Annotated in this window: 435 protein-coding genes, 4 tRNA genes, 1 other RNA gene, 3 pseudogenes and 2 riboswitches (2 of these 445 cut by a window edge); of the genes and pseudogenes, 245 read left to right on the plus strand and 198 right to left on the minus strand. The window is 68.7% G+C overall.

All coding sequences use genetic code 11. The features are described 5' to 3' along the window. A protein-coding gene (locus tag FKO37_RS03980; RefSeq protein ID WP_238603749.1) for a MaoC/PaaZ C-terminal domain-containing protein crosses the window boundary here: on the plus strand, positions 1-193 show its final stretch. Its footprint begins 647 nt before the window's first position; only the last 193 of its 840 coding nucleotides appear in the window; the start codon falls outside the window, past its left edge; its stop codon occupies positions 191-193. A 227-nt stretch (positions 194-420) separates the two neighbouring features. Here the strand turns inward: FKO37_RS03980 and FKO37_RS03985 are convergent, their stop codons facing one another. Then, positions 421-1,077 carry a TetR/AcrR family transcriptional regulator gene (locus FKO37_RS03985; protein ID WP_134664251.1) on the minus strand — a complete coding sequence of 219 codons (657 nt, stop codon included), beginning with the start codon at positions 1,075-1,077 and terminating at the stop codon, positions 421-423. A 121-nt stretch (positions 1,078-1,198) separates the two neighbouring features. On the opposite strand from FKO37_RS03985, the gene FKO37_RS03990 reads away from it, so the two are divergent. Beyond that, positions 1,199-1,843, plus strand: a complete 645-nt coding sequence (locus FKO37_RS03990) for an SCP2 sterol-binding domain-containing protein (RefSeq protein ID WP_037808997.1) — start codon at positions 1,199-1,201, stop codon at positions 1,841-1,843. A 29-nt stretch (positions 1,844-1,872) separates the two neighbouring features. Beyond that, positions 1,873-2,451 carry an alkyl sulfatase C-terminal domain-containing protein gene (locus FKO37_RS03995; protein ID WP_205673037.1) on the plus strand — a complete coding sequence of 193 codons (579 nt, stop codon included), beginning with the start codon at positions 1,873-1,875 and terminating at the stop codon, positions 2,449-2,451. On the opposite strand, the gene FKO37_RS04000 is transcribed toward FKO37_RS03995, so the two are convergent. The 12 genes from FKO37_RS04000 to pdhA form a co-directional block, all read right to left on the minus strand. After that, positions 2,448-3,563: a DNA cytosine methyltransferase gene (locus FKO37_RS04000; protein ID WP_238603750.1), complete on the minus strand. Its 1,116-nt coding sequence runs from the start codon at positions 3,561-3,563 to the stop codon at positions 2,448-2,450. The genes FKO37_RS03995 and FKO37_RS04000 overlap by 4 nt on opposite strands. A 10-nt stretch (positions 3,564-3,573) precedes the next feature. Continuing rightward, positions 3,574-4,002, minus strand: a complete 429-nt coding sequence (locus FKO37_RS04005) for a very short patch repair endonuclease (RefSeq protein ID WP_107050910.1) — start codon at positions 4,000-4,002, stop codon at positions 3,574-3,576. Positions 4,003-4,015: 13 nt separating this feature from the next. Next, on the minus strand, positions 4,016-4,483 hold the full coding sequence (locus tag FKO37_RS04010) for an FxsA family protein (RefSeq protein WP_037808993.1): 468 nt from the start codon (positions 4,481-4,483) through the stop codon (positions 4,016-4,018). 54 nt (positions 4,484-4,537) lie between these two features. Continuing rightward, on the minus strand, positions 4,538-5,449 hold the full coding sequence (locus FKO37_RS04015) for an SEC-C metal-binding domain-containing protein (protein WP_238603751.1): 912 nt from the start codon (positions 5,447-5,449) through the stop codon (positions 4,538-4,540). A 33-nt stretch (positions 5,450-5,482) separates the two neighbouring features. Continuing rightward, positions 5,483-5,983: a DNA topology modulation protein FlaR gene (locus tag FKO37_RS04020; RefSeq protein WP_037808990.1), complete on the minus strand. Its 501-nt coding sequence runs from the start codon at positions 5,981-5,983 to the stop codon at positions 5,483-5,485. 11 nt (positions 5,984-5,994) lie between these two features. Beyond that, positions 5,995-7,182, minus strand: a complete 1,188-nt coding sequence (locus tag FKO37_RS04025) for a hypothetical protein (RefSeq protein WP_238603752.1) — start codon at positions 7,180-7,182, stop codon at positions 5,995-5,997. Next, the gene (locus FKO37_RS04030; protein WP_238603753.1) at positions 7,179-7,784 is read right to left on the minus strand and encodes an ATP-binding cassette domain-containing protein; all 606 of its coding nucleotides are present in this window, start codon (positions 7,782-7,784) and stop codon (positions 7,179-7,181) included. The genes FKO37_RS04025 and FKO37_RS04030 overlap by 4 nt, the downstream gene beginning before the upstream one ends. A 10-nt stretch (positions 7,785-7,794) precedes the next feature. Next, a complete protein-coding gene (locus FKO37_RS04035; protein WP_308196580.1) occupies positions 7,795-9,729 on the minus strand; it encodes an ABC transporter ATP-binding protein in 1,935 nt (644 codons plus the stop codon). A 20-nt stretch (positions 9,730-9,749) separates the two neighbouring features. After that, the gene (locus FKO37_RS04040; protein ID WP_238608212.1) at positions 9,750-10,322 is read right to left on the minus strand and encodes a TetR/AcrR family transcriptional regulator; all 573 of its coding nucleotides are present in this window, start codon (positions 10,320-10,322) and stop codon (positions 9,750-9,752) included. Positions 10,323-10,428: 106 nt separating this feature from the next. Continuing rightward, complete coding sequence (locus FKO37_RS04045) at positions 10,429-11,751, minus strand: dihydrolipoamide acetyltransferase family protein (protein ID WP_238603754.1); 1,323 nt, start codon at positions 11,749-11,751, stop codon at positions 10,429-10,431. 16 nt (positions 11,752-11,767) lie between these two features. Beyond that, complete coding sequence (locus tag FKO37_RS04050; RefSeq protein ID WP_037808984.1) at positions 11,768-12,760, minus strand: alpha-ketoacid dehydrogenase subunit beta; 993 nt, start codon at positions 12,758-12,760, stop codon at positions 11,768-11,770. Then, complete coding sequence (gene pdhA, locus FKO37_RS04055; RefSeq protein WP_037808983.1) at positions 12,760-13,965, minus strand: pyruvate dehydrogenase (acetyl-transferring) E1 component subunit alpha; 1,206 nt, start codon at positions 13,963-13,965, stop codon at positions 12,760-12,762. The genes FKO37_RS04050 and pdhA overlap by 1 nt, the downstream gene beginning before the upstream one ends. A 360-nt stretch (positions 13,966-14,325) precedes the next feature. Here pdhA and FKO37_RS04060 point away from each other — a divergent pair, with 360 nt between their 5' ends. Then, positions 14,326-15,747, plus strand: a complete 1,422-nt coding sequence (locus FKO37_RS04060; RefSeq protein ID WP_238603755.1) for a M20/M25/M40 family metallo-hydrolase — start codon at positions 14,326-14,328, stop codon at positions 15,745-15,747. 52 nt (positions 15,748-15,799) lie between these two features. Here the strand turns inward: FKO37_RS04060 and FKO37_RS04065 are convergent, their stop codons facing one another. Then, the gene (locus tag FKO37_RS04065; RefSeq protein ID WP_238603756.1) at positions 15,800-16,813 is read right to left on the minus strand and encodes an ABC transporter substrate-binding protein; all 1,014 of its coding nucleotides are present in this window, start codon (positions 16,811-16,813) and stop codon (positions 15,800-15,802) included. A 62-nt stretch (positions 16,814-16,875) separates the two neighbouring features. Between FKO37_RS04065 and FKO37_RS04070 the strand changes: the two genes are divergently transcribed. Then, entirely contained in the window at positions 16,876-17,892 is a 1,017-nt protein-coding gene (locus FKO37_RS04070) for an iron ABC transporter permease (RefSeq protein ID WP_037809425.1), read from the plus strand. After that, a complete protein-coding gene (locus FKO37_RS04075) occupies positions 17,889-18,869 on the plus strand; it encodes an iron chelate uptake ABC transporter family permease subunit (protein WP_238603757.1) in 981 nt (326 codons plus the stop codon). The genes FKO37_RS04070 and FKO37_RS04075 overlap by 4 nt, the downstream gene beginning before the upstream one ends. Here FKO37_RS04075 and FKO37_RS04080 read toward each other — a convergent pair whose 3' ends face one another. Genes FKO37_RS04080 through FKO37_RS04090 form a run of 3 tightly spaced genes read right to left on the minus strand, consistent with a single transcriptional unit; the run spans position 18,870 to position 22,333 of the window. Further along, positions 18,870-19,712: a transglutaminase family protein gene (locus FKO37_RS04080; protein WP_037808975.1), complete on the minus strand. Its 843-nt coding sequence runs from the start codon at positions 19,710-19,712 to the stop codon at positions 18,870-18,872. It lies immediately after the preceding gene. After that, the gene (locus FKO37_RS04085; RefSeq protein WP_009085091.1) at positions 19,709-20,656 is read right to left on the minus strand and encodes an alpha-E domain-containing protein; all 948 of its coding nucleotides are present in this window, start codon (positions 20,654-20,656) and stop codon (positions 19,709-19,711) included. Before FKO37_RS04085 ends, FKO37_RS04080 begins: the two co-directional genes overlap by 4 nt. Before the next feature lie 15 nt (positions 20,657-20,671). After that, positions 20,672-22,333 (minus strand): circularly permuted type 2 ATP-grasp protein, encoded by a 1,662-nt coding sequence (locus FKO37_RS04090; RefSeq protein ID WP_037808973.1) that lies wholly within the window; start codon positions 22,331-22,333, stop codon positions 20,672-20,674. 166 nt (positions 22,334-22,499) lie between these two features. Here FKO37_RS04090 and FKO37_RS04095 point away from each other — a divergent pair, with 166 nt between their 5' ends. The 3 genes from FKO37_RS04095 to FKO37_RS04105 are packed head-to-tail and all read left to right on the plus strand — an operon-like array spanning position 22,500 to position 25,167. After that, positions 22,500-23,414, plus strand: coding sequence for an ABC transporter substrate-binding protein (locus FKO37_RS04095; RefSeq protein ID WP_238603758.1), 915 nt, complete (start codon positions 22,500-22,502; stop codon positions 23,412-23,414). Between the two features lie 23 nt (positions 23,415-23,437). Beyond that, positions 23,438-24,397, plus strand: a complete 960-nt coding sequence (locus FKO37_RS04100; RefSeq protein WP_037808969.1) for an amino acid ABC transporter permease — start codon at positions 23,438-23,440, stop codon at positions 24,395-24,397. Beyond that, complete coding sequence (locus FKO37_RS04105) at positions 24,394-25,167, plus strand: amino acid ABC transporter ATP-binding protein (protein WP_037808968.1); 774 nt, start codon at positions 24,394-24,396, stop codon at positions 25,165-25,167. Before FKO37_RS04100 ends, FKO37_RS04105 begins: the two co-directional genes overlap by 4 nt. Before the next feature lie 126 nt (positions 25,168-25,293). Here the strand turns inward: FKO37_RS04105 and FKO37_RS04110 are convergent, their stop codons facing one another. The 4 genes from FKO37_RS04110 to FKO37_RS04125 are packed head-to-tail and all read right to left on the minus strand — an operon-like array spanning position 25,294 to position 28,672. After that, complete coding sequence (locus FKO37_RS04110; protein ID WP_037808967.1) at positions 25,294-26,043, minus strand: ESX secretion-associated protein EspG; 750 nt, start codon at positions 26,041-26,043, stop codon at positions 25,294-25,296. Between the two features lie 27 nt (positions 26,044-26,070). Further along, positions 26,071-27,300, minus strand: a complete 1,230-nt coding sequence (locus FKO37_RS47095; RefSeq protein ID WP_255806946.1) for a hypothetical protein — start codon at positions 27,298-27,300, stop codon at positions 26,071-26,073. Between the two features lies 1 nt (position 27,301). Continuing rightward, positions 27,302-27,883, minus strand: a complete 582-nt coding sequence (locus FKO37_RS04120) for a DUF3558 domain-containing protein (protein ID WP_238603759.1) — start codon at positions 27,881-27,883, stop codon at positions 27,302-27,304. A 27-nt stretch (positions 27,884-27,910) separates the two neighbouring features. After that, entirely contained in the window at positions 27,911-28,672 is a 762-nt protein-coding gene (locus tag FKO37_RS04125) for a hypothetical protein (protein WP_238603760.1), read from the minus strand. 117 nt (positions 28,673-28,789) lie between these two features. Between FKO37_RS04125 and FKO37_RS04130 the strand changes: the two genes are divergently transcribed. Next, a complete protein-coding gene (locus FKO37_RS04130) occupies positions 28,790-31,093 on the plus strand; it encodes a hypothetical protein (protein WP_037808961.1) in 2,304 nt (767 codons plus the stop codon). 17 nt (positions 31,094-31,110) lie between these two features. Further along, positions 31,111-31,566 carry an SRPBCC family protein gene (locus FKO37_RS04135; RefSeq protein WP_037808960.1) on the plus strand — a complete coding sequence of 152 codons (456 nt, stop codon included), beginning with the start codon at positions 31,111-31,113 and terminating at the stop codon, positions 31,564-31,566. Between the two features lie 3 nt (positions 31,567-31,569). Here the strand turns inward: FKO37_RS04135 and FKO37_RS04140 are convergent, their stop codons facing one another. Further along, positions 31,570-32,142, minus strand: coding sequence for a hypothetical protein (locus tag FKO37_RS04140; RefSeq protein WP_043831743.1), 573 nt, complete (start codon positions 32,140-32,142; stop codon positions 31,570-31,572). 169 nt (positions 32,143-32,311) lie between these two features. Between FKO37_RS04140 and FKO37_RS04145 the strand changes: the two genes are divergently transcribed. The 3 genes from FKO37_RS04145 to FKO37_RS04155 are packed head-to-tail and all read left to right on the plus strand — an operon-like array spanning position 32,312 to position 36,338. Further along, on the plus strand, positions 32,312-34,141 hold the full coding sequence (locus tag FKO37_RS04145) for a thioredoxin-like domain-containing protein (RefSeq protein ID WP_134727766.1): 1,830 nt from the start codon (positions 32,312-32,314) through the stop codon (positions 34,139-34,141). Between the two features lies 1 nt (position 34,142). Beyond that, complete coding sequence (locus tag FKO37_RS04150; RefSeq protein WP_037808959.1) at positions 34,143-34,475, plus strand: co-chaperone GroES; 333 nt, start codon at positions 34,143-34,145, stop codon at positions 34,473-34,475. 24 nt (positions 34,476-34,499) lie between these two features. Beyond that, positions 34,500-36,338 carry a VanW family protein gene (locus FKO37_RS04155; RefSeq protein ID WP_238603761.1) on the plus strand — a complete coding sequence of 613 codons (1,839 nt, stop codon included), beginning with the start codon at positions 34,500-34,502 and terminating at the stop codon, positions 36,336-36,338. Here the strand turns inward: FKO37_RS04155 and FKO37_RS04160 are convergent. Continuing rightward, complete coding sequence (locus tag FKO37_RS04160) at positions 36,328-36,669, minus strand: MmcQ/YjbR family DNA-binding protein (protein ID WP_374204189.1); 342 nt, start codon at positions 36,667-36,669, stop codon at positions 36,328-36,330. The two genes, FKO37_RS04155 and FKO37_RS04160, sit on opposite strands and share 11 nt — an antisense overlap. Positions 36,670-36,752: 83 nt before the next feature. Further along, positions 36,753-38,441, minus strand: a complete 1,689-nt coding sequence (locus tag FKO37_RS04165) for a bifunctional UDP-sugar hydrolase/5'-nucleotidase (protein WP_238603762.1) — start codon at positions 38,439-38,441, stop codon at positions 36,753-36,755. 104 nt (positions 38,442-38,545) lie between these two features. Between FKO37_RS04165 and FKO37_RS04170 the strand changes: the two genes are divergently transcribed. Both FKO37_RS04170 and FKO37_RS04175 read left to right on the plus strand, forming a co-directional pair. Continuing rightward, positions 38,546-38,737 carry a hypothetical protein gene (locus FKO37_RS04170; protein WP_238603763.1) on the plus strand — a complete coding sequence of 64 codons (192 nt, stop codon included), beginning with the start codon at positions 38,546-38,548 and terminating at the stop codon, positions 38,735-38,737. Positions 38,738-38,840: 103 nt separating this feature from the next. After that, positions 38,841-39,482, plus strand: coding sequence for a VanZ family protein (locus tag FKO37_RS04175; protein WP_238603764.1), 642 nt, complete (start codon positions 38,841-38,843; stop codon positions 39,480-39,482). 183 nt (positions 39,483-39,665) lie between these two features. Here the strand turns inward: FKO37_RS04175 and FKO37_RS04180 are convergent, their stop codons facing one another. After that, positions 39,666-40,304 (minus strand): class I SAM-dependent methyltransferase, encoded by a 639-nt coding sequence (locus FKO37_RS04180; protein ID WP_238603765.1) that lies wholly within the window; start codon positions 40,302-40,304, stop codon positions 39,666-39,668. Positions 40,305-40,333: 29 nt separating this feature from the next. Here FKO37_RS04180 and mug point away from each other — a divergent pair, with 29 nt between their 5' ends. The 4 genes from mug to FKO37_RS04200 all read left to right on the plus strand — a co-directional run bounded on the left by mug (position 40,334) and on the right by FKO37_RS04200 (position 44,385). Next, positions 40,334-40,912, plus strand: a complete 579-nt coding sequence (gene mug, locus FKO37_RS04185; protein ID WP_238603766.1) for a G/U mismatch-specific DNA glycosylase — start codon at positions 40,334-40,336, stop codon at positions 40,910-40,912. 246 nt (positions 40,913-41,158) lie between these two features. Then, the gene (locus FKO37_RS04190) at positions 41,159-41,947 is read left to right on the plus strand and encodes a response regulator transcription factor (protein ID WP_051728643.1); all 789 of its coding nucleotides are present in this window, start codon (positions 41,159-41,161) and stop codon (positions 41,945-41,947) included. A 159-nt stretch (positions 41,948-42,106) separates the two neighbouring features. Then, positions 42,107-43,951: an acyl-CoA dehydrogenase gene (locus FKO37_RS04195; protein ID WP_134727712.1), complete on the plus strand. Its 1,845-nt coding sequence runs from the start codon at positions 42,107-42,109 to the stop codon at positions 43,949-43,951. Positions 43,952-44,109: 158 nt separating this feature from the next. Continuing rightward, positions 44,110-44,385 carry a GlsB/YeaQ/YmgE family stress response membrane protein gene (locus tag FKO37_RS04200; RefSeq protein ID WP_037808945.1) on the plus strand — a complete coding sequence of 92 codons (276 nt, stop codon included), beginning with the start codon at positions 44,110-44,112 and terminating at the stop codon, positions 44,383-44,385. A gap of 1 nt (position 44,386) precedes the next feature. Here FKO37_RS04200 and FKO37_RS04205 read toward each other — a convergent pair whose 3' ends face one another. Together FKO37_RS04205 and FKO37_RS04210 are read right to left on the minus strand one after the other, a co-directional pair. Next, positions 44,387-44,917, minus strand: coding sequence for a GNAT family N-acetyltransferase (locus FKO37_RS04205; protein ID WP_238603768.1), 531 nt, complete (start codon positions 44,915-44,917; stop codon positions 44,387-44,389). A 12-nt stretch (positions 44,918-44,929) separates the two neighbouring features. Then, a complete protein-coding gene (locus FKO37_RS04210) occupies positions 44,930-45,307 on the minus strand; it encodes a nitroreductase family deazaflavin-dependent oxidoreductase (protein ID WP_037808940.1) in 378 nt (125 codons plus the stop codon). A gap of 114 nt (positions 45,308-45,421) precedes the next feature. Between FKO37_RS04210 and FKO37_RS04215 the strand changes: the two genes are divergently transcribed. From FKO37_RS04215 to FKO37_RS04230, 4 genes are all read left to right on the plus strand, one after another. Continuing rightward, positions 45,422-46,090: a hypothetical protein gene (locus FKO37_RS04215; RefSeq protein ID WP_199817328.1), complete on the plus strand. Its 669-nt coding sequence runs from the start codon at positions 45,422-45,424 to the stop codon at positions 46,088-46,090. A 2-nt stretch (positions 46,091-46,092) separates the two neighbouring features. After that, positions 46,093-46,743, plus strand: coding sequence for a hypothetical protein (locus FKO37_RS04220; RefSeq protein WP_238603769.1), 651 nt, complete (start codon positions 46,093-46,095; stop codon positions 46,741-46,743). Positions 46,744-46,871: 128 nt separating this feature from the next. After that, positions 46,872-48,254, plus strand: coding sequence for an amino acid permease (locus FKO37_RS04225; protein WP_238603770.1), 1,383 nt, complete (start codon positions 46,872-46,874; stop codon positions 48,252-48,254). A gap of 40 nt (positions 48,255-48,294) precedes the next feature. Further along, positions 48,295-48,762, plus strand: a complete 468-nt coding sequence (locus FKO37_RS04230) for a hypothetical protein (RefSeq protein WP_238603771.1) — start codon at positions 48,295-48,297, stop codon at positions 48,760-48,762. Positions 48,763-49,176: 414 nt separating this feature from the next. Here the strand turns inward: FKO37_RS04230 and FKO37_RS04235 are convergent, their stop codons facing one another. Next, a complete protein-coding gene (locus tag FKO37_RS04235) occupies positions 49,177-49,482 on the minus strand; it encodes a hypothetical protein (protein ID WP_238603772.1) in 306 nt (101 codons plus the stop codon). Between the two features lie 225 nt (positions 49,483-49,707). Continuing rightward, positions 49,708-51,531: a DUF262 domain-containing protein gene (locus FKO37_RS04240; protein WP_238603773.1), complete on the minus strand. Its 1,824-nt coding sequence runs from the start codon at positions 51,529-51,531 to the stop codon at positions 49,708-49,710. Between the two features lie 312 nt (positions 51,532-51,843). Here FKO37_RS04240 and FKO37_RS04245 point away from each other — a divergent pair, with 312 nt between their 5' ends. Next, positions 51,844-52,251, plus strand: coding sequence for a tyrosine-type recombinase/integrase (locus FKO37_RS04245; RefSeq protein WP_238603774.1), 408 nt, complete (start codon positions 51,844-51,846; stop codon positions 52,249-52,251). A gap of 98 nt (positions 52,252-52,349) precedes the next feature. On the opposite strand, the gene FKO37_RS04250 is transcribed toward FKO37_RS04245, so the two are convergent. Further along, a tRNA-Gly gene (locus tag FKO37_RS04250) sits at positions 52,350-52,420 on the minus strand. Positions 52,421-52,536: 116 nt separating this feature from the next. On the opposite strand from FKO37_RS04250, the gene FKO37_RS04255 reads away from it, so the two are divergent. Both FKO37_RS04255 and dcd read left to right on the plus strand, forming a co-directional pair. Next, positions 52,537-53,745, plus strand: coding sequence for an oxygenase MpaB family protein (locus FKO37_RS04255; protein WP_238603775.1), 1,209 nt, complete (start codon positions 52,537-52,539; stop codon positions 53,743-53,745). Continuing rightward, positions 53,732-54,313 (plus strand): dCTP deaminase, encoded by a 582-nt coding sequence (dcd, locus tag FKO37_RS04260; RefSeq protein WP_037354328.1) that lies wholly within the window; start codon positions 53,732-53,734, stop codon positions 54,311-54,313. Before FKO37_RS04255 ends, dcd begins: the two co-directional genes overlap by 14 nt. Here dcd and FKO37_RS04265 read toward each other — a convergent pair. After that, the gene (locus FKO37_RS04265; protein ID WP_037808930.1) at positions 54,310-55,506 is read right to left on the minus strand and encodes an NAD(P)/FAD-dependent oxidoreductase; all 1,197 of its coding nucleotides are present in this window, start codon (positions 55,504-55,506) and stop codon (positions 54,310-54,312) included. The two genes, dcd and FKO37_RS04265, sit on opposite strands and share 4 nt — an antisense overlap. A gap of 71 nt (positions 55,507-55,577) precedes the next feature. On the opposite strand from FKO37_RS04265, the gene FKO37_RS04270 reads away from it, so the two are divergent. The 4 genes from FKO37_RS04270 (at position 55,578) to FKO37_RS04285 (ending at position 63,662) form a co-directional block, all read left to right on the plus strand. Then, complete coding sequence (locus tag FKO37_RS04270; RefSeq protein ID WP_238603776.1) at positions 55,578-56,048, plus strand: MarR family winged helix-turn-helix transcriptional regulator; 471 nt, start codon at positions 55,578-55,580, stop codon at positions 56,046-56,048. A 63-nt stretch (positions 56,049-56,111) separates the two neighbouring features. Then, complete coding sequence (locus FKO37_RS04275; RefSeq protein ID WP_238603777.1) at positions 56,112-60,098, plus strand: hypothetical protein; 3,987 nt, start codon at positions 56,112-56,114, stop codon at positions 60,096-60,098. A gap of 173 nt (positions 60,099-60,271) precedes the next feature. Then, positions 60,272-62,863 (plus strand): rifamycin-inactivating phosphotransferase, encoded by a 2,592-nt coding sequence (gene rph / locus FKO37_RS04280; RefSeq protein WP_238603778.1) that lies wholly within the window; start codon positions 60,272-60,274, stop codon positions 62,861-62,863. Between the two features lie 103 nt (positions 62,864-62,966). Beyond that, entirely contained in the window at positions 62,967-63,662 is a 696-nt protein-coding gene (locus FKO37_RS04285) for a CAP domain-containing protein (protein WP_238603779.1), read from the plus strand. Here the strand turns inward: FKO37_RS04285 and FKO37_RS04290 are convergent. Further along, positions 63,656-64,648 carry a cation diffusion facilitator family transporter gene (locus tag FKO37_RS04290; RefSeq protein WP_134727704.1) on the minus strand — a complete coding sequence of 331 codons (993 nt, stop codon included), beginning with the start codon at positions 64,646-64,648 and terminating at the stop codon, positions 63,656-63,658. The two genes, FKO37_RS04285 and FKO37_RS04290, sit on opposite strands and share 7 nt — an antisense overlap. A 208-nt stretch (positions 64,649-64,856) precedes the next feature. Next, positions 64,857-67,147, minus strand: a pseudogene (locus tag FKO37_RS04295) ((Fe-S)-binding protein). Between the two features lie 169 nt (positions 67,148-67,316). Between FKO37_RS04295 and FKO37_RS04300 the strand changes: the two are divergent. The 3 genes from FKO37_RS04300 to FKO37_RS04310 are packed head-to-tail and all read left to right on the plus strand — an operon-like array spanning position 67,317 to position 68,684. Then, positions 67,317-67,643 (plus strand): multidrug efflux SMR transporter, encoded by a 327-nt coding sequence (locus FKO37_RS04300; RefSeq protein WP_037808919.1) that lies wholly within the window; start codon positions 67,317-67,319, stop codon positions 67,641-67,643. Beyond that, positions 67,640-68,200, plus strand: a complete 561-nt coding sequence (locus FKO37_RS04305; protein WP_009085017.1) for a TetR/AcrR family transcriptional regulator — start codon at positions 67,640-67,642, stop codon at positions 68,198-68,200. The genes FKO37_RS04300 and FKO37_RS04305 overlap by 4 nt, the downstream gene beginning before the upstream one ends. A gap of 43 nt (positions 68,201-68,243) precedes the next feature. Continuing rightward, positions 68,244-68,684: a GNAT family N-acetyltransferase gene (locus FKO37_RS04310; RefSeq protein WP_238603780.1), complete on the plus strand. Its 441-nt coding sequence runs from the start codon at positions 68,244-68,246 to the stop codon at positions 68,682-68,684. On the opposite strand, the gene FKO37_RS04315 is transcribed toward FKO37_RS04310, so the two are convergent. Both FKO37_RS04315 and FKO37_RS04320 read right to left on the minus strand, forming a co-directional pair. Beyond that, the gene (locus tag FKO37_RS04315; protein ID WP_238603781.1) at positions 68,662-69,159 is read right to left on the minus strand and encodes an NUDIX hydrolase; all 498 of its coding nucleotides are present in this window, start codon (positions 69,157-69,159) and stop codon (positions 68,662-68,664) included. The two genes, FKO37_RS04310 and FKO37_RS04315, sit on opposite strands and share 23 nt — an antisense overlap. An 8-nt stretch (positions 69,160-69,167) precedes the next feature. Continuing rightward, complete coding sequence (locus FKO37_RS04320; RefSeq protein ID WP_238603782.1) at positions 69,168-69,707, minus strand: YbhB/YbcL family Raf kinase inhibitor-like protein; 540 nt, start codon at positions 69,705-69,707, stop codon at positions 69,168-69,170. A 162-nt stretch (positions 69,708-69,869) separates the two neighbouring features. Between FKO37_RS04320 and FKO37_RS04325 the strand changes: the two genes are divergently transcribed. From FKO37_RS04325 to FKO37_RS04355, 7 genes are all read left to right on the plus strand, one after another. After that, positions 69,870-70,646, plus strand: a complete 777-nt coding sequence (locus tag FKO37_RS04325) for a DUF4097 family beta strand repeat-containing protein (RefSeq protein ID WP_238603783.1) — start codon at positions 69,870-69,872, stop codon at positions 70,644-70,646. A 19-nt stretch (positions 70,647-70,665) separates the two neighbouring features. Then, complete coding sequence (locus tag FKO37_RS04330; protein WP_037808913.1) at positions 70,666-70,884, plus strand: hypothetical protein; 219 nt, start codon at positions 70,666-70,668, stop codon at positions 70,882-70,884. Continuing rightward, positions 70,881-72,287, plus strand: a complete 1,407-nt coding sequence (locus FKO37_RS04335; protein WP_238603784.1) for an alpha/beta hydrolase — start codon at positions 70,881-70,883, stop codon at positions 72,285-72,287. Before FKO37_RS04330 ends, FKO37_RS04335 begins: the two co-directional genes overlap by 4 nt. Positions 72,288-72,474: 187 nt before the next feature. After that, on the plus strand, positions 72,475-74,340 hold the full coding sequence (gene dnaK / locus FKO37_RS04340; RefSeq protein WP_037808908.1) for a molecular chaperone DnaK: 1,866 nt from the start codon (positions 72,475-72,477) through the stop codon (positions 74,338-74,340). After that, positions 74,337-75,044: a nucleotide exchange factor GrpE gene (gene grpE, locus FKO37_RS04345; RefSeq protein WP_037808905.1), complete on the plus strand. Its 708-nt coding sequence runs from the start codon at positions 74,337-74,339 to the stop codon at positions 75,042-75,044. Before dnaK ends, grpE begins: the two co-directional genes overlap by 4 nt. Before the next feature lie 33 nt (positions 75,045-75,077). Continuing rightward, positions 75,078-76,262: a molecular chaperone DnaJ gene (gene dnaJ, locus FKO37_RS04350; RefSeq protein ID WP_037808903.1), complete on the plus strand. Its 1,185-nt coding sequence runs from the start codon at positions 75,078-75,080 to the stop codon at positions 76,260-76,262. 5 nt (positions 76,263-76,267) lie between these two features. Continuing rightward, the gene (locus FKO37_RS04355; protein WP_037808901.1) at positions 76,268-76,702 is read left to right on the plus strand and encodes a heat shock protein transcriptional repressor HspR; all 435 of its coding nucleotides are present in this window, start codon (positions 76,268-76,270) and stop codon (positions 76,700-76,702) included. A gap of 42 nt (positions 76,703-76,744) precedes the next feature. Here the strand turns inward: FKO37_RS04355 and FKO37_RS04360 are convergent, their stop codons facing one another. Then, entirely contained in the window at positions 76,745-77,317 is a 573-nt protein-coding gene (locus FKO37_RS04360) for a TetR family transcriptional regulator (protein WP_037808899.1), read from the minus strand. Between the two features lie 100 nt (positions 77,318-77,417). Between FKO37_RS04360 and FKO37_RS04365 the strand changes: the two genes are divergently transcribed. Next, on the plus strand, positions 77,418-78,350 hold the full coding sequence (locus tag FKO37_RS04365; RefSeq protein ID WP_238603785.1) for an SDR family oxidoreductase: 933 nt from the start codon (positions 77,418-77,420) through the stop codon (positions 78,348-78,350). On the opposite strand, the gene FKO37_RS04370 is transcribed toward FKO37_RS04365, so the two are convergent. Both FKO37_RS04370 and FKO37_RS46860 read right to left on the minus strand, forming a co-directional pair. Then, entirely contained in the window at positions 78,347-79,006 is a 660-nt protein-coding gene (locus FKO37_RS04370; protein WP_238603786.1) for a response regulator transcription factor, read from the minus strand. The two genes, FKO37_RS04365 and FKO37_RS04370, sit on opposite strands and share 4 nt — an antisense overlap. Beyond that, on the minus strand, positions 78,999-80,042 hold the full coding sequence (locus FKO37_RS46860) for a sensor histidine kinase (protein ID WP_238603787.1): 1,044 nt from the start codon (positions 80,040-80,042) through the stop codon (positions 78,999-79,001). Before FKO37_RS46860 ends, FKO37_RS04370 begins: the two co-directional genes overlap by 8 nt. 250 nt (positions 80,043-80,292) lie before the next feature. Between FKO37_RS46860 and FKO37_RS04380 the strand changes: the two genes are divergently transcribed. Continuing rightward, positions 80,293-80,991, plus strand: coding sequence for a hypothetical protein (locus tag FKO37_RS04380; protein ID WP_134664325.1), 699 nt, complete (start codon positions 80,293-80,295; stop codon positions 80,989-80,991). Here the strand turns inward: FKO37_RS04380 and FKO37_RS04385 are convergent, their stop codons facing one another. Then, positions 80,992-81,684, minus strand: a complete 693-nt coding sequence (locus FKO37_RS04385; protein WP_238603788.1) for a dienelactone hydrolase family protein — start codon at positions 81,682-81,684, stop codon at positions 80,992-80,994. Between the two features lie 4 nt (positions 81,685-81,688). After that, on the minus strand, positions 81,689-82,867 hold the full coding sequence (locus tag FKO37_RS04390) for a globin domain-containing protein (protein ID WP_199817392.1): 1,179 nt from the start codon (positions 82,865-82,867) through the stop codon (positions 81,689-81,691). Between the two features lie 344 nt (positions 82,868-83,211). On the opposite strand from FKO37_RS04390, the gene FKO37_RS04395 reads away from it, so the two are divergent. The 4 genes from FKO37_RS04395 (at position 83,212) to clpB (ending at position 89,870) form a co-directional block, all read left to right on the plus strand. Further along, complete coding sequence (locus FKO37_RS04395) at positions 83,212-83,697, plus strand: MarR family winged helix-turn-helix transcriptional regulator (RefSeq protein ID WP_037808892.1); 486 nt, start codon at positions 83,212-83,214, stop codon at positions 83,695-83,697. Between the two features lie 38 nt (positions 83,698-83,735). Then, positions 83,736-85,856 (plus strand): MFS transporter, encoded by a 2,121-nt coding sequence (locus tag FKO37_RS04400; protein ID WP_238608213.1) that lies wholly within the window; start codon positions 83,736-83,738, stop codon positions 85,854-85,856. Positions 85,857-85,994: 138 nt separating this feature from the next. Next, positions 85,995-87,182 (plus strand): MFS transporter, encoded by a 1,188-nt coding sequence (locus tag FKO37_RS04405; RefSeq protein ID WP_037808891.1) that lies wholly within the window; start codon positions 85,995-85,997, stop codon positions 87,180-87,182. A 93-nt stretch (positions 87,183-87,275) separates the two neighbouring features. Then, positions 87,276-89,870, plus strand: a complete 2,595-nt coding sequence (clpB, locus tag FKO37_RS04410) for an ATP-dependent chaperone ClpB (RefSeq protein WP_037808889.1) — start codon at positions 87,276-87,278, stop codon at positions 89,868-89,870. A gap of 46 nt (positions 89,871-89,916) precedes the next feature. Here the strand turns inward: clpB and FKO37_RS04415 are convergent, their stop codons facing one another. Together FKO37_RS04415 and FKO37_RS04420 are read right to left on the minus strand one after the other, a co-directional pair. After that, positions 89,917-90,384: a hypothetical protein gene (locus tag FKO37_RS04415; protein ID WP_238603789.1), complete on the minus strand. Its 468-nt coding sequence runs from the start codon at positions 90,382-90,384 to the stop codon at positions 89,917-89,919. Between the two features lie 325 nt (positions 90,385-90,709). After that, positions 90,710-91,357 (minus strand): annotated as a pseudogene (locus FKO37_RS04420) (hypothetical protein); the annotation flags it as partial. A gap of 281 nt (positions 91,358-91,638) precedes the next feature. Between FKO37_RS04420 and FKO37_RS04425 the strand changes: the two are divergent. Beyond that, a complete protein-coding gene (locus FKO37_RS04425) occupies positions 91,639-92,787 on the plus strand; it encodes a glycoside hydrolase family 105 protein (RefSeq protein ID WP_238603791.1) in 1,149 nt (382 codons plus the stop codon). Positions 92,788-92,841: 54 nt separating this feature from the next. Here the strand turns inward: FKO37_RS04425 and FKO37_RS04430 are convergent, their stop codons facing one another. Both FKO37_RS04430 and FKO37_RS04435 read right to left on the minus strand, forming a co-directional pair. Next, entirely contained in the window at positions 92,842-96,036 is a 3,195-nt protein-coding gene (locus tag FKO37_RS04430; RefSeq protein ID WP_238603792.1) for an arabinosyltransferase domain-containing protein, read from the minus strand. Positions 96,037-96,276: 240 nt separating this feature from the next. Then, positions 96,277-97,146 carry a hypothetical protein gene (locus FKO37_RS04435; protein WP_238603793.1) on the minus strand — a complete coding sequence of 290 codons (870 nt, stop codon included), beginning with the start codon at positions 97,144-97,146 and terminating at the stop codon, positions 96,277-96,279. Between the two features lie 61 nt (positions 97,147-97,207). On the opposite strand from FKO37_RS04435, the gene FKO37_RS04440 reads away from it, so the two are divergent. From FKO37_RS04440 to FKO37_RS04495, 12 genes are all read left to right on the plus strand, one after another. Then, entirely contained in the window at positions 97,208-97,975 is a 768-nt protein-coding gene (locus tag FKO37_RS04440; protein WP_238603794.1) for an SDR family oxidoreductase, read from the plus strand. A gap of 77 nt (positions 97,976-98,052) precedes the next feature. Further along, positions 98,053-98,799: an ABC transporter ATP-binding protein gene (locus tag FKO37_RS04445; protein WP_238603795.1), complete on the plus strand. Its 747-nt coding sequence runs from the start codon at positions 98,053-98,055 to the stop codon at positions 98,797-98,799. Between the two features lie 14 nt (positions 98,800-98,813). Further along, complete coding sequence (locus tag FKO37_RS04450; protein WP_374204193.1) at positions 98,814-101,237, plus strand: ABC transporter permease; 2,424 nt, start codon at positions 98,814-98,816, stop codon at positions 101,235-101,237. Positions 101,238-101,277: 40 nt separating this feature from the next. Beyond that, entirely contained in the window at positions 101,278-101,841 is a 564-nt protein-coding gene (pyrE, locus tag FKO37_RS04455) for an orotate phosphoribosyltransferase (RefSeq protein WP_037808870.1), read from the plus strand. A 92-nt stretch (positions 101,842-101,933) separates the two neighbouring features. Then, a complete protein-coding gene (locus FKO37_RS04460; protein ID WP_037808869.1) occupies positions 101,934-102,488 on the plus strand; it encodes an RNA polymerase sigma factor in 555 nt (184 codons plus the stop codon). Further along, positions 102,479-103,036, plus strand: a complete 558-nt coding sequence (locus FKO37_RS04465) for a hypothetical protein (RefSeq protein WP_043831552.1) — start codon at positions 102,479-102,481, stop codon at positions 103,034-103,036. Before FKO37_RS04460 ends, FKO37_RS04465 begins: the two co-directional genes overlap by 10 nt. After that, a complete protein-coding gene (locus tag FKO37_RS04470) occupies positions 103,033-103,395 on the plus strand; it encodes an Asp23/Gls24 family envelope stress response protein (RefSeq protein ID WP_037808867.1) in 363 nt (120 codons plus the stop codon). Before FKO37_RS04465 ends, FKO37_RS04470 begins: the two co-directional genes overlap by 4 nt. After that, complete coding sequence (locus tag FKO37_RS04475) at positions 103,392-103,694, plus strand: hypothetical protein (protein ID WP_238603797.1); 303 nt, start codon at positions 103,392-103,394, stop codon at positions 103,692-103,694. The genes FKO37_RS04470 and FKO37_RS04475 overlap by 4 nt, the downstream gene beginning before the upstream one ends. 48 nt (positions 103,695-103,742) lie before the next feature. Continuing rightward, on the plus strand, positions 103,743-104,015 hold the full coding sequence (locus FKO37_RS04480) for a hypothetical protein (protein ID WP_238603798.1): 273 nt from the start codon (positions 103,743-103,745) through the stop codon (positions 104,013-104,015). 266 nt (positions 104,016-104,281) lie between these two features. Further along, complete coding sequence (locus tag FKO37_RS04485) at positions 104,282-104,680, plus strand: DUF2784 domain-containing protein (RefSeq protein ID WP_037808862.1); 399 nt, start codon at positions 104,282-104,284, stop codon at positions 104,678-104,680. A 16-nt stretch (positions 104,681-104,696) separates the two neighbouring features. Then, a complete protein-coding gene (locus tag FKO37_RS04490; RefSeq protein ID WP_238603799.1) occupies positions 104,697-105,356 on the plus strand; it encodes an RNA methyltransferase in 660 nt (219 codons plus the stop codon). 874 nt (positions 105,357-106,230) lie between these two features. Continuing rightward, positions 106,231-107,130: a glycoside hydrolase family 76 protein gene (locus FKO37_RS04495; RefSeq protein WP_238603800.1), complete on the plus strand. Its 900-nt coding sequence runs from the start codon at positions 106,231-106,233 to the stop codon at positions 107,128-107,130. Between the two features lie 3 nt (positions 107,131-107,133). Here FKO37_RS04495 and FKO37_RS04500 read toward each other — a convergent pair whose 3' ends face one another. Continuing rightward, entirely contained in the window at positions 107,134-108,000 is an 867-nt protein-coding gene (locus FKO37_RS04500) for a LacI family DNA-binding transcriptional regulator (RefSeq protein ID WP_238603801.1), read from the minus strand. Positions 108,001-108,134: 134 nt separating this feature from the next. Next, complete coding sequence (locus FKO37_RS04505) at positions 108,135-109,157, minus strand: LacI family DNA-binding transcriptional regulator (protein WP_037808855.1); 1,023 nt, start codon at positions 109,155-109,157, stop codon at positions 108,135-108,137. A gap of 131 nt (positions 109,158-109,288) precedes the next feature. Between FKO37_RS04505 and FKO37_RS04510 the strand changes: the two genes are divergently transcribed. From FKO37_RS04510 to FKO37_RS04545, 8 genes are all read left to right on the plus strand, one after another. After that, on the plus strand, positions 109,289-110,308 hold the full coding sequence (locus tag FKO37_RS04510) for a substrate-binding domain-containing protein (RefSeq protein ID WP_037808854.1): 1,020 nt from the start codon (positions 109,289-109,291) through the stop codon (positions 110,306-110,308). Continuing rightward, the gene (locus FKO37_RS04515; protein ID WP_009084957.1) at positions 110,305-111,294 is read left to right on the plus strand and encodes an ABC transporter permease; all 990 of its coding nucleotides are present in this window, start codon (positions 110,305-110,307) and stop codon (positions 111,292-111,294) included. The genes FKO37_RS04510 and FKO37_RS04515 overlap by 4 nt, the downstream gene beginning before the upstream one ends. Continuing rightward, positions 111,291-112,115 carry an ATP-binding cassette domain-containing protein gene (locus tag FKO37_RS04520; RefSeq protein WP_037808853.1) on the plus strand — a complete coding sequence of 275 codons (825 nt, stop codon included), beginning with the start codon at positions 111,291-111,293 and terminating at the stop codon, positions 112,113-112,115. The genes FKO37_RS04515 and FKO37_RS04520 overlap by 4 nt, the downstream gene beginning before the upstream one ends. Before the next feature lie 7 nt (positions 112,116-112,122). Continuing rightward, complete coding sequence (locus FKO37_RS04525) at positions 112,123-112,989, plus strand: PfkB family carbohydrate kinase (RefSeq protein ID WP_238608214.1); 867 nt, start codon at positions 112,123-112,125, stop codon at positions 112,987-112,989. Then, complete coding sequence (locus tag FKO37_RS04530) at positions 112,986-113,621, plus strand: nucleoside/nucleotide kinase family protein (RefSeq protein WP_009084950.1); 636 nt, start codon at positions 112,986-112,988, stop codon at positions 113,619-113,621. Before FKO37_RS04525 ends, FKO37_RS04530 begins: the two co-directional genes overlap by 4 nt. Positions 113,622-113,628: 7 nt before the next feature. Then, the gene (locus tag FKO37_RS04535) at positions 113,629-114,150 is read left to right on the plus strand and encodes a hypothetical protein (RefSeq protein ID WP_037808850.1); all 522 of its coding nucleotides are present in this window, start codon (positions 113,629-113,631) and stop codon (positions 114,148-114,150) included. Between the two features lie 10 nt (positions 114,151-114,160). Further along, positions 114,161-114,904 carry an SDR family oxidoreductase gene (locus FKO37_RS04540; protein ID WP_238603802.1) on the plus strand — a complete coding sequence of 248 codons (744 nt, stop codon included), beginning with the start codon at positions 114,161-114,163 and terminating at the stop codon, positions 114,902-114,904. Positions 114,905-115,036: 132 nt separating this feature from the next. Continuing rightward, a complete protein-coding gene (locus FKO37_RS04545) occupies positions 115,037-115,447 on the plus strand; it encodes a VOC family protein (RefSeq protein WP_043834805.1) in 411 nt (136 codons plus the stop codon). Between the two features lie 4 nt (positions 115,448-115,451). Here FKO37_RS04545 and FKO37_RS04550 read toward each other — a convergent pair whose 3' ends face one another. The 4 genes from FKO37_RS04550 to FKO37_RS04565 all read right to left on the minus strand — a co-directional run bounded on the left by FKO37_RS04550 (position 115,452) and on the right by FKO37_RS04565 (position 120,267). Beyond that, positions 115,452-116,129 (minus strand): DedA family protein, encoded by a 678-nt coding sequence (locus tag FKO37_RS04550; protein ID WP_037808846.1) that lies wholly within the window; start codon positions 116,127-116,129, stop codon positions 115,452-115,454. 165 nt (positions 116,130-116,294) lie between these two features. Further along, entirely contained in the window at positions 116,295-117,119 is an 825-nt protein-coding gene (locus FKO37_RS04555) for a YceI family protein (protein WP_037808843.1), read from the minus strand. Beyond that, entirely contained in the window at positions 117,116-119,743 is a 2,628-nt protein-coding gene (locus tag FKO37_RS04560; protein ID WP_238603803.1) for an MFS transporter, read from the minus strand. The genes FKO37_RS04555 and FKO37_RS04560 overlap by 4 nt, the downstream gene beginning before the upstream one ends. After that, positions 119,740-120,267: a MarR family winged helix-turn-helix transcriptional regulator gene (locus FKO37_RS04565; protein WP_037808841.1), complete on the minus strand. Its 528-nt coding sequence runs from the start codon at positions 120,265-120,267 to the stop codon at positions 119,740-119,742. The genes FKO37_RS04560 and FKO37_RS04565 overlap by 4 nt, the downstream gene beginning before the upstream one ends. A gap of 252 nt (positions 120,268-120,519) precedes the next feature. On the opposite strand from FKO37_RS04565, the gene FKO37_RS04570 reads away from it, so the two are divergent. Continuing rightward, positions 120,520-120,945 carry a PPOX class F420-dependent oxidoreductase gene (locus tag FKO37_RS04570; RefSeq protein WP_037808840.1) on the plus strand — a complete coding sequence of 142 codons (426 nt, stop codon included), beginning with the start codon at positions 120,520-120,522 and terminating at the stop codon, positions 120,943-120,945. A 75-nt stretch (positions 120,946-121,020) separates the two neighbouring features. Here the strand turns inward: FKO37_RS04570 and FKO37_RS04575 are convergent, their stop codons facing one another. Beyond that, the gene (locus tag FKO37_RS04575; protein ID WP_238603804.1) at positions 121,021-121,593 is read right to left on the minus strand and encodes a TetR/AcrR family transcriptional regulator; all 573 of its coding nucleotides are present in this window, start codon (positions 121,591-121,593) and stop codon (positions 121,021-121,023) included. An 89-nt stretch (positions 121,594-121,682) separates the two neighbouring features. On the opposite strand from FKO37_RS04575, the gene FKO37_RS04580 reads away from it, so the two are divergent. Continuing rightward, positions 121,683-123,197, plus strand: coding sequence for an MFS transporter (locus tag FKO37_RS04580; protein WP_238603805.1), 1,515 nt, complete (start codon positions 121,683-121,685; stop codon positions 123,195-123,197). Positions 123,198-123,835: 638 nt separating this feature from the next. Here the strand turns inward: FKO37_RS04580 and FKO37_RS04585 are convergent. Further along, entirely contained in the window at positions 123,836-124,411 is a 576-nt protein-coding gene (locus FKO37_RS04585; protein ID WP_238603806.1) for a TetR/AcrR family transcriptional regulator, read from the minus strand. Positions 124,412-124,499: 88 nt separating this feature from the next. Between FKO37_RS04585 and FKO37_RS04590 the strand changes: the two genes are divergently transcribed. The 3 genes from FKO37_RS04590 (at position 124,500) to FKO37_RS04600 (ending at position 127,482) form a co-directional block, all read left to right on the plus strand. Beyond that, a complete protein-coding gene (locus tag FKO37_RS04590; RefSeq protein WP_037808832.1) occupies positions 124,500-125,381 on the plus strand; it encodes an SDR family oxidoreductase in 882 nt (293 codons plus the stop codon). 74 nt (positions 125,382-125,455) lie between these two features. Then, positions 125,456-126,037 (plus strand): bifunctional 2-polyprenyl-6-hydroxyphenol methylase/3-demethylubiquinol 3-O-methyltransferase UbiG, encoded by a 582-nt coding sequence (locus FKO37_RS04595; protein WP_037808830.1) that lies wholly within the window; start codon positions 125,456-125,458, stop codon positions 126,035-126,037. A 50-nt stretch (positions 126,038-126,087) separates the two neighbouring features. Further along, positions 126,088-127,482, plus strand: a complete 1,395-nt coding sequence (locus FKO37_RS04600) for an FAD-binding oxidoreductase (protein ID WP_134727679.1) — start codon at positions 126,088-126,090, stop codon at positions 127,480-127,482. A gap of 63 nt (positions 127,483-127,545) precedes the next feature. On the opposite strand, the gene FKO37_RS04605 is transcribed toward FKO37_RS04600, so the two are convergent. The 4 genes from FKO37_RS04605 to FKO37_RS04620 form a co-directional block, all read right to left on the minus strand. Continuing rightward, positions 127,546-128,250 (minus strand): DedA family protein, encoded by a 705-nt coding sequence (locus tag FKO37_RS04605; protein ID WP_037808826.1) that lies wholly within the window; start codon positions 128,248-128,250, stop codon positions 127,546-127,548. 141 nt (positions 128,251-128,391) lie between these two features. Continuing rightward, the gene (locus tag FKO37_RS04610) at positions 128,392-128,949 is read right to left on the minus strand and encodes a hypothetical protein (protein ID WP_037808824.1); all 558 of its coding nucleotides are present in this window, start codon (positions 128,947-128,949) and stop codon (positions 128,392-128,394) included. A gap of 32 nt (positions 128,950-128,981) precedes the next feature. Continuing rightward, positions 128,982-130,172, minus strand: coding sequence for an N-acetylglucosamine-6-phosphate deacetylase (nagA, locus tag FKO37_RS04615; RefSeq protein WP_037808822.1), 1,191 nt, complete (start codon positions 130,170-130,172; stop codon positions 128,982-128,984). Positions 130,173-130,224: 52 nt separating this feature from the next. Next, positions 130,225-130,800 carry a SigE family RNA polymerase sigma factor gene (locus FKO37_RS04620; RefSeq protein ID WP_051172562.1) on the minus strand — a complete coding sequence of 192 codons (576 nt, stop codon included), beginning with the start codon at positions 130,798-130,800 and terminating at the stop codon, positions 130,225-130,227. Positions 130,801-130,997: 197 nt separating this feature from the next. Between FKO37_RS04620 and FKO37_RS04625 the strand changes: the two genes are divergently transcribed. Continuing rightward, complete coding sequence (locus tag FKO37_RS04625; RefSeq protein WP_037808820.1) at positions 130,998-131,282, plus strand: YciI family protein; 285 nt, start codon at positions 130,998-131,000, stop codon at positions 131,280-131,282. Here FKO37_RS04625 and FKO37_RS04630 read toward each other — a convergent pair. The 4 genes from FKO37_RS04630 to FKO37_RS04645 form a co-directional block, all read right to left on the minus strand. Continuing rightward, positions 131,279-132,277 (minus strand): PDR/VanB family oxidoreductase, encoded by a 999-nt coding sequence (locus tag FKO37_RS04630; protein ID WP_037808818.1) that lies wholly within the window; start codon positions 132,275-132,277, stop codon positions 131,279-131,281. The two genes, FKO37_RS04625 and FKO37_RS04630, sit on opposite strands and share 4 nt — an antisense overlap. After that, positions 132,274-133,134: a metal-dependent hydrolase gene (locus FKO37_RS04635; RefSeq protein WP_238603807.1), complete on the minus strand. Its 861-nt coding sequence runs from the start codon at positions 133,132-133,134 to the stop codon at positions 132,274-132,276. The genes FKO37_RS04630 and FKO37_RS04635 overlap by 4 nt, the downstream gene beginning before the upstream one ends. Beyond that, on the minus strand, positions 133,131-134,600 hold the full coding sequence (locus FKO37_RS04640; protein ID WP_037808815.1) for an NAD(P)/FAD-dependent oxidoreductase: 1,470 nt from the start codon (positions 134,598-134,600) through the stop codon (positions 133,131-133,133). The genes FKO37_RS04635 and FKO37_RS04640 overlap by 4 nt, the downstream gene beginning before the upstream one ends. A gap of 75 nt (positions 134,601-134,675) precedes the next feature. Then, positions 134,676-135,443, minus strand: coding sequence for a helix-turn-helix transcriptional regulator (locus FKO37_RS04645; RefSeq protein WP_238603808.1), 768 nt, complete (start codon positions 135,441-135,443; stop codon positions 134,676-134,678). Positions 135,444-135,512: 69 nt separating this feature from the next. On the opposite strand from FKO37_RS04645, the gene FKO37_RS04650 reads away from it, so the two are divergent. Continuing rightward, complete coding sequence (locus FKO37_RS04650; RefSeq protein WP_238603809.1) at positions 135,513-136,556, plus strand: zinc-binding dehydrogenase; 1,044 nt, start codon at positions 135,513-135,515, stop codon at positions 136,554-136,556. Here FKO37_RS04650 and FKO37_RS04655 read toward each other — a convergent pair. The 3 genes from FKO37_RS04655 to FKO37_RS04665 form a co-directional block, all read right to left on the minus strand. Next, positions 136,553-137,026 carry a pyridoxamine 5'-phosphate oxidase family protein gene (locus FKO37_RS04655; protein WP_037808811.1) on the minus strand — a complete coding sequence of 158 codons (474 nt, stop codon included), beginning with the start codon at positions 137,024-137,026 and terminating at the stop codon, positions 136,553-136,555. The two genes, FKO37_RS04650 and FKO37_RS04655, sit on opposite strands and share 4 nt — an antisense overlap. Before the next feature lie 8 nt (positions 137,027-137,034). Next, on the minus strand, positions 137,035-137,925 hold the full coding sequence (locus FKO37_RS04660) for an SDR family oxidoreductase (RefSeq protein WP_238603810.1): 891 nt from the start codon (positions 137,923-137,925) through the stop codon (positions 137,035-137,037). Positions 137,926-138,006: 81 nt separating this feature from the next. Next, complete coding sequence (locus FKO37_RS04665; RefSeq protein ID WP_037808808.1) at positions 138,007-138,921, minus strand: aldo/keto reductase; 915 nt, start codon at positions 138,919-138,921, stop codon at positions 138,007-138,009. Between the two features lie 62 nt (positions 138,922-138,983). Between FKO37_RS04665 and FKO37_RS04670 the strand changes: the two genes are divergently transcribed. Further along, entirely contained in the window at positions 138,984-139,805 is an 822-nt protein-coding gene (locus tag FKO37_RS04670) for an LLM class F420-dependent oxidoreductase (protein WP_043834768.1), read from the plus strand. A gap of 104 nt (positions 139,806-139,909) precedes the next feature. Continuing rightward, on the plus strand, positions 139,910-140,941 hold the full coding sequence (gene fbaA, locus FKO37_RS04675; RefSeq protein ID WP_037808805.1) for a class II fructose-bisphosphate aldolase: 1,032 nt from the start codon (positions 139,910-139,912) through the stop codon (positions 140,939-140,941). A 99-nt stretch (positions 140,942-141,040) separates the two neighbouring features. Here fbaA and FKO37_RS04680 read toward each other — a convergent pair whose 3' ends face one another. The 3 genes from FKO37_RS04680 to FKO37_RS04690 all read right to left on the minus strand — a co-directional run bounded on the left by FKO37_RS04680 (position 141,041) and on the right by FKO37_RS04690 (position 145,100). Next, on the minus strand, positions 141,041-142,042 hold the full coding sequence (locus FKO37_RS04680; protein WP_037808803.1) for a hypothetical protein: 1,002 nt from the start codon (positions 142,040-142,042) through the stop codon (positions 141,041-141,043). A 266-nt stretch (positions 142,043-142,308) separates the two neighbouring features. Beyond that, the gene (locus tag FKO37_RS04685; RefSeq protein ID WP_238603811.1) at positions 142,309-143,571 is read right to left on the minus strand and encodes an ATP-binding protein; all 1,263 of its coding nucleotides are present in this window, start codon (positions 143,569-143,571) and stop codon (positions 142,309-142,311) included. A 116-nt stretch (positions 143,572-143,687) separates the two neighbouring features. Continuing rightward, positions 143,688-145,100, minus strand: coding sequence for an alpha-L-fucosidase (locus tag FKO37_RS04690; protein ID WP_051728640.1), 1,413 nt, complete (start codon positions 145,098-145,100; stop codon positions 143,688-143,690). Between the two features lie 202 nt (positions 145,101-145,302). Between FKO37_RS04690 and FKO37_RS04695 the strand changes: the two genes are divergently transcribed. Then, positions 145,303-147,069 carry a hypothetical protein gene (locus tag FKO37_RS04695; protein WP_238603812.1) on the plus strand — a complete coding sequence of 589 codons (1,767 nt, stop codon included), beginning with the start codon at positions 145,303-145,305 and terminating at the stop codon, positions 147,067-147,069. On the opposite strand, the gene FKO37_RS04700 is transcribed toward FKO37_RS04695, so the two are convergent. Together FKO37_RS04700 and FKO37_RS04705 are read right to left on the minus strand one after the other, a co-directional pair. Next, entirely contained in the window at positions 147,066-148,994 is a 1,929-nt protein-coding gene (locus tag FKO37_RS04700; protein WP_238603813.1) for a UvrD-helicase domain-containing protein, read from the minus strand. The two genes, FKO37_RS04695 and FKO37_RS04700, sit on opposite strands and share 4 nt — an antisense overlap. Before the next feature lie 12 nt (positions 148,995-149,006). After that, positions 149,007-150,176, minus strand: coding sequence for a hypothetical protein (locus tag FKO37_RS04705; protein ID WP_238603814.1), 1,170 nt, complete (start codon positions 150,174-150,176; stop codon positions 149,007-149,009). A 234-nt stretch (positions 150,177-150,410) separates the two neighbouring features. Here FKO37_RS04705 and FKO37_RS04710 point away from each other — a divergent pair, with 234 nt between their 5' ends. Next, positions 150,411-150,821 carry a DUF3151 domain-containing protein gene (locus FKO37_RS04710; protein ID WP_037808797.1) on the plus strand — a complete coding sequence of 137 codons (411 nt, stop codon included), beginning with the start codon at positions 150,411-150,413 and terminating at the stop codon, positions 150,819-150,821. Positions 150,822-150,944: 123 nt separating this feature from the next. Further along, complete coding sequence (locus FKO37_RS04715) at positions 150,945-151,838, plus strand: Scr1 family TA system antitoxin-like transcriptional regulator (RefSeq protein ID WP_167753954.1); 894 nt, start codon at positions 150,945-150,947, stop codon at positions 151,836-151,838. Here FKO37_RS04715 and FKO37_RS04720 read toward each other — a convergent pair. The 3 genes from FKO37_RS04720 to FKO37_RS04730 form a co-directional block, all read right to left on the minus strand. Then, positions 151,819-152,325: a GNAT family N-acetyltransferase gene (locus FKO37_RS04720; protein ID WP_037808794.1), complete on the minus strand. Its 507-nt coding sequence runs from the start codon at positions 152,323-152,325 to the stop codon at positions 151,819-151,821. The genes FKO37_RS04715 and FKO37_RS04720 overlap by 20 nt on opposite strands. 72 nt (positions 152,326-152,397) lie before the next feature. Next, entirely contained in the window at positions 152,398-153,582 is a 1,185-nt protein-coding gene (locus tag FKO37_RS04725) for a GGDEF domain-containing protein (protein ID WP_051728675.1), read from the minus strand. 323 nt (positions 153,583-153,905) lie between these two features. Then, positions 153,906-155,165: an MFS transporter gene (locus tag FKO37_RS04730; RefSeq protein WP_037808792.1), complete on the minus strand. Its 1,260-nt coding sequence runs from the start codon at positions 155,163-155,165 to the stop codon at positions 153,906-153,908. A gap of 317 nt (positions 155,166-155,482) precedes the next feature. Between FKO37_RS04730 and FKO37_RS04735 the strand changes: the two genes are divergently transcribed. Then, entirely contained in the window at positions 155,483-157,360 is a 1,878-nt protein-coding gene (locus tag FKO37_RS04735) for an FAD/NAD(P)-binding protein (RefSeq protein ID WP_238603815.1), read from the plus strand. On the opposite strand, the gene FKO37_RS04740 is transcribed toward FKO37_RS04735, so the two are convergent. From FKO37_RS04740 to FKO37_RS04750, 3 genes are all read right to left on the minus strand, one after another. Next, positions 157,350-158,249, minus strand: a complete 900-nt coding sequence (locus FKO37_RS04740) for a glycosyl hydrolase family 18 protein (RefSeq protein WP_238603816.1) — start codon at positions 158,247-158,249, stop codon at positions 157,350-157,352. The genes FKO37_RS04735 and FKO37_RS04740 overlap by 11 nt on opposite strands. A gap of 49 nt (positions 158,250-158,298) precedes the next feature. Continuing rightward, positions 158,299-158,937, minus strand: coding sequence for an HNH endonuclease family protein (locus FKO37_RS04745; protein ID WP_043834747.1), 639 nt, complete (start codon positions 158,935-158,937; stop codon positions 158,299-158,301). A 152-nt stretch (positions 158,938-159,089) separates the two neighbouring features. Further along, positions 159,090-159,761 (minus strand): hypothetical protein, encoded by a 672-nt coding sequence (locus tag FKO37_RS04750; RefSeq protein ID WP_238603817.1) that lies wholly within the window; start codon positions 159,759-159,761, stop codon positions 159,090-159,092. A 76-nt stretch (positions 159,762-159,837) separates the two neighbouring features. On the opposite strand from FKO37_RS04750, the gene FKO37_RS04755 reads away from it, so the two are divergent. After that, positions 159,838-161,124: an adenylosuccinate synthase gene (locus FKO37_RS04755; protein ID WP_037808782.1), complete on the plus strand. Its 1,287-nt coding sequence runs from the start codon at positions 159,838-159,840 to the stop codon at positions 161,122-161,124. 51 nt (positions 161,125-161,175) lie between these two features. Here FKO37_RS04755 and FKO37_RS04760 read toward each other — a convergent pair whose 3' ends face one another. Then, complete coding sequence (locus FKO37_RS04760) at positions 161,176-161,673, minus strand: OsmC family protein (protein ID WP_238603818.1); 498 nt, start codon at positions 161,671-161,673, stop codon at positions 161,176-161,178. Positions 161,674-161,823: 150 nt separating this feature from the next. On the opposite strand from FKO37_RS04760, the gene FKO37_RS04765 reads away from it, so the two are divergent. Further along, positions 161,824-162,726: a TIGR03564 family F420-dependent LLM class oxidoreductase gene (locus FKO37_RS04765; protein ID WP_238603819.1), complete on the plus strand. Its 903-nt coding sequence runs from the start codon at positions 161,824-161,826 to the stop codon at positions 162,724-162,726. On the opposite strand, the gene FKO37_RS04770 is transcribed toward FKO37_RS04765, so the two are convergent. After that, positions 162,707-164,344, minus strand: coding sequence for a Na+/H+ antiporter (locus tag FKO37_RS04770; RefSeq protein ID WP_238603820.1), 1,638 nt, complete (start codon positions 164,342-164,344; stop codon positions 162,707-162,709). The genes FKO37_RS04765 and FKO37_RS04770 overlap by 20 nt on opposite strands. A gap of 402 nt (positions 164,345-164,746) precedes the next feature. Between FKO37_RS04770 and FKO37_RS04775 the strand changes: the two genes are divergently transcribed. After that, the gene (locus FKO37_RS04775; RefSeq protein WP_238603821.1) at positions 164,747-165,004 is read left to right on the plus strand and encodes a hypothetical protein; all 258 of its coding nucleotides are present in this window, start codon (positions 164,747-164,749) and stop codon (positions 165,002-165,004) included. Between the two features lie 420 nt (positions 165,005-165,424). On the opposite strand, the gene FKO37_RS04780 is transcribed toward FKO37_RS04775, so the two are convergent. Next, entirely contained in the window at positions 165,425-166,960 is a 1,536-nt protein-coding gene (locus FKO37_RS04780; RefSeq protein ID WP_037808775.1) for an amino acid permease, read from the minus strand. A gap of 237 nt (positions 166,961-167,197) precedes the next feature. On the opposite strand from FKO37_RS04780, the gene FKO37_RS04785 reads away from it, so the two are divergent. Further along, complete coding sequence (locus tag FKO37_RS04785) at positions 167,198-167,581, plus strand: hypothetical protein (RefSeq protein ID WP_238603822.1); 384 nt, start codon at positions 167,198-167,200, stop codon at positions 167,579-167,581. A 66-nt stretch (positions 167,582-167,647) separates the two neighbouring features. Here the strand turns inward: FKO37_RS04785 and FKO37_RS04790 are convergent, their stop codons facing one another. Further along, positions 167,648-168,784 carry a glycerophosphodiester phosphodiesterase gene (locus FKO37_RS04790; protein WP_134727661.1) on the minus strand — a complete coding sequence of 379 codons (1,137 nt, stop codon included), beginning with the start codon at positions 168,782-168,784 and terminating at the stop codon, positions 167,648-167,650. A gap of 241 nt (positions 168,785-169,025) precedes the next feature. Between FKO37_RS04790 and purD the strand changes: the two genes are divergently transcribed. From purD to FKO37_RS04835, 9 genes are all read left to right on the plus strand, one after another. Continuing rightward, positions 169,026-170,285: a phosphoribosylamine--glycine ligase gene (gene purD, locus FKO37_RS04795; protein ID WP_037808770.1), complete on the plus strand. Its 1,260-nt coding sequence runs from the start codon at positions 169,026-169,028 to the stop codon at positions 170,283-170,285. A 99-nt stretch (positions 170,286-170,384) separates the two neighbouring features. Beyond that, positions 170,385-170,774: a PE domain-containing protein gene (locus FKO37_RS04800; protein ID WP_037354127.1), complete on the plus strand. Its 390-nt coding sequence runs from the start codon at positions 170,385-170,387 to the stop codon at positions 170,772-170,774. Beyond that, a complete protein-coding gene (locus FKO37_RS04805; protein WP_037808769.1) occupies positions 170,755-171,357 on the plus strand; it encodes a DUF3558 domain-containing protein in 603 nt (200 codons plus the stop codon). Before FKO37_RS04800 ends, FKO37_RS04805 begins: the two co-directional genes overlap by 20 nt. A 9-nt stretch (positions 171,358-171,366) precedes the next feature. After that, positions 171,367-172,983 (plus strand): PPE domain-containing protein, encoded by a 1,617-nt coding sequence (locus FKO37_RS04810; RefSeq protein ID WP_037808768.1) that lies wholly within the window; start codon positions 171,367-171,369, stop codon positions 172,981-172,983. Beyond that, a complete protein-coding gene (locus FKO37_RS04815; RefSeq protein ID WP_037808765.1) occupies positions 172,980-173,738 on the plus strand; it encodes an ESX secretion-associated protein EspG in 759 nt (252 codons plus the stop codon). The genes FKO37_RS04810 and FKO37_RS04815 overlap by 4 nt, the downstream gene beginning before the upstream one ends. A gap of 188 nt (positions 173,739-173,926) precedes the next feature. Further along, entirely contained in the window at positions 173,927-174,238 is a 312-nt protein-coding gene (locus FKO37_RS04820) for a hypothetical protein (protein WP_037808762.1), read from the plus strand. 22 nt (positions 174,239-174,260) lie between these two features. Then, positions 174,261-175,403, plus strand: coding sequence for a transglycosylase SLT domain-containing protein (locus FKO37_RS04825; protein ID WP_238603823.1), 1,143 nt, complete (start codon positions 174,261-174,263; stop codon positions 175,401-175,403). 41 nt (positions 175,404-175,444) lie between these two features. Then, complete coding sequence (locus tag FKO37_RS04830) at positions 175,445-176,611, plus strand: pyridoxal phosphate-dependent aminotransferase (RefSeq protein ID WP_238603824.1); 1,167 nt, start codon at positions 175,445-175,447, stop codon at positions 176,609-176,611. Positions 176,612-176,734: 123 nt separating this feature from the next. Continuing rightward, positions 176,735-176,920: a hypothetical protein gene (locus tag FKO37_RS04835; RefSeq protein ID WP_043834731.1), complete on the plus strand. Its 186-nt coding sequence runs from the start codon at positions 176,735-176,737 to the stop codon at positions 176,918-176,920. A gap of 69 nt (positions 176,921-176,989) precedes the next feature. On the opposite strand, the gene FKO37_RS04840 is transcribed toward FKO37_RS04835, so the two are convergent. Both FKO37_RS04840 and FKO37_RS04845 read right to left on the minus strand, forming a co-directional pair. Continuing rightward, the gene (locus FKO37_RS04840; protein ID WP_238603825.1) at positions 176,990-177,571 is read right to left on the minus strand and encodes an HAD family phosphatase; all 582 of its coding nucleotides are present in this window, start codon (positions 177,569-177,571) and stop codon (positions 176,990-176,992) included. A gap of 17 nt (positions 177,572-177,588) precedes the next feature. After that, positions 177,589-178,605, minus strand: coding sequence for a low specificity L-threonine aldolase (locus FKO37_RS04845; protein ID WP_238603826.1), 1,017 nt, complete (start codon positions 178,603-178,605; stop codon positions 177,589-177,591). A 141-nt stretch (positions 178,606-178,746) separates the two neighbouring features. On the opposite strand from FKO37_RS04845, the gene FKO37_RS04850 reads away from it, so the two are divergent. The 3 genes from FKO37_RS04850 to FKO37_RS04860 are packed head-to-tail and all read left to right on the plus strand — an operon-like array spanning position 178,747 to position 180,581. After that, positions 178,747-179,256 carry a SigE family RNA polymerase sigma factor gene (locus FKO37_RS04850; protein ID WP_037808752.1) on the plus strand — a complete coding sequence of 170 codons (510 nt, stop codon included), beginning with the start codon at positions 178,747-178,749 and terminating at the stop codon, positions 179,254-179,256. After that, on the plus strand, positions 179,249-179,938 hold the full coding sequence (locus FKO37_RS04855; RefSeq protein ID WP_238603827.1) for a hypothetical protein: 690 nt from the start codon (positions 179,249-179,251) through the stop codon (positions 179,936-179,938). The genes FKO37_RS04850 and FKO37_RS04855 overlap by 8 nt, the downstream gene beginning before the upstream one ends. 37 nt (positions 179,939-179,975) lie before the next feature. Further along, the gene (locus tag FKO37_RS04860) at positions 179,976-180,581 is read left to right on the plus strand and encodes a TetR/AcrR family transcriptional regulator (RefSeq protein ID WP_134670276.1); all 606 of its coding nucleotides are present in this window, start codon (positions 179,976-179,978) and stop codon (positions 180,579-180,581) included. Positions 180,582-180,587: 6 nt separating this feature from the next. Here the strand turns inward: FKO37_RS04860 and FKO37_RS04865 are convergent, their stop codons facing one another. Beyond that, positions 180,588-181,001, minus strand: coding sequence for a RidA family protein (locus tag FKO37_RS04865; RefSeq protein ID WP_238603828.1), 414 nt, complete (start codon positions 180,999-181,001; stop codon positions 180,588-180,590). 14 nt (positions 181,002-181,015) lie between these two features. Continuing rightward, the gene (locus FKO37_RS04870) at positions 181,016-181,672 is read right to left on the minus strand and encodes an HD domain-containing protein (protein ID WP_238603829.1); all 657 of its coding nucleotides are present in this window, start codon (positions 181,670-181,672) and stop codon (positions 181,016-181,018) included. Between the two features lie 72 nt (positions 181,673-181,744). Here FKO37_RS04870 and FKO37_RS04875 point away from each other — a divergent pair, with 72 nt between their 5' ends. Next, positions 181,745-182,677, plus strand: a complete 933-nt coding sequence (locus FKO37_RS04875) for a GlxA family transcriptional regulator (RefSeq protein WP_238603830.1) — start codon at positions 181,745-181,747, stop codon at positions 182,675-182,677. Here FKO37_RS04875 and FKO37_RS04880 read toward each other — a convergent pair. The 3 genes from FKO37_RS04880 to FKO37_RS04890 are packed head-to-tail and all read right to left on the minus strand — an operon-like array spanning position 182,653 to position 184,957. Beyond that, a complete protein-coding gene (locus FKO37_RS04880) occupies positions 182,653-183,363 on the minus strand; it encodes a FadR/GntR family transcriptional regulator (protein ID WP_238603831.1) in 711 nt (236 codons plus the stop codon). The genes FKO37_RS04875 and FKO37_RS04880 overlap by 25 nt on opposite strands. Beyond that, complete coding sequence (locus FKO37_RS04885) at positions 183,360-184,346, minus strand: beta-propeller fold lactonase family protein (RefSeq protein WP_238603832.1); 987 nt, start codon at positions 184,344-184,346, stop codon at positions 183,360-183,362. The genes FKO37_RS04880 and FKO37_RS04885 overlap by 4 nt, the downstream gene beginning before the upstream one ends. Then, entirely contained in the window at positions 184,343-184,957 is a 615-nt protein-coding gene (locus FKO37_RS04890) for a bifunctional 4-hydroxy-2-oxoglutarate aldolase/2-dehydro-3-deoxy-phosphogluconate aldolase (protein ID WP_238603833.1), read from the minus strand. The genes FKO37_RS04885 and FKO37_RS04890 overlap by 4 nt, the downstream gene beginning before the upstream one ends. An 80-nt stretch (positions 184,958-185,037) precedes the next feature. On the opposite strand from FKO37_RS04890, the gene FKO37_RS04895 reads away from it, so the two are divergent. From FKO37_RS04895 to FKO37_RS04935, 9 genes are all read left to right on the plus strand, one after another. Then, positions 185,038-185,718 carry an SDR family NAD(P)-dependent oxidoreductase gene (locus FKO37_RS04895; protein WP_037808737.1) on the plus strand — a complete coding sequence of 227 codons (681 nt, stop codon included), beginning with the start codon at positions 185,038-185,040 and terminating at the stop codon, positions 185,716-185,718. A gap of 8 nt (positions 185,719-185,726) precedes the next feature. Further along, positions 185,727-186,875: a galactonate dehydratase gene (dgoD, locus tag FKO37_RS04900; protein ID WP_238603834.1), complete on the plus strand. Its 1,149-nt coding sequence runs from the start codon at positions 185,727-185,729 to the stop codon at positions 186,873-186,875. Between the two features lie 27 nt (positions 186,876-186,902). Next, complete coding sequence (locus FKO37_RS04905) at positions 186,903-187,148, plus strand: hypothetical protein (protein WP_037808734.1); 246 nt, start codon at positions 186,903-186,905, stop codon at positions 187,146-187,148. A 34-nt stretch (positions 187,149-187,182) separates the two neighbouring features. Further along, complete coding sequence (gene purB, locus FKO37_RS04910; protein WP_043834707.1) at positions 187,183-188,610, plus strand: adenylosuccinate lyase; 1,428 nt, start codon at positions 187,183-187,185, stop codon at positions 188,608-188,610. Between the two features lie 145 nt (positions 188,611-188,755). Continuing rightward, positions 188,756-189,559, plus strand: coding sequence for an ABC transporter substrate-binding protein (locus FKO37_RS04915; protein WP_134662151.1), 804 nt, complete (start codon positions 188,756-188,758; stop codon positions 189,557-189,559). 20 nt (positions 189,560-189,579) lie between these two features. Then, a complete protein-coding gene (locus FKO37_RS04920) occupies positions 189,580-190,341 on the plus strand; it encodes an ABC transporter substrate-binding protein (protein WP_238603835.1) in 762 nt (253 codons plus the stop codon). A gap of 4 nt (positions 190,342-190,345) precedes the next feature. Beyond that, positions 190,346-191,086, plus strand: a complete 741-nt coding sequence (locus FKO37_RS04925) for an amino acid ABC transporter permease (RefSeq protein ID WP_037808725.1) — start codon at positions 190,346-190,348, stop codon at positions 191,084-191,086. Continuing rightward, positions 191,083-191,823 carry an amino acid ABC transporter ATP-binding protein gene (locus FKO37_RS04930; protein WP_238603836.1) on the plus strand — a complete coding sequence of 247 codons (741 nt, stop codon included), beginning with the start codon at positions 191,083-191,085 and terminating at the stop codon, positions 191,821-191,823. Before FKO37_RS04925 ends, FKO37_RS04930 begins: the two co-directional genes overlap by 4 nt. A gap of 385 nt (positions 191,824-192,208) precedes the next feature. Then, positions 192,209-193,096: an MOSC domain-containing protein gene (locus FKO37_RS04935; protein WP_238603837.1), complete on the plus strand. Its 888-nt coding sequence runs from the start codon at positions 192,209-192,211 to the stop codon at positions 193,094-193,096. Here FKO37_RS04935 and FKO37_RS04940 read toward each other — a convergent pair. Next, a complete protein-coding gene (locus FKO37_RS04940; protein ID WP_081684958.1) occupies positions 192,979-193,773 on the minus strand; it encodes an S-adenosyl-l-methionine hydroxide adenosyltransferase family protein in 795 nt (264 codons plus the stop codon). The two genes, FKO37_RS04935 and FKO37_RS04940, sit on opposite strands and share 118 nt — an antisense overlap. 47 nt (positions 193,774-193,820) lie before the next feature. Here FKO37_RS04940 and FKO37_RS04945 point away from each other — a divergent pair, with 47 nt between their 5' ends. The 6 genes from FKO37_RS04945 (at position 193,821) to FKO37_RS04970 (ending at position 199,785) form a co-directional block, all read left to right on the plus strand. Further along, complete coding sequence (locus tag FKO37_RS04945; protein WP_037808718.1) at positions 193,821-194,702, plus strand: phosphoribosylaminoimidazolesuccinocarboxamide synthase; 882 nt, start codon at positions 193,821-193,823, stop codon at positions 194,700-194,702. A 71-nt stretch (positions 194,703-194,773) separates the two neighbouring features. After that, positions 194,774-195,595 carry a helix-turn-helix transcriptional regulator gene (locus tag FKO37_RS04950; protein WP_238603838.1) on the plus strand — a complete coding sequence of 274 codons (822 nt, stop codon included), beginning with the start codon at positions 194,774-194,776 and terminating at the stop codon, positions 195,593-195,595. 30 nt (positions 195,596-195,625) lie between these two features. Then, complete coding sequence (locus tag FKO37_RS04955; RefSeq protein ID WP_238603839.1) at positions 195,626-196,462, plus strand: patatin-like phospholipase family protein; 837 nt, start codon at positions 195,626-195,628, stop codon at positions 196,460-196,462. A gap of 714 nt (positions 196,463-197,176) precedes the next feature. After that, a complete protein-coding gene (locus FKO37_RS04960) occupies positions 197,177-197,701 on the plus strand; it encodes an NADPH-dependent FMN reductase (RefSeq protein WP_374204452.1) in 525 nt (174 codons plus the stop codon). Positions 197,702-198,137: 436 nt separating this feature from the next. Further along, a complete protein-coding gene (locus FKO37_RS04965) occupies positions 198,138-198,998 on the plus strand; it encodes a class I SAM-dependent methyltransferase (protein ID WP_238603841.1) in 861 nt (286 codons plus the stop codon). A gap of 88 nt (positions 198,999-199,086) precedes the next feature. Next, a complete protein-coding gene (locus FKO37_RS04970; protein WP_238603842.1) occupies positions 199,087-199,785 on the plus strand; it encodes a DUF2334 domain-containing protein in 699 nt (232 codons plus the stop codon). Between the two features lie 2 nt (positions 199,786-199,787). Here FKO37_RS04970 and FKO37_RS04975 read toward each other — a convergent pair whose 3' ends face one another. Next, positions 199,788-200,429, minus strand: coding sequence for an MBL fold metallo-hydrolase (locus FKO37_RS04975; RefSeq protein ID WP_037808710.1), 642 nt, complete (start codon positions 200,427-200,429; stop codon positions 199,788-199,790). A 199-nt stretch (positions 200,430-200,628) separates the two neighbouring features. On the opposite strand from FKO37_RS04975, the gene FKO37_RS04980 reads away from it, so the two are divergent. Continuing rightward, positions 200,629-202,125, plus strand: a complete 1,497-nt coding sequence (locus tag FKO37_RS04980) for an aldehyde dehydrogenase family protein (RefSeq protein WP_238603843.1) — start codon at positions 200,629-200,631, stop codon at positions 202,123-202,125. Between the two features lie 9 nt (positions 202,126-202,134). Continuing rightward, positions 202,135-203,298, plus strand: coding sequence for a lactate 2-monooxygenase (locus FKO37_RS04985; RefSeq protein ID WP_238603844.1), 1,164 nt, complete (start codon positions 202,135-202,137; stop codon positions 203,296-203,298). Between the two features lie 4 nt (positions 203,299-203,302). Here FKO37_RS04985 and FKO37_RS04990 read toward each other — a convergent pair whose 3' ends face one another. After that, on the minus strand, positions 203,303-203,638 hold the full coding sequence (locus FKO37_RS04990) for a hypothetical protein (RefSeq protein WP_037808705.1): 336 nt from the start codon (positions 203,636-203,638) through the stop codon (positions 203,303-203,305). A 94-nt stretch (positions 203,639-203,732) separates the two neighbouring features. Here FKO37_RS04990 and FKO37_RS04995 point away from each other — a divergent pair, with 94 nt between their 5' ends. Further along, positions 203,733-204,917: a glycosyltransferase 87 family protein gene (locus tag FKO37_RS04995; protein ID WP_238603845.1), complete on the plus strand. Its 1,185-nt coding sequence runs from the start codon at positions 203,733-203,735 to the stop codon at positions 204,915-204,917. Here the strand turns inward: FKO37_RS04995 and FKO37_RS05000 are convergent. From FKO37_RS05000 to FKO37_RS05010, 3 genes are all read right to left on the minus strand, one after another. Further along, positions 204,914-205,726 (minus strand): bifunctional 2-polyprenyl-6-hydroxyphenol methylase/3-demethylubiquinol 3-O-methyltransferase UbiG, encoded by an 813-nt coding sequence (locus FKO37_RS05000; RefSeq protein WP_238603846.1) that lies wholly within the window; start codon positions 205,724-205,726, stop codon positions 204,914-204,916. The genes FKO37_RS04995 and FKO37_RS05000 overlap by 4 nt on opposite strands. Beyond that, positions 205,723-207,303: a GMC family oxidoreductase gene (locus FKO37_RS05005; protein ID WP_238603847.1), complete on the minus strand. Its 1,581-nt coding sequence runs from the start codon at positions 207,301-207,303 to the stop codon at positions 205,723-205,725. Before FKO37_RS05005 ends, FKO37_RS05000 begins: the two co-directional genes overlap by 4 nt. Positions 207,304-207,385: 82 nt before the next feature. Beyond that, positions 207,386-208,048 (minus strand): hypothetical protein, encoded by a 663-nt coding sequence (locus FKO37_RS05010; RefSeq protein WP_051728637.1) that lies wholly within the window; start codon positions 208,046-208,048, stop codon positions 207,386-207,388. A gap of 190 nt (positions 208,049-208,238) precedes the next feature. Between FKO37_RS05010 and purS the strand changes: the two genes are divergently transcribed. Continuing rightward, positions 208,239-208,478: a phosphoribosylformylglycinamidine synthase subunit PurS gene (purS, locus tag FKO37_RS05015; RefSeq protein ID WP_037808692.1), complete on the plus strand. Its 240-nt coding sequence runs from the start codon at positions 208,239-208,241 to the stop codon at positions 208,476-208,478. Further along, entirely contained in the window at positions 208,475-209,152 is a 678-nt protein-coding gene (purQ, locus tag FKO37_RS05020; RefSeq protein WP_037808690.1) for a phosphoribosylformylglycinamidine synthase subunit PurQ, read from the plus strand. The genes purS and purQ overlap by 4 nt, the downstream gene beginning before the upstream one ends. Before the next feature lie 51 nt (positions 209,153-209,203). Here purQ and FKO37_RS05025 read toward each other — a convergent pair whose 3' ends face one another. The 4 genes from FKO37_RS05025 to FKO37_RS05040 all read right to left on the minus strand — a co-directional run bounded on the left by FKO37_RS05025 (position 209,204) and on the right by FKO37_RS05040 (position 214,556). Further along, positions 209,204-209,623: a pyridoxamine 5'-phosphate oxidase family protein gene (locus FKO37_RS05025; RefSeq protein ID WP_037808689.1), complete on the minus strand. Its 420-nt coding sequence runs from the start codon at positions 209,621-209,623 to the stop codon at positions 209,204-209,206. A gap of 102 nt (positions 209,624-209,725) precedes the next feature. Continuing rightward, entirely contained in the window at positions 209,726-211,075 is a 1,350-nt protein-coding gene (locus FKO37_RS05030) for a PQQ-binding-like beta-propeller repeat protein (protein ID WP_238603848.1), read from the minus strand. Positions 211,076-211,182: 107 nt separating this feature from the next. Further along, positions 211,183-212,925, minus strand: coding sequence for an ABC transporter ATP-binding protein (locus FKO37_RS05035; protein ID WP_238603849.1), 1,743 nt, complete (start codon positions 212,923-212,925; stop codon positions 211,183-211,185). Continuing rightward, a complete protein-coding gene (locus tag FKO37_RS05040; RefSeq protein WP_238603850.1) occupies positions 212,922-214,556 on the minus strand; it encodes an ABC transporter ATP-binding protein in 1,635 nt (544 codons plus the stop codon). Before FKO37_RS05040 ends, FKO37_RS05035 begins: the two co-directional genes overlap by 4 nt. Positions 214,557-214,665: 109 nt before the next feature. Between FKO37_RS05040 and purL the strand changes: the two genes are divergently transcribed. Continuing rightward, on the plus strand, positions 214,666-216,972 hold the full coding sequence (purL, locus tag FKO37_RS05045) for a phosphoribosylformylglycinamidine synthase subunit PurL (protein WP_037808684.1): 2,307 nt from the start codon (positions 214,666-214,668) through the stop codon (positions 216,970-216,972). 36 nt (positions 216,973-217,008) lie between these two features. On the opposite strand, the gene FKO37_RS05050 is transcribed toward purL, so the two are convergent. The 4 genes from FKO37_RS05050 to FKO37_RS05065 all read right to left on the minus strand — a co-directional run bounded on the left by FKO37_RS05050 (position 217,009) and on the right by FKO37_RS05065 (position 220,550). Then, positions 217,009-217,671 (minus strand): nitroreductase, encoded by a 663-nt coding sequence (locus FKO37_RS05050; protein ID WP_238603851.1) that lies wholly within the window; start codon positions 217,669-217,671, stop codon positions 217,009-217,011. A 16-nt stretch (positions 217,672-217,687) separates the two neighbouring features. Then, positions 217,688-218,629 (minus strand): pentapeptide repeat-containing protein, encoded by a 942-nt coding sequence (locus FKO37_RS05055; RefSeq protein WP_238603852.1) that lies wholly within the window; start codon positions 218,627-218,629, stop codon positions 217,688-217,690. A 4-nt stretch (positions 218,630-218,633) separates the two neighbouring features. Beyond that, positions 218,634-219,470, minus strand: a complete 837-nt coding sequence (locus tag FKO37_RS05060; protein WP_037808676.1) for a hypothetical protein — start codon at positions 219,468-219,470, stop codon at positions 218,634-218,636. Positions 219,471-219,659: 189 nt separating this feature from the next. Then, on the minus strand, positions 219,660-220,550 hold the full coding sequence (locus FKO37_RS05065; protein ID WP_238603853.1) for a lysozyme: 891 nt from the start codon (positions 220,548-220,550) through the stop codon (positions 219,660-219,662). Between FKO37_RS05065 and FKO37_RS47100 the strand changes: the two genes are divergently transcribed. Next, positions 220,543-220,677, plus strand: a complete 135-nt coding sequence (locus tag FKO37_RS47100; RefSeq protein WP_255443103.1) for a hypothetical protein — start codon at positions 220,543-220,545, stop codon at positions 220,675-220,677. The genes FKO37_RS05065 and FKO37_RS47100 overlap by 8 nt on opposite strands. A gap of 46 nt (positions 220,678-220,723) precedes the next feature. On the opposite strand, the gene FKO37_RS05070 is transcribed toward FKO37_RS47100, so the two are convergent. Together FKO37_RS05070 and FKO37_RS05075 are read right to left on the minus strand one after the other, a co-directional pair. Further along, the gene (locus FKO37_RS05070) at positions 220,724-221,512 is read right to left on the minus strand and encodes a lysozyme (RefSeq protein WP_240014529.1); all 789 of its coding nucleotides are present in this window, start codon (positions 221,510-221,512) and stop codon (positions 220,724-220,726) included. 119 nt (positions 221,513-221,631) lie between these two features. After that, a complete protein-coding gene (locus tag FKO37_RS05075) occupies positions 221,632-222,285 on the minus strand; it encodes a type VII secretion system-associated protein (protein ID WP_037808668.1) in 654 nt (217 codons plus the stop codon). Positions 222,286-222,344: 59 nt separating this feature from the next. On the opposite strand from FKO37_RS05075, the gene FKO37_RS05080 reads away from it, so the two are divergent. From FKO37_RS05080 to FKO37_RS05095, 4 genes are all read left to right on the plus strand, one after another. Further along, complete coding sequence (locus FKO37_RS05080; protein WP_238603854.1) at positions 222,345-222,725, plus strand: sterol carrier family protein; 381 nt, start codon at positions 222,345-222,347, stop codon at positions 222,723-222,725. 168 nt (positions 222,726-222,893) lie between these two features. Then, on the plus strand, positions 222,894-223,772 hold the full coding sequence (locus FKO37_RS05085) for a helix-turn-helix transcriptional regulator (protein WP_238603855.1): 879 nt from the start codon (positions 222,894-222,896) through the stop codon (positions 223,770-223,772). A 486-nt stretch (positions 223,773-224,258) separates the two neighbouring features. Then, entirely contained in the window at positions 224,259-224,498 is a 240-nt protein-coding gene (locus FKO37_RS05090) for a DUF397 domain-containing protein (RefSeq protein ID WP_020664000.1), read from the plus strand. Further along, on the plus strand, positions 224,485-224,877 hold the full coding sequence (locus tag FKO37_RS05095; protein ID WP_037808664.1) for a hypothetical protein: 393 nt from the start codon (positions 224,485-224,487) through the stop codon (positions 224,875-224,877). Before FKO37_RS05090 ends, FKO37_RS05095 begins: the two co-directional genes overlap by 14 nt. A gap of 108 nt (positions 224,878-224,985) precedes the next feature. On the opposite strand, the gene FKO37_RS05100 is transcribed toward FKO37_RS05095, so the two are convergent. Beyond that, positions 224,986-225,279, minus strand: coding sequence for a DUF1330 domain-containing protein (locus FKO37_RS05100; RefSeq protein WP_037808663.1), 294 nt, complete (start codon positions 225,277-225,279; stop codon positions 224,986-224,988). An 81-nt stretch (positions 225,280-225,360) separates the two neighbouring features. Here FKO37_RS05100 and FKO37_RS05105 point away from each other — a divergent pair, with 81 nt between their 5' ends. The 4 genes from FKO37_RS05105 to arfB all read left to right on the plus strand — a co-directional run bounded on the left by FKO37_RS05105 (position 225,361) and on the right by arfB (position 229,066). Further along, a complete protein-coding gene (locus FKO37_RS05105) occupies positions 225,361-225,843 on the plus strand; it encodes a MarR family winged helix-turn-helix transcriptional regulator (protein ID WP_078870268.1) in 483 nt (160 codons plus the stop codon). Between the two features lie 120 nt (positions 225,844-225,963). Beyond that, on the plus strand, positions 225,964-227,502 hold the full coding sequence (gene purF, locus FKO37_RS05110; RefSeq protein WP_037808661.1) for an amidophosphoribosyltransferase: 1,539 nt from the start codon (positions 225,964-225,966) through the stop codon (positions 227,500-227,502). Between the two features lie 31 nt (positions 227,503-227,533). Then, positions 227,534-228,604, plus strand: coding sequence for a phosphoribosylformylglycinamidine cyclo-ligase (purM, locus tag FKO37_RS05115; protein WP_037808659.1), 1,071 nt, complete (start codon positions 227,534-227,536; stop codon positions 228,602-228,604). Between the two features lie 33 nt (positions 228,605-228,637). Then, on the plus strand, positions 228,638-229,066 hold the full coding sequence (gene arfB / locus FKO37_RS05120; protein WP_238603856.1) for an alternative ribosome rescue aminoacyl-tRNA hydrolase ArfB: 429 nt from the start codon (positions 228,638-228,640) through the stop codon (positions 229,064-229,066). On the opposite strand, the gene FKO37_RS05125 is transcribed toward arfB, so the two are convergent. Both FKO37_RS05125 and FKO37_RS05130 read right to left on the minus strand, forming a co-directional pair. After that, positions 229,063-229,794, minus strand: a complete 732-nt coding sequence (locus FKO37_RS05125) for a GNAT family N-acetyltransferase (RefSeq protein ID WP_238603857.1) — start codon at positions 229,792-229,794, stop codon at positions 229,063-229,065. The genes arfB and FKO37_RS05125 overlap by 4 nt on opposite strands. A gap of 182 nt (positions 229,795-229,976) precedes the next feature. Beyond that, positions 229,977-230,873 (minus strand): Gfo/Idh/MocA family protein, encoded by an 897-nt coding sequence (locus tag FKO37_RS05130; RefSeq protein ID WP_238603858.1) that lies wholly within the window; start codon positions 230,871-230,873, stop codon positions 229,977-229,979. Between the two features lie 47 nt (positions 230,874-230,920). Then, positions 230,921-231,051: riboswitch (cobalamin riboswitch) on the plus strand. A 12-nt stretch (positions 231,052-231,063) separates the two neighbouring features. Between FKO37_RS05130 and FKO37_RS05135 the strand changes: the two genes are divergently transcribed. The 4 genes from FKO37_RS05135 to FKO37_RS05150 are packed head-to-tail and all read left to right on the plus strand — an operon-like array spanning position 231,064 to position 235,217. Continuing rightward, positions 231,064-231,714: a hypothetical protein gene (locus tag FKO37_RS05135; protein WP_238603859.1), complete on the plus strand. Its 651-nt coding sequence runs from the start codon at positions 231,064-231,066 to the stop codon at positions 231,712-231,714. Then, positions 231,701-232,780 (plus strand): CbiQ family ECF transporter T component, encoded by a 1,080-nt coding sequence (locus FKO37_RS05140; protein ID WP_106961381.1) that lies wholly within the window; start codon positions 231,701-231,703, stop codon positions 232,778-232,780. Before FKO37_RS05135 ends, FKO37_RS05140 begins: the two co-directional genes overlap by 14 nt. Beyond that, positions 232,777-234,435 carry an ABC transporter ATP-binding protein gene (locus tag FKO37_RS05145; protein ID WP_238603860.1) on the plus strand — a complete coding sequence of 553 codons (1,659 nt, stop codon included), beginning with the start codon at positions 232,777-232,779 and terminating at the stop codon, positions 234,433-234,435. Before FKO37_RS05140 ends, FKO37_RS05145 begins: the two co-directional genes overlap by 4 nt. After that, a complete protein-coding gene (locus tag FKO37_RS05150) occupies positions 234,432-235,217 on the plus strand; it encodes an ECF transporter S component (protein ID WP_238603861.1) in 786 nt (261 codons plus the stop codon). Before FKO37_RS05145 ends, FKO37_RS05150 begins: the two co-directional genes overlap by 4 nt. On the opposite strand, the gene FKO37_RS05155 is transcribed toward FKO37_RS05150, so the two are convergent. From FKO37_RS05155 to FKO37_RS05165, 3 genes are all read right to left on the minus strand, one after another. Then, positions 235,210-236,043 carry an alpha/beta fold hydrolase gene (locus FKO37_RS05155; RefSeq protein WP_238603862.1) on the minus strand — a complete coding sequence of 278 codons (834 nt, stop codon included), beginning with the start codon at positions 236,041-236,043 and terminating at the stop codon, positions 235,210-235,212. The genes FKO37_RS05150 and FKO37_RS05155 overlap by 8 nt on opposite strands. Positions 236,044-236,111: 68 nt before the next feature. Then, entirely contained in the window at positions 236,112-236,972 is an 861-nt protein-coding gene (locus tag FKO37_RS05160) for a 3-hydroxybutyryl-CoA dehydrogenase (protein WP_078870267.1), read from the minus strand. Positions 236,973-237,082: 110 nt separating this feature from the next. Further along, on the minus strand, positions 237,083-237,265 hold the full coding sequence (locus FKO37_RS05165; RefSeq protein WP_037716129.1) for a DUF3073 domain-containing protein: 183 nt from the start codon (positions 237,263-237,265) through the stop codon (positions 237,083-237,085). Between the two features lie 207 nt (positions 237,266-237,472). Here FKO37_RS05165 and FKO37_RS05170 point away from each other — a divergent pair, with 207 nt between their 5' ends. Continuing rightward, positions 237,473-238,369, plus strand: a complete 897-nt coding sequence (locus tag FKO37_RS05170) for a hypothetical protein (RefSeq protein ID WP_238603863.1) — start codon at positions 237,473-237,475, stop codon at positions 238,367-238,369. On the opposite strand, the gene FKO37_RS05175 is transcribed toward FKO37_RS05170, so the two are convergent. From FKO37_RS05175 to FKO37_RS05185, 3 genes are read right to left on the minus strand one after another with little or no spacing between them, the layout of a single operon-like run. Continuing rightward, positions 238,350-239,294: an asparaginase gene (locus FKO37_RS05175; protein WP_134727620.1), complete on the minus strand. Its 945-nt coding sequence runs from the start codon at positions 239,292-239,294 to the stop codon at positions 238,350-238,352. The genes FKO37_RS05170 and FKO37_RS05175 overlap by 20 nt on opposite strands. Beyond that, a complete protein-coding gene (locus tag FKO37_RS05180; protein ID WP_037809370.1) occupies positions 239,291-239,854 on the minus strand; it encodes a hypothetical protein in 564 nt (187 codons plus the stop codon). The genes FKO37_RS05175 and FKO37_RS05180 overlap by 4 nt, the downstream gene beginning before the upstream one ends. A 49-nt stretch (positions 239,855-239,903) precedes the next feature. Next, a complete protein-coding gene (locus FKO37_RS05185) occupies positions 239,904-241,025 on the minus strand; it encodes a folate-binding protein YgfZ (protein WP_037808630.1) in 1,122 nt (373 codons plus the stop codon). Between the two features lie 31 nt (positions 241,026-241,056). Here FKO37_RS05185 and FKO37_RS05190 point away from each other — a divergent pair, with 31 nt between their 5' ends. Continuing rightward, on the plus strand, positions 241,057-241,902 hold the full coding sequence (locus FKO37_RS05190) for an aminodeoxychorismate lyase (protein ID WP_037808628.1): 846 nt from the start codon (positions 241,057-241,059) through the stop codon (positions 241,900-241,902). A 45-nt stretch (positions 241,903-241,947) separates the two neighbouring features. Here FKO37_RS05190 and FKO37_RS05195 read toward each other — a convergent pair whose 3' ends face one another. The 10 genes from FKO37_RS05195 to FKO37_RS05240 form a co-directional block, all read right to left on the minus strand. Then, a complete protein-coding gene (locus FKO37_RS05195) occupies positions 241,948-242,349 on the minus strand; it encodes a hypothetical protein (RefSeq protein WP_037808627.1) in 402 nt (133 codons plus the stop codon). Between the two features lie 2 nt (positions 242,350-242,351). Then, the gene (locus FKO37_RS05200) at positions 242,352-243,203 is read right to left on the minus strand and encodes a biotin-dependent carboxyltransferase family protein (RefSeq protein WP_238603864.1); all 852 of its coding nucleotides are present in this window, start codon (positions 243,201-243,203) and stop codon (positions 242,352-242,354) included. Then, on the minus strand, positions 243,203-243,805 hold the full coding sequence (locus tag FKO37_RS05205) for an allophanate hydrolase subunit 1 (RefSeq protein ID WP_037808624.1): 603 nt from the start codon (positions 243,803-243,805) through the stop codon (positions 243,203-243,205). Before FKO37_RS05205 ends, FKO37_RS05200 begins: the two co-directional genes overlap by 1 nt. Before the next feature lie 16 nt (positions 243,806-243,821). Beyond that, the gene (locus FKO37_RS05210; protein WP_037808622.1) at positions 243,822-244,433 is read right to left on the minus strand and encodes an FABP family protein; all 612 of its coding nucleotides are present in this window, start codon (positions 244,431-244,433) and stop codon (positions 243,822-243,824) included. 129 nt (positions 244,434-244,562) lie between these two features. Continuing rightward, the gene (locus FKO37_RS05215) at positions 244,563-245,897 is read right to left on the minus strand and encodes an MFS transporter (RefSeq protein ID WP_238603865.1); all 1,335 of its coding nucleotides are present in this window, start codon (positions 245,895-245,897) and stop codon (positions 244,563-244,565) included. A 100-nt stretch (positions 245,898-245,997) separates the two neighbouring features. After that, positions 245,998-246,303 carry a DUF1416 domain-containing protein gene (locus FKO37_RS05220; RefSeq protein ID WP_037808620.1) on the minus strand — a complete coding sequence of 102 codons (306 nt, stop codon included), beginning with the start codon at positions 246,301-246,303 and terminating at the stop codon, positions 245,998-246,000. Beyond that, positions 246,303-247,139, minus strand: a complete 837-nt coding sequence (locus FKO37_RS05225; RefSeq protein WP_134662112.1) for a sulfurtransferase — start codon at positions 247,137-247,139, stop codon at positions 246,303-246,305. The genes FKO37_RS05220 and FKO37_RS05225 overlap by 1 nt, the downstream gene beginning before the upstream one ends. A gap of 28 nt (positions 247,140-247,167) precedes the next feature. Further along, positions 247,168-247,602, minus strand: a complete 435-nt coding sequence (locus FKO37_RS05230) for a DUF4395 domain-containing protein (RefSeq protein ID WP_037808616.1) — start codon at positions 247,600-247,602, stop codon at positions 247,168-247,170. A 558-nt stretch (positions 247,603-248,160) separates the two neighbouring features. Beyond that, complete coding sequence (locus tag FKO37_RS05235; protein ID WP_238603866.1) at positions 248,161-248,595, minus strand: thioredoxin family protein; 435 nt, start codon at positions 248,593-248,595, stop codon at positions 248,161-248,163. A 5-nt stretch (positions 248,596-248,600) separates the two neighbouring features. Continuing rightward, positions 248,601-249,503 carry a DUF2993 domain-containing protein gene (locus tag FKO37_RS05240; protein WP_158691452.1) on the minus strand — a complete coding sequence of 301 codons (903 nt, stop codon included), beginning with the start codon at positions 249,501-249,503 and terminating at the stop codon, positions 248,601-248,603. A 174-nt stretch (positions 249,504-249,677) separates the two neighbouring features. Here FKO37_RS05240 and FKO37_RS05245 point away from each other — a divergent pair, with 174 nt between their 5' ends. The 6 genes from FKO37_RS05245 (at position 249,678) to pstB (ending at position 255,507) form a co-directional block, all read left to right on the plus strand. Beyond that, positions 249,678-250,409, plus strand: a complete 732-nt coding sequence (locus FKO37_RS05245; RefSeq protein ID WP_037809366.1) for a response regulator transcription factor — start codon at positions 249,678-249,680, stop codon at positions 250,407-250,409. A gap of 22 nt (positions 250,410-250,431) precedes the next feature. Beyond that, a complete protein-coding gene (gene mshD, locus FKO37_RS05250; RefSeq protein WP_238603867.1) occupies positions 250,432-251,331 on the plus strand; it encodes a mycothiol synthase in 900 nt (299 codons plus the stop codon). A 239-nt stretch (positions 251,332-251,570) separates the two neighbouring features. Next, positions 251,571-252,701 carry a phosphate ABC transporter substrate-binding protein PstS gene (gene pstS, locus FKO37_RS05255; protein ID WP_037808611.1) on the plus strand — a complete coding sequence of 377 codons (1,131 nt, stop codon included), beginning with the start codon at positions 251,571-251,573 and terminating at the stop codon, positions 252,699-252,701. 188 nt (positions 252,702-252,889) lie between these two features. Then, a complete protein-coding gene (gene pstC / locus FKO37_RS05260; RefSeq protein ID WP_037808608.1) occupies positions 252,890-253,810 on the plus strand; it encodes a phosphate ABC transporter permease subunit PstC in 921 nt (306 codons plus the stop codon). Between the two features lie 2 nt (positions 253,811-253,812). Further along, positions 253,813-254,727 (plus strand): phosphate ABC transporter permease PstA, encoded by a 915-nt coding sequence (gene pstA, locus FKO37_RS05265; protein ID WP_037808607.1) that lies wholly within the window; start codon positions 253,813-253,815, stop codon positions 254,725-254,727. Positions 254,728-254,730: 3 nt separating this feature from the next. Continuing rightward, positions 254,731-255,507 carry a phosphate ABC transporter ATP-binding protein PstB gene (gene pstB, locus FKO37_RS05270; protein ID WP_009084706.1) on the plus strand — a complete coding sequence of 259 codons (777 nt, stop codon included), beginning with the start codon at positions 254,731-254,733 and terminating at the stop codon, positions 255,505-255,507. 114 nt (positions 255,508-255,621) lie between these two features. On the opposite strand, the gene phoU is transcribed toward pstB, so the two are convergent. The 5 genes from phoU to FKO37_RS05295 all read right to left on the minus strand — a co-directional run bounded on the left by phoU (position 255,622) and on the right by FKO37_RS05295 (position 263,548). After that, a complete protein-coding gene (gene phoU / locus FKO37_RS05275) occupies positions 255,622-256,296 on the minus strand; it encodes a phosphate signaling complex protein PhoU (RefSeq protein ID WP_037808604.1) in 675 nt (224 codons plus the stop codon). Positions 256,297-256,380: 84 nt separating this feature from the next. Further along, positions 256,381-257,766 carry an LCP family protein gene (locus FKO37_RS47710; RefSeq protein WP_037808602.1) on the minus strand — a complete coding sequence of 462 codons (1,386 nt, stop codon included), beginning with the start codon at positions 257,764-257,766 and terminating at the stop codon, positions 256,381-256,383. A 3,462-nt stretch (positions 257,767-261,228) separates the two neighbouring features. Beyond that, positions 261,229-261,888, minus strand: coding sequence for a GGDEF domain-containing protein (locus FKO37_RS05285; RefSeq protein WP_051172550.1), 660 nt, complete (start codon positions 261,886-261,888; stop codon positions 261,229-261,231). A gap of 114 nt (positions 261,889-262,002) precedes the next feature. Beyond that, the gene (idi, locus tag FKO37_RS05290) at positions 262,003-262,566 is read right to left on the minus strand and encodes an isopentenyl-diphosphate Delta-isomerase (protein ID WP_037808596.1); all 564 of its coding nucleotides are present in this window, start codon (positions 262,564-262,566) and stop codon (positions 262,003-262,005) included. A 148-nt stretch (positions 262,567-262,714) separates the two neighbouring features. Beyond that, positions 262,715-263,548 carry an alpha/beta fold hydrolase gene (locus tag FKO37_RS05295; protein ID WP_238603869.1) on the minus strand — a complete coding sequence of 278 codons (834 nt, stop codon included), beginning with the start codon at positions 263,546-263,548 and terminating at the stop codon, positions 262,715-262,717. Positions 263,549-263,713: 165 nt separating this feature from the next. On the opposite strand from FKO37_RS05295, the gene FKO37_RS05300 reads away from it, so the two are divergent. Further along, positions 263,714-264,133 (plus strand): Hsp20/alpha crystallin family protein, encoded by a 420-nt coding sequence (locus FKO37_RS05300; protein ID WP_238603870.1) that lies wholly within the window; start codon positions 263,714-263,716, stop codon positions 264,131-264,133. 220 nt (positions 264,134-264,353) lie between these two features. Here FKO37_RS05300 and dusB read toward each other — a convergent pair whose 3' ends face one another. Next, complete coding sequence (gene dusB / locus FKO37_RS05305) at positions 264,354-265,526, minus strand: tRNA dihydrouridine synthase DusB (protein WP_374204200.1); 1,173 nt, start codon at positions 265,524-265,526, stop codon at positions 264,354-264,356. An 833-nt stretch (positions 265,527-266,359) separates the two neighbouring features. On the opposite strand from dusB, the gene FKO37_RS05310 reads away from it, so the two are divergent. Further along, positions 266,360-268,051: a DUF2339 domain-containing protein gene (locus tag FKO37_RS05310; RefSeq protein ID WP_238608215.1), complete on the plus strand. Its 1,692-nt coding sequence runs from the start codon at positions 266,360-266,362 to the stop codon at positions 268,049-268,051. 181 nt (positions 268,052-268,232) lie between these two features. After that, positions 268,233-268,634 (plus strand): TIGR03667 family PPOX class F420-dependent oxidoreductase, encoded by a 402-nt coding sequence (locus FKO37_RS05315; protein ID WP_037808590.1) that lies wholly within the window; start codon positions 268,233-268,235, stop codon positions 268,632-268,634. A 14-nt stretch (positions 268,635-268,648) separates the two neighbouring features. Here FKO37_RS05315 and FKO37_RS05320 read toward each other — a convergent pair whose 3' ends face one another. Continuing rightward, complete coding sequence (locus tag FKO37_RS05320; RefSeq protein WP_037808587.1) at positions 268,649-269,236, minus strand: superoxide dismutase; 588 nt, start codon at positions 269,234-269,236, stop codon at positions 268,649-268,651. 972 nt (positions 269,237-270,208) lie between these two features. Between FKO37_RS05320 and FKO37_RS05325 the strand changes: the two genes are divergently transcribed. Both FKO37_RS05325 and FKO37_RS05330 read left to right on the plus strand, forming a co-directional pair. After that, complete coding sequence (locus FKO37_RS05325) at positions 270,209-270,748, plus strand: DUF6328 family protein (protein ID WP_275292953.1); 540 nt, start codon at positions 270,209-270,211, stop codon at positions 270,746-270,748. Between the two features lie 124 nt (positions 270,749-270,872). Further along, positions 270,873-272,702: a LamG-like jellyroll fold domain-containing protein gene (locus FKO37_RS05330; RefSeq protein ID WP_238603871.1), complete on the plus strand. Its 1,830-nt coding sequence runs from the start codon at positions 270,873-270,875 to the stop codon at positions 272,700-272,702. A gap of 1,294 nt (positions 272,703-273,996) precedes the next feature. Here FKO37_RS05330 and FKO37_RS05335 read toward each other — a convergent pair. After that, on the minus strand, positions 273,997-274,494 hold the full coding sequence (locus tag FKO37_RS05335) for an Lrp/AsnC family transcriptional regulator (protein WP_009084674.1): 498 nt from the start codon (positions 274,492-274,494) through the stop codon (positions 273,997-273,999). Positions 274,495-274,674: 180 nt separating this feature from the next. Here FKO37_RS05335 and FKO37_RS05340 point away from each other — a divergent pair, with 180 nt between their 5' ends. After that, positions 274,675-276,201: an APC family permease gene (locus tag FKO37_RS05340; protein ID WP_238603872.1), complete on the plus strand. Its 1,527-nt coding sequence runs from the start codon at positions 274,675-274,677 to the stop codon at positions 276,199-276,201. Here the strand turns inward: FKO37_RS05340 and lysA are convergent. After that, on the minus strand, positions 276,198-277,532 hold the full coding sequence (gene lysA, locus FKO37_RS05345) for a diaminopimelate decarboxylase (protein WP_238603873.1): 1,335 nt from the start codon (positions 277,530-277,532) through the stop codon (positions 276,198-276,200). The genes FKO37_RS05340 and lysA overlap by 4 nt on opposite strands. Before the next feature lie 210 nt (positions 277,533-277,742). Here lysA and FKO37_RS05350 point away from each other — a divergent pair, with 210 nt between their 5' ends. After that, complete coding sequence (locus tag FKO37_RS05350; protein ID WP_238603874.1) at positions 277,743-278,708, plus strand: RNA polymerase subunit sigma-70; 966 nt, start codon at positions 277,743-277,745, stop codon at positions 278,706-278,708. Positions 278,709-278,712: 4 nt separating this feature from the next. Here the strand turns inward: FKO37_RS05350 and FKO37_RS05355 are convergent, their stop codons facing one another. Beyond that, positions 278,713-279,615, minus strand: a complete 903-nt coding sequence (locus FKO37_RS05355; protein WP_037808572.1) for a dihydrodipicolinate synthase family protein — start codon at positions 279,613-279,615, stop codon at positions 278,713-278,715. A 373-nt stretch (positions 279,616-279,988) separates the two neighbouring features. Further along, positions 279,989-281,218 (minus strand): M20 family metallopeptidase, encoded by a 1,230-nt coding sequence (locus tag FKO37_RS05360; RefSeq protein ID WP_238603875.1) that lies wholly within the window; start codon positions 281,216-281,218, stop codon positions 279,989-279,991. Between the two features lie 76 nt (positions 281,219-281,294). Here FKO37_RS05360 and FKO37_RS05365 point away from each other — a divergent pair, with 76 nt between their 5' ends. The 5 genes from FKO37_RS05365 to FKO37_RS05385 all read left to right on the plus strand — a co-directional run bounded on the left by FKO37_RS05365 (position 281,295) and on the right by FKO37_RS05385 (position 283,589). Beyond that, on the plus strand, positions 281,295-281,777 hold the full coding sequence (locus FKO37_RS05365) for a tRNA adenosine deaminase-associated protein (RefSeq protein ID WP_037354362.1): 483 nt from the start codon (positions 281,295-281,297) through the stop codon (positions 281,775-281,777). A gap of 23 nt (positions 281,778-281,800) precedes the next feature. Continuing rightward, on the plus strand, positions 281,801-282,241 hold the full coding sequence (locus FKO37_RS05370) for a nucleoside deaminase (RefSeq protein WP_037716091.1): 441 nt from the start codon (positions 281,801-281,803) through the stop codon (positions 282,239-282,241). Positions 282,242-282,284: 43 nt separating this feature from the next. Continuing rightward, positions 282,285-282,371, plus strand: a tRNA-Ser gene (locus tag FKO37_RS05375). 90 nt (positions 282,372-282,461) lie between these two features. Continuing rightward, on the plus strand, positions 282,462-282,785 hold the full coding sequence (locus FKO37_RS05380; protein ID WP_238603876.1) for a hypothetical protein: 324 nt from the start codon (positions 282,462-282,464) through the stop codon (positions 282,783-282,785). A gap of 9 nt (positions 282,786-282,794) precedes the next feature. Beyond that, positions 282,795-283,589 (plus strand): SAM-dependent methyltransferase, encoded by a 795-nt coding sequence (locus FKO37_RS05385; RefSeq protein ID WP_238603877.1) that lies wholly within the window; start codon positions 282,795-282,797, stop codon positions 283,587-283,589. Here the strand turns inward: FKO37_RS05385 and FKO37_RS05390 are convergent. Beyond that, positions 283,586-284,155 (minus strand): hypothetical protein, encoded by a 570-nt coding sequence (locus FKO37_RS05390; RefSeq protein WP_037808561.1) that lies wholly within the window; start codon positions 284,153-284,155, stop codon positions 283,586-283,588. The two genes, FKO37_RS05385 and FKO37_RS05390, sit on opposite strands and share 4 nt — an antisense overlap. Then, complete coding sequence (locus tag FKO37_RS05395) at positions 284,155-284,448, minus strand: hypothetical protein (protein ID WP_037808560.1); 294 nt, start codon at positions 284,446-284,448, stop codon at positions 284,155-284,157. The genes FKO37_RS05390 and FKO37_RS05395 overlap by 1 nt, the downstream gene beginning before the upstream one ends. 325 nt (positions 284,449-284,773) lie before the next feature. Between FKO37_RS05395 and FKO37_RS05400 the strand changes: the two genes are divergently transcribed. Further along, complete coding sequence (locus FKO37_RS05400; protein ID WP_238603878.1) at positions 284,774-285,700, plus strand: TauD/TfdA family dioxygenase; 927 nt, start codon at positions 284,774-284,776, stop codon at positions 285,698-285,700. Positions 285,701-285,704: 4 nt separating this feature from the next. Here the strand turns inward: FKO37_RS05400 and FKO37_RS05405 are convergent, their stop codons facing one another. Next, positions 285,705-286,268 (minus strand): TetR/AcrR family transcriptional regulator, encoded by a 564-nt coding sequence (locus FKO37_RS05405; protein ID WP_238603879.1) that lies wholly within the window; start codon positions 286,266-286,268, stop codon positions 285,705-285,707. Positions 286,269-286,362: 94 nt separating this feature from the next. Between FKO37_RS05405 and FKO37_RS05410 the strand changes: the two genes are divergently transcribed. Next, the gene (locus FKO37_RS05410) at positions 286,363-287,070 is read left to right on the plus strand and encodes an alpha/beta fold hydrolase (protein ID WP_238603880.1); all 708 of its coding nucleotides are present in this window, start codon (positions 286,363-286,365) and stop codon (positions 287,068-287,070) included. 377 nt (positions 287,071-287,447) lie between these two features. On the opposite strand, the gene FKO37_RS05415 is transcribed toward FKO37_RS05410, so the two are convergent. Then, complete coding sequence (locus FKO37_RS05415; RefSeq protein ID WP_134662093.1) at positions 287,448-288,464, minus strand: CapA family protein; 1,017 nt, start codon at positions 288,462-288,464, stop codon at positions 287,448-287,450. A gap of 125 nt (positions 288,465-288,589) precedes the next feature. Between FKO37_RS05415 and FKO37_RS05420 the strand changes: the two genes are divergently transcribed. Then, positions 288,590-291,091 (plus strand): endonuclease/exonuclease/phosphatase family protein, encoded by a 2,502-nt coding sequence (locus FKO37_RS05420; protein WP_308196513.1) that lies wholly within the window; start codon positions 288,590-288,592, stop codon positions 291,089-291,091. Positions 291,092-291,462: 371 nt separating this feature from the next. Here FKO37_RS05420 and FKO37_RS05425 read toward each other — a convergent pair whose 3' ends face one another. The 6 genes from FKO37_RS05425 to FKO37_RS05450 form a co-directional block, all read right to left on the minus strand. Continuing rightward, a complete protein-coding gene (locus FKO37_RS05425) occupies positions 291,463-291,834 on the minus strand; it encodes a hypothetical protein (RefSeq protein ID WP_037808549.1) in 372 nt (123 codons plus the stop codon). Continuing rightward, positions 291,831-294,581: an FtsK/SpoIIIE domain-containing protein gene (locus FKO37_RS05430; RefSeq protein ID WP_238603881.1), complete on the minus strand. Its 2,751-nt coding sequence runs from the start codon at positions 294,579-294,581 to the stop codon at positions 291,831-291,833. The genes FKO37_RS05425 and FKO37_RS05430 overlap by 4 nt, the downstream gene beginning before the upstream one ends. A 7-nt stretch (positions 294,582-294,588) precedes the next feature. Then, positions 294,589-294,837, minus strand: coding sequence for a hypothetical protein (locus FKO37_RS05435; protein ID WP_043834588.1), 249 nt, complete (start codon positions 294,835-294,837; stop codon positions 294,589-294,591). Between the two features lie 5 nt (positions 294,838-294,842). After that, entirely contained in the window at positions 294,843-295,103 is a 261-nt protein-coding gene (locus tag FKO37_RS05440; protein WP_009084635.1) for a hypothetical protein, read from the minus strand. Positions 295,104-295,474: 371 nt separating this feature from the next. Next, positions 295,475-295,852: a nuclear transport factor 2 family protein gene (locus FKO37_RS05445; protein WP_037808544.1), complete on the minus strand. Its 378-nt coding sequence runs from the start codon at positions 295,850-295,852 to the stop codon at positions 295,475-295,477. A 42-nt stretch (positions 295,853-295,894) separates the two neighbouring features. Then, positions 295,895-296,653 carry a TetR/AcrR family transcriptional regulator gene (locus tag FKO37_RS05450; protein WP_238603882.1) on the minus strand — a complete coding sequence of 253 codons (759 nt, stop codon included), beginning with the start codon at positions 296,651-296,653 and terminating at the stop codon, positions 295,895-295,897. 128 nt (positions 296,654-296,781) lie between these two features. Between FKO37_RS05450 and FKO37_RS05455 the strand changes: the two genes are divergently transcribed. Continuing rightward, a complete protein-coding gene (locus FKO37_RS05455; protein WP_238603883.1) occupies positions 296,782-298,224 on the plus strand; it encodes an MFS transporter in 1,443 nt (480 codons plus the stop codon). A gap of 50 nt (positions 298,225-298,274) precedes the next feature. Here the strand turns inward: FKO37_RS05455 and FKO37_RS05460 are convergent. Together FKO37_RS05460 and FKO37_RS05465 are read right to left on the minus strand one after the other, a co-directional pair. Further along, positions 298,275-298,359, minus strand: a tRNA-Ser gene (locus FKO37_RS05460). A gap of 63 nt (positions 298,360-298,422) precedes the next feature. After that, positions 298,423-299,172 (minus strand): PP2C family serine/threonine-protein phosphatase, encoded by a 750-nt coding sequence (locus FKO37_RS05465; protein WP_037808538.1) that lies wholly within the window; start codon positions 299,170-299,172, stop codon positions 298,423-298,425. A gap of 77 nt (positions 299,173-299,249) precedes the next feature. Here FKO37_RS05465 and FKO37_RS05470 point away from each other — a divergent pair, with 77 nt between their 5' ends. Then, positions 299,250-300,992, plus strand: a complete 1,743-nt coding sequence (locus FKO37_RS05470; protein ID WP_238603884.1) for a class I SAM-dependent DNA methyltransferase — start codon at positions 299,250-299,252, stop codon at positions 300,990-300,992. A gap of 17 nt (positions 300,993-301,009) precedes the next feature. Then, a complete protein-coding gene (locus FKO37_RS05475; RefSeq protein WP_037808537.1) occupies positions 301,010-301,903 on the plus strand; it encodes a serine/threonine-protein kinase in 894 nt (297 codons plus the stop codon). Here the strand turns inward: FKO37_RS05475 and FKO37_RS05480 are convergent. After that, the gene (locus tag FKO37_RS05480) at positions 301,887-302,405 is read right to left on the minus strand and encodes a hypothetical protein (protein WP_037808535.1); all 519 of its coding nucleotides are present in this window, start codon (positions 302,403-302,405) and stop codon (positions 301,887-301,889) included. The two genes, FKO37_RS05475 and FKO37_RS05480, sit on opposite strands and share 17 nt — an antisense overlap. Further along, the gene (locus tag FKO37_RS47490; RefSeq protein ID WP_199817307.1) at positions 302,402-302,920 is read right to left on the minus strand and encodes a hypothetical protein; all 519 of its coding nucleotides are present in this window, start codon (positions 302,918-302,920) and stop codon (positions 302,402-302,404) included. The genes FKO37_RS05480 and FKO37_RS47490 overlap by 4 nt, the downstream gene beginning before the upstream one ends. Here FKO37_RS47490 and FKO37_RS47495 point away from each other — a divergent pair. The 4 genes from FKO37_RS47495 (at position 302,913) to FKO37_RS05500 (ending at position 308,485) form a co-directional block, all read left to right on the plus strand. Beyond that, a complete protein-coding gene (locus tag FKO37_RS47495) occupies positions 302,913-303,230 on the plus strand; it encodes a L,D-transpeptidase (protein WP_199817306.1) in 318 nt (105 codons plus the stop codon). The two genes, FKO37_RS47490 and FKO37_RS47495, sit on opposite strands and share 8 nt — an antisense overlap. Positions 303,231-303,322: 92 nt before the next feature. After that, on the plus strand, positions 303,323-306,466 hold the full coding sequence (locus FKO37_RS05490) for a PQQ-dependent sugar dehydrogenase (RefSeq protein WP_238603885.1): 3,144 nt from the start codon (positions 303,323-303,325) through the stop codon (positions 306,464-306,466). An 80-nt stretch (positions 306,467-306,546) separates the two neighbouring features. After that, positions 306,547-306,637: riboswitch (ZMP/ZTP riboswitch) on the plus strand. A 25-nt stretch (positions 306,638-306,662) separates the two neighbouring features. After that, entirely contained in the window at positions 306,663-307,514 is an 852-nt protein-coding gene (folP, locus tag FKO37_RS05495) for a dihydropteroate synthase (RefSeq protein ID WP_238603886.1), read from the plus strand. Beyond that, entirely contained in the window at positions 307,511-308,485 is a 975-nt protein-coding gene (locus tag FKO37_RS05500; protein WP_238603887.1) for a threonine/serine dehydratase, read from the plus strand. The genes folP and FKO37_RS05500 overlap by 4 nt, the downstream gene beginning before the upstream one ends. Positions 308,486-308,898: 413 nt before the next feature. Here the strand turns inward: FKO37_RS05500 and FKO37_RS05505 are convergent, their stop codons facing one another. Further along, complete coding sequence (locus tag FKO37_RS05505; protein ID WP_238603888.1) at positions 308,899-310,416, minus strand: 3-hydroxyacyl-CoA dehydrogenase; 1,518 nt, start codon at positions 310,414-310,416, stop codon at positions 308,899-308,901. A 46-nt stretch (positions 310,417-310,462) separates the two neighbouring features. Continuing rightward, positions 310,463-311,143 (minus strand): TetR/AcrR family transcriptional regulator, encoded by a 681-nt coding sequence (locus tag FKO37_RS05510; RefSeq protein WP_238603889.1) that lies wholly within the window; start codon positions 311,141-311,143, stop codon positions 310,463-310,465. 125 nt (positions 311,144-311,268) lie between these two features. Here FKO37_RS05510 and FKO37_RS05515 point away from each other — a divergent pair, with 125 nt between their 5' ends. Further along, a complete protein-coding gene (locus FKO37_RS05515; RefSeq protein ID WP_238603890.1) occupies positions 311,269-311,715 on the plus strand; it encodes a nitroreductase family deazaflavin-dependent oxidoreductase in 447 nt (148 codons plus the stop codon). Here FKO37_RS05515 and FKO37_RS05520 read toward each other — a convergent pair whose 3' ends face one another. Both FKO37_RS05520 and FKO37_RS05525 read right to left on the minus strand, forming a co-directional pair. Then, the gene (locus FKO37_RS05520) at positions 311,716-311,910 is read right to left on the minus strand and encodes a hypothetical protein (protein WP_037809354.1); all 195 of its coding nucleotides are present in this window, start codon (positions 311,908-311,910) and stop codon (positions 311,716-311,718) included. It abuts the gene before it with no gap. A 408-nt stretch (positions 311,911-312,318) separates the two neighbouring features. After that, entirely contained in the window at positions 312,319-312,879 is a 561-nt protein-coding gene (locus tag FKO37_RS05525) for a hypothetical protein (protein WP_037808519.1), read from the minus strand. Positions 312,880-313,049: 170 nt separating this feature from the next. Between FKO37_RS05525 and FKO37_RS05530 the strand changes: the two genes are divergently transcribed. Genes FKO37_RS05530 through FKO37_RS05540 form a run of 3 tightly spaced genes read left to right on the plus strand, consistent with a single transcriptional unit; the run spans position 313,050 to position 317,103 of the window. Then, a complete protein-coding gene (locus FKO37_RS05530) occupies positions 313,050-313,802 on the plus strand; it encodes a response regulator transcription factor (RefSeq protein WP_043834561.1) in 753 nt (250 codons plus the stop codon). Continuing rightward, positions 313,777-315,261 carry a cell wall metabolism sensor histidine kinase WalK gene (locus FKO37_RS05535; RefSeq protein WP_238603891.1) on the plus strand — a complete coding sequence of 495 codons (1,485 nt, stop codon included), beginning with the start codon at positions 313,777-313,779 and terminating at the stop codon, positions 315,259-315,261. The genes FKO37_RS05530 and FKO37_RS05535 overlap by 26 nt, the downstream gene beginning before the upstream one ends. Positions 315,262-315,309: 48 nt before the next feature. Beyond that, complete coding sequence (locus tag FKO37_RS05540) at positions 315,310-317,103, plus strand: glycosyltransferase family 39 protein (RefSeq protein WP_238603892.1); 1,794 nt, start codon at positions 315,310-315,312, stop codon at positions 317,101-317,103. On the opposite strand, the gene FKO37_RS05545 is transcribed toward FKO37_RS05540, so the two are convergent. Next, positions 317,090-317,995, minus strand: a complete 906-nt coding sequence (locus FKO37_RS05545; protein WP_238603893.1) for a serine/threonine dehydratase — start codon at positions 317,993-317,995, stop codon at positions 317,090-317,092. The two genes, FKO37_RS05540 and FKO37_RS05545, sit on opposite strands and share 14 nt — an antisense overlap. Before the next feature lie 261 nt (positions 317,996-318,256). On the opposite strand from FKO37_RS05545, the gene FKO37_RS05550 reads away from it, so the two are divergent. From FKO37_RS05550 to ffs, 4 genes are all read left to right on the plus strand, one after another. Continuing rightward, entirely contained in the window at positions 318,257-320,575 is a 2,319-nt protein-coding gene (locus FKO37_RS05550) for a sensor histidine kinase (RefSeq protein ID WP_238603894.1), read from the plus strand. Beyond that, positions 320,572-320,991 (plus strand): roadblock/LC7 domain-containing protein, encoded by a 420-nt coding sequence (locus tag FKO37_RS05555; protein WP_009084595.1) that lies wholly within the window; start codon positions 320,572-320,574, stop codon positions 320,989-320,991. The genes FKO37_RS05550 and FKO37_RS05555 overlap by 4 nt, the downstream gene beginning before the upstream one ends. Before the next feature lie 3 nt (positions 320,992-320,994). Next, positions 320,995-321,489: an ATP/GTP-binding protein gene (locus FKO37_RS05560; RefSeq protein WP_037808510.1), complete on the plus strand. Its 495-nt coding sequence runs from the start codon at positions 320,995-320,997 to the stop codon at positions 321,487-321,489. A gap of 5 nt (positions 321,490-321,494) precedes the next feature. Beyond that, positions 321,495-321,594: signal recognition particle sRNA small type (gene ffs, locus FKO37_RS05565), an RNA gene on the plus strand. Positions 321,595-321,600: 6 nt separating this feature from the next. On the opposite strand, the gene FKO37_RS05570 is transcribed toward ffs, so the two are convergent. After that, positions 321,601-322,410 carry a spermidine synthase gene (locus FKO37_RS05570; RefSeq protein WP_238608217.1) on the minus strand — a complete coding sequence of 270 codons (810 nt, stop codon included), beginning with the start codon at positions 322,408-322,410 and terminating at the stop codon, positions 321,601-321,603. An 87-nt stretch (positions 322,411-322,497) separates the two neighbouring features. Here FKO37_RS05570 and FKO37_RS05575 point away from each other — a divergent pair, with 87 nt between their 5' ends. Continuing rightward, positions 322,498-324,555, plus strand: a complete 2,058-nt coding sequence (locus tag FKO37_RS05575) for a DNA polymerase III subunit gamma and tau (RefSeq protein WP_238603895.1) — start codon at positions 322,498-322,500, stop codon at positions 324,553-324,555. On the opposite strand, the gene FKO37_RS05580 is transcribed toward FKO37_RS05575, so the two are convergent. Then, positions 324,552-327,656, minus strand: coding sequence for a TIM-barrel domain-containing protein (locus FKO37_RS05580; RefSeq protein WP_238603896.1), 3,105 nt, complete (start codon positions 327,654-327,656; stop codon positions 324,552-324,554). The genes FKO37_RS05575 and FKO37_RS05580 overlap by 4 nt on opposite strands. 105 nt (positions 327,657-327,761) lie before the next feature. Further along, positions 327,762-328,619: an N-acetylmuramoyl-L-alanine amidase gene (locus FKO37_RS05585; RefSeq protein ID WP_374204204.1), complete on the minus strand. Its 858-nt coding sequence runs from the start codon at positions 328,617-328,619 to the stop codon at positions 327,762-327,764. A 103-nt stretch (positions 328,620-328,722) separates the two neighbouring features. Between FKO37_RS05585 and FKO37_RS05590 the strand changes: the two genes are divergently transcribed. From FKO37_RS05590 to FKO37_RS05600, 3 genes are all read left to right on the plus strand, one after another. Continuing rightward, entirely contained in the window at positions 328,723-329,079 is a 357-nt protein-coding gene (locus FKO37_RS05590) for a YbaB/EbfC family nucleoid-associated protein (RefSeq protein WP_037808500.1), read from the plus strand. Positions 329,080-329,082: 3 nt separating this feature from the next. Next, the gene (gene recR / locus FKO37_RS05595; RefSeq protein ID WP_037808499.1) at positions 329,083-329,679 is read left to right on the plus strand and encodes a recombination mediator RecR; all 597 of its coding nucleotides are present in this window, start codon (positions 329,083-329,085) and stop codon (positions 329,677-329,679) included. Between the two features lie 62 nt (positions 329,680-329,741). Further along, the gene (locus tag FKO37_RS05600; RefSeq protein ID WP_238603897.1) at positions 329,742-330,200 is read left to right on the plus strand and encodes a hypothetical protein; all 459 of its coding nucleotides are present in this window, start codon (positions 329,742-329,744) and stop codon (positions 330,198-330,200) included. On the opposite strand, the gene FKO37_RS05605 is transcribed toward FKO37_RS05600, so the two are convergent. Then, positions 330,191-331,288, minus strand: a complete 1,098-nt coding sequence (locus FKO37_RS05605) for a UDP-N-acetylglucosamine 2-epimerase (RefSeq protein ID WP_238603898.1) — start codon at positions 331,286-331,288, stop codon at positions 330,191-330,193. The two genes, FKO37_RS05600 and FKO37_RS05605, sit on opposite strands and share 10 nt — an antisense overlap. Positions 331,289-331,374: 86 nt before the next feature. On the opposite strand from FKO37_RS05605, the gene FKO37_RS05610 reads away from it, so the two are divergent. From FKO37_RS05610 to FKO37_RS05660, 11 genes are all read left to right on the plus strand, one after another. Next, positions 331,375-332,394, plus strand: coding sequence for a glycosyltransferase family 2 protein (locus FKO37_RS05610; RefSeq protein ID WP_238603899.1), 1,020 nt, complete (start codon positions 331,375-331,377; stop codon positions 332,392-332,394). Continuing rightward, a complete protein-coding gene (locus FKO37_RS05615; RefSeq protein WP_238603900.1) occupies positions 332,391-333,689 on the plus strand; it encodes a hypothetical protein in 1,299 nt (432 codons plus the stop codon). The genes FKO37_RS05610 and FKO37_RS05615 overlap by 4 nt, the downstream gene beginning before the upstream one ends. Positions 333,690-333,772: 83 nt before the next feature. Next, positions 333,773-335,728: a DUF6541 family protein gene (locus FKO37_RS05620; protein ID WP_238603901.1), complete on the plus strand. Its 1,956-nt coding sequence runs from the start codon at positions 333,773-333,775 to the stop codon at positions 335,726-335,728. 6 nt (positions 335,729-335,734) lie between these two features. Further along, positions 335,735-336,490: a glycosyltransferase family 2 protein gene (locus FKO37_RS05625; RefSeq protein ID WP_051728631.1), complete on the plus strand. Its 756-nt coding sequence runs from the start codon at positions 335,735-335,737 to the stop codon at positions 336,488-336,490. An 11-nt stretch (positions 336,491-336,501) separates the two neighbouring features. Next, positions 336,502-336,939, plus strand: a complete 438-nt coding sequence (locus tag FKO37_RS05630; RefSeq protein ID WP_037808489.1) for a DUF2304 domain-containing protein — start codon at positions 336,502-336,504, stop codon at positions 336,937-336,939. A 44-nt stretch (positions 336,940-336,983) separates the two neighbouring features. Continuing rightward, the gene (locus FKO37_RS05635) at positions 336,984-337,460 is read left to right on the plus strand and encodes a uridine kinase (protein WP_238603902.1); all 477 of its coding nucleotides are present in this window, start codon (positions 336,984-336,986) and stop codon (positions 337,458-337,460) included. Positions 337,461-337,885: 425 nt separating this feature from the next. Further along, positions 337,886-339,577: an ABC transporter substrate-binding protein gene (locus FKO37_RS05640; protein ID WP_051728630.1), complete on the plus strand. Its 1,692-nt coding sequence runs from the start codon at positions 337,886-337,888 to the stop codon at positions 339,575-339,577. An 87-nt stretch (positions 339,578-339,664) separates the two neighbouring features. Then, complete coding sequence (locus tag FKO37_RS05645) at positions 339,665-340,666, plus strand: ABC transporter permease (RefSeq protein WP_037808486.1); 1,002 nt, start codon at positions 339,665-339,667, stop codon at positions 340,664-340,666. Beyond that, complete coding sequence (locus tag FKO37_RS05650; protein WP_037808484.1) at positions 340,663-341,598, plus strand: ABC transporter permease; 936 nt, start codon at positions 340,663-340,665, stop codon at positions 341,596-341,598. The genes FKO37_RS05645 and FKO37_RS05650 overlap by 4 nt, the downstream gene beginning before the upstream one ends. 4 nt (positions 341,599-341,602) lie before the next feature. Then, positions 341,603-342,598, plus strand: coding sequence for an ABC transporter ATP-binding protein (locus tag FKO37_RS05655; RefSeq protein ID WP_037808482.1), 996 nt, complete (start codon positions 341,603-341,605; stop codon positions 342,596-342,598). Further along, positions 342,595-343,707 (plus strand): ABC transporter ATP-binding protein, encoded by a 1,113-nt coding sequence (locus FKO37_RS05660; protein WP_037808479.1) that lies wholly within the window; start codon positions 342,595-342,597, stop codon positions 343,705-343,707. The genes FKO37_RS05655 and FKO37_RS05660 overlap by 4 nt, the downstream gene beginning before the upstream one ends. Positions 343,708-343,775: 68 nt before the next feature. Here the strand turns inward: FKO37_RS05660 and FKO37_RS05665 are convergent, their stop codons facing one another. Further along, positions 343,776-344,198: a nuclear transport factor 2 family protein gene (locus tag FKO37_RS05665; RefSeq protein WP_238603903.1), complete on the minus strand. Its 423-nt coding sequence runs from the start codon at positions 344,196-344,198 to the stop codon at positions 343,776-343,778. Between the two features lie 102 nt (positions 344,199-344,300). Here FKO37_RS05665 and FKO37_RS05670 point away from each other — a divergent pair, with 102 nt between their 5' ends. The 5 genes from FKO37_RS05670 (at position 344,301) to FKO37_RS05690 (ending at position 349,880) form a co-directional block, all read left to right on the plus strand. Continuing rightward, entirely contained in the window at positions 344,301-344,681 is a 381-nt protein-coding gene (locus FKO37_RS05670) for a YciI family protein (RefSeq protein ID WP_037808470.1), read from the plus strand. Then, positions 344,678-345,874 carry an RNA polymerase sigma factor gene (locus FKO37_RS05675; protein ID WP_238603904.1) on the plus strand — a complete coding sequence of 399 codons (1,197 nt, stop codon included), beginning with the start codon at positions 344,678-344,680 and terminating at the stop codon, positions 345,872-345,874. Before FKO37_RS05670 ends, FKO37_RS05675 begins: the two co-directional genes overlap by 4 nt. A gap of 109 nt (positions 345,875-345,983) precedes the next feature. Then, complete coding sequence (locus FKO37_RS05680) at positions 345,984-346,640, plus strand: DedA family protein (RefSeq protein ID WP_037808466.1); 657 nt, start codon at positions 345,984-345,986, stop codon at positions 346,638-346,640. 430 nt (positions 346,641-347,070) lie between these two features. Then, positions 347,071-347,664, plus strand: a complete 594-nt coding sequence (locus tag FKO37_RS05685; protein ID WP_238603905.1) for a hypothetical protein — start codon at positions 347,071-347,073, stop codon at positions 347,662-347,664. Next, on the plus strand, positions 347,661-349,880 hold the full coding sequence (locus FKO37_RS05690) for an N-6 DNA methylase (protein ID WP_238603906.1): 2,220 nt from the start codon (positions 347,661-347,663) through the stop codon (positions 349,878-349,880). Before FKO37_RS05685 ends, FKO37_RS05690 begins: the two co-directional genes overlap by 4 nt. Before the next feature lie 3 nt (positions 349,881-349,883). Here FKO37_RS05690 and FKO37_RS05695 read toward each other — a convergent pair whose 3' ends face one another. Continuing rightward, positions 349,884-350,783, minus strand: a complete 900-nt coding sequence (locus FKO37_RS05695) for an EamA family transporter (RefSeq protein WP_238603907.1) — start codon at positions 350,781-350,783, stop codon at positions 349,884-349,886. Between the two features lie 86 nt (positions 350,784-350,869). On the opposite strand from FKO37_RS05695, the gene FKO37_RS05700 reads away from it, so the two are divergent. Beyond that, positions 350,870-351,775, plus strand: a complete 906-nt coding sequence (locus tag FKO37_RS05700; RefSeq protein ID WP_238603908.1) for a LysR family transcriptional regulator — start codon at positions 350,870-350,872, stop codon at positions 351,773-351,775. Here FKO37_RS05700 and FKO37_RS05705 read toward each other — a convergent pair. After that, complete coding sequence (locus FKO37_RS05705) at positions 351,772-352,326, minus strand: TetR family transcriptional regulator (protein WP_134728533.1); 555 nt, start codon at positions 352,324-352,326, stop codon at positions 351,772-351,774. The genes FKO37_RS05700 and FKO37_RS05705 overlap by 4 nt on opposite strands. A 64-nt stretch (positions 352,327-352,390) precedes the next feature. Between FKO37_RS05705 and FKO37_RS05710 the strand changes: the two genes are divergently transcribed. Beyond that, entirely contained in the window at positions 352,391-353,500 is a 1,110-nt protein-coding gene (locus FKO37_RS05710; RefSeq protein ID WP_238603909.1) for a serine hydrolase, read from the plus strand. On the opposite strand, the gene FKO37_RS05715 is transcribed toward FKO37_RS05710, so the two are convergent. Beyond that, complete coding sequence (locus FKO37_RS05715) at positions 353,457-354,017, minus strand: DedA family protein (protein ID WP_238603910.1); 561 nt, start codon at positions 354,015-354,017, stop codon at positions 353,457-353,459. The genes FKO37_RS05710 and FKO37_RS05715 overlap by 44 nt on opposite strands. 155 nt (positions 354,018-354,172) lie before the next feature. Here FKO37_RS05715 and FKO37_RS05720 point away from each other — a divergent pair, with 155 nt between their 5' ends. Beyond that, a complete protein-coding gene (locus tag FKO37_RS05720; RefSeq protein WP_238603911.1) occupies positions 354,173-355,090 on the plus strand; it encodes an SDR family oxidoreductase in 918 nt (305 codons plus the stop codon). On the opposite strand, the gene FKO37_RS05725 is transcribed toward FKO37_RS05720, so the two are convergent. Together FKO37_RS05725 and leuA are read right to left on the minus strand one after the other, a co-directional pair. Continuing rightward, positions 355,081-356,055 (minus strand): YafY family protein, encoded by a 975-nt coding sequence (locus FKO37_RS05725; RefSeq protein WP_238603912.1) that lies wholly within the window; start codon positions 356,053-356,055, stop codon positions 355,081-355,083. The genes FKO37_RS05720 and FKO37_RS05725 overlap by 10 nt on opposite strands. A gap of 117 nt (positions 356,056-356,172) precedes the next feature. Continuing rightward, positions 356,173-357,957, minus strand: coding sequence for a 2-isopropylmalate synthase (gene leuA, locus FKO37_RS05730; protein WP_238603913.1), 1,785 nt, complete (start codon positions 357,955-357,957; stop codon positions 356,173-356,175). 244 nt (positions 357,958-358,201) lie between these two features. On the opposite strand from leuA, the gene FKO37_RS05735 reads away from it, so the two are divergent. After that, positions 358,202-358,579, plus strand: coding sequence for a hypothetical protein (locus FKO37_RS05735; RefSeq protein ID WP_037808446.1), 378 nt, complete (start codon positions 358,202-358,204; stop codon positions 358,577-358,579). Positions 358,580-358,586: 7 nt separating this feature from the next. Here the strand turns inward: FKO37_RS05735 and FKO37_RS05740 are convergent, their stop codons facing one another. The 3 genes from FKO37_RS05740 to FKO37_RS05750 form a co-directional block, all read right to left on the minus strand. Next, positions 358,587-359,237, minus strand: coding sequence for a hypothetical protein (locus FKO37_RS05740; RefSeq protein WP_238603914.1), 651 nt, complete (start codon positions 359,235-359,237; stop codon positions 358,587-358,589). Between the two features lie 70 nt (positions 359,238-359,307). Further along, positions 359,308-359,964 carry a hypothetical protein gene (locus FKO37_RS05745; RefSeq protein WP_238603915.1) on the minus strand — a complete coding sequence of 219 codons (657 nt, stop codon included), beginning with the start codon at positions 359,962-359,964 and terminating at the stop codon, positions 359,308-359,310. Positions 359,965-360,071: 107 nt separating this feature from the next. Next, a complete protein-coding gene (locus FKO37_RS05750) occupies positions 360,072-360,662 on the minus strand; it encodes a nitroreductase family protein (RefSeq protein WP_037808439.1) in 591 nt (196 codons plus the stop codon). A 236-nt stretch (positions 360,663-360,898) separates the two neighbouring features. Between FKO37_RS05750 and FKO37_RS05755 the strand changes: the two genes are divergently transcribed. Both FKO37_RS05755 and FKO37_RS05760 read left to right on the plus strand, forming a co-directional pair. Further along, positions 360,899-362,164 carry an aspartate kinase gene (locus FKO37_RS05755; RefSeq protein ID WP_037808437.1) on the plus strand — a complete coding sequence of 422 codons (1,266 nt, stop codon included), beginning with the start codon at positions 360,899-360,901 and terminating at the stop codon, positions 362,162-362,164. Continuing rightward, on the plus strand, positions 362,164-363,204 hold the full coding sequence (locus FKO37_RS05760; RefSeq protein WP_037808435.1) for an aspartate-semialdehyde dehydrogenase: 1,041 nt from the start codon (positions 362,164-362,166) through the stop codon (positions 363,202-363,204). The genes FKO37_RS05755 and FKO37_RS05760 overlap by 1 nt, the downstream gene beginning before the upstream one ends. Before the next feature lie 48 nt (positions 363,205-363,252). Here the strand turns inward: FKO37_RS05760 and FKO37_RS05765 are convergent, their stop codons facing one another. Together FKO37_RS05765 and FKO37_RS05770 are read right to left on the minus strand one after the other, a co-directional pair. Next, the gene (locus FKO37_RS05765; protein ID WP_238603916.1) at positions 363,253-363,927 is read right to left on the minus strand and encodes a hypothetical protein; all 675 of its coding nucleotides are present in this window, start codon (positions 363,925-363,927) and stop codon (positions 363,253-363,255) included. A 262-nt stretch (positions 363,928-364,189) separates the two neighbouring features. Further along, entirely contained in the window at positions 364,190-365,635 is a 1,446-nt protein-coding gene (locus tag FKO37_RS05770; protein WP_238603917.1) for a M48 family metalloprotease, read from the minus strand. Between the two features lie 175 nt (positions 365,636-365,810). Here FKO37_RS05770 and FKO37_RS05775 point away from each other — a divergent pair. The 3 genes and pseudogenes from FKO37_RS05775 to FKO37_RS05785 all read left to right on the plus strand — a co-directional run. Then, a pseudogene (locus tag FKO37_RS05775) lies at positions 365,811-366,611 on the plus strand (RtcB family protein); the annotation flags it as partial. Between the two features lie 816 nt (positions 366,612-367,427). Continuing rightward, the gene (locus FKO37_RS05780; protein WP_238608219.1) at positions 367,428-368,027 is read left to right on the plus strand and encodes an RtcB family protein; all 600 of its coding nucleotides are present in this window, start codon (positions 367,428-367,430) and stop codon (positions 368,025-368,027) included. Positions 368,028-368,084: 57 nt separating this feature from the next. Next, the gene (locus FKO37_RS05785; RefSeq protein WP_037808429.1) at positions 368,085-368,462 is read left to right on the plus strand and encodes a hypothetical protein; all 378 of its coding nucleotides are present in this window, start codon (positions 368,085-368,087) and stop codon (positions 368,460-368,462) included. Between the two features lie 72 nt (positions 368,463-368,534). Here the strand turns inward: FKO37_RS05785 and FKO37_RS05790 are convergent, their stop codons facing one another. Then, on the minus strand, positions 368,535-369,683 hold the full coding sequence (locus tag FKO37_RS05790; RefSeq protein ID WP_374204453.1) for an MFS transporter: 1,149 nt from the start codon (positions 369,681-369,683) through the stop codon (positions 368,535-368,537). Between the two features lie 671 nt (positions 369,684-370,354). Between FKO37_RS05790 and FKO37_RS05795 the strand changes: the two genes are divergently transcribed. Further along, positions 370,355-370,912, plus strand: coding sequence for a hypothetical protein (locus tag FKO37_RS05795; RefSeq protein WP_037808428.1), 558 nt, complete (start codon positions 370,355-370,357; stop codon positions 370,910-370,912). A 382-nt stretch (positions 370,913-371,294) separates the two neighbouring features. On the opposite strand, the gene FKO37_RS05800 is transcribed toward FKO37_RS05795, so the two are convergent. Continuing rightward, positions 371,295-372,347 (minus strand): alpha/beta hydrolase, encoded by a 1,053-nt coding sequence (locus FKO37_RS05800; RefSeq protein WP_134728525.1) that lies wholly within the window; start codon positions 372,345-372,347, stop codon positions 371,295-371,297. A 185-nt stretch (positions 372,348-372,532) separates the two neighbouring features. On the opposite strand from FKO37_RS05800, the gene FKO37_RS05805 reads away from it, so the two are divergent. From FKO37_RS05805 to FKO37_RS05825, 5 genes are all read left to right on the plus strand, one after another. Beyond that, complete coding sequence (locus FKO37_RS05805) at positions 372,533-373,105, plus strand: NADPH-dependent FMN reductase (protein ID WP_238603918.1); 573 nt, start codon at positions 372,533-372,535, stop codon at positions 373,103-373,105. Between the two features lie 132 nt (positions 373,106-373,237). Next, on the plus strand, positions 373,238-373,660 hold the full coding sequence (locus FKO37_RS05810) for an organic hydroperoxide resistance protein (RefSeq protein WP_009084505.1): 423 nt from the start codon (positions 373,238-373,240) through the stop codon (positions 373,658-373,660). Between the two features lie 26 nt (positions 373,661-373,686). Beyond that, positions 373,687-374,163 carry a DNA starvation/stationary phase protection protein Dps gene (dps, locus tag FKO37_RS05815; RefSeq protein ID WP_037808424.1) on the plus strand — a complete coding sequence of 159 codons (477 nt, stop codon included), beginning with the start codon at positions 373,687-373,689 and terminating at the stop codon, positions 374,161-374,163. 95 nt (positions 374,164-374,258) lie between these two features. Then, positions 374,259-375,650 carry a glutamate decarboxylase gene (locus FKO37_RS05820; RefSeq protein ID WP_238603919.1) on the plus strand — a complete coding sequence of 464 codons (1,392 nt, stop codon included), beginning with the start codon at positions 374,259-374,261 and terminating at the stop codon, positions 375,648-375,650. A 27-nt stretch (positions 375,651-375,677) separates the two neighbouring features. Next, complete coding sequence (locus tag FKO37_RS05825) at positions 375,678-376,304, plus strand: TIGR03085 family metal-binding protein (RefSeq protein WP_037808421.1); 627 nt, start codon at positions 375,678-375,680, stop codon at positions 376,302-376,304. A gap of 37 nt (positions 376,305-376,341) precedes the next feature. Here FKO37_RS05825 and FKO37_RS05830 read toward each other — a convergent pair whose 3' ends face one another. Continuing rightward, positions 376,342-378,189, minus strand: a complete 1,848-nt coding sequence (locus FKO37_RS05830; protein ID WP_238603920.1) for a prolyl oligopeptidase family serine peptidase — start codon at positions 378,187-378,189, stop codon at positions 376,342-376,344. A gap of 39 nt (positions 378,190-378,228) precedes the next feature. On the opposite strand from FKO37_RS05830, the gene FKO37_RS05835 reads away from it, so the two are divergent. Further along, positions 378,229-378,972, plus strand: a complete 744-nt coding sequence (locus tag FKO37_RS05835) for a methyltransferase domain-containing protein (protein ID WP_037808415.1) — start codon at positions 378,229-378,231, stop codon at positions 378,970-378,972. Between the two features lie 406 nt (positions 378,973-379,378). Here the strand turns inward: FKO37_RS05835 and FKO37_RS05840 are convergent. From FKO37_RS05840 to FKO37_RS05850, 3 genes are all read right to left on the minus strand, one after another. Further along, a tRNA-Pro gene (locus tag FKO37_RS05840) sits at positions 379,379-379,452 on the minus strand. A 29-nt stretch (positions 379,453-379,481) separates the two neighbouring features. After that, entirely contained in the window at positions 379,482-380,462 is a 981-nt protein-coding gene (locus tag FKO37_RS05845) for a metallophosphoesterase (protein ID WP_051728629.1), read from the minus strand. Positions 380,463-380,690: 228 nt separating this feature from the next. Beyond that, on the minus strand, positions 380,691-382,841 hold the full coding sequence (locus tag FKO37_RS05850) for a transglycosylase domain-containing protein (protein ID WP_238603921.1): 2,151 nt from the start codon (positions 382,839-382,841) through the stop codon (positions 380,691-380,693). 337 nt (positions 382,842-383,178) lie between these two features. Here FKO37_RS05850 and FKO37_RS05855 point away from each other — a divergent pair, with 337 nt between their 5' ends. Continuing rightward, positions 383,179-383,472, plus strand: coding sequence for a WhiB family transcriptional regulator (locus FKO37_RS05855; RefSeq protein ID WP_020664154.1), 294 nt, complete (start codon positions 383,179-383,181; stop codon positions 383,470-383,472). 37 nt (positions 383,473-383,509) lie between these two features. Here FKO37_RS05855 and FKO37_RS05860 read toward each other — a convergent pair whose 3' ends face one another. The 3 genes from FKO37_RS05860 to FKO37_RS05870 are packed head-to-tail and all read right to left on the minus strand — an operon-like array spanning position 383,510 to position 385,903. Then, positions 383,510-384,628 carry an ArsA family ATPase gene (locus FKO37_RS05860; RefSeq protein ID WP_037808406.1) on the minus strand — a complete coding sequence of 373 codons (1,119 nt, stop codon included), beginning with the start codon at positions 384,626-384,628 and terminating at the stop codon, positions 383,510-383,512. Continuing rightward, the gene (locus FKO37_RS05865; protein ID WP_037808405.1) at positions 384,628-385,632 is read right to left on the minus strand and encodes an ArsA-related P-loop ATPase; all 1,005 of its coding nucleotides are present in this window, start codon (positions 385,630-385,632) and stop codon (positions 384,628-384,630) included. Before FKO37_RS05865 ends, FKO37_RS05860 begins: the two co-directional genes overlap by 1 nt. Before the next feature lie 22 nt (positions 385,633-385,654). Continuing rightward, positions 385,655-385,903, minus strand: coding sequence for a hypothetical protein (locus FKO37_RS05870; RefSeq protein ID WP_238603922.1), 249 nt, complete (start codon positions 385,901-385,903; stop codon positions 385,655-385,657). Between the two features lie 140 nt (positions 385,904-386,043). Here FKO37_RS05870 and FKO37_RS05875 point away from each other — a divergent pair, with 140 nt between their 5' ends. The 7 genes from FKO37_RS05875 to FKO37_RS05905 all read left to right on the plus strand — a co-directional run bounded on the left by FKO37_RS05875 (position 386,044) and on the right by FKO37_RS05905 (position 390,596). Next, entirely contained in the window at positions 386,044-386,205 is a 162-nt protein-coding gene (locus FKO37_RS05875) for a DUF4177 domain-containing protein (RefSeq protein ID WP_020664158.1), read from the plus strand. A gap of 10 nt (positions 386,206-386,215) precedes the next feature. Next, positions 386,216-386,671 carry a RidA family protein gene (locus FKO37_RS05880; RefSeq protein WP_037808400.1) on the plus strand — a complete coding sequence of 152 codons (456 nt, stop codon included), beginning with the start codon at positions 386,216-386,218 and terminating at the stop codon, positions 386,669-386,671. Next, positions 386,671-387,300, plus strand: coding sequence for a hypothetical protein (locus FKO37_RS05885; RefSeq protein ID WP_238603923.1), 630 nt, complete (start codon positions 386,671-386,673; stop codon positions 387,298-387,300). Before FKO37_RS05880 ends, FKO37_RS05885 begins: the two co-directional genes overlap by 1 nt. A 38-nt stretch (positions 387,301-387,338) precedes the next feature. Then, positions 387,339-388,526 carry a hypothetical protein gene (locus FKO37_RS05890; protein ID WP_037808398.1) on the plus strand — a complete coding sequence of 396 codons (1,188 nt, stop codon included), beginning with the start codon at positions 387,339-387,341 and terminating at the stop codon, positions 388,524-388,526. Positions 388,527-388,743: 217 nt separating this feature from the next. Continuing rightward, complete coding sequence (locus FKO37_RS05895) at positions 388,744-389,568, plus strand: NUDIX domain-containing protein (protein WP_238603924.1); 825 nt, start codon at positions 388,744-388,746, stop codon at positions 389,566-389,568. After that, positions 389,569-390,345, plus strand: a complete 777-nt coding sequence (locus FKO37_RS05900) for an MBL fold metallo-hydrolase (protein WP_238603925.1) — start codon at positions 389,569-389,571, stop codon at positions 390,343-390,345. After that, a complete protein-coding gene (locus FKO37_RS05905; RefSeq protein WP_037808395.1) occupies positions 390,342-390,596 on the plus strand; it encodes a glutaredoxin domain-containing protein in 255 nt (84 codons plus the stop codon). The genes FKO37_RS05900 and FKO37_RS05905 overlap by 4 nt, the downstream gene beginning before the upstream one ends. Before the next feature lie 788 nt (positions 390,597-391,384). On the opposite strand, the gene FKO37_RS05910 is transcribed toward FKO37_RS05905, so the two are convergent. Continuing rightward, entirely contained in the window at positions 391,385-392,458 is a 1,074-nt protein-coding gene (locus tag FKO37_RS05910) for a DNA polymerase III subunit beta (protein WP_238603926.1), read from the minus strand. A 466-nt stretch (positions 392,459-392,924) separates the two neighbouring features. Further along, positions 392,925-394,184, minus strand: a complete 1,260-nt coding sequence (locus FKO37_RS05915; RefSeq protein ID WP_238603927.1) for an MFS transporter — start codon at positions 394,182-394,184, stop codon at positions 392,925-392,927. A 92-nt stretch (positions 394,185-394,276) separates the two neighbouring features. On the opposite strand from FKO37_RS05915, the gene FKO37_RS05920 reads away from it, so the two are divergent. Continuing rightward, positions 394,277-395,434 carry a glycosyltransferase gene (locus tag FKO37_RS05920; protein ID WP_037808388.1) on the plus strand — a complete coding sequence of 386 codons (1,158 nt, stop codon included), beginning with the start codon at positions 394,277-394,279 and terminating at the stop codon, positions 395,432-395,434. A gap of 421 nt (positions 395,435-395,855) precedes the next feature. On the opposite strand, the gene FKO37_RS05925 is transcribed toward FKO37_RS05920, so the two are convergent. Further along, positions 395,856-396,530, minus strand: coding sequence for a Crp/Fnr family transcriptional regulator (locus FKO37_RS05925; RefSeq protein WP_009084463.1), 675 nt, complete (start codon positions 396,528-396,530; stop codon positions 395,856-395,858). Between the two features lie 159 nt (positions 396,531-396,689). Next, a complete protein-coding gene (locus tag FKO37_RS05930) occupies positions 396,690-396,941 on the minus strand; it encodes a hypothetical protein (protein ID WP_037369289.1) in 252 nt (83 codons plus the stop codon). A 237-nt stretch (positions 396,942-397,178) separates the two neighbouring features. Here FKO37_RS05930 and nth point away from each other — a divergent pair, with 237 nt between their 5' ends. Genes nth through FKO37_RS05950 form a run of 4 tightly spaced genes read left to right on the plus strand, consistent with a single transcriptional unit; the run spans position 397,179 to position 400,366 of the window. Then, positions 397,179-397,862 carry an endonuclease III gene (nth, locus tag FKO37_RS05935; protein WP_238608221.1) on the plus strand — a complete coding sequence of 228 codons (684 nt, stop codon included), beginning with the start codon at positions 397,179-397,181 and terminating at the stop codon, positions 397,860-397,862. Then, positions 397,859-398,461, plus strand: coding sequence for a TlpA disulfide reductase family protein (locus FKO37_RS05940; protein ID WP_037808386.1), 603 nt, complete (start codon positions 397,859-397,861; stop codon positions 398,459-398,461). Before nth ends, FKO37_RS05940 begins: the two co-directional genes overlap by 4 nt. Beyond that, a complete protein-coding gene (locus FKO37_RS05945) occupies positions 398,458-399,174 on the plus strand; it encodes a CoA pyrophosphatase (RefSeq protein ID WP_037808385.1) in 717 nt (238 codons plus the stop codon). Before FKO37_RS05940 ends, FKO37_RS05945 begins: the two co-directional genes overlap by 4 nt. A gap of 7 nt (positions 399,175-399,181) precedes the next feature. Beyond that, complete coding sequence (locus tag FKO37_RS05950; RefSeq protein ID WP_037808384.1) at positions 399,182-400,366, plus strand: MarP family serine protease; 1,185 nt, start codon at positions 399,182-399,184, stop codon at positions 400,364-400,366. Between the two features lie 216 nt (positions 400,367-400,582). On the opposite strand, the gene FKO37_RS05955 is transcribed toward FKO37_RS05950, so the two are convergent. From FKO37_RS05955 to nhaA, 3 genes are read right to left on the minus strand one after another with little or no spacing between them, the layout of a single operon-like run. Further along, positions 400,583-401,500, minus strand: a complete 918-nt coding sequence (locus FKO37_RS05955; protein WP_238608222.1) for an alpha/beta fold hydrolase — start codon at positions 401,498-401,500, stop codon at positions 400,583-400,585. Between the two features lie 20 nt (positions 401,501-401,520). Continuing rightward, on the minus strand, positions 401,521-402,018 hold the full coding sequence (locus FKO37_RS05960; RefSeq protein ID WP_134728516.1) for a phage holin family protein: 498 nt from the start codon (positions 402,016-402,018) through the stop codon (positions 401,521-401,523). Between the two features lie 59 nt (positions 402,019-402,077). Next, a complete protein-coding gene (gene nhaA / locus FKO37_RS05965; RefSeq protein ID WP_238603928.1) occupies positions 402,078-403,262 on the minus strand; it encodes a Na+/H+ antiporter NhaA in 1,185 nt (394 codons plus the stop codon). A gap of 288 nt (positions 403,263-403,550) precedes the next feature. Between nhaA and FKO37_RS05970 the strand changes: the two genes are divergently transcribed. Next, positions 403,551-405,008 carry a peptide MFS transporter gene (locus FKO37_RS05970; protein WP_037808380.1) on the plus strand — a complete coding sequence of 486 codons (1,458 nt, stop codon included), beginning with the start codon at positions 403,551-403,553 and terminating at the stop codon, positions 405,006-405,008. Here FKO37_RS05970 and FKO37_RS05975 read toward each other — a convergent pair. Then, positions 405,005-405,727 carry a VIT family protein gene (locus FKO37_RS05975; protein ID WP_037808379.1) on the minus strand — a complete coding sequence of 241 codons (723 nt, stop codon included), beginning with the start codon at positions 405,725-405,727 and terminating at the stop codon, positions 405,005-405,007. The two genes, FKO37_RS05970 and FKO37_RS05975, sit on opposite strands and share 4 nt — an antisense overlap. Before the next feature lie 121 nt (positions 405,728-405,848). Between FKO37_RS05975 and FKO37_RS05980 the strand changes: the two genes are divergently transcribed. After that, positions 405,849-406,187 (plus strand): cupin domain-containing protein, encoded by a 339-nt coding sequence (locus tag FKO37_RS05980; RefSeq protein WP_238603929.1) that lies wholly within the window; start codon positions 405,849-405,851, stop codon positions 406,185-406,187. Positions 406,188-406,250: 63 nt separating this feature from the next. Here the strand turns inward: FKO37_RS05980 and FKO37_RS05985 are convergent, their stop codons facing one another. The 3 genes from FKO37_RS05985 to FKO37_RS05995 form a co-directional block, all read right to left on the minus strand. Then, positions 406,251-406,766, minus strand: coding sequence for a DUF6319 family protein (locus FKO37_RS05985; protein WP_043827095.1), 516 nt, complete (start codon positions 406,764-406,766; stop codon positions 406,251-406,253). 137 nt (positions 406,767-406,903) lie between these two features. Further along, positions 406,904-408,883, minus strand: a complete 1,980-nt coding sequence (gene acs / locus FKO37_RS05990) for an acetate--CoA ligase (RefSeq protein ID WP_037808375.1) — start codon at positions 408,881-408,883, stop codon at positions 406,904-406,906. Positions 408,884-409,001: 118 nt separating this feature from the next. Further along, positions 409,002-409,580, minus strand: coding sequence for a GNAT family N-acetyltransferase (locus FKO37_RS05995; RefSeq protein ID WP_134728513.1), 579 nt, complete (start codon positions 409,578-409,580; stop codon positions 409,002-409,004). Between the two features lie 113 nt (positions 409,581-409,693). Between FKO37_RS05995 and FKO37_RS06000 the strand changes: the two genes are divergently transcribed. The 6 genes from FKO37_RS06000 (at position 409,694) to FKO37_RS06025 (ending at position 415,169) form a co-directional block, all read left to right on the plus strand. Continuing rightward, positions 409,694-410,191, plus strand: a complete 498-nt coding sequence (locus FKO37_RS06000) for a phosphoribosyltransferase (protein ID WP_037808373.1) — start codon at positions 409,694-409,696, stop codon at positions 410,189-410,191. Further along, positions 410,188-410,910 carry an oxidoreductase gene (locus FKO37_RS06005; protein WP_134728512.1) on the plus strand — a complete coding sequence of 241 codons (723 nt, stop codon included), beginning with the start codon at positions 410,188-410,190 and terminating at the stop codon, positions 410,908-410,910. The genes FKO37_RS06000 and FKO37_RS06005 overlap by 4 nt, the downstream gene beginning before the upstream one ends. 29 nt (positions 410,911-410,939) lie before the next feature. After that, a complete protein-coding gene (locus FKO37_RS06010; protein ID WP_134662040.1) occupies positions 410,940-411,167 on the plus strand; it encodes a hypothetical protein in 228 nt (75 codons plus the stop codon). A gap of 93 nt (positions 411,168-411,260) precedes the next feature. Further along, positions 411,261-412,010, plus strand: coding sequence for a 3-hydroxybutyrate dehydrogenase (locus tag FKO37_RS06015; RefSeq protein ID WP_238603930.1), 750 nt, complete (start codon positions 411,261-411,263; stop codon positions 412,008-412,010). Between the two features lie 34 nt (positions 412,011-412,044). Next, on the plus strand, positions 412,045-413,352 hold the full coding sequence (locus tag FKO37_RS06020) for an MFS transporter (protein ID WP_134728510.1): 1,308 nt from the start codon (positions 412,045-412,047) through the stop codon (positions 413,350-413,352). After that, a complete protein-coding gene (locus tag FKO37_RS06025) occupies positions 413,349-415,169 on the plus strand; it encodes a GAF domain-containing protein (RefSeq protein WP_238603931.1) in 1,821 nt (606 codons plus the stop codon). The genes FKO37_RS06020 and FKO37_RS06025 overlap by 4 nt, the downstream gene beginning before the upstream one ends. On the opposite strand, the gene FKO37_RS06030 is transcribed toward FKO37_RS06025, so the two are convergent. Continuing rightward, positions 415,154-415,723: a TetR/AcrR family transcriptional regulator gene (locus FKO37_RS06030; protein ID WP_238603932.1), complete on the minus strand. Its 570-nt coding sequence runs from the start codon at positions 415,721-415,723 to the stop codon at positions 415,154-415,156. The genes FKO37_RS06025 and FKO37_RS06030 overlap by 16 nt on opposite strands. Before the next feature lie 88 nt (positions 415,724-415,811). Here FKO37_RS06030 and FKO37_RS06035 point away from each other — a divergent pair, with 88 nt between their 5' ends. Beyond that, complete coding sequence (locus tag FKO37_RS06035) at positions 415,812-416,687, plus strand: aldo/keto reductase (RefSeq protein WP_037808367.1); 876 nt, start codon at positions 415,812-415,814, stop codon at positions 416,685-416,687. Positions 416,688-416,689: 2 nt separating this feature from the next. Here the strand turns inward: FKO37_RS06035 and FKO37_RS06040 are convergent, their stop codons facing one another. Beyond that, the gene (locus tag FKO37_RS06040) at positions 416,690-417,568 is read right to left on the minus strand and encodes a sigma-70 family RNA polymerase sigma factor (RefSeq protein WP_238603933.1); all 879 of its coding nucleotides are present in this window, start codon (positions 417,566-417,568) and stop codon (positions 416,690-416,692) included. An 83-nt stretch (positions 417,569-417,651) separates the two neighbouring features. Here FKO37_RS06040 and FKO37_RS06045 point away from each other — a divergent pair, with 83 nt between their 5' ends. After that, positions 417,652-418,092 carry a carboxymuconolactone decarboxylase family protein gene (locus FKO37_RS06045; RefSeq protein ID WP_238603934.1) on the plus strand — a complete coding sequence of 147 codons (441 nt, stop codon included), beginning with the start codon at positions 417,652-417,654 and terminating at the stop codon, positions 418,090-418,092. A gap of 69 nt (positions 418,093-418,161) precedes the next feature. On the opposite strand, the gene FKO37_RS06050 is transcribed toward FKO37_RS06045, so the two are convergent. The 8 genes from FKO37_RS06050 to FKO37_RS06085 all read right to left on the minus strand — a co-directional run bounded on the left by FKO37_RS06050 (position 418,162) and on the right by FKO37_RS06085 (position 428,382). After that, positions 418,162-418,740 carry a hypothetical protein gene (locus tag FKO37_RS06050; protein WP_238603935.1) on the minus strand — a complete coding sequence of 193 codons (579 nt, stop codon included), beginning with the start codon at positions 418,738-418,740 and terminating at the stop codon, positions 418,162-418,164. Between the two features lie 16 nt (positions 418,741-418,756). After that, positions 418,757-419,833: a HoxN/HupN/NixA family nickel/cobalt transporter gene (locus tag FKO37_RS06055; protein ID WP_238603936.1), complete on the minus strand. Its 1,077-nt coding sequence runs from the start codon at positions 419,831-419,833 to the stop codon at positions 418,757-418,759. A 91-nt stretch (positions 419,834-419,924) separates the two neighbouring features. Then, complete coding sequence (locus FKO37_RS06060; RefSeq protein ID WP_238608223.1) at positions 419,925-420,854, minus strand: N-acetylmuramic acid 6-phosphate etherase; 930 nt, start codon at positions 420,852-420,854, stop codon at positions 419,925-419,927. Positions 420,855-420,870: 16 nt separating this feature from the next. After that, complete coding sequence (locus tag FKO37_RS06065) at positions 420,871-421,872, minus strand: MurR/RpiR family transcriptional regulator (RefSeq protein WP_037808359.1); 1,002 nt, start codon at positions 421,870-421,872, stop codon at positions 420,871-420,873. A gap of 211 nt (positions 421,873-422,083) precedes the next feature. Further along, positions 422,084-423,838, minus strand: coding sequence for a serine hydrolase domain-containing protein (locus tag FKO37_RS06070; protein ID WP_238603937.1), 1,755 nt, complete (start codon positions 423,836-423,838; stop codon positions 422,084-422,086). A gap of 11 nt (positions 423,839-423,849) precedes the next feature. Continuing rightward, the gene (locus FKO37_RS06075; RefSeq protein WP_238603938.1) at positions 423,850-425,130 is read right to left on the minus strand and encodes an exo-beta-N-acetylmuramidase NamZ domain-containing protein; all 1,281 of its coding nucleotides are present in this window, start codon (positions 425,128-425,130) and stop codon (positions 423,850-423,852) included. Next, a complete protein-coding gene (locus FKO37_RS06080) occupies positions 425,127-426,929 on the minus strand; it encodes a glycoside hydrolase family 3 protein (protein WP_238608224.1) in 1,803 nt (600 codons plus the stop codon). Before FKO37_RS06080 ends, FKO37_RS06075 begins: the two co-directional genes overlap by 4 nt. Before the next feature lie 631 nt (positions 426,930-427,560). After that, positions 427,561-428,382, minus strand: coding sequence for an HAD family phosphatase (locus FKO37_RS06085; protein ID WP_238603939.1), 822 nt, complete (start codon positions 428,380-428,382; stop codon positions 427,561-427,563). A 692-nt stretch (positions 428,383-429,074) separates the two neighbouring features. On the opposite strand from FKO37_RS06085, the gene ssd reads away from it, so the two are divergent. The 8 genes from ssd to FKO37_RS06125 all read left to right on the plus strand — a co-directional run bounded on the left by ssd (position 429,075) and on the right by FKO37_RS06125 (position 435,319). After that, positions 429,075-430,133 (plus strand): septum site-determining protein Ssd, encoded by a 1,059-nt coding sequence (gene ssd / locus FKO37_RS06090; protein WP_238603940.1) that lies wholly within the window; start codon positions 429,075-429,077, stop codon positions 430,131-430,133. Beyond that, positions 430,134-431,285 (plus strand): TadA family conjugal transfer-associated ATPase, encoded by a 1,152-nt coding sequence (locus FKO37_RS06095; protein ID WP_037808352.1) that lies wholly within the window; start codon positions 430,134-430,136, stop codon positions 431,283-431,285. 31 nt (positions 431,286-431,316) lie between these two features. After that, positions 431,317-432,069 (plus strand): type II secretion system F family protein, encoded by a 753-nt coding sequence (locus tag FKO37_RS06100; protein ID WP_037808351.1) that lies wholly within the window; start codon positions 431,317-431,319, stop codon positions 432,067-432,069. 143 nt (positions 432,070-432,212) lie between these two features. Then, the gene (locus tag FKO37_RS06105; protein WP_374204209.1) at positions 432,213-432,761 is read left to right on the plus strand and encodes a type II secretion system F family protein; all 549 of its coding nucleotides are present in this window, start codon (positions 432,213-432,215) and stop codon (positions 432,759-432,761) included. Positions 432,762-432,791: 30 nt separating this feature from the next. Further along, positions 432,792-432,956 (plus strand): DUF4244 domain-containing protein, encoded by a 165-nt coding sequence (locus FKO37_RS06110; RefSeq protein WP_078561018.1) that lies wholly within the window; start codon positions 432,792-432,794, stop codon positions 432,954-432,956. After that, complete coding sequence (locus FKO37_RS06115) at positions 432,956-433,294, plus strand: TadE family type IV pilus minor pilin (RefSeq protein ID WP_037808349.1); 339 nt, start codon at positions 432,956-432,958, stop codon at positions 433,292-433,294. Before FKO37_RS06110 ends, FKO37_RS06115 begins: the two co-directional genes overlap by 1 nt. Next, on the plus strand, positions 433,291-433,653 hold the full coding sequence (locus FKO37_RS06120; RefSeq protein WP_238603941.1) for an Rv3654c family TadE-like protein: 363 nt from the start codon (positions 433,291-433,293) through the stop codon (positions 433,651-433,653). Before FKO37_RS06115 ends, FKO37_RS06120 begins: the two co-directional genes overlap by 4 nt. 1,045 nt (positions 433,654-434,698) lie before the next feature. Beyond that, positions 434,699-435,319, plus strand: a complete 621-nt coding sequence (locus tag FKO37_RS06125; protein ID WP_238603942.1) for a bifunctional DNA primase/polymerase — start codon at positions 434,699-434,701, stop codon at positions 435,317-435,319. Between the two features lie 48 nt (positions 435,320-435,367). Here the strand turns inward: FKO37_RS06125 and FKO37_RS06130 are convergent, their stop codons facing one another. Continuing rightward, positions 435,368-438,433 (minus strand): DEAD/DEAH box helicase, encoded by a 3,066-nt coding sequence (locus tag FKO37_RS06130; RefSeq protein WP_238603943.1) that lies wholly within the window; start codon positions 438,431-438,433, stop codon positions 435,368-435,370. 276 nt (positions 438,434-438,709) lie between these two features. Between FKO37_RS06130 and FKO37_RS06135 the strand changes: the two genes are divergently transcribed. Both FKO37_RS06135 and FKO37_RS06140 read left to right on the plus strand, forming a co-directional pair. After that, positions 438,710-440,995 carry a sodium-translocating pyrophosphatase gene (locus tag FKO37_RS06135; protein ID WP_037808341.1) on the plus strand — a complete coding sequence of 762 codons (2,286 nt, stop codon included), beginning with the start codon at positions 438,710-438,712 and terminating at the stop codon, positions 440,993-440,995. 137 nt (positions 440,996-441,132) lie between these two features. Continuing rightward, complete coding sequence (locus FKO37_RS06140) at positions 441,133-441,720, plus strand: hypothetical protein (RefSeq protein ID WP_238603944.1); 588 nt, start codon at positions 441,133-441,135, stop codon at positions 441,718-441,720. Here FKO37_RS06140 and FKO37_RS06145 read toward each other — a convergent pair. Beyond that, the gene (locus FKO37_RS06145; protein WP_238603945.1) at positions 441,687-442,466 is read right to left on the minus strand and encodes a nucleotidyltransferase domain-containing protein; all 780 of its coding nucleotides are present in this window, start codon (positions 442,464-442,466) and stop codon (positions 441,687-441,689) included. The two genes, FKO37_RS06140 and FKO37_RS06145, sit on opposite strands and share 34 nt — an antisense overlap. Positions 442,467-442,559: 93 nt before the next feature. Between FKO37_RS06145 and FKO37_RS06150 the strand changes: the two genes are divergently transcribed. After that, positions 442,560-443,261: a hypothetical protein gene (locus FKO37_RS06150; protein ID WP_238603946.1), complete on the plus strand. Its 702-nt coding sequence runs from the start codon at positions 442,560-442,562 to the stop codon at positions 443,259-443,261. A gap of 65 nt (positions 443,262-443,326) precedes the next feature. Here FKO37_RS06150 and FKO37_RS06155 read toward each other — a convergent pair whose 3' ends face one another. Then, a complete protein-coding gene (locus FKO37_RS06155) occupies positions 443,327-444,142 on the minus strand; it encodes a serine protease (RefSeq protein ID WP_238603947.1) in 816 nt (271 codons plus the stop codon). Between the two features lie 306 nt (positions 444,143-444,448). On the opposite strand from FKO37_RS06155, the gene topA reads away from it, so the two are divergent. From topA to FKO37_RS06180, 5 genes are all read left to right on the plus strand, one after another. Then, positions 444,449-447,310 carry a type I DNA topoisomerase gene (gene topA / locus FKO37_RS06160; RefSeq protein ID WP_238603948.1) on the plus strand — a complete coding sequence of 954 codons (2,862 nt, stop codon included), beginning with the start codon at positions 444,449-444,451 and terminating at the stop codon, positions 447,308-447,310. 61 nt (positions 447,311-447,371) lie between these two features. Beyond that, on the plus strand, positions 447,372-448,520 hold the full coding sequence (locus tag FKO37_RS06165) for an MFS transporter (protein WP_238603949.1): 1,149 nt from the start codon (positions 447,372-447,374) through the stop codon (positions 448,518-448,520). Between the two features lie 63 nt (positions 448,521-448,583). Beyond that, positions 448,584-449,438: an ESX secretion-associated protein EspG gene (locus tag FKO37_RS06170; protein WP_043827118.1), complete on the plus strand. Its 855-nt coding sequence runs from the start codon at positions 448,584-448,586 to the stop codon at positions 449,436-449,438. 1,087 nt (positions 449,439-450,525) lie between these two features. Continuing rightward, the gene (locus tag FKO37_RS06175; protein WP_238603950.1) at positions 450,526-451,116 is read left to right on the plus strand and encodes a hypothetical protein; all 591 of its coding nucleotides are present in this window, start codon (positions 450,526-450,528) and stop codon (positions 451,114-451,116) included. Positions 451,117-451,264: 148 nt separating this feature from the next. After that, positions 451,265-453,100 carry the 5' portion of a dTMP kinase gene (locus FKO37_RS06180; protein WP_238603951.1) on the plus strand. 306 nt of this gene lie beyond the right edge of the window, so 1,836 of the gene's 2,142 nt are visible here — the first part of the coding sequence; it begins with the start codon at positions 451,265-451,267; the stop codon falls past the right edge of the window.

Below are 453,100 nucleotides of genomic sequence, written 5' to 3' on the forward strand. Positions count from 1 at the left end.
GGCGCACGCGCTGGCGTCCTTCGAGGGCAGGCTGCCGGACGCGTACAGCGTCGCGGTGCGGTTCAAGCAGCCGGTGCTGCTGCCTGGCCGCGCGGCGTTCACGACCTGGCAGACGGACGACGGATGGGCCTTCGAGCTGTGGCACGCCCGGAAGCCGAAACCGCATCTGGACGGGGTGATCTCAGCCCTCTGAGGGCTTCTCGTTCTTCCAGCACCACGCCGCGGAGATCTCGAACAACAATCGGCAGCGCACCAGTGTGGTGGAGAACCAGCGGGATGAGCACCGACTGCCGCCGTCTGGGCCGGAGGCCAAGGTGTGCGGCCGGGAAGGTCTTCAGCCGACCCGGTCGCGCGTTGAGCACCAGAACGAGAAGACCGTGAACACCAACGCACAGATCGAGACGGGCAGAGCCGCGCCGCTCACTCTGAGGGCTTCCAGACCTGCCCTTCGACCAGGTCGTTGAACCCGAGCCACACCAGGTTCATCAGCCAGGACGCGAGCACGCCGTCGGAGATCTCCGGGTGGTCCAGTGCCCAGTCGGCCAGCGATTCCGCCGCGCCGACCAGCGCCGCGGCCAAGCCGGGGCCGGAGAACTCCGTCTGCTCGCCGAGGCCCTTGCGGGTGCCCGCGGCCACCACGAGCGCCGCGACCAGTTCGATCGCGCGCGTGCGCATCGCGGTGATCTCCGCCGCGAAGCCGCCGCCGACTGTCAATGCCTGGCGGTGCAGCACTGTCCAGGACTCGCGGTATTCGGCGACGAAGCGGTAGAACGAGCGCAGGCCGTGCCACAGCTGCATGTCCGGCGGCAGATCGGGCTGCACGCCGGCTTGGATGGCTTCGAGCAGGCGGGTCGCCTCGCGCTGGATGCTCTTGCCGAAGAGGTCTTCCTTCGAGCCGAGGTAGGTGTAGATCATCGGTTTGGAGACGCCCGCGACCTCGGAGATCTCGTCCATCGACGCCGAGTGGTAGCCGTGCTGGGAGAACACCTGCACCGCGGCGTCCAGGATCTGGCGTTCACGGACCGCCCTCGGGAGCCGCCTCGCTCGCTCGGGTGGGCGCTGATCTTCGTCGGACACGGTGACTGTTCCCTCCCTCTCGCTGGCACGGACGGTACCCGTCCCCAGGTCGGCGGCGTTGCTTGCCGCGCTACCTACTCACCGGTAGCCTTACGGCGGAAAGTTCCGGAAGGGGTGGAAGATGGCCGACAACCCGGAGGCGACCAGCTCTGACCTGGCCGGCCTGCGCGGGGTCGCGCTGCTGGACGCGCTGGACCGCACCGAAGCCGTCGACGCGAGCGCGCTCGACGTCAACGCGGTCGCGGACGCCATCGACCCCCGCGAACTGGGCCGCTCCGACATGAACCGGCTGCTGGCGGCGCTGATGCGGCTGTCGGAACAGGTGCCGGCGTTCTCGCTGGACAAGGTCGACCCGACGAAGTTCGCCACGCTGGTCGCGCGGGCGTCGAGGGCGCAACTGGAAGCCGTGGTCGCCGAACGTCCGCTGCGCGAGCGGGTGCTGGACGAGATCTTCGCGCGCATGGGAGCGCACATCCGTGCGAAGTCACTGCGCGCGGTGGTGCACTGGCGGCTGTCCGGCGGCACCGGCGAGGGTGGCTACGACCGCTACGAGACGGTGCTTTCCGACGGAACCTGCACGGTGTCCCGCGAAATGCGCGAGAAAGCCCGCGTGACGATTACGCTTTCGCCCGTGGACTTCTTCCGCATCATCACCCACCAGGCAACGCCCGCGGTGCTGTTCGTGACCGGAAAACTGAAGGTCAAGGGCGACCTGGCCTTCGCAGCCGGGCTGGTCGGCCACTTCGACCTGCCCCGACCGGCCTGAGCCGCTCCGTGTCCCGCTGGCGTTCGCGCATGCGTGCCGCGCACTCACCCGGTGAGCACGCGGTGAACGGTTTCGCCCGCTCTCTCGAGGTGGGCAAACTGACCCCGGAGCAGTTCGTGCAGGTCCTGGAGACGTTGCACATGCTCGGCACCGCCGGAGCCGGCATCGAAATCGCTTCGCTGACCACACAGTCGTTGGTCGACGTCGTCGCGGCGGCTTCGCGGGAGCAGCTCAAAGGCATCGCCGACCACGACGAACTGCGCGCGGTCTTCCTGGACGAGATCTTCCGCCGGATGTCCGAACACTTCCGCCCAGACCGAGCCCGGCACGTGGACGTCGTGGTCTCCTGGCGCTTCCCCGCCGGGGACGATTTCGACCGCTACCAAACAGTCATCGAGGACGGCCTGTGCGTGTCGAGCACCGACCTGGCCCGCACCCCGGACACGACGATCACGGTGGCGGTTGAGGACTTCATCCGCATGGCGACCGGGAACGCGGCGGTGGCGGCGATGTTCGTGACGGGGAAGGTAAAGGTCAAGGGCGAGTACGCGCCGGCGGTGCGGTTGTCGGGGTATTTCGACATCCCCAAGCCGACTGGGGCGGACTAGCCCGCGGCTTCGAGGCTCATTTCCCCACGAGCCAACGGCATCAGGTAATTCTCCGACAACCACCGCACCACCGGCACGCACACCGCGTCCCCGAAGCCGAACAGGGCCTGGTTGTTCCGCAGCCCATCCAGCGCGTACTTCCCCGCCCCCATCAGCCGCGCGTACTCGCGCGGCGTCATCCACCGCACCCGCACCGAGCCGCGGCCAGCTTGTACGACGGCCTGTTTGGACGATCCGCCGCGGGCGGTGCGCAGGCAGCCCGAGATGTCGTCCGGCCGGACTTCCCACACTGGTTTTCCGTTGCGGGTGCGCCGGTAGGCCGTCCGGTACACCAGCTTCCTCCCTGCCTTGAGCTGCGACAATCGCTCCAACTGGAGCGGCGACAGCGACCCGATGAACGCGTCAGCGCGCGGTGCGGTCCACCAGCGCTCGTCATCGGCGGGGAGGCGTTCGACGGCGGCGGACAGCCCGGTGACCAGCAGCGGGGGCGGTGCGGGCAAGGCGGCGCGATGTGTCCGCAACGCCGGGTCTAGCGCGAGCCAAGGCGGGCGGAGCGGCGACGGCGCGGGCGAGTCCGAGGGCGGGTTTTGCGCGCCGACGATGAACAACCTGGGCCGGGACTGCGGGACGAACCGCCGGGCGTCCAGGGTGAGGACATCGGCGGAGTAGCCGAGGCGGTTGAGTTCTCCGATCGCCGCGCGGAGGTCGTCGCCGCCGTGGCTGGTCGCCAGGCCGACCACGTTTTCCAGCGCGACTACCGGCGGACGGTCTTGGCCCAGTTCGTCGAGAATGCGGGTGAATTGCCAGAACGTCGACGAGTGCGAGCCCGCCAGGCCGCGGCGCCAGCCGGCCAGCGAGAGGTCTGTGCAGGGGAACGACGCCCAGGCCAGGCTGAGGCCGGCGGGCAGATCGGCGCCGCGGAGGGCGGCGACATCGCCTAGTACGTACTCGTGTGCGCCCTGGTCGTTGAAGTGTGCCTCGTACATGGCCTGCTTCGCCGGTTCGATGTCGTTGGACCACGCGACGTCGAAGCCGGCCGGTTCGAGGCCTAGGCGCACGAGACCGATGCCGGCGAAGAACTCCGCGGCGGTGGGCTGACCCGGTTGAGGCATGGTGCCAACATTAATGGGGACGGCGTTCCTTCACGGTCTCGATCACCCGCGACGCGGCGACATCGGTCGCCTCGTGTTCCCAGATTCGCACCGACAGCCAGCCCGCTTCGTGCAGCAGTGCGTCGGTATTCGCGTCCCGGCGGCGGTTGGTTTCGATCTTGGTCCGCCAATAATCGGCATTGTTCTTCGGCCACGTGCCGTGTTCCGGGCAGCCGTGCCAGAAGCAGCCGTCCACGAAAACCGCTACTCGCGCGGGGCCGAACACCAGGTCAGCCTCGCGGCGGACGCCTTTCACCGGACGGCGGTGCACTCGGTAGCGGTACCCGGCGGCGTGCAGGATCTTGCGCAACGCCATTTCGATCCCAGTGTTGCGCGACTTCTGTTTGCTCATGCGGGCGCTCACCGCGGAAGTCGTTTCCAGCCGCTCCACGGGAGCCATTGTGGCGCGCGGTTCAGCCCTCGACGATCCGGCCTTCGATCACCGGGTGGTTCTTCGCCTGCCGCGGTTCCTCCGCGACGACCTCGCTGTCCACCACCATCACCGGACCGCGGCGCTGGTTGGCGTACCGGATGGCGCGCTTCTCCGCGCGGCGCAGCCAGAACCGCCGGGCGATCGAGCGGGTGGGCGGCAGCAGGAACAGCAGGCCCAGCACGTCGCTGACGAAGCCGGGGACCATGATCAGCACGCCGCCGAGCGCGACGAGCATCCCGTCGGTCAGCTCTTTCTCCGGATTGCGGCCGGACTGCGCGGTCGCCATGAAGGCGCGCATCGCCTTGCCGCCCTCGCGACGCGCCAGCCACGAACCCACGAACGCGCCCGCGATCAGCAGACCGATCGTGCCGAGCACACCGACGACCGAGCCGACCGCCCAGATGGCGGCGACTTCAGCGATGACGTAGAGCAGGAACACGACAGCCATACCCAGTGAACGAACGAGTGCCGCGATTTGCTCCCGAGGAGGGATAACCGCAGGTCAGATGCTTACGGGACGGCCGCAGCATTTCTTGTACTTCCCGCCCGAGCCGCACCAGCAGCGCTCGTTGCGCGCCGGTGGCCAGTCGATCGCGCCGCCTTCCTCGAAGATCTCGTTCATGCAGGCCAGCCGGGTGTCTTCGGCGGCCGGGTCGCTACCGGTGCGGGTCGCGAACTCCTGGAGCTTCGCGGTGGTCAACGGGACCAGCACGATGCGCGCGATGCCCGACTCGGACAGTTCCCGGTTGGCGGCCTCGCGGTCGGCGATGGCGGTGTCCGCATCGGCGTGCTGGACCAGGTTTGGCCAGGCCTCGTGCGCGCGGGGGATCTCGGCGCGGGGCCAGAACAACACTCGCACTTCCCCTGGCGGCGCTGGCTGGGCGAGAGCAGGGGCATCATCCGAAGGGCTCTGGACTGACTCGTCCTGCTCGTCCGGAGGCAATCCCAGTGCGCGGCGCACCCGTCGGCGAGCAGTCAAGATGTGGTTCGCGTGGGTGAAGAACCCGAACTCCGCGTTCCCGCCGGTCGGCTCCGGCGCGGACAGCCGGGCTGCGGCCAGGTCGAACCAGGTCAGTGCCTGCTGGAGCTCGCCGCGGTGTTCCAGCAGCTCAGCGGCCAGGTAATACGGCACCGGTGAGGACAGTGGCTCGTTCCGCAACTCGTCAAGGCAGGTCTGGGCCTCCTCGGCCCGGTCGAGGTCGAACAGCACCTCGGCGAGTTCGACCCGGGCGTTGCCTCCGTCCTCGCCGCCCGCAGCGACAGCCTGGGTCAGCAATGCGATGGCGCGGTCGTCGTCACCGGCCTGACGCCACGCCTGTGCCGCCTCGAGCAGGATCTCTCCCCGCTCCTCGGGATACTTCTCCAGCTCGGCTTCCAGTTGTGTGGCGGTCTCCGCGGCCGTTCCCGTCTTCATGCGCGGCACTGTATTCCCGGTCCCGCAAGGCGATCACCGCAGGCGCTGTAGGAACGCCGACACCTCGCGCGGCGACCGCAGCAGCACCTGCCGCGCGGTCGGGGCTCCCTCGGCGATCCGCTGCAGCATCAGCGGGCGCCGGGTCGGCCACTTCCAGATCCACTGGACCAGTTCGGCGTCGATCTTCGACACGCATCCGGCGGCCTGCGTCTCTTGGCCCCATTCGCGCAGCTGCCGCCGCACGGCCCGGAACAGGCAGGTGTAGCGGGACGCGTCCAGCAGCACGACGGTGTCGGCGAACGGCAGGCGCAGGTCGAAGGTCTTGCTGTAGTTGCCGTCGATCACCCAGCTGTCCGTGCTGGCGGCTTCGGCGACCGCGGCGCGGAACTCCGCCGGCGGGGCCGGGACCCAGCCGGGTCGCCAGTACAGCCGGTCCAGATGGGTGACCGGAATGTCCAACGCCGCGCCGATCTGCCTGGCCAGCGTGGATTTTCCGGCCCCGGAGCATCCGGTGACCATGATGCGTCTCCCCATGAGCGGGGAGCCTAGGGCCAGACCGGGAGGAAGCTCGCGGCAATTAATCCCAGCACGAGGAGCTCCGGCCCCCGGACCAGCTGCCGTACCAGGCCGGCGGGGATCAGGACTCCCTCGTACAGCACCATGCCCATCGAGCTGAAGTCCAGCGGGCCGCGGGTCACCGAGCGCACGGCGGACAGCGCCGCGATCAGGGCCGCCGCGAGCGCGCCGATCGACGCCGGGATGCCGAGCAGCAGGACGACGCCGGTCCAGAGCAGGGCGAGGACGCAGAGAAAAGCGCAGGTCACGGCGTGCAGGTGCAGGGCGGACGCGGCCAGCCAGCGCCGCAGTCCGGGTACCCGGTGCAGCTGCGCGATCGGGGCGGTGAACGGCAATAAACCCAGGTAGCCGCCGATGCCGATCAGCCAGACCGATGTGACGGCCGGGAAGGTCGCGTGGGTCGCGACGACGGCGAGTGCCAAGAAGGCCGGCAGGCCGAGTGCGGAGCGCCGGGCGAGGACTCCGGTGAGGACGTATCGGGTGACGACGAACCGGCTCGCGAGCGCATTCCGCCACGGAACCGGTCGGCCCGCCGGGAGAAGCGCCCAGACGTCCAGGAAGGCGGCGGATGTCCGGCGCACCATGCGCTCGGTGTAGTGCCGGATCAAGGTGTCTCGAGAAGCCGTGTGCGGCAAGGGAGAGGATCGGAGCAAGGCGATCGCGGCGAGACCGGCGGCGACCACGTAAGTCCACAGTGGAATGACCAGCGGCAGCGCGAGGGTAAGCGGGAGAAGGGATTCGCCGGGAAACGAACGTCGGCGGCCCAGCACCAACGCCAGTGCGGCGACCACGAAGAGCGCGATCGGGCCGACCAGCGAGCTGGGAAAGCCGATGAGCATCCCGGACACCGCGAAGAAATAAGCCGCCACGGCGAACCGGGCGGCCCAGTCCAGTACGAGCCGTCGGGTGAGCACGGCGGGACGCTGGCCGTCGAAATCGTCCCAGGTCAGCGTGGCCGGATGGGCCCAGACGTACCCGCGTCGCAGCGTCGCCCGCCAGGCAAGGGCGAGGCCGGTGCACAGCACGAGCACGCTGCCGAGCGCACCCACCGGAGCACCGCCGATCAGCTGGCTGCGCACCAGTTCGGTGTTGTAGAACGGCGATCCCAGCAGGCCGGCCGCGATGACCAGCGCCAGGACCAGGTCAGGGCGTTTCACAGGTCCACCACGTAGTCCGCGACCTCGTCCGCGAGCGGCGGGTGATGGCTCGCCACCACGACCGCCGCGCCGCGCTGCGTGCTGGTGGTGACCAGGGTGGACAGCCAGGCCCGGCCCTCGGCGTCCAGGGCGCGTTCCGGTTCGTCCAGCAGCAGGACCTCGTGCGGACGCGCGATCGCGGCGTGCAGCAGGAGCCGACGGCGTTGTCCGGCGGAGAGCTCCGACGCGGGCACATCGGGAGCCGGGACCGGGCCTTCGGCCAGTTCGCCGCCGAAGGACTTGCGCAGCAGATCGAGATGCTGGCGCGGGGTGAGTTCGTCGAAGAGCGCCGAATCGTCGAAAAGCACGGAAACCCGGCGACGGAAAGCGGCGGACCGCTCGTCCGGCGGCCCGCCGCAGACGGACACGGAACCGGACGTCGGCGCCTGATTCCCGTAAAGACAGCGCAGCAACGTCGATTTGCCCGCTCCGTTGGCACCGCGGACGACCAGGCATTCGCCGGCGTCGACGGCCAGGTCGAGACCGCTGAACAGCGCTGTCTCGCCCGCGGTGACCCCCAGGTCTTGAGTGGTGATGAGCACGAAACCCCCTCGGCTGATCACCCCAAGATAGTCACTTCAAGTACGCCTCCGCTTGCAGCGTGAACAATTCCGCGTACCCGGCGTCGGCCGCCATCAGCGCTTCGTGCGTGCCGTATTCCGCGACCTTCCCGTGGTCCAGCAGCAGAATGCGCTCGGCTTGGCGGACCGTCGAGAACCGGTGCGAGATGTACAGCGTCGTCCGTCCGCGAGACAACGTGTGCAGCCGGTCGAACAGGTCGTGCTCGGCCTGCGCGTCCAGTGCCGACGTCGGCTCGTCCAGGATCAGGATCGGGGCCTCGCGCTGGAAAGCCCTGGCCAGCGCGATTTTCTGCCATTCCCCGCCGGACAGCGACACGCCCTGGTCGAACCACCGGCCGAGCGGGCTGTCGTACCCGGTCGGCAGCCGGGCGATGCGCTCGTCGGCTCCGGCGCGGCGGGCGGAGTCCTCGATGTGCTCGCGATCGGTGAGCCGGTTCAGGTCGCCGAGGCCGATGTTCTCCGCCGCGGTTCCCTGGTACGTCACGTAATCCTGGAACATCGCGCTGATCTTGGTGCGCAGTTCCGCCGGGTTATACTCGCGGATGTCCACGCCGTCCAGCAGGATCCGGCCCGCGGTCGGGTCGTAGAGCCGGCACAGCAGTTTGAACAGCGTCGATTTGCCCGCGCCGTTGCGGCCCACCACCGCGACGGTTTCGCCGGGACGGATCTCGAAACTCACCCCGTGCAGCGCCGGTTCGTCCGCGCCCGGATAACTGAAGCTCACCGACTCGAACTGGATGTGTCCATCCACAGTGGACGGAAGCGGGCGCGGTTTCGCCGGCGCGGTGATTTCCGGTTTGGTGTCGAGGAATTTGTACAGTGTGTCGAGGTAGAGGTTGTTCTCGTACATCCCGGAAAACGCGGTGAACAACCCGGTCACCGAACTTTGCACGGACGTCGCGGCGGCCGTGTACAACGCCAGATCGCCCAGCGTGAGCCGTCCGCCGACCGCTTCCAGCGCGATGTACAACGCGATCGCCGAGCCGACCAGCGTGCTCAGCAAACCCCACGACGTCGAGCTGACATTCCGTTTCACCGTCAGCTTCCGCTGCCGTTCGTAAGCCACCACACCGAGCTTCCGGAACCGGTCCACGAAGTACGGGCCGAGGCCGAACAGCTTGGTCTCCTTGGCATACGTGTCCGTCGTGACCAAAGAGGACAGATAGTCCATCCGCCGTTTGATCGGCGACATCATGAACGTGAGCCAGAACGCTCGCGAACCGTACTTCGACTGCGAGATGAACGCCGGGATCGGGGCCAGCAAAGCGACCAGCGCGAGCAGCGGGCTGATCGACACCAGCAACGCGATCATGCTGGCGAAGGTGATCAGCGTCCGGATCAGGCCGAGCGCCGAGGTCATCATCGACAACGGCCGCGTCGGCGCTTCCTGCGCGGCCTGGCGCAGCATGTCGTACGACGCCGAACCCTCGAAGTACGCCAGGTGCAGGTCGCTCGCGTGCCGCATGACCTGGTGCCGGATGGTGAGCGTCATCCGTTCCTGCAGCAGGGATTGCGCGATCGTGGTGAGCGAGCTGCTGATCGCGGTCGCCGCCAGCACGCCGAACTGGAACAGCGTGATGCGCACGATGTCCGCGGTCGACCCGCGGTGCTGGATCGCCGCGACCACCGAATCGAGCAGGATTTTCGCGATATACGCGGTGACCGTCGGCAACAGGCCGGAGGCCAGCGTGATCACCGCGAGCACGATCGTCAGCGTCGGGCTGGCCTGCCAGGTCAGCTTCGCGACCTTCGGCAGGCCGCGGACGGTGCCCGCCACCGAGGTACGCATCCGCGAAAGGCGCGCCCGCACGCCTTTCGGTTGTTCCGGCTGCTCCGGTTCCGGGATGTCGACCGGCCCGGTGAGTCCGCTGTCCGGCACGGATTGCGCCATCCTGCGGCGACCGCGGCGGCCGAGGGCCATCTCGATCCCGCCCCCACCGCCGGGGATCACGCCAGCACCGAACCGTGCAGGAAGACGTCGATGACCTCGTCAGTTGTCGGGGAACCGGGCATCGGGCGGGATTGCGTGAACAGCAGCGCCAGGAACAGCGAAGCGGCCTTGTCGACCGGCAGCCGCAGCCGGGCGGCGTCCGGGACGAACAGTTCCCGCACCGCGCGCTGCATCGCTTCGAGCGACTCGCGGCGGCTGTCCCCGGTCACCGACTTGCGGTTGCGCGCCTCCTCCGCCGCCGCGCGCGGCCGTCCCTTCATTGTCGCGGCCATCACCGCGCCCATGCGCTGGAGGTGCGCGTTCATCGCCTCGGCGGCCTCCGCCAGCCGCTTCTCCAGCGGCAGCTCAGCCGGGATCTCCCCGATCATCTCCAGTGCCTCCGCCGGATCGAGCGCGGCTTCCACGCACGCGTCGAACAGTTCGTCCTTGTCCTGGAAAACCCGGAAGATGGTGCCCTCGCCGATCCCGGCGGCGCGGGCGATCTGCGCGGTCGTGACCCCGCGGCCGTGCTCGACGACCAGCGGAAGCACCGCGCGGACGATCATCCGCCGCCGGTCGTCCGGCGCCATCCCGGGCGCTCTTTTTCTTGTCTCCATGCGCTCCACGGTACGGAGTGAGTGCTCACTCCGTCAACGGGATAAAACGAAGGGGCCGTGCGCACACGGCCCCTTCGGCTCAGTACGTGATCGCGACCGCCGGATCGGCGAGCAGCGCACCGACGTCGGCGAGGAACTCCGACCCCTGCTGCCCGTCGACCACCCGGTGGTCGAAGCTCAGCGACAACTGCATCACCTTGCGCACCTTGATCTCGCCGTCGACCACCCACGGGGTGTCGCGGATGGCCCCGACCGCCAGGATCGCCGACTCGCCCGGGTTGATGATGGGCGTGCCGGTGTCGACGCCGAACACGCCGACGTTGGTGATCGTGAACGTGCCGCCCAGCATCGCCGCCGGCGTCGTCTTGCCCTCGCGCGCGACATCGGTCAGCTCGGTGAGCGCGACCGCGAGTTCCTTGAGCGACAAGGAATCCGCGTCCCGGATCTTCGGCACCACGAGACCGCGCGGGGTCGCCGCCGCGATGCCGAGGTGCACGTAGTCCTTGTAGACGATCTCCTGCGCCGCCTCGTCCCACACCGCGTTGACGTCCGGCGTGCGCTTCGCCGCGAGGCACACCGCCTTCGCCGCGAACGCCAGCGGAGTGAGCTTGACGCCGCTGAATTCGCGCGACTTCTTGAGCTTCTCGCGCAGTTCCATCATCGGCGTGACGTCGATGGTGAGGAACTCCGTGACGTGCGGAGCGGTGTACGCGCTCTGCACCATCGCGGCCGCGGTCGCCTTGCGGACCCCCTTGATCGGCACGCGCCGTTCGCGGGTCGCCGGGTCGTAGCCGGAATCCACAGTGGACACCGCGGGAGCGGCGGAACCGTTGGCGGCCCGGTGGACGTCGTCGCGGGTGATCACGCCGCCGTCCGCGCTGCCGGTGAGCGAGTGCAGGTCGACGCCGAGGTCCTTGGCCAGCTTGCGGACCGGCGGTTTGGCCAGCGGGACGTAACCGCCACGCGGGGTTTCGGCCACCGGTGCGGGAGCCGCCGCGACGGCAGCGGGAGCGGGAGCCGGGGTGGCTCCCTTGCGCGCCCGCCGGGTAGTCCCGGCCGCCTTGGAGCCGTAGCCGACCAGCGGCTTCATCTCCTCCTCGGCCGGAGCGGCGGGCTCGGCGGAAGCGGCGGCGGGAGCCGGAGCGGCTTTCCCGTCCGGATCCACGTCCATGGTCAGGATCGGCGTCCCGACCTCCACCGTCTGCCCCGGCTCCACGTGCAGCTCGGTGACCACGCCGGCCCACGGGATCGGCAATTCGACGGCGGCCTTCGCGGTCTCGACCTCGACCACGATCTGGTTGACCGTGACCGTGTCGCCCGGCTTCACGCGCCAGGCGAGGATGTCGGCCTCGGTGAGCCCCTCCGCCGTGTCCGACAAGGGGAATTGTTTGTACTCAGGCATTTCTGCGGGAACCCCCTTACCAGGCGAGCGAACGGTCGACAGCGTGCAGGACCCGGTCGAGGTCGGGGAGGTAATGCTCCTCGAGCTTCGCAGGCGGGTACGGCGTGTCGAATCCGGTCACGCGCAGGACGGGGGACTCAAGGGAGTAGAAGCATTCCTGCTGGACCCGGGCCGCGATCTCCGAGGTCAGCGAGGATTCCGACGGCGCTTCGCTGACCGCGATGAGCCGTCCGGTCTTGCGGACCGATTCGAACACCGGTCCGAGGTCGAGCGGCGAGAGCGTGCGCAGGTCGATGACCTCCAGCGACTTGCCCTCGGACTCAGCGGCCGTAGCGGCTTCGAGCGCCACCTTCACCGACGGGCCGTACGCGACCACCGTGGCGTCCGTGCCCGCGCGCACCACCTGCGACGCGAACACCTTCGACGGCGCCGTCGAGGTGTCGACCTCCATCTTCAACGCGCCCGAGTGGTACAGCTTCTTGGGCTCGAAGAAGAGAATCGGGTCGTCCGAACGGATCGCCTCCTGGATGCCCCAGTAAGCGTCCACCGCGTTCGAAATCGACACCACCTTGAGGCCGGCGATGTGCGAGAACAGCGATTCCGGCGATTCCGAGTGGTGCTCCACCGCGCCGATCCCGCCGCCGAAGGGCACCCGGATCACGACGGGCATCTTGACCTTGCCCTGCGTGCGGTAGTGCAGTTTCGCCAGCTGCGAGGAGATCTGGTCGAAGCCGGGGAAGATGAAGCCTTCGAACTGGATTTCGCACACCGGCCGGAAACCGCGCACGGCGAGGCCGACCGCGGTGCCGATGATGCCCGATTCGGCCAGCGGCGTGTCCAGCACGCGCTGCTCGCCGAAGTCCTTCTGCAGCCCGTCGGTGATCCGGAAGACGCCGCCGAGCTTGCCGACGTCCTCCCCCATGATCAGGACCTTCGGGTCCTCCTCCATCGCGCGCCGGAGACCGAGGTTGAGCGCCTTGCCGATCGTGAGCTTCTGCAAGTCAGTCATCAGTGCTCACCTGCCGCGGCGAAACCGTCGAGATAGGACAGATACTCTTCGCGCTGCGCTTCCAGCACCGGCGAGGGTTCTGCGTACACCTGGGAAAACACCCGGTCCGGCGGCGGTTCCGGCATGTTGAACGTGTAGTCGCGCAGGTCCGCGGCGAACTGGTCCGCCTCGGCCTGGACGCTGTCGAAGAAGGCCTGGTCGGCGTGCCCGTTCCGAGCCAGGAACGCGCGCACGCGCTCGATCGGGTCCTTGAGCTTCCACTCCTCCAGCTCGTCCGAGAGCCGGTAGCGGGTGGGGTCGTCGGTCGTGGTGTGCGCGTCCATCCGGTAGGTGAACGCCTCGATCAGCACCGGACCGTTGCCGTGCCGGCATTCCTCCAGCGCCCACCGGGTGACGGCGAGGCAGGCGAGGACGTCGTTGCCGTCCACGCGGATGCCGGGGAAGCCGTAACCGCGAGCGCGCTGGTACAGCGGCAGCCGCGACTGGCGTTCGGTCGGCTCGGAAATCGCCCACTGGTTGTTCTGGCAGAAGAAGACCAGCGGCGCGTCGTACACCGCGGCCCACACGAAACCTTCGTGGACGTCGCCCTGCGAAGTCGCGCCGTCACCGAAGTAACAGATGGTGGCCTCGCCACCCTCGTCGCCGACCTTGCCCTCGAACTTCTGGCCCATCGCGTAACCAGCCGCGTTGAGCACCTGGTTGCCGATGACGATCGTGTACGGGTGGAACCGGTGGGCCTGGTAGTCCCAGCCGCTGTGGTCAGTGCACCGGAAAATGCCGATCAGGTCGCGCATGTCGACGCCGCGCGTGTACGCGACGCCGTGCTCGCGGTAGCTCGGGAACGCCATGTCCCGCGGCTGCAGCGCGCGGCCGGACCCGACCTGCGCGGCTTCCTGGCCGAGCAGCGGCACCCAGATGCCCAGCTGCCCCTGCCGCTGCATCGCGTTGGCCTCGCGGTCCGCGCGGCGCACCAGCACCATGTCGCGGTAGAGGTTCTTCAGCGTTTCGTCGTCGACGTCCTCGACGTAGCGGTCGAACCGCTCGGACGGGACCCGCTGGCCCTCGGGGGTGAGCAGCTGAGTGAGCTCAGCGCCACCTTCGCTTGTCGCTCGCAAACCGGCGATCACCTGTTCGGGGGAAGGCTGGGCCGCTACGGCGGCCGGCCCGTCTCCAGGTTCCGGGTGCGTCCACTGTTCGGACGGCATGAGCTGTTCTCCTCGGTGTCGGCGCCGCGAGCGGCCGCTTGTGGCGGCCACAGCGACTGCACCGGCGGGGACCGGCTCCTCGGGTCCGAGGCTCCCGGCCACCGTCGGCGTTGACGGTTCGTGGCCACATCCTGGCACGAGAATTGCTCCGATGGAGAGCGGCAGTTGCTGATTTGTTGCTGAGAAAACCTCGCTGAACAGGGGAAACGCTTGGAAGCCCGAGTATGGGAGAGGCGATGGTCGGGCGGCCATCCCGCGTCCTACCTGCCCTCGCGGGCGACGGCGGCTCGGCTAAGCGGACTGAGCACTCGAGACGTTCACTCGTGCCGGTGACGTCGGTCACCGTGGCAAGATGGCGCTGTGGAACAAAAATCCGTACGCGAATCCGTGGTCTCGACGTGGATCAACGACGTCACGCCGAGCCTGTCCGGTCTGGTCGCGATCCCCGCGCTGTCCCCGGCGTTCGACGCGGACTGGGCGTCGACCGGGCATCTCGCCGCCGCCGTCCAGCACGTCAAGACCTACCTCGAGGGGCGTGACCTGCCGGGCGCGCGGATCGAGGTCGTCGAGCTGGAAGGCCGTTCCCCGCTGCTGTTCGTCGACGTGCCGGCCACCCCGGGCGCGACGAACAAGGGCACCGTCCTGATGTACGGCCACTTGGACAAGCAGCCCCCGGTCGGCGGCTGGTCCGAGGGCCTCGACCCGTGGACGCCGGTGATCCGTGACGGACGGCTGTACGGCCGCGGTTCGGTGGACGACGGCTACTCCGGGTACGCGGCCAGTGCCGCGCTGGAAGCAGTGCACGCGGCCGGCGGCGAACACGCGCGCATCGCGCTGCTGCTGGAAACCGGCGAGGAATCCGGCAGCCCGGACCTGCCCGCTTACCTGGAGCACCTGAGCGCGCGGCTCGGCGAAGTCAGCCTCGTCGTGTGCCTCGACGCGGGCGGCATGGACTACGAGCGGTTGTGGCTCACGACGAGCCTGCGCGGCATGGTGCACCTGACGGTCAACGTCCAGCTGCTCGCCACCGCGCAGCACTCCGGCCTGGCCAGCGGCGTCGTCGCCAGCTCGTTCCGCGTGCTGCGGCAGCTGCTGGAGCGCATCGAGAACTCGGAAACCGGCGAGATCAAGCTGTCCGAGCTGAACGTCGAGGTGCCGGCCAGCCGCCGCGCCGAGATCGAGGCGGTCGCGGAGGTGGCCCCGGACGCGCTGCGCACCGCGTTCCCGTTGGTGAGCGGCGGAAAGACGGTGTCCGAGGACGCGCTTGAGCTGCTGCTGAACAACTACTGGCGGCCGACGCTGTCGATCATCGGCGGCGAAGGGCTCCCGCTGCCCGCCGAAGCGGGCAACGTGCTGCGGCAGAGCACCACCCTCACGCTCAGCTTCCGCTTGCCGCCCACGGCGGTCGCGGACGACGCGCTGGCGGCGATCAAGCGGGTGCTGACCACGGATGTTCCGTACGGCGCGAAGGTCACCATCGCCGAGGACCAGCAGGCGGAGAACGGCTGGAACGCGCCGGAGGAAGCCGCGTGGCTCACCGACGCGCTGCGCCGGGTCGACGACGAGGTGTTCGGCCGTCCGCACCGCGCCGCGGGCATGGGCGGGTCGATCCCGTTCATGGGCCTGCTCGGCGAGAAGTATCCGGAGGCGCAGTTCCTGGTCACCGGCGCGTGCGGGGCGGACTCGAACATCCACGTGCCCGACGAGTGGCTCAACCTGGACTACGCCCAGCAGGTCACCGAAGCGGTGGCGCACCTCCTGGACGCGCACGCCCGCAGCTGACGGTTCGCGTGAATGCCTGCGCCGGTTTCGCTCCGGCGCAGGCATTCGCACGTCAGGCGAACTTGGCCAGCGCGTCGGCGACCCGGGTCTGCTCGGGTGCGAACCGCTGGTACGAGAACGGCGTCTCGTTGTTCCACGGGATCAGCTTGCCCGCCTTCACCGCGGGCAGCTGCTGCCAGGTCGGGACGCCGCCGAGGCCGTCCGGGCCGAGCGACAGCGAACCGCCGCGCGAGTCGTACATGATCACGTCGGCTGAGTACTTGCCGACGTTCTCCCAGCTCACCTGCTCGTAGTAGCCGCCCTGGCTCTCGTCGGGCTTCTCCGGCAGGACGAAGTGCATTCCCTTGTCCTGGTAGTGCTTCGAGGTCGCGAACTTCGAAGGGTTGGCCACGTACACCGTGTCCTTCTGCGCGGACAGCAGCACGACCTTCAGCCCGGCCGTCTTCTTGACCGCTTCGGCGAACTTGGCGTCCGCGGCCTCGTACTTCTCCTTCGCCTGCTGGATTTCCGGCGTCGCGACGTTCGCGCCGAGGGCTTTCGCGAGCGCCTCGAACTTCGCGATCCCTTGCGGCATCGCGATGTCCTGCAGTCCGATGCCGACACTCGGCGCGGCCTTGTCCACCTTGTCCGCCAAGGTGTCCGGCACGTACCACATCTGCTGCTTCAGGTACATCACGCTGACCAGCAGTTGCGGGTTCAGCGACACGAACTTGTCGAAGTTGAACTCGTTCCAGACGTTGCCCAGCGAGGTCACCGACGTCAGGTCGACGCCGCCCGCTTGCGGATCGGTCTTGCCGTCCGGCAGCTTCGACGGGCCGAAGATCCCCACCGATTTCACGCCGAAGTCCCAGAGCGCGGCCGCGGCGGTCACCTGTGCGACGATCCGCTGTGGACGTTCGCCGCTGAGCTTGCGGCCGCGGTCGTCGGTGAAGGACCACGTCGCGCCGCCGCCGGCAGCGGGCTGGTCGTCTTTGTACCCGCAGGCGCTCAGCAGGCCGAGGGCGCCCGCGGCGGCGGTGCCGGCGAGAAAACCGCGGCGGGACAGCCGCGCCGGTGAGAGGGTCATCGGAACTCCGGAGGATCGGGTGAGGTACCGCCTGAGGTTAGCCTTGCCTTAGGGTGAACGCCATGGTCCTGCTTGGGGAGCGCGTCACATCCCGGCGCTGGGGCGTCCGCGCGACAGTCCTGGTCGCGGCGCTCGTCGCCCTCGTCGCGGTCGTGGTGCTGTCCATCGCCTTCGGCTCCAACCGGTTGCCGCTCGGCAGCGTCTGGCACGCCTTGTTCTCCTACAGCGGCACGTTCGAGGACGTGGTGATCCGCGACGACCGGCTGCCGCGGACGCTGCTCGGGCTGGCCGTCGGCGTCGGGCTCGGGCTGGCCGGCGCGCTGCTGCAGGCGATCACGCGCAACCCGGTCGCCGACCCCGGCCTGCTCGGCATCAACCACGGCGCGGCGGTCGCGATCGTGCTGGGCGGCGCGGTGTTCTCGGTGTCTTCGCCGCAGCAGCTGGTGTGGTTCGCCTTCTTCGGCGCGCTGGCCGGAACGGTCCTGGTCACGGTGATCGGCGGCTCGGTGAGCCCGCTGCGGCTGGTGCTCGCGGGCGTCGCGGTGCAGGCCGTGTTCGTCGGGATCAACCAGGGCATGCAGATGATCAACACGCACAGCCTCGACCAGATGCGGTACTGGCTCGTCGGCTCGCTGGTGAACCGGAACCTCGACAGCCTCGCCGGGCTGCTGCCGTTCTTCCTGGCCGCCCTGGTGGTCGCGGGAGTGCTCGCCCGGCCGCTCAACGCGGTCGCGCTCGGGGACGACAGCGCACGCGGGCTCGGCGCGAATCCGGTGCTGACCCGCGCGGTCGGCATGATCGCGGTCGGCCTGCTTTCCGCGACCGCGACCGCGGCGTGCGGTCCCATCGCGTTTGTCGGGCTGATGATCCCGCACGTCGTGCGCGCGCTGGTCGGCCAGGACGAACGGTGGGTGCTTCCGTTGTCCGCGCTGCTCGGGCCGGTACTGCTGCTCGGCTGCGACGTGCTCGGCCGGCTGCTCGGCGGCAACGGCGAAATCCAGGTGGGCCTGATGACGGACGTGATCGGCGGCATCGCCTTCGTGATCGTGGCGCGGCGGTTGAAGGCGGTGCGGCGATGAGGACGTGGGTGGTCGTCGGACTGCTGACGCTGGTGGCGGCGGTGCTTCTGGTACTCGCCGTGGGCACCGGCGATTACGAGATGTCGCCGCTCGAAGTGCTGAAGACGCTCGCCGGATCCGGCACGAAGGCGCAGTACCTGGTCGTCACCGGTCGGTTGCCGCGCGCGTTGGTGGCGATCTTCGTCGGCGTCGCGCTCGCGCTGGCCGGCACGGTCTTCCAGACCGTGACCCGGAATCCGCTCGGCAGCCCGGACATCATCGGCTTCACCACCGGCTCGGCGACCGGCGGGATCATGATGATCCTGCTGTTCGGCGCGGGCCCCGGTCTGGTGTCGGTCGGCGCGGTCGCGGGCGGCCTGCTCACCGCGTTGCTGGTCACCGCGCTGTGCGCGCCGCACGGTTTGCTCAGCTCACGGCTGGTGCTGCTGGGCATCGCGGTGAGCGCGGTGCTGGCCGGGGTGAACGGTTACCTGCTGGTGCAAGCGAAACTCGAAGCCGCGGCGCAGGCGGTCGGCTGGCTGACCGGCGATCTCGCCGGTCGTGACTGGAACTACTTCATCCCGCTGTGCCTGGCCGTCGTGGTGCTCGCGCCGTTCATCTTCGTGCACCAGCCCGCGCTGCGAATGCTGGAAATGGGCGACGACGCCGCTGTTGCAGTGGGCGTCGCAGTGCCGCGAGTGCGTGCGGTGGTGCTGCTGGCGGCGGTCGCGTTGGCCGCTTCCGCGACCGCGGCGGCCGGGCCGATCCCGTTCGTCGCCCTTGCCGCGCCGCAACTCGCCCGCCGCCTGACCCGTCGACCGGGACCGAACCTGCTCGCCTCCGCGGCGATGGGCGCGGTGCTGGTGCTGGCGGCGGACTTCGTGGGCCAGCGGGTCCTGGACGCTTCGCTGTTGCCGGTGGGCGTCGTCGCGGCGGCGCTGGGCGGCGGGTATCTGTTGTGGCTGTTGACCGTTTCCCGGCGCCGCCAGACCGCGTGATCAAGCCATCCTGGTCAGTTCCACCGAGACATCCAAAGTGGACTGGCTGGCCCCGGTGAAGATCCCCTTCAACGGAGCCACGTCCGCGTAATCGCGGCCGGTCGCGACCCACACGTGCCGCGGCCCGACCGGGATCGCGTTCGTTGGGTCGTGCGCCCACCAGCCGCCGGTCCACACGTCGACCCAGGCGTGGCTTTCGCCCTCCACCTTCTCGCCGAGCTTGGCCTCCGGCTTGGTGTGCAGGTAGCCCGAGCAGTACCGCGCCGGGATGCCTATCGCGCGCAGCATCACCAGCGAGACGTGCGCGAAGTCCTGGCACACACCCTCGCGCGCCCGCCACGAATCGGTCGCCGTGCTGTGCACGCCGGTGGTGCCGGGCTGGTATTTCAGCTGCTCGTTCACCCAGCCGCAGATCGCGAGCACCGCGTCCGCCGGGTCCAATCCCTTGCGCAGCGCTCGGGCCTGTTTGGACAGTTCCTGGTCGTTCGGGGTGTACGGCGTCGGCGTCAAATACTCCGTGCGCTGATCGCGGACGGTCTCGCTCTGCAGTTCCTTCCACGTCGCCGAACGCACGGGTTCCGCCTCGTCCGCGGTCTCCACGACCGACGTGGCGAGCACGGTGAACTCGGTGTGCGGCGCGTGCAGGTCGAACGAGGTGACGTCGGTGCCCCAGTAATCGGTGTAGCGGTAGGCCCGGGTGGCCGGGGAGGTTTCGATGCGAGTGGCCAACGTGGTCTGCCGCCGGTCGGAGCGCGGGGTGAGCCGAGCTTCGTTGTACGACTGGGTGGCCGGGGTCGCGTACCGATAGCCGGTCCGGTGCGTCACCCGCAATTGCCAGCTCACAGGGACACCTCCGCACCGCTCCACGCCACCCACGGCGACGTGTGGAAGTACTGAATGGACACTGCTTCCCCGACTTCCTTGATCGCTTCCTGCAATCCGCGCAGCCGCCGGGGCAGGTCGTCCAGCAGTGCCGCGGGGTGGAGGAATTCCAGCTCGCTGCGGGCGCGGCCGAGCAGCCGGACGGCCTCGGACTTTTCGTTGCCCCGGGCGTTGATTCCCGGATCGAGCTGGCGTAAACAATCCTCCGCCTGGCGCAGCGCGTGGAATACCGAACGCGGGAACAACGTGTCCCTGAGCAGGAATTGGACCACGCGAGCCGCGTCGAGTGCGCCGCGGTTGGTGCGCAAGTACGTGTCCTGCGCGCCCGCTGAGCGAAGCACGGTCATCCACCCCGGCGACGACGCGCGGTCGGAAACGCGCGAAAGCAGCAGCCGCACCACCATGTCCGCGCGTTCGACCGATCGGCCGAGCACGAGGAACAGCCAGCCGTCGTCGCGGCTCATCGTGGAATCGGCGAGCCCGGCGAACATCGCCGCCCGTTCCTCCACAAAGGACAGAAAGGCGTGCGGTCCGGCGCGGCGGGCGTAACGCTGCCGGTCCGGCACCGCGTTCCAGGTCGCGTTCAGGCATTCCCACAGCTCGGTCGAAACGACCTCCCGCGCGCCGCGGGTGTTCTCTCGCGCGGAGTTGATCGAACCGACAATGGAGGAGGGATTGTCCTTCGCGTAGGCGACCAGTTCGGTCAGCTTCCACACGTCGAGCGCGTCGCCCGCGTCGAACGGGATGCCGAGCACGGCGAGCAGTTGCCGGCTGACGTGGTCCGGATCGACGCTCGCGTCTTCCAGCAGCTGATGCACCGAGACGTTCAGGATGCGGGAGGTGTCGTCGGCGCGTTCGACGTAACGGCCGATCCAGTACAGCGACTCCGCGTTGCGGGCCAGCATCATGTTTTCCCTCCCTCAGCTCTGTTGCTGCTGTTGTTGCTGCTGCGACGTGGACAGTTCCGGGCCCTGTTCCGCGGCGACACCGTCCACAACGGACACGTCGCCGAGCGCGGGACGGTCGAGTTCCTGCTCCGACGTCGAGGACCGCGAAGCGAGCACCCAGGTGTCCTTCGAACCGCCGCCCTGCGACGAGTTCACCACCAGACTGCCCTCGGGCAGCGCGACCCGGGTGAGCCCGCCGGGAAGAACGAAGATTTCCTTGCCGTCGTTGACCGCGAACGGCCGCAGGTCCACGTGCCGCGGCGCGAGCCGGTCGTCCACCTTGGACGGAACGGTCGACAGCTGCACCACCGGCTGCGCGATCCAGCCGCGCCGGTTCGCGCGCACCTTGCGGCGCAACGCGTCCAGCTCCTTTTTGGACGCGTCCGGTCCGAAGACGATGCCGTATCCGCCGGAACCTTCGACCGGTTTGATCACCAATTCGTCGGCGTGCTGCATGACGTGGTCGAACTCGTCGGGCAGCCAGCAGCGGAAAGTGTCCACATTGGGCAGAATGGGTTTCTCGTTCAGGTAGTAGCGCACCATTTCCGGCACGTAGGTGTAGACGAGCTTGTCGTCCCCGACGCCGTTGCCGACCGCGTTCGCCACCACTACGTTGCCCGCGCGGGCCGCGTTGAGGATGCCCGCGACGCCGAGCACCGAATCCGGCCGGTGGTGCACCGGGTCGAGAAATTCGTCGTCGATCCGCCGGTAGATCACGTCGACCTGGCGTTCGCCCTCGGTGGTGCGGAGGTAGACCACGTTGTCGCGGCAGAACATGTCGCGGCCCTCGACGAGCTCCACGCCCATCAGCCGGGCGAGCAGCGAATGCTCGAAGTAGGCCGAGTTGTAGACGCCGGGGGTGAGCACGACGACCATCGGGTCGGCGACGTTCGGCGCGGCCGCCGCTCGCAGTGCGCGAAGCAGGTGTGACGCATAGTCACCGACCGGCCGGACCCGGTGTCGCGCGAACAGGTCCGGGAACACGCGCGCCATCGTGCGCCGGTTCTCCATCACGTAGGACACGCCGGACGGGTTGCGGAGATTGTCCTCCAGGACCCGGAAAGTGCCCTCCTCGTCGCGGACGAGGTCGACGCCGGAGACGTGGATCCGCACGCCGTTGGGCGGTTTGATCCCGTAGGCCTCGCGGTGGAAGTGCTCGCACGAGGTGATCAGCCTGCGCGGCAGGACGCCGTCGCGCAGGATCTGCCGGTCGCCGTAGACGTCGGCGAGGAACGCCTCCAGCGCCCGGACACGCTGGGTCACGCCGCGTTCGAGCCGGGACCATTCGGTCGCCTGGATGACGCGGGGCACGAGGTCGAGCGGAAACGGCCGTTCCTGGCCGGAGAGCGAGAACGTGATCCCCTGGTCCACCATCGCCCGGTCGAGGGCCTGCGAGCGGTTGGTGAGGTCGCTGGCGTCGAGGGCGGCGATCGAGCCGTACAGCGCTCGGTACGGCCCGCGGACCGTGCCGTCGGGCGCGAACATCTCGTCGTACGCGCCGGCGTGCGGCCGCTCCGGGGCGAGGTATCCGTCGAACTGCGCGCCGGGCCGGGCCGCGCGGCGGCCTTTCACCGTTCGCGCACGTCGTCCGGCTGGCGGCAGCCGGGGACCGGGGTTGCTGTTCATGGGAGACATCCTGACTTACCGCGCCGGACGGCCGTGACACCCGTCTTCCGGCAAGTCCTGTGCGAAACTTCCCCGTGACGCAGCAGTGCTGTGCATACCCGCTTCCGGGTGGCAATATGCCAGCTCTCAGCCCTTGAGAACTACGAGGAGTGACGAAGTGGCCCGAGGACAGCAAATGAAGGCGCTCGCCCTTCTCCCCGCTTTCGCGCTGGTCGGCATGACGATGGCGTGCGGCGCGGGCGGCAACGGAGCCGGCGGCACCGACGCCGGCGCCAGCCAGGCTCCCGGCGGCGACGCGGCGCCGGCCGCGCAGAAGGACGCGGCGCTGGCCGGGATGGTGCCCGCCGACATCAAGGCCGACGGCAAGATCGTGATCGGGCAGGACCAGACCTACCCGCCGAACGAATTCGTCGAGAACGGCAAGGCGACCGGCTTCGACGTCGACCTCGCCACCGCGGTCGGCCAGGTGCTCGGCGTGCAGACGGAGTTCCAGAACTCGGCGTTCGACGGCATCATTCCCGGTATTTCGGCGAAGAAGTACGAAATGGGCATCTCGTCGTTCACGATCAACGCCGAGCGGATGCAGACCGTCGACATGATCTCGTACTACAGCGCCGGCACCTCGCTCGCGGTGCTCAAGGGCAATCCGGACAAGCTGTCGGTGGACGACCTGTGCGGTAAGAATGTGGCCGTGCAGAAGGGCACCACGCAGGTCGACGATCTCGGCAAGCGCAACACCGCGTGCACCAAGGCGGGCAAGCAGCCGATCAACATCACCCAGTTCCAGGCGCAGACCGACGTGAACCTGGCGCTGACCGCGAAGCGCGTGCAGGCCGAGCTGGCCGACTCGCCGGTGATCGACTACGCGGTGAAGCAGACCGGCGGCCAGCTCGAGTCCGCGGGCGCGCCGTACGACACCGCGCCGTACGGGATCGTGCTGCCGAAGGGCAGCGGCGAGTTCGGCAAGGCGATCCAGGGCGCCGTGCAGAAGCTGATCGACAGCGGAATCTACAAGAAGATCCTCGACAAGTGGGGCTTGTCGGGTTCCGGTGCCATCACCAAGTCGGAGATCAACCCGTCCGCTTCCTGACGAAACTGAGGACTTAGTTACTCGTGTCCACTCCCCCCGGCCCCGCCGATTCCTGGCAGGAGGTCGACACCACCCCGATCAAGGCGGTCCCGGTCCGGCATTACGGACGCTGGATCGCCGGCGTGATCATCGTGTTCGTCGCGTTCATCGTGATCCGCAGTGTTGTCACGAATTCCGCGTTGCAGTGGCCGGTCGTCGGCGAGTACCTCTTCGACGGCCGGATTATCAATGGCCTGCGGAACACGTTGCTGCTCACGGTGCTCTCGATGCTCATCGGCATTGTCGGCGGCGTACTGCTCGCGGTGATGCGACTGTCGCCGAACCTGCTGATGTCGGGCGCGGCGTCGATTTACATCTGGTTGTTCCGCGGCACGCCGTTGATCGCTCAGCTGGTGATCTGGAACTTCCTGGCGCTGGCGTACCCGAAGATCGGACTCGGCATTCCGTTCGGGCCGACCTTCATCAGCTGGGACACGAACACCCTGATCAACCAGTTCGTCGCCTCGTTGCTGGGCCTCGGCCTGAACGAGGCGGCGTACATGGCGGAAATCGTCCGCGGCGGCCTCCAGTCCGTCGACAGCGGTCAGCTGGAAGCGTCGTCCGCACTGGGCATGAGCCGGGGCAAGACCTTGCGCCGGATCATCCTGCCGCAGGCGATGCGGGTGATCATCCCGCCCACCGGCAACGAGACCATCTCGATGTTGAAGACCACGTCGCTGGTCGTCGTCATCGGATACTTCGAGCTGTTCGTGTCGGCGCAGACGATTTATTCGCAGAACTACAAGACAGTCCCGCTGCTGATCGTCGCGGCGACGTGGTATTTGTTCATGACGTCGGTGCTGACGATCGTGCAGCTTTACATCGAGCGGTATTTCGCCCGCGGCACTTCACGGGCGACCGCACAGCGGAACAAGTGGGGGTCGCGAATGCTGGGCTTCCGCTTCGGCAGCGGCGGCAGCGGAAGCGGAGGTAGCGTCCAGTGACTCCCGTCGTTTCCGCGCAAAAGGTGTGCAAGAGCTTCGGCTCCCTGGACGTGCTCAAGGGCATCGACCTGGAAGTGCACGACCGAGAGGTGCTCTGCCTGATCGGCCCGTCCGGTTCCGGCAAGTCCACCCTGCTCCGCTGCATCAACCACCTGGAGAAAATCGACGCGGGCAGACTGTATGTCGACGGAGTGCTAGTCGGCTACCGCGAACGCGGCGGCCGGTTGCACGAGCTGCGTGACAAGGAAATCGCGGCGCAGCGCAAGAACATCGGCATGGTTTTCCAGCGGTTTAATCTGTTCCCGCACATGACAGCGCTGGAAAACGTCATGGAGGCCCCGGTCCAGGTCCGCCGGGAACCGAAGGCGCAGGTCCGGGAGCGGGCCTTGGAACTGCTGGACCGAGTCGGCCTGGCAGACAAGGCCCGTTCCTACCCCGGCCAGCTTTCGGGCGGCCAGCAGCAACGGGTCGCCATCGCACGCGCGCTGGCGATGCAACCGAAGCTGATGCTCTTCGACGAGCCAACGTCCGCTTTGGACCCAGAACTGGTGGGCGACGTCCTAGGCGTCATGCGCCAACTTGCGAAGGACGGCATGACGATGGTCGTGGTGACCCACGAAATGCAGTTCGCCCGCGAGGTAGCCGACAAGGTCTTCTTCATGGACGGTGGGGTTGTCGTGGAGTCCGGTTCTCCGGATGAGGTGATCGGGGATCCGAAGCATGAACGGACGAAGTCGTTCTTGGCTCGGGTGTTGAATCCGAACGCTTGAGGCTTGTGGAGGCCGCCCGGAGATTATCCGGGCGGCCTTTTTTATGAGCGGTGTGTGGACTTCAGGTGGCGGATTTCCGGTGTCCGTCCGGGCAACGTAGAGAAGCTGTTAGCGGTGACGGGCAGCTCACCGTCCAGAACGCAGCTCATTCTCCAACTGCTGCACCTTCTTAGCCATCTCCTGCGGCCCAGCCCCGGCCAAGCTGATCCATCCGGATTTGTCCACCCCGAACAGGATCCGCCCCTCTTCCATATCCGCCCACCCCGGCGGATTCTCGTTGCGCCGCCGCTTCCCGCGACTGTCCCGGACCGCGACGTACAGCCGCCCAAAGTACGTATGCGGCTTATCTAGCCACTGCAATACCTGCTTGGCGTCCCGAACACTCGGACTCGTCCGCCCAGACGGCTGGCTGCCGCTCTTGACCAGGTTGAGGTCCTCGTCGGAACAGTTAAGCGAGAGAACCCGCGCAGCCGGAGCCTCCGGCAGCAGCGCGATGAACTCCCGAACCAACGTATCCGCCGAACACGGCGCGATATACAACTTCTGGTTCACCGCAACAACAGTCGCCGCGTCCCGACCGCTCGCGGCGGCGCGCACCGTCCGCTCGCCACGCTCCGATTTCACCCACGAGTAGTACTCGACACCCGGCCGCTGCAGCAGATGCATCGTCTCGACGAACTCGTCGCTGAGCCGTCCACGCTGCATCAGACCGACATTGTGCAGCTCGCGGTCAGTGTCAGCAGCCAGTTGCCGCCTTTCCTCCGGCGAGTACCACAGAGCGCCGCGGACCAGCGTCGGGTGGATGTCGCCGAGGTTCAGGCGTTCCAGCAGCACTTCGAAGGTTTGCAGGCTCAGCTCAACGGGCTTGCGCAGCACCGACTTTCCCTCCCCCTTGCCATTCCGCTAAGCCCCGATCACCGGCGGCGTAGGCCGATTGCCGTCGTAACCCCCGAAAATCGAATCCGGGTCTTCTTCGGCCAGCAGGATCTTGCGCTGGTGTTCCTCGTCCTCGGGGCCTTTGCCGCCCTTGCCGCCGCCACCCATGCCGCCCATCCCGGGCTGCCCTTTCGCTCCGGCCGCGCCAGCACCGCCCGCACCCGGCCGAGCTGCCCCTGCACCCTCGCCGAGCGCCCCCGCACCGGTACCGCCTCCGACACCCCGCGGTCCGGCGCTGCTACCCGCGCCACCGGAACCGGACCCACCGGGCCCGAAGCCACCACTGCCACTCCCGCCAGCGGTCGGCCCGAAGCCACCGCCGAACCCGCTGACCGGACCGAAACCGCCGTTCAACCCGCCAGTCCCAGGATTCCCACCGCCCGGCAGCGAGGACGGCGGCTGCCAGGTGGGAGGCGTGGACGGAGGCGGCGTGGGATCAGCCCAAGCCGCCCTGGTGCTGTCATTCGGTGGTGTCGTAACGGGCGGAGTCACGACCCCGCTATGCCCGGGCGGCGGAGGCGCCTGCATGCCAGCCGCGCCGGGAGGAGCGGAGTAGGTGCTGGGGCCGCTGCTGTAGCCACCGCCGTAGTTGTGCGACGAACCACCACCGGACGAATGATGACCGATCCCGGAGCCGATCCGCCCGGTCGCGGTTCCAGGCGTCGAGGGATCCGGAGTGATGCCGGTCGCCGACACATTGGGATCATGCGCGGCCGGATAATCCGGAGCCAACGTGCTCTTGCGTGGCTGCGTGCTCTGGTAATAAGGCTCGTACAGTTCGACGTTGAACTTGGTGTCCGAATCGAACTGCGCCGCAGCCTTCTCGTCGTCGCTGGCACCGATCGAGACATAGTCAGACAGCTTCTGGTCGTCCGGCCGATCCTTGGCGACCTGCCGGGCATTTTGCTTGACGTACCTGAACGCGTCGGACTGTTCCTGCATGGAGCGGTGCGCCCGGTCCATGTTTTCCGCGGCGATCTGCGAACTCTGGATCAACGGCGTCAGCCCGGCGGCACCGGTCTCCGCGGCCTGTCCCTTCCAGAACGCGTTGAGCTTCGCCTGGCTCTCGGTCAGAGTCCGGACGACGTTTTCGTGGATGGTCTTGAGCCCGCTGGACGCGTCACGAGCACCGTCCAGAGTCGAAGTGTCGCCCGGTTCATGAGTCTTGGTGTAAATTTCCCATCCGCTGTAGGTCATGTCATTGACCCTTCAGATGCGTGATGGCGGCAGAGGCGATCTTGGTCGCCATGCCGCAGGAATCGCTGTAAACGGGACTATCGTGGCGAAGCTGAGCGATAACCGTGTACGTCACGTCGTCTCGGATGCCGACCGCGAGGTTGCAGGACCCCTCGGTTTCTCCGCCGTTGGCATAGACCACGGCGGGGTAGCCCAAGATCGGTGGCTGCGGTTTGAAAGTGGTGAGGCCGCCCCGGGAGTTCTGGATGTAGAGGGCGTTGACGCCTTGCTTGTTCGCGGTCACCACGCCGGCGCTGACGTTCCCGCCGCTGTTTTCGAAGATCCAGACGCAGGTGTTGCCGAGATTCGAGGTGTTGGTCCGGGAGTTCTTGACTTTGCTGGCGGCGCTTTCGACGGTGGCGGTGCTGACCGCGGAGCACGGATCGGTCTCGACTCCAGCGGTGTTGCTGATCGGCTGGTCGACCTTGGGAGCGAGATTCGCCGAGGAAGCGGGAGCGGTATCTGAAGGCGACGACGGTGCCGCGGTGCCGTTAGTCGGCCCGCCGCACGCTGTGATCGACGCGAGGGCGCCTGCGGTGATCATCGCTGCCAGGGAATTGCGGGGGCGCATTTAGTCAACCTTTCCAGCAGCACGGAGCTGGTCCTTGGCGTTCTGGTCGTTGTTCTGGTAAGCGGTGCGGATCTGCTTCAAGGTGTCCACATACGCTTGGATGTACTTGACCGCCCCGGTCAGAAAGTTGCTGTACGCCACTCCTGACTTGTTCGCCACGTCGGCATAGCCTTGACTTCCGACTTCTGCTCCTGGCGGGATGATCTGCGTCAGCATGCTGGCTTTTTCACTGGCGATCTGATGGTCGCCATCAAGGCTGTCTTCCAGGCTCTTGATGACCTCGTCGATCGCGGCCGGGTCGAATTCCCAGCCCTGGTTGCCGGACGCGGCGGCGAAGTCGGCCGAGGCCTGTTTCTTGCCCAGCGCCTCGTAGTCCGGCGGCGGAGGCGGCGGCGCGGCCGCGTTGGCTCCCGGGATAAACCCTGATCCGGGCGGAGGAGCGGTCGGGGCTGTCGAGATGATCTGGTTCTGGACGCCCTGCAGTCCGCTGTTCGTTCCGTCTGGCATGTCGTGCCTCCCCGCACGGGCCGCGGTTTCCTGGGTGCGGCCTACCCTCTGTTTCTGGTCAGCTTCGGGAAGTGACTCTAGCAGGCACGAACCGCTCAGGAAGGGGGTTCGGGCAAGATCGACCGATGCGGGCACCCGCTTGCCGAATAGGACCTCGACCTGGGCAATCAGCCTGAGGGGCAGGAAAGAGCCCTCTCCCTGGCGGATGAGCCCGACAGAGTGGACCACACCGCAGTGGATCAATTCAGTAGTCATCCGCAAGCAGTCAGTGACCGCCAAGAAGGACGACCGGGCACTACTCCGCCCGGCCCCTTGCCCATCCGCCGTTGATCCGATTCCCTGAGGGCCGACGATCGTGGGGAGAAGGGGCTCGTGCCGACCGATACGACCTTGCCGCCGCTTGATCCGTTTGCCGGGGTTCCCGACAAGCGGTACGAGGTGAAGGCCGCGGACCTGCTGAAACCTGGCAGCAGCGGCATCCTTCGCTGGAGACGGCAGGCCACCAACGCGCCGATCGTGCTGGTCGAGGACGCCTACATCACCGGCACACTCGATCTTCGCGCCGCCGATCTCAATTTTCTCTTCCAATTCGAACGCTGCCGGTTCGAGCATCCGCCGGACGTGCGGGAGGCGACGCTTCTCGGGCTCGTTTTCCGGAAATGCTGGCTTCCCGGGCTACGCGCGCGTAATTTGCGCAGCCGGAATGATGTGCGGCTCATTCGCAGCACCGTGGAAATCGCGGCGGACGAATTCGAGGTGGAGACGACCACCGTGCAGCGCGGGGACGATCGCGAGCGCGGGATGCCCAATGCCGCGGTCAATCTCACCGACGCGGTGATCGACGGGTCGGTCGTGCTCACCCGGACCACGATCAGCCATCCGCACGGCAAGGCGATCCAGGGCGACCGCCTGGTGATTACCGGGGCCCTGCTGGCTTATCGCATGGTCGCCAAGGGCGAGGTTCGGCTGCCGGGCATGCGGACCGGCGGTAACGTGAACTTTTCCGGGGCGACGTTCGACAATCCGGACGGCTTCGCGTTCAACGGGAACGGGCTGCATATTGGCGGCAGTCTGCTGTGCGAGGTCGACAATTACGGTCCGGCGAGTGAGCGGAAAAGGTTCTCCGCCAAGGGAGTCCTCTATCTGCCGAGCGCCACTGTGGACAGTGACATCGTCCTGCGCGAGGCGCGGCTTGAGGTCGACCAACGAGGCCCGATCGTGATGGACGCGTGGAAGTCCGGGGATCCGTACCTCGATCCGCGGCCGGCGTTGGTCGCGGATCGGCTGAAGGTCGACGGAAATCTCGAGTTGTCCGACGGGCTCCGGGCATTTGGCACCCTGAGGATGGTCAACGCGCGCATCGGCGGGTCATTGAGGCTCGCGGGCGCGGAGATCACCATGGTGCGCGGCCGTGCGACGCCGTACTACGACCGCGCGCTCCACCTCGACGGGTCCACCATCGGCGGCGACATCGAGGCGACCAATCTCCGCGTGCCGATCGGGCAGTTGCGGCTCGCGGACATCACGGTCGGCGGCAACTTCCTCGCCTGGAATTCGATGTTCCTGCACCCGGGACGAGATGCGTTTTCCGCGCGCAGGGCCAAAATCTCCGGGAATTTCCAGCTGACGGACGCCACCGTGAAGGGCACACTGCGGCTCCAGGGCGCGGAAGTCGGCGGCAGCGTGAATATGTTCGGCACGTTGCTCACCGAGCCAGGGCAACGGAAATCGAGCAGTTTCTCCCTCGACATCCGTACCGCGCGGATCGGCCGCGACCTGGTGCTCACCGAGGACAAAGACCGCCCGTTCCTCGCTGAGGGCGGCGTGAACCTCGACGGCGCGCAGATCGCGCGAAGGCTCGACATGAACGGTGCGAAGCTCGGATCTCTTGCCCCGCACGACATCGCGCTCGACGCCAGCGACGTCACCGCGGACGAGTTCATCCTCTCTCCCGCCGAGCCGCCGACCGGTTCGGTGCGGTTGCGCAGGGCGCATTGCGGTGCGCTCGCCGACAACGAGGAGATCTGGAACGCCACCGACGGTCTCGAACTCGATGATTTCCGTTACGACGCCTTGAAACACGGCATCGCCCTCGATGACGACAAAGCGCTGGACCACCGGATCGAGTTGCTGCGCAAGGCAATGCGCGGCTACCGACCAGGCCCCTACGACCAGCTCGCCGCGACCCTGCGCGCGGCCGGAAACGAAGAGCACGCCTCGACGGTCGCCCTGCGAAAGCAGCAGTTCCGCTACGAAGCGCTCGCCAAGGGCTTCAAGTTCTTCGGACCCGGCGTCCGCGCGTGGAGCTGGCTGCAACGGTCGATGGTCGGCTACGGCTTCCGCCCGGTGCGCGCGCTCGGCTGGCTGTTCACGCTGCTGGTCCTCGGCAGCCTGTGGTTCGGCCTCGGCAAGGACGACTGCGTCAATGACCACACCGGCCGCTACATGACCAGCGGCCCGCGCTGCCTGGTCAACCAGCAGGACTCCGGCCTGCAGTGGAACCCGGTCATCTACACCGCCGACCTGCTGGTGCCGATCGTCGACTTCGGCAACAAGTCGCGCTGGTACATGCACGGCGCGGACAACTGGGTGGCGGCCGGGTTCACCGCGTCCGGCTGGATCCTCGCGACGACGGTCGCGGCGGGCGTCAGCCGGATGCTGCGTCGGGAGTCCTGATCGCATACTCTGGGTATGTGAGTCCTGATGCGACGGGTCAGATCGAGGTCAGCGCCGCTCCGGCGAAGGTGTACGCGCTGGTCAGCGACCCGGGCGCGCTCGCGGGGGCGGCCACCGAGTACTGCGGGCACCGCTGGCTCGGCGGCGCGACCAGCCCGGCCGTCGGCGCGAAATTCCGCGGCAGCAACCGGCGCGGGGTGCGCCGGTGGTCCACGACGGTCGTCATCACGGCCGCGGACGCGGGACGCCGGTTCGCCTTCGACGTCAAGCTCGGGCCGATCCCGGTCTCCCGCTGGGAGTACGTGATCGAACCCGCCGGCGACGGCTGCGTTGTCACCGAGAGCATGTGGGACCAGCGGCCCGGCTGGTTCACGCCGTTGACCGTGGTGGCCACCGGGGTCAAGGACCGTTCGGTGACCAACCGCGTCAACATCGAGGAGACGCTCGCGCGGCTCAAGAGCGCGGTCGAGTAGCGCTCACTCCACGAACCGGGACCAGAACTCCACGACCTTGACGTTCGCGGGTTCCTCCCCCAGCGGCTCCCCGCCGAACTCGTGCCGCAGGTAACTGCGCAGGTCCCAGCCGTAATAGACCACGTCGGTCTGGTACACCGAGAGCACCGGATACCCGGATTCCCCTGCCGTCGCGGGCAGATACCGATGCCCGCACACTGGCACGAGCTGCGGCACCGTCGCCAGGTGCCGTCGCGCGACCGCCAGCGCGTTGCACATCGACCGCGGCCGGGCGCCCCATTCGGGCAGCCACAGGTCGTTGTTCTCCACGTCGTACAGGACGCCGTCGACCGGCCAGTCCAGGCGTTTGCGCAGCTGGTCCGGGTCGCCGTGGCGCCAATCGGGCCAGCGGTCGCCCACTGGCACCCCGGCGGTGAGGAAAATCCGGTGGTCGTCGGAAAAGGTGAACCCGAACTGGTCCTCGACGTCGCTCAGTTCGGCGGGCGTGAGGCCAGGCCGCAAGGGCTCGCCGAGATTCTGCTGCAGGATGCGGGCCTCCTCCACGGTGAAGGCTTCGGCCGGCTGAACGTGTGTCATGCCCGAAGCGTACGTAGCGCCGGCCCGCGTCCGCGCGCCCTTTTTCGCCGGAATGAGCTCCCTCGCCGGGGTGAGGTTCTTCTCTCCAGCCGTGGTTGACGGAACACTGAGTGACCGGATGTAGTTCACTCCTCCCGTGACTTCCTCACCGCAAGCCCGGCAAGCCCGCGTGCGCGCGCCCGAGCTGACCGGCGACGTCTGGCTCAACACCGGCGGCCACCGGCTGACTCTGGCGCAACTGCGCGGACGCGTAGTGCTGCTGGACTTCTGGACCAGCGGCTGCATCAACTGCCTGCACGTACTGGACGAACTCCGTCCGCTGGAACAGGAATTCGCCGACGTCCTGGTCACCGTCGGGGTGCACTCGCCGAAGTTCAGCCGCGAGGGCGAGCGCACGTCGATCGAGGCCGCGGTGCGCCGGTACGAGGTGCACCATCCGGTGGTCAACGACCCGAAGATGGAGCTGTGGTCGCAGTACGCCGTACGGGCCTGGCCGACGCTGGTCGTCGTCGACCCCGAGGGCTACGTCGTGCACGTCGCGGCGGGCGAAGGCCACGGCGAGGCGCTACGCCGCGTGATCGCCGACCTCGTCGCCAAGCACGAGGCGAAGGGCACGCTCCGGCGCGGCGGCAGCCCGTACGTGCCGGTCGAGGAGCAGCGCACGGAACTGCGTTTCCCCAGCAAGGCCGTGGTCACCGCAGGCGGGCGGATTCTGGTCGCGGACACCGGACATCACTCCATCGTCGAGTTCGCTTCGGACGGCGAGACCGTCATCCGCCGCTTCGGCAGCGGCGTGCGCGGGACGCAGGACGGGCCGTTCGACCTGGCCCAGTTCGCCGAACCGTCCGGAATCGCCTTGCTGCCCAACGAAGTCGCCGAGCGCGCCGGGTACCACGCGATCGTCGCCGACACCGCCGGACACCGCCTACGCGGCCTCGACCTCAACACCGGCGAGGTGAAAACCGTTGCCGGAACCGGGAAACAGTGGCGCGACGGCACCGACACCGGCAAGGCGCTGGACATCGACCTCACCAGCCCGTGGGACGTCACGTGGTGGGCCCCGGCGGGCGGCGTGGTCGTCGCGATGGCCGGCAACCACACGCTGAGCGTCTTCGACCCGGTCTCCGGCGCCATCCGCCGGTTCGCCGGCACCACCGTCGAGGGCCTGCGCGACGGCGATGTGCACGAGGCGTTCTTCGCGCAGACGTCCGGATTCGCCGTGGACGGCCAGAAACTGTGGCTCGTCGACGCGGAAACCTCGGCCCTGCGCTGGATCGAACCGGCGGGCGAGTCGTTCGCCGTGCACACCGCGGTCGGCACGGACCTGTTCACCTTCGGCCACGCCGACGGCCCGTCCGACCAGGCGCTGCTGCAGCATCCGCTCGGCCTCGCCGTGCTGCCCGACGGCCGGGTCGCGATCGCCGACACCTACAACGGCGCGATCCGCCGCTACGACCCGTTCACCCGCGACGTCACGACGCTCGCGACCGGGTTCGCCGAACCGCAGGGCCTGGTGCGCCACGACGGCGAGCTGTACGTCGTGGAGTCGGCGGGCAACCGGGTTACCCCGCTCGGGGGCAATGGCCAGGCGACCGCTGTCGCCGGCACGCGGCAAGCCGTGCGCCGACCGCCGACCGTGCTCGCACCCGGCGAGATCGAGTTCTCCGTCGTCTTCGCCCCGCCGCCGGGCGAGAAGCTGGACGAGCGTTACGGGCCTTCGACGCGGCTGGAGATCACCGCGTCGCCGCCGGAACTGCTCGCCGACGGGGCCGGGGTCGGAACTGATCTCGTTCGGCGGATCAAGTTCGCCGAAGGCGCGACCGAAGGTGTCTTGCAGGTAGTGGCGCAGGCCGCGAGCTGCGACGACGGCGGCGAGCACCCGGCGTGCCGGATCACCCGGCAGGACTGGGGCGTTCCGGTGCGGTTCGAGAACGGAGGGGGGAAGTCGCTGAGCCTGATGATGGCGGGCGAGCCCAAGGCTCCGGCAACCGGTCAGTAGCATGGCTGGCGTGCCGGACACGCCCAAGCTCGAGATCCAGATGCTGCACGACCGCGTCCTCGTGCGGTTGTCGCAGGAGGAAGGCGAGCGCCGCAGCAGCGGCGGCATCGTGATTCCCGCCACCGCGCAAGTCGCGCGCAGGCTGGTGTGGGGTGATGTACTGGGTGTCGGCAACAGCGTGCGGAACGTCAAGCAGGGAGACCGGGTTCTGTTCAACCCGGAGGACCAGCTCGAGGTCGAGATCCAGGGCGAAGGCCATCTGGTGATGCGCGAGCGCGACATCCACGCGGTGGCCACGGAGCGGACCGAACACGGCACGGGGCTTTACCTGTAGCTCCCGTACCAGGGGAGGCAGGCGTTGCGTGAAGAAGACCGTTCGTCGGCTTTCGCCGACGACCCGCTGAGCGACGAACTGCTGAACGACCCCGCCCTGGTCAGCGAAGCCGATCTGGCCACGGAGATCTTCGCGGTCGCCGACGCGCCCCCGCCGCCGGACACGCCGTTCCGCCGGTTCCGCAAACGCGTCGGCCGCACGTTCATGATCGTCGGCTGTCTGCTCGGATTGTTCGTGCTGCTCTACACCGTCGACCTGATGACCAGCGCCGGCGACGTGCCGCGCGGCGTGCAGGTGGTCGGGATCGACGTCGGCGGCCTGTCCTATGCCGAGGCGGAAGCCAAGCTGCACACCGAACTCCAGCCCCGGCTGACCCGTCCGGTGGCGGTGCACGCCGGGGACGTCACCGGGACGCTCGTTCCCGCGGATTCCGGGCTCGGCCTCGACTGGCCGGGCACGCTCGCCCAGGCCGGGCACCAGCCGTGGAGCCCGCTCACCCGGCTGCTGTCGTTCTTCACCACCCGCGAGGTGGGCGTCGTGACGCGCAGCGACCAGCTCGAGGTGACCGACGCGGTCCAGCAGCTCGCCGGCAAGCAGCTCAACCATCCGCTGGTCGAGGGCAGCATCGGGTTCACGCCGAAGGAAAACAACGGGGTCACCGCGTATGCGGTCGAGCCGCGCCAGGGCCAGGAGCTGTCCGACGTCCCGGCCGCGGTGCAAGCCGTGGTCGCGGACTGGCTTTCGCCGCGCGGGGTCACGGTGAAGATGGCGGTGACCCCGCCCCAAACCACCTCCGCTGACGTGCACCGGTTGCTGGACACCGTGGTCGCGCCCGCGGTCGCCGCGCCGGTCGTGCTGCACGGCGAGGGCAAGGACAGCACGCTGGAGCCGTCCGCGATCGCGTCGTCGTTCCAGTTCCAGCCCAACGGGGGCGGCGGTCTCGAACTGCGGATCGACCAGGAGAAGCTGCGCGCGGCCGTCCAGCCGGACCTGGCGTCCACCGAGGCGAAGAGCAAGGACGCGCAGATCACCCTCGACTCCGGCGTCCCGGCCGTCACCCCGTCCGAGGACGGCCGAAAGATCAACTGGGCCAACACTTTCAAGACCCTCACCGCGGTGCTCGCCAAGCCGGCCGGCCGCGATCTGCCGGTCGCCTACGACCAGAAACACCCGACCCTGACCACCGACGGCGCGAACGCGCTGGGAGTCAAGGAGGTCATCGGCGAGTACACCACCGGCGGGCTCAGCGGTCCGGCCGCGGACAACGTCGCCACGCTCGCCGGACGCATCAACGGCGTCCTCGTGAAGCCGGGAGAGTCGTTCAGCCTCAACGACTATCGCGGCGGCGGGTACGCCTCCGCGCCGGTCGACGAGGACGGCACCGGGCCGTCGGTGACCGGCGGCGGGCTGTCGCAGCTTTCGTCCACTTTGTACAACGCGGCTTACCTGGCCGGGCTCGGCGACGGCGGCCACGCGGCGCACGACCACTTCATCGACCGCTACCCAGCGGGTCGCGACGCGGCGGCTGTGGACAGTTCCGGCAATGCCGTGGACCTCAAGCTGGCCAACAACGATCCGACCGGTTTCGTGATCCAGGCGAGCGCAAGCGGCGGTTCGGTGACGGTGAAGATCTGGGGCACCAAGCACTTCCGCGTCGAAGGCCGCAGCGGCGCGCCGTCGAACCAGGTGCCGCCGCCGGTGCAGTTGGGACCTGGTCCGGACGGTCAGTGCCACGCGTCGCCGGGCGCGTCCGGGTTCACCGTCAGCGACACCCGGGTGTTCTACGACCTGGCCAGCGGCGGCGAGGTCCGCGAGGAAAGCCGCAGCACGACGTACTCGCCGCAGCCGATCGTCATTTGCTGAGCCGCGCCGGGGCTTTCGACCGCCAGGACTCGGTGAGCAGCTCGCGCAGCTGCTGTGGGTCGACGCGGTCGAGGTGCACGAGGATCGAGCCGTGCCCGTCGTAGTGCGGCGTGGTGAAGAAGGCCGGATCGCCGGACGCGAGCAACGCGGCCTTCTCGTCGAGCCCGACGAACAGCACCAGCCCGCCCTCGGCCTCGGTGCGCAGCCGTGCGTAACCCTTGCCCGCCACCTTGAGCGCGGGCGTGCGGTACCAGGTCGCGACCTCGGTTTCCGGCAGCTCCTCCTGCGCCCACGCGGTCACGTCGTCCCAGGTCATCGTCATGCCCACCATCGTGGCCCGGCAGCGGCGAGTTGTCTTGGAGAAACGAGAGGAGCCCCCGCCCGGGTGGGCGAGGGCTCCTGGAGTGCCGCGGGTTACGGAGTCGCGGTGATCCGGTCCGCGGGCGGCGGAGCGATGCCCGGGTGCGCGCCGAGGTAGGCGATGAACGCGTCCAGGTCCACCGGCCCGCCCGCGAGGTCCGTGCCCTTGGTGAACTCGGTGAACCCGTCCCCGCCCGCGGCGAGGAAGTTGTTCACCGACACCCGGTACTTGGCTGCCGGGTCGACCGGCGTGCCGTTGACCGTGATGTTCGAGACCCGCGAGCCGACCGGAGCGGCCGCCGAATACGTGTAGTGCAGCGACTTCGAGATCTGCAGGATCTTGGTGCCGCCGGACTGGCCCCACTGCTGTTCCAGCACGTTCTTCAGGTTCGCGCCGGTGAGCGTGATCGTCTGCATGATGTTCGAGAACGGCTGCACGGTGAACGCCTCGCCGTAGGTGACGACGCCGTCGCCTTCGCCTGCCGACGACGACTTGTACGTCAGGTCGGCGCGGATGCCGCCCGGGTTCGTCATCGCGATCACGGCGTTGTTGGACTTGGTGCCTTCGAGCTGGGCGTCGGCGATCACGTCGCCGAGCGGCGATTCGCCGGACGGCCCGCCCGCCGCGGGCAGGTCCGCGGTGATGGTGCCGACCTGCTTGTTCGCGATCGGCGCGGCCTTCGTCTTGGCCTCGTCGACGAGCTTCGTCACGGCCGGGTCCGGCGTGACGTCGCGGGTGACGATCTCGTTGTGCGCCTTGGTCTGCGACCGGACCACGTCGCGCGTGCGGCGGTCGATCTTCAGGTCGACGACCGACAGCAGCCGACCGAACGACGCGCCCTGGATCACCGGACGCGGCTGGCCCGCCGGGTCGTTGATGACGCAGTTGTACTGCTGGTGGCTGTGCGCGGTGAAGATCGCGTCGACCTTCGGCGTCACGTTCTTCGCGATGGCCGAGGCGTCGCCGTCCGGCTGCACCTTGCAGTCGTTCGGGCCCGCGCCCGGCAGCGCCTCGTCGCCCTGGTGCAGCAGCACGACCTGGGCTTTCACACCGAGCCGGTCGAGGATGTTCGCGGTGCGGTTGATCGCCTCGACCTCGTCGCCGAACTTGAGGCCCTTGATGGCTTCCGGCGTCACGACCGACGGCAGGTCCTTGAGCGTCGCGCCGATGACGCCGACCGGGACGCCGCCGGAGTACTGGATGCTGAACGGCAGCAGCGCGGGCAGCCCGTTGTCGAAGTACACATTGGACCCGAGCAGCGGGAAGCGCGCGCCGTCGTAGGTCTTGCGGAACTGGCAGCCGTCGGTCTTGTTGCAGCCGCCGAACTGCATGCGCAGCAGTTCCTGGTAGCCCTCGTCGAACTCGTGGTTGCCCACCACGGACGCCTTCACGCCGAGTTCGTTGAGGAAGTCCATGGTCGGTTCGTCGTGGAACAGCGCCGAGATCACCGGCGACGCGCCGATGTTGTCGCCCGAGGACAGCACCATCGAATTGCGCACCTGCGCCTCGAGCTGCTTGACGTGCGTCGAGAGGTAGGCCGCGCCGCCCGCGTCCACCTTGCTCCCGTCCGGGAGCGTGATCTTCCCGCTCGACCCGGACGGCGGTTCGAGGTTCCCATGCAGGTCGTTGAACGCGATGATCCGGACGTCGGCGGTCTGCGCGGCCTCGGCGGGCGCGCTCGTGACGGCCACGGTGGCCAGTGCGGCCGCGGCGGTGGCCGCGAGCCGGGTGAAGAGCTTCATGTTTCCTCCGGTGTTCGCGCCCGCCTGACCCCTGATGCGGACGCCCGGCGAAGCAGTCTGCCCAAATCGGACGGTCCTGACCAGGGCGGAACGGCCGGTACCGGGTGAAAGTTTCGGTAACGTTCGCCCGCGCCGCGCCGATCAGTGCGTTGGGTGCCGAGGGGGACAAAATGGAACTGCAGCTCGTCGTGCTGACGCTCGCCGTTGTGCTCTTGCTGATCGCCGGCACCGTCTTCGCGGCCTGGCGCTCGGAGCGCGTGGACCAGGAGGACGAACCGCCTTCGGGCGAGCGCTGACCGATCGGTCGGCGCGCACTCGGCCATCTGGCCGATCCGTGGTCCAGACCCTCCGGCTCTTCGACCGAAGTGCCGCGGCGGCAAGATCAATAGCGTTCTCGGTATGACGAACGCACAGGTCACCGCCCTGCAGTACGGGTTCATCGGGTTCCTCGCGGTATGGGCGACGATCCTGGTCCCGCAGCTCGTGCTCCAGTTCGCGCGCCACGGCCGCCCGCGGTTGCGCGGCCTGGCGACCACAGCGGCGGTCGTGTTCTACGCGTGCATGGCGCTGGCGGTCGTCTTCCTGCCGCTGCCCGGCCCGCACAGCAGGCGGATCGAGCAGACGGTGCAGCTGGAGCCGTTCCAGTGGATCGCGGACATCCACACCGAGCTGGTGAAACACGGTCTGTCGGCAGCGGACTGGTTCACCACGCAGACATTCCAGCAAGCCGCGATGAACGTGCTGTTGTTCGTCCCGCTCGGCTTCTTCGCCCGGGTGCTGTGGCGCCGCGGCCTGGTCGGCGCGCTGGCGATCGGTTTCGCGGCCTCACTGGCCGTCGAGATCACCCAGCTCACGGCGAACTTCGGGACCGCGCCGTTCGTCTACCGGATTTTCGACGTCGACGACCTCATGACCAACACCTTCGGCTCCGGTCTCGGCTGGCTGGCCGGCGCGCTGCTGCTCGCGCTCCGGCCGATCTCTTCAACCCTCCGCGTGGAGCCTGCCCGGAGCGAGCGGATCGACCTCGCCGAGACGCGCTAACCGGGCTCGTCTCGCGATCGCGGCTTGGCGTGCGGCGCGGCGGTCTTCCAGGATCACGATCAACGAGGCGATGGCGATGATCAGTGCTACCAGGCCGAGCACTAGCCACAGTTGCATGTGCTCTCCTCATCGACGCCGTTGTGCGAGAGATCACACAGGCTACCGAGCCCGGCGCCGGGTTGGCTACCCCGCGTTCGAAGGTCGTGCGGAGAACCAATCCCGCTCAGCGGTGACCCAGCGCCCGAACTTCAGCCCGGCTTGTCCGAGCGCTGGTTCGAGAGGGAAGTTTTCGCAGGTGAAAGGCTGTTTCCAGGTTCGGTCGCCGAGGGAGTACGCGACGGTGGCGGAGAGCCGGTCGCCGTCGCGGCGGACGTCTTCGAGGGCGATGCGCACGTCGCCCAGCTGCCCGCCCGAGCCGTCGGCGACCTGATCGAACCAGGCGGGCGGATGCCATTCGACCAGCAACTGCCCGTCCGGAGCCAGATGCCGCCGTGCCGCCGCCAGCAGCGCCTGCCGATCCGGCCCGTTGACCAGGTGGCTGCCGAGCACGACGACCGGGAACCGCCGGTCCAGCTGAAGCTCATCGATGCGCGCGCGGACGGTCTCCGCACCCGCGACGTGCGCGAGCATCTCCGCCGATTCGTCGACCGCGACCACCGGATGTCCGAGCGAGAGCAGCGGATGCGTCACGCGGCCTGTTCCACAGCCGAGCTCAAGCACCGCGGCACCCGCCGGGATCGCGCCGTGAATCACCTCCGGCTCGCCAGCGGCGGGCAGCTCCAGATACAGGTCGACCGGGCAGCCGTCAGGCGTCACGCTCATGCCGTCCAGCTTGCCGGGAAACTGGACCCATGCCCGCCAAACCCACCAAGGCCGAACAAGCCGCCGCGCACGGGACCACCATCCCGGACGTCCTGGCCCCGAACCTGAACGTGCTGTTCTGCGGCATCAACCCCGGCCTCTACTCCGGCGCGCTCGGCCTGCACTTCGCCCGTCCCGGCAACCGCTTCTGGCCCGCGCTGCACGCCAGCGGGTTCACCCCGCGCCTGCTGGACCCGAGCGAACAGGACGAACTCCTCGCTCTCGGTCTCGGCATCACCAACGTCGTGGCCCGGACCACCGCTCGCGCCGACGAGCTGACCGACGACGAACTCCGCGAGGGCGGGCAGATCCTGACCGAGAAGGTCGAGAGGTACCGTCCGCGCTGGCTGGCTGTGGTGGGAATCACCGCCTACCGCGTCGCGTTCGGCGATCGGCGCGCCGCGGTCGGGCCGCAAGACCGGACAATCGGGACAACGTGGGTGTGGTTGCTGCCCAACCCGAGCGGTCTGAACGCCCATTGGACCCCGAAAACGCTCGCCGGGGAGTTCGGCCGGCTGCGCGCACAGGCGGTCATCGGAGATTCACCCGAGCAGGTAAACCCTCAGTAGAGCTAACCCAGTCGGGCGGACCCTCGCTGCGCCGTTCCCCCGCATTTCCCGGCCGATTTTCTACTCAGAGTTTGCCGCGACCAGCCGTTACGGCCATGAGGGGGAAACCGCGTCACAAGCTGCTCTCGGCGGAGTCGAACCAGGGACAAGGTGTCGTTCCCGGCCGGTTCCGGCAGGGGGGACCGGCGGGCACGCCGAGGGGGCGTGCCGGTCACCGGGAGCGACCGAGATGGACGGAGGCCCGAGATGCGTGGCATCGAGCCCCACCGAACGCCCATGTCGGCCGGTCAGCCAGCCGGCGGTCGAAGCCTGGGAGTCGCGGTCGTCGACCCGATCCCGATTTTCCGCGAGGGCATCGCGGCGATGGTGCACCGCACGCTGGGCCTGCACTGGTCCGGCCAGGCGGCGAGCCACCACGCGGCGATGCAGTTGTGCGAGCAGGTCCGCCCGGACGTCGTGATCCTCGACTCCGCGCTGGACCCCAACTGCCATCTCGCGAAGCTGCTCAACGCGGGCGACCCGGCACTCGTGCTGGTCACCCTCGTGCGCGACACGAACCGCACCCAGCAGTACCTCGCCGCCGCCATCGGGGCGGGCGCGCACGCCATCGTTCCGCGTGCGGTCGATTCCCGGCGGCTCGCCGAGGCGGTCCGGCGCGCGCACCACGACCGGCGCTACATCGACCCGGCGCTGTCCGCGCTCACCGCGCGGCCCAAGCGCGAGCCGTCGCCAAGAGCCGCTCCGGTCGACGGGCACCTCGTGCAGCCCAAGGGCGCCATGCCGTTGTCCCGGCGCGAGTACCAGGTTTTGCAGCTCGTCGCCGAAGGGCTGGAGAACTCGGGGATCGCGAAGCTGCTCTTCCTGTCCGTGGAAACCGTGCGGACCCACGTGAAGAGCATTCTGCGCAAGCTTTCCGCCCGCGACCGGACACACGCGGTGACCATCGCGTTCCGCAGCGGCATCCTGGTCCCCCAGCTCGACGACAGCGCCGGGCCGCCGGCCGTGCAGGAGGCCGTGGCGCGCGGCACGCGGTGAGCCCGGGCCCCTGGTCGACCTGTCATTCCGAGCGAATATCCACCCCCTGGAAGGGCGGATTCGCTTGCTCTGGTTACTGGTAGGTAATATCCTGATGTTACCGGCGAGTAAGGGAGCCAGTGCCCGGCCGGAAAGCCGAACACGACACGGAGTGACGACATGGGCCACTACAAGAGCAACGTCCGAGACCTGGAGTTCAACCTCTTCGAGGTACTCGGCGTGCAGGAACGGCTCGGGAAGGGCGTGCTCGCCGAATCGGACGAGGAGACCGCCCGCGGCGTGCTGTCGGAGCTGAACAACCTCGCCACCGGCCCGCTCGCCGAGTCCTACGCCGACGCGGACCGCAACCCGCCGGTGTACGACCCCAAGACGTTCAGCGTGACGATCCCCGACTCGTTCAAAAAGAGCTACAAGGCGCTCGTCGACGGCGAATGGTGGCGGCTCGGCCTCACCAACGAGCTGGGCGGCTTTGGCCTGCCCCCGACGGTGCAGTGGGCCGCGGCCGAGCTGATTCTCGGCGCGAACGCCCCGCTGTTCATGTACCTGGCGGGTCCGAACTTCGCCATGATCGTGGACAAGAACGGCACCGAAGAGCAGAAGCACTGGGCTCAGCTGATGATCGACCGCGGCTGGGGAGCCACCATGGTGCTCACCGAGCCGGACGCCGGTTCGGACGTCGGCGCCGGCCGCACCAAGGCGGTCAAGCAGGAGGACGGCTCCTGGCACATCGACGGCGTGAAGCGGTTCATCACCTCGGCCGAGAACGACATGGTCGAGAACATCATGCACCTGGTGCTGGCCCGTCCCGAGGGTCCCGGCATCGAGACCAAGCCGGGCACCAAGGGCCTGTCGCTGTTCCTGGTCCCGAAGTTCCACTTCGACTCCAAGACCGGCGAGCTGGGTGAGCGCAACGGCGCCTTCGTCACCAACATCGAGCACAAGATGGGCATCAAGGTGTCCACCACGTGCGAGCTGACCTTCGGCCAGCACGGCACCCCGGCGAAGGGCTGGCTGCTCGGCGAGGTGCACGACGGCATCGCGCAGATGTTCCAGGTCATCGAGTACGCCCGGATGATGGTCGGCACCAAGGCGATCGCCACGCTGTCCACCGGTTACCTGAACGCGCTCGAGTACGCCAAGGAGCGCGTGCAGGGCGCTGACCTGCCGAACATGCTGAACAAGGCCGCGCCGCGCGTCACGATCACGCACCACCCCGACGTGCGTCGTTCGCTGATGCTGCAGAAGGCGTACGCCGAGGGCCTGCGCGCGATCTACCTGTACACCGCGTCGTTCCAGGACCAGCTGTGGACCGGCGAGGGCGACGAGGCCGCGCTGAAGCTGGCGCACGGCGTCAACGACCTGCTGCTGCCGATCGTCAAGGGCGTCGGCTCCGAGCGCGCCACCGAGCAGCTCGTGCAGTCGCTGCAGACGCTGGGCGGTTCCGGCTTCCTCCAGGACTACCCGATCGAGCAGTACATCCGCGACGCGAAGATCGACTCGCTGTACGAGGGCACCACGGCGATCCAGTCGCTGGACTTCTTCTTCCGCAAGATCGTCCGCGACAAGGGCCAGGCGCTCGCGTTCGTCGCGGGCGAGATCACCAAGTTCATCGAGTCCGAGGCGGGCAACGGCCGGCTCAAGAACGAGCGCGCGCTGCTCAAGCAGGCGCTCGAGGACACCCAGGGCATGCTGGGCTCGCTGATCGGCTACCTGACCTCGTCGCAGGAAGACCCGCAGAACATCAACAAGGTCGGCCAGCACACCGTGCGGCTGCTGATGTCGGTCGGCGACCTGCTGGTCGGCTGGAAGCTGCTGCAGGGTGCCGAGGTCGCGCTGGCCAAGCTCGACAACGGCGCGTCGGCCAAGGACAAGCCGTTCTACGAGGGCAAGCTGGCGGTGGCGTCGTTCTTCGCGAAGAGCGTGCTGCCGGAGCTGACTTCGCGCCGCGCCATCGTGGAGGCCGCGGACAACGCGCTCATGGAGATCGACGAAGCCGCGTTCTGATCGCACTGGCTGGAAAAATGCCCCGCTCCGCACCCGGACCGGGGCATTTTTCGTGCTTCCGGTGGCGGTGGCCCCATGCGGGCGGTAAGCCGGGTTTGAACCCACGGGTTCCGGGCTAAACCGGTCGGGCCCGGTCCTCTCGGCAGAAGGAGTTCGGCATGGCGGTTTCCGGCATCATCAGCGCGGTCGTGATCGGCCTGATCCTCGGCCTGCTCGGCAAGCTGGTCGCACCTGGCAAACAATCCATCCCGATCTGGTTGACGATCATCGTCGGCATCGTGGCCGCGTTCGTCGGCACCGCGATCGCGCGCGGCATCGGCTACGCGGACACCAAGGGCATCGACTGGCTGGAAATCATCACCCAGGTCGTGCTCGCCGCGATCGGCGTGACGCTCGCCGCGAGCCTGTGGGGCAAGCGGCAGGTCAAGAGCTAGCTCAGTCGTTCAGTTCCGGCTCGAGCAGGCTCATCAGATACATGTCGTGGTACCGGCCGTCGGGCCCGCGATGGCATTCGCGGTGCCTGCCGTCCTCCACGAACCCGACCTTGCGGTAGACGTGCCGGGCGCGCTCGTTCTCGGCGACGACCCAGAGCGCGATCAGGTGCAGCCGCATCACGTTGAACCCGTAGCGGCACATGAGTTTCAACGCCTCGGTGCCGTACCCGCCGTCCCAGTGGTCGGTCTCGCCGATGTAGATGTCCAGCTCGGCGCGGCCGACCTCTGGGCTGGCGTCGCGCAGGTCGACGACGCCGATCAGCTTGCCCGACTCGATCGATTCGATGCCGAGCACGACGTTCTCGTACGTGTTCACCGGGCGGTCCTCGCCCCGTTTGCGCAACTGCGCGAGGGAACGCGGGTAATCGGCGGTCATGTACCGGCCGATCTCGGGGTCGTGGATCCAGCGGTAGATCGATTCGGCGTCCGAAGGTTCGATCGCCCGCAGCCGGACCAGCTTCCCCGTGAGCATCCGCGCTCCCCCTCATTCTCGTTTCAGCACAAGGAAATCCGTGACGCCGACCAGTCCGAGGAACTGCCGCACCCCGGGCGGCATCGGCCGGCGCGATTCATCATGCACGAGTTCCGGATCGCGCACGCGGTATTTACGGCCGCGCGTGATCAGCTCCGCCTCGCCCGCGGCGCGGACGTTGCGGACCCAGTCCGCGTCCGGTCCGTAGGTGAGCGCGACGACGAATCCGTCGTCGGTGCGGAAGACGTTGAGCGGGGTGCGGAATTCGCGGCCGGACTTGCGGCCGCGGTGCACGATCACCCCGAATCCGGGCAGTTTGTCGGCGAAGGGTTTCGTGACCCGGTTGGTGACCACGCGGTTGAACCGGGCGAGACGTTCGGGCAGCACCATGCCGCCGAGCCTAATCCAACGTGCGTGGAATTTCCTGCCGGAGACGCGCTGTGCACCTGAGCGGGCGGGTCTGGTGGGATGGGCGCGCACGTGGACACGAGGTGGGGAGCGGGTATGTCCGAGGACTGGCCGATGGGGCAGGAACCGCATGCGGCGGTGCTCGTCGCGCGCGGGCTGATCGAGCATCCGGAGCAGCTCGATCATGTGCTGCTCGACGACGAGGAAGGCTGGTTCGTCAGCGACGGCACGGAGTTCGGCGAGGATCCGGAGCTGGACGAGGAACAGTTCGCCACGATGTGCCTGCACGACGTCGTGGAGCTGCTGCCGCAGCTGTCGGCGCTGGGGAAGCTGCCCGCAGGGATGGGCGCGGAGTGGGACGCCGGCAACGCGTCCTGGGTGCTGATTTCGCCGCTCGTGCCGAGCGATGACGACGAGGCCCGCGCGTACCGGGAGGCTCGCGCCGCGGCTTGGCCGCACGCCGGGTCGCCGATGGACGAGGTGAACCTCAGCCTGGGGTTGATGGAGATCAGCACCGCGCCGGACGCACCCGCGCGCGGCGTGCGGTACGTCAGCAGGGAAGAAGACGGCACGTGGATGTTCGTCGGCTTCGAGGTGCCGGATCCCGACGAGCAGACCGAGGTCGAGGTTGACACCCTGGAGCTCGGGCACGTGGCGCAGCTGTACCCGGAGGTGGTCGAACTGCTGGACGCGGAACCGGGCGAGGTGTTCTTCCGCGAGGCTCCGGATGCCGAGTGGCTGCACGTAATCGACGACGGGGAGTGAGCATGTGCGAGCAATGGCCGCTGCGACAGGACCCGGAATCCCCGGTGATCATCGCGCACGACCTGGTGGATCACCCGGAGAACCTGGCCTTTGTCGTCCTGGACGATGACGACGACTGGTTCATCAGCGACGGCGCCGAGTTCGAAGAGGACATGGAGGTCAACCGCCAGCTGTTCGGCGCGACGGCCCTGCGCGCGGCGGTGACCCTGTTGCCGCACCTGGTCGCGCTGGCCGACGTGCCGCCCGGGATGGCCGCGGACTGGGACCCGGACCGCCGTACCTGGCTGCTCAGCTCGGTGTCGGACTCCGACGACGTGGACGAGGATCTCGTGCACCAGGAGGCCCGGATCGCCGCCTGGACGCACCCCGGTTCGCCGCTGGAAGAAGTCCAGCTGAGCACCGGGTTGACCGAAATCGGCACGACCGCCGACGCGCCGGCGCGGGCAGTCCGCCAGGTCGTGCGCGAGCAGGACGGCACGTGGCTGTTCGTCGGCTTCGAGGTTCCTGAGGCGGAGGATTTCGAGGTGGAGGGCCTGGAACTGGAACACGTCGTGCAGCTGTACCCGGACGTCGTGCCGGCCTTGCTCGCCGCGCCGGGCCAGGTGTTCGACCGCGCGGAGCCGGGCGCGCCGTGGGAATTGGTGGAAGGCTGACGTCCTTTGTGGACTGTCTGAAATCGCAGACGCTTTCCGGGAGTCGTCGGTTGGGCGGTCCGGGCCGGATCAGTTCTACTGTGCCGACCCGCTCGCACGCGGGCCACTGATTTCGGGAGGTTCCGTCGATGACGACGAAGTCCGGGGACGGGTTGAGCCGCCGGTTGAACGGCAGGCACATCCGGTTCATCGCCCTAGGTTCGGCGATCGGCACCGGATTGTTCTACGGCTCCTCGGACACGATCGCCAAGGCCGGACCGTCGGTGCTGCTCGCGTACCTCATTGGCGGCGCGGCGATTTTCTTCGTGCTGCGCGCTTTGGGCGAAATGGCCGTCAACGATCCCGCGCCCGGTTCTTTCGGCGAATACGCACGGAAGCACCTGGGTCCCTTGGCTGGTTTCCTGACCGGCTGGACGTACGCGTTCGAGATGGTGATCGTCTGCGTCGCCGATGTCACGGCTTTGGCTGTGTACATGGGATTCTGGTTCCCCGATGTGCCGCGGTGGATCTGGGTGGTGCTGACGATCTTGGTCATCGCCGCCGCGAACCTGGTGAGCGTACGGGTTTACGGTGAACTGGAGTTCTGGTTCACGCTGGTCAAGGTAGTCGCCATCGTCGCGATGATCCTCGGCGGCGCGGCAATCCTGATCTTCGGCCTGGGTTCGAGTTCCGGCAGCGTCACCAACCTCTGGTCCCACGGCGGCTGGTTCCCCAATGGGGTAAGCGGTTTCATCGCTTCGTTCGCCTTGGTGATGTTCGCCTTCGGCGGCACGGAGATTTTGGGCCTCACCGCCGCCGAATCCGAAGACCCGCGTACGGCCATGCCGAAAGCGGTCAATACCGTCCCTGTCCGGGTTTTGCTTTTCTATGTGGCGACCCTGGCGATCATCATGATGCTGAACCCGTGGAACACGATCAGCACTTCGGGAAGCCCCTTCGTCCAAATCTTCGCCGGTCTGGGATTGCACTCCGCCGCAACGGTTTTGAACATCGTCGTGGTGACCGCGGCGTTGTCCGCGATCAACAGCGACATCTTCGGTGCCGGCCGAATGATCTATGGCCTGGCTCGACGTGGCCATGCCCCTGCTGTGATGGCGCGGGTTACGCGTAATGGCATCCCGTGGATGACCGTCCTGGTCGTTGCTGCTGCGCTGAGTTTGGCTGTTGTCTTGAATTACCTGTTGCCGGACAGTGCTTTCCTGCTGATCGCTTCGGTGGGCACCTTCGCGACGGTGTGGGTTTGGTTCATGATCCTGCTGACGCACTACCGTTCACGGCGCCGCTCGTCTGCCGCTGATCTGGAGTTCCCGGTGCCATTTTGGCCGGTGGGCCAGGTTTTGACGATGGTGTTCATGGTGTTCATCTTCGTGGTGATGGCGTTCGCCGAGGACACCCGCCTGGCACTGCTCGTCGGGGTGGTGTGGCTGGCGGTGTTGTGCGGGCTGTTTTGGTTCCACCGCAGGGCAACGCCGTCGGAGCCGAAGGAAGACGCGATGTCCGAGGCCGGATAACGCGACGGAATTGTCGGTGTGGTCTGGTTGAATCGAGTTCATGCCCGAGCAGGACCCGAAGCTCAGACTCGACCAGCCGGTGCTGCTTGTCGAAGGCGACAAGCAGCACCAGGCGTGGCTGCGCTGCTGGACCAACGCGTACGACAGGTCAGACGGTTACCGGCTCGAGTTGACGATGGGGCCGGAGACCGAACCCGTTGTCGCGACCGGCCCGGACGCGTTCGAGGCTCTCGTGCGGGTGCGCCGCCAAATCGAGCCCAGGGGCCTGCGCATCGCGGTCCAAGGCTCCAGGCTGGACACGTACCCCAGCGGCATGGCCCGCGACATGGGCGGTGGCTGGCGAATCTACGTTATGCGCCAAGGGCAAGGCGCTGGGTTCGCCGATCTCGTGGACACCTTTGACGAAGCACCAGTCGATCAACTGGCGACAGTCGAGGAACAGGAGGCTTACTGGGAGGCCTGGCTCAACCAGCGGGCTGCCCCGCCTAATGTCCATGATGGACTTTAGTTCCCTGCCGGGAGGCCTGGCACGCGGCGGTCCTGCCCCGCTCGTGAGTGATGTGGACGTGCAGGCTGCTTCACAGCTCGGACCTCAGTGCCGGACCACGAACTCCGGCAACGGGCGGACGCTGTCTGAAAACAAGAACCCCAGGTCTAAAGTGGACAACCACTGACCTGGGGTTTCTCTACGAGAGCGGATGACGGGAATAAAACCCGCGTATTTGCTGGGATGTTGCTGGCGCGAGGGTGGCCTTGGGCCTAACCCGCTCCTGTCCCTTCATCCCGATACGAAGCCAGCACGCGGCCGGTCTCGCCGGGGCAAGGCACGCTTTCCCGCCTTGACGCGGTGTCGCCGGCCGTTGTCACGATCCGGCTTCGGGGTGGAGGGGCCTGGCGACCTTCGTACGCAAAGCGCGCGGCTCTACCGCTCACCGAGCTTGCGGCCGAGGGCGTCCATAGAGTTGGCAAGGTCCGCGGCACCCCTGAGGGTGATGGAGTCTTCTTGCATGTACTTGAGCTGGTGGAAGACGGCCAACAGCGCCTCAGCGGTCGCTAGGCCGATCGGGTCGGCGATGCTCCTGCCCTGGTCGAGGGCTTCGCGTGCGGCTGTGGCGTGGGCTTCTGCGATGGCGCGGTCGGACGTTGGCATGAGGTCGACCTTGCCAGTGGGCCTGCTCGGCGTAACTAGGCCAATGAGCCGATCGTCGTCGGAGGTGGTGCGTTGCACGGTGGTGACTCGGCGGCGGGCCGCCCGGCGACCGGCGGCCGAAGCGGAGCGGCGGGCCGTCCGTGTCGCAGCCGGGCGAGCCCGCCGTGCGCTTGGTGACCCTGCGCGCCGCCGCTGGCGGCGCCTTGATCCCATATAGTCAAGTTCGGCAGTAGACGAAGGACTGCGAAGAGACTGGGAGGTTGGACGGTGATCAGGCGACACCGAGCCGAGCGCGCACTTGACCTAGAGACTCCAGACTCGTTCGAGCGCGTCCGCTGCTAACTGGTCCGAACGCTTCCTTATCTGCTCGTCAGAAGGAACGTGCACTCGACTTTCCGCCCATGACTGCAATTCGGGGTCTAAGTACACGTGCGCCTTTTGCAGAGTCGCGATTTTATCTATCAGACTGGAACTTCCGAGCGCGCCGTTGAGTTCTCTTGTTAATAGAATAAGATTTCCGATCGAGTAAACTGGGTCATCGCTTCCGTTTAAAGCCATAGCTTGCGGTTTGATATGTTCGATCGACCAAGAATGGAGATTCTGGCCTGCCGGCACCAACTTTTCAGCCTTCGCGAAAGCCATCAGGATATAAGCGATGAATATTTTGCGAGCGCGCAGCTTTTGCGCTTGATTGAGCTGAAGATCGGGAGCATAGAAGAGTCTTTTGAAGGCTGCTTCAGCACGTTCGCGCGCAGGTAGGCTTGCACGCAATCGAGCCTTTAGGTCTGCGATGGCTTCGGCCACTTGCGCTTTAGTGCTAGCGGCCTCAAGGCGTACGGCGAATCGATTATAACGACCCCGGGTTCCACCGGTCGATCCACTGTTCGTCAAAGCCGTAAACTGAAAATGGAAGTTTTCGACAAGGCGCATAACCTCAATAAGTTGTGCTTCCTTTACGATCTGACTTTCTTGATATTTTCGAGCGATGGCCAGCACGGTTGAGTTTGCTACTGAAACGTTGAAGATGGACAATGCGCGAACGCTATCGACAAATTCGGCTACCGAGAAGGCGTTGCGGACATTATTTACTTTCGGCTGAACTTGGATGTCCTCATACTCCAGCCACTCGTACGTGCTCGTGTCCATTTCGAGCTCTTTCAAGTACGAGATATGCTTGCGGGATTCCGATCCGAGCCGGTTGCTGATTTCCTTAAATAATTCAGGCTCTTTTACTGCGGTTCGCCGGGAGTTCCATGATTGCCAGATAAAACGATCAACGACATCTGAGCTGACTCGGCCATCTTGAACCTTGTCGACGAGGCGGTCCCATCTGTCAGCTACGGCCTTCCGGTCGGGGGAATTTTTTGCACCCCGTCTAATCAAAAGGTTTTTAACAAGGTCTGATATTCGCAGATCTGCTCCGCGGGTATTCAGAGTCTCGAAGATGAGAAACCCGTCTTCTTCTGATGTTAATTCAACTTGAATAACACGCGCCTTAAGCACGTTGGCTCGAATAGACTTCAATCGCTCAATCTGACTAGCTAAGGGAAGTCTACTTAGCTCTTGTTTCACGCGATCTTCGAAGAAGGTTCTGGCGTCGCCAATTCTTTCAGCGCTGCGATTCCACTTTACGCCCGAAGGGATTGCGCTCGGATTCTGGATAACTTCGTAAAACATTTCTTCCTGCCGCCGGATGACGGGGTACGCGGTGCCGTCATCGTCTGTGGCTATCAGGTATTTCTGTGTTGCATTTCCTTGGGTTTTTGCCGCGTTGATCGACTCCGAATTGTCAGTATCATCAGCGGTTTCCGATATTTCAAGAAAAAAGTCGCGAACGACTGATAGAATGATCGCGCTCGTTGTTAGGCGTTGTTGGCCGTCAATTACTGAGTAAGTATCGTTAAATAGATCCCGCTTTTCGCTAACCCACGTCACAGTGGATCCGAAGAAAAAGTCCCCTTGCGCGAGTACGACATCGTTCCAAAAATCCTCCAGCTGGTCGGCCGACCAGCTATATGGGCGCTGGAAGTTTGGGACTTCATATAAGCATTGCCGGAAGCAGGTTTGGATAGTTCGAGTCTCGCTCTTGATTGGAATCAGATCAACGCTGGCGGCTGCTTCGGTCATATTTTTTCCCTGCTGTCCGGGTGTGACTTTGGTCGAGTGCATTTTAGCGTAATTTCTTTGCCGTGTCCTTGGCTTGCGACGTTCTTGCCATCGTGTCTCTGCGAGGTCCAGGATGGCGGCGCATTGGCAACGGGCACCCATATGCTGAGTCGTTCGGTGTCAAATTTTCGGCAAAGTGGTGCTGCTCGGCGTCTTAGCTCGGCTGCTGTGCCGAGAACGCCAGTACGGTCCGCGTGACCCGAGCGTTCGTTGATGTGCCGGGCAAAGGGCTGTCGACCTGCCTCCCCGAAGTCGCCGGCGGGCGTCCGGACGGTGACGGTGCCGCACGCGGTTCGGCCGCTGCTGTTGAAACACCTGGCGTTGTTCGTGAAGCCGGACGACGACGCGTTGTTGTTCACGGGCAAGAAGGGCAACCCATTGCGGCGGCTGAACTTCGCGCAGCTGCCGAAGTGGACGGAAGTCGTGGCGGACCTCGGGTTGAAGGGTCTGCACTTTCACGACTTGCGACACACGGGCAACGTGTGGGCGTCCAAAGCAGGGATGTCGACCAAGGACCTGATGGCGCGGGTGGGTCATGACGACATGCGAGCGGCCCTGATCTACCAGCGTGCGACGGACGAAGCGGGCGAGCGGATCGCCGAGACACTGTCGAAGCTCATCGAGGAGCACCGGCGGACCGAGCGTCCGAAGGGAAAGCGCGAAAATGGAGCCGCCGAGTGATGTTGCTGGGATGTTGTTGGAACAGTCTGTAGAAAGCCAGAAGGGGCGCTTCCTGAAATTGGGAAGCGCCCCTTCTGAGCTGCTAAAACAGCCATCTGAGCGGATGACGGGAATCGAACCCGCGTATTCAGCTTGGGAAGCTGATGTTCTACCATTGAACTACATCCGCAGTGCTCCGCCAGCATACACAACCACGGCACCCCCATGTCCAGCGGGGGCCACGCCTTGACGCTCCCCCGCCAAAGTGACAACACTTGTTGTCGACCCACGGTGCGGAGGTGCGCGATGGACGACCCCGAGATGTCTCCTGAGATGTTCCGGCAAGGCGGGTTCCGGCTGGCCGCCCGGAGCCGGGGTGCCACCGCCGACGAAGCGCAGCTCAAGCGGCTCCGTACTTTCGCGCAGCAGGAAGACGCCCTGGCCGACGCCGTCGTCGAGTGGCTGCACCGGGAGCCTCACCAGCAAAGCCGCGTCGACCAGGCGTTGGCGGGGGAACAAGTTCACCCGGAGCTGAAAGCCTTCATCGACCAGGTCGAGGCCACCCCGTACTGGGTCGACCAGCAAAGGCTCGTCCGCGGCGCGAAGGCCATCACCCGCGCCGGGCTGCTCGGGCTTTTCCCGCTTGGCGACATGTCGCTCATGGGCGGCTACCTGGCCTCACGCGCGACGAAATCCCTGGTCGGGACCGGGGAAATCGAGCATCGGGCACCGCGGCGGTTGGTGGAGACCGCCGCGTGGTGGATTGACGTCACGACTCCGGGCGCGCTCCAAAAGCACCGCACGGGGTATCAGGCCGCGCTCAAGATCCGGCTGGTGCACGCGCACGTCCGGCGCGCGATGAACAACCGGCCGGATTGGGATTACGACCGGTGGGACCGGCCGGTCAATCAGGTCCAGACCGCGGGCACGCTCCTGCTCTTCTCGCTCGTCTACGTCTTCGGCACCCAGCTGCTCGGCCTCCGCTACACCGCCCGCGAGAAGGCCGACATCCTGCATCTTTGGCGCTACGTCGGCTGGCTGATGGGCGTCGCCGACGAGCTGCTGCCCGCCGATGAAGACGACGCCTGGCGGTTGCTCTGGATGCTCGCCGCCACCGAGTTCATTCCCGACGACGACTCCGTCCGGCTCGCCCGCGCCCTCGTCGACACGCACGCGGCGATCGGCGAGGGGCGCGGGGCGGCCGGGAAGGTGCTCGCGCAGGTAAACGTCGGCGTGCATTCCGCGATCAGCCGGCTCGTGCTCGGGCGGGACAACGCCGACTTTCTCGGGCTGCCGGACAACCCGGTCGCGCAGGCCGCGGTGCTCGCCGCAGCGGGGGTGAATTACGCGGCGGAGACCGTGCGGCAGCTGGTGCCCGGTGCGACTGCGCTGCAGGAAGCGCTCGGCGCGTTCGGGCGCCGGCGGTACCTCAAGCGGATGGACGCGGTGTTCGGACGGAGGGGTGCCCCGGCCGCGCCTGCCCGCCCGATAGGCTGCATCCGTGCTGCTCAGTGACCGTGACCTCCGCAAAGAGCTCGACGCCGACCGCCTCGGCATCGACCCCTTCGACCCTGCCATGGTCCAGCCGTCCAGCATCGACGTCCGGCTCGACCGGTACTTCCGGGTCTTCGACAACAGCAAGTACACCCACATCGACCCGCAGCTGCAGCAGGACGAGCTGACCTCGCTGGTCGAAAAAGAGGGCGACGAGCCGTTCGTGCTGCACCCCGGCGAGTTCGTGCTCGGGTCCACGTTCGAGCAGGTCCGGCTCGCCGACGACCTCGCCGGACGGCTCGAGGGCAAATCCTCCCTCGGCCGCCTCGGGCTGCTCACTCACTCCACCGCGGGCTTCATCGACCCCGGCTTCTCCGGGCACATCACGCTCGAGCTGTCGAACGTCGCGAACCTGCCGATCACGCTGTGGCCCGGGATGAAAATCGGCCAGCTGTGCATTTTCCGCCTGTCCAGCTCGGCGGAATTCCCGTACGGCTCCAGCGAGGCCGGCTCCCGCTACCAGGGGCAGCGCGGGCCGACGCCGAGCCGCGCGTACAAGAACTTCCACCGCGTCGACACCTGGCGCTAAGCCGCCTTCACCGGGGCGGCCCAGTCGATCCGGTGCTCCCACATGAACCGGTTCGGGTCGTCGGTGGCCGGTTTGCGCATCGCGCGCGTGATGAAGAAGTCCCGGAGCACCCGGCCGATCGGGCCCGGGGCTTTGGCGTCGCCGTTGCGTTTGCCTTGGGCCACAACGGCTTCCACCCGCTCGCGGCGCAGCGTTTCGAAGGTGGTCAACGCGGCCGCCGGGTCGGCGACGTCGCGCAGGCACATCGCGAGCGTCACCGCGTCCTCGATCGCCATCGCCGCACCCTGCCCGGCCGCCGGTGACGTCGCGTGCGCGGCGTCGCCGATGAGGCCGATCCGGCCGCGATGCCACACCGGGACCGTCGGGAAGTCGTACGTCGCCCACGGTTCGTAGATGTTTTCGCTCGCCTCGATGATCGCCGCGGCCGGAGTGCGGTCCGCGCGGACCAGGTCGAGCAGTCGCTTCCGCCAGCCGGGGCCGCGCATCCCGGCGAGGTCGGATTCGGTCGGTTCGCTGGCGTGCGGCACGTTCGCGAACCACCAGACCGCGCCGTCCGGGGCGAGTACGTGCGCGAAGAACGCCTTGCGGCCGAACACCATGTGCATGATGCCGGGCTCGTCGTCGAGGTCGAGGCCGCGGGCGAAACCGCCGGTGTTGAGCAGCGGCACGTACCGCGGCGACGGGGCGGAGGGATCCAGGATCCGGCGGACTGTCGACCTCAGCCCGTCCGCGCCGATCAGCAGGTCGCCGTGGGTTTTCGTGCCATCGGCGAAGACCGCGGTGACGCCGTCCGCCGACTGTTCGGCACCGGTCAGCCGCTTGCCGAACTCCGTGCGCACGCCGCGTCTGACCGCTTCGTCGCGCAGCGCCACGTAGAGATCGGAGCGCAGGACGGTCTGGCTCACCGTGCCGTCCGGCAGCGCGCCGCCGAGCGGGAACTCGCTGAGCCGGCGGCCGTTGCCGAGCCCGAGCGTCATCCGCGGCGTGTCGAAACCCAGGTCTTTGACCAGCGGTTTCAGCCCTAACGGCGTCAGCGCGTCGAGGCCGTTCACGGCGAGCGTCAGGAACGCGCCGACTCCCTCCGCGCTGCGGTCGTACGCCTCGTACAGGACCGGTTCGTGCCCCACCTCGTGCAGCGCGATCGCGGTGATCGCCCCCGCGATGCCCCCGCCCGCGATCAAGATCCGTGCCATGATTCGCCCCTTCGAATATCTTGGAAAGTAATTCGTTCTATCGAACTAAATAGTCCGCTAGACTCCGGGGCATGTCAAGCGAACGCGAGGATCTGGTCGCTGAGCTGCTGCTTCGTGCCCGGGTGCTGTCGACCGAGACGGTCATGTTCCACACCGCGCTCGCCGAGCAGAACGGTCTTTCGCCGGTCGAGAGCAAGGTCACCGACTACCTCGCCCGGCTCGGTCCGCTCACGCCGAAGGAACTGGCCGAGTACGCCGGGCTCGCGCCCGCGTCGGTCACCGCGCTGGTCGACCGGCTCGAGCGCAAGGGCGTCGTCAACCGGATGCCGCATCCGGACGACCGGCGGAAGGTCCTCGTCCGGGTCGACCCGGCGAACGTCGAGCGCGTCGCGCCGCTGTGGGACTACATCGTCGCCGCGACGAAGTCGATCGCGGCCGGCTACTCCGACGAGCAACTCCAAACGGTGATCGGTTTCCTCGATCAGGCGGCGGCGATCACCCACGAGTCAACCGTGCGTCTCACTCATCGCTCAGCGGAGTGAGGTAATCCCACTGCCGGGTAAGAAATCGCCGCGGCGTCACCGGATGGTGGAAAACTTGCCCGCATGGTTTCGGCCGGGAAACGTCTGCTCTTAGTCCTCGGCCTGGTGGCCACTCTGCTGACCCCCGCGGCGTATGCGGCGCCCCGGCCGGCGCAGGAATTGCAGGTCACGGCGGTCGCCGAACCGCATCGGGTGCACGCGGGCGACCAGGTGACGTTCACGGTCAGCGTGACGAATCCGGCTTCCGTCCCGGTGTCCGATGTGGACGTCGTGGACGAGCGGAACCCGCAGTGCGGCAAGAAGATCGGCACCCTTGCGCCGGGGGCCAGCGCGCGTTATCAATGCACGTTCGCCGCGCCGGAGAAGGGGTTTGTCGCCACGGTCAAGGCGACTGGCGTGGGCTCCGGCGGGAAGCAGGTGTCGGCTTCAGCGGGCAGCAACGTCGATGTCCTCCGCCCGGCCCTGAAGTTGAGTCAACAGGTCGACAAGCCGGCTTACCGCGCCGGCGATCAGGCGACCTTCACGCTCAAGACCATCAACACCGGCGACGTTCCGCTGCACGACGTGACCATCGCCGACCCAGCGGTCCCCTCGTGCGCACGCGCCATCGGAGCCCTTGCGCCGGGCCAATCGGTGGTGGGCACCTGCACGGCAACCGTGCCGCTGCCGAACGGAGCTCGCGCGGCCGTGAAGGGCATCGACCCGCTCGGCAAAGTTGTCAGCTCGACCGCGGACGCGAAAGTCCCCCTCATCACGCCCGCGATCTCCGTTTCCAAGGAAGCCGTCCCGCCGGTGGTGCACGGCGGGGATCAGGTCGCCTGGAAGGTCACCGTGCGCAACACCGGTGACAGTCCGCTCAACCCGGTCGACGTCACCGATGATCTGACTCCGGAGTGCTCGCGGTCCTTCGGCGTACTGACGCCGGGCACCCAGCAGACCTACTCGTGCACCGCGAAACCCGCGCTCACCACCACAAACAGCGTTACCGCCACGGGTACGGACGCCACCGGCCGACCGGTCACGGCCAAGTCCTCGGCCACTGTCACGGTGATCCATCCGGCCCTCGCGGTCACCGCTGCCGCCTCCCCCGCGCAGGTGCGCGAAGGGGACCGCGTCACTTTCGCTGTCACCGTGCGCAACGCCGGGGACGTGCCGCTCGACGACGTCGCGGTGGCCGACGACAGCGTGCCCGGTTGTGTCCGCAAGTTCGGCACGTTGGCGCCCAATGCGGTCGAGACGTATAAGTGCGAACAGTTAGCTCCGGCGGACGACGTGACGAATACCGTTGTCGCGACTGGCAAAGACCAGCTCGGAACGACACAGCGCGCGACCGCGGAGGCGCGGATCGATGTGGTTCACCCGACGTTGGAAGCTTCCGTCGCCGCCGCGCCCGCGCAGGTGCGCGAGGGGGGCCGTGTCACCTTTACTGTCACGGTAAGCAACGCTGGCGACGCCGAGTTCCACGACGTCACCGTGGCAGACGACCGGGTCGCCGAATGCGCGCGAACCCTCGGAACTGTTGCCGCACAAGGAAAGCAGACTTTCACCTGCACCACGGTCGCCGGAACGCAGGGCTTCACGAACGACCTGACCGTCACCGGCACCGATCCAACCGGCCGTCCGGTCACCGCAAAGGCGAGCGCGTCGTTCACCGTGCAGCATCCGGCAGTCACCTTGACCGCGACTGTCCAAGGTGGACCGTTCCGCGAAAACGACTCCATCGCAATTCATGTCGTCGTGGCGAACACCGGCGACGTGCCGCTCACCGGACTGGCCGTCACGACAATGGCCCGTGCCGATGGCTGCGCACAACAGCACGACACCCTCGCCCCCGGAGCTAACTGGGCGTTCGACTGCACCACTACCGCACCGGGTGCCGACGTGACAGAAGCACTGCAGGTCACCGCGAAACCGCCGGTCGGAACGCCGGTGACGGCGGCGACGGAGGCAGCAATCGACGTGATCCACCCGCTCGTCACGCTCGCGCAGAGCGTGACGCCGACCGTCGTGCGCCCGGGTGGGCCCGCGACGTTCACCCTGACCGTCACAAACGCCGGCGACACCGAACTCCGCGACACCCAGGTCGCTGACCCGAGTGTCCCGGAATGCGCGAAGCGGCTGGGAACCCTTGCCCCGCAGGCAAAGCAGACCTACACCTGCACCCGGCCCGCGACTGACGATCTCACCAGCGACGCGACGGTCACCGGCACCGACCCGTCCGGCCGCCCCGTCACCGCGAACGCGAGCGCACACGTCGACGTCATCCACCCCGCCGTCCAGTTCACCCAAACTGTCGCGCCGACGCAGGTGCGCGAGGGGGACGAAGTCACCTTCACCATCACCGTGCGCAACAGCGGAGACGTGCCACTGGCCAAGGTGTCCATTGTGGACGAAAAGACCCCCGGCTGCACCCGCGACTTCCCCACCCTGGCCGCTGGCGAAGAACAGCACTACACCTGCACCACGAAAGCCGGGCATGACGGTTACTCGAACACCGCGAAGGTGACCGCCGCAGACCCGATCGGCGGCACGGTAACCGCCACCGCTGACGCTGCGTTCACCGTCGTGCACCCGGGATTGTCGTTGACGAAGACCGTCCACGGCGGCCCCTTCCGCGCCGGTGACCCGGTCACCTTCACCATCACCGCGACCAACACCGGCGACGCCCCGCTGACCGCCGTCAAGGTCACCGACCAGGGCCCGTGCGCGAAAGCCCTCGACACCCTCGCCCCGAAAGCGAACAAAACCTACGACTGCACCATCCCCGCCCCCGCTGACGACGCGGTCAGCACCGCGCACATCACCGGCACCCCGCCGGTCGGCCCGCCGCTCACCGCGTCCGCCGACGCGCACATCGACGTGATCCATCCCGCGCTCACCGTGCTGACCTCGGCGAACCCGACCGTCGCGCGGGTCGGCGACACTCTCACCGTGACGGTCTCCGTCACCAACACCGGCGACGTCCCGCTCACCGCGGTGACCAGCACTGATCCCGCGTGCCCGAAGAAGTTCGACCGCCTCGAACCCGGTGCCGCACAGAGCTACCAGTGCACGGTGAACGCCAAACCGGACGACTTCGCCGTCCTCGCCACCCTCTCCGGAACCGACCCCACGAACCGCCCGGTCACCGCGTCCGGCTCGGCGAAGATCGACGTCATCCACCCGGAACTCGCGATCATGAAGGACGCCCAGCCGTACGAGGTGCGCCAGGGCGACAAGGTCACGTTCTCGCTGCTGGTCCGCAACGTCGGCGACGTTCCGCTGACCGCGGTGTCCGTTGTGGACGATCGCACCCCGGCCTGCGCGCACCAGATCCCGAGCCTGGCCCCGGACGCGCAGATCGAGTACCAGTGCTCGATCACCGCGGGCGCGGCCGGGTTCACGAACACCGCGAAGGTGACCGGCACCGACCCGACGCAGCGAACGGTCAACGCTTCCGCCCAGGCGTCGTTCAAGGTGAAGAAGCCCGCGCTGTCCGTCGCCCAACACGCCCCGGGCAGCGCGTATCGAGCCGACGACGCGGTGCCGTTCGAGGTCGTGGTGACCAACACCGGCGACCAGCCGCTGCACGACGTCCGGGTGGCCGGCGACCCTGCTTGTGCGCACGCCTTCGCCGAACTGGCGGTCGGCGGAACCCAGCGCTACCAGTGCGTGGCACCGGCAAGCGCCGCCCCGCTCACCGCGACCGCGGCCGCCCCGTGGGGCCCGCCGGTGACCGCGACCGGGAAAGCCGACTTCGCGGTGCTTCACCCGGCGTTGGACCTGCGCCGCGATCACCTGGACCAGCCGATCCGGCCGGGTGACCCGGTGACCTACGTGAGCACCCTCCGCAATACCGGCGACGCGCTTTTGCACGACGTGACCGTTCGCGCCGCGGACCCGGCCTGCTCGTTCACTGTCACCCAGCTGGCCCCTGGCGAACAGGTCACCCGCGCCTGCACGCTTTCGGCTCGCGCGGACGTCACCACGACGACCACCGCGACCGCGACCGATCAGACCGGACGCCCGGTGACCAAGGAAGCCACCACGACGACGAAGGTGAGCCCTTGAAGCGGGCAAAAGAAAAGGCAGCGAAGAATATCTCTCCCTGCCGTATTTAACTTATAACGCATCGGGGGGCTTGCCGCAAGACCCGGGTGGTACCGCAGAATCTCCAGCCGACCCGGCTTCCGCTCGACAGGCAGCGACAGCCGGGAACGACCACAGACGGGGGAAACGAACGAATGGGTAGCTACGTGCTCGGTCTCGGGCAGATCGACCGGGAGCAGGTCGCGATCGTCGGGGGCAAGGGCGCGCATCTGGGCGAACTCGCGCGGATCGACGGGGTCCGCGTGCCGCCCGGTTTTTGCGTGACGACCGAAGCGTTCGAGCGGATCATCGAGAACGCGCCGGAACTGGCCGGGCCGCTGGACCGGTTGGCGAACCTGAACCCGGACGACCGGGACGCGATCAGCGAGGGCAGCGCGGAGATCCGACAAGCGCTGGAAGCGATCGCGATCCCGGACGATCTGGCGAAGGAGATCACCGACGCGCTGGTGGACGGACGCGCCTACGCGGTCCGGTCGAGCGCGACCGCGGAGGACCTTCCGGGCGCGTCCTTCGCCGGGCAGCAGGACACCTACCTCAATGTCCTTGGCGCGGAGGCGGTCCTGCGGCACATCAGCCGGTGCTGGGCGTCGCTGTTCACCGAACGCGCGGTGACCTACCGGCTGCGCAACGGCTTTGACCACCGGAAAGTCCACATGGCCGTGGTCGTGCAGCAGATGGTGTTCCCGCAGGCGGCCGGGGTGCTCTTCACCGCCGACCCGGTGACGTCCAATCGGAAGACCGCCGTCGTGGAGGCCAGCTTCGGGCTCGGCGAGGCGCTGGTTTCCGGTCTGGTCAACGCCGACAACTACCAGGTGCGCGACGGCGCGATCGTCGACAAGGCGATCTCCGCCAAGCAACGCGCCATCCTGGCCGTCGAGGGCGGCGGCACCGAAGAGCAGGTGATCGACGCGGACCAGCAGGAACAGGCCGCGCTGACCGACGACCAGGTCCTGCGACTGGTGGAACTCGGCCGCACGATCGAGGCGCATTTCGGCCGCCCGCAGGACATCGAATGGTGCCTGGCCGACGACGAGTTCCAGATCGTGCAGAGCCGCCCGATCACCACGCTGTTCCCGCTCCCGGCGGCCGCCGACGAGGGAAACCACGTCTACCTTTCCGTCGGCCACCAGCAGATGATGACCGACGCGATGAAGCCGCTGGGCCTGTCGGTCTGGCAGTTGACGACCCCGCGTCCGATGGCCGAGGCGGGCGGGCGGCTGTTCGCGGACGCCACCGCGTTGCTGTCGGTGCCCAAGAGCCGCGCCAGTTTCCTCGCGGTGGTAGGGAAATCCGATCCGCTGATGGCGGACGCGCTGGAGACCGTCCTTTCCCGCGAGGGCTTCCTCCCGCTGTCCGACGACGACGGACCCGGCGAGCAGATCCCCGGCGCCGCACCGGCCACCATCGAAACCGATCCGGCCGTCGTCACCGAGCTGATCCAGCACAGCGAGGCCTCCATCGCCAAGCTGCAGCGAGAAATCGCTGCGAAGTCCGGCAGCGAACTGCTCGACTTCATTTTCGAGGACGTCGAGGAAATGCGCCGGATCCTCTTCGACCGGCGCAGCCACCAGGTGTTCACCGCGGCGATGCAGGCGACCTGGTGGCTGAATGACCACCTCCAAGAGTGGCTTGGCGAAAAGAATGTCGCCGACACGCTCACCCAGTCCGTCCCGCACAACGTCACCGCGGAGATGGGGCTGGCGCTCCTCGATGTCGCCGACGTGCTCCGCGCCCATCCCGAGGTCGTCGCGTTCCTTCAGGACGTCGAGGACAACGGCTTCCTGGACGAACTGCCGAAGCTGGCCGGCGGGGAGGAATCGCGCGCCGCGATCCAGGGGTACCTCGACAAGTACGGGATGCGCTGCGTCGGCGAGATCGACATTACCCGGCCGCGGTGGAGCGAACAGCCGGTCGCGCTGGTGCCGATGTTGTTGTCCAACATCAAAAACTTCGAGCCGGGGGCCGGGCAGCGCCGCTTCGAACAGGGCCGTCAGGAAGCGCTGGACAAGGCGCAGGAGGTCCTGGAACGGTTGCGTGCCTTGCCGGACGGCGCGGCGAAGGCCGAGGAAACCGAGCGGATGATCGAGCGCGTCCGCACGTTCACCGGGTACCGCGAGTATCCGAAGTACGGCATGATCAGCCGCTATTTCGTATACAAGGAAGCTCTGCTGGGCGAGGCCGAGCGGCTGGTGCGGGCTGGCGTGCTCGACGAGCCGGAGGACCTCTTTTTCTTGCGCCTGCAGGAATTCCAGGAGGTCGTGCGGACGAGCGAGGTCGACCGCGAGCTGATCCAGCAGCGCAAGGAAGCGTTCCGGTCCTATGAATCGATGACGCCGCCCCGCGTGCTCACCTCGGACGGCGAGGCCGTTTCCGGCAGCTACCGCCGCGACGACCTGCCCGAAGGCGCGTTAGGCGGGCTGCCGGTGTCCGCCGGGACGATCGAGGGCCGCGCCCGCGTCATCCTGGATCTCGGTGACGCCGATCTCGAACCGGGCGACATCCTCGTCACGGCGTACACGGATCCGAGCTGGTCCCCGCTGTTCGTGGCGATCACCGGCCTGGTGACCGAGGTCGGCGGCCAGATGACGCACGGTGCGGTGATCGCGCGGGAGTACGGCCTGCCCGCGGTCGTCGGGGTGCAGAACGCCACGAAGCTGATCAAGGACGGACAACGGATCCGCGTCAACGGGACGGACGGGTACGTCGAGGTTCTCGACGCTGGGTAGTGGGTCTCCGGCCGCTGCGCCATTTGGAGGTAACCATCGTAATCAGTTCGTGATAGTTTCCGCGGCTGTGTCCTCCATTAGTGTGCGCGTCCGGGTCGTAAGCGTGACTCTCAGTGTTCTCTTTGGGGGGCTCGGAGCAGCTGGCGGGACGTTCGCACTGCGCTCCGGGCACCTCGACACACTGAGCGTCGCTGTCCCGGAAACGCGCGACGGCGGGTTGTCCTCGGGTGCGCTGCGACCGTTCGCGGTGTCGCCAGCGTCTTCAACGTCGGCGACACCGAGCAGCACCGCGCCCGCGACTACGGCGCCGCCATCGACCTCGGCCACTCCCGCGCCGCCCCCGCCGTCGCCGTCGCCGTCGACTGAAGAGTCCAAAGAGGACACTCCGACGAGCAGCAGCGCGAAGCCGGCACCCAAGCCGCGCAGCGCGCCGACGCTGGCGGGCCAGGTCCTCGCACTGGTCAACGACGAGCGGGACAAGGCGGGCTGCGATCCGGTGGCCGAGGAATCCCATCTCGACCAGGCGGCGCAGGGACACAGCGACGACATGTCGCAGCGCGATTACTTCTCCCACGACACCCCGGAAGGCGAGAGCTTCGCCGACCGCATCACCGCCGCGGGATATCCCAAACCGGGCGCGGAGAACATCGCGAAGGGCGCGACCAGCGCGGACCAGGTGATGCGGATGTGGATGAACTCCAGCGGGCACCGCAAGAACATCCTCAACTGCTCGCTGAAGAAGCTCGGCGTCGGCGTCACGACCGACGGCTGGTACTGGACGCAGGACTTCGGCTACTGATTCGGTCGCGGCGGCACGCCGTACCGGGCCAGCACCGTCGCGCGCAGCTTCGGATCCGTCCGCGGCACGGGTTCGATGAACACCTCCGCGACGTCCGGGAACCGCTCGCTCAACTCGTCGGCCATCCGCACGCACGCGCGTTCCAGGTCGGCAGCGCCGAGTGCGTCGTCGAAGTCCACGCGGGCGCACACCAGGACGTGGTCGGTGCCCATCAGCATGGTCTGCAGATCCACCAGCGCGTCGATTTCCGGCGCAGCTCCGAGGTGATCCCGGATGCCGCGGACCAGGCGCGGATCCGCCTGCCTGCCGACCAGCAGACCGCGGTTCGTGCTGCCGAGCAGGTACGCGACGCACGCGAGCAGCACGCCGATGAGGATCGACGCGATGCCGTCCCACACGTCCGAGCCGGTCAGTTGGTGCAACCCGATCCCGGCGAACGCGAGCAGCAGACCGACCAGCGCCGCCGAGTCCTCGAAGAGCACGGTCTTGGGTGCCGGGTCGTCGATCATCCGCAGGTAGGCGAAGAACGGCCGCTGCTCGGCTTTCGCGTCGCGTCGGACCTGGCGGACGGCCTGTGCCCACGACACCGATTCGAGCGCGAAAGCCAGCGCCAGCACGATGTAGCCGACGATCGGTTTCGTCTGCTCCGCGCCTTCTCCGAAAACGGTGGTGAATCCTTCGTACAGCGCGAAAACCGCACCGGAAGCGAAGATCGACACCGCGGCCAGCAGCGACCAGAAATACCGCTCCTTGCCGTACCCGAACGGATGGCGGCGATCAGCCGGTCGCTCGGACCGTTTCAACGCGGTGAGCAGCAGCACCTCGGTGATGGTGTCGGCGACCGAATGCGCGGCCTCGGACAGCATCGCGCCCGATCCGGTGATGATGCCCGCGACGAGCTTCAGCACCGCGATCGCCAGGTTCACCCCACCGGCCAGCACCACGGTAAGAGTGCTTTCGCCGCCGCCCTCCGATTCGTCGCTCACGCCGGAAAGACTAACGGCACCGCGGGGTACGCCGCCTGCTGCAAGCAGCCACGACGAGGGCGAGCGCGCCCACGACCAGTACCGACTGGTCGACCGTCGCGGCGAAGCCCGCTTTGACGGCGGGCAGCAACCCGACTCAGCAGTACGTCCCGGCAACGAAACGGCCCCTGACATCCGCGGATGCCAGGGGCCGTTTTCAGCGAGAACCTCAGTCGTCGCCCTCGGGCAACGGTGTTCCGGTCGGCTTCTCGTCGGTCGGGACGTCCGGCTTGGCGGACAGTTCCGCGTCCGATTCGTCCAGCGACGGCGCGCCCGAGGCGACCAGCGCCGGCTCCGGCTTGCGCTTCACCGCGGTGAGCAGCAGCTGCGCGACGTCCACGACCTCGACCTTTTCGCTCGCCATGCCGTCGCTCTGGCGCGAGGTGACGCCGTCGGTGAGCATCACGCGGCAGAACGGGCAGCCGGTGGCGATCTTCGACGGAGCGGTGCCGAGCGCCTCGTCCACGCGCTCGACGTTGATCCGCTTGCCGATCTTCTCTTCCATCCACATCCGCGCGCCGCCCGCGCCGCAGCACATCGAGCGGTCGCCGTGCCGCGGCATTTCGCGCAGCTGCGCGCCGGACGCGCCGACGAGCTCGCGGGGAGCGTCGTAGACCTTGTTGTGCCGGCCCAGGTAGCAGGGGTCGTGGTAGGTGACGTCCTCGGCGACCGGCGCGACCGGCGTCAGGTGCTTCTCCCGCACCAGGCGGTTCAGCAACTGCGTGTGGTGCACGACGTCGAACTGGCCGCCCAGCTCCGGGTACTCGTTGGCGAGGGTGTTGAAGCAGTGCGCACAGGTGACGACCACCTTGCGCGCCTTGCGTTCCCGTCCCTCGAACACCGAGTTCAGCACCTCGACGTTCTGCTGCGCCAGCATCTGGAACAGGAACTCGTTGCCCGCGCGGCGAGCCGGGTCACCGGTGCAGGACTCCTCCGAGCCGAGCACGGTGTACTTGACGCCCGCGATGTGCAGCAGTTCCGCGACGGCACGCGTGGTCTTCTTCGCGCGGTCCTCGAACGCACCGGCGCAGCCGACCCAGAACAGGTACTCGGCGTCGCCGAGGTCGCCGTCGAAGACCGGGACCTCGAAGTCGAGGTCTTCCGTCCACTGCAGGCGGTCCTTGGCGTTCTGGCCCCACGGGTTGCCCTTGTTCTCCAGGTTCTTGAACATGCCGTTCAGCTCCGTGGGGAACGACGACTCGATCATCACCTGGTAGCGGCGCATGTCCACGATGTGGTCGACGTGCTCGATGTCGACCGGGCACTGCTCGACGCAGGCACCGCAGGAAGTGCAGGACCACAGGACGTCCGGGTCAATTACGCCGCCGTCGTCGCCGACGAGCGCCTTCTGCGACTCAGCGATCGCGAGGACGTCGATGCCCGCGTACATGTTGTCGCCGGACAGGCCGACCTCGTCACCGGCCATGTCGCGCTTGCCGCCCGCGAGCAGGTAGGGTGCCTTCGCGTAGGCGTGGTCGCGAAGCTGCGTGATGAGCAGCTTCGGCGACAGCGGCTTGCCGGTGTTCCACGCCGGGCACTGCGACTGGCAACGGCCGCATTCGGTGCAGGTGGAGAAGTCCAGCCAGCCCTTCCAGCTGAAGTCCTCGATCGCGCCGACGCCGAAGGTGTCCTCGTCCGGGTCCGCCTCTTCGAGGTCGAGCACCTTGCCCTTGCTCATCATCGGCTTGACCTTGCCGAGTGCGACGCCGCCGTCCGCCTCGCGCTTGAAGTAGATGTTGAAGAACGCGCTGAACCGGTGCCAGGCGATGCCCATGGTCATCGTGCGGGCCACGACGATCAGCCAGACCGTGGCGCTCATCAGCTTGATGAAGGCGAACACCGACACCAGCGCCGCGCTCGAGGGCAGCAGCTCGCTGAGCGGGTTCGAGACGAAAGCGGCCCAGGTCGGCGTCTCGTGGACGTGCATCGCGGCCTTGCCGGCGCGCACGCCGATGATGCCGATGCCCTCGACGATCACCACGGCCTCGACGAAGTAGGCCCACTTGAAGTTCGAGCCGGCGAAGCGCGACAGCCGATCGGCCCGGCGCGGGTGGTTCAGCTGCCGGATGATCGCGAGCGCGACGCCGCCGACGACCGTGCCGACGCCGAGCAGCTCCATCAGGAGGCTCCACAGCGACCAGTCCTCGAGGATCGGCCAGCCCCAGGTCGGGACGAACACCTCGCCGTAGGCCTCGAAGAGCGCGAGCGACCCGATCAGGAAGCCCCACATGACCAGCCAGTGCCACGGCGCGACCTGGCGGAACTTCGCCATGCGGGTGTGCGCCGCGAACTCCTTGACCAGGGTCATCAAGCGCGCCATGAACGGGCCGTTGCGGGTGGCGTCCGGCTGGCCGAGCTTGATCACCCGCACGAAGCGGGCAATGGTCGCGATGAACATTCCCCAGGCGACGATGCCCAGGAGGACGGAAATCCCCCGAGCGTCAGCTGTACAGCGCCCATCGTCGGGTGCCTTTCGTCCGGTGTGGTGGTGCCGCCGCGCGAGCGCGCCGGTGCCGAGCAGGGTAACGCTTCTTACTGATGGGTAACCGGTCCGACGGTCCCAAGTCCCACCGATGTGGTGCACGCCTCGCTAGCAAGTGGGACGATCGTTCAGGTACTTTATTGTGCTATGGGTGCTTACTTGTACCTCGCTTTGGCCATCGCCGCAGAAGTGACCGCCACGATTTCGCTCAAACTCTCCGAGGGCTTTTCCAAGGTGACGCCGTCGATCCTGGTGGTCGTCGGGTACGGGCTGGCGTTCTTCGCGCTGTCGCGGGTGCTGAAGCTCGGGCTGCCGATCGGGGTGGCCTACGCGATCTGGGCCGCGGCGGGCGTGGCGCTGGTCGCGCTGGTCGGCGTGCTGTTTTTGAAGGAGCCGATCAACCTCGCGGTGATCTCCGGGCTGGTGCTCGTGGTCGGCGGGGTGGTGCTCATCGAGGTCGGGAGCCAATCGTGAAAATCCAGACCGACGGCCGCAAGGCGCGCGGCGAGAAGCGCCGGACGGAGATCATCGAGGCGACCCTGCGAGTGATCGAACGCGACGGCGTCGCCGGGGTCACGCACCGCACGGTCGCCGCCGAAGCGGGCGTGCCGACGACGTCCACGACCTATCACTTCTCCTCTCTGGACGACCTGCTCGTAGCGACGCTCATCTCGTGCGCGCGCGACATGGCGACCGAGGTGTACTGGATGATCGACCGCGCCCGGTCACGCGGCAGCCGCGGTGCGGAAGAGGTGGCTGGCCTGCTCGCGGAGGCGCTCGGGCCGCGGCGTGGGCGCACGATGGCGGAGTACGAGCTGTACCTGCTGGCCGCGCGCAAACCCGAGCTGCGCCCGGCGGCGCGGCGGTGGCTGGATGTGTTGACGTCGATGGTCCGGCATGACGACGAGGTCGCGTTCCGGGTGTTTCTCGCGGGTATCGACGGGCTGCTGATCCAGGGGCTGATCGACGACGAGCCGCCGTCCGCGGAGGAGTTGCGTCCGGTGGTGGACTACCTGCTCAAGCCCGCCTGAATTCGGTGGAGTTTCCCGGAGCCGGTCGGCTAGCTTGCCGGGCATGAGGGTCGTGGGTGAATACGAGGTCGACGACCGGCGGGAGCGGCTCGACCTCGACGTGCTGTGGGACTTCCTTTCCACCGAGGCCTATTGGGGCCGATGGCGGACGCGAGAACAGGTGGAAGCGGCGATCGCCGGATCGTGGCGGGTCGTCGGGGCCTACTCGCGCGTGGACGGACGACAGGTCGGCTTCGCCCGAGCCTTCTCCGACGGAGTGACCTCGGCGTATCTCGGCGACGTGTTCGTGGTCGAGTCCGCTCGCGGGAGCGGATTGGGCAAGGAACTCGTGCGCGAGATGATCGACCACGGGCCGGGAGCAGGCTTCCGCTGGATGCTGCACACCGCGGACGCGCACGGGTTGTACCGGCAGTTCGGGTTCGAGGAGCACACGAAGGGCCGGTTCCTCGAACGCGAGGGGGTCAACCGGGAGTCGCTCCGGTAGGTCCATTGTGGACGGAGAGGGCGGCGGCCACGACGTCCCGGATCAAGGTGTCGCCGGGTGCGCAGTTCACCAGCAGCCGGTCCAGGTCTTCCTTGCCGAACCACGCGCTGTGCGGGTGCTTGTCCCGTTCCAGGACCGGGCGGGCCAGGTCGCCCTCGACCTCGATCAGGTAGAAGTCGCCGACCTCTTCGCCGTCGTCGAGCGGCCAGCGGTGGCGGCCGAGGTTCCCGACCACGCGGCGCAGCCGCCAGCCGGTTTCCTCGAAGACCTCGCGGGCGAGCGCTCCCAGCGTCGTCTCGCCCGGTTCGAGGTGGCCGCTCACGACGTCCCACGTGCTCGGATACCGCGGCCGGTCCGGGCTCCGGAACTGCACGAACGCGCGTCCGTCGGCGCCGAGGACCACTCCGCCCGCGGTGTCGGGCAGAGGTTGCGGAAAGACCACGCCGTCCGCAACCTCCACCGTCGGCTCCGCCACGAAAAACCTCAGCCCTTGTTCTCGTAAACCGGCACCAACGTGGCCCGCCCGAGCGTGTGCCCGAACATGTTGAACCCCAGGAACGCGGGGGTAGCGTCCTCCGGCACCTCCAACGTCTCCACGTCCAGCGCGTGCACCACGAAGAAGTACCGGTGCGGCCCGTGTCCGGGAGGCGGCGCGGCGCCCAGGTACTGCCGAACCCCGCCGTCACCCTTAAGCGTGACCGCCGAATCGGGCAGTCCCGACCCAGCGGAGTCGCCCGCGCCAGCCTCCAGCGAGGTCACCGAAGCCGGGAGGTTGAACACGGCCCAGTGCCAGAACCCGCTGGCAGTCGGGGCGTCCGGGTCGTACACCGTCACCGCGAAGCTGCGGGTGCCTTCCGGGAAGCCTTCCCACGCCAGCTGCGGCGAGCGGTCCTCGCCGCCGGCGCCGAAGATGCCCGAGAGGTGCGGCTGGGCCAGGGTCTCGCCGTCGGCGATGTCCGTGCTGCGCAGCGTGAACGAGGGAACCGACGGCAGGTAGTCGTACGGATTGGGCGGCTGGGGCATGGGTTCCTCCTGATCAACGGGGCTCTCCGGCCGCCAGGTTAGGACCCTGGCCCTCCGGTCGCCGCCTCAGGGATGTTTCGGGGGGTTTACCGGATGTCCCCGGGGCCCCGCACCTTCTAACGTCTCTCCAGACAGCCGAGAGTGGTACTGAGGGGAACTGACATGGCACGCCCGCTTCTGGCAGTGGCCGGCATCGCGGTGATCGGCGTTGGGGTGGCGATCGGATTCGGCGGGTGGGGGTTCGGTTCCACGGTTTCGCGGGACGCGACGCTGACGCAGGAGATCCGCGGGGTGAAACTGGAGAACGGCTCCGGCGACGTGCGCATCCGCACGGCTCCCGGCGCGGCTCGCGTGCACCAGACCCTTCGCTACCACTTCAGCGGCGCGCCCGGCGACGCCTACCGCGTCGAGGGAGACCAGCTCGTCATCGTCGACTGCGGCCGCAACTGCACCGCCGACATGGAGCTGATCGTCCCGCCCGGCATTCCGGTCACGGGCAACTCCGATTCCGGCACGCTGGACTTCGCGGGCGTCGGCAGCGTCGACGTCACCGCCGATTCCGGGCAGGCGCGGATGCAGGACGTTCCGGGGCTGGTCAAGCTCCAGCTGGACAGCGGTTCGACGGAACTGCACAACGTCGGCGAGGTGCGGGTGCACAGCCAGTCCGGCCGGATCGAGGGCGACGGCCTGCGCGGGCCGGTCGACGTCTCGGCGGGCAGCGGGCGGATCGAGCTCACGCTGACCCAGCCCAACAACGTCAAGGCGCAGGCCGACTCCGGCCGCGTCGAGGTGTCCGTGCCGCGCTCCGGGTCCTACCAGGTCACGGGCAACAGCGAGAGCGGTCACCGCAGCATCGAGATTCCGCAGAACTCAGGTCCGGACGCGAAGACGCTCGAGCTGAACACCGACAGCGGCAGCGTCACCGTCAAGGCCGTCTGAAGGGGAGAACAGACACATCATGCGCAAACTCGAAACGCGGCTGCTCGCCGCGGTGCTGGCGGGCGCGGTGGGGGCGTTCGCGATCACCGCGGCGGTCGGCCACTCGCCTGAACCGCAGGCCACCACGCCGGTCGCGGTGGTGGAAATCCCGGTGCAGCAAGGGGTCGTCCGGAACGCGGAGACAGTCGTGCTCCGCACCGCGGCCGACGACGGGACGGCGCGGGTGCGCCGGGCATGAACCTGGCCGCCGCCGTGCTGACCCTGCTTCCGCTGGTCAGCGCACCGACCCCGGCGTTGACCTGGACGCCGTGCGGGACCGAGCAGGAGCCGACCGCGCAATGCAGCCAGGTCGAAGTGCCCATCGACCGCGCCCATCCGGAAACCGGCACGGCGCACATCCCGCTCACCCGACTGCCCGCGGCGGACCAGCAGCACCGGATCGGATCGCTGCTGGTCAACCCTGGCGGGCCGGGCGGATCCGGGGTCGGCTTCGTGCGCTTCGGCGGACTCGACCCCAAGGTCATTGGCTCGGCGCGGAAACCGCTGCGGGACCGCTTCGACATCATCGGCTTCGACCCGCGCGGCGTGTGGTTCAGCGATCCGAAGATCAGCTGTGACCCGGCGAAGCTGCACGACCCGAAGATCGGTCTCTTCCCGGCCACCAAGCAGCAGTACGACGCCTTCGTCGCGCACAACCGCGCGGCCGGCGAGGACTGTCTCGCCAAGACCGGTCCGATGCTCGGGCACGTCGACACCCAAAGCGCCGCCGAGGACATCGACGCGATCCGCGGCGCGCTCGGCGAGCAGAAGATCTCCTGGCTCGGCGTCTCGTACGGCACCGAACTGGGCGCGGTCTACGCGTCGAAGCATCCGGACCGGGTGCGCACGATGGTGCTCGACGGCGCGATCGACCATGCCCGGCCGATGCGGCAGGCGATGGTCGAGGAGGCCGCTGCCACCGAGGACGCCTTGCGGCGGTTCGCCGGGTGGTGCGACCGTTCGACGGGCTGCGCGCTGCACGGAAAGAACGCGCTCGCCCGCTACGACGACCTCGTTGCCCACGGCGCGTACGCGAAAGCGTTGGGCCGCAAGGCAACCGGCGAGGAACTGGCCTCCGGCGCGTACGGCTACCTCTATCTCCCCGCCGAGTGGCCCGAGCTGAGCCGCGCCCTGGCGGACCCGGACGCGAGCACGCTCGCCCAGCACGCGTCGTTCGCGAGCGAGACCTACGGCGCGTACCGCTCGATCGGCTGCCAGGACTTCCCGTCGCCGTTCACCGGATTGGCGGACCTGCGCGCGACAGCCGGGGTGATCCGCGCGGTCGCCCCGCACAGCTGGCGCTACAGCGAGTACTGGGACCTCTCCGCGGGCTGCACCGGCTGGCCGCTTCCCGCGCAGAACCCGCCGCAGCCGCATCCGGTGCGCGGAGCCCCGCCGATCCTCGTCGTGGGCGGTGCGCACGACCCGGCGACGCCGTTGCCGTGGGCCCGCGGGCTCGCCGCGAGCATCGACGGATCGGCGCTGCTCACGTACCTCGGCGACGGCCACACCGGGCTGCTCAACTCCGAGTGCGTGCGGCGGGCCGAGGCCAGGTACCTGGTGAGTGGCGTCACACCGCCGCGGGGCGAATTCTGCGGGTGAACCCGGGAACAAGACCGGGGGGTCCGCCGTTATCCTGATAGCAAGGTTGAGCGCAGTCGGCTCAAGTCTGGAAAACCGGGCCGTGCGCGAGACCTCGAGAACCTGCTAAGAAGGTACTCAAGAGTGCCTCGAAACCGCAGGTCACGAACATAGCAGCAACCCAGTCCAGAACACGAGAGGAAGCACCATGGCGCGAGCGGTCGGCATCGACCTCGGCACGACCAACTCGGTCGTCGCCGTCCTTGAGGGCGGCGAGCCGACGGTCATCGCCAACTCGGAAGGCTCCCGTACCACCCCGTCCATCGTCGCCTTCGCCAAGAACGGCGAAGTGCTCACCGGCCAGCCGGCGAAGAACCAGGCCGTCACGAACGTCGACCGCACGATCCGGTCCGTGAAGCGGCACATCGGCACCGACTGGAAGACCGAGATCGACGGCAAGGCCTACACGCCGCAGGAGATCAGCGCGCGCGTGCTGATGAAGCTCAAGCGCGACGCGGAGGCGTACCTGGGCGAGGAGATCACCGACGCGGTGATCACCGTCCCGGCCTACTTCGAGGACGCGCAGCGGCAGGCCACCAAGGAGGCCGGCCAGATCGCGGGCCTGAACGTGCTCCGGATCGTGAACGAGCCGACCGCGGCCGCGCTGGCCTACGGCCTGGACAAGGGCGAGAAGGAACAGACCATCCTGGTCTTCGACCTCGGCGGCGGCACGTTCGACGTGTCCCTGCTGGAGATCGGCGAGGGCGTCGTCGAGGTCCGCGCGACCTCCGGTGACAACCACCTCGGCGGCGACGACTGGGACGAGCGCATCGTCACCTGGCTGGTCGACAAGTTCAAGGCCGCCAACGGCATTGACCTGACCAAGGACAAGATGGCGCTGCAGCGCATCCGCGAGGCGGCCGAGAAGGCGAAGATCGAGCTGTCCAGCTCCAACTCCGCCAGCATCAACCTGCCCTACATCACGGTGGACGCGGACAAGAACCCGCTGTTCCTCGACGAGACGCTGTCGCGCGCCGAGTTCCAGAAGATCACCTCGGACCTGCTGGAGCGCACCCGTCAGCCGTTCAACAACGTCATCCGGGACGCGGGCATCGCGGTCGGCGACATCGACCACGTGGTCCTCGTCGGCGGTTCCACCCGCATGCCGGCGGTGTCCGAGCTGGTCAAGGAGCTGACCGGCGGCCGCGAGCCGAACAAGGGCGTGAACCCGGACGAGGTCGTCGCCGTGGGCGCCGCGCTGCAGGCGGGCGTGCTCAAGGGCGAGGTCAAGGACGTCCTGCTGCTCGACGTGACCCCGCTGTCGCTGGGCATCGAGACCAAGGGCGGCGTCTTCACCAAGCTGATCGAGCGCAACACCACGATCCCGACCAAGCGGTCCGAGATCTTCTCGACGGCGGACGACAACCAGCCGTCGGTGCAGATCCAGGTGTTCCAGGGCGAGCGCGAAATCGCCGCGGCGAACAAGAAGCTCGGCATGTTCGAGCTGACCGGTCTCCCGCCGGCCCCGCGCGGCGTGCCGCAGATCGAGGTCACCTTCGACATCGACGCCAACGGCATCGTGCACGTGACCGCGAAGGACCTCGGCACGAACAAGGAGCAGTCGATGACGATCACCGGCGGCTCCGCGCTGCCGAAGGACGACATCGAGCGCATGGTCAAGGACGCCGAGGCGCACGCCGAGGAAGACAAGAAGCGCCGCGAGGAAGCGGAGACCCGCAACCAGGCGGAGACGCTGGTCTACCAGACCGAGAAGTTCGTCAAGGACAACGACGACAAGCTGCCCGAGGACCTCAAGGGCAAGGTCAAGACCGCGATCGACGAGGCGAACGAGGCGCTCAAGGGCACCGACTCGGCCAAGATCCGCGAGTCCATCGAGAAGCTGAACACCGCTTCGCAGGAGATGGGCAGCGCGCTGTACGCGAACGCGGGCGCGGCCGGCGCCGAGGGCGCTCCGGGTGCTGAGGGCGCGGCCGGTGCCGCGGGCGACGCTCCGAAGTCGAAGGCGGACGACGTGGTCGACGCCGAGATCGTGGAAGAGGACGAGAAGAAGTGACCCCCCGCCACTCCGAGACCGAGGGCACTGGCCCCGAGGAACCGGTAGTCGTGCGGGATCGGCGACGGGTGGACCCGCAGACCGGCGAGGTCCGCCCGCCCGCCGCGGAGGAGACTCCGGCCGGTGAGGAGCCCGCGCAGCACGCGGGCCCCTCGCTGGGCGATTCCGTGGACGAAGCGGTTTCGGCCACCTCGGATGTCGAAAAGCAACTGTCCGAGCGCACTGCCGACCTGCAGCGTTTGCAGGCGGAGTACGCGAACTACCGCAAGCGGGTCGACCGCGACCGCGAGGCCGTGGTGCAGAGCGCGAAGGCGTCCGTGGTCGGCGATCTGCTGCCGCTGCTGGACGACCTCCAGCGTGCGGAGCAGCACGGCGACCTCACCGGCGCGTTCAAGGCGGTGGCCGACAAGCTGGTCTCCAGCCTGGAGCGGTCCGGCCTGGAAGCGTTCGGGGCCGAGGGCGAAGAGTTCGACCCGAGCATCCACGAGGCCGTGCAGCACACGACGTCCCCGGACGTGAAGGGCCCGACGGTCACCCTGGTGATGCGTCGCGGCTACCGCTTCGGCGAGCGGGTGCTGCGCGCGGCTCTGGTCGGCGTGACCGACCACGAGCCCGGCGAAGCCCCGGCGGGGCAGCCGGTCGATCCGCCGGTCGGCGGCGAACTGCCGCTCGACGGTTCGGTCGATGAGTCCGGCCAGCAGTAACAATCGGTTTGCAGCGAAAGGAGGAGACACCCGATGAGTGCTCGGGAGTGGATCGGCAAGGACTTCTACAAAGAGCTGGGTGTCTCCTCCGACGCGACCGCGGACGAGATCAAGAAGGCCTACCGCAAGCTGGCCAAGGAAAACCACCCGGACGCCAACGCGGGCAACACCGCGGCCGAGAACAAGTTCAAGGCCGTGTCCGAGGCGTACGGCGTGCTGTCCGACCCGGCCAAGCGCAAGGAGTATGACGAGGCGCGCACGCTCTTCGGCTCCGGCGGCGCGGGCGGATTCGGCGGCTTCCCCGGTGGCGGCGGCGCCGGCGGGTTCGACATGAGCGACCTGTTCAACCAGGCGGGCGCGCAGGGTCAGCAGGGCGGTTTCGGCGGGCTCGGCGACATCCTGGGCGGCATTTTCGGCCGCGGCCGGGGCGGAGCCGCCGGTGCCACGGCGAACCGGCCGCAGCGCGGCGCGGACGTCGAGACCGACGTGCGGATCGATTTCCTCGAGTCGGTCAAGGGCGCGACGCTGCCGTTGCGGCTGTCGAGCCCGGCCACCTGTTCCACCTGCGGCGGCAACGGCGCGAAGCCGGGCACCTCGCCGCGGGTCTGCCCGACCTGCAGCGGGTCCGGGCTGGTCAGCCGGAGCCAGGGCGCGTTCGCGTTCTCCGAGCCGTGCCAGGACTGCCGCGGCCGGGGCAAGATCATCGACGACCCGTGCCCGGAGTGCGGCGGCGAGGGTGTCAGCACCCGCACCCGCACGCTCACCGTGCGCATCCCGCCGGGCGTGAAGGACGACCAGCGGATCCGGCTGGCAGGCCAGGGCGAACCCGGCCGGGGCGGCGCGCAGGCGGGCGACCTGTACGTGCGCGTGCACGTGGCCCCGCACAAGCTGTTCGGGCGCAAGGACCTCAACCTCACGCTCACCGTGCCGGTGGACTTCACCGAACTCGCGCTGGGCACCACGGTCACGGTGCCGACGCTCGAAGGCAAGGTGTCGCTCAAGGTGCCCGCGGGTACCGCGAGCGGACGAGTGTTGCGAGTGCGCGGAAAGGGCATTCAGAAGCGGGACGGTGCGCAAGGCGACCTGCTGGTCACCCTGGAGGCGGCGGTCCCGGCGAAGCTCGACGACGCGGCGCGGTCGGCACTCGAGGCCTACGCCGAGGCGATGAAGGGCCACGACCCGCGGCCTGAGATCACCGAGTTGCTCGAAGGCAGGTGAGGGTGATGTTCGGCGGTAATCCGGGACTCCCGCACGGCGCGGACGAGGACACCCCGGTGTTCGTGATTTCGGTGGCGGCCCAGCTTTCCGGGCTGCACGCGCAGACGCTGCGCTCCTACGACCGGCACGGCCTGGTCTCGCCGGGCCGCACCGCCGGCGGCGGGCGGCGCTACTCGCTGCGCGACATCGCCCTGCTGCGCGAGGTCCAGCGCCTTTCGCAGGAGGACGGGGTCAACCTGTCCGGCATCAAGCGCATCATCGAACTGGAGAACCAGGTCGACGCGCTGCAGTCCCGGGTGCACGAGTTGACCGAAGAACTCGCCGCCGCGTACGCGGCCGCCGAACAAGCCGCCGCCGCGGTGCACGCGTCCTATCGCAAGGATTTGGTGCCGCTGCGGCAAACCACCTCGCTGGTGGTCTGGAAACCCAAGCGCCGCTGAGCATTTCTTCACGGCCCTCCCGCCTGGTGCGGGAGGGCCGTTTTACTGTCCTGAGTGGACTTCCGCGAGCGTGTGCAGGTCAGCGAACGCCTCCGCCAGATAGTCGTCGAGACTCCTTGAGGGATCGCTGATCCACGCCTGCGTGGCGTGATGGAACGTCGCCCATCCGGCATGTGCCGCCAGCCGCGCCAGCCGGTCTTCGACTCCGCGCTGCCGCAAGGCTTCCGCGAGTGCTTCTGCGATGGTCGCCGCCTTGGCCAGATTGCGTTCGCGCAGCGTCGGCGTCTCGGCGATCAAATCGCGGCGCGGCTCGGCGAACGGCAGGTTGCGCTCCATGATCCGCCCGGCCTTCGTGAAGGCGCGCAGCAGGATTTCCAGCGGCGCGAGGCCTTCTGGGGCATCGGCGACCGACTGGGTGAGGTCCTCGCGCAGGTCGGCTTCGCCGTCGAAGAGCACCTCGCGTTTGTCCGGGAAGTGCCGGAAGAACGTGCGCTCGGTGACGCCTGCCCGGGCGGCGATCTCCGCGGTGGTCGTCTTGTCGAACCCGTTTTCCCGGTACAGCTCCAGCGCCGCCTGTTTGAGGCGGCTGCGCGCTTCTGCTCCGCTCCGTGGCACGTCCCGAGCCTACCCGGCTTTTGCGGCAGTGACTGACGCCACATTGCGTCAGTCACTGTCGCTACGCGTAGAGTCAGTGACTGACACTAAGGAGCCTTTCATGCATGTCTTCGTCACGGGCGGCTCGGGCCAGACCGGTCCCGCCGTCGTCGCCGAGCTGGTCCGGGCCGGACACTCGGTCACCGGGCTGGCTCGTTCGGACGCCTCCGCCGCGCGGCTGGAATCGCTCGGCGCGACACCGCACCGGGGGTCGCTCGACGACCTCGACAGCCTGCGCCGCGGTGCCGAAGCCGCCGACGGCGTGCTGCACATGGCCCAGGGCGGCAGCTACGCCGATCCCGACGACCTCATCCGCCGCGACTGCGAGGCGATCGATGCGCTGGGCCAGGCCCTGGTCGGCACCGGAAAACCGTTCGTCAGCACGTCGGGCACCCTGGTGCTGAAGGCCGACCAAGTCAGCACCGAACTCGACCCGGCCGATCCGAATTCGGTCGCCTACTTCCGCATCCCCGGCGAGCAAACGTGTCTCGGATTCGCCGACCGTGGCGTCCGGGCCAGCGTGGTGCGGCTCGCGCCGACTGTGCACGGACCGCGCGACCACGGCTTCATCCCGGCACTCATCGCAGGCGCGCGTCGAGCAGGCGTTTCGGCATACATCGGCGATGGCACGAACCGCTGGCCCGCCGTCCATCGCGAGGACGCGGCGGTGCTTTTCCGGCTGGCGCTGGAGAAAGCGCCTGCCGGGAGCATGTTGCACGGGGTCGGGGAAACCGTCGAGATCAAGAGCGTCGCGGAGAAGATCGCGCAGTTGCTGGATATCCCCACGGCATCCTTGACTCTCGAAGAAGCCGCCGAACACCTCGGCAACCCGTTCCTGGCAAGGTTCTTCTCGCTCGACGTGCCCGCCTCCAGCGCGCACACCCAGGAGCTGCTGGGCTGGACGCCGAACCACGCGACGTTGCTGGAAGACCTGGAGGCCGGCGACTACTTCACCCCCGAGGCCAGCGACCGCGCCGAGGCGGTGTGGCGCTAGTTCCGGGCGCGCACCAAACCGGATTCGTACGCCACGATCACCAGCTGCGCGCGATCCCGGGCGTCGAGTTTCGCCAGCAGCCGTCCGATGTAGGTCTTCACCGTCGCCATCGACAGCTGCATCCGCTCGGTAATCTCCACATTGGACAGTCCGCTCGCCACCAGCGTAAGCACCTCGCGTTCCCGCGGGGCCAAGGCAGCGACGTCCGCGCGCGGCGGAGCGTCCGGGATCCGCGCGAACTGCGCGACCAGCCGCCGGGTGATGGACGGGCCGAGCAACGCGTCCCCGGCGGCCACCACGCGCACCGCCGTGCACAAGTCGGCCGGCCGGGTGTCCTTGAGCAGGAATCCGGTCGCTCCGGCGCGCAGTGCGGCGAAGACGTGCTCGTCCAGGTCGAACATGGTCAGCACCAGCACCCGCACGTCCGGCGCGCGCTCGCCGATCAGCCGGGTCGCTTCGATGCCGTCCATCACCGGCATCCGGACGTCCATCAGCACCACGTCCGGTTCTTCCGTCACCGCCAGCTCGACGGCCTCGGCCCCGGTCGCGGCTTCGCCGATTACGGTGAAGTCCGGTTCGCTGTCGAGCAGCAGCCGGAAACTTCCGCGCAGCAAGGCTTGGTCGTCCGCGACGACGACCCGGATCTGGTCATTCATCGGCGCACCGCAGCGTGGCGGCGACGCGGAACCCGCCGTCCTGGCCAGGTCCGGCGACCAGTTCGCCGCCGTAGAGGGTGACGCGTTCGCGCATGCCGGTCAGTCCGTGCCCGAGCCGCAGTTCGCCGATCGGGGCCGTGCCGTCGTCGGTGACCTGGATCCGGACCTCTTCCGCGGCGACCGCCACGACCACCCGGCACCGGGCCGGCGCGGCATGCTTCACGACGTTCGTCAACGCTTCCTGCACGATCCGGTACGCGGCCAGCGCGACCGGTTCCGGCACTTGCGCGGTACCGAGCACGGACAACTCGACGTCGACCCCGGCTTGCCGCGCGCGTTCGGCGAGCTGCGGCAACGCGGCGAGCGGATCGGCCGGGGTTTCGTCGGTCTCGTCGCGCAACACCTGCAGCAACCGCCGCATCTCGCCGAGCGCCGCGCGGCTGGTCTGCTCGATCACCCGCAACGCGTCGCGCGCTTCCTCCGGGCGGCTGTCCGCGACGTGGTTGGCGACCCCCGCCTTCACCGCGATCAAGCCCATCCCGTGGGTGACGACGTCGTGCAGTTCGCGCGCGATCCGGACGCGTTCGTCGACCAGGATCCGGTGTTCGCGTTGCCGTTCCTGCCGCGCCGTTTGCGCGCGCCGGGACCGCACCGCTTCGGCGAGCCCCCAGGTGAGCAACGCCAGCGGGACACCGAACGCGTACCACCACTGCCCCACGACCGCGGTAGCCGCCGACATCGCCGCGACCCCGCCCGCGGCTGGCAAAGTCCGCGGCGGACGTACGAGGTACAGCACGGCGGCCGCACCGACGAACGGATCCCACAGCAGCTCGAAAGCCCCGGCAGCCGCGGAAACGACCACGGTGCCGATCAACAGCGGAACCGGAGCCCGCCGCCGCAGCAGGACCGCGGCGGCGATGAGCGTCGCGATCACCGCGGACACGGGCAGCCGCCAGGGCTCCTCGCCGATCAGCAGGTTTCCGGCAAGCCCCACATCCACGACGAGCAGGCCGGCCGCCAGCGCGACGTCGCTCACTCGCAGAGGGGACATAGTCTGCCGATCGTTGCTGATCCGGCCGCCGCCACGGCCGAATGACTTCGCTGCGAAGGTTACGTGCCGCTTCAGGTCGGCCTGCTTTCGGTCGGATGGGCAACCCCACGTTAGCCAGTGCGGCGGGCGCGCACATCGTGCTGTGGTGGGTCATCCCCTGGGCTGATTCCGCGGCGGGGAACTGTCCGCCCCGGACCGATGTGCGCGGGGCGCCCGGCCGGGCACGGTGAGCGGCATGTCGACCTTTCCCGGCCCTCGCCTCGGCGGAGCGGCGCTCGTCCTCGGCCCGGTGCTCGTGCTCGCCGGCGTGCTGCTGCGCCTGCCGTATCCGTTCTTCTTCCCGCACCAGCTAGCCGCTTCGGTGCAGCATCCAGCCCAGATGACCGCGGCTGCGACCTGTTTCGTGGCCGGTCAGGTGGTTCTGCTCTTCGCAGTGTCCACAGTGGTCCGGCAGATCGCGATGCGGAAGCCGCGCTGGGCGGCGTGGTCCGGTGCTCTGGTGCTGATCGGTCTGGCGGAGCGGGTCTTCCATGGCGGATTCGACCAGGCCGCAACGGATCTCGCGCGGCACCGCGGAGCGGATTACGCGACCGCGTTCGTCGCGGACGCCTACGGCGACCTGCACCTGTTCAGCTTCTTGTCGTTCACGATCATGTTCGGCTGGCCGCTGCTGGCTTTCGCCGCCTATCGCGCCGGAGTGCTCGGGCGGGTGCGCGCAGTAGCACTCGCCGCGGCGATGCTCATGCCGCTCGGTGTCCTCAAAGGAACGACACCGTGGTCGATCGTCGCCGCGGCCGGGCTGTGCGTTGCGCTGGTGCCTCCCGGCGTCCAACTGCTGAAACAAGCCGAACGCCCGGACCGACGCACGTTCGGCCTCGCCTGCCTCGGCGCGGTCGCGGTCGGCGCGCTCGGCTACGTGAGCACGCTGGGCTGACTACTTCAGGTGCTCGCCGAAGAACGCCATCACGCGTCGCCAGGCGTCGGAATCCGAGGGCTCGTGGTAGCCCATTCCGGCGACCCGGGCGACCGCGGCCAGCGGTGCGGGCCGGTAGTGGTTCGCGAAACCGTGCCCGGCGTCCGGATATTCCTTGACATCGTGCGGGATTCCGCGTTCGGTGAGCGCGGCGTCGAGCTTGGCCGCGGCACCGCGCAGCGAGAGGTCCTTGCCGCCGAAGCTGCCGACGATCGGACAGGCACCGTCCAAAATAGACAGATCTTTCGGCAGTGCGCCGTAGTACGGAGCGGAAGCGTCGAACTCCCGCGAGGCAGCCACCAACGCGAACCCGCCGCCCATGCAGAACCCGACGACGCCGACCTTGCCGGTCGCGTCGTCCCGTCCGGCGACGAGCACCCGCGCCGCCTCGATGTCCGCGAACGCCCGGCCCTCGCGGGCGAGCATCTCCTGGAAGGTCCGCTTGACGCACCGGATCATGCCGCCGCGCGAGTACAGATCGGGGCTCAGCGCGAGATATCCCGCGGCGGCGTACCGGTCGGTGATCTCGCGCGCGTCCTGGTTGAGCCCGAAAATGTCGTGGATCAGCACGACCGCCGGGAACGGGCCGTCGCCGGACGGCACCGCCAGATAACCGTCGATTTCCCCGTCGGCCACCGGAATCCGGATGTCCATCGCCTCAGTCCGCCGTGAACGGGTCGTATTGGATCTGGTCCAGCGCGCTGCCCGCGACCAGCATCCGCGACACCGTCGCGCGGATCATCGCCGGCGAACCGGACACCAGGATGTCGTGGTCCGGCCACGCGCCGTACCGCGTGACCGCCTCGGCGAGCGTGCCGTGTTCGCACCCGGGCAGATGGTCGCCGCGTTCGACGACCGGGGTGATGGTGAGCCACGGGTTGGTCGCGGCGAGCGCACGCAGTTCTTCCAGGTCGTAGAGGTCTTCACGGGTCGGGCCGCCGTAGAACAGCCGGGTCTTCGGGTTCTCGCCCCACAGTGCGAGGTGGTCGAGAATCGCGCGCAGCGGCGCGACCCCGGTGCCGCCCGCGACCATCAGCACCCCGCGCGACTGCTCGCGGTTGACGGTCATCCGGCCCAGCGGCGGACCGAGCCGCCAGACGTCGCCCGCCTGCGTGTGGCTCACGATCGCCCGCGACACCCAGCCGCCGTCGACCGCGCGCACGTGGAATTCGATGCCGCCGTCCTCGCGCGGCGCGTTCGCCGGCGACAGATACCGCCACAACCGCGGCCGCTGCGGCACCTCGACGCTCATGTACTGACCGGGCGAATACGGCACCGGCTGGTCCGGGATCACCCGCACCAGCGCGAGATCCCAGGTGAGCCGCCGGTGCTCGACCACGGTCGCCGACCACGACGCCGGGTTCTCGTCCGCCGCCGCGGCCTCCTGCATCGCGCGCGCGACGATGGTGAACGCCTCCGCCCACGCGCGCTCGACCTCCGGCGTCCAGTCCGGGCCGAGGTGGTTTTTCAACGCGGCCAGCAGCGCGGTCCCGACGGCCTCGTAATGCTTGGGCGCGACGCCGAACTTGCGGTGGTCGCGGCCGAGCTGGCGCAGGAACGGCAGCAGGTCGTCCGGCCGGTCCACCATCTGCACGACGCGGGCCAGCGCGCGGATGATGCGCCCGCCCTGCACTTCCATGTTGATCGGGAAGAAATCGCGCGTGGCGGGCGCGAGGGTGAACAGCATCCCGTAGAAGAACTGCGAGATCTCCGGCGCGTACGGCTCCGATTTGGCCCAGGTGTCGCGGATGAGCTGCACCATCGCGACGACGGCGGCGGGCGCCTGCCGGGGCGCGGCTGAGGTCCGCGGGAGCGGGCTGATCGAATCGGCTGTCATCGGGCTGTCGTCGTTCATGGGTCGGGACCGGAGGCCGGGGGGTTGGGAGGGAAGGGTCACGAGAGCAGGGCGGCCGAGGTTGTCGGATTCGGCTCGCGCCGCCGCGCGGGGGAATTCGCCACTCCTGCTCCTCGTTGTCCACGACGTGCTCGCCGCGTCGGCATCGCGGGGCGTCTGGTCCGCAGAGTAGCCGCACTGAGGCGGAAAGCCCGCATCGTTGCTCCGGTCGGGTTACCGGCCAGTCAGGACGTGGGGCAGCTCACCGATTAGATAGTTGTCCTACGCAACCTTCGGCAGCTAAACTTGTAGAATACAAGCAAGTGGGCACAGGCCCGGGAGGAACGATGAGCCCAGCTGACGACGTGCGGCTCGAACTGCTGCGGGAACTGAAGGCGTCCGCCCAGCTCCAGCACCTGTGGATCATGCAGGCGTGGCAGAACGAGCCAGGGCTGCACCCGGCCTCGGCGATGCTGCTGTCCGACCTCGCCAAGCACGGCGAGGCCCGTCCGTCCGAGGTCGCGAAGCGCAGGCTCGTCGACCTGTCGGTGATCAGCAGGCAGATCGCCCAGTTGCAGGCCGCCGGTCTGATCGAGCGCCGCCCCGCCCCCGAGGACGGGCGCGCGTCGCTGATCAGCGTGTCCGAGGCCGGCCTCGCCCGGCTCGAACTCTGGCGCAAGCAGTACCTCGAGTTCTTCGAGACGGCACTGGGCGGCTGGGACGAGGACCGGATCTCCGGCCTCACGTCGCAGCTCGCCGAATTGAACGAAGGTCTGCGCGCGACGCTCGGCCCGTCCGGGTACTGCGCCGGCGCGCCGCAGTCGGGAAAGTGAAGTAGCGAAAAGTGGAAACCACCGCATCCGGGCAGCCGATGACGCACCGGGAAATCCTCAAGGCCTTCACCGGCCTTTTGCTGGCCCTGCTCGTGGCGTTGCTGTCGTCGACCATCGTGTCCAACGCGCTGCCGACGATCCTCGCCGACCTGCACGGTTCGCAGAGCGAGTACACCTGGGTCGTCACCGCGACGCTGTTGACGTCGACCGCGACCACCCCGATCTGGGGCAAACTCTCCGACCTGTTCAGCAAGAAACTGCTGTACCAAATCGCGATCGTCGTCTTCACCGTCGGATCGGCACTGGGCGGCATCGCGCAGTCGATGCCCGAACTCATCACCTACCGCGCGCTGCAGGGCATCGGGCTCGGCGGGCTGCAGGCGCTGATCCAGGTCGTCATCGCGGCGATGATCGCGCCGCGCGACCGCGGCCGCTACACCGGTTACACCGGCGCGGTGTTCGCCGTCGCGACCGTGTCCGGCCCGTTGATCGGCGGGCTGATCGTGGACTCGCCGCTCGGCTGGCGCTGGTGCTTCTGGGTGTGCGTGCCGCTGGCCGTCGTCGCGTTCATCGTGCTCGGCCGGACGCTGAAGCTGCCGGTGCTCAAGCGCAAGGTGCGGATCGACTGGCTGGGCGCGACCCTGCTGGTCGGCGGCGTCGCGCTGCTGCTGATCTGGGTTTCGCTGGCGGGCGGCAGCTTCGGCTGGGTTTCGTGGTCGAGCGCCGCGTACGTCGGCGGTGCGATCGTCGCGCTGGCGCTGGCGGTTCTCGTCGAATCCCGGGTCGCGGAGCCGGTGGTTCCGCTGCGGCTCTTCCGCAACCGCACCTTCACGCTGTCCGTGCTCGCCTCGCTGGCGGTCGGCACCGCGATGTTCGGCGGTTCGGTGTTCCTCGGCCAGTACTACCAAATCGCGCGCGGTTTCTCGCCGACGCACGCCGGCCTGATGACGCTGCCGATGGTGCTGGGGCTTGCCGTCGCCTCCACCGGCGCGGGGCAGGTCATTTCCCGCACCGGGCGCACCAAGCCGTTCATGGTCGCGGGCGGGGTTTCGCTGCTGGCCGGGCTGTTCCTGCTCTCGACAGTGGACCACGCGACGAACCTGACGCTGATGGGCGTCTACCTCGCGCTGGTCGGCCTCGGACTGGGCTTCCTGATGCAGAACCTGGTTTTGGTAGTCCAAAACACGGTCGCGATGAATGACATCGGTTCGTCGTCCTCGGTCGTCACGTTCTTCCGGTCGCTCGGCGGCGCGGCGGGCGTGTCCGCGCTCGGTGCGGTGCTCGCCGCCCGGGTGGCCACGAACATCGCGAACTCCCTGTCGCAGATGGGTATTCACTCGGGCGGCGCAGTGTCCGGCGGTGGCGGCACGTTCGCCATCTCGTCGCTCCCGCCGGCGCTGCAGCCGGTGGTGCGCGGGGCCTTCGGCGACGCGACCGGCACGGTGTTCTTCGTCGCGGGCTGCATCGCCGTGGTCACCTTCCTCGCGGTGCTGTTCATCAAGGAGGTGCCGCTGCGCCGGACGCTCGACGCGGACGCGCCGGCACCGGCTCCGGCGGCGGTTTCGGTCGAGGCCGTCTCGGTGGTCGAAGCTCCGGTCGAGATGACCTCCGTGCTGCGCGGCCGGGTTCTCGACGCAGGCGGTCGACCGGTATCGGGTGTCGTGCTCACGCTCACCGACATGACCGGGCGTCAGGTCGACGTCGGCCGTACGGGACGTACGGGCGCGTACGAGTTGTCGGCGGACACTGTGGGCGAGCACGTCCTTCTGGCGACAGCTGGTTCGACGCGGCCCGCGGTGTCGACCGTGCGGCTTAACGGCAACGCGCGTTGGCACGACTTGCTGTTGGACAGCCAGGGCGCCATCTCTGGTCGCGTACGCGCGGCCGGTCGCCACGCTGCGGTCGCAGGCGCGGTCCTGACACTTACGGACCGGCTGGGCATTGTCACCGCAACGCACATCGCGGGCGGCGACGGCGCGTACCGCTTCACGGGAATCGAACCGGGCGCCTACACGCTCACTGTGTCCGCACACGGATACACGCCGCACGCCGAGACGATGACGGTCGGCGACGGTGCGGCGGCACAGCACGATGTCGAACTGAGCGAGGCTGTTGAACGAGAGTTCGTTAGGCACCAAGGAACACTCAGCGTCGACTAAAGGAGCTCGTGAGTGTTTGTCGCGGTTCTCGCCGCGGTAGACACTCACGAGCTTTCTACTGGGAGTGGCATTTGCCGCCAAGCGATGCGCCCTCCCGGCCCTGCCTCGTCCCCCTCTCCCGGAGGTAGCGTCGAATATGTGACGCGAAGCAGGGTCGCGATGTTGCTGGCAATGGGGATCGACAACTTCGGTTCCGGACTTTTCCTTCCGCTCGCACTGCTTTACGTGACGCGGGTGATCGGAATCCCGCTCGTCGAAGCGGGCACCGCGGTCACTTTGGGCACCACGGCGGGGCTTCTCATGCCGCCGCTGGCCGGGCGGCTGGTGGATCGCGCTGGGCCGAGAGCCGGAGTTCTTGCCTCGCAACTGTTGCAGGCCGCCGGAATCAGCGCGTATTTGTTCGCGCACGACATCGGCGGAGTTGTGGTGGCCGCCATCCTTCTTGGTGCCGGGCAACAATTGTTCTTCAGCTGTCTGTTCGCGCTCGTCGCCGCGGTCGCCGGGGACGTGCCGAAGGACCGGCCGTTCGCCGAGGTCGGAATGGTGCGCGCGGGCGGGTTCGGGCTCGGCGGGCTGATGTCGTCGGCGCTGCTCACCTGGTTCGGCGACAGTGGTTACCCCATCGCGCTCTTCGTGGACGTGCTGACTTTCCTCGCGGCGGCGGGCCTCGTCGCGGTGTTCATCCCGCCCGGCCGCCGGTTCGCGCCCGCGGCGCGCGTGCGCAGCGGGGTGTGGCGCAACCGCCCGTACCTGACTCTGATCTTGCTGAGCGGGCTGTTCGGGCTGTCGCTCGACTTCTTCCTCATCGGCACCCCGGTGTTCGTGCTCGACCGATTGCACGCGCCCACCTGGCTGCCCGGCGCGATCCTGTTCCTGCTGACCGTGCTGACCAGTGCCGGCGGCACGGTCGCGCTGCGGCTCACCCGGGGCCTCAGCCGGATCAGCGCGATGCGCGCCGGGTCCGCGCTGTTCGCCGCGTGGTGCCTGACGAGCGTCGGCGTGCTGCTGGTTCCGCGAAGCTGGCAGGTGCCGTACCTGCTGGCCGCCACGCTCGTGTTCGCCGCCGGCGACCTGGTGTTCGGGCCGCGCTCCGGCGCGCTCGCCGAGGCCGCCGCGCCGCCCGAAGCGAAGGGCCGTTACCTCGCCGCGTTCCAATACGCGTTCACTGTGGCTCAGGTGCTCGCTCCAGCGATCGTGTCGTTGTTTTCCGTGGCGGCTTGGTTACCCTGGGTGCTGGTCGGGGGTTGCGCTTGCCTTGCCGCGCTCGGGCTCGGCAGGCTGGGACCGAGGCTGCCCGCGGCCGCGGTGGCACCAATTCAGAGTTGAGCGGAACAGACTCAACTTTGCTGACGTTATACCTGTCGACGGGCCTTGGTCGGGCCTGTCACCAGGTATTTCCACAAACGCATGAGGTGAGGGATGGACGCTTTCAACCCGACCACGAAGACCCAGCAGGCGATCTCGTCCGCGGCGCAGGCGGCCACCGTGGCCGGCAACCCGCACGTGTCGGCCGCCCATTTGCTGGGCGCCCTGCTGGCGCAGGGTGACGGGACCACCGCACCGCTGCTGACCGCGGTCGGGGCGGACCCGGAGACGGTGCACAAGGAGCTCGAGCCGATCATCAACGGACTGCCGTCGGCGACCGGCGCGACCGTGTCGACGCCGCAGTTCGACGCGCCCGCGGTCAAGTCGCTCTCGCAGGCGCAGAAGCTCGCCACCGAACTCGGTGACGAGTACGTGTCGACCGAGCACCTGCTCGTCGGCCTCGCCACCGAAGGAGCCCAGGTCGCGGACCTGCTCAAGCGGCACGGCGCCACGCCGGACGCGCTGCGCGAAGCGTTCGCGAAGGTGCGCGGGTCGGCCCGGATCACCAGCGCGGATCCCGAAAGCACGTTCAAGGCGCTGGAGAAGTACGGCGTCGACCTGACCGAGCGGGCCCGTTCCGGGGAACTCGACCCGGTCATCGGCCGCGACACCGAGATCCGCCGCGTCGTGCAGGTGCTTTCCCGGCGCACCAAGAACAACCCGGTGCTGATCGGCGAACCGGGCGTCGGCAAGACGGCGATCGTCGAGGGCCTCGCCCAGCGGATCGTCGCGGGCGACGTGCCGGAATCGTTGCGCGGCAAGCGAGTCGTCGCACTCGACCTCGGGTCGATGGTGGCCGGAGCCAAGTTCCGCGGCGAGTTCGAGGAGCGGTTGAAGGCTGTCCTCAAGGAGATCACCGACTCCGCGGGCGAGGTCATCACGTTCATCGACGAGCTGCACACCATCGTCGGCGCGGGTGCGACCGGCGAGGGCGCGATGGACGCGGGCAACATGATCAAGCCGATGCTCGCCCGCGGCGAGCTGCGGATGGTCGGCGCGACCACGCTCGACGAGTACCGCCAGCACATCGAGAAGGACCCGGCGCTGGAGCGCCGTTTCCAGCAGGTGCTGGTCGGCGAGCCGTCGCCGGAGGACACCATCGCGATCCTGCGCGGGTTGAAGGAGCGCTACGAGGTGCACCACGGGGTCCGGATCACGGACGCCGCGCTGGTCGCCGCCGCGACGCTGTCGGACCGCTACATCACCGCGCGGTTCCTGCCGGACAAGGCGATCGACCTGGTCGACGAGGCCGCCTCGAAGATCCGCATGGAGATCGACTCGCGTCCGGTGGAGATCGACGAGGTCGAACGGGCCGTGCGGCGCATGGAGATCGAAGAGATGGCACTGTCCAAAGAGGACGACGCCGCCTCTCTCGAACGGCTCACCGCGCTGCGCGCCGAACTGGCCGAGAAGCGCGAGGAACTCACCGCGCTGACCGCCCGTTGGCAGAACGAGAAGGGCTCGATCGAGACCGTCCGTGAGCTGAAGGAGCAACTGGAGCAACTGCGCGGCGAATCGGAACGCGCCGAACGCGACGGCGACCTCGGCAAGGCCGCCGAGCTGCGGTACGGCCGGATTCCGGTGCTGGAGAAGGAGTTCGAGGCCGCGATGGCCGCGAACGAGGCCAGCAAGCAGAACGTCATGCTGAAGGAAGAGGTGGGCGCGGACGACGTCGCGGACGTGGTCAGCGCGTGGACCGGCATTCCCGCCGGACGGCTGCTGGAAGGCGAGACGGGCAAGCTGCTCCGGATGGAGGAGGAGCTGAACCGCCGCGTCATCGGCCAGGACCAGGCGGTCCAGGTCGTCGCGGACGCCGTGCGGCGCGCACGGGCGGGCGTTGCCGACCCGGACCGGCCGACCGGCTCGTTCCTGTTCCTCGGCCCGACCGGCGTCGGCAAGACCGAGCTGGCGAAGGCGCTGGCGGAGTTCCTGTTCGACGACGAGCGCGCGATGCAGCGCATCGACATGAGCGAGTACTCCGAGAAGCACTCGGTGGCCCGCCTGGTCGGTGCTCCCCCGGGTTACGTCGGCTACGACCAGGGCGGCCAGCTGACCGAAGCCGTCCGGCGCCGCCCGTACACGGTGGTGCTGCTGGACGAGGTCGAAAAGGCGCACCCGGACGTGTTCGACGTGCTCCTGCAGGTCCTCGACGACGGCAGGCTCACCGACGGACAGGGACGGACGGTGGACTTCCGGAACACCATCCTGATCCTGACGTCGAACCTCGGCTCGCAAGCGATCGCGGACCCGGCACTCGACGAACGCCAGCGCCGCGACGCGGTGATGGAGGTCGTGCAACGGCAGTTCAAGCCGGAATTCCTGAACCGGCTGGACGACATCGTGGTGTTCCACGCGCTCGGCACCGAGCAACTGACGTCCATTGTGGACATCCAGGTCGCCCGGCTCGCCAAGCGGCTCGCCCAGCGCCGTTTGCACCTCGAGGTGACCGACGGCGCCCGGGAATGGCTGGCGTTGAACGGCTTCGACCCGATCTACGGCGCCCGCCCGCTGCGCCGCCTGGTGCAGTCGGCGATCGGAGACCAGCTGGCCAAGCAACTGCTCGCCGGCGAAGTCCGGGACGGGGACACGGTGCGGGTGGACCTGCCGGAACTGGAAACCGGTGACACGCTGACGGTGTCGCGGGTCTGAGTGTGGTTGGTGAGGGCCTCCTCGCGGAGTTATCGCGGGGAGGCCCTCACTGCGTCTTGCCAAGGTCGGCGGTCCAGACGCGGACTGCGAAGTGCGTTTCCGCGGCGTGGTCGTCCGGTCCCGGACGAAGGCAGTCCCACGGCACCAGGCCTGGAGATTCATCGTTCAGGAACTCTTCGGCGATGGCGGCCAGCGGGACGTCGAGTTCGACCCGCGCCCCGAAGGGCAATTCATCGCTCGGCCGCGAGGTGGTCGAGCACCTCAACTGCCCGGCCTGCCGGTCGTGCCAGACATAGAACGTCACGGGCCCGTCGCAGCCCAGCGAAAGGACCCGCTCGCGCAGGATCGAGGCGCACTCCTCGAACGCGGCCACGATCTCCTGAGCCGACAACGAACCGCGTTCCTCGTCCGACGTCGAGAGCGACCAAGTGTTCTCCCGGTCCTCGAGGTTTCTCGCGGCCGGGTCGATGAGCAACGGCTCGTCCGCGACCTCGCGGATCCATCTCAGCAGCACCGCGTCACCCTGGCAGAACCCCTGCCGAACAAAAAACCGCCCGGCCGCTGAAGCGCGACCGGGCGGTTCCCGTGTCTCAGGAGGTGGCGTCTTCGCCGCGCTCCGATTCCACCGGCCGAGGCGGCGGAACTTCGCCCCTGCCCGGCGGAGTCCTCGGCGCGGGCGGAGACGGCTGCCGCTCCGTCATCCGGGTGTCCGCCGGCGACGGCGCCGACGTCTCCACTGCGCGGGTATCGACCGGCCGCGTCGCCTGCGTGTCCGCCGGAGAAGGAGCGCTGGTCGGAGGCGCAGCCGGAGTCCCCGCAGACGGCGTCCACGTGCGGTTCGAGTCGTAGTCCTCGTCGAACGGGTCCACGATGTCCGCGATCTCGCCCAGATCGCGCAGCAGCCGCTCAAGCCGCGACGGCCCAGCCCCGGGCACGACGCTCGCCAGCACCCACTCGTTCTCCAGCCACGCCACGCCGACGTCGCCGCCCAGCTGGTCGGCCGCGTCCACCAGGTCCTGGGTGATGACCTGGCGCGCCCCCTCGGAGTCGTCCGCGAAGGCGTAGCGCTGGCCGATCGGGCCGAGCATCTCCGGCATGTTCTCGCGCTGGAACGGCACGCTCGACAGCCACATCTCGACCGGCACCCGGTGCGTCTTGTTACAGCGCACGGCCACGACCACCGCGGGCACCTGGCCTTGGGACTCGATGTCGAAGATGAACACCGGACGGCGGCCGTCGGAGGTGAAGGTGGAGCCCGCGACGACGTTCACCGCCGCGTCGGCTCCGAAGTAGCCGATCGCGCCTCCCGACCACTGCCGGGGCAGCCGTTCGTCCTCTTCCACGAACTGCCAGCCGCGCAACTGGGCCCAGCGCTGCCGCTCACGGTTGCGCGAGCCCTCCCTGGCCCGGTCCGCGAAGAGCAGGCCAAGCCCCGCCACCAGCGCGACGGCGGCGATGACGAACCAGATCCACGCCGAGATACCCACGCCGGTCAGGGTATCGCTGCCGAGCCCTCCTACCGGGACGGCCGCACCGTGTCGGCGCGCCCCGTTTGGCCGGAACCCGCCAGGTCGCGTCGACAAATCGGCTAATCGCCCGGCTCGGGTGTCCATTGCGGACGGGTTCCCGCTGACCGGACGCCCCGCTGCGCCTATCCAGCGATCGCGCCGGACATCCCGGACAGGAACCTTGCCGGACCGCTCCCGCGCCGGGTAGAGGTCGTTCGACAGCCTTTCCCGCCGCCGCCGACAGCAGGAAGGACACCCCCATGTCCCTCTCGAGAAGATCGGTACTGACCGGGACCGCGGCGGCGCTCGGCTCGCTCGCGCTGCCCGGGGTCGCGGCGGCCGCGGGCGCGCGCGACTGGTCCCGCGCCGTCATCGACTCCACCATGAAGCGCTACACCCCGGCGTCCATCGGCGGCTGGAGCTATCCGCTCGGCCTCTACTTCTACGGCCAGTACCTCTTCTACCGGCGGACCAAGGAGCGCAAGTACCTCGACTACCTCGTCGCCTGGTACGACCGGTTCATCACCGACGACGGCATCTCCAACAGCTTCAGCAGCCTCGACTCGATGCGTGCCTGCCAGATGCTTCCGTTGCTGTACAACGAAACCGGCAACGCCAAGTACCGCAAGGCCGCCGATCAGCTGCGCAAACGCTTCGAAACCTATCCGCGCACGAGCGACGGCGGGATGTGGCACGCGGTCAGCCGACAGCACCAGCTGTGGGGCGACGGCGTGTACATGGCGCAACCGTTCCTCGCCTTGTACGGCAAGGTTTTCCACGACCCGACGTACTGCTACGAGGAGTCCGCCAAGAACCTGTCCGTCTACTTCGGACACCTCAAGGAACCCGCGAAGGGCCTGATCTACCACGCCTACGACGAAAGCGGCGCCCAGCCGTGGGCGACCGGGCCCGGCAAGCACTCCAGCTTCCACTGGGCCCGCGCGATCGGCTGGTTCGGGATGGCCGCGATCGACATCCTCGAGGTGCTGCCCGCCGACCATCCCCGCAGGCCGGAGCTGGTCGGGATCGTCCAGTTCCTCGCCGACGGATACCGCCGGTTCCAGGATCCGCGGACCGGCCGGTGGTACCAGGTCGTCGACCACGGCGGGGACGACGGGAACTGGCTGGAGACGTCCGCGTCCTCGATGTACGCGTTCACCGTCTCCCGGGGCATCGAGCGCGGATATCTGCCCGCTTCTTACGCCTCGGTCGCCCAGCGCGGCTACGCGGGAGTGCTGCAGAAGGTGTCGATCGGGTCGGACGGGCTGACGAACATCGCCGACATCTGCGAGGGGACGAACGTCGGGGACCTGAAGTTCTACTTCGCGCGGAAGCGGCTGACGAACGACTTCCACGGGCTCGGCGCGTTTCTGATCATGAACGAGCAGTTCACCCGATACCGCTGCTGAAAAGCGCGAAGGGCCCCTTGAGCGGCTCAAGGGGCCCTTCGCGGCACAGCCGGTTTACGTCTCGCCGGTCGGGTTGGCGGGTTTGGCCAGCGGTCCAGGCGACCACAGTCCGGAGTGCGTCACCGACTGCTGATGCAGCGCCGCCGAAGCCGGGAGCGCGTTCGCGACGTCGGGCGTCACCTCGTACAACGTCCCCCAGTCACGGTCGACGTCGCCTTCCAGGTACGTCGGCAACGCCTCCATCTGGACGCTCGCGTTCATCCACACGAACGGTCCGCCGCCCGCGGGCGAAGACCAGTACCGGCCGACCGTGCGCAGGTCGTCGCCCGCGCTGATCCGGTACTTCGGCATCTCGGCGATCCCGTTGTGGATCGAGGACGGGCGCAGGCACGGGTGCTGCGCGGCGGCGGCCCACTCCAGGAACACCGGGTCCTTCCCGACCACGTCGGTCATCTTCGCGATCTTCGGCGCCCGCGGCGCGCTGAACGCGACCCAGCCCTCGCTGCCGAGCCCGCGGCCCTTCGCCACGATCCGCACCTGGTCGGCGCCTTCGGGCACGCTGACCCGCGCGTCCCGCCAGTCGGTGTCCTTCTTCTTCGCGTCGAGCTTCTCGCGGCTGAGCACCTCGAACCCGGCGGGGGTGTTCTTGCCGAATTCGGCGGTCAGTCCGTTCGGGTCCTCGGTCTTGCCGGCGAGCGCGACCACGATCGGCACCGAGCCGTCGCGCGCGCGTTCCGGGATCGAGTACCACTGGGTGCGCAGGTCGCCCGCGCCGTCGCCGGACTCGTGGTAGCTGCCCCAGATCGGCGCGGCGTCCTTGCCGAAGCCGTGCGGCGGCTTCCACTTGTCGTCCGTGGGCAGCCCGCCGTTGGTGACGAAGCCCTTCTGGGTGCTGGTCAGCCATTCCTGCGGCGTGGTCCCGCGGTCGGCGCCGGCGGGCACCTGCCAGCCGGGCGCGGCGTTCTGCGGCTGCTGCGGCGCGGCTTCGAGAATGCCGGCCTTCGGATCGCGCTCGACCTTGATGTAGTCGGACAGCCCGCAGCTCTTCCCGGCGAGCTGGCGGATGTTGTCGGCACCCATGTTGTAGGTGTCCCAGCGCTTCTGGATGCCCTTGGCGATGCTGCCGATCTCGAACAGCACGAGAATCGCGCATACCGTCGACAGCGGCGCGAGCCCGAGCCGCAGCGCCCGGCCGCGGTTTTCCAGGTCGGATCGCGGCACCGGCGCGGGCGGCACGAACGGTTCGTGCTCGTTGTGCTTCATGTGTTCGATCGCCGCGATCGCCAGCGCGACCGCGGCCGCCACGAGCGCCATCGTGCTCAGCTTGATGCCGAACACCTGCGGCGGGAGGTCGAACCACGGCACGCCCCACGCGGAGACGTACCACCAGGCGTTCGGCCCGGTCGAAGCGAGCGCGACGATCACCATCAGCCCGGCGAAGAACGCCGCGCGGTTGCGGCGCGACAGCAGCACGGTCGTGCTCGTCGACAACGCGGTGAGCGCGGCGAGCGGACCGCCGACCGCGACCAGCATGCCGAAGTGGTGCGAGTGCTTGGTCGGGGCGAGCGCGAGGACCACAAAGGACAGTGCGCTGATGCCGAGCAGCCTGCGGCTCGGGCCGAGCGCGGCACCGCGGATGTTGCCGCGCCGCAGCAGCACGACTGCGCAGGTCGCCAGGCAGAGGAAGATCAACAGCACCGGGAACCGGCGCGTCATCGAGCCGTCCGGGCCGTTGCTGAACAGCATTGTGTAGCGGTCCAGCTCGTTGTACCAGGCCCCGGTCGGCCCGAGCGAGGACCGCAGCCGCACCGATTCGAGCGCGCCGCTCAGCGTCTGGTCGCAGAAGATGAGCGCGAGGATCACCAGTCCGGCCGCGGCGACCGGCGCGAGCACCGGCACCCAGCCGAACTGGCGGGCGTGCCGGAGCACGATCTTCGCCAGCGGTTTCAGCCCGACCACGAACGGCAGCACGGCCATCAGCCCGTGCGGGTTGACCGAAACGCACAGCGCCGCGACGGTCAGCCCGACCGCCGCCGGGCCGAGCCGCCGGGTCGCCACCGCGCGTTCGACGGCGCAGATGGTGATCAGCGACAGCAGCGCGACCAGGTTTTCCGGGCGCAGGCCGTTGTCGTAGGGCAGCCAGAACGCGAGGAAGACCGCGCCCGCCGCCCAGCCGGCCGCGCTGCTGATCCGCACCTGCCTGCCGAGCCGGGGCAGCACGCCCCGGCTGATCAGCATCCAGCAGGCGACGCCCATCAACAGCGACGGCAGCCGCATCCACGGCGTCAGCGAACTGACCTTGGTCATGGCCGCGTAGATGTCGACGAACCACGCCATCGGCGCGTCCGGCGCGGCGAACCACCGGTAGTACTCGCCGATGTACCCGGCGTCGCCGCGGACGCGCGCCATGGTCGTGAAGTAGCCGTCGTCGGCGGTCATCGCGCCGATCAGCCACCAGACGCCGAGCGTGCCGAGGACGGCTATGTCGAGGAATTTCAGCTTCCACCAGCCGCGCTTGGCCAGCCGGGGCGCGCGCCGGCCGGAGAGCCGGTCGAGGCGGTACAGCGCGAGCACCGCGCCGATGAAGCAGAGCACCGACAGCACGATGGCGGCCAGTTTGATGCCGGTCGCGGTGCTGGCCCAGCGGTTGTCGACCTGCGCGGAAACCGAGAGGCCGTGCGTGTCGTCCTGGTTGTTGAGGTCGGAGAAGAAGCCGGTGAGCTGCGGCCGGTGGTCGTCGCTGACGTCCGCCAGGTGGGTGCCGCCGACGGACGCGGTCGTGTGCTTCGGGTCGGAATGCACCGTGATCGTGCAGTCGCCCTCGCCGATCGGGGCCGCGCCGAGCTGCTGGCCCTGTGAGGAAAGCGTGAGCTGACCGTCGCCGACCTGCAAGGCCATCCCGGTGACGGTGCCGATGCTGGAGTTCGGCGGATTGGTGCTGAACAGCACGGCGTTGCCGTCGGTGCGCGCGTCGAGCGCCCGCGCGGTCGCGCACGAGACCTTCGCGTCGAGCGAGATCGGCGCCTGCGCGGTCAGCGGGGCGGACACCGCCCTGGTGCCGCCCTGTGCGGTCGGCCAGTCGAGGGTGGTTTGCTCGAGCGTGACGGGCAGGAACGGGATCGCGATCGCGAGAATCGCGCCGGCGATTCCGAAAACCGCAGCGAGCAGCCGCGCCCGACGCCCGGCTTTGCTCTTGCCGGCAGCTGTCGGAGACGCCGATTCGGCGGCAGCGGATTCGAGGTCGACCACGCCCCGCAGGCTATCCAAGCGGATGCGGGCCTCCCGCTGGGGACTCTCCAGGTGGCGGCGCCACCTGGTCGAGCCCGGATTCGCGCGCCGAACCGCCACGGTGGGTAAAGGAAGCGCAGCCTTCGTTACGGCGAACGGGTGACGTCCCGCAGCTCACGACGGCTTCGGCCGAGGGCCGTTTCACGATCCGGAAACGGTCCGGACTCGGTTGCCGAAAGCGGACCCGGCCTGGTGGTGAACTCAGCCGGGCGAGAAAGTGAACGGCGGCCCGGAAACTGTCCATCCGTTGTCGATGACCGGATTTCCGAGCACCTCGGCGCCCACGTGCTGGCTCCGGGTAACCGGGACACCCACGGTAGAAGCGGTGCTCGCCCGCGCCGCCGCGATGTCCGCGGCCGACAGTTCGCCGTGGAACCGCTCGGTGCGCTCGGCGGTCGACTGGCTCGTCGCGGCCAGCGTGTGCACCGGGCCGAGGTCGCCGGACACGCTGTGCCGCTCGGTGGACTCCAGCCGCGCGACGTCGAGCTTGCCGGTGAACTGGCCGAGGACGCTTTCGTCGGAGTTCGCGACCACCGAGCCCGCCGGGCCGAGGTCGACGGCGTCCGCGGAGGTGCGTTCGACGCGGCTGCCGCTCATCAGGTCGCCGGAGAACCGGCCGGCCAGACCGGATTCGGCGCCGGTCTTGCTGCTGGAGAGCGCTTCGACGCCTTGCGGCAGCCGGACGCCGTGTCGCATGGACTGGTCCAGACCGGCTACGTGCGCACCGTCGAACGGCTGTGTGTGGTGCGCGCCGAGGTCGTTGCCGGTGAACGCGCGGCCTGCCTCGCCGAGACGCAGGTCGTGCGTCTGGGACTGGCCGGCGGCGTCCGGAGCGAGCGCCTGGTGCAGGTTCGACGCGGCGGACGCGGGCAGATCGCGCGTCGTGACCGTCTCGTCGCGGGTGAACTGGAGGTCGGAGGAGGAACCGTGCTGGTGCAGGTCGAGCGGCAGTTCCCCGCGCGGGGTGTCCGCCAGCGCCGCAGCCGGGCCGGCGAGCAACAGAGCGAGGGGCGCCGCACCGGCGGCCATCCGGGGCAGATATCCGGGCGTCCGCTTGGAGTGCTTGCCCATGTGCCGGACCATACTGCGCCACCAGCGCAAACGCAGCTGAAAAACGGGTAGCTTCACCCACATGACCACCAGTTCTGTGATCACGGGAGCCACCGCGGGCATCGGCGCGGAATTCGCGCGCCGGCTCGCCGCGGAGAAGCACGACCTCGTCCTCGTCGCCAGGGACGAGGAGCGGCTGACCGCGCTGGCCGAGAAGCTGCGCGCGGAGCACGGCGTCGAGGTGACCGTGCTGTCCGCCGATCTGTCCGAAGTGGACGGTCGCGGCCGGGTCGCTGAGCTGCTCGGAACCCGGCCGGTCGACCTGCTGGTCAACAACGCGGGGTTCGGGCTGAGCGGCGAGTTCTGGGAGATCCCGGCCGAGGACCTGCAGCGTCAGCTCGACGTGAACGTGACCGCCGTGCTGCAGCTGACCCGGGCGGCGCTGCCGGGCATGGTCGAGCGCGGCCGCGGCGACATCATCAACGTCAGCAGCGTCGCGGGCTTCTTCTCCGGTCGCGGTTCGACGTATACCGCCAGCAAGAACTGGGTCACGTCGTTCACCGAGGGCATCGCGATGTCGCTGCCGAAGGGCGTGCGGATGATGGCGCTGTGCCCCGGTTTCACCCACACCGAGTTCCACGAGCGCGCCGGGCTGAAGCGGGAGGGGCCGAAGGCGTTCTGGCTCGACGTGGCCCAGGTCGTCGACGAAGCCCTCGCTGACCTGCGCCGCGGCAAGGTGATCTCGGTGCCGAGCCTGCAGTACAAGGCCCTGGTCGGGATCGGCGGACTGCTGCCGCGTCCGGTGCTGCGCAAGCTCGCCGGCGGGTTCGGCAACCGCCGCCGCACCTAGCGGTAGGGACAGCCCTACCCCGTCCCGGCGTGTGCGCCCCAGGGTGTTTTCCCCCGGCAGGCCATAGCGTTTTCCCCATGGCGACTGGGGAAGCGGTGCGGCTCGAATCCGTCCGCAAGGAATACGGCCGGGTCACGGCACTGGACGGGGTGAGCCTGTCCTTCCCGCGCGGCGGGTTCACCGCGGTGATGGGTCCGTCGGGCTCGGGCAAGAGCACGTTCCTGCACTGCGCGGCCGGACTCGACCGGCCGACGAGCGGTTCGGTCCTGCTCGACGACCAGGAACTGGGCAAGCTCTCCGAAACGCGGCTCACGAAGCTGCGCCGGGACAAGGTCGGGTTCGTCTTCCAGGCGTTCAACCTGCTGCCCGCGCTGACCGTCGAGCAGAACGTCGTGCTACCGCTGCGGCTGGCCGGTCGCCGTCCGGACCGCCGCCGCGTCGCCGAGATGCTCGGGCACGTCGGGCTGGGCGACCGGCGCAAGCACCTGCCGGGTCAGTTGTCCGGTGGTCAACAGCAGCGGGTGGCGATCGCCCGCGCGCTGGTCAGCCGCCCGGCCGTGCTGTTCGCCGACGAGCCGACGGGCGCGCTGGACACCCGTACCGCGAGTGAAATCCTCGGCCTGCTCTCGGAATCGGTGCGCGGCGGGCTGACCGTCGTGATGGTGACGCACGACCCGGTCGCGGCCTCCTACGCGGATCGCGTCGTATTCCTCGCGGACGGCCGCGTCGCCGGCGAGCTGCACCGGCCGACCGCGACGGCGGTCGCCGAACGCATGACGCACCTCGGCGCCTGGGCCGACCGGACGCCGGTGGGCGGCTTCTGATGTTCAGTCTTGCCTTGCGCACCTTGCGTTTCCGCACCGGCGGGTTCATCGCCGCGTTCGTGGCCGCCTTCCTCGGCGCGGTGATCGTGTCCGCCTGCGCCGGTCTGATGGAGACCGGGATCCGGTCCGCCACGCCGCCGCACCGGCTGGCTTGGGCGACGGCAGTTGTTACCGGACAACAGGATTTCGAGCTGCAGAAGCACTCCGACAAGCCCAAGACGCAGTCGGTCGCGCTCTCCGAGCGGGTTCGGCTGGACCGATCGCTGGCGGAGACGATCCGCGCGACGCCTGGTGTGTCCACTGTGGTTGGTGAGGTGAATTTCCCGGTATCGCTGGGTAAACAGCCTCTCGTCGCGCACGGCTGGGAGTCCGCTCGGCTGCCCGGACCCGCGCCGCGAGACGGCGAAGTGGTGCTGCCCGCCGCCAGCGGTGCGTCGGCTGGCGCGACGGTCGACCTTGCGGTGCAAGGGAAGATCAATCACTACCGTGTCGCTCGGACGGTTGATGGTTCCGACGCGTTCTTCGCCGACGACGTGGCCGATCAGCTCTCCGGCCACCCCGGCAAGGTCGACTACTTCGGCGTCGTCACTGACAATCCGGCCGCGTTGCACCTCGGGTCGGGGGTGTCCGTGCTGACTGGGGATGAGCGCGGCCTCGCTGAATTCCCGGAGGCGCAAACGAGCGGCGCACGGCTGATTCCGTTGGCCGGTGTCGCGGGCGGACTGTCGATTTCGGTCGCGGTGTTCGTCATCGCCAGCACGTTGATGCTGTCGGTGCGCCAACGGCAGCGGGAATTGGCTCTGCTGCGCGCGATCGGCACGACGCCGCGGCAGTTGCGGCGCATGGTTCTCGGCGAAGCGCTGGTCATCGGCGTGCTCGCGACCGGAGTCGCGGCCGCGCTGGGTCCGGTCTTCGGCCGATGGCTGTTCGAACAGTTCACTTCGGGTGGGTTCATCCCGCCCGAGGTGCAGTTCCACCAGGGCTGGATCCCGATGATCATCGCGGCGGGCGCGACGATGCTCGCCGTCGGGATTTCCGCGCTGGTCGCCGGATTCCGGGTCGGTCGCATCCGGCCGACCGAGGCGCTCGCCGAGGCCTCCGTGCCGCGGAGCTGGCTGACTCCGGTGCGGCTGATCGTCGCGCTGCTGTGCTTCGGCGGCGGGACCGCGCTGGGCATCGTCACGCTCGCAGTGATGACGGGACCCATCGCGGCGAGCACGGCGGGTCCAGCGGTGATGCTGTGGGCGATCGGCGTCGCGATGATCAGCCCGGGCGTCACGAAGCTGACCGCGATCCTGTTGCAGGGCCCGATGCGGCTGATCAGCGGCGTCACCGGCTGGCTGGCGATCACCAACACGCGCAACGCGGCCACCCGGGTGGCCGGCGCGGTCACGCCGATCATGCTCGCCGTCGGCATCGCGACCGCCAACATCTATCTGCAGACCACGACCACCGCCGCTTCCGCACATGCCTTCGCCGAAGACCTCCGCGCCGACGCGGTCGTCGCGGGCCCCACTGGAATTTCTCCGGAGGCTCTCGACCGGGTCCGGCACGCGGACGGCGTCGCGGCGGTCTCGTCGTACGTCAGCAGTCGCGCGTTCATCACCGCGCCGTTCGACGAGAACCAGACCAAGAAGGGCTACCCAGCGCTCGGCCTCACCGACGCGACGATCAACGCGGCCACGGTCGTGCAAGGCAATCTCGCCGACCTCAAGGGCGACACGATCGCGTTGCCCGACGCCGCCGAAGTCTCCCGGTCCGTCGGCGATTCCGTCACGCTCCGTCTCGGCGACGGGACCGACCGGACCCTTCGCATCGTCGCGATCGTGCATCAGCGAGACGGTGCCGAACAGCTTCTCCTGCCCGCCGACCTGCTCGCCGCGCACACTGCCGCGGGTCTCCCCCGGCAGGTGCTCGTCCGCGCCGAACCCGGCGTCGACCAGGCCCGGCTGACGCACAGCCTGACCGCCGCGACCGCCGGTCTCCCGGTGTCCGTCGGCGACCGGAGCACGCTGGCCGCCGCGAACGCCAAGAACGACGAGACCGGCGCGTGGGTGAACTACCTGCTGGTCGGCATGATCGTCGGCTACACGGTGATCTCCGTGGTGAACACCCTGGTCATGGCCACCTCACGGCGTCGGCGGGAGTTCGGGCTGCAGCGCCTCGGCGGTTTCACCCGCGGCCAGGTGCTGCGGATGGCCGCCAGCGAGGGCGGCCTGATCGCCGCGATCGGCATCCTGCTGGGCACCGTGGTGTCGGCGGGCGCGATCGTGCCGTTCTGCCTCGTCGCGACCGGACGGGTGCTGCCGGACGGGCCGATCTCCATCTACCTGGTGATCATCGCGACCGCGATCGTGCTCGCGCTGACCGCCGCCGTCCTGCCCGCTTGGGTGGCGACGCGGACGCGCCCGGTGACGGCCGTCGCGACCGGGGAGTGACGCGCGGAAGTTGTCGGTGCCGTGTGTAAGACTCTCGGCCGTGGCGTACCCCGGGTTGGATCAAACTGCGAAACTCGAACTGGCCAGGCTGGTCAGCGAACTGGCCGTCGTGCACGGCAAGGTCACCTTGGCCTCGGGCAAGGAAGCCGATTACTACGTCGACCTCCGGCGGGCGACGCTGCAGCACGCGGCCGCCCCGCTCATCGGCAAGCTGCTGCGGCAGCTCACCGCTGACTGGGACTACGTCGCGACCGGCGGGCTCACCCTCGGCGCGGACCCGGTGGCGCTGGCGATGCTGCACTCCGCCGCCGCCGAGGGCGTGGTGCTCGACGCGTTCGTCGTCCGCAAGGCGATCAAGGAACACGGGATGCAGCGCCGGATCGAGGGCGTGGAGGTGCGCGGGCAGCGGGTGCTGGCCGTCGAGGACACCTCCACCACCGGCGGCAGCGTGCTCACCGCGGTCGAGGCGCTGCGCGAAGGCGGGGCCACCGTGGTCGGCGTCGCGACGGTCGTCGACCGCGACACCGGCGCGCGGGAAGCCATCGAGAAGGCCGGGCTCGAGTACCGGTACCTGCTGAGCAAGGACGACCTCGGGCTCAGCTGAGGAGTCAACCGAGCGGAAGTGAGCACAGTCACCCACAATGCGTGCGTGACGAATGCCCGCCACGCGGTGTCCCCCTGACGGAAGGGGGTGCCGTGACCACGACCAGTGTCCCGCTCGACGACGCCACCCTCGTCGGCCGTGCGCGAGACGGCGACGTGCGCGCGTACGAACAGCTCGTGCAGCGTTATCAGGGCCCGATGTTCCGGCTTGCCCTGAAAATGCTGCATCACCGCGGCGACGCCGAGGACGTAGTGCAGGAAGCGTTCCTCGGCGCGTGGCGGAAGCTGGCGCAGCTGAACGACGACAACGCGTTCGTCGGCTGGCTGTACCGCGGAACGACCAACCGCTGTCTCAACGTGATCCGGGCGCGCCGCCCGCAAGCTGACGTCGATCTCGACCTGGCCGAATCGCCGCGCCGCGACACGCAGCCGGAGCACGCGGTGCAGGTCAGCGGCCAGCTCGCGGCGCTCGACGAGGCGCTTCAGACGCTCACCCCGCAGCAACGGGCGTGCTGGCTGTTGCGTGAAGTGCACGGCCGGTCGTACGACGAGATCAGCGAGATCGTCGGCGCGAACCCCACCGCGGTCCGGGGGCGCATCGCCCGGGCCCGTGCGCAGCTGGCGGAGGTGATGAAGCCGTGGAGGTGAACCAGGACTACGAACTGCCGTGCGGCCGGGAACTGGAAACGCTCTGGGAGAACCTGGACGAGTCCGACGACCACCAGGCGGAGTGCGTCCACTGCCGCACCGCGCGGGAAAGCCTGCTGGCCCTGCGCTCGGCGACGCAGGAGCTGATCGACGAGCCCGACCCGACCCCGCCGGACCTGTTCGGCCGGATCATGTCGGCCGTCCGCGCCGAAGTGCGCCGCGGTCAGATGCTGGATCTCGCCGCCGCCGAACCGGGTTCGGTCGAAGTGAGCGAACAAGCCGTCGCGGTCGTGCTCCGCTATGCGGCCGATTCCGCCGGCGACGTCCGCGCCCGCCGGGTGCGGGTGCGAAAGGTCGGCGTCGATTCGTCCGGCGCGGCTCAGGTCGAGGTAGAACTCACCCTCGCGGCGCGCCTGGGGAACACCAGCGGCGCTGACACGTTGGCCCGCGTACGAGAACTGGTGTCCGCTGCCGCGACCTCGCGGGTGGGTATTTCGTTGGTCAGCCTGGATCTGCTGGTGGAAGACGTGTACGAGGACGGGGAATGACCGCCGAATACGTGATCGCCGCCCCGGTGATCGCGAGCGTTGCCGCCCGCGCGGCCGCCGAAACCGCCGGAGTCGTGCGCCTGGAACCCGGCCTGCGCGGGTTGGCGACCGCGTGGGCCCGCGAAGCCAGGCAACGCTGGAAGGGCCTGGAACCGGCCCCTGCGGACGGCGTCCGGGTCCGCGCCCACGAGGACAGCCTGACGGTCGAGGTCGACGTGGTCATCTCGGGTGCGGACCAGGCCGCCGCCGTGGGCCGCGCGGTGCAGCGCGCGGTGTTCCGGGAAGTCCTCGCGCAGACCGGCCGCTCCGTGGACGCCGTTCGAGTGTCCATTTTGGACATCGAAGTGGGGCGGAAGTGACCGATCCGCGTTCGCTGACCGGAAGACTCGCCGACGCCCTGTCGGCCGTCGACGGCCTCCGCCCCGCGACGAGCGTGGCCGCGGAAATCAGCTGGCTGCCGACCGATCCCGCTGGTGGGGCAGTGGATCTGACCGCGGAATCGGTGGAGATCCGGGTGGTCGCACTGCGATTGCCGCTGCCGCCCTTGCTGTCGGCCGCCGAAGCCCAGGTGCGCAAGGTACTCGACGGGACCGAGTGGGCGGACGCAACCATCCGCCTCGTCGTGACGGACATCGACGGAGCAGCGTTCGCTGGCTGAACGCCCTTTTCCGCGTATCGTCGGCATCGACCCACGGGAGGGGCGCGGATGATCCGGATCCAGGTGACCAACAACGACGACAAGCCCCGGACCTGGAACGTCGAACCCTATGGCGACGAAGTCGTGCTCAGCGTCGACGACGTGCTCTCGATCGAGTACGCGCACCCCGCTGACGTGGGCTTCGTGGTGACTCTCTACCCCGACTCCGAGGTCGTCTGGACGACGGCGGACGGGGGCCGCGACGGCCAACTGCCCAACGACCTCAAGCTCAATGGGGTCACCCTATGGCCGGGTTTCGGCGGCACCGGCTCGCCGGCCTGAGGTCCTTCTTCCGCGTTCGTCAACCCGCTTTTCCCCCGTTTTCTCCGGCGATTCGCGTGCACGGAACGAAGTCATTTACGGCGCGTCGGGTCCCTTCGTGCCGGGTGTTCCGCCCCGTCTCCTACCCGGAGTGATCCCTCCGTTACCTGCCGGGTGAACTCGTTGCTCCGGTGGGTCGAACATCACATCAGGTCCCCCTATTTCCCGCTCTCTGGACGGGTAATCGGAGTAACGTCGCTGGTAGGTGCACTGGGAAGGGGGCGAAGGTGGACACGACGGTCGCGCATGTTCTGGCCGATGTCACCGTGGCGGTGCACATCCTCGCCCTGCTCTTCATCGGCTTCGGCGGCTTCCTCGCGTGGCGGTGGCCGAAGGTCGTTTTCGTGCACATTTTCTTCGCGGTGTGGGGCGTGCTGGTCAATGTCACGCCGATTCCGTGCCCGCTCACCGCGCTGGAAGATTTCTTCCGGCATCAGCAGGGTCTCGGCGACCTGCCCGGCGGGTTCAACGCGTATTACCTCTACGGCACGGTGATCCCGCGCTCGCTGCTGCCAGTGGTGGTCGTGGTGGCCCTGGCGGTGCTGGTGATCTCGTACCTGGGCGCCTACCTGAGGTGGCGCCACCGCCACGACGACAGTCCGGCGCACGGCGTCAGCCTCGGCTGAGCGAGAATCGTCCTTCGTGACGACGGAACAACCCGAAGCGGGCCCCACCGAGTGGGTGAACCGCGAGGAGGTAGGCGTAGGCCCCTGGCCAGGCACCTGGCCGGACGACCCGCGCTACGACCCCGAACTCCTGGCCAACGGCGACCGCCGCAACGTGGTCGACGCCTACCGCTACTGGCGCCGCGAAGCAATCGTGTCCGATGTGGACACCCGACGGCACCCGTTCCACGTCGCGATCGAGAACTTCCAGCACGACCACAACATCGGCACCGTCGTCCGCACCGCGAACGCCTTCGCCGCCGCGGAAGTGCACATAGTGGGCCGCCGCCGCTGGAACCGCCGAGGCGCGATGGTGACGGACCGCTACCAGCGCCTCCGCCACCACGAGAACGTCGCGACGCTGCTGGAATTCGCCACCGCGGAGGGTTTGACGGTGGTAGCGGTGGACAACACGCCCGGCGCCGAGCCGGTGGAAACCGCCGAACTGCCCCGGAAGTGCCTGCTGCTGTTCGGCCAGGAAGGCCCTGGTCTGTCCGAAGCCGCACAGACGGACTCGGCGAAAGTGGTCTCCATCGCCCAGTTCGGCACGACAAGGTCTATCAACGCGGGGGTTGCGGCCGGAATCGTGATGCACGCGTGGATACGACAGCATGCGGACCTCTCCAAAGCTTGGTGACTTCGCCGCTTTGCCGCCGATGGGGTGCTTCGTGAGTGGCTGCGCCGGTTAGAACCGGGGCCGCTCACGAGAACCCAGGCCTAGCGCCGATCACGCGGTTCGGGAGGGCGCGTAGAGAGGCAAGTTCTCCGCAGCGCAGGCAGAATCAAGTCATGACCGCCGACTCGTCCGACCCCGCCAATCCCGCTGCACGCGGCGATGCGCCCGGCCCTACCGCATCGCCCTCGGACGACTCTGCCAGTCGCACGACGAATGCGGCTGCGGGTGCGGCGAATCCCGCTGAGCGTGCGGCACCGCCGAGCGCACAGTCGGCCAAGCCAATGACGCAATCGACCCGGCCGAGCGCACCGCGGCGGCGGTGGCTGAGGGTGCACCGGTCGAGCTCCCCGTCGCAGACGAGCATGCCGCAGCAGCCGATTGCCCTGCAGCAGACGAGCGTGCCGCAGCGTCCGGGCACCCCGCCGCCGGGCACCCCGCACCGGCCGAGAGCCTCGCAGCGACCGAGCGCGCCGCTGCAGCTGCGCGCGCGACGGCAGCCGAGCCCCCTGCAGCGGCCGAGCGCACTGCAACAGCCGAGCACCCCGCCGCAGTCGGGCGCCCTGCGGCGGCCGAGAGCACCGCAGTGAGCGAGCATCCCACTGCACCCGAGCCTGCCGTCGCAGCCGAGCGTCCCGCAGCGGACGCGAGCCCTGCAGCGGTCGAGCGTCCCGTTGCAGCTGCGAGCCCTGCAGCAGCCGAGCATCCCGTCTCAGCCGAGCGCGCCGCAGCAATCGAACGCGCCGCAGAAGCCGAACAGGCGGTCTGCGCCCGACACCTCCGCCGCCTATGGGCCCTCCCCGGCACCGTCCTCGGTCGGAGTGGGTGGCCGCCCACCATGAGCCAGCGGTTGCACTGGCACTGGAACTACTGGTGGCAGGCCCACCTCCTCGACAGTCTCGTCGATGCGCAGCTCCGTCAACCCACCGACGAACGCGCGCGGCTGATCGACCGCTTCATCGCGACGGTGCACCGGCGCAATTTCGGTTCCTGGGTCAACGACTACTACGACGACATAGCCTGGCTAGGGCTCGCGTTGCAGCGAGTGCGTCAACTCCAACTATCCACAGTGGACGAACCAATCGAGGCGATCAGCAAACGGCTGCACGAAGGCTGGACAGAAGACCTTGGCGGGGGAATTTGGTGGCGGCGCGGCGACTCCTTCAAGAATACCCCCGCGAACGGGCCCGCCGCTATCTTTCATGCCCGGACGGGTGATCAACAACGCGCCGGCGCCATGACGCAATGGCTCACCGACACCCTCGTAGACCCGGAGACCGGCTTGGTCTGGGACGGGATCCGGGCGGACACCGGCGAAGTGGTCAAGCATATTTTCTCGTACTGCCAAGGGGTTTACCTCGGCGCATGCCTGGAGCAGTCCCGCTGGGACGACGCGGCACGCACGATCCTCGCGATAGAGAAACACCTGGCACCACAAGGGATTCTCCCGGGGTCAGAGGGAGGCGACGGTGGGCTCTTCTCGGCGATCGCCGCCCGTTACCTCGCGCTCGCGGCCAACAAGGCCAACAAACTGCCCAGGCCGGAAGCAGAAGCAGCGAAAAGGCTGGTCCAAAACTCAGCGGAAGCGTGCTGGAACGGTGCGGCACAAGAGAAAACCGGACCGTTGTTCAGCGCGTACTGGGATAAACCAGCCCCGAACCCGCCGGGCAAGGCGGAGCGGGATCTGTCTGTCCAAATTGGAGGGTGGATGCTGCTGGAGGCCGCGGCGACGCTATAAAACTCAGCAGCCGCACGAAGCGCGGTGCAAGAACCGCGGCGCGAGGCGGACGGACTCCGGTCGGCGCTCCGGCTCGCGGCAGCGCGCCAGCAGCAACTGCACTGCCCGGCGGCCGATTTCCGAGATGGGTTGTGCCATCGTCGTCACGCCGGGGGAAACCGTGCGCGCCCAGTCCATGTCGCCGTATCCGACGACCGCCAGTTCCGATCCGATCCGGATGCCGCGGCGGTGCGCTTCCCACTGCACGCCGATCAGCATCGCCTCACCAGCGACCACCAAGGCAGTCGGCGAGGGCCAGCCGTCCAGGAGTTTGGCGGCAGCTCGGGCCGCGCCGCCTGCGGTGGATTGGCCGGACGCCACCAGCTCCGGGTTGTAGCGCAGCCCGGCGCGGCCAAGACCGAGGCGGTAACCGAGGGCGCGTTCTTCGCTGACGGTGGTGCCTTCGGTGCCGGTGATCAACGCGATCCGCCGGTGCCGTCGCGCGGCCAGGTGTTCGACCAGCGCGGACATGGCCTGGAAGTTCTCCGAACCGACCTGGTCGACGTCGTTGCGGCCGGCGATCCGGTCGACCAGGACCGTCGGCACACCAGTCCGCACGAGACCGTTCACGACCGCCTCGTCACCGAGCGCGGGCACCAGAAGGACGCCATCGATCCGGTCCGCCTGCAGTGCGCGCAGCACTTCGGCTTCCGCGCGCGGACAGTCGCTGGTGTCGGCCAGCAGCAGGTCGCAACCCGCCCGCGCGGCAGCGCCGCGGATGGCACGCAGCAGCTGGTCGTGGTACGGGCTGGCGTGCCTCCCCAATGCCACCCCGAACCGATGGGTGACCGGCAGGTCCCAGTGGGGGACCTCCGGCGCCAGAACGGTCATTTTTCATGGCCCTCGTCGTCGATACCTACCCAACAGTAGCCACTGTCGGGCCGCACCAGAGAGGGTCCGAGACGATCGGGTCCCGAGAATCACTGAGGTGAGTGAACGGGCGCGTGCCTGGTTACGCGGGGCAGTCACGACGCGCACCCGCACGAAGCCCGGTGCCGCAAGGTCGGCGGCAACCGCACAGTCTCGGCCGGTCGGCCGGGATCCGCCAGTCGAGCGAGCAGCAATTGCACCGCCCGGCGGCCGATTTCGTCGATCGGCTGGGCCATCGTCGTCAGCGGCGGGTCCACGAGGTCGGCCCATTCGACGTCGTCGTACACCACCACCGGCAGGTCCTGGCCGATCCGCAAACCCCGTCGCCGCGCCTCGTGCAGGACGCCGACCATCATGCTGTCGTTGGCCACCACCAGCGCGGTCGGCGGGTCCGGCAGCGCCAGCAGCGTGCTCAACGCCAAGCCGCCGCCGTCGCGGGAGGACTGTCCGCACGCCACCAGGTCAGGCGACCAGCTCAATCCTGACCGGCCGAGGCCGAGCCGGTAGCCCAGCACGCGTTCGTCGCTCGTCGTCAGCCCGGGCGCGCCGGAGATCATCCCGATCCGGCGGTGGCCCAGCGACGCCAGATGCGCGGTCAGCGCCGACGTCGCCTGGATGTTCTCCGCGCCGACCTGGTCGATGTCGGTCCGGGTGGTGAGCCGGTCCATCAGCACGGTCGGCACGTCCAGCGACACCAGTTCGCCCAGCACCGACCCGTCGCCGGGCGCGGGCGTGATCAGCAGTCCGTCGACCCGGCGCGACCGCAGCGCGCGCACCACGTCCCGTTCGGTGCCCGCGGTGTCGTGCGTGTCCGCCAGCAGCACGGTGTATCCGTTTGCCGACGCCTCCCGCTCGATCGCGTGCATCAGCGCCGCGAAGTACGGGTTCGCGACCAGCGAGATCGCCATCCCGATCGACCGCGTACCCCCGGTGACCAGCGAGCGCGCGATCGCGTCGCCGGTGTACCCGGTGGTCTCGATCGCGCGCAGCACCGCGGCTTTCGTCTCCTCGGCCACCGCCCGCGTGCCGTTGACGACGTGCGAGACCGTCGTGATCGACACGCCCGCCATTTCGGCGATGTCGCGCTGGGTCGGGCGGGCGGAGCGGGGTCGCGGCATGTCTGTCCTTTATCGAGAGAGCGAAACCAGGAGCGTTGGCAAGCGTTTGCGCAAACGCTTGCGTCATGGCATGAGTCTGTCTACCTTCCCGTCCATCGGCAAGCTCGCACCTCGATTCGGAGGGCATCTCCATGAGACACCGGAGTCTCACCGCACTCGCCTTGGCGGCCGCTGTCGCGGTCTCCACCGCCGGGTGCACCGTCGAACGCCACTGGGGCGGCAGCTCCAAAACCGGCGGCAGCGGCAAGGCCAAGGTCGGCCTCGTCACGAAGACCGACACCAACCCGTACTTCGTCGAACTGCGCAGCGCCGCGGCCGCCGCGGCCAAGGCCAACGGCGCTGACTTCAGCGCGCTCGCCGGGCAGTTCGACGGCGACAACGACGGTCAGGTGCGCGCCATCGAGAACCTGATGCAGCAGGGCGTGAACACCATCCTGATCACGCCGAGCTCGTCCACCGGCGTGCTCAAGGCCATCAAGGACGCCCGCGACGCCGGCATCCTGGTGATCGCCCTCGACACCGCCACCGAACCGCCGGACGCGGTCGACGCCACCTTCGCCACCGACAACTTCGCGGCGGGCGAGCAGCAGGGCGCGTACGTCAAGGCGGCGCTGAAGGGCGCGGACCCGAAGCTCCTGATGGTCGACGGCACCGCGGGCAGTTCGGTCGACACCCAGCGGCACGGCGGGTTCCTCAAGGGCATCGGGCTCAAGGACGGCGCGCCGGAGATCAAGGGCCACACCAACGCCAACGGCGACCAGAGCCTCGCCCAGCAGGGCATGGAGAACCTCCTCCAGCGCACCACCGACCTCAACGCGGTGTACACGATGAACGAGCCGATGGGCCGCGGCGCGTACGCGGCTCTCAAAGCGCGCGGCCTCACCAACCAGCTCACCGTCGGTTCGATCGACGGCGGCTGCGAGGGCGTGCAGAACGTCAAGAACGGCCAGTTCGCCGTCACCGTGATGCAGTTCCCGCGGAAGATGGCCGAACAGGGCGTGCTCGCGGCGGTCGAGTACGCGAAGACCGGCAAGAAGCCGAGCGGGTTCGTCAACACCGGCTCGACCGCGATCACCGACCACCCGATGCCGGGGGTGCCGAGCAAGGACACCGCCTGGGGTCTGCAGAACTGCTGGGGAGGCGGGAAATGACGACCGCGACGGTCAACAACCGCGAGCGCGAGACGCTCGGCGAGTTCTTCCTGCGCGCCCCCGCGGTCGGTCCCGCGCTGGCGCTGGTCGTGGCGGTCCTGGTGTTTTCCTTTGCCACGGACACCTTTTTCGACCTGGACAATCTGTCCACAGTGGTCCAGCAGTCGCTGGTGGTCGGCACGCTCGCGCTCGGCCAGACGCTGATCATCCTGATCGCGGGCATCGACCTTTCCAACGCGTCGTCGATGGTCGTGGCGACGCTGGTGATGGCGAAACTGGCCGCGGTCACGAACGTTTTCTTCGCGCTGCTGGCCGGCGTCGCGCTGACCGTCGTGGTCGGCCTGTTCATCGGCACGCTGGCGACGCGGATCAAGCTGCCCGCCTTCATCATCACGCTCGGCACGTTCACCGGCCTGACCGCGGTGGCGAAGCTGATCGCGGGCGGCCAGGCGGTTCCGGTGTCCGACGGACTGCTCACCTGGCTCGGCACGAAGCGGTACCTCTTCGGCGGCATCCCGATCACCTACGGCATGACGCTCGCGCTGCTCATGTTCCTCGCCGTCTGGTACGCGCTCACGAAAACCGCGTGGGGCAAGCACGTTTACGCCGTCGGCAACGCGCCGGAATCCGCGCGGCTGTCCGGGATCAAGGTCAACCGCACCGTGCTGTCGGTCTACCTCGTCGCCGGGCTGTGCTTCGGCATCGCCGCGTGGCAGGCGCTCGGCCGCACGCCGAACGCCGACCCGAACCAGTTCCAGCTCGGCAACCTCGACTCGATCACCGCGGTGGTGCTGGGCGGCACGAGCCTGTTCGGCGGACGCGGTTCGGTGCTGGGCACGCTGTTCGGCGCGCTGGTCGTCGCCGTGCTGCGTTCGGGGCTGACGCAGATGGGCGTGGACGGCAACTACCAGGACCTGGCGACCGGCGCGTTGCTGATCGCCGCCGTGGTCGTGGACCGGATCGCACGGAGGCAGCAGCAGTCATGACTTCCTCGAACGAGCAGCAGCCGACCCTTTCCGCGCGCGGCCTGGTGAAACGCTACGGCCGGGTCACCGCCATCGACGGCGCCGATTTCGACCTCTACCCCGGCGAAGTGCTCGCCGTCGTCGGCGACAACGGGGCCGGGAAATCCAGTCTCATCAAGGCGTTGTCCGGTGCGGTGGTGCCGGACGCCGGTGAGATCAAAGTGGACGGCAAGACGGTCCACTTCAAGTCCCCATTGGACGCGAGGCACTACGGAATCGAGACGGTGTACCAGGATCTGGCCGTCGCGCCGGCGCTGGACATCGCGTCGAACATGTTCCTGGGCCGGGAAAAGCGGCTGAAGGGACCGTTCGGCATCGGGTTGCGCAAGCTCGACAGCGCGACCATGCGCACCGAGGCGCAGCGGATCCTGGACGACCTCGGCATCAAGGTCAAATCCATTACCCAGCTGGTGGAAACGCTGTCCGGCGGGCAGCGGCAAGGCGTCGCGGTGGCGCGCGCGGCGGCGTTCGGCACCAAAGCGGTGATCATGGACGAGCCGACGGCCGCGCTGGGCGTCGCGGAATCCGCGAAGGTGCTGGAACTGATCGGCCGGATCCGCGACCGCGGCCTGCCGGTGGTGCTGATCAGCCACAACATGCCGCACGTCTTCGAAATCGCCGACCGGATCCACGTGCACCGGCTCGGCAAGCGCGTCGCCGTGGTGACGCCGAAGACGCACAGCATGAACCAGGTGGTCGGCCTGCTCACCGGTGCGTTAAAGCTCGACGACAACGGCGAAGTCGTCGAGGTCGCGTCCACCACGCACGCCGGGTTGACCTGACGTGCGAGTGCTGCTGGCGGGGTTGTGCACCGTCGATGTCGTACAGCGGGTCGCGGAATTTCCGGAGCCGAGCGAAAAAGTGCAGTCGCTGCAGGTGGATGTCGCGGCCGGTGGGCCGGCGACGAACGCCGCGGTGACCGTCGCGGCGCTCGGGGCCGAAGCGACTCTTGTGACGGCTCTAGGTGCGCACCCGCTGGCCGCGCTCGCCCGGGCTGACCTCGAAGCCTGCGGCGTCGATCTGGTCGACCTCGCTCCGGAACGCGCGCAGGCGCCGCCGGTCAGCGCGGTCGTGGTGCGGGACGGCGACGGCGAACGCACCGTCGTCTCCCGTAACGCCGCCTCCGACGAGCCACTGGAACTGCCTGACCTCACCCAGATTTTCGAGCGCGTAGACGCGGTCCTCGTCGACGGGCATCATCCCGAGCTAGCGCTTGCTGTCGCCAAGGAAGCCCGCGCCCGCGAAGTGCCGGTCGTCCTCGACGCGGGCAGCTGGAAACCGGTACTGGACCAGCTGCTGCCACTGGTCCACGTGGCAGCCTGTTCCGCGCGGTTCCGTGCTCCCGCACCGAGTTTGGCCGAACGCGGAGTGTCAGTGACGATCACGACGGCGGGCCCGGAGCCGGTCGCCTGGAGCACTACGGAAGACTCTGGGCAGGTCCCCGTGCCGCTCGTCGAAGCGCGGGACACCCTGGGGGCCGGAGACGTGTGGCACGGTGCGCTCGCGTACGCGGTTGCGACGCGGGAAGGCGCGGTCGCCGACTGGATCGGATACGCGAACGCGGTGGCAGCGGAACGGGTCCGGCATGTCGGTCCGCGTTCGTGGACGGGGCCGGTCGGGGAACTGGCGAAGAGCAGAGAAGAGGGAGTGCGATGACGGCGTTCGAGGATCTGCTGGCGCGGGCTGAGAAGCTGGCCAAACCGCGGGAACGGCACGTGCTCGGCATCATCGGCGCGCCCGCCTCCGGAAAAACCACGCTGGCCTGGGCGATCGCCAACGCGCTCGGTTCGCGGGCCGCGGTCGTCGGGATGGACGGCTTCCACCTGGCCCAGGTCGAACTGCAGCGGCTCGGGCGCACCGACCGCAAGGGCGCGCCGGACACCTTCGACGCGGCCGGCTACGTGCACCTGATCCGCCGGCTCGCCGAGGGCCGCGAGACGGTGTACGCGCCGGAGTTCCGCCGCGAGATCGAGGAGCCGATCGCCGGCGCCGTCCCGGTCGCGCCCGAGGTGCAGCTGGTCATCACCGAGGGCAACTACCTGCTGCTTCCGGACGACCCGTGGAGCGGCGTGCGACAGTACCTCACCGAAGCGTGGTTCCTCGCGCCGGACGAGCCGGAGCGGATCGAGCGGCTGGTGTCCCGGCACCGGCGCTACGGCCGTTCGCTGGTCGAGGCCCGGCAGCGCGCGCTCGGTTCCGACCAGCGCAACGCGGACCTGATCGCGAACACCCGCGACCGCGCCGACCTGGTGCTCGAGAACCTGCCGCTGACGAATTTCGCCCTCTGAGCAGGTGATGTTCGACGATCCGGCGACGACGGATCCCTACGCCGGCGCGGTCACCTGGGACCGGGCCGGCGAAGCCCGGATCGCCGTGCTGTACCCGCCGTATGTCCCGCTCGTGCGCACACACCTGAACGGGCTGCGGACGCTGGTCGACCGGCGGTTGTCCGAACCCGCTGGTCAGGGGCCGGATCCGAGGCTGGCGCTGCTGGTCGAGCGGATGCGCGAGACCACCAGCGAACCGCAGCTCGAACCGGAGGTGCTCAGCGAGGTCCGGACCCGGCTGGACTGGGCGTTGTCGGTGCTGCCGGAACACGGCGGCGTCCTCGAGCTGCACACCCCGATGCACCAATGGTGGTGGGGACGCGCGCTGCTCGACGTGTGCACGGCCATCACCGCGCTGCTGGGAGCATGGCTGCGGGGCGAAGCGGTCGACGGGCAGCACTGTCCGGACGACGCGACGTGGTGGATGTGGATGGCGCAGATGCGCTGGCTCGACGCCCAGTTCGTCGAGCCGCTCAAGCCTCGTTCGTAAGGAGTGACCCGTGGGGGTTTTGGTCGTCACCGGCGGCAGCCGGGGCATCGGCGCGGCGATCTGCGAACTGGCCGCGACCCGCGGTTACGACGTGGTGGTGAACTTCTCCGGCGACCCGGCCCCGGCCGAGGAAATCGCCGAACGGGTGCGGTCCCATGGTGCGCAAGCGCTTGCGCACCGCGCCGATGTGTCCGACGAACAGCAGGTCAGCGACCTTTTTTCGGCGGCGGCCGAGCTGGGCCCGCTCGTCGGCTTGGTGAACAACGCGGGCGTCACCGGCAACACGCCCGGCAGGCTGGACGAGCAGAGCGTCGAGACCGTCCGCCGGGTGCTGGACATCAACGTCACCGGCGTTTTCCTGTGCTGCCGCGAGGCGGTGCGACGGCTGTCGACGCGCTACGGCGGGTCCGGCGGAGCGATCGTGAACGTCTCGTCCACGGCGTCGCGGAACGGGTCGGCGGGCGAATGGGTGCACTACGCGGCGTCCAAAGCGGCGGTCAACACGCTCAGCCTCGGCCTGGCACGAGAGGTCGCCGACGAGGGAATCCGGGTCAACGTCGTGTCGCCCGGCCTGGTCGAGACCGGGTTGCACGCCGCCGCGGGAATGCCGGACCGGGTCGAGCGACTCAGTTCGGTCATCCCGCTCGGGCGCGCCGGCCAGCCGGAAGAGATCGCCGCGGCCGTGCTGTGGCTGCTGTCCCCGGAGGCGTCCTTCACCGTCGGCGCGGTGCTCGAGGTCGGCGGCGGCCGCTGATCCATCTCGGACAGTGAGACGCCCGGCGACGGGCAGATCACGATTGACCCCGGAACTCGGTGAACTCGCCCGTAGCGGTTGTCCCGGTGTGCGAGTCTGGAACGAGGGGTGGAAAGGACGGCCGCGAAAGTCATGCCCAAGCTCACGTCTGTGCACCATCTGGCGCTCACCGTGACCGATGTGGACCGAAGTGTTCCCTGGTACGTCCGGGTGCTCGACCTCGAGGAAAGCCATCGGCGCGAAGACCCGGAAACCGGGGTGCGCAAAGTAGTTCTGCGTTCGGCAGGAGACGGATTCTCCGTGGTGCTTGTCCAGCATCCGGACACCGAACGGCCCGCGTTCGACGAAAGACGCACTGGTCTGGACCACGTCGCGTTCTCGGTGTCGTCCCGGGCCGAGGTCGCCGAATGGGAGGACCGCCTGCGCGAATACGGCGTTTCCTACCTGCCCGCGACGGAATCGCAGACCTTCGCGGGTTCCGCGGTGATCGTGTTCCGCGATCCGGACGGCATCCAGCTGGAAGTCTGGTCCGACCCGGCCTGAAAAATCAGGCGTGCGCGTCGTCGGGTTCGTCGACCGGACGCCGCATTTCCTGGCGGTAGCGCAGCACGCCGTACGCGGTGCCGAACACGAAGAACGCGATGCTCACCCACAGCGCCGCGGTCTTGACCCACGGGATGGCGTCGAGCAGACCTGCGCCGTAGTAGCCGAGCAGCACCAGCGTCGGCACCCACAGCAGGCCGCCGACGGTGGTGGCGAGCAGGAACCGCCGCGAATCCATCCGCGCGGCGCCCGCGATGAGCGGGGCCAGCGTGCGGATCCACGGGATCCACCGTGCCGCGACGATCGCGAAGAAACCCTTGCGGTCCAGGAAAGCTTGCGCGCGTTCGAGGTTGTGCCGGTTGAGCATCCGCCCGCCGCGCCGGGCGATCAGCGTGGTGCCCGCGCCGCGGCCGATGTAGTAGCCGATCTGGTTGCCGACCACGGCGGTGAGCAACGCGGCCGCGGACAGCAGCCACGCGTTGAGGTCCGAGCCGTGCTGGGCGAGCACCACGCCCGCGCCGAACAGCAGCGAATCGCCGGGAAGGAACAGCCCGATGATGAGCGCGCATTCGATGAGCACGAACGACAGCACGATGACCCAGACGAGCACCGGGCCGGCGGTGTCCAGCCAGCTCAGGCCGATTCCCGCGGCGTGCGCGGGCTGGGCGGCGTCGAGGTTCACGCGAAGAGCCTACGTGGCTGGGACCGGCCGCAGTACGCAACCATCGAATCCTCCGCATTCGGTGACTTTGGGTATTCCTGGGGTAACCAGACTGTTCACCCTTTTCGCCCAGGACAACGAACAGGCCGCCCGGGACAGTTCCCGGGCGGCCTGTCGCGGTTTTCTCTAGAACTGCGGCAGGGACTCGCCCTGCACCGCCTCGATGTCCAGCTCCACCTTGACGGTCGTGCCGATCGCGGCCACGCCCGCCCGCACCATCGCGCTGTAGTTGATCGCGAAATCGTTGCGGTGCAATTGCGTTTCGGCGTGGAACGCGGCACGCACGCCGCCCCACGGGTCCGGGCCGTGCCCGGTGTAGCGCAGGTCGAGCGTGACGTCGCGGCGTTCGCCGTGCAGCGTCAGCACGCCGCGCAGCGCCCAGTTGTCCGTGCCGAGCTGGGAAAGCCCGGTGCTTTCGAACGTGATGAGCGGATACGCGTCGACGTCGAGGAATTCGGCCGAACGCAGGTGGTCGTCCCGCATCTTTATGCCGCTTTCGATGCTGCCCGCCTTGATCTCGGCGCGCACGCTCGACCGCTCGACCGGCCGGGCGACCTCGATCCGCCCCGCCACGTCCGGGAACCGCACCTTGATGCTCGCGATGCCCATGTGCCGCGCGGTGGCGACCACCGACGAGTGCATCGGGTCGATCGTCCACGGACCCTCCGGCGGCAGCTCGACCGCGCCGGAAACCGGCACGAGCGCGATGTCGCCGAGCAGCCCGGCCCCGTCGGAGCCGATCTGCACGGTACGGGCCAGCGGCGTGTACCCCGGCGCGGTGATCACGGCGGTGTAGACGCCAGGGGGCAGCGGGTCGGTGACCACCGCCCCCTTCGCGTCCGTGACCTGCCGCGCGACCTGGCGCCCGTTCAAGTCGGTGACCGTGAGCACCGCGTTCTCGACCGGCCATCCGCCGTTCGAGCGCAGCTGTGCGCGCAGGCCCCCGCTCATGACCGGTCGACCAGCTCGTCGAGCGCCTGGTCGTAGCTCAGCCGCACGTCGTGCTGGGCCTCGCCGTCGTCCAGCGTCACCTGGCTGGTGGCGGGCGGGTATCCGCTCGCCACGACCGTGTAGGAGCCGATCGGCAGGTCGCTGACCACGTAGCGGCCCTCGCTGTCGGTGCGGGCCACCGCCGCGACGTTGCCGTTCGCGTCGAGCACGGTGATCCGCGCGTCCGGCACGATCCGGTCGCCCTCGGTGCGCGCGACGCCCTGGAGCAGCACCGCGCCGGCGAGTTCGACGTCGTGGCGCAGCACGCCGCTGTCCGGCACCGTCAGCGTGACCGCGACCGGGCGGTAGTGCGGGCCGCTCGCGACCAGCGTGTACTGCCCGGCGCCGACGCCGCTGAAGGTGTAGACGCCGTCCTCGGCGGTGATGAACGCGCCGTTGACCTCGCCGCGCGAGTCGGTCAGCGTGACCGTCGCGTTCGCCAGCGGGGTCGCGGTGCCGATCGAACGGACCACGCCGGTCAGCTCGCCGGAACCGGTGAGCGTGACGTCCAGGTTCGCCGGGTGCCCGCCGACCACCACGCTGGAGGCCTGCGGCTGGTGCCCGGGAGCGGACACGATCAGCACGTACGTTCCCGGACCCTGGGTCGGGATCGAGTAGCTGCCGTCGCCGTTGCCGGTCGCCCGCGCCACCTGACGGCCCTGCTGGTCGATCAGGGTCAGCGCGGCCGCGCTCACGTGGCTGCCGTCCTGGCGGCGCACGTGGCCGGTGACCGGGACGCCGCCCGAGCCGGTGGCCGTGCCGAATTCCGCGTCGGCCACCGAGTTGGTGATCGGCATCGGACGGGCGTCAGCCACCGCCTGCGCGTCGCCGTGGCCGTTGGTCAGGGCGTGCCTGCCGCCGGCTCCGACGAGCACCGGCTCCTTCGGGGCCTCCTCGAACAGCGAACCCGCCGTCTTCAGCTCAGCGGTCTCTTCCTGGGCCGGGACCGGCTCGTCCAGGTCTTCCAGCAGCGCTTCGCCGCCTTCGACCGCGGCCGCCGCCGGGTTCATGCCCGCCAGCGGGATCTCCTTCATGAACAGCAGCACCAGCGTGGCCAGCAGCGCGACGCCGCCGGCGACCCAGAACACCGTGGTGATGGACTCGGTGAAGCCGATCAGGATCGGCGTGCGCACCGCTTCCGGCAGCGTCTGGATGACGCTCGTGTTGCTCGACAGGTCGCCGAGGTTGGCGCCCCCGCCCGGAGGCAGGTGGCCGCCGAACGCCTTGGTGATGTTGCCCGGCAGCACGTTGAACAGAATCGTCAGGAACACCGCGACCCCCGCGGTACCGCCGATCTGCCGGAAGAACGTCGCCGACGCGGTCGACACGCCCATGTCCTTGCGCGGGCCCGCGTTCTGCACCGCGATGATCAGCGTCTGCATGCACTGGCCGAGGCCGAGGCCGATGATCAGCGCGGCGACCAGCGGGTGCCAGATCGGGGTGTCGTACTTGACCATGGCGAAGAAGAACGCGCCCGCCGCGATCAGGATCGTGCCGACGACCGGGAAGATCTTGTAGCGCCCGGTCTTCGACGTGATCTTGCCGGAGATGATCGAGCTGGACATGATGCCGACCATCAGCGGCAGCATCAGCAGACCCGATTCGGTCGGCGTGTAGCCCTGCACGACCTGCAGGTACTGCGGGATCATCGTGATCGCGCCGAACATCGCCACGCCGACGATCACGCCGCCGATGATGGCCACGGTGAAGGTCGAGTTCTTGAACAGCCGCAACGGGATCAGCGCGGCGTCCTTCATCAGCTTCTCGACGACGATGAACAACACGATGCCGACGCCGCCGATGATGTACATCCAGATCGACTTCTGGTCGCCCCAGCCCCACTTCTGGCCCTGTTCGGCGACGATCAGGAACGGCACCACGGCGATGACCATGGTCAGCGCGCCCCACCAGTCGATCTTGTGGTCGTGGCGGTTGTGCGGGACGTTCAGCACCTTCGCGACGACGAACAGCGCGACGATGCCGATCGGCACGTTGATCAGGAAGACCCAGCGCCAGCCGTGCAGGCCGCCGAGGGTGTCGAAGCCGGCGAAGAAGCCGCCGAGCACCGGGCCGAGCACGGTGGAAGTACCGAACACGGCGAGGAAGTAGCCCTGGTAGCGAGCGCGTTCCCGAGGCGGGACCACGTCGCCGATGATCGTCATGGCCAGCGACATCAGACCGCCGGCGCCGAGACCCTGCACCGCGCGGAACGCGGCCAGTTCGTACATCGAGGTCGAGAACGACGCGGCGGCCGAACCGGCGACGAAGATCGCGATCGCGGCGAGGTAGAACGGCTTGCGGCCGTAGATGTCGGAAAGCTTGCCGTAGATCGGCGTCGCGATCGTCGACGTGATCAGGTACGCCGTGGTCGCCCACGCCTGCAGGTCGAAGCCGTGCAGGTCGTTGGCGATCCGGACGATCGAGGTGCCCACGATCGTCTGGTCGAGCGCGGCGAGGAACATGCCGCACATCAGGCCGCTGATGATCGTGACGATTTGGCGGTGAGTCAGCCGCGGACCGCCCTCGCTGTCTTCAGCGGGCGCTCCCCCTCGCGACTGAGGTTGTTTTTCAACGGTGGACGTCATGCGTTCGAGGCCCCCTTGGCCTGTGCCGTCGCCGCGGTGTCGGACAGCGACGGATTGTTCTTTTCGATACCTGTGTTGAGCCGCGCGAGAAGCTCGTTGAGCGTCTCGCGCTCCTCCTGGCTCCAGTCGCCGAGTACGTCGGCGAGCCACCGGGCGCGGTGCTTGCGGTTTTCGTCGAAGACGCGAAGGCCTTCGGCGGTCGGGGCGAGCAAGCAGGCGCGGCCGTCCTCGGGGTCGGCCTGCCGTTCGACGAGTCCGTGCTGCACGAGCGAGCTGGACTGCCTGCTGATCGTGGAGATCTCGGAGTGCAGGAACTCGGCCAGCTTGCTGGTGCGTTGCGGGCCTTCGTGGACGAGGCAGAAGAGGATCGCGTACGCGGCCCTCTCGATCCCGTCCGGCCCGTGTTTGGCGACCTGGGACTTCGCCTTGGTGATCAAGCGCATGAACCGGACCAGCTCGTGCCCGAGCTGGTCGGCAAGGTCGAGGTCGGCCTCTGGCCTGACGGCGGAGTTCTGAGGTGCCATGTGGGTCTTCCTTGGGGTGGAGCAAACCATTGGTTGGCGACTGCAACTAGTTGCCTTAAGCAAGAGTGTGCCCGTACGGCGTATTTCGCAAGCGGCCGGCCCATGGTTGTGTCACAAGACACTTTAGTTGTCGCATGCAAGCAGATTTCAACCGGAGGGGTATCGTCCGGTTTCTCCCGGTATGCGGACGCCGCTGGTCACTAGGGGTTTGAGGGCGGGAACAGATCCTTCTCGCCGGGGTTTCATAGGGGTATGACTGACGACACAGCGCTCTACGACCTCATCGCGGCGGGCAAGCAAGGCGTCCTGGCGACCCTGAAACGAGACGGCCGCCCGCAGCTGTCGACGGTGTCGCATTACTTCGACCGCGACGCCCGCCAGCTGCAGGTGTCGATCACGGACACGCGCGCGAAGACGAAGAACATGCGCCGGGATCCGCGGGTGAGCTACCACGTGGCGTCGTCGAACGGCTGGTCATACGCGGTGGCGGAGGGGCGGGCGGTGCTGTCCCCGGTCGCTTCGGCTCCGGACGACGAGGCGGTGGAGGCGTTGATCGCGCTGTACCGCAAGGTGGCGGGCGAGCATCCGGACTGGGACGAGTACCGAGCGGCGATGGTGGCGGATCGGCGGCTGGTGCTGACGGTGGAGATCGAGCGGGTTTACGGGCTGGCTCGCTGAGTTGGTCGTCCGTGAGTGATGCCTGAGGGAGTTCTCCTCGCGGACTTGAAGTCAGGCGCCTGGCGGTCCCTCGGCTCAGCCCTTCCGCCGCCCCGCCGCGAGCGTCGCCTGGACCGGCGCCCCGGCCTCGATCCGGTCCGCGATGTCCTCGATTTGCTCCAGCAGGCTGTCGGTCACCTCTTCGCCCAGTGCCGCGCGCATGTAGAGGCCCTCGCCGACCAGCATCACCAGCTCCGCCGTCACCGGGTCCTCGACGTGCTCCAGCATCAGCTCGCGGGTGCGCTCGGTGCAGCGCCGCGACACCTCCGCCGCGATCGGGTCGTTGAGGACCAGGCGGAGCGCGGCCATCGTCGTGCGGTGCAGCGCCAGGTCGCGCGTGACGTCGGTGATCGACGAGCGCAGGTAGTGGCGGACCACGCCTTCCGGGGCGCTCCGCGCGCGTTCGAGGTCCTCGTCGGTGAGCCGCTCGAGGCGTTCGAGCAGGCCGTCGCGCAGGGCGTCCTTCGAACCGAAGTGGTAGAGCAGCCCGCCCTTGGACACCCCGGCGTGCGCCGCGACGGCGTCGAGTGTGATCTCGGCGGGGCCGCGGTCGGCGAGGATGACCTCGTACGAACCGAGGATGCGTTCTCGTGCTGAAGGTTTAGCCATCACCTTGACTATACCGTCCAGACGGTTTACCTTCTACCTCAGGAACGAAACTGTACCGTCTGGACGGTACAAGGAAGGAAGAGTGCGCCATGGTGCGGCGCGGAGGCCAGTGGTGGGCTTTGGCGGTTCTGGTGCTGCCGGTCCTGTTGATCAGCGTGGACACGACAGTCCTGGGGTTCGCCCTGCCCTATCTCAGCGAGGATCTGGCGCCCACGGGTGCGGAGCAGCTGTGGATCGTCGACGTCTACTCGTTCGTCCTGGCCGGATTGCTGGTTTTCATGGGCACGCTGGGAGACCGGATCGGCAGGCGGCGGCTGCTGCTCATCGGCGGTGCCGCGTTCGGTGCGGCCTCGGTGCTGGCGGCGTTCGCGACGTCGCCGCTGATGCTGATCGTCGCGCGGGCGCTGCTGGGCGTCGGCGGCGCGACGCTGATGCCGTCCACGCTGTCGCTGATCCGCAGCATCTTCACCGAGGACCGCACGCGGCGCACCGCGGTCGCGATCTGGAGCGCGGCGTTCTCCGGCGGGATGGCGGTCGGCCCGGTCGTCGGCGGCTGGCTGCTTGAGCACTTCTGGTGGGGTTCGGTCTTCCTGATCAATGTGCCGGTGATGGTGCTGCTGCTCGTCGCGGGCCCGTTGCTGCTGCCGGAGTTCCGCGATCCGAACCCGGGCCGCTTCGACCCGTGGTCGGCGCTGCTGTCGCTCGGCACCATGCTGCCGGTCGTCTACGGCGTGAAGATCGCCGCGACGGAAGGGATCAGCTGGTCGGCCGGTGCCGCGATGGTGCTCGGACTCGCGCTGGGAGCGGCGTTCGTGCGCCGGCAGCGACGGCTTGACCAGCCGATGCTGGACCTCGGCCTGTTCGCCAACCGCAAGTTCGCCGGATCGGTGATCACGAACCTGCTGGGCGTGTTCGCGCTGGTCGGGCTGCTGTTCCTGCTGCCGCAGTACCTGCAGCTGGTGCTCGGCCTGAAGCCACTGGCCGCGGCACTGTGGATGCTGCCCGCCACGGTCGCCGGCGTCGTCGGCGCCCTGGCAGCCGCCTGGCTCGCCCGCCGAGTCCGGGTGCCGGTCCTGGTCAGCCTGGGCCTGCTCCTCGGCGCGGCCGGCTTCCTGGTCCTGACCACCATCGGAGCCGACGCCGGACTGGCCGCGGTCGTAGTGGCGTTCGTCCTGGTCGGCGGCGGGGTGGCCCTCTCGGAAACCCTGACGAACGACCTCGTGATCTCCGCCGCCCCGGTCAACCGCGCCGGCGCCGCGTCGGCGATCTCGGAAACAGGCTACGAACTGGGCGGCGCCCTCGGCACCGCCCTGCTGGGCAGCCTCGCCACGGCGGTCTACCAGTCCGGCCTGCCCGCCACCGCCCCCGCCGCAGCCCACGACACCCTCGGCGGCGCGGTAGCCACCGCACACTCCCTGCCCGCCACCGAGGGAGCGGAGCTGCTGACCACCGCCCGCGAGGCGTTCGTGACGGCACTGCACACGAGTGCGTGGGTGGGCGCCGCGATCCTCGTGTACACGGCACTGCAGGCGTACTTCCTGTTGGGCCGTCGGCGAAACCGCCCGCAGGACTCCAAGCCGGAGGAGCCAGCGATGTGCGCATGATTCGGCCCCCGTCAGGCAGGCGAACACCACCCGCCTGCCTGACGGGCAGCGCAGTTTCGGTTGCCGGATAAGGGAAATACTTCAGGCCGGACGGCTGTCCCCCAACAGGGCACAGCCCCGGCCGAAGAGGCGCTAGGGCCTCCGGAGCGGGCGGACGCCTGGCACTACTCGGATCCCGCCGGTTCAGCTCGGTGAAGCGCTTGCCGTGCAGGGCTCTTGCAGATACTCCGCTGGGTCGGCGTTCGTCTCCGCGGTCGCTTTCCGAGTCCTCGGGATGGCCGCGTTCGGCGTTCCCGTTGGTGAGGGCGGCAGTCGTTTGTCCGGCGCGGACCCGTTCTGTGCCAAGGCGTGCGGAAGCCGTCCGTTCGGGCTAGTGAAGTGCTTGCTGTGCAAGGTTTTTCCGGATGCTCCGCTGGGTTGGCGTCCGTCCCCGCGGTCGCTCTCCGAGTCTTCGGGATGGCCGCGTTCGACGTCGCCTCTCCGGCGCGGACCCGTCCGGCGCTAATGCGCGCGGGAGTGGGCAGGCACCGTCCGTGCAGCCCAGCGAAGCACTCGTCGAAGCTTCTTCCAGTGCTGCCACCAAAACTCCACCGATTCGGCGTCCGGGCTCCCAGGCAAGAGCCGCCGGAAGCGTGCCGTCACCCCAGCGAAGCGCTCGCCGCCCGAAGCTCCTCCAACGCCGCCACCAAAAACTCCGCCGGATCAGCATCCCCGCGATCGCTCTCCGACCACGCGAAGTACCCCCGCTTAAAAGCCAACACCCCCAACTCACTAGCGAGCGCGGCAGTCGCCTCGGGTAGGCCTCGGGCGGTCAGGGCCGTAGTCATCGCCGCGGCTAGGCCGACGCTTTTCAGCGCGTCCCGTTCCTGAAGTTCCGTGCTGGCCGCGACCGCGGCCTTCAACCTAGGGGCGAGTTCCCGGTTCATCGGGCCCATGGCCGTCGCGGCGCGGCGCAGGCCGGCTGCCACTGCTTCCAGGGGGCTGGCGTCGGCGGGGGCGTCGGCGATTCCCTCCGCGAGCAGCTTGCTCAGCGTTTCCTGTCCGGCCACCAGCAACTCCCGCTTGTCCGGGAAATGCCGGAAGAACGTGCTCTTCGTGACGCCGGCGCGCTCAGCGATCTGCGCGACCGTCGTGGCGTCGTAGCCCTGTTCGGCGAACAGGTCGACGGCCGCTACGACCAGCCGTTCGCGTGCTCCGGGTTCCCATCGGGCCATGAAGCCATCCTATGTGACGAGACCTTTGTCCCGTCACTCTGGTAGCGTCTGACGGGACAAGAGTCCCATCACTCTGAGGGAGAAATCCATGCGCGTGTTCGTCACCGGAGCGACCGGGTTGGTCGGCTCCGCGGTCGTCGCCGAGCTGCTGGGCAGCGGGCATTCCGTCGTCGCGCTCGCTCGATCCGACGACTCTGCTGCTGCGGCCCAGAAGGCGGGTGCTGAGCCGGTGCGGGGTGCGCTGGCTGATCTGGACGTCATTCGCGAGGCTGCGGCCAAAGCCGACGGGGTGATTCACCTCGCCTTCGCCAATGCGTTCAACAGCGCCGAAGCCCTCGCGCACGCGGTCGCCGAGGAAACGGCGGCGCTCAAGGCACAGGCTGAGGTGCTCGTCGGAAGCGACCGGCCGTTGGTCACGGTTTCCGGGACGCCGTATGTGCCAGGGCGCGCGTCGACCGAGTCCGATCCGCATTCGACTGACGGGCCCGTCGGCGGGAGGGGGCGCACGGTCACCGAGGTGTTGGGGTTCGCGGATCGTGGGGTCCGGACGTCCGCGATCCGGCTGCCGCGCACGGTGCACAACGACGGGAAAGGCGGGTTCGCCGGTCTGTTGACCACCATCGCCCGGCAAACGGGAGTGTCCGGTTATCCGGGCGACGGCACGCAGCGGTGGCCTGCGGTGCACGCGCTCGACGCGGCGGTTCTTTTCCGGCTCGCGTTGGAGAAGGCTGAACCGGGAACGGCCTGGCACGCGGTCGCCGACGAAGGGGTTGCGGTCGCTGGCATCGCGGAAGTGATCGGACGGCGGCTGGGGCTTCCGGTCGAATCGGTGCCGGAGGAAACTTACGGCACGCTCGGTCCGCTGTTCGCGATCGATCAGCCAGCGTCCAGCACGCACACGCAGCAAGCACTTGGCTGGGTTCCGACGCATCCCAGTCTGCTGGCGGACCTGGAGAACATCCGGAGCTGATTTGCGGTTCCGGCAAAGAACCTTGTCGTTCAGCGCGGTCAGCGGAATCGTGAACGGCGGAGGTGGCAACGAAAATGGTTCCGTCCGGGGAGACCGCGCAGTTCTGGGAAGACCTCTACCGCAGCCGTGAGCAGGTGTTCAGCGGCGAGCCCAACGGGGTGCTCGTCACCGAGGTCGAGGGGCTGCCGCCGGGGCAGGCGTTGGACGTCGGGTGCGGCGAAGGGGCTGATGCGCGGTGGCTGGCCGCGCGCGGATGGCAGGTGACGGCGCTCGACATCTCGCGCACCGCGTTGCAGCGGGCGGCCGCGGCTAACGCCGGGATCGCTTGGGTGTGTTCGGATCTGGCCGCGAGTCCGGTTCCGGCGAGGGCGTTCGACCTGGTCAGCGTCCAGTATTTCCCGCTCCGCCAGGACGACGGGGTGCTGCGGAAACTGCTCGACGCCGTCGCGCCCGGCGGGACTTTTCTCTTCGCCAGTCACGATCCGCGCGATCTGTCGCCGGAGCACGCCGGTTACTGCCAGCCGGACGACATCGCGCGGGCTCTCGGGGACGAGTGGACCGTCCTCGTCAACGAGAGCCGGCCGCGGGTGAAGCCCGCTCCGCCGGGCACCGCGCACACCCGTGACACCGTGCTCCGCGCGCAGCGGACCAGCTAATATCGGAATTAATATTCCGCACTGCGGAGATCCCGGTTTACCATGCGGAGATGAGCAACGACGCCCTCCTCCAGCGGCTTCGGGACGACCTCGGCCCGGCCGCGGTGCTCACCGACGCTGACGTCACCGACGCCTACGCGCGCGACATGATGCCGCTCGCTCCCTCGGGAAAACCGTTGGCGGTAGTGCTTCCGGCGGATACCGCGGGAGTGCAGGCGACGGTCCGTGCCTGTGCCGAAGCGAGAGTCCCCATCGTGCCGCGCGGGGCGGGCAGCGGGCTTTCCGGCGCGGCCAACGCGATCGACGGCTGTGTCGTGCTTTCGCTGATGAAACTGAACGAGATCGTCGAGGTCGACGCGGGCAACCGGCTCGCCGTCGTGCAGCCGGGCGTCGTCAACCTCGACTTCCGGTCCGCCGTCGAGAAGCACGGCCTGTTCTATCCGCCCGACCCGTCCAGCTACGACTGGTGCACCATCGGCGGCAACCTCTCCACCAACGCCGGCGGCCTCTGCTGCGTGAAATACGGCGTGACCACCGATTCGGTGCTCGGCCTCGAGGTGGTGCTCGCGGACGGATCGCTGCTGAAAACCGGCCGCCGCACGGTCAAGGGCGTCGCGGGCTACGACCTCACCAAGCTGTTCATCGGCAGCGAAGGCACGCTCGGCGTCATCACCCAGGCGACCGTTTCGCTGCGGCCGCTTCCGCAGGCCCCGGCCACTTTTGTCGCCGGGTTCAACACCACCGAGGCGGCCGGCGAAGCGGTCGCGCGGGCGGTGCGCGAGGGGCTGGTGCCGTCGCTGCTGGAGATCATGGACGCGGCGTCGATCAAGGCGTCCGAGACCTACCTCAACACCGACCTCGGCGCGGGCTCGGACTGTCAGGCCCTGCTGCTCGGCCAGTCCGACGCGGGCGGCGAGGCGGCCCGCCGCGAACTGGCGCTGCTCGAGCAGATCTGCACCGACTGCGGCGCGGACCTGGTCTACGCCACGGACGACCTCGAAGAGGGCAAGATGCTGCTGCAGGCCCGCCGCGTCGTGCTGACCGCGCTGGAGACCTACGGCGTCTGGCTCACCGACGACGTCAGCGTGCCCCGCACCCGGATCGCCGAGCTGATCCGCGGCTGCGAACGGATCAGCGAGAAGGTCGGGCTCAAGATCGCCGTCGTCGGCCACGCCGGGGACGGGAACATGCACCCGACCATCGTGTACGCGCCCGATTCCGCGGACGAGTTCGCGCGCGCCCAGCAGGCGTTCGACGAGATCCTCGAAGTCGGCCTGTCGCTCGGCGGCACGGTGACCGGCGAACACGGCGTCGGCAAGATCAAGCGCGAATGGCTCGCCCGCGAAATCGGCCCGGTCGGGATCCGCGTGCACCGGCAGATCAAACAGGCCCTCGACCCGGAGAACCTCTTCAACCCGGGCTCGATGTTCTCGATGACCGACTGAACCCCGAAACAGCGAAGCGGCGTCCGGGAAAGTCCGGACGCCGCTTCGTCGTAGAACCAGGAATCAGTCGCGCACGCGCGGGATCTGCTGCGTGACGTCGGCCGAACCGTCGGCCGGGCGGGCCTTCTTCTCGCGGCGGCTCTTCAGGTACTCGATGGCGATCGGCACCACCGACACCAGCACGATGAGGACGAAGATCGCGTCGACGTTGTCCCGGATGAAGCCGATGTTGCCCAGCAGCGACCCCAGCACGGTGATGCCTGCGGCCCACAGGATGCCGCCGATGACCGTGTACGTGAAGTAGCGCTTCGGGTCCATCCGGCCGATGCCGGCGATCCAGGTGATGAACGTCCGCACGAACGGCACGAACCGGGCCAGCACGACGGCCTTCGGACCGTGTTTCTCCAGGAACGTGTGCGTCTTGTCGACGTACTCCTGCTTGAAGAACTTCGAGTCCGGCCTGCTGAACAGCTTCGGCCCGACGAAGTAGCCGAGGTAGTACCCGACGACGTTGCCCAGCAGCGCGGCGACCGTGACCAGCACGCACACCAGCCACAGCGGAGCCTTCAGCGTGCCGTTCGCGATGAACAGGCCCGCGGTGAAGAGCAGCGAGTCGCCGGGAAGGACCGGGAAGATGCTGCTCTCGATGAAGATGATCAAGCACAGCACGGCGATCACGGGGGCCGTCAGCCCGTTCAGCAGATGCTGCGGGTCCAGCCACGACGGCAGCAGGGACATGGTGGTCACTGTGTTCTGGGCGAGAATCACACCGAAAACGGTACAGGGTGACTCAGGGTGGCCTCATCGGGCAAGGAATCGCAGGTCATCGGTGTGGGATCGGGGTTAAGAACTTGGCCCGCGAGTGCCCCGCGGCAGTGGCCGTCCGGGCAACCGAGGGCGCGGCAGGGCTCAGATCAGCGTCAGCAGGCCGATGACGGACCCGGCGGCGAGACCGAGCAGCACCGCCAGCAGCAGGACCCAGTGCGCGGGCAGCGGGCCGTTCTGCGCTGCCTGGGCGGGGCGCCGGACAGTCGCGTCGGCGGACCCGACCGGCGGGATCGAGCCGGTGGTGCCGGGCGAGGTGTCGGCCGCGTCGAGGGCGGCGCGTTCGCGGGCGAGCGAGTCGGCGCCCGCGCCGGACAGCAGGCCGTAGTTGGGCGGCAGTTCGGTGGTCGGGCCGGTCTGCGACGGCGCGCCGGTCTGGGCCGAGGCGCCGAACGAACCGGTGCCGGATGCCGGAGCGGCACCGAACGAACCGGTTCCGGCGGTACCGGGGCCGGAGATGCCGGGACCGCCTGCCGCGCTGAATGAGCCCGTGCCGGAAGCACCGGGCTGGACCGAGCCGGTGCCCGAAGCTTCCGAAACGGCCTGGTCTTCCGCTGGATTCGGCAGGACGTGCGGAGCGAAGACAGCTTGTGCACGCAGCGCGTCGGCCAGTAACCGTTCCGGGTCTTTCGGCTCGCTCATCCGCTCCGTCCGCCTGTCGAAGTGCTAGCTCGTCACGTACTCAAGGTAGCCCGGCCCGCCTCGGCCACCCATTCGCCCCGGTGCAGTACCCGGGACGGGCGCAGGTCGTCGTCCAGGATCACCGCGTCCGCGGCGAGGCCGGGGCGCAGTGCGCCGGTGCGGTTGGCGATGCCGAGCAGTTCGGCCGGTCGCGCCGACGTCGCCCGGACGGCGTCCAGTACGTCGAGTTTCGCACCCTTCACCAGGTTGCGGAAGGCATTGTCCATGGTCAGCGTGCTTCCGGCGAGCGAACCGTTGTCCAGGGTGGCGACGCCGTCGTGGACGTCGACCTCCAGCCTGCCCAGTGTGTAGCGGCCGTCGGCGGCGTCGGTGGCCGACATGGCGTCGGTGATCAGCACCGTCCGGCCGCGGCCCGCGTGCTGCGCGGCCAGCCGCACGACCGTCGGGTGCAGGTGGACCAGGTCGCAGATCAGCTCGACCGTCACGCGCTCGTCGTCGAGCAGCACGCCGACCGGACCCGGCTCGCGGTGGTGCAGCGGGCGCATGCCGTTGAACAGGTGGGTGGCGACCGTCGCGCCGGCGTCGATGGCCGGAACCAGCTGGTCGGCGACCCCGTCGGTGTGGCCGATCGCGGCGATCACGCCGGATTCGGCGAGCTGCCGGACCGCCTTGACGCCGCCGTGCAGCTCGGGCGCGAGCGTGACCATCCGGATGGCGCCGTGCCCGGCGCGCAGCAGCTTCTCGACGGTCCCGGTGTCCGGTTCACGCAGAGTGTCCGGATCGTGGGCGCCGCAGCGGGCGCGCGAGATGAACGGGCCCTCCAGGTGGATGCCCGCGAGGTCGCCCTCCTGCACGAGTTCGCGCAGCGCGGCGATCTGTTCGGTGAGCAGGTCGATCGGGTCGGAGACCAGGCTCGCGAGCATGGTGGTGGTGCCGTGCCGCCGGTGCGCGCGGACCGCGGTGCGGATCTCGTCCGGGTCGAGCGTCGAGAACGACGCGCCGCCGCCGCCGTGGCAATGGGTGTCCACGAAACCGGGCACGACCAGCGCCCCGGCGACGTCGACCGTGGCGGCGTCCGGGCTGCTCGGGGGCGTTCCGGTGCCTACCGCGGCGATCTGTCCGCCGGACACGGCGAGCCAGCCGTCGTCGAGTACGCGGTCCGGGGCCACGACGCGGCCGCCCGTGATGACGAAGTCTCCGGGGTGCTTCACGCGGTCCAGCATATATTGGTCTGGACCAAGGAGGGTCGACCAGCGCGAGATTGGTCCGCCCAGGTCACTGAGGCGGCTGCATTGCCTTCTGCAACGCTTCCAGCGCCCGGCTGGCGGTTGACTTCACGGTGCCCTTCGAAATGCCCGCGGCTTCCGAAATCTCCGCTTCGCTCAGCCCGCCGTAGTAGCGCAGCACGAGCACCTCGCGCTGGCGCGGCGGAAGCTTCGACAGGGCGTTGACCACGGCTTGGTGCTCGCTGGAGAGCATCGCGAGGCTTTCCGCGGACCGGGCGTTCACCGCGTGCGGGGGCACGTACTCGCGGGCGGTCTTGCGCCGGCGCAGCACGCTGCGCGATCCGTTGACCACCGCGGTGCGCAGGTAGCCGACGGCCGCGGCGGCGTCGCGCAGCCTGCCCCAGTTGCGGTGCAGGCCGGTGAACGCCTCCTGCACGACGTCCTCGGCCGTGGCCGGCTCGTCGACCAGCAGGATGGCCAGCCGGACCAGCCGCATCCGGTGCTGCCGGTAGAGGTCTTCCAGGTTCAACGGGGCGGTCGGCGGCTGCGCCGGGACCGGCCCGTCCATGGTCCGCAGGTGGCCGAGGGTCGCCTCGACGCTGCGTTCCGCGTTCCCCTCCAGCATGTATCCCCGCCTGTCCTCGACGTGTCCGCTCCGCAGGCCCCAACGCGTGCGCGATAGGCACAGCGTGCACACAGGTTCCGCCCGCGCCTAGCCTATCGGGTTGGCCTCCCGCTGCCACCGCTCGCATGGTGCGTCCGCCCGGCTGTCACCGGTAGCGTCTGCGGCGTCACTGTCGTGCTCACCCCAGGAGTAAGCGCATGGCCTGGTACCTCGTCGAAATCCGCTATGTCCAGGAGAAGCTGGCCGACGTCCGGCCGCGGCACCGGGACTACCTGAAAGAGCACGTCGAGGCAGGCCGCGTCGCGGTGGCCGGTCCGCTCGCCGACAACTCCGGCGGGCTGGTGCTCTGGCAGGCCGAGGACGAGGCGGCGCTGGCCGAGCTGATCGACAACGACCCGTACGCGCTCGAAGGCGTCGTGGCCGAGCGCAGCGTCCGCGAGTTCAAGCCGCTGCTCGGCGACTGGGTTCCGCCGCAGAACTAAAGCTCCAGGACGGCGGGCCCGCGGTCGACGCAGATCCGCACGCGCCCGCCGTCTTCGGCCGCCACCTCGCAGGTGCCGCAGAAGCCCTGGCGACACGAGTACGGCACGTCCGGCAGCACCTCACGCACCACGTCGAGCGTGGAGCGGTCGGCAGGCACGTCGAGGGTGCGGCCGCTGCGCCGCAGCACCACGCGGAACGGTTCGCCGTCCACGATCGGCGGCGGCGAGAACCGTTCGAAGTAGACCGCGGTCGCGCCCGTGCGGGCCAGGTCGACGCGGACGCCGGTGATCATCGGCACCGGGCCGCAGCAGTACACCGACGCGCCCTCGGGCATTTCCTCCAGCAGTTCCGCGCCGGACGCCGGGATGCCGAACTCCGTGTCCGGCCGGATCCGCACTCGCTCGGCGGGAAGCTCGTCGAGGAATGGCATCGACTCACGAGAACGGCCGGTGTAGACCAGCCGCCAATCCGCGCCGATCTCCTGCGCGCGGCGCACCATCGGCAGGATCGGCGTGATCCCGATTCCGCCCGCCACGAAGTGATACGCGGGTGCGGCGACGAACGGAAACGCATTGCGCGGCCCGCGCGCGGTAACGCGGGTTCCGGCGGTGAGCGCGTGCACCTCGGCGGACGCGGAACCGATGTGCCGTACGGCAATCCGGTAGTGCGACAGGTCCGAAGGCGAACCGCACAGCGAATACTGCCGCACCGTTCCGGAAGGCAGGATGAGATCGATATGCGCGCCGGGACGCCACGCGGGCAGCGATGTCGAGTCCGGCCGCACGAGCCGAAGACTCACCACGCCGTCGGCTTCGGCGCGCACGGCGTCGACGACCAACGGCAGCCGACGGTCGACCTCTTGCACCGGCGGACGCCGTCGGCCGGAAACCTCGGCCAGCTTTCGATAAGCCGCGCCGACCGCGACCAAAGTGGACATCAGCCGGTCGCGCCTGCCGCTGCCGTCGAGTCTGGGCGGGAACTGCGGTGCGGTCATCGCGGAGCGTCGGCGGCCTTGGCCGCGGGCGAACTCGCCAGGTACGCCACCGCCTGGTCCGTGTTGCCGGTTTCGGTGGGGTGATACGACTTCCGGAAGTACGGGCGGATCTCGTGCAGCAGTTCGCGCGGTCCGGGCAAGAAGCCTTGCCGGGCGGCGCGCCGGTAGGCCCGCCAGCTGGTGCGGCCGGGACGCGTCGGGTCGTTCTTCATCAGGAACCGGGTGCCGCGCAGGAAAACCCACGCCAGCACCGGCGTCACCACGAGCATCGAACGCACTCGACGACCGTAGCGGCCGTCGAGGTGGCAGAAGAGGTCGTAAGCCACCGACCGGTGCTCGACCTCCTCCGCGCCGTGCCAGCGAAGGAGATCCAGCATCGTCTCGTCCGCGCCGGCCGCGTCGAGTTCCTTCGCGTCGAGGATCCACTGGCCGAGAAACGCCGTGTAGTGCTCGATCGCCGCGACCAGCGCGAGCCGTTCGATCAGCCATTCCCGGCTCGATCCGGGCCGGTCGCCGAGCAGCCGCCGGAACATCCACTCCATCTGCGCGATGTAGGGCCGCACGGAAACCCCGGCGGACTCCAGGTGTTCGGCCGCGCCGTCGTGCGCGACGGCGTGCATCGCCTCCTGGCCGATGAACCCGAGCACGTCCTCCTTGAGCCGCTCGTCGCGGATCAGCGGGACGGCCTGCTTGAACACCTCGACGAACCAGCGTTCGCCCTCGGGCAGGGCCAGGTGCAGCACGTTGATGCTGTGCGTGGCCTGCGGCTGCCCGGGAATCCAGTGCATCGGCAGTTTCGACCAGTCGAACTCCACGTCGCGCGCGTGGAGCACGATCTGTTCGTGGTCGGCACTCATGACCGGCCGCTCAGCTCGTAATCGCTCGGCTCGACGCGCCGCGTCTCCAGCCAGTACCGCCAGGTGAAGCCGGGCCAGATGGTCCGGTTGACGCCCTTCGCGTCGAGGTACCAGCTCTTGCAGCCGCCCTGGGTCCACACGCCCTTGACGAGCTTGTCCTGGATCTGTTCCTGGAATTCGTCCTGCACCGACGGCCGCACGTCGAGTGCCGCCGCGCCGCGGGAATCGGCCAGCCGGATCGCGTCGACCACGTAGCGGGACTGCGATTCGATCATGAACACCACGGAGTTGTGGCCGAGCGCGGTGTTCGGGCCGAGCAGGAAGAACAGGTTGGGGAACCCGGAGACGGTGATCCCCTTGTGCGTCTGGATCCCTTCGGTGGCCCAGGTTTTCGCGAGATCGCGGCCGCCGACGCCGGTGATGTCGAGGTACTCCAGCGCGTCGGTCACCTTGAAGCCGGTGCCGTAGATGATCGCGTCGACCTCGTGCTCGACCCCGGCGGTGTCGACGATGCTGTGCGCACGGACCTCGGCGACACCGTCGGTGACGACATCGACATTCGGCCGGTCCAATGCGGGGAAGTAGTCATTCGACAGCAGGACGCGTTTGCAGCCCATCGTGTAGTCAGGCGTGACTTTCCGGCGCAGCGCGGGGTTTTTGATGCCCTTCGCGATGTGCCTGCGCGCGAGGATTTCGGCGGCCTGCATGAGTTTCGGGTGCCCATTGAACCCGATCGCGCGGGATTCGAGCATCCAGTACAACGCGTTGCGGTACAGCCGCTGCGTGCCCGGAACGCGCTTGAACAACTGCCGTGCCCAGCCCGGCATCGCGTGGTCCGGCTTCGGCATGATCCACGGCGGCGTGCGCTGGAACAGCGTCAATTCGCCGACCTCGGGCGCGATCTTCGGCACGAACTGCACCGCGCTCGCGCCGGTGCCGATCACCGCGACCCGCTTGCCCGCCAGGTCGAACTCGTGGTTCCACTGCGCCGAATGCCAGGTCTGGCCCTTGAACTTGGCGATGCCCGGCAGTTTCGGGATCTGCGGGATGTGCAGTCCGCCGACGCCGGCGACGAGGAACTGCGCGGAAAACTCGGTGCCGCCCTTGGTTTCCACTGTCCAGCGGCGTTCGCCCTCGTCCCAGTGCGCGCCGGTGATCTCGGTGCCGAACCGGATCTTGTCCCGCAGCCGGTACTTGTCGGCGATGCCCTTGAGGTAGTCGAAGATCTCCGGCTGCGGCGAGAACGACCGGCTCCAGTCAGGGTTCTGCGCGTAGGAGAACGAGTACATGTGCGACTGCACGTCGCACGCGCAGCCCGGGTACGAGTTGTCCCGCCAGGTGCCGCCGACCTCGTCGGCCTTCTCCAGGATCACGTAGTCCCGGATGCCCGCTTTTTCGAGCTGGATCGCCTGGCCGAGCCCGGAAAACCCGGTGCCCACGATCACGACCTTGAACCGCTCGGTCATCTTGTCGGCCTCCGCTGCGCTGGGGGTCTGGCAGCGTTTATGTTACCTCAGGTAACAGTTACTTCAAAGTACTTCCTACTCGCCAGTACCACTCGGCAGCCGATAGACCACCAGCGTCTGCTCCGGACGCTCGGCCACGTGGAAGGCGGCGTGCGTCGCCGTCACCACGCCGAGCCTTGGGTGCCGAAAGCGCTTCTGACCTGCGTGGCTGAACTGGATTTCGTAGTGCGGCCACCACTCGCGCACCTCGGGGCTCGCCTCGGTCAACTCGGCCACCAGCCGGGTCACGCGCGGGTGGTCGGGATGCCGTCCGGCGATCGCGCGCAGCCGGGCCAGGATGTTGCGTGCCTCCTGCTCCCAGTCGACCAGGACCTCCCGGGCGGCGGGCTCGGTGAACATCCAGCGGACGACGTTCGCGCCCGGCTCGATGTTCCGGAACAGCTCCGCGGCGGCGTCGTTGTACGCGAGCAGGTCGTAGCAGATGCCGGTGACGTACGCGGGGTTGTCGCCCAGCATCGCCGGGACGCCCGCGACCTCGGGCGCGGCTTCCTCGGGCGCGTCCTCGGCAGTGGCTCCGCCATCGGCGAGCCGGCGCAGGTGCTCCTGTTCGGCGCTGGTCAGCCGCAGCGCCCGAGCCAGGGCGTCAAGCACCTGGTCGGACGGGCGGACGTCGCGGCCCTGTTCGAGATAGGTGAGCCAGGTGGCGCTGATTCCGGCCAGCAGAGCCAGTTCTTCGCGGCGCAATCCGGGCGTGCGGCGGCGTCCGGTGACCGGCAGGCCCGCGTCGGCCGGGGCGATCCGCTCGCGGCGGCTGCGCAGGAAGGTGCCCAGTTCGACGCTCACCCTAGAACCTCCAGTACCAGAATAACGCGATTCTGGATACCAGCTTAACGGCGCGCGAGGCTGGGTCGTATGCGAGCTTGGAATGTCGACGCGCAAGGCCTGCGTCTCTCTGAACTGCCGGAACCCGCTCTCCAGGGCGGTGGCGCCGTCGTGAAGGTGCTCGCCGCGCACGTCCCGGCCTACACGAAAGCGGTGGTGACGGGCGGGCGCGGCGGCCTGCCGGTTCCGCTGGTCCTCGGCCCCTCGTGCATCGGACGCGTGACCGACGTCGCGCCGGACGTCTTCCACGTCGCGCCGGGCGACATCGTGCTGGACACAGCGCTGCTCAACGCGGGCGACGGCGACGAGATCCTGGTCGGCTGGGTCGGCCTCGGCGCGTCTGGCCGCAACGAGCGCACGGACCGCATGCACGAGGTGTGGCATGACGGGACCTTCGCGGAGAAAGCGTTGTGCGCCAAGGAAACGATGATCAAGCTGCCCGGTGCCGAGAATTACCCGGACCCGGCGCGGCTGGCGTTTCTGCCGTGGCTCTGCGTTGCCGCCGCTGGCCTGCACACCGCTGGTCCGCTGGCTGGCCGCGACGTTGCGGTGATTGGTGCGACCGGTCAGATGGGCGGCGCGGCCGTGCTGCTGGCGCTGGCGGAAGGCGCGGCGACGGTGACGGCGGTGGGCCGCAACAAAGTGGCGCTCGACCGCTTGGCTGAACTCGATCCGCGCGTGCGCACCCACCAGCTGACCGGCGATCGGGCGACGGACGCAGCGGCGATCGGCCCGGTGGACGTAGCCCTCGACGCTCTCGGCGCCACCCCGACGGCGGACGCGACGATGGCCGCCTACGACTGCCTGCGGGTGCGCGGCACCCTGGTGCTCGTCGGCGGCGTACGTCAGGACCTGACCATTCCGTACGGCGAATTCATGCACCGCAGGCTCACCCTGCGCGGCTCCTGGATGAGCGACGACGAGACGGTGCGGACGGTGTGGAACCTCGTCCGCTCAGGCGCGCTGGACCTCTCCGTCGTCGAACTCCTGAAGGTGGGCATCGACGATCCGGAATCCGCTCTCGACCTGGCGGAAGGCACTTCCGGACTGAGCTTCGTCGCCCTCGTGCCCTAGTAGACGCCGCCGAGTTTCGAGTGGTCCCAGCTCGCGATCTTCGTCGGACGCAGGATCAGCCCGACCCGCTTGGGCGCCTGCCGTTCGATGAAGGTCCGCAGCTCGTCGGGCACCGGTGCGCCCGGTTCAGCGCCGGAGTAGCGCATCATCAGCGCGATCCCCATCGCCGTGACCTGCTCGGTGTCCTCGACGAACTCGACGTCCGCCTCGAAGGAGAGCCCGCGCAGCTGGTCGTACGAATCGCCGCTTTCGATCAGCACGGTCGCCTCGGGCAGCCGGCGCAGGTTCTTCGCCTTCTGCGAGGTGCCGTAAGTCCACGTCGCGACCCCGCCCTCGTGCGGGTAGTACCAGAGGGCGGTGAGGTGCGGCCTGCCGTTCGGGCCGACCGAGGCCACGTTGATGACCTTCTGCTCGGCCAGGTAGGCCTGCACCTCGTCCGGCTTCATCCGGATCTGGTCGCGACGGGACATGACGCTCCTCAGCTGCGCTTGGTGGCCGCGCGTCCGCCGTGGCCGGTGACCGACGACTCGAACGCGCCGCGCTCCTCGACGTCCTTCAGTGCGGCCCGGTCCGCCGCCGGCACCCGCGTCCGCGCGCCGAGTTCGACGATCGGCGGCAGGAACGAGCGCAGCAGCTTCAGGCCGCCGACCCAGCGTGGCACGTGGATCGTCCGGGCGCGGCGCAGAATCCCGGCCTCCAGGTCGTCGAGCGCGACGTCCAGCGGGTAGGTCTTGCCGAGCAAGCCCGGCATCCCGGCGCGCAGCTTGCCGAACACCGGGTGCGCGTCGGCGCTTTCGACCAGGTCGGTGCGGATCCAGGTGGGGTGCGCGACGCCGACCTTCACGCCGAGGTGCGCGACCTCCGCGCGGAGGCTGTTGCAGAACGCTTCGACGCCCGCCTTCGCGGCGGCGTAGTTCGCCATGCCCGGCGCGTGCGTGATCGCGGCGAGCGAGGAGATGCCGAGCAGGTAGCCGCGGCGTTCGATGACGTGCGGCATCGTCACCCGGAACGTGCGCCACACGCCGAGCAGGTCGACCTCGATCACCCGCTCGAACGCGGTGCGGTCCACCGAGCGCACGAATCCGGCGGTCGCGATGCCCGCGTTGGCGATGACGATGTCGATGCCGCCGAAGTGCTCGACCACACCTTCGGTGACGCGCTCGAGGTCGTCCCAGCTGGTCACGTCGGCTTCCCAGGACTTCGCGTTCGGTCCGATCCGCTTGGCGACCGCTTCCTGTTCGTCGGCCTCGAGCCCGACGAGCGCGACCTTGGCTCCGCGCGCGGCGAGCCGCTCGGCCAGGCCGGCTCCGATCCCGCGAGCGGCTCCGGTGATGAGCACGACCTTGCCGTCGACCTGCTTCTGAGCCACGGTGCCCTCCTGAGCCGGTTTTGCCTGTCCGGAGGGCACCGTACAACAACCTACCCGCAGTAAGCTACTGTTCGGTAAGTATCAGTTCGACGCTTCGCCCAAAGCGGTGAGTTCGGCGTCGGTCAGGGTCAGCTCGACCGAAGCGAGCAGGTCAACGAGCTGCTCCGGGGTCCGCGCGCTGGCGATCGGCGCGGCGACGGTCGGCTGCTGGCGGAGCCACGCGAGCGAGACGCTGGCGACCGAGGCCTGGTGCGCGGCGGCCACCTCGTCCAGCGCGGCGAGCACTCGTTCGCCCCGGGCGTCGAGGTAGGCCAGCGCCCGCGGGGCACGCGGCGAGTCGCCCGGTTCGTCCTTCGAACGGTACTTTCCGGTGAGGAATCCCTTGGCCAGTCCGAAATACGGGAGCGTCGCCAGGTTCTCCTTGGCGACGAGCGGGGCCAGCTCCCGTTCGTAGTCGCGCTCGACCAGGTTGTAATGCGGTTGCAGGGCAACGTATCGGGCGAGCCCGTTCTGGTCCGAAATGGACAATGCGGAGGCGAGCCGGTCCGGCTCGTAGTTGGAGGCCGCGATGTAGCGGACCTTGCCGTCGCGGACGAGCTGGTCGAACGCGCCGAGGGTTTCTTCCTGCGGGGTGTCGAGGTCGTCGATGTGCGCGTAGTACAGGTCGATGTGGTCGGTTCGGAGGCGCTGCAACGATTCGTCGACTGCCGCGGCGATGTTCTTCGCGGAGAGGCCGGGCCGCTGGTCTCCCCCGCCGACCTTGGTGGCGATGACGATGTCGTCGCGGCGGCCGCGCTTGGCGAGCCAGTTGCCGATGATCGTTTCGGAACCGCCCCCGCCGCCGTAGATGTTGGCGGTGTCGAGGAAGTTGCCGCCGGCCGCGGTGTACGCGTCGAGAACAGCGAATGACGTGGGTTCGTCCGCGGTGTTGCCGAAGACGTTGCAGCCGAGGTTGAGGCCGTGGATGTCCAATTCCGTGGTGCCGAGCTTCGTCATGCTTTCGAACCTAATCCGGCCGGTACGGGAGGAAAACCGGGTTCTCGCGCGTTGGGCGGGACATGGCTATCGAACTGGGCAAGCTAGGTGTGTGGCGGATGTCGACCGCGGTGGACAGCGCGTTCGCCGCCGAGGTGGAGAAACTGGGCTACGGCACGATCTGGCTCGGCGGGTCTCCCGGCGGCGACCTGGCGATCGTCGACGAACTGCTGGCCGCGACCGAGGGGATCAAGATCGCCACCGGGATCGTCAACATCTGGGCCGACGCGCCCGAGGACATCGCGCGGGCGTTCCATCGCATCGAGGGCAAGCACCCGGGACGGTTCCTGCTCGGCGTCGGCGCGGGCCACCGCGAGCACACGCAGGAGTACAAGAAGCCGTACGCGGCGCTGGTCGACTACCTCGACGCGCTCGACGCGGCCGGGGTGCCCACGCAGTCGCGCGCGCTGGCCGCACTCGGCCCGAAGGTGCTCGAACTCGCCCGCGACCGCACCGCGGCCGCGCATCCGTACCTGACCACCCCGGAGCACACCCGGGCGGCGCGGGAGCTCCTCGGTGCTGGAGCCGTGCTCGCCCCCGAGCAGAAGGTCGTCTTCGACACCGATCCGGAGCGGGCGCGCGAGACCGGCCGCAAGACGGTGCAGTTCTATCTCGGCCTGTCCAACTACACCGCGAACCTGCTCAAGCACGGCTTCTCCGAGGAGGACATCGCGGGGAAGGGCAGCGACCGGCTGATCGACGCGCTGGCCGTCCACGGCGACGGAAAAGCGCTGGCCAAGGGCCTGCAGGCGCACCTCGACGCGGGGGCTGAGCACGTCAGCGTGCAGTCGCTGGACGACGATCCGTTCCCTGCCTACCGGGCAATCGCGGCGGAGCTGCTCTGAATCGCTCCAGTCGGTTTCGTCTCGTGTGAGGTAGGACCGGTCGCCCCGGCCGGTCCACCTCGTACGATGCCGCTGTAGAAGCCAGTCGTCTCGAGGAGGAACCGATGCCCATCGCCACCCCCGAGGTGTACGCGGAGATGCTCGACCGGGCGAAGAAGGACGAATTCGCCTTCCCGGCCATCAACGTGACCTCGTCGGAAACCGTGAACGCCGCGATCCGCGGGTTCGCCGAGGCGGAGAGCGACGGGATCATCCAGTTCTCCACCGGCGGCGCGGAGTTCGCGTCCGGGCAGAAGGTGAAGGACATGGTTGTCGGCGCGACCGCGCTGGCCGAGTTCGCTCAGGTGGTGGCGGCGAAGTACGACGTCAACGTCGCGCTGCACACCGACCACTGCCCCAAGGACAAGCTGGACGGCTTCGTCCGCCCGCTGATCGAGATCTCCGCCGAACGCGTCCGGGCGGGCGGCCTGCCGCTGTTCCAGTCCCACATGTGGGACGGTTCGGCCATCGACCTGGACGAGAACCTGCAGATCGCGCAGGAACTGCTCGCCAAGGCCGCGGCGGCGAACATCATCCTCGAGGTCGAGATCGGCGTCGTCGGCGGCGAGGAAGACGGCGTCGAGGCGGAGATCAACGAGAAGCTGTACACCGCCGAGGGCGACTTCCTGAAGACGATCGACGCGCTGGGCGCGGGCGAAAAGGGCCGCTACCTGCTGGCCGCGACGTTCGGCAACGTGCACGGCGTGTACAAGCCGGGCAACGTGAAGCTCCGCCCGGACGTCCTCAAGGGCGGCCAGGAAGCGGCGGCGAAGAAGCTCGGCCTCGACGCCGGCTCGAAGCCCTTCGAACTGGTCTTCCACGGCGGCTCGGGCTCGCTCCCGGAGGAAATCCGCGAGGCGGTGTCCTACGGCGTGGTGAAGATGAACGTGGACACCGACACGCAGTACGCGTTCACCCGCCCGATCGCGGACCACTTCTTCAAGAACTACGACGGCGTGCTGAAGATCGACGGCGAGGTCGGCAACAAGAAGGTGTACGACCCGCGCAGCTACCTGAAGGCCGCCGAAGCGGGCATGGCGACCCGGGTGGTCGAGGCCACGCAGGCGCTTGGCTCGGCTGGCAAGAAGCTGGGCTGACGGATTTCCTGGCGGGAGGCCGTCTCGACGTGCTGTCGGGGCGGCCTCCCGGCTTTTTTGACTGCCGAGTGAACGAGCGAGCGTGGCGGGCTGGGGTGGTCAGTTCTCGTATCGTTTCGTCACGATGAAGGTTGTTCCAGCGAGAGGTTCTCCGACGACGGTCTTCGCCCAGGTGGCCAGCACCTCGGACTGTCCATTGCTGCGGTTCAGCAGATCGACGAGTTCCGAGACGGTTGGCGGTTCAGTTCGAACGCAATCGAGCACCACCTTGTTTATTGAGCTACTTCCGACATCCGGTTGCGGGTTTTCCGGCACCCATCGGCCTACCTCAATGTTCCATTCGGTCCTATTCCATTCCTTGTTCGGCATAGGCGCTTGGATATTCATAAAGTAGCAGCCGGCGTCTTCATCGTACGGATCGTCGCTTATTTCGAAACTATCAACGAGCAGCTCCGCATTGTCGTTTGCGCACCGCCGGTGCGCGTCCAGAAGCAAGCGCAGATCAGCGACGGCCTGTTCGCGCTGCGCTTGGTTCAGTCCTTCTTCCAGCTCATTCAAGGCCTCTCGACCCTGCTGGTCAAGCCCGGAATCGAACTTGTCGAAAACCACCAGGGCAATGCGGGAATTTCGAAAAATACGCATAAAAGATTCTGCGGGTTTGAGCTGGTCGTTGTCCTCGGTAAATTCCTCTCGGATCCTGCGGGCTTCCGTTTCCAGCTCCGCGATGATCGCTGTCTTCACGGGTGCGGGTGCGTTGGCGACCACGGTGATCAGGTCGTGCAGGGCGCGATGGAGGAGGGTCATGGCCTGCTCGTACCAGAGACTATGGGTACCGTCGCGCAGATCCGACCAGGAATTTTGGTCAGGCAGTACCCTCAGGTGATCTGTCGGGTAGCCGGCGTAGCGGTTGTCTCTCTCATCCGGCAGGCTAACCGGCACCGTGGAGTACGCGGAAATCCGATTCAGCGCATCGACGATTCGCGCGGCGAGTGCCGTGTCGTCGACACTTGTGACAGTGGACGACACGACGCCGACCGGCCCGTGGTGGGTGGCCAGAATTTGCACTTTTCCGCGATTGGCATGCTGTGAATAGATGGTCACGGGCGTACTCCTTCAACCGACGTCACGGCAAGTGGTCGGCGGGTGGCGAGGAAGTCAGTCGATGAGGTGGTGGCGCAGGCGCAGTCCAACGCTCCATGCCTCAGAAGAATCAGCGGTGGCTCAGGTCCGATCCCAAGCTCCTTGCGTCGTAGCTCACACTACAGAGGGTCCAGTCAAGGTCGCAATCATCAGTTCGCGTCAGCGACTCATTCGATGTCGCGTGCCCTGAGCTCGAAGCTCGGTCAGCCGCGCCAGCCGTGACTCGATCAACTGTCCGATCGCCAGAGCGCGGAGATGGGGACAGCCCAGATGCGGTCGCCCAACGGCAAAGTCTGGGAACCGGTGTGAACGACCAGCCCGGTGATGAAGCGGCTGCCCAGCTTGTCCCGCAGCATCATCAGGTGTTTGGCGTGCCGAGCTGTCGGCGTGCTGGTCAGCTTGATTTCCAGGCCGGCCAGTTCTCCGGTCCGCCGGTCCTCCACGATCAGGTCCACCTCGGCTCCGTCACGGTCGCGGAAGTAGGACAGGTCGACGCTTCGCTCGCTCCACGTCGCCTGCTTGAGGACCTCGGTAATGACGAAGGTTTCGAACAGCGACCCTGCCGCTGTGCCGTCCGCGGTCGGGCTGAAGGTTTGCTCGCCAAGCCCGCAGAGGTCGGCCGCGAGCCCCGTGTCCGTGACCACGATTTTGGGACGTCGCTTCGCCCGGTTCGTGATGTTGGTAGACCACGCGGGCAGCAACGTCACCAGGTGGAGGGCTTCGAGCAGCGCGACGTAATTCGACGCGGTTTCTCGGCCGACTTCGGCGTCGCCGGCGATGCCCGAGACGACGAGTTCCTGGCCTGTTCGAGCAGCCAGAAGGCGCAGCAGCCTGCGCAGTTCCGCCTCCAGCCGGACCTCGGCGACGGGGCGGAGCGCCTCCCGTGAAACGACGTCGTGAACGTAGGCTTCGAACCAGTTCCGGCGTTGCCGTCCCGACAAACCCTCGGTGACGATCTCGGGATAACCGCCTTCCAGCAGCGTCCGGATCAGATCCGCGCGGGGCAGGGTTTCGGTTTTTCCCGGCCAGCTGGCCGGCTCGAACAGCAAGTCCAGAAAGGCCTCTCGGACGCCGAGCCGCTCGCCCATCGACAGCGGCCACAGCACCAGCCGTCCGGCTCGGCCGGCCAGCGTCTCCGACAGGCCTCGATCAGCGAGATAGTTGGTCGACCCGGTCAGCAGCAACTGCCCGCGGGTGCGATCTTGGTCGGCTGCCTGCTTCACCGCGAGAAGGAACCCTCGTCCCGCTCTCTGGAACTCGTCGACGGCTGCTGGTCGCGGCAAGGCCTCGACGAACCCGACCGGATCGTCTGATGCCCGAGCCAGAACGGCCTCGTCGTCAAAGCTGAACCACGCATGGCCTGGCAGGTCGAGCAGGTCTCGCACCAGCGTGGTCTTCCCCGTCTGCCGCGCCCCGCCGAGCAGCACGACACGGAAGGACGAAAGCAGCTCGGTCACCCTGGGAGCTGCGTTGCGCTGTACGAGGCTCATCACAGAGGCAGTCTAACCGACAAAACGCGGAACTTCTAACCGACAAAACGCGCTACTGGTAGGCCGCAGAACGCGGCACCTCGGGCGGACGACCGGATGCCGCTTCGGCTGCGCACCTACCAATCCGTCACCGAAAGCACCGCCGGGAACTCCTCCGTGAAGTCATCCGTCCGGTGCCTGGGCAACTCGATCGCGATCCCGTCCGTCGTGCGGGTCCACGGCAGTGGCCGGGAATGCCCGCCCAGCAAGCGGATTCGCGACCGGGGGCCGATCGGCACATCCCCTGGCACGAGGAGCCGGCCGTCTGGCCAATGGAGTGGGATCAGGTTGAACGCGCCGTGCGTCCGGGTGTAGCAGAGGTCGCCGTCCATGGCTCGGGTCCACGGCGTGGAACCGTAGATCGCGCGGCCGTTGATTCGCAGCCAGTGGCCCATGTCCAGCAGGCGCGAGCTCATCCAATCCGCGATCGTGCCGTCCTCGCGGGGGCCGATGTTGAGCAGCAGGTTTCCGTTCTTGCTGACCACTTCGGCGAGCAGCCGCAGCAACTGTACCGAGGATTTGATCTTCGTCGGGTCCTCGTTTTCGTTGTAACCCCACGACTTTCCGATGTTCAGGCAGGCTTCCCACGGATCCGGGCGCAGGACGTACTTCTTGTTGTCGCCCTCGACGGTCGCGAAATCCGCGTGCGAAGCTTCGAAACGGTCGTTCGCCAGTACGCTCTTCGGCCAACGGCGATCGGCGGCGTTGCGGTAGTAGTAGGACAGGATTTCGTCGCTGCGCCAGTCCCACGTCTTCGGCCGGAAGATCGGGCCGCCGCCGAATTCGTGGTAGCCCTGGCCGTCTGCCCACAGGATATCCGGATCGTAGTGGTCGATCAGGGTTTTCAGGTGTACGTGCTCGTATTGGGTCACGTAGTCGGCGACTGGACGGTATCCGGTGTAGGGGGTTTCCGCGCCGGTGTAAGGGTTTCTGGGGGCGGTGCCGAGCGCGGGGCTGTAGAACTCGCCCAGTGAGTAGTAGAGGCCTCGTTTGAGTCGGGTGTGCGCGGCGGCCGAGAAGAGTTCGCCGACCAGGTCGCGGCCGGGGCCCAGGCGGACGGAATTGCGGTCGGACGCGGTGTTGCGGAACAACTGGAAACCGTCGTGGTGCTTGGAAGTCAGCACGAAATACCGGGCTCCGGCTTGTTCGAACAGGCGTACCCAGGAGTGCGGGTTGTAGCGGCGGGCGGTGAAGCGCGGGATGAACTGGTCGTACGCGAAATCCGCGCCGTAGGTTTTCAGGTGGTGGTCACGAGTTCCGGTGCCACGCGCGGGATCCGTGACGTTCATGGCGTACAGGTACCACTCGGCGGCGTGTCTGGCGTCGCCCCAGGCCGCGGCTGAATAAGCGCCCCAGTGGATGAAGATGCCGAATTTTGCCGACGGGTACCAAGGCGTGGCCGCGGGGGTGGCTTGCGCCGGTGTCGCGGTGAGTCCGAGCAAACCCGCGGCGGCGAGCACGCTGCGGCGGCTGATTCCTGCCTGGTCCATGAACGCATCCACTCCCGTCAGCGGCGGCGGTCATCAGATGTCTTGGCCTTTCAGGGGTACCAGCTCGGCGAACGACCGGCAAGCATCCTGTCTGGTCGAGACAGCTGTTCACAAGCATGAACGCGACGGTTGGCCGATTGACGCGGTCGAATGCCGTTCTTATGGTCAGGTGAATACATCAGATCTATTGAGGGTGGCCGCAATGGGTGCAGCGTGGGAAACCAGTCGGCGGACGGCGTTGCGCGGCGGGGTCGCCCTTGCGGCTCTCGCTGCCACCGCGGGGACCGCGTTCGCCGATCCGAGGCCGGGGCGACGGCTTCCGTTCCTGCTCGACATGGTCCAGAACAACCCGGGCGAACCGCTGTTTTCCAGTCGCTTCAACGATCCCGCGACATTGAAGAGCTACGGCTACGACGGTCAGGTGATCAACGAGTTCACCCCGCCGCAAACCGCGATCACCTTCGAGACGTTCGACGATCGCATTTTCCCCGCTGGCTCACCGGGTCGCGCCTGGGTCGAGGCCACCGCGAAGAAGATCGACGCACACATCGCGCGAGCGCACGCGGCGGGCATCGCGGCGTATTTCTTCACCGACATCATCGTACTGCCGAAACGTCTGGTCGAACTGTATGGCGACCAAATCCTCGACAGTCAAGGCAGAATCAGTTTCGACCGCCCGCTCACTCAGCAGATCCACCGGCTGATGCTGCGCGAGATCTGCGCGCGTTTCCCCGGCCTGGACGGAATTGTCGTGCGCACCGGCGAGACGTACGTGCAGAACGTGCCGTTCCACACCGGAAACAACCCGATCACCAACGGTGCCACGAGCCACCTGACCCTGCTCGGCATCCTCCGCGACGAGTTGTGCGTACGGGCTGGCAAGCGGGTCTTCTACCGCACTTGGTCGACCGGCAGCGACAAGCTGACCAGTGACCCCGACTTCTACCGGCAGGTCACCGACCAGGTCGAGACGCACGAAAACCTGGTCTTCTCGATCAAGCACACCGCGAAGGACTTCTGGCGGACCATTCCGTTCAACCGCACCATCGGCGTCGGCAAGCACCGGCAGATCATCGAAGTGGAATGCCAACGCGAGTACGAGGGTAAAGGCGCGTTCCCGAATTACGTGATCGACGGCGTGGTCAACGGTTTCGAAGAATTCCGTACGCAACCGCGCAGCGGTCCGATCGGACTCGCCGAGGTGGCCGACAACCCGATCATCGCCGGAATCTGGACCTGGTCCCGAGGCGGCGGCTGGCGCGGACCGTATCTGCAGAACGAACTGTGGTGCGACCTCAACACCTGGGTGATCGCCCGTTGGACCCGCGACACCGGCCTCGGCGAGGAAGGCGCGTTCACCGAATACGCGACGACGCGCCTCGGCCTGCACGGCGACCAAGTCCGCCGCTTCCGTCGGCTCGCGTTGCTCTCGGCGGCCGCCGTACTGCGCGGGCACTACAGCGTGGTGCACCCGATGACCAGGCTGATGTGGACCCGCGACCAGTTCCTCGGCGGCTCCGACAAGGATCTGACCAGCGATTACGCCGCGATCGTCGCCGCTGGCCGGGTCGAACCGGTGCTCGCCGAGAAGGCCCAGGCGGCCCGGATGTGCGACGAAATCGTCGCGCTGTCCGGCACGCTCCCGCTGCGCAATCACGCCGACCGGACGTACCTGCGAGTGTCCGCGCGCTACGGCCAATCCTGGCATCGCGTCGTGCACCACGGCTGGGAAGTCATGCTGCGCGGTTACGCCGGCGCACACGACAAAGCCGCGATGCGCTACCACCTAGCCCGCTACGACGCGGAATGGCAACGCTGGCAACGACTTGCGAAGACCGAACCCTCCTGCGCGACGCTGTACCAGCCGTACAGCTTCGGCCCGAAAGGTCCAGACGGCCTCTACAACGCCGACCCAAACCACGGCATCAAACCGGCCACCGACTATTACCGTCGCCTTCTGTCCAGTTAGGACTGAACGACGCCCCACCACAGAAAGTCCCGCGCCCGGGTAGCCGCGACCAGCCGTTGCCTGCTGAGCAGCTCACGCTGTTCCTCTTGCTCAGCAGGGTCTTCCGGCGCAGGACGCGGCAGTTGGACGACCAGCACCGCGCGGAAGTCGAGCCCCTTCGCCCGGTGCACAGTCCCGACGTGCAGCCGATCTTCCGCCGCTCCGACGTAGCGTTCGAGCGCACGCGTCGGCACGCCAGCGGACTCCAGGAACCGTCGGCACTGATCGGCATCCGCATTGCTGAAGGTGATCAGCGCCGTCTCGCCGAGCGGAATTTCCAGCGCACGGACCGTCCCAGCCAACGCATCCGGAAGTTCGGCGGGCGTCCCGGTCCACGACTGCACGACGCCGCCCTCGTTGACTGAATCCGCGTCCCGCAGCGCAACGCCCGCCGCACCGTCCAGGTCGTCGACCGCGTTGATCCGCCGGGCGAAGTCGAGAATGCTCGCGCGGTTGCGGTAGTTGACCTTGAGCACCTCGCCGCGGCCCTGGATCGGGATCCCCGCGTCGGACAACCGCCAGCCACCGGGATAGACCTGCTGCTGTCCGTCGCCGACGAGCAGCAGCTGGTTCGGTCCGTCGCCAGCGATCGTGCGCAACAGCCGGAGGCCGGTCAGCGTCATGTCCTGCGCTTCGTCGACCACCACGGCCGCATAAGGTTCTTCGAGCGGCTGCCGTTCGAGTTCAGTGCTCGCCCGCGACAGCAGGTCATTGAAGTCGTGCAATCCGTTCGCGGCCAGATTCTCCTCGTACATCGTGTACAGCTGCCAGACCTTCTCGCGCTGGCCGCGATCGAGCCGAAGCCCGCGCCGGGCCCGGTGAATGGACTGGTACTTCTCCAGCGTCCGGATGCCCTGGCCCTTGATGATGCGCTGGACCTCGGTCTCCCAGTAGTCGTAGTTCGGACCCAGCCGCTCCAGGGGTTCGCGGTGCTCCTTCCAAGCGCGCCCGAAAGCGGCCTTGGTCAGCCGCGAATGGGTGTTCAGCTCGATCCCGCGGCGCTTGAGGAACTCCCGTGCCCACGCGTGCAGGCTGATGAACTGCGCCCGGTCCGCCAGCTCCGGAGCGAGCCGCCGGAACGTCGTCTCATTGACCGGCGGCAGCGTGCGCACGAAGGTCGTGAACAGCAGCGGACCGGTGCTTCGTCGGCCGACGTGCCGCATCCGGTGCAGCGCGACCACCGTCTTCCCGGTCCCGGCCGGACCGCTGATCCGTGCCGGGCCGGAGTAGTTCCGCGCCGCCAGCGCTGCCTGGTCGGGATGCAGGAACGTCATCCACGTTTCGAACGGCCGCTCCACCGCCGCGATCAGCTGGTCGTCCGCGACGCTCTCCGCCGAGAGCAGCTCGAACGACCCGGCTTCCTTCTCCGGCGCCGAGACCGTGAGCCACTCGTAGCCACGCAGCCGCGCAGCGAGCCCGTCGGCGATTTTGGCGGCTTGCCGAACGGTCAGATGCACGGTGTCACGCCGGAAAAGCTGGTCCAGTTTGGCCGCGGGCAACACCCAGAACGGCCCGGCGTTGCGCGGTCCCCGCGGAGACTGCGCGCCGACGATCGCGACCAGGGTCACCGCGCTCCGGGCGATGCGCTGTCCGCCCGGGCCGGGCAGCCCGGCGAACCGCTCTTCCGCGTCCCGCGCCACCTCTCGCATCGTCGCTTCGTCCGGCGGCGGATCGGTGACAACAACTGCAAACACCCCGGCGCGGCCGATCAGGAAGGCGTCGGCGGTCCCCGGATCGCCGGTGCGCACCGCGAGGTGCCAGCCTTCGGCGGTCCGCTCCAGCAACCCGGTCAACGCGTTGCGCCGCAAGGGATCCCGGAACCGCTCCGCGATCAGGTGCGTGGCTTGCCGCTGGACCTGCCTGCGGGCATGCGCGCTGAGTGCCACGGAGCCCCCGCGTTACGCCGCGACCGCGCGCCGCGAAGCCCACCACTCCTTCGCCGGACCGACCCCAGCCCACAACGCGAACACGGCCACCACAGCGACCAACGCCGTCCAATATGCCACCGGCGGCGCGGATTCCGTCTGCTGTTCCCCGAGCAGCCAAGGCCGCATCTGCGACTGCACCCAGAACGCGCCATACCCGAGCGCAGTCACCAACACCGCGCCCGCCACCGCTGGTCGCGGCAGGAGGAAGGCCAGGTCCACCGCGAGCCCGACGGCCAGCAGATAGAACGGCACCGTCGACACCGGGAAGCCCAGCGCCAGCAGCAGCGGCCACATCACGCACCGGTACGCGACGTACGCGCCGGCCACGGTCAGCCCGGCCCAGCGCTTTCCGACGGTCTGGCGAGCGAGCACCAGGATCAGCGCCGAAACCCCGATGCCCCACAGCGGGTACACCCACTCCGGGATCGGCATCGTGAAGTGCACCACCGCGGCCCGGTCGACCGGGTGGCCGATCTGGTTGGCGGCGAAGGAAAGCAGCGTCGGCTCCGCCTCGGGCGTGCCGCGTTCCCAGGCGCGCAGGCCGAGGATGCCGTACTCCTGCTGCCCGTTCGGGAAGAAGGTGTTCTCCAGGAAGAACGCCCACAGCGCGAGCAGCACCCCGGTGCGGAAGCGGCCCGGCGGGGACAGCCGCAGCCAGCCGAGCAGCACGCCTGCCTGCATGATGCCGGTGCCGAGGTACAGCATCATGTGCGACGGGCTCCACGCGGTCAGGTCGAGGCCGTTCACGCGGTGGTTGATCACGTCGAGCGGCGCGGCGACCAGGAACACGATCAGCCCGGCCTGCATGAGCCGCAGCGAGCGCCGGTCGCAGCCGAGACCGGTGTAGCTGTGGATCGCCACCAGCACGACGATGATCACCGTGCCGACGGTGTTGATCAGGTGCGGCGGGGCGAGGTCGTCGCGCAGCCACTTGAAGTGCCACGACATGTCCCACGACGACCCGACGAGCTTGAACGCGAACGCGGTCAGCCACATGCCGTAACAGAACCGCAGCACCCACGCCGGCGTCGGTGCCCCGGGTGCGCCGCGGTGCCAGTGCGTCGCGAAGAAAAGCCTGGTCTTGCCCACTGGTCCGCGCGGGACCGCGGGGCCGGCGACGTCTTCAACCGCCTTCGTCATAGGCGCCATCATTCCCTGCCGCAAGGGGACGCGGCGGGAGAAGGGGCAAAAACCGGGGTTCACCCCTACGGGTGGCGGATTTGCCCTCGCGCCGCCCGGCACGGCAGGGTGTCGGCCCATGATGCCGAAACGAGCTGTCGCCGCCGTGCTGATCGCAGCACTCGTTCTGGCTGGCGGAGGCGTGCTGACCAGCCTGTTCCTCTGAGCCGGGAGCATCGTGGGCACAATGGCGGCATGACGCACAACCTGCTGGGCCCCGAGCCCACGCTGCTGCCCGAGCACACCGAAGCGCAGGCCGCGCTCGACTCCGGGACGGACCCGTCCTCCGTGGCCGCCGAGCACCCCGACTACAGCGAGGCCTGGGCCACGCTCGCCGAACGCGCGCTCGCCGACGGCGAGACCGTCGCCGCCTACGCGTACGCCCGCACCGGCTACCACCGCGGCCTCGACCAGCTCCGCCGCGCCGGCTGGAAGGGCTTCGGCCCGGTGCCGTGGGCGCACCGGCCGAACCAGGGTTTCCTGCGCGCGCTCGCGGTGCTCGGCACCGCGGCGGGCCGGATCGGCGAGTCCGAGGAGTACGAGCGCTGCAAGACCTTCCTCGCCGACTCCGACCCGGCCGCGGCCGAGGCGACCGGCCTGAAGTGACCGGCCTGAAGTGACCCCGCGCCGGTCGCGCCCCGGCGAAAACCCGGGCGCGACCGGGCCGGCTGCCCACCTTCGGGTGACAGCTAGAGGTGTTCGCATTTGGTGACACCTACAAAGACGGCCATGCGAGGCACGGCCATGCTCACCCCCCGGATCCGCACCCTCGGCACCGCGCTGCGCGAGGCCCGGATCGACGCCCGTTTCGGACTGCGCGAACTCGCCCGGCGAGTCGGCACCAACCCCGCGTTGGTGTCGAACTGGGAGCTGGGACAACGGGTTCCCGCGCTCGAGGACGTCGCGGGCATCCTCGGCGCGCTCGGCGTCGTGGGTGCGGAGAAACAACGGATCCTGCAACTGGCGCGCGGCACCGCCGAACCGGGCTGGGTCGCCCGCGGCAAGCAGTCCGACCCGGACCACCTCGGCGGGCTGCTCGCCTGCGAACGCGCCGCGACGTCGGTCGTCGAATGGCAGCCGATGCTCGTGCCGGGACTGCTGCAGATCCCGGATTACGCGCGGGCGCTGTTCCTCGCCGACGGACTGCCGGTGCAGGACGCGGAACGCCAGGCGGAGATCCGGATGATGCGCCGTCCGCTCGTGGTCGGTCCCGGCGCGATCCGGTGTGAGGTGTTGCTGGGCGAGGCAGCATTGCGCAATCCGGTCGGCGGACCCGCGACGATGGCCCGGCAGCTGCGTTTCCTCGCCGATCTCATGGCGACGTCGGCGAAGCTGTCGGTCCGCGTCGTGCCCGCGGGCATCGGCGGGCATCCGGGTCTGGCCGGCCGGTTTTGCGTGTACCACGTGGAGGTCGGCGACCCGATCGTCTATTTCGAGCACCAGCACGCGGGTGCCTTCCTCCTCGACGAGGGGACCGAGACGTACTGCGAGGTCGCGGACCGGGTCCGCGAAATCTCCCTGGACTCCCGCGCGTCGGCGGCGTTCGTGCAGCGCACCGCGCAGGAGTTCAGGGAGATCGCGCAGCGGCAAAAGGCGGAGGGGCCTAGGAATATGCTCGGTTAGCCGGAACGTCGACGGCGATCCGCAGTTCGGCTTGCAGCAGGTTCTTTGACACCGAAAACCCGTGCCGCAGGTAGGCCGCGATCGCGCGATCCGAGGAATGCACGGTCACCCGCTCCAGTCCGAATTCCGCGGCCAGTCGCAGTGTCGCCTCGATCAGGAGCCCGCCGACGCCGCTGTCGCGTGCTTCCGGCACGACGTAGACGCATTGCACGTCGCCGCAGATCCGCGAAAAGTCTTGGGGTGTCGGCACTCTGGGGGTCAGCGCGAGGAACGCCATGCCGAGCACGTGCTCGTCCCGCACCGCGACCAGACAGCGATGCGTTTCGGCGTGCGCACGGGCCCAGGCGGCGAACTCGCGGACGAAATCGTCCTGATCCCGGGGCAGCGGACCGCTCTGGTCGGCGACCCACCGCCAGCGCAACGCGGCGACGGCGGCGAGTTCGTCGTCGCGGGCCGGGCGGATCTCGGTGAGCGGCACAGGTTCCATATCGGAAATCCCGGAGCTGACGAAGGATGGACCCGGCCGGCCGGGGGAGGGTGCCGGCCGGGTCCGAGGTCGTCAGGCGACTGCCGCGAGTTCCCGGGTCGGGGTTACCGAGCCGACGACCCGGTTGCGGCCGCTGTTCTTCGCCGCATACACCGCCGCGTCCGCCGCGGCCATCACTTCCTCGATGCTCGTCCCGTCCAGCGGGAACGCGGCTACCCCGATCGACGCGGTCCGGTTCTCGATCGAGACCGACTCGCCTTCGTTCGTCTGCGTCGGAATCACCAGTTCGCTGATCCGCTGCCGGATCCGCTCCGCCGTCACGATCGCGTCTTCCTTCGACGTCGACGGCAGCAGCGCCACGAACTCCTCGCCGCCGAACCGGCCGACGAGGTCGTGTGCCCTCGTCTCCTGTTTCACCACGGCGGCAACGGCTTTGAGCACGTCATCGCCCGCCAGGTGGCCGAACGTGTCGTTGATCCGCTTGAAGTGGTCGAGGTCGATCATCAGCGCGCCGAAGCTGCCGTTCTCGCGCTCGGCACGGGAAATCTCGCGCTGCGCGCCGTCCTGCCAAGTGGTGGCGTTGAGCAGCTGGGTCTTCTGGTCCGTGGTCGCGAGTTCCTCGAGCCGCTTGATCAGCATCGAGCGCTGCAGCACGTACAGCGGCAGGATCACCAGCACCGACAGCAGCGGTTCGTGGCTCAGCACCATCACGAGCAGCCCGCCGACGCACAGGGTCGCCAGTTCCAGCAGGTTGTCGTCCATCGTGCCGAGGCACGATTCGGCCGTCGCCTTCGCCGGGTCGGTCAGGAACAGGCCAAGGCCGGTCAGCGCGGTGTTGACCAGGAAGTATCCGAGCGCGCCCGCCACCACGGTGGTGACGCTGTGGCCGTCCGCGAGGTGTCCGGCCAGCGCGGCGCCGAAGCCGGACAGGATCATCGTGGTCGCGTTGGCCGCGACGCGGTGCGCCTCACCGGGGCGCGTGCCGTTCCAGCTGCGGAACGCCAGGTAGACGTAGATGATCACGCCCAGCGCGGCCACCAGCTGCGGCGGCACCAGCAGCGCCGCCGGAAGCAGCCACACCGAAGTCACCGTGATGTGCGGGCCCTGGCTCAGCATCCGGCGCTGCCGCTCGATCTGCCGCGTGACCTCGGTCTGCGCGATCGCGAGTCCGGCGAGCATGCCGAGGATGCCGATCTGGCTCAGGCTGACCGGGAACACCAGCGCGCTGACCACGGTGAGCACCACCGTGACGGCCATGCTCGTCAGCGTGACCGCGACCCACTGCCGCGGCCGGGACCAGAGCGACCACCGGGAAACCGCATCGCGCAGCCCCAGACCAGAAAATTCCCCCAATGTGACCATTCTTCCCCCCGGGTCTTGCGCGGATCTCCAGTGACACTCGCCTTACTCACAGTTTCAGACCGTTTGCCGCCTGTCCACAAGGGCCTTAGGTGTGTACATTTTTCCCGAACACGCCGGATGAAGGGTGACCAGCGATGCGCAGCAAGGAACAGTGACCGCGTAGCAGCACCGCAAGGTCGCGCAGGTCAGAGCCTCACGCGCGGGGCATGTCGGGGTATTCAGGCATGTTCGGCGCGTGTGGCTTCCTTCGCTGACCCGTCTTCGGCCTGCCTGGAAAAGGTGCGCTGCCACGCGATGGCGAGCGGAATCGTGATCAGCAGGCCGGCCAATCCGAAGATCCCGACCGTCGTCTGGGCGCTCACGTGGTCCGCGATGACCCCGCCGATCAGCGGAGTCACGCCCATCGTCGTGGTCAATCCGGTGTTCGACAGCCCCATCGTCTGCGCCCGGCTCTCGTCCGGGACCGCGACCGTCAGCGACGCCGTCGCCTGCAGCAGCGCGATCGTGCCGAAGCCGCCGGAGATCACGAACAGGACCACCGACACGATCGGACCCGGCTGCAGGAAGCAGAGCAGCAGCGGGATCGCGGCGAGCGCGGTCATCGGGCCGATCAGCTTCGGCCGGATCGCCGCGGGCACCCAGCGCGTGTAGATGAACGTGAAGATCACGCTGCCCACCGGGTCGGCGGCAAGCAGGAAACCGATCATCTCGGACCCGCCGCCCGACGAAGCGACGTACGGCGCGGCGATGCCCTCGTACACCGGCATCAGCCCGGCGAGCCAGGTGAAGACCATCAAGGAACGCAACGCCGTGGTCGCGAAGGCGACGCGGCCGCCCGCGCTCAGCGAGGAGAAGAACGGCTTGCGCTTTTCGCCGCTGGCCGCGGCCGGGCGGGCCTTCAGTCCGAAGCGGAGGAAGAGCGCGGAGAGCACGAAGGTGCCCGCGTCGAGCACCAGGGCGAGGCGGGCGTCCATCGCGAGCAGCAGCGCGCCGCCGCCGGCGAAACCGAGCAGCTGCGCGGATTGGACGGTCATGCTCCGGATGCCCATGCCGACCACGAACCGGTCGCCTTCGAGCACCTGCGGGAGCAACGCCAGCTGAGACGCCTTGAACGGCGGATTCAGCAGCGAAACACAGCCGACGAGCACGCATAGTGCCCAGAACGGCAGTCCGGGAATGGCTACGCACAGAATCAGCACCGCGCGCGTGAGGTCGACGGTGACCATGACCGCCCGGCGCGGGAAGCGGTCGGCGAATCCGGTGAGGAAGATGCCGCCCAGCAGCGACGGGAAGAACGTCAGCGCGTAGGTGAGGCCGGTCAGCGTCGCCGAACCGGTGTTGGCGTAGACGAGGACGGACAACGCGACCCTGGCCAGCTGGTCACCGGCGATCGACAGCAGTTCGCCGAACCACATCGCGCGGAACTCGGCGACTCCGAACACCTCGCGGAACGTGACCCGGTGTGGTGCTGTCGTCATGCGTGTTCTCCCCGCTGCTGTGTGCGGACTGTGCCGCACTAGTGACCAACGGGTGACCCTAGATCCTCCTGGTCACGGGCCGGTCACACGAAGTGAGTTGTCAAGCTCAGTGTCTCGTGACTGTTGGTGATTCTCTAGGTTCTTTCGCCGGTATCCGACAGGTCACGGTCAGTTCGCCACGTGTCCAGACGATAGCGCTCCGCACTCTCCGCCGGGGACGCTTCGATCTTTGTGGTTTGTGACACATCCTTTCGGGTGGTCCGTCCGCAGTGTGGAACGGCCGCCACGGAGGTGCCCAGCCGCGTAGCTTCGCCCGAGTGACGGCTCTCCCGACGTTCACGCTCGCCATCGTGGGCGCCGGACCTCGCGGGGTCGGCGTCCTCGAACGGCTGTCCGCGAGCGCCGCCGGCCTGCTCGGCGACCGGCGGATCGAAGTCCACCTCATCGACCCGTTCCCGCCCGGACCTGGCCGGGTGTGGCGGTACGAGCAGTCGCCGCTGCTGCGGATGAACTCGATGCCCGAGGACGTCACCGTGTTCACCGACGACTCCGTCCGGATCGACGGTCCGGTGCGGCCGGGCCCGTCGCTGATCGAGTGGGTGCGGCAGGTGCGCGCGGGGACCCTCGACTACCCGGTGCCGGACGACGTCCGCGCCGAGTTCGAATCCCTCGCCTCCACGGATTTTCCGACCCGGCGGCTGCAGAGCCGGTACCTGGAGTGGTTCTACCGCAAGGTGGTGGCCGAATTGCCGCCCGGCATCACGGTGGTCGAGCATCTCGCCACGGCGGAGAGCATTGACGACGACGAGACCGTGCGGCTTTCCGACGGCACGACCGTGTCCGCCGACGCGGTGGTGCTGACTGTCGGCCACCTCGACGCGGTTCCCGACTCTCGCGAACGTGAACTGGAGGCATTCGCCGAGCAGCACGAACTGTCCTACTACCCCGCTGGCTACACCGCGGACGTCGACTACTCCGCGGTGCCTGCCGGAGAACCGGTGCTAGTACGCGGTTTTGGCCTCGCGTTCGTGGATCTGATGCTGTTGCTCACGGAGGGGCGCGGTGGCCGGTTCGAGGAGCTGCCGTGCGGCGGACTGCGCTATCACCCGAGCGGTGGCGAACCGGTATTGCACGTCGGTTCCCGGCGCGGGGTGCCGTATCACGCGAAGACCGGCTACCGGTTGCGCGGGAAACCGTTGCAGCTGCCCAGGTTCTTCGACAAGCGAGCCATCGACGGGTTGGCCGGCCCGCTCGACTTCCGCGCGGACGTGTGGCCGCTCATCGCGAAAGAACTCGCCTGGGCGTATTACACCGAGCTGTTCACCGGACATCCGGATCGCGTGCGCACGGATTTCGCCGTGTTCGCGGACAAATTCGCCGACCTGCCGTGGTTGTCGTCCGAAATGGACACCCTGATCGCGGACGCGGTGCCCGCGCTGGAAGATCGGCTCGACCTGGAGCGGCTGGACCGTCCGTTCGCGGGCCGCCGGTTCGATTCCGGCGAGGAATTCGGGAAAGCGGTGCGGAAATACATCGAGTCCGACCTCGCGCGCCGGGCCGACGTGCACCACAGTGCGGACCTCGGCGCGTTCCTGGCCCTGCTGTCAGTCGTCAGTCAATTGCCCACGCTGCTCGCGACCGGACGGCTGACCGCCGCGTCTCAAGTGTCCGATATGGACGGCTGGTTCCACGGCTTCTTCTCTTACTACGCAAGCGGTCCGCCGCCGCGTCGGCTCGAAGAGCTGCTCGCCCTCGAAGACGCTGGCGTCGTGTCGTTCCTCGGTGCGGACATCTCGATCGCCGCCGACGAGACGACCGGGACGTTCGTCGCGTCGAGCGTCAGCCATCCGGACACCGTCACCGCATGCACGTTGATCGAGGCGCGCCTGCCGGACGCGAGCGTGCCGCGAGTGTCCGACCCGCTGTTGCGCAACCTTCGGGACTCTGGCGCGCTGGTCGAGGAAACCGTGCCGGATGTCGACGGTGCGACCTTGCCGTCCGGACGGATCGCCACGACACTCAACGACTTCCGACTGGTCACTGTGGACGGAGGGGTGCATCCGCGACGGTTCGCGGTGGGTCCGCACACGAGCGTCCGTTCGGCGGGAGCCTTCACTCGGCCGCGCACGAACGCGATCTCGTTCCGGCAGAACGACGCGTTGGCAAGGGAAATCCTGCGGCTGGCTAACCCTTGACCGTCGGCGCGATCTGCTGCGCCCATTCCCACGGTGCGGCGGTGTCGCCGGGCAGCGAGTTGAAGTACTCCCAGCCGTCGATGCCGCCGAAGTCCGAGTACTTCTGGACGAGACTGCCGACGGTGTTCTTCAGCGTCGGCATGTCGACGTAACCGTTGCAGTTAGCGGGGTTCGTGACCGTTCCGGCGACCACCTTGCTTGCCGGGACGACGCCGTGATTGATGATCTGGTCGTAGCCCGAGGTGTCCGCCAGCGAACCCCAGCCGCAGTAGAACTGGGTGTTGAACCAGGAGATCTGGTCGCCGCGCTCGCGGTAGAGCCGGTCGTAGTCGAGGCCGGAAAGACCGCCTCCGCCGCTGAGTTCGGTCGCGACCGGCGCGAGGGTGATCAGGAAGTCCGGGCCGAAGTCGCCTCGCAGCGCGTCGATCACCCGGTTCAGCGCGTCGTTCGACATCTGTTCTTCGACGTCGAGATCGATGCCGGACAGCGAATGGTCGCGGATCAGGTTGCGCAGCAACGGGTAGTAGGTGTCGAAGTCCTGCTCCAGGCGCTGGAAGCTGCCCTTCGCCGCGCCGCCGACGAAGGCGAGTGCGTGCACGCCTTTGCTTTGCATCGTGGCGAGATCAGCCCACATCTGCGTGAACTTGGCGTCCGATGGCGGGTCGTCGTTGAGCGTCATGGTTCCGCCGTCGTTGAGGTGCACGGCTCCGACGATCACGTCAGTGACGCCAGCGTCGTGGTCGGTGAGCCCCAGCGGGGAGATGTACGACCCGTTTTGGTGCGTTGTTTGGTAGTACACAACGACTCTGCGTCCGATCGCCGCCGTCGCCGGGGCTGCTCCGCAGAGCACCAGGAACACCGCCAGCACCGCCGCCGTGATCTTCCGCATAGGTTCGGACCATAGGACGGCAGCGGTGCCCGCGGTAGGGCCGATCGAGTCAGCAGCGGCCCAGCATGTCCGTCAGCGCAGACTTCTCCGCCGAATTCACGGTGAGCTTGAACTTGTACTTGACCGTCACCCACATCTTGGCGTAGGTGCACCAGTAGCCGGTGGACGGCGGCTTCCACTGGTCCGGCGACTTGTCGCCCTTTTCCTGGTTCACGTTGTCGGTCACCGCGATCAGCTGCGGGTCGGACAGGTCGTTGGCGTAGGCCTGGCGCTGATCCTGGGTCCAGGACGAGGCTCCGGTGCGCCACGCGTCGGCGAGCGGCACCACGTGGTCGATGTCCACATCGGACGGAGAGCTCCAGGTCGCCCCGTCGTACGGCGAGGTCCATTTCCCGGACGTCGGGTAGCAGTCGGAGCCGACCTGGACGTTCGTGCCGTCGCGCTTGAGCACCATCTCGCGCGTGTTGCAGCTGTTGCCCTGGTCGATCCAGTGCGGGAACTTGTCGCGGCTGTAGCCGTCCTGCGAGCCGTCCGGCTTCACCGTGAGACCGGCGAGCTGGCTCTTCGCGGTGTCCGCCGACGGGATGCCCGGCGGGGTGGCGTCGGCGACGCCGACCGTGACCGAGCCGAGCAGCGCGACGCCGGCCAGGACGGTCAAGGAGTTGCGAACTGTACGTGTGGTCGGCATATTGCTGCCTTCCTGGTCAGATGCGGGACTGATTCACCTTTGACCACGAAAGTGGCGTGCGCAACACCGTCAGGTGACGGCTAACCGACCTTCTGTAAACGGAAAGTCACCGAGCGTCCCAGTTCGCTTGAACCCTGTCCGGCTCGGGCGGGTCAGCCGCGGACCGCCCGAAGATCGACTGTGTGCCGGTACCAGGTCCGCCGGGTGACCTCGCGCTCCTGCGGTACACCGTCGATGACCAGCGAAGACGTCGGCAGGCAGCCGAGCTGGAAGGCGCGGCCGTGAAACGTCGAGGACCGTTTGACGAGCTTGCCGCGGGTGATTCGGGCGGTCACCCCTGAGTCGTCCGGTGCGACCTCGATGCCGGAAACCGCACCGTCGAAAGCCACCTGTTCGTCGCAATACGCCTGGCCCTTGACATCGCGCAGGATCGCGTGTCCGAGGAGTACGCCGCCGGTGTCGTCGCGCACGAGGGAGGTTTCGGCGTCCTCACCCTTCCAGGCGAGCGCGAACGCCTCGTCCGGGTCCGCGGGCAGCCGCCAGTGCGCGGCGACGCGAGAGCCGGACTCCGTGGCCACGAAACCGACGGACACGCCCGGGAGGACTTCGCGGCGCATGAGACGCACCACCACGGCGGCGAGGTCGGCGTCGGAGCCCAGCACGACGAGCCGGTCGTGTTCCCCCAGCAAGGGGTCGATTTCCGCCTTGCCGGGACGGTGCCCGGCGTGCACCAGCGGGACGTCGCCGAGCCGCGCGGGGAGATCCGCCGCGGCGCCGCAGGCCACCACTATTCCGCGCACTCCGGCGTCCTCCGTTAAAGTCATGCACCGGCATTTACCAGCGCCACCCGTGTCCCCGTCCGGGGTCACTATTCCTATTGCCGAACACCTGGAGTGTCACATGCCGGCCATCGTGCTGATCGGTGCCCAGTGGGGGGACGAGGGCAAGGGCAAGGCCACCGACCTGCTCGGCGACCGCGTCCAGTGGGTCGTCCGCTACCAGGGCGGCAACAACGCGGGCCACACGGTCGTGCTGCCGAACGGCGAGAACTTCGCGCTGCACCTCATCCCGTCGGGGATCCTGACGCCGGGCGTGACGAACGTCATCGGCAACGGCGTGGTCATCGACCCCGGCGTCCTGCTGGACGAGCTGGCGGGTCTCGAGGAGCGCGACGTCGACACCAGCAAGCTGCTGATCTCGGCCGACGCGCACTTGATCATGCCGTACCACGTGGCGATCGACAAAGTCACCGAGCGCTACCTCGGCAGCCGCAAGATCGGCACCACCGGCCGCGGCATCGGGCCGTGCTACCAGGACAAGATCGCCCGCGTCGGCGTCCGCGTGCAGGACCTGCTCGACGAGAAGATCTTCCGCCAGAAGGTCGAGGCGGCACTGGAGTTCAAGAACCAGGTGCTGGTCAAGGTCTACAACCGCAAGGCGCTCGACGCCGACCAGGTCGCCGACGAGGTCCTCGCGGCGGGCGAGAAGTTCGCGCACCGCATCGCCGACACGCGGCTGCAGCTGAACCAGGCCCTGGAGCGCGGCGAGACGGTGCTGCTGGAGGGCTCGCAGGGCACGCTGCTCGACGTGGACCACGGCACGTACCCGTTCGTCACGTCGTCGAACCCGACGTCCGGCGGCGCGAGCGCGGGCTCGGGCATCGGCCCGGGCCGCATCACGACCGTGCTGGGCATCCTGAAGGCGTACACGACCCGCGTCGGCTCCGGCCCGTTCCCGACCGAACTGGACGACGAGTCCGGCGAGTACCTGCGCAAGCAGGGCGGCGAGTTCGGCGTCACCACCGGCCGGTCCCGGCGCACCGGTTGGTTCGACGCGGTGATCGCCCGCTACGCGGTGCGGGTCAACGGCATCACCGACTACTTCCTGACCAAGCTGGACGTGCTGTCCGGCCTGGAGAAGGTCCCGGTGTGCGTCGGCTACGAGGTGGACGGCTTCCGCACCTCGGACATGCCGATGACCCAGACCGACGTACACCACGCGGTCCCGATCTACGAAGAGCTGCCGGGCTGGTTCGAGGACATCTCGAACTGCCGCACGTACGACGAGCTGCCCGCCAACGCGCGGGCTTACGTCGAGCGGATCGAGGAACTGTCGGGCGCGCGGGTCTCGGCGATCGGCGTCGGCCCCGGGCGGGAGCAGACGATCGTGCGGCACGAGTTCGCCTGATCTTTTCGGTGGAGCGGCCAGGCTGGTTTCGTACCGGCCTGGCCGCTGTGCTTAGCGAACCGTTGTGGTGACTGGGGTTTGATTGCGGAACAGGTCGAGTACCGGGCAGTGCTCGTCCACCGCGCGACGGAGTCGTTCGTAGGCCTCGGGTCCGGCCGGACCGTCGAGTTCCACGGACACCCGTACGTCGCTGAAGCCGGGGCGGGTCGATTCGTCGAAGCCGAAGAAGCCATGCAGGTCGAGGTCGCCGTCCACTTTGACGCGCACCGCGTCGAGCGGAACGCCGAGGCGCGCGGCCCAGAACTGGTACGTGATCACCTGGCAGGACCCGAGCGCGGCCAGCGCGTACTCGACCGGGTTCGCCGCCTGGTCGGTGCCGCCGAGCGCGGGCGGTTCGTCGACGGTGAACGCGTGGTCGCGCACCCGGACGTCCACCACGGTCGCGGTGTTCGCGGCCAGCGCGTGGTCGACGCTGAACGACACCGCCGCGTTGTGCCGGTCCGTCTGCACGGCCTGGCGGGTGCCGTCGATGACGTCGGTCAGTGACATCGGTCCTCCTGGAGTCGTCGGGCGTCCAGGGTGCGGGTCGGCCCGGTCGACGGGCAGGGGCTCTCGTCGGCTGAGAATCCGGCTGGCACAAAGCCGCGCGGTTGTTTCGGTTGGTGAGAAACCGGTGGTGCGCCTGAATAATTTGAAGGCATGAGCGTCGGACTGACTTTGCCCGCCCTTCCGCGGGAAAACATCACCGTGACCGAAGTGCTGGACCAGGCGCGGGAGGCGGAGGAGGCAGGCGCGGCGTCGATCTGGTTCGCCCAATTGCCCTGGGGTCCCGACGCGCTGGCGGTGGCCGCGCTGGCGGGCCAGGTGACGTCGCGAGTCGAGATCGGCACCTCCGTCGTGCCGATCTATCCGCGGCACCCGCTGGTCTTGGCGGCCGCCGCACGCACCGCGAGCGAGGCGTCCGGCGGGCGGTTCACGCTAGGCATCGGCCTTGGCGCGAAGAACTTCCTCGAACCCGTCTACGGCACGCCGTATCCGCCGCCGGTGCGGCACCTGCGCGAATACCTGACCGTCTTGCGGGCGCTGTTCGCCGGAGAACAGGTCGACTTCACCGGCTCGACGGTGGAGGCGCACCTGCCGGAGCCGGCGTCAGCCACCCCGGTGTCGGTGCTCGTCGCCGCGATGGGCCCGCAGGCGTTGCGCGTCACCGGGGAACTGGCCGACGGCACGCTGCCGTACCTGGCCAGCCCGCGGGCTATCGCGAACCTGATCGTGCCCGGGATCGGCCCGGGCAAGCGGGTGATCGCGGCTGTCCCGGCCGTGGTGACCAGCGACGTCGACACGGTGCGCGAAATCGCGGCACAGCAACTCGGGTTCTACGGCTCGATTCCGTCGTACCAGCGCATCCTGAAGGAGGGCGGCGTCGAAAACGCGGCGGAGTTGGTGCTGATCGGCGACGAGGAGACGGTCGCCGCCGGGGTGCAGCGCTACTTCGATGCCGGCGCGACCGACGTGCTGCTCACCCAGACCGCCCTGCACACCGACGAAGACCGGCTGCGCACTTGGCGGCTGACGGGCGAGCTCAACTCATCCGGTTCGTAAGGGTTGTCGTTACGGACATTTCCTCCAGATCGAGTTCGCGCAGGACCTTCTGCAGAACGTCGTCGTCAAGGCGTCCGGCGCGGTTCTCTTCGATCATCGCCGCCCGCTGGGTGATGAGGAGTTCCCGCCGCGCCTTGGCGAACTGCGCCTGCGGACTGTCACGACGCTCCTCCCCAGACAGCGTGATCGCGGCCTGCGCGAACCGGTAACGGGTGTCCACCACGCGTTCCAGCCGTTGCTCGAGCCGCTTCATCTTCTCTGGCTCAATGTCCAAAGTAGACAGTTGGTCGCGAGCAAGCTCGCGCAACCGCTCGTGCGCGGCCTTCTGCGCGACCTTGCGCGCGGCCAGCTCCTCGGCCTGGTCGCGGGCGTCCTCGTCCGGATCCTGAACTTTGAGCAGCCGAATCAACGGCGGCAGCGTGAGCCCTTGGATCAGCACAGTCCCGACCGCGACGGCGAACGCGAACAGCTGAATCTCCGCGCGACCAGGCGTATCCGCAGGCACCCCGGACGCGGCGGCGATGGTGACGACGCCGCGCATGCCGGTCCAGGAGATCACCGCGAGCGACCGCCAAGCGGGCGGATCGTGCCGAGTGCGTCTGAGCAGTTGCAGCGACCGCGGCAGATAGCTGGACAGGAAGACAGCCGGAATCCGCACGAACATCGTGGCGAGCAACACGACGATCGCCGACAACGCGAGCGTCCCGTTGTCCCGCGCAGCATGCTGCGCCCCGTCAAGCACGAACGGCAGTTGCAGCGCCATCAACGCGAACACCAGCGCCTCGAGCATGACGTCGATCGAGGCCCAGACAGACCGGTCCTGCACCCGCGTCGCCGGCGACGCCCGCAGCGACCGATGCCCGAGGAACAACCCGGCCGTGACGACCGCCAGCACCCCGGACCCGCTGAACTCGGCCCCGAACGGATGCAGGTGTTCCGCGGTGACATACGCCGCGAACGGCACCACGATCCCGAACGCCGATTCGAGCAGCGGATCGTCCAGCCTCGTGCGGATCACCTCGACGACCCCGCCCGCGACCAGCCCGACCAGAATGCCGACCACCGTCGCGACGGCGAAAACCGCGAACCCGTGCCCGAGCGACCCGGCCGTCCCGACCACCGCCGCGAGCGCGACCTTGTACAGCGTGAGCGCCGCCGCGTCGTTGACGAGACTCTCGCCGGTGAGCACCGTCATCACCCCGCGCGGCAGCCCCAGCCGCCGCCCGATCGCGACGGCGGTCACGGCATCCGGCGGAGACACAACCGCCCCGAGCACCAGCGCCGACGCCCACGGCAAATCAGGCAGCAGCAGGTGCACGACGAACGCGATCACGAACGCGGTGGCCACCACGAGCAGCACGCCGAGCGTGATGATCGGCCGCAGGTTCGCACGAAAGTGGGAGATCGAACTCTCCAGCGACGTCGAGTACAGCAACGGCGGCAACACGACGGTCAGGATCAGCTCGGGCTCCAGCTCGGCCCGCGGAACGCCGGGAATCAACGCGATCCCCAGCCCGACCACCACGATGAGCAGCGGCGCGGACAGGTTGAACCGCCGAGCGACCGCGGTCAGCCCCAGCGACCCGGCGAGCACGCCGACCAGCGTCAAGGTCTCCATGCTTCGCATCTTGACTCATGGATCAGGCGAGGCGCGGATGGTGTGGGTTCGTGTCGGACTCCCTTCGGGGTGAGGCGGATGGGTGGGTGGTGGGCGGCTTGTTTGGTGGGCCGCGTGGAGCGTTGGTGAGTGGGATAGGCATGGCGCTTTCCGGTGCGGCGGTGCCGGGTTCGGCGGTGATCGGTGGCGGGTGCCGGGCTTGCTGCTTGGAGGGCAGCGCCCACGGGTTAGTCAGCGGGTGGCCGCGGCGGTTGGGGGCGGCGATGGTTGGACAGCGGGGTGCCTCCGGAAGGGTCGTGGGCTCGGACTTGCCGCCTGGCGTTGCCGCGGAGGCAAGTGGCCAGGGTCGGCGGTCGGTAGGCGGTGCGGAGGTCGGGCAGCGGCGGGCGAGGTCGCCTGACGGTGCCGCGTGAATGGCGGACGTGCGTCACCGAGGAAGCCGGGCTGACGGACGCTGTGACGTGGTGGCGGCGGTTCACCTCGCCGCGGGACGGGCTCGTGGTCAGTGCGCGATGGTTCGGCGAACGGCTGGTCCTGCTCGCGGACTCCGGTCAGGTGCTCGCCGGTGAAGCGATGCGGGACCAACTCCGCCGGGTGGAGTGGTGCCGGACGGCGGTGGAGCATTGGCGAACGCACCGCCGCCGAACGCACCGCCGCTGAATGGCGAGATGCAGAACCAAGCGCTGTCGGGTGGCGCGGCATCGGACGACCGCGCAGCCGACCTCGGAGTGTTGTCGAGCGGAGCGGTGCCGGACGAACGTGGAGCACCGCCGAACAGAGCATCGCCGAACGGAACCCTGCCGATGGGAGCGCCTCCGAAGGGAGTCGTGCCGATGGGAGCGTCGCCGAAGGGAGCCCTGCCGAACAGAGCATCGTCGAAGGGAGCGCTGCCGAAGGGTGCCCCGCCGAACGGAGCGCTGCCGAAGGGCGCGCCGCCGAACAGAGCACCGCCGAACAGAGCCCTGCCGGAGGGAGTGTCGCCGAAGGCAGTCCTGCCGAACGGAGCGCCGCCGAAGTGAGCCGCGTCGGACGGGACGGCGCCGGGTGGAGAGCGGTCGTCCGTCCCGAGAGCCCTCCGGATTAGCCGAGTTCCTTCAGTTCCTTTTCCACCGCAGCCAATTCCTCCGCCGAACCTTGCACCTTCGGGCCGGTGAACCACTTCCGTGCCGACAACACCCACCACAGGGCCGCTCCGCCAAGGACTACCAGGAAGGCGATCGGCGTGTAGTTGAATGTGTCGACCGTGATCGGGCTTGCTTGGGGCAGCATGAAGAGCACGAAGATCACCACGACCCACACCGTCGCGACGATGCCGATGGGCTTGCCCCAGCGGCCCAGGTTCCATGGGCCCTTCTCGAAGCTGTCGCCGCGGCGGACGCGGAGGAAGACCGGGATCACGTACGCGACGTACAGGCCCACCGTTGCGATCGAGGTGACTGCTGCGTAAGCCGTCGCGCTCCACAGGTACGGCAGCGCTAGCACCAATGCACCGCCCGCTGCTAGCCATACTGCGTTGGTCGGGGTTTGGGTTCGTTTGTTGATGTTGTGCCAGATCTTCGAACCCGGGATCGCGCCGTCGCGGGCGAAGGCGTAGATCATGCGGGAGTTCGCGGTCACGGAGGCCATGCCGCAGAACAGTTGGGCGCCGATGCAGATCAGGAGCAGGAATTTGCCGGTCACCGCGCCGGTCGCGTCGATGAAGATCTGGGCTGGCGGGACGCCGGTCGCCGAGTTGACGGCTCCGTCGTAGTCCTGGATCGCGAACGTCAGGCCGATCAGCAGGATCCAGCCCGCGACCAGTGACACGAGGATCGAGTTGATGATTCCGCGCGGGCCCGCTTTCGCGGCGTTCTTGGTTTCCTCCGTCATGTGTGCCGAGGCGTCGTAGCCGGTCAAGGTGTACTGCGCCAGCAGCAAGCCGAGCAAGAACACGTATGGCGCGGAACCCCAGCCGGTTTGGTTCACGAAGCTGCCGAAGACGAACGACGCTTCCTGATGCTTCGCCGGCACGAACACGAGTACGCCCACGATCACCAGCACGCCAACCAGATGCCACCACACGCTGACGCTGTTCAGCACCGCCACCACTCGCACGCCGAAGGTGTTCAGCACCCCGTGCACGACAAGAATGATGGCCAGCAACAGAATCGTGTGGCCCGGCGTCGCGCTGAAGCCCCACTGCAGATCGAGGAACGCGTTGAGGAAGAGCGCGGCTCCGAAGTCGATGCCCGCGGTGACCGCGATCTGCCCGATCAGGTTGAACCAGCCGGTGAACCACGACCACGCCGGGCCGTTGCGGGTCGCCAGTTTCGCGGCCCAGTAATACAGTCCGCCCGCGGTCGGGTAGCTCGAGCACACCTCCGCCATGCCCAGCCCGACCAGTACCACGAACAGCCCGACCAGCGGCCAGCCCCAGATCATCGCCGCCGGGCCGCCGGTTTTCATGCCGAAGCCGTACAGCGTGAGGCAGCCGGACAGGATCGAGATGATCGTGAACGACACGGCGAAGTTCGAGAACGCCGACATCGTGCGTTTGAGTTCCTGCGCGTAGCCGAGCGCGTGCAGGCGAGCGCTGTCTTCGTCGGGTTGTCCGGTCTGCTGGTCGGAGACATCCATCGGGCACCCACCTGAAAGGTATGCGGACAGACCATTGAGAGTGCGCAGAAGTTAGCCCTCTCCGTTCGCGGGTGTCAAGGTTTCGCTGGTCGCTGGGCGGAAGCTCCTCCGAACGGCGCAGGGCTGCTCGGGTCTGAGTGATCAACATGGGACCAGTATCTCGAACAATTGTTCGAGATCGCATCACTCGAACCGGTCGTCTCTGGGGTGACTGATTGCGCAGGCCATGATCAGCGAGTGAACGCCGAAGAGCTGGTCTCGATCGAGCTGGCCGACGAAGAACGCGAAGTGCTGCGTCGCGGACTGAATGAGTGGCGTGGGCCAGCACATTGCACTGAGGCGCTCGCCGTGGCGATGGGCTTCCGGAACGTGGCTGATCTGCACGAAGAAGGAAATCGTCTGCATGCGGCGCTCACCGCTGGCGATCCGCTCAGCACTCGGGACTGGCGGCGGGTGTTGGTGGCGACCGAAATCGTCTTCGCCAGCGACGTGTTCGGCTCAGGCTGCGATTGGTCAATCACGACCGGCTACTCGGACGAGGACACGATCAAGATCCTGCGGCGGTTGCAGCGAACCATCGCTCGCGAACTTCGCGGCGCACTCCACCGTCGCGATGATTGAACAACCGCGAAAAAGCCCGCCGGAGACACGAACGTCCCCGGCGGGCTGGGAGAAACGAAGAAAAACTCAGCGACCAGCGAAGTCCCGCACCGATTCCAGCGCGGTATCCGGCTGGTCGGCGAAGAATCCGTCGACTCCGGCCTTCAGGAACGCCGCTTCCTCCGCGAATACGTTGCCGAACGCGCTCGGGCTCGCCGAGGAGCGCAGGTTTGCCGGAAGGAACGGGTTTTCGTTGCGGAAGGTGTAGGGCTGCACCTCAAGGCCAGCGCGGTGCGCGTCGGCGATCAGGGTGGTCGGCTTGCCGAGGTTGTCCTGCGCGTCGCGCGGGATGATCTGGCCCTTCTCCGGGCCGAGGTACTTCGCGTACTTCGCGATCTCGCGCAGGCCGGCGGGCGTGATCAGGTCGGCGTACGTGCGCTTGTCGCCCTTCGCGACGAAGTCGGCGGGAGCGCCCTTCGCCTCGGTCAGCTGCAGCAGCGGCACCCGCACCTGCTTGTGCAGCTCCTGGAGGTTCGACACCTCGAACGACTGGATGATCACCGGCGCGTTCGGCCGGTTCAGGCCGTTGCGGTTGAGGATCGACACCAGCTTCGGTTCGGTCGGGTTGCCGATCGAGCTGAAGTACGTCGAGTGCTTGACCTCCGGGTAGGTGCCCAGCGTCCGGTGCAGTTCGCGGCCGAGCCGCCGGGTCAGGTCGAGCACCTCCTGGTAGGTGGCGATCCGGTAGCGGCCGTCGTAGAGCTGGTTGTTCGGCCGGTTCTGCGGGATCCGCTCCTTCGCGTAGAGCGTCTTCAGCTCGGCGAGGGTGAAGTCCTCGGTGAACCAGCCGGTCATCTTTGTTCCGTCGATGACCTTCGTGGTCTTGCGCGAGGCGAACTCCGGGTGGGCCGCGACGTCGGTGGTGCCGCCGATCTCCGGCTCGTGCCGGGCGACGAGCTGGCCGTCCTTGGTCGGCACCAGGTCGACGTCGACGTAGTCCACGCCCATCCGGTAGGCGAGTTCGTACGACGCGAGCGTGTGCTCCGGGCGGTAGCCGGGCGCGCCCCGGTGTCCGACGATCACCGGGCCATCGTGCCGGGGACCGTGCGCGGCCGCACCCGCGGCCGTCTCCTCGCTCGCGGAGGCCGGGCCGATCGCGAGACCCGCGACGCCGAGCAGGGCCAGACCGGACAGGGCGAGCACGCCGAGGCGTTTGCGCTTCATGGGGGGACCTTTCTCTACCGGGCGATCCGCAGCTCGCCACGACTACCGCGTCACCCTCACCGCCGCAAGCGTCGGGCGCGCGGCACCAGCCGGACGGGCGGTTGACAACCGGGTAAACGGTGGATGGCGGGTGAATCCGGACACCGGCCGACCGGCACCGGACCAGTCGCGCACCTGGTCCGGGCCGGGGTCGCGGACGGCGCGCTGCCGCGGCGCGACACGCACCGTTACGCTGTCCGGCGTGCGCGTACTGGTAATCGGCTCCGGCGCCCGGGAGCATGCACTCGTCCTCGCGGTGGCAGGCGACCCCGCGGTCACGGCGCTCGCTTGCGCCCCCGGCAATGCCGGCACGACTGCGGTCGCGGAGCAGCTCGGGGTCGAGCTCGCCGAGCCGGAGGCCGTCGCTGCCCTGGCCAAGGAATGGAAGGCCGATCTCGTCGTGATCGGGCCGGAGGTGCCGCTCGTCGCGGGCGTCGCCGACGCGGTGCGCGACGCTGGCATCGCCTGCTTCGGACCGTCTGCCGCGGCTGCGCGCATCGAGGGGTCGAAGGCGTTCGCGAAGGACGTCATGGCGGCCGCGAAGGTGCCGACAGCCCGCAGTGAGGTCGTCGACACTCCCGCGCGCCTCGACGCCGCGCTTCAGCGCTTCGGGCCCACCTGGGTCGTGAAGGACGACGGTCTCGCCGCTGGCAAGGGCGTGGTCGTGACCCAGGACGTCGAGGTCGCGCGCAAGCACGCGCTGATGCTGCTCGACGGCGGGCACCCGGTCCTCCTGGAGTCCTTTTTGGACGGCCCGGAGGCCTCGCTGTTCTGCTTCGTCGACGGTCGCACCGTGGTGCCGATGCTGCCCGCGCAGGACTTCAAGCGCGTCGGCGACGGCGACACCGGCCCGAATACCGGCGGCATGGGTGCGTACGCGCCGCTGCCGTGGGCACCGGCGGACCTGGTGGACGACGTCGTCGCGCGGGTTGTGCAGCCGGTGGTGGACGAGCTCGCCGACCGGGGCAGCCCCTTCTCCGGCCTGCTCTACGCCGGTCTCGCGCTCACCTCGGAAGGCCCGCAGGTGATCGAGTTCAACTGCCGCTTCGGCGACCCCGAGACCCAGGTTGTGCTGGCGCTGCTGCGTACGTCGCTGGCGACCGTGCTGAACGCGACGGCCACCGGGAAGCTGGCTGAGCTGCCGCCGCTGGAGTGGTCGGGAGGGGCCGCGGTCACCGTCGTGATCGCTGCCGACGGGTACCCGGGCAAGCCGCGCACTGGTGACGTCATCACCGGCGGTGAGATCGAAGGCGTGCTTCACGCGGGTACGCGGCGTCGCGACGACGGTGCGGTGATCTCGGCTGGCGGACGCGTGCTGTCCGTCGTCGGCACTGGTAAGACGCTTAAGGCGGCGCGTAAGCACGCGTACGAGACTGTCGAGCGCGTACACCTCGCTGGCTCGCACCATCGCACCGATATCGCACTGCGCGCGGCCAACGGGGAAGTAAGCGCTCCCGTCTAAGCAGCTTCTCCACGAAGTTCGCCTCGGGTTCACGCGCCGGTTGGTAGCCTCGAAACGGGTCCGTACGGTCACTGTCCGTATCACGGGAGGGGTTAGCGCATGCCGGGAAGCACACCGCTCACCGACCTGGCTTCGTCGGTTCCGGCAGCGCCGGGCGTGGCGGACATCGTGGTCGAGCCGGCGAAGCTGCTCGAGGTCGCGCGAGTGGTCGACGAGCAGGTCAGCGCGCTCGAAGACAAGCTCCTCACGCGGCTGGGCGAGTTGCGCGTCGACACTCCTTCGTCGGACACGGTGAGCGTCAACGCGATGGCTGCGTGGAACACCGTCGTCGCCGAAGGTGATCAGTCGTACGCCGCACAGGTGCGCGCGTACGTCGCCAACCTGCACAAGCTTGTCGGACAGCTGCGCGAAGCAGCGAAGACGTACGAGGCCAGCGACGCGGACAAGGCTGCGGCGTTCGGGGACCGCGGTGCGCACGGCATCCACTAAGCCGCTCCTCGTCGTCGTCGCGGTGCTCGGGGTCGCGGGCTGCTCGTCAGGCGAGCAAGGCACCGCGTACCCCGTACAGCCCGCGATGAGTTCCCTGGCGCAACAGACCAAAGCGGCCGCACTGCCGCCGCGGCCGTCGGACTTGCCGATCGCCGGTACCGATCCGTGCGACCTGCTGGGCCAGGCGCAGCTCGACCTGCTGAAGGTCACGAGCGTGCCGCGCAAGGCCGCCGACCCGAAGGACGGGCCCACCTGCGTGTTCGATTCGGACAAGACCGAGCCGTTCCACGCGCTGCACCTGCGGATCGTCAACGCGGACGTGCAGGAGTGGCTCACCGGATCGCGGCGCAAGAACAGCATGACCACCGCGGCGACCAGCGTCGAGGGCTATCCGGCGATCACGAACTACCGCGCGGCGGGCACCCCCGCTGACTGCGAGGTGCTCGTCGGCGTCGCCGCGGGACAGACCATGGTGGCACAGGAGTTCGCGGTCACCGCGGGCGCGTTCAGCCAGCCGCAGTTGTGCGACATCGCCACCCAGGCCGCCGGCCTGGCCGTGCAGGGCCTGAAGAACCGGACCTAGGGAGGGCGCGTGGAGATCTCCGAACTCGCGGGCAGGATCCGCGACCACCGTTTCGACGGGTGGACCGACACCGCCATCGCCGACGAGATCGAGAAGTTCGGCACCGGCGACGGCATCGCCAGCATCGCCACCGCGGTCGAGGCGCTGCGGGAAATCGCGACCGCGCTCGCGAGCACCGACCACACGCTGCGCGACCAGCTGGCGAAGCTCGGCGTCGAATGGCAGAGCCAGGCGGGCGGACAGGCCGGCCAGGTGCTGTCGGACCAGGCTGGCTTCTCGCAGGACGCGATGCAGAAGGTCACGCACACCGCGGAAATGCTTTTCGCGCAAGGGGAAGCGTTCAACCGCACCAAGTACAAGCTGCCCGACCCGGCCGCGGTGCGCAAAGGCGCGGAGAGCCTCACGCTCGTCGATTCGGTGGCGAGCTTCCTCGGGTTCGAGACTGATCACGCGGCTCAGGTGCAGGCGGCGGACAACGCGCGCGGCCAGGCGGTCGAGGCGTTGAACGCTTACGCCCAGCAGAGCGGTGAAAACCTGCTGTCCACCGAACCGTTGAGCCAGCCGCAGTCGCTCGCGATGGTCCAGCCTGGCAGCGGTCCGAGCCCGGTCGACCGCGCGGCCGCGGCGGTCGAAGTGACGCCGGACGGTCAGGTGCAGCCCGCGGCGGCGTCGGTGAAATCGCAGTACGTTCCCCCGCCGCCACCTCCGGCCCCGCCGGTCGTGGATCCGCCGACGCCCGCGTACGGCACGGCTTCGCAGGCACCGGCTCCTCGGCCGGTCGCGCCGGTGGTCGCGGCCAGCTACGTGCCGCCGTCCTCGCCGCCTCCTGCGGGCTGGGAGACAGGACCGGCGCCGCACGGCAATCCGCCGCGCTCGGTCGGTTCGACCAACGGGCCGGGAATCCCCAGCGCGCCAAGCACTTCGGGTGGTTCAGGCGGGACGCGGGTTCCGGGCGGGCCCGGGCAGTCCGGCACATTCCTGCCGACTGGCCCGCGTGGGACGAGCAGCGGATCCGAGAGCGGTCCGGTTAGCCGCGGAACCGTGGGCAGTTCCGAAAGTCTCGGCGGCACAAGCGGATCCGGTCGTTCGTCGGTCGGTGGCCAGGGAGGAAACCTCGGCGGTGCCGCGGGCGGCAGCTATCCCGCTGGCGGGCAGGAATACCAAGCGCTGCAACGAGGTCGTCTGGTCGGCAGCGTCCCACAGGCACCGGTGCCGCCCGTCGCCGAAACCCCCGGCAACGCCCCGGCTCCGCGCGCAGGTGGCGCGTCTGCCGGTGAAATCGGGGCAGGCGCCGCTGCTTTGGGCGCGGGAGTGGCCGGTGGCGCGCTTTCCGGCGACCGCGAACGGCAAGGCCGCGGGCAAGACGGTCAGCCGAAGGGCCCGGTCCGGCCGTTGCCGGTGGACGAGCTTCCCGAGGAAGAAGCCGTCGCACTGCGGAAAGCCGAGCAGATCGCGCCGAAGTCGGGCGGCGGCGACGCCAAGTACCTCTCCGAAGCCGCGCCGCAGGAAAGCGACGACGAGCACGTGCGCCGCTTCGGCGTCGACGACAAGGACCTGTTCGCCGACGGCCGGATGGTGACGCGCGACGTCCTCGGCGACGGCACGGGAGACGTGCGCCGGCCGTGAACCTGGTACTGACCGCCCTCGAATTCGATGTGCTGTGGGAATCGCTGGACCTGGGCGGGCGTCCGGCCGCGCTCGCGGTTCCGTCGCCCGGGCGCACGCACACCGAACGGGCCGAGCTGATCGAGTCCGTCTGGGATTCGCTCGCGCAGCGACGACTGGCGCGTGGCCGCCGTCCTTCCGGGACGGTGCTCGACCAACTGCATTTGCTGGCGCGTCCGCGGGAAGCTCTGGACGTGTGGGTGTGGGCGGACCGCGAGATCCGCGGCCGCGCGGTGAGCCGGGGGAGCCAAGCCGTGCTCGCGGTGGTCGACCGGGACGAGGTGTGGCTGATCCCCGCCGACGCCAGCGCGCTGGCCGACGCCGCGGTGACGGTGGCCGGATCGCTCGACCCGGGCGTCGGCCAGTCGGTCTCGGTACCGCACAGCACGCTCGTCGCCGCCGACGCGGCTGCCGCAGGTGATCCGAAAGCGCTGGTCACGGCCTTGGAAGACCGGGGTGTGGCGTTGTGGGAAGCGCAGGAACTGGCGGGCATGCTGATGGGACAGGCAGCCCGCGGCCAGTTCTGCGCGGAACGGGTCCTGCGGGACGGCACGGTGCGCCGCTCGCCGCACGTGGCGGCGTTCTACGACACCGATTCCGGGCGGTATCTATTCCAGTTGACCGACGATTCGGACGGGCACACCTGGGCGACGGTGAGCCCGGCGGACAACGCGGTGCTGGCGGAGCGGGTGCGGGAGTTGCAAGCCGCGATTTGACGCTTTCGGCTGACCGTTTTCTCCCGTTTCGACCACGTGCTAACCCGGTTCGGGGGTTCGCGGCCCGAAGTCGGACAGAACTGCACACGGCACGCGTCCGAAGTCTTAGAGTAAACAGGGGAACCGACCTGGTGAGCGGAGCGTCCGAACTGGTCGGGAAGCGAGTGTCGCGAAGGGGATGACGAACGGTGCCTGTCTACGACCCGGATTCCATGGCCATTGCCGCCAGGAACGTGGAGAAGCTGAAGGACGAGTTCGAAAAGTCCAAGAAGCACCTCACCGGCGTTGACGACGAGCCGGAAAGCCCGTTCGGCACGATGGGCGGCTCCAAGGACGTGCACGGCGCGGTCGGCACGTTCAAACAGGGCGTGCACAGCGAGTTCGACGCGGCCGGGAAGCTGATGGAGGCGACCAGCTTCATCATCAAGAAGGCCGCGGGGCTGATCCAGGAGACCGATCAGGTCCACAAGACCGACCTGACCGTCCACGAAGACCGCTGAGCAGGCACGAGGGGGCAAGAGCATGGCGCTGATCGACTACCCGCCGAACTGGAACGGCGTGGTCGAAAAAGCACAGAAGGTCGACAAGATCAACCCGGACGCGATCAGCAAAGCCGGGCAGCAGTTCAGCGACGCCGCGAAGCGTGCGGGCGATCACGGCCAAGAATTGACGAATACGACGAAGTCGTTGGCAGGCGGCGTGTGGGAGGGTCCGGCCGCGGACGCCTTCCTCGACTACGTCACGCAGATCACCAAAGCGGGCGACAAGGTGCAGGGGCATCTTGACGAGGTCGGCAAGGACCTCACCCAGCTGTCGAGCGACCTCGGCGGGATCAAGAGCAAGGTCACCGAGGCCTTCAACACCGCCAAGTCGAACATCGACAAACGCATCAAGGAAGAGTCGGACAAAGCGCAGAAGGCGCAGGCCGCCGAGGCCGAGTACGCCAAGTCGGACAAGAAGGGCCCGGCGCCCAGTCCGACGTCGCAGTCGATCATCGACAAGGCGAACCAGGACAACCAAACCGACGCCACCAATGCCGAGCAGACCATCGACCCCCTGCTGAAGCAGGCCGACGACATGGTCAAGAAGTCCCAAGACCTGATGAAGACGCAGATCGAGGGCGGCTACTCGAAGGTCCCGCTCCCCAACTCGGACGGCACCGTTCCGCAGAGCACCGGCGGTCTGCACACCGGACACGGCGGCGGCGGTGGCGGCGGGGGCGGTCACCACGGCGGCGGTGGCGGTGGTGCCAGCGGTGGCGGCGGCGGTCTCGGCCCGAGCGGCGGTCCGCCCTCCTCGCCTCCGCCCGGCAACGTTCAGCAGTGGATCCAGGAAGCGATCAAGGCACTGCAGGCCGCGGGTGTGAACGTGACCGACGCGGACATCAAGAACATCTGGGCGATCATTCAGCACGAGTCCGGCGGCAATCCGAACGCGATCAACAACTGGGACTCGAACGCCGCGGCCGGGCATCCGTCCAAGGGGCTGATGCAGTGCATCGACTCGACGTTCAACGCGCACAAGCTGCCCGGGCACGACAACATCTACAACCCGGTCGACAACATCATCGCCGGCGTGCGGTACTCGCTCGACCGGTACGGCTCGATGTCCAACGTCCCGGGCATCGCGGCGATGGCGCACGGCGGCGCGTACCGCGGTTACTGACGGCACACCCCGCACGCGGTTCCGCCGGTTAGCCTGGCCGCATGGTCGACATCGGTGCTTTCGGCGGGCCCGCGTTGCGGGCAGGCGTGCCTCCTTTCCACGTGATGGACGTGCTGTCCGCGGCCCAGGCCCGGCAGCGCAGCCACGGCGACCTGATCTCGCTGGCCGCCGGGCAGCCGTCCGTGCCCGCTCCGGCCGCGGTGCTGCGGGCGGCGCAGGAAGCGCTGGGCAAGCACACCCTCGGCTATACCGAGCAGCTCGGCATTCCTGAGCTGCGCGAGGCCGTCGCCGGGCATTACCGGCGCACCTACGACATCGACGTGTCCGCCTCCGACGTCGTGATGACCACCGGTTCGTCCGGCGGGTTCCTCCTGTCGTTCCTCAGCGCGTTCGACCCCGGCGCGCGGGTCGCGATGGCCCGTCCTGGCTACCCGGCGTACCGGAATCTGCTGAACGTCCTCGGCTGCGAGGTCGTCGAGTTCGCGACCACGGCCGAGACGAATTTCCAGCCGACCGTCGAGCAGCTGGACCGGCTCGGGCCGATCGACGGGCTCATCGTCGCGAGTCCCAGCAACCCCACCGGGACCGTGCTGCCGTCGGGCGAGCTGGCCGCGATCTCCGGCTGGTGCGCTTCGCACGGCGTGCAGTTGATCAGCGACGAGATCTACCACGGCATCTCGTACGGCAAGCAGCTCGATTGCGCCTGGCAGTACGGCCGGGAAGCGCTGGTGCTCGGGTCGTTCTCGAAGTACTTCGCGATGACCGGCTGGCGGCTCGGCTGGATGCTGGTGCCGCAGCGCCTGCACCGCGCGGTCGACGTCCTCACCGGCAACTTCACCATCTGCCCACCGGCGGTTTCGCAGTACGCGGCCGTCGCGGCGTTCACGCCGGAGTCGTACGCTGAGGCGGACGCGCACGTCGAGCACTACCGGCGCAACCGCGACCTGCTGTTCGCCGGGCTCCGCGAGATCGGTCTCGACAAGCTTGCCCCGGCCGACGGCGCGTTCTACGCCTACGCCGACGTCTCCGACCACACCACCGACAGCCTGAGCTGGTGCCAGCGGCTGCTCGCCGACACCGGCCTCGCGATCACCCCGGGGATCGACTTCGACCCGGTGGACGGCGGCCGCTACGTGCGGTTTTCCTTCGCGGGCGCGACCGAGGACGTGACCGAGGGGCTGCGCCGGCTCGGCGGCTGGCTGGGGTGAATCCGGTCAGGGGAACCCGGAGATGTCCCTGAACGTTGGGCCAGCGTAGAGAGTTTCCGTCGCACGGATGGCACGCTGGAGGGCACCGGGCCGACGTGGCGCGGAAACGGCATCGGAGGAGCCATGTTCTGGAAGATCGTCGGAGCGCTCGTCGTGGCCTGGATTGCCTTCATGGTGATCGGGTCCGTGATCGGCTTCCTGTTCAAGGCCGTGCTGTGGATCGGCATCATCGGCGGGGTGCTGTTCCTGGGCACCGCGGCCTACGGGGCGATCACCGGGAAGAAGCAGTCGAAGCGCATCAGCCGCTGACCGGCGCCGAACCATACTGAGCAGACGAGACGGCTCCCGCGCCGAGACGGTGCGGGAGCCGTTCGCCGTTCAGGCCAGTGCGGCTCGGGCGGCCTCGGCGCCGTCCCACAGGTGTGCGCGGATTCCGACCGCACGGGCGCCGTCGATGTTGACCTGGCGGTCGTCGAAGAACAGGCACTCGTCCGGTTGGGCACCCAGTTTGTCCAGCAGCAGCTGGAAAATCTCGGCGTCCGGCTTGGCGACCTTCACGTCGCCGGAGAACAGCGTGTGCTTGAACAGCTTCGACCACTCCTGCTCGCGCACCCAGACGCCGAACGCCGACGGCGCGTTCGAGAGCAGCGCGAGCGAGGCGCCGGCGTCGGACAGCGACTGCAAGAGGTCAAGCGATCCCGGCGCGAGCTGTCCCCAGCCCGCCACGTCGAGCGCGGTCAGCTCGGCCGACAGCGCGTCGTCCACCTTCGCGCCCAGCTGGTCGCCGATCGACGTCCAGTACTCCAGGTCGGGGCAGCCGCGGTCGTACGGGTCGCGCACGCTCCAGTACACCGGCTCGAACGTCTCGAGCGAGACGCCCATCGCGGCGGCCAGCTTCGGTATCGCGGCGGTGCGGTGGCTGAGCACCTCGCCGTAGTCGAACACGATCCAGTTGGTCACCCGAGTCCCCCAGGGTTTCAGGCGCCGGCTTTGATCCGGCGCAGTGCTTCGGCGATGTCGGCGGACGACAGGTCGCGGTGCGTCACGAACCGGACCTTGCCCGCCATGGGCAGGGCCTGGATGCCGAGCGAACCGAGCCAGTTCAGCGCGGTCGGCACGTCCGGCACCCCGGCGAGAACGATATTGGTGTCCGGAGCCGGCACGTCCCAGCCGTGTTCGGAGAGGCCGTCGGCCAGCCGTTTCGCGAACTCGTGCGTCTCGGCCAGCTCGTCGACGCGGTCCAGCGCGACCAGGCACGCCGCGGCGAGCACCCCGCCCTGACGCACGCCGCCGCCGAGCATCTGCCGCATCCGGCGGGCCTGCTCGACGAACTCGACGCTGCCCGCGACGACCGAGCCGACCGGCGCGCCGAGGCCCTTGCTGAAGCACGCCGACACCGAGTCCACGCCGACCGTCAGCGCGGCGGGCGGCACCTGCAACGCGACCGCCGCGTGCCAGATCCGCGCGCCGTCGAGGTGCACGGTGAGCCCGGCCTGCTTCGCGACCGACAGCAGTTGCGCGTGCTCGTCGGGCGGAGTGACCGCGCCGCCGGCCGCGTTGTGCGTGTTCTCCAGGCACAACAGCGTGGTGCGGAGCGTGAAGTACGGACCGGGGTTGCCGATCGCCGCTTCCAGCGTTTCCGGCAGGCACCGGCCAGGGCCCGCGTCGTGTTCGAGGATGTCCGGCATGCCGCCGGCCAGCCACGCGGCCGAGCCGAGTTCGTTGGTGAGCACGTGCGCGCCGCGGGTGGCGAGGAACCGGTCGCCGCGCCGCAGGTGGACGCTCAGCGCGATGAGGTTCGCCATCGTCCCGCTCGGCGTCCACAGCGCCGCGGGCATCCCGAGCGTCTGCGCGGCCCGGCGTTCGAGTTCGGCGATGGTCGGGTCGGTGCCGATGACGTTGTCGTCGACCTCGGCCTCGGCCATGGCCGCGCGCATGATCGCGTCCGGGCGGGTGACGGTGTCGGAACGGAAGTCGATCAGCTGCCCAGTCATGGTCACAGTCCGATCACATCACACAGGTGGGCGCGGCATCAATGCGGCGGGGGGTGGAACGTTTCCGGCCGGACGTGCAACCGTGGACGCCCCCGGATCCGTCCCTTCACCGGACATGGCCAGAGCGGAGCTGCAAAGCGCGTGGACCAGCGCGACGAACAGGAGTTCGCGGAGTACTTCGCCGCGAGGAGGGACGCCGTGCGCCGGACTGCCTATTTGATGTGCGGCGATTGGCACAAGGCCGACGACCTCGCGCAGACGGCGTTCGTCGCGTTGCACCGGAGGTGGAAGAAGATCAGAGACCGCGCGGCGACCGACGCGTACGTGCGCAAGACGCTCGTGCGCGCGGTCATCGACGAATCCCGCCGTCCGTGGCGGCGGGAGCGGCAGACCGAGGTGCTGCCCGAACCTGTCGACGACAGTCCCGGGCTGGCCGAACGCGTCGCGACTCGCGAGGACCTGCTCGCGGCGCTGAAGGAAGTGCCGCCGAAGCAACGGGCGGTGCTGGTGTTGCGGTTCTTCGACGGACTGGACGTCGGGGCCGCGGCCACGGCGCTGGGCTGCAGCGAAGGCAACGTGAAGAGTCAGACGGCGCGCGGGCTGGCGAATCTGCGCCAGGTGCTGGAACGGGAGGTGGAGACCAATGGATGAGCGGGAAGCCGAGACGTTGTTCTCCGCCGGTCCCGGCGAGGTGCCGCCTCCGACGTTCTCGGTGGACGACGTGGTGCGCCGTTCGAAGCGCGAGACGCTGCGCCGGCGCAACCGGATCACCGTCGGCGCGGCGGCCGTGGTCGTGGCCGCCGGGTTCGGCACCTGGGGAATTGTGGGAGTTTCGAGCGAGAAGTCCGATTCCAGCGCGAATTCCGTCGCCGCGCCGGTGCAACCCGGTGGGTCGGCGGCGCGTCCTTTCAGCAATGGGGATGACTTCCCGGGTCAGCCGTCTCGGCAGGGAGCCGGCGAAACCGGGAGGACCGGCCCTCGGGTCGAAGGCACCTCCGGGTGCGGACGGGTGGACTGGGAGCTCGCCACTGCCCTCGCTGGCGAGCTCCCAGGCCACTTGAATGCCGCGCAGGCTTCCCCAGGCAGCGTTTGTACGACGTCGTCGCGCGGTGCCGGGTTCCCGCTTCCGGGCGGGACGATCGGCGCAGCGGTGTTCGCTCGCGGCGCCGCGGTGAACGTGCCCACGCAACCGGCCGGAGCCGTCACCGTGCGTCAGCAAACCGGCAGCGGCGGAACTCTCGTGCTGGTCAGCGTGCCGGGGACTTCCGGGCATTCGGCACCGTACGCAACCGACCTCGCGCGCGTCGCCGCTTCGCTGGCCGCCCGGTTCTGATCGGCGGTCGCCGGAGCGGCTGGCAGAATAACCGGACATGACGGCAGCAGCCACCACTCCCAAGGGCGAGCGACGACGGGCCGCGCTCGTCGAAGCCGCCGCTGAGCTGCTGGTCGAGGGCGGTTTCGACGCGGTCCGGCACCGTGCGGTCGCCGAGCGGGCGGGCCTGCCGCTGGCGTCCACGACGTACTACTTCGACTCGCTGGAAGAGCTCGTCACCGCCGCGGTGGAGCACCACGGGCAGACCGAGCTGGCGAACGGGCGACGGCAGCTCGAGGACCTGACGACCCGGAACCGGGGCGTGCAGGCGACCGTGGAACTCGTGCTGGACATGCTGCTCGGCCCGCAGAGCGGCGATCCGGAAGCCGACGCCGAGGCGGTCCTGCTGCGCTACGAACGCCTGGTCGCGACCGGGCGGCGGCCGTATCTGCGCCCGTTGATGCGGACGCTGTCCCAGCAGCTCAACGAACTGCTGACGGAGATCCTGGCCCGTTCCGGGACGCCGGTGGCCAAGGACGAACTGGACCGGCTGGTCGCGCTGGTCGACGGGGCCGTGGTCAACGCGCTGATCGCGGTCGACCCGGCTCCGCGCGCCGCGGCCGGGCGGATGCTGCGGACCGCGCTCGCGGAGACTGTCCACTGAGGACAGTTACTCCGGATAGGCCGCCGTGGCGCGGATTTCGATCAGCAGTCCCGGGCTGGCGAGCCCGCTGACGCCGATCATCGACCACGCCGGGTAGGGCTCGGCGGTCACGAGGCGCTTCCTGGCTTCCAGGAAACCAGGCAGGTGCTGGTGGATGTCGACATGGTAGCTCGTGATGTCGACCAGCGCGGAGAGTCCGAGTCCTTCCAGGCGAAGGATTTCCTCGATCCGGCGGAGTGCGATCTCGGTCTGTTCCTCGATGGTTTCCGCGATCTCTCCGTCCGGGCGACGGCCGATCGTCCCCGCGATGAAGAGGTGGTTGCCCGCGCGGACGGCGGCTGAGTAACCGAAGCGGGTAAAGGCTGATGCCCCGGACGGGCCGAAAACCTCGGAGTCCTCGGGGATTTTGACGGCGTACATGGTGGATCCCTTTCTCAGATGCCCCAGCGCGACGTGCGCGAGGCGCGTTCCAGCCGGGTTTCGCCATCGGCCTCGCGTTCCCGCAGGAAATCAGCGGGGACGGACGGGACTGGCGCGTTCTTCGGATTCTTCGCGGCCTGCGCGACGATCGCGTCGGTGAGCGAGCGGACCATCTCGAGCCGCGGGTAAGCGGCGTGGATCGCCACGCCCTCCTCGTCTGTGACGGCCGAGAGGTACTCGGCGCCGACCGGGCCGCCGAAGTCGACGGACACCCCGGCGCGGACGAGCACGCACAGCGGACCACGGCGTTCCGCGATGCCCGCGGTGGTGTGCAAGGCGATGGCTTGCCAGACCTCGTCGGCGTCCGCGGTGGAAATCCCTTGTTTTGCCAGGAAACCAGCCGCTCGGTCGGCACCTTCGACCTCGAAGCGTTCCACGTGCGGACCGTCCGGTGCGACGCCGATGTCGTGCATCACGCACGCGGCGAACAGCAGGTCGTCGGCATAGCCGGATACCGCCAACCGGTCGGCGACCAGCCGCGCGAACAGGTAGGAGCGGACGCTGTGGTTGAACACCGACTGCGATTCCACCGGGCGGACGACCTCGAGGACGGCGTCCGCCAGCGGAGTCGCGGGCAGCGCGACCACCGGGTCCGAAAGGAGTTCGGTCATGCCTTCAAGCCTGGCCCGCACGGCTCTGACCTGGTGAGTGGCAAGTTTGCCGTACTTCGATAGAATCTTGCCATGACGGTGCATCGGGTCGCGGTGCTGGCGCTCGACGGGGTCCTTCCGCTGGACCTGGCGATTCCGGCGCAGGTGTTCCAGGTCCGGCCGCAAACGCACTACGAGATGTCGCTGTGCGCGCTCGGTCCGACGGTCGCGACCAGCGCCGGGTTCGAGCTGGCCGCGGAAGGCGGGATCGAGGAGCTGCGCGCGGCGGACACGGTGATCGTGCCGGGGTACGACCCGATCCGCGAGACGCCGGAAGCGGCGGTCGAGCTGCTGGCCGAGGCGCGCGATCGGGAACGGCGGGTGGTGTCCATCTGCACCGGTGCGTTCGCGCTGGCCGCCGCGGGAGTGCTGGACGGCCTGCACGCCACGACGCATTGGGAATATATCGACGAATTTGAGCGGGCGTACCCTTCGGTCCAGGTCGACCGGGATGTGCTTTACGTCGACGAGGGCGACGTGCTCACCTCAGCGGGGGTGTGTTGCGGCATCGATCTGTGCCTGCACATCGTGCGCCGCGACTTGGGTGCCGCGGTCGCCAATCGGATCGCGCGCGGTCTCGTCGCCGCTCCGCATCGCGAAGGCGGGCAGGCCCAGTACGTGCCCGCGCCGCTCGCGGACGCTGGCGACGCTTCGCTGTCCGCCACGCGCGAATGGGCGTTGCAGCGACTGGACGAATCGCTCAGCATCCGCCTGCTCGCCCGGCACGCGGAGATGTCGCAGCGGACGTTCCTGCGCAGGTTCGCCGAGGAAACCGGGACCACGCCGTTGCAGTGGCTGCTCAACGCCCGGCTCGGCAAAGCGCGGGAACTGCTGGAAACCACGGACTATTCGGTGGACCGGGTCGCGCGGGACTGCGGTCTCGGCACTCCGGCCAACCTGCGGCTGCATTTCCGGCGGACCCTCGGGACCACGCCGACGGCCTATCGTCGGGCGTTCACTTCCTGACCCGACCGCTTCGCGTCGGCGGCGGATTTCACCAGCAGCTCCAGCATCGCGGTCTCCGCGCCGACCGCGTCATGCGCGGCGATGGCGTCGAGCACCCGGCGGTGGCTCGGTACCGGATCGTCGGTGGGACCGGCGCTGTGGACGAGTTTGTCCCGCTCCGCCAAGCCGATCGCGATGACGCGTTCGATCTGGAGCAGGAAGTTGTTGTGCGCGGCGGTCAACAGGCTGCGGTGGAACGCGAGATCCGCCTCGACGCTCGCTTCCGGATCCGGTGCTTCGACCATCGCGTCGAGGGCGGATTCAAGCGCGGCAAGGTCTTCGGCGGTCGCACGTTCGGCAGCCATCCGCGCCGCCGCGGGCTCGACCACGGCGCGGACTTCGGCCAATTCGTCCAGCAGGCCAGCGTTTCCGCGTGCGGTGGTTTGCCAACGCATGACGTCGGCGTCGAGCAACTGCCAGCTCTCGCGCGGTTGCACGTAAGTGCCGTGCTTCTGCCGCGCGCCGATCAATCCCTTTGCTGCCAATACCTTCAGCGCTTCCCGCAGTGCGGTGAGGCTGATGTCGAGCTCCTCGCGCAGCGCGGGAAGGTCCAGCACCATGCCCTCGGGCCATTCGCCGGACAGAATGCGCGCGGCGAGCGTTTCCACGGTCTGTCCGTGCAGTCCGCGAGGGCGTTGGTCGGTCACCGGAGCGGGAGTACGCACGTCGGGGAACCGGTCGGATACTTCCGGACTGTCGCGTTTCCCAATTCCTTCAACGGGAAAACGGAAACGACGTCGTCCTTGAAAGCGGCGGTGTAGCAGGTTCCGTCCGCTACCGCGAAGTTCCACGGGAACGAACCGCACGGCTGATCGGCCGTCGCGCGCAGCGGGGCCCCGGCGAACGACGTGATGCATTCCGGTCCGCGATTCGACAGGTAGATCCCGGAGTCGAGCACTTCCAGGTGCGCCACGAGGGATTCGCCGCCGGCCGCCGTCGCCGGGGTCGCCGCGACGAACTCGAACGCTCCCGGCGAAGTCTCGCGCATCGTGATCAGCTCGCCGGACAATTCCCCGGCCACGTAAGCGATTCCGTCCGCGCCGCGCACGAGCTGTCGCGGGCCCGTGCCCGGAGGGAGCGACGAGACGGCCAGCGGAGTCAGTTTTCCTTCAGGAGACAACGTGTAGCTGCGGATTTCGTCGGTGCCCAGATCGACGGCGCTCACCACCGAACTGTCCGCCGACGACACGGCCATGTGGACGTGCGGGCCTTCCTGCCGGTCGGCGCGCGGTCCGCTTCCGGTGTGCTGCACCAGGTCCGTGCGTCCGTCGATCCGGCCGTCCTCGCGCAGGGCGAACACCGCGAGGCTGCCGCCGCCGTAGTTGGCGCACAACAGAAACCGGCCGTCCGGCGTCACCGCGAGATGGCACGGGCTGGCCCCGCCGGATTCGACCACGTCGAGCGCGACTAGGCCGTCGGCGACCGAAACGGAGGTGATCTCGCCGTAGCTCGTCTCGTTGGTCGCGTACACCATCGGCAGCGCGGGATGCTGGGTCAGCCAGGTCGGCGACACCATCGGCAACGTCGAATCCGCGGTCAATTCGTCGCCGGAGCGCCGGAAAACCGCGATTCCCGTGCCGTTCCCGCCGGTTTCGGCGGTACGGCAGCCGACGAGTACGACGTCGCTCACGAGCTCTCCCTCACCAGTGCGGCCACTCGGGCCCGGATGTCCTCAGCGGATCCACGGGTCAGCGCCGACCCGATCCCGCAGGCGACGGCGCCCGCGTCGAGCCAGCGTGGCACGTCCTCGGGAGCGATTCCACCCGTCGGCACGAGCGGGGCTTGCGGAAGCGCGGCGCGCACGTCCTTGATCCACTGCGGGCCGAGTGCGGACGCGGGGAAAACCTTTACGGCATCAGCACCTTCCTCCATCGCGCGCACGATTTCGGTGACCGAACCGGTGCCGGGCAGCGCCACGACGCCGTACCGATGAGCGGTACGCAAGACCTCGGTGTGCAGCGACGGGGAGACGAGAAACCGGGCCCCTGCCCGGATCGCGGCCGTCGCGGACGACTCGTCGAGCACCGTGCCGGCCCCGATGGTGGCGTCCGGATACGCGGCGCTCAGCTCCTCGATCGCGACGAGCGCGCCCGCGTTGGTGAGCGGGACTTCGACCGACTTCAACCCGGCGTCGAGCACTGCCCGCGCGGCGGCGACGGCCGAGGCGGCGTCCGCCGTCCGCACGATTCCGACGACGCCCTGACGCACCGCTTCGCGCGTGATCTCCCACCGGTATCCCATGGCGGCCAGCCTAGCAGGCAAATTATAAATTACTAATTATTCTTGACTGTGGCTCGAGCGCCCCGGCATGCTTGCGAACCATGCGCACTGCCGTGGTGACCGGCGCGGCGTCCGGAATCGGAGCCGCGACCGCCCGTCAGCTCGAAGCCGACGGTTACCGGGTGATCGGCGTCGACCTCGCTCCCGTGCCCGGCGGCGTGCAAGGCGACGTGACGGATGACGAGACGTGGCAACGAGTTCTCGATCTGGCGGGCGAAGTCGACGCCGTGGTCAGCAACGCGTACCTGCCGACTTTGGGCCCACTGCACGAAACCGACCGCGCGCAATGGCAACGGCAGCTCGACGTGAACCTCACCGCGTCGTACCTGGCCGTCCGGGCCTGCCTGCCCTCGCTGCGCTCTCGGCGCGGCTCGGTGGTGCTGGTTTCCTCGGTGCACGCCCGATTCGGGCTTCCCGGACATCCGGCGTACGCGGCCAGCAAAGGCGCATTGGTGTCTCTGGCGCGGCAATTGGCCGTGGAGTACGCGCCGGAGGTCCGGGTGAATTCGGTGCTTCCCGGTCCGGTCGAGACCGAGGCCTGGGACCGGATCAGCGCGGAAGACCGCGAACGCAGCACCCGCGCGACACCGGCCGGACGGCTGGGCGACCCGGCCGAAGTCGCCGCGGTGATCGCGTTCCTGCTCTCGCCCGCGGCTTCGTTCGTGACGGGGGCGGATCTGACCGTCGACGGCGGCTGGTCGGCCGCGAAAGACTCTGCTTAGGAGACAAGGTGCAGATCACCGGGATCGAAACGTTCCTCGTCGCGCCGCGCTGGTTGTTCCTCAAGATCAGCACCGACGAGGGCATCGCCGGCTGGGGCGAACCGGTCGTGGAAGGCCGCGCCGGGACCGTGCGCGCGGCCGTGCACGAGCTGGCCGAGCTGCTCGTCGGGAAGGATCCGCTGCGCATCGAGGACCACTGGCAGGTGCTGCGCCGAGGCGGCTTCTACCGGGGCGGTCCAGTGCTCTCCAGCGCGCTCGCCGGGTTCGACCAGGCGCTGTGGGACATCGCGGGCAAGGCCCGGAACGCGCCGGTGCACGAGCTGCTCGGCGGTCCGGTGCGCGACCGCGTGCGGGTGTATTCGTGGGTCGGCGGCGACCGTCCGTCGGGGATCTTCGACGCGGTGTCCGCGCAGGTCGAGCGGGGTTTCACCGCGGTGAAGATGAACGTCGCCGGCCCGCTCGGGCCGATCGCCACGCCCGCCGAGGCTCAGGCGGCGCTGGCCCGCGCGAGGGAGGCCAGGGAAGCGCTCGGACCCGACCGGGACCTGGCGATCGACTTCCACGGCCGCGTCTCGCCCGCGATGGCGCGGCGGCTGGTGAAGATGCTCGAAGAAGTACAGCCGATGTTCGTCGAGGAGCCGGTGCTGCCGGAACTGCCCGCCGACGTGGTGGCGTCGGTGGTCGAGGCCTCGACGGTGCCGATCGCGCTCGGGGAACGGCTGTTCTCGCGCTGGGAGTTCAAACCGGTGCTGGACGCGGGCGTCGCCGTGGTGCAGCCGGACCCGTCGCACGCGGGCGGCATCTCGGAGCTGCGCCGGATCGCCGCGCTGGCCGAGGTGTACGGCGCGAACCTGGCCCCGCACTGCCCGCTCGGCCCGATCTCGCTGGCCGCCGCGATGCAGGTCGCGTTCGCGACGCCGAACTTCCTCATCCAGGAGCAAAGCCTCGGAATGCACTACCACGACGGTCGCGAGCCGGTCGCCTATCTCGCCGACGACGCGCTGTTCCGCTTCGTCGACGGCTACGCCGCACGCCCGACCGCGCCCGGGCTCGGCATCGAGGTGGACGAGGAGGCCGTCCGCCGCGCGGACGAGACCGGACACGCGTGGCGGTCGCCGGTGTGGCGGCTGCCCGACGGCAGCTTCACGGAGTGGTGAGGTGTCGGCGGTGTCGCTTCCGATCGCGTGCGCGTTCAGGAAGTCGCCGACACCGGCCGGTGGGCGTGGTGGCTGAGACCTCCGCGATACGCGAGCGGTGACGAGCAGGTCGTGTTGTCGATGCCGGTGCAAGACCCGCGTCGACGGTTACGCCACGCCCCCGGGCTCGGCATCGAGGTGGACGAGGCCGCCGTCCGCCGCGCGGACGAGACCGGACACGCCTGGCGGTCCCCAGTGTGGCGGCTGCCCGACGGCAGCTTCACGGAGTGGTGACCGCCCCGCTGACCTGCGCAGGTATCGTGGCCGCGTGACGGACAAGCCCCGCATTCCGAACGTGCTCGCCGCCCGCTACGCCTCGCCTGAGCTGGTGGCGCTCTGGTCGCCCGAACGCAAGGTCGTGCTCGAGCGGCGGCTGTGGCTCGCCGTGCTGCGGGCCCAGGCCGAACTGGGCGTCGAGGTGCCCGACGGCGTCCTCGACGACTACGAGCGCGTGGTCGAGCAGGTCGACCTCGACTCGATCGCCGCGCGCGAACGCGTCACCCGGCACGACGTGAAGGCCCGGATCGAGGAGTTCAACGCCCTCGCCGGGCACGAGCACGTGCACAAGGGCATGACCTCGCGCGACCTCACCGAGAACGTCGAGCAGCTGCAGCAGCTGCGGTCGCTGGAACTGGTCCGCGGCCGCGTCGCCGCGGTGCTGTCCCGGCTGGCCGCGCTGGCTGTCGAGCACTCCGACCTGGTGATGGCCGGCCGCTCGCACAACGTCGCCGCGCAGGCGACCACCCTCGGCAAGCGCTTCGCGACCGCCGCCGACGAGCTGCTCGTCGCGTTCTCCCGGCTGGACAACCTGATCGAGCGCTACCCGCTGCGCGGCATCAAGGGCCCGGTCGGCACCGCGCAGGACATGCTCGACCTGCTCGGCGACGAGTCCACTTTGGACCAGCTGGAATCCCGGATCGCCGAGCACCTCGGCTTCGGCAACCGGTTCGTCAGCGTCGGCCAGGTGTACCCGCGTTCGCTCGACTTCGACGTGCTGTCCACTGTGGTCCAGCTCGCCGCCGCGCCGTCCAGCCTCGCCAAGACGATCCGGCTGATGGCCGGGCACGAGCTGGTCACCGAGGGCTTCAAGCCGGGCCAGGTCGGGTCGTCGGCCATGCCGCACAAGATGAACACCCGCTCGTGCGAGCGCGTGAACGGGCTCGCCGTGGTGCTGCGCGGCTACCTGTCGATGATCGGCGAACTGGCAGGCGACCAGTGGAACGAGGGCGACGTCTCGGATTCCGTGGTGCGCCGCGTCGCGCTGCCGGACGCGTTCTTCGCGCTCGACGGCCTGCTCGAAACCTTCCTCACCGTGCTCGGCGAGTTCGGTGCGTTCCCGGCCGTGGTCGAGCGTGAGCTTGATCGCTATCTCCCGTTCCTCGCGACCACGAAGGTGCTCATGGCGTCGGTGCGCCGGGGCGTCGGGCGTGAGACGGCTCACGAGGCCATCAAGGAGAACGCCGTCGGGGTCGCGCTCGCGATGCGCGAACGCGGCGCGGAGAACGACCTCCTCGACCGGCTCGCGGCCGACGAACGCCTCCCGCTCGACCGCGCTGACCTGGACGAACTCCTCGCCGACCGGATCTCGTTCACCGGCGTGGCCCCGCGTCAGGTCGAAGAAGTCGCGGCGCGCGTCGAGGACGTGCTCAAGCGGTTCCCGGACGCCGCGGCGTACGCGCCGCAGCCGATTCTGTGAGTGCGCGCACGTCGTCCACGTGCTGAGACGGCATTACTCGATCGGGCGAAGCTTTTAGTCTTCGTGCCGAACCCGGAAGCGCCAGGCCGCCACCCCGCGGCCCGGCGCTTCTTGTCTGCGCACGCCGGATATTCAGGAAGAAGTCATGAGAAAGATCCTCAGCACGCTCGCCGTCGTTGTCGCCGCCACCGCGGGCCTCACGGCGTGCGGATCCTCGGACGCTTCCGGGGAAACCCTGCGCGTCGGCACCCTCACCGACGCCCCGCCCAGCATCTACCTCGAAAACGGCCAGTTCACCGGGTACGACAACGAACTGCTGCGGGACATCGCCAAGCGCGAGGGCTTCCAGGTCGAGTTCGTCGGCACCGAGTTCTCCGGCCTGCTCGCCAAGGTCGCCGGCGGCCAGCTCGACATCGGCAGCTCGACGATCTCCGCGACCGCCGCGCGCAAGAAGACGGTGGCGTTCAGCAACGGCTACGACACCAGCTACACCACCGTCGTCAGCAAGAAGGGCGCCGCGCTGCCCGCCGCGAACTCATTCGCGGGCAAGCGGGTCGGCGTCGTGCAGGGTTCGGTGCAGGACGAGTTCGCGGGCAAGCTCGCCGGTGCGCAGGTTGTCCGTTTCCCGGACTACAACGCCGGTTTCGCGCAGCTGAAGACCGGCGGTCTCGACGGCTGGGTCGTGCCGAAGGACATCGGCCAGAAGTACATCGACCAGAACCCGGCGATTCCGCTCGAATTCGGCTACACCGTCGCGGACAAGGACACCCCGTCCGCCTTCGCGGTCGCCAAGTCGAACCCGGAGCTGCTGAAGAAGATCAACGACGGTCTCGCCAAGGCGATCGCCGACGGCACCGCGGCCCGGCTGCACGCGCAGTTCTTCAAGCAGGCTCCGGTCGCGAAGGAGCTGGAGAAGGGCGGCCCCGGCCTCCCGGTGGCGAACTCCTGATGCCCGGGCACACTGGTGGCATGAAGAAACTGATCGTCACCGCCTTCGCGGCGGCACTGGTCGCCGGTCTCACCGCGTGCGGTGGCGACGCGGGCGAGACCCTGCGAGTCGGCACGCTGAGCGATTCCCGGCCCAACGCCTACCAGGAGAACGGCCAATTCACCGGCTTCGACAACGAGCTGCTGAAGGATATCGCCGCGAAAGAAGGCCTGAAGCTGGAATTCGTAGCGACCGATTTCTCGGCGCTGCTCGGCAGCGTCGCGAACGGCCGGTTCGACATCGGCAGTTCGGCGATCGCGCAGACCGACGAGCGCAAGAAGACGGTGGCGTTCAGCGATCCGTACAACTACCAGTCGCTCGGCATCGAGGCGAAGGCGACCGCGGGCATCACCGACGAGAACTCGTTGACCGGCAAGCGGATCGGCGTGGTGCAGGGCACGGTGTCGGACACCTGGCTTGCCGCGAACGCGCCGAAGGCACAGGCGGTCCGGTTCCCGAACGACGCGGCGGCGCTGAGCGCGTTGAAGTCGGCGGCGATCGACGGCGCGGTGTTCGACCAGGTGTCCGCGGAGGATTACGCGAGCAAGAACCCCGAGCTGAAGGTCACGAAGGCGATCACGACCAGCATCCCGCACGGATACGCGGTGCGGAAGGGCAACACCGAACTGCTGGGCAAGCTGAACGACGGCATCAAGAAGGCCGTCGCGGACGGCACCTGGGCGAAGGTGCACCAGCAGTTCGAGCCGAGCATTCCGGTTCCCGCGGATTTCAAGACGAAGTAGCCTGATGGACCAGTTTTTCGACACTTTCCTCAACTGGCAGTACATCTGGGAGGTTTTCCCGGACCTGCTCAAGACCGGCCTGCTGAACACCCTGATCCTGTCGGTGGCGGCGGCTATTATCGGGACCCTGCTCGGCATGGTGCTCGCGGTGATGGGCCTGTCCACCAAACGCTGGCTGCGCTGGCCCGCGCGGGTGTACACGGACATTTTCCGTGGCCTGCCCGCGATCCTGACGATCCTCGTGATCGGCCAGGGCGTCGGCCTGCTCGCTCGCGGCCTGGTGGGCAACAACCCGTACCCGCTGGGCATCGCCGCGCTGAGCCTGATCGCCGCCGCGTACATCGGCGAGATCTTCCGGGCGGGCATCCAGAGCGTCGACAAGGGACAGCTGGAGGCGAGCCGCGCGCTCGGCATGAGCTACACCAAGGCGATGCTGCTGGTGGTGATCCCGCAGGGCGTGCGGCGAGTGCTGCCCGCGCTGGTGAACCAGTTCATCGCGCTGGTGAAGGACTCGACCCTGGTGTACTTCCTCGGTTTCCTTACCTCGCAACGGGAACTGTTCCGCATCGGCCAGGACCTCGCGGCCAACACCGGCAACCTGTCGCCCCTGGTCGCGGCGGGCGTGGTCTACCTGGTGATCACGGTTCCGTTGACCCACCTGGTGAACTACATCGACAAGCGGCTGCAGACCGGTCGAAAGGTGACCACGGAGACCAAGGAAATGATCGCGGGCGGGACGGTATGAGTACAGCGATTCGTTCGTCCTCGGTGGAACTGAAGGACATCCACGTCCGATTCGGGACGCTGGAAGTCCTGCGCGGAGTGAACCTGAAGGTGCCGAGCGGCAGCACCACGTGCGTCATCGGCCCGTCCGGCTCTGGTAAGTCCACTCTGCTGCGCTGCGTGAACCGCTTGCAGGAGCCGGACAGCGGCGACCTGCTGCTGGACGGGGAAAGCGTCATCTCCTCGGATCCCGATGCGCTGCGCCAGCGGGTGGGGATGGTGTTCCAGCACTTCAACCTGTTCGGACATCGTTCGGTGCTCGACAACATCGTGCTCCCCCTGCGCAGTGTTCGGGGTCTGTCCAAAGAGGACGCTGTAGGGGTCGCCCGGGCGCGACTGGCGGAAGTCGGGCTCGCGGACAAGGCCCCGTACCGCCCGGCGGCGTTGTCCGGAGGCCAGCAACAGCGGGTGGCGATCGCCCGTGCGCTGGCGATGGAACCGGAAGTGATGCTCTTCGACGAGGCCACGAGTGCGCTGGACCCGGAGTTGGTGAAGGGCGTCCTGGACCTGATGGCTGGGCTGGCTTCGCGGGGCCTCACGTTGATCGTGGTGACGCACGAGATGGGCTTCGCCCGCAGCGTGGCCGACGAGGTCGCGTTCATGGACGCTGGGCGGATCGTGGAGCAGGGGACGCCGCAGCAGATGTTCGAGGCACCGGCTAGTCCTCGGTTGCAGCAGTTCTTGTCGCAGGTTTTGTGACGGGACGGCCGTCCTCGCAGACGCTGTCGCTGGTCCGCGTGGCTTCCCGGGAGTCCTGGAGCCGCCGGGCCAGCGACGGTGCCACTCGCTGCACTGCCTGGTCGATCGGCAGCAGATGGACGGCCCGGATCTCCGGTCGGTGAGGGGTAGCCGGGCGGCTTCCGAGGTGGAGATCCGCCCGCCGTCGAAGATGAACGCGAGCCCTTCCGGCATCCGGCCGTCGTCCGGCGCGTAGTCGAGAACCAGCAGCGGGCTCGACGAGCAGGACGCGTCCGGTTTCGTCGCGGAGCAGGGTGCCAGCCGACATTCGCGTACCGGCGCAGCGGCGGTCCGTGCGGGATCGTGCGCCCCAATCCCCTCCGGGCCACCAGGTACCGTGAACCCCATGGGGACGATCTCGCGGCTCACGTATTACCCGGTCAAGGGCTGTGCCGGCACGACCGTCCAGTCCGCCGACGTGACGCCCGCCGGTCTCGCGCACGACCGCGAGTTCATCGTCACCGCGGCTGACGGCGACTTCCGCAGCCAGCGCCGCTTCCCCGTCATGGCCGCCATCCGGCCGCGCCTCCTGGACGGCGGCGCCCGCCTCGCCCTGTCCGCTCCCGGCGTCGAAGACCTGACCATCGAGGTCCAGAAGGACGGCCGACGGCACCCCGCGGCCACCTTCAACTGGACCGGCGAGGGCGTCCACCAGGGTGCCGACGCCGCGGAGTGGTTCTCCACCGTGGTGGGTCAGCCGTCCGTGCTGCTCGGCGTCACCCCGGAGCATGACCGCGTCACGAGCGGTGAGACTCCCGGCACCGCGCGGTTCGCCGACGGGCACGCGATCCTCGTGATCTCCGAGTCCTCTTTGGACCACCTGAACGAACGGATCGCGGAGCGCGGCGGCGAACCGGTGCCGATGGACCGGTTCCGGCCCAATCTCGTGATCCGCGGCTGGGCGGAACCGCACGCGGAGGATTCGGTGCGCCGGATGGAAGCCGGCGGGGCCGAGTTCGCCTACGCGAAACTGTGCGTGCGCTGCGCGGTGCCGATGGTCGATCAGGAAACCGGCAAGCGCTCCGGTCCGGAGCCGATCCGCTCGCTGGCGGCGTACCACCGCGACCCGGACGGCGGCGTCCTCTTCGGCATGAAGGCGGCGGTGACCCGGCCCGGTCAGCTGGCGGTCGGCGACGCGGTGATGGTGCATTCCTCGGTCGGCCCGATCCGCAGCACCGAAGCCGCCGAACCGCCGTTGACCGCGACGGCCAGCTTGCCCGCCGAGTCGGTGTAGACGAGGTTCGCGCCGCGCGGCACGTCGGCGAAGGTCCGGCCGATCGTGGCGGACACCGCGACGTGCTCGCTGTGCACAGTTACCTCACCGGTCAAGCCGGTTAGTTCGAGGTCGGCGGGGGCGGCGGCGAGTTGGACGTTGCCGAAGTGGTCGACGGTCAGCACGTCCGACACGAGCTTGCCCGGAAACGCCGCGATCAGCGGCTCTGGCAGGCGCACCAGGTCGCGGATGGCGGGGCCGAAAGAGCCAGGGTGTGCACCGAGCGCGAGCTTCGCCGCGACAGGGGCGAAGATGTCTCGGCCGTGAAAGGTCGCGGACGTCGGCGTTCGCACGTCGATCACGTACGCCGCGTACACGCCGCCTAGCGCCTCTGCGGCAGGTAGAAGCAGACCGTTGTCCGGGCCGACGAGGATGCCGTGCGTCGCGACCACCACGATGCCGCGGCGCTCAGTACCGACGCCTGGGTCGACGACAGCGAGGTGTACGGCCTTAGGCAGCGACGGCACGGTCTGCGCGAGCACTGCCGCGCCTGAGCGCACCTGCTGCGGCGGGACGAGGTGCGTCACGTCGAGAACGCGTACGTCGGGCGCGATGCCCGCGATGACCCCGTGGCAGGCGGCCACGAAGCCGTCGTGCAGCCCGTAGTCGGAGGTGAACGAAATCCAGCGGTAGGCCATGACCTGCATCATCCTCGCTGTAGCGGTGCTCGGGTTAGGGTGCAGCAGTGACGACGCTCGCCGATTACCCGAAGATCGCCGCCGGAAAAGTCCGGGACCTGTACGCGGTCGGGGACGACCACCTGCTGCTGGTCACCTCGGACCGCATCTCCGCTTACGACTTCATCCTGGACACGCCCATCCCCGACAAGGGCCGCGTGCTCACGGCGATGAGCGTGTTCTGGTTCGAGCAGCTGTCGGACCTGATCCCGAACCACCTTGTCGCGTACGACGACCCGCGCATCCCCGCCGAGGTACGCGGGCGCGCGCTGCTCGTACGCCGTCTCGACATGCTTCCGGTCGAAGCTGTCGCGCGCGGGTACCTCACGGGGTCCGGCTACTCGGACTATCAGCGTACGGGCGCAGTGTGCGGCGTAGAGCTGCCTGAAGGGCTCGTGGAGGCATCGAAGCTGCCGTCGCCGATCTTCACGCCCGCGACGAAGGCGGCGTTCGGCGAGCACGACGAGAACGTTTCGTTCGACGCAGTGGTCGCGACTATCGGCGCGAAGCGCGCGGAGGAGCTACGCGAGGCGACGCTCGCGGTGTACCGCCGTGGCGCGGAAGTGGCGGCGAAGCGCGGAATCCTGCTGGCGGACACGAAGTTCGAGTTCGGAGTGGACGAGACGGGCGCGCTGGTGCTGGCGGACGAAGTGCTGACGCCGGATTCGTCGCGGTACTGGCCGGCGGAGGGGTACGAGCCGGGAAGGGTGCAGCCGTCGTTCGACAAGCAGTACGTGCGCAATTGGCTGACGGGGCCGGAGTCGGGTTGGGAGAGGGCGTCGAACGTACAGCCGCCGCCGTTGCCGAGTGAAGTGGTGGAGGCGACGAGGGGAAGGTACGTGGAGGCGTACGAGAGGCTGACGGGGTTGTCGCTGGAGGACTGGCTGTAGGCCGGGGAAGCAGCAGAGGGCCCAGGGAGAGAACCCCGAAAACTGTCGGCACCCCCTGACACACTGCAACCATGACCACACCGTACGCAACACCGCGCGCGAGGGCATTGGGCCTGGAGTTACGCGCGGCGCGGGAGAGAAGAAGACTGGGTGTAAGAGAGTTGGCCCGGTTGCTGGGGATGACGCCTGGTTTCGTGACGAACTGGGAAAGAGGACTGCGGCTGCCGAAGCCGGAGGACATCGGAGCGGTACTGGCGCACTGCAGGGTGATCGGGCCGGATCGCAGGCGAATAGTGGAGATGGCGCGAGGAGCGCGAGAGCAGGACTGGATAGACGGCGGCGGAGAAGAGCCGTACCTGGAGTGGGAACGCACGGCGGAGGCAGTGTTCGGCTGGGAGCCGGAAGTGGTGCCGCCGCTGTTGCAGACGAGCGGGTACGCACGAGCGCTGTTGTCGAGCACTGCGGGCGTTGCGGCGGACGAAGTGGACGCGCGCGTAGCCGAGAGGCTGTCGCGGCGCGCGGTGCTCGATTCGGGCGCGCGGTGTGTGCTGGTGCTGGGGGAAAGGGCGCTGCACAAGAGGATCGGCGACGCGGACGCGATGGCGGAGCAGCTGTGGCATCTGCGCGAACGGTTGGCGGAAGGCAGGGCCGAGGTGCGAGTGGTCCCGGCGGACCGCCGTCCCGATCTGGGCAGGGCGTTCACGATTTTTGATTTCGCGGACCTGCCCTCGATCGTCCACGAACGGTTGCTGCGGGAAAGCGCCAGCAGCTCGAGTCCGGCGCGGGTGGCGAAATACCGCGAGGTGGCGGAAACCCTGCTGGAGCTGGCCCTGCCGAAACCTGAGACGGACGCCCTGCTGGAGTCCGCGCTGCGGAAATTGTCGGTGCCGTAGGGCAGAGTGGGTGCCGGTGAAAGGAGCGGCATGAGCCGAGCGTTGGTGTTGGGCGGCGGTGGCGTCGCCGGGATCGCGTGGGCGACCGGATTGCTGACCGGGCTGGCGGAAGCGGGCCAGGACGTAACCGATGTCGACATGCTGATCGGCACGTCAGCAGGCGCGGCGGTGGCGGCACAGCTGGGCAGCGGATTGCCGCTGCCGCAGTTGTACGCGCGGCAAACCGATCCGGCCTTGCAAGCGGCGGAGATCGCGGCCGAGTTCGACCCGGAAAAGTTCGGCGAGGAGTTCGCCGCGGTGCTGGCCGACGGCGGCACCGCGGCGGAAACCCGCCGGGCGATGGGAAAGTATGCGCTGGCCGCGGAAACCGTCCCGGAACCGCGACGCCGCGCGGTGATCGAATCCCGCCTGCCGTCCCACGAGTGGCCCGAGCGCGCGGTAAAAATCGTTGCGGTGGAAGCGGAAACCGGCGAACCAGCGGTGTTCGACAGCTCGTCCGGCGTCTCGCTGATCGCCGCGGTGGCGGCCAGCTGCGCAGTGCCCGGAATCTGGCCAGCAGTACCGATCAACGGCGGTTGGTACGTCGACGGCGGCGTCCGCTCCGCCTCGAATGCCGACTACGCAACAGGTTTCGCCCAGGTGGCAGTGGTCGTCCCCATGGGCGCGGCGGAGCCGTTCCCGACGGAGCGGCCGTTCGACCAGGTACTGGCGGACCTGCGCTCGGCAGGAGCGAAGGTAGCGGTACTGGAACCAGACGAGGCTTCCGTCGCGGCGATCGGCCCGAACCCACTGGACCCGGCAACCCGATCAACAGCGGCGGCGGCTGGGTTGGCACAGGGACGACGAGGAGGGGTGGTGTGGGAGTGAGGCCACTCCGCTACGTGACAGCTGGCTGCTGACCTCGGCGAGCCGCTTCCCGGCCCAGGCCGGTTGCTGCCGGTTGAGAGGTGGGGCGGAGCCTGAGCTGCGCTGGCTCTCGGCGGGTTTCCGGTCTGGCGCGGGTTGGTTCGCTGCGCGTTTGCGGCGGGCGCGGAGCCTGCGCAGGGTGGGCTTTGCCCGCGGGTTGCCGGTTCTGCGGGTTGGTAGCTGCAGGGTCGAGGTAGGTACGGAGCTTGAGCTGAGCGCGCTGCCTACGGTGCCGCTTTCGCGAGGGCCCGTTGCAGTCGGTTTCGGGCGGGCGCGGAATCTGAGCTCGGTTGACTCTCGGTTCGGTGCGGGTTGGTTGCTGCGGGTTCCAGGTCGGCGCGGAGCCTGGGCCTTCCGAGCTGCCCGTTCCGGCCCGGCTGGTCGTGGCCAGTTCCAGGTCGGCACGGAGGCCGCACTCGGCTGGCTTTCATCGAGCCGTGCCAGCGCGAAGCAGCTTCGTCCGCTCCAGCCCGCTCCGGAATCCGCACTCCGCGAGGGCGGTCCGATTCGCCATCGATCGTTCACCGCCAAGCTTGGCGCACCTCGGAAGCGTGTCCGGGGTCAGGCAGCCGGGTAGCGATTGCGTTCGCGCGGTAGCAGTGGGTGAAAGTCAGGCGCGCCCCGAAAAGCCAACCCCGCGAACGCCCCCGTCCTGGCACACTGGGGTTCGTGCTTCTGCTCATCAGCGGCAGCCTGCGGGCCGGTTCGGTCAATGCGGCTGTCATCGCTACCGCGGCTGGGTTTACGGCGTCCACTGTGTACGGTGGTCTCTCTGGGCTGCCGCATTTCAATCCGGATTTTGACCGGGATCCGTTGCCTGGCGAGGTCGTCGCGTTGCGGGAGGCGATCGGGGCGGCGGACGGTGTCCTGTTTTGCACCCCGGAGTACGCCGGTGGCCTGCCGGGTTCCTTCAAGAATCTGCTCGACTGGACGATCGGCGGCGGGGAGATGTACGGCAAACCGGTCGCGTGGATCAACGCGTCTTCGGTCGCCGCGCCGACTGGGGGTGCGGACGCGCATGACTCTCTCCGCAAAACCCTCACCTACGCGGGCACTCGCATCGTCGACGACGCTTGTGCTCGGATTCCGATTCCCCGCCAAGCTGTCGAGAACGGATCCCTCATTGATCCCGACCTGCGGGGGCGGGTCGCGGTCGCGGTGCGGCGGCTCGTGGAGGCGGCCAAACCGGTCAATCCGTGAGTCGCTGAGCCCAATCGAGGAAACTGTCCCGTTCGGCACCGGTCAGTACTGCGGCGGGCGGGGTGTTCGGAAGGGCTAGCACTACGGCGTCTTTCGGCAGGTCGCGAACCTGTTCTTCGGCAAGGGAAGTCGGTGCCGCCGCCGACGCGCGGAACAGGAAGGCCAGTGGGCCGGGGCCTAAGGACTCCACGATTTCGACGCGGCCGCGGCCGAAATCTCGTAGTTCCCTGGGTAGGACAGACGCCCGTACGGGGCCTGCGGACAGGATGATTGCTGGTCGCGGTTTTCCTGGGAGGGTGCCTGGTTCGGCGCGTAATTCGCTGCCTGCCCAGGGGGTTGCTGGAACAACAGGTTTTCGTCGCCACAGGGCCATGGCGTGCAGGCTAACGCGAAAATCGGTGGCACTGCGGCATTTGCCCGGTTAGCGTCCGCAGGCGTGAGTTACGAGCATCCTCTCGCTTACCTCATCGGGATCGAAGGAGCGGCGTTGCTCCGCGCGTTCATCGGCGAGCACGATCGCGAGTTTGTCGAAGCGCGGTTGGCCGAGATTCGCGCGCTGCTGGCTGACGACGACCTGGCCCACGGCGTCGAGGTAACCCAGCTCGCGCCTAGAGATGGTTACGCTCGCTGGGCTGCCGCGTATGACTCTGGCGAGAACGCTGCGTTCGCTGACGAGCCCCACGTCGCGGCGATCCTTGACGCGATTCCGCCGGGTCGGGCGCTTGATGCTGCCTGCGGCACGGGGCGGCTCACCCGGCTGTTGGTCGAGCGCGGTCACCACGTGGTCGCCGTCGACGGTTCGCCGGAGATGCTCAGCCACGCCAAAGCCGCCTCGACTTTCGTTGCTGACCTGCATGAACTTCCGGTCGATGACGGTTCGCAGGACGTCGTGCTCTGCGGTCTCGCGTTGTCGCACGTACCGGACCTGGCACTGGTGATCGCGGAGTTCGCTCGCGTCCTCGCCCCGGGTGGGCATCTCGTCCTTTCCGACGTGCATCCCGAGCAAGTCCAGCGCGGATCGATCCCGTCCGTGCGTACGGCCGACGGCGACCCGGCTCGGGTGCGGACGAGTCATCATCGCGTCGGTGATTACTTGCGTGCATTCTTCGCCGCCGGTCTCGCGCCGGTGAACTGTGCGGAGCCGACGCCCGCACCGACCGAACCGCTCCACGTACCTGGTGGTGGGCCGTGGGATCTCTGGCCGTGGTCGTTGAACGGCCTGGTGCCGGAAGCGTTGGCCGCGGCGGCGAAGGGCGTGCCGTCGATGCTCGTCTGGCACTGCCGCAAGGCCGCATAACCTAGCGGTGACTGTCCGCCGCGTAAGTCTCACTCGCAGTTCACGGAGCGGTCAGGCGGTCGCCACACGGCTGCGGCGCAATGGTGGCGTGGATGCTCGCCTGCTGGTCTCGCTGTCCGGGGTCACCACGCGCACGCTGCACCGTTGTGCGCATCTGGCGGCCGAACTCGAACGTCGGCATGTTCCGCTGTCGATCCTGCATGTCGCGCGCACCGAGGACGGGCCCGTGACGGCTTGGGTCCGTACGCGCGCCGCAGCGGGTGACTCGGTGCTGCTTAACGGCTACGACCACCGCATCCCGCCGACGCATCGCGCCGTGCACCTGGGGCGTAAGGCCGAGTTCGCCGTGCTCCCCGCGCACGAAGCGCGGCTCCGGCTCATCGCTGCGAAGGCCGCCCTCGACGCGACCGGCGTGACTGTTGACGGCTTTGCGCCGCCGCGATGGCTGGCGTCGGCTGGCACTGTGCAGGCGTTGCAGGAGCACGGCTTCACGTTGTGCGCTGACCAGAACGCCGTACGGGACCTGGTGACCGGCGAGATTCGGCGCGCGCGAGTGCAGGACTTCACGACTCAGTCGCACCGTACGGAGACTGTCCGCTGCTTCGCGCTCGTACTGGCCTCCGCGCGGGCCGCGCGCCGAGGCGGGCTGGTGCGGCTCGGCATTGACGCCGCTGACCTCAGCCGCCCCGGTTTGCGGCAGGCGTTGCTGGACGCGGTGGACGTGGCCCTCGAAAACCGGGCCTTCGGGAGCACCTACGGCTCCCTGCGCCACATCGCGCCCGCGTAGCCCTAGACCTCCGTCGCGACGCCTCGTTCCAGCGCCTTCACCTCGGTGCCTTCCGGGGCGAGGTTCTGGAACAGCCCGTAGTGCATGTTCGCCGCCGCGTTGGCCAGCACCGCCTCGTGGATCGGCACCGAACGGCGCGGCGCGACCGCACGCAGGAAGTCCACCGCTTCGCCGGCCTTCAGCCACGGGGCCCCGGTGGGCAGGCCGAGCACGTCGACCTTCTGCTCGGGCACGAAGAGCGAGTCGCCCGGGTGGTAGAAGGCGCCGTGGTCGACCAGGTAGCCGATGTTCGGGATCACCGGGATGTCGGCGTGGATCACCGCGTGCTCGCCGCCGGTGACCGACACCGAGGTGCCGCCGATCTCGAACGCGTCGCCGGGCTTGGCGACCTCGAACTCCAGGTGCAGCTTCTCGACGGCCTCGGCCGAGCCAGGGTCGACGATCAGCTTCGCGCCCGGGTTCGCCTTGAGCAGGCCGGGCAGCCGTTCGACGTCGAGGTGGTCGAAGTGCTGGTGGGTGATCAGCACCGCGGACAGTTCGCGCTCGTTCTCGAAGCCGGTGGAGAACGTGCCAGGATCGAGCAGAATCCGCTCCGCGGCGGTCTCGAGCAGTACGCAGGAATGTCCGAAATGGACGATCCGCATCAGGTTTTCTCCTTACCAAGATCGGTCGGTTCAACCCTACGCTCGTGGCCTGGTCCGCGAGGGCGTCCAGCGAGGGCTCCCGGTCGGAGGACTTTCCGCGCCAGTTCCGGGATGCCATGCTGGCGGGAAGCCCGGGCAACTGTTGGCAGAGTGTCAGCAACCTCGTAGCCTGGGGGTTCACCGAGACGGGGAGACGCCGATGACCGCGGTCCAGCCGAAGCCGACGCCCGTCGGCGAGACGTTCGATTCGCTCAGCCCGGCCACCGACGAGGTCGTCGGCACCTACCCGGTGCACACGGCCGACGAGGTCAGCGCCGCCGTCGAGCGGGCGAGGGCGGCCGCGCGCTGGTGGGACGGCCTCGGCTTCGCCGGGCGCGCGGAGCGGCTGCAGCGCTGGAAGGGCGTGCTCACCCGGCGGCTGCCGCAGCTGTGCCAGGTCGTGCGCGACGAGACCGGCAAGCCGATCGCGGACGCCCAGCTCGAGAGCGTGCTGGCGATCGAGCACATCGCGTGGGCGGCGAAGAACGCCCGCAAGGTGCTCGGCAAGCACCGCCGCTCGTCCGGTCTCCTGATGGCCAACCAGGCCGCGACCGTCGAGTACCTCCCGCTCGGCGTCGTCGGCGTGATCGGGCCCTGGAACTACCCGGTGTTCACCCCGCTCGGCTCGATCGCATACGCGCTGGCCGCGGGCAACGCGGTGGTCTTCAAGCCGAGCGAGTACACCCCGGGTGTGGGTAAGTGGCTGGTGGACGCGTTCGCCGAGATCGTGCCCGAGCAGCCGGTGCTGCAGCTGATCACCGGATTCGGCGAGACCGGGGCCGCGCTGGTCGGCTCCGGCGTGGACAAGATCGCGTTCACCGGCTCCGCGGCCACCGGCAAGAAGATCATGGCGGCCGCCGCGAACACGCTGACCCCGGTGGTGATCGAGGCGGGCGGCAAGGACGCGCTGCTGGTCGACACGGACGCGGACCTCGAGGCGGCGGCTGACGCCACCGTGTGGGGCGCGTTCTCCAACTCCGGCCAGACCTGCATCGGTGTCGAGCGCGTCTACGTGCACGAACGGGTGGCCGACGAGTTCGTCGCCAAGGTGGTGGAGAAGGCGAAGAACGTGCGCGCCGGCTCGGACGAGGACGCGCAGTACGGGCCGATCACCATGCCCTCGCAGCTGTCGGTGATCCGCGGTCACATCGAGGACGCGCTGAAGCGCGGCGGGAAAGCGCTGGTCGGCGGCGTGGAGAGCGTCGGCGACCGCTACGTGCAGCCGACCGTGCTGGTCGACGTCCCGGAGGACTCCGAAGCGGTGCGCGAGGAGACGTTCGGCCCGACCGTCACCATCGCCAAGGTCCGCGACATGGACGAGGCGGTAGAGAAAGCCAACGCGACCAAGTACGGCCTCGGTTCCACGGTGTTCTCCCGGGCGCGCGGCGCCGAGCTGGCGTCGCGGCTGCGTGCGGGGATGACCGCGGTGAACGCGCCGCTGTCGTTCGCCGGGATCGCGTCGCTGCCCTTCGGCGGCGTCGGCGACTCCGGGTTCGGCCGGATCCACGGCCCGGAAGGGCTGCGCGAGTTCGCCCGCCCGAAGGCGGTGGCCCGGCAGCGGTTCACTGCGCCGCTCACGCTCACGTCCTTCTCCCGCAAGGAATCCACGGACGCGCTGGTCGCCAAGCTGGTGACCGTCCTGCACGGCAAGCGTTAAGGAGCACTGTTGCCCGGCTTCGGCGATTTCCAGCACGAGATCTACTTCGCCGGATTGTCCGGCCGCGTCCCGGACCTGCCGATGTCGTACGCGGAACTGGAAACGCGTGCGGCTCAGGCGCTTCCGCCGTCCGTACTGTCCTATGTGGCCGGTGGGGCCGGCGACGAGCGGACCCAGCGCGGGAACGTCGAGGCATTCGAGCGCTGGGGCCTGGTCCCGCGGATGTTCGTGGGCGCGAAGGAACGCGACCTGTCGGTGGACCTGTACGGGATGAAGCTGCCGTCGCCGCTGTTCCTCGCGCCGGTCGGCGTGATCGGCCTGTGCGCGCAGGACGGCCACGGCGACCTCGCGACCGTTCGGGCCAGCGCCCGAACGGGCGTGCCGATGGTCGCTTCGACACTGAGCGTCGACCCGATGGAAACGCTCGTCCCGGAACTGGGCGACACTCCGGGCTTCTTCCAGCTGTACACGCCGACTGACCGTGACGTCGCCGCCTCGCTCGTGCAACGCGCCGAGGCGGCGGGCTTCCGCGGCATCGTGGTCACGCTCGACACCTGGGTGACCGGCTGGCGGCCGCGCGACCTGTCGACGGCGAACTTCCCGCAGCTGCGCGGGCATTGCCTGGCCAACTACTTCACCGACCCGGTGTTCCGGAAACGGCTCGGCAAGGCTCCGGAGGACGACCCGGCGGCCGCCGTCGGACTGTGGGCCCAGCTGTTCGGCAACCCGCTGACCTGGGATGACCTGCCCTGGCTGCGCTCGCTGACCAAGCTTCCGCTGCTGGTGAAAGGCATCCAGCATCCCGACGACGCCCGCCGCGCCATCGACGGCGGGGTCGACGGGATCTACTGCTCCAACCACGGCGGACGGCAGGCCAACGGCGGTCTCCCGGCGCTGGACTGCCTTGCCGAAGTGGTCGATGCCTCCGGCAGCACACCGGTGCTGTTCGACTCCGGTGTGCGCTCCGGAGCCGACGTGGTCAAGGCGCTGGCCTTGGGCGCGACGGCGGTGGGCGTCGGCCGCCCGTACGCCTGGGGGTTGTCGTTGGCTGGTGAGGACGGCGTTGTCCATGTGCTGCGTACCTTGCTCGCTGAAGCTGACTTGATCATGGCTGTGGACGGCTATCCGACTCTGGCCGACCTCACCCGCGAAGCGCTGCGGCGAGTCGGCTAGACGCTTACGCGGGCAGGAAGTACCCCTCGCTCTCGTCCCACGGGATTTCGAAATCGTCGAGGTGTACGTGCCACTGCGCGTCCGGAAGGGTACGGCGCAACTCGGTCACCGAGCCCAGCACGTGTTCGAGGATCGGCATGACCCGGTCGAGATCGAGCGGCATCTTGGTGGACCCGGCCACGATCGCGTCCGGCTCGCCTTCCTCATACAGGAAGAGAGATTCCTCGTCCGGGTAAGGAAAAGACGACTGGCGTGTGGTGACGACGCCTTCGACAGCGGCGGTCTCGGCAGCGGTGAGCGCGGTCGCCCGGCTCGCGTTGTAGTAGAGGGAAGTGCTCATGGGCCCGACTGTAACGACGGGGTCCGACAATTCCGGGAAAACAGTCATCCGGAACAGCCCGCCCGTCGAGCAGGCAGCTACAATCGCCGCCCGTATGTGGTTTCAAGGAAAGTCCGGGCGGATCCTCGCCTGGTTGTCCGCACTCGGCGCGGTAGCCCTCGTCGCGGGCATCGCGGCCGTCATCAGCAGCTTCAACTCGGTTGACCTGCAGGTCTACCGCTTCGGTGCGGACGCGGTCGTCCAAGGCGGCGACCTTTACGGCCCGCTCCCGACCACCACAGCCGGGTCGATGCTGCCGTTCATCTACCCGCCGTTCGCCGCGATGCTCTTCTCGGCCCTGGCGCTCCCGCCGCTCTCGATCGCGTCGGTTCTGCTCGACGTCCTCTCCGCCGCGTCGCTCTGGGTCGTCTTGTACACCACGGTCCGCCACCTGTGGCGCGACTGGAATCGCCAATCCACGGCCGTCGCCGCGTCCGCGCTCACCGTTGCGGCGCTTGCCTTCGAGCCCGTGCGCTCCACCATCGGTTTTGGACAGATCAACCTCGTCCTGATGGCCCTGGTCGCCGTGGATTGCCTGGCACCCAACCCCCGCTGGCCGCGCGGAATCCTCGTCGGCCTGGCCGCCGCGATCAAGGTGACGCCCGCTGGTTTCCTCCTTTTCTTCCTGCTCGCCAAGGATTTCCGCGCCGCCCGCAACGCATTGCTCACCGGTGCCGGAGCGACCTTGCTCGGCTTCCTGATCGCCCCGCGCGCGTCCGCCGAGTACTTCTTCGGCGGCGGCCTCACCGGTGCCGACGGCTTCAGCGGCTCGCCCTACGCGACCAACCAGACCATCCAAGGCGCCCTCAACCGCCTCGCCCTGCTGCCGCCGGCCCACGACCTGCTGTGGCTGGCGTTGTCCGCGTTCGTCCTGGTCGCCGCCGTACTTGTCATGCGGCGCGTCGACAGTTCGCTCGGCTTCGTCGTCAACGCGGCCGCGGTGCTCGTCCTGTCCCCGATTTCCTGGTCGCACCACTGGGTTTGGGTGGTGCCCGCGACCCTCATCCTGGCCGCCCGGGTCCGCACGCTTCGCGCCGCCGCCGCGTTGGCCGCGGGCGCGTCGGTTTTCATCGCCGCGCCGCACACCTTCGTGCCCTCCAGCGGGATGCGGGAACTCGCGTGGGAACCGTGGCAGCACCTCGTCGGCGACGCCTATGTCCTTCTCGGCTTGGGTTTCCTTGCCTGGCAACTGTTCGCGGTGCAGTTCGCCCGGGTTCCCGAACTCGAACGGGTCGGTTAGGCGGAACCGGGCCAAACCAGCGTCACCAGATCCCGGCCGGACGACCCGAGATCTGGTGGCATCTCCGGATCGATCCCCATCTCCAGCAAGGCCCGCTCGACCTCGCCGGCCGCGTCGGCAGGCAAGCACAACCGCCGCCGTACGACGTCCACTGTGGATGCGAACTCCGCGTACTCCGGCTCCGGCGGCCGCCGCCATTCCACGACTTCCGGCTCGATCCCCACTTCCGCGAGCGCCGCGAGACAGTCCCCGGCAGTCGGTCCAGCCGGTCGCTCGATGCCATGAAATCGTTGCCACAGCGGATTAAGCTCAGTCAGCGGATGCCGCGCGGCCGTCTCGACCACCACCCGCCACCTCGCCGCCGCGGTGAGCGCCGCGGCGAACGGAGCCAGGTCGGGGACGTTGTAAACCACGTTCCCGCACACGACAACGTCCGCCACGTCGGCTTCGTCGGCGAGATCGGGCCACCGGCCGGACAACAGCCGATGCTCCACGCCCGCGGCCCGCTCGGCAAACGCCGCGAGCAGTTCGTCGTCGGTGTCCAACGCCGTCACCGCTGTGACGTTCGACCGGCCGACCAGGGGCAGGCTCGCCGCCCCGGCCGCCGCGCCGATGTCGAGCACCGTGCCTGGCTCCTGCAACGCTTCGGCGGCCAGTTGATAGGTCGCCCCGATCGGCGCGGCGATCTGCTGATCGGCTCGCCGGAGGAACACCTCGCGCGGCAGGACCCACGGCGATTCCGGAGGGTGCACGGTGTCCGGAATCGCCCAGGAGGCAAGGAGATCCCGCCAGGTTGACAGAGCGGTCATCGAGCCCGAATCAGATCAGCCGCCTTTTCCGCCACCATGATCGTCGGCGCGTTCGTGTTTCCGCGCGGCACCACGGGCATCACCGAAGCGTCCACCACCCGCAGCCCCGTAACCCCGCGCACCTTCAGATCCGGGTCGACCACCGCGTGCTCGCCGCTGCCCATCGCGCACGTGCCGACTGGGTGGTACAGCGTCTGCGTGTTCTGCCGGACATGCTCGGTCAACGCCTCGTCCGACAGCTCATGCGTCGCCGGCAGGAACGGCCGGTCCAGGAACTTCGCCAGCGGACCCGACCGTCCGATCTCGATCAGCGACCGAAGAGCGGACTTCACCGATTCCAGATCGATCGACTCCGCGTAGTAAGCCGGGTCGATTTCCGGCTTCCACACCGGATTCGCCGACTTCAGCCGCAGCCGCCCGCGGCTCGCGACGTCGACCAGCGTGGCCGCCGACGTGAAGCCCGGACACGTGGGCTCGCGCATTCCGTTGTCGTAGAACAACGTCGGGGCCACGTGGATCTGCATGTCCGGCGCGGCCAGCCCGTCGCGGGTCGAGTAAAACGCGCCCGCCTCGCCGATGTTCGACGCGAGCGGGCCGCGTTTGGTCAGCTGGTAGCGCACCAATCCGGCGGGTGTCGCGGAGTCCGCGATGTCGGTCGTGCCCTTCGTCGACCAGATCACGCCGACCGCCGGGTGGTCGTGCAGGTTGTCGCCGACGCCGGGCAGCGCGGCGACCACGTCGATGCCCAGTTCGCGCAGATGCTCGGCCGGACCGACGCCGGACAGCATCAGCAACTGCGGCGAGTTGATCGCCCCGCCCGACAGCAGCACTTCGGCGTCCGCCCGGACCGTCGTCGGCACGCCCTTGTCGAGATAGGACACCCCGACCGCTCGGGTGCCCTCGAAAACCACCCGCGTGACCTGCGCGTTCGTCCGCACGGTCAGGTTCGGCCGCGACAACGCGGGCCGCAGGTAAGCGTCCGCGGTGGACCAGCGGCGGCCGCGCTTGCAGGTGACCTGGTAGAGCCCGGCTCCCTCCTGCGACTCGCCGTTGAAGTCGTCGGTGTGCTTGAGCCCCCACGCGACCGCGCTGTCCACCCACGCGTGCGACAGCTCGTGGGTGAACCGCCGGTCCTCGACGTGCAGCGGGCCGTCCGTGCCGTGCAGCGGGCCGCCGAGGCGCTGGTTGCCCTCGGCGCGCTTGAAGTACGGCAGCACGTCGTCCCAGCCCCAGCCGGTGGCTCCGTGCGCATCGCGCCAGCCGTCGTAGTCGGCGCGGTTGCCGCGGATGTAGATCATCGCGTTGATCGACGAGCAGCCGCCGAGCATCCGGCCGCGCGGCCAGTACTCCTTCTTGCCGGTGTGCTTCTGCTCGACGGTCTCGTAGTTCCAGTCCCACTTCGTCTTGAACAGCGACGCGAACGCCGCCGGGATCCGGACCTCGTCCGCGGTGTCCTCGCCGCCGGCCTCGAGCAGCAGCACCCGCGCGGACGGGTCCTCGCTCAGCCGGTTCGCCAGCACGCAGCCCGCGCTGCCCGCGCCGACGATCACGTAGTCGAAGGAGTCCTGCTCTGGCACGCTGCCTCCCGGTGGTGTTGACACCCTGTCAACGACACATCATGGCGCAGGTCACGCTACGCGCAAGTCGCCGGAAAACCGATCAGTCAGAAGTGGCATCGAAGACGGTGACGCACACGCCGTCCGCCGCATCGTCGTCGGTCTCCACCCGGCCCTCTCCGGTCACGTCGTCCACCTTGGTGTCGAGGTGCACGATGGTCCGGCCCGCGGAGGTCAGCACGTCCGTCTTGCGCGGGGTGAGCTTGGTTTCGCCGTAGATCCACTGCTGGGTGCCGTTGCGAGTGGTGTCCTGGCACATGACCGACAGCGCCGCCGGGATGTCTCGCGCGTTGACCGCGTCGATGAACCTGGTCGCGGCGTCCGTGCCGTTCTTCACCGGGGGCCGCGGCTTCGGATCCGTCGACAGGCTGGCCAGCGGAGCCGGTTCGCCACCCGATTTGGTGTCGCGCACACACCAGCCTTTGTCGCTGGGGATGATCGCGATCCCGTAGGTGAGGTCGCCGGCGGTGATCGTCGCCGCGCGCTCCTGCTGGCCGGTCAGATGCACCGCGTTGCTGATCTTCGCGTCGCCCTTCGCGCTCCGGAAGGTCTGCTCGGCGGTGTAGGACCGCTTCGACCGGATCCTGCACCACAGCTCATTCAGCCCGGTCTGCTCGGTGATCGAGTTGGCGACCGACTGGGCCAGCTGCTCCGGCGTTCCCTGCGACGTCGTGTCCAGCTTCTCCTTGAAGAAGCCCGGCGTCACCCAGCTGCTGAAACTGCCCAGGCGGCGGCCCCTGCTGCGGTCCGCGCGGCGGATAAGGGCCCTGCTGCGGATACGGGCCTTGCGGCGGGTGGTTCACGTCTCCCCCTCGATACCGGTCTGTCTGCCGATCAGGCTAGTGAAGTACGCTTCCAGTGCACCCACGACCTGCAGAAATAAGGAGCAGCCAGCCGTGGCTCGAGTCGTTGTCGACGTCATGCCCAAACCCGAGATCCTCGACCCGCAGGGCCAGGCGGTGGCGCGTGCGCTGCCGCGGCTCGGCTTCTCCGGGGTCGCCGACGTGCGCCAGGGGCGGCACTTCGAACTCGAGGTCGACGACGACGTCGATGACGAGACGCTGGCCAAGATGGCCGAGGGCTTCCTCGCCAACCCGGTGATCGAGCAGTGGACCATCCGGCGGGTGGAGGCGTGAGCGCCCGCATCGGCGTCATCACCTTCCCCGGCACGCTCGACGACGGCGACGCCGCCCGCGCGGTCCGCTACGCCGACGCCGAGGCGGTTTCGCTCTGGCACGCCGACGACGACCTCAAGGGCGTCGACGCGGTCGTCGTCCCCGGCGGCTTCTCCTACGGCGACTACCTGCGCGCCGGTGTGATCGCCCGCTACGCGCCGGTGATGTCCTCGGTCATCGACGCCGCGCACAAGGGCATGCCGGTGCTCGGCATCTGCAACGGCTTCCAGATCCTGTGCGAGGCCGGCCTGCTTCCCGGCGCGATGATCCGCAACGTCGGCCTGCACTTCGTGTGCCGCGACCAGTGGCTGCGCGTGGACAACAACGCCACCGCGTGGACCACGCGCTACGAGGCGGGCGCGGAGATCCTGATCCCGCTCAAGAACAACGACGGCTGCTACGTCGCCGACCAGTCCACTGTGGACATGCTGGAGGCGGAGGGCCGGGTCGCGTTCCGCTACGTCGGCGGCAACCCGAACGGCTCCCGCAACGACATCGCGGGCGTCACCAGCGAGAACGGCCGCGTGGTCGGTCTCATGCCGCACCCGGAGCACGCGATCGACGCGCTCACCGGCCCGTCCGACGACGGCCTCGGCATGTTCTACAGCGCGGTCGACGCGCTCGTGAAAGCCTGAGCCAAGCACCGCAAAAGGGGCCCCGGAAACTTCCCGGGGCCCCTTTTCGCGTTACTTGCTGTGGTCGCTGGAGAGCCAGCGCTCGGTGCGCACCCGCACCAGCACCGAGTTCTCCGTCAGCGAGCCCTCGACGAACTTCCGCGCCTCGGCCTCGGGCGCGTACCGCGAGGCGATGGCGAGCGCCTGCTCCTCCGTCGGAGCCGAGGACCGGTCCACTACCGGACCGGACACCGTCACGTACTTGTACGGCTGGGTTTCCTGCTGCACCGTGAGGCTCAGCTTGCCCGCCGCCTCGATCGCACGGTCCTTCGCCGACCCGCGGTCCATCCAGATCAGCAGTTCGCCGCCGGGCTCGTAGTCGTACCAAACCGGCACGGCGAGCGGGGCCGCGCCTTCCCGGCCGATCGACAGCACGCCCACTCGCTGCTCCGCGAGGAACTTCTCTCGTTCGTCCACCGTCATGACCGCCATCCGGCGTCACCCCCAGGCTAGGAAGATCAGGATCCGCTTGAGGCCAACGCCGGACGCCTGGCGGACATTCCGGTCTCGGGGCTCGGGCCGGGACGGCCGTGCTCAGCCGAGCCGGAAGACCAGTGCCGTGGACTGTGCGGTGTAGATCGCGCGGACTCCGTAAACGACCCCGTCTGCCCAGAACAAGCGGCAGAACCACGGTGCCAAGCTGCGATTGCCGGGACCCGTGAGCGAGACCGTGCGCACGGGTGTCACAGCTCCGGTGTCCAGGGAGAACTTGACGATGTGCTGCTCAGGACCGTCCTGGCCGGCGGAGACCACGGCGATCACCTGCCCGTTGTCCACCGCGAGCGGCGCCGCGACAATGCCGCCGCCGGGCGCCGGGACTTCCCAGCGTTTGGCGCCGGTGCGGAGGTCGAACGCGGCGAGGCGGTTGGGCTTCTGCGGGCTGGTCAGCGCGATCATCGTGGTGCCCGTGACGAGTGCTCGCGAACGTCGATGTGACGTGCCATTGGAGGCCCCGCTCAGGCTGTAGCCGAATCCGTCGTCGCCCATGAAGCCGTTCAACGCGTCTCCGGCATCGATGGTGGAAACCGGTTCGAGCGAGTCGTCGAGAGTTGCGTACATCCCTTTCGATGCGTCGCTGACGTAGGCGACCAGCGGCGACGCGCTCACCCACGCCATCGTGAGGTAGGACTTGCTCTTCACGAACTCGTTGTGCTGCTTGGTTTTCCCGGTCGCGGGATCGACGGCAACGGCGACGTACAAGCTGTCGCCGGCGTCCTTGGCGCTGCAGTGGGACAGCAGCACGAAGTCCGCGCTCCGCGGCAGCCCGTCCGACGGGATGCAGTTCGAGTACACCTTCTCGTCGGTCGGTGGCGTGACCTCGGACCAGCGGACGGCGCCGGTGGCCGCGTCCAGCCCGAGCAGTTGCTGGTAGTGCACGACCACGACCGAACCGCCGACGATCTCCAGCACTGCGTGCTCGTCGAGTTTCGCCTGCGACGGGCTCCCCGACGAGGTGATGGGCATCGCCCGCTGCCACAGCAGCTTTCCCGCGTTGACATCCAGTACAGCCGCGCTCGAACAGAGATCCCCATAACCGACGGCGATGTGATTGTCGACGACAGAGGTGCTCGCCCCGCAGAAATGGCCGGCGGGGGAGGGGATCCGCCAACGTTCCTTTCCGTCGCTCCGTGCGTACGCGACCGCATAGGTGTCGTTCACCAGCACCAGATCGTCGCCCACGACCCAGGAATCGATGCCGTTGTCGTACGGCGGGACCCGGTCCGCTCCCAGCTGCCACGGACCTGGCTGGGACACCGCGATCGCGTGACCGGACACCGTGTCGCTGTTGAGCGCGAGCGGTACCACGATCGCCGCGATCACCACGGCTGCCAGAAATGCCGAGATTCCGAGGAAGGCCCGCCGGCCACCCTTTTTGTCAGTCACTACCCGCTCCCCCCTTAGATGCGGGTAGTGTATTTGGGGAAATCTGATTCCCCCAAAGTTCCGCCACGGTTTTCACCGCTTCGGATTTGTCGACCGGGAATCGCGCTTCAGCTCGCCGCCGCGACCAGTCGCGAGTACGGGCCGCCCGCCGCGATCAGGTCCTGGTGCGGGCCGAGTTCGGTGATGGTGCCGCCCTCGACCACCGCGACCCGGTCCGCCGCCGCGGCCGTGTGCAGCCGGTGCGCGATCGCGATCACCGTGCGGCCTTCGAGCACCGCGTTCAGCGACCGTTCCAGCTCGCGCGCCGAACCGGTGTCCAGCAGCGACGTCGCCTCGTCCAGCACCAGCGTGTGCGGGTCGGCCAGGACGACCCTGGCCAGCGCCAGTTGCTGCGCGAGACCGGCCGGAACCGCGTACGCGCCCGAGCCGAGCTTGGTGTCCAGCCCGTCCGGCAGTCCGGCCGCCCACTCCTCGGCGCCGGCGGACGCGAGCGCGTCCAGCAGTTCCTCGTCGGTCCAGTCCCCGCCGCCGCGCCGGGCCGGCAGGGCCAGGTTTTCCCGCAGCGTCCCGGAAAACGTGTGGTGTTCCTGCGTCAGCAGCAGCACCTCGCCGCGCAGCACGTCGTCCGCGAGCGTCGACACCTCGGTGCCGCCGACCCGGATCGAACCCGCGGTCGGCGCCGAGATCCCGGCCAGCAGCCTGCCCAGCGTCGACTTGCCCGCACCGGACGGTCCGACGATCGCCAGCCGTTCCCCTCGCGGAACGCTCAGGCTGATGCCGTGCAGCACCTCGCGGTCTGAGGTGTAGCCGAACCGGACTTCGCGCACCTCGATGTCGCGCCCGCGCGGCACGTCGGCGACCTTGTCCGCCGATTCGGCTGGCTGCACGCCGATGATCCGGCGCGTCGCGGCTATCGCGACCTGCAAATCCTCCAGCCAGAACAGCGCCTCGCTGAGCGGAGCGGTCATCGCCTGCGCGTACGCCAGCATCGTCGTGATCGTGCCGAGCCCGGCCCAGCCCTGGCTGTAGGCGAACAAGCCCAGCAGCAGGAGCGCCGCGATCGGCAGCACGTAGCTGATTTCGAGCGACGGCAGCCAGCGCATCTGCAGCGCCCGCATCCGGCGTTCGCCGAGCGTCGCCTGGTCGAGTGCGTGGTACCCGGCGCGGACCCGCCGTTCGGTGAGGCTGAGCGCCTCCGAGGTCCGCGCGCCCTCCACGGTCTCGTGGGTGGTCGATTGCAGGTCGCCCCAGCGGTCGAGCATCCACGCGAACGCGCTCGGGATCTTCCGCTGGTACCAGATGTTCACCGGCACCAGGATCGGGATCGCCACCAGCAGGGCCAGCGCGAGCAGCGGCGACGTCACGATCATCGCGATGGTGGTGAACAGCACCGTCACCGCGGCGATCAGGATTTCCGGCGCGGCGAACCGCACCGCGACGTCCAGCCGGTTGATGTCGCTGGTCGCCCGGCTGAGCAGGTCGCCGGTGCCGGCCGCCTCGACGGTGCCCAGCGGAAGGCCGAGCGCGTTCGTGACGAACCGTTCGCGGGTCTGCGCGAGCACCCGTTCGCCGAACATCCGGCCGCGCAGCCGCGCCGCCTTCCTCGCCCACGCCTGCAGCACGAGCACCGCCACGAACGCGACGGCCAGCAGATCGACCCGCAGCGTCGTGCCGTGCTCGACGACGCCGTCCACGAGCCTGCCGAGCAGTTGCGGCCCGGCCAGCCCGACCACGGTGGCCAGGCAGAACAGCCCGAGCATCACGGAAAACTCGCGCCGGTGCTCGACCGCCACGCGTTTCGCCCAGCGCCGCACTTCGCGTTTCGACGCCAGCGGGAGCCGCGTCGTCATACCGTCACTGCCTTTCCGTGCACGACCTCGTCGGCCACGTTCCTCCACAGTGGACTCTGGCTGAACACCACCGTGGTCCTGCCGGTCCGCAATTCCTTGGCGCGCTGGGTGATCCGGGCTTCGGTGTGCGCGTCGACCGCCGACGTCGGCTCGTCGAGCAGCAGCACGTCAGGGTCGATCGCCAGCGCGCGGGCCAGGCTCAGCCGCTGTCGTTGCCCGCCGGACACCTCGCGGCCGCGTTCGCCGATCAGCTCGTCAACGCCACGCGGCAGGGCCTCGATGATGTCCTCGGCGTCCGCCGCGTGCAGCGCCGCGAAGATGTCGACCCCGCGCGGGTGCTCCGGGGTCAGCTGATCGCGCAGCACCCCGGAAAACCACAGGTCCTGGTTGTGCGCGTACACCACGCGCCTGCGCAGTTCGGCGAGCGCGACGCGATCCGCGGGCACCCCGCTGACCAGCACCTGTTCGCCCTCGTCCGCGTCGGCGAACCGGCTCATCCGCGCGGCGATCGCCTCCGCCTCGGCACCAAGATCGACCACGGTCAGCTTGCCCGGCGCGATCCGGATGCCGCTGGCGGTGTCCACCAGCTCCAGCGGACCGTCCGGCAGCGGCAGCGGCGACACCGGCTCGGCGAGCTTCGGCCGCAGGGCCAGCAGCCCGCACACCTTGCGCGCCGCGACCAGGCCCGAGCTGAGCGAGCTGACCTGTTCGGTCGCCGTGGCGACCGGCACTACCAGGAACGCCGAGAGACCGTAGAACGCCACCAGTTCGCCGACGCTGATCGTGCCGTCGAGCGCGAGCCGCGCGCCCAGCCAGGTGATCGCCACCGTGACCAGCCCCGGCAGCAGGACCTCCGCGCCTGCCAGCCAGGATTCGCTGCGCCCGACCTCGACGCCGGAGCGCCGCACCAGCTGGCTCGCGTCGCGGAACCGGGCGAGGAATCGCCGTTCGCCGCCGACGCCGCGCAGGATCCGCAGCCCGGACACGATGTCCGCGCCGAGTGCGTTCACCTCGCTCAGGTTCTCCCGCTGCGCGGTTTTCCGCTTCTGCAGCGGCGCGAGCAGCGGACCGATGCCGAGCACCGCGAGCGGGACGCCGACCAGCGCGACCGTGCCCAGCACCGGCGAGGTGCCGAGCATCGCGATCCCGATGACCACGAACGCCACGATCGAACCGAACGTGCGGCCGATGACCTCGAACGCGTTGCCGACCCAGTTCATGTCCGACGACGTGACCGCGACGACGTTGCCGGTGGTGGTGGCGTCGCGCAGGGACGCGCCGAGCCGGGTCGTGTGGTCGGTGACCAGGCGCTGGGTGGAGCCCGCCCCGTGGATCCACATGCCGTACGACGCGAAGTGCAGCCCGGTGCCGAGCAGCGCCTGCGTCACGCCGAGCACGCCCGCGAGCAGCGCCCAGCGCCACAGCGCGGACGAGTCGCCGTCGGCGATCGCCCCGACGCCCCGGCCGATCACCAGCGGCAGCAGGGCGCTCGGCAGCGACCAGCCGGCCCCGGTGACGATCGCGGCGAGGACGAGCCCCGGCCGTGCGCGCAGGACCGCCAGCAGATACCGGACCGGCGTCGGACGTTCCGGGAGCCGGATGTCGGGGAAGCGGTACGTGGCGGAAAGCACGATCATTGACGCTAAGCCGCCGGGAGGCTCCGGCGCGACTCATTTATGCCCCGCGCGAGCAGGCCGGGCGGCTGTGGGTGTGACCCGGCCGACACGTAGTCTTAAGGCCGTGGCGAACCCTGACACGGATACCGTGACCAGCACAGTTGACACCACCGCAGTGGCCGCGGCGACCCCGGAAACGAGCCAGCCGTACGTCGAACTCGGCCTCGCCGAAGACGAGTACGCGCGGATCCGGGAAATCCTCGGCCGCCGGCCCACCGACGCCGAGCTCGCGATGTACTCGGTGATGTGGAGCGAGCACTGCTCCTACAAGTCCTCGAAGAAGCATCTGCGCTACTTCGGCGAAACCGCCACCGACGAGATGAAGGCCAAGATGCTGGCCGGCATCGGCGAGAACGCGGGCGTGGTCGACATCGGCGACGGCTGGGCGGTCACCTTCAAGGTGGAAAGCCACAACCATCCGTCCTATGTGGAGCCGTACCAGGGCGCGGCCACCGGCGTCGGCGGCATCGTGCGCGACATCATGGCGATGGGCGCGCGGCCGCTCGCGGTGCAGGACGCGCTGCGCTTCGGCCCGGCCGACGCGCCGGACACCAAGCGCGTGCTCCCCGGCGTGGTCGCGGGCGTCGGCGGCTACGGCAACTGCCTCGGCCTGCCGAACATCGGCGGCGAGCTGGTCTTCGACCCCTCCTACGCGGGGAACCCGCTGGTCAACGCGCTGTGCGTCGGGGCGATGCGCACCGAGGACCTGCACCTGGCGTTCGCCTCCGGTTCGGGCAACAAGATCATCCTGTTCGGCGCGCGCACCGGTCTCGACGGCATCGGCGGCGTGTCCGTGCTCGCCAGCGACACCTTCTCCGGCGACGAATCCGCGTCCGGCCGGCGGAAGCTGCCCAGCGTGCAGGTTGGCGACCCGTTCACCGAGAAGGTGCTCATCGAGTGCTGTCTCGACCTGTTCCGCGAGAAGCTGGTCGTCGGCATCCAGGACCTCGGCGGGGCCGGGCTGTCGTGCGCGACGTCCGAGCTGGCCGCGGCCGGTGACGGCGGCATGCACATCTACCTCGACCGGGTTCCGTTGCGCGCCACCGGGATGACGCCCGCCGAGGTGCTCTCCAGCGAATCGCAGGAGCGCATGTGCGCGGTCGTCGCGCCGGAGAACGTCGAGGCGTTCATGGCGGTCTGCGCCAAGTGGGACGTCATCGCCACCGACATCGGCGAGGTCACCGACGGCGAGCACCTCGTCATCACCTGGAACGACGAGATCGTGGTCGACGTGCCCGCGCACACCGTCGCGCACCAGGGCCCGGTGTACGACCGCCCGATCGAGCGCCCGGCGTTCCAGGACGGCCTCGTCGCCGACACCTCCGCGAAGCTCCCGCGCCCGTCGACGCCCGAGGAACTGCGCGCGGACTTCCTGAAGCTCATCGCGTCGCCGAACCAGGCGTCGAAGGAATGGGTGACCGCGCAGTACGACCGCTACGTGCGCGGCAATTCGGTGCTGTCCCAGCCGTCCGACTCCGGCATGATCCGGATCGACGAGGAGAGCAACCGCGGCGTCTCGGTGGCCACCGACTGCAACGCGAAGTTCGTCTACCTCGACCCGTACCGCGGCGCGCAGCTCGCGCTGGCCGAGGCGTACCGGAACGTCGCCACCGGCGGCGCGACCCCGGTCGCGGTGTCCGACTGCCTCAACTTCGGCGCCCCGACCGACCCGGGCGTGATGTGGCAGTTCGAGCAGGCCGTGCACGGTCTCGCCGACGCGTGCGTCGAGCTGGGCATCCCGGTCACCGGCGGCAACGTCAGCTTCTTCAACCAGACCGGCGACACGGCGATCCTGCCGACCCCGGTGATCGCGGTGCTCGGCGTGATCGACGACGTCACCCGCCGCATCCCCACCGGCATCGGCGCGGAAGCGGGCGAGACGCTGCTGCTGCTCGGCGACACCCACGACGAGCTGGACGGTTCGGCCTGGGCCCGCGAACTGCACGGGCACCTCGGCGGCGTTCCGCCCCGGGTGGACCTGGCCCGCGAAAAGCTGCTGGCCGACGTCCTGGTCGCCGGTTCGCGCGACGGCATGATCTCCGCCGCGCACGACCTCGCCGACGGCGGTCTGGCACAGGCGCTCACCGAGACTGTCCTCATTGGACAGTGCGGGGCCCGGGTGTTCCTCGACCGCGACCAGGACCCGTTCGTGCAGCTGTTCTCCGAGTCGTCCGGCCGCGTGCTGGTGGCGGTCCCGCGCACGGAAGAGCTGCGGTTCACCGAAATGTGCACCGCGCGCGGCCTGCCGTGGCGCAAGACCGGTGTCGTCGACCCGGATTCCGGAACGCTGGAGATCCAGGGCGTCACCGAGTTCTCCCTTGAAGAACTGCGCGAGACCTGGGAGAAGACCCTTCCGGCGCTGTTCGACTGAGCCCTCGTGAGTGCCGGTGCGGACCGGCGCCGGCACTCACGAGCGGAAGGTGACCACCTCCGCCAGCTCTGCCCGCGGAATCGCCGGCCGGGGCTCGTCGGGATCCGCGTACCCGATCGACATGCCGCAGCCGAGGACGTATCCGGGCGGCGGCTCCGCGATCTCCGTGACGCTCCGGTGGTACCGGCCCCACGCGATCTGCGCGCAGCTGTCGAGCCCTTCCTTGCGCAGCAGCAGCATCACGGTCTGCAGGAACATCCCCGCGTCCAGCCATTGCGGCGGAAGCATCTGCTCGTTCAGGTAGCAGAAAAGCGCGACCGGAGCACCGAAGCAGTCCCAATTCCGGACCCGGATCCGCTCCCGGCCCGCGTAATCCTCCCGCGCGACCCCGACTGCGCCGTAGCGCAGCGCGCCCAGCTCCTCGATCCGCCGCGCGTACTGCTCGGGCAACACTTGCGGATAGGGCAGCACCTGGGGCGGATCGCCGGTGTCGCCGTCCGCGATGCGCTGCCCGACCAGGTATTTCAGCTCGGCCAGCTTCGCGCCGGTCAAGACGTAAATCCGCCACGGCTGTAGATTTCCCCCAGAAGGGGCGCGCAAGGCCGTGGCGAGGACTCGAGTCAGGACTTCGCCGGGTACTGGCTTGCCGAGGAAGCCGCGGACAGACCGCCGGGAACGCACCGCTTCGTAGACGTCCACGGTTTCTTGATGCTACTCAGATCGGCACCGCGACATAGCCGCCATTCTGCGGATCCAGCTTCCAGCCGTCCGGCAGCGCTGCCTCCACCGGACCGGAGAACGCCGCCCCGTCGAAAAGGACTTCCTTCGCGAAGGTCGCGCCCTTGAAGGTGGTCGGACCGGCGAACGTGGTGTGGGAGAAATTGGCCCGTTCGGAGAATTCGGTACCGGAGAACCAGGCCCGGTCGAGAAAAGTCGCGTTGCGGCAACGGAAAACGCCCACCAGGCGGCCAGGGCCCGTACCTGCGGCGGTGAAATAAGCCTGCCCGGTGAAGACGGAGCCGCTGAGATTCGTGCTGCTGTACAGCGAAGCGTGCCGCAGCAGCAGGCCGCCGATCCGGCGGCGGGAAAGGTCGAAGTACTCCAGGACCGCGCCGGTCAGATCGAGGTCCGGACCCGGTCCGTCCACATCGGACGGTGGCAGCAGATCCCGGATCAGCCGTTGCGCGGTGAGCCGCACCTGCAGCTCGCGCTCCTCTTCCGGAGCGCCGCTCTTTTCAGGACTGTCATAGCGGCCATGCGTGAACGGCCGCCGCAGATAAGAACACAGCACGTCCAGCACGGTCTGCCGATACTCCGGCCGCGTCCGCGCCAGCCCGGCCAGCGCGTGCAACGCGCCGACCCGCACCTGATCGGCCTCGTGGCCCAGCAATTCGACCGACTTGGCGAACCGCTCGTCGGAGATCCGCTCGCGGTCGACGTCGTGCCGCTGCTGCTCGATCACCTGCCGCGCCTCCTCGACGCGGCGGCGGCGATCGTTGAGCCACAACGCGTACAGCGCCACGACCGCGCCACCGGCGAGACCGGCCGTTTTCAACGCTTCACTGCGGCTTGTCGCGGGGTCGGCGAGCAACCAGCCGCCGACCCCGCACAGCAGTGCCACGGACGCGATCAACGTCCACAGCAGCGGCGAGCGCACCGGGTCAGAACGCGAGGATCAGGTACAGCCCCACACAGTAGCCGCCACTGCGGTTCATGATGACCATCGTGCCGCTGGCGTCCTTGCCCGACAGCTTGCCGGTGATCCGGGCGCTCGTCGTGGCGCTGCCCGCGGTGACCTTGCTCAGCGTGAGCTGCGGGTCGCCGCTGGTGGTCTCGTCGATGCTGCGCTTCGACATGCTCTCGGTGCCCTGGCAGGCCATCGCGGTCGCGCCCGCCGCGTCCTTGGCGTTGAGCTTCGCGAGGAAGTCGTCGATGACCTGCTTCGCCTCGCCCGACGCGCCGCCCGAATCGGGGTCGTCGCTCGAATCCGTGGACGGCGACGACGAGTCGCTCGGCAGCGGAGCCTCCGACGACTGCGACGGGGCCGGGGCGGGCGGCTGCGCCTGTGTGGTGCCCTTGTCGTCCTTGCTGAGGAAGAACCCCGGCGCGACGAACCCGGTGATGCCGAGCGCGACCACCACGACGACCGCGACGGCGATGCCGATCCACAGGCCGGTCTTGTTGTTCTTCGGCGGCTCGCCGCCCGGTCCGCCCGGGTATTGCCCCTGGTCCCAGCCCTGCTGCGGGAACTGCTGGGTGCCGCCGTAGGGCTGCTGCTGGTACCCCGGGTACTGCTGCTGAGCGTTCGGGTCCCAACCCTGCTGCTGCTGGGCGTTCGGGTCCCAGGCGGGCTGCTGCTGGGGGTTCGGGTATCCGCCCGGCTGCTGGGCCTGGTTGGGGTCCCACCCCGGCTGCTGCGGCACCCCGCCCGAGCCGGGCTGCTGCCAGCCCTGGCCGTAGGGGTCCCCGCCCTGTCCGGGCTGCGGTGGGTAAGTCATGTCCGGTTCCGCCTTCCTGCTGCACCGACTCGCGCCGCGGTCTGACGCCCCGCCGGCCCAGGCGGTTCCGTCTCCGCCCCAGGTCTGCATTGTGCAAGGCGGGCAAAGCTCGCACAAAAGCGGCTCCCGGCCGCCCCGCCCGGCAGGAGGAGGGGAGAACCGGGAGCCGCGTCCGTGCGCGCCCTCAGGTCAGCCGTTGGCGAGTGCCTGCAGCCGGTCGTAGGCGCCGTTGAACGTGTCCTGGTCCAGCGGGCTCGAGGTGTACTGCCACACGGTGTAGTAGCCCCAGTTGTACGGAAGCGTTCCGGCCGAGGACGCGTACCGCGCGATCCACAGCGGCGCGGTGCTGGAGAAATCGCCGCTGACGCACTGGTTCCACCAGTTCGTCGACGTGTAGATCACCGGCCAGCGGCCCGTTTTCGCGTGATAGGTGTCGTGGAAGTCCTTGATCCACGCCGTCATCGACGCCTTGCTCAGTCCGTAACAGGTCGCGCCGTAGGGGTTGTACTCCATGTCCAGCGCGCCGGGCAGCGTCTTGCCGTCCCCTGACCAGCCGCCGCCGTGCGCGACGAAGTAGGTCGCCTGTGCCGCTCCGCTCGAGGTGTTCGGGGTGGCGAAGTGGTAGGCGCCGCGGATGAAGCCCTGGTTGTAGGAACCGTTGTACTGCTGGGCGAAGTACGGGTTCGTGTAGTTCGTGCTCTCGGTCGCCTTGGTCCAGACGAATCGCTTGCCCTGGCCCCACCAGTTGGCCCAGTTGACGTTGCCCTGGTAGCTGGCGACGTCCATGCCCGCGACGGTGGCCGCTACCTGGTTCGGCAACGCGGCGGCGGGTTGCGGTTGCTGTGCGGCGGCTTTCGTCTCGGGAGTGGAGTGATCCCCCTCGACGCGCCGGATCTGCGATCCCATGGTGTGGTTGTTCGCCTGGATGTCGGCGTTGACGGAGTTGATCTCCCGCGCCGAAAGCGGGGAAGCCGCCGGGGCGGCCGTCGCCTCGGTCGAAGCGCCGAGCAGGAGCGCGACTACCGGGACGGTCAGAGCGGAAAGCAGCGCGCCGCGCCGCCCTCTTCGGGAAGTGGACATCGTCGATCCCTTCACAGATACCCTCGCGGAGGGCGGCTATGTGCAGGTAGCCGCCACGGGGGAGATTCTTGAGGACGAATCGTCGTTTGTCATCAAGTTCCGTGAAGATGAATGGGCGAGTGGGTGATTTTCATCGAGCGGTGATGACTAATTCGTGACCGCGTCACGAACGTTCACCCGAATGCCAGATTGCGCAGGGCTGACTGGGTTCCGTTGAGCCAGTTCTGGTCGCCGGGCAGGGCGCCGCTGTTCGAGAACTGCCAGATGGCGTGCTGTCCCCAGCCCGCGGGGAGTTCGCCGATGAAGGAGTTGTAGCGCGCGATCCAGAGCGGATTCCCTCCGAAAGAAGGGTTGTTTCCGGTGCAGCGTTTCCACCAGCTGGTCGACGTATAGATCGTCGGCAGCCGTCCGGTGCGGGCGCGATAGGTGTCGGAGAACGCGCGGACCCACGCGACCATCCCGTTCGCGTCCTTGCCGTAACACGTTTCGCCGTAGGGGTTGTATTCCATGTCGAGTGCGCCGGGCAGCGTCTTGCCGTCGGCCGACCAGCCGCCGCCGTGCGCGAGGAAGTAGTTGGCCTGCGCGGCGCCGTCGGACACGTCCGGGCGCGCGAAGTGGTAGGCGCCGCGGACGATCCCGGCTTGGTAGGAACCGTTGTACTGCTGGGCGAACTGCCCGCTGACGAACCCGGTGCCCTCGGTCGCTTTCACGTACACGAACTTCGCGCCCGCTCCCGCCGCGGCGGGCCAGTCGACCGGGCCCTGGTGTCCGCTGACGTCGTGGCCGAGGTACTGGTCTTGTGTCGTGTACGAGATGTTCGGCGCTCCCAGAACGCCTTCGTGCTTCGCGATTTGCGAACCGGCGTAGTTGTCCGCGGCCCCGGCGTAGCTCGGTGCCGCCTGCGCCGTTTCGCACAGGGACGTGCCGGTGATCCCGGCGAAGAGAACCGCGCTCCAGCGCAGCAGCAGATGACGCTTCACCCAGGGCTCCTCACCGGACGCGTGTACTCCTACTGCGTCACGATGCCCGGGCGAGCGGGTTTCGGCGAATCATGATCACTCGGCAGTGTGGTCTGCCCAGGTCAGCGCCGTTCTTCGGCCAGCGCCTTCATCAGGTGCTCGGCCGGCACGACGGCGGTGATCAGGTCGTGCGGGTTGACCGCGAGCGGATGTCCGGCGAGCAGCCCGACGATGTCGCGGCCGAGCACCGCGCGGGCGTGCGGCCATTCGCGCGGCACCAGCGACTTCGACGTGTACGCCGGGACCATGACCCGTCCGTCGGCGTTGTGGAAGCCGATCACCGTGCGCTGCACCGGGGACAGGGCGTAGACCAGCAGCGTCGAATCGAGGATGACGCGCGGCAGGTCCTCGGCGGGCCGGTGTTCGGTCCGGACCATTTGCAGCAGCCGCTCGAGTTCGTTGCGCGGCTCGGGAAAACCGAGCGCCTTCGGCGAGGGCCGGTACCGGTCGTTGGGGTGGAAGTCCTCGACGACCTCTCCCGTCCCGTTCACCGGATACGCGCCGACGACCGCCCACGACGGCACCGGACCGCGGGCGTCGAAGGCCTCGTCGATGACATACAGCCAGCTGTTCGGGTTCGTCCGCGCGTTGGCCCGCATCTCGGGAGTGATCTCGGGTTTTCCCTGCGGCCCGCGGCGGGGGTACGCGTTCCGGCGCGCGCGTTTGCCCGCCGGGGTCCGGGAAACCATCCGATCTGCCTCGTCCCGCTGCGCCATCGCCGTCCCTCGGTGCCGGGTGCCTGAAAGTCCGTCCGCGGCCACTCTACTGTTGTCGCATGGCCTCTTCGCGTTCGGTCGATCCCGCTCAGTTACGAGCGGCGGTGCTGGCCGTTTCGGACTGGTTGCGTGGTTCCGGGCCGGATCCGGCCCGCGCCGAGCTCGCCGCCGCGGTGCGCGCGACCCTGCGGACGCTCGCGCAGGACGCGCCGGGGCACACGGTCGAGGTCCGGGTGCCGCCGTACGCCGCGGTGCAGTGCATCGAGGGCCCGAGGCACACCCGCGGCACGCCGCCCAACGTCGTCGAGACCGACCCGCGGACGTGGCTCGAACTGGCCACCGGCCTCCTGGACTGGGACGACGCGCTCGGCGCCGCCCGGGTGACGGCCTCGGGCAGCCGCGCGGACCTCGCGCACTGGCTCCCGGTCGTGCGAATCTGATTTTCCGCGGCAATTGTTCTCTCAGGAGTGTCTTCTGAGGCACACACTCCGTAGAATCCCCTGAGCCGAGGCCTGTGCCACGCTGTCCGGGGCAGTGCCTTGCGTGTACTTTGGGTAGTCGGATTTCGATTCCCGTGACGAACGAGCGGCGATGGAAGGGCCCTGGTCATGAACGCGGTAGGCGTGTCCGCCGGCGAGCAGAGCCTCGGCCCGACAGCGCGCCGGATGATCCTCGGCTCGCAGCTTCGCCGGTTGCGCGAGGAAGCCGGGATCACGCGCCAGCAGGCGGGCTACAACATTCGCGGTTCGGAATCCAAGATCTCCCGGCTGGAACTCGGCCGCGTCGGCTTCAAGGAACGCGACGTCGCCGACCTGCTCACCATGTACGGCGTCTCCGACGAGGAGGAGCGCAAAGCGTTCCTCGACATGGTCAAGCAGTCGAACGAAGCGGGCTGGTGGCGCAAGTTCGGGGAGACGGTGCCCGGCTGGTTCACCGATCTCGTCGGCCTTGAGGAAGCGGCGTCCCGGATCCAGATCCGGGAGCCGCTGTTCGTGTCGGGCCTGCTGCAGATCGAGCCCTACGCGCGAGCGATCTTCAGCCACGGCCGCCCGGAAATGGCCGACGAACGCGTCGATCAGCTGGTGGCCCTGCGCATGCGGCGGCAGAAGATGCTGGCCCGCCCGGACGCGCCGCGCATCTGGGCGGTGCTCGACGAATCGGTGCTGTACCGGCCGATCGGCGGACCGAAGGTGTTCCGGCAGCAGCTGGAGTACCTGCTCGAGGTCACCACGCTGCCGCACGTGTCGGTGCAGATCCTGCCGTACTGCCGAAGCGGTTTGTCGGCCGAGCACGCGTTCTCGCTGCTGCGCTTCGCCGAGGCGGAACTGCCGAACATCGTCTACGTCGAGTACCTGACCGGCGCGCACTACCTCGACAAGCGCGACGAGATCGAGAAGTACGGCCGCGCATTGGACCTGCTGGCCGTCGACGCGGAGACCCCGGAACGCAGCCGGGCCCGCATCGCCAAGCGCAAGGCCGAGATCTAAGCACCCTGCTCTTCCTCACGCCGGGGGATTGCCTCGGCGAAATTCTCTCTGCCGAGAATTCCGTCCCGCCCATCCGAGGCAGGGGTAGTCGAATAGAGAACGCCCCCACCCCATTCTCCTCACCGAGCGTGCATAAGTCCGGAAACTGCCTTCCACTGACCCGGTCGCACTCTTCCTATCGCCGCTCCGGTCGTCACGGTAAGTGTTCCGTATTCACCCGCTGCACCCGGCGGCGGCGAGTCACGAACGCGGTGCGTTATCAGGCTGCCAATATCGTGACCCGGGGTAATAATTAGCCCGTTCGGGTAGTGCTCGAATCACCTATCTGGGAACTTCTACTGAACCGTGTCGTCACGCAGTGAGAAATTTGCAGAAAATTCTGCACGTGCATTTACCGCTGCATGCGCGCGTGCTAGCGTCGAAGTCACAGGCAGATGCACATGCAGATTCCTGAGCTTTTCATCGTCCTTCCCGGAAGGTGGCATCATGGCTGAGCGGTTCGAGAACGGTATTCCGGCCGACCGTCTGACCGGCGCCCAGTGGCGCAAGGCGAGCTACAGCGGTGCGGTGGGCAACTGCGTCGAAGTAGCCCCGCTGACCTCGGGCGAGATCGCGATGCGGAACTCCCGTTTCCCGGAGGGCCCGGCGCTCGTCTACACGCGCGCGGAGATGGCCGCCTTCCTCGCCGGCGCGAAGGACGGCGAATTCGACGATGTCCTCGGCTGAGGCCGCCGTCGTGGGCTCCGCCTTCGACATCGAGCAGGGCCTGCAGCGACTTATCGCCCGCGGTTACCAGTTCGTCCACCCGACGGACGGAGCGGGCGAAGTGCAGGCCGTGGTCGGAGTGCGAGTGCACGACAATGTGGTGGACGTCGTCCGGCTGAACGCCGAAGACGACGTCGAGGCCACGCGCCTCCCTGGCAGCGAGCAGAACATCTTCGCCCCGGCGTCCACCCTGTGGCGCTCGCGCGGCGAAGCAAGCCAGGTGCTGGGCGAAGTACTGGCCCTCCCCGAGCGCCAGCCGGCCCCCGCCGCCGCAGCCTCCGCGAACGGCTGCTGGGTCCCGGGCCGAGGCGGCCGCTCGAAGTGGCTGGCCGCCCGCTGATCCACCCTCCGCGCTGTCCCCATCGGTGCCCCTGATTTCAGGCCCCGTACGAAGTGGCCCAATCCACTTCGTGCGGGGCCTGGCTCATTTCTGGCCCGTGCTGGTCGGTCAGACGCCTTCGATGATCCGGAAGTCGCGCTCGACGGCGTCGGCGAGGGTCGCCAGCGCTTCCCGGTACGCCTCGCTCTCGTAGGCCGCGACGGCTTCTTCGAAGCTGTCGAACTCGATCAGCACGACCCGTTCCGGGATTCCGGACTCGTGGACGACGACTCGGCTGCCGCCGCGGGAGAGCACCCGACCGCCCGCGGCCTGGACCGCGGCGGCGGCCAGCTTGTTGTACGCGGCCAGCCTCTCCGGATCGGAAATGACGCGGTAGACGCTGACCCAGTAGCCCTTGGCCACGGAAACCTCCTGTGTTCGGCCGGACGCGTCCGGCCGGTGGGGATGCATAAATGATTAATATAAATAGTCTATGCTTCTCGCATGAGCCGTCAAGCCGCGACTCGCGGCGCTGCGATCGGGTCGGCCCTCTACGAGCTGGCCACCAGGGCTGCGAGACGCCTTCCGCGCGACCTCAGCGTCACGTCCGCCGCCACCCTGGCCACCCTGCACCGGTGCGGTCCGCGCCGGATCACCGATCTGGCCGTGGCCGAGGGCGTCACCCAGCCCGCGATGACCGTCCTGGTCCGGGCGATGGAGGAGTCCGGGCTGGTCGAGCGGAGGCGCGACGCGTCCGACAAGCGGGTCACGCTGGTGTCGCTGACCAAGGCTGGCGAGTCCTACGTCCAAACGCGTCGTCAAGCGGGCGTCGACGCGTACGCGCGGTTGATCGACGAACTCGCCGACGACGAGGTCGAGGCCCTGACGGCGGCGCTTCCGGCGCTGGCGCACCTGGCAGAGCTCGAAAGCCGGAGCCGAGAAGGGTCGAAGCGTCCACTCCGGTCCAAGACCACTGGCCTGAACTGAGAGCACCGCTCCGGAAATCCTCCCCCGTAGTGGGCAGAACCACGCCGCGGACCGGCCCCCCACCTCATCCACCCCTTACACTTGGACTCGGCCCGCCCACGTCTTCCTGGGAGCTTCCCGGTGGTTTCCGACCCCTCCGCCAGTACTGATCGACCCGAAGATCAACCCGAACCGGAACCCCGTGAGGAGTGCGGCGTCTTCGGCGTCTGGGCTCCCGGGGAAGAAGTCGCCAAGCTCACCTACTACGGCCTCTACGCCCTGCAGCACCGCGGGCAGGAGGCAGCGGGCATCTCCGTCTCGGACGGCTCGCAGATCGTCGTCTTCAAGGACCTCGGGCTCGTCAGCCAGGTCTTCGACGAGCAGGTCCTGCAGTCCCTGCAGGGGCACATCGCCGTCGGGCACTGCCGGTACTCCACGACCGGGGCCACGATCTGGGAGAACGCCCAGCCGATCTTCCGCACCACGGACACCGGCAGCGGCCTGTCCTTCGCGCACAACGGCAACCTGGTCAACACCGCCGAACTGCGCGATCGCACCGTCGCCGCGGGGCTGAAGCCGCACGCCGGGCTCACCGGGTCCTCCAGCGACTCCGACCTCGTCTGCGGGCTGCTCGCCGCGAACGCCGCGGACAAGGGCATCGAGGCCGCCGCGCTGGACCTGCTGCCGACTCTCAAGGGCGCGTTCTGCCTGGTCTTCGCCGACGAGAACACCCTGTACGCGGCCCGCGACCCGCACGGCGTGCACCCGCTGGTGCTCGGTCGGCTGGAGCGCGGCTGGGTCGTGGCGAGCGAGACCGCCGCGCTCGACATCTGCGGCGCGTCGTTCGTGCGCGAGGTCGAGCCGGGCGAGCTGATCGCCATCGACGCCGAGGGGCTGCGTTCGTCGCGGTTCGCGAACCCGGAGCCCAAGGGCTGCGTCTTCGAGTACGTCTACCTCGCCCGTCCGGACACCTCGATCGCCGGCCGCAGCGTGCACGCCACGCGCGTCGAGATCGGCCGCAAGCTGGCCGCCGAGCATCCGGTCGACGCCGACCTCGTGATGCCGGTGCCGGAGTCCGGCACCCCGGCCGCGATCGGGTACGCGCAGGGCTCCGGCCTGCCGTACGGCACCGGTCTGGTCAAGAACGCCTACGTCGGGCGCACCTTCATCCAGCCGTCGCAGACCATCCGGCAGCTCGGCATCCGGCTGAAGCTGAACCCGCTGCGCGACGTCATCCGCGGCAAGCGCCTGGTCGTGGTGGACGACTCGATCGTCCGCGGCAACACCCAGCGCGCGCTCGTGCGGATGCTGCGCGAGGCAGGCGCGCTCGAGGTGCACGTGCGGATCGCGTCGCCGCCGGTGCGGTGGCCGTGCTTCTACGGCATCGACTTCGCGTCGCGGGCCGAACTCGTCGCCAACGGCGTCGACCTCGACGGCATCCGCCGTTCGATCGGAGCCGATTCGCTCGGCTACATTTCGCTGGACGGCCTGGTCGCGGCGTCGGAGCAGCCGAAGTCGCGGCTGTGCACGGCCTGCTTCTCCGGCGAGTACCCGATTCCGCTGCCCGAGGACGCGCTCATCGGCAAGCACCTGCTCGAGAGCATGGACGCCGCCGGTGGCGCGGCGACTCCCGTCAGCGCCGCCGGGTACGGTGCCGAAGACGCCGTCCGGCGTCCGTGAACCAAGCATGTCCAGTAGGGAGTCCGCTTCCGTGAGCGAGTCCACGAGCGCCACGTACGCAGCCGCCGGGGTCAGCATCGACGCCGGTGACCAGGCCGTCGAGCTGCTCAAGCCACACGCTGAGCGGGCGACGAGGCCCGAGGTGCGCGGCGGGGTCGGCGGTTTCGCCGGGCTCTTCTCGCTCAAGCTCGACAAGTGGAAAGAGCCGATCCTCGCGTCGTCGACCGACGGCGTCGGCACCAAGATCGCGGTCGCGCAGGCGCTCGACAAGCACGACACGGTCGGCATCGACCTGGTCGCGATGGTCGTCGACGACCTGGTCGTCACCGGGGCCGAGCCGCTGTTCCTCCAGGATTACATCGCGGTCGGCAAGGTCGTGCCGGAGAAGATCGCGGCGCTGGTCGGCGGCATCGCCGAGGGCTGTGTCCAGGCGGGCTGCGCGCTGCTCGGCGGCGAGACGGCCGAGCACCCCGGGCTGATGGGCGAGCACGACTACGACCTGTCGGCCACCGGCGTCGGCGCGGTCGAGGCGTCCGCGCTGCTGTCGCCGGAGAAGGTCCGCCCCGGCGACGTCGTCATCGCGATGGGCTCGTCCGGCCTGCACTCCAACGGCTACTCGCTGGCCCGGCACGTGCTGCTGGACATCGCGCGGATGCCGCTGGACGGGCACGTCGAGGAGTTCGGCCGCACGCTCGGCGAGGAGCTGCTCGAGCCCACCAAGATCTACGCGAAGGACTGCCTCGCGCTGGTCGCCGAGACCGAGGTGCGCACGTTCGCGCACATCACCGGCGGCGGCCTGGAGGCCAACCTCGCGCGCGTGATGCCGCGCGGCCTCGTCGCCAAGCTCGAACGCGGCACGTGGACGCCCGCTCCGGTGTTCGCACTGATCGGGCAGCGCGGCAAGGTCGAGCGCGCGGAGCTGGAGAAGACGTTCAACATGGGCGTCGGCATGGTCGCGATCGTGTCCGCCGAGGACGTCGACCGGGCGCTGGCGGTGCTCACCGCGCGGCACGTGCCCGCGTGGATCCTCGGCGACATCCAGCCCGCCGAAGACCCGGACGGCCCGCGCGCGGTGCTGTCCGGCGACCACCCGCGGTTCTGAAAGCCGCTTGCCTCGTCTTGAGACACTGAGGACATGGCGGAGGACGTACGCGTCGGCGCCCGGTTCGTGATCCCGGGCGCCGAACTGCGAGAGCGCTTCTCCCGATCCTCGGGACCGGGCGGACAAGGCGTGAACACGACGGACTCGCGCGTCGAGCTGTCGTTCGACGTCGCGGGCTCCGCCGTGATCCCGCCCGCGCTGAAGGAACGCATCACGGCCCGCCTCGGCACCCGCCTGGTCGGCGGAGTGCTCACCATCGCGGCCAGCGAGTACCGCTCCCAGCTGATGAACCGCGACGCGGCCCGGGAGCGGCTCGCCGATGTGCTGGCGAAGGCATCCGCGCCGCCGCCGGCCAAACGGCGTCCCACCAAGCCGTCGCGAGGCTCGAAGGAACGCCGTCTGGCCGCGAAGAAACGCCGCAGCGACGTAAAACGCGGCCGCGGCGGGCGGTACGACGACTAGCTCAGCGACAGGTGCACGCACTCACCGGCGACCTGGTAACCAGCACGCCGGTACACCGTCCCGATCCCCACATCGCCCGGCGTGAGGAACGCCGTCCGCGCACCGCGTTCGTGGGCTAAGCGCGTGAGGTGCGCGGTGATCGCCGCCGCGATGCCTTGGCCGCGGTGTTCTGCGGAGACGGCGATGCCGACGATTTCCGTTGCGCCGGAGACGATATCCAGCGCGATTCCGCCGCCCACAATGGTTTCGCCGTGTTCGGCCAGGACGGTCAGGTAGTCGCGGTTGCGTTCGACATCGGCGTCCGACACGTCGGGCGACTCGCCGAAGGCGACGTTCTGCACGGACCGCAGGCGGCGGAATTCGTCGTCGGACGACGGTTCGCGCAGCTGAATGTGTTCTGGCGCAACACAATCGACGAGGTCCTCGGTGGCGCAGGTCATCACCGGCACGCGTCGTTCCAGCGTGAACCCCTCGGTGACGAGCGCTGCCTCGACATCGGGAGCCGCGTCGGTGAAGAACTCCAGCCGGGGCAGGAGATTTCGTTGCCGGTAAGCGGAAATCAGGAGAGCGATCTCGGCGGACGAAGGGTTCGCGCCATCGTCGGGGATGGCGTAGTTCGCCATCGGATGAGAGCTGTCCTTGGCGAAAGTCGCCAGGAACGGGCCGATTCGCTCGGTTTCGCGGCCGATCGGTGCGGTCGCGCGGACGTATGCCTGAAGGGCGGACATCTCTGGTGGAAGCCTTTCGCGAAGAAGGAATGCGCGGGCAGCACAACAACTGGCAACCCCACGCCGGGCGCGCAGGCCGAACAGCTCAGGCCAGGCGGCCGGGGCGGGCCGTGGCGGAGCACATAGGCATTCCTTCGTCCGAAACGAACTTCCCATTCATCGTCTCAGACCCGGCAAGCGAATTAACGGTTCAGCGCGGCGCGGGCCTGGTCCACGATCTGGGCCAGGTGCACGCCCCGGCGGACATCGCAGGGATGCGTGGTCGTTCCGCACGACACCATCGCGGCGAAATCGTCCAGCAGCGCGGTGTACGCGTCGTTCGCCGTGCCGGTGCGGCCCAGCGTGCGGAGGCCGTGTTCGCCGAAAACCGAATACTCGACCACCGTCGGCTGGACCGGCAGGCGCAGGCTGAGCGTTGCGGTGCTCGTGATGCCGCCCTCGTGTTCGAGCAGCAGTTGCCACAGGTCTTCGGGACCGCGGTGGGCGGCAAGGACGTCGGTGATCGGGCCGAGGGCGGCATCGAGCAGGTCGAACGCGTGCGGGCCGATGTCGGCGAGCGCGCCGCCGGCCGGATCCTGCCGCCAGGCCGAGGTCGCGTATTTGCCGCTGAGCAGTGCGCCCGACAGCCAGTGCACGCTGCCGCCTCGCCAGCCGCCAGCCGCGGTGACGCCGTCCAGCCAATCGCGCGTTTGCTGCGCGAACCGCAGCGTCAGCATCACCAGCGAAGCGACGCCAGCGGACGTCACGGCGTCCGCGAGACGCTGCGCCGTGGCCAGGTCGGGGGCGATCGGTTTCTCCAGGATCAGGTGCTTGCCCGCCTCCGCGGCCCGGGTCGCCAGTTCGGCCTGCACGGTCGGCGGCACGGCGAACGCGAGCGCGTCGACCTGCTCGAACAGCTCGTCCAGATCGCTGGTGGGCACGGCGTCGTAGGCCTGCGCCAGCGCGGTGGCGGCCTCCGGCCTTCGGCTCCACACAGCACTGAGCACGGTCCCCGGATGGTCCGCGAGCCCGGGGGCGTGCACCGTGGTGGCCCACGGTCCGGTTCCTACGAGGCCGACGCGCAGCTGGTCCTGTCCCACGCCCGGAAGTGTAGGTGTGTCCGCGGTCGCTTCCGGCGCGGCCTGCGGTGCGTTAACGTCGACAAGTTCTTCGCCACGAACGGGGGAAGCCGGTGGGAATCCGGCGCTGGCCCGCAACCGTGAGCGGCCCCGCGAGGGACCGCGAGCCGGATCGCCCGTCGTGGTCCGATCGATGCGAGGTACATCTGACATGCGGTTCGTGCACGCGCGGCACTGGGGGCGAGTCCTCGCCGGCTGCGCTCTTCTCGTCGCTACCGGTCTCGGCGGTGCTTCTTCCGCCTCGGCCACCACGCCCGGCAAGGGCACCGACGGCTACTGCCAGGACGACAACGGCGTCACGGTGATCGTCGATTTCCAGGGGCTTGGCGGGGAAACCCTCATCCGGTGCGCGCCGGGCAAGCAGGAAAACGGCGTCACCGCACTGCAAAACGCCGGCTTCGAACTCACCGGCGCGGGCAAATACGGCCTGGCCGTGATGTGCAAGATCGAGAGCAAGCCCGCGGATCAGACCTGCACCGGCATGCCGCCGGAGAAGGCGTCGTGGAGCTTCTGGACCGCCACCAACGGCGGCAAATGGCAGTCGGCGCAGGTCGGCGCGCAGAGCTGGAAGCCGCCCGCCGGAGCATTCGAGGGCTGGTCGTTCGCGATCGGCAAGTCCTACACCGAGTATCCGCCGCCGCGCACCGAACCGGTGCGCAAGGCCAACGCGCCCGCGCAGGCTCCGGCGTCCACTTCGGACAGCGGGTTCTCGTGGGGACTGGTGATCGGCATCGTGGTCGTCGTGCTGCTCGTGGCGGCCGGGACGGTCGTCGCGGTGCGCCGCAGGCGTGCTGGGCAGTAGTCCGCGAGCGCTCCATCCCGGCGCGTGGTGGGTGTGGGCGCTCGCGCTCGCCGTCGCCGCGAGCCGGACCACGAACCCGGTGCTGCTCGCTTTGGTGATCGCGGTGGCCGGGTTCGTCGTGGTGCTCCGCCGCGGCGACGCGCCGTGGGCGCTGGCGTTCCGGATGTACGCCTGGATCGCCGCGGTGATCCTGGCATCGCGCGTGCTGTTCCGGATCCTGATCGGCGGCGAGGACGGCGGCCACATCCTGTTCACGCTGCCGACCATCCCGTTGCCGAGCGTCGCGGCCGGCATCCAGCTCCTCGGCCCCACCTCGGCCGAGGAGCTGCTCGGCGGGCTTTACGACGGGCTCCGGCTGGCGACGATCGTGCTCTGCGTCGGTGCCGCGAACGCGTTGGCGAACCCGAAACGCCTGCTCAAGGCGGTACCCGGGGCGCTGTATGAGGTGGGGACGGCGGTGACCGTCGCGCTGTCGGTGGCCCCGCAGCTGGTCGAGAGCGTGCAGCGGGTGCGTCGGGCGCGGCGGCTGCGCTCCGGGAAGACGCGTGGCTTCCGGTTCGTGAAGGGGATTTTCGTGCCGGTGCTCGCCGACGCCATGGACCGGTCGCTGCAACTCGCGGCGGCCATGGATTCCCGCGGCTACGGGCGGCGCGGCTACCTCTCCCCGCGCGTCCGGATGCTGATCGCGACCTGCGTGCTGGCCGGTTTGGTCGGCGTCGCGGTCGGGGTTTACGGCGTCCTCGACGGGTCCGCGTCGTGGCTTGGCGTGCCGATGCTCATCGCCGGGCTGGTGCTGGCCGCCGCCGGATTCGTGCTCGGCGGACGGCAGATCCGCCGCACGACCTACCGGCCCGATCCGTGGCGGCTGCCGGAAACGCTGGTCGCGCTGTGCGGCGTCGCGACCGCGGTGCTCGTGCTGCTCGCCGACCCGGTTTCGCTCACCACCCCGGCCAGCCCGCTGACCTGGCCGGAGCTGCCGCTGCTGCCGGCCGTCGCGGTGCTGATCAGTGTGCTGCCCGCTTGGTTCGCGCCGCGTCCGGCGCTGGTGTCGGAGGTCGCCCGATGATCGAGTTTTCGCACGTCAGCGTCACGTACGACGGGGCGGACCGGCCGGTGCTCCGGGACGTCGACCTCACGATCGAGGAGGGCGAACTCTGCCTCGTCGCCGGCCGTACCGGGGTCGGCAAGTCGACATTGCTCGGCGCGATCAATGGCTTGGTCCCGCATTTCACCGGCGGCACGCTGGCCGGTCGGGTCAAGGTCGGCGGGCTCGACACCGCGACGCATCCGCCGCGCGAGCTGGCGTCGGTCGTCGGCGTGGTCGGACAGGATCCGCTGGCCGGTTTCGTCACCGACACCGTCGAGGAAGAACTCGCGTACGCGATGGAGCAGCTCGCCGTCGCGCCGGACGTGATGCGCAAACGCGTCGAGGAAACCCTTGATCTGCTGGGCATCGCCGAACTCCGCGACCGTCCACTTCGGACACTCTCCGGCGGGCAGCAGCAACGCGTCGCGATCGGCGCGGTGCTCACGGCACACCCCAGCGTGCTGGTGCTGGACGAACCGACGTCAGCGCTCGACCCGACCGCGGCCGAAGAAGTCCTGGCCGCGATCACGCGTCTGGTGCACGACCTGGGCACGACGGTCGTCGTCGCCGAGCACCGGATGGAACGCGTCGCGCAGTACGCCGACCGCCTGCTCTACCTGCCCGGCGACGGCACCGTCGTGTCCGGTCAGCCCGCGGAGGTGTTCGTCGAGACCGATGTCGCGCCGCCGATCGTCGAACTGGGCCGGCTCGCGGGTTGGTCGCCGCTGCCGCTGTCGGTTCGCGACGCGCGTCGGCTCGCCCGCCCGCTGAGGGAACGCCTGGCCGAGCGTCGCCCCAATGTGGCATTGGGTGCGTCAGATGCACCGAATGCCACATTGGGTGCATCGCATGCACCCAGTGCCACATTGGGGCGCTCTGCGGAGGCGGTGCTCAAGGCGAAGGGGGTGCGGGTTCGGTACGGCAACGTGAACGCGGTGCGGGGCGTTGACCTGCGGCTGGACCGCGGCGAGGTCGTCGCGCTGATGGGTCGGAACGGCTCCGGCAAGTCCTCGCTGCTGTGGGCGTTGCAGGGCAGCGGACCCCGCTCCGACGGCACGGTCGACGTCCTCGGCGCGGACCCGAAGACCCTCCGGTCGCGGGCCGCCCGAACGCGCGTCGGTCTGGTCCCGCAAACCCCGTCTGACCTGCTGTATCTCGATTCGGTCGGAGCGGAATGCCGCCAAGCTGACGTCGAATCGGAGGTCACCGCGGGCACCGCGCGGAAGCTCCTCGACCGCCTCGTTCCGGGCATCGAAGACGACACCAACCCGCGTGACCTGTCGGAAGGCCAGCGACTCGCCCTGGTCCTGGCTGTTCAGCTCGCCGCCGCCCCGCCGGTCGTGCTGCTGGACGAGCCGACCCGCGGCCTGGACTACCCGGCGAAACGGCACTTCGCGACCATCCTCGCCGACCTGGCCGCTGAGGGACACGCGGTGCTGCTGGCCACCCACGACGTCGAGTTCGTCGCCTCCGCCGCGCACCGCGTCGTGGTCCTCGCCGAGGGCGAAGTGGTCGCCGACGGCCCGACCGCGGACGTCGTCGTGGCCTCGCCCGCGTTCGCGCCGCAGGTGGCGAAGATCCTCGCGCCGGAGCCGTGGCTGACCGTGGACGCGGTGGCGAAGGCGCTGGCGTGACCGATTTCCTGGGCCCAGCCGTCCGCATCCGGCACCGTACGGCGCTGGTGCTGACGGCGGCCGTCGTGATCGGACTGGCGATGTTCTGCTGGCCGCTGCTGGCCCGCAGCACCGTCGGCACCTCCGCGCACGTGACCGACGCGCCGTTCGTCTTCCTCGTGACGCTGCCGGTGTTGATCCTGATCGTGCTGGCGGAACTGTCCAGCGGCGGACTCGACGCGAAGGCGCTCGCGCTGCTCGGCGTGCTGTCCGCAGTGAACGCCGCGCTGCGTCCGCTCGGCGCGGGCACCGGCGGGATCGAGCTGGTGTTCTTCCTGCTCGTGCTGGCCGGGCGGGTGTTCGGGCCGGGCTTCGGATTCGTCCTCGGCTCGACATCGCTGTTCGCGTCGGCGCTGCTCACCGGCGGCGTCGGGCCGTGGCTGCCGTTCCAGATGCTGGCGTCGTCGCTGGTCGGGCTGGGTGCGGGGCTGCTGCCGCGCCGGGTGAAGGGCCGGTGGGAGATCGCGCTGCTGGCGCTCTACGGAGTGGTCGCCGCGTACTTCTACGGCCTCGCGATGAGCCTGTTCACCTGGCCGTTCCTGGCGAGCCACACCGCGCTGGACTTCGTCCCGGGCGGACCGCTCGGCGAGAACCTGCACCGGTTCCTGGTGTTCACCGTGCTGACGTCCACGTTGGGCTGGGACACCGGCCGCGCGCTCACGAACCTGGTCGCGATCCTCGTGCTGGGCCCGGCGATCCTGACCGTGCTGCGCCGGGCCGCACGACGAGCGGCGTTCAGCTGAGCCGCTGGCCGACCTTGTCCAGGACCTCGACGAGCTGAGCCATCCCGGCCGCGTTGGGGAAGTGCGAGGTGTCGATGTCGTGGACCTCGAACTGATTGCCGGGAGTGCGCGCGTCGGCCTCGGCGATCATCCGGTCCTGGAGGGCGAGCGGCACCAGGTGGTCTTGGAGATGCCGGACGTAAAACCGCGGAACGCGGCCCCACCGCTCCGGCGTGCCACGAGAGTCGGTGGCACCGCGGCCGATGATGTCGTCCGGAGCCATCGCGTTGAGCAGGGCGTAGAACTCGCCGTCGGTGGCGTCCGCGCACAGCGCCGCCTTCGCCGCCGTCAGCGCCTCCGCGGAGGAAGAACGCCAGTTGAAGCGCATTGCGCCGATCACCGCCGGATCGGCCGCGATGAACCCGAGCATCGCCCCGACCTGCGACGTCGCGGCTTCAGGAGTGGCCAGATACTCCTCCGGCGTCGGCAGCTCGACGCAGCAGAACGCGGCGTCGTAGACCAGCGCCGACACCAGCTCCGGAACCTCTTCGGCGACGAGCGTGACCAGCGCGCCGCCGATGCTCGACCCGACCAGCACGACCGGGCCCAGCTGCGCCGCCCGGCGGACAACGTCCACAGTGGTCGCGACCTGGTCGGCCACGGTCACGCCGGCCAGCGCCGACGGTTCGGTGGCGAACGCGCCGAGATCCTGCGGTGCCTGGTACGACAGCCGGAACTGCTGCTCGGGCTGCGGCACCCCCACCCCGCGATACCCGCGCAGCACGAGTTCCGGCGGCGCGGCGGACACGCCGTTGGCACCGGCGGCGAAGACGAACGTCGAAGTCATGCCGCACAGTCAAGCGATCCGCCCCGCCGCGCACAGCGGGGAAAAGGTGATCAGGCCCGCAACTAAAGTCAGGAGTACGAGTAGAACCCGCGGCCGGTCTTCTTGCCGAGCAGCCCGGCGTCGACCATGCGCAGCAGCAGCGGCGGCGACGAGTACAGCGGCTCCTTGAACTCCGCGTACATCGAGTCCGCAATGGCCTTGATGGTGTCGAGGCCGATCAGGTCGGACAGCCGCAGCGGACCCATCGGGTGCGCCGTGCCCAGCTCCATGCCGCGGTCGATGTCCTCGGCCGAGGCGAAGCCCGATTCGATCATCCGGATCGCCGACAGCAGATACGGCACGAGCAGCGAGTTCACGATGAACCCGGCCCGGTCCTGCGACCGGATCACCGTCTTGCCCAGCGCGCCGGTGGCGTGCTCCTCGGCCCGGCGAGCGGTCTCCTCGCTGGTCAGCAGCGACGGGACCAGTTCGACCAGCGGCAGCACCGGCACCGGGTTGAAGAAGTGGATGCCGACGACCTGCTGCGGACGGCCGGTGGCCATGCCGAGCTTCATGATCGGGATCGACGACGTGTTGGACGCGAACACCGCGTCCTCGCGCTCGACGATCTTGTCCAGTGCCCGGAACACGTCGACCTTGGCCTGCTCCTGTTCCAGGATGGCCTCGACGACGAGATCGCGGTCGGCGAACTCGGCGATGTCCGTGGTGAAGCGCAGCCGCCCGAGCGCCGCCTCGGCGTCCTCGGCGGCCAGCTTGCCGTTGCGGACGCCGCGCTGCAGCGACTTCTCGATGCGCGCCTTGCCCGCGTCGAGGGCCGGCTGGTTCACCTCGGTGACCAGCACGTCCAACCCGGACCTGGCGTGCACCTCGGCGATGCCGGAGCCCATGAGCCCGGCCCCGACCACACCTACTCGTGCGATGTCGCTCACCCGTCCCACTCCTTCACCTCATCGGCGTGCCGAGAAAACGGGCAGCACACAACGCACGAGGGCGTCTCGGACCTTGGTCCGATTCCGCCCTCGCGTGTCGTGTGCCTGCGTCAACGGCGGTACTCGTCGTACCCGTCGTCGTACGGGTCCTCGTACCGCTTGTCGTCCTCGTGGTTGTCCGAGGAACTACTCGACAGCTCGCGCTGCAAAGCATCGAAGTCGGTTTCGTGGGAGCTGTATTTGAGCTCGCGCGCCACCTTCGTCTGCTTGGCCTTAGCCCGGCCGCGCCCCATGGCTCGACCCCCTCGCACAGGGGCGGGGCGGCCGGGGGAATCGGCGGCCCCGCATCGTCTCGACAGTTCTTTCCTGCTGACACCGTACCGTGTCCCGGGGGTTGGATGCGACGTGGCACGGTGTGCTCGTCGCGACAGTGTCCGCCGGACGCCGGTTACCGGCACGTCGATGCCGATCGGTGCTGGTCGGCGTGCCACGATGCTCGGGTGCTCCGACCCTTCGTGGCCTATCTGCGGGTGTACGAACCTCTGCGCGCGCTGGGCGATCCCCCCGCGCAACAGCTGGTCGAGGCCGTTTCCGCAGGCGGGCTCAGCCGGATCGGGATCGGCGAACGCGAACAGCGGATGTGGCTCAAGTCACAGGCGGCCGCGCCGGTTCGGCTGCTGCCCGCGCAGCTGCGCGACGGACGGCCCGCGCCGAGCCTCGTCACCGACGTGCTCGTGCTCGACCCGGCCGACGTCCCCGCCGGCCACACCGCCGAGGGCCCGTTCGCGTGCCCGCTCGAACTGCGCGCCCGCTCCGCCGCGGCGTTGAGCACCTTCCTCGCCGACGCCGAGCCCGCGTTGCGGATCGCGGTCCTCGACGCGGGCGGCGTCACCGCGGACAAGGCCCGCGCGCAGACCAAGGCCGCGATGACCGACCTCACCGCCACCGCCGCGCACACCCTCACCACCACCTGGACCGTCCCGCTGCCCTGGTTCTCGCTGGTCGATCCGGACGAACGCAAGCTCGTGCTCGGCAGCGGCCCGGACGACCCGGTGCGGGAGGCGTCCTGGCGCACCCCGATGTCCGCCGCGCTCCGCCGGGCGTCCGAGGCGGGCGAGCTGATCGAGACGACCTTCGGCGACTCCGGCCCCGGCCGGGTGCTGTCGCAGACCCGGCAGTGGCTGGAGAGCTTCGACCCGGACTCGGTCGTCGAACTGGACTACGGCGGTCTCGTGCAACTGTTCGCCGACTCGCTGCTCGACGCCGACTCCACCGCGGAGGAGGTCCACGACATCCTCGACGCGCTGCGCACCGGGAACGTCGAGGAGCTGGCCGAGCTGTTTTCGCAGCTGCGCGAGTTCTGGGGCGACCTCGCGGCTAAGGAACACTCCAACTGACCCGCAGCTCGCCCTGAGGTGTGCCGCCGCCGAGCACCGGCGGGTGAGCCAGATCGGACAGCTCGTCCGGGGTCTCGATGCCCAGGCGCGCGAGCACGGCCATGGCCAGCGGCGCCAACGCCCGCTTGTTGCCGTCCGCGATCTTGATCGCGCACGCGGTGCCGTCGCCCAGCGTGAACGCCAGGACACCTTCCGCGCCGCTCTTCGACAGCAGCCCAGGCACGGCCTGCATCAGCCGGGTGTCCTCCCGCCCGGTGCCCGCGACCAGCCACGGGTGCGCACGCATCGCGTCCGCGACTCGGCGTTCGTCGGTACCCGGTTCGGCCTGCGCGAGCCGGCCGAACGACCGCGCGAGGCCGGTCGGCGAGAACGCGAACAGCGGCGCGCTGCAGCCGTCGACGCCGACCGCGGCGATGGCTTCGCCGGTCAGCTCCTCGACCGTCTTCGCGAGCTGGACCTGCAACGGATGGTCCGGCAGCTGGTAGCCCTCGGTCGGCCAGCCGTTCGCGACGCAGGTGGCGAGCATCGCGGCGTGCTTGCCGGAGCAGTTCATGGTGATCTTCCGCGGCTCGTCGGCCGCGCGCCGGGCGTCCTCGCCGATCGGCAGCTCGGCCGGGCAGGCCAGCGCCGCCGGATCGAGCCCGGCGCCGGACAGCATCGCGGCGACGCGCTCGACATGTCCGGTTTCGCCGGAATGCGAGGCGCAGCCCAGCGCCAGGTCCGCGCCGTCGTAGCCGAGACCGGCGCGGAGCATCCCGACGCCCTGCAGTGGCTTGTTCGCCGACCGGGGGAAGAACGGGCTGGTCACGTCGCCCGCGGAGAACCGGACGGTGCCGTCGGGCGCGGTGACGACGAGACATCCGTGGTGAACGCTCTCGACGAAACCGTTCCGGACGACCTCGACGAGAATCGGCTGGCCGGTCATTCCTCGACGCGCCCCAGTTCGCTGTCCAGCAACTGGTCCACAGTGGCCGCTCCGCTGCTGTAGCGCCCGGCGATCTCGGCGTTGAGCGTGTCCATCACGCCCTGGACCTGGCGGCGGAAGGAGGACACGGAGGCTTCCTCGGCCGCGTACGTGTCCAGCGCGGCGGCGAGCTTGTCGTCCGACAGCGAGCCGACGTCGGTGAGCCCGGTGTCGCCGATCAGCGCCTCCGCGTGCCTGCGGTGCTCGCCCGCGCGGGACGGTTCGAGCTGCTGGTGCCTGCCGGAACCGGCGGCCGGGCCGAGCGCGTTGTCGGCGAGGATGGACGCGAGCCGGTCGACGATGCTTTCCCCGCCGGACGAGCGACGCTCCTGTTCGGCGCGCACGATGTCGATGCGGGCGTGCAGGAGCCGGCGCAGGTAGGACAGGTCTGTCTCTTCCTGCGCGGCCTCGTCGCGCCGCTCGCGCAGCACCGGGAGCGGCAAGTCGCCTAATCCGGTGAGATATCCCGGGCCGAGGACGCGGTCGATCCGTCGCCGCCCGCCGGGACGCACTTCGATCACGGGCACATCCTGCTCCACATTCGGCGACGACGCTACCGTCGAGTTCACTTCAGCCCCGCAGTCTCTGCGCTGCTTCCCGTCCGGGCGCCGCGTGCTCGCCCGGCACCGAGTCCGGATCGACAGTGGCCTGGACCACTCGGTCCTCGTCGCCTGCCAGCAGCTCCGCCCCGCCCGGCACCGAGCGTTTGACCAGCGCCAGCGCGATCGGCCCGAGTTCGTGGTGCTGCGCGACCGTGCCGATCCGGCCGACGACGCGCTCGCCGAGCTTCACCGGGTCGCCGGTCTCCGGCGTGATCTCCGGCGAACCGTCGAGGTGCAGCAGCGCGAGATACCGCGGCGGGCGGCCGACGTTGTGCACCTTCGAGACGGTTTCCTGGCCGCGGTAGCAGCCCTTCGCGACGTGCGCGGCCGAGCCGATCCAGCCGACCTCGTGCGGGATCGTCCGTTCGTCGGTGTCGACACCGAGCCGCGGATGCCGCGATTCCACGCGCAGCGCGTCGAACGTCCAGGAGCCAGCAGGACGCGCGCCCGCGTCGGTGAGCCGTTGCCACCATTGAGTGAGCTGAGCGCGCGGCACCACGAGATCCGCGCCCGCTCGCGTCGGCCACGGCATCCGGCGGGCGAAACCGCCTTCGGGCAACGCGGCCACCGAATACGGCTCGGTGCCGAGCTCGATGCCGAGCACGCTGTCGGTCTCCGGGCCGAGCACGGAAAGAACGGCGAGTTCTTCGGTCACGTCGCGAATCTCGACCTTGGACCAGAATTTCATCGCTTCGAGGTACTCGCGCAGGGTTTGCTTGCCGCCCTTGGGCAACGCGCTCGTGACGAGTGGGCCGGGGTCGCTGTCGAGGTACACCGTCTCGCCGGCGTGCGCGAGCACGAAATGGGTGTCGACGTGGCCCTGGCTGTCGAGGACGAGCGCTTCGGTGCCGGTGTTCGCGGCGAGTTCGGTGACGTGTTGCGAGATCACCAAATGCAGCCAGGACAAGCGTTCCTCGCCGGTGACAGCGAGGATTTCTCGGTGCGAGCGGTCGATGACGACTACTCCTCGGGCGGCGGTGCGCTGCTCGGCGAACGGATCGCCCCAGTGCCACGGAACTCCGGCTTCCGGGTGGCCCTCGGGCGCGGCGACCGCGCGGGGGATTTCGAGCAGCGGCGAGCTGTACGGCATAGCCCTAAGGGTAAGTGAGTACCTTGAGGGGATGCGCGTTCTCGCCTTCCTCGACGGTTCACTGGCCGACCCCGAAGCCGCTCACCTCCGGGTGGACGACCTCGGCCTGCTGCGCGGAGACGGGGTGTTCGAAACGATCCTCGTGGCAGTGAAAAAGCCGCGGGAAATGCGTCCGCACCTCGACCGGCTCGCCCGTTCCGCGGCGATGCTGGACCTGCCTGCACCGGACCTCGAAGGCTTCGCCCGAGCCGCGCAGGCAGTCGTCGACGCGTGGCAGGGCGGCCCGGAGATCGCACTGAAACTCGTGTACACGCGGGGTGTCGACGGCGATCCGGAAGGCAAGCCGACAGCGTTCGCGATGGGCCTGGAGGTCGAGGAGAAGGTCCTGCGGGCGCGCACCGAAGGCGTTTCGGTAGTGACCCTGGAACGCGGTTTCGGCCCCGAACTAGCCGAGCGCGCCCCGTGGCTTTTGCTCGGCGCGAAAACGGTTTCCTACGCGATGAACATGGCCGCCCTGCGCGAGGCGACCCGTCGCGGAGCCCAAGATGTGATCTTCACCGCTACCGACGATTCGGTGCTCGAAGGCCCGACGTCGACGGTCGTCCTGGCGAAGGAGCGGACGCTCTACACCCCGCCGTCCACTGTTGGCATCCTGCCAGGAACGACGCAGTACGCGTTGTTCCGCGGCGCGGAGAAGGCGGGCTGGTCGGTGAAGGTGGAGCCGCTGTCGGTGGAGGACTTGCTGCGAGGGGACGGCGTGTTCCTCACGTCGTCGGTGCGGAAGGTGACCCGGGTGCACACGCTGAACGGGACGGTGTTGCCGGATTCGACGGCGCTGCACGGGGAGCTGGTGGCGGCTTACGAGAGCGAGTACTGAGAGCGCTGGTGAGCGGCTGTGCCGGTGCCTAGCTGGCACAGCCATTCACGACCCGCTGATCAGCACCACGGACGGCGTGACCCCCTCCGCTCGATATGCGCTGATCTTGTGGTGCCCGTCCACCAGCAATGGCCGCGTACCGGACAAAACCACCGCCACCGGTCGGTGTCCCGCGCGGATTGCCGTGCGGTAGTACGTGACCCGGGCATCGTCGTCGGCCGGCCAGTCGTTTGCCGGGATCAGATCCACCGCCTCGAAGCGTTGCGGGCCGCTGACCCGGTACTGGCCGTCGACGAGCAACGCCAGCAGTTCGCGGAGGGTTTCCGCCAGCGGGAGGCGCACCTGACCGGTCGCGAGCGCGATGCGCAGCGACTGCGGCAGCTCCGCCCGTCCTCCGGTGTTCAGCTCCAGGAAACCCGCGCCGCCGGTGATCGTTACCCGTTCCACGCTCACAAGGACGCTTGGAACCGCACCAAGGTTCCGGGGCGTGCTTGCGCGAGTGCTCCGAGTGACTCCCGTCTCACGACCGCGATCACCGGATAACCGCCCGTGGTCGGGTGATCGGCGAGGAAGACCAGCGGCAATCCGTTCGGCGGGACCTGAATCGCGCCGGTCAGCACGCCCTCGCTCGGCAACTCCGAAGTGGACACTCGACGTAGCGGCGGCCCGTCCAGGCGGACCCCCACTCGGTTGGATTCCTCAGTAACCGTCCACTGTGCGTTGAGTGCGCTCGCCGCGTCGGCGAACCAGTCGTCGCGCGGGCCAAGCAAAACTCGCACCGCCAAGTCGGGCGGCGCGGGCGAGGCGGCGACCACGTCGGTACCGGATGGGACACCGGTGACAGGGCCGAGCGGGACCGTAGTGCCAGCTTCCAATGGCGACGGGCCGAGTCCAGATAGGACATCAGTCGACCGGCTTCCCAACACCGGCGCCACCGCGATGCCGCCGGACACCGTCAGGTAGCAGCGCAGGCCAGTCGCAGGTCGGCCGATCGTCAGTTCTTGGCCTGGCCGCAACGGAATCGGCGTGTGCGAGCCGGTTTCCCGTCCGTCCACGGACACCTCGACCGGCGGTCCGGTCACCGCGGCGGTGCACGAAGCGGTCCCCCGGACGGTGAGCCCGCCCAGCAGGGTCTCGATCCCGGCGGTGTCCTCGGGATTGCCGACCAGCCGGTTGCCGAGCCGTAGCGCGGCGACGTCAAGAGCACCCGACGGTGGGACGCCCAGATGTGCGTAACCGGGACGGCCGAGGTCTTGCACCAAAGCCAGCGAACCGGGCGAGACGATCTCCAGCGCGCGCATCACACGCTCCGGAACCGCACCCGGAGACCGGGCGTGAACAGCGCCGGTTGCTCGGCGGAAGGATCGAAAAGCGTCGCCTCGGTGTGCCCGATCAACCGCCAGCCACCAGGGGATTCCCGCGGGTAGACGCCGGTGTACTCGTCAGCGATAGCCACCGAACCGGCGGGGACGCGGGTGCGCGGCGAACTGAGCCGCGGCTGCTGGAGTTCAGCGGGAAGCCCGGCGAGATAACCGAAACCGGGCGCGAAACCCGTGAACGCGACCGTGTAGACCGCGCTGGTGTGGAGAGCGATGGCCTCGTCCACACTGAGGCCCGCGTCCGCAGCGACCAGGGAGAGGTCCTCGCCGGAGTACCGCACGTCCAAAACGACTTCGCGGCCGTCCCCGGCAGGCGGATGGTCCAGATCGGCCGAAGCCAGCAAGGAACGCGCGGCTTCCAGGGCACTCGTGGACGCGACCACGAGCAGGGTGCGCGCCCCGGGCACGATCTCCTCGACGCCGTCGAGCGCGGCTTCGGTGAGGGTCGCCCGGGCCGCGCTCATCTCCTCGAGCGAGGCGCAGTCGAGCAGGGCGGCGTGTTCGCCGTACCGCCGCCAGCGCACGGCGTCTCCCGGAGCCTCAGCCCACCACGCGGCGCAGCAGCGCGGAGGCGTGCGGCTGCATTTCCTGGCCGACCATCGCGCGCTCCTCGACGTACCCGAGGTCGCCGTTCACCAGGCCGTACAGCCGCTGCGCACCGGTGACCTCCTTGGCCGTCGCGGTGCGGATGACCGCGTCGGTGCCGAGCTCCCAGGACGTCTGGCTGCGCGGTTTGCCGTAGTACAGCTCGACGATGCCGGAGCTGTGCGTGAGCAGCAGCTCGATGGTGTCGTCCTCCTGCGGCCGCCAGAACCCGGTTTCGCGGGCGGCGGGCCGCAGCACGCTGCCGTCCTCGTTCAGCAGCCACGAGCGCGCCTCGTGGAACAGGAACGGGCGGCCGTCGTGGGAGACGGTCAGCTGCTGGGCGAACTTGATCGGCCCGTCGATCGTCGGGTAGTCGATCTCGCCCTCGCCGCGCCAGACGCCGACGAGCGGCAGCAGAGCGAGGCACGCGTCGTTCAGGTTCGGGCCCTCGCGCAGGTTCGCCGTGTCGTTCGGGATCGGCAGGTCGTCCCACAACGGCAGGTTGCGGTCCCGCGTGCTGGCGGCCCGCTCCTCGGCTGCTGCGATGGCTTCGTCGCCACTCGTCATGCTGATCAGCGCTGGTCGGCGTACAGCCGGTAGACGACGTAGACCGCGAACCACACGGTGGCGATGCCCGCGATGATCAACAGGGTCGTAAACAAGGTCTCCACAGCGAGGACAATAGTCCGCCCCGGCTCATCTAGCGCTGCGCAGGGTCGCGGCGGTGAGGACGGTCACCGCCAGCAGCGCCGAGCCAGCCACCGCCATCGCGGTCCGCAGCCCGGTCGTGAGCGTGCTCCCGTGATCGAGCAGCGCCCCGAGCGCGGCCACGCCGAGCGCCATCCCGACCTGTCGCGCGGCGTTCACCGTGCCGGCCGCGGTGCCCGTGCGTTGCACCGGAAGCCCGGCGAGGCCGACGACGTTGGTCGGGGTGATGCTCAGGCCGAGCCCGACGCCGGACAGCGTCAGCGGGACGCTGAGCAGCCAATACGGGCTCGTCGGGGCAACCAGCAGGAAGGCGAAACTTCCCGCCGCGGTGATGGCGAGACCGATCGGCAGCACGCGTTCCGCGGTGAACCGGCCGGCGAGCCGTCCGGAGAAGAACGCGAGAACAGCGTTGGCGACGACGTACGGCAGCATCTGCACCCCGGTCGTCGAGGCGGTGCTGCCCCACGCCTGCTGCAGGTACACGGCGATCAGCACCGGCAGCGGGTAGCAGGCAAAACCGAGGACGAACGAGGTGAAGATCGAGGCGGAGAACCGGAACTTGCCGAACAGCCGGATCGGCAGCATCGGATGCAGGGCGCGCAGTTCCACGACGATGAACGCGACCAGTCCCAGCGCGCCGACCATCGCGACCACCGCGTCGGACGCGATCACGGCGTAGGTGAACGCCCCGATCCACAACGCGCCGAGCAGTTGTCCGAGCAGATCCAGCGCGCCGTGCGCCGGATCGGACGATTCGTCGAGACCCCGGCGACCGGCGAGCACTGCGACGATCCCGATCGGCAGGTTGATCAGGAAGATCGTGGGCCAGCCGAGCGCGTCGGTGATCGGGCCGCCGATAAGCGGGCCGATGACCAGCGCGCATCCGGCCACTCCGCCCCAGGCCCCCAGCATTCGGGCCCGTTCGCGCGGCTCTGGATACGCGTACGCCAGGAGCGCGATGCCGCCCGGGATAACCGCCGCTGCCGCCGCGCCTTGCACGACGCGCGCGGCGATGAGAAGCGTAAGAGTCGGGGCGAGGCCGCAGCCCAGCGAGGCGAGCGTGAACACGGCGAGCCCGCCGAGGTAGATCCGCTTGCGGCCGTACCGGTCGCCGAGCGTGCCGCCGGTGAGCATCAACGCGGCGAGCGCGACGGTGTACCCGTCCACAATCCATTGCAGGTCAGTGAATTCAGCGTGCAGCTCGCGCTGAATGGTCGGCAGCGCGACACTCACGACGCTCGCGTCGAGCAACGCCATGAAGCTGCCGAGGAACACGGCGGCGGCCAGCAGCGGGCTCCGCGTAATGGTTTTCGTTTCGGACACGCTCGCGAGCTTGGGTCCTCAAGCCGACTTGAGGTCAAGCGTCCCGGACACGAGGAAGGGCCCCTCGGAAACCGAGGGGCCCTCCTGTGAAAAAGCGTTGTCAGGCAACCGAAATGGCCAGCTGGTGCAGACCAGGGCCTTCCGCGGTGACGTTGGCCTCGCCGTTGCCCGTGCGGTGCAGTGCGCGCACCGTCCAGGAACCCTCGGCCGCGTAAAACCGGAAGTCGCCGTCCGCCGAGGACACGACCTCGCCGGCGAAGTCGCCGCCGCCGTCGAGCAGCCGGACGAACGCGCCGCCGACCGGTCCCTCGGTGCCGGTGACCTTGCCCGCCAGCACGACCTGACCGTTGGTGTCGAAGTCCGCCGGGGTCGCGACCTGTGCCGGTGCGCTGCAGCCGTCTGCCATCACTTAGCTCCCAACTCGACCGGAACGCCGACCAGCGAACCGTATTCCGTCCACGAACCGTCGTAGTTCTTCACGTCTTCCTGGCCGAGCAGCTCGTGCAGGGCGAACCAGGCGATCGACGAACGCTCGCCGATGCGGCAGTACGCGATGGTCGGCTTGCCCTCGTCGTAGCCCGCCTCGGCGTAGAGGTCCTTGATCTCCTGCTCGGACTTGAAGGTGCCGTCCTCGTTGGCGACCTTCGCCCACGGCACGTTCAGCGCGCCCGGGATGTGGCCCGGCACCTGCGACTGCTCCTGCGGCAGGTGCGCCGGGGCGAGCAGCTTGCCGGAGAACTCGTCCGGCGAGCGCACGTCGATGTAGTTCTTCGAGCCGATCGACTGGACGACCTCGTCGCGGAACGCGCGCAGCGACAGGTCCTGCTCCTTGGCCTTGTAGTTGGTGGCCTCGCGCTTGACCTCGTCGGAGTTCAGCTCGCGGCCGTCGAGCTCCCACTTCTTGCGGCCGCCGTCGAGCAGCTGCACGTTCTCGTGGCCGTAGAGCTTGAAGTACCAGTACGCGTATGCGGCGAACCAGTTGTTGTTGCCGCCGTAGAGGATCACGCGGTCGTCGTTCGAGATGCCCTTCTCCGACAGGAGCTTCTCGAAGCCCTCCTTGTTGACGAAGTCGCGGCGGACGCCGTCCTGGAGGTCGTTGCGCCAGTCGAGCTTCACCGCGCCGCGGATGTGCCCGTTGTCGTAGGCGGTCGTGTCCTCGTCGACCTCGGCGAACACCACGCCCGGGGTGTCCAGGTTTTCCTCGGCCCACTGGGTGGTGACCAGGACGTCTTCTCGGCTCATGGAAGCTGGCTCTCTTTCTTGGTTGGGTTTACGAGGACGCCCGCGCGGGGCTGAAACGCTTGATCAGCAGGTACATCTGGCACCCGAGGCAGTAGTTGAACGCCGCGTTGAGGAACGCGGCGAAGAGCGCGAACGCGGTCGCGACGACGCCGAGCGGCGTTACTCCGGCCGCGAAGCCGATCGTGCCGACGAGCGCGAACACGAACCCGACCGCCTGCGCGAACCGCAGCGGGGCGGCGTCCTCGCGTTCGGTCGGCGGCCCGAGCCGCGGCGCGATCGCGAGCCGGTACAGCACCGAGTACGGCGCGGGCTTGAGCCCGACGAACGCACCGATCGCGAAGACCACGGTCTGCAGTGCGAGCAACGGCCACCACTGCGTGATCAGCACGACGGCGAGCACCACCGTGGTCACGATCGCGGCGAACCTGGGACCTCGCGGGTCTACGGCCGGTCCGGCGGACATGGGTTCCTCCTGCTCAGTGCGAGGGGAAGGGCGTGCGAGCGCACGCGGCGAAGACGGGCAGAGCTGCGAGACGGCGCGAGACGTGCTTCAGCGCCGACCGGAAAACGGCAGACACAAGCTGCTGCGCACGCGGCAGAAATCGACCGCGCGGCGCTGCGTCAGGAGGGTGATGGGCAGCTCGTCCACAGGGGGAGGGTACCCAGGCTCGCTCGCTCCCGGAACCATGTTCATTCCTTGGGACGAGGTCCGGATCCTGAGAATCAACCGCCGCGGACCGCGAGGTCGGGCGCTTCCCCAATGTGGCATTGGGTGCGTCAGATGCACCGAATGCCACATTGGGTGCGTGGGACGCACCGAACGCCACATTGGTTGCGCTGGACGGGCCGAACGCCACTTTGGGTGCGCTGGACGCACCGAACGCCACATTGGGTGCGTTGAATGAGCCAGCGGCGCGCAGCGTCTCCGTTGAGGGCGGCGGCGGGGGCATGGATGGAGCACCCAATGCCGCATTGGGGCGGTTCAGCGATGCGGGAGCGCGGCGCGGCAGCCAGGCGGAGGTCAGCGCGTAGCGGCGGCGAGGTGCGGGCGGAGCGCTTCCAGCAGCTCCGGGCCCTTGGGCACGCCGCTCACGCGCAGCAGTTCCCGGCCTTCCGGGTCCAGCGCGAGCGTGGTCGGCGTGCTGAGCACCGACAATGCCTGCGCGACCTCGGGACGTACGGTGACGTCCAGGTCGACGTGGTGCAGGCCGTCGGTCTTCTCCGCGAGCGACGAGAGAATCGCCCGCGTGTGCCGGCACGGGGTGCAGAACGTGGTGGAGATCTGCACCAGGGTGACGGCGGATTGCGGATCAAGGGCCTCGGAGACCGGAGCCGGGAGCGTCCGGGTCTGCGCCGCCGGTTTGGCCGCGCGGATCCGGCCGTTGCGGGCGCGCAGGACCAGGCCAGCGGCCGTCGCGACGACCAGCGTCGCCAGCAGCACCCACACTCCGGTCACCGGGATCAGCCTCCGTGGTTGGTGGACAGGTCGGCGAAGTTCACGTCGTGCGCTTCGCCCTTGATGGTCACCGAACCGCTGTCCACGCGGACCGCGGTCGGGGTGACCGACAGCGGCAGCCGGGTCGTCGAAATGCTGGCCCGGAAGTTCGGCAGCAGAGCTTTCTGCACAGCTTCCGGAACGATCGTGGTGCTCTGGTCATTCCCGAACTGCAACCGGTAAGGCACGATCGAGATCGTCTTCTCCTTGAGCTGGATCAGCGCGAAGCAGAAGATCTCCACCTTCTGACCGGCCACCTGCACGTCGCCGGAGATCCGCACGCCCGCGCTGGTGCCGTCGGCCGGTTCGCCGTCGGCGTTGGTCGGCGTCGGGTCCGGCTGCTTGCCCTGTTCGGTGTCGCCGTACTTCACGTACGCCTGGGTCGACTGCTCGATCTTCAGGTTCTGGATCTTGTTCAGCGGCGAGACCCGGGCGAGGTCGGACGCCTTGATCGTCACCGCGCCGGTGAGCTTGCCGATCTTCACCGCCTTGGTGTTGCCGGACGTGAGGTCCGATAGCGGCGCGATGACGTCCTCGAGTTCGGCGCTCACGCGCAGGTCGCGCAGTTCGCTGCCGACCGGCACGCCGTCCGCGGAAACGGTGATGTGACTGTAGTCACCGGAGAGCGCCTGCACGGTGAACGGGAAGCCGTGGATGGTGACCGACGGATCGTCGCTCAGCCCGAGCTGTGCGCGGGCCTTCTGCGAGATCGTGTGCTCGGCGAAGGCCGCCGCTCCGAAATCCGCACCGACCAGCAGGAGCACCAGCACTCCCAGCACGATGAGCCACCGCCGCACGCGCCTGCCGCGGCGGCCGCCGCCGGGGTTAGGGGCCGGTCGGTCGTCCCGGGTCACGGGCCTGCTCGCCATCGCCTCGGTTCTCCTGTTCGGGTGGATTTCGTCGTGGTGCGGGTCACGCCCCGGCCGTTAGACCAGGTGTGATCGATCCAGCACGAGCTAGGTGCCGGGGTGTTCACCCGCTATTCTCACTTAGCACCGACCGACGCCACGTTCGAGGCGACGAATCTGAAGGCGGTGCGGATCATGAGCTTGGACCTGCTGGTGCTGACGGGGGAACTCGACGCTACCTCCGTACTACCTGCGCTGGACCTGCTGCCGCACACCGTACGCGTACGCGAGCCGGAAGTGACGGCCCTTCTCGACGCGGGTCACCGGGACGTCATCCTTCTCGACGCGCGCAGCGACCTCGCGTCCGCGAAGAGCCTGTGCCGTCTGTTGAAGGGCGCGGAGGACGAATCGGGCACGCCGGTCATCGCGGTCGTCGGCGAAGGCGGTCTGGTCGCGGTCAACGCCGAATGGCGCACGGACGACATCCTGCTGCCCACCGCTGGTCCCGCGGAGGTCGACGCACGGCTGCGGCTGGCTACCACTCGCGACGGCATCGGCCTGCAGGCAGACGCCGAACTGCGCGTAGGCGACCTTGTCATTGACGAAGCGACGTACACGGCGAAGCTGCGCCGTCGCACGCTTGAGCTGACGTACAAGGAGTTCGAGCTCCTTAAGTACCTCGCCCAGCACGCTGGTCGCGTGTTCACTCGCGCGCAGCTGCTGCAGGAAGTGTGGGGTTACGACTTCTTCGGCGGCACGCGCACGGTCGATGTCCACGTACGGCGGCTTCGCGCGAAGCTCGGCCCCGAGCACGAGCAGATGATCGGCACTGTGCGAAACGTCGGCTACAAGTTCGAGCGGCCGGCGAAGGGCGCGAAGCCGGTTGTCGCGGTTCCGGCCGACGCTTCGGAGCTGACCTCCCGCTGACATTCGCCGGTAAGGTCGGTTTGTGGCTATCGACCTTGGCGACTGGACGACCGATCCCGACGACGCGGTGCGCGAAGTGCTGCTCGCGGCCAAAGCGACTGACGGACGTCCTGAGGTCGACCCGGCCGGACCGTTGCCGCGCGAATTCGAAGGCGGGGTGCATCTCCTCGCCCGCTTCGACGGCGCGCCCGCGGGATACGTCCACCTTGACACCGAAGGCGATTCCCACGGCCATCAGGTCGCGGAGCTTTTCGTGCACCCGGATTTCCGGCGTCGTGGCGTCGGCACCGCGCTCGCGCAGGCGGTAGTCGAGCGCGCCGACAAGGGTTTGCGCGTGTGGGCGCACGGGGATCACCCTGGTGCGGCGGCGATCGCGGCGAAACTCGGCCTCGGCAGGCAGCGCGAGTTGCTGATTCTGCACGTCGACGTTGCCGACGCGGACTGGCCGGAACCGGTGCTGCGCAACGGTTTCCGGCTGCGCACCTTCGTTCCCGGACAGGACGAGGACGCGATGGTCGCGGTCAACGCGCGCGCGTTCGACTGGCATCCGGAACAGGGCGCGCTGACCGCCGCCGAGGTGCGCGCCGAGGAACTCCAGGCCTGGTTCGACCCGGCGGGCTTCTTCCTCGCGGAGAACGAGAACGGCGAGATCGCCGGCTTCCACTGGACGAAGGTGCACGACCCGGTGCCCGGCCGGTTCGACGGAGACCCGGTCGGGGAGGTCTACGTGGTCGGCGTCGATCCTGCTACTCAGGGTAGTGGGCTCGGCAAGGCGCTGACCTTGGCCGGACTCCGCTACCTGCGCTCTCGGGGACTACCGAGGGTGATCCTCTACGTCGAGGGCGACAACGCCGCGGCTTTGGCTGTGTACAACAAGCTGGGGTTCCAGCGTTTCGAGACCGACGTTCAGTACGGTGAGTGATCACGGTCAACCCGACCGGTGACCCGTGTTACTTTCTGCGTACTGGCAGGTCACGAGCAGGCCACGGCACCCGTTCGGGGTAGTAGTCCTGCTCACAAACGGTGACTTGTTCACCTCCCGTTCATGCAACCAAGGACGCCCGTCCACCGAGGCTGCCTAGTGTCCGGTTCCGGTGCGGCTCACTCGCCGCCAATCCCGACCGGATTCAAAAAGGCACATCTCCGAGTGGAGGAAATGCAGTGAAGATCATGCGGCCCCTGGGTGCCGTCGGCATCGTGGCGAGCGCCGCGCTCGTCCTCGCCGCTTGTGGCTCCGACCCTTCGGCGTCGAGCAGCGGCTCGGGCTCGAACTCCGCCGCTCCCGCCGCCACCGGAACCGCCCAGGTCGACTGCGGGGGCAAGAGCCCGCTTTCCGCTGAGGGCTCGACGGCCCAGAAGAACGCCATCGAGGTGTTCAACCAGGCCTACAACAAGAAGTGCAACGGCCAGAAGGTGAACTACAACGGCACCGGCTCCGGCGCGGGCGTCAAGCAGTTCAACGCCAACCAGGTCGACTTCGGCGGTTCGGACTCGCCGATCAAGGACGCCGACCTCGAGGCCGCCACCAAGCGCTGCGGTTCGCCCGCGCTGAACATCCCGCTGGTCGTCGGCCCGATCGCGGTCGGCTACCACCTGTCCGGCGTGGACAACCTGACGCTGACCCCGCAGGTCATCGCCAAGATCTTCAACGGCGGCATCAAGAACTGGAACGACCCGGCCATCAAGGCGGTCAAGGGCAACGAGAGCCTGAACCTGCCGGACAAGCCGATCCAGGTCGTCTCCCGCTCGGAGGAGTCGGGCACCACCGACAACTTCCAGAAGTACCTCGGCGCGGCTGCCAAGGACGTCTGGACCCAGGGCGCCGGCAAGAAGTTCAACGGCGGCGTCGGCAACGGTGCGCAGGGCTCGAACGGTGTCGCGAGCACCGTCAAGGGCGCCGACGGCTCGATCACCTACGTGGAGAGCGCGTTCGCCAAGGACGGCGTCACCCCGGCCAAGATCGACAGCGGCTCCGGCGGCGTCGAACTGAACGCGCAGAACGTGGCCAAGTCGCTGGACGCCGCGAAGTTCTACCACCCGGGCACCAACGACCTGGCGATGGACCTCAACGGCATCTACTCCAGCAACGTGCCGGGCGCCTACCCGCTGCTGCTGACCACGTACGAGATCGTGTGCTCCAAGTACTCGAACCCGGACGTCGCGAAGGCCGTCAAGGCGTTCCTGACGGTGGCCGCCACCGAGGGCCAGCAGCCGCTGTCGGCCAAGGGCTACGTGCCGATCCCGCAGAGCCTCCAGGACAAGGTGCTGAAGGCCGTCAAGGAAATTTCCTGAGCGACTACCTAGCTGGTACGAAGGCTGACTAGAGACTGTCGATGAGCGACCAATCCTCGACGCGAACGCCCACCGGCGACCCCGGTGGGCGTTCGTCGTCCGCCCGAGCGTTCCCGGAGGACCCGATTTCGGACAAGCCACCCGCGCCGGCGCCGGAAGCGCCGCCCGCGCGGAAGAAGCCGACGAAGGTGCGAGCCGGTGACCGCATCTTCCAGAACCTGACCACCGGGGCCGGGATCTTCGTCGTCGCCCTGATCGCCTTGATCGGGATTTTCCTGGTCGTCCAGGCGATTCCGGCGCTGAAGGCGGACAAGGTCAACTTCCTGTTCAACCACGGGTGGTCGACGAACGACCCGGCGAACATGGCGTTCGGCATCGCCGACCTCGCCGAGGTCACCGTGGCGACCTCGCTGGTGGCGCTGATCATCGCGATGCCGATCTCGCTGGGCATCGCGCTGTTCCTCACCCAGTACGCGCCCGCGAAGCTGGCCCGGCCGTTCGCCTACGTCGTGGATCTGCTCGCCGCGGTGCCGTCGATCATTTTCGGCCTGTGGGGCATTCTCGTGTTCGCGCCCGCGATCGAACCGTTTTCCGAGTGGGTCAACAGCACCTTCTCGTGGATTCCGATTTTCGCGCCGGGCAACATCGCGCCGAACGTGCGCGGCACCATTTTCACCGCCGGAATCGTGCTGGCGGTGATGATCCTGCCGATCATCACGTCGCTGACTCGCGAGGTTTTCGAGCGCACGCCGACCGCGCAGGTCGAGGGCGCGCTCGCGCTCGGGGCCACGCGCTGGGAGGTCATCCGCACCACGGTGCTGCCGTTCGGCAAGGCCGGTTTCGTCGGCGCGTCGATGCTCGGTCTCGGCCGCGCGCTCGGTGAAACCATTGCGCTGGCGGTGATTCTGCTGATCCCGCAGGGGCGCAACTTCGACTGGAGCCTCTTCGACGGCGGCGCGACGTTCGCGTCGAAGATCGCCCAGAACTACAGCGAGTTCAACAACCCGACCTCGGCCGGCGCCTACATCGCGGCCGGCCTGGTGCTGTTCGTGCTGACGTTCCTGGTCAACTTCGCCGCCCGCTCGATCGTCGGCAAGAAGGGGGAGTGACCGTGTCGACCACCCTCGAACGACCCGCGACGACACCGGCTTTCCAGCAGGTGAGCGCGGTCCGCAAGGTCAAGAACGGCGTGGCCACCGTGCTGGTGTGGCTGTCGTTCCTGATCGCCGTGATCCCGCTGGTGTGGGTGCTGTACACGGTGATCGCCAACGGGATCAAGCGGATCCCGTACACCAACTGGTGGGGCCAGGACTTCGGTTCGGTGCTCGGCGACGAGGTCGGCGGCGGCGTGCTGCACGCGATCATCGGCACCCTGCTGCAGGGTCTCGTGTGCGCGGTCATCTCGGTGCCGATCGGCCTGCTGGTCGCGATTTACCTCGTCGAGTACGGCCGCGGCAAGCTGGCCAAGGCCACCACGTTCATGGTGGACATCCTCTCCGGTGTTCCGTCCATTGTGGCCGCGCTGTTCATTTACGCGCTGTGGGTCACCACGCTCGGCCTGCCGCGCAGCGGGTTCGCGGTGTCGCTTGCCTTGGTGCTGCTGATGATTCCGGTGGTCGTGCGCTCCGCGGAGGAAATGCTGCGGATCGTGCCGGACGACCTGCGCGAGGCCTCTTACGCGCTGGGCGTTCCGAAGTGGAAGACGATCATGAAGATCGTGCTTCCGACCGCGCTGTCGGGCATTCTCGGCGGCATCATGATGGCGCTCGCCCGCGTGATGGGCGAAACCGCGCCGCTGCTGGTGCTCGTCGGGTACACGTCCTACGTCAACTGGAACATCTTCAGCGGGGAGCAGGCGTCGCTTCCGTTGGTGATGAACAACGAACGCGCCACCAACTCGATGGACCCCGGCAGCGTCGGCTTCGACCGGATCTGGGGAGCCGCGCTCACCCTGGTGCTCATCATCGCCGTGATCAACCTGCTCGCCACGGTCCTTTCCCGCATCGTCGCCCCGAAGAAGAAGTGAGTCATGGCCAAGCGAATCGACGTCAAAGACCTGGACATCTACTACGGCAAGTTCCACGCGGTGGACAGCGTCACGCTGAACGTCCCGCCGCGGAACGTGACCGCGTTCATCGGGCCGTCGGGTTGCGGCAAGTCGACCGTGCTGCGCACGCTGAACCGGATGCACGAGGTCATTCCCGGCGCGCGCGTCGACGGCCAGGTGCTGCTGGACGGGGAGGACATCTACGCGTCGGCGGTGGACCCGGTGCAGGTGCGCCGCACCATCGGCATGGTGTTCCAGCGGCCGAACCCGTTCCCCACGATGTCCATTAAGGACAATGTGGTGGCCGGGCTCCGCCTCGGCGGGGTGAAGAGCCGCAAGCAGCTCGACGAGGTCGCCGAGCGCGCGCTGCGCGGCGCGAACCTGTGGAACGAGGTCAAGGACCGGTTGAACAAGCCGGGCGGCGGCCTTTCCGGCGGTCAGCAGCAGCGGCTCTGCATCGCGCGGGCGATCGCGGTGCAGCCGGACGTGCTGCTGATGGACGAGCCGTGTTCGGCGCTGGACCCGATCTCGACGCTCGCGATCGAGGATCTGATCGGCGAGCTGAAGAAGGACTACACGATCGTCATCGTGACGCACAACATGCAGCAGGCGGCGCGGGTTTCGGACCAGACCGCGTTCTTCAACCTGGCCGGTGTCGGCCAGCCCGGCCGGCTGATCGAGCTGAACGACACGGAGAAGATCTTCTCCAACCCGGACGAGAAGGCCACCGAGGACTACATCTCGGGCCGCTTCGGCTGATTCCACTGTGGACGGCCGCCCTGGTTTTCCGGCCAGGGCGGCCATTTTGTTTTCCGCGCACTAAAAAACCGCCGCCCCGCTTGTACGGCCGGGCGGCGGTTTCGCTGTGCTGGCTCAGATGGTCAGGTCTTCGTCGTCGGTGCCGTAGCCGGGCATCCGGCCGGTGACCACGAAAATCATCCGCTTGGCGACGGACACCGCGTGGTCGGCGTAGCGCTCGTAGAAGCGGCCGAGCAGCGTGACGTCGACCGCTGAGGCGACGCCGTGCGGCCATTCGCGGTCCATCAGCACGGTGAACAGGTGCCGGTGCAGGTCGTCGACCTGGTCGTCCTCAGCCTCGAGGTCCTTGGCCGCGGACACGTCCTTGGTCTTGATGATCGCCTCGACCTGGCGGGCGAGCTTCACCGCGGCCCGGCCCATCTCGGCGAAGTAGGGCTTGACCGCCTCCGGCAGCACCGGGTCTGGGTGGCGGCGGCGGGCGGCCTTGGCGACGTGCAGGGCGAGATCTCCCATGCGCTCCAGGCTTTCCGCCGCGTGGATGGCGGCGAGCACGGTGCGCAGATCGGTCGCGACCGGGGCCTGCAGCGCCAGCAGCGCGTACGCCTGCTCCTCGCATTCGGCGCGCGCGTCGTCCACCTTCGCGTCGTCGCTGATCACCTGCTCGGCGAGGCCGAGGTCGACCTCCAGCAGTGCTTTGGTGGCCCGCTCCATGGCGTCGGCAACCTGGACCGACATCGCGGCCAGGTTTTCGGCGAGCTGATCGAGTTCGACATGGTAGGCCTCACGCATGACCACACCCTACGACGTGGACCGTCCGAATACCGCATCGCTGGGTGAACCGCGTATGAACCCCGTCTAACGAATCCGGAGTGCTCAGCCGGTGTTGGCGGTTTTGCCGGAACCGGCGTTCGCGGGCGGCGCGCTGGCCGCGGTTCCGGCGGGCTGGTTGCCCGGCAGCGGAGTGTTGTCGCGCAACGCGTCGAAGAGGCTCTTGGTCTTTTCCTGCACCAGAACTTCGTTGCCGCGCTTGTTGGGCAGGCCAACGGTGGGCACGGTCAGGAAGTTGATGTTGGCCGGGTCGAGCCCGCGCATCGATTGCGCGAGTGTCATCATCTGCTGCACGCCGAGGTTGTCGCCGAACGTGGCGTGCGCGAACGCGGTGATGAATCCGGACAGTTTCCCGGGATCCAGCACGACATCCGAAGACATGACCTTCTTCAGCAGCGCCCCGATGAACGCCTGCTGCCGCTTGATCCGGCCGTAGTCGGAGGTCGGGTCGCCGACGACGTGCCGGGCACGCACGTAACTCAGCGCCTGGTCGCCGGTAATGGTCACGTCGCCGGTTTCGAGCAGCACCTTGCCGAGCGTGGTGTCGACGATCGGTTTCTCGTTGTGCACGGTCACCCCGTGCACCGCGTCGACCATTTCCTTGAACCCGTTGAAATCGATGCCGACGAAGTGGTTGATCCGCAGCCCGGTGATTTTCTGGATCACCTTCGTCATGCATTGCGGGCCGCCGACCGCGTAGGCAGTGTTGAGCTTGGCGATCTTCTGCTCGCGCACGACCTCGTCGGTAGTCTGCGATTTCGCCGGATCCCACCGGTTGCAATCCGGCCGGTCGATTTCCAGGTCTCGCGGGAACGAAACGACCACGACCCGCTTCCGGTCCGCGGGAACGTGCGCCACCATCACCGTGTCCGACCGCGCGCCCGGGATATTGGACGCGTCCCCGACATTTTCTTCAGACGATGCGCCGTCGCGGGAATCGGAGCCGACCATGAGGAAGTTCTCGTCGTTGGCCTGCGCGTCGGCGTTCTGGATGTCTGAGGAGTTTTCGTCCAGCGCGGACACCTGAGCGAATTTGGCGTCAAACCAGGTAACCGCACCCCACGCGACGCCCGTGCCAATGAAGATGAGCGCGACAACCACGATCAACGCAATCCGCCCGATCCGGACGTTGCGCGCGGTATGCCGCTGTTTCTTCTCCTGCAGCCGAGTCTGCTCCGGCTTTTCGGCAGGCTGCTCTTCTTCCTCTTCCTTGTCGAGCAATACCACCCGCTGCAACGCAGTCCGAGTCTGCTCGAACAAAGCCATCGACCGGGTAGTGAGCCGCTCCCGCCGCTCCCGACGCTTCGCTTCCTCAGCGGCGGCGTCATCATGCGCGGCGGAGAACCGAGCGAGACTGTGATCGATCTTGCGACGGTACTGAGTCGCCTCGTCGATCGCCTCCATCTCGTCGGTCATGGTGAGCGGATCCATCTCCGCCCGAACCGCCGCGGCCGGCCGAGCCGGGGTCCGCCGAGGCCGCTTGCCATTCGGCCCCTCGACGGCCTGACTCAGCTGAGTACGCTCCGGATCAACGGCGGGCTTGGCCGCCGGACTGAGCTGCGTCTGCTCGGCGTCCTCGGCCGCTACGGTGCCGAGCCCGATCCCCTTTACCGGGGTGAACTGCGTCCGATCCGCTGCGAGCGGCTGCTTTCCGTCCAGCGCTGGGCTGAGCTGGGTCCGCTCGGCTTCCGGACCACCCTGCGGCCGACCATTCGGCACGGGTCGGCGACGGGGACGGCCGCGCTGCGGGCGTTCGCTGTCCAGGTCACCGTCGAGGGCTGGGCTGAGTTGGGTTCGTTCGGGGTCTTGGGCCTTGCTTCGGACGCCATCTTGCTGGGGGCCTTGTGCTCCTGCGCCGCGACCCTCGCGGGCCGGGTTGAGCTGGGGCCGTTCCGGGCCTTGGGCTGTGCTGCGGCCACCGTCCAGCGCGGGGTTGAGTTGGGTTCGTTCCGGGCCCTGTGCTGCGTTCCGGCCACCCTCTAGCGCTGCGACGCGGCCGCCGTCCAGGGCGGGGCTGAGCTGAGTCCGCTCAAGACCTTGTGCCGCGTTCCGGCCACCATCCGGCCCGGGGCCGATCGGGGTCTGTTCGGGCCCCTGAGCCGCGTTCCGGCGGCCGTCCAGCGTTGCACCGCGGCCCCCGTCCAGCGCGGGGCTGAGCTGAGTCCGCTCAAGACCCTGCGCTGCGTTCCGACCACCATCCGGCACCGGGCCGAGCTGAGTCCGCTCAGCCCCCTGAGCCGCGCTCCGACCACCATCCGGCGCAGGCCCGCGCCGCGGACGTTCCGGTCGACGCGAACGTCCGGAACCGGCGTCGTCACCGTCCAGCGCAGGGCTGATCTGGGTCTGCTCAAGCCCCTGAGCCGCAGCCAGCCCCGGCCCATCCGGCGCGCCACCTCGCCCACGCCGCGGAGCCTGCCCGTTGCGCCCATGCTCAACCTGCTTGCCCCGCACCCGATCCGGCTCAAGCGCCGGACTCAGTTGCGTCCGCTCAAATTCGTCCTCGGGTTCCGCCCCGCCAGGCACGCCGTCGAGGTCGGGTCGCCGCCCGGCCGGTCCAGGACCCGCCACCCGTCGACGAGGTGTGTTCGGCCCCGGTACTCGGTGCCCACCGGAGTCCTGCCCAGCCGCGCGCGGCCCGTCAGGCTCGATCGGCAGCGCCGCCTCAGGCCCAGCCATCGGCAGCCCGGCAACTTCCGGTCCAGCCGCCCGTCGCCTCGGCGGACCAGGCCTTCGCGGCCCGCCCGATTCCGGCCCAGGTACCCGATGGCCGCCAGAGTCCTGCCCCGGCGCTCGCTGCACGTCGGGTTCGATCGGAAGCGCCGCCGAATCAGTTATCCGCCGCCCTTGCTCGGCGGACCTCCGCTGCGCTGCAGGCCCCGCGGAATCGGGCCCGCCCAATTCCAGCCCAGGCGCGTCCGCTTCAGCCCGTCCAGGAGCACTCTCCGCACCGTGCGGACGCCGAGGCCCAGGCGGCTCCGGCGAAACCGGAACGCCGCCCCCTTGCCGAGGCCGAGGCGGAAGCCCATCCGCCCGCCGACGCCGCGGCCGCGCCTCCAGCTCCGGAGAGACACCCTCGGCACTCCCAGGCTGCCCGCCTACCGGTCCCTGCCCAGACTCGACCGCACGACGCCCCCGCGGTTCGCCCGCCCCACCGTGCGATTCCACCGACGAAGCTTCAGACCCACCAGCCCCCATCACCGGAGACCCGCCGGGCCCCCCGCGACGCCCAGCTACGTCCTCGGCCTGCAGTCCACCGCGACGACCAGGCCGAGAGTCACCAAGCTCAGAATCCGGCGCGGCATGCCGGGTCTCCCCGCGGCCGTCGACTGGTCGAGCCCGCCGACCACCAGGTGCCGGGTAGCCACTTTCGCCAAGCCCTTCCCCCGACTCGACCTGCTCCCGCCGCCTGCCAGAACCATCCGGGTCGCCGACGCCGTCCGGCACCGCTCCGCCAAAAAGCGCCCGCCCACCCACTCGCGCAGGCCCGGCACCGCTATCGACGTCCGAACCGCCCCGACGTCCGCCAGAAAGACCAGCGTCGCCACTGCGCCGGTCGCCACTTCCGTTCGGGCTCCCCAGCGCGGATACGTCATCTGCCGGTCCGCCAACTCCGCTGCGCTCGGGACCGTCAGCTACCTCTCGGCTGTGCCGATTGCCGACACCACCGAGACCATTGACCCGCCCATTTCCGCCAGCCGATCCGGCATCGTCTTCTACTGCCCCGCCACGTCGGCTGCCGCGTCCGTTCGCGCGCCTGCCGACTGAATCAATGTCGTCCCCGACAGGCTCACCGTGCCTGCTGCCCACTTCGCTGGCGTGTCTGTTCGCCCATCCGCCAGTTGGCGCGATGTCGCCGTCCGCAGGTCCTGTTCCGTTGGCGTGCCCGTTCCTCCGCCCGCCAGTTGATGCGACGTCGCCATCCGCAGGTTCGCTATGCCGATGGCCGACCCCGTTGGCCCATCCGGCAGTTGATGCGGCGTCGTCGGCAGGCTCACCGTGCCGCCCACCGATTCCGTTGACGTGCCCGTTCGCACGTCCGTCAACTGGCGCGTCGTCCGCGGGCTCGCTGTGCCGCTTGGCCCGCCTGCCGATCGAGCCGGTTTCTCCGCCAACCGCCTCACCGTGGCGGTTGCCAACCCCGTTGACGTGCCCGTTCGTTCGTCCACCGGCTGACGCAGCGTCGCCTTCCGCGGGGTCGCCGCGCCTTCCTCCAACCCCATTGACCTGGCCATTCGCCAGGCCACCCAGATCCGAGCCGTCTCCCGGCCCAGCATGCCTGCTGCCGACCCCGTTGACGTGCCCATTCGCCCGCCGTCGACCCGGCTCGGCGGGCAACCCAGCGCGGCCGTTCGTCCCCGGAAAACCGGCGTCCGGCTCCGCTCGTCGACGCCCTGGCTCAGGGCGCTCAGCGTCCGCTCGGCGACGGCCGGGCTCTGCGCGGCGGGTGCCCGGTTCCGCGAGCCGGTTCACCGGTTCCGCATGCCGTGTTCCGGGGTCCTCGGTGAAGGCGGGTCGTTCGCCGGTGTGCCGCGCGACCACATCCGACACGCTGATGCCGCCGTGAGTGTCCATCGAACGGCGGCGTCCGCCGCGGGGGCGAGCCGTGGTGTCGGAATGGCGACCGGTGCCGGGGGTGTTGCGCTCGTCGGGCACTCGGTCTCCTCTCGCACGTCAGGCGCCAGGCTGGGGCGGCTTACCTTTGAACACCCGGCGGCTTCGCCGGGTCTCCCAGGACTCGTCGTACCGGGGGAGCTTTTCGTTATCGTACGGATACCCGCCGTTCGTGACGACACCCTCCCGCGAATTTCTTCACCATGCGTCGCCCTAAGGCGCACTGAAGCGGACGAACAGGTGAAGATCGGGTTCAGTGAATGGAGTAATCGCAGACGTGCGTTACTCAGAGTGCGTAATTACCTGCGCGGTCTCGCGGTCGTGGAAAGCGACCTTGTTGCGTCCTGCCCGCTTCGCGGCGTAAAGGAGATTGTCGGCTCGGTGGAGCTGACGCGGCCCGGATTCGGTGCCGTGTGCGAGGCCGACGCTGATCGTAACCCGCAGGCCTGGCCGGAGTTCTGACCAGGGGTGACGGGCGACCCGACGGCGCGCGGCGTCGGCGACCCGGACGGCGCCCCGGTGATCGATTCCCGGCAGGACGAGAGCGAATTCCTCGCCGCCGTACCGTGCGCAGAACGCATCGGCGGGCAGTCCCTCTTGCAGGAGATCGGCGACCCGGCAGAGGACGCGGTCGCCGAGAAGGTGACCGTACGTATCGTTCACGGACTTGAACCGGTCGAGGTCGACCAGTGCGACGGCCACCGCCGCGGGCAGTTCAGGCAGTCGCTGGTCGAGGTACCGGCGGTTGTAGCTCGAGGTGAGCGGATCGCGCAGGCTGCCCGCCCGCGCGATGTCGAGCGCGGAGCGCAGGTGCCGGTAGGCCCGCCGCCAGTCGCCGCGCGTCGCGAACAGGTCCGCGATGGACTCGTGCAACGTGAGCAAGTCGGGCGCGGTCTCCCCCGTTCCGAGCTCGTCGTCCGCCGACACTCTGACCTCCGCCACTCCATCGTTTTCGTCGTAAAGGAGCGGTGGCTTGAGTCATCGGTACGTTCGAAGGTGAATTTCGCTCAAGTGGACGACGGACTTCCGCTGATGTCACGCAGCGCAGTTCTTCGCTCAGAGCGCGGAGAAGGGCTTTTTGTCCTTGAGCTGCGCGAATTGATCACGTGCCCAGTAACTCGCGTCAGTCGTCGGATCCGTGATCCACTGTGTGTAATCGGCCCAGGAAATCCATCGCCAACCGCCCACTTCTTCCGGATTCGGCCGCGGATCGACGTCCGTCCAGGCGGCGAACACCGGACAGAACTCGTTCTCCACGATCCCCTGGAAGGGCGGCGTGCGGTAGCGGTACGTGGGCAGCACGCACTCGAGGTCGTCGAGCTCGGGGAGTCCGAGCTCGTACGAAGCCCGCCGGCGTACGGCGCTCTCCAGCGCTTCGGCGGGAGCCGGGTGACCGCACACGCTGTTGGTCCACACACCAGGCCACACCTTCTTGTGCAGCGCTCGCTGGGTGATCAGCAGTGCGTTGTCCGATCGGCGCAGGACGTAGCAGGAGAACGCGAGGTGCAGCCGCGTCTCCGCATGGTGACTGGCGAGCTTCGGCCCGGTCTCCCCGGTCGGCACGCCGTCCTCGGTCACGAAGACGACGCGTTCGGTTTCGGCTTCAGTGCTGGTGTCCACTCCGGATACTGAACACCACGCACGAACCGGCCGATACCGCGAGCCGGGTGGCCGTTTCGCCCGATTCGAGTGTCAGGCCTTCACAGACCGCTCGAATCTCCCGCCCATCGGACACCCCACCGAACGGCGACGCAGGCGAAACCCGGTGTCACCGGCTGTCGAGATGCTCGACGATCAGCGAGGTCAATGCCTCCGGCGCTTCCTCCGCTACCCAGTGCGACACCTCCTCCAGCATCTCGAACCGGTACGGCCCGGTGCACCAATTCGCGGTGTCGAGCGCGGCAGTGGAACCGAAGGCGACGTCCTCTGTGGACCACACGTACATCGCCGGCACCGAGACCTTGCCGATCTTCCCGCCTGGACGGCCCGCTCGATACCAGTTCAGCGCCGCGGTGAGCGCGCCTGGCTCGGACAGTCGCTGCACGTACTCGTCGATCTTGCTCGGCGGGATGCGCCGGTCGAAGATGTCGCGCAGCGCCTTGGCGTTGTCGGCCAGCATGCGGCGCTCGGTCGCGGGCGTCTGGCGCCATTCCGTCATGTAGGCCGACCGCAGGTGCTGGTCCTCGTCCGTCCGCATCGCCTCGGCGAGCGCGCCCGGGTGCGGAGTGGACACCACGGTGACGCTGCGCAGGCGCTCTGGGTGCTCGTCGGCCGTCCACCAAGCGACCGCGCCACCCCAGTCGTGGCCGACCAGGTCGAACTTGCTCCAGCCGAGCGTGTCGGCCATGGCGACGACATCGGACACCAGCGTCGTGATGCCGTATTCCTCCGGGCGCTCGGGCCGCACGTCCGGCGAATACCCGCGCTGATCCGGCGCGATCGCGCGGTAGCCGAGCACGCCGAGTGTCGCCACCTGGTGCTCCCACTCCACGGCGGCCTGGGGAAAGCCGTGCAGCAGCAGTACCGGGCGGCCGTCTTCAGGGCCGGCGGCGATGGCGTCGAAGGATCCCGCGTCGGTCGGGATGGTCAGCTGGTCGATCACGAGACGCACTCTACGGACCGGCACCGACAGTTTTGGCCGGTCTCGCGCCAGCTCTGTGATGTGAGCTACACGGGAACAAATAAGTTGAGTCGCGCGTTGGCAACTTTGCAAGGCTTGGTCAGCGCCCCAGCAGCTGGCCGCAGTTGTCCGAAAGGGGATTCGACAATGCTGATCCGCACCGACCCGTTCGCCCAGTTCGACCGTCTGACCCAGCAGTTCTTCGGCGGTCAGGGCACCGCGCCGCGCTCCGTCCCGATGGACGCCTACCGCGCCGGCGACGAGTACGTCATCCAGTTCGACCTCCCGGGGATCGCCCGCGATTCCATCGACGTGAGCGTCGAGCGCAACGCGCTTACGGTCCGCGCCGAGCGCACGCCCGTCGCGGTCGAGGACGCGCAGGTCCAGGTATCCGAGCGGCCGCGCGGCAAGTTCTCGCGCCAGCTGTTCCTCGGCGACACGCTCGACACCACGCGGATCGCCGCCGACTACGTCGACGGCGTGCTGACGCTGCGCATTCCGGTCGCCGAGAAGGCTCAGCCGCGCAAGATCACTGTTGGCGGCGCGCCGCAGGAGATCGACGCCTGAGTCGGCTGTACCCAAGTTGTCCTCAGGTTGTCCACAGTGGGTTGTGGATAACCTGGGGACACTTGCTATCTATGCAGGTCAGCGGTGGGTTTTCGGCTCGGCTGGCTGCCGTTTGCGTGCACGAAGTACTCCGCGCCGAGCGCGCACACCCGTGGTTGAGCCCCAAGCGCTCGTCGGGTAGATGTCGGCAAAGCTCAGCGTCGTTCTGGCCAGGCTGTGATCAGCCGCCGGAGTGCATGTCTTCGGCCTCGGGGACGCAATCGTCGTCCGGGTCGTCGAGCCAGCCGTGCGGGAGCGTCACCTTGCCCGGCGAGCCCTGCCGCCCGCGCGGTCCGGTCGCGGCGCTCGGGAACGGGGCGTCGTGGTCCAGCTGCGCGATCAGGTCGTCGAGCTGGTTCAGGCTCGTCACCATCGCGAAGCCGCGGCGGAGTTCGGAGCCGACCGGGAAGCCCATCAGGTACCAGGCCATGTGCTTGCGGATGTCGCGCATGGCCTTGTCCGGGCCGTCGTGCTCGATCAGCAGCTCTGTGTGCCGCCGCAGGACGCGCGCGACTTCTCCGAGGTTCGGCCCCTCCGGAATCTCCCGACCTTGGAAGGCGGCTTCCAGCTCGCCGAACAGCCACGGTCGGCCTAGGCACCCGCGCCCGACGACCACCCCGTCGCAGCCGGTCTCGGCGACCATGCGGAGTGCGTCGTCCGCGCTGAAGATGTCGCCGTTGCCCAGCACCGGGATGCTGGTGACCGCCTCTTTCAGCGCCGAGATCTTCGACCAGTCGGCCTGACCGGAGTAGCGCTGCGCGGCCGTGCGCGCGTGCAAGCTGACGGCAGCCGCACCCTCGGCTTCGGCGATGCGCCCGGCGCCGAGGAAGGTCTGATGGTCGTCGTCGATGCCGACGCGGAACTTCACGGTGAACGGAACGCCGCCCTCAGCCGCCGCCTTCGCCGACTCGCGCACGATGTCCGCGAACAGCCGCCGCTTGAACGGCAACGCCGCGCCGCCGCCCTTCCGCGTCACCTTCGCGACAGGGCAGCCGAAGTTCGAATCCACGTGGTCCGCGAGCCCCTCGCCGACGATGATCCGGACCGCTTCGGCCATCGTCTTCGGGTCGACCCCGTACAGCTGCATGGACCTCGGTTTTTCGTTCTCGCCGAAGGTCATCATGTGCATCGTGCCGGGATGCCGCTCGACGACCGCGCGGGCGGTGATCATCTCGCACACGTAGATGCCAGCGCCGTACTCCTGGCAGAGCTGCCGGAACGCCACGTTGGTGATGCCCGCCATCGGAGCGAGCACGACGGGAGGATCGACCTGGTAGGGGCCGATCTTCAACGTAGGCGCGCTCAACGTGGCAGTCACTCTTCCATTGTCGCCCGTGACGTACGGCACACGCATCCGGGCAGGTCGGTGGCCGCGAGACCATCTCGTGTCCAGCCTTTGAGTAGTGCTACGGATCCGATCATCGTGCCGTTTCGCCCAGGCTGTCCGGTATGACCACGGAAGCTGCAACGCTCCACCGCCTGGCCGGCGAACTGGACGACCTCGGCCGCCGCCTGACCCACGTAGGCGCGGAACTCCGGGCGGTGCGCCCCCAGCCCGAGCCGGCCACCGACCAGCCCGACGAGGCGCCCGCTCTGGACGCGCCCGCGGACTCCCAGCCGACGACGGGCCAACCGGGCGGCCACGCCGAGTCGGCAGCGCGGACCGGGGAGGCGTCAACGGCGGACTACCCGCCTGGCGGTACTCAGCCCGTCAGCTCCGACTCTCCGGCCATGCCAGCCGTCGGCTCCGACCACGCGGCCGCAGCAGCCGTCGGCTCTGACCAGGCGGCCGCGCCGGGCCATGCCGACAAGGCAGTCTCTTCCGCCGCACCGGACCAGACCGCCACTGCGCCGGATCAGGCTGCCGCCGCGCCGGACCAGACTGCCGCGCCGGACCAGGCCGCCACACCGGGCGTGCCGTCCGCGTCAGGTCGCCCTGCCGAGTCGAGCCCGTTTGCCGAACCTGGCAATGCTGCCGTGTCGGGACACCCCGCCGGACCTGGCCAACCTCCTGCGCCTGGCCACAGCTATCCCGCTGCCCCTGGCCACTCGCCCGCCCCGGGCTACCAAGCTGCGCAGGGCCCGTACGCGTACCCGGCCTACTCGGCCGCACACGGGGTGCCGTACTACCCGCGCCCGGGCTACTACCCGTACAACCCTTACGCAGTCCCGTATTCCGCCCAGCCGATGTCCGGCGCGACCCACCCGTCGCCGCCGCGCCCCGGGACCGGGCAACCCGCCGCTGGCGATGCCGGAGCCGAACAGTTCGCCGCCCAACCGGGCCACGGACAGCCCACCGCCGACCAGTCCGCCCAAGGACACCCGCAGGCAACCGCCCAACAGCCGCCGTATGGCCAGCTGCCATACGGACAGCCGCCCTACATCCCGCCTCCGACGCTTCGTGAGCGACTCGGCCGCGAAGGCGCGGGTTCGCGCCTTCTGGCGTGGGTTGGCGGTGCCGTGACGTTGCTCGGGGTCGTTCTGCTGCTGATCTTGGCCATCCAGCGCGGCTGGCTCGCTCCGTTGCCGCGAGTGGCGGTCGGCGCTGCGTTCGGTGGGATCCTGGTCGGCGCGGGTGCTTGGCTGCACCGCAAGCCGGCGGCGCGCACGGGAGCATTCGCCCTTGTCGCCACTGGGATCGCGACGCTCTACCTCGACACTGTCGCTGCCACCTCCTTGTACGATTTCCTGCCGGTTCCCGCCGGACTCGCGGTCGGCTTGGCGATCGCGGTGGGCGGACTTGTGCTTGCGGTCAAATGGGATTCCTCTCTCCTGGCGATTGCCGTGGTGGGAGGATGCGGAGTGTGTGCGCCCCTGATCACCCGGGGCTTCACCGATGAACTCGTGACGTTCCTTCTTATGATCCAGATCGCGACCGTCCCTGTCCAGCTTCGACGGTCATGGTGGCCCCTTTCGTTTACTGCGGCCATTCCTCCCTTGACAACGGCGTTGATCGGTACCGGACTGCGCACGTTGCCGGTGTGGGCAGTTATCGCCGCTGGCGTGGTCAGTGCGGCGGCAGCACTGGTTTCGTTGCGGCGCAATGACAATGAGCCTTACTCGCTGTCCGTCCTGGCTGTTTCCCCGCTGCCGATCCTGGTCGCCGCGCTGATGCTGCACCGGCCGGAATCTGTGCTTCTCGCGGGCGGAACGGCGGTCGTGCTCATCGCGACCTGGATCATCGTTCGAGGGAATTCCGGTACTGTCGCAGGGATCGCTGGTCTTGTCGCCGCGATGCAGGCGACCGTCACGCAGTTCGATGGCGGAGCTGTCCTGCTTGGCGAGGCAGTTGCGCTCGCGTTCGCGGCGAAGTTCACTCGAAACCGTTTCGCGCTAGGCGGTTCTCTCGTCTTCGCGGTGATCGGCGGACTGTTCACGCTCGGGTCGGACGTGACACCGGCGCTGCTGATCCTCCCGAATTGGCATCCGCGAGATCTTCTCCTGACCGCGCTGGTCTCGGCTGTCCTTCTGCTCGCTGCCGCGATTGCGTTGCCGTGGGCGGCAATTCAGCTCAACGTGGTGAAGTCGGCCAGTCTCGCGCCTTGGCTGCCTGCCGGATTGTGCGCGCTCTACGGCGCTGCTGGGCTGGTGCTCACCGCGTCCATGCTCGTAGCCCCTGGTCGTGGTGGATTCCTGGTTGGCCACACGCTCGTCACGGTTTCCTGGACGGTGGTGGCGTTCGTCCTTCTCCTGCGCGGGATCAAGGTGGTCGCGTTGCGGATCACCGGACTGGTGCTGGTGGCCGCTGCCGTCGCGAAGCTCGTGTTGTTCGACCTTGCCACTCTGGACGGGTTGGCTCGCGTGGGCGCGTTCCTCGGTGCCGGTGTGATCCTGCTTGTGGCGGGTGCCCGGTACGCGCGGGTTGTCGCGTCGCGCTGAACTTGCGAGAAGTCCCCCGATCCGGGGAAACGAGATTGACCTCGGATCGGGGGTTTTCCTTGTGCGGCAACAAAACTGAGCCGTGTCGGGAAGCGGCTTGAGACGGCTCGCGAAGGTCGGCGGGGCAGAACTGTCGGTGGCTCGTGGTTACCTGGGAAACCTACCGAGGAGGTATCCGACCATGACCTACACCCACGACCCGAAACTCATTGAACGCGCGGGCGAATCCGTCGCCTGGCTCACCACGGTGACTCCCAGCGGACGCCCCGCGCCGCGGCCGGTTTGGTTCGTGCTCGACGGCGAGGACATCGTGGTCTTCAGTCGGCCGGGCACGGCCAAACTCCGGCATCTCGCCGCCAATCCGGAGGTGAGTTTTCACCTGAACAGCGACGAACACGGCGGGAGCATCATCGTCGTCAACGGACGTGCGCAGGTCGACGAGGCCAAGGCCTCCGAAGCACCTGGCTACCTGGCGAAGTACCAGCGGCATTACGCCGGCATCGGGTTCGCCGATCCAGCTGCCTTCGACGCCGACTACTCCGTGCGGATCCGGATCGTTCCGGAGAAGTCCTGGGGGTTCTGAGGGCAGCTCCTGTTTTAGAAGCCGACGTCGAGGCAGGCCAGCCGTCCACCCGCGGTGCCGGCGTGCCCGGGGTTGGTGTGGGTGTGGGTTTCGTGGATCACCACGGACTTCGCCCGTCGTCCGTCGAATGTCCAGTCCACAACGGAGGTTGCATGACCGATGCCTGAGCGGTTGGTGGTGAAGTCGAGCCAGATCTCGTTGCGCGGGTTGGCGTAGGCCGGATCCACCGAAGGCTTCACCGGGTCCGGCACGTGCTGGAAGTGTCCGCCCGCGGCGTCACCGGTGGCGCCGCAGGAGTTGACGTGCGCGTGTGCACCGTATTCGTGCTGCGGCAGGAGGCCGCTGATCACCAGCACGGTGGTGGTGCCGACGCGGCCGGCGGACAGGGCGGAGACGTGCGCCTTGGCACCGACGGGCACGAGATCCGGACGGTAGGTGACGGCATGGCTGCCCGGTACGTACGCCGCGAATGTGCCGTGGGCAGCAGTGAAGTGCAGAGGAGAGTCCGTCGCTGGAGTGGCTGCGGCGGAGGTGGCCGAGAGGCTCGTGACGGAGAGACCAGCGGCGAAGGCCGCGGAAAGGAGTTTAGGGAGGAAACGCATGAAACTTCTCTAACCAGTCGGCGCGTGCCGTGCCATGTTCTCCACTCGAACGTGTGGAGGTTGCCCGGATCTCGGGACGGCTTTCCTCGGGCGTGAGGTGCGTGGGGTTGCCGGGTGGGACAGCGTCGGGATCAGCCGGATTCAGACTCTGTCCGGACCGGGTGAGTGCAGGTCAGGCGTGGGCCAGGCCGGGTGCGGAGTGCTGTCTGGATGCACCGCGGTGAGGTCAAGCCTGGTGCTGATGCTCGTCGCGGTGAGGCTCTGAGGCGCGCAGGTGCGGTTCGAGGCACGCTCCGCGTACGAGAGCGGCTAGCGAGCCGGTGGAGTTGGGAGGTCGTTGCGGTGGACGTGAAGGTCGTCCGGCTGGCGTGGTGAGTTTTCGGGCCTTGACGCGGTGGGTACTTGGCAGCGTGGCAGCGTCGGACTTGCCCGGCGGTGCTTTGGCGAGCACCGGTGGAGCCTGACATGCCTGACGACCCGAACAGCGCCATGGGGTTTGACGGCCGTCGTGCGGACGACCATGAGTCGGCGGGTGCCAGCGGACCGGCCGAGACCCGTGGGGCGTCGGAGAGCGGTCGACCGGCGGACGCCAGCGGGCAGGCTGGCAGCGGCGGGTCAACTGGCGGCGGATCAGGCGACGGTGGACCGGCTGACGGCGGATCGACCGGCGGCGGACCCACCGGCAGCGGGCTGGCGGGCAGCGGCGGACCGGTGCAATCCAGCGGGCGAGCTCGGGCTGGTGAATCGGCGCAGGTCGCCGGATCGCAGCAGCCCAGTGAGTCGGCGCAGGCCACCGGTCAGGCGGAGGCTCCCCGGCTGGGACAACCCGGCGGGTCGCCGCGACCCAGCGGACCGGCCGAGGTTTCCGGACTGCCGCAATCCGGCGGGGCACCGCGACCCAGTCGACCGGCCGAGGCTTCCGGACGGCCGCAACCCAGTGAGTCGGCGCAACCCGGCGGACTGGCGAAGGCGATCGGTCCGGCGCAGGCCACCGGGACAGCGGACGTCGAGGGATCGGCGGACGTCGGCGACGACGTCGAGCACACCGGCGAGACGCGGAACCAGATGTTGCAGCGGAACGTCGGCGAGCTGCTGCAGGAGCTGCGGGTCGCGCAGGCGGGCGTGCAGATCCTGTTCGGGTTCCTGTTGTCGGTGGTCTTCACGGGTCGGTTTCACGACGCCAGCGGGTTCGAGAAGACGCTGCACCTGCTCGCGGTGTTGCTGACTGTCGCGGCGACGGCGTTGCTGATCGCGCCTGCGGCGTGGCACCGGATGCTGTTCCGGACTGGGCGGCGGGAGCAGATCCTGCGGGTCGGCAACCGGGTCGTGCTTGTTGGGTTCGGGTGTCTTGCCGCGGCGATCACGGTGACTGTCGCGCTGATCGCGAAGGTCTCTTTCGGACCGGTTGCGATGGGGCTCGTCGGCGGGATGGCGATCTTGCTGTTCGGGCTGCTGTGGTTCGCGGTGCCGGGCATGCTCGTCGGCGACCAAAGGCGACGCGACGGTCACTGAGCGGAACCAGCGCAGCCTTCCGTTTGTCCTGCGCAGGACAGAAACGCCGGGGACATGGAGCTGTTCATCGAGCCGTCGGCAATTGTTGCCGTAGCGGTCGGGACCGGCCCGTAGCTTCCTGCTCGTGACTGACTCTTCACGGCGGAACTTCCTGCGCGGTGCCGGAATTCTCGGCGCTGGTGCGGCGGTGTCCGCGCTTCCTGGCCTGAACGGGATCGCCGCGGCTGATCCCAGTGTCGCTCGGCGGCCGGACGGTGACAGCCCGCGGTTCACGATCGCGGTCATGCCGGACACCCAGTACCTGTTTGACGAGGACCGGGGCGACTCGACGCCGGTGGACGCCTCGTTGTCGTACCTGCTGCGCCACGGGCACGACGACAACGTTGTCTTCCTCGCGCACCTCGGCGATCTCACGCAGAACGGGCAGGCCCGGGAGTTCGCTGGCATCAGCCGGTCGTTCCAGGTGCTCGACCGGTTCCGGTTTCCGTACAGCACTCTCGCGGGCAACCACGACATCGACGGCTCCACCGACGACCAGCGCGGGCGGACGCCCTACCTCGACGCGTTCGGGCCGCAGCGGCAGCGGAATTCGCCGACGTTCCGCGGCTCCTCAAAGGACGGCTACAACACCTACCACGTGTTCCGGGCCGCCGGCCGGGAATGGCTGGTGCTTGCTATGGACTGGCGTCCGTCATCGGGCGGGTTCGCGTGGGCTAAGCAGGTTCTCGCGCAGCACCCGAAGATGCCCGCGATCCTGACGATCCACGAGCTGGTCAACTCCGACGAGCAGGGCAAGGCGTTCCTGTCGGACTTCGGCAAGCAGGTCTGGGACGAGTTCGTCAACGAAAGCGACCAGATCTTCCTGACCCTCAACGGTCACTACTGGCCGCCGAGCCGGATGGTGAAGCGCAACGCCGCCGGCCACGACGTGCACCTGCACCTCACGAACTACCAGGACCGCTACTACGGCGGCAGCGGCATGATCCGGCTGTACCAGTTCGACGTCGCCCGCGGGGTGATCGACGTCCGCACCTTCTCGCCGTGGCTCGACGATCGGCGCGACCTCACCGAACTCGAGCGCATCGAGGCCGAGCGCAGCACCGACGTCGACTACTTCAGCATCGACATCGACTTCGACAAGCGGTTCGCCGGTTTCGCGCCCGTTCCAGTGCCGCCGGCCCGTCCGGTGAAACCGCAGCTTGTGCCGGGTACCGTCGCGTACTGGCGGTTCGAGGGCGGCCGTGCGGGGGCTCCGGTTCCGGACAACGCGCTGATCAAGGACCTCACCGGCCGCGGGAACGATCTGCGCCGCGCGACCGTGCCGGGCAGCGGGCCTGACGCGTTGACTTACTCGGCGGATTTCTCGCCCCGCCAACCGTCGCGGGCGAGCCTTCGCTTCGACGGCGCGCGCAACCCTGGCCGCGGCGCGTACCTCCAGACCGTCGACAGTGCGCCGATGAACAACCTGACCTTCCAACGCGGCTACACCGTCGAAGCGTTCATCCGGCTGCCCGAAGACTTCCGCGACGGCACCCACGGCTGGTGCGGCATCTTCGCGCGCCTCGGCAACGGCGGCGCGGCCGGGAAGTCCGGCGACGACCCCAACGAATCGGCCGCGACGTTCAGCGTCTCGGACGGTGCAGAACTGCAGTGGGCGGTGTTCCCGTTGAACCAGAACGGGATTTCGACCAACTGGGGCCACGAGCTGCCGTTGGTGAAGTGGTGGCACGTCGCGGTCGTCAACGACGGACGGCGCAGCACACTCTACGTCGACGGCTGCCCGCTGCTGCGCAACCCCAAGACTCCGGCGATCGGCCTCGCGAACCCGGGCGGCAGCTGGCTGGTCGGCGCGTCGTCGTACCGGGGCAAGGTGGAGCGCAGCTTCTACGGCGAGATCGGCGAGGCCCGCGTGGTCGACCGGGCGCTGGCGCCGCGGGAATTTCTGCTGGGCTGATAAGCGGTGCCGATTGGCTGCTCGGCAATTGCGGAGGGTGCTGGCCGGGGACTGGATCCGCGACCGGCTTGCCGGCGGTGTGACGATCGGGAATCTCTGACGCGTTATTCCGATTGCGCGGTGGGCACATTCTGCCAGTGCGGCCGTTCGGGGGTATTGGCGAAACTGACGGCTTCCGCCAGTCGGTCTAATCGGGGGACGGGGTAATAGTCATTTTGAAGTAGTATCGGAACGGTCGGAATTCGTTCAGGGTGGGTGCTGGATCCGGGAATTTCGCCGAGGGCGGTGCTGTGCCGGTGAGCGGGACGAGGCATGCCGCGGGCGAGCGTTCCCTTGCCGGGGACTGGGGCAGGGAACGTCGGTGTGCGGGGCAGCGGCAGCGCTGGACCGTTGCCTGGGCTGGGGCTCCTGGACCAGCGGCGATGCTGGGTCGGAGTTCCGTTGCCTGGTTGGCCCGGATGCCGGTGACTTGTGCCGGGTTCGGCGTGGATGCTGATCGGTGGCTCGGAACTCGTTGCCAGGTGCTGGTGGCGTGGTTGGAGTTCGTTGCCGGGATCAGCACGGGTGCTGGAACCGGTGGTCGAGCCGGACCGTTGTCGGGACCGGCTGCGTTGCCGGAACTGGTCAGGCCCGCTTCGCCCGTTGGGCAGCGTCGTTGCTGGAACGGGGAAGCCCGTGCTGGCCAGCGCCGTTGCTGGGCCAGCAGTGGAACCGTGCCGGACTGGCGTTTCGGCCGTAGCCGGGTGCCAGGGCGGATGGTTCGGGTGGAGCTCGTTGCCGGGACTGACGTTCGTGCCGGGATTCCGAAACCGGGGCCAGCGCTGATGCTGGCACCGGGACTCCGGTGTCCAACGCCTGGATGTTCCGCCTTGGTCAGTTTCGGAATCGGCCAAGCGAGGCCGGGACACGCGCCGCGAACGGGGAGCGTGCCGCGGAACCGAGGTGGCCCAGTCCAAGGAGCAGCCGGTCCAGTCCAGGGGCCAGCCTGAACCGGTCCGACGGGGGCGACCGCGCTGGCCCAAGGGCTCCAAGGAGCCCAAGGGCATCGCCCGAGCAACCCGATCCGGATACGCCAACCCGCGAGTCAAGGTCAAAAGCCCAGCTCAAGGGCCCAGTCGGCGTCTGGCCCAGTCGCCGCCGCGCCGGAGGCGTGAGCGGCACCTCAGACCGAGAACCCCACCGAGAACTCAGCCTGAGCACGCCAGCCCATGAACCTAGCCAGCACCCAGCCGCGAAACCCGACCGCGGACCCAGCCGCGAAACCCAGCCCAGCACCCAGCCGCGAAACCGTGGATCAGGCGGTGAGCCGTCCCCACGAATAGTCCTGTTTCGCGAGCTTCAGGTACACGAACAGCTCCGTCGAGACGACGCCCGCGATGGGCCGTACCTCGTCGCCGAGTACGGACAGGAGGTGGTCGTCGTCGCGGCAGAGCAGTTCTGCCAGCAGGTCGAAGCGGCCTGAGCAGAGGGCCACCTGGTGTACGTCGGCGACCTTGGCCAGTTGCTGGGCCACTTCGCGGGCGTCTCCGTCCACCGTGATGCCGACCATCGCCCTTCGGGTCAGGTCGACGTGTTCTGGCGAGGTCACGGCGACTATCTGCACCATTTCCTCTCGCAGCAGCCGTTGTACTCGCTGCCGCACCGCGCCCTCCGAAAGACCCACCGCCTTGGCCAGTGCGGTGAAGGACGCCCTGCCGTCTTCCTGTAACAGCGTGATGAGCGTCCGGTCGGTCCCGTCTAGCGCTCTCGGAGCACGCGGTTCCTCGATTTTCGTACGGTTTTCGTCACCCATGCCGTCCCTCCCTGTGTTTCGGCATGTGATTCGTCAGACGCGCAGCGTATCGGCAGGAGCCGGAGAGCAGGAGACCCTTTCCCGTTTTCTTCTCCAGATGGCGGACATGCGGGCCCCGTTCCGGCTCCGGCAAACAGCGGGTACGGTCGCGAACCGCCGATCTTGAGGAGGAATATTCCAATGACCGAAGCCGTCGCCGCGCCTGTGGTGCCGGCCAAGGGGCTCCGTTCGAACGCGCTGGGCATGGTGTCCTCGACGGTGATCGGGATGTCTTCGACCGCCCCGGCCTACTCGATCGCCGCGACGCTCGGGTTCATCGTGCTCGCCGGAACGGGGTTCAAAGCCGCCGCGTTCGTGCTCCTGTCGTTCGTGCCGGTGCTGTTCGTCGCTTTTGCCTTCCGGGAACTGAATGCGGCCGAACCCGATTGCGGCACCAACTTCACCTGGGCCACTCGCGCGTTCGGCAGCCGCGTGGGCTGGATGACCGGCTGGGTCGTCCTGGTGGAGCAGTTGCTGGTGATGTCCAGTCAATCCGCGCTGACCGGCCGGTACACGCTGCTGCTGTTTGGTCTAGACGACCTCGCGAACAACCGCGCGGTGACGACCGCGATCGGGTGCGCGTGGCTGCTCGCGCTCTGCTGGCTCTGCTACCGCGGCATCGAGGTGTCCGCGCGGGCGCAGTGGATCCTCCTCGGCATCGAACTCGCCGTCCTGGTGATCTTTTCCGTCGTAGCGCTCACGCGCGTCTACAGCGGCACTGCGGGCCCGCAAGCGACCACGCCGCGGTGGGACTGGCTGTGGCCGAGCGGAGTGAGCGTCGGGACGGCGGTGTCGGCGGTGCTGCTCGCGGTCTTCATCTACTGGGGCTGGGAAAGTTCGCTTTCGGTGAACGAGGAATCGGCTGATCCCCGGCACGCGCCGGGCCGGGCGGCGATCCTGTCGACCGTGCTGCTGGTGCTCAACTACCTGCTGGTGACCGTCGCTGCGCTGGCTTTCGCGGGCGTCGGCGAGCACGGGATCGGGCTGGCCAACGAGGCGAACGCCGAGGACGTGCTCGCCGGGCTGGGCGGTGCGGTGTTCGGGACGTCCGGGTTCGGCAAGGTCATGGGGGTGCTGCTGATCGTGTCGGTGCTGACCAGCGGCGCGGCCACGAGCCAGGCGACGATCATGCCCGCCGCGCGCACCACGCTGTCGATGGCCAGCCACGGCGCGCTGCCCAAGGTGTTCGGCCGCGTGCATCCGAAGTACCAGACGCCGTCGGTGACCACCTGGGCGTTCGGGCTGGTGTCGCTCGCCTTGTACGTGCTGCTGGCGTTGTGGAGCCGGAACGTGCTCGCGGATTCGGTCGACGCGGTCGGGCTCACGATCGCGATCGAGTTCACGGTGACGGCGCTCGCGTGCGTGTGGGTGTTTCGTCGGACACTGTGGTCGAGCGTGCGCAATTTCCTGCTTCGCGGCTTACTACCCTTGGTAGGCGGCGTGTTCTTCCTGGCGGTACTGGTGCTCGCGGCGATCGCGTACGCGAAGCCTGACGCTGGAGAGACCACTGTGTTCGGCATCGGCGGCGTCGCGGTGATCGGTGTCGTGGCGATCCTTGTGGGCTTTCCGTTGATGTTCGCCGTGCAACGCGCCTGCCGTGACTTCTTCGCCGGGCGACGCCTGACGCGCGGCGCCGTTGCCCGCGGCGGTCAGACCATCGAAAGCTAGCAGCGGCGAAGCAGGTCTTCTTCGGTTTCGCGGCGTACGAGGAGCGTCGCGTGCCCGTCGCGGACGCCGACGAGCGGTGGGCGGCCGACGAGGTTGTAGTTCGATGCCAGCGAGTGGTGGTACGCGCCGGTGCACGGCACGGCCAACAGATCGCCGACGTGGATGTCGTCGGGCAGACAGACGTCCGCCAGTACGTCGCCGGACTCGCAGTGTCGTCCGACCACCGTCATCGGCGTACGCGCGGCCTTCGTGCGACGGCCGACGAGACGCGCGGTGTAGCGCGCGCCGTACAGCGCGGGGCGGGGGTTGTCGCTCATGCCGCCGTCGACAGCGACGAAGGTGCGTGCGCCGCGCTTCACGGCGCACACGCGGTAGACGGTGATTCCGGCTGGTCCGACGATCGCGCGCCCGGGCTCGATTGTCAGGCGTGGCAAAGGGAAGTCGTGTGATGAGCATTCGTAGCTCAGTGCGACGCGGAGGCGGCGTGCGTACCCGTCGAGGTCGAAGGACGCTTCGCGGTCGGCGTACGGCACCGCGTGGCCGCCGCCGAGATCCAAGTCGCGCAACGTGATTCCGTACTGGTCGCGGATGCGGACGAGCACTTCGACCATCCGTCGCGCGGCTTCCTCGTAACGGTCCACACGGGACACTTGCGAGCCGATGTGGCAGTGCAGTCCGGTCAGTTGCAGGCTCGGCTGCGAAAGCACTGCTGCGACAGCGCGTTCGACGTTGTCGCGTACGTCGGGGCGTAGCGAGAAGCCGAACTTCTGTCCTTCGGTGCCGGTCGTGATCGCGGCGTGCGTGTCGCCGCTGACGCCGGGCGTGACGCGGATAAGGACGCGTTGTGCGCCATGCGCGAGCGCGCCGAGCTGTTCGACTTCGTCGAGAGAGTCGAGGACGATGCGACCGACGCCGTACTGCAGCGCGGCTTTCAGGTCTTCAGGGGTCTTCGCGTTGCCGTGCAACAGAATGCGCTCCGCGGGAAAACCGACAGCGCGCGCGACGGCGATCTCTCCCGCGGAGCACGTGTCGAGCGACAGTCCTTCTTCAGCGACCCAACGCAACACTGCTCGCGTACAGAGCGCCTTGCTCGCGAAGGCGACGTCGGCCTCCGGCAGCGCACGGCGGTATGCGCGGGCCGTTTCGCGCACCTGCTCCTCGTCGAGGAGGTAGGCGGGCGTACCGAAGCGCGCGGCGAGGTGGCTGACGGGGGCGCCGGCGAAGAGCAGTTCACCGCCTTCGCCGAGCTTCGTGCCTTGCGGCCAGAGTCCCGGTTCCAGATGGTCGGCGGCCTCGCAGCCGAGACTCGGGAGCAGCTCGCTGAGCGTCACGGTTACCTCCGGTCGGTGTCGATCGCGGCGAACATCGCCAGCACACTGCGCCGACCCCGGACCGGAACGTCCCGGAAACGGGCCCCTGACGGTCCGGGCGGTCGTGCTGACGGGTTCTTAACGCGCGAGTAACTTCCGCCACACCCCGGTTGAGCTGGGCTTTGCTGAGTTTTCGGGTGCCCGGCCGTCTTATCGGACATGGTTGAACAGATGACGGACTTCGCGAGCGAGACCGAGTCGTACCGGCACGAGCTGCGGGTGCACTGCTACCGGATGCTGGGCTCGTTCGACGAGGCGGAAGACCTGGTCCAGGAGACTATGCTGCGCGCGTGGCGCGGCCGTTCGACGTACGCGGGCCGCGCGAGCCTGCGGGCGTGGCTGTACCGGATCGCGACCAACGCGTGTCTCGATCACCTCGAAGCACACCCGCGCGAGCTGCCGATGCTCGATCTGCCGGTTGCGCACGACTCCGACCTCGCGCCGCGTCCCGACGTCGCGGTTCCCTGGCTGCAGCCTGCGCCCGACAGTGCGCTTCAGCCGGACACTGTCGTCGTCGCGCTTGAGACGGTGGAGTTGGCGTTCCTCGCCGCCATTCAGCATCTTTCGCCGCGACAGCGGGCTGCGTTGGTGCTTCGCGACGTCCTCGGCTGGTCCGCGCGTGAGACGGCTTCAGCGCTCGGTACGACGCCTGCGTCGGTGAACAGCAATGTGTTGCGCGCGCGGGCCGAGTTGCAGGAGCACCTGCCTACGCGACGTACGGAGTGGGCGTCTGCGTCCGGGAGCGATGAGGAACGCGCTGTTGTCGCGAAGTACGTCAAGGCGCTCGTAGAGCACGACGAAGCGGCCTTCGCTGAACTGCTGCGCGAAGACGTGCGTTGCAGTCACGCTCCCGGCGCTGGCGGGCACATGGGGTCGGAGCCGACTTGGTACGCGGGGCGGGACGCGGTGCTCGCGGGCTGGGCGCCGGCGTTGCGTGGTGGCGACGCTGCCGAGTTCCGTGTTGTCGAGACCCGCGCGAACGGTCTGCCCGCGCTCGCCACGTACGCGCGCACGGTCGGCGAGTTCCGGGCCTTCGGCCTGGTGACGCTGCGGCTCGACGGCGGCCGTGTCGCGGAGGTGACCACCTTCGGCTCGGAAGTCTTCCCGGCTTTCGACCTCCCGCCAACGCTCGCCTGAGACGTTACGAAAGCCCCCACGCGGACAGGATTCCGAACAGCTGGTCCCGTTCGCCCGCGGTCAGCAGCCTGCTCGGCGGCCGTACGTCGGGGCGGCACAGGCTGAGTTGCGAGAGGGCGTCCTTGACCACGCTGACGTTGTTGGCGTTTCCGTGTGCGGCGCGCATCTCCTCGAACGGACGGATGCGGTCCCAGATCTCCATCGCGCCGTCGAAGTCGTGGTTGCGGAGACGGCGGAACAGGTCGAGCGAGATCTGCGGCGCGACGTTCACCAAGCCGGAGGTGAAGCCCGTCGCGCCGACTGCGAAGTACCCAGGGGCGGACAGTTCGGCGAGACCGGCGATCCACACGAAGCGCTCGTACCCCGCGTCGCGCGCGACGGTGCGGAAGCGCACCGGATCCGGCACCGCGTACTTCACGCCGATTACGTTCGGCGCGACGTCGGCGAGCTGTGCCAGGTCCGCACCCTCGATGGCGGGGTTGCGCACGTACAGGACAACCCCGAGTTCGGGCACTTCGTTCGCGATAGCGCGGTGGTAGTCGATCCAGCCCGCGCGCGATACGTACGGGTGCACGGGCTGGTGGATCATCACCATGTCCGCTCCGGATGCGCGCGCGTGCTTCGCGGCCTTCACGGCTGTACGCACGTCATGGCCGACGCCTGCGAGGACGCTCGCCTCGCGCGCGGCCTTCGTGGTGACTTCGAGACACTGTCGCGTTTCTTGCTCTTCGAGCGCGTAGAACTCGCCGGTGTTGCCGTTCGGCGTGACGACCTCGATGCCGCTCAGCACGAGCCGTTCGACTAGCCGCTCGTACGTCTCGGCGTCCACGTCCCCGGCCGCGGTGAAGGGAGTCACCGGGATCGCCACCACGCCGGCGAGCCGCTGTCGCTGTTTCTCGAACGCCACGAGCAGATCCGATCTGATATATGATGTCTCGACAGTCGGAGGGTAACACGAGTAGCCAGGACGATCGTCCTGATCTTTGGGATATGCGTCCTAGATCGGCGCTGAAGGGCGGTCTGGCCTGGCAAAGCTAGGTATCGCTGGCCGACGACCGGATTACCGCGCGTGGGGAACCTGGAACCTGCCGCTGCGCACCCGCGAGGTGTCGGGGTCAGGTCGGTGGAGCAACGAGTCGAGGTCGCCGACGTGCGGCTGCCGCTCGCCTCATCTCGCATCACGTACACGTTCCGGCAAGCCCCGACAGAACGCGAGTTCGTCTTCCTCGCGCAAGCAGCCTGAGTCGGCACGCCCCAGCGAGAGGGGCGTGCCGGAACCCTCAGCGCAGAGCGTCCAATGCGAACGCCGTGTACATGGCCACCCCGGCGGCCATCGCCGGTTCGTGGAACTTCACCCGGTTCGAGTGGTTGTCCTCGGTGGTCGCCGGGTCCGCTCCCGGCTCGCGGGCGCCGATGAACGCGAACGCGCCCGGAATCCGTTGCAGGACATACGAGAAGTCTTCCGCGCCCATGATCGGCGTGGTCAGCTCCTCGACGTTGTCCTCGCCCAGCACCTCCGCACCCAGCGACAACACCTCGGCCGCCACTGCCGGGTCGTTGACCGTCGTCGGGTAGCCCGGGTCCACGCCGGCCGACACGCGGCAGCCGTGGGCCGCTCCGACCGCCTCGCACACCTTCGGCAGTTCCTCGCGGATGAAGGACCGCGTCGACTCCGACAGGGTGCGAATGGTCCCCTCGAGCACCGCCGTCTCGGGGATGATGTTCGTCGTCGTCCCGGCCTGGATGCGGGTCACCGAGACCACCGCCGGGTCGAAGACGCTGATCCGGCGCGTGACCATCGTCTGGATCGCGCTGACCATCGCCGCCGCGGCGGGGACGGGGTCGATCGCGTCGTGCGGGGCGGAGCCGTGGCCGCCGCGGCCGGTGACCTCGACGCTGAACGTGTCGGCCGACGCCATCATCGGCCCGCCGCGCACCTGCAGGACGCCGCTCGGGCTGTTGGCGATCGTGTGCAGGCCGAAGGCTCGCGTGACGCGCGTGCCCGCCGCGTCCAGCACTCCCTCGTGGATCATGTGCCGCGCGCCGTGCATGCCCTCCTCGCCGGGCTGGAACATGAACACGACCGAGCCGGCCAGGTCGTCGACCCGCTCGGACAGCAGCCGCGCCGCAGAGGCGAGCATCGCGACGTGCGTGTCGTGTCCGCAGGCGTGCATCGAACCGTCGTTCTCGGACGAGAACTCCAGGCCGGTGTCCTCGGTGAGCGGCAGCGCGTCCATGTCCGCCCGCAGGAGCACGGCCGGGCCGGGACGGGCGCCGCGCAGGACGCCGGTGAGCGACGTCGTGGAGCGGCCGTCGGTGAGTTCGATCGGCAGGTCGGCGAGCGCGGCGCGGATCGCCGCCTGGGTGCGCGGCAGCTGCAAGCCCTGTTCGGGATGCCGGTGCACAGCGCGGCGAAGCTCGACAGTGCGGTCCTGGAGCTGCCGCGCGGCGTCGAGCAGCCCGGCGTGCCGGTTGCCGGGCAGGGTGGGGAGGTCGGTGGGTCCGGTCATGGCTCGATAGTGGCACCTCGCACGCTTCGGGCGCACCGTGCGTGCGTTCGCCAGCGAGGCGGAATACGGTGTGCGCATGGCGGTGCAAGAGCCGGTCACGGGCTTCGCGATAGCTGTGGTCCGTGAAGACGGTCGGTGGCGGTGCAGTGCGCTCGATTCCTCGGCGCTCACAGAACTGGATGCGGCGATCACCGAGCTGGGCAAGCTCCGGTCGACCGGGGCGGCGTTCGGCCTGCTGGCCGTCGACGACGAGTTCTTCGTGATCGTCCGGCCGAGCCCGAGGGGTCCGTCGCTGCTGCTGTCGGACGCCGCCGCGGCGCTCGACTACGACATCGCGGCGGACGTCCTCGACGTCCTGCGCGTCGACCCGCCCGACGAGGACGACGACGCCGTCTGGCCCGAGGGCGACCTCGAGATCCTGGCCGACCTCGGCCTGCCCGGCGGCGAACTGGAGGTGATCGTCGGGGAGGTCGACCTCTACCCGGACGAACAGCTCCAGATGATCGCCCAGCGGTGCGGGTTCGAGGCCGAGTTCTCGAAACTGCTGGACCAGCTCTGAGACGGCCGGACGACACCGAGGCCGTGCGGGCCGCGCTGGACGCGGCCCGCGCCCCCGGTGCCGACGTGCCCATCGGCGCGGTCGTCTTCGACCCCGACGGGCGCCCCCTGGCCGCGGCTCGCAACGCGCGGGTCGAGCTGGCTGACCCCACCGCGCACGCGGAGATCCTCGCGCTGCGCGCGGCGGCCCGCGAGTTCGGCGACGGCTGGCGGCTGGAGGGCTGCACGCTCGCGGTCACGCTGGAGCCCTGCACGATGTGCGCAGGCGCGCTCGTGCTCGCCCGCGTCGCCAGGCTGGTGTTCGGGGCCTGGGAGCCCAAGACGGGCGCGGTGTCGTCGCTGTGGGACGTCGTGCGCGACCGCCGCCTCAACCACCGGCCGGAAGTCCACGGCGGGGTGCTCGAAAGCGACTGTGCGGCCCTGCTCGAGGCGTACTTCGCGGACCGCCGGCTGGGGGCCGAGTAGACCCCGCCGCAAGCCGCGAAGAGGGTCCGGTATTGTTCTCGGCGGTGGCGTGTCCGAGCGGCCGAAGGAGCACGACTCGAAATCGTGTGACGGTTAATCCCGTCCGTGGGTTCAAATCCCACCGCCACCGCTCTTCACGAACGAACCCCGACCGGGCACTCCGGCCGGGGTTCGTTCGTTTGACCCTCCGGTAGCTGGTCCCCGCACCGGAGGTGGCGCTTTGTACATCTATGCCCGGCGTCGTTCGCTCACGTTCAGCGGCAAGCAGGTGACGATCAAGGCCGCGATCAAAGACGGCCTGTTCGGCGCGGACAAGAAGCACAGCTTCACCGTCAGCCGGATCAGCGGGGTCAGCAACACCGAACCCGGCGCGTTCAGCCCGGGGTGTCTCAAGTTCAAGGTGACCGGCGCGTCGACGGCGGTGATCGAGAACCCGGCTTCCGGCGGCGACAAGGCCGATCTGTGCACGTTCTACTACAGCTCCTCAGACCGGAAGAAGGTGCGGGAGCTGGTCGCGGCCGTCAAAGCGGCGATGCCGCAGTAGCGTGGACGCATGAGCGAGGAGCTTCCGCCGGTCGGCAAGACCGCGGTTGGGGTTGCTGGGCTTCGGGCGTTGGAGAGCGGGCGGCCGGATCGGCTGTTCGACGATCCCTACGCGGGCGCGTTCTTCCACGCCGGCCGCGCGATCTTCGAGGGCCGGGAACGTCACCACGAGCTGGGGATGGTCTTCGCGCACCAGGTCGCGATCCGCACCAGGTTCTTTGACGACTTCGTTTCCGGCGGGACCCAGACGGTGCTTCTCGCGGCCGGTCTCGATGCTCGCGCGTTCCGGCTCGACTGGCCCGACGGGGCGCGCGTGTTCGAGGTCGACCTGCCCGACGTGCTCGCGTTCAAGGAAACCGTGCTGTCCGAAAAAGGTGCGCGGCCTCGATGCCAGCGCACGACGGTTCCGGTGGATCTGCGCGACGACTGGGTCGCTGCCTTGAAAAACAACGGATTCGACCCGGATCAGCCGACCGTCTGGCTCGCTGAGGGGCTCCTCGTCTACCTCAGCCGGGACGAGGCGGAGCGGATGCTCACGGCAGTCACCGAGCTGTCCGCGCCGGGCAGCCGGGTTTCGTTCGAACACCGGCCGGACGGTGATCAGGACGGGCTGCTGGAGCGGGCGCGTCAATTCGGCAGCGAGGTGACGGCGCTTTGGCGCGGCGGTCTCGCGGGGGACGCTCCGAAGTGGCTCGCCGAGCACGGCTGGCGGCCGGAAACCGTTACGGTCGCGGAACTTTCCGTCCAATATGGACGCGAGCCGCTGCACCACACGCGCGGCGGATTCGTGACCGCGACCCGTTAATTCTCTTCCTGCAACACCGGTGTGCCGAAAGCGTCGAGGAAAGTCGTTGCCTCTCCTATGGTTGCGACGCCGCGCGCGACCGCTTCCGCGATGGTCCCGCATGCCTCCCGCACCGCCGGCTCCGCGGATCGGTCGCCCGCCAGCAGCGCGACGGCCGCTGGGGTCACTCCTTCGGCGATCAGCATGACCCGCGCCGCCGTCTGATCTGCTAGCCGGTCAAGCAAATCCGCCAGATCCAGGCCGACCGACGCTGTCCGCGCGGCGGCTTCGGCGGCCTGCCGGTAGTGCGCGTCCAGTTCGTCGGCGCTGCCCCGGAACTGCGCGGCCGGTTCTCCGCCCCATTTGCGTTCCGCGCTGTGCGCCCCGCGTTCGAACTCCAGCCGGGCCATCACCAACACGTCGCGGCCGCCCGACAGCGTGCGCGCGGATTCGCGGATCGTCTGCGGGGAACAGTCGATCTGGCGCAGCGCGGCGACCGGGTCCGGTGCGCCGATCGCGGCGGCCGCGGCACTCAAGGAAGCCAGCCCGGCGGCCGCGTTTTCCAGCGCCGGGTGGAGGAACGGCATCAACTCAGCAGCGCCGTCGCGATCGTCGGGCGGTGGTGGTGACCGCGGGCGGCCATCCGCAACTGGCCGGCGAGGTCGGACGTCGCGTCGCCGAGCATGCGCGCGTCGACGTCCCGCGCGGCGAGCGCGGCCTCCCACCGGGCGGCGATTTCCCGCGCGGGCGCGGAAATTCCCCACGGCGTCGATTCGAGACGGGCTTCGGCGAACCGGCCCGCGGCACGGTCTGCGTCGGCAGCCGCTCGATCGAGCGCGTCCGCGGCGGCGTTGAGCCGCTCGCTCGTCGAACCTGCCATCGGGACCTCCGCTTCCGGGAGAGCGCGAACCGCGGCCCGTCACCCTCTCCAGAGATCTAACCCCATCGAGGCCGCCCGGGTCACTCGGCCGGGCGTGCGACGATTCCACATCGTGGAGATCCTTGACCCACGCAACCGAACCCGGCCAGAATTGGAGTCATGCCAGAGAACCGGGTAGTGCCGCAAGCCGGCCGTGCCCCGGCGCGGTCGGACGGCGAGGGCGTGGCCGCTCTCCTGAGGCGTCGCGGTCGTCTCGGCTCTCCTCCCGCGTAGGCGATTTTCCGCTGCTGTAGCCGAATTCACCTATTCTTCCGGGAGTACCCCCATGTCTGTAGACCTGCCTGCCCGCCTGCGCTCGTCCGTCACCCCGGACGACGGGATCCTCGAAGGACCGCGCGTGTTGCGCCGCCTTCCGGACGGTGTCGAAGAACGTCCCTACGAGCTTTTCACCCTGCGTCCGCTCGGACGGGTGATCGGTGCGGAAATCTCCGGAGTGGACCTCGGCGCACCCGTGTCGCCGCGGTTGCGTGCCGAGCTGAACCGCGCGTTGCTGGAGTGGAAGGTGCTGTTCTTCCGCGACCAGCGGATCACGTCGCAGCAGCAGCGCGCGTTCGCCGCGAACTGGGGAGAACTGGAGACCAACCCGTTCATCGCACGCGGAGATTCCGATCAGGTCGTGCGGTTCACCCGCACCGCCGGGATGCCCGGGTACGAAAACATCTGGCACACCGACGTCACCTGGCGGCCGAATCCGGCGCTCGGTTCGGTGTTGCGGCTGGTCGAGGTCCCGCCGATCGGCGGCGACACGATGTGGGCCGACATGGCCGCCGCCTACGACAACCTGCCCGCCGACGTCCGCGAGCGGATCGACGGCCTCACCGCGGTGCACGATTTCGTCCCCGGTTTCGACCGGTTCACCGACCCGGACCTGCTGGCCCAGTGGCAGGACGCGTACCCGCCGGTCGAGCACCCGGTGGTGCGGACCCATCCGGAGACCGGACGGCGGACGTTGTTCGTGAACCAGGCGTTCACCACGCACATCACCGGCCTCGACCGCGCCGAAAGCGACCGGCTGCTGCGGTATCTGTTCCTCCAGGCGCACACGCCGGAGTTCCAGGTGCGGTTCCGCTGGGAGCCGGATTCGGTGGCGTTCTGGGACAACCGCGCGACCCAGCACTACGCGGTCAACGACTACCACCCGCACGTCCGGGTCGCCGAGCGCGTCGCGATCGTCGGGGACCGGCCGTACTGACCGCTCACGACACCCCGGTGAGCACGGTGTCGACAAGTCGCTCGAGATAGGCGGCGTCGGCGGATTTCGCCCGGATCAGGGTGTGGAACCAGAGGTTTCCGCCCAGCAGATCCATGATCATCTCCGAATCCGCGGCGTCGGCGAGTTCGCCTCGGTCGTGCGCCCGGTCGAAGACGGCCTGCTCGCGGCCGAGGCGGTCGGCGAAGAACCGTCCGGCGGCCTCGGCGGTGGCAGGCCGGTCCGGCAGCGCGGAGACGACGGCCGTGATGACGCGCCGGTTCGCCGGATCGGACAGCAGGCGGTCGATCTGCTTCGCCAGTTCGAGGAGATCGCCGCGAAGGGAACCGGTGTCGGGAATCGCGAAGGCGAGTTCCGGGGCCTGCACGAGCGCGTCGGCGAGGACCTCGTCCTTGGTCGCCCACGTGCGATAGATCGTCGTTTTGTGCACCCCGGCCCGCGCGGCGACCGCTTCGATCGTCAGTGCGTCGTACCCGCGTTCGGCCAGCAGCGCGAGGGTCGCGGAGAAGATGGCGTCCGCCTTGCGCGGGCGGGTGGCGGTCCGGTCCATGGCTCGATCCTAGCCAGATTTGCAACGGTGCGTTGCATTTGATAGACCGGTGCAATGCAACGGTCCGTTGCATTCCTGGGTGGAAGGCGGAGACATGAGCGACGTGCTCCCGGTGGTTTTCGTGCACGGCATCCGGTTGTCCGGGGCGTGCTGGCAGCAGCAGAAACGCCTGGCCCGCGGCCGAGTCGCCGCGCCGGACCTGCCTGGGCACGGCACGCGGCGCGGGGAGAAGTTCACTCTCGACGTGGCGGTCGACGCGGTCGCCGAAGCCATCGACGAGGTCGGCGGCCGCGCGGTTCTGGTGGGCCATTCGCTCGGCGGCTACGTCTCGATCGCGACCGCGGCCCGGCATCCGGAGCGGGTCGTTTCCCTGGTGGGAGCTGGATGTTCGCTCCCGCCGAGTTCGGTGCTGCGCGGCGGATTCCGGTTCGCGCGCCGTGGGCTGGCGACTGCCGCGGACGACGGCGCTTCCTTCAGCGCGTGGCTCCTCCGCCGGGTGCTCCCCGCGGAAGTCGCCGAGCCGGTCATCGCCGCGGGAATCGCCTCCGAAGTCATCCCTGATGTGATGGAGGCGGCCGCCGGGATGGACCCGCTCGCCGACCTCGCCCGGTACCCGGGGCGGGTACTGCTGCTGAACGGCCGCCACGACCACTTCCGTCTCGGCGAGCGGCGGTTTTTGGCTGCGTGCCAGGACGGGGCGCTGCAGATCGTGCCGGGGGCGGGCCACTACCTGCCGCTCACCCACGGCGAGAGTTGCGCGCGGGCGGTCGACGGCGTCGCGACGGCCCTCGTCAGCGGTTAATGCTCGCGAGTGGCGAGGCGGGCCGCCTTCCTCCCCCTCCCGCGCTCCCCCGCGCGGTCAAGGCGGCGCCTCGCCACTCGCGAGGCTTCCCCGGGGCAAATCCGTGGAGCCGCGGTCGCGGGCGAAGCGGAAAGTCCCGCGCCCGCGGCTGTTTTCCCGGGTGGTGACACCTGCGCACTCGACGACGGTCAACCCCCACGTGACCGTGTCGCCTCCCCCGCGAGGTGCTACCCGTGAGCGGCGGGGCGGCCCGAAAGTGGTCTGGGCCACAGTTTCCGCGCTCATCGGTAAGGTACTCCCGCCCGGTACCAGTCGACCCCGGGCTTGAGCTGCATTTAAGGCAGATGCGCCGTCCGGGTGACGGCGGGACCAGCGGTCTAGCCGCGAAGTCCTTCGACTGTTGCGAAGCCGTCACTGACTGTCACCTTGGTGCCGCGGCGAGCGGACAGCTCCACGAACCGCTGCAGTGCCGTGTCGGCGTCGTCTCCCGTCAACGGTACGCATTCGTTGTCTTCGTCGCGGCGGATCGGCACTAATTCGACCCGCATCTGCTCGCCGACGACGCAGCCGGCGAGCAGGCCGTCGCGGTGGCGGTCCCGCATGGCGGGCCAGTCGAAGACGAGGTTGCCGAGGCTGTAGAGGATCGGGCGGCCGCGATACACCTCGGCTGGCTGCACTGTGTGCGGTCCGTGCCCGACGACCAGGTCGGCGCCGGCGTCGATGATCGCGTGTGCGTAGGTCACCTGGTATTCGGCCAGCTCGTCGCCGGGGAGGCCCCAGTGCATCGACACCACGACATGGTCGGCCTCGGCGCGGGCGCGGCGGATGTCGGCGAGCAGCAGTTCCAGGTCGCGGCGGACCGGCGTGGTGTGCACGATCGGCGGGCGGCCGGGGACGTCCAGGACGCGCGGATCCGGTTGGTACGACGTGTAAGCGCCCGCCGCGGCGACACCCGGCGAGTCCTCCGTCGCTTCCTGCCCGACGGGCCAGCACAGCGACGTGTAGGCGAGGAACGCGATCCGGCCGCCGGGTCGTTCGAGGACCGCCGGCGCGTGCGCCTCGGCGAGGTTCGAGCCCGCGCCGCAATGCGCGATTCCGGCGCGGTCCAGCACGGCGAGGCTCGCCATCGCCGCGGCCGGCGGGTAGGTGACGTTGTTGGCGACGGACACGACGTCGATCTCGGCGGCGGTCAGCGCGGCGACCATCTCCGGCGGCGAGTGCCGCCAGTTCGGTTTGTGCGGGATGTCCATACCGGTCGAGCCGGACAGCGGTCCTTCGAGATTCACGAACCGCACGTCGGCGCCGGTGAGCAGCGAGGTCAACGGGTCGAACGCCGTTTCCGGCTTCGCGCGGCCCTGCAGGTTGACGTCTCCGCCGAGTACGAGCGTGATCATTGCGTCAACCCGTCCAAAGGAGGAAATCCCTCCAGCTCGTTACGAATCGTTGCCCTTTCGTCTTCCTCTGCTTCGCTTGTTCGGGGGACGATGCCTCGACCGTTGACATGCAGAGGGGACTCAGGGTGACCATATCCCGTCGTCCCGCCGGGGGCCGCAGCGCCGGTGGGGCAAGACTGACCAGAGGCGCGGTTGCCGTCTCCGCAGCTGCTCTCGCGCTGGGCGGACTGGCCGCGCCCGCTTCGGCGGCGCCAAGCGCGGACGCCCTGATCGCCGAGGTCTACGGCGGTGGCGGCAATTCCGGCGCCACGCTGACCAACGACTTCATCGAGCTGGCCAACTACGGCGGCGCGCCGGTCGCGCTCGACGGGTACAGCGTCCAGTACCTGCCCTCTTCGGCAAGCGCGTCGAGCAAGTGGCAGGTCACGCCGCTCGCCGGGTCCGTCGCGCCGAAGGGCCGCTACCTCGTCGCGGAGGGGAAGGGGAACGGCGGCACGATCGCGCTGCCGACGCCCGACGCGACCGGGGGCATCGCGATGTCCGCGACCGCGGGGACGGTCGCGCTCGTGTCCGACAGCGCGCCGCTGACCTGCAAGTCCGCTGCGGATTGCTTGGCGGACAGCCACGTCAAGGACCTCGTCGGCTTCGGCGATGCCGTTGTCCGCGAAGGAAACCCGGCCGCCGCGGCGTCGAACACGACCTCGGTCGCGCGTGCCGCGACGCTCGCCGACACCGACGACAACAGTGCGGACTTCGCCGTCGGCGACCCGACGCCTACCAACACCAAGGGCGAGACCACCGGTACGCAGCCGGGCGAACCGGGTGTTCCGGCGAAGATCCACGACATCCAGGGCACGACGCGGATTTCGCCGTTCAAGGACAAGCAGGTCGAGGACGTCACCGGCGTCGTCACCGCGGTGCGGAGCTTCGGCTCGGCGCGCGGGTTCTGGATCACCGACCCGCATCCCGACAGCGACCCGCGCACCAGCGAGGGCCTATTCGTGTTCACCGGATCGACGACCCCGGCGGTGGCGGTCGGCGACGCGGTCACCGCGCAGGGCAAGGTCAAGGAGTACTACCCGGACGCGCCCGCGACCTCGAACTACCAGTCGCTCACCGAGCTGACGAGTGCACAGTGGACGGTCGGCTCCTCGGGCAACCCGCTGCCCGCCCCGACCGTGCTGACGCCGGACCAGGTGCCGGATGTGCTGGCTCCCAACGCGGGCGGCAACATCGAGCCGTTGCCGCTCGAACCGTCGAAGTACGCGCTGGACTTCTGGGAATCGCACGAAAGCGAGATCGTCCAGGTCTCCGACGCGCGCGTGGTCGGCCCGAGCAACAAGTACGGCGAGCTTTACGTGACCACGAAGCCGCAGCAGAACCCGACTCCGCGCGGCGGCACGGTTTACCTCGGCTACGACAAGATCAACACCGGTGTGCTGAAGGTACAGTCGATCATTCCTGCCGCGCAGCAGGCGACGCCGAAGGTCAACACCGGCGACGTGCTCACCGGCGTCACCTCCGGTCCGGTGGAATACAGCAACTTCGGCGGGTACACGCTGTTCGCGTCGAAGCTGGGTGCGGCCAAGGACAACAAGCTGCAGAAGGAAACCACGCGCAAGCAGCGTCCGGGCGAGCTCGCGGTGGCGACGTACAACGTCGAGAACCTCGCACCGTCCGATTCGGACACCAAGTACGCGCAGCTCGCGCACGGCATCGTCGACAACCTCGCGACGCCGGACATCGTTACCCTGGAAGAAATCCAGGACAACAGCGGTGCGACGGACGACGGAACCGTCGACGCCGACGCGACGCTGAAGAAGTTCACCGACGCGATCGTCGCCGCCGGCGGCCCGCAGTACCAGTGGCGGCAGATCGACCCGGTGAACGACGAGGACGGCGGACAACCGGGCGGCAACATCCGCGTCGGCTTCCTGTTCAACCCGTCGCGAGTGTCCTTTGTGGATCGTCCGGGCGGCAGCCCGACGTCTTCGGTCGGCGTGGTTTCCGACCACGGCAAGGCGCACCTGACGCAGTCGCCGGGCCGGGTCGACCCGGGCAACGACGCGTGGGAGGACAGCCGCAAGCCGCTGGCGGGCGAGTTCGTGTTCCGCGGACGCACGGTTTTCGTGCTGGCCAACCACTTCAACTCCAAGGGCGGCGACCAGCCGACACACGGCCGCTACCAGCCGCCGACGCGCAGCTCCGAGGTGCAGCGGCAGAAGCAGGCGACGGTGCTGCAGGGGTTCGTCTCGCAACTGCTGAACGCGGACCCGCGGGCGAACGTCGTGGTGGCCGGTGACCTGAACGACTACCAGTTCTCGCCCGCGCTGGCGAAGCTGACGTCGGGCGGGTTGTTGAAGGACCTGATCTCGACACTGCCGCCGGCTGAGCGGTACAGCTATGTGTACGAGGGTCAGTCGCAGGTGCTGGACCATATTCTGGCGTCGGCGGCACCGCGTGGGGTGGATTATGACGTGGTGCATGTGAATGCGGAGTTCGCTGACCAGGCTAGCGATCATGACCCGCAGGTGGTGCGGTTCCGGCCTTCGGCGGGGAATCCGTTCGCGGATTTCGCGAATGATGTGCTGGACCAGCTTGACCGGTGGTTCCACCGGACGGCGTAGGTAGTTGGCTGTGAGGGGAGTCCTGGTTCCGTCAGGGTTCCCCTCACGGTTTTTTGGCTGGGTGGATGGAGAGCTTCGGCGATCTTGGGAAGATCCTGGGGCAGCGCTCTTGCCGCTAAGGTCTTCACCGTCACAGTGAACTGGCCTAGCGTGCGACACCTCCTGGGGTGGCTGCACGCGGCCCCAAGCCGACCTCCTGACTTCGGGGTCGACCTGGTGATCCGGACCGTGAGTGGCGCGCCTCCCACGCCGTTTGAAGCTAGCCGAGCCGTCCCGACTCTGGCCCGGAGAACGGACTGGCCGATTGGGTTTCAGTCGAAGCTGAACACCCCCCGGCCTTTCACCAGCCAAGGGCACCAACCCCTTGCGGCTTAACGCTTCGCCCGCCAGCCAAGCCCCAGCACCGCCTGTACCAGTTCCTGATAACTCGGCTTGACCTCTTCCAAATACCGGTCCAAATACTGCGGCCGAGCAGTAGTCACCGGCTGCGGGTCGTCCAGCGCCTCCACAAAACTCAGCCTCGAAACGTTGTGCAGCGCCATCTTCCACCACCGGTTGGCGCGCTCCCGGGTTTTCTCCTCCCGATCCTGCGCGGCAGCCACCGCCGCGTGTGCGTCCGCCAGTTGGCGTTCGATTTCGTCCGCTCGCGCCAGTTCCCACGCGCGCAGGCTGTCTGCCGAACCGCGGGCTAGGCCGACGATTTCCTTGTACCGCATTGCGGGGCTGGTGGTTCCCTCGGTCACGGCGTGCCTCCCGCGGTCGGCTCGGTTTCTGGGCGCTGGAACGGGATGATGACTTCCGGCGCCCCGTGCGTGGTGCGGTCGAAGAACAACGCTCGGCCCGGACGGGGCGACCAATGCACGACCTGGCCCGCGGCGAACGGTGACAAATCATTCCCTTGAACGTCCAGGGCGGCCCAGGTGCCGATGTCGTCCGTGCCGCCGAAGCCGAGGGTGTCCTTGAGTCGCGCGGTGCTGCGCCACCAGCCGATGGTGTGCACGCCATGCGCGGGGCCGTTTTTCAGCAGTGTGCGCAGATGGTCGAGGCCGCTCTTCAGCTGTCCAACGGCCTTTGCCTCCAACGAAGGCAACGCGGCGTCCACGCCGTACAGCAGCAGGATGCGCGGCGTCGTCGTGGAAAGCGATTCGACGATCGATTCAAGCTCAGTGGAAAGGTCTTCGGTGAGCGTCGCGATGTGCCCCTCGGCTTCCAGGCGGCTCTTCAAGTCCAACACTGCCGGGGAACTGGCCACGATGGGGCAATGCAACAGAAACTCGACCTGTCCGAGTTCCATTTGCCGGGAAAGCGATCGAGCGGCGGAGTCCATAATGGACAACGCCTCCGCGGTCGCGCCGCCGAGCACGGCGATGTTCCGGCCGGGTACCCGGGGGAGTTCGACACCGCAAGCGGCTTCGGTGACGTCGATCGACTGGCCGAGGATCGCTCGCGGCTGGGGGCTCGGCTTGAGTTCCACATAGGCCGGGAACTGTTCCAGCACCGGCGAATGCGCACCGTCGAACAGGCGTGGCCGGGTGAAGCGGCCAGCGTAGAGTTCCCACAGCTTTTGCTGCAGGTTCACGAAAACGTTGCGACTGCTCGCATCCGGCACGTGTGCGAGCTGGTTTCCGTGTGCGACACCGGAATCGTGGTTGATCACCGCGTGCCACTTGGGTGCGGATACGGCCGCGTTGTTCGTTTCCGCGAGGACCCGGCGCGCCTTCGGCATCGCGATGCGCAGCGTGCACTGCTCGAAGACTGCGGGTTTGCCCCAAAACGCTTCGATCCCGGCGACGTCCTGGCTCGCCAGCACCAGGTGGATGCCTTGCGAACGCCCGCGCCGGGCGATGTCTTCGAGCAATTGCGTGGCCTGTGCGGTGACCTGGTCGCGTCCGGCGAAGAGGTACTGGAACTCGTCGATCACCGCGACGATCCGCGGCCAGTGTCCGCCCGGATCCTGTTCCCGCAGGTCGGCCAGGTTCGTGACCTCGTGTTCCTTGGCCGCGGCGGAACGGCGGCGCAGTTCGTCGGCGAGGAAACGCAGCAGTGCCAACCCGAATTCGCGGTCGGTGTTGACGTTGACGCCCACCAGTTTCGCGTGCGGCAGCCAGCTGGAGTCCTTACGCCCAGGCGCGAGACCGGCGAACGAGACGCCTTCCTTGAAGTCCAGCAGGTACAACGCCAGTTCGTCCGGCGTGTAGCGCGCGGCGAGACTGCCCAGCAACGCGTACAGGAAGTTCGTTTTCCCGGAACCGCTCGGGCCGCCGATGAGCGCGTGCGGGCTCGCGTCGCCGATCACGACTTCGACGGCTTCGCCCTCGTGGAACCCGATCGGCGCGCGCAGTTCCCGCGCGGAGCTTTCCTGGCCGATCTCGGCGGGCATCAGATCGGCGAACGACCGTGGGCCGCCCTGCTTCGAGATCAGTGCTTCGGCGATGCGGTTCGCCGCGCGGATGACCTGCCCGGACGGCATCGGCGGATCCAGGTCAACGACCAGGTCGCTGCCGGTCATGCTGCTGACCGCGCGGCGTTCGTCCAGCAGGCTCAGCGTTTCGATCGACGCGCTCACCGCGGTGGGCACGTCGACCAGGATCAGGCAGATCCCCGCCGCGAGCGCGCCGCTGGCCACGCGTTTGAGGTCGCGCGCGCGTTCCGCGTCGAGGGTTTCGCCGTTGCCGTACAGCACCGCGATCCGGTACGGCTCCAACCGCTGGTTGGTGGCTTTTCGCAGTTCCCGCAACGAGGTGTGGCCCGCCTGCATGCCGGTGGCGTGGATCCGGCGGATGTGCCCGGCGAGTTCGTCGAGCAGGTCCTCCAGTCGTGTCGGGTCGTACAGCGACAGCGCGCTGGTGCGGCTGAGCGGGTACAGGTCCGGCAGGATCGCGGTGAGCTGCCCGACGTCCCACAGGTGGATTTTCACCGCGCCGGGCTCGAACGCCGACAGCACGCGCATCAGCAGGCCCTGCACGATCCCGTCCACCACCGGCCGCGTTTTCGGCGCGGACGTGATGGCCAGGTGGGATTCGTCCAGCAGCGGCACGGCGACATCGAACGTGCGCGAGATGTCGCGTCCGGCCGCGGTGGCCGAACCGACCCGCCACAGCCCGGGCGCGGTGACGCCGGGATTCGTGCCGACGCGGCCGAGCCATTCGCTCGGCGGCCGCCCGGCCGGGCCCGGCGCGTGCGCGGCGACGAGGTCGCGCAGTTCGCCGGGACCGGCGCTCCAGTCGGTGTAGAAGGCGGCGCGGGTGCCGCCGAGCGCGGCGAACACCTCGTGCGCCGCCGGATGCCGGGCCCACTCCGTCTGCTGCGCCGGATCGGCGTGGTCCATGCCGACCCGGACGATCTCCTGTTCCAGCGTCAGCCGCGCCACCTCGGCCTCGGCCATTTCGCGCGCGCCCGCCGCGGCCCCGAGCACGAGCCCGATCTGGTGCCGGACCCGGTCGAGGGCGGTTTGCACACGGTTGCGTTGCTCGGCTGACTTGCTGGCCATCTCATCCCTACAGGCGTGACTGGTAGCCGCCCACTAATTCGTCGGCGGCGGCTAAACGGGTGAGGAGGTGCTCGAGTGCCTCGTCGGCCTGCGCCAATTGCTGCGGCAGCCACGGATCTGCCTTGGCTTGCGCGTCGACGAGTGCGCGCCGGGCGTCGCCGAGCAGAGCTTGCGCCCGCTCGGCATGCGCCCGTCCGTCGCCGACCCCCGCTCGCGCGGCGGTGAGCAACTGGTGGATTTCGGCGAGCCCCGACATCGGCGTTAAAGCCGCGCCGAGTAGGAGTCGGCCGACGAGATGCCGGCCTGGATGGTGCTCTGCATGCCGGTGATCCCCTGCAGCGCTTCGGCGAGCAGGCCGTGCGCCTGGTTCACCTCGTGCTGGCTGCTGCCCTGGGTGGCTTGGGACAGCGACAGCTGTGCTTCTTCGAGTGCCTGCGCTGCCTGCTGCAGCGCGGCGATGCTCGCGGACGCCTTCTCGTTCGCGAGCGCGATACCAGCGCGGATCTCTTCCACTCCGGCCATGGGGGCGGGCTCCTCGGTGCGTCGTGGGCTGAAACGACCACATACAAACTTAGCGTGATCAGGTGTCTTCGGTAAGTAAGTGGGAACGGGAGAATCGACAAAGCCCCGGACGCGGTCGGCAGTCCGGGGCCTGTCGGGCGTCGGCTCATCGGGTGCGCACGCGGGGCCCGAAACCCGCGTTTCAGCCTTCTGACCTGCGGGTTATCGGGATGGGTGCGCCGGCCAACGCCCAGGTCAAAACGGTATTCGTGACACCGGGAAACCTCTCCGGACGGCTGCGATGAAGTCTGCGGCGAAGCCTAGCGGGTAGGACCGTTCGGCCGATCCCAGCCCCTGCCGCGGTTGCGGACAGCGACGGCCCGCCGCCCGGTTCAGCGAGCGCCTGCCGGATTCGGGTCGTCGCCGAGGTAAGTGCCGTAGCCCTCGACGACGAGCGGACCGTCGAAGACCAGGACCTCGTTGACCAGTCCGCCCTTCTGGTTGCGGTAGTTGATGACGAGCGCGCCGAGTCCGACGTAGACGCCGACGACCTCGAAGCGGAGATCGGGAATCCGGCGGAGCCCTTCGGCCCAGTACGCGCGCAACGCCGCTTTGCCGCGGAGCACGCCGTCGCCGCCGATCACCTGGACCGCGACCGGGGACCGGAAGGTCACGTCCTCGGCGAAGTGGGTCATCAGGGCGTCGAGATCGTGGGCGTTCCAAGCCTTTGCCCAGTGGTCGGCGAACTCTTGCGCGGCGCTGTGGTCCATGAACGAAGTCTGCCAGCGTCCGAGGGGTGGGACGGCGCGCCGTCAGAGGATTCCCTGGCGCGCCAGATCGGCCGCGATCCCGTCCAGGACACCGGAAAGCCCGGACGCGAACAGTTCGTCCAGGTCCCACGGCTCGGCCATCGACCGCATCGCGCTGCCGAGCCGCGGGTAGTCGGCGAAGCTCGGGTTGTGCGCCGGTGCGCCGCGGCGTTCGGCCTCTACGTCGCTGACGTAGGTGAGCGCCACGCCTTGCACATACGAGGCGAACAGGAACATGTACCGGAACGCGTCGGCGGGGTCGAGATCGAGACCGTCGAAGGAGGCGAACGCGTGCTCGCTGCCCGCGGAAAGGGCGGGGCTGTCGTGGGTTCGGGTCGTCACCAGCACTTTCGCCAGGATCCACGGGTGCCGGTGGTAGAGGTCCCAGTCGAGGAAAGCGGCGCGTTCGAGCCCGTCGCGCCAGTCGCGCGGCGGGGTTTCCGGCAGCGGGACCTCGGTGAGCGCCGCCTCGACCATCAACGCCACCAGGTCGTCTTTGGACGCGACATGTCGGTAAAGCGCCATGGTTCCGGCGCCGAGTTCGGCGGCCACCCGGCGCATCGACAACGCTTCGAGCCCCTCGGCGTCCGCGACCGCGATCCCCGCTCGGACGATCCGGTCGACGGTCAGGTGGCCGCGGTCTTCCTCGGACTCCGCCTTGCGCGCCCGGTACGCCTTCGCCTGGCAGGCCCTTGAGCAGTATTGCCGCGGGCGGCCCCGGTCCGGAGCGGCGAGCGGCTTTCCGCAGGACCCGCACTTCACTCGAGACACCTCTTTTCGTCACACGTCGACCGAGCGTGCGGAAAGTCTAGCTCGTCGGTCACCTGCGCGGTAAAGGTGCTGGATAAAAGACTTTGAAGCGCGGCGGCGAGCATGCGTACTTTGTACGCATGCTCGAAGAAACCTCCCCCGCGAAAGCCGGTCCACGGGAATGGGCCGGACTGGCCGTCCTGCTGCTGCCGTGCGTGCTGGCGTCGATGGACATGTCAGTGATGTTCGTGGCCGTGCCGTCGCTGACCGCCGATCTGGATCCGAGCGGTTCGCAGCTGCTCTGGATCATGGACTCGTACGGCTTCCTGCTGGCCGGCCTGCTCATCACGATGGGCACGCTTGGCGACCGGATCGGCCGTCGCCGGTTGCTGCTCGCCGGAGCGGCGGCGTTCGGCGGCGCGTCGATCCTCGCCGCCTTCGCCGCCACGCCGACCACACTCATCGTCGCCCGGATGCTGCTCGGCATAGCCGGCGCGACGCTCGCGCCGTCCACGCTCGCGTTGATCCGCGGCATGTTCCACGACTCTCGGCAGCGCGCGACCGCCGTCGGCCTGTGGACGGCGGGGTTCGCGGGCGGCGCCGTGCTGGGCCCGATCATCGGCGGCTTGCTGCTCCAGCACTTCCACTGGGGTTCGGTGTTCCTGATCAACGTGCCGGTGATGGTTCTCCTGCTGACGCTCGGCCCGCTGCTGCTGCCGGAACACCGCACCCCCGCGACAGGCCGGTTCGACCTGCTCGGCGCGGTGCTGTCGATCGTCTCCGTGCTCGGAATCGTCTACGGCGTCAAGCAAATCGCCGCGCACGGTTTCGGCTGGCTGTCGATCGCGAGCTGCGTCGCCGGTCTCGCCGTAGGCGTGGCTTTCGTACGCCGTCAGCGCACCGCCGCACATCCGCTGATCGACCTCGCGCTGGTGCGGTCGCGTGCGTTCGCGGTGCCGTTGCTGATCGACCTGCTGGCGACGTTCGCGCTCGTCGGGTTCAACCTGTTCACCTGGCAATACCTCCAGATCGTGCGGGGAATGAGCCCGCTGGAATCGGCGCTGTGGTCGCTGCCGACCTTCGCCGTGATGCCAGTCGGGATCGGGGCGGCCGCCACCTTGGCCGGCCGGATCGGCAAGCCGCGCGTGATGACGATCGGCCTGCTCGTGGCCGCGGCGGGGTTCGTCCTGCTGACGCTGCCGCCGCCCGGAATCGGGTACTTCATCGCGGCGCTCACGGTGGTGTCGCTGGGCATCGCCGGAGTCGCGGCGGTGGTGACGGACGTGATCCTGTCCGCCGCGCCCCCGGAGCGAGCCGGAATGGCGTCGGCGATGGCGGAGACGTCCGCGGAGTTCGGCGGCGCGATGGGCATCGCCCTGCTGGGCAGCATCGGCGCGGCCGTCTACCGCGCGGCGATGCCGTCCGATTCCGGGAAAACCTTGGAGTCCGCGGCAAAGCTCCCACCGGGCGACGCACTGCGCGAGGCGGCTTTCGCGGCCTTCAGCACGGAAACCCGAGTGGCGGCGGCGGTGTGCGCGGCGCTGACCGCCGGCGCGGCTTTGGTGATCGCTCGCATCCGCTGAACGACGAAGGTCCCGGCCGCACTGCGGACGGGACCTTCGTGGTGTTGCAGCGGAGGATACAGGATTCGAACCTGCGAGGGCGTGAACCCAACACGCTTTCCAAGCGTGCGCCTTAGGCCGCTCGGCCAATCCTCCGTGGGGAAGAATACCGGATGGCCCTCCGGCCTTCCGCAGGTGGTCCGACCTGCGGCGACGGACTCAGGCCGGGACGACGTCGGCGACCACGATGGTGATGTTGTCCGGGCCGCCGCCCTCGTTGGCCAGTGCGATGAGGCGGGGGACGATTTCCTCGGGGGTGCCGTCGGAGAGGACGTCCTGGATGGCCGGTTCGCTGGCGCCCGCGGTGAGGCCGTCGGAGCAGAGCAGGTAGCGGTCGCCCGCTTGCGGAGTGAACTCCCAGACGTCCGGTTCGGCCGAGCCGGTGCTCAGGAGCGCCTTCATCAGCATCGAGCCGCGCGGGTGGTGGTCGGCGTCGGCGGCGCTGATGGTGCCGTCTTCGACCAGGGCCTGTGCCAGGGTGTGGTCGCGCGTGATGCGCTGCAGTTCGCCGTCGCGCAGGAGGTAGCCGCGGGAGTCGCCGACGTGCGCCGCGGCGAAGTGGGTGCCGTCGAACAGCAGCGTGGTCAGCGTGGTGCCCATGCCGTGCGTCGCGGGGGTTTCCTCGGCCACCTGCGCGAGCTGCCCGGCGACCCGGCGGACGCCGTCGGAGAGCAGGTTCGACAGGTTGTGCGCGGTGAGGTCGAGCGTGCGCAGCTCCGCGTCCAGCGAGGCCAGCACGCTGACCGCGGTCGAGCTGGCCACCTCGCCGTGCGGCTGGCCGCCGATCCCGTCGGCCACCACGAGCATCCGCCCGCTGGCGTAGACGGAGTCCTCGTTGTTGGTGCGTCGTCGCCCTTGGTCCGAGCCTGCGGAGTAGCGCAGGATGAACCGGGTCTGCTCGGTGGCCATGCCCCCATAAAACCATTGGTTGACTGAGTTAACAAGCAAAACGATGGAAACCGCTGTCGTCGGCTATCGTGCTCCCCATGGCAGACGACGCGGCGGTGAGTGCGGCCGACATCGCGCGCCTGGCGGGCGTGCGCCGGGCGGCGGTGAGCAACTGGCGGCGGCGCCATGACGATTTTCCCAAACCAGTGGGCGGCACGGCGTCCAGCCCGTTGTTTTCGCTTCCGGAGGTACAGGCGTGGCTGCGCGGGCGCGGTCGTCCGTTCGAGCTGGCGCCGATCGACGAAGCGTGGCAACGGCTGCGTGCGCTCGGCGACGACCTCGACCTCGGCGCGCGGTTGGCGGCGGTCGGCGAGTACCTCGCGGACGACGCTGAGGGGCCGGACGATCCGGGGTTGCTGGCGTTGATCTCGCAGCTCGCCGCGAGCGAAGGCGCGGCGGAGACGTTCGAGCAGCTCTGCGACCGTTTCTTCGAAGCACACGCCCGCCGGCTCTCCACGACGCCCACCGCGTACGCCGACCTGATGGTGCGGCTGACCGGCGCGAAGGGGGCCACGGTGCTCGACCCGGCGTGCGGGTTCGGGTCGCTGTTGCTGGCCGCCGCGGCGACCCGGGCGCGAGGGCAGGACGTCGACCCGGACACCGCGCGGATCGCGGGCATCCGGCTGCGGCTGCACGGCGCGGACACGGAGGTGCACGCCTCGGACGCGTTGCGCGCGGACGCTTTCGCGGACCGGCTGGCTGACGTCGTGCTGTGCGATCCGCCGTTCAACGAGCGCGGCTGGGGGCACGAGGAACTCGTCGGCGACGCGCGCTGGGAGTACGGGCTGCCGCCGCGGGGCGAGTCGGAGCTGGCGTGGGTGCAGCACTGCCTCGCGCACGTCAAACCAGGTGGCGCGGTCGCGGTGCTGATGCCGGGAGCCGCGGCGGGGCGGCGGAGCGGGAAACGCATCCGGGCCAACCTGCTTCGGGCGGGCGCGTTGCGCGCGGTGTGCACGCTCGCGCCGGGCACCGATCTCTGGCTGCTCACGCGCCCGGAGCCGGAGCAGCGCGCGCCGGCGACGGTGCTGATCGCCGACACCACCGCGGACGACGTCGAGCAGGTGTGGCAGGACTTCCTGGCCGATCCGGACACCGGCGAACGCATCATCGACGTGCTCGACGACGACGTCGACCTGAGCCCGTCCGGCCGTCCCGGCGAGAGCGATTCCGGTGAGGCTTTCCTTGCCGCGCAACGGGTTTTCGGGCAGATCGGGATCGAGCTGCCCAAACTGGAACCGGCGTCCGGCGAAACGGCGCACACGACCGTCGGCGAGCTGGTGAAGGCGGGCGCACTGCGGATCACGCACGCGCCGCCGCGTACCGCTGACGGCGACGAACCCGTGCTGACCACCGACGACGTCCTCATCGGCGGCCCGCCGACCGGGCACGCCGCGCCGGATCCGGCGGCGGTGCTCGCCCACGAGGGCGACGTGGTCGCGTCGGTCACCGGCGCGGTGATCGTCCACAGTGGAGCGCCGGTGCGGCTCGGGCCCGCGCTTTCCCGTTATCGCGTGGATCCGGAGCGGCTCGACCCGCAGTTCCTCGCCGGATGTCTGCGCGCCGCGGACTTCCCGGTGCACAGCGCGTCGACCCGGATCGACGCACGGCGGCTGAAGGTGCCGCGGCATCCGCTCGAAACGCAGCGTGCGTACGGCGTCGCTTTCCGCGCGCTCGCGGACTTCGACCGGGCACTGCGGCAAACCGCGGAAATCGGTCGCGACCTGGTGCGGCTAGGCTTTGCCGCACTCGCCGAAGGACGGCTGAAGCCCGGTGGCGGGTGAGCGCTGTGAGGGGGCCCATGCTGATCGCGGACCGCTACGAGGTCGACGATCTGCCGCTCGGGCGGGGCGGCATGGGTTCAGTGCACCGCGGGCTCGACCGGCGGCTCGGCAGGCAGGTCGCGATCAAGCTGCTTCGGCTTCCTGGCGGCGACGAAGAGCTGGAAGAACGCTTCGCCCGCGAAGCGCGGATCCTCGCGACGCTCGACCATCCCGGCGCTCCCACGCTCTACGACTTCGGTGCCCACGACGACCGGTTGTTCCAGGTCATGCAGTTCGTCGAAGGCGTGACGCTGGACGATCTGCTCGCCGAACACGGTCCGCTGCCGGTGTCCTGGGCGGCGGCGATCGCGGCGCAAGCGGCCGCGGTCCTGGCGGCGGCGCACGCTCGCGCGGTCTGTCACCGTGACCTCAAGCCGGCCAACCTGATGCTCTGTCCGGACGGCAGTGTGAAGGTGATGGACTTCGGGCTCGCTGTGTTGCGCGAAGCCGACACTGCTCGCTTCACGCGCGCGGGGCAGCTGTTGGGGACGCCGTCGTACATGGCTCCGGAGCAGATCCAGCGTGGGCACGCGGAGCCGCGAAGCGACCTGTACGCGCTCGGCTGCGTATTGCACGAGATGCTCACCGGCCGTCCGGTCTTCACCGGGCCGACGGCGTACGCGGTCTTCGACAAGCAGGTGAAGGAACCAGCGCCAGTCGTGCCCGGTGTGCCTCGGGAGTTGAACACGCTTCTCGCTGCGACGCTCGCGAAGGATCCTTCGGTGCGGCCGTCTGGGGCGGAGGTGCTGTACGCGCATCTTGTGCCTTTCGCGCGGGACTTGCCGCCGTTGCCGGGGTTCCTGCATCCGGCGACGGTGTTGAGTCCTTCGCGGATGTACGCGCGCATGGTGGGGCTTAGCGGCGAGCGCTGATGGTCGTCGGCGTCTGCTCCGAGAGCGGCAGACCGCGCTTCTGAATGCGGTAGTAGGTGAAGGCGTTCTGTACGCCGATGCTGACGCCGATCGTGAGCATGATCGTCGAGGACGTCACGGTGTTGCTGACGCCGAGCGCGGCTCCGATGAACGAGAAGGCGACGCGTACGCCGATGGTCGCGAACCACAGCACCAGAGTGAGCGGAGTGCCCTTCACGAACGTCGTGCCTTCGCGCGCACTGAGGACCGAAGTGGAGCTTCGCAGGACGCCAAGCAGTCCGAGGACCACGACGTCGCCAGCCAGCAGCGCGTACTCCGTCGCGGTCGCGCTTTGCAACGCGGTGGCGGCGGAGAACACGCCGATCGCGGTCAGGATGAACGGGAGCGTCAGCAGACGCTTGCGGCTGAGGAGCGTGCCGCGCCACTGCCGGTAGACGACCCGGTACAGGACGAGCGCTGCGATCGCGGCGTAGAGAACGATGGTGAGCGGGCCGAGGTTCATGCTTCCAGCCTCGCCGGAATCGATGCGGGTTTCGTCGGCGTACGGGCTGGGGCCAGGTGGATCCGCGGCTCAACCCCGGGGTGGAGAAGCCGGATCGTGACCATTGCCGAGCAACCACGAAGGGGTGATGGTCGTCTATTCGGGTGATACGGGTCCTGCCGAATGCGACCCGACCGAACGCGGGGGTACCGGATCGTGAAGAGGGTTCTGGTGGGGATGGCGGCGCTGGCCGCGGCTTTCGGACTCGTGGCGTGCTCCGGCAGCACGGCTGGGTCAGCTGCCGGCGGCGGCGCGGTGCCCGCGGCGGCGAGCGTGCCCGTCTCGTCTTCCAGTGCGCCGACCAGCAGTTCTGCCCCGGCGACCAGCAGCAGCCCGGCGAGCACCAGCGCGAAGCCGACTCCGAAACCGACGCCGAAGCCCGCTCCCAAGCCGAAGGCCGACCCGGAGCCGAGCACCGCCGACGTCCCGTGCGCCGCGGCCGCCGCCGCTTCGGGCACCAGCGCCTGCGTGGACATTTCCGCGCACCGCGCCTGGCTGCTGCAGGACGGCAAGGTGATCTACGGCCCCGTCTCGATGCTGCCCGGACGCAAGGGGCACGCGACCCCGACCGGCACGTTCCACGTGCTGTCCAAGGAAAAGCTGCACCTGAGCAAGCAGTTCGACAACGCGCCGATGCCGAACTCGGTCTTCTTCTACCCGGGCGACGCCTTCCACACCGGCAGCCTGAAGGTGTACTCGCACGGCTGCATCCACCTGTCGGCGACGTCGTCGCTGCGGTTCTTCAACACCCTGCACATTGGCGACGTGGTCCAGGTCGTGCCCTGACCGGACGCGTCACGGTCGAATAAATATCACCCGATAGAGGCAACTTCGTCCCCCTTCTGAGCGATTACCGGTCGCTGAGAAAGGGGTCCCGAATGGCCTGGCGCAAGCTCCGTTCCCTGGTGGTGGCCGCATTAGCGGTCGTCGCTGTCCCCATCGCGGTCACCGCCGTCGCCCCGGCGGCAGCAGCCGATACCCCGGCGCTGCCGCCGGGGTTCGTTTTGCGGGACCTGCCCACCGGGCTCGGGCAGTACGAGTTCACCGACTTCGCCTGGCTGCCTGATGACAGCGTGCTGGCGCTCGGCAAGTCCGGCGTCGTCAACTGGGTCCCGGCCGCGGGTGGCGGCGCGCCGCAGCGGATCGCGACCTTCCCGGTCGAGACGCAGGGCGACATGGGCCTCACGAGCATCGCGCTCGCGCCGGACTACGCCACCTCGCACCAGGTCTACCTGAACCGCTCGGTCTCGCTCGGCAACGGCCAGTACACGATGCGCGCCGCGAAGTTCACCGTGCAGCTCGACGGCGCGGGACATCCGTCCGGGCTGACCGGCGAGAAGGTGATTTTCGACCTGCCCGGCAGTCCGTATTACATCCACGGCCTCGACACGGTTTACCCCGCGCCGGACGGCACGCTCTGGTACTCCGTCGGAGACAACGGCGACGCGGGCAAGACCAACCCGGTCGCCTTCGTCGCGCAAGACCTCGATTCGCCGTTCGGCAAGATCCTGCACCTCACCGCGGACGGCAAGGGCGTGCCGAGCAATCCGTACTACAACGCCGCCGCGCCGGATTCCGCTCGCAGCAAGGTGTTCGCGAGCGGATTCCGCAACCCGTTCCGGTTCAGTCTCGACCCGAAGAGCGGGCTGCCGGTGGTCGGCGATGTCGGCTGGTACACGTGGGAAGAAGTGGACGTCGTGCAGCCGGGCGCGAATCTCGCCTGGCCTTGCTACGAGGGGAACCACCCGACGCCGGGCTATTCGGCTGACGCGCGTTGTGCCGTGGCGGTGAACACGCCGCCGTTGTGGGACTACCAGCACGGGACCGGCCCGGCGCAGGGCAACAGTGTCACCGGCGGGATTGTGTATGGCGGCACGACTTATCCGGCCGCTTATCAGGGTGCGTACTTCTTCGGGGACTACGCGGGGCAGAAGATCTGGACGCTGCGGTATGACGCGCAGGGCAAGCTCACGCAGGCGCCCACGAGTCCCGCGCCGTTCCAGAATTTCGGCGGGGTTACCCGGATTTCCGCTGCGCCCAACGGGGACATCGTCTTCACTGACCTCAACTCCGGCGTACTGCGGCGGTTGAGCTACTCGACGAACAACGCTCCGCCGGTGGCGAAGGCTACTTCCTCGACGGATCCGGATACTCGCACGGTTTCCTTTGCTGCCAACGATTCGACTGACGCGGACGGCGATCCGCTCACCTATTCCTGGGACTTCGGCGACGGCAGCACCGGCACCGGGGTTCAGGCCAGCCATCAGTACGGGGATGGCGCTTCGTTCACCGCGACGTTGACGGTTTCGGATCCGCTCGGCGGGGTCGGGACCGCGAAGATCGCTGTCGCCCCGGGCAATCACTCGCCGGTGCTGAATTTGTCCGCGCCGGACAAGACTTTTGCGGTGGGTGAGCAGGTTTCGTTGTCCGCCAAGGCGACTGATGCCGAGGATGGCGAACTTCCCGTCACGTGGACGTCATTGATTCGGCACTGTCCGGATCTCGGCGCCTGCCACGTGCATCCCAGTGACGGTGCGACGGGGCCGACCTTGACGGTTCCGTTTACCGATCACACGGACTCTCGGATGGAATTCACCGCGACGGTCACGGACAGCGCCGGGGTGCAGGCGAGCAAGACGTATGTTGCCTACCCGCGCCAGCACCGGTTGACGTTGGTGGGCACGCAGCCGGCCGCGTTGAGCATCCCGAGCGAGGGTGGCGTCAGCAGTGCGATGGTCACTGAGGGTGCGACGTTTGACGTGACTGCTGCGTTGGTTGGCACCGACGGGGTCTCCAAGTTCACCGGTTGGCAGGGCGGTCCGGCTACCTCTTCGTGGTCGATCACCGTCGGCGCTGGTGATATGACGCTGACCGCCAACTACCTGACGGCGATCGATCAGCGGTATGCGGCTGAGCCGGAGTTGCGGAGTTCGATTGGCGCGCCAACGGGTCCCGAGGTCGTTGACGGGCCGGTGCGGTATCGGCCGTATGCGAATGGGCGGTTGTACTGGTCCGCGGCTACCGGGGTGCATGAGATCGGCGGGGAGATCCTGGCCCGCTATCTCGCGATCGGCGGGCATCAGGTGTACGGACCGCCGACGACCGACGAGACCCGGACCGCGGACGGGGTGGGCCGGTACAACCATTTGATCGGTACGCCGGGAAGCCAGGCCGCGGCTATTTTCTGGACGCCGTCCACCGGGGCGCATTCGGTCCAGGGACAGATTCTGGTCAAGTGGGCCGCTCTCGGCTGGGAACGCGGGGTCGGGTATCCGACCACCGACGAGTCCGGGACTCCCGACGGGGTCGGGCGGTACAACCACTTCACCAGTGGCTCGATTTATTGGACGCCTACCGGTGGGGCGCATCAGATCGGCGGGGCGATTCGGGACAAGTGGGCTTCGTTGGGCTGGGAGCGGGGGCTTGGTTACCCGACTACGGATGAGTCCGCGACGCCGGACGGAGTGGGGCGGTACAACCACTTCACTATTGGTGGGTCGATCTACTGGACGCCGTCTACCGGTGCGCACCAGATTGGCGGGGCGATTCGGGACAAGTGGGCTTCGCTGGGCTGGGAGCGCGGTCTTGGCTACCCGACCACGGATGAGTCCGCGACGCCGGACCGGGTCGGGCGGTACAACCACTTCACGGTGGGCGGGTCGATCTACTGGACGCCGTCCACTGGGGCGCACCAGATTGGTGGGGCGATTCGGGACAAGTGGGCTGCTCTCGGCTGGGAGCGCGGTCTCGGTTACCCGACGACCGATGAAACCGGTACGCCTAACGGGATCGCGCGGTACAACCACTTCAACGGCGGCGGGTCGATCTACTGGAGCCCGCGTACCGGGGCGCACATGGTGCAAGGGGAGATTCGCAAACGGTGGGCCGCGCTTGGCTGGGAGTGGGGATATTTGGGGTTGCCTACCTCGGATGAGTATCCGATCAGCGGCGGGGCCCGAAGCGATTTCCAGGGCGGTTATGTGATTTACCGGTATGGAGTGACCACGAATTACCGGTGGTGAGTCGGCTCGGGGCGGCCGTCGGTGTCCTCGCCGACGGCCGTCCTGGTGGTAGCTCCGCACCGGAGTTTCTTGTTACTGTGTCCGCAGGTCGTGACTGGCGTGTGAAGATGGATCACCATCGGGGAGCGACCTCGTCCACGTGACGTCGTGCCGTACGCCTGGGCTCTTGTGGGATCGAGATCCGGGAGACACGGCGATGGTTCAAGCTCTGGCTTTTTCGGAAGCGTCCTGGCACCGGCCGCGGCTGGTGGGAATCGTGAACGTCAGCGCGGACTCGTTCTCCGACGGCGGCAGATTCCTGACCCCGGCGAACGCGCTCGCGCACGCTCGCCGATTACTGGCGGCGGGCGCGGACGTCGTCGAACTCGGCCCCGCGGCCAGTCATCCGGGCGCCGAGTCGGTGACCGCCGACGAGGAAATCCGGCGGCTGGACCTGGTCCTCGACCACCTGGTCGCCGACGGCGTCCCGGTGTCGGTCGACTCGTTCCAGCCCCGGACCCACCTGTTCGCCGCTTCTCGCGGTGCCGCGTTTCTCAACGACATCCAGGGATTTCCGGACCCTGAACGGTATGCGGAGCTGGCCGGTACGGGATGCCGCCTCGTCGTCATGCACTCGGTGCAGCGGCGGGGGCCCGCGACCAAAGTACGCACCGACCCGCAGGCGGTGCTGACGTCGCTGGAGCAGTTCTTCGACCAGCGGCTGACCGCGCTCGAAGCGGCTGGCATCGACCGCGAACGGCTGATCATCGACCCCGGACTCGGATACTTTCTCGGCGCCACGCCGGAACCGTCGCTGGCTGTCCTGGCGGCACTCCGCGCGATCCGGACCCGGTTCGACGTCCCGATCATGGTCTCGCCGTCCCGGAAGTCGTTCCTTCGCGCGATCACCGGACGCGAACTGTCGGAGATCGGTCCGGCCAGCCTCGCCGCGGAGCTTTATGCCGCCAGCCACAGCGTCGATTTCATCCGGACTCACGACGTCGCAGCGCTTCGGGACGCGCTCACCGTCCTCGCCGCGTTGGACCAATACGCAGGAGCCAGCCGATGACGCGCCTCGACACTTCTCGGATCAGCGCTGCTCGCCAGCGGATCGATCCTGCTTTCCTCGACTCTCCGCTGTTCCGTTGCGAAGCGCTGGAACGCGACCTCGGTTGTGCGGTGAGCATCAAGCTCGAAACAGCGAACCCAGTCCGCAGCTTCAAGGCGCGCGGCACCGAAGTCGTCGCCAGCGCGCTCGCCGACAACCACGCCTCCGCTGTCGTTTGCGCGAGCGCGGGAAACCTCGGCCAAGGCCTCGCCTGGTCCGGCCGCGACCGAGGACTCGACGTGACCGTGGTGGCCTCCCGCTTCGCACCCGCCGCCAAGCTCGAGCGCATCCGCGCGCTGGACGCCCGGCTGGAACTGGTGGACGGCGACATCGAAACGGCACGCGAACGAGCAGCAGCCATCGCACGGCGCGACGGCATCCGGCTGGTCGAAGACAGCCTGGACCTCGAGACCTGCGAAGGCGCGGCAACCATCGGCCTGGAACTGGCGGACACCCTGCCCACGTTCGATGCCGTACTGATCGCTTTGGGCGGCGGGGCACTGGCCACCGGCGTGGGGCACGTGCTCAAGGAGCGCGCGCCCGAGGTCGAGGTGATCTGCGTCCAGCCACTGGGCGCACCGGCGATGACGCGCTCCTGGCACCAGCAGCGCGTCGTCTCAACCGACTCGACCGACACCATCGCCGACGGCGTCGCGGGCCGCTTTCCTATTCCAGCGGTGCTGAATGACCTCCTTCTCGTTGCCGACGACGCCGTCCTGGTTCAGGAGGCGTCGATCATCACTGGCATGCGGCTGCTGTTCGAGCGCGCCGGACTCGTCGTCGAACCCTCAGCCGCGCTCGGCGTGGCCGCGATCCTCGAAAACCGCGACCGCTTCGCTGGACGGCACGTGGTCACGATCGTCTGCGGGAGCAACGTCGATGAAGCCGCTTACCGCCGTTGGATCGGGGCGGCTCCCGAGCACAGGTCTTGACGGTTTTCCGGAGACGGTTTCCGTGGCGGCGAAGGGATTCTGCGACGGCATAGTGGCATGTGGAAGACCCGTTGCGGCAGATTTCGTTGCGGCACAACCTAAGCCGAAGCAGCTCGACAACCTAAGCCGAGACCGCCGCGACGCAGAACTCGCTCCCCTCCGGATCCGCCATCACCACATGGCGCCCCTCGAATTCCGCCAGAATCTCCCGCCCGCCGACCCCAGGCGTCCAGCCTCGGCTTTGATCCAGGGCCGCCAGCCGGGGCCTGGTCCCCTTGTGGCGGCGGAGGTTCGTCGACATAGCTGAGTGCCGTTTTCCAGAAACCCGCGAGGAGTTGTGCGTTGGTGCAGTCCAGGGTGAGATCGATGGTGGCAGTCATGCCGAAAAGCTACTGCGCACCACCGACAAAAACTCAGGCCAGATCAGCCGGACGGGTGCCGGTGGAGGCGAGTGGCAGACCCAGCGCCACCCGTTCGGTCAGCCAGCTGCTCGGGCGGTAGCGCGGATCCCCGGTGCCGCGCAGGAGGCCGTTCAGGATGCGCAGGACCTTTTCCGGGCCGACCAAATCGCCCCATGCCAGGGGGCCGCGGGGGTAGCCCAGGCCAAGGCGCACCGCGGTGTCGATGTCGGCGGGGGCCGCGAGACCCTGGTCGGCGATGTAGCAAGCCGTGTTGATGATCGAGGCCAGGAGGCGTTGCGCGATGGGGGCGGCACCGTCGCGGACGACCGTCACCGGGGTTCCGGTAGCGGCCAGGGCACCCCAGGCGGCGCGGCCGTAGTGCGGGTCCAGTCCGGGGTGGACGGACATGGTGAAGCGCGATTCGTAGCCGAGGGCGTCGATTCCGACGACGCGCGCGGCGGGCAGTTCCAGTTGCCGCGCAGCGTCCACAGTGGACTCTCCGCGCAGGGTCACCAGGAGAACCGTGTCGGGATAGGCGTCCGGGACGACGTCGACGCCCGCTGCGGACAGGAGACGGCCGAGGCGTTCGTCGGCGGCGTAGACCGGCATGGTCGGGGCGGGCGGAGCGGTGGGCTCCGGCGGGACCTCTTGTTTTCCGTCGACATAGCGGTAGAAGCCTTCGCCGGTTTTGCGGCCGAAGAGCCCGGCGGCGACGCGCGGGCGGGTGAGCCACGACGGGCGCAGGCGCGGTTCGGAGTGGAAGCCGCTCCAGATGCTTTCCAGCACCGCGTGCGAGACGTCCAAACCGGTGAGGTCCAGCAGCTCGAACGGACCGAGTTTGAGGCCGAGGACGTCGCGCGCGATGCGGTCGATCTCGGCGGGGGCGGCGAGGGATTCGGAAAGAATCTGCAGCGCCTCGGTGTTCAGGCCGCGGCCCGCGTGGTTGACGAGGAAGCCGGGGGCGTCCTTCGCCAGTACCGGTTCGTGGCCCCAGCCGCGGACGAGTTCGAGGGCTTCACCGGGCAGCCAGTCGGCGGTGCGCGCGCCGGGGATGACCTCGACCAGGCGCATGAGCGGGACCGGGTTGAAGAAGTGCAGGCCGATCATCCGCGTCGGGTCAGCGAGCCCGGCGGCGATTTGGGTGACCGACAGCGAGCTGGTGTTGGTCGCGAAGATCGTTTCGGGGCCGCAGATCTTCTCAAGCCCGGCGAAGAGCGTCTGCTTCGTGTCGAGGTCTTCGCGGACGGCTTCGATCACCAGGTCCACCCCGTCGGCGGGGGCGAGCGGGCCGTCGACCGGGACGAGGCGTTCCTTCGCCGCGCGGCCCTTCTCCTCGCTCAGCTTCTCCTTGGCGACCAGCCGGTCGACCATCGCGCCGACGTGGTCGATCGCCGCGGCGACCGCTTCCGGCTGCACGTCCGCGAGTTCCACGGTGACCCCGCCGGTCGCGGCGAGCTGGACGATGCCGCGTCCCATCACCCCGGTGCCGATCACCCGGATCCTGCCGACCTGTCCGGCCCATCCCGTCACGTCGAACCTGCCTTTCGCTTTGGCGCCACGGCGAACTTACCCCGGACTACAGACCGACGAAGTCCGCCATCTGCCCGACGAGGTGTTCGAAGTACGCGTCCGCCGGGTCGACGCTGCCGACGTACTGGCCGAACAGCTCGAAATTGAGCGCGCCGAACAGCTGGGTCCAGGCGGCGATGGCGCGCATGACGACCTCGGCCGGCGCGTCGAGGTCCAGGGTCCGGCTGAGCTGGTCGGCCTGTGCGCGCAGCTCCTCCGACATCGGCGCGGTGACCGCCGGCTCGTGCGGATGGGCGTCGCGCAGCACCGCGACCAGCGCGAAGGCCACTCGCCCGGCGGGGCCGACGGTGTCCTGCGGAGCCTGGTAACCGGGGATCGGCGACCCGTAGATGAGCGCGTATTCGTGCGGGTTCGCGCGGGCCCAGTCGCGGGTCGCGCGCCAGATGGCCCGCCAGCGTTCGCGCGGGTCGCCGGTGTGCGGGTCGGCCTGTTCGGCGGCCTCGCCGACGGCGTTGTACGCGTCGACGATCAGCGCGGTGAGCAGGTGATCACGGCTCGGGAAGTACCGGTACAGCGCCGACGAGACCATCCCCAGCTCACGGGAGACCGCACGCAGGGAAAGCCCGTGCGCGCCGACGTCGGCCAGCTGACGGCGGGCCTCGTCCTTGATCTCACGGGTCAGCTCGGCACGAACCCGCTCGCGGGCGGTCCGGGGTGCGGCAGTCATGCGATCAGTGTGCCTCGAACGAGAGCGCTGCGCAAAACCGAGAGCACTGCTCTTGACGCGAGACGGTCTGGGGTGTTCACTGTTCACAACAGAGAGCACCGCTCTCGCAAACCGAGGAGGACCCCATGACCAGCACCCGCTACCTCGAACCGGGCAAGGCGACCGCGGCGTTCAACGGCTGCGTCCGCTGGCTCACCAAGCGCGGCCTCAGCGTGTGGGGCAGCCGGGTGCTGGGCGTCCGCGGCCGCAAGTCGGGCGAACTGCGCGAGGTGCCGGTGAACCTGCTGCCGTTCGAGGGCAAGCAGTACCTGGTGGCCGCACGCGGCGAAACCCAGTGGGTGCGGAACCTGCGCGCCGCGGGCGAGGGCCAGCTGACCGTCGGCCGCCGCACCGAGACGTTCACCTACCGCGAGCTGTCCGACGAGGAGAAGCCCGCCATCCTGCGCTCGTACCTCAAGCGCTGGGCATTCGAGGTCGGCACGTTCTTCGAGGGCGTGGACGCGAAGGCGCCGGAGGAGAAGCTGCTCGAGATCGCGCCCGGCTACCCGGTGTTCGAGATCTTCACCCGGTGATCAGCGCACGCGTTTCCGGAACGTGGTGGCCGCGACGAGAACCACGCCGACGAGAAACGCGACCAGCCCGATCAGGAACCAGAGCTTCTGGCCGGTCATGAAACTGCCGGTCAGCACCCCGACGCCCTGCAGCACCCACACCGCGCCGACAAGCACCAGCACCACACCGCACGCCAGCGTGATCCACCGCTTCACGAGCATCTCCTAGCTAGACGGACCCTCTTGAGGAGTGTCTCAAGGTTCCCCCTCGCGACCCGCCCAGCCCAGCCCCGGCCCGGATGTGCCCCCAATGTGGCATTGGGTGCATCTGACGCACCGAACGCCACATTGGGTGCATCTGACGCACCCAATGCCACATTGGGGCGCAAGCCCCCACCTCCGCCCAAACCGCAGCCGGTGCTCCCAACGGTCGAGGCACCCACCCCAAAAAACCGCGCCGGTGCACCCAACGAGCGAGGCACCCAGCCCTCCCCCAACCCCGATACGAAGCTCATCTGCGGTTCGGGGGTGCTTGTCAAGGCATCTTTCCCGCCTTGACAAGCACCCCCGAACCGTCAGCACAATCAAACTTCGGGGTGCCCCACGCAACCACTCACCAAGCACCTACCCCCGCCGACGAGGCTGCCCACTCCCAACCTGCTGAGCCTCCCCCAGCGAAGTAGCAGTAGCCGTAGCCCCCTGCACCTTCGCCACCACAGTCACATTGTCCCCAGACTTAGGCGACCCGCTCTTCTCCGTAGAAGAATCCAACGTATAGCTCTGCTTATAACCATCCTTGCTAGTCAAAGTCACCGAAGTAGCGCTGAGCTCGGTGATCGTCCCGGTCTGCAGCCGCTCAGTCACATACCCACCAGCCGAATCCGCCACCACGAAATCGCCATGCAACGCATCCCGCAGCGCAGCCATCCCGCCCATCCCCCCGCGACCGGCAAACCCACCAGGCCCGCCTGGCCCACCGAACCCGCCCGGCCCTTGCTGCGCGGCCGCGTTATTGCCACTGGTCCCCGCCCAGATCGCCAGTCCACCACCGACCGCGATCACCACCGCGACTCCCGCCGCGATCGCGGTTTTCCGGCCGGACCACGCCTTGCCCTGGCCGCTGCCGCCGGATGCGGGGGCGGGCTGCTCTCCCCAGGTCGCGCCCTCTGCTGGATCGGTCGTCATGGTCTCCTCCGGAACGTTCGCGCTTGTCCTTTCCGAGCGTCGGGGCGGCCGCTGTGCGGAAGCTGTGCCGGACGTGGGGGACACCTGTGCACCCAGGCGGGGGAACGGCGCACAGGAAACACACAGCCGGCGCACAGGCCGACCTGAAGACGGGGCCCGAAGATGGCACCATGAGCAGTGTGAACGCCGCGTCTGCCGGCCGGGGCAAGGCCGAACTGCGCCGCGCGGACGGCAGCCCGGTCCGCGTGCTGGTCGTCGACGACGAGTCGACGCTGGCCGAACTCGTGTCCATGGCCCTGCGGATGGAGGGCTGGGAGGTGCGCAGCGCGGGCACCGGTGCCGAGGCGGTGCGCGTCGGCCGCGATTTCCGGCCGGACGCCGTGGTGCTCGACGTGATGCTGCCCGATTTCGACGGCCTCGAGGTGCTGCGCCGGATGCGCGCCGAAACGCCGTATCTGCCGGTTCTTTTCCTTACCGCCAAGGACGCGGTGGAGGACCGGATCGCCGGGCTCACCGCGGGCGGCGACGATTACGTGACCAAACCGTTCAGCCTGGAAGAAGTGGCGCTGCGGCTGCGCGCGCTGCTGCGCCGGGCGGGCGGGGTTTCCGGATCGACCGGCTCGCAGCTGGTGGTCGGCGATCTGACCCTGGACGAGGACAGTCGCGAGGTGCACCGGGGCGGCGATCTGGTGCCGCTCACCGCGACCGAGTTCGAATTGCTCCGCTACCTGATGCGCAATCCGCGCCGGGTGCTGTCGAAGGCGCAGATCCTCGACCGCGTGTGGAGCTACGATTTCGGCGGCCAGGCGAATATCGTCGAGCTGTACATTTCCTACCTCCGCAAGAAAATCGACGCCGATCGGGAACCGATGATCCACACCATGCGCGGCGCCGGGTATGTCCTCAAACCAGCCGCGGGCTGAGCGCCGCCGTCCGTGGTCGTTGCGCCGCAGGCTGATCGTTCAGCTGGCGGCGCTGCTCGCGCTGGTCTGCCTGGTGGTCGGGGTGGTCACCGAGTTCGCGTTGAACAGCTTTCTCGTCGGACAGCTCGACGGGCAGCTGTCGGCGGCGAGCGATCGCGGGTTCCGGCACGGCGTTCCGCGTCCGCCGATCAACGGTTCCGGGAAGCTGCCGCCGGATCCGCTGCGCGTGCTCGGCCAGCCCGAGGGGACGCTGAGCCTGGTCGTCCACGACGGCAAGGTCAACGGGCAGGTGATCGGCCCGTTCGGCCTCGTCCCGCTGACCCCGGAGCAGGATCGGGTCCTGCTCGTCCTCGCGCCGAACGGCCAGAGCCGCACGGTCGAACTTCCCGGGAGTCTCAAGAAATACCGCGTGGTCGCGACGTATTCGCCGCGCGGCGAGTTCACCGTGATCGGGCTGCCGATGAGCCGGGTCTCGGAAACGTTGTGGCGGCTGGGATTCATCTTCGGCGGCGTCGCGCTCGGCGGGATTCTCGTCGCCGGGTTCGCCGGTGCGGTCACGATCCGGCGCACGATGGCTCCGCTGGACCGGCTCGCCGCCACCGCTTCCCGGGTATCCGAACTGCCGCTGGACCGCGGCGAGGTCGCGTTGTCCGAGCGAGTGCCCGAAGTGGACACTGACCCGCGCACCGAGGTCGGCAAGGTCGGTTCGGCGATCAACCGGATGCTGGGCCACATCGCCGAAGCGCTCGCCGCCCGGCATGCCAGCGAAAGCCGGGTGCGGCAGTTCGTCGCGGACGCGAGCCACGAATTGCGCACGCCGCTCGCCGCGATTCGCGGATACGCCGAACTGACCCGGCGCGGCAGCGAACAGGTGCCGCCGGACATCGCGTTCGCGATGAGCCGGGTGGAATCCGAATCGGCGCGGATGACGACGCTGGTGGAGGATTTGCTGCTGCTCGCCCGGCTCGATTCCGGGCGTCCGGTCGTGCACGAGCCGGTCGATTTGTCCCGGCTGGTCGCGGACGCGGTCGCCGATTCGCACGTCGCCGGTCCGGAACACAAGTGGCTGCTGGAACTTCCCGGTGAACCGATCGCGGTGCTCGGCGATGCCGGGCAACTGCACCAGGTCGTGCTGAACCTCCTCGGCAACGCCCGCACGCACACGCCTGCGGGCACCACAGTGACCACCGCACTGTCCACTAGGGACGGATGGGTCACTTTGTCCGTTGTGGACGATGGGCCGGGAATTCCGCCGGAAATCCTGCCCGAGGTGTTCGAGCGGTTCGCGCGCGGCGACAATTCGCGTTCGCGTGCTGCCGGGAGCACTGGGCTGGGGCTGGCGATTGTCGCCGCGGTCGTGGCCGCGCATTCCGGACGGGTGATGGTGAACAGCGGTCCCGGGCGGACCGAATTCGTGGCCTCGTTCCCGCAATTGCGTGACGGTGCCAACACTACTTAGCGAGCGATTCACAGCCCGCGCACAGCCCGGCCCGCGAGAATGACGGGCATGACGACTGCCGTCGCGCCGCGCTGGGTGCGCCCCGCCGTCGCGGTGCTGCTGCTGGGCACCGCCGCGTTGTATCTCACGAATGTCGCGATTTCCGGCTGGGGCAATGATTTCTACGCGATGGCCGTGCAAGCGGGCACGTGGGACTGGAAAGCGTGGTTCTTCGGTTCGCTCGACCCGGGCAATGTGGTCACCGTCGACAAACCGCCGCTTTCCCTGTGGGCGATGGGATTGTCCGGGCGGCTCTTCGGCTTCTCCAGCTGGAGCATGCTGGTGCCGGACGCGCTCGCCGGCGTGGGCTCGGTCGGCCTGCTGTACCTGGCGGTGCGGCGGCTTTCCGGTCCGGTCGCCGGATTGCTGGCCGGGGCGTTGCTCGCGCTCACCCCGGTCGCCGCGCTGATGTTCCGGTTCAACAACCCGGACGCGTTCCTGGTGCTGCTGCTTGTCGCGGGTGGGTATTTCCTGGTGCGGGCGCTGGAAACGGCGAGCACGAAATGGCTGCTGCTGTCGGGTGTCGCGATCGGTTTCGGGTTCCTCGACAAGATGTTGCAGGCATTCCTGGTGTTGCCTGCCTTCGTGCTCGCCTACGCGGTTGCAGCGCCGACTTCCTTGGGACGGCGGGGGTGGCAATTGCTCGCCGCCGCCGGTGCGGTGGTGGTTTCCGCGGGTTGGTGGGTGCTCGCGGTGGCGTTGTGGCCGGTCGCGGATCGGCCGTACATCAGCGGGTCGACGAACAACAGCGTGCTGGAATTGGCCTTCGGGTACAACGGGCTCGGCCGGATTTTCGGACAGTCGCACGGAGGGGACGCCCGGCCGAAGATGCCGGAGTTTTCCGGTGCCGGACACGGTTTCGGCGGTCAGACGGGCCTGACTCGCTTGTTCACCGAGCAATTCGGCGGCGAAGCGTCCTGGCTGCTGCCAGCCGCCTTGATCGGGCTCGTGGCCGGGTTGTGGTTCACCCGGCGTGCGCCGCGGACTGACCGGACTCGGGCGGCGCTGCTGCTGTGGGGCGCCTGGACGGTGCTCAGCGTCCTCGTCTTCAGCTACATGAGCGGGATCATCCACCCGTACTACACGGTCGCGCTCGTTCCTGGAATCGCTGCCACCGTGGCGATTTCCGCTACTGAACTGTGGCGTGGCCGTGCTTATCTCGCGCCGCGGGCGGTGCTCGCGGTGATGCTGGCGGCGACGGTCGCGTGGAGTTTCGTTCTCCTGCACCGGACGCCGAGCTGGCAGCCATGGGTGCGGTACTCCGTGTTGGTGCTGGGTGTCCTTGGCGTTTTCGCGTTGCTGATCGGGACTGCGCGCCGGGCAGTCGCGCTGCTGGCACTCGTGGCTGCCCTGCTGGGGATGGCCTCATTCACCGTGGCCACCGCGTCGACGGCGCATACCGGGGGAAGTCCGGCATCCGGACCGCAGCACAAGAGCCGCATCAGTTTCGGCGGACCGCAACAGTCCAATGTGGAACTGAATCGGCTGCTGGAGTCCACGACGACGAAGTGGGCCGCCGCGGAAACCGGTGCGATGCAGGCCGCCGGGCTCGCGTTGGGCAGCGGCAAACCGGTGCTCGCCGTCGGCGGGTTCAGCGGTGGCGACCCCGCGCCGACCCTCGCGCAATTCCAGCAGTACGTGGCGAGCGGAGAGATCCACTACTTCGTCGTCGGAGCGCGCAACGGCCGCGGCGGCCCAGGTGGCAGCCGCGGCACGTCCGGGAAGATCACCGCCTGGGTCGAGCAGCACTTCCACCCCACCACGGTCGGCGGCGCGAAGGTCTACGACCTCACGCAAAAGTGACCGAGGTATTGGCTCCGCACAACACAAAACACGGCAGATCGGCCGGCACGCGCCCGGCCAGCCAAGCGGCCAGCGGGGCCGCGGCGGCAGGTTCGACGACGAGCCGGAAGTCGCGCCACAGCAGGTCGCGCGCGGCGAGGATCTCGGCGTCGGACACCAGCACAGACGTGACGCCTGGCGAGTTGAGGATGCCGAACGCCAGCTCGCCGACACGGGTCGCGCCGAGCGCGGAGGCGGCGACCGAGTCGATGGTGACGTCCACCGGCTCGCCCGCGGCGAGGGCGGCGTGCAGTGCCTGGCAGTGCTCTGGCTCCACCGCGAACACCTGACGGCCGTCCGCGGCCAGCGTCGCACCGGACGCCAGTCCACCGCCGCCCACCGCGACGGCAATGGCATCGACGTCCGGTGCGTCGGCCACGATCTCCGCGGTCGCGGTTCCTTGCCCGGCGATGACGTCGGCGTCGTCGTACGCGTGCAGGTAGCGGGTGCCTGGTTCTTCTGCGACGGCCAGCGCGGCTGCCGCGGCCTCGCTGTACGCCGCGCCGTGCCGGATGAGCTTCGCGCCGGCCGCTTCGATGCCGGCGGCCTTCGCTTCGGGCACGGACTCCGGCACGTAGACGACAGCGGGAATGCCCAGCGACTGCGCGGCAGTGGCGACGCCAAGGCCGTGATTGCCGCCCGACGCCGTGACGACGCGCTTCGGCTTAGGTCCGTTGAGCAGGGCGTTCACCGCGCCGCGGAGTTTGAACGAACCGGACCGCTGGAGCTGCTCCAGCTTGAGCACGAGGGGACGGCCGTCGATTTCGGTGCGTAACAGCGGTGTCCACCGGACGTGTGGTCGGAGGCGGAGATGGGCAGCGGCGACGTCGGCGGCGACAGGTGCGGTGCGCATATCGGCCATTCTGCTCCCGGTCCTGCTCGCTCGCGTGCCGCTCGCCGGGAAAACCCCAGCGTGTCAGGGCACGACACGGGGCAAGAGGGCATTGTCCATCCCTTGCCGATCTCGCTAAGCTCTGCGCAGACGTGGGGTGTCCGACCATGTGCGTACCGCGACGAGTACTACTGAGAGTAGTAGCGTCCTGCGGGTGTCCCCGTTCGGTGCACTCCACGCCTCGGTCTCGTCGGGACTCCTCGGGAACGGAAGGTGACGTGGATGCGCGACGGCTCGCCCCGGTCGCGGGAATCCGCTGCGCGGCTGCTTGACCGCCTCGGGATCCGCACCGTGCAGGCGCGAGTGACCGTGCTGGTCGTGGCTCCGCTGGTCCTGGTCTTGGCAGCGGCAGTTCCGCTCGTGGTTGCCCAGGTCACCGCCGCGTCGGCAGCCGCGACCGCTTCGGACACCGCGGCCCGAGGGCAGCGGGTCGGCGGCCTGGTCGGGCAGTTGCAGCGGGAAAGCCTGCTCACGGCCGCTTTTGTCGCTGACCCGTCGGCCACCAACTCGGCGCTCGTCCGGCAGCAGCAGACGGTCGACAGCGCTGCCCACGGCGTCGCGGACAGCCTGGTGAGCCCCGGTGGTGAACTGGCGAAACTGCGGCAGAAGGCGCTCAATCGTCAGATTTCCGTAGCTGATGTCGCTTCTGGCTACGATTCCATGTCCGTCGGGCTGATCGACGCACTGGGACTGGCCACTTCGGACAGCTCCGGGGCAAGGACGCTCGACGCCCTGCTGCGCGCGGACGAACAGCGAGCGGCCCGGGCGAGCGCGCTGATCGCGTCCGCCGGAGCCGATCGCGCAGGTCAGCGCGCTGCCGTCTACGGAGAACAGTTCGCCCGGCTGGCGGGGAAGCAGGACGCGGCACAGGTCGACGCGGTCGAGGCCGGAGCGACGGCCCAGCAGCTTGACCGGCTGGCCGCGGCACCGCGGCAGGACCGGCAGTTTGTGTCCGATGTGGTCACTGCCGGTGCTCAGCTCGCCGATCAGCGCGACGCGATGGAGACCCGGATCGCCGACGCGATTGCCGCCGCGGCCTCCGCGAAAGCGTCCAGCGCGACCCGGACGGCCTTCATCGTCGGCGGTGCCGCGATTGTCCTTTTCGGACTGGTTGCCGCGTTGTCCGTGCTGGCCGCGCGCTCCATTGCCCGGCCGCTGCGGCGGCTGAGCAGGCAAGCCCGCTCGACCGCCGACCTCGCTGCGCCTGAATTGGTTCAGGCCGCCGAACCGGGATCGGGTCCGCCGCAACCGCTGCTGCCCGCGCTCGAGGCGGACACCGGCGGCGAACTGGCCGAGCTGGCCGAGGCGTTCAACCGGCTCCGCGGCACCGCGGTGGAAGCGGTGACCGAGCAGGCGAACTCGCGCCGCGCCGGGGTGCAGCTGCTGGTCGGAGCCGCCAAGCGCACGCAGAATCTGGTCGCGGGCCAGCGCGCCGCGATCGAGGAATTGACGCGCGGCGCCGACGATCCGGTGCTGCTCGCCGGGCTGCACCGCGTGGGGCACGCGGCCCTCCGGCTGCGGCGCACCGCGGACGATCTGCTTGTGGTGACCGGAAATCGCGACGAAACCCGGGTCGGCGGTCCGATCGAACTGGCCACCGCGTTGCGTTCGGCCGCCGCGGAAATCGACGACGAATCCCGGATCCGGCTCGGCGAACCGGCGGAGGCGCTGCTCGCGCCGTCGCTGGGGATCGACCTGGTGCTGCTGTTCGCCGAACTGCTGGAAAACGCCGCCGCGTTCTCCCCGCCGGAGTCGCTGGTGGAGATTTCGACGGAGTTCCAGTCGTCGGGCGACCTGCTGGTGCGCATCGCCGATCACGGCGTCGGGCTGTCCGCGGACCGGTTGGCGCAGGAGAACCGCCGCCTCGCCGAACCGGTCGACGAGGCGTCCGGCCAGCAGCTCGGCTTGGCCGTGGTCGGACGGCTCGCGCAGCGGCATTCGCTGCGGGTCGAACTGGAGTCCACTCCGGACGGTGGCGTGACGGCGAAGATCTCGGTGCCGCAGGCGCTGTTCACCCGCGACGTCGATTTCCGGCGCGGGCCTGGGCTTTTCGAGCCGGGGCAGGTGCCCGACCCGCGGCCGGTCCTGCTGCCCGCGCCCGCGATCGCCGCGTTGTCCACGCCGACTCCGGCCGGATTCCGGTGGTTCACCGACCCGCCGGAGCCGGAAGCCGACGAGCCGGCGCAGGACGAGGCTCCGAAATGGCCGGAAGCGGAGCCGGAATTCGCGTCCCGCGCCGGAACGCTGGAACTTCCCGACGAGCCCGAAGAGTCCACAGAGGACGTTCCGGACACCGCGGACCCGTCCCCGACGCACCAGTTCACCGTGGTGCAGCCGGAATCCCGTGACGGCGTCTTCCGTCGCGTCCCCGGCGCGCAACTGGCCCCCGGGCTCAAACTGCCGCAGATCGTCCGCACCCCGTTGCCGCGCCGCGAATTGCGCGATCCGGCCGCCGAGCGGGCCACCTTCGACTCGTTTTCCGACGGCGTCGCCAAAGCACAGCAAGTCACCGCCCAGCAGGCCGATCAAGGAGGATCATGACCGTTCCCGCCGCCGCGCAGAACTTCAACTGGCTGGTCAACCGCTTCGCGCTGCACACCGCGGGCGCGATCGCCGCGCTCGCGGTGTCCGCGGACGGGCTGCTGATCGCCGCGTCGCAGGACCTTGACCGCGCCGACGCCGACCGGCTCGCGGCGACCTGCTCGGCGATGCTCGCGCTGGCACAGAGCGTGTCCGAAAGCCATCCGCTCGGCGATCCGGACAAGGTCGTGGTCGAGCTGGAACGCGGCTACCTCGTGGTCTGCACCATCAGCATCGGCTGCTCGCTCGGCGTGCTGGCCAACAAGCAGGCCAGCCTCGGCACGATCGCCTACGAGATGGCGATGTTCGCCAACCGCGCGTCCGAAGTCCTTACCCCCGCGCTGGTCGAGGAGTTGAAGAACACCGCGTTCGCCTGACCCGTGAAGATCCTCGTGCTTGGCCCGGCCGGAGCCGGGAAAACGACGGCGGTGCACGCCGTTTCGGAGATCGCGCCGGTGCGCACCGACGCCGGCGACACCACCGCGGCGCTCGACTTCGGCAGGCTCGGCGAGGGCGAGCGGCGCCGCTACCTGTTCGGCGCGCCGGGTCAGGCCCGGTTCTGGTTCCGCTGGCCCGATCTCGTGCGGGGCGCGGACGCGGCGCTCGTGGTGGTCGACCCGCGGCGGATCGCGGACGCCTACCCGGTGCTCGACGCGGTCGAAGGGCTGCGGCTGCCGTTCGTGGTCGGGGTGAACTGCTTCGACGGCCTGCTCACGCGTCCGCTGCACGACGTGCGCTGGGCGTTGACCGTGCGCGACGGCATTCCGGTGCATCCGTTCGACGCCCGCGACCCGGCGTCCGTGCGCGAGGTGCTCGACCTCGTCGAGGCCGCCGTGGTGCGGGGGTCGGAGGCGCGGCAACCGAGTCCGCTATAGTCGTCTGCGGGGACCCCCCGTGGCGTCCACCCTGTGAACTTCCCCAGGGCCGGAAGGCAGCAAGGATAAGCGGGCTCTGGCGGGTACGGGGGGAACCCGCTTTTTTATGCCCTAAAACAGGCCTAACACGTCATCAGGTGGGGTCGGCGAGGGCAGTGCCTCCGCGTCGAAGACCGGCGCGGCCTTACCCCGCAGCTGCCGCAGCTCATCGCCGTGCACCACCCGCGCCGGATACGGCGAGGACGCCGCGCGCCGGGTCAGCTCCGCGGTCGGCAGGTCGAGCCGCGAGGCGGCCAGCACGAGATTCCCGAACCGGCGCCCGCGCAGCACGCTGGGCTCGGCCAGCAGGACGACGTGCGGAAACACCTCCGCCAGCGTCGCGAGGAACCGGCGGGCGAACGGCAGGCCGGGGCCGTCGGAGATGTTCGCCAGCATCGTGGCGCCCGGTCGCAGCACGCGGGCCACGTCGGTGACGAACTCGACCGTCGCCAAGCCGCTTGCCAGCGTCGCGCGCTCGAAGGCGTCGAGCACGATCAGGTCCGCCGTCGCGTCGTGCCTGCTGCGCACGCCCGTGCGGCCGTCCTCAATCCGTACCCGCAGCTTCGGGACGCTGCGCAGGTCGAGCTGTTCGCGGACCAGGTCGATCAGCGGCTCGTCGGCGTCGAAGACCAGCTGCCGCGAACCCGGTCGCGTCGCGGCGACGTAGCGCGGCAGGGAGCAGCCCGCGCCGCCGACGTGCAGCGCGTCGAGCGGGCCGGGCGGAAGGAAGTCGACCAGGTCGCCGAGCCGGCGCACGTAGTCGAACTCCAGGTTCGTCGGGTCGTCCAGATCGACGTAGGACTGTGCCACCCCGCCCACCGAAAGCATCCACGCGTTGGGCCGATCGGCGTCGCGCAGCAGCTCGGCGGTCCCGAACCGCACCGGATAAGTGCCCGGCCGCGGGCCGCTCGGCGCACGGCCGCGACCGGAACGGGAGGGGCTCACCGTGCTCACTGTAGTCTCGGGCTCGTGGCTCTCGCGCTGTACCGGAAGTACCGTCCGGCGACCTTCGCCGAGGTCGTCGGCCAGGAGCATGTGACCGAACCGCTGCGCACGGCGCTGGCCGCCGGGCGCATCAACCACGCGTACCTGTTCTCCGGGCCGCGCGGCTGCGGCAAGACGTCGAGCGCGCGGATCATGGCGCGCTCGCTCAACTGCGCCAAAGGCCCGACCCCGGATCCGTGCGGCGAGTGCAACTCGTGCCGCGCGCTCGCGCCGGAAGGCCCTGGCAGCGTCGACGTCACCGAACTCGACGCGGCCAGCCACGGCGGTGTGGACGACGCCCGCGAACTGCGGGACAAGGCGTTCTACGCGCCCGCCGAATCGCGCTATCGCGTGTTCATCATCGACGAGGCGCACATGGTCACCACGCAGGGCTTCAACGCCCTGCTGAAGATCGTCGAAGAACCGCCCGAGCACCTGATCTTCATCTTCGCCACCACCGAGCCGGACAAGGTGCTCACCACCATCCGCTCGCGCACGCACCACTACCCGTTCCGGCTGATCCCGCCGAGCTCGATGCGGGAGCTGCTGGAACGCAACGTCGCCGCCGAGGGCGCGACGGTCGAACCTGCGGTGTACCCGTTGGTGATCCGCGCGGGCGGCGGTTCGGCTCGCGACACGCAGTCGGTGCTCGACCAGCTGCTCGCCGGGGCCGGTCCGGAAGGCGTCACGTACCCGCGGGCGGTGGCGCTGCTGGGCGTCACGGACACCGCGCTGATCGACGCGGTGATCGACGGGCTCGCGAACGACAACCCGGCCGAAGTGTTCGGCACCGTCGAAAAACTCGCCGACGCCGGACACGACCCGCGCCGCTTCGCCACCGACCTGCTCGACCGCCTGCGGGACCTGCTGCTGATGCGCGCGGTCCCGGAAGCGGGCGAGCGCGGTCTGGTCGCCGCGCCGGACGACGAGCTGAAGCGGATGACCGAGCAGGCGGAGAAGCTCGGCCCGGCCACGCTGTCCCGCTACGCCGACATCGTCCACAGTGGACTGCTCGAGATGCGCGGCGCGACGTCGCCGCGGCTCGTGCTCGAATTGCTCTGCGCGCGGATGCTGCTTCCGTCGGTCACCGAGGCGGAGAAGGCTTTGCTGGCGCGGATCGAACGGCTTGAGCGGCGGCCCGCTGGTGCGCCTGCTCCCGCCGCGGCACCTGCTGTTTCCGCGCCCAATGCCGGTCCCGCGCCCACCCCGGCGGCTGCCGCTGCTCCGGCGGAGGCGCCGGCTCGGTTCCAGCGGCCTTCGCAGCGTCCGGCGCAGGAAGCTCCCGCCGAACGTCCCGCGGCGGAGGCTCGTCCGGCGGCCGAAGAACCGGCGCGTCCGGCGCGTCCGGAGGTCAGCCGTCCGGCTCCCGTCGAACCGCCTGCCGCGGCTGCTCCCGCACCGGAGGCCCCGCCCGCTCCGCCTGCTGAGGAAGCCCCGGCCGCGGGCGGGATCGACGCGGCCAAGGTGCGCGAGAAGTGGCCGCAACTGCTGGCGTCGCTGCGTAAATTCACCGGCGGCCGGGCGCTCGAAGCCATGCTCACGCAGGCGACGGTCGCCGAGGTCGACGGTTCGGCTGTCACGCTGACGCACAAGTCCGAACCGCTCGCCCGGCGGCTGAGCGACCAGGGCAACGCGAGCAAGATCGCGGCCGGGCTGAGCGAGGTGCTCGGCGGCGAATGGCAGGTCCGCTGCGTGCACGGCGCGGCCCCGGCCGCCGCTCCGGCGCGGCAGGCTCCCCGGCAGCAACCGGCGGCACCGGCTCCGGAACGGTCGTTCACGCGTCCGTCCGCGGCCGCGCAGACTCCCTCGGCAGCGCCGCCTGCCCCGCCGAAGCCCGCGGCGGAAGCGCCGAGCCGTCCGCGCGTCACCACGAGCGAACCGGACATCCCGCTCCCGCCCGAGCCCACGGACGAGGACGACGACATCTACTCCGAGGACTCCAGCCCGGTCCCGCCTCCTCCGCCGCCGCCCGCGGAGGAGGACCCGGAGCAGATCGCGCGGAAGCTGCTCTCGGATCACCTCGGCGCGCGTCCGCTGGACTAGCGGATCAGCCGGACCGTGAGCGGGTGCGACGTCGGTGGCGTCTGCACGGTCACGGTCCGGGTAGCGGCATCCCAGGTCCAGCTTCCGCTGCGCCGACCGTCCACGTACACCGCGGCTGGCTTGGCGGCATTGGTGAACCGGACCGTCCAAGCGCGTTGCGAGGCACCGATCGCGAGCATTGCCGAGTGGGCATTTTCGGTGTAGCGCAAGGCAGTCGAGGACCGCTCCTCCTGGAGAGTGAACGCGCCGTTGTGGCCGCCAGCCACCGTGACGGTCGCGGCGGTCAGCGGATCGTGCGCGTCACCGGCGACATTTCCGCTGCGGGTGACCATGATTCCGCCCGAGCGCACGAACACCGGCATCGTGTCCCAGTCCGTGGTGATCTGCGCGCTGGTGCCGCCGCGGTAGGTCTTGCCGGTGAAGTAGTCCGTCCAGTCGCTGCCCGGCGGGAACCAGACGCTCGTGGTCGCGGTGGCACCCGGGCTGGTCGCCGGAGCCACGAGGACGTCCGGGCCGTACAGGTATTCCCCGCCCGCCTGCGCGTACGCCTCCTGCTGGTCCGGATATTGCAGGTACAGCGGTCGCACGATCGGCATTCCGGTCGCGGTCGCCTGCTGCGCGAGCGAGTAGGTGTACGGCACGAGATTTTCGCGCAGGTTCAGGAATTTCGTCGCTGACGCGTCCGCGGCGGCTCCGTACTGCCAGGGCAGCCGGTCGCTGTGGTTCGAGTGCAGCCGGTCGATCGGCTGGAACGTGCCGAGTTGCACCCAGCGCGCGTACAGATCGTCCGGCAGCTTGGTGCTGCCCGGTTCCGTGCCCGGCTGCTGCAACCCGCCGGTGTGGCCGCCGATGTCGTGGCTCACCGAAGCCAGCCCGGTCGCCGCGGATTCACCGGGGGTGTAGCCGACCTCGAAGGCCAGCGTTGCCCAGTCGGAAATGGTGTCGCCGGTGAAGTGCAGCGTGGTGCGCTTGTCCGCCCACGGACCGGTCGGCACGGCGGTCGGCGAGCTGTATCCGCCGGCTTGCAGCGAGCCGTACGCGCGGGAGAACGCGAAGCCGCCGTGCTGTGCGTACTGCTGGTTGATCCACGCGTCCGGGGTGACGCCGGCGAGGCTGGATTTCGAGGCGTCGCAACACCAATCGAGCCACCAGACGTCGTTGCCCTGCTGTTCCATCGGCCGGTGCAGGTCGAAGTAGGCCCGCAGCTGGTCGGGGTCGCCGAAATCGAAGACGTAGCAGTCTTTTCCGCAGCTGGGCTGAAGTTTGCCCTTCGCGGTCGCCTGCGCGGCCGGGAACTGCGGGTCGTCGCCGCGGATGCTCGGATGGATGTTCAGCGACGTGTGCAGGCCCTGGTCGTGCGCCCACTGGAAGAACGCCTTCGGGTCGGGGAAGCGGGTCGGGTCGATTTCCCAGCCGTTCCACCGGTCCGGCGATTTGAAGTCGGTGTCGACGACGAGCATGTCGAGCGGCACCTGCTGCTCGCGGAATTTCGGCACGATCGTCTGCTCGAAGTCAGCGGCGGTGCGGTCGTAGTACTCGGAATACCAGACGCCGTAAGCCCAGTGGGGCAGCAGCAGCGACGGTCCGGTCAGCTGGGCCAGTTCCTGGAGCGCTTGGCCGTAGTCCTGGCCGTAAGCGAAGACGTAACCGTCCTGGTAGTTCTCGCTATTGGGTCGCTGGGTGACGACTTTGGTGCGCGGGTTGTACAGCGCCGATGCGGTGTCGTCCAGCAGCGACCAGCCGTCCTGGTAAAGGATTCCTGGCGCGGTGACCGCGGTTCCGTCGACGCCGTCGAGTCCGCGTCGGTATCCGCCGAGCGGCGCGTGCGGGGCGAGCAACACCGAATGCGCGGCGGTGACGGCGACGGTGTCGAGGTTGACGTGGCAGTTCGAGTCCGGACAGGACAGTGTGACGGTGTTGGTGCCAGCCTTGAGCTGTACCGGGATTGCCTTGGTGCGCCAGGAATTCCAGCTGCTGGTCGACGCCAAGCTCAGGTTAGTGGCGGTGCCACCGGCTTGAAGCGTCAACGAGGTTGGCTGGGTTTGGCCGGAAACGGCGACCGCGTCGGCGTAGCGCAGCTGCAGATCGTAGGCACCGTCGGCGGGGACGCCGGTGATCGTCAGTGCGTCTGACGCGCCGGATCGCTCCATGCCAGCGAGGAAGGCCTTGCCCGAATGTCCGTCGTGGTCGCTGGCCGGGTGCGCGCCGCCGGACAGCGCGCCTTGCTCGGCCTCGCAGAGGACACCGAACGCGCACGGCGTCGGCGCGGGCGGCACGGGTTGCGGGAACTCGGCACCGGCGTTGACCAGGGCGAGACTGTCGATGTTGACGTTGCCCGAGTCGCCGGTGCCGCGCTTGACGGTCACCTGATGCTGTCCTGCGGGCAGCGTGATCGGCACGGTCGCGACGGCCCAGGTGTCCCAGTCCGCGGTCGCCGGAAGGGTGATGGTCCGCGCGTTCGCACCGTCCACGAGGACGCTGAGCGTGCGGGCGGTGTGCTGTCCGTCGCCGCCGGTTCCGTTGGCGTAGCGCAGATCCAGCTGGTGATCACCGGCAGCGGTGGCGCGGAAGGCCAGGCTGTCGCCGGGGTTGATGAAGCCCGCCGCGAAACCGTCGCCGGTGTAGCCGCGGTGGTCGGTAGCCGTGCCTGGCCCGTTGAGCTGCAGATGTTCGGCCTCGCAGAGGGTGCCGAAAGCGCAGACCGGCGTCAGCTTGCCCGCCCACGGCCGCGCGGTGACGTCCTGGCCGCCGGTTCGCAACTGGACGGTGAGGTTGTCGTCGGAGAACGCGCCGGAGTCGAGCTTGTAGCGCAGCTGGACGGCGCTGGTCCGGATGGTCAGCCAGCCGTCGCGTTTCGTTGCGGTGTAAGGGGTTTTGGAGAAACTGCCACGGCCGATCGCGTTGAACGTGCCCGCGTCGACGAACTTGGCGTCACCCGCGTATTCGGTGCGGATGAGTGTCGGCGACAGGACTTCGAACCGCGCTGGCCCGGCGGTCACCGACTGTGGAGCGGCCTCGGCGACTCCCGTCGACACGAGAGTGCCCGCCATGGCTGCCGCGGCGAACAGCCGTACCAGTCGTCCTCGGAGTGAAGTTGCCACCGACGCCTCCTCGAAAGGTCCCCAGCGACGGTAAGTCGGGACCGATCAAGAAAGAAGACGGTGTCCGGTGTTCTGTCCGCTCAGTAGCCCTTTCGGCTCTCTGCGTCAGGCGCCGGCCAGGTACGCCTCGATCGCCTTCGCGATGGCCTGCGCGTAGTGTGCCCGGCCCGCCGCCGAGGACATCTGACCGGCCTCGTCGGCGTTGCGCATGTTGCCGCATTCGACAAGCACGGCGGGCCGGGTCGACAGGTTCAGCCCGCCCAGATCATTCCGTGGCGAGAGGCCCGCCGAGCCGATGTAAGTGGAGGTGGGAAAGCCGTCGTCGCGGATTCCGTCGCGCATGGTGCGCGCAAGCTTCAGCGAAGGTTCGCCCTGCGCGGCGTTCAACGGCGGTGCCGAGTACGCGACGTGGAAGCCGTGCGCGGTTGGCGAAGTGGACCCGTCGGCGTGGATCGAGACCACTGCGTCGGCGTTCGCGTCGTTGCCGATCCGCGCGCGCTCGTCGACGCACGGGCCGACGCCGGAGTCGTTCTGTCGCGTGTAGACGACCTTGATTCCCTTGGCCGCCAACGCATTCCCGACCTGCTGCGCGACCGCGAAGGTGAAGGCGTGCTCCGGGTACCCGGCGTTGGTCGAGGTGCCGGTGGTGTTGCACGGCTTCGTCTGCCCGCGCCCGGCGGGCACCTTCCGGTTGATCTCGCCGGGGTGCGAGGCGTTGCCGCCGTTGTGTCCGGGATCGAGGACCACGACCTTGCCCGAGCCGACCGGCGGCACGGCGGACGTCGAGGGCGGGCTGGAAGACGAGGACGGCGCCGGTGGCGGGCTGGAAGACGAAGGGCTCGGCGTCGCGGATCCCGGGGACGACGTCGGCGCGGCGGCCGGAGACGGAGGCGTCCCGCCGCCGCCGGAACACGCCGTGAGCAGCAGGAGGCCGGTCAGCAGCGGGAGTGTCTTCGCTCGCACGCGACCACGGTGCCACAGCACACGCGTGCCGCGGGGACGGACGCGCCGGACTCGCGGCTAGGCTGGGGAGGAACACCCAAACGCGGAAGGACCGAGTGCGATCATGGTGCAACCCGGCGGCGGCGGCTTCGACCTGTCGCAGATCATGCAGCAGGCCCAGCAGATGCAGCAGAAGCTGGTGGAGGCCCAGGAGGAACTCGCCAACACCGAGGTCACCGGCACCGCGGGCGGCGGTCTGGTCACCGCGACGGTGTCCGGCGACAGCCAGTTGAAGGGCCTCGTCATCGACCCGAAGGTGGTCGACCCGGACGACGTCGAAACCCTGGCCGACCTGGTGGTCGCCGCGGTGCGCGACGCGTCGGCGAGCGCGCAGAAGCTCACCGAGCAGAAGCTGGGCCCGCTGGCGGGCGGCCTCGGCGGCGGCATGCCGGACCTCGGCAGCCTCGGCTTCGGCGGCTGACACTTGTACGAAGGTGTCGTCCAGGACCTGATCGACGAACTGGGGCGGTTGCCCGGCGTCGGTCCGAAGAGTGCCCAGCGCATCGCGTTCCACCTGCTGGCCGCCGACCCCGCGGACATCGCGCGGCTGCAGGACGTGCTGGGCAAGGTCAAGGAAGGCGTGCAGTTCTGCGAGATCTGCGGCAACGTCTCGGAACAGGAAACGTGCCGGATCTGCCGCGACGAACGCCGCGACCTCACGGTGATCTGCGTGGTCGAGGAGCCGAAGGACGTGCTGGCGGTCGAGCGGACCCGCGAGTTCAAGGGCCGCTACCACGTCCTCGGCGGCGCGCTGGACCCGCTGTCGGGCATCGGCCCGGAGCAGTTGCGCATGCGGGAACTGCTGAAACGCATCGGCGAGGCGGACGTCCGGGAGATCATCATCGCGACCGACCCGAACACCGAGGGCGAGGCGACGGCCACGTACCTGGTGCGGATGCTTCGCGATTTCCCGGGCCTCTCGGTGACGCGGCTGGCGTCGGGGCTGCCGATGGGCGGGGACCTCGAGTTCGCGGACGAACTGACTTTGGGCCGCGCGTTGTCCGGGCGGCGCGCGCTCTGAGCTGTTGACAGGGAAGGACGCGGCCTTGGCGCCGCGTCCTTTTTTGCACTGGGGGAGGCACGATGACCTGGGTGGACCCCGTCCGGACCCGGCTCTGGTCGACGACGGAGTTCGTGGACCTCATGGAGTGCACCGAGCGGCCGCACACGCGGTACGGCGAGGATCTGACCGGCGCGATCATGCTCACCGTGTCCGGGGTGGTGATTCTCGACGAGAATCTGGCTTCCGAGATCGAAGGACTGTGGTCTGCGGTCGCGCACCTCGTCGCGGAGTACCGGAAAATTGGCACCGCGCGGTCGTTCTTCCCAGACCAGTCGCTGGAGCTAGCGCTGGACCGGGTGTCGCGAGGGCTGGTCCGGATCACCGTCAGCGGCAGCGATTTCCGCCGGACGTCGGTGGGCGGGGAAGCGGACCTGTTGTCGGCGCTGGTCGCCGGCGGGCTTCAGTTCTTCGAGAAGATGGCTGAGCTGACACAGAATTTCTACGCCCGGGAGATCCAGCTGCTCGATGATCAGCAATAACCTAGCTGTGCCAACGAGTTCACCACGATGTCCGACGGATGGTACTTGTCCGTCCAGGACTGTCCGCGGCGATTTCGGTACGTGGACAGGAATTCCCGCAGCCGGTCTCCGCGCATCTCGGTCAGGACGACGTTCTCGCCGATGCCCACGTGCCGTTCCGTGCGGGCCCGGTGGACCGCGCACGGGACGCCGAGGTAGCCGCATTCCTCCTGCAATCCACCGGAGTCCGTGACCACGTACTCGGCTCGCGCGACCAGCGGCAGGAACTTCAGATACCGCATCTTCGGCTGCGCGATGAACTTGTCGTCGAACAGCTCGTCCAAGCCCAGCGCGCGGATCTTCTCCCGCTCCGGTGCGCCGGCCAGGTACAGGACCGGCATCTCGCGGCTCTGCGCGCGCAGGATTTCCAGTGCCTCGCGGTACTTGTCCGCCCGCGACACCAGCTCGAACCGGTGCAGCGTCGCCAGGCCGAACTTCTCCGGCAGTCCCGGCACGTCCAGCGGCTGGTCGACGACCTGACGCATCGAGTCGATCGCCGTGTTCGCCTCGGTGTTCACCACGACGCCGCGGGCGTGGCGCAGGTTGTGCACCTCGCGCTCGCTCGGCGAGAAGTGGATGTCCACGAACTTCCCGGCGATCTTGCGGTTCAGTTCCTCCGGCAGCGGAGACAGGATGCTGCCCGACCGCGTGCCCGCCTCGATGTGTCCGACGCGGGCCTTCAGGATCTTCTTGCCGATCAACGCCCCGTACGGCGTGGTGAACGTGTCGCCGTGCACCAGCACCAGGGGCGGGCGGCCGTCCTCGGTCAACTGGGCGCGGAGTTCGGCGCGGCGGCTCCACGCGGTGCGCATGACCTGCGCGGCCCAGCCCGGCACCTGCGCCGGGGATTCGAGGTCGCGTGCCCGCGCGCGAGGCACGAACCACAGATCCGGTTCGGGCAGACGCAGATCGGACAGGACGTCGGCGACCTCGTCCACGTGCTGTGCGGTGAACCAGAGCTTCGGGGTCGCTCCGCGCTCGGCGACGCGGTGGAAGACCGGCGCGATCTTGATCAGTTCCGCGGTGGTGCCTGCGACGAAGGAGATCACCGTGGATGCCCAATCAACAGAGGGTTAGCGACGGCGGCAAGGATACTGCGCATTCCCGCCGGTCAAGTGCAGGGTAGCCTCGCCGCGTGAGTGCTCACCCGCTCCTTCCGTCGCTCAGCGTCGTGATCCCGGTCCACAACGAACAGGACTGGATCGACCGCAGCGTGGGCGCGCTGATCGCCTCCGCCGAGGCGGCCCGGTGGCCGGTCGAGGTGCTCGTCGTGGACGACGGGAGCACCGACGGCACGCCCGGGAAGCTGGCCCGGCTGCGCGAGGAACACGGCATCACGGTGCTGACCCAACCCAACGGCGGCCGGTTCGAAGCCCGCCGAGCCGGCATGGCGAAGGCCTCCGGCGACTGGCTGCTGCTGCTGGACAGCCGGGTCATCGTCGACGCGGGCAGCCTCGCCTTCCTGCGCGAGCAGCTGGTCGAACACCCGGAGCGCGCGGTCTGGAACGGCCACATCCACGTCGCCTCCGAGCACAATCCCTACGCCGGGTTCATGGCGGGCCTCGTCGCCGTCGGCTGGCGGCGGTACTTCGCGGACCCGAAGCTGACGTCGTTCGGCATCGAGGAGTTCGACGTCTACCCCAAGGGCACCACGTTCTTCTGCGCCCGCCGCGACCTGCTGGAGGGCGCGGCGGCCGCGTTCGAGTCGCTGTTCGACGACGTCCGGCTCGCCAGCGACGACACCCGGATGCTGCGCTGGATCGCCGAACGCGCGCGGATTTTTCTGGCCCCGCAGTTCTCCGCGATCTACCACGGGCGTGATTCCTTCAGAAAGTTCTACGCTCAGTCATTCTTTCGGGGGACAACCTATGTGGATTCCTACCTAAATTCACCCGGTCCAGCGAGAAACGCGTTATTTTGCTCGCTCGCTGTAGGCGTGATTGGTGCCGGACTTGCGGTGAAAATGCCGAAGACAACGGCCGCACTTGGGGTGGCCGGAAGCGTCGCGGCGGCCGCCGTGGTGAAGAAGTGCGGGGCCACCAACGCCGAGGCGCGCGCGGTCAGCACCCTGCTGCCGGTCTTCGCGGCCGGCTTCGGCTCGGGCGTGTTCCGGGGGCTCTACCTGGCATTACGCGCACGGCTGCGGCGTCGATGAGCGTGACCGAGGAGACGGCAGGCGGAGTTGTCCGCGACACCCACCGCACCGCGGGGAAACTCGGCGGTTCGCTGCTCGCGTCGATCGTCCTCGGCTACGTCCTCACCGTCGCTTGCGCGCGGCTTCTGCCGCCGGACCAGTACGCCACGTTCGTCACCTTCTGGGGCCTACTGATGGGTCTCGGCAGCGCGATTTCCCCGCTTGAGCAGGAGCTTTCCCGGCAGTCCGCGGTGGCCGCGCTCGCCGGCGGGCTCGCCGGCCGGGGTGCGCTGCGGGCCGTCGCCACCGCCGCCGCGGTGGCTGCCGCGTTCGGGCTCGCGCTGCTCGTCCCGCCGGTCAGCGACCGGCTGTTCCCCGGCTACGGGGAACTCGCCCTCGTCGTGCTGGCCGGCGGCGTCGCGTTCGCCTGCCAGTTCGGCATTCGCGGGCTGCTGATCGGGCAGCACCAGGTGAAGCATTTCGCCTGGCTGGTGGTCGCCGAACCGGCGGTTCGCGCGCTGGTCCTGGGCCTGCTGGTCCTCGCGACGGCCTACCGGCTGGTCCCGTTGGCGCTGGCAGTCGCGGCGGGTTCGTTCGCCTGGCTGCTGTTCGTCCGCCAGGGCTGGCGGCTGCTCGACGTCCGCGCCGAGGGCGACGGCTGGCCGGTCACCGTCCGCCGGATGCTGATGCTGCTGCTCGGCGCCGCGCTCACCGCGAGCGTCATCACCGGATATCCCGCGCTCGTCGGCCTGCTCGCACCGGGCGGCGACCGCGGCCGGCTCGGTGCGGTCTTCGCCGCGCTGGTCATCGCCCGGTTGCCATTGACGCTGGTAGGGCCGGTGCAATCGCTCGCGGTGCCGTTCGTCGTACGGCTTTCCACGAGCGACGCCGGACGGCACCGGCTGCGTCGCGTGCTGCTGCTCGGCACGTTCGCCTCGCTCGCGCTGGCCGCGCTCGGCGCGCTGGTCGGCCTGCTGATCGGCCCGTGGGCGGTGGGGTTCGTCTACGGCGCCGGCTACCAGGTGGACGGCTGGGCGGTCGCCGGGCTCGTCTGGTCCTCGGTGCTGCTGGTGCCCATGCAGTTGCTCACCGCGGTGCTCGTCGCGCGCGCCCAGGCCAGACGCGTGTTGATCACGTGGACGGTGGTCGCGGCCACCGCTTCGGTGCTGCTGCTGGCGGTACCCGGGGACACCGTTTTCCGTGCCGTGATCGCACTCGCCGCCGCGCCAATGACCGGCCTCGCGGTTGTGCTCGCATTCGTTCTCGTCAATTCGTCGATCATGGCAACGAACCACTCCGATGAAACGGCGGAATAGCGCCGCAGTAGTGTGACTTCGCAGCCTCCGGCATCGGTGTGCGGCGAAGGCAAAATGGTGCTCACGGTTGGACCGCGAAATCGATGAACGTTCTTCTGGTGCTGCTCGCGTTCTGGGTGCCCGGGCTCGTCTTCGGGGCTGCCGTCCGGCTGCGCGGGTGGACGCTCGCCGCCACCGCGCCGCTGCTCACTTTCGGAGTCGTCGCGCTCGGCGTCCCGGTGCTCGGCGGCCTCGGCATCCGCTGGACGATGCTCGCGGTCGCGCTCTGGACGCTCGTGCTCGCGATCGTCGGCTTCGGGCTGGCGTTCGCCGCGCGACGGCTGCGCGCGCGCCGTCATCCGGACTGGACGGTCGAAGAACTTCCGAAGCTCCCGCTGCGCGACCACGTCGTGATGGCGGCGGGCGTCGCCGCGGGCCTCGTCGTGGGCGCGGTCGCTTTTCTGCGCGGCACCAACGGGATCAACACGGTCCAGCAGGGCTGGGACGCGCCGTTCCACGGCAACCTGATCCGCTGGATCGCCGAACACGGCGACGCCCGGCCGTCCACCGTGGGCACGATCGCGAACCTGCCCAACCAGACCAACTACTTCTACCCGGACACCTACCACGCACTGCTCTCGCTGGTCTTCGGCAAGGGCGGGCTGACCATGATGCCCACGCTGAACCTGGCCGCGCTGGCAGTGGTTTTCACCGTGCCGGTCGGCGTCGCGGCGCTGTGCCGCGTGTGGGGAATGCCGGCGCTCGGTACCGCCGCGGCCGCCGCGGTCACCACGTGGTTCAGCGCGTTCCCGTACGACTCGCTGTGGCGCGGTCCGCTGTGGCCGTACGTCGCGGGGGTCGCGCTGATCCCGGCGATGCTCGTGCTCGCGCGGTACCTGCTGAAGCCGGACGGCGCGACGGGCCCGGTGGCGCTCGGGGTCGGCGTTGCCGGACTGTGCGGGCTGCACACCAGCCTCGTGTTCGTGCTCGGCGCGTACTTCCTGCTCATCCTGCTCGCGGTGCTGCTGCGCTACGAGAAGATCGATTGGCGGCGCAGTGCTCCCACGCTGATCGCGACCGTCGGACTGGCGATCGCGTTCGGCGTGCCGCTCGTGCTGCCGTCGCTGTACAACGCGAGCGGCGTGACGAGCGCGCACTGGCCGACCGAGGCGACACTCGCCGGCGGCCTCGGCGAAACACTGACGTTCTCCCCGATGTCGGAGTTCCCGCAGTGGTGGGTCGGCGTGCCCGCGTTCATCGGCATCGTGCTGCTGGTGCGACACCGGCGGATGCTGTGGCTGGTCGGCGCGTACGTCGTGTTCGGCGGCCTGTTCATGGTTTCCGTGTCTCTCGAGTCGAACCTCGTGCGGTCGGTCACGAGCGTCTTCTACAACGACCACTGGCGGATCGCCGCGCTCGTGCCGCTCGCCGGAGCGGTGGCCTTCGGCGAGTTCGCGCACACCTTCGTCGCCTGGCTGGTCCGCAAAATGCAGCCACGGGTGAAGCTCAAGCCGGTCGCGCTCACCGGCGTCGCCGTGCTGCTGCTGGTTGTGGTGCTCGGCGGGCTGAGCGGGGGCGGTTACGTCGGTCGCAACGCGGTGCGGCTGGCGGCCAGGTACCAGGACGGGCCCACCGTGTCCAAAGCGGAGGAAGCCGCGTATGCCTGGCTCGCGCAGCACACGGTGCCCGGCGAACGCGTGATGAACAACAAGGCCGACGGTTCCGCGTGGATGTACGCGCTGTCCGGCGTGACGCCGGTCGAGTGGAACTTCTACGGAGCCGGTCCGGGCACGACGGCCGCGTACCTCAGCGACCAGGTCGACCAGGTCGGCACGTCGCCGCGGGTCCGCAGGGACCTCACGGACCTGCGCGTGCGCTATGTCATCCAGGGCAAGGGGCTGGCCACCGCTACCGCGATCCAGTCGGCGGGCGTCGCCCGGATCGCCGAGGGCCCGATGTTCCACGTCGTCTTCCGCAATTCCGACGCGACGATTTACGAGATCGCGGGACAGTCCGGCGTCGCGGTGGCACCCGCGCTGAGCACTTCGCACGGGGAGTGAGCGCTCATGGCTGACTTGTCCGGCACGCTCGTGCACACCCGCCGCGTGCTCATCGTGATCCCGGCCTTCAACGAGCAGGACAGCGTCTCGTCGGTGCTCGCCCAGATCAAACGGTCGCTGCCCGGCATGGACGTGCTGGTCGTCGACGACGGTTCGCTCGACCGCACCGCCGAACTCGCCCGCGAGGCGGGAGCCAGGGTGGTCCGGCTGTCGGTGAACCTCGGCGTCGGCGGCGCGATGCGCACCGGATTCCGTTACGCCGTCTCGCGCGGCTACGACACCGTGGTCCAGGTCGACGCCGACGGACAGCACGATCCGGCCGAGGTCGGCGCGCTGCTGCGACTGCTCGACGAGGGAGCCGACCTCGCGATCGGCTCCCGGTTCGCGGGCAAGGGCTCGTACCGGGCCGTCGGTCCGCGCAAGTACGCGATGGCCGTGCTGTCGCTGGTATTCAGCAAGCTGGCCGGGACCAGGCTCACCGACGTCACGTCCGGGTTCAAGGCGATGGGACCGCGCGCGATCCGGCTGTTCGCCGCCGGCTACCCGGCCGAATACCTCGGCGACACGGTCGAGGCGCTCATGCTGGCGATCCGGGCGAAGCTCGCGATCGCGGAAACCCCGGTCCTGATGCGGGAGCGGGCGGGCGGCACGCCGAGCCATTCGCCGGTGAAATCCGCCGTGTACCTGGGCCGCGCGGGGCTGGCGCTGCTGCTCGCCCTGGTCCGCCGCCGTCCCTCCGTCGATTCTTCCGACGCCGTGTAAGGAGGCCCTCCATGGCAGGCTGGCGGGTGCTGAGCATCGTCATCGCGTGTCTCGTGCTGTTCGTCGTCATCGAGATGATGCGGCGGCGCAAACTGCGCGAGAAGTACGCTGGCATCTGGCTCGTGGTGGCCATCGGGGTCGTGATCCTCGCCGTGGTGCCCGCGGTGGCGAACTTCGTGGCGCACCTGACGGGCGTGGAGACCCCGTCGAACTTCGTCTTCTTCCTGTCCGGAGTGGTCCTCGCGATGGTTTCGCTGCAGCTTTCGACCGAGGTCGGGCACCTGGAGGAAGAGGTGCGGACCTCAGTCGAGGAGACCGCTTTGCTGCGCTGCGAGCTGGAAGACACCCAGCGCGAGCTCGAAGCACGCATCGCCGAACTGGAGAAGCGCACGACCGCGCCGGACACCGTGGACGGCCTGCCCGAAGCGAGGCCGGCACGCGTTCCCTGATCTCCGCACTGCTCGCCGCCCCGCCCCGGCTCGGCGGCGTTCGGATGCTCGCCGTCGACGGTCCGTCCGGAGCCGGGAAGTCCACTATCGCCGCCGAGACGGTCGAGGCTCTCGGTTCGCGTGCCGCGTTGGTCAGCACGGACGCCTTCGCCACCTGGGACGATCCCGTCGCGTGGTGGCCGCAGCTGGAAGACGGAGTGCTGACGCCGCTGGCACAGGGCCTGCCCGGCGCGTACCGGCGGATGGACTGGACCTCTGGCACTCCGCGGCCGGGCGAGCTGGTGCGCGTCGAGGTGCCCGAGGTGCTGGTGCTGGAAGGCGTGTCGAGCGGACGCCGCGCGGTGCGGTCCCGGTTGTCGTGGCTCTGCTGGGTCGAGGGCGGCACCGAGGCTGAACGGTTGTCCAGGGCAGTCGCCCGGGACGGCGAGCCCGCGCGGGCTGAACTGCGCCGCTGGCAGTTGTTCGAGCGCGGCTGGTTCGCCGTCGACGGCACCCGGGAAGCCGCCGACCAGCTGGTCTGAACAACCGGAATCCCGGCTCGACATCGGTTTGCGGCAGGCGAAATGGCTATTGCGCGGAATGCGCGAGCACGGCGGACACGAGTGCATTCGGGCCGATTCGGCGGCCTTCGCGGGCAACTCTCCAGGCCTGCCGGAGAGATTCCGGAACATCCACGGCACCCGGAACGGACAACCCGGACCGCTAGGCCAACCGGGTGAGCAAACCGCCACTCAACGTACCAAACCGGCAGTTTTCGCTACGCTGTGCACACAATTGCCGACACGTTGCGCTCAATTTGGGCCTTACGTAGCGCGATCGTAACCTCACGTGCTTAAGCGGGGGCCGAGTTCCCGCTAGTGTCACCGAACACACCGATCGCATTGGTCTTCCCGAACTGACCGCCGACGGTGCTTTCGAGACACCGAACATTCCCAAGGGGTGCCAGATGCAGCAATTGCGGCTGACCCGAACACGCCGGGCAGCTCTGATCGGGCTCGCGGGCGCGCTCGCAGTCTCGCTGTCCGCGTGCGCGGAATCGAAGCGCGACGAGTCCGGAGGCGGTGGGTCCGGGGGCACCATGGTCTTCGGCAACACCGGCAACCCGAAGATGTTCGACCCGATCTTCAACGACGAGGGCGAGACGTTCCGGATCACCCGGCAGATGCTGGACACGCTGATCCAGAACAAGCCGGGCACCGCGGACCTGGCCCCGTCGCTCGCCACGAAGTGGACGCCGAGCAACGACGGCAAGACCTGGACCTTCGACCTCAAGCAGGGCGTGAAGTTCAGCGACGGCACCGCGTTCGACGCGAAGGCCGTCTGCTTCAACTTCGATCGCTGGTACAACATGAAGGGCGCCACCGCCCAGAGCCAGATGATCTACTACGGCGACGTCTTCGAGGGCTTCAAGAACAACGAGGGCACGACCAAGGGCCAGCCGGTCTACCAGAGCTGCGAGGCGAAGGACGACCACACCGCGGTCTTGAACCTGACCCGCGCGAAGGGCGCCTTCCCGGCCGCGTTCACCCTGCCGTCGTTCGCGATCCAGAGCCCCACCGCGCTGCAGAAGTACAACGCGGACAAGGTCACCGGCTCCGGCACGTCGATCACGTATCCGGAGTACGGCTACAAGCACCCGACCGGCACCGGCCCGTTCAAGTTCGAGAGCTGGGACCAGGGCAACGGCCAGATCACCTTGGTGCGCAACGAGACCAGCACGATGCCGCAGCCTGCCAAGCTGGACAAGCTCGTGTTCAAGGTGATCCCGGACGAGAACGCCCGCAAGCAGGCGCTCAAGGCCGGCGACATCAACGGCTACGACTTCCCGGCCCCCGCCGACTACGGCCTGCTGCGCAACGACGGCGAGCAGGTGCTGATCCGCCCGTCGTTCAACGTGCTCTACCTCGGCATCAACCAGGCCGGCCCCAACGGCGCGAAGCTGCAGAACCCCAAGGTCCGCCAGGCGCTGGCCTACGGCATCAACCGCGAGCAGTTCGTGCGCTCCAAGCTGGCCGAGGGTTCCGAGGTCGCGACCGAGTTCGTGCCGAAGGCGATCAACGGGTACACCGACGACGTCACCAAGTACCCGTACGACAAGGAGCGCGCCAAGCAGCTCCTGAAGGAAGCCGGCGCCGAGGGCATGACCCTCAAGTTCTACTACCCGACCGAGGTCACCCGGCCCTACATGCCGAACCCGGCCGACACTTACACCGCGATCTCCGAGGACCTGAAGGCCATCGGCATCAACGTGCAGCCGGTCGCCGAGTCGTGGAACGGCGGGTACAAGGACGACGTGCAGCAGAACGGCAAGCAGGACATCCACCTGCTCGGCTGGACCGGTGACTACAACGACGCGGGCAACTTCGTCGGCACCTTCTTCGGCCGCCCGAAGCCGGAATTCGGCCTGACCGACCAGAACAACCAGGGCATCTTCAAGGCGCTCGCGGACGCGGACGCGGCGCCGGCCGGCGACGCGCACACCAAGGCGTACCAGGAAGCCAACAAGAAGATCATGGAATACCTGCCCGCCATCCCGATCGCCTACCCGACGCCGGCGATCGTGGTCGGCCCGAAGATCAAGGGCGTGGTGGCCAGCCCGCTCACCGACGAACGCTTCGACAACGTCACGATCGGCTGACGTGCTCCACTGAGCAGCCAGGCCAAGGGCAGGTGCTACCGCGCCTGCCCTTGGCCTCGTTCCCGGGCTGTACACAAAGGACTACTCGTGCTCCGTTTTCTCGTGCGTCGGCTGCTACAAGCGATCCCGACGCTCCTCATCCTGTCCATCCTGGTGTTCGCCTGGTTGCGCTCACTTCCCGGCGGGCCCGCGTCGGCTCTGCTCGGGGACAAGGCGACTCCGGAAAAACTGGCGAACCTCAACCACGTGCTCGGCCTCGACCAGCCGATTTTCGTGCAGTACTTCAAATTCCTCGGCCGCGCGATCACCGGTGATTTCGGCAATTCGCTCGTGTCGTCCCGGCCGGTGATGTCGGAGATCGGCACGTTCCTCCCGGCCACCATCGAGCTGGGCATCACGGCGATGCTGATCGCGGTGCTGTTCGGCATTTCGTTCGGCTATCTCGCCGCCCGGTTCCGCGGCCAGATCGTCGACAACGTCATCATCGTGCTGACCCTGGTCGGCGTGGCGGTGCCGATCTTCTTCCTCGGCTACATGATGCAGGACCTGCTTTCCACGCCGCTCGGCTTGCCGTCGCAGGGCAGGCAGGCGCCGGGCATCGACGCGACCGTCGTCACGCATTTCGCCATTCTCGACGGAATGATGACCGGCGAATGGGACGCGGTGTGGGACGCGATCAAGCACCTCATTCTTCCCGCGCTCGCGCTCGCCACGATTCCGCTCGCGGTGATCACCCGGATCACCCGCGCGTCGGTGCTCGACGTGTTCAACGAGGACTTCATCCGCACCGCGAACTCCAAGGGCCTCACGCAGCCCGTGGTCCGCCAGCGGCACGTGCTGCGCAATGCCTTGCTGCCGGTGATCACCACGATCGGCCTGCAGACCGGCGCGCTGCTCGGCGGCGCCGTGCTGACCGAGCGAGTGTTCAACTTCCGCGGCCTCGGATTCCTTCTGGCCGAAGGGATCGACAAGCGGGACTACCCGCGGCTGCAGGCGCTGCTGCTTCTCGGGGCACTGGTCTACGTGCTCGTGAACATGCTCGTGGATATTTCCTACGGGCTCATCGACCCGAGGGTGCGTGTGCGGTGAACACTCTGCTGAACAAGAAGAAAGAGCCGATCGACAAGCTCGCCGCGGCTTCGGCGGGCGGGCGCAGCCTCGGCGCCGAGGCACTGCGCCGGATGCTGCGCAGCCCGGTGGCGATCGTCGGCGGCGTGATCACCCTGCTGTTCTTGCTGCTGGCGATTTTCGCGCCGCTGCTCGCGCCGAAGGACCCGCAGGTCCGGTACCTGCAGGACAAGGTCATCCTCGGCCGGGGCATCATTCCCGGCGCCCAGCCCGGATTCCCGCTCGGCGTCGACGACTTCGGCCGCGACTTCCTGTCCCGGCTGCTGATCGGCGCACAGCAGACGCTGCTGGTCGGCGTGCTCGCCACGGTGATCGGCGTGCTGCTCGGCGCGCTCATCGGCGGGCTCGCGGGCGCGTTCGGCGGCTGGGTCGACACCGTCCTCATGCGCATCGTCGACGTGCTGCTGGCGTTTCCCTCGCTGTTGCTGGCGATTTCGATCGCGGCGCTGTTCGCGAAGCCGAGCCAGTGGACGGTGATCATCGCGGTGTCGATCATCGGCGTGCCGATTTTCGCCCGGCTGCTGCGCGGTTCGATGCTCGCCCAGCGCGAGGCGGACCACGTGCTCGCGGCGACGTCGCTCGGCGTGAAGCGGACGACGGTGGTGTTCCGGCATATGCTGCCGAACTCGCTCGGTCCGGTGATCGTGCAGGCGACGCTGACCCTGGCGACCGCGATCCTGGAGGCCGCGGCACTGTCGTTCCTCGGTCTCGGCGACCCGGACCCGACCCGCGCGGAGTGGGGTTTGATGCTGGGCAACGCTTCCCAGCACTTCCTCGACATCCGGCCCGAGCTGGCCTACTACCCGGCGATCGCGATCATCATCGTGGCGCTCGGGTTCACGCTGCTCGGCGAGTCCCTCCGCGAAGCCCTCGACCCGAAGAACCGGCGGTGACCCCGTGGCACTTCTCGAAGTCCGCGACCTGAAGGTCGTGTTCCAGCGCCGCGGCGAGCGTCCGTTCACCGCGGTCGACGGCGTGAGTTTCGACGTCGAACCCGGCCAGACGGTCGGGCTGGTCGGCGAGTCCGGCTGCGGCAAGTCGGTGACGTCGCTCGCGATCATGCGGCTGCTCGCCAAGCGCGGCAACACCGTCAGCGGTTCGGTGCGCTTCGAGGGCACCGATCTGCTGACCCTGTCCGACCGCGAAATGCGCGACCGGCGCGGCCGCGATCTCGGCATGGTGTTCCAGGACCCGCTGTCCTCGCTGAACCCGGTCATCCCGATCGGGCTGCAGATCACCGAGGTGCTGGAGCGCCACCGCGACATGCCGCGCAAGAAGGCGCGGATCGAAGCGGCGGAACTGCTCGACAAGGTCGGCATTCCCGACCCGACGCGGCGGCTTTCCGAGTACCCGCACCAGCTTTCCGGCGGGATGCGCCAGCGCGCGCTGATCGCGATCGCGCTGGCGTGCCGTCCTCGGCTGCTCATCGCGGACGAGCCGACCACCGCGCTCGACGTGACGATCCAGGCGCAGATCCTCGCGCTGCTGCGGGAACTGGTGCAGGACACCGGGACCGCGCTGGTGATGATCACGCACGACCTCGGCGTCGTCGCCGGGCTCTGCGACGAGGTCAACGTGCTTTACGGCGGCCGGATCGTGGAGCGCCAGGAGCGGCATTCGCTGTTCGCGCAGCCGCGGCACCCGTACACGCACGGCCTGCTGGCCTCGATCCCGCGGCTCGACGAGGGCCGCGGCGAGAAGCTGGTGCCGATCCGCGGTTCGGTGGCCGACAACATCCCGTGGGACGGCGGCTGTGCCTTCGCGCCGCGCTGCCCGAACGCGATCCAGGCCTGCCTGGAGAATTCGCCGGAGCTGGTTCCCGACCGGAACGGCTTGCTGCGCTGCCACAACCCGGTGCAACCCGCCGTGGCGGCAGGAGGAGGAACCCGATGACGGTGGCGAACACCGACGAGGTGCTGCTCGAGGTCACCGGCCTCAAGGTGCACTTCCCGATCAAACGCGGCATCGTCGTGGACCGCACGGTGGGCCACGTGTTCGCGGTCGACGGGGTCGACCTGTCGATCCGCCGCGGCGAAACCTACGGCCTGGTCGGCGAATCCGGCTGCGGCAAGTCGACGCTCGGCCGCGCGATCCTGCGGCTCAACGAACCGACCGACGGCAAGGTCGTGTTCGACGGCACCGACGTCGCCCAGCTCAAGGGCGAGCAGTTGCGCAAGGCGCGGCGGCGGATGCAGATGGTGTTCCAGGACCCGATGTCGAGCCTGGACCCGCGCCAGTCGGTCGAATCGATCCTCGTCGAGGGCATGCGCGCGCACGGTCTCGACAGGGACAAGGAGTCGACCGCGAAGCGGCTGCGGGAACTGCTGAGCGCGGTGGGCCTTCCGGAATCCTCGCTGCGGAAGTACCCGCACGAGTTCTCCGGCGGCCAGCGCCAGCGCATCGGCATCGCGCGGGCGCTGTCGGTGGAGCCGGACCTGATCGTCGCCGACGAACCGGTGTCCGCGCTGGACGTTTCGGTGCAGGCGCAGGTGGTGAACCTGCTGGAGGACCTCCAGGACGAGCTCGGTCTCACCTACGTGGTGATCGCGCACGACCTCGCGGTGGTCCGGCACATCTCCGACCGGATCGGCGTGATGTACCTCGGCGCGCTGGTCGAGGAAACGACGTCGGAGGAGCTGTACCAAAACCCGCTGCACCCGTACACGCGCGCGCTGCTGTCGGCGATCCCGGTGCCGGACCCGGTGGTGGAGGACAGCCGCGAGCAAATCCTGCTCGCCGGCGACCTTCCGTCGCCCGCCAACCCGCCGTCGGGCTGCCGCTTCCACACGCGGTGCCCGTGGAAGCAGGAAAGCCTGTGCGACACCGATCGCCCGCAATTGCGCGAGATCGGCGCCGGACACCGGGTGGCCTGCCACTACGCGGAGGACATCCGCGACGGGCGGATCCAGCCGCACAAGGTCGAGGTGGAACTGGTCGACGCCGGGGCACTGAACCCGGACCTCGGCCCGCCGGACGTCGGTTCGGCCGCCGAGATCCTCTGACCGTCCGTGAAGGACTCCTTGAGGGAATCTGATTCCCTCAAGGAGTCCTTCACGGCTTTTCAGGGCTTTCAGGGCTGGAGGTCGACGGCAGCGCGGAACGAACCGTCCATGTGGAACGGCGTCGAGTTGTGCTCGTGCGCGATCAGCCAGCCGTTTCCGTTGCGTCGCAAGGCGAACGTGGTGCGGAACCAGAGCGTGAACGATTCGTTGTGGCCCTGCGGCGTCGCGGTCAGCTTCGTCAGCGCCGCCACCATCGCCAGATCGCCGGACACGGTGATCTCCTCGTCGTGGTACGTGTAGGAAATCGGCCCGTCGAAGGTGCTCATCCACTGCGCGACGTGCTCCGCGGAAGCGCCGGTCGTGCGCAGCGGCGGGGCGAGGTCGAATTTGACCGCCTTCTCGGTGTAGCTCGCGACGACCCGCTTCGGGTCTTTCGCGTGCATCGCGGCGGTGCGCTCGGCCAGCAGGCCGCGGATCTCGTTTTCGGACATTTTGTGGTCTCCTTTTCCCGGACTCGGTGTTCGTCCGGGACGTCGAAGCCGCCGGTCCGGCTTCGACATCTGGGGTGGAAAAACTTTTCGAGGAGGCTCCCGATGAAGTATCTGGTCCTGATCTACGGCAACCCGGCGTCGCGCGCGGCCTGGGCGGGGATGAGCGACGAGCAGAAGGCCGAGGGCCTGCGGGCCTACCAGCGGTTCCACGAGGAGCTGGCGGGCACCGGCGAGCGGATCGTGTCCGAGCGGCTGGCCGCGCCGGAGCTGACGAAGCAGGTCCGCGTGAGCACCGACGGCGTGAGCACCACCGACGGCCCGTTCGCCGAGATCAAGGAACAGCTCGCCGGGTTCTACCTGCTGGAATGCGATTCGGAGGCCCGTGCGCTGGAGATCGCCGCGCGGATCCCGGAGGCTCCGTTCGCGACGATCGAGGTGCGGCCCGTGATGGGGCTGACCGGCGACGTGGACTTCGAGCTGTGATCGACGGCCTCCTGCGCGACCTCATCCCGCAGGTCCTGACCGCGCTCGTGCGCCGCTACGGCGATTTCGGCAAATGCGAGGACGCCGTGCAGGAGGCCCTGCTCGCCGCCGCCGTGCAGTGGCCGAAGGACGGGGTCCCGGACAATCCGAAGGCCTGGCTCATCACGACCGCTTCTCGGCGGCGGATCGAGATGTGGCGCAACGAAGCCGCGCGGATCCGCCGCGAGGAGACGGTGGCCGCGCTGGAACCGCCGTCCTTCGAACTCGTGCCGCAGCAAGACGACACCCTCACTCTGCTGTTGCTCTGCTGCCATCCCGCGCTGACCCGCCCGTCGCAGGTGGCGCTCACATTGCGTGCCGTCGGCGGCCTGACCACCGCCGAGATCGCGCGGGCGTACCTGGTTCCGGAGCCGACGATCGGTCAGCGGATCAGCCGCGCGAAACAGAAGCTGCGCGGTGCGGATTTCGCCCTGCCGCCCCGGGACGAACTGCCGGAACGCGTCGCCGCGGTACTGCAGGTGCTGTATCTGGTGTTCACCGAGGGCCACACCGCCAGCTCCGGCAGCGAGGTGAACCGCGTCGAACTGACCGCCGAGGCCATCCGGCTCGCCCGGCAACTGCACGCGCTGCTGCCTGCTGACGGCGAGGTCGCCGGTCTGCTCGCCCTCATGCTGCTCACCGACGCCCGCCGTCCCGCCCGCACCGGCCAGGACGGCGTGCCCGTGCCGCTGGCCGAACAAGACCGTTCGCTCTGGGACGCGTCCGCGATCGCCGAAGGCAGCGCACTCATCGAACACGCGCTGGCGAACACCCCCGTCGGTCCGTACCAACTGCAAGCCGCGATCGCCGCCGTGCACGACGAAGCCCCGACCGCCGACGACACCGACTGGCCGCAGATCCTGATGTTGTACGACCTCCTGCGGCAGCTCGCGCCCGGCCCGATGGTCACCCTCAACCGCCTGGTCGCGCTCGCCCGCGTCGAAGGCCCGGCGGTCGCGCTGGCCGAACTGGACGCGTCCGAGCACCTGGACCACTACCGGGCCGACGTGGTCCGCGCCGATCTCCTCGAACGGTCCGGCGACGCGCAAGGCGCCCGCGAGTGCTACCTCCGGGCCGCCCAGCGCACCTTGAGCCTGCCGGAACGCGAGTACTTCGAATCGCGCGCTTTGCGTGTTATGTCGGAAAAACCCTGAAAAACCCCTGCCTGAAGACGGACCCCACCCCCGACTCCAGGCGGACGCGAGAACGCTCGTCAGCTGGGTACTCTGCGGAGACCAGGCACGAATCACAAGGGGGTTGGCAGTGAACATCGACCACGTGCTGGAGGCGATCCCTCCGCTGTCGGTCTACCTGTTGGTGGGCTTGGTGGTGATGGTCGAAAGCCTGGGCATCCCGCTGCCGGGGGAGATCGTGCTGGTGAGCGCGGCGCTGCTGGCGTCGTCGCACAGCGGGCTGAACCCGCTGTGGATCGGCGTGCTGGCGTCGGCGGGCGCGATCATCGGCGACAGCATCGGGTACCTGATCGGCAAGAAGGGCGGCAAACGGCTCTTCGCCTGGGCCGGCCGGAAGTTCCCGAAACATTTCGGCCCCGACCACATCGCGAGCGCCGAAAAGATGTTCCACAAACGCGGCATGTGGGCCGTGTTCTTCGGCCGGTTCGTCGCGGTGCTGCGCATCCTGGCCGGCCCGCTCGCCGGGTCGCTGAACATGCACTACCCACGCTTCCTGATCGCGAACGCACTGGGCGGCATCGTCTGGGCGGGCGGGACGACGGCGCTCATCTACTACCTCGGCGTGGTCGCCGACAAGTGGCTGAAGGGCTTCCAGTGGGCAGGCCTCGGCGCGGCGCTGGTGATCGGCGTGGTGGTGACGCTGGTGCTGAAGAAGCGCATGGCCCGTCACGCGGCGGGATCGGCCTCGTCCGCGTCGTCGGAGGAGAAGAACGACGCGGTCGCCTGAATCGACTGAAGAACTTCCCTGGCCGATTGATGTGGCTTGAGGCCAGTAACCCGGCTGGGTTCTGCGCGAACGCGCGGGGCCCAGCCGGGTTGCGTTCGGCCCCCCGTTCGTAGCAAGACCGCTTGTTCACAGGTTGGTGTACCGCGCCGTCACTCGGCAGTTCACAAAATCTGTGTATCTGGAATGCTTGCGCGAGCGGCGACAGGCCGCTAGCCTTAGGGAAGACCGCGAGGGAGTCCGGCTGCCTCAATCGGCGAAGTGCGGCCGTAGATAGAGCTATGCCCCGGGCGGCATGCGAAGCAGGGGCGACCCGGGGCGTACAAAAACCACAGTAGCACATCTTCGTGCTGCCATGAGGGGGTACGAAGAGATGGATGTTCAGCACCGGTGGATCGACGAGACTTTGTCGCCGACGCGGTTCCGGCCGTACTTGCTCGAGGCGGACGGGGACTGCGCGGCAGCGATCGAACTCTACTGGTGGAACGTGGAAGTGTCAGCTGCGTTCTACCCCGCGTTGCACTGCCTGGAACTTGCATTGCGCAACGCCTTGCACCGGCAGCTGGTGGAAAAGTTCGGCCGATCGGACTGGTGGGAGGTTGCCCCGCTGGAAGACCATCACTACGCGTTGGTCGGCAAGGCCGCCGACAAGGTTCGGCGGCAGCTCCGGCAGCGCCGACCGGTTACGCCCGACGATCTAGTTGCCGAGCTTTCCTTCGGGTTCTGGGTGTGGCTGGTGGGCAAGGAGTACCACCGGTCACTGTGGGAGCCGTGGCTGCACCGCGCCTTTCCGCACCGCAAGCAGCCGAGGTCGGCCTTGTACCGCGACTTGGACGAGGTGCGGAGGTTCCGGAACCGGATCATGCACTACGAGCCCATCCATCATCGGCACCTAGAGGCTGACCACGCGACTATTCTCCGGCTGATCCGCTGCGTGTGCCCGGAGGTGTTGGTGCATCTGCGAAGGCGCGACCAGGTCGAAACAATCCTTGCCCGACGACCCGAACTGGGAGGAGAACGTCGATGAGCCTCCTGGAGAGTATGCGGTCCGCGGCGGATCTGGCGAAGCTGGCGGAGGTCAACGCGAGCGCTTTCAGCAACTGGCGGTCGCGTTCGCCGGACTTTCCTCCCCCGCACAAAATCGACGGAAAGGAACTGTTCGAGATCTCGGCGGTCGCTGAGTGGTTGAAAGAGCGTCGGATTCCGGTTCACCGACGGAAAGACAGCGAGCCGGACGGCTACACCTATGGTGATCGTCTTCTTCGAAACCTCGGTCCCGAAAAACTGTCCGATGCGAGCATGGCGCGTACCAGGCCGGTAACCGAAGCTGATTTGGCTGACCGGCTGTGGGAGACGGTTGAGTCAATGCGCGACTCGCTTGACCGTTCCGCGGCCCTCGACTACCTGCTCGGGTTGGTGTACTTGCGTTTCGCTCAGCCGTCGGACTGGAACGCGGTGACCGCTACCAGAACCTGGCCGGAAGCGCAGGAGGTGCTCCGTCGCATCTCCGTACCGGTCCCTGGTGCGCCAGACCGATTATTGTTCACGCGTGTGCTTGAGTCATCGAACCCGGCACTTCGGGATGTAGTCGACTTCGTGAATCGGTTTTCGGCGAAGGAGAACGCAGGACAGTTGGGCTCAGCGCTTCTCGGGCTCACCCGACGGCAATCAGGCCGAAGCGGAGGGCAGTTCACGCCGCCCGAGGTCGCGCGGCTCATGGTCGATCTGCTCGGTGACGAGCCGGTGCACTCGGCATATGACCCCTTTTGTGGATCGGGCGAGTTGTTGACTGTCGCCGCAGAGCGAATAGCTGGCGTTCTCGCAGATGTTCCCATCGAGGTATTCGGCAAGGCCGGCGACCAGTGGTCCTGGTCGACTTCCTGGATGAACTTGGCTCTGCATGGGGTCGAGGCAGAACTTGGCGAGCCCGGGCTCGCAGTGGAGAAGGACAGCTTCCCGGGGCTGACCTTTGACCGGATCCTGGCCAATCCGCCGTTCAACCTCAAGTCGGCTGAGTTGGACAATGAGGTCTTGCAGTGGGGGGAGCCGCCAGAGAAGAACGCGAACTTTGCGTGGTTGCAACATGTCGCCGCGAAACTCGCGCCGAGTGGCCGGGCGGCGGTGATCATGCCGTCGGGAGCTGCGTCAAGCAAGAACGAGGCGCATATTCGAGGTGCTTTGATCAAGGGTGGCATCGTAGAATGCGTCATCGCGTTGCCTGCCCGGCTCTTCCGTTTCACCGCAATTCCGGTGACTCTCTGGCTTCTGCGGGCTCCCGGACACAACGTGTACAGCGATGAAGTGCTGCTCATCGACGCCCGCGACGAGACGGAGGTCGACCGGTCCGCGCGACGGTTGACAACGGCGGCGATCGATCGAGTGGTCGCTGAACACCGCCGCTGGTCGACTTCGCGGAAGGGCAATTTTCACGGCAGTCCAGGCTACTCTCTCGCGGTTCCCTATTCGGAGCTTGAGCAGGACGACTACAACGTTCAGCCCGCACGGTACGTCTCCAGGAGGACTGAGCGCAGGGAAGACAGCCCGGCTGCTGCCTTTGCCACAGCGCGCCGTGAGTTGGCCGAGTTGACTGAGCAGGTACGTCGGCTGAACGACGGTCTTGAGGCGACTGCGGCTACCGTGCTCTCTTCGGGCCGGGCGGAGGTGACCGGGGAACAGGTGCGCCTCGGTGAAGTGTGCAAGGTTATTCCCGGCCCAGGCAGCGTGAAGCGGCAAGGCGAGAGCCCGGGTACGCCGTTAGTCCTGCCTCGCAATATTCGGAACAACCAGGTCAACTACGGCGAGCTCGACCTCGTTCCTGAAGCATTAGTTGCAAGGTATGTCAGATACCGGCTGGCGGACCGAGACATTGTCAGCGCACGGGCAGGCACGCTTGGGCGGTTCGGGTTGGTGCGGCCTAGCGAAGCCGGCTGGCTGCTTGGGCCGGGGTGCGTCGGGTTCCGGCCGGGTCCGGCCGTCGATCCGCATTATCTCGTCTACTACTTGAACGGAGCTGACGCGCAAGAGTGGCTACGGCGCAACGCCGTCGGCACTGCGGTGCAGTATTTCAACTCTGACCTGCTCCGGTCGATGCCGATCTTCTTGCCGCCACGTCACAAGCAGGCGGAGATCGTCGATCTGTTGCGGCCGTATCAGCTGTCTTCGGTGGCGCACAGCGAGCTAGGAGCCAAACTCGCGCATTCGCTCGACTTACTGACCGCGCTACTTTTTCGCCCCAGCACCTGACCCTTACACCGGCAGCAGTTCCTCCGGCGTGACCGCGGGCTTCTTCCGCAGCGAGCCCAGCAAGACCCCGCCGATCACCACCGCCGCGGCGACCAGGGTCAGTACCGTCGGCACCTCGCCGAGGATGAAGAACGACGCCGTCAACCCGACCACCGGCACGAGCAGCGAGAACGGCGCGACCACGCCCGCCGGGTTGCGGCGCATCAGCGTGGTCCAGATGCCGGAGCCCACGACGGTCCCGAAGATGACGACGTACGCCAGACCCGCGATGCCGATCAGGCCGGTCTTGGTGCCGAGCGTCGCCAGCGAGTGCCACGCCGCGCCCGGGCCTTCGAAGATGCTCGACAGCGCCAGCATCGGCAGCGGCGGCACCACCGACATCCACAGCGTCAGGTGAAGCGGGTTGTCCGGCTCCGCGCGGCGCATGCTCAGGTTGCCGATCGCCCAGCTCAGCGCGGCCAGCAGGGTCAGCAGCACCGGCACCAGCGCGGCGTGGGCGGACTGCTGCCAGGCGATCGCGGTCATGCCCGCCACCGCGAGCAGGATCCCGGCCAGCTGCCGTCCGGAGACGCGTTCCCGCAGCAGCACCGCGCCCAGCAGCACGGTGAACGGCGCGGACGCCTGCAGCACCAGCGACGCCAGCCCGGTCGGCATGCCCAGGTGCATCGCGACGAACAGGAACGCGAACTGTCCGGTGCCGAACCCGAGCCCGTAGCCGAGGAGATAGCGCAGCTTCACGCGCGGCCGCGGCACCAGGACCATCGTCGGAATCGCGATCAGCAGAAACCGCAGCGCGCCCGCGAACATCGGCGGGAATTGACCGAGTGTGGCGTGGATCGCAATGAAATTCAGACCCCACAAGACGGCGACGAACACAGCGAGCAGACGGTCCCGGATGGCCATGCCGCCACTCTGCCTAGGCAAACCTTGAAGCACCAGCGAGAAAAACTGCACCGACTGTGTAGCGCTGCTTCACATACACTGCGCGGATGGACTTGGGCAGGCTCCGGACGCTGCGCGAATTCGCTGATCGGGGCAGCGTCACCGCCGCCGCTCGGGCGTTGCACTGCACCCCGTCGGCGATATCCCAGCAGTTGCGCGCGTTGCAGGCGGAGGTCGGCATCGCCCTCACCGAACCGGCCGGCCGCGGGCTGCGGCTCACCGACGCGGGCCGCGCGCTGGTCGCCCGCGCCGACGACGTGCTGGCCGCGCTGGACCGGGCCGAAGCGGAACTGGCCACCTACCGCAGCGCCCCGCGCGGACGGGTGCGGATCGCGATCTTTCAGTCCGCGGGTCTGATGCTCTTGCCCGGCCTGCTGCGCCGCATCGACCAGTACGAAAACCTCGACGTCGACGTCCGCGACGTCGACATGGTCCCGCCGCAGGTGCCTGGCCTGGTCGCCGACTACGACGTCGTCGTCGCCCACCGCGACGAGCACGCGCCCGAATTCGACACCGAACGCCTCGACGTCGTCCCGCTGCTGCGCGAACCGCTGGACGTCGCACTGCCCGCCGATCACCGGCTCGCCCGCCGCCGCCGGGTCGAACTCGCCGATCTCGCCGACGAACGCTGGATCTCGGTGGACCACGGCTTTCCGGTCGACGACGTCCTGCGCTCGCTCACCGTGCGCACCGGCGTGCGGCCGCAGATCGTCCAGCGCATCAACGATTTCCGCATCACCGAACGGCTTGTCGCGGCCGGGCACGGGATCGCGTTGATGCCTCGGTACACAATGGACACTCGGCGCGGCAGTGGATTGGTGGGCCGTCCGCTGGCGGGAATCCGGGCGGCGCGGTTGGTGGAAGTGGTGTGCCGTACTGGTGCGGCGAACCGTCCGGCGGTCGCGACTGTGATCGATGAGTTGCGTGCCGAGGTGGCCGCGTTGACGACCTAACCGGGTTCTCGGGCGGGAAGTCCGCGCAGCAACGTGTCCAGAAACAGCTCAAACCGCGGCGCGTCCGGCCCGAGATCGAGCGGGTTTTCCCGCACCGCGAGCCAGCTGACCGTGCACGTGATGAAGATGTACCAGCTCTGCTCAGCCAGTTCCGGCGACACCCCGGCGTTGGTGAACGCGGCGACCACCTGCGAGCGCAGCCTGCCGAACGAATCCGCGTTGTGCCGGTGCGGTCGCGACAACCGGGTCGCGTAACCGGGCACCGCGAGGAACTGGTCGTGCATCGCCCACGCGACCTGGGCGAGCCACGGCCGCCAAGACCGGCGTGGCGGTCCTTCCGCCGGAAGCACCCGCTCCAGCACTACCTCGCTGATCAGATCGAACAGCGCGTCCCGGTTGGCGACCCAGCGGTAGAGCGCGCCATGCGTCACGCCCAGCCGCGTCGCCAGTTCGCGCATGGTCAAGGTGTCGAGGTTTCCCGTGGACAACGCCGCGTCGACGATCCGCTCGCGATCGAGCTGCGCGGGGCGGCCGGGCCGCGGTCGGGTCATAGCTGCGGACTCTACCGAGACAGAGTTAGTGACCAATGGTTACAAACAGGAGTACGGTCGTGGCATGGAAAACATCGAGGGCACCGTGCGGCCCGGTTTCGAACAGGTGCGGGACACGTTCGCGGCAGTCGCGGACGGAGCCGCCCAGCTGGTGGCGTATCACCGTGGCGAGCGAGTAGTCGACTTGTGGACCGGCGTCGACGGGGACTGCCTGCTTGGCGCTTACTCCGCGACGAAAGGCGCGGCGCATCTGGTCGTCGCGCTGCTGGTCCAGGACGGGGTGCTGGACCTTGACCAGCGCGTGCGCCACTACTGGCCGGAGTTCTCGGCCGACGTCACGCTCAGGGAACTCCTGGCGCACCGAGCCGGACTGGTCGGCGCCGACGAAGGATTCTCCCGCGCGGAACTCGCCGACGACCGGATCGTCGCGGAACGCCTGGCCCGCCAGCGCCCGTTCTGGCGACCGGGAACCGCGTTCGGCTACCACGCGCTGGTCATCGGCGCGCTCAGCGGCGAGGTCGTGCTGCGGGCGACCGGCCGCACCATCCAGGAACACTTCGCCGAACGGATCCGCGATCCGTACGCAGTGGACTTCTACCTCGGCCTCCCCGCCGAACTGGAGCCGCGATTCGCCAGCGCGGAGCCGATGATCCTGACCCCCGAGCGGCAGATCGCCCCGCCCGCCGCGAACAGCCTGAACGGGATCGCGTTCAACCGGCACCATCCGGACGGCCCGGAGGTCTGGGAACTGCCGAATCTCCCGGAGGTCCGGCGGCTCGGCCCGGCCTCGTTCGGCGGCGTCGCCTCGGCCCGTGGGTTGGCCCGCATGTACGCCGCCGCGATCAGTCCGCTGGACGGCGAACCGCCACTGCTGAAGCCGGAAACCGCCGCCGAGTTCGCGCAAATCCAGTCCACCGGCGACGACGTGGTGTTGCAACAGCGCAAGGCGTTCGGCATCGGATTCCACGCCACCAGCGAGTACTACCCCGAGCTGGGCCAGGGCAGCTTCGGGCACAGCGGCGCGGGTGGCCAGCAGGCGTTCGCCGATCCGCGCAACGGCGTCGCGTACGGCTACACCCGCCGCCGGATCCCGTTCCCCGCCGCGGCCGCGCCGGAGAACGAACCGCTGATCAGGGCGCTGTACTCGGCGCTGCGTGCCGTCGAATCCCGATAGTGATCGCCGAGCCCAGCAGCACCGCGATGGTCAGCGACAACGCGAGGCTCAGCCCCGGCTCGGCAACCAGTTGCCCGCCGGCGTAGCCGAGGAACGCGACGTACGACGTCCACAGCAGCACGCCGACCGCGGACGCGGTCAGGAACTCGGTGAACCGCCACCGCAACGAGCCGGCCAGCAGCGCGCCGATCGTGCCGCCGGAAGGCAGCCATCGCGCGACCACCAGGACCGGCCGCGGATGCCGTTGCAAGCGTCCGTCGAGCCAGGTCAGCCCGGCGGCCAGTTTGCGCCGACGGCTCAGCCGGGCCAGTACGCGAGCCCCGCCGAACCGCCCGAGTGCGTACAACGCCTGGTCAGACAGCAGACAGCCGAAGCTGGCGACTGCGATCACGACGGCCAGCGAGGTCCCGTGCTGCGCGGCGGCCACGCCCATGCCGAGCAGCGTCACCTCGGTGGGCAACACCGGCACCAGCGAGACGACGAACAGCACCACCAGCCCAGCCGTCGTAGCGTCCATGTCTCCATTAACCGTCGTGCCAGCCCGGATGAGTCCCAATCACCGGCTCTTCACAGCAAGGCACAGCCGGGACACAGATTTCCGGAACCCGGACAGAGGATGTCAGGGTTCACGCGCACGCTGGTGGTTCACCGAGAGAGAAGAGGACGAACGAAATGAGCGGGGAACTGGCGGGCAAGGTCGCGCTCGTGGCGGGCGGCACGCGCGGGGCGAGCCGGGCGATCGCGGTCGAGCTGGGCCGGGCCGGGGCGCACGTGTACGTCACCGGTCGTACGACGCGGGCCGGGCGGTCCGAAGTGGACCGTCCGGAGACCATTGAGGACACTCTGGAGCGGATCGAAGCCGCGGGCGGCAAGGGAACCGCGCTGCGGGTCGACCACCTGGTGAGCGACGAGGTCGCCGCGCTCGCCAAGCGGATCGACGCCGAGCACGGCGGCCTCGACATCCTGGTCGACGGGATCTGGGGCGGCGACCGTTACCTGGAGTGGGGCAAACCGGTCTGGGAGCACTCGCTGGACGCGAGCCTGCGGATGATGCGGCTGTCCCTCGATGCCCACCTGATCACCAGCCACCATCTGTTTCCGCTGGTCATCCGGCGTCCGGGCGGGCTGGTGATCGAACTGACCGACGGCACCGCCGAGTACAACCAGAAGTACCGCGAGGGCACGTCGCTGCCGTACTACCTGGCCAAGGCGGCGATCAACGTCCTGGCGGTCGGCGAGGCGGCCGAACTCAAAAAGCACGAGTGCACCGCGATCGCGTTCACGCCGGGTTGGCTGCGTTCGGAGGCGATGCTGGAGATTTTCGAGGTCACCGAGGAAAACTGGCGCGACGCGACCGTCCGGGAGCCGCACTTCGTGATCTCGGAATCGCCGACCTTCTCCGGCCGCACGGTCGTCGCGCTCGCCGCCGACGCGGACCGGCACCGCTGGACCGGACAGACCGTTTCCAGCGGACAGCTGGCGAAGATCTACGAGATCGACGACGTGGACGGCAGCCGTCCGGACGCATGGCGGTACATCGAGGAGGTGCAGGAACCCGGAAAGCCCGCCGACGCCAGCGGCTACCGCTGATCCTTGTTGCGATCAGCCAGCGCTTGACCGAATTCCGCGACCGCGGCGCGGATCTCCGGCGGGGTGAGCACCTCGACGCCGGGGCCGAGGGAAACCAGCTGTCCGACGGCGACTTCCTTGCCCTCCATGGCGAACTCGGCCTCGGCCCACCCGTCGGCGTCCTTCGGGCCGAGCGACACCAGCACCTCGTTCACGTGCTCGGGCCCGAAAACCCGCCGCAATGCCCCCGCCGCGGACCGGTCGAGCCGAGCCGTCACCTTCAACGGCAGCGGCATTTTCTCGAACTCCGCCGACGACGCGCGCCACCAGTCAGCGAGTGAGAATTCCTCCGGCCGGGCAAAGGTTTCCCCGGTTTCGGCGACCGCCGTCAACCGGGAGACGCGATACGTCCGCAGGTCGGCGTCGACGCGCGCCACCAGGTACCAAACCCCGGCTTTGAGCACGAGCCCCAGCGGATCGAGCGTCCGCCGGGTGACCTTGTCGCGCCGCCGGTACCGCACGTCGAGCCGCTGCTGCGTCCACACCGCCTTCGCGACCGCGGGCAGCGCGCCCGTGTCGTCCGGCGAGGTGAACCAGGCCGAGGCGTCGAGATGAAACCGCCCGGCGACCGTCCGGGCCTGTTCCTGCAGCTGCTTCGGCATGCTCGCGGACACTTTCGCGTGCGCCGCGGCCACCGCAGTGCCGAGCCCGAGCCCGGCCAGCGCGTCCGGCACGTCGAGGGCCAGCAGCGCGACGGCCTCCCGCGAAGTGAGGCCGTCGAGCCGCGAACGCCAGCCGTCGACGAGCCGGACACCGCCGTGTCGCCCTGGTTCACTCCAGAGCGGCACGCCGGCTTCGCGCAACGCGGCGAGATCCCGCCGCAGCGTCCGCTCGGTCACGCCCAGCTCGCCCGCCAGCTCCCCGACGGTGCCCGCGCGTTTGCGGTGCAGCGTGAAGAGAAGCGCGACCAGGCGCTCGGCTCGCATCCTCGTCTCCCTCGCCCAGAACCGCCCCAATGCCGCATTGGGTGCATGTGACGCACCGAATGCCACATTGGGTGCATGTGACGCACCCAATGTGGCATTGGGGCGATCAGGCTCGGGTCAGCGGTTGGCCCGGTTGACCGCGCTGACCACGGCCCGCAGCGAAGCGGTGACGATCGACGGGTCGACGCCGATGCCCCAGAACACCCGGTCGGAGATCGCGCATTCGATGTAGGACGCGGCGCGCGAGTCGTCGCCAGGGCTCAGCGTGTGCTCGCTGTAGTCCAGGAGCCGCAGGTCGTAGCCCACAGTGGACAGTGCGTCGAAGAACGCGGCGATCGGCCCGTTGCCGCGGCCGGTGATCTCGTGCTCATCGCCCTCGACCTTCACCGTGGCCTCGAGGTCGTACTCGCCGCCGCCGTTGTCGGTGACCCGCTGCTTGATCAGCTCCAGCGGGGTCTTCGACTCCAGGTACTCGGCCGAGAACGCGCGCCACATGGTGGCCGGGTCGACCTCGCCGCCCTCGGTGTCGGTGTAGGCCTGGATGACCTTCGAGAACTCCATCTGCAGCCGGCGCGGCAGGTCCAGCTGGTGCTCGGCCTTCATGATGTAGGCGACGCCGCCCTTGCCGGACTGCGAGTTCACCCGGATCACGGCCTCGTAGGTGCGGCCGACGTCCTTCGGGTCGATCGGCAGGTACGGGACCTCCCACGGGTGCTCGTCGACCGGGACGCCCTTCTTGTCCGCGGCGTCCTTCATCGCGTCGAGGCCCTTGTTGATCGCGTCCTGGTGGCTGCCGGAGAAGGCGGTGAACACCAGGTCGCCGCCCCACGGGGAGCGTTCCGGGACCGGCAGCTGGTTGCAGTACTCGACGGTCCGCTTGATCTCGTCCATGTCGGAGAAGTCGATCTGCGGGTCGATGCCCTGGCTGTAGAGGTTCATGCCCAGCGCGACCAGGTCGACGTTGCCGGTGCGCTCGCCGTTGCCGAACAGGCAGCCCTCGATCCGGTCCGCGCCTGCCTGGTAGCCCAGTTCGGCGGCGGCGATGCCGGTGCCGCGGTCGTTGTGCGGGTGCAGCGACAGGACCACCGAATCGCGGCGCTCCAGGTTGCGGCTCATCCACTCGATCGAGTCGGCGTAGACGTTCGGCGTCGCCATCTCGACGGTCGCCGGCAGGTTCAGGATCACCGGCTTCTCCGGCGTCGGCTGCCAGATTTCGGTGACCGCGTTGCACACCTCGAGCGCGTAAGACAGCTCGGTGCCGGTGTAGGACTCGGGCGAGTACTGGAAGCGGAAGTCGGTGTCCGGCTGCTTCGCCGCCAGCTCGACGACCATTTCGGCGGCCTGCGTCGCGATCTTCTTGATGCCCTCGCGCTCCTCGCGGAACACCACGCGGCGCTGCAGGATCGACGTCGAGTTGTAAATGTGGACGATCGCTCGCGGCGCGCCCTCGAGCGCCTGGAAGGTGCGCTCGATCAGCTCGGGGCGGCACTGGGTCAGCACCTGGATGTGCACGTCGTCCGGGATCGCGCCCTCTTCGATGATCTCGCGGACGAAGTCGAAGTCGGTCTGCGACGCGGCCGGGAAGCCGACCTCGATCTCCTTGTAGCCCATGCGGACCAGCAGGTCGAAGAACTTGCGCTTGCGCGCGGGCGACATCGGGTCGATCAGCGCCTGGTTGCCGTCGCGCAGGTCGACCGCACACCACAGCGGCGCGCGGTCGATGCGCTTGTCCGGCCAGGTGCGGTCGGGTACGTCGATGTTCTCGACGACGTCGTACCAGGGGCGGTAACGGTGGACCGGCATGGACGTGCCGCGCTGCGGGTTCCACGAGGGCTGTCCGGCGGGCGCGGGACGAGAGGGCGTGCGCAGACGGGAGTTAGTGGTGCGGGGGTCGGTGCTCATCGCGGGAAATTCTCCTGAAGGGATCGGTGCGGACGACCGGCACCACAAAGCCCCGCGACGAGGAGCCGGTCAGATCAGGCCCCGTCGCGGCAGCGAAGCAGGAGTTCACGCGCCACGGGGTCACTGTAACCACCCGACGCCGCGAAAGGAAAGCCGCCCGTCGCGATCGAACTGTTACGTCGGGTGGCTGATACCTGTTACTAGCGGGTAGCGGGCCGCGAAACGACGTGCCAGACTGCCCGGCATGGGCGAGCACGCGGAAGAAGCGCAGGAAACCGAGGCGAAGGCGCGGCCCCAGCGCACCCCGGTGGACTGGCGGCGCACTCGTGAGCGCGGGGTGTCCTTCCTCGCGTCGCTGGTGCGCTGGGTCGGACTGCTGTTCGCCGCGGTCCTGGTGCTGCACGTGATTTTCGTCATCGGCGAGGCAAACCAGGGCAACGGCATCGTCTCGTTCGTCCGCGGCTGGGCCGACGGACTGTCGCTCGGCTTCAAGGACCTGTTCACGCCGAGCGACGCGAAACTGCGCGTTCTGGTGAACTACGGCATCGCGGCGGTGTTCTGGCTGATCGTGTCGGGAATCCTGGCGAAGATCATCCGGCGCGTCGGGGGCGCGGGCGCCTGAGCCTGGCTCACGGCTGCCAGACGATCGCTGCTTTGCCGTAGTCGGTGTCCGGAGCCAGTCCGACGTAATTCGTGTCGCTGTACTTCGCGCCGGTCACCGTCGAACCTTCCGGGGCGAGTGCCAGCACGCAGCTGTCGTAGGTCGCGCCGACGGTGGAGAAGTCCTGGCCGCCGCGGGCGTTGTCGCACTTCTCGAAGGTGCCGATGATCGTCACGAACGCTGCCTTGGAACCGTCCTCGAGCAGGCCGTACATCAAGCCGACCGAGGTGCTGTAGAAGTCCGTGCCGGACTCGTTCGTCACCTTCAGCCGCACGTAGTAGGGCGTCATCCCGGCGGCTTGGTCGCCAAGCTTCAGCGGGGTCAGGTCGGCCGCGTCGCCTTTGTCGATGCCGGTCACGGTGACGCCGATGGCTCCAGGGCCCGCGACCGGCGACTTGAACGGCACCACGGCCTTCTCGCCGATCTTGAGCTTCGTGCCCTGCTTCGTGTACTCGACCTTGACGGGCGCGGCCGAGCTGCTCGACGCGGGCGTCGCCGGACTGGCCGCTGGCTGGCTGACCGTACTGGCGGGAGCGGCTGTCCCGGTCTTCGTGCTCGTACATCCGGAGAGCGCGAAAACCAACGCCGCCACCAACACGATCGGTCTTCTGCCAGACATCAGTCCCCCAGGACGCGAAAGGGGGCGCCAGTCCCGCGACTGACGCCCCCGCGACGATCTCGCGCGCAGCTTACTGCCAGGTCACGGCGTCCTTGCCGTAGTCAGTGTTCGGCGCCAGGTCCCGGTACGTGCTCGCGGTGTAGCTAGCCCCCTTGACCTCCGTGCCAGCGGGGGCCAGTGCCAGCACGCAGCTGTCGTACGAAGCGCCCTTCGTGGTGAACGCCTTGCCGGAGTTGCCGCGGTCGCACTTCTCGAACTTGCCGATCACCGTCACGTGCGGGCCGTCGGTGCCATCCGCGAGCAGGCCGTTCATCAGGCCCAGCGAGCTGTACGAGAAGTCCGAGCCGGTCTCGTTCGTGACCTTGACCTGGATGTAGTACGGCGTCATCCCCTTGGCCCGGTCGCCGAGCTTCAGCGGGGCCAGGTCGGCCTCCACGCCCTTGTCGATGCCGGTCACCGTCACGCCGATCGCGCCGGTGATCTTCTGCGACTTGAACGGCACCACGGCCTTCTCGCCGATCTTCAGCTTCGTGCCCTGCTTGGTGTAGTCGGCGGAGGCGGAGTCACCGGCGGGAGCGGCGGCCGAGGAGGACGGTGCGGCCGCGGAGGACGAAGCGGGCGGAGTGGCGATCGGCGGGGCGGGGGTGTCCTCGGAGGAGCACCCGGACAGCGCGAACGCCATCGCCGTCGCGGAAACCGCCAGTGCAACCGGCATCGCTGTACGCATTTCGTCACTCCTTGAGAAGAATCCCACCGAATCAGCGGCCTGATCGGTTTGGCGTCTATCTGACCTCAACGGCGGGACTCCGGTTCCCCGGATTGCTCACGAAACGGTCACAGTGCCGGAGACCCCCATCGATCACCGAAGACGAACTCCGCGAGCGGCAGCCGGCGTCGAGGGGCCAGTTCCCGTTCGATCCGGCGCGGGTCGTCCAGTACGGACGGGTCGGCGGGAGATCCGACGGCGATCGCGACCCGGGCCACCGCCTCGTCCGGGAGGCCGAACTCCGCGCGGACCGCGTCCGCCGAGAAGCCCGCCATCTGGTGGGCGATCAGGCCGAGTTCGACCGCTTGCAGGACGAGGTTCTCGGTCGCCAAACCCAGTCCGTAGTCGGCGTAGGGCACCTCGCCCTTCTCATTCGTGGTGACCGTCACGCCGATCAGCAACGCGCTCGCCCGGAACGCCCACGCCTGGTTCCCGGAGTTGAGTGTCGCGAGGATGCGGGGGAACACCGGATCGCCCCGGCGGCCGACGAGGTAGCGGGCCGGCTGGGTGTTGCCGAAAGACGGCGCCCACCTGGCGGCTTCGAGCAATGCGGTCAGCTGGGCGCCGGTGATTTCGGCGGTCTCGTCGTAGGCCCGCGGGCTCCACCGCTCGGCGATGGCCGGCGCGACGGGGACGCTCGTCTCGGCTGGTTTGCGCATGCGGCGAAGGTAGTACGGCCGGGGAGTGCTCTCCGTCACTCCGGAGGAAGGGCTTCGAGCTTTCCCCTGGCGTTAAGGAAAATTTACTTCCAAACCCTCCTGACGGGCCGTGGCGGACCACTCGATGGGGTGGCGAGCGCCGTTCGCGCCGGTAGGCTCTTCTCCAAATGAAGGGCCGTGGGCGCTCCTCGGTGCCCTCCAAGGAGTACGCCCCGGCCCGTCAAGGAGGTTCGGGCGTGGCCCTCGTGGTCCAGAAGTACGGCGGATCGTCGCTGGAAAGTGCCGACCGGATCAAGCGCGTGGCAGAACGGATCGTCGCGACCAAGAAGGCGGGCAACGACGTGGTCGTCGTGTGCTCGGCGATGGGCGACACCACTGATGAGCTGCTCGATCTGGCGCAGCAAGTGAACCCGGCTCCACCGGAGCGGGAAATGGACATGCTGCTCACCGCCGGTGAGCGCATCTCGAATTCGCTGGTCGCGATGGCCATTTCCGCGCAGGGCGCGCAAGCCTGGTCGTTCACCGGTTCCCAAGCGGGCGTGGTCACCACCTCGGTGCACGGCAACGCGCGCATCATCGACGTCACTCCGAGCCGCGTCACCGAGGCGCTCGAGCAGGGTTACGTCGCGCTGGTGGCCGGTTTCCAAGGCGTGGCACAGGACACCAAGGACATCACGACGCTCGGCCGCGGCGGTTCCGACACCACCGCGGTGGCGCTCGCCGCCGCGCTGAACGCGGACGTGTGCGAGATCTATTCCGATGTGGACGGTGTGTATTCGGCCGACCCGCGGATCGTGCCGGACGCCAAAAAGCTCGACACCATCCCGTACGAGGAGATGCTGGAGCTCGCGGCGAGCGGATCGAAGATCCTGCACCTGCGTTCGGTCGAGTACGCGCGCCGTTACGGCGTGCCGATCCGAGTCCGTTCTTCTTACAGCGACAAGCCGGGCACCACGGTGGCCGGATCGATCGAGGAGATCCCCGTGGAACAAGCGCTGATCACCGGTGTGGCACACGACCGCTCGGAAGCGAAGATCACCGTGACCGGCGTGCCGGACCACGCCGGAGCCGCGGGCAAGATCTTCCGGGTCGTGGCCGACGCCGAGATCGACATCGACATGGTGCTGCAGAACGTGTCCAGCACGTCCTCGGGCCGCACCGACATCACCTTCACGCTGTCGAAGGCCAACGGGGCCAAGGCGGTCAAGGAACTCGAGAAGATCAAGGCGGAGATCGGATTCGAGTCCGTGCTGTACGACGACCACGTCGGCAAGGTGTCGCTCGTCGGAGCCGGGATGCGTTCGCACCCGGGCGTCACCGCGACGTTCTGCGAGGCGCTGGCCAACGCGGGCGTGAACATCGAAATCATCAACACCTCGGAGATCCGCATTTCGGTGCTGATCCGCGACGCGCAGCTGGACGAGGCCGTGCGCGCGATCCACGAGGCGTTCGAACTGGGCGGCGACGAGGAAGCCGTCGTCTACGCGGGGAGTGGTCGCTGATGGCGCAGGGTCTTCGCGTCGGGGTGGTCGGGGCTACCGGCCAGGTCGGCGCTGTGATGCGCAAGCTGCTCGACGAGCGGAATTTCCCGGTCGAGCAGATCCGGTACTTCGCGTCGGCCCGTTCGGCGGGACGTACGCTGCCGTGGCGCGACGAGGAAATCACCGTCGAGGACACGGCGACCGCTGATCTGTCCGGTTTGGACATCGCGTTGTTCTCCGCGGGCGGTGCGACCTCGCGCGAGCAGGCGCCGCGGTTCGCCGAGGCGGGTGCGATCGTGGTCGACAACTCGTCGGCGTTCCGGCGCGACCCGGACGTGCCGCTGATCGTCAGCGAGGTCAACCCGGAGGCGATCAAGGACGTGCGGAAGGGGATCATCGCGAACCCCAACTGCACCACCATGGCCGCGATGCCGGTCCTCAAGCCGCTGCACGACGAAGCCGGTCTGGTGCGGATCATCGCGAGCACCTACCAGGCGGTGTCCGGCAGCGGTCTGGCCGGCGTCGACGAACTGGCCGCTCAGGTGAACGCTGTCGCCTCGCGCGCGGCCTCGCTCACGCACGACGGTTCGGCGGTCGAATTCCCGGCCCCGGCCAAGTACGTCGCGCCGATCGCGTTCAACGTCCTGCCGATGGCCGGGTCCATTGTGGACGACGGCACGTTCGAGACGGACGAGGAACAAAAGCTGCGCAACGAAAGCCGGAAGATCCTGGGCATCCCGGAGCTGCTGGTGTCCGGCACGTGCGTCCGGGTGCCGGTGTTCACCGGGCACTCGCTGTCGATCAACGTCGAATTCGAACGGCCGCTGTCGGTCGAGCGGGCGACCGAACTGCTGTCGAACGCGCCGGGCGTGCAACTGGCGGACGTGCCGACGCCGCTGCAGGCCGCGGGAATCGACCCGAGCCTCGTCGGGCGCATCCGGACCGACCCGGGTGTCCCGGACGGCCGCGGTCTCGCGCTGTTCGTCTCCGCCGACAACCTCCGCAAGGGGGCGGCGCTGAACACCGTGCAGATCGCCGAACTGGTGGCGCAGAACCGCTGAGCTTCGCGCTGAAACTGCCCGGTCCCTTGTCCAGGGACCGGGCAGTTTTCACTTCTTCTTCTGCCGCGGCTTGATCGGTTTCAGCCCGAACGCGACCCGGATCTCCGGCTTCTGCAACGGGCGCAGCACCGCCTGCATCAGGAAACCCCACAGGATCAGCCCGACCGGCGCGCCGCCCCCGGCTCCGGAACTCATGGCCAGCGACAGGATCGCGCCGAGCAGCAGCATCGCCATGAACCCGCACTCGAGCCAGATGAGCGCGAGCATCACCCCGCGCTGCCGCCTGCCCAGCAGGACGGCGCACACCACCAACGCACTGGTCAGCGCCGAGTTGATTACCAGGATCGTCACCGGCAGGGTCACGGTGCCCGACGTGCCGCCAAGCCCGAGCAGGTAACCGACGAACGCCGCGAGCGCCAGGTAGAGCACGGCCTGGCCGCCGATCGCCCACCGCATCGACCGGATTCCTCGTCGCACCTCCTGCTCCGCGTTTTCGCCGGACGCGGGCATCGGCTGGGATGGACTGGACGGGATCACCTCGGACACCACCTCTTGCTCGGGAACCAGGCCAGGAGACCACTGGTCGTTCGGGACCGGTCCCCGCTGCTTGGCGAGCCGGCAGGCTTGGTTGCGGCGCGTCCGGAATTCGTGAATGGCTCCGTAACCGCTGTACGACCACACCCGTCCGGACGCGCTCCGGCCGAGGTGGCGGAATTGTTCCACCGCTTAGGGGCCACGCCGGAGTTCGACGAGCGCGGCTTCGACGCGCTTGTCCCCTCCTCGGCGAAGGTCCACATTAGATCGTGGGTGCCGAACCACTTGTCACACCAATACTGCAGGGCGCGCGCTGGAATCCCGTGAATTGCTCCGCGCTGACGTACTTCGCCCCCGCGCGCTGCGGATCTGCCACGCCACGTTCGTGAGCGCGTCGGCGTGCACCGCGGAACGGTGTAGAGCTTGATCAGTCCCAGCAAAGGGTTTCCTCTCAGGAACGAACCGGGGCGAGCAACGCGCGGAGCGGAGCGGTGTCCCCGTCGATCGCCGCGCCGACGGCGGGATCCAGTTCGGCGGCGTACGGTTCGGCCAGCACCAGCTTCGCTGGTCCAGACCAAGACAGTTCCCAGTGCGCCGCACCGGCTTTGGCGAGCATTGCGTGCAGCACAATGGACAGTCTCAAGTGGACTTGCGCTCGGTAGAGTTCGCGCTCCGGCCGCGCCCGGGCCTCCGGCGGAGCCGTGGGGTCGGCGAGTTCCTCGAGGCGTCCGGCGTCGAGCAGGTCCAGCAGATCGTCGAGACGGCGGCTGCGGAGGATCCGCAGCGCCTCGGCCTGATTCGAATCGCGCACGCCGATGTCGACGAGGCTGGCCCAGTCGAGCTTCTTCTTCGAGGACACTCCCTCCGTGAAGCCGGTGATCAGTACCGCATCGAGCAGCTCCGGTCCGTTGTGGAGAAGGTCCATCGCCGGTCGCTCGCCGCCGGGCGGAACCGGGACGGCCGGAGCGGCTTCCAGCAGCGCGATCCGTTCTGCCATCGGCGGGTGGCTGTCGTACTTCGAGGCAGGCCGCGACGGCGGATTTTCCCGCAGGGAAGCCATTTCCTCCGCGCGCTGATCGTCGGAGAGCAGCAGCTGGTAGCCCTCGGTCATCCGCGCCGGCAGATAGCCGGAGGACCAGGCGACCGTCGCGTAGTCGTTCAGGAACACCCACCAGGCGGTGTCGAGGACTTCGACCTCGCGCAGCGCGCTGGCCGCGGCCGCGCTGCCGGCGACGCGTGCGGAATCGGTGTCGGCGGCGAGTTCCTGTTGCTGACTCACGCGCGCAGAGACCTGGAAATACACGGCGGCGTACGCGGTGAAGATCGGCCGCACCAGCCGGCCGGACCCAGCCGAGCTGAGTCCGTTCACGACTCGCCCGATCGTCTGCCGTCCGCGATAGGTCGCGCCGGCGAACCGGGTGTGGCGATTGCTGTAGTGGCCGAGCTCGTGCCCGAGAATGGCCCGGAGCTGGCTGACCCGCATCCCGGCGAAAAGCTGCGCGCCAATGAACATCCGGCGCCGCCGCACGCGCAGCCCCGCCCAGTGCGTCTCCTCGTTCACCGCCGCGTTGACCTGCGGAACGAGGTAAATCTCGTCCGGCGGCCGGGTGCCGACCTCCTGAGCGAGCTCGCGGACGGCCGCCCACAGTTCGGGCTGCTCGCCGGGCGTGACGAGCACACCGTCGACGTCGTCGTGCGACCGCTCGAACGTCAGCAGGGCGGTGACCAGCACGTACAGCACGGGAACGGCGAGGAAGCCGAGCCGTATCGCGGTGAACGGATGACCGTGGAACGCCTCGACCTCGAGCCAGATCAGCGCCCCGGCGACGGCGAGCATCAGCACCGGAAACCCGGCCAGCAACAAGACCGCGAGCGTCGCCCGCAATGAGTACCTCATGGAAAAACGGAATCCTCCCCAAGACCGGCACCCTCGGCGAACCGGTCGTCCGAGCCGTTATCGACGGAAGCGCCGATTTCGTTTCACCGATGCACCGGTGTTCGAAAACCCGTTGTCGCCAGCGCCCGAGTGCCGGATGCTGAGCGGGCAAACTTCGTTCTGGGAAAGGAAAGTCATGTACACGGCAGTGGACGGCGCGCGGGTTCCGATCCGGATGTGGGCAGATCCCGCGTCGGTCGAAGACCAAGCGATGCGGCAGCTGCGCAACGTCGCGAACCTGCCGTGGGTGCACGGCGTCGCGGTGATGCCGGACGTCCACTACGGCAAGGGCGCCACGGTCGGCAGCGTCATCGCGATGCGCGACGCGGTCTCCCCGGCCGCGGTCGGCGTCGACATCGGCTGCGGGATGAGCGCGGTGCGGACCTCGCTCACCGCGAGCGACCTGCCCGACGACCTCGGCAAGCTGCGCAAGCGGATCGAATCGGCGGTGCCGGTCGGGTTCGGCCTGCACAAGACGCCGGTCAACACCGCGAAGGTGCACGGCGTCGGCGGCTGGGACACGTTCTGGAAGGCGTTCGGCGACCTGCACGAGGGGGTCCAGGACCTGCGCAAGCGCGCGCATCTGCAGGTCGGCAGCCTCGGCGGCGGCAACCACTTCATCGAGGTCTGCCTCGAACAGGGCGGCTCCGACGAGGGCCGGGTCTGGCTGATGCTGCATTCGGGTTCGCGCAACATCGGCAAGGAACTCGCTGAGCGGCACATGGCGATCGCGCGGAAACTGCCGCACAACCGCGATCTGCCGGACCCCGACCTGTCGGTGTTCGTCGCGGACACGCCGGAAATGCAGGCGTACCGGCGCGACCTTTTCTGGGCACAGGACTACGCGGCACGGAACCGGGCGACCATGGTCGCGCTGGTGAAGCTCGCGGTCGCGGAAGTGATCCCGGGGACGACGTTCGATGACGCAGTTTCGTGCTTCGCCGCCGAAACCATGGTTATGACCGACGCGGGCAGCCGTCCGATCTCGGAGCTGTCGGGCGGTGTGCATACGGTGCTTACCGAAGGTGGCGAGTGGGTGAAGGCGCCGGTGAGGTCCTTCGGCCAGCAACCGATCTGGGAGGTGGTAATTGGTCGCTTCGGAGAGGAGCGGACGATACGCACAACCCGAGAACACCGTTGGCTGCTGCGGCCGAAGACGGCGCACAACCGGACTGAGGCGACAACGGAAGGTCTCCGGGTCGGAGACCGCCTCGCATACGTGTTCCCAGCACGCAGCCCCGGCCTGATGCCGTCCCGCGAAGGGATCGCTCGTGGATTCGTCTTTGGTGATGGATCCATTTCTGGTCGCGGAATGGCGCATGCCGACTTCTATGGGAAGAAGGACGAAGCTCTTCTGCCCTTCTTTGACCGAGCAGAGAGCGTGCGGACGTACTACTACACGTACAGCAGCGCTGGGGCGAAGAAGAAGCACGTGACCGCTGACGACGTCCAAGCCCTTCGGTCTGAGGGAGTCGTGGTTGGGACGATGAAGCGACTCGGAGGTCTTCCTCGCGAGTGGAAGCGTGAATACCCTCGTGTCGATGGACCGCCGGCAGAACTTTACGGGTGGCTCGCGGGCTACTTCGCGGCCGACGGGGAGGTAGGCAAGACAGGTCGTCCTGCGATCTGGTCCGCGAACAGGCAGCACCTAGTGTTCTTCAAGGAAGCGTGTGACTCGCTGGGTATCTGGACGCTTCCGATCCGGCGGAGAGTTCGTACTGGGTTCGGCTCGGTCGACACTCCGGTGTTTGTGATGGGCCTGTCGCGAGCTGATCTCACGCCCGAGTTCTTTATCCACGACGAGCACCGGGCCCGTTGGGAAGCCAACCGCGATGCTGTCGAACGGCGTGGCTGGACAGTCCGCGCTGTGCGTGCCACCGATGAGATCGAGGAGGTGTTCTGTGCCGTAGTCGAGGACACCCATTCATTCGCTCTCGACGGGAACATTCTCACGGGCAACTGCCATCACAACTATGTCGCCGAGGAAACCTACGACGGCGTCGATCTGCTCGTCACCCGCAAGGGCGCGATCCGGGCCGGCTCCGGCGATCTCGGGATCATCCCGGGCAGCATGGGAACGGGCTCGTACATCGTGCGCGGACTCGGCAACACCGCGTCGTTCGAATCCGCGTCCCACGGAGCCGGACGGCGGATGTCGCGGACGAAGGCACGCAAGACCTTCACCGCCGCCGACCTCGCCGCGCAGACCGCGGGCGTGGAATGCCGGAAGGACACCGGGGTCGTCGACGAGATCCCGGCCGCGTACAAGGACATCGAGACGGTGATCCAGGCGCAGACCGACCTGGTCGAGGTGGTCGCTCACCTCAAGCAGGTCGTGTGCGTGAAGGGATGAGGGGTTCCCGCGGGCGAATCGCGCCGGTGCGCCCGCGGGAGCCGCTACCCTGAAGGCATGAAGAGCTGGGGGGTGGCGGTCGCCTTGGTCGCGGCCGGAACGTTGCTGGCCGGATGCGACCAGGTCGATTCGGCGGTCAATCAGACGAATTCAGCGGTGGACAAGGTCTCCACGTGCACCGAAGCGCTGGGCCTCGCGGACCTGAACCCGTTGGTGGACGGCGACAAGCTCAAGGCCCGCGCGCAGGACAAGGAACGGCGGCTGCGCGAGCTGGCGGCTGACGTCAAGGAAGAGGACGTCAAGAACGCCCTGCTCGGCATGGCCGATTCGTACGTCCAGGTGCAGAAGGAACACCTCGAGGACGCCGGGGTGATCGCCCGGTGGACCAAACGGAACCTGGAAAAGCTCGACGGGCTGCGCAAAGCCTGCACCTGACCCTTCGCAGAGATCCGTGAAGGGCCCCTTCACGGACGTCCGCCTCGCGGACCGAGCCCGGCGACGTGAGGCTCAGCGGCGAGCCCGCACAGCAGCCGCCAGCGAAGGGGTTCGCACCGAGCTCCGGCGCAGCGACCACACCAGCCCCAGCGCCGCCAGCGCCAGCCCGCCGAATCCGGCCGCCGCGAAACCCCACGCCGGGCTCGAATGGTCGATCGCGAAGCCGACCACCGGGCTCCCCGCGGCCAGCCCGAGCCGCGTCGACGCGTCCTGCAGGCCCATCGCCTCGCCGCGGACGGCGGGCGGCGCGAGTTCGCTGACCGCCTCCGTGGTGGCCGCGAGCGTCGGGGCGCAGACCAGGTTCGTCGGGATCAGCACGAGCATCAGCAGCCACCACGGCTGCGTCACCAGCCCGACCGGGATCACCAGCAGCGCGAGCAGCAGCATCAGCAGCCCCTGCGGCAGCGACTTCCGCACCGCGCCGTGCACGATGCCGCCGATCATCGACGCCGCGCACATCACCGCGATGACCAGGCCGGTCCAGCCGACGTCGCCGTGCGAGCGCAGCGCGGCCAGCGTCGCGACCTCCGTGCCGACCAGGCAGAACAGCGTCCCGGCGGCGATCAGCAGGGTCGCCAGCAGCCGTCCGGTGAGCCAGGACCGCAGCGGCGGCCGCACGGTGCCGGCCGGGGCGAGTTCGTCCTCGTTCCGGATCGGCGGGTTGAGCAGGAAGATCAGCAGCGCGGTGACGCCGAAGATGGTGCCGATGCCGCTCAAGGTCAGCGTCGCCGACAGTTGCGAGATCGCCGCGATCCCGGCCGCCGGGCCGATCATGAACGACGCCTCGACCAGGATCGTGTCCAGCGAGTACGCCGCGCGCCGCTGGTCGGCGGGCACGAGCGCGGCGAGGATCTGCCGCGCCAGCGAGCCCGCGGGCACCGACAGCACCCCGGCCGGCAGCGCGCACACCACCAGCGCCCCGTACGACAGGTGCGGAGCCGCGAACCAGAACGCGGTGGACGACAACCCGCACACCGCGACCACCGGGCGCAGGCCGTACCGGTCGATGGTGCGCCCGATCACCGGCGCGCCGAGCGCCATGCCCAAGGTGACCGCCGCGCCGACGACGCCGGCCGCGCCGTAGCCCCGGCCGAGGCCGCTGACGACGTACAGCGTCAGCGTCACGCCGGTCATCGTCATGGGCACGCGTGCGAAGAACATCAGCGCCATCGACGGGCGGAGGCCGGGGACGCTCAGGACGCGGCGATAAGGCTGAAAAGGCACGTACCCCATGAGAGCAAGAGTTGGTACGAGCGTGCAACTTCTTTTCGTCACACTCGCTGAGCGGCACCCGCCACCCGTCCGGGTGTCGTGCAGGCGTTCGGCGGACCCGGAAAATGCGAGCGCGACCTGGGTGATAACTTCATCGGCAGCACGGAAAAGCATTCTCGCCGCCCATTCGCGAACAGTTTTTCACATTTCCGCGCCGACCTTGGGATTTCCCGGTCGAGGCGGCGGAGGTCCCCAGGAAAAAGGGGAGCGGACCCGAATGCGGGCGGCGGTGCGTGCGTGGGGGACCCCCACGGTCGGACGAGCGAGATCGCGCGTCCCGACAGGGTGATGAAGGTAATCGATCACGAACTACGCCTGTGTGAGTGAGCGATGCCGCCGTTCGGGCAATCCGGCTACTATGAGTCAGATTCAGGTCCGCGGTCCGTGATCGTCGGGGGACGCGCAAGCCGTCCACGTTAATCAATTGCGGGCCGGTTCCCGATTCTTGGATTCGGCACGTAAGGGTTAGAAAAGCTCCCTATCCGGTGATCGGCTGGTGTTGGGCCGACACGGCGGGTATCGATTTACCCGGCAGGTCCCAGAGGCCAGGGAGGTAAAGAATGAAAGGCAAGATCGGGCGGATCATCGCTGTGGTCGCCGCGGGCAGTCTGCTGGCCGTCGGCACCTCGGGGATGGCCTCCGCGAGCCCGGCGGGCGGCAAGGGGTCCTCGGCCACTCAAGCCGTCGCCGCGCAGGTACTGCAGATGCGGGACGACCTGACCAAGGTCGCGTACGCCGGCGATGTCGCCAAGACGAGGGCGGACCTCACCCGGCTCAGCCCGGTGCTCGCCGACATCGCGGCGGGCAAGCGCTACCAGGTCCAATCCGAAACCCAGCAACTCTCGTCGGCGGCGAAGGTCCGCGCGGACGAGTCCAACCGGCTCCTCGGCGACCCGACTGCGACGCCGCGGCAGATCCCGCCGCTGCCGATCCCGCCGTTGCCGGACCTGCCCGGACCGCTCAAGGCGGTGAGCGACCTGGTCAAGGGCCTGCTCGCCGCGGTCACCAGCCTGCTGGCCGGGCTGCTCGGCGGAGTGCCGGTACCGCCGCTTCCGGTGCCGACGCCACCGCTGCCGGCCCCGCCGGTGCCCGCCCCGGTGCCAGTGCCGGGAACCTGAACGGCCTGACGGGGAGGGGGAAAGGCCCGGAGCCTGGTGCGGTTCGCCGCGCCAGGCTCCGTTCCATGTCCGGGCTCGGGTGCCGGGTGTTGACCGGGAACACCGTTCGCGGGCGGTTGGCGAGCCCGGCTTGCAGCGCGTTCGGGTGCCGGTGTTGACCGGGAACGCCGCTGACGGATGGTTGGCATGGCCCGCTCGCAGAGCGTTCGGGCACCGGTGTGACCGGCGACGTCCCTTGCGGGTGCTTGGCGTGCCTCGTTCGCAATGCGTCCGAGTTCGGTCCGGGTGCCGGTGCTGACCGGCGACCCCGCTCGCGAGCGCTTTGGCGTGCCCGCTCGCAGCGTCTCCGGGCCCAGGCCCCGGTGCTAACCGGCAACCCCTCTCACGAGCGCTTGGCGAGCCCCACCCGCAGCGCGCCCGCCATCTCCGCGATCGCCTCGCGGAACCGGGTCCCCACTCCGGCGAAGTTGAGGAATCCGTGGATCAGGTCGGCCTGCCTGCTGACCGCCACCGGAACTCCCGCCGCGCGCAGTTTTTCCGCGTACGCCTCGCCTTCGTCGCGCAGCGGGTCGAAGCCCGCGGTGACGATGTAGGCGGGCGGGAGTCCACTGTGGTCAGACGCGAGCAAAGGCGACATCCGTGGGTCGGCTTTGTCGACGCCCTCCGGCGCGTAATGCCCCTCGAACCACACCATCGCCTCGTCGGTGAGGAAGAGGTCTTCGCCGAACAGTTCGCGAGACCGGCGTCGCGTAGTGAAGTCGACCGCCGGGTAGATCAACAGCTGGAACGCGGGGGCCGGTCCGCCCCGCCGGGTCGCCTCCAGTGCGACGACGGCGGACAGGTTGCCGCCCGCGCTGTCGCCGCCCACCGCGATCCGGTCCGGGTCCGCGCCGAGGTCGGCCGCCTTGGCGTGCGCGTAGTCGAACGCGGCCAGCGCGTCCTCCACCGGTCCGGGGAACGGGCATTCCGGCGCGAGCCGGTACTCCACCGACAGCACCCGGACCCCGGCGTGTTTCGCGAGGTAGCGCGCGGCGTTGTCGTGCGTGGCCCGGCTGCCGATGACCCATCCGCCGCCGTGGAAGAACACCAGCAGCGGCGACGGTTCCGGCAGGCCGGCCGGGGTGTAGAGGGTGGCTTCGAGGGACGCGTCGCCGGACGGGATGGCGACGTCGCGGGTCGCGACCGGGTCGATCCGTTTGCCGTTGACCAGGTGCTGGCTCGCTTCCAGCAGCGCCCGGGACCGCTCGACCGACCCGTTGACCAGCGAAGCACCGGAGAGCTTCTGCAACCGCAGCAGCAACTGGGCGTCGAGGGCGAGCTCCTGGCCGTCCAGCCGCAGCGGTGCTCCGGCGATCAGCCTGCGCACCGGCCTGGGCAGCCAAAACAGCAACTGCGCGGCGGCAGCCTGGGCGCGGATCTGCAGCGGAATGGCCATCGTTCCTCCTCGAACGCCGGATGAGCCGAGGTTACTTGCCAGTAGGTACGTTGGTCCAGTCGGTGTGTGACCCAGGCCTCCGTCTCAGATCCTGGTCCTCCAGTTAGGTGGAGGGGTTAGCCTCAAAACAGGCCAGCGTGGCGCAGCCACTCCGTTGAGGGTGGTGGTGGGGAGGAAGGTCGGAAGTGACTTCGGGACAAAAGGTCAAGGTGCTGGGCATTGGCGGCTCGCTGCGCGAGGGCTCGCAATCCGAGCGCGCGTTGCGCATCGCGCTCGCCGCCGCCGAGGAACGCGGCGTCGTGACCGAGCTGATCCCGGGCCCGGAGCTGGTCCTGCCGTTCTACGACACCGCGACCCCGGAGCGGGACGAACGCGCGCGCAAGCTCATCGAGGGCGTGCGCCAGGCGGACGGGCTCATCGTCGTCTCGCCCGGTTACCACGGCGGGCTGTCCGGGCTGGTCAAGAACGCCCTGGACTACATCGAAGACCTCCGCGAGGACACCCGCCCGTACCTCGACGGCCGCGCGGTGGGTCTCGCCGCCGTCGCGTACGGCTGGCAGGCCGCGGTCACCACGCTCGAACAGCTCCGCACGATCACGCACGCGCTGCGCGGCTGGTCCACCCCGCTGGGTGGTTCGATCAATTCCGCCGAGACGAAATTCGACGAGGGCGGCGGCGCGTCCGACGAGAAGAGCGTCCGTACGTTGCGGCTCATCGGGGAGCAGGTCGCGGAGCACGCGTTGCTTCGCTCACTCTGAGGTTTCCCCTCCTCGAATCCCGGTTATTCCCGGGGTGATGACTGCCATGCCGGGGCACGGTTCCGCGGATGCGGGGCGTTGAACTCATTGCGACGCTGACTCCGGAGGCGTCCCGATGAGGAGGTAACACGCATGGCCGAGCCGATTTACACCGCCGTCGCGACCGCGCGAGGAGAAGGCCGCAACGGCGACGTGACGTCCTCGGACGGCGTGCTGGACGAGTCGCTGGCGATCCCCAAGGAGATGGGCGGTCCCGGCGGCGACAAGACCAATCCGGAGCAGCTGTTCGCCGCGGGGTACTCCGCGTGCTTCCTGAGCGCGCTGCAGGCCGTGGCCCGGCAGGCGAAGGTCGCGCTGCCCGCCGCGACGGTGACCGGTTCGGTGAGCGTGTTCAAGAAGGATGTCGGGTTCCAGCTCGGCGTGCGCCTTGACGTTTCGCTGCCCGGTTTGGCGAAGGCCGATGCCGACCAGCTGGTCGAGCAGGCGCACCAGGTCTGCCCGTACTCCAACGCGACCCGCGGCAACATCGAGGTGGAGCTGACCACCACCGTCTGACCCAAGACAGAGGAGGGACACCCGAGATGACCACTTCCCCGATCAAGAGCCCGCTTTCCGAATCCGACAAGGAGATCACCGGCAACGCGCTGCAAGCGACGCTCGCCGACCTGATCGACCTCTCGCTGATCGCGAAGCAGGCGCACTGGAACGTAGTGGGCCAGAACTTCCGCAGCGCGCACCTGCAGCTCGACGAGCTGGTGTCGACCGCGCGGCAGTACGTCGACGAGGTGGCCGAGCGCGCCGCCGCGATCGGGGTTTCGCCCAACGGCAAGGCGAAAACCGTCGTGGCGACCTCCGGTGCGCCGGAGTACCCGGACAACTGGCAGTCCGTCGAATCGACCATCGCGGCGATCGTCGACACGCTCGCGGCGCTGATCGAACGGCTCCGCAAGCGCATCGACGAGACCGACAAGAGCGACCTCGTGACGCAGGACCTGCTCATCGAGATCACCCGCGCGCTGGAAGAGGCGCACTGGATGTGGCAGGCGCAGCAGGCCTGATCCGCTCCGCCTGACGAAAAGCCGTCCGCCTTGTCGCGGGCGGCTTTTCGTTCATCCGGTGGTCGTCGCGGGCGCCCGGCAGTAGGTTCGCTGACATGGTGCTGCATCAGGGGAAACAAGATCGGGCAGACCGGAAGACCGGCACGAATCCGTTGTACGCGGGGAGCAATCCGGCGCTCGCCGCGGACTTCACGATGCCGCGCGACCGGCTGCGGGACGATTCGCTGCCGCCGGACACGGCGCTGCAGCTGGTGCGCGACGAGCTGATGCTCGACGGCAACGCGCGGCTCAACCTCGCCACGTTCGTCACGACGTGGATGGAGCCGCAGGCGCGCGAGCTGATGGCCGAATGCGTCGACAAGAACATGATCGACAAGGACGAGTACCCGCAGACCGCGGAACTCGAGCGGCGCTGCGTCAACATCCTCGCCGACCTGTGGCACGCGCCGGATCCCGCCGACATCATGGGCTGCTCGACCACCGGGTCGTCCGAGGCCTGCATGCTCGCCGGAATGGCGTTGAAGCGCCGCTGGTCGAAACTGGGCCGCACCGGGAAGCCGAACCTGGTGATGGGCATCAACGTCCAGGTGTGCTGGGAAAAGTTCTGCGAGTACTGGGAAGTCGAGCCGCGCCTGGTGCCGATGCAGGGCGACCGGTACCACCTGTCCGCGGAAGAAGCGGTGAAGCTCTGCGACGAGAACACCATCGGCGTCGTCGCGATCCTCGGCTCGACTTTCGACGGCAGTTACGAGCCGGTCGCCGAGGTCGCGTCCGCCCTCGACGCGCTGCAGGAGCGAACCGGCTGGGACATTCCGGTGCACGTCGACGGCGCGTCCGGCGCGATGATCGCCCCGTTCCTCGACGAGGACCTGGAGTGGGACTTCCGGCTGCCGCGCGTCGCGTCGATCAACACCTCCGGGCACAAATACGGCCTCGTGTACCCCGGAGTCGGCTGGGTGGTGTGGCGCGACAAGGCGGCGCTGCCCGAGGAACTGGTGTTCAACGTCAATTACCTCGGCGGCGACATGCCGACCTTCGCGCTCAACTTCTCCCGCCCCGGTTCGGAAGTCGCCGCGCAGTACTACACGTTCGTCCGGCTGGGCCGCGAAGGTTTCCGTGTGGTGCAACAAGCTTCCCGCGACGTGGCGACCTACCTGGCCGAGGAGATCTCCAAACTGGGGCCGTTCGAACTGCTCACCCGCGGCGACCAGCTGCCGGTATTCGCCTTCACCACCCGTTCGGACATCACCTCGTTCGACGTCTTCGACGTGTCCCGCCGCCTCCGCGAACGCGGCTGGCTCGTGCCCGCGTACACGTTCCCGGACAACCGCACCGACCTGGCGGTCCTCCGCGTCGTCGTCCGCAACGGCTTCACCCACGACCTGGCTGACCTGCTGCTCGGCGACCTGAAGCGGATACTTCCGGAATTGAACCGGCAGCCGTCCCCGCAGCACGACCCAGCCACATCGACCGGATTCCACCACTAACTGCTACTAGCGAGTAACCTGGCTGACATGGGCCTTGCCAAAGACGAACGCCAAGCGCTGAGCGACCTCTTCGAGCAGCTCGGCCCGGATGCCCCGACCCTGTGCGAGGGCTGGCAGACGCGGGACCTCGCCGCGCACCTGGTCGTGCGGGAGCACCGGCCGGACGCGATGCCGGGAATCGTCGTGCCCGCGCTGGCCGGGCACACGCAGAAGGTGCAGGACGGCGTCGCGGCGCGTCCGTGGGACGACCTGGTAGCCCAGGTCCGCCGCGGCCCGTCCCGGTTCTGGCCGACGTCCATCGGGCCGGTGGACGAGGCGACGAACAGCGCCGAGTTCCTGGTGCACCACGAGGATGTCCGCCGGGCACAACCGGATTGGACCCCGCGCCCGGCCGATCCGTCGCGGGACGGGGCGGCGTGGCGGTTGGCGACGCGGACGGCGAAGCTGAACCTGCGCAAGTCCCCGGTCGGGGTGGTGCTGCGGACCCCGGACGGCCAGTCGGCTTCGGTGAAGTCGGGCGCCCCGGTGGTCACGGTGGTGGGCGAGCCGGTGGAACTGCTGCTTTTCGTCTTCGGGCGGGACGCGGTGCAGGTGACTTACGAGGGTGACGATGCCGCGGTGGCGCAGTTGAAGGGCGCCAAGCGCGGGCTGTGATCCGGGCCGCCCAGTAGACCCTGGGCGGCCCGAACCGTCAGCGCATTCCCAATGCCCGCAAGGCGAAGTACACCTCGATGGACGTCTGCTTGATCGTCTCGGCGATCACCAGCGAGCCGTGCCCGGCGTCGTAGCGGTAGAACTCGTGCGGTGCGTCGCGCTTGGCCAGGCGGTCCAGGTAGTTCTCGATCTGCCGGATCGGGCAGCGCGGGTCGTTGTCGCCGGCCAGGATCAGGACCGGGGCGGCGACCGCGTCCACGTACGTCAGCGGCGAGCACTCGCGGTACACCGCGGGTACGTCCGCCGGGGAGCCGCCGAACAGGGCGCGGTCGAACGAGCGCAGCTGCTCCATCTCGTCCTCGTACGCGGCCACGTAGTCGGCCACCGGCACGCCCGCGACGCCGGCGGCCCATCGGGTCGGCTGGGTGCCCAGCGCCAGCAGGGTCAGGTATCCGCCCCACGAAGCGCCGTTCACGACGCACTTGTCCTTATCGGACAGTCCACTTTCGACTGCCCAGTCGTGCACCGCCGCGACGTCTTCCAGTTCGGTCAGGCCAGGGCGGCCTTCGATGGCGTCGCGCCACGCCGAGCCGTAGCCGGTGGAGCCGCGGTAGTTCACCTCGACCACGGCGAATCCGGCGTCCAGCCAGGTCGCGCGGTAGGCGGAGAACCGGTCCTCGTCGGCCGCGTGCGGGCCGCCGTGCAGCGAGAACACCGTCGGCAACGGGCCTTCGGGAGCATTCGCCGGACGGGAAACCAGCGCGTGGATCCGGCCGCCGACGCCCTCGACGAACGCGTCGGTGACCGGCGACGAACGCGGTGCGCGCTCGCCGGGCGGCGTCAGCAGGACCGAGTCGGTGCCGTCGGCCGCGCGGGCACGGACCGCGGCGGGCTCCGCGGCGCTGGACCACGAGTACTCGATGGTCCCGTCCGGCCGCACGCCCGCGCCGCCGATCCGTCCCGCCGGAGTGTCCACAGCGGACAGTTCGCCGGTGTTGAGGTCGTAGCGGTACAACGAACTGCGCGCCTCGTGGAAGTGCACGACGAGCAACGCGCGGGCGTCCGGATACCAGTCCGCGACGACCTCGCCGGGCAAATCAATCAGCAGTTCGGTTTCGGTGTCCGCCTGCACGTCCCACACCAGCAGTTCTTCGCGGCCGCGGCGTTCGTGCAGGACCAGCACGCGCTGGTCGCCCGGCAGCGGCGAGAACTCCAGTGCCTGCAAGCCTTTTCCTTCGCCGTCCCACTTCTCCGCGACGGTGGCGAACCCGTCGGTGGACAGCACGCGCAACGCCGGGTGCCGGGAATCCCCGTGCTCGGAATGGGAAATGGCGAGCAGGCTTTCGTCACGCGACATCGACGCGATCCCCGCGTCGTCCGCGTGCTGATAAAACCGCTCGGTCACGCCGTCGATTTTCGCGAACAGTTCGCTGCCGTCGTCGGTCGAAACGCCGGCCGCGATCACCCGCTGGCCGATTTCCAGACCGGCCGGGTAACCGTCGTGAATATCGGGCAGTGCTTTGACCGCCGCGGAACTGTCGCCGTCGAACGGCTGGGTGCGCCAGGACCCGAACTCGTCGCCGTCGGTGTCGTCGAACCACCAGATGGCTGTTCCGTCGGGCGAGGGCGTCGCGTGCAGGGTGCCGTTGGGCCGGTTGGTGACGCGCCGGTGACTGTCGGTGGCCCGGTCCCACGCGTAAACCTCCCATACGCCACTGGCGTTGGAGACGTACACGTTGGCCTCAGGCGCGTCGCGGGCCCACTCGGGCACCGAGATGCGCGGCGCGTGGAACCGCGCCAGCCAGCGCTTTTCGGCTTCGGGGTCGTCGAACAGGCGGTCCGGGACCACCGCGGGCGGATTTTGGTTGCCTGACTGCGTGCTCACCCCTCGATCCTGCCACCTTCCACCCGTACTCTGTGCGGGGTGCTGGAGGGTTACGCGCCGGGCTACGCCCAAGACGCGCTGTCGACGATGAACACGCGCACAGCGAGTGACCGCGCCGCGTTCGCCCGATCACTCTTCACCCCAGGCGCACGAGTCCTGGACCTGGGCTGCGGCCAAGGTTCGCTTCTCAGTGCCCTGACCCCGGCCGTGCGGGTGGTCTGCGTCGACGTCTGTCCCCCGGAACCGGCTTTGCCGTCCACAGCGGACTATGTGGCGGGTGCGGTCTACGCACTTCCCTTTGCGGCTTCATCGATCGACGTGGTGTTCTCTCATTCGCTCTTCGAGCATCTGTCCGACCCGCACGCGGCTCTGACCGAAATCCGCCGCATCCTGCGCCCTGGAGGCAGGCTGGCGTTGGCCGCGCCGGACTGGAGCCGCGCGAAAATCCGGCCCAGAACAGCAAACGTGGACGCCGCACTGCGCGGCTACTACCTCGTGCGCCGCCGCGCGGGCGGCGACCCTTTCGCGGGACGCGCAATCGCCGCCCACGTCGCCGACGCCGGATTCACCGACATCGTCGAGCGCGCCCGTTTCCGGGAAGACCTGTCCTACCGATCCTTGGCCGCCTACATGGAATCCCGGCTGGCCGTCGCCCTGTCGGAATCCGGCGCGAACGAGCGCGACCAACTGACCTCCGCGGCTCGTTCCGCCTGGTCCTGGGCAAGAACCGCCGCCGTGGGGGACTTTCAGCAGTGCTGGCAAGAGCTGACCGCTACGTGCTGAACACACCCGCTGCCGCGAGAACGACGGGTATCGCCCCGAGCGCAACGCAAAACAAGCCCGCACACCGCGCCGATTCCCCATGCGATCAGTGCCAGCCCGAGAACCAGGATTACCGTTCTCGCAGTCCGGAAGTTCCGGCTGTCGTCTGGCATTTCGGCACGATACCGTGGCCGATAAATTGAGCCGCGCATTTTCGCACTGCCTCAGAAAGGCAATTGCTTTCCGAGTACGCCCGGATCGTGACTTCGCGATCGGCACGGGGAGCAGGCGATCAAGGACGAACACTGCGCCGGGAGCTCCGGACCGGCCGGGCAAGGCCACTGCCGGTCATCGGGCGAACCAGGGAAGGCGGCGAAACTATGAAGGCCGGGTAGTCGCGATCTCGTGACTACCCGGCCTTCATGCGTCGGGGTGGCGGGATTTGAACCCACGACCTCCTCGACCCGAACGAGGCACGCTACCAAGCTGCGCCACACCCCGATGTACTGCTTAGCGGGTCGAGAGTAAGTCTAGCGGACGGGTTTCGCGGCTTTACGCGGGGCTGGTTTGCGGGGGTCGGAGGCCCCGGATCCGCGCGGGACCAGCGTCAACAGGCTCGCTTCGGGCGGGCAGGCGAAGCGGGCGGGGGCGTAGGGGGAGGTGCCGAGTCCGGCGGAGACGTGCAGCCACATGCGGGCGCCCCAGCGGGAGGCGCCGCGGGCGCGGCTGCGGTCGAGTTCGCAGTTGGTGATGATCGCGCCGTAGCCGGGGATGCGGAGTTGCCCGCCGTGGGTGTGGCCGGCGAGGACGAGGTCGTAGCCGTCGGTGGCGAAGGTGTCGAGGACGCGCGGCTCCGGGGAGTGCGTGACGCCGATGCGGACGGCCGCGGTGGTGTCGGCGGGTCCGGCGATGTCGGAGTACCGGTCGCGGTGGAGGTGCGGGTCGTCGACACCGGCGGCGAAGACGGCGCGGCCGCCGACGTCGACCGTGCGGCGGACGTGCGTGAGGTCGACCCAGCCGTGTTCGACGAAGGCGGCGCGGAGGTCGCGCCAGGGCAGCTGGGTGCCGTGGATGCGCTTCTTCTTGCCGCGCGGCATGAGGTAGCGCGCGGGGTTCTTGGGCTTGGGCGCGTAGTAGTCGTTGCTGCCGAAGACGAACAGCCCCGGCCGGTCCAGCAGCGGGCCGAGCGCGCGGAGCACGGAGGGGACCGCGGTGCGGTGGGAGAGGTTGTCGCCGGTGTTGACGACGAGGTCCGGTTCGAGCTCGTCGAGCGCGGCGACCCAGCGTTGCTTGGCCTGGTGACCGGGGAGCATGTGCAGGTCGGAGACGTGCAGGATGGTGAACGGCGGCGTACCGGGCGCGAGCACGGGCAACTCGGCGGTCCGCAGGGTGTAGCGGCGGCGTTCGATGCCGACGGCGTAACCGAGAGTGGCGGCCCCGAGGGCGATGGTCCCTACGGCAAACCGCTTCGCGGTGCCCCCGGGCGGACTGGCGTTACCGAGCGTGCTCACATGTTCGAGGATACGTGTTCGGCCATCCGGAGGGGTGGCCCCGGCTCAGTCGTTGAGCTTGACCTCCCGTTTCACCGGGGCGCCGCCGTCCGGGATGAGTTCGGCGACGGGAACGGCGACCGGGCGTCGTCGGCTCGAGATGGACTGGACCAGCCGGACGACGGCGGTTAAGCCCGGACAAGCGAAACGGGGCGGGAGATCGCGTCTCCCGCCCCGTTTTCACCGGATTCAGTTGGTATACGCCGGATCCTCCGGCGGCAACGGCACGACCGGCTGGCCCTCCATGATGTTCTTCATCGCGCCGAACCACGTCTGCGCGGGAGTCTTGCCACCGAACATGTTGCCCGTGCCGCAAGTGCTCACGTTGCCGACGCCGTTGTAGCAAAGGCCGCCGCTGCCGCCTTCCGGACGGAACACCATCGCCGCACCGGCCATCTGCGGCGTGCCCGCCACGAAGGTCGCCGAGCCGTTGTTCTGGGTCGTCCCCGTCTTGCCGACGAGCGGCCGGTTCCAGCCGACGCCCTCGGCCGCCTTGGCGGACGTGCCACCGGGCTGGTCGTCCTTGCTCATCCCGACCGCCATGGTGTTCGCGAGGCCTTCCGGCACGACCTGCTCGCACGGAGCTTCCTTGATCGGCACCGGCTTGCCGTCGCGGTCGGTCACCGCCGCCAGCGGGGTCGGCGGGCACCATTTGCCGCCGCTCAGGATGGTCGCGGCGACGTTCGCCAGTTCCAGGCCGCTCGTGGGGCTGAAGCCGAGCGTGAACGCACCCGTGCCCGGATAGTTCGGCTTGGGGCCGTAAGCCTGGGCCTGGCTTTGGTTCTTGCCCGAGTCGTTCGACTTCGGGTCGACCTTTCCGCCGCCGGGGTTGCTCGCCATCGTCTCGCGCATGCCCAGCTTGACCGCCATGTCGATGCCCGGTCCGGTGCTGCCGATCTTGTCCTCCAGCGCCACGAACGCGGTGTTCGGCGAGGTCGCCAGCGCGTTCTGCAGCGAGGTCGACTCGCCGTAGTTGCCGGCGTTGCCCACGCAGTACCAGCGCGAGTTCAGCGGCGGGCCGGTCGCCGGGCAGTGGCTGCCGCCACCGGTGAAGACGTGCGAGACGTAGCTGTTGCCGACCGGGATGTTGCTGTAGATCCCCGCGATGTGCTGGTTCAGCACGGCCGCGGTGGTGAAGATCTTGTAGCTCGACCCCGCGCCGCCGGTGTTGAACACGCCGGACGGGAGCGCGTAGGTGGTCTGCCCTTGATCCGCGTCGATCCCGTAGTCCCGGTTCGCCGCGAGCGCCACCACTTCGTGCCGGTCCTTGCCGGGACGGATCAGCGAAAGCGTGTTCGCGACGTTCTTCTGGGTTTTGCTCACCTGGGTTTCGGCCGAGACCTTCGCCTCGTGATTGGCCTTCTCGTCCAGCGTGGTCTTGATCGTGTACCCGCCGGTGTACAGCTGGTCCTCGGTCATCCCGGACTTGAGCAGGTAGTCCTGGACGTACTGGCAGAAGAACCCGTTCTCCGGACCGGCTCCGGTGCAGTTCGACGCGGGCTTCTGCGGGGTGTCCGGCACGATGCCGAGCGGTTCCGCCTTGAACTTGTCCGCGTCCGCCTTCGCCAGTTTCTGGTTGCTGACCATCCGGTCCAGCACCAGGTTGCGCCGCTTGGTCGCCTTGTCCGGGTGGTTCCACGGGTCGAGGACGATCGGGTTGTTCACGATGCCCGCGAGCAGCGCGGCCTGCGGGACGGTCAGGTTCTCCGGCGTGGTGTTGAAGTAGGCGTGCGCTGCCGCTCCGATGCCGTAGATCTGCCGGGAGAACTCGACGATGTTGAGGTAGCCCGCGAGGATCTGGTCCTTCGAGAGCTTGGTCTCGAGGTTGATCGCGATCCGGGCTTCCTTGAGCTTGCGCGAGAGCGACTGTTCCTGCGCCTTCGCCTGCCCGTTCTTGTCGCCCCGGTAGACGACGTTGATCAGGTAGTTCTTGACGTACTGCTGCGTGATCGTCGAGGCGCCCTGCGTGTCCCCGCCCGCGGTGTTGGAGACGGCGGCGCGCAGCGTCCGTCCCCAGTTCACCCCGTGGTGCTCGTAGAACGCCTTGTCCTCGGCCGACAGCAGCGCCCACTTCAGCGCCGGGTTGATCTGGTCCGGGCGGACCGGGATCCGGTACTGCTTGTACAGCGTCGCGATCGGCTTGCCGCCGGAGTCGGTGATAGTCGTCACCAGCGGCGGCGGGATGTCGGCGAGGTCGGACGACGTCTTGTCGACCGTTTCGCTCGCCTGGTTGGACACGACCCCCGCGGCGCCCACCACCGGGAACATGATCCCGGCGACCAGCACCCCTGCCAGCAGGCACAGGCCGAGGAGCTTGAAAAGACCATCCGTTTTGCGCACGAAAGCCAGGGTACTGAAGCCCCGTGTCGCCTTCGTGACCTCACGCCCGCGCGCCCCCGCCGGCGATCATTAACGGGCCCCCGTGTCGTGACCTTTGGTAACGGAATGCATGCTAGGTCTCGACGGAGGGAACCGAGGGACCCTACAGTCCGTCAACGTCTCACGTAGATGCCGACAGACGGAGCAGCCCGGGTGGGAGCCTGGCTGGTCCGGACGGCGGCAGCGGCACCGGGGAGGTGCCGTCACCGACGTGCGGCGCAGTGGGAAACGCTCGCGGGGGTGGGAGCGGGAGCTTCGCCTTCGCTGGTGCCATACACCAGATGAGGGAGCTGGGGGTATGCAAACCAATCAGGTTGGCTGGCGGGTCGATGCCTCGTGCCGGGACGCTGATCCCGACGGGTTGTTCGTGCGAGGCGCCGAACAGAACAGGGCGAAAGCCGTGTGCATGGGGTGCCCGGTCCGCACCGAATGCCTCGCCGAGGCACTCGACGGCCGGATCAATTTCGGGGTCTGGGGCGGGATGACGGAACGGGAGCGGCGCGCCCTGCTGCGCCGTCGTCCGGACGTGACCAGCTGGACCGACCTGCTCGAAGCGGCCAAGCGGGACGCGCTGGCCGCCGCGGCGGGCTGAACCTGCTCGTGAGCGGCTGTGTTTCGCGCACAGCCGCTCACGACGTCAGCTTTGCTCCGATGTCGCGCAGGCCCTCGAGGTCGTGGACGTCACCGGCGAGCGCGGGCACCCGGGTCAGCGGCACTTCCGGATGCGCGCGGGTGAAGCGCGCCAGCAGCCGGTTCTCGCGTTCGGCCAGCGCGACGCGGTCGGCGTGCAGCCGCAGCACGGCCTCGGCGAGCGGCGCGTTCTGCACTGACTCGGCAGCGGTCAGCGCTTCGGTCGCGGACAGCGGCGCGAGCACCGGATGCGTGCGGTTGGCGACCAGTCCGGCCAGCGGCATCGATTCGCCGGCGAGCCGCTCCACGAAGTAGGACGCCTCGCGCAGCGCGTCCGGCTCCGGCGCGGCCACCACGAGGAACGACGTGCCCGAGGACCGCAGCAGTTCGGCGGTCTTGCGCGCGCGTTCGCGGAATCCGCCGAACATGCTGTCGAAGGCCTGCATGAACGCCGACGCGTCGGCGAGCAGCTGGCCGCCGATGATCGTGGACACGGCCTTCGCGAACATCGAGAACCCCGCGCTGACCACCTTGCGCAGACCCCAGCCGCCCGCCTTCGCCGGACCGGTGAGCAGCCGGATCATCCGGCCGTCGAGCGCGGTGGACAGGCGGGTCGGCGCGTCGAGGAAGTCGAGCGCGGACCGGCTCGGCGGCGTGTCGACGATGATCAGATCCCATTCGTCGGTCGCCGCGAGCTGGCCGAGCTTCTCCATCGCCATGTACTCCTGCGTGCCGGAGAACGACGTGGAAATGGTCTGGTAGAAGGGGTTCTGCAGCAGCTGCTCGGCCCGCTCGGGCCCGGCGTGCACGCGCACCATGTCGTCGAACGTGCGGCGCATGTCGAGCATCATCGCCCACAGTTCGCCCTTGGGCTCGAAGCCCTCGACGCGCACCTGCTTCGGGTGATTGCCCAGTTCGCGCAGCCCGAGCGCCTGCGCGAGCCTGCGTGCCGGGTCGATCGTGAGCACCACGGTCTGCCTGCCGCGTTCGGCGGCCCGCAGCGCGAGCGCCGCCGCGGTGGTGGTCTTGCCGACGCCGCCGGAACCGCAGCACACGATCACGCGGCTGTCCGGGTCGTCGAGGAGGGCGTCCACGTCGAGCGTCGGGTCGGCGGGCATCAGCGCACCCCCTGTTCCTGCAGCGTTTCGGCGAGTTCGTAGAGCGCGGCGACGTCGACGCCGTCGGTGAGGTCCGGCAGCTCCAGCGTCGGCAGATCGGCCTCGGCGAGCTGTTCGCGGGCCCGTTGCTCGGCGGCGACCCGGACGGCGTGCTCCACGGTTTCCTCCACGAGCGCGTCGAGCGTCGCCTCCGGCAGGTTCAGCCCGGCCGAGGCGAGGCCGGAGCGCACCCGGTCGGCGTCCACCCGGCCGTCGGCGGCCGCGGTCACCGAACGCGCGGGCAGCCGCGGCGGACGGACCCGGTTCACGAGCACGGCGCCCGGCCGCAGATCGGCCCCGTCCAGCTCGGCCACCGCTTCGACGGTCTCGCGCACCGGCATCTCCTCCAGCAGCGTGGTGAGGTGCACGGCGGTCTCGCCGGAATGCAGCAGCCGGACGACGCCGTCGGCCTGGCCGCGGATCGGGCCGGTCTTGGCGAGGTCGGTGAGAGCCTTGGTGACGTCGAGGAACTTCACCACGCGCCCGGTCGGCGGCGCGTCGACCACGACCGCGTCGTAGGTGTGGCGCCCGTCGGATTCGGTGCGCCCGACGCATTCCTTGATCTTCCCGGTGAGCAGGACGTCGCGAAGGCCCGGCGCGAGCGTGGTGGCGAACTCGATCGCCCCCATCCGGCGCAGCGTCCGCCCGGCGAAACCGAGGTTGTAGAACATTTCGAAGTACTCGAGCAGCGCCGCTTCGACGTCGATGTGCAGCGCGCGCAGTTCGCCGCCGCCCGGGACCGACGCGATCCGCTGTTCCGCGTACGGCAGCGGTTCGGTGTCGAAAAGCTGTGCGATGCCCTGCCGTCCCTCGACCTCGATCAAGAGCACCCGGCGGCCATTGCGGGCGAGTGCGAGACCCAGCGCCGCGGCGAGCGTGGTCTTGCCGGTTCCGCCCTTGCCGGTGACGAAGTGCAGCCGGGCCCTGGCGAGCTCGTCGGTCCAGCCGGCGGAGGGTGTGGTCACATCCTCAACACTAAACCGGTGCTCAGCTGGCCAGCATCATGACGCTGACCGCAGCGGCGACGGCCGCGACGACGATCCAGGTCACCACGCCGGGCAGCACGGTCAGCGTGAGCACTGCCACCACGATCAGCCCGGTGAGGGTGACCGCCCCGGCGATCGCCACCTGGCCCGAATCGTTCACCCGGTCCCGCGTTTTGGCCATCACGGCCAGCACGAGCGGCACCCCGGCCACGGCGAGCAGCACGGTCGCGACGATCCGCCAGGTCTCCACGCGCCCACGCTAGCGAGCGACGATCGGATGTGAACTGACCCACACTCACCCGGCCTACCAGGCGCTCCCCTGGACGGGTGACGGGCTTTCGGCGGCGGCGGTCCGGAGGGGCCTTGCCCGCTTGGTTACGCTCCCGAGTCATGAGTGCGACCAAATGGGAGTACGCCACCGTCCCGCTGCTGATCCACGCTACGAAGCAGATCCTCGACCAGTGGGGCGAGGACGGCTGGGAGCTGGTGACCGTGCTGCCCAACCCGAGCGGCGAACAGCACGTCGCGTACCTGAAGCGGCCGAAGAGCTGAGGGGGCGGCGTTGACCTGGAGCGACCGGCTCGCCGAGCTCGGCATCGAACTGCCCGGAGTCGCCGCACCGCTGGCCGCGTATGTGCCGGCCGTGCGCTCCGGCTCGCACGTCTACACCTCCGGCCAGCTGCCCTTCGTCGACGGCGCGCTCGCCGCGACCGGGAAGGTCGGCGGCGAGGTCAGCCCGGAGGAAGCCAAGGGCCACGCCCGCACGGCGACGCTGAACGCGCTCGCCGCGGTGCACGCCCTCGTCGGCATTGACTCTGTTGTCCGGATTGTCAAGGTGGTCGGTTTCGTCGCCTCCGCGGAGGGCTTCACCGGCCAGCCCGCGGTCGTGAACGGGGCGTCCGAACTGCTCGGCGAGATCTTCGGCGACGCCGGGGTGCACGCTCGTTCGGCCGTCGGCGTCGCGGAGCTTCCGATCGCGTCGCCGGTGGAAGTCGAACTGATCGTGGAGGTGAAGTGATGGATCCCGACATCGAACAGTCCCTGCACGAACTGCTGCTGCGGCTCGCCGGCCGTACGCCGGACCAGCTGTTGTGGCGGTTCCGCGACTGGCTCGGCGAAGGCGCGATGGGGACGCTCGCGCGGACCCTGCCGAGGTCTTTGCTCAAGCACAGGATCGATTTGGACCAGGCGGAGTACCGCCTGCTCGTGGCCGGTCTGATCCCGCACGGCGCCGACTGGCACCAGGTGAGTTCGACCCTGGGGGTAGACGACGTCACCGAGACCAGGTACACATTCACGCAGAGTGCGCCCGAATGGGTGAACTCCGTCGACTCTGTGTCCGTCTTGCTCCACGCGACGTTGCGTGGACGCGCGGATGTGGGGGAAGTACGGCAGAGCTGGCGGTGCCTCGGCGCTTCCGGCGAGGGCGGGGCGAAGCGAGTCCTGCTGGTGACGGCGACCGCGGGACAGCCCCGGCTCACCGGTGAACTGCAGCGGGTGCTGCGGGTCATGGGGGACGAGGAACCGAGTGTCGAGGTCATCCCGCCGCGCTTCGACCTTCCCGGGTACCACCGGGCCGCGCTCGCCGAGTCCGAGCTGGTCTGCGTAGGCGCCGCGGGCGCCGGTCATCGACTTGTCGCCGCTTAACGCTCGTTGCCGCCAGGCGAGCTGGGAGGAGCAGAGCCATGGTGGAGGTTCACGACGGCCCGATGGACGGGTTCTCGGTGCCCCTGCGCCTGCATAACTTGTTGCTGGCCCTGGCGGGCCGCATCGACGACAGCGCGCTCACCGAAGCGCGGGAACTGATCGCCCGTGCCCACATCGACGAGGCGGTGGAACTCACCACCGGCACGTTGATCGCGGGCCGGATCGCGGTGAGCGAGGCCGAACAGCGCGAGCTGGCGCTGGTGCTCGAGATGAGCCGGTCGGACGCGACGCTCGCGAACGACCTGCTGGTCACCGACCACGAGCCGATGCACACGCACCGGTTCACGGGCGACAACCAGCCGGAGTTCGGTCTCGCCGAGGCGCTCGACCGGACCTTGCAGGTGTTGCCCGACGTGCGTTCCGTGCACGCGGTGTGGCGCAACACGCCGGCGGGCAGCGTGCCGGGCGCGCTGCCGCAGCGGGTCGTGCTGGTCGAACTCGGCCCCGAGGGCAACCCGCCCGCGGTCGCGTTCCGGGTCGACACCGCGCTGCGCCGGGCGGGCATCCGCTCGGTCGTGGAGGTGAGCGGCCCGGGGATCCCGCAGTCGGATTACCACCAGGCCGCGGGCGCCGTCGCGAGCCCGGTGTGGGTCACCGGCAGCACGCATTCGGCCCCCGACTACCGGCCGGAACCGACGCCGCAGCGCAGCGCCCCGGCGCCCGCTTCGGCCCCGGTCCCCGAACCGGTCTCGGAAGCGCCGAGCCGGCACGGGCACCGTCAGCCCGAACCGGAACCGGTAGCCGCCGCAGAGCCGGTGGTCCCGGTCGCGCCGGTGGTGCCGATCGTGCAGGCAGTGCCCGCACAGCCGGTCTCGATGCCGGAGCCGGCGGCCGAGCCCGCCGCGTCTTCGGAGCGACCGAGGACGGCCGGGTCGGAAACGCGTGCCGAGCGCACGTCGGACCTGACTCCGTCCGAGGTGGCGCAGCTGCGGCGCGCGCTGGCCGAGGACCCGGAGAAGGGCCGCGAGATCGCCGCGGGCAAGCCGAGCATGCACGAGGTGGTCGAGCTGCCCGCGCTGGATCTGGACGATCCGAGCCTGTCCGAACGCGACCGCGCGCTGCTGCGCGAACTGCACGAGGAACTGGCTGAGCGCGAGCGTGCCGAGGCCGCCCGGTTGCGGCTCAACGGCGCGTCCCGTTCCGGCGGGGACCAGCACTGGTCCTGACCCCTGTTGTTCCGTGAAGGGCTCCTTGAGGGAAGCAGATTCCCGCAAGGAGCCCTTCACGGCTTTCGGCCGACCGGGCGCGCGACGGCGGTTCTGGGCTGGCTCGGGTTGCGGTTCGGGAAGGCCGCCCTGAGCGACTCCGAGTCCGTGCGGGTTCCCGCCGCGAGGTGACACAAGTAATCCGCGACGCGTACGGATTGCGAGGTATGTTGCCCGGGTGGAACGGCCGCGTGAATTCGTTTTCGACATCCCCGCCCGTCCCGGCATCGCGATCCGGGACAACGCGGATGGCCCGCCGGCGACCCCGAAGGACGCCGCCACGGTGATCCTGCTGCGCGACGTTTCGGACGGCGTGGAGGTCTTCCTCCAGCACCGCGTCATGGGCATGGCGTTCGCCGGCGGGATGACGGTGTTCCCTGGCGGCGGGGTCGATCCGCGCGACGCCGACACCTCCGTGGCGTGGGCCGGGCCGCCGCCGTCGTGGTGGGCCGAGCAGTTCACCTGCGACGAAAGCCTCGCCCGCGCGCTCGTTTGCGCCGCGGTTCGGGAGACGTTCGAGGAGTCCGGCGTGCTGCTGGCCGGGACTGAGGATTCGGTCGTCGCCGACGTCACGCCGTATCACGACGCGCGGAAAGCGTTGGAATCACGGGAAATCTCGCTCGCCGGTTTCCTTGCCGACGCCGGCCTCACGTTGCGCGCGGACCTGCTGCACCCGTACGCGCACTGGGTCACGCCGCCGCAGGAACAGCGTCGATACGACACCCGCTTCTTCGTCGCGAAGCTGCCGGAAGGCCAGCGCGCGGACGGCGCGACCTCGGAAGCCGCTGCCGCCGGTTGGCAACCGCCCGCCGAGGCAGTCGCGGACGCGCGCGAAGGCCGTCGCGCGTTGATGCCGCCGACGTGGCTGACGCTCGTCGAACTCGCCGAGTTCTCGCAGGCCGATGCGGTGCTCGCCGAGCCGCGCGAGATCGTGAAGACTGTGCCGACCCTGGTCCGGGACGGCGAGAACATCCGCGTTGTCCTCGATACTTCGGAGTCCTGAGTGACCGCTCCCGCTTATGGCGTGCTGCGCCGTGTTTCGGAAACCGCGTCGGTGCTGCTGGAAAACAATCCTTCGACGATGACCCTGGAGGGCACCAACACGTGGGTGCTGCGCGGTGGCGACGCCGCGGCCGCCGTGGTCGTCGACCCCGGCTACCACGATCTTGAGCACCTGGAAAAGCTCGCCGCCGTCGGTCCGGTCGAGCTGATCCTGCTGACCCACCACCACCCGGATCACGCCGAGGGTGCCCCCTGGTTCGCTTCGAAAACCGGCGCGCCGGTGCGTGCCTTCGACGCTTCCCTCTGCATCGACGCACCCGCGTTCGCCGACGGCGACTCCTTTTCGGCGGGTGGCTTGGACTTCACCGTCCTGCACACCCCCGGCCACACCGACGATTCGGTGTCGCTGCTGGTCGGAGGCCAGATCCTGACCGGAGACACAATCCTCGGCCGAGGCACGACGGTCCTGCACGACCTGGGCGACTACCTGCGCTCGCTGCGCAAACTGATCGCCCTCCCGGCCGGCACCCCAGGCCTGCCCGGCCACGGCCCGGAGCTGCCGGACCTGCCCGCCACCGCGCGGGAGTATTTGGCGCACCGGGAACAGCGCCTGGATCAGGTGCGTTCCGCCTTGCGAACGCTCGGCGAAGACGCAACGCCGCGGCAAGTGGTCGAGGTGGTGTACGCCGACGTCGACCGCGCGCTGTGGGCACCGGCCGAGGCGAGCGTGCGCGCACAACTGGAGTATCTACGGGCGTCTTCGGAGGACGGACAATGAGCAACGTCGAGGTCGAGTTCTACTGGCGCCCAGGCTGCGGCTTCTGCTCAGCGCTGCGCCGCCCCCTGCTGGAAAGCGGTTTGCCGGTAAGGGAAATCAACATCTGGGAAGAACCGGGCGCGGCTGAACGAGTGCGCGAGGTAGCGAACGGCAACGAGACGGTGCCCACGGTGATCGTGGGGTCGACCGCGTTGGTGAACCCGACTTTCGACGAGGTCAAGGCTGCGGTGGCCGCGGAGTCGGCCGCCTGAGGTTGTTTCAGGCGCGCTGAGTGGAGCCTGGGGATGCTTCAGGCGCGCGGCTGGTGGCTGCGCAGGCCCTGGCACGCTCCGCGTGCGAGACCGTTGCCGCCGGGCGTGTGCCGTGCCGCGGGTCGTCCTAGTGCCATGGCGTGCCGCACAGGCCCGCTGCTCTGGGCTCGCTCGGGCGAGCCCGAGCGCCCTGGCGGTTTCCCGGGCACGCGGCACCGGCCCAGCCGCTGCGGGCTCGCTCGGGTGCGCCCTAGCCCTAGTGCCCTGGCGGTTTCCCGGGCATGCCGCACCGGCTCGGCGGCTGTGGGCTCGCTCGGGTGCCCCAGAGCAGGCCGGGGTGGCATGGGCGCAGACGGCGTCTGGCCCGTCGCCGCGCACTTCCGCGCACGGCGGACCGCCGGAAGTGCCCACGGCCAACCGACGGCGACATGCCCCGGCCCCGGAGCACGCTCAGCGTGCGAGACGGCTTCTGGCCCACCACGGCCCGCCTGAGCGCGACTTGGCCCGAGGTGGGCATGGTGCGGCTGCGCTTTGCGCCGCTCAGCCCAGCCCAGCCCAGCCCGGCTCGGCCCGGCCCGGCTCGGCCCGGCCCGGCTCGGCCCGGCTCGGCCAGCCCAGTCCGGCTCGACTCGTCCCGGCTCAGTGCAGTCCGCCCAGCCTGGCCACTCGCCCCGGCATTGGCCCGCCGTTCGGCCGCCACCACGCGGCCGAACCCGTGACGACTCCGGTTCGCACCCCGCCCGGTGCGAGCCAGCCGTCAGGCCGAAGCCCGAGTCGGCATTCGCCGGTTACCGGGACAGCATCGGCATCAAGTAGTACTTCAATGCCACCTCCCGTCCGTCCTCGTCGGCTGGGGTCAGGACGCACGCTCGCAGCCCTGGCTGGATTGCCAGTCGGACGCGTTCTCCGCTGAACGGGGCTAGGGCGTCCAGCAGGTACCGGGCCTGGAAGGACGGGGACGTTCGGCCGCCGCAAACGTTTGCTTTCAGGTGTTCTTCTGCCTCGCCGGTGTCTTGGCGGGCGCTGGCCAGGCGGAGGTGGGCGTCGCCGACTTCGAGGGTCAGGACTCGGCGGTCTTCGGAGTAGACGCCGACTCGGCGGATGGCTGCGGCTAGCTCGTCGGCACCTACCTCGACTTCTGTGTCTACCGCGTCGGACGGGATGGAGTCCGCGGACAGGAAGCCTGCGTCCAGGACCGCTGTGGTGACGGTGCCTCCTGCCCAGCTCAGGGCGAAGTGACTGGGGTCGGCGTGCAGTCCCATGGCACCGACGCTGTGGCGGGCGGCTTCGGTCAGCAGGGTGGCTGGGACCAGGACGTCGATGGGTCCCCGGACCTCCCGCAGCGGCAGGCGGGCGACGGCCATGCGGTAGCGGTCCGAGGCGGTCAGGCACAGTTCGCCGCCGATTGATTGCACTCGTACGCCGGTGAAGATCGGGAGCGGGTCGTCCTTGGCGGCGGTGCCCGCGACGGTGCGCAAAGCCGTGCCGAGGGCCGCACCGTCTACTTTGGACAGCAGGGGTGGCGGTTCCGGCACGTGGAGCAGGTCGCGGTCCAGCAAAGGCAGGGCGAAGCGGGCACTGTCCGTTCGGATCGCGAGGCGGGTTCCTTCGACGGCTAACCGGACCTGGTCGACATCCAGCATGCGGACCGTTTCGGCGAACGGCGCGGCTGGTACTACGACCTCGCCGTCGAGATGGGTCGTCGCCGGGCAGGACAACTGGACGGCCAAATCACGATCGCTGCCGGACACGACGAGGCCCTCAGCGGTCGCCCGCAAACGCAGGCGGGCTTGCCTCGACAGGAGTCGGGCCGCGGCGCTCGCGACCGCCGCCAGCGGCCGCACGAAGGATGTGAGATCCATGCCACGCAAAGTAGCGGCGACCACCGACAAAAACGGTGGGCAAGGTGGTTGAGCTGCGGAAACAGGGAAGACCGCCAGTGAGCATGGGGGTGCCCGGCCCGGGAAAACCCGAAAACGGCTACCCGGCGGCGCTGCCGGGTGAGGTGGGCAAAAGGGGCTCGGGTGGTTCCTCGGCCGTGGCGAGGCGGCATCTGCCGTGGGTAGAGGCGAGTTATCCGGCAGCGCTGGCGAGTAGGGCGGGCAAGTGGGCTCGGGTGGTTCCTCGGCAGTGGCGAGCTGCCGTGGGTAGAGGCGAGTTACCCAGCAGCGCGGCCGAGTGAGGTAGCCAAGGAGACTCAGGCGGTTCCCCAACAGCGACTAGGCGGGCACCATCCGTGGATAGAAGCGAGTCACGCACGGGTGGGCGAAAGGGCTCGGCTGGTGCCCCAACAGTGACGAAGCGGCACCAGCCGTAGGAAGAACCGAGCTACCCAGCAACCCCGACAAGAGCACCGTCAGCAGGCGCCGGCGAAGCAGCCCGCACAGTCCCGCGCAGCAGCCACACCACCACTGCCAACACGACACCGGCCACGCCAGCAGCCAGGAAAGCTGCAGCCGTCCCGGAATGTTCGACCAGGTAGCCGCTCACCGATTGGCCTGCCGCTAGCCCCAGCGTCACCGCCGTGAGGACCCAGCCGAATGCCTCTGCCGCGGTGCCGCGCGGGGCGACGACCTCGATGGCCGCGGAGTGGGTCGTCGACTGGGGAGTGATCATCGCGCCGGCCAGCAGCATCAGCAGCGCCAGGGCCCACAGGCTCGACGGAAGCGCAAGCAGCGCAACGAAAGCGCCGAAACCGCCCAGCAGGATCGGCAGGCGCAGGCCCAGGCGGCGCGGCCACGGGTGCAGGCTGTAGGCCACGCCGAACGCCACCGAACTCAACGACCACGCGGACAGCAGCAGGCCGCTGAGCGAGGGGTGGCCGGATTCCGTCGCGGCGGCGGGCACGGCGACCTCCACGAACCCGATCACCATGCCGAAACCGAGCGCGGCCAGCGCGAGCGTCCGCATTCCGGGGCTGGCCAGCGCGCCGAGCAGCGGCGTCTTCGCCTTCGGGGCCGGACCCCACGCGCGCACGGTCGGGTTCAGCGCGAACAGCACCGCGCCGGTGACCATGGTGATCGCGCCGACGACCATGCCGGTGCCCGCCCACGGCGCGGTGATCAGCAGGCCCGCGATGCCGGGGCCGAGGATGAAGAAGACCTCCATGCTGATCGCCTCATAGGACAGCGCGGCGTTGCGCGCCGGTCCCTCCGGCAGGATTTTCGTCCACAGCGCCCGCGACGCCGAGCCGACCATCGGCTCCGAAAGGCCGGTCGCGGCGGCCAGCGGGATCAGCACGAACGTCGGCAGGTGCGCCTCGATCGCGATCGCGAGCGACGCCATCGACAGCGCGAACACAGCGGCGACGACCAACAGCGGACGGCTCGGCCCGAACCGGTCGATCAGCCTGCCCTGCACGACCGCGCCCACCGAGACCCCGGCGAGCGAGCTCGCGGAGACCAGCCCGGCGGCGGCGAACGAACCGGTTTCGCGCTGCACGTACAGCAGCGCGGAAATGCCGATCATCGCGATCGGGAGCCGGGCGAGGATCGACGCGATCACCGGGCCGCGCGAGCCAGGGGCGGTCAGCGCGGCGCGGTAGTCGGCGAGCGTGGTGCGGCCTTCGGAGTGGGCAGACTGGGACACGCGTACTAGTATGACGAAATTGGTACGGAGGTACCAGTAATTTCCCGGTCATCTTGGTCACGCCCGATCGGGTAAGTCAGTACGCTCGCGCGATGCGGCTGATGTTCTCCTCCGGAGCTGGGTACAGCCATCTCGCGCCGATGCTTCCGCTCGCCAAGGCGGCCCGCGCCGCTGGGGACGAGGTCGCGTTCGTGACCGGCCCGGAAGCCGTTCAGTACCTGGAAAACACCGGTCTGCAGGCGGTGTCGGTGGGGCAGCCGAGCGACCCCGCCGCCGCGGCCTCGATGTGGCAGCGGGCTCGCGAGGAGATGGCCGGGATGACCGCGGACGAGCGGCTCTCCCACCTGGTCGCCGAGTACATGGTCGGGCTCGGTGCGGCCGCGCGGCTCGACGACATGGTCGAGTTCGTCCGCGACTGGCGGCCGGATCTCGTCATCGCCAACCTCGCCGAACGCGCGGCCGTGATTGCTGCGTGCCTGTCCGGCGTCCCGTACGCGATGCACGCGATCGGTCCGCCGAAGTCCGCCGCGACGATGGAGCGGGCGTGGGAAGTCGCGAACGGTCTGGTCCGCGAACGCGGGCTCGACGAGCTGCCGCCGCGCGACGCCGTGCCGTACCTGGACTTCTGGCCGACGGGATTGATCCCGCCTGACGTCGCCTGGGAGTACCCGACGCGCTGGCCGCTCCAGCCCGCTGGCGTGACGCCGACGCCCGGTCCGCGCCCGGCAGTCCTCGACGGGCTGCCCTACGACCGGACCGTCTACGTCACCCTCGGCACCACTCACAACGCGCGACCCGGCGTACTGGAGGGAATGGTGGCCGCGCTGCGCGACGAGCCGGTGAACGTCGTGGCGACGATCGGCCGGGACGGCGACGTCGGCCGGTTCGGACAGCAGCCGGACCACGTGCGGATCGAGCAGTTCGTGCCGCAGACGCAGCTCCTGCCCGCTGTCGACGCGGTGGTCTGCCACGGCGGCTCGGCGACCGTCCTAGGCGCGCTCGCGCACGGCGTGCCGCTGGTGGTCCTGCCGTTGGCGACTGATCATTTCGAGGTCGCCGCGCAGATCCAGGCCGCGGAAGCCGGAATCGCGGTCGACTCCGGCGACGGAATCCTCGATGCGGTCCAGACGGTGCTCGCGGGTCCGGCCTACCGGGCGTCCGCGGCGGCGCTGGCCGCCCAGATCGCTGAGCAGCCCGCTCCGGCGGCGGTGGCGGCCCGGTTGCGTGACCTAAAGGTCTCGATCCGATAACACCAGCTGGATTCTTCGTGAACTCGTGCAACGAAGACGCGGTCTTGGCGTCCTTGAGGGTGAATGGCCTTGAATTCGTGAGTTTTGGCCGTGATGGTTGAACGACAGCCCATTACGGGCTGGACAGCACTGCAGCACCCAGCTCCCTCCGGCATATGGGTCGGGGCCTGGTCCGGAGGGCGGGGAGCGCGGGTCGTCGGGGGATGATCCGTGCGCAGGCGAGGAGCCGGTGCGCCACGTCGGGGGTGGCGCCCGGCTCCTTGTCATTTTCCCGGCCGGACCGGCCGAAACCGGCGGCGACACGGGGCCGGCGCGGAATGCCGCTCTTGTGGGGGACAGTCCGGTATGCACGCACGAAGGCCACCCCCAGTAGGAGGCGGCCTTCGAAAAACCCGTGCGGATTAACCCACTCGGGGGAAGATTAGCGGGCGCGGCGAGCGAGTCGCTCCGGGTCGAGGATCAGCACGCTCTTGCCCTCGAGCCGCAGCCAGCCGCGGTGCGCGAAGTCGGCGAGCGCCTTGTTGACGGTCTCGCGGGACGCGCCGACGTACTGGGCGATCTCTTCCTGCGTCAGGTCGTGCGTGACCCGCAGCAGGCCCGCCTCCTGGCTGCCGAAGCGCTGCGCCAGCTGCAGCAGCGCACGGGCCACGCGGCCGGGGACGTCGGTGAAGATCAGCTCCGCGACCATGTTGTTCGTGCGGCGCAGGCGGCGCGCGACGACGCGCAGCAGCTGCTCGGCGATCTCCGGGCGGGTGGCGATCCACTGCCGCAGCGCCGGGCGGTCCATGGTGACCGCGCGGACCTCGGTGACCGTCGTGGCGCCGGACGTGCGCGGGCCGGGGTCGAAGATGGACAGTTCGCCGAACATGTCGGACGGACCGGCGATCCACAGCAGGTTCTCGCGGCCGTCCGGGGACTTGCGGCCGATCTTCACCTTGCCGGACTGGATGATGTACAGCCGGTCGCCCGGCTCGCCCTCGTTGAAGATGACATGGCCGCGGGGGAACTCCACGGATTCCAAGGTCTGGGCCAGCGCCTCCGCCGCTGCCGGCTCCACACCCTGGAAAATGCCCGCACGGGCCAGGGTTTCGTCCACCTCGGGTGCCTCCTCGTCGAGAAACGATCACTTCCTTCGCAGGTCGAAGGCAGTGTCGCCGATCACTTTCGCGTCAGTCTAGGGCGTGTCGGGCAGATCGCTCGTCAGCTCGCCGCGCCCGGCGCGGCTGCCTGGAACGATCACGTCCGACTGAGCAGCCTAACTCCGCACCTTGCGCGCGCGTAGCCTGGCTGCCCGTCCGCCGAGCCTGCGGAGCCGGAACAGCTCGAGCGCGCGGCCGATCCCGTGCCCGTACAGGGCCCTGACCTCGTTGGGCTGGGCCTGCTCCAGGAACTCCTCGACCTCGTTCTCCTGAACCGCGACGTGCTTGAGCCTGCTCTCGACCCGTTCCATGAACAACGCGAAGAACATGATCACCAGCGGGACCAAGATCACGAACCACACGGTCATGCCACAGCTCCGCTGTTTTCGGTGACGCACTCGGTCATGGATCTCCAGATCCTCGCTCAGGGCGGACGCGCGGCCCGCAGAGGTGGTGCTCTGGCGGTTCGGCCGTCCACCGGCGGATGCTCCCGACCGGCTCGTCCGACTCGCCCGTAGGCTATCGGGGTGCCCCCTGTTGTCCCGAACGGGCCCCGCGCGGACCGCGAAGAAAGCCGGCTCGCTCTCGTGAGACGCGCCCGGCGGATGAAACGTTGCCTCGACGAGGTTTATCCGGACGCGAAGGCCGAGCTGGACTTCACGAATCCGCTGGAACTGCTGGTCGCGGTGGTGTTGTCGGCGCAGACCACGGACGTGCGGGTGAACCTCGTCACGCCCGCGTTGTTCAAGAAGTACCGCACCGCGGCCGATTACGCCGGAGCGGAGCGCGCCGAACTCGAGGAATACCTGCGCACGACCGGGTTTTTCCGGGCGAAGGCGAATTCGCTGATGGGTCTCGGCGCGGCGCTCGTGGAGCGCTACGGCGGCGAGGTGCCGAAGAAACTGGACGACCTCGTCACGCTGCCCGGCGTCGGCCGCAAGACCGCGAATGTCGTGCTCGGCAACGCTTTCGACGTGCCGGGAATCACAGTGGACACTCACTTCGGCCGTCTCGTGCGGCGCTGGGGCTGGACCGCGGAAGAGGATCCGGTCAAGGTCGAGCACGCGGTCGGCGAGCTGATCCCGCGCAAAGAGTGGACCATGCTGTCCCACCGCGTGATTTTCCACGGCCGCCGCGTGTGCCACGCCCGGAAACCGGCCTGCGGCGCGTGTCCGCTGCGCAAGGACTGCCCGTCGTTCGGCACCGGGCCCACCGAGTTCGAGGTGGCCGCGAAACTGGTCAAGGGCCCGGAGAGGGACCACATTCTCGAGCTGGCGGCGCGCGGGTGACTGCAGTCACCAAATGGGCGCTCGGGGTCGCGGTGCTGGCGGTGGCCGCGTTGGTCGCCGTCCTGACGCTGCGCGGCGGCGATTCGACGGCCGCGCCGCCCGCGTCCGGCGACCTCACCGCGGCGCGCGCGGCGGCGAAGCTCCAGGCTTGTCCGCCCGCCGCGGCGAAGGCGGTCGGCCAGCTGTCCGGGATCGAGGCGGACTGCCTCGGCGACGGGTCCAGGGTGGACGTCGGCAAGGTCCTCGGCGGCGGTCCGGTGCTGGTCAACGTGTGGGCGTCGTGGTGCCAGCCGTGCCGCACCGAACTGCCGGTGCTGCAGCGGTACGCCGCCGAGCCGGGTGCGGTGCGCGTGGTCGGCGTGCAGGTCGCGAGCCCGGCTTCGGACGGGCTCGGCCTGTTCCAGCGACTCGGCGTGCACCTGCCGTCGCTCTACGACGGCGACGGCCAGACCGGTCCCATCCGCACCGCGCTCAAGGTGCCCTCGTCGCTGCCCGCGTCGTACCTGGTCACCGCGGACGGCCAGGTCCGGTTCATCGCGAACCCGCGGGTGTTCGACAACACTGACCAGGTGCGCGCTGCTGTGAAGGACTACTCATGACCACCGGACCGCTCGTCGAACCCGAAGCCGTGCCGGAATGGCTGCGGCCGCTGGTGAAGGTGTCCGGCGAGGTCGACAGCCGCACGTTCACCCGGTTCAGCCCGCCGGAAGACCTGCTCACCCGCGCCGCCGCGGTGCTCATTCTCTTCGGCGAACGGCCCGGCGGAGACGGTCCGGACGTCCTGTTGCAGCGGCGGGCGGACACGCTCGGCTCGCACGCCGGGCAGGTTTCGTTCCCCGGCGGCGGCGCGGAGGACGGCGACGACGGCCCGGTCGGCACGGCGCTGCGCGAGGCCGAGGAGGAGACCGGCGTCGACCCGTCGGGGATCCTGCCGGTCGCGGTGCTGCCAGAGCTGTTCGTGCCGGTGTCGAGGTTCGCGGTGACGCCGGTGCTGGCGCATTGGCACACCCCGTCGCCGGTGCGCGCGGTCGATCCGGCCGAGACGGCGGCGGTCGCGCGGGTGTCGCTGGCCGACCTCGCCGACCCGGCCAACCGGTTCACCGTGCGCCGCGGCGACGCGTCGTGGCGAGGTCCGGCGTTCACCGTCGACGGCCTGTTCGTCTGGGGTTTCACCGCCGGTCTGCTGTCCGTGCTGCTCTCGCTCGGCGGCTGGGAACGGGAGTGGGACACCGGCGATGTGCGCGAGCTTGACGTAGCGTGGGCCGAACATCAGGGCCGGTCGGCGGCCCGGGACGGTTCTATCGAGGAGTGACGGCGCGGTGAACTGGGTCGATGTCGTCGTCCTGCTGCTTGCGGTCATGGCCGCGGTTTCCGGTGCGTTCCAGGGCGTGATCGTCGCGCTGCCCGCGCTCGTGGGCGTCGCGCTGGGCGCGGTGGCCGGGGTGAAGCTGGCGCCGTTCGTGATCAGCCTTTTCGACAGTCCGGTCGCCAAGGTGGCTTTCGCGTTCGCGGTGGTCGTGTTCCTGATCGTGCTCGGCGAGACGCTCGGCGTGTGGGTCGGGCGGAAGCTGCGGCAGAAGATCAATCCGGACAAGCTTTCCGGCATCGACAAGACGCTCGGTGCGATCTTGCAGGCGGCCGCGGTGTTCGTGGTCGCTTGGCTGGTCGCTAATCCGTTGACTACGGTGTCGGCGATTCCCGGGTTGGCTAAGTCGATCAACTCGTCGGTCGTGCTGGGTGAGGTCAACGACCTGATGCCTGCTGAGGCGCAGGGGCTTCCCAGTGATCTGCGGAAGTTGCTTGACGCGTCTGGGTTTCCGTCTGCGTTGTCGCCGTTTGAGAAGGCGCCTTCGGCGGATACGCCGCCGCCGGATACTTCGCTCAATGTGTCCGCTGTGGCTAAGCGGGTGCATCCCAGTGTGGTGAAGATTCGGGGGAACGCGCCTTCTTGTTCTCGGGCGCTTGAGGGCAGTGGGTTTGTGGTTGCGCCGCAGCGGGTTATGACCAATGCGCATGTGGTGGCGGGGACTGACGAGGTCGGGATTGAGTCGACTTCGGGGGATTATCGGGCTCGGGTTGTTTACTTCAATCCGGAGGTTGATATTGCCGTGTTGGCGGTGCCTGGGTTGAAGGCGCCGGTGTTGCCGTTCGCGCCGCAGACTGCTCGGGCTGGGGATAATGCGGTGGTGTTGGGGTATCCGTTGGATGGGCCCTATACGGCTACTCCGGCTCGGGTTCGGGGGCGGATTAATTTGCGGGGGCCGGATATTTATGACTCTCGTACTGTGCAGCGGGATGTGTTTACTGTGCGGGGGACCGTGCGGAGCGGGAATTCCGGGGGGCCGATGATTACTCCTGACGGGGATGTCATCGGGGTGGTGTTTGGGGCTGCGGTGGAGGATCCGGATACCGGGTTTACGTTGACCGCGGATCAGGTGCGCAGTGAGGTTGATGCTGCTTCGTCGCAGACTGCTCGGGTGGGGACTGGGGCTTGCGCTAGTTGACGCTGCCTCGGCTCGTCGCCTGGCGGCGACATTGCGCGCGTGGTTGCGTGGGGCACCCCGAAGCTCGATTGTGCTGACGGTCTGGGGGTGCTTGTCAAGGCGGGAAAGATGCCTTGACAAGCACCCCCAGACCGCAGGGGAGCTTCGTATCGGGGTGCGGGGGAGGGGCTGGGTGCTTCGCTTGTTGGGTGGGTCTGTTGCGGGTTGTTGTTGTCGTTAGCGGATGAAGTCCACAACGGACTTTGTTACTCGGTCTGGGTCTTCTAGCTGGGGGAAGTGGCCGATGCCTGGCCAGAGTTTTGGTTCGCTGTGCGGGCCTGCCCAGTGGACTGACGCCAGTGCGGTTTCCGGGAGGATGCAGGTGTCGTCCGCGCCGTGCAACTGCAGTACGGGGGCGGTGATGCGGGCGTTGACTGCGTCGGTGAAGCGTCTGCCTTCGCCTCGGAACTGGGCGCGGAAGGCCCAGCGGTAGTACTCCAGTGCGGAGTGGGCGACGCCTGGGACCAGCATGGCCTGGCGGAATGGCGGCAGGGTCTCGGTGAAGTCCGAGGAGGAGCGCCAGGTCTCGCCGGACCATTTGCTGAACAGTTCTTCCACTGCCGCCGCGTTGTCGCGGACCAGCCATTTTTCCGGGGCCATCGGTACCTGGAAGCGGAAAAGGTGGCCTGCGGCGCGGATCTGGCTGCTGGTGCGCTTCACCGCCGACTTGAACGCTAACGGGTGTGCGGCGCCGATGGCGGTCACCGAGGACACCAGGCGGGGGTGCAGTGCCGCGACTGTCCAGGCGAGCATGCCGCCCCAGGCGTGGCCTACCAGGTGTGCCCGGCGGGCGCCCAGGGTCTTGATCAGGCCGCCTACGTCGCCTGCCAGGGTCCACGCGTCATAGCCGCGCGGGGGTTTGTCCGAGTCGCCGTAGCCGCGCAGATCTACCGCTACCGCGCGGAAACCGGCGTCGGCCAGTGCGGGCAGCTGGTGTCGCCAGGTCCACCAGAAACCCGCGAACCCGTGCAGGAGCAGCACTAACGGGCCCTCGCCGCATTCGGCTACGTGCAGGCGGATGCCATTGGCCGAGACGTCGCGATGCGTCCACGGCCCGTCGACCCGCACGCTCGACGGGTCCGGCGTCAGCTCCACCACCGGCGCGCGGGCTGGCGTCAGCCCTGCGTCGAGGGCAGGTCGTCGTCTTCGACCGGCTTGCGCTTGAACGCCTCGGCCGTCTCCTTGACGCTGCTGATCGTGCGTTCCGGCGCGCGCAGCTTCTTCACCTTGCGCCAGCCGAGGAACGCGGTCGCGCCCACGGTGATCAGCATCAGGCCGAACACCGTCGCGAACGCGGGCCAGCGGATGCCCCACCAGTCCGACAGACCCTCGGCGATCAGCAGGAACAGGAAGAAGGTGCTGTACAGAAAGACGGTGAGGGCGATCAGGAAGAAGACCGTCCCCTTGAGCGCCTTCTTCGCTTCCTGCGCCAGCTCGGCTTTCGCCAGCTCGATTTCGGCGCGGACCAGCGTCGACAGGTGCTGGGTGGCGTCGCCGACGAGCTTGCCGATGGACTGCTCGCTCGCCGCGGCTTCCTCGTCGCTGGACAGGGGCAGGTACGGCACGGCCCCCACGCCGTCGGGGCTGGTGCGCTCGTGTTTGGGGCTGCTCACTGGGTCATCGTGCCACGTGGCCGTACGCGAGGCGCGACGGACCGGCGGGAGTGTCGGGATCAACCCGCCTTCGCGTGTACCCGGCTGCGCCGCAGGAGCAGCACGGCGGCGGTCAGCGAGGCGATCGCGGAGGCGATCAAGACGGCCGCCTTGGCCACTTCGGCCATGTCCTCGGGCAGGGCGAGTTCGGCGATCAGCAGGCTGACGGTGAACCCGACGCCGCCGAGCACGGACAGCGCGGCCACGTCTCGCCAGCTCATCCCGCTGGGCTTTTCCGCCACGTGCAGCTTCACCGCCAGCAGGCTCGCCCCGAAGATGCCGACGAACTTCCCGGCGACCAGTCCGATGAGGACAGCCAGCGGCAACGCGGTGGTGAAAACCGTCGACAGCGCGTCGCCGTTCACCGAAATCCCCGCGGCGAACAAAGCGAACACCGGCACCGCCACCGCCGCTGACCACGGCTGCAAGCGGTGCTCGAGCCGGACCGCGGGTGCTTCCTCCTCGCCCTCGTCCTCGCGGACGCGAGTGAGCAGCCCGAGCGCGACGCCGGCGATCGTCGCGTGGATGCCCGCCGAATGCACCGCGACCCAGGTGATCAGCGCGATCGGCACGTACAGCCACGGCGTCCGGACGCGCTTGTGCTGCAGGAAGGCGTAAAGCCCGAGCGCGACCACCGCGACCGCCGCCGCGATCAGGTTGAAACTGCTGGTGAAGAGGATCGCGATGACGAGAATCGCGCCGAGGTCGTCCACCACGGCAAGGGAAAGCAGGAAGACCCGCGCGCTGCTCGGCAGGTTCGAGGCGGTCAGCGCGAGCACGCCGAGCGCGAACGCGATGTCCGTGGCCACCGGGATCGCCCACGCCCGGTCGACGCCGGGCGTGCCCCAGGCGATCGAGAGCGCGAGCACCGCGGGCACGACCATCCCGCCGACCGCGGCGATCACCGGCAGCACCGCCTGCCGCCACCGCGACAGCTCGCCGACCACCAGTTCTCGTTTGAGCTCAAGCCCCGCGACGAAGAAGAACAGCGCGAGCAGGCCGTCCTTCGCCCAGTCGCCGAGGGTGAGGTTCAGGTGCAGGAACTCCGGGCCGAGCCGGAAGTCGCGCAATGCCTCGTAAGCGGGCGCGAGCGGCGAGTTGGCCCAGACCAGGGCGACCGCGGTGGCGGCGAGCAGGATCAGCCCGCCAGTGGTTTCCGTGCGCAGGAAACGGGCGAATTCGGCGACGGCGCGGGCTGGGGTCACGAAAAACTCCTTGGGGGGACGGCGGCTCTCCCGCCGACCAGACTTCCCGGCACACCGATGTTCAGTTTACCGTCCGCAGTCGCCGATTACCGCCCGTTGTGACGAACGGCAAACCCAGGACTGCCCGATGACGCTCGCATCTGGCCGAGTCGCACGCAAACGCAGGTCCGCCCATCGCCGCGGCCAAGTTGTCTAGTCCATACTGACGCCGGTTTTTCGTTCACCTGTTCGCCTTCTAGCATGCGAGGAGAGAACGACAACGATGTTGAATACAGGGACGAGGCAGTAGTGAGCACCCCTATCGACGCCCAGGCCGACACCAGATTTTTCGGGCACCCGAGGGGGTTGGCGAACCTCTTCGGCGTGGAGATGTGGGAGCGCTTCTCCTTCTACGGGATGCAGGGCATCCTCGCCATCTACCTCTACTACCAGGCAGACAAGGGCGGCCTCGGGATCGACCAGAGCGCCGCGCTCGGCATCGTCGGCGCGTACGGCGGCACGGTCTACCTCGCCACGGTCGTCGGCGCGTGGATCGCCGACCGGCTGCTCGGCTCCGAACGCACGCTGTTCTACAGCGCCATCGTGGTGATGATCGGGCACATCGCGCTGGCCGTGCTGCCCGGCCTGACCGGCGTCGGCGTCGGTCTCGCGTGCGTCGCGCTCGGGTCCGGCGGGCTCAAGGGCAACGCGACCTCGGTGGTCGGCACGCTGTACGCCGAAGGCGACGAGCGGCGCGACGCCGGATTCACGATCTTCTACATGGGTGTCAACATCGGCGGGTTCATCGGCCCGCTGCTGACCGGGCTCGCCCAGCAGAACGGCGGCTTCCACCTCGGCTTCGGGCTCGCCGCGATCGGCATGGCGCTCGGGCTGATCCAGTACACGATCGGGCGGAAGAACCTCGGCGCGAAGGCGTCCGAGGTGCCGAACCCGCTGCCGTCCTCGCAGCGCGTGCTCGTGATCGGCGTGGCCGTGGTGATCGTCGCCGCGGTCGTCGCGCTGATCATGTCCGGCGTGGTCACCCCGGACAACCTCGCCGACGTCGTGGTCTACGTGGTCGTCGCGATCTCGGTGGTCTACTTCGTCGCGATCCTGTCCAGCAAGAAGATCACCTCGGACGAGCGCAGCCGGGTGCTGTCGTTCATCCCGATGTACATCGCGAGCGCCGCGTTCTTCTCGCTGTACCAGCAGCAGTCGACGGTCGTCTCGGTCTACAGCGACCAGCGGCTCGACCGCGACCTGTTCGGCTGGACGATGCCGGTGTCCTGGGTCAACTCGATCAACCCGGTGTTCATCATCGTGTTCGCCCCGATCATCGCGGCGGTCTGGACGAAGCTCGGCCCGAAGCAGCCGTCGACGCCGATGAAGTTCGTGCTCGGCACGGTGCTCATGGGCGTGGCGTTCCTGCTGTTCCTGCCGATGGCGCACACCGGGCAGAACGGCAGCCCGCTGCTCGCGCTGGCCGGCATCCTGCTGGTGTTCACGATCGCCGAGCTGATGCTGTCGCCGGTCGGGCTTTCGCTGTCGACGAAGCTCGCGCCGGAGGCGTTCCGGACGCAGATGGTGGCGCTGAACTTCCTGTCGGTTTCGCTGGGCACGGCGATGTCGGGCAAGCTCGCGCAGTCCTACGACCCGAAGGACGAGGTGCCGTACTTCAGCATCATCGGCGGCGTCGCGATCGTGGTCGGCGTGGTGTTGCTCGCGCTGATCCCCTTCATCCGCAAGTTGATGCGCGGGGTTCACTAACCCACGGTGGTGCCGAAAAGCACTCCGACGAAGTAAGTGACGAGCATGGTGAGGGCGCCGACGCCGACGTTTCGGACGATCGCGCGCCCCGCCTGCGCGTTGCCGAGCCTCGCGCTCACGAACCCGGTGAGCGTGAGGCCGACGACCACCGCCAGCGCGCACGCCCAGACGCGGACGCTGACCGACGTCCAGGCGATCGCCAGCAACGGCAGCAGCGCGCCGACGGAGAACGCCAGCAGCGACGCCCACGCCGCCTGCCACGGGCTGGTGAGGTTGTCCGGGTCGATGCCGAGTTCGGCCTCCGCGTGCGCCTGCAGCGGATCCTTGTCGGTCAGTTCGCGCGCGACCTGCTTCGCCAGCTCCGGCGAGAGGCCCTTGTCCTCGTAGATCTGCGCGAGTTCGCGTTCCTCGGCCTCCGGCATCGTTTTCAGTTCGTGCTTCTCGAGCCGCAGCAGCGCGCGTTCGGTGTCGCGCTGGGTGCTCACGCTCACGTATTCCCCGCCCGCCATGGAAAACGCGCCCGCGACGAGCCCGGCAATTCCGGCGGTGAGGATCGTGGTGCTGTCGGTGGTGGCCCCCGCGACGCCGACGACGATGCCCGCGACGGACACGATCCCGTCGTTCGCGCCGAGAACCCCGGCGCGCAGCCAGTTCAGCTTGCCGCCGAGGTCCTCGTGCGGTTCGTGCGCGTGCACCGCGTCGCCCATCGTTTCGGTCACGGCTTCAGTGAATCACGGAAATTGTTTCCGCGCGACATTTTCCCGGATTGCAGGAATTCGGTTAAGAAAGGCAATCCTCAATGAATTGTGCCTTGCCTGACCGGGCGAATAGGCTGCCGGGATGGAGCGGGAGTGGCGGACGTTGTCGGTGGTGGAGGGCGTGGCGTTGCACGGCGGCACCGGGCTGATCCGGGAGCGGGCGCGCGCGGAACACGGTCTGGCGTACGAAATCCGCTATCCGGCGGGCGTCGCGTCGGCCGAGCACAGCCACGACCACGACAGCATCGTGCACGTGCTGGAAGGGCGGCTGCGCGGCACGGTCGACGGCGTGTGGTCCGAACTCGGGCCGGGCGACGTCGTGGTGCATCCGCGCGGCGTGCGCCACCACGTCGAAGCGCTGACCGACAGCCGGTGGATCGAGTTCAAAGCCCCGCTGCCGGGGCGGCCGCCGGTGGGCTGAAACGACGAACGCCCGGGTCCGGAGCCACGAGTGGACACCGGACCCGGGCGAACCGGGTCTGACTCAGTTGTCGAGCTCGGCCAGCGCCGCCTTCGCGGCTTCCAGCTCGGCCTCGAGCTGCGCGACCTTCGCGGCCTGCGCCTCGCGGGCGGCGTTGATGACCTCGTCGATCGGGCCGGACAGGTCGTCGTGCAGTTCCTTCGCCGCACGCGAAACCGCCGCGGCCGGAACGGCAAGGCCCTTCGCGACCCACTTGGCGCCGTTCTTCAGCTCGGCCTGCCACTCGCCGTCCGCCGTGCCGGTGACGGTGAGCGTGAGCTCCACGGTGCGGGTCTTCTTCGCCGTCGACGCCGCGGCCTTCGGGCGGCCGCGCTTCGGCTTCGGCGATTCGACCGCCGGGGTCTCCTCAGCCTGCGAAGACTCCGGCTTCGGGGCGTCCGCCGGGGCGCTCGAAGCTTCGGGAGCGGCGGTGGGCTCGGCGACTTCCGGGGCCTCCGGGGTGCCGGCGGCCTGCGGCGATGACTCCGCCGCCGGCCCGGCCGCAGTGTCCTCGTCGTGCGTCAAGGCTTCCACGGACATTCGTGTCGTCTCCTTGCCCGGATCTGGGTTGGGTACGCGGGCATCTTAGAACATGCGTTCGATGCCCGCACTTTCAGGGGATCAATGCAGGAAGGGACCCTCCCAGCCGGGAGGGTCCCTTCCTGACGGTGAAGAACTTACTCCTCCTTGCCGGAGTTCAGCCCGGAGGAGATGAGGTCCATGACCGACGAGTCGGCGAGCGTGGTGACGTCGCCGATCTGCCGGTTCTCCGCGACGTCGCGCAGCAGCCGGCGCATGATCTTGCCGGAGCGGGTCTTCGGCAGCTCGGCCACGACCATGATCTGCCGCGGCTTCGCGATCGGCCCGATCTCCTTCGCGACGTGGTTGCGCAGCTCCTGCACCGCGTCATCCCCGCCGTCGACCGCGTTGCCGCGCAGGATCACGAACGCGACGATGCCCTGTCCAGTGGTCGGGTCCGTCGCGCCGACGACGGCGGCCTCGGCGACCGTCGGATGCGACACGAGCGCGGACTCGACCTCGGTGGTGGAGATCCGGTGCCCGGACACGTTCATCACGTCGTCCACGCGGCCGAGCAGCCAGATGTCGCCGTCCTCGTCGTACTTCGCGCCGTCGCCCGCGAAGTAGTAGCCCTGCTCGGAGAAACGGGACCAGTAGGTGTCGCGGAAGCGCTCGTCGTCGCCCCACACGCCGCGCAGCATCGACGGCCACGGCTTGTCCAGCACCAGGTACCCGCCGCCGCCGTGCGGGACCTCGGTGCCGGTGTCGTCCACGACCTTCGCCGAGATGCCCGGCAGCGCGCGCTGCGCGGAACCCGGCTTGGCGGCGGTGACGCCGGGCAGCGGCGAGATCATGATCGCGCCGGTTTCGGTCTGCCACCACGTGTCGACGACCGGCGTCTTGTTCGCGCCGATCTTGTCGCGGTACCAGATCCAGGCCTCGGGGTTGATCGGCTCGCCCACGCTGCCGAGCACCCGCAGCGAGGACAGGTCGTACTTCGCCGGGATGTCCTCGCCCCACTTCATGAAGGTGCGGATCAGCGTCGGCGCGGTGTAGTAGATCGAGACCTTGTACTTCTGGATGATTTCCCAGTGCCTGCCCTCGTGCGGGGTGTTCGGCGTGCCCTCGTAGACGACCTGGGTCACGCGGTTCGCCAGCGGTCCGTACACGATGTAGGAGTGTCCGGTGATCCAGCCGATGTCGGCGGTGCACCAATAGACGTCTTCGCCCGGCTTGTGGTCGAACACGACATTGTGGGTGTACGCGGTCTGGGTCAGGTAGCCGCCCGAAGTGTGCAGAATGCCCTTCGGCTTACCGGTGGTGCCCGAGGTGTAGAGGATGAACAGCGGGTGCTCGGAATCGAACGCTTCCGGCTTGTGCTCGGTTGACTGCCCGTCGACCAGTTCGTGCCACCACAGGTCGCGGCCCTCGGTCCACGGCGTCTCGCCCTCGAGGTCGCTGCCGGTGCGCCGGACGACGATGACCTTCTGCACGGTTTCCGCGCCCTGCAAGGCTTCGTCGACGTTCGCCTTCATCGGCGCGGCCTTGCCGCGGCGGTACTGGCCGTCCGACGTGATCACGATCTTCGCCGCCGCGTCGTCCACCCGCGCGCGCAGTGCCGTCGGCGAGAAACCGCCGAACACCACGCTGTGCAGGGCTCCGATGCGCGCGCACGCCAGCATCGCGAAAATCGCCTCGGGCACCATCTGCAGCTGGATCGCCACGACGTCCCCGGCGACGACGCCCAGCGACGACAGCGCGTTCGCGGCCTTCGAGACCTCGTCCTTCAGCTGCGCGTAGGTGATGTCGCGCGTGTCGCCCGGTTCGCCGACCCAGTGGATCGCGACCTGGTCCCCGTGGCCGGACTCGACGTGCCGGTCCACGCAGTTGTACGCGACGTTCAGTTTCCCGCCCACGAACCACTTCGCGAACGGAGCATTGGTCCAGTCCAATACCTGGGACCACTTCGTGTCCCACGACAGCCGCTCCGCCTGCCCGGCCCAGAACTGCTCCCGGTCAGCGTCCGCCGTCGCATACATATCGGCCTTCGCGTTCGCCTGACCAGCGAACTCGTCGCTGGGAGGAAACGTGCGGCTCTCCGTGAGCAGGTTGTCCAACGCTGGGGACTGCTCGGTCATGGTGCAAAGCCTCCTGTAGTGCGAACCCGCGGCTCAGGGAACGCTAGCGACGTTAGTCCGCCTACGACAAGGTTGCAGCCACGTTGCGCGCACAGCGCCAAGCGGAGTGCGGCGAGGCTCAGCCGAGGCGGGCGAGCAGCCGGGCACGGGCGCCCGGCCACTCGGCGTCCGTCATCGAGTAGAGCACCGTGTCGCGGGTCGTGCCGTCCGGACGGATCCGGTGCGCCCGCAGCACCCCTTCGCGCAGCGCGCCGAGCCGTTCGATGGCGCGTTGCGAACGGAGGTTGCGGTTGTCGGTTTCCCACGCGACGCGCTGGGCGCCCCAGTCCTCGAAGGCGTTGCGCAGCAGGAGGAATTTGGACTCGGTGTTGAGCGCCGTGCGCTGGAAATCCGCGCCGATCCAGGTGTGCCCGATCGAGAGGATCCGGTGCTTCGCTACTACCTGGTAATAAGAAGTGGTTCCGGCGACGCGGCCGGACGCGACGTCGATCTGCGCCCACGGGCGGCGGTCCTGGTCGGCGAGCGCGTCCTTCACCATCGTCTCGGCTTCGCCGAGGTCGGCGGGCTGGCGGAGGCTCAGCCAGGCCCAGATGCCCGGGTCGGCTCCGGCTTCGAGCAGGCCGGCGGCGTGCTCGAGGCCGAGGGGTTCGAGCCGTACGTGGCGGCCGGACAGAATGGGGTGCTCGCTCCAGGTCACGGGCTCACGCTACGGCGACGAGTGGCTGTGTCGAAGTGCCATTTCCCAGTCATTTCAGCAGTCCACTTTACGGCCGCTTATGCTCGGCGGACCACCCGAGAAAGAGAGCGCGCATGGCCGAGGAGCGAGAAAACCTCACCTGGGAGTTGTTCGGTTCGGCGAGCCGGGAGCTGGCGGAGGCGGTGGCCGAGGACGGGTTCGCGCCCGACCTCATCCTGTCCATCGCGCGCGGCGGGCTGTTCGTCGCCGGCGCGCTCGGGTACGCGCTCGACGTGAAGAACCTGCACGTGATGAACGTCGAGTTCTACACCGGCGTCGACCAGCGGCTGGACCTTCCGGTCATGCTGCCGCCGGTGCCCAACGTGGTGGATCTCACACACAAGAAGGTGCTGGTCACCGACGACGTCGCGGACACCGGCGCGACGCTCAAGCTGGTCCGCGACTTCTGCGCCGACCACGTCGCGGACGTGCGGTGCGCGGTGGTCTACGAGAAGCCCGCCTCGACGGTGAAGTGCGAATACGTGTGGAAGCGGACTGACCGGTGGATCAACTTTCCCTGGTCGGTGCTGCCTCCGGTGGTGGAGCGCGCGGGGCAGGTGCTCGACGCATGAGTGATCCCCTGAAGCCATTGCTGGAGCTCGACGGCGTCGCCGCGGCAGCCAAGGCCGCGCAGGACGCCGTCTTCGCCGTGCACCGGCTGCCCGCGAACCTGCGGGGCGGCGCGGAGACCGCGGCGGAGGCTTCGGTTCGGGCGGCTCGGGCTTCGGCGGGGATCGACGGGGCCAATCCCGAGCTGCCGGAAGACGGTTCGGTGACCGACCCGCTGCTCGCCGGGGCGCTGCGGGTCGCGGAGAAGCTGGAGTCGTTGCTGCCGACGTGGCGGCGGGCTCCGTTGCAGACGGTGGCCCGGCTGCATTTGCTGGCCGCGTCGGACGTGGTGTCCGATCCGGATCAGCTCGGCCGTCCGCAGCGCGGCGGCGAGCGACTGGAGATGCTGGCTCAGCTCGTCACCGGCGCGACCTCGGTGCCCGGGCCGGTGCTGACCGCGGTGGTGCACGGCGAACTGCTGGCGCTGTCGCCGTTCGGTTCGGCGGACGGGGTGGTCGCCCGGGCGGCGGCTCGCCTGTCGATGGTGGCCACCGGGCTTGACCCGAAGGCGTTGACGGTGCCGGAAGTCGCCTATTTCCGGCGGGTGCCGCGGTATGTCGAGCTGGCGCAAGGGTTCGCTGGCGGGACGGCCGACGGCGTGCGCGAGTGGCTGCTCTTCTGCTGCGAGGCGTTCGAAATCGGGGCGAGCGAGGCGCGGAGCATCTCGTCGGCCGCTGGCTGACCCGGGCCGAGCTGTGTGATGCTGAAGGCATGATCAAGCCTGGAGGACGCGACCTCTGCCGTCGGCGACACGCCGAAACCGGCGCGGAATGCTGCCTGCCGGATACCCATTACCCGCGGCCGCATTGCGACGTCTCGGGAACCAGTTGGCACGACGGCCTTTGCCCGGACTGCCATGGCGGTGGTGCCGTGTTCGACGCGGTGTGTCCCACCTGCAACGGCCACGGGTTCGAGCTGATCGTGATGGACGAAGATTAAGCTTCCAGCGTGGGCTGACCACATAGAGAATCAGCGTTCTGTGGTGGATTGACCCATGGTCGCCCAGGTCGGAGCGACTTACTGTTTCCGGCCATGACCAGTGACAGTTCCCTCGCCGGGCGCACCGCGCTGGTGACCGGCGGCGGCAGCGGCATCGGGCTGGCCTGCGTGCGGGCGTTCGGCGCGGCCGGGGCCAAGGTGCACGTCGTGGACGTCGCCGGGGCGGAGGCGGCTGCCGCTGAGGTCGGCGGGCAGGCGCACGCGGTGGACCTGACCGACGCGGCGGCGCTGGCGAGGCTGCCCGCGGACGTCGACGTGCTCGTCAACAACGCGGGCGTGCAGCACGTCGCTCCGCTTCCGGAATTCCCGCCGGAGCGGTTCGCCTTCATCCAGTCGTTGATGGTGACCGCGCCGTTTCTGTTGATCCGCCAGTGTCTGCCCGCGATGTACGCGCGCGGCTGGGGCCGGATCGTCAACATGTCCAGCGTGCACGGCGTGCGGGCGAGTCCGTACAAAGCTGCTTACGTCACGGCGAAACACGCGCTCGAGGGACTGTCCAAAGTGGCCGCTCTCGAAGGCGCCGAGCACGGCGTGACCAGCAATTGCGTGAATCCCGGCTACGTTCGTACGCCGCTCGTCACCGGTCAGATCGAAGCGCAGGCGGCCGAGCACGGGGTGCCGCCGGAAGAAGTGCTGGAACAGGTTTTGCTGCGCCGGGCCGCGATCAAGCGATTGATCGAACCCGAGGACGTCGCCGATCTCGTGGTGTGGCTGTGCGGCGAGTCCGCCGGGCACGTCACCGGCGCGTCGCTTCCCGTTGACGGCGGCTGGACCGCTGGCTGAATCCCCCTTTCCCCACAACGGAGTGGAGTCCATTATGGACAAAAAGCTGCTGCGCGTCGTCGGAGCCGGGCTGATCGGAACCACCATCGAGTGGTACGACTTCTTCCTCTACACCTCGGCCGCCGCGCTGGTCTTCAACAAGCTGTTCTTCCCGACCGCCGACCCGCTCACCGGCACCTTGCTGGCCTTGCTCACCTACGCGGTCGGCTTCCTCGCGCGGCCGATCGGCGGGCTCGTGTTCGGGCACTTCGGCGACCGGATCGGACGCAAGAAACTGCTGGTCGTGAGCCTCCTGATGATGGGCGGCTCGACGTTCGCGATGGGGTTGCTGCCCACCTACAGCGCGGTCGGCGTGCTCGCAGCGGTCCTGCTCACGCTGCTGCGGCTGATCCAGGGCTTCGCCCTCGGCGGCGAGTGGGGCGGCGCGGTGCTGCTGGTGTCCGAGCACGGCGACGACCGGCGGCGCGGGTTCTGGGCGTCGTGGCCGCAGACCGGCGTTCCGGCCGGGAACCTGCTGGCCACCGCGGTGCTCACGATCCTGGCATCGGCGCAGTCGGACGCGACTTTCCAGGCTTGGGGCTGGCGGGTTCCGTTCCTGCTGTCCGGCGTGCTGGTGGTGCTCGGCCTGTGGATCCGGCTGGCGGTTTCGGAATCGCCGGTGTTCATCGCGGCGAAGGCTGCCGCGGACGAGCGTGAGCAGGCACCGATTGTCGACGTTTTCCGCGGGCACTTCCGCGCGCTGGCGGTGACGTTCGGCGCGCGCATCGCGGAAAACGTGTCCTACTACGTGATCACCGCGTTCATTCTCGTGTACGTGACCACCGGACTCGGCCTGCCGAAGGCGACCGGGCTGACCGCGGTGCTCGTCGCGTCCGCGGTGCACTTCGTGACGATTCCCTTGTGGGGCTTGCTGTCCGACAAGATCGGCAGGAAGCCGGTGTACCTGTTCGGCGTGGTCGGGATGGCCGCTTGGTCGTTTGGTTTCTTCTGGCTGCTCGACTTGCGCACGACAGGTTCGGTGATCGGCGCGGCGGTGATCGGGCTGGTCGTGCACGGTGCGATGTACGGGCCGCAGGCGGCGTTCTTCGCGGAACAATTCCCGACGCGCGTGCGCTATACCGGGCTTTCGGTCGGCGGCCAGCTGTCGTCCATCGCGGCCGGTGCGGTCGCGCCGTTGATCGCGGTGGCGCTGTTCGAGGCGTACCACTCGACGGTGCCGGTTTCGGTCTACGTGGTCGCGATGTGCCTGTTGTCGCTGGTCGCGCTGCTCGCCGCCCGGGAGACGCGCGGCGCGTCGCTGCACGAGACGGCGGCCGAACGGCAGGCTTCAATGACAGCATGACGGGTGTGGACCCCACTGCCGAGGCGTATCGCCGGCTGCTCGAACTGCTCGCCGCCGGAGCGAGCAGCGAGCAGCTGGCGCACGTCGCTGCCCGGGGGTTGTCCGCGGAACAGTCCGCCGCGATCGGTTCGGCGACCGAGCTGGCGTTGCGGATCCGCGAGACGCTCAGCGAGCACCGGCGGCGGGAAGCCGAGCTGACCGCGTTGTTCGACACCGCCAGCGACCTCGCCCGGTTGCGCGATCCGGACGCGGTGCTGCGGTCGATTGTCCGGCGCGCGCGGACGTTGCTGGGCGTGGACGTTTCGTACCTCAGCCTCAACGACGAGGCGAACGGCGAGACGTACATCCGGGTCACCGACGGGTCGGTTTCCGCGCTGTTCCAGCAGATTGTCCTGGGGATGGGCGAGGGGCTCGGCGGGCTCGTAGCGCAAACCGCGCGTCCCTACGCGACCGCGGACTACTTCGAGGACGAGCGGTTCCGGCACACGAATCCGATCGACGCGGGTGTCCGCGAGGAGGGGTTGAAGGCGATCCTCGGCGTGCCGCTGGCGATCGGCGGCAAGGTGTTGGGCGTGCTGTATGCGTCCGACCGGTCGTCGCGGGCATTCTCGACGGCGGAAGTCGCGCTGCTGTCATCGTTGGCCGCGCACGCCGCGATCGCGTTGGACACCGCGCATCTGCTGGAAGAAACGCGATCCGCGGCCGCGGAACTGAACGCGGCCAACGCGACGATGCGCCGCGCCGACGACGCGCACGACCGGTTGATGGACCTCGTGCTCGGCGGCGCGGATTTGCCTGCGGTGGCGGCGGAAGTGGCCGGTGTGTTGCGCGGATCGATCGCTGTGCACGACGAGGAAGGCGGCCTGCTGGCCGGTACTGCGGTCGATTTTGACGCTGCCGCGGTTGCTTCATCGCACGCCAATGGACGCGCTGTGTCCACAAAGGACGCATGGGTCTGCGCAGTGCGGGCGGGCCGCGAACTGCTCGGCAGCCTGACGCTCTCCGGGCGGCCCGAGCTAGCCGGGGACGATCGTCGGCTCTTTGAACGGGCTGCGGTTGTCACGGCGTTGCTGTTGCTGCTGCGTCGTTCCGTCGCGCAAGCCGAGGATCAAGTACGCGGCGAGTTGCTGACCGACCTGCTTACCGCGCCGACTCGTAACCCGGGCTCGTTGGTCGCTCGCGCACGCCGGTTGGGGGTCGATTTGTCGGCACCGCACGCGGTTTTGGTCGCACATGCGTCCGGCATTTCTCGACGCGGGCTCGCCGCAGCCTGTGCACGGTACGGGGATTTGGTCGGTGTTCACGCGGAGCAAGTTGTCGCACTCGCTCCGGATCAGCCTGTGGCAGCAGGGATCGCGGCCGAGCTGAAGTCCGTTGTGGACTGTCCGGTGACCGTCGGCGCGGCTGGTCCGGCGAGTGGCCCGGAAGCGTTGGCGCAGGCGTACACTGAAGCTGTTCGATGCGTTAATACCCTGCTCGCTCTCGGCCGCGAAGGCGACGGCGCGGCGATGGCCGACCTCGGGTTCCTCGGCGTCCTGCTCGGCAGGCATTCCGACCTGTCTGGCTACGTCCGCGCGACACTCGGACCGGTCCTCGACTACGACGCCCGCCGCGGCACCGACCTTATCGGCACGCTGCGTGCGTACTACGCGGCAGGCGGGAATTTGGCGCGGGCAAAGGAAACCCTGCACGTCCACGTCAACACGGTCGCGCAACGGATGGAACGCCTCGCGGTGCTGCTGGGCGAGGACTGGCGCGAGCCCGAACGCTCGCTGGAGATCCAGCTCGCGCTGCGCGTGCATCAACTCGGCGGCTGACGGACCCCGGCGAGGATCAGATCGAGCATCCGGTCCAGTTGCTCCGGCCCGTCCGGCAGCGTCCGCATGCTGCACGCACCGACCACCGTCACGACCACGTCCTGCGCCCGGACGTCCGTCCGAAGCGTGCCATCGGCCGCGCCCGCGTCCATGATCAGCTGGACGGCCTCGGTCAGTTCGGCGCGGACTTGCGTCATGTCGACCGTGCCCGCCTCGATGATCGCGCGCAGCGTGTCGGCCATGTCGTGCTTCGTGCTCGCGTACTCGGCGAAGCGGTCCATCCACCGGCGCAGCGCGCGAAGCGGCTTCTCGCTCTCAAGCAGCTTCGGCGCGCTCGCGACGACCTGAGCCAACTCGTCCCGGTACAGCGCTTCGACCAGTGCTTCGCGGGTAGGGAAGTGACGGTAGAGCGTCCCGATGCCGACACCCGCTTCGCGCGCGACGCGTTCCAACGTCACTGGCTCGTCGCCTTCGCCGAACGCTTTGCGGGCAGCAGCGAGCAGGCGAAGCCGGTTGCGTTCGGCGTCCGCGCGCGGTTTCTTGGCGCTCGACAAAGCGGAGGGTCCTCCGGTTCTGCTACGGTGGAAATACGGAGGCGCCTCCGCATCATCTTCCACTATGCCACGGCAGGAGTCTTTCCTCATGACGGCAACCACTGCTCCAGGCGGCACCGCGAAGCTCGCCGGCCGCGAGGTCGCGCGGATCGGCTACGGCGTGATGCAACTCGGCCGCCCCGGAACCGACCGCGCTGACCAGGTGAAACTGCTGCGCGAGGCGGCCAACGCGGGTGTGAACCACCTCGACACCGCCCAGTTCTACAGCGACGGCCGCTGCAACGACCTGATCCGCGAAGCCTTCTCGCCCTATCCGGACGACCTGGTCGTGGTGACCAAGGTCGGGGCCGAGGAATCAGCGCAAGGGCTCCGGCTCGCGCAACAGCCCGAGCAGCTGCGGGCGCAGGTCGAGGCCAACCTCGCCGCGCTCGGCGTCGAACAGCTCGACGTGGTCAACCTGCGCCGCGCGGACGCCGGACCCGGCCTGATCGCGGAAGGCGACCAGCTCGTCGACATCGACGACCAGCTCGCCGAGCTGATTTCCCTGCGCGACGCGGGAAAGATCGGCTCGCTCGGGCTCAGCAACGTGTCCGCCGACCAGCTCCGGCACGCGCTCGGAGCCGAGATCGTCTGCGTGCAGAACTCCTACAACGTGCTCTACCGCGCCACGGAACCGGTGCTGGAGCTGTGCCGGGAACACGAAATCGCGTGGGTGCCGTACTTCCCGCTGGGCTCCGCGTTCGAGCTGGGCCAGGACGTGCGCGGCAATCCGGTCGTGACCGGCGTCGCGGCCGAACTCGGCTGCACCCCGGCGCAGGTCGCGCTGGCCTGGTTGTTGCAGCGCTACGCGGGCACGCTCCTGATCGCGGGCACGGCGAGCTCCGTGCATCTCGCCGAAAACCTCGCGGCCGGCCAGGTGCAGCTGCCCGCCGAAGCGGTAGCCGCCCTGGACCGGCTCGGCTGACCTCAGAAGTTCAGCGCCGCGATCCGCTCGACGTCGGCGAGGATGTTGATCTCCGTGATCACCCCGTCGGCCACGGTGAACGACAGCACCGAAACCGCCTTCCCGTCGCGCCGGGCGACGAAGCCAGGACCGCCGTTGACGGTCGCGTACTGCGACACCAGACCGTCCGGGCGGAACTGCGACGCGCTGCCCGCGACCTCGGCCGCGCCGCGCACGACCTTCGAGCCGAGTCCGCCGGTGTCGACGCGCAGCAGAGCGTCCGGGTGCAGCAGGGCGACGAGCCCCTCGAGGTTGCCGCCGCGCGCGGCGGTGAGCCAGGCGTCCGCGATCTTGCGCTGCTGCGCTCGATCCGCCGGACCGGCCGGGGTCACCCCTTGCACGCGGCGGCGCGCCCGGCTCGCCAGCTGCCGCACCGCGGCGGTGTTCTTGTCGAGCATCGTCGCGATCTCGTCGAACGGCACGGCGAACATGTCGTGCAGGACGAACGCGAGCCGTTCCGCCGGGTCGAGCGCCTCCAGCACCACCAGCAGGGCGAGCCCCACCGAGTCCGCGAGGACCTCCTGTTCCGCCGGATCGACGCCGTCCCCGGTCTCCACGACCGGGTCCGGCACCCGGATGTCCAGCGGGTCCTCGCGCCGGCTCGCGCGCGAGCGCAGCATGTTGAGGCACTGCCGCGACACGATCGTCGTCAGCCAGCTGCCGGTGTTGCGGACGTCCTCTCCCGACGACCGCGTCACCCGCAGCCAGGTCTCCTGGATGGCGTCGTCGGCCTCGGCGAACGAACCGAGCATCCGGTACGCCACCGCCCGCAACCTGGGCCGATGCTCCTCGAACTGAGCCGCCCAAAAATTCTCGTCCTGTTTTTCGTCCCGCACTGTCACATCTTCTCCTTGGGCCGGGTCATACCAGCAAGACCCGCCGAACGAGGCGGGCGTGACAGGAGGAGATCACCATGCAGGCTCGGATGACCCACCCGATCCAGGTTCAGCCGGACGCCATGAAGGCGCTGATGGCGCTGAGCAAGGCCACGAACGACAGCACCGTGCCCGCGACCACGCACCACCTGATCCACCTGCGGGTGAGCCAGATCAACGGCTGCAGCATGTGCGTCGACATGCACTCGCGGGAGATGAAGGAAGCGGGCGAGAAGGACGAGCGGATCTGGGGCGTCGGCGCGTGGCGCGAATCGCCGTACTTCACCGACGCCGAGCGTGCCGCGCTGGACCTGGCCGAGCACGTGACCCGGCTCGCCGACCGGTCGGACCCGGTGCCGGACGAGGTCTGGGACGCCGCCGCGGACATCTACGACGAGAAGGAGCTCTCGTCGCTGCTGCTGTCCATCGCCGGCATCAACGTGTGGAACCGGCTCAACGCGGCGATCCGCCAGCCGGTCGGCTCGTTCTGAGGCGCGCTGGGGGTACTGGGGGTGGTGCCGGGGCGGCGGCAGGGGGATCCGCCGCCGCTCCCGGCAGCTTCACACGCTCGCGGGCAGCTGGTCCCGGATCGCCGCGACGGCGGCTCGTGGATCGTCGGCCCAGAGGTCGAGCCGAGTGATCTCGACGGTGCCCTTGCGGCCGAGGTCGACCAGCCGCGGTTCGCACAGGGTGACCGAGATGTTGGTCGCCTGGCTGATTCCCACGGCCAGCACCCCGTCTTCGGGCACGCTGACCCCGCCGCGTTCCTTGAGCGACCGGCTCGCCTGCCTGACCGAATCGATGCTGGCCAACGGGATCCGATGGTCGAAGAAGGACAGGTACCGCACGCGGAGCCCGTCGCGGCTGACTGCATGCGGGTACTTGTAGAGCGTCGCGACGAGTGCCAAGAACGCGAGCGCGCCCAGGATTTCCAGCACCAGCAACACGATCCGCACCGGAACCGACTTCACCACGACCTCGACCAGCACGATGTCGACCGGGTTGACCGCCAGCATCACCCAGAACAGCGGACGGATGCCGCGGCTGTAGTGGATCGCGACGCCGTCCCGCGGCACGTCGGTCTGGCGGCGGAACACGAGCGCCAGCGCTCTGGCCAGTATCGGCAGTTGTCCCTTCACGGTGCCCCCTGCGGTGTCAGTCGGCGGCACCCAGCCGCGCGGCCCACTTCTCCTCTATTCTCCCGAATTTCCAGATCGCGAACGCGGCCGACCAGGTGATCACGAACAGCCCGACGATCGCGAAGCCCACGTAGTCGAGGTCCACCGAGGCGATCGCGGCGAGCGGGCCGGACGTGATGCCGAGCTTCTCGGCGAGCAGCGTCACCAGTTCGATGGTCCCGATGCCGAGCGCGACCGCCACGGAAAGCGCGGTGACCGTGAGGTTGTAATAAATCTTCCGGATCGGACGGGAAAACGCCCAGTCGTATGCGTAGTTCATCAGCACGCCGTCGGCGGCGTCGAACAAGCTCATTCCGGCGGCGAACAGGATCGGCAGCACGAGAATCGCGTACCAGGGCAAGGAGAACGCGGCCGCACCCGCGGCGAGCACGAGCAATCCGATTTCCGTCGCGGTGTCGAAACCGAGTCCGAAAAGGACTCCCACCGGATAGATGTGCCACGGCTTCCGCACCGCTTTGGTGGCTCCGCGCAACAGCCGGTTCATCAGCCCGCGGTTGTCGAGATGACGTTCCAGTTCCGCCTCGTCCAGTTCGCCGCGGCGCATCCGGGCGAACACGCGCGCGATCCCGACGAGCACGACCAGGTTCATGATCGCGATCAGGTACAGGAAAACCCCGGACACCGACGTGCCGATCAGGCCGGTCGTCTCGTGCAGCGCGGAACCGTCGTCCTCCAGCTGCCCGGCGATCGCGCGGACGCCCGTCGACAGCAGCAGGCACAGCGCGAAGACGATCGTCGAATGCCCGAGGGAGAACCAGAACCCGACCGACAGCGGACGCTGCCCGTCGGCCATCAGCTTGCGCGTGGTGTTGTCGATGGCGGCGATGTGGTCGGCGTCGAACGCGTGCCGCATGCCGAGCGTGAACGCGGTGACCCCGAGGCCGATGCCGAACGTGCCGCCCGCACCGAGCGCGTAATGCCGCGGCGCGACCACCAGCACTAGCAACCCCCAGCCGACGAGGTTGAGCAGCAGGATTACGGCCGCCATGCGGCCGATCGACCACCGGTCGCCGCGAGTGAGCCGCTGCGTCATCGCCGTCCTCTCGCTCGCCGGAAAGCCGTGAAGGGCCCCTTGCGGGAATCAGATTCTCGCAAGGAGCCCTTCACGGACAATCGGGTAAAGCTCAGCCGGCGCGCAGATGCAGCGAGTCGAGCGCCTTGCGGACGTGCCCGCCCGCCGCGGACAGCGCCTCGGCGGAACGCGTGACGTCGCAGCCGGACAGCAGGTGCACGAGCGCGACCTTGAGGTCGCTGCCCGCTTCGGTGAGCGCGTCCGAGCAGTCGGCCATCGTCATGCCGGTGGCTTCCTGCAGGATCCGGATGGTGCGGCCGCGCAGCTTCGCGTTCGTCGCGCGCATGCTCACCATCAGGTTCGAGTACGTCTTGCCCAGCTTGATCATCGTCGCGCTGGAGAACGCGGTGAGGATCAGCTTCTGCGCCGTGCCCGCCTTCATCCGGGTCGAGCCCGCGATGGCCTCGGGACCGGTGGCGACGGCGATCAGGACGTCCACGCCCGCCGGTTGCGCGGCGCGCGGGTTCGCCGAGACGAGCCCGGTGTGCGCGCCGATCCGGCTGGCCTCGGCGAGCGCGCCGAGCACGTACGGCGTGCGTCCGGAGGCCGCGAGACCGAGCACGAAATCGCCCGGCCGCACCGACCCGGCGATTTCCGCCGCGCCGGCGTCCGCGTCGTCCTCGGCGTTCTCGACGGCCTGCCGCAGCGCCTTCTCGCCGCCCGCGTGGTGGGCGATGAACCAGTCGCCGGGCACGTTGAACGTCGGCACGAGCTCAGCCGCGTCCAGCGTCGCGAGGCGGCCCGAGGTGCCCGCGCCGACGTAATGCACGCGCCCCCCGCCGCGCAGCGCCTCGACGGCGTAGTCGACCGCGCGGGCCAGCTGCGGCAGCACCGCGGCCACCGCGTCCGGCACCCGGCGGTCCTCGGCGTTGATCGCGCCGAGGATCCCCATGGTGGACATCAGATCGATGTCCACCGTGCGCGGGTTTCGTTGTTCGGTGGGCGAATCGACGTGCACCGTCTGGCAAGGGACGGACATCAGATCCTCGCTTCTTGGTTCATTTGCCGGTTTCCCGCGGACGACGACGACCGTCGGGTCTGACCCCGAGCCGGTGCGAGCCGACCGCGTCCCTCGTGGCGTCCAAGGCGCTGACCGACGCCTCCATGTGCCGCTGCGCGACGCCGATGAAGAGGCAGTCGATGACGGTCAGCTGGGCGATCCGGCTGGCGGTGGCCCCGGACCGGAAGGTGGTTTCGCGGGCCGCCGTGGTGAGCACGTGGTCGGCGACCTCGGTGATCGGCGAGCGCGGGAAGTTCGTGACCGCGACGGTCACCGCGCCGTGCTCGCGCGCGACCCGCAGCGCCTCGACGGTGTCCGTGGTCGCGCCGGTGTGCGAGATGCCGACCGCGACGTCGCCCGGCTTCAGCACGGCGGCCGAGGTCAGCATGATGTGCGTGTCCGACCAGGAGAAGCTGACGCGGCCGATCCGGTGCAGCTTCTGCTGCAGGTCAGCGGCGACGAAAGCGCTTGCGCCCACGCCGTACACGTCGACCCGGCCGGCTTCGGCGACGAGGTCGATCACGCTCTGCAGCGCGGCGACGTCGAGCTGGTCGGCGGTCTCTTCGACGGCGCGCGCGTCGGCGAAGCTGACCTTGCCGATGACGGACGCCAGGTCGTCGCCGGGGCCGATCTCGCCGCCGAGGTTGCGCGAGGTGCGCGCCTCGGTGCGGGCGGTGTCCGCGGCGAGCGCGATGCGCAGCTGCGGGTAGCCGCCGACGCCGACGGCCTTGCAGAAGCGCGTCACGGTGGTCTCGGAGGTGTTCGCGGCGAGCGCGACCTCGGTGATGCTGCGGCGCGCGACGGCGGCCGGGTCTTCCAGGACAACCTTCGCGACCCGCTGCTCGGCCCGGGCGAGTCCGGGCAGCAGCGAGCGAATGCGGACCAGGGGGCTCGCATCCGCATCGCGCGCCGTCGCCTGACCTGCGAGGTGCTCGGAGGGTGCGCTGCTGATTACGGATCCCGCATCATCCGCCGTCGGAAAGTTACTAACCGTTGGCATTTGCGACAAGGCTACCCACATCCTTCGGCAGAACCACAACCCGTCCGTGTCTGCGGACTTCGGTTTGCGATTAATCGTTGTCAAGAAAGTCGCCAACCGAGTCCACGGTGTTAACGACCTCAAGCTAACGACTTGGCAACTAAGTGTGTCTAGCGAAGGAGTCTTGTTCCACTGAGTGGGGACACGAAGGTGGCAATGCGCGGCGGGGTGCCTACCGAGCGCTCAAATTCCAGCCCGAAGAGGCCAGCTCCGAGGGGTTTCGCTCACCATCGAGAACGACGTGGCCGCGTTGGGTGACTTTCACACTATCGAGGGAAACTCCCCGTCCCGTGTAATTCGGATCGGTGCTGTAACGCCACCGGAGCGAGGTAGCCGCGGCGGCGGGCACCTCCGCGGAGACCCGCCACCAGGAGCGGTGCCCGTGTCCGCCGAGCGCGGACGTCTCGTCGCCGGGTGTGCCCGGGCCACGGGCCTGGAGCGGAACAGGTTGCCAATTAACCCCGTCGGTGCTCGATTCGAGCCGCAGCGGGTCGCTCGGGCCCTCTGTGTCGACGAAAGCGGCGAAGGACACGCGGAGTGGTGCACCTGCTGGAAGCGGTTGGGTACTGAGCGTAGCGACGCCGTTGTTTCCCAGGCTCGCGTACCAGGCATCGGGACCCTGGACCGGCCGCACGGCCATCGCCTTCGCGAGCGAGGTCGCCCAGACCTGGCGGGCGGTGTTGATGGAACCCCAGGTGCGCGTGGGGTGCACGCGGTTGGTGAGCAGCAACGCGAACGACCGCGACTCGGGATCGATGACCAGCGTGGTGCCGGTAAAACCGGTGTGGCCCGCGCTGATCGGCGACGCCAGCGCGCCCATGTACCAGGGCTGGTCCAGTTCGAAGCCGAGCCCGTGCTCGTCGCCGGGGAAGCGCTGGTTGTAGTTCGTCAGCATCTTCGTGACGGTGTCCGGCCGCAGGATCCGGTGCCCGCGGTAGCTGCCGCCGTTGAGGATGGCCTGGGAGAGCACGGCCATGTCGTTCGCCGTGGAGAAGACGCCGGCGTGCCCGGCGACGCCGCCGAGCGACCAGGCGTTCTCGTCGTGCACCTGTCCGCGCACGAGCCCACGCGGCGGCGTGGTCTCGTACTCGGTCGCGGCGATGCGGTCGAGCTTCGACGCGGGCGGGTTGTAGCCGGTGTCCACCATGCCGAGCGGCGCGGTGATGCGGTCGTGCACCACCTGGTCCAGCGGTTTGCCGGACAGCTTCTCGATCAGCAGGCCCAGCGTGAGCATGTTGAGGTCGGAGTACAGGTACGTGCTGCCCGGCGCGTTCTTGAGCGGGCTGTCGAGGATGGCCTTGCGCCGCGATGGGATGTCGGGATAGCCAGCCCAGAGCGACGGTGACGGGTCGGCGTCGAAGCCCGAGGTGTGGGTGAGCAGCTGCAGCACGGTGACGTCCTGCTTGCCGTTGACGCCGAACTCCGGCAGATAGCGCACGACCGGCGCGTTGACGTCCAGCTTGCCCTGCTCGGTCAGCTGCAGCGCGGCGATCGAGGTGAAGAGCTTCGAGATCGACGCCATGTCGAAAATGGTGTCGTTGCGCATCGGGACCTGCTGGTCCGGCGGCAGTTCGGTGCCCTTGGCGTCGGCATACCGGAGCGCGCCGCCGACGGCGTAACGGTCCACGACCACGCCGTCGTGCGCGAGCAGGCCGACCGCGCCGGAGAAGTGCGGATGCCCGCTGGCGTCCGGCTGCGTCCAGCTCTTCAGGAACTGTTCGGCGTCGCGGATCGGCTGCGGATCGAGGTTGACCTCGCCCGGGCTGCCGTCGCGCAGCGTCGTGCTCGCCGGGGCGAACCCGTGCTGCGGACGGTCGAAGCGTCCGGCGAAGCCGCCGTGTCGGTTGTCGATCGTGGCTGCTCCCGCGGTCGTCGTGGCCGCGACCAGTACGGCCAACGTCGCGACGAGCACTTTCCTAGCACGCATGACCGCTCTCCTCAGCGATAGATCAGGTGGGGGCGGCGTCTGCGGGCGAAGTCGGCGAGTTCGGCGCGCCACGCGCCGGTGATCTCGTCTACCCCGGCGCCGGCGTCGACCATGGTGCGCAGCCGCGCGGATCCGGACAGCTTGTCGATCATGTGGTCCGGCCGCCAGCCGAATTTGTCGGGCGCGACGCGCTTGGCCGTCACGAACATCGAGACGGTGGTGCTGATGGCATCGAAGGCGCGCGGGTCGGTGACGGTGACCTGTACGCCGCCGCAGGGCTCGTTCACGAATTTGCCGAAGGTGGGCACGAAGTAGATCTCGCGGAACGCCGCGCCCGGCAGGTGGAGCTTCTCGAGCTCTTCGCGCCAACGCCAGTCGAGGCCCGGCGCGCCGATGATCTCGAACGGCCTTGTGGTGCCGCGTCCTTCGGAGAACACGGTGCCCTCGAACATGCCCGTGCCCGGGTACACGAGCGCGGTGTCCGGCGTCGGCATGTTCGGGCTCGGCGGGACCCAACGGAGACCGGTGTCGGCGAAGAAGCTGTCGCGCCGCCAGCCGCGTACCTGGACGACTTCGAGCTTCGCCAGCTTCACGCCTTCGCCGGGCAGGAACTCGGCGGCGAAGAACTGCGCGAGTTCGCCGACCGTCATGCCGTGCTGCTGCGCGATCGGCTTCAGCCCGACGCCGGACGAGAACTTCGGGTCGAGCACTGGGCCGGACAGTCGTCCGCCGATGGGGTTGGGCCGGTCTAGGACGACGAAGGCCGCGTTGACCTTCGCTGCGGCGACCATCGCCGTGTACAGCGACCAGATGTAGGTGTAGAAGCGCGCGCCGACGTCAGCGATGTCGAAGACGACAGTGTCCAGTCCGGCCTTCTGAAACAGCGAAGCGAGCTTCGTCGCGTTCGCGCCGTACGCGTCGTACACGGGGATGCCGGTGCGCGGATCGGTGTAATCGCCTTCGGAGCCACCGGCTTGCGCGCTGCCGCGAAAGCCGTGCTCCGGCCCGAAGGCCGCGACGGGACGTACGCCCGCCGCGACCATCGAGTCGACGATGTGGTCGCCGTTGGCGAGCACGCCCGTCGGGTTGGACAGCACGCCGAGCTTGCGTCCGGCGAGCGGACGCCAGCCCTGCGCGGCGAGCTGTTCGGCACCGGTGAGCACCCGGCGTGCCAACTCGGCTTGCGGTGGTTCGGGTGTCGCTTGTGCTGCCTGTGCCGCTGTCGAGCTGCTCGCCAGCACTGGCACGGCGAGCGCCGGAACGGCCAGGAAATTCCTGCGGTTGAGAGTCACCAGGTCAGCCCGTGTCCGAAGGGGTATTTGACGGTGTGCACGTCCGCCCCGGCCGGGACGTCGACCGGCAGCTTCCCGCTGGGCTTCGTCTCGCCGAGCACGACCTTCGCCAGCGCTTCGAGCGACGGCGTGATGTACCCGTAGGTGGCGAGCCAGGTCGGCACCGGGTTCGCGTAACCGGCGTCGTACGGAATCTGCGCGGCGACCGCGACCACCGGCTTGCCAGTGTCCATGAGTGCTTGAAGAAGCTTGCCCTGTAAGGGGAAACCGCCGAGGTTGTTGGTGAGCACCACGACGACGTCATTCTGCTTCGCGGCCGCCGCGGCTTCGGCGATCTGCGCGTCGGTCGGGGTTTGCCCGGTGGCGAGCGCGGTCGCCTTGGTGCCGTGTGCGGTGAAGCGGTCGGCAAGCGTTTGCGTCGTGGTCGCGCCCCAGCCGGTGACCAGCACGCTCGACGGCTTCTGCTTGAGCGGCAGCACCCCGGCGTCATTGGCGATCGCGGTGATCGACCGGTCGGCGATGCCCTGCGCGGTAGCCAGGTGGTCCGGGGTGCCGACCTTCTTCATGACCTGCGACGGGTTATCGAACGGCGAGTACAGGATTCCGCGCTTCAGCTTGAGCTTCAGCACCCGCAGCACGCTCTGGTCGATCCGCTGCATCGGCAGGTCGCCGGACTTCACCGCGGCGATTACCGCGTTGATCGCGACGCCCAGGTGGACCGGCATGAGCAGCTGGTCCACGCCCGCTTTCAAGGCGAGAACCGGGATTTCGGCGTCGCTGTGCAGCTCCCGCACGCCCTGCATCTCGAGCGAGTCGGTGATCACGACACCGTTGTAGCCGAGTTCGCCGCGCAGCTTGCCGGTGATGATCGGCTTCGACAGCGTCGCGGGCTCACCGGACGGGTCGAGGCTCGGGAACTGGATGTGCGCGCTCATGATCGAGTCGATGCCGGCGGCGATCGCGGCCTTGAACGGCGGCACGTCGATCTTGCGCCAGTCCGCCTCGGAGCGGTCGATCTTCGGCAGCCCGGTGTGACTGTCGGTGGCCGCGTCGCCGTGGCCGGGGAAGTGCTTCGCGGTGGACGAGACGGTCTGGCTCGCCGGCCCGGAGTCCTGGTAGCCCTTGACCTCCGCGGTCACGAAACTGCTGGCCAGGTCGGGTCGTCCGGAGAACGACCGGACGCCGATGACCGGGTTGGCCGGGTTGGAGTTGACGTCCGCGTCCGGCGCGTAGTCCTGGTTGATGCCGACCGCGCGCAGCTCGTGGCCGAGGATCGTGGCGGCCTTGGTCGCGCTGCCGGTGTCCCGGCCGGCGGCGATGGCCATCGAGTTGGGGAACTCGGTGGCCGGCGCGCCCATCCGCGTGACCGTGCCGCCCTCCTGGTCGGTGCCGATCTGCAGCGGGATGTGCGCGCCGCTGGAGATCGCCGCGCGCTGTAGGCCGTTGGACAGCTTCGCGACCTGCGTCGGGTCGTCGAAGTTGTCGCGGCTGGAGTTGTTGAAGTAGATGACGCCGCCGAGGTGGTACTTCTGCACGGCTTGGGCGGCGGTGTCGACGCCGAAGTCGGTCTGGTTCTTCGGGTTGACCTCGTCCGCGGACTTGCCGTTCACCCACGTGACGAACAGCTGCCCCACTTTTTCTTCCAGGCTCATGCCGCGCAGCGCCCGTGCGGCCGCGGCGTCGAGCTGGGCGGCCGCCTGCTGGGGTGTCTGCTGCGGCTGTTTCGGCGCCGCGAACGCCGAGGAACTCAACCCCCCGACGGCGAGCACCCCCGCAAGGGGAACGGCGAACACCTGCATCCTCCGCGTGCGCGCGAGTCGGTTCGTCACGAATTGCCTCCCAGTGTCGCGTGCCGCCGCGGGTGCGGACGCGAGTCGTGAAGCGTCCACCGGGCAGCACCGGTATCGGGAAGCTACTCACCGCGATACGGGGTTGTCCATCGGCCGAGCGCAGGAACGAGAGGGTTCACCTGGGAGGACGTCAGGCCGCGCGCGGATTTCTTCGAGCCGGGCTCGGTCCGCTGCGCAAGGGCCGCCGACATAACACTGGCGGCGCCCGTCAGCCGAGGCCAACGGGCGCCGCCAGTCAGCGCGAACATCTCGGGCGACCAAGCGTGCAACTCTGGTCGTACCTTCATGGACTCGGCGTCCGGCGTCCCGGTACGCAGTCCCTAGACGACGAGCCTCCCGCGGCGTGCTGCGCGTGGGTACCCGGAGTCCGCGCACGGAGGTTGCCCGGGGTGACAGAGGCTTCTCTTCTACCTCTGTCCTGGCCGAATCAACGTCCGCACCTACTTTCTACGCCGTGAGCGCGGTCACTTCAAGTGCGCGTACGGGTGCACCGGTACAGAGGCTCGATCCGGTGACAACACCACCCACAGCAACGGACCTAGCTGCGGAAACCGGCGTTTTGGTACCGCCACGCGGGTGCTCAGTTGTCGGCGCCCCGAGACCGGCGGCGCCGGCTCAGGCTGTACCAGGTCGCGCCCGCCGCCACGGCCCCCACGCCGAGCGCCACCATGCCCGCGGACTTCGCCGGGATCCGCGTCCGCAGCGACATCGGCCGCTCGAACGCGAGGATCGGCCAGCCGTGCTCGTCCGCGGTCCGGCGCAGGAGCTTGTCGGGGTTCACCGCGTGCGGGTGACCCACCACCTCCAGCAGGGGGATGTCGGTGCTGGAGTCGGTGTAGGCGAAGCAGTCAGCGAGGTCGTAGCCGTGCGTCGCGGCCTGCTGCTTCGCGGCGACGGCTTTGTTCTCGCCGTAGCAATAGAAATCGACCTCGCCGGAGTAGCGGCCGTCGACGATCTCCATGCGAGTGGCGACGCAGCGGGTCGCGCCGAGCATCTCCGCGACCGGGGCGGCGACCTCCTCGCCGGTCGCGGACAGCACGATCACGTCGTGCCCGTCGTCGAGGTGCTGTGCGATGAGGTCGGTCGCCTCCACGTAAACGAGCGGATCGACTACGTCGTGCAAGGTTTCGCGCACGATCGCGGAAACCTGCGCGACATCCCAGCCCGCGCACAACGCGGAAACCTCGGCGCGCATCCGCTCGGTCTTGTCCGCGTCCGCACCGGCGAGCGAGAAAACCAGTTGCGCGTAAGCACTTCGCAGCGCCGCACGGCGGTTGATCAGTCCTTCGCGGAGCAACGGCTTGCTGAACGCGAGCGCGCTGGACGACGCGATGATCGTCTTGTCGAGGTCGAAGAAGGCGGCTACGCGCCGGGGTGCTTCTTCGCTGCGGGGTTCGGCCACGTGATCAGGATAGGCGTACCGCGCCGTGTTGTTGGCAGCACACCGGTCGTGGCGACGGCCGGAAAATCGATGACATCGGCTCGCTTACGGCCTCGGGTGCCGTTATCGAATCGTATGTGTCACTCACACAGCCAACTCATAGCTAACGGAGTTACAGTGAACGGACCCGGTCTTGAACCGGGCTGGTTCAGTCCGACCCCCCGGGGCTGAACCCCCTGGCGGCCCTCGTCCCTCCCCCCTGGCGAGGGCCGCCTTCTATTCTTCCCCGTTTTCCCGTCGGCGAACAATTTTCACTTCTGCCCCGATACCGTTGTCTGGACCATGTTTGCGGCCCTGACCTGGGCTGTCTCGGTCGTTCACCGCGCGCCTTACGGGCAAGATCAATTAACCGCGTGCTTACCTTTCCGGTGTTTTCTCCGGCCGCGGCGCTCCTTACTCGTGCCGGTGCGGCAAATTTACTTCTTTGCTCTCGATTTTCCGGAGGTTCTCCGCGGCAATCGTTTTCTCGGCCGAATGCGCGGAGCCGTGCATTGTCCGGTGCGGGCGGACACTCCGCGGTGCTGGATCGATTTCGCACCCCGAGTTATCCACAACCCCCGGGTTATCCACATGACGGAAAAACGGGCGTTGCCGTGTCGGCGGGCGGGGAGCGACGGTGGAAGTCCGGCCCGCGAAACCCAGGGGAGGGGCACATGGCCACCGCACAACCGCTCGTCGTCTCCGGCGAAGGCACCGTGTTCGAAGAGATCCGCCGCGTCGCCGCGGTAGTCGGCTGCGAGTTCGATCACGCGCCAGATCTGGCCGCCGCACGCGGACGATGGACGCGAGCTCCGCTCGTGGTGCTGGACGAGGACATTTCGGTTGACAGCCCGCCCATGCCAGCACGCGACAGCGTCGTGCTTGTCTGCAAAGGCGCACCCGGTCTCGATACCTGGCGACGCGCAGCCGCCCTCGGCGCCCGCCGAGTTTTCAGCCTGCCTGACGACGAAGCGGGCTTGACCGGTGCGTTCGCCGACGTCACCGACGCACCAGCCGAATCACCAGGCCCAGTAATCGCTTTCGTCGGCGGCCGAGGCGGTTCCGGCACCTCAGTGCTGGCTGCAGCGGTGGCCGTCGAAGCCGCCCGTACCGACTCCGCGCTTTTGGTCGACTGCGATCCGTTAGGCGGCGGATTGGATCTCCCGCTGGGTCTGGAACACACGAAAGGCCTGCGCTGGCCCGAAGTTCGGTTGTCCGGCCGGGTGTCTGTCCCGTCCCTGATCGCCTCACTGCCCAGCCGCGGCAAGCTCCCCGTGTTGTCCTGCGGCCGTTCCGGCGAGGGTCCGAGTCCTCGCGCCTTGTCCGCGGTAGTCGCCGCGGGCAGCCGCGCCGGCCGAACCGTCGTCTGCGATTTACCCCGCCATTTCGACGAGGGCACGCTTGCCGTCGCCTCAGCCGCAGATCTGGTCGTGCTAGTCGTTCCCGTCGAGTTCCGTGCCTGTATGGCAGCGAAACAAGTTCTGACGCGCCTCCGCCCGCACACCGAGCGTTTCGCAGTCGTCGCAAGTGGACACCGCATCGACGGCGTCCCGGCTTCGCAAACCGCGGGAATGCTCGGCCCGCCTTTGATCGCTGACGTGGCTCCAGAACGTCGAGTAGCCGCCACCCTGGAATCCGGCGAGTTCGACCTGCCTCCGAAGGGCGCGTTGGCCACCGCGGCTCGTGCCGTGCTGGCGAACCTGCGTCCCCTCACCACCGCACAGGACGCGTAAATGACCACCGACCTAGTAGAACGAGTTCGCCATCGCCTGGCCGGCGAAAGCCGCGGCACCGACCCGATCGCCCTAGCCGAAGCCGTCCGTGCCGAAGCCGGCGGCGCCCTGAGCCACGACGCAGTACTGGCCGCCGTCCGCCAAGCCCGAGACGAGTTCGTAGGCGCGGGTCCGCTAGCCCCGTTGCTGGAGGACGACACGGTCACCGACGTCCTGGTCACCGCCCCCGACCAGGTCTGGACCGACGGTCCCGCAGGACTCGCCCGCACATCCATCCGCTTCCCCGACGAGGACGCCGTCCGCCGCCTAGCGCAGCGCCTGGCCCTAGCCGCAGGCCGCCGCCTGGACGACGCCCAGCCATACGTCGACGGCTGGCTCCCCGCCCGCCAAGGCCGAATCCGCGTCCACGCCGTCCTGCCGCCCATCGCGGCGAACGGCACCTGCCTGTCCCTGCGCGTCCTACGCCCGGTGACCCACGACCTAGCCGCGCTCGAAGCGCACGGCTCCATCGACCCAACCGCCCGGAACATCCTCGCAGCAATCCTCAACCACCGCCTAGCCTTCCTCGTCACCGGCGGCACCGGTGCCGGAAAGACGACGCTCCTGAGCGCCTTGCTGAGTGCAGTCGCTCCAACGGAACGAATCGTCTGTGTAGAAGACGCTGGTGAACTACGCCCGACCCATCCACAGTTCGTAAGCCTCGTCGCCAGGCCAGCGAACGTCGAAGGTGCCGGTGCGGTCGAACTCCCAGAACTGGTCCGCCAAGCCCTGCGCATGCGCCCAGACCGCCTGATCGTCGGCGAGGTTCGCGGAGCAGAAGTGTGCTCCCTGCTGAACGCCATGAACACCGGCCACGACGGCGGTGCTTGCACCTTGCACGCGAACTCCCCCGCAGAAGCCCCAGCACGCCTGGAAGCCCTGGCCGCCCTAGGCGGTCTGCCGAGAGACGCACTCCACAGCCAACTAGCCGCAGCAGTCCGCGTCATCCTCCACATGCGCCGAACACCCACCGGCCGCCGTTTGACGGAAGTCGCAGTACTCCAGCGCTACCACGGAGAAGTAAAAACCCACCCCGTCTGGCGCGACGGTCACTGGACGAACCGTCGCTCCCTCTTCACCGCCCTGACCACTCCCGAATCCGCCCGCGACTAGCTCATTCGCTCCAGCATCGAGGTGACCCCCGTTGATCTCCGCATGGCCGTTCCTCTGCGCAGGCACCGGAATCCTGTGCTGGCCAACCACCCCCAACCGCCTTCTTCCGGCACCCCGCCGCCACCTCCGCCTCCCCATCCCGCCGCGCCAGGCACTCTGGCTGGCCCCCGCCGTCGTCGCCCTGCCGCTGGGCGGAATCGGCGCCGCGATAGCCACCGCCCTGCTCACCCTCGCCGTCCGCCAGGAATGGCACAGCAGAAAGGAAACCACCGAAACCCTGACCCGCGCTGAACGCACCGCGACCGTCCTCCGCACGATGGTCTCCGAACTCCGCGCCGGTGCCCACCCGGTAACCGCCGCCGAAGCAGCGGCGGACGCGGTCCCGGAACTAGCCGGAGAACTCCAGAACCTCGCCACCGCCGCCCGCCTCGACGGAGCGTTGGAATCGCCCGCTCTCCCCGCCGTCGCCCAATCCTGGAACCTCGCCCGCCGCCACGGCCTGCCCATCGCCGACGCCCTGGAAGCCGCCCGCCGAGACGTCGACGCAGAAGTCGCCTTCGCCCGCCGCCTGCGCGCAAAGATGGCGGGCCCACGCATGAGCGCGATAGTCCTGACCGTGCTACCCGTCGGCTGCCTGGCGATGGGCCAGCTCATCGGAGCCAACCCGCTAGCCGTCCTCACGGAAACCCTTATCGGACAAGCGTTCCTGGTCGCAGGTGCAGCCCTGCTATGGGCAGGCACCGCCTGGTCCAGAGCCCTCACCAACCGCAGGTCCGCGCCATGACCGCCCTGAGCCTCGCCCTCGCCGCCACCGCACTGCTGCTCTGGCCAAGCACCGCCCAGCCCCGACACCTAGCCCGGCCCAACCGTCCACGCCGCGCCCCGCGACCAGAGGTTTGGCACCCCGCCGCCGCAATCGTCTGCGGTGTGTCCGCCACCGTCCTCACCGGATTCCCGGTAGGACTAGCCGCCGGTGCAGGCTCATGGTGGCTCCTGCGCCGATCCCGCCACCCCAAAAACCCAGACGATGTCTCGGAACGGCTCCGCTCCGCGTCAGTCCTGGACATGCTCGCCGCCTGCCTGCGCGCCGGAATGCCAGTTCCGACCGCCCTCGAAGCCGTAGCACCCGGCGCACCACCGGCCACCGAAACCGCCCTGCACGCAACAGCAAACCTGCTAGCCCTTGGCGCGGACCCGACCCCAGCCTGGGCCCCGCTCCGAGCCCGGACGGGCTTCGCCGAGCTGGCAGTCGCAGCCACCCGAACCGCGCGGTCCGGGGCAGCCCTCGCCTCGACCGCGGACGACCTGGCCCGCCGCATCCGCGACGGACTGGGCGTCGAGGCCGAAGAACGCGCCGAACGCGCCGGAGTCGCCCTGGCCCTGCCGGTCGGGTTGTGCTTCCTGCCCGCGTTCTTCGCCCTCGGCGTGCTGCCGGTAGTGCTCGGCCTTGCCGGGCGAATCGGCGGCCTGCTGTGAACCCGTCCACGACAGAAAGGGAATCCGACCATGTGGTTCTTGCCCGGAGACGAGGGCACCACCACCGCCGAATACGCCATCGGCACGGTAGCCGCGGCAGCGTTCGCCGTGGCGCTCTACGTGCTGCTCAGCGGAGACTCCGTCTCCGCGACGTTGGCCGGCCTGGTGCACAAAGCCCTGACGGTGGCCACCTGATGGCCGGCCGTCGCCGGGACGGCGGATTCGTCACGGTGGAAGCCGCCCTGTCCCTGGGCGCGCTGACCGCCGTGCTGGCGATCCTGCTAGCGGGCACCAGCGCGATCGCCGGACACCTCCGATGCCTGGACGCCGCCCGCGAAGCCGCCCGCCTGACCGCGGCCGGACAGCCAGGAGCCGCCGACGCAGTGGTCCAAACCATTGCCCCGTACGGCGCACACCTCACCATCCACCGCACCGGCGACGGCCTCACCGCCGAAGTAACCACCGACGCCCTGTCCGCTCTCCACCTGAGCGCAACCGCCTACGCCATCGTCGAGCCGACCTCAGCCTCATGACCCAAAAACAACCAGCGGACGCAGGCGTAGCCACGATCTGGACAGCCCTGGCCGCCGCCACCCTGATCGCCGTGACAGTCCTGGTGTGGTGGCTAGCCGCAGCCATCACCGCCCGCCACCGCACCGAAGCCGCCGCCGACCTCGGCGCACTAGCCGCAGCAGCCCACGCCGCCGCCGGCCCGACCGTCGCCTGCGCCCGAGCCAAGGAGGTAGCCGACCACGAACGCGCAGTACTGACCAGCTGCCGCTGGCACAACCGCGACGCCTTCATCGAAGTCCGTTCCAGGACCACCCCCATCCCCGGCCTGCCACCCCCCACCGCAAAATCCCGCGCCGGTCCGGTCGACCTGCCTCCCTGACCGGGGGTCCCACCGGCCCCGACAGCCGTGTCGGCAGCGATCTCCGGCCCGGTCGGCAGCCATGCTCCGCAACGGCCCTACGCGTGTGAACATCGGCGCTGGCCCGGCGGCCGTGTCGGCAGCGATCACCGGCCCGGTCGGCAGCCATGCTCCGCAACGGCCCTACGTGTGCGGACACCGGCGCTGGCCCGGCAGCCGCGTTCAGCGGGAGCCACGTGCGGGCTGGTCGAGTAACCGTGCCCGCTGCTTGCGCGGCGCCAGTGCTGGCCCGGTGGCGGAGCTGACAGGCAGCGACGCTTGCGCGCCACCGGTGCTGGCCCGGTCGCGGTGCTGGGAGGCAGCGACGCGCGGCCCGGTCCAGCGTTCGTGCTCCGCGACGGGCCTCTGACTGGTCGCGCTCGCCGGAGCTGCTGCGCGACCACCCGCGCTGTCCCCGATTGCTCGGGCCGAGGACTGCCTCAGCGATCACCCCGGCCCAGTTCGCCCACAGCAGTCCAACGCGTGGTTTGACACCGAGGCCGACCTCGCCCGACCCAACCGAAGGGAGTTGCAACCTGCCACCCGCCTCCGCTCACCCCGCCAACCCGGTCACCGCGCACCGTCCTCCGCGGCGCGCCGGAACCGCTCGTCGGCGACGAGCCGGGCCGGTGACCAGTCGCCGGAACCCCCGGTTCGTCCGGACCTTTCCGGCATCGTCGACGAGTGGCGAAGAACACGAGCAGCGGTCGCTGGCGCACGCCGAACGGTCAAACCCGCAGGTCAGCGGGCGGTCCAAGGGTATGCCTCAGTACGCGTGCGAAAAGGCGGAAAAGTGTCGAATCCCGTGGTGGGCCCGTTCTCGCGGGCCGGACGGCGGGGTCAGCGGCCGGTGATCGGCACCTTGTTATCGGCCGGACAGTGGGCTACTGGGCGTTCATCGCTCGGTAACGGCCGGTTGTCGCGCGGAGTCTTCCCCGCAATGTGCAACTTGCCGTTTAGTGAGACGTGCGCCACCACGGCCCCGACCCACACGGCGCGAAAACCGGACCTCGAAGGCAGGAAAGCAATGTTGGACGCGAATTGGCCGGACAGCTGGCGGAACGCCTTCCGCATCGAATTGCGTGCGGAGGCGATCGGCCTCGCTTGGCGCGGCTGGCCGGTGCTTCCGGGGGCGACCCCGGAGCCGATCACCGCGGAGGGGGACGACCTGACCTGGCGCCGGCCGGTGCCGGTGCGCGACGACTGGCGTGAGCTGGTCGGTTCGCACGCCCACGAGGTCGCCAGCTGGTTCAGCGACCGCACGCACAGCCTGCTCGTGGCGACCGGCACCGTGCTCGACGCGGTCGAGGTGGACCAGGAACTGGGCAAGCGCGCCGCCCGGCTGCTGCGTTCCATCGGGCACCCGGCCCCGATCGTCGCGATGCCGAACGGCCGGTGGCTGTTCCTCACCCAGCCCTCCGAGCACCTGCCCGCCGAACTCGCCGAGGAGATTTCCGTGCAGTGGCACGGCAAGGACAGCTACATCCCGCTGCCGCCGTCGCCGTTCCAGCACGGCGTCGTGCACTGGCGAGTGAAGCCCGAGGTGTGCGGCTGGCAGTTGCCGCCCGCCGCCGAGGTGCAGGACGTGCTGGTCCGCGCCCTCGCCGACGAGCACGCCTCGATGCTGGTCGAGAGCACCGCCGCCTGATTTCCGGTTCCACCCCGGCAGGCAGCACGCGACAACCGAAGAAAGTTTTCACGCTCCACCGTGGCCGCACTGTTCCCCGTGCTGACGCAACGCCCCGAGCACGGCTCCCAGTACGGCCACCGCCCCTGCCTTGTCCAGCGGATCGTTGCCGTTCCCGCACTTCGGCGACTGGACGCAGGACGGGCAGCCCGTCGGGCACTCGCAGGAGACGATCGCCTCCCGCGTAGCGGCCAGCCACGGGACAATCGCGGCATAACCGCGGTCGGCAAACCCCGCACCCCCGGGATGCCCATCGTGCACGAACACCGTCGCCTCCCCGGTGTCCTCGTGCCACGCGGTAGACACCCCGCCGATGTCCCAGCGGTCGCACGTAGCGAACAGCGGTAGCAGGCCGATCGCCGCGTGCTCGGCGGCATGCAGGGCACCGGGGACGCGCGCCGGAATCAACCCGGCGCCCCCCGGTGCTCTGCCAGCACCCCCGGTCCCCGCCGGTCCCACCGCACCACCGATCTCGACCCCGGCACCGGGCCCCCGCCCATCCGCCGGATCGCCCGAAACTTCGCCGGTTACCCCGACAACCGACGAGGCGCCCCCGGTCCCCACCGGTTTCCCAGCCGCACGACGGTCCGCTGCCCCCGCAGCGGCCCTGCCAATTCCCCCGGCGGCTGGCGACGCATTCCCGGTCCCCACCGGTTCCCCGCCCACCTGACTGGACGCGGACCCCGCAGCGATCTCGCCGATCTCCCCGTCGGCGGGCGACGCACTCTCGGTCCCCGCCGGTTCTCCGGCAGCATGACTGGACGCAGCCGTCCCGACGGTTCCCTCGGCGGCTGGCGATGCATTCTCGGTTCCCGCCGCTTCTGCCGTCGGACGACGGGGCGCTGCCCCCGCAGAGATCCCATCGATTCCACCGGCAGTTGCCGCTGCGGCCCCCGCTGGTTCTTCGGCCGGGTCGGCGGGCGATGCGATCCCCGTCCCCGCCGGTTCTCCCGCCGACACCGCATCCGTGCCGCCGGAATTCCCGCCAGTCGGTGACGTGCCCTCGGCCCCTGTCGGTCCACGAACCCCCTGGCTCGCTACCGATCCCGCAATGGTCGCGCCCTTCTCCACAGCGGTTGGCGATGTGCTTTCCGCCCCGCGGCCCGTCGACCCAGCAGCGGTTTCGCCACCGCCCCCACCCGGAGACTCCAGCAGCTCACCAGAAACCGTGTACCAAACCGCTCTCGTGTGCAGGCTCTGTTCTGGCAGGTCGAGCGGCGTGTGGTCCAGCACCTCACCCGACGGCCGCCTCCGCAAGTACCCCACCACCTGCGACGTCACCGCGACCTCGCCCAGGCACACCGTCACTCCGCCGTGGCGGCATTGTTCTTCGGTCGACAGCACCGAGATGTCCACGATCTCGCGCGGCGAAGTCGTCCAGTCCGGGTCCTCCGCGTGCACCAGCGCCAAGCCCGTCTCAAGGTCCAGCTCATCGACGACATACGACGACCCCTGATGCAGATACACCGCCCCGGGATGAACGGAGTAGCAAGCCGACCCGGGATCGACGGTGCCCAGCATTCGGCCGGAGTCCGCTTCCACCACTGCGATCTGGTCGCCGCCTGAGCCGCGGATGCCGACCTCCCCGTGCGGGCGGTCGCGGGAAGTCCAGTACCAGCCGCTGGAACGGCGGCGCAGCAGTTTCTCCTCGGCCAGATCCGCCAGCACCGCGCGGGCGGCCTCGCCGCCGAAGGTTTCCAGTTCCGGTTCGGTGAGCGGCAGCTCCGCGACGGCGCACGCGAGTTGCGGGCCCAATACGTAAGGGTTCGTCGGGTCCAGGACCGCGGTTTCCACCGGGCGTTCCAGCAACGCGGCCGGGTGGTGCACCAGGTAGGTGTCGAGCGGATCGTCTCGGGCGACGAACACCACGAGCGCTTCGTCGCCCGAACGTCCGGCGCGGCCGGATTGCTGCCAGAACGACGCGAGAGTGCCGGGATAACCAGCCAGAACCACAGCGTCCAGGCCGGCGATGTCGACGCCCAGCTCCAAAGCGTTCGTGGTCGCGACACCCAGCAGCCGACCCGAAAGCAGGGCTTGCTCCAGGGCGCGCCGCTCCTCGGGAAGATAGCCGGATCGGTACGCGGCAACGGTATCCGCCAACCGAGGGTCCACTTCGGACAGAAGACGGCGTGCTCCCAGCGCGGTCAGCTCAGCACCGCGGCGGGAGCGGACGAACGCCAGCGACCGAGCGCCTTCGACGACCAGTTCGGTGAGAATCCGCGCGGTCTCGACGCCAGCCGGACGGCGGACGGGCGCGCCGTTCTCGCCGGTCAGTTCGTCGAGCAGCGGCGGCTCCCACAACGCGACCGTCCGCGCACCACGCGGCGACGCGTCATCGGTGACCGCGGCACAGTCCACGCCGGTGAGCCGAGTGGCGAAGGAGGCTGGCGAAGCAGTGGTCGCCGAAGCCAGCACGAACACCGGGGAAGCGCCGTAGTGCTCCGCCACCCGGCGCAGGCGGCGCAGCAACAGCGCGACGTGCGAGCCGAAGACGCCGCGATAGCTGTGGCATTCGTCGACCACGACGTACCGCAGCCGGCGGAAGAACTGCGTCCATCGGGAGTGCGCCGAAAGGATGCCGCGGTGCAGCATGTCGGGGTTGCTGAACACCCAGTTCGCGTGTGCGCGGACCCAGTCGCGCTCTGTCATCGGGGTGTCCCCGTCGAACGCCGCCGCGCGGACGCCCGCGACGTCCAAAGAGGACACCGCGCGCAGCTGATCAGCGCCGAGCGCCTTCGTCGGCGAGAGGTACAGCGCCGTCGCCCGCGCGTCCGTGGCCAATGCGCTGAGCACCGGCAGCTGATACGCCAGCGACTTCCCCGACGCGGTTCCAGTGGACACCACGACGTGCGTGCCCGCGTGCGCCAGCGAAGCGGCCTCGACCTGGTGCCGCCACGGTTTTTCGACTCCGGCCGCGCGGAACGCGGCCACCGCCGACGGCTCCGCCCACTCCGGCCACGGCTCGTGCCGGGCCGCGCGTTCCGGCAGCCGGGACACGTGCGTCACCGGATTCTCGTGCGCCGGGATCCCTGCCGTGACCCGGTCCAGCAGCCTCCGTCCTCGCTCTCCCACCACGTGCCGAAGCTTCGCACAGGGCACCGACAAAACCGGGCCGAGATCGATCCAGTGACCAATCACACAAGGTTACCGAACGTGCTGTCGCCGGGACGCATTGCGGACGCGCAGATCACTACCAATACACTCCCTCGATCCACACCCACTGTGGCGAGCGTCATGTGAGACGTGCATTGCTTGCACGGCTAGCGTGTCCTTCGGCACAGATCCACGCCAGCGCAGGCGCGCCGGGTACGACGGGCCCGCGCTGGCCAAACGGCGTTCCCAGGAGGACGAATGTCCCGGCAGTTCCTCGCGGAGGGCGGTATCACGCTCTCCGGGGGTGGCTACACCATCGTCGGTGTGGTCGCCGTGGTCGCCCTTGTCGCACTGGCCATCGGTTACGTACTGCTCAAGGAGGTGCTGGCCGCGGGCCAGGGCACCGCCAAGATGCAGGACATCGCCAAGGCAGTGCAGGAAGGTGCGGCCGCATACCTGAAGCGGCAGCGCAACACCCTCGCCATCTTCGGCGTGATCGTGTTCCTGCTCCTGTTCGCGCTTCCCGCGGACGACTGGAGCGAACGGATCGGCCGGTCGATCTTCTTCCTCGTCGGGGCGGCGTTCTCGTTCACCATCGGCTACCTCGGCATGTGGCTGGCCACGCAGGCGAACCTGCGCGTGGCCGCCGCGTCGCGCGAGGAGGGCGGGCGCGAGAAGGCGATGCGCGTGGCGTTCCGCACCGGCGGCGTGGTCGGCATGATCACCGTCGGGCTCGGCCTCTTCGGCGCGGCCGTCGTGGTGCTCGTCTACACCGGCCAGGCACCGAAGGTGTTGGAGGGCTTCGGTTTCGGCGCGGCGCTGATCGCCATGTTCATGCGGGTCGGCGGCGGCATCTTCACCAAGGCCGCCGACGTCGGCGCCGACCTGGTCGGCAAGGTCGAGCAGGGTATCCCCGAGGACGACCCGCGCAACGCCGCGACGATCGCCGACAACGTGGGCGACAACGTCGGCGACTGCGCGGGCATGGCCGCGGACCTCTTCGAGTCCTACGCGGTGATGCTCGTCGCCGCGCTGATCCTCGGCAGCTCCGCGTTCGGCGCGTCCGGCCTGATCTTCCCGCTGATCGTGCCCGCCATCGGCGTGATCACCGCGGTGATCGGCGTCTACATCACGAAGGCGCGCGCGGGCGAGGGCGGCCTGGTCACGATCAACCGCTCGTTCTACATCTCCGCGGTCATTTCCGCGGTGCTGTCGGCGATCGCGGCGTTCGTGTACCTGCCGAACAGCTTCGCCGAATTCGGCGAGGGCTACGCGCACAACACCGGCAACCCCGCGGTGATCGCGACGGTCTCGGTGATCATCGGCATCGTGCTCGCCGCGCTGATCCTGCGCATCACCGGCTACTACACCGGCACCGAGCACAAGCCGGTGCAGGACGTCGGCAAGACGTCGGAAACCGGTGCGGCGACGGTGATTCTGTCCGGCATCTCGGTCGGGTTCGAGTCCGCCGTGTACACCGCGCTGGTGATCGGCGCGGCCGTGTTCGGCGCTTACCTGCTCGGCGGCGGCGTCGCGCTGTTCGCGGTGGCGCTGGCCGGCACCGGCCTGCTGACCACCGTCGGCGTCATCGTCGCGATGGACACCTTCGGCCCGGTCTCGGACAACGCGCAGGGCATCGCCGAGATGTCCGGCGACGTCGACGAGAAGGCCGCGCAGATCCTCACCGAGCTGGACGCGGTCGGCAACACCACCAAGGCCATCACCAAGGGCATCGCGATCGCCACCGCGGTGCTGGCGGCGACTGCGCTGTTCGGGTCCTATTCGGACGCGATCGCGAAAACCGTGGCCGAACGCGGCGAGGGCGCGGTCACCGCGGTGTCCTCGTTCGTCAACCAGGTGGTCAGCCCGAACACGCTGGTCGGCGTGATCGTCGGCGCGGCGGTCGTGTTCCTCTTCTCCGGTCTCGCGGTCAACGCGGTTTCGCGTGCCGCCGGCGCGGTGGTGTACGAGGTGCGCCGCCAGTTCCGCGACATCCCCGGGATCATGGAGGGCACCACGCGGCCCGAGTACGGCCGGGTCGTCGACATCGTCACCCGCGATTCGCTGCGGGAGCTGGCGACGCCGGGTCTGCTGGCCGTCTTCGCGCCGATCGCGGTCGGTTTCGGTCTCGGCACCGGTGCGCTCGCCGGGTACCTGGCCGGCGCGATCGCGACCGGCACGCTGATGGCGATCTTCCTCGCCAACTCCGGTGGCGCCTGGGACAACGCCAAGAAGCTCGTCGAGGACGGCAACCACGGCGGCAAGGGTTCCGACGCGCACGAGGCGACGATCATCGGCGACACCGTCGGCGACCCGTTCAAGGACACCGCCGGTCCCGCGATCAACCCGCTGATCAAGGTCATGAACCTGGTCTCGGTGCTGATCGCGCCCGCGGTGGTCACGCTGACGCTCGGCGGCGGCGCGGACACCACGTGGCGGATCGTGATCGCGGTCGTCGCGGTCGCGGTGATCGTCGCGGCGATCGTCGTGTCCAAGCGGCGCGGCAGCGTCATGTCGGAGACTCCGGCGGAGGCGAAAGCCTGACGCATTGCTCCATTCGGGCCCGGTACGCCTCGTGCGTGCCGGGCCCGTTCGCGTCCGCTCCCCGGGGCGAGTTGCGGACTACTGGCGGGTCGGTACCGTGCGGAGGACACGGATCTCGACGGACAGGAGTGGTGCGGGTGCGGCCGCGGTGGACCGGTTTAGCCGCGCTGGCAACAGGAATCGGGATAGGGCTCACGGGCTGCGGGCAACCGCCGCCGCCGACCGAGCAGGTCGTGTCCGGCGGGCACTCGGAAACCGCGGGCCAATCCGATCCGGCCGCGAAATGGGCCGACGGATACTGCGGGGCGGTCACGCACCTGGTTCGTGCGCTGGCGAATCTTCCTTCGATCGATCCGAGTTCGTCAGCGCAGGCCACTCGCACGTCGAGCGATCTTCTGGCGTCGGTCGCCCGCGGCATCGACCAGACCGTGTCCGGGTTGCACCGGGTCGGTCCCGCGCCGCTGCCCGGCGGCGAACCGGCGCGCACGGCTTTGCTCGGCCAGTTCGCTTCGGTGCGGCAGCAGGCGGACGAGGTGCGCGGCAAACTCGACGCGGCCGACAATCCGGCCGCGGTGAATGCGGCGCTGGACGACGCCAAATCGGCTATCGACCAGATTTCTCGGCTCGACGTCCTCGAGGGCTTGGATGCGACGCCAGCCCTGTCCGCGGCGGGCAAGCGCGCGGCGGGCTGTCAGCAGCTGGTCGTCCCGCCCGCGCCACGCTGATCAGGATCGAGCGCCCGTCGAAGCGCGGCGGCGCGCTCCGCGTCATGGTGCGCGACGGCGGACAGGTAGTGCTGAAGCAGCGCCTGCCGAGACCGTTCGAGCTCGGCCGAGCTGACCGACGCCGCCCGGCCGTCTCGCAGCGTCGCCAGCACCGGTTCGGGCAGCCGGTCGACTTCGCGCCCGTGCCAAGGATTCAAGCCGTGCCGCAGGCATTCCAGCGCGATGATCTGGTCGCGCAGGTCGTCGAGCATCAGGACGGCTTGCCACGTCCGTCCGCGGGCGATGGCCGAGCGGGCGTGCAGCGCGTACAGCCAGGCCATGCCGATCACCTGCTCGCTGCCCGGTTCCGCGGCGCGGGTCGGCTCGTTGGCCTGGCCGAAAACGATCTGGAAACCGTCCTCGGTGGCCCGGAACAGCTCGTGGGGCCAGAACGACAAGTCGACCTGGAGCGAGGAGCCGAGGAGAAAGACCCGGTAGCGAACTCCTTCGCGCGAGGTCACGTCGAGGGTGTCGGCGACGCCGAACTTCTCGTCGAGCGACTGAGTCCAGCGTGCGACGACTGCGGGTTCGTCCGCGTCCTCCGCGAGCTGAAGGACGAGGTCGATGTCCGACCAGCGGTCCTCGGTCCCGCGAGCGGCCGATCCGACCAGCGCGGCACCTGCGATGTCCGCGTCGTGGCGGGCCGCGGCGATCAGCTCGGCGCGCACCCGGACGCGTTCGGCGACTTCGAACAAAGGAACCCCCAATGCCGGTATTACTATACCGGCAACACTGCGTGCCCGGGAAAAACCTCGGCGTGACGCTCGCCTTCAATCGAACTTGTGTTCTATCATCGCGGCGTGGATCGGACGATCTCGCTGTTCTCGGCGGAGGCGACCGGCCCGGGCCTGCCAGACCTGGCCGGGCTGTTGTGCTGCCAAGGGCAGATCACCGGGTTCGGCCGCACGGCGGCGCGGCTGTCGGTGCTGGTCGAGGAGTCGTGGCGGGCTCGGGTGCTGGCGCGCGAATGCCGGAGCCGGGGTGCGGACGCGCAGGTCGCGGTGGCCGACTGCGGCAGTCCGCAAGTGCGCACGTCGTTCCGGGTCGATCTGCTCGGGCTCGCCGAACAGTGGCTGCGGCCGGGGCACACCGGTCCGGCGGAGGACGATTCGGGCAAGGCGGTGCCCGGCGGCTTCCGGCTGAGCGGCGCGATGCTGCGGATGTGGGCGCTCGCGGCAGGTCGTCCCGAACCCGGCGGCTACCTGCTGGGCGTCGATCCGCTGGCCCCGGGAATGCACGAGGAGCTGCTGGCCGTGCTCGCGCCGCTGGGCGTCCAGGCGCGGTTGCTCGGCCCGAAGGCGGAGCAACCCGCGGTGCGCGTCAGCGGGCGGCGGAAGCTGGCCGGTCTGCTGGAGCTGATCGGCGAACCTCCAGCGGGCGCGGAGGCGGCGTGGCCGGAGCTGCCGCCGGCCGGGGAACGCCGCGAACGGACGGCGGGGGAGCCGCGCCGAGGCGCTCCGGCGGAGAGCGCTTCACAGTATTTACTGGAGGCTGTGGGGTAGAGCCGCGCAGAGAAAAGGCCCCCATCGCTCAGCGGAGCGACGAGGGACCTTTCCGAGGACGTGTCTTACGGTTTCGGCAGGGTGCAGCCCTGCTGGTTGAGGTCGATCTCGTTGGCCGGGGTCAGGCAGGCCGGGATTCCGTAGGTCTCCTGGCCGTACTTGTAGTTCGGCCGCACGGTCACGTTGCCCGCTTCGTCGACCTCGCACGGGTTGTTCAGCGTGCAGCGCTGGCCGTCGTCGTTGGACGTGTTGTTCACGCCGATGACCTTGCCGGTGTTGCGGTCGACGACCGGCGAACCGGACGTGCCGCCGATGGTCGCGCAGCCCGGCACGTACCGGATCGAGTCCTTCCAGACCCAGTTGTTCTCGTGCAGTTCGTGCACGAAACCGTCGATCGAGCAGGAGTAGATCTGCTTCCAGTACCCGGACACCACGTCGATCGGCGTGCCCGCCTGCGGATGGGCGTTGACCAGTTCGAGCGGCGGCACGCTGTACTTCTGCTCGATGTCGGCGTAGGTGTCGCTCAGCTGGTAGAGCGAGATGTCGGTGTCGGTCATCGTCGCGTAGACGACCTTGGTCGCGGTCACGGTGCCCACCGAGCTCTGGCCGTCCGGCGACAGCAGGTCGAACGAGCGGTTCGAAGGCTGCCCGACGATCACCTGCCCCGGATCGGGCATGCCGTCTTCGAGACAGTGCCCGTTCGAGAGCACCATCGCGGGCGCGTCCATCGGCGTGGCGGCCGGTTTCACGACCGAACCAGAGCAGTTGGACAGCGCCACGGCACCGGTGAACGTGGTGGTCGCCGCGCTCGCTTCGGGGGCGGTGACCAGCGCGAACGTCGCCGTGATGGCGATCGCGGTGCCAACCAGTCGGCGGATCATGGTGGGTTCCTTTCGGCTGGGGGGAGGAATAAGTGAACCGTCGACGTCCTTGGACCCGCCACCGTCTAACGGAGGGTATCGGTGGTATGACCGGTTACCCTGCACGGCACGTGTCCGATATCACGTGCTAGGTGTGGAAAGGAAACATCGCCGAGGTCAGCGGCGATCCGACGGGCAAGGGCCCGGCGGCTCGTCAGGGCACCTCGGCGCTGCGCGGACACTGGGGACGTGCACACTGACAGGTCGAGACGCGGGCGCAGTACCCCTCTGGTGCAGGGGTGAGAGCGCCGCTGCGGCGGCGCGGAGATGAGTGGAGAGCAGGGCAGCGTGGCAGGAACACGGACCAAGAAGAGCGGCGCCGGGGGCAACGGTGCCGATCGACGGCGGCTGGTGATCGTCGAGTCGCCTACCAAGGCCCGCAAGATCGCCCCTTATCTCGGCGGCAACTACGTCGTCGAGTCCTCCGTCGGGCACATCCGGGACCTGCCCCGCGGCGCCGCTGACGTTCCCGCGCAGTACAAGGGCGAATCGTGGGCCCGGCTCGGCGTCGACATCGACAACGACTTCAAGCCGCTCTACATCGTGACCCCGGACAAGAAGTCCAAGGTCACCGAGCTGAAGGGGCTGCTGAAGGACGTCGACGAGCTCTACCTCGCGACGGACCCCGACCGCGAGGGCGAGGCCATCGCCTGGCACCTGCTGGAGACCTTGAAGCCCAAGGTGCCGGTGCGCCGGATGGTCTTCCACGAGGTCACCGAGCAGGCCATCCAGGCCGCCGCCGCGGCCACCCGCGAACTGGACGCCGACCTCGTCGACGCGCAGGAAACCCGCCGCATCCTCGACCGGCTTTACGGCTACGAGGTCTCGCCGGTGCTGTGGAAGAAGGTCATGCCGAAGCTCTCGGCGGGCCGTGTGCAGTCCGTGGCGACGCGGATCGTCGTGGAGCGCGAGCGCGAGCGGATGCGCTTCACCTCGGCGTCGTACTGGGACATCTCGGCGACCATGGACGCTGGCGAAGACGCTTCGCCGCGTACGTTCCCCTCGCGGCTCATCGCGGTTGACGGTGCACGTCTCGCGACGGGTCGGGACTTCGACTCCAACGGTCAGCTCAAGGGCAACACCGCGGACATCCGCGTGCTCGGCGAGTCCGACGCCCGAGCGCTGGCCCAGGGGCTGCAGAACCGCGACTTCAAGGTCGCGAGCGTCGAAGAGAAGCCGTACACGCGGAAGCCGTACGCGCCGTTCATGACGTCGACGCTGCAGCAGGAGGCGGGCCGCAAGCTGCGCTTCACCTCCGAGCGCACGATGCGGGTCGCGCAGAAGCTGTACGAGAACGGTTACATCACTTATATGCGTACCGACTCCACGACGCTGTCGGAGTCGGCGATCACGGCCGCGCGAAGCCAGGCAACGCAGCTGTACGGCAAGGAGTACGTCTCGCCGTCGCCGCGCCAGTACACGCGCAAGGTGAAGAACGCGCAGGAAGCGCACGAGGCGATCCGTCCGTCGGGCGAGGTCTTCCGTACGCCGGGCCAGGTCGCGAAAGAGCTGGACACCGACGAGTTCCGGCTCTACGAGATGATCTGGCAGCGCACGATCGCGTCGCAGATGGCGGACGCGAAGGGCACCACGATGTCGGTGCGCATCATCGGCACCGCCACGACCGGCGAGGAGTGCACCTTCGCCGCTTCGGGCCGCACGATCACCTTCGCCGGCTTCCTGAAGGCATACGTCGAGGCAGTCGACTCCGAGGCCGGCGGCGAGGCCGACGACAAGCAGAGCCGGCTTCCGGTGCTGGTCAAGGACCAGGGCCTGACCGCGCCCGAGCTGTCCGCGGACGGCCACTCCACGTCGCCGCCCGCGCGCTACTCCGAGCCGAGCCTGGTCAGCAAGCTGGAAGAGCTGGGCATCGGCCGCCCGTCGACGTACGCGTCGATCATCAAGACCATCCAGGACCGCGGCTACGTCTGGAAGAAGGGCTCCGCCCTCGTTCCGTCGTGGGTCGCGTTCGCGGTGATCGGCTTGCTGGAGCGGCACTTCGAACGGCTGGTGGACTACAACTTCACCGCCGGTCTCGAGGACGAGCTGGACCGCATCGCCAGCGGTGACGAGCACCGCGTCGAATGGCTGTCGAAGTTCTACTTCGGCGGCGACTTCGGCGTCGAGGGTTCGGTCGGCCGGCTCGGCGGGCTGAAGAAGCTGGTCGACGGCAGCGTCGAGGGCATCGACGCGCGCGAGATCAACTCGATCCCGATGTTCAGCGACGCCGAAGGGCACCAGGTCGTGGTGCGCGTCGGCCGCTACGGGCCGTACCTGGAGCGCGAGGTCAACGGCGAGTCGCAGCGCGCGAACCTGCCCGAAGACCTGCCGCCGGACGAGCTGACGGCGGAGATCGCGGAGAAGCTTTTCGCGACGCCGCAGGAAGGTCGCGTGCTGGGCACCGACCCGGTCAGCGGGCACGAGATCGTGGCGAAGGAAGGCCGCTTCGGCCCGTACGTCACGGAGCTGCTGCCTGAGCCGGAGCTGCCCGAGGACGCGACGGCGGCGCAGAAGAAGGCCGCGAAGGCGAAGCTGCCGAAGCCGCGTACGGGCTCGCTGTTCAAGTCGATGTCGATCGAGACGATCACGCTCGACGACGCGCTGAAGCTGCTTTCGCTGCCGCGCGTCGTGGGCAAGGACCCGGAGTCAGGCGACGAGATCACCGCGCAGAACGGGCGCTACGGGCCGTACCTGAAGAAGGGCACGGACTCGCGGTCGATCCAGACCGAGGACCAGCTGTTCTCGATCACGCTGGAAGAGGCGCTGAAGATCTATTCGGAGCCGAAGCAGCGCGGCCGGTCTGCCACCGCGCGTCCGCCGCTGAAGGAACTCGGCGACGACCCGGTGTCGGGCAAGCCGATGGTGGTCAAGGACGGCCGCTTCGGCCCGTACGTGACCGACGGCGAGTACAACGCGACGCTGCGGAAGTCCGACAGCATCGAGGAACTCACCGCGGAGCGCGCTGCCGAGCTGCTGGCGGAGAAGCGCGCGAAGGGCCCGGCTCCGAAGAAGCGGACGACGCGCAAGGCACCGGCGAAGTCGACCACGACCAAGTCGGCGGCGGCGAAGTCGACCACTGCGAAGAAGGCGCCGGCGAAGCGGAGCAGCACCGCGACGAAGTCGAAGTAACGAGGATCTGAAGGGCCACCTGGAAAACTCCGGGTGGCCCTTTCTCGTGTCAGGGGGATGGATGGGGGAGACACAGCGCGCGCGTGCCGCGGTTTCCGTGGTTTTCGCGGTGTGCGGTGCGGCGTTTGCTTCGTGGGCGGCTCGAATTCCCGCGGTACAAGGAAAACTCGGCCTCAGCGCCGGCGAGCTCGGGATCGGCCTTTTCGGGCTCGCCGCCGGTTCGGTCGTCGCCTTGCTGGCGGCGGGACCGTTGATCACGAAGATCGGCAGCCGGCGCGGGGTTCTTTTCGGGGCCACGGTCTTGTGCGGCGGTTTGCCGCTCGTCGCCTTCGCGCCGGACGCGCCGCTGTTCGTCGCCGCGCTCGTCGTGCTCGGAGTGGGCAACAGCCTGCTGGACGTCTCGATGAACGCGCACGCCGCGCGCGTCGAAGAGGCTTACGGGCGGCCGATTTTCGCTGGTTTCCACGCGTTCTGGAACATCGGCGGACTGGCGGGCTCGGGTCTCGCGGCGCTGATGGAAGTTTGGCGGGTGCCAGTCGAAGCGCATTTCACCGGCGCTGGCGTCGTGCTGCTCGTGCTCGGGATCTTCGCCGCTTCGCAGTTCTTGCCGGGTGCTGATCGCGGACAGGGCGAGGCAGCGTTTGCCTTGCCCAGCAAGGCATTGATCCCGTTGGGCGTGATCGCGTTCTGCGGGTTCGTCGCGGAAGGCACGGTGAACGACTGGAGCGCGGTCTACCTCCGGGAGGTCACCACGGCGAGCGCGGCTGTCGCGTCGCTGGGCTACTTCGCGTTCTCGATCACCATGATCGCGGTGCGCACGGTGGCCGACCGGGTCGTGGAGCGCGTTGGTGCGGTGTTGTTCATGCGGGTCGCCACGGCGGTGACGGTCGCCGGGTTCCTGCTGGTGGTCGCGGTTCCGGTGCCGGTGGTCGCGGTGATCGGGTTCGCCGTGGTCGGGCTCGGCGTGTCCGGGATGGTGCCGCTCGCGTGGAGCGCGGCCGGGCGCAAACAGCCGGAAGCGCCGGGCCGGGCGATCGCGGCCGTCGCGGCGTGCGGGTACCTCGGGTTCCTCGCCGGTCCGGTGCTGGTCAGCGGCCTGAGTGGCGGGATCGGCCTGCACTGGACGCTCGCCGTGGTCGGCGCCCTCGTGGTCACGGTCGGTTTTCTCGCGCCCACGATGCGTGTCAGCGAGCCGGTGTCGCGGCGCTGACCGACCGCTCGGCGCACGGATGGGTTGACTCGAACAAAAGTTCGAGAAATTGTCGGTACCAGGGTGTTCAATGACGGGGTGAGCAGTTCAGCACCCGTCGTCTTCGACGTCATCGACGAGGTCATCGGACCGCTGCGGGCCGAGATGCCGCAGCGGCCTTCGGTGATGGAGTTCTACGACCCGCATTTCGAGGTGCCGCCCGTGCTGGCCGAGGAGGAGCCCGCCGGAGCGGCTTCGGGATTGAGCCTCGCCGAGGAGGTCCGGCAGTCGTTCGGGCCGATGCTCGGCGCCGGCTTGGCCGAGGAGGTGGAGCAGTACACGCGCTTCGTCGCCGGGATGGCCGCGCTCGGCCTCGCCGCGGACGGGGAGGTGACCGCCGAGGCGGTCGAGCTGTACCGAGTGCTGCGCGGCGGGTTCATCCGGGGAGTGGTCACCGGGGTGTTCCCGGCGAGCGAGGAGCCGTGGGAGGTGCGGTTCTTCGGAGACGAGGACTTCACCACGGTGATGAGCAAACTGGGCCGCCGGGCGCGGCTGCGGTCCGGAATGCTCAGCGCACTGCCGGGATGGGTGTTCGACGGCCTGCCTGACCGCCCGCCCGGCCCCGGCCCCGCCGTGCGCATCGAAACGGACGACAGCGGCCTGATCCCACGGGCGGCGTGGGGAGACCTGGACGTCATCCGGCAAGCCGTCGCCCGGCCCCGGCAGGGAACGGTGCTGGTGGACCTGGCCGTCCGGGACGCGGTGCTGGCGGAGTATCCGCACGGCGCGTTCGGATTGGTGGACAACGATCAAGGGAGGTACCAGTTCCGAGCCGCCCCGCGAGGCGGCGGCAGAGGCGGTTGGGTGGTGACGTGGTCTCCGGCTACCCGGGGGACTGCCGAGGCTTGGATTGTGGAGGCGGTGCGCAGCCATGCTTGACCAGGTGTGAGGGAGCTGGGCTGGTCTTGGGCGGCTGAGCCCGGGGAGAGCCCGTGTGAGTCCGATGCGGTCCAACTGGGCTCGGCGTGGTTCGGCTGGGCGTGGGCGGTCCGGTTGTGCTCGGGAGGACCTGGCTGAGCGCAGGGCGGCCCGGCGGGGCTCGGCGCGGTCCGGTTGAGCGTGGGCGGTGCGGGTCGTGCTCGGGAGAGCCCGGCTGAGCGCGGGCCAGCTCGGCTGGGTTCGGCGCGGCCTGGTTGGGCGTGGCGGTGCGGGTCGTGCTCGGGAGAGCCTGGCTGAGTGCAGGGCGGTTCGCCTGAGTTCGGCCCAGCTCGGCTCGCCCGGCTGGGCTCGGCCCGGCTGGGCTCGGCGCGGTTCGGCTGGGCGTGGGCGGTCCGGTCGTGTTCGGGAGGGCCTGGCTGGGTGCGGGCCAGCTCGGCTGGGTTCGGCGTGGTCCGGTTGAGCGTGGGCGGTCCGGTCGTGTTCGGGAGAGCCCGGCTGAGCGCGGGGCGGTTCGCCTGAGTTCGAGCCGGCCCGGCTGGAGCTGGGGCGGTCCGGCTGAGCGTGCGACGGGTCCTGCCGAGCGGTGCTGATCCAGGCTCGGCTCCGGCCGCGGTTGGCTGGGGCGAGCGTGGCTCAATCGCGCTTAGCGCCTTCCCGAGGCGGACGTTGTCGGTTCATTGGCTCCGACTGAGGCGGCCATCCCGGCCGCCTGCCAGCTCAGCCGAATCGCCAGCCCGGCTGCCTGTGAGCCGTGCCGTTCTGGCGGCCCTGTCGGCTTGGCTACCAGGTCGGCCAGGCCAACCGGTTCGGCCGCGGACCGCACGCCCCTGCCTGCCCACCGGCCATTCAGCCCCTACAACCAGCCATCCACGCCCCCTAAAAGCAACCCCGCCCCACCACCGCCGGAAGCCGCAGTTTCCGCCGCCAAAACCCCTCCCCAAGCCCGTCCGCAGGAGGTCACTGGTCCGGGTGGCGCGCCTTCTCCCGGGCGCGGGCAGTAGTGGTTCTGCGGCCATTGGGTGGATGCGGGGACCGGTACTCTCGCCGACACTGGACTCGGCGGACATTCCGTAGTGAGGTGGTCACCATGAGCACGAGCGACGGGACTCCGTTTTTTCCCGCCTCCGGGCCTGACCGGGACGGGACGTTGGCCGGTGACGTCGGCGAGGTCGGGGGCGAGCGGTTCTCCGATCCGTTGTCCGGGTTCGAGATGGCGTCCAACCGCGCGCCCCGGCCGCTGCCGACCGCCAAGCCGGTTCAGCATGACCCCGAAGAGGTCAAGCGGATGGTCGAGGCCGCGCTCAAAGAGGAAGCCAAGAAAAAAGAAGTCGTCAAGACGCCGAATCCGATTCCGCCCTCCGACCGGCCGGATCTGGTTCCGCTCGGGTTGCTGCCGCGGCAGCGGACCTGGCCGACCAAGGCTCCTCAGCTGCTCAAGAAGGTGCCCCGGCCTCGGCCGAAGCGGGTTACCGAGATCGCTGACGACGACATCGAGGAAGAGCTCGCCGAGCGGCAGAGCCGGCGCGGGATGCCCTCGCTCAGCATGCCCAGCTTCGGGCGTCCGTCCAGCAGCACGGCGGGCGTGGTGCTCGCTGTGGTGTTGCTCATCGTGTTCGGAATCGTGGCGATCGAGCTCATCGCTAGCCTGGTGAGCAGTGTGAAGGGGCTGTTCGGCTGACACTCGCTGACCTCGGATATCACGGGGCGTGCCCTCCTCCCGTGCGCGGCGGGACTACCCTGGCTGCTACACGGTCGGGGGATCCGCCGGGGTCGCCTGACTCCGCCGTGACAAGTGGGGTGGGCGTATCAGCGAGGGCGTACGGTCGGTGCCTGGCACCGGCCCGGGCGGATCGGGCGGGACGTCCACGATCCATCGGGCCCGCCGGGTGCTGGCGATCAAACCGTTCCGTCGGCTGTGGGGCGTCACGTATCTGTGCAGTGTCGCCGACTGGCTGAACCTGCTGAATCTCACCAGCCTGAGCACCAAACTCCTCGACAACTACTCCGCGCAGAACTACGCGTTCGTCGGCGTCATCGTCACCGCGCTGCTGCCCGGCCTGCTCTTCGCGCCGGTCGGCGGACTGCTCGCGGACCGGTTCGACCGGCGCAAGATCATGGTCGTCTGCGACCTGCTGCGCTGCGGGTTCCTGCTCTCGATCGCCGTCGTCGGGGCGCCGTGGTGGCTGTTCGTGGCGAACTTCCTGGTCGGCTGCTGTTCGATCATGTGGATCCCGTCCAAGGACGCGGCGGTGCCGAACTTGCTGCGCCGCCCCGAGCAGGTCGAGACCGCCAACCAGCTCGGCATGGTGATGACCTACGGCCTCGCCGTCATCACCGCCGCCGGGGCGAACGCGCTGATCCAGGGCGCGAACTCCACGTTCCACCTGTTCCAGGGCCCCGGCGTCGACCTGTACATCGCCAAGGTCGTCGTCGTCATCACCGGCCTGCTGTACCTCATCAGCGGCATTCTCGTCGCCACCCGCATCCCCGAGCTTTCCCTGCGCGACGTCCACTCGCTGCCGCAGCAGAAGGTCAAGCGGGCCGACGAGGAGAAGTTCGGCTTCGGCGCGATGATGCGCGACGGGCTGAAGTTCGTCCGCAGCACGCCGATCGTCCGCGGCCTGCTGATCGGTGCCTTCGGCGCGTTCGCGGCCGGCGGCGCGGTCATCGGCGCGGCCAAGCCGTACTCGTCGTCGCTGCTCGGCGGCGACGCGGCGTTCAACCTGCTGATGCTGGCCGTCTTCATCGGCCTGGCGCTCGGCATGGCGCTGGCCCCGAAGCTCGCGCATCGGCTCCCGCACGACCGGCTGTTCGGCATCTCGATCGTCCTCGCCGGGCTCGCGCTCGGCGTCGTCGCGTTGTCGCCGCACCTGGCGATCTCGGTCGGCGCGGTCGCCTTCGTCGGCATCTGCGCCGGCACCGCCTTCCTCACCGGCGTCACGATCATCGGCTCCCGCGTCGAGGACGCGATCCGCGGCCGGATCAACGCGATCTACCAGGCGATGCTCAAGATCGTGCTGTTCGGCGCGACGGTGGTCACGCCGGTGCTGATCGGCCTGGTCCGGCAGCGCAACGTCAACCTGTTCGGCACGCCGATCATCGTCGACGGCACCCGTCCGGTCATCCTCGGCGGAGGCCTGCTCGCCGTGCTGCTCGGGATCATCGCGTACCGGCAGATGGACGAGCGGCGCACCGAGAAAATCTTCAGCGACCTGCGCAACGCGCTGCGCCGCAACCCGCGCCGCGTCAACGGCTTCCTGATCGCCATCGAGGGCACCACCGCGGTCAACACCGCTGAGCAGGCCGCTCGTCTCGCGCGCTGGCTCGGTACCGGCACCCGTCCGGTCGTCCTCACCGCCGACCCGGCGCTCGGCGAACAGCGCTTCCGCACCCTCGTCTCGGACGCTGCCCTCACCGGGGTGCGGGCGCAGGCGCTCGTCGCCGCAGCCGTGCGTGCCGAGCTGGTGGAACGTCAGATCCAGCCCGCGCTCGACGCCGGGTCCGTCGTCGTCATGGAACGCTTCGTCGACTCCCCGCTCGCCTCGCTGTCCGCGGCGGGCGAGCTGGACCGCGACGAGCTGGAAGGCCTGGTCGACTGGGCCACCGGACGGCTCCGCCCCGATCTCACCGTGCTTCTCGACTCCGAGCATGCCGATGCTCCG

Origin of the sequence: Amycolatopsis sp. Poz14, assembly GCF_006704225.1 — a bacterium.
Taxonomy (GTDB): domain Bacteria; phylum Actinomycetota; class Actinomycetes; order Mycobacteriales; family Pseudonocardiaceae; genus Amycolatopsis; species Amycolatopsis nivea.

Bases quoted from the DNA above. Each gene is read 5' to 3' on its own strand.
- FKO37_RS03990 (WP_037808997.1), top strand. From the start codon at position 1,199: ATGGCCGACAACCCGGAGGCGACCAGCTCTGACCTGGCCGGCCTGCGC.
- FKO37_RS03995 (WP_205673037.1), top strand. From the start codon at position 1,873: ATGCGTGCCGCGCACTCACCCGGTGAGCACGCGGTGAACGGTTTCGCC.
- FKO37_RS04000 (WP_238603750.1), bottom strand. From the start codon at position 3,563: ATGCCTCAACCGGGTCAGCCCACCGCCGCGGAGTTCTTCGCCGGCATC.
- FKO37_RS04005 (WP_107050910.1), bottom strand. From the start codon at position 4,002: ATGGCTCCCGTGGAGCGGCTGGAAACGACTTCCGCGGTGAGCGCCCGC.
- FKO37_RS04010 (WP_037808993.1), bottom strand. From the start codon at position 4,483: ATGGCTGTCGTGTTCCTGCTCTACGTCATCGCTGAAGTCGCCGCCATC.
- FKO37_RS04015 (WP_238603751.1), bottom strand. From the start codon at position 5,449: ATGAAGACGGGAACGGCCGCGGAGACCGCCACACAACTGGAAGCCGAG.
- FKO37_RS04020 (WP_037808990.1), bottom strand. From the start codon at position 5,983: ATGGGGAGACGCATCATGGTCACCGGATGCTCCGGGGCCGGAAAATCC.
- FKO37_RS04040 (WP_238608212.1), bottom strand. From the start codon at position 10,322: ATGGCGCCGGACGACCGGCGGCGGATGATCGTCCGCGCGGTGCTTCCG.
- FKO37_RS04045 (WP_238603754.1), bottom strand. From the start codon at position 11,751: ATGCCTGAGTACAAACAATTCCCCTTGTCGGACACGGCGGAGGGGCTC.
- FKO37_RS04050 (WP_037808984.1), bottom strand. From the start codon at position 12,760: ATGACTGACTTGCAGAAGCTCACGATCGGCAAGGCGCTCAACCTCGGT.
- pdhA (WP_037808983.1), bottom strand. From the start codon at position 13,965: ATGCCGTCCGAACAGTGGACGCACCCGGAACCTGGAGACGGGCCGGCC.
- FKO37_RS04065 (WP_238603756.1), bottom strand. From the start codon at position 16,813: ATGACCCTCTCACCGGCGCGGCTGTCCCGCCGCGGTTTTCTCGCCGGC.
- FKO37_RS04070 (WP_037809425.1), top strand. From the start codon at position 16,876: ATGGTCCTGCTTGGGGAGCGCGTCACATCCCGGCGCTGGGGCGTCCGC.
- FKO37_RS04075 (WP_238603757.1), top strand. From the start codon at position 17,889: ATGAGGACGTGGGTGGTCGTCGGACTGCTGACGCTGGTGGCGGCGGTG.
- FKO37_RS04085 (WP_009085091.1), bottom strand. From the start codon at position 20,656: ATGCTGGCCCGCAACGCGGAGTCGCTGTACTGGATCGGCCGTTACGTC.
- FKO37_RS04090 (WP_037808973.1), bottom strand. From the start codon at position 22,333: ATGTCTCCCATGAACAGCAACCCCGGTCCCCGGCTGCCGCCAGCCGGA.
- FKO37_RS04095 (WP_238603758.1), top strand. From the start codon at position 22,500: ATGAAGGCGCTCGCCCTTCTCCCCGCTTTCGCGCTGGTCGGCATGACG.
- FKO37_RS47095 (WP_255806946.1), bottom strand. From the start codon at position 27,300: ATGACCTACAGCGGATGGGAAATTTACACCAAGACTCATGAACCGGGC.
- FKO37_RS04120 (WP_238603759.1), bottom strand. From the start codon at position 27,883: ATGATCACCGCAGGCGCCCTCGCGTCGATCACAGCGTGCGGCGGGCCG.
- FKO37_RS04125 (WP_238603760.1), bottom strand. From the start codon at position 28,672: ATGACTACTGAATTGATCCACTGCGGTGTGGTCCACTCTGTCGGGCTC.
- FKO37_RS04140 (WP_043831743.1), bottom strand. From the start codon at position 32,142: ATGACACACGTTCAGCCGGCCGAAGCCTTCACCGTGGAGGAGGCCCGC.
- FKO37_RS04150 (WP_037808959.1), top strand. From the start codon at position 34,143: ATGGCTGGCGTGCCGGACACGCCCAAGCTCGAGATCCAGATGCTGCAC.
- FKO37_RS04160 (WP_374204189.1), bottom strand. From the start codon at position 36,669: ATGGTGGGCATGACGATGACCTGGGACGACGTGACCGCGTGGGCGCAG.
- FKO37_RS04165 (WP_238603762.1), bottom strand. From the start codon at position 38,441: ATGAAGCTCTTCACCCGGCTCGCGGCCACCGCCGCGGCCGCACTGGCC.
- FKO37_RS04175 (WP_238603764.1), top strand. From the start codon at position 38,841: ATGACGAACGCACAGGTCACCGCCCTGCAGTACGGGTTCATCGGGTTC.
- FKO37_RS04180 (WP_238603765.1), bottom strand. From the start codon at position 40,304: ATGAGCGTGACGCCTGACGGCTGCCCGGTCGACCTGTATCTGGAGCTG.
- mug (WP_238603766.1), top strand. From the start codon at position 40,334: ATGCCCGCCAAACCCACCAAGGCCGAACAAGCCGCCGCGCACGGGACC.
- FKO37_RS04190 (WP_051728643.1), top strand. From the start codon at position 41,159: ATGCGTGGCATCGAGCCCCACCGAACGCCCATGTCGGCCGGTCAGCCA.
- FKO37_RS04195 (WP_134727712.1), top strand. From the start codon at position 42,107: ATGGGCCACTACAAGAGCAACGTCCGAGACCTGGAGTTCAACCTCTTC.
- FKO37_RS04200 (WP_037808945.1), top strand. From the start codon at position 44,110: ATGGCGGTTTCCGGCATCATCAGCGCGGTCGTGATCGGCCTGATCCTC.
- FKO37_RS04205 (WP_238603768.1), bottom strand. From the start codon at position 44,917: ATGCTCACGGGGAAGCTGGTCCGGCTGCGGGCGATCGAACCTTCGGAC.
- FKO37_RS04210 (WP_037808940.1), bottom strand. From the start codon at position 45,307: ATGGTGCTGCCCGAACGTCTCGCCCGGTTCAACCGCGTGGTCACCAAC.
- FKO37_RS04215 (WP_199817328.1), top strand. From the start codon at position 45,422: ATGTCCGAGGACTGGCCGATGGGGCAGGAACCGCATGCGGCGGTGCTC.
- FKO37_RS04220 (WP_238603769.1), top strand. From the start codon at position 46,093: ATGTGCGAGCAATGGCCGCTGCGACAGGACCCGGAATCCCCGGTGATC.
- FKO37_RS04225 (WP_238603770.1), top strand. From the start codon at position 46,872: ATGACGACGAAGTCCGGGGACGGGTTGAGCCGCCGGTTGAACGGCAGG.
- FKO37_RS04230 (WP_238603771.1), top strand. From the start codon at position 48,295: ATGCCCGAGCAGGACCCGAAGCTCAGACTCGACCAGCCGGTGCTGCTT.
- FKO37_RS04240 (WP_238603773.1), bottom strand. From the start codon at position 51,531: ATGACCGAAGCAGCCGCCAGCGTTGATCTGATTCCAATCAAGAGCGAG.
- FKO37_RS04255 (WP_238603775.1), top strand. From the start codon at position 52,537: ATGGACGACCCCGAGATGTCTCCTGAGATGTTCCGGCAAGGCGGGTTC.
- FKO37_RS04265 (WP_037808930.1), bottom strand. From the start codon at position 55,506: ATGGCACGGATCTTGATCGCGGGCGGGGGCATCGCGGGGGCGATCACC.
- FKO37_RS04270 (WP_238603776.1), top strand. From the start codon at position 55,578: ATGTCAAGCGAACGCGAGGATCTGGTCGCTGAGCTGCTGCTTCGTGCC.
- FKO37_RS04275 (WP_238603777.1), top strand. From the start codon at position 56,112: ATGGTTTCGGCCGGGAAACGTCTGCTCTTAGTCCTCGGCCTGGTGGCC.
- rph (WP_238603778.1), top strand. From the start codon at position 60,272: ATGGGTAGCTACGTGCTCGGTCTCGGGCAGATCGACCGGGAGCAGGTC.
- FKO37_RS04300 (WP_037808919.1), top strand. From the start codon at position 67,317: ATGGGTGCTTACTTGTACCTCGCTTTGGCCATCGCCGCAGAAGTGACC.
- FKO37_RS04310 (WP_238603780.1), top strand. From the start codon at position 68,244: ATGAGGGTCGTGGGTGAATACGAGGTCGACGACCGGCGGGAGCGGCTC.
- FKO37_RS04320 (WP_238603782.1), bottom strand. From the start codon at position 69,707: ATGCCCCAGCCGCCCAATCCGTACGACTACCTGCCGTCGGTTCCCTCG.
- FKO37_RS04325 (WP_238603783.1), top strand. From the start codon at position 69,870: ATGGCACGCCCGCTTCTGGCAGTGGCCGGCATCGCGGTGATCGGCGTT.
- FKO37_RS04330 (WP_037808913.1), top strand. From the start codon at position 70,666: ATGCGCAAACTCGAAACGCGGCTGCTCGCCGCGGTGCTGGCGGGCGCG.
- FKO37_RS04335 (WP_238603784.1), top strand. From the start codon at position 70,881: ATGAACCTGGCCGCCGCCGTGCTGACCCTGCTTCCGCTGGTCAGCGCA.
- dnaK (WP_037808908.1), top strand. From the start codon at position 72,475: ATGGCGCGAGCGGTCGGCATCGACCTCGGCACGACCAACTCGGTCGTC.
- dnaJ (WP_037808903.1), top strand. From the start codon at position 75,078: ATGAGTGCTCGGGAGTGGATCGGCAAGGACTTCTACAAAGAGCTGGGT.
- FKO37_RS04355 (WP_037808901.1), top strand. From the start codon at position 76,268: ATGTTCGGCGGTAATCCGGGACTCCCGCACGGCGCGGACGAGGACACC.
- FKO37_RS04365 (WP_238603785.1), top strand. From the start codon at position 77,418: ATGCATGTCTTCGTCACGGGCGGCTCGGGCCAGACCGGTCCCGCCGTC.
- FKO37_RS04370 (WP_238603786.1), bottom strand. From the start codon at position 79,006: ATGAATGACCAGATCCGGGTCGTCGTCGCGGACGACCAAGCCTTGCTG.
- FKO37_RS04380 (WP_134664325.1), top strand. From the start codon at position 80,293: ATGTCGACCTTTCCCGGCCCTCGCCTCGGCGGAGCGGCGCTCGTCCTC.
- FKO37_RS04385 (WP_238603788.1), bottom strand. From the start codon at position 81,684: ATGGACATCCGGATTCCGGTGGCCGACGGGGAAATCGACGGTTATCTG.
- FKO37_RS04390 (WP_199817392.1), bottom strand. From the start codon at position 82,867: ATGACAGCCGATTCGATCAGCCCGCTCCCGCGGACCTCAGCCGCGCCC.
- FKO37_RS04395 (WP_037808892.1), top strand. From the start codon at position 83,212: ATGAGCCCAGCTGACGACGTGCGGCTCGAACTGCTGCGGGAACTGAAG.
- FKO37_RS04400 (WP_238608213.1), top strand. From the start codon at position 83,736: ATGACGCACCGGGAAATCCTCAAGGCCTTCACCGGCCTTTTGCTGGCC.
- clpB (WP_037808889.1), top strand. From the start codon at position 87,276: ATGGACGCTTTCAACCCGACCACGAAGACCCAGCAGGCGATCTCGTCC.
- FKO37_RS04425 (WP_238603791.1), top strand. From the start codon at position 91,639: ATGTCCCTCTCGAGAAGATCGGTACTGACCGGGACCGCGGCGGCGCTC.
- FKO37_RS04435 (WP_238603793.1), bottom strand. From the start codon at position 97,146: ATGGGCAAGCACTCCAAGCGGACGCCCGGATATCTGCCCCGGATGGCC.
- FKO37_RS04440 (WP_238603794.1), top strand. From the start codon at position 97,208: ATGACCACCAGTTCTGTGATCACGGGAGCCACCGCGGGCATCGGCGCG.
- FKO37_RS04445 (WP_238603795.1), top strand. From the start codon at position 98,053: ATGGCGACTGGGGAAGCGGTGCGGCTCGAATCCGTCCGCAAGGAATAC.
- FKO37_RS04470 (WP_037808867.1), top strand. From the start codon at position 103,033: ATGACCGCCGAATACGTGATCGCCGCCCCGGTGATCGCGAGCGTTGCC.
- FKO37_RS04480 (WP_238603798.1), top strand. From the start codon at position 103,743: ATGATCCGGATCCAGGTGACCAACAACGACGACAAGCCCCGGACCTGG.
- FKO37_RS04495 (WP_238603800.1), top strand. From the start codon at position 106,231: ATGAGCCAGCGGTTGCACTGGCACTGGAACTACTGGTGGCAGGCCCAC.
- FKO37_RS04500 (WP_238603801.1), bottom strand. From the start codon at position 108,000: ATGACCGTTCTGGCGCCGGAGGTCCCCCACTGGGACCTGCCGGTCACC.
- FKO37_RS04505 (WP_037808855.1), bottom strand. From the start codon at position 109,157: ATGCCGCGACCCCGCTCCGCCCGCCCGACCCAGCGCGACATCGCCGAA.
- FKO37_RS04510 (WP_037808854.1), top strand. From the start codon at position 109,289: ATGAGACACCGGAGTCTCACCGCACTCGCCTTGGCGGCCGCTGTCGCG.
- FKO37_RS04515 (WP_009084957.1), top strand. From the start codon at position 110,305: ATGACGACCGCGACGGTCAACAACCGCGAGCGCGAGACGCTCGGCGAG.
- FKO37_RS04520 (WP_037808853.1), top strand. From the start codon at position 111,291: ATGACTTCCTCGAACGAGCAGCAGCCGACCCTTTCCGCGCGCGGCCTG.
- FKO37_RS04530 (WP_009084950.1), top strand. From the start codon at position 112,986: ATGACGGCGTTCGAGGATCTGCTGGCGCGGGCTGAGAAGCTGGCCAAA.
- FKO37_RS04535 (WP_037808850.1), top strand. From the start codon at position 113,629: ATGTTCGACGATCCGGCGACGACGGATCCCTACGCCGGCGCGGTCACC.
- FKO37_RS04545 (WP_043834805.1), top strand. From the start codon at position 115,037: ATGCCCAAGCTCACGTCTGTGCACCATCTGGCGCTCACCGTGACCGAT.
- FKO37_RS04555 (WP_037808843.1), bottom strand. From the start codon at position 117,119: ATGAGCGGGGGCCTGCGCGCACAGCTGCGCTCGAACGGCGGATGGCCG.
- FKO37_RS04560 (WP_238603803.1), bottom strand. From the start codon at position 119,743: ATGACGTCCACCGTTGAAAAACAACCTCAGTCGCGAGGGGGAGCGCCC.
- FKO37_RS04565 (WP_037808841.1), bottom strand. From the start codon at position 120,267: ATGGCACCTCAGAACTCCGCCGTCAGGCCAGAGGCCGACCTCGACCTT.
- FKO37_RS04570 (WP_037808840.1), top strand. From the start codon at position 120,520: ATGACTGACGACACAGCGCTCTACGACCTCATCGCGGCGGGCAAGCAA.
- FKO37_RS04575 (WP_238603804.1), bottom strand. From the start codon at position 121,593: ATGGCTAAACCTTCAGCACGAGAACGCATCCTCGGTTCGTACGAGGTC.
- FKO37_RS04580 (WP_238603805.1), top strand. From the start codon at position 121,683: ATGGTGCGGCGCGGAGGCCAGTGGTGGGCTTTGGCGGTTCTGGTGCTG.
- FKO37_RS04585 (WP_238603806.1), bottom strand. From the start codon at position 124,411: ATGGCCCGATGGGAACCCGGAGCACGCGAACGGCTGGTCGTAGCGGCC.
- FKO37_RS04590 (WP_037808832.1), top strand. From the start codon at position 124,500: ATGCGCGTGTTCGTCACCGGAGCGACCGGGTTGGTCGGCTCCGCGGTC.
- FKO37_RS04595 (WP_037808830.1), top strand. From the start codon at position 125,456: ATGGTTCCGTCCGGGGAGACCGCGCAGTTCTGGGAAGACCTCTACCGC.
- FKO37_RS04600 (WP_134727679.1), top strand. From the start codon at position 126,088: ATGAGCAACGACGCCCTCCTCCAGCGGCTTCGGGACGACCTCGGCCCG.
- FKO37_RS04610 (WP_037808824.1), bottom strand. From the start codon at position 128,949: ATGAGCGAGCCGAAAGACCCGGAACGGTTACTGGCCGACGCGCTGCGT.
- nagA (WP_037808822.1), bottom strand. From the start codon at position 130,172: ATGCTGGACCGCGTGAAGCACCCCGGAGACTTCGTCATCACGGGCGGC.
- FKO37_RS04620 (WP_051172562.1), bottom strand. From the start codon at position 130,800: ATGCTGGAGGGGAACGCGGAACGCAGCGTCGAGGCGACCCTCGGCCAC.
- FKO37_RS04625 (WP_037808820.1), top strand. From the start codon at position 130,998: ATGGCCTGGTACCTCGTCGAAATCCGCTATGTCCAGGAGAAGCTGGCC.
- FKO37_RS04630 (WP_037808818.1), bottom strand. From the start codon at position 132,277: ATGACCGCACCGCAGTTCCCGCCCAGACTCGACGGCAGCGGCAGGCGC.
- FKO37_RS04635 (WP_238603807.1), bottom strand. From the start codon at position 133,134: ATGAGTGCCGACCACGAACAGATCGTGCTCCACGCGCGCGACGTGGAG.
- FKO37_RS04640 (WP_037808815.1), bottom strand. From the start codon at position 134,600: ATGACCGAGCGGTTCAAGGTCGTGATCGTGGGCACCGGGTTTTCCGGG.
- FKO37_RS04650 (WP_238603809.1), top strand. From the start codon at position 135,513: ATGCGAGCTTGGAATGTCGACGCGCAAGGCCTGCGTCTCTCTGAACTG.
- FKO37_RS04655 (WP_037808811.1), bottom strand. From the start codon at position 137,026: ATGTCCCGTCGCGACCAGATCCGGATGAAGCCGGACGAGGTGCAGGCC.
- FKO37_RS04665 (WP_037808808.1), bottom strand. From the start codon at position 138,921: ATGACGAAGCTCGGCACCACGGAATTGGACATCCACGGCCTCAACCTC.
- FKO37_RS04670 (WP_043834768.1), top strand. From the start codon at position 138,984: ATGGCTATCGAACTGGGCAAGCTAGGTGTGTGGCGGATGTCGACCGCG.
- fbaA (WP_037808805.1), top strand. From the start codon at position 139,910: ATGCCCATCGCCACCCCCGAGGTGTACGCGGAGATGCTCGACCGGGCG.
- FKO37_RS04685 (WP_238603811.1), bottom strand. From the start codon at position 143,571: ATGAGCCTCGTACAGCGCAACGCAGCTCCCAGGGTGACCGAGCTGCTT.
- FKO37_RS04690 (WP_051728640.1), bottom strand. From the start codon at position 145,100: ATGGACCAGGCAGGAATCAGCCGCCGCAGCGTGCTCGCCGCCGCGGGT.
- FKO37_RS04695 (WP_238603812.1), top strand. From the start codon at position 145,303: ATGGGTGCAGCGTGGGAAACCAGTCGGCGGACGGCGTTGCGCGGCGGG.
- FKO37_RS04705 (WP_238603814.1), bottom strand. From the start codon at position 150,176: ATGACGAAGGCGGTTGAAGACGTCGCCGGCCCCGCGGTCCCGCGCGGA.
- FKO37_RS04710 (WP_037808797.1), top strand. From the start codon at position 150,411: ATGACGCACAACCTGCTGGGCCCCGAGCCCACGCTGCTGCCCGAGCAC.
- FKO37_RS04715 (WP_167753954.1), top strand. From the start codon at position 150,945: ATGCGAGGCACGGCCATGCTCACCCCCCGGATCCGCACCCTCGGCACC.
- FKO37_RS04720 (WP_037808794.1), bottom strand. From the start codon at position 152,325: ATGGAACCTGTGCCGCTCACCGAGATCCGCCCGGCCCGCGACGACGAA.
- FKO37_RS04725 (WP_051728675.1), bottom strand. From the start codon at position 153,582: ATGGCCGTCACGGTGGTGCTCACCGTGGTCAGCGCGCTGGTGTTCCCG.
- FKO37_RS04730 (WP_037808792.1), bottom strand. From the start codon at position 155,165: ATGACGACAGCACCACACCGGGTCACGTTCCGCGAGGTGTTCGGAGTC.
- FKO37_RS04740 (WP_238603816.1), bottom strand. From the start codon at position 158,249: ATGCGGAAGATCACGGCGGCGGTGCTGGCGGTGTTCCTGGTGCTCTGC.
- FKO37_RS04745 (WP_043834747.1), bottom strand. From the start codon at position 158,937: ATGCCGACCACACGTACAGTTCGCAACTCCTTGACCGTCCTGGCCGGC.
- FKO37_RS04750 (WP_238603817.1), bottom strand. From the start codon at position 159,761: ATGACTTTAACGGAGGACGCCGGAGTGCGCGGAATAGTGGTGGCCTGC.
- FKO37_RS04755 (WP_037808782.1), top strand. From the start codon at position 159,838: ATGCCGGCCATCGTGCTGATCGGTGCCCAGTGGGGGGACGAGGGCAAG.
- FKO37_RS04760 (WP_238603818.1), bottom strand. From the start codon at position 161,673: ATGTCACTGACCGACGTCATCGACGGCACCCGCCAGGCCGTGCAGACG.
- FKO37_RS04765 (WP_238603819.1), top strand. From the start codon at position 161,824: ATGAGCGTCGGACTGACTTTGCCCGCCCTTCCGCGGGAAAACATCACC.
- FKO37_RS04770 (WP_238603820.1), bottom strand. From the start codon at position 164,344: ATGGAGACCTTGACGCTGGTCGGCGTGCTCGCCGGGTCGCTGGGGCTG.
- FKO37_RS04780 (WP_037808775.1), bottom strand. From the start codon at position 166,960: ATGGATGTCTCCGACCAGCAGACCGGACAACCCGACGAAGACAGCGCT.
- FKO37_RS04790 (WP_134727661.1), bottom strand. From the start codon at position 168,784: ATGAAGCGCAAACGCCTCGGCGTGCTCGCCCTGTCCGGTCTGGCCCTG.
- FKO37_RS04800 (WP_037354127.1), top strand. From the start codon at position 170,385: ATGCCGGGAAGCACACCGCTCACCGACCTGGCTTCGTCGGTTCCGGCA.
- FKO37_RS04825 (WP_238603823.1), top strand. From the start codon at position 174,261: ATGGCGCTGATCGACTACCCGCCGAACTGGAACGGCGTGGTCGAAAAA.
- FKO37_RS04830 (WP_238603824.1), top strand. From the start codon at position 175,445: ATGGTCGACATCGGTGCTTTCGGCGGGCCCGCGTTGCGGGCAGGCGTG.
- FKO37_RS04835 (WP_043834731.1), top strand. From the start codon at position 176,735: ATGTTCTGGAAGATCGTCGGAGCGCTCGTCGTGGCCTGGATTGCCTTC.
- FKO37_RS04845 (WP_238603826.1), bottom strand. From the start codon at position 178,605: ATGACTGGGCAGCTGATCGACTTCCGTTCCGACACCGTCACCCGCCCG.
- FKO37_RS04855 (WP_238603827.1), top strand. From the start codon at position 179,249: ATGGATGAGCGGGAAGCCGAGACGTTGTTCTCCGCCGGTCCCGGCGAG.
- FKO37_RS04860 (WP_134670276.1), top strand. From the start codon at position 179,976: ATGACGGCAGCAGCCACCACTCCCAAGGGCGAGCGACGACGGGCCGCG.
- FKO37_RS04865 (WP_238603828.1), bottom strand. From the start codon at position 181,001: ATGTACGCCGTCAAAATCCCCGAGGACTCCGAGGTTTTCGGCCCGTCC.
- FKO37_RS04870 (WP_238603829.1), bottom strand. From the start codon at position 181,672: ATGACCGAACTCCTTTCGGACCCGGTGGTCGCGCTGCCCGCGACTCCG.
- FKO37_RS04875 (WP_238603830.1), top strand. From the start codon at position 181,745: ATGACGGTGCATCGGGTCGCGGTGCTGGCGCTCGACGGGGTCCTTCCG.
- FKO37_RS04890 (WP_238603833.1), bottom strand. From the start codon at position 184,957: ATGGGATACCGGTGGGAGATCACGCGCGAAGCGGTGCGTCAGGGCGTC.
- FKO37_RS04895 (WP_037808737.1), top strand. From the start codon at position 185,038: ATGCGCACTGCCGTGGTGACCGGCGCGGCGTCCGGAATCGGAGCCGCG.
- FKO37_RS04915 (WP_134662151.1), top strand. From the start codon at position 188,756: ATGAGAAAGATCCTCAGCACGCTCGCCGTCGTTGTCGCCGCCACCGCG.
- FKO37_RS04920 (WP_238603835.1), top strand. From the start codon at position 189,580: ATGAAGAAACTGATCGTCACCGCCTTCGCGGCGGCACTGGTCGCCGGT.
- FKO37_RS04925 (WP_037808725.1), top strand. From the start codon at position 190,346: ATGGACCAGTTTTTCGACACTTTCCTCAACTGGCAGTACATCTGGGAG.
- FKO37_RS04930 (WP_238603836.1), top strand. From the start codon at position 191,083: ATGAGTACAGCGATTCGTTCGTCCTCGGTGGAACTGAAGGACATCCAC.
- FKO37_RS04935 (WP_238603837.1), top strand. From the start codon at position 192,209: ATGGGGACGATCTCGCGGCTCACGTATTACCCGGTCAAGGGCTGTGCC.
- FKO37_RS04940 (WP_081684958.1), bottom strand. From the start codon at position 193,773: ATGGCCTACCGCTGGATTTCGTTCACCTCCGACTACGGGCTGCACGAC.
- FKO37_RS04950 (WP_238603838.1), top strand. From the start codon at position 194,774: ATGACCACACCGTACGCAACACCGCGCGCGAGGGCATTGGGCCTGGAG.
- FKO37_RS04955 (WP_238603839.1), top strand. From the start codon at position 195,626: ATGAGCCGAGCGTTGGTGTTGGGCGGCGGTGGCGTCGCCGGGATCGCG.
- FKO37_RS04975 (WP_037808710.1), bottom strand. From the start codon at position 200,429: ATGCGGATCGTCCATTTCGGACATTCCTGCGTACTGCTCGAGACCGCC.
- FKO37_RS04980 (WP_238603843.1), top strand. From the start codon at position 200,629: ATGACCGCGGTCCAGCCGAAGCCGACGCCCGTCGGCGAGACGTTCGAT.
- FKO37_RS04990 (WP_037808705.1), bottom strand. From the start codon at position 203,638: ATGAGCACTTCCCTCTACTACAACGCGAGCCGGGCGACCGCGCTCACC.
- FKO37_RS04995 (WP_238603845.1), top strand. From the start codon at position 203,733: ATGTGGTTTCAAGGAAAGTCCGGGCGGATCCTCGCCTGGTTGTCCGCA.
- FKO37_RS05000 (WP_238603846.1), bottom strand. From the start codon at position 205,726: ATGACCGCTCTGTCAACCTGGCGGGATCTCCTTGCCTCCTGGGCGATT.
- FKO37_RS05025 (WP_037808689.1), bottom strand. From the start codon at position 209,623: ATGGCGGTCATGACGGTGGACGAACGAGAGAAGTTCCTCGCGGAGCAG.
- FKO37_RS05035 (WP_238603849.1), bottom strand. From the start codon at position 212,925: ATGACGACGCGGCTCCCGCTGGCGTCGAAACGCGAAGTGCGGCGCTGG.
- FKO37_RS05060 (WP_037808676.1), bottom strand. From the start codon at position 219,470: ATGACTTACCCACCGCAGCCCGGACAGGGCGGGGACCCCTACGGCCAG.
- FKO37_RS05065 (WP_238603853.1), bottom strand. From the start codon at position 220,550: ATGTCCACTTCCCGAAGAGGGCGGCGCGGCGCGCTGCTTTCCGCTCTG.
- FKO37_RS05075 (WP_037808668.1), bottom strand. From the start codon at position 222,285: ATGGCGCAGCGGGACGAGGCAGATCGGATGGTTTCCCGGACCCCGGCG.
- FKO37_RS05080 (WP_238603854.1), top strand. From the start codon at position 222,345: ATGGCCTCTTCGCGTTCGGTCGATCCCGCTCAGTTACGAGCGGCGGTG.
- FKO37_RS05085 (WP_238603855.1), top strand. From the start codon at position 222,894: ATGAACGCGGTAGGCGTGTCCGCCGGCGAGCAGAGCCTCGGCCCGACA.
- FKO37_RS05090 (WP_020664000.1), top strand. From the start codon at position 224,259: ATGGCTGAGCGGTTCGAGAACGGTATTCCGGCCGACCGTCTGACCGGC.
- FKO37_RS05095 (WP_037808664.1), top strand. From the start codon at position 224,485: ATGTCCTCGGCTGAGGCCGCCGTCGTGGGCTCCGCCTTCGACATCGAG.
- FKO37_RS05105 (WP_078870268.1), top strand. From the start codon at position 225,361: ATGAGCCGTCAAGCCGCGACTCGCGGCGCTGCGATCGGGTCGGCCCTC.
- arfB (WP_238603856.1), top strand. From the start codon at position 228,638: ATGGCGGAGGACGTACGCGTCGGCGCCCGGTTCGTGATCCCGGGCGCC.
- FKO37_RS05125 (WP_238603857.1), bottom strand. From the start codon at position 229,794: ATGTCCGCCCTTCAGGCATACGTCCGCGCGACCGCACCGATCGGCCGC.
- FKO37_RS05135 (WP_238603859.1), top strand. From the start codon at position 231,064: ATGCGGTTCGTGCACGCGCGGCACTGGGGGCGAGTCCTCGCCGGCTGC.
- FKO37_RS05145 (WP_238603860.1), top strand. From the start codon at position 232,777: ATGATCGAGTTTTCGCACGTCAGCGTCACGTACGACGGGGCGGACCGG.
- FKO37_RS05155 (WP_238603862.1), bottom strand. From the start codon at position 236,043: ATGACTTCGACGTTCGTCTTCGCCGCCGGTGCCAACGGCGTGTCCGCC.
- FKO37_RS05165 (WP_037716129.1), bottom strand. From the start codon at position 237,265: ATGGGGCGCGGCCGGGCTAAGGCCAAGCAGACGAAGGTGGCGCGCGAG.
- FKO37_RS05175 (WP_134727620.1), bottom strand. From the start codon at position 239,294: ATGACCGGCCAGCCGATTCTCGTCGAGGTCGTCCGGAACGGTTTCGTC.
- FKO37_RS05185 (WP_037808630.1), bottom strand. From the start codon at position 241,025: ATGCCGTACAGCTCGCCGCTGCTCGAAATCCCCCGCGCGGTCGCCGCG.
- FKO37_RS05190 (WP_037808628.1), top strand. From the start codon at position 241,057: ATGCGCGTTCTCGCCTTCCTCGACGGTTCACTGGCCGACCCCGAAGCC.
- FKO37_RS05200 (WP_238603864.1), bottom strand. From the start codon at position 243,203: ATGCGCGCGCTGGAGATCGTCTCGCCCGGTTCGCTGGCTTTGGTGCAA.
- FKO37_RS05210 (WP_037808622.1), bottom strand. From the start codon at position 244,433: ATGACGAGTGGCGACGAAGCCATCGCAGCAGCCGAGGAGCGGGCCGCC.
- FKO37_RS05220 (WP_037808620.1), bottom strand. From the start codon at position 246,303: ATGGCAGACGGCTGCAGCGCACCGGCACAGGTCGCGACCCCGGCGGAC.
- FKO37_RS05225 (WP_134662112.1), bottom strand. From the start codon at position 247,139: ATGAGCCGAGAAGACGTCCTGGTCACCACCCAGTGGGCCGAGGAAAAC.
- FKO37_RS05230 (WP_037808616.1), bottom strand. From the start codon at position 247,602: ATGTCCGCCGGACCGGCCGTAGACCCGCGAGGTCCCAGGTTCGCCGCG.
- FKO37_RS05240 (WP_158691452.1), bottom strand. From the start codon at position 249,503: ATGGCGAGCAGGCCCGTGACCCGGGACGACCGACCGGCCCCTAACCCC.
- FKO37_RS05245 (WP_037809366.1), top strand. From the start codon at position 249,678: ATGAGCTTGGACCTGCTGGTGCTGACGGGGGAACTCGACGCTACCTCC.
- pstB (WP_009084706.1), top strand. From the start codon at position 254,731: ATGGCCAAGCGAATCGACGTCAAAGACCTGGACATCTACTACGGCAAG.
- phoU (WP_037808604.1), bottom strand. From the start codon at position 256,296: ATGCGTGAGGCCTACCATGTCGAACTCGATCAGCTCGCCGAAAACCTG.
- FKO37_RS47710 (WP_037808602.1), bottom strand. From the start codon at position 257,766: ATGGATCCGCTCACCATGACCGACGAGATGGAGGCGATCGACGAGGCG.
- FKO37_RS05300 (WP_238603870.1), top strand. From the start codon at position 263,714: ATGCTGATCCGCACCGACCCGTTCGCCCAGTTCGACCGTCTGACCCAG.
- dusB (WP_374204200.1), bottom strand. From the start codon at position 265,526: ATGCGTGTGCCGTACGTCACGGGCGACAATGGAAGAGTGACTGCCACG.
- FKO37_RS05310 (WP_238608215.1), top strand. From the start codon at position 266,360: ATGTCCGGCGCGACCCACCCGTCGCCGCCGCGCCCCGGGACCGGGCAA.
- FKO37_RS05315 (WP_037808590.1), top strand. From the start codon at position 268,233: ATGACCTACACCCACGACCCGAAACTCATTGAACGCGCGGGCGAATCC.
- FKO37_RS05320 (WP_037808587.1), bottom strand. From the start codon at position 269,236: ATGCGTTTCCTCCCTAAACTCCTTTCCGCGGCCTTCGCCGCTGGTCTC.
- FKO37_RS05335 (WP_009084674.1), bottom strand. From the start codon at position 274,494: ATGGGTGACGAAAACCGTACGAAAATCGAGGAACCGCGTGCTCCGAGA.
- FKO37_RS05340 (WP_238603872.1), top strand. From the start codon at position 274,675: ATGACCGAAGCCGTCGCCGCGCCTGTGGTGCCGGCCAAGGGGCTCCGT.
- FKO37_RS05350 (WP_238603874.1), top strand. From the start codon at position 277,743: ATGACGGACTTCGCGAGCGAGACCGAGTCGTACCGGCACGAGCTGCGG.
- FKO37_RS05360 (WP_238603875.1), bottom strand. From the start codon at position 281,218: ATGACCGGACCCACCGACCTCCCCACCCTGCCCGGCAACCGGCACGCC.
- FKO37_RS05365 (WP_037354362.1), top strand. From the start codon at position 281,295: ATGGCGGTGCAAGAGCCGGTCACGGGCTTCGCGATAGCTGTGGTCCGT.
- FKO37_RS05385 (WP_238603877.1), top strand. From the start codon at position 282,795: ATGAGCGAGGAGCTTCCGCCGGTCGGCAAGACCGCGGTTGGGGTTGCT.
- FKO37_RS05390 (WP_037808561.1), bottom strand. From the start codon at position 284,155: ATGCCGTTCCTCCACCCGGCGCTGGAAAACGCGGCCGCCGGGCTGGCT.
- FKO37_RS05395 (WP_037808560.1), bottom strand. From the start codon at position 284,448: ATGGCAGGTTCGACGAGCGAGCGGCTCAACGCCGCCGCGGACGCGCTC.
- FKO37_RS05400 (WP_238603878.1), top strand. From the start codon at position 284,774: ATGTCTGTAGACCTGCCTGCCCGCCTGCGCTCGTCCGTCACCCCGGAC.
- FKO37_RS05405 (WP_238603879.1), bottom strand. From the start codon at position 286,268: ATGGACCGGACCGCCACCCGCCCGCGCAAGGCGGACGCCATCTTCTCC.
- FKO37_RS05410 (WP_238603880.1), top strand. From the start codon at position 286,363: ATGAGCGACGTGCTCCCGGTGGTTTTCGTGCACGGCATCCGGTTGTCC.
- FKO37_RS05415 (WP_134662093.1), bottom strand. From the start codon at position 288,464: ATGATCACGCTCGTACTCGGCGGAGACGTCAACCTGCAGGGCCGCGCG.
- FKO37_RS05430 (WP_238603881.1), bottom strand. From the start codon at position 294,581: ATGGCCAGCAAGTCAGCCGAGCAACGCAACCGTGTGCAAACCGCCCTC.
- FKO37_RS05435 (WP_043834588.1), bottom strand. From the start codon at position 294,837: ATGTCGGGGCTCGCCGAAATCCACCAGTTGCTCACCGCCGCGCGAGCG.
- FKO37_RS05440 (WP_009084635.1), bottom strand. From the start codon at position 295,103: ATGGCCGGAGTGGAAGAGATCCGCGCTGGTATCGCGCTCGCGAACGAG.
- FKO37_RS05445 (WP_037808544.1), bottom strand. From the start codon at position 295,852: ATGGACCACAGCGCCGCGCAAGAGTTCGCCGACCACTGGGCAAAGGCT.
- FKO37_RS05455 (WP_238603883.1), top strand. From the start codon at position 296,782: ATGCTCGAAGAAACCTCCCCCGCGAAAGCCGGTCCACGGGAATGGGCC.
- FKO37_RS05465 (WP_037808538.1), bottom strand. From the start codon at position 299,172: ATGGCCACCGAGCAGACCCGGTTCATCCTGCGCTACTCCGCAGGCTCG.
- FKO37_RS05470 (WP_238603884.1), top strand. From the start codon at position 299,250: ATGGCAGACGACGCGGCGGTGAGTGCGGCCGACATCGCGCGCCTGGCG.
- FKO37_RS05475 (WP_037808537.1), top strand. From the start codon at position 301,010: ATGCTGATCGCGGACCGCTACGAGGTCGACGATCTGCCGCTCGGGCGG.
- FKO37_RS05480 (WP_037808535.1), bottom strand. From the start codon at position 302,405: ATGAACCTCGGCCCGCTCACCATCGTTCTCTACGCCGCGATCGCAGCG.
- FKO37_RS47490 (WP_199817307.1), bottom strand. From the start codon at position 302,920: ATGTCCACGCAGGCGCTGGTGCCCGAAGCGGCGGCGGCCGCGGCGCAC.
- FKO37_RS05490 (WP_238603885.1), top strand. From the start codon at position 303,323: ATGGCCTGGCGCAAGCTCCGTTCCCTGGTGGTGGCCGCATTAGCGGTC.
- folP (WP_238603886.1), top strand. From the start codon at position 306,663: ATGGTTCAAGCTCTGGCTTTTTCGGAAGCGTCCTGGCACCGGCCGCGG.
- FKO37_RS05500 (WP_238603887.1), top strand. From the start codon at position 307,511: ATGACGCGCCTCGACACTTCTCGGATCAGCGCTGCTCGCCAGCGGATC.
- FKO37_RS05510 (WP_238603889.1), bottom strand. From the start codon at position 311,143: ATGACTGCCGCACCCCGGACCGCCCGCGAGCGGGTTCGTGCCGAGCTG.
- FKO37_RS05515 (WP_238603890.1), top strand. From the start codon at position 311,269: ATGACCAGCACCCGCTACCTCGAACCGGGCAAGGCGACCGCGGCGTTC.
- FKO37_RS05525 (WP_037808519.1), bottom strand. From the start codon at position 312,879: ATGACGACCGATCCAGCAGAGGGCGCGACCTGGGGAGAGCAGCCCGCC.
- FKO37_RS05530 (WP_043834561.1), top strand. From the start codon at position 313,050: ATGAGCAGTGTGAACGCCGCGTCTGCCGGCCGGGGCAAGGCCGAACTG.
- FKO37_RS05535 (WP_238603891.1), top strand. From the start codon at position 313,777: ATGTCCTCAAACCAGCCGCGGGCTGAGCGCCGCCGTCCGTGGTCGTTG.
- FKO37_RS05540 (WP_238603892.1), top strand. From the start codon at position 315,310: ATGACGACTGCCGTCGCGCCGCGCTGGGTGCGCCCCGCCGTCGCGGTG.
- FKO37_RS05545 (WP_238603893.1), bottom strand. From the start codon at position 317,995: ATGCGCACCGCACCTGTCGCCGCCGACGTCGCCGCTGCCCATCTCCGC.
- FKO37_RS05550 (WP_238603894.1), top strand. From the start codon at position 318,257: ATGCGCGACGGCTCGCCCCGGTCGCGGGAATCCGCTGCGCGGCTGCTT.
- FKO37_RS05555 (WP_009084595.1), top strand. From the start codon at position 320,572: ATGACCGTTCCCGCCGCCGCGCAGAACTTCAACTGGCTGGTCAACCGC.
- FKO37_RS05590 (WP_037808500.1), top strand. From the start codon at position 328,723: ATGGTGCAACCCGGCGGCGGCGGCTTCGACCTGTCGCAGATCATGCAG.
- FKO37_RS05600 (WP_238603897.1), top strand. From the start codon at position 329,742: ATGACCTGGGTGGACCCCGTCCGGACCCGGCTCTGGTCGACGACGGAG.
- FKO37_RS05615 (WP_238603900.1), top strand. From the start codon at position 332,391: ATGAGCGTGACCGAGGAGACGGCAGGCGGAGTTGTCCGCGACACCCAC.
- FKO37_RS05620 (WP_238603901.1), top strand. From the start codon at position 333,773: ATGAACGTTCTTCTGGTGCTGCTCGCGTTCTGGGTGCCCGGGCTCGTC.
- FKO37_RS05625 (WP_051728631.1), top strand. From the start codon at position 335,735: ATGGCTGACTTGTCCGGCACGCTCGTGCACACCCGCCGCGTGCTCATC.
- FKO37_RS05630 (WP_037808489.1), top strand. From the start codon at position 336,502: ATGGCAGGCTGGCGGGTGCTGAGCATCGTCATCGCGTGTCTCGTGCTG.
- FKO37_RS05635 (WP_238603902.1), top strand. From the start codon at position 336,984: ATGCTCGCCGTCGACGGTCCGTCCGGAGCCGGGAAGTCCACTATCGCC.
- FKO37_RS05640 (WP_051728630.1), top strand. From the start codon at position 337,886: ATGCAGCAATTGCGGCTGACCCGAACACGCCGGGCAGCTCTGATCGGG.
- FKO37_RS05660 (WP_037808479.1), top strand. From the start codon at position 342,595: ATGACGGTGGCGAACACCGACGAGGTGCTGCTCGAGGTCACCGGCCTC.
- FKO37_RS05665 (WP_238603903.1), bottom strand. From the start codon at position 344,198: ATGTCCGAAAACGAGATCCGCGGCCTGCTGGCCGAGCGCACCGCCGCG.
- FKO37_RS05670 (WP_037808470.1), top strand. From the start codon at position 344,301: ATGAAGTATCTGGTCCTGATCTACGGCAACCCGGCGTCGCGCGCGGCC.
- FKO37_RS05690 (WP_238603906.1), top strand. From the start codon at position 347,661: ATGAGCCTCCTGGAGAGTATGCGGTCCGCGGCGGATCTGGCGAAGCTG.
- FKO37_RS05695 (WP_238603907.1), bottom strand. From the start codon at position 350,783: ATGGCCATCCGGGACCGTCTGCTCGCTGTGTTCGTCGCCGTCTTGTGG.
- FKO37_RS05700 (WP_238603908.1), top strand. From the start codon at position 350,870: ATGGACTTGGGCAGGCTCCGGACGCTGCGCGAATTCGCTGATCGGGGC.
- FKO37_RS05705 (WP_134728533.1), bottom strand. From the start codon at position 352,326: ATGACCCGACCGCGGCCCGGCCGCCCCGCGCAGCTCGATCGCGAGCGG.
- FKO37_RS05710 (WP_238603909.1), top strand. From the start codon at position 352,391: ATGGAAAACATCGAGGGCACCGTGCGGCCCGGTTTCGAACAGGTGCGG.
- FKO37_RS05715 (WP_238603910.1), bottom strand. From the start codon at position 354,017: ATGGACGCTACGACGGCTGGGCTGGTGGTGCTGTTCGTCGTCTCGCTG.
- FKO37_RS05720 (WP_238603911.1), top strand. From the start codon at position 354,173: ATGAGCGGGGAACTGGCGGGCAAGGTCGCGCTCGTGGCGGGCGGCACG.
- FKO37_RS05725 (WP_238603912.1), bottom strand. From the start codon at position 356,055: ATGCGAGCCGAGCGCCTGGTCGCGCTTCTCTTCACGCTGCACCGCAAA.
- leuA (WP_238603913.1), bottom strand. From the start codon at position 357,957: ATGAGCACCGACCCCCGCACCACTAACTCCCGTCTGCGCACGCCCTCT.
- FKO37_RS05735 (WP_037808446.1), top strand. From the start codon at position 358,202: ATGGGCGAGCACGCGGAAGAAGCGCAGGAAACCGAGGCGAAGGCGCGG.
- FKO37_RS05740 (WP_238603914.1), bottom strand. From the start codon at position 359,237: ATGTCTGGCAGAAGACCGATCGTGTTGGTGGCGGCGTTGGTTTTCGCG.
- FKO37_RS05745 (WP_238603915.1), bottom strand. From the start codon at position 359,964: ATGCGTACAGCGATGCCGGTTGCACTGGCGGTTTCCGCGACGGCGATG.
- FKO37_RS05750 (WP_037808439.1), bottom strand. From the start codon at position 360,662: ATGCGCAAACCAGCCGAGACGAGCGTCCCCGTCGCGCCGGCCATCGCC.
- FKO37_RS05760 (WP_037808435.1), top strand. From the start codon at position 362,164: ATGGCGCAGGGTCTTCGCGTCGGGGTGGTCGGGGCTACCGGCCAGGTC.
- FKO37_RS05770 (WP_238603917.1), bottom strand. From the start codon at position 365,635: ATGAGGTACTCATTGCGGGCGACGCTCGCGGTCTTGTTGCTGGCCGGG.
- FKO37_RS05780 (WP_238608219.1), top strand. From the start codon at position 367,428: ATGGGCCTGTCGCGAGCTGATCTCACGCCCGAGTTCTTTATCCACGAC.
- FKO37_RS05785 (WP_037808429.1), top strand. From the start codon at position 368,085: ATGAAGAGCTGGGGGGTGGCGGTCGCCTTGGTCGCGGCCGGAACGTTG.
- FKO37_RS05790 (WP_374204453.1), bottom strand. From the start codon at position 369,683: ATGTTCTTCGCACGCGTGCCCATGACGATGACCGGCGTGACGCTGACG.
- FKO37_RS05795 (WP_037808428.1), top strand. From the start codon at position 370,355: ATGAAAGGCAAGATCGGGCGGATCATCGCTGTGGTCGCCGCGGGCAGT.
- FKO37_RS05800 (WP_134728525.1), bottom strand. From the start codon at position 372,347: ATGGCCATTCCGCTGCAGATCCGCGCCCAGGCTGCCGCCGCGCAGTTG.
- FKO37_RS05810 (WP_009084505.1), top strand. From the start codon at position 373,238: ATGGCCGAGCCGATTTACACCGCCGTCGCGACCGCGCGAGGAGAAGGC.
- dps (WP_037808424.1), top strand. From the start codon at position 373,687: ATGACCACTTCCCCGATCAAGAGCCCGCTTTCCGAATCCGACAAGGAG.
- FKO37_RS05820 (WP_238603919.1), top strand. From the start codon at position 374,259: ATGGTGCTGCATCAGGGGAAACAAGATCGGGCAGACCGGAAGACCGGC.
- FKO37_RS05825 (WP_037808421.1), top strand. From the start codon at position 375,678: ATGGGCCTTGCCAAAGACGAACGCCAAGCGCTGAGCGACCTCTTCGAG.
- FKO37_RS05855 (WP_020664154.1), top strand. From the start codon at position 383,179: ATGCAAACCAATCAGGTTGGCTGGCGGGTCGATGCCTCGTGCCGGGAC.
- FKO37_RS05860 (WP_037808406.1), bottom strand. From the start codon at position 384,628: ATGCCCGCCGACCCGACGCTCGACGTGGACGCCCTCCTCGACGACCCG.
- FKO37_RS05875 (WP_020664158.1), top strand. From the start codon at position 386,044: ATGAGTGCGACCAAATGGGAGTACGCCACCGTCCCGCTGCTGATCCAC.
- FKO37_RS05885 (WP_238603923.1), top strand. From the start codon at position 386,671: ATGGATCCCGACATCGAACAGTCCCTGCACGAACTGCTGCTGCGGCTC.
- FKO37_RS05890 (WP_037808398.1), top strand. From the start codon at position 387,339: ATGGTGGAGGTTCACGACGGCCCGATGGACGGGTTCTCGGTGCCCCTG.
- FKO37_RS05905 (WP_037808395.1), top strand. From the start codon at position 390,342: ATGAGCAACGTCGAGGTCGAGTTCTACTGGCGCCCAGGCTGCGGCTTC.
- FKO37_RS05910 (WP_238603926.1), bottom strand. From the start codon at position 392,458: ATGGATCTCACATCCTTCGTGCGGCCGCTGGCGGCGGTCGCGAGCGCC.
- FKO37_RS05920 (WP_037808388.1), top strand. From the start codon at position 394,277: ATGCGGCTGATGTTCTCCTCCGGAGCTGGGTACAGCCATCTCGCGCCG.
- FKO37_RS05930 (WP_037369289.1), bottom strand. From the start codon at position 396,941: ATGACCGTGTGGTTCGTGATCTTGGTCCCGCTGGTGATCATGTTCTTC.
- nth (WP_238608221.1), top strand. From the start codon at position 397,179: ATGAAACGTTGCCTCGACGAGGTTTATCCGGACGCGAAGGCCGAGCTG.
- FKO37_RS05945 (WP_037808385.1), top strand. From the start codon at position 398,458: ATGACCACCGGACCGCTCGTCGAACCCGAAGCCGTGCCGGAATGGCTG.
- FKO37_RS05980 (WP_238603929.1), top strand. From the start codon at position 405,849: ATGGAGCGGGAGTGGCGGACGTTGTCGGTGGTGGAGGGCGTGGCGTTG.
- FKO37_RS05985 (WP_043827095.1), bottom strand. From the start codon at position 406,766: ATGTCCGTGGAAGCCTTGACGCACGACGAGGACACTGCGGCCGGGCCG.
- acs (WP_037808375.1), bottom strand. From the start codon at position 408,883: ATGACCGAGCAGTCCCCAGCGTTGGACAACCTGCTCACGGAGAGCCGC.
- FKO37_RS06000 (WP_037808373.1), top strand. From the start codon at position 409,694: ATGGCCGAGGAGCGAGAAAACCTCACCTGGGAGTTGTTCGGTTCGGCG.
- FKO37_RS06005 (WP_134728512.1), top strand. From the start codon at position 410,188: ATGAGTGATCCCCTGAAGCCATTGCTGGAGCTCGACGGCGTCGCCGCG.
- FKO37_RS06010 (WP_134662040.1), top strand. From the start codon at position 410,940: ATGATCAAGCCTGGAGGACGCGACCTCTGCCGTCGGCGACACGCCGAA.
- FKO37_RS06015 (WP_238603930.1), top strand. From the start codon at position 411,261: ATGACCAGTGACAGTTCCCTCGCCGGGCGCACCGCGCTGGTGACCGGC.
- FKO37_RS06020 (WP_134728510.1), top strand. From the start codon at position 412,045: ATGGACAAAAAGCTGCTGCGCGTCGTCGGAGCCGGGCTGATCGGAACC.
- FKO37_RS06025 (WP_238603931.1), top strand. From the start codon at position 413,349: ATGACGGGTGTGGACCCCACTGCCGAGGCGTATCGCCGGCTGCTCGAA.
- FKO37_RS06035 (WP_037808367.1), top strand. From the start codon at position 415,812: ATGACGGCAACCACTGCTCCAGGCGGCACCGCGAAGCTCGCCGGCCGC.
- FKO37_RS06045 (WP_238603934.1), top strand. From the start codon at position 417,652: ATGACCCACCCGATCCAGGTTCAGCCGGACGCCATGAAGGCGCTGATG.
- FKO37_RS06055 (WP_238603936.1), bottom strand. From the start codon at position 419,833: ATGACGCAGCGGCTCACTCGCGGCGACCGGTGGTCGATCGGCCGCATG.
- FKO37_RS06065 (WP_037808359.1), bottom strand. From the start codon at position 421,872: ATGCCAACGGTTAGTAACTTTCCGACGGCGGATGATGCGGGATCCGTA.
- FKO37_RS06070 (WP_238603937.1), bottom strand. From the start codon at position 423,838: ATGCGTGCTAGGAAAGTGCTCGTCGCGACGTTGGCCGTACTGGTCGCG.
- FKO37_RS06080 (WP_238608224.1), bottom strand. From the start codon at position 426,929: ATGCAGGTGTTCGCCGTTCCCCTTGCGGGGGTGCTCGCCGTCGGGGGG.
- ssd (WP_238603940.1), top strand. From the start codon at position 429,075: ATGGCCACCGCACAACCGCTCGTCGTCTCCGGCGAAGGCACCGTGTTC.
- FKO37_RS06095 (WP_037808352.1), top strand. From the start codon at position 430,134: ATGACCACCGACCTAGTAGAACGAGTTCGCCATCGCCTGGCCGGCGAA.
- FKO37_RS06110 (WP_078561018.1), top strand. From the start codon at position 432,792: ATGTGGTTCTTGCCCGGAGACGAGGGCACCACCACCGCCGAATACGCC.
- FKO37_RS06115 (WP_037808349.1), top strand. From the start codon at position 432,956: ATGGCCGGCCGTCGCCGGGACGGCGGATTCGTCACGGTGGAAGCCGCC.
- FKO37_RS06120 (WP_238603941.1), top strand. From the start codon at position 433,291: ATGACCCAAAAACAACCAGCGGACGCAGGCGTAGCCACGATCTGGACA.
- FKO37_RS06125 (WP_238603942.1), top strand. From the start codon at position 434,699: ATGTTGGACGCGAATTGGCCGGACAGCTGGCGGAACGCCTTCCGCATC.
- FKO37_RS06135 (WP_037808341.1), top strand. From the start codon at position 438,710: ATGTCCCGGCAGTTCCTCGCGGAGGGCGGTATCACGCTCTCCGGGGGT.
- FKO37_RS06155 (WP_238603947.1), bottom strand. From the start codon at position 444,142: ATGATCCGCCGACTGGTTGGCACCGCGATCGCCATCACGGCGACGTTC.
- topA (WP_238603948.1), top strand. From the start codon at position 444,449: ATGAGTGGAGAGCAGGGCAGCGTGGCAGGAACACGGACCAAGAAGAGC.
- FKO37_RS06165 (WP_238603949.1), top strand. From the start codon at position 447,372: ATGGGGGAGACACAGCGCGCGCGTGCCGCGGTTTCCGTGGTTTTCGCG.
- FKO37_RS06175 (WP_238603950.1), top strand. From the start codon at position 450,526: ATGAGCACGAGCGACGGGACTCCGTTTTTTCCCGCCTCCGGGCCTGAC.